Annotated in this window: 406 protein-coding genes, 4 tRNA genes, 5 pseudogenes, 4 riboswitches and 3 other annotated features (1 of these 422 only partly in view); of the genes and pseudogenes, 305 read left to right on the top strand and 110 right to left on the bottom strand. The window is 45.1% G+C overall.

Going from position 1 to position 461,373, the window contains the following annotated elements; all coding sequences use genetic code 11:
* Positions 1–241: the end of a glycoside hydrolase family 43 protein gene (locus tag AC1DVJ_RS02075; protein WP_477587955.1), read on the top strand. The gene continues 1,361 nt to the left of window position 1, outside the view; 241 of the gene's 1,602 nt are visible here — the last part of the coding sequence; its start codon lies off the left edge, out of view; it ends in the stop codon at positions 239–241.
* Positions 242–293: 52 nt separating this feature from the next.
* Here the strand turns inward: AC1DVJ_RS02075 and AC1DVJ_RS02070 are convergent, their stop codons facing one another.
* Entirely contained in the window at positions 294–1,199 is a 906-nt protein-coding gene (locus tag AC1DVJ_RS02070; protein ID WP_477587953.1) for a LysR family transcriptional regulator, read from the bottom strand.
* A gap of 384 nt (positions 1,200–1,583) precedes the next feature.
* Between AC1DVJ_RS02070 and AC1DVJ_RS02065 the strand changes: the two genes are divergently transcribed.
* The gene (locus AC1DVJ_RS02065; protein ID WP_477587951.1) at positions 1,584–10,328 is read left to right on the top strand and encodes a S8 family serine peptidase; all 8,745 of its coding nucleotides are present in this window, start codon (positions 1,584–1,586) and stop codon (positions 10,326–10,328) included.
* A 39-nt stretch (positions 10,329–10,367) separates the two neighbouring features.
* Here AC1DVJ_RS02065 and AC1DVJ_RS02060 read toward each other — a convergent pair whose 3' ends face one another.
* Complete coding sequence (locus tag AC1DVJ_RS02060) at positions 10,368–11,147, bottom strand: helix-turn-helix domain-containing protein (protein WP_477587950.1); 780 nt, start codon at positions 11,145–11,147, stop codon at positions 10,368–10,370.
* 18 nt (positions 11,148–11,165) lie between these two features.
* Entirely contained in the window at positions 11,166–12,053 is an 888-nt protein-coding gene (locus tag AC1DVJ_RS02055) for a helix-turn-helix domain-containing protein (RefSeq protein WP_477587949.1), read from the bottom strand.
* A 111-nt stretch (positions 12,054–12,164) separates the two neighbouring features.
* Between AC1DVJ_RS02055 and AC1DVJ_RS02050 the strand changes: the two genes are divergently transcribed.
* The gene (locus tag AC1DVJ_RS02050) at positions 12,165–15,500 is read left to right on the top strand and encodes a DUF5107 domain-containing protein (RefSeq protein ID WP_477587947.1); all 3,336 of its coding nucleotides are present in this window, start codon (positions 12,165–12,167) and stop codon (positions 15,498–15,500) included.
* A 14-nt stretch (positions 15,501–15,514) separates the two neighbouring features.
* Positions 15,515–16,456, top strand: a complete 942-nt coding sequence (locus AC1DVJ_RS02045; protein ID WP_477587946.1) for a DUF5107 domain-containing protein — start codon at positions 15,515–15,517, stop codon at positions 16,454–16,456.
* A gap of 364 nt (positions 16,457–16,820) precedes the next feature.
* Here the strand turns inward: AC1DVJ_RS02045 and AC1DVJ_RS02040 are convergent, their stop codons facing one another.
* From AC1DVJ_RS02040 to AC1DVJ_RS02030, 3 genes are read right to left on the bottom strand one after another with little or no spacing between them, the layout of a single operon-like run.
* Positions 16,821–17,501, bottom strand: a complete 681-nt coding sequence (locus AC1DVJ_RS02040) for a TIGR00266 family protein (RefSeq protein WP_477587945.1) — start codon at positions 17,499–17,501, stop codon at positions 16,821–16,823.
* Positions 17,502–17,547: 46 nt separating this feature from the next.
* A complete protein-coding gene (locus AC1DVJ_RS02035) occupies positions 17,548–18,747 on the bottom strand; it encodes an MFS transporter (protein WP_477587943.1) in 1,200 nt (399 codons plus the stop codon).
* A 58-nt stretch (positions 18,748–18,805) separates the two neighbouring features.
* Positions 18,806–19,696: a helix-turn-helix transcriptional regulator gene (locus AC1DVJ_RS02030; protein WP_477587942.1), complete on the bottom strand. Its 891-nt coding sequence runs from the start codon at positions 19,694–19,696 to the stop codon at positions 18,806–18,808.
* Positions 19,697–19,854: 158 nt separating this feature from the next.
* On the opposite strand from AC1DVJ_RS02030, the gene AC1DVJ_RS02025 reads away from it, so the two are divergent.
* A complete protein-coding gene (locus tag AC1DVJ_RS02025) occupies positions 19,855–21,252 on the top strand; it encodes an MATE family efflux transporter (RefSeq protein ID WP_477587940.1) in 1,398 nt (465 codons plus the stop codon).
* 384 nt (positions 21,253–21,636) lie between these two features.
* Here the strand turns inward: AC1DVJ_RS02025 and AC1DVJ_RS02020 are convergent, their stop codons facing one another.
* Positions 21,637–22,542: an ArsR/SmtB family transcription factor gene (locus AC1DVJ_RS02020; protein WP_477587938.1), complete on the bottom strand. Its 906-nt coding sequence runs from the start codon at positions 22,540–22,542 to the stop codon at positions 21,637–21,639.
* A gap of 168 nt (positions 22,543–22,710) precedes the next feature.
* On the opposite strand from AC1DVJ_RS02020, the gene arfA reads away from it, so the two are divergent.
* The 17 genes from arfA to AC1DVJ_RS01935 all read left to right on the top strand — a co-directional run bounded on the left by arfA (position 22,711) and on the right by AC1DVJ_RS01935 (position 43,959).
* The gene (arfA, locus tag AC1DVJ_RS02015; RefSeq protein ID WP_477587936.1) at positions 22,711–24,222 is read left to right on the top strand and encodes an arabinosylfuranosidase ArfA; all 1,512 of its coding nucleotides are present in this window, start codon (positions 22,711–22,713) and stop codon (positions 24,220–24,222) included.
* A gap of 163 nt (positions 24,223–24,385) precedes the next feature.
* Positions 24,386–24,718 carry a c-type cytochrome gene (locus tag AC1DVJ_RS02010; protein ID WP_477587934.1) on the top strand — a complete coding sequence of 111 codons (333 nt, stop codon included), beginning with the start codon at positions 24,386–24,388 and terminating at the stop codon, positions 24,716–24,718.
* A 98-nt stretch (positions 24,719–24,816) separates the two neighbouring features.
* On the top strand, positions 24,817–26,838 hold the full coding sequence (locus tag AC1DVJ_RS02005) for an LTA synthase family protein (RefSeq protein WP_477587933.1): 2,022 nt from the start codon (positions 24,817–24,819) through the stop codon (positions 26,836–26,838).
* 1,068 nt (positions 26,839–27,906) lie between these two features.
* The gene (locus AC1DVJ_RS02000) at positions 27,907–28,683 is read left to right on the top strand and encodes an ABC transporter permease (RefSeq protein WP_477587931.1); all 777 of its coding nucleotides are present in this window, start codon (positions 27,907–27,909) and stop codon (positions 28,681–28,683) included.
* Positions 28,680–29,471 carry an ABC transporter permease gene (locus AC1DVJ_RS01995; protein ID WP_477587930.1) on the top strand — a complete coding sequence of 264 codons (792 nt, stop codon included), beginning with the start codon at positions 28,680–28,682 and terminating at the stop codon, positions 29,469–29,471. The genes AC1DVJ_RS02000 and AC1DVJ_RS01995 overlap by 4 nt, the downstream gene beginning before the upstream one ends.
* Before the next feature lie 38 nt (positions 29,472–29,509).
* Complete coding sequence (locus tag AC1DVJ_RS01990; RefSeq protein ID WP_477587928.1) at positions 29,510–30,481, top strand: ABC transporter ATP-binding protein; 972 nt, start codon at positions 29,510–29,512, stop codon at positions 30,479–30,481.
* 26 nt (positions 30,482–30,507) lie between these two features.
* Positions 30,508–32,838, top strand: a complete 2,331-nt coding sequence (helD, locus tag AC1DVJ_RS01985; protein ID WP_477587925.1) for an RNA polymerase recycling motor HelD — start codon at positions 30,508–30,510, stop codon at positions 32,836–32,838.
* Positions 32,839–33,143: 305 nt separating this feature from the next.
* On the top strand, positions 33,144–34,235 hold the full coding sequence (locus AC1DVJ_RS01980) for an endospore germination permease (RefSeq protein ID WP_477587923.1): 1,092 nt from the start codon (positions 33,144–33,146) through the stop codon (positions 34,233–34,235).
* Positions 34,236–35,687 carry a spore germination protein gene (locus AC1DVJ_RS01975; RefSeq protein ID WP_477587922.1) on the top strand — a complete coding sequence of 484 codons (1,452 nt, stop codon included), beginning with the start codon at positions 34,236–34,238 and terminating at the stop codon, positions 35,685–35,687. It abuts the gene before it with no gap.
* Positions 35,684–36,850, top strand: coding sequence for a Ger(x)C family spore germination protein (locus AC1DVJ_RS01970; protein ID WP_477587920.1), 1,167 nt, complete (start codon positions 35,684–35,686; stop codon positions 36,848–36,850). The genes AC1DVJ_RS01975 and AC1DVJ_RS01970 overlap by 4 nt, the downstream gene beginning before the upstream one ends.
* Before the next feature lie 226 nt (positions 36,851–37,076).
* Positions 37,077–38,012, top strand: a complete 936-nt coding sequence (locus AC1DVJ_RS01965; protein ID WP_477587918.1) for a hypothetical protein — start codon at positions 37,077–37,079, stop codon at positions 38,010–38,012.
* Positions 38,013–38,095: 83 nt separating this feature from the next.
* Positions 38,096–38,833, top strand: coding sequence for an ABC transporter ATP-binding protein (locus AC1DVJ_RS01960; RefSeq protein ID WP_477587916.1), 738 nt, complete (start codon positions 38,096–38,098; stop codon positions 38,831–38,833).
* Positions 38,826–39,581: an ABC transporter permease gene (locus AC1DVJ_RS01955; RefSeq protein WP_477587914.1), complete on the top strand. Its 756-nt coding sequence runs from the start codon at positions 38,826–38,828 to the stop codon at positions 39,579–39,581. The genes AC1DVJ_RS01960 and AC1DVJ_RS01955 overlap by 8 nt, the downstream gene beginning before the upstream one ends.
* Positions 39,582–39,741: 160 nt before the next feature.
* A complete protein-coding gene (gene tnpB / locus AC1DVJ_RS01950) occupies positions 39,742–40,845 on the top strand; it encodes an IS200/IS605 family element RNA-guided endonuclease TnpB (protein ID WP_477587912.1) in 1,104 nt (367 codons plus the stop codon).
* Positions 40,846–40,970: 125 nt separating this feature from the next.
* A complete protein-coding gene (locus tag AC1DVJ_RS01945) occupies positions 40,971–42,446 on the top strand; it encodes a sensor histidine kinase (protein WP_477587911.1) in 1,476 nt (491 codons plus the stop codon).
* Positions 42,443–43,132: a response regulator transcription factor gene (locus tag AC1DVJ_RS01940; protein ID WP_477587909.1), complete on the top strand. Its 690-nt coding sequence runs from the start codon at positions 42,443–42,445 to the stop codon at positions 43,130–43,132. The genes AC1DVJ_RS01945 and AC1DVJ_RS01940 overlap by 4 nt, the downstream gene beginning before the upstream one ends.
* Positions 43,133–43,272: 140 nt before the next feature.
* Positions 43,273–43,959 (top strand): MgtC/SapB family protein, encoded by a 687-nt coding sequence (locus tag AC1DVJ_RS01935; RefSeq protein ID WP_477587907.1) that lies wholly within the window; start codon positions 43,273–43,275, stop codon positions 43,957–43,959.
* 50 nt (positions 43,960–44,009) lie between these two features.
* On the opposite strand, the gene AC1DVJ_RS01930 is transcribed toward AC1DVJ_RS01935, so the two are convergent.
* On the bottom strand, positions 44,010–44,462 hold the full coding sequence (locus tag AC1DVJ_RS01930) for a flavodoxin (RefSeq protein WP_477587905.1): 453 nt from the start codon (positions 44,460–44,462) through the stop codon (positions 44,010–44,012).
* A gap of 189 nt (positions 44,463–44,651) precedes the next feature.
* Between AC1DVJ_RS01930 and AC1DVJ_RS01925 the strand changes: the two genes are divergently transcribed.
* The 6 genes from AC1DVJ_RS01925 to AC1DVJ_RS01900 all read left to right on the top strand — a co-directional run bounded on the left by AC1DVJ_RS01925 (position 44,652) and on the right by AC1DVJ_RS01900 (position 50,292).
* Positions 44,652–45,629: a TrmB family transcriptional regulator gene (locus AC1DVJ_RS01925; protein ID WP_477587904.1), complete on the top strand. Its 978-nt coding sequence runs from the start codon at positions 44,652–44,654 to the stop codon at positions 45,627–45,629.
* Positions 45,626–46,294, top strand: coding sequence for an HD domain-containing protein (locus tag AC1DVJ_RS01920; RefSeq protein ID WP_477587903.1), 669 nt, complete (start codon positions 45,626–45,628; stop codon positions 46,292–46,294). The genes AC1DVJ_RS01925 and AC1DVJ_RS01920 overlap by 4 nt, the downstream gene beginning before the upstream one ends.
* A 137-nt stretch (positions 46,295–46,431) precedes the next feature.
* On the top strand, positions 46,432–47,691 hold the full coding sequence (locus AC1DVJ_RS01915; protein ID WP_477587902.1) for a DUF445 domain-containing protein: 1,260 nt from the start codon (positions 46,432–46,434) through the stop codon (positions 47,689–47,691).
* A gap of 25 nt (positions 47,692–47,716) precedes the next feature.
* On the top strand, positions 47,717–48,556 hold the full coding sequence (locus AC1DVJ_RS01910; RefSeq protein WP_477587901.1) for an ABC transporter ATP-binding protein: 840 nt from the start codon (positions 47,717–47,719) through the stop codon (positions 48,554–48,556).
* Positions 48,489–49,253: an ABC transporter permease gene (locus AC1DVJ_RS01905; RefSeq protein WP_477587899.1), complete on the top strand. Its 765-nt coding sequence runs from the start codon at positions 48,489–48,491 to the stop codon at positions 49,251–49,253. Before AC1DVJ_RS01910 ends, AC1DVJ_RS01905 begins: the two co-directional genes overlap by 68 nt.
* A gap of 13 nt (positions 49,254–49,266) precedes the next feature.
* Complete coding sequence (locus AC1DVJ_RS01900; RefSeq protein ID WP_477587898.1) at positions 49,267–50,292, top strand: ABC transporter substrate-binding protein; 1,026 nt, start codon at positions 49,267–49,269, stop codon at positions 50,290–50,292.
* 92 nt (positions 50,293–50,384) lie between these two features.
* Here AC1DVJ_RS01900 and AC1DVJ_RS01895 read toward each other — a convergent pair whose 3' ends face one another.
* Together AC1DVJ_RS01895 and AC1DVJ_RS01890 are read right to left on the bottom strand one after the other, a co-directional pair.
* Positions 50,385–50,843: a bactofilin family protein gene (locus AC1DVJ_RS01895; protein WP_477587896.1), complete on the bottom strand. Its 459-nt coding sequence runs from the start codon at positions 50,841–50,843 to the stop codon at positions 50,385–50,387.
* Positions 50,840–51,856 carry a peptidoglycan DD-metalloendopeptidase family protein gene (locus AC1DVJ_RS01890; RefSeq protein ID WP_477587894.1) on the bottom strand — a complete coding sequence of 339 codons (1,017 nt, stop codon included), beginning with the start codon at positions 51,854–51,856 and terminating at the stop codon, positions 50,840–50,842. Before AC1DVJ_RS01890 ends, AC1DVJ_RS01895 begins: the two co-directional genes overlap by 4 nt.
* Before the next feature lie 189 nt (positions 51,857–52,045).
* Between AC1DVJ_RS01890 and AC1DVJ_RS01885 the strand changes: the two genes are divergently transcribed.
* The gene (locus AC1DVJ_RS01885; protein WP_477587893.1) at positions 52,046–53,236 is read left to right on the top strand and encodes a YCF48-related protein; all 1,191 of its coding nucleotides are present in this window, start codon (positions 52,046–52,048) and stop codon (positions 53,234–53,236) included.
* 72 nt (positions 53,237–53,308) lie between these two features.
* Here the strand turns inward: AC1DVJ_RS01885 and AC1DVJ_RS01880 are convergent, their stop codons facing one another.
* The 4 genes from AC1DVJ_RS01880 to AC1DVJ_RS01865 are packed head-to-tail and all read right to left on the bottom strand — an operon-like array spanning position 53,309 to position 56,646.
* On the bottom strand, positions 53,309–53,809 hold the full coding sequence (locus AC1DVJ_RS01880; RefSeq protein ID WP_477587892.1) for a hypothetical protein: 501 nt from the start codon (positions 53,807–53,809) through the stop codon (positions 53,309–53,311).
* Positions 53,810–53,836: 27 nt separating this feature from the next.
* Entirely contained in the window at positions 53,837–55,015 is a 1,179-nt protein-coding gene (locus AC1DVJ_RS01875; protein ID WP_477587890.1) for an MGDG synthase family glycosyltransferase, read from the bottom strand.
* Positions 55,016–55,031: 16 nt separating this feature from the next.
* Positions 55,032–55,610 carry a thymidine kinase gene (locus AC1DVJ_RS01870; protein WP_477587889.1) on the bottom strand — a complete coding sequence of 193 codons (579 nt, stop codon included), beginning with the start codon at positions 55,608–55,610 and terminating at the stop codon, positions 55,032–55,034.
* Between the two features lie 58 nt (positions 55,611–55,668).
* Positions 55,669–56,646, bottom strand: a complete 978-nt coding sequence (locus AC1DVJ_RS01865; protein ID WP_477587888.1) for an HD domain-containing protein — start codon at positions 56,644–56,646, stop codon at positions 55,669–55,671.
* Between the two features lie 378 nt (positions 56,647–57,024).
* Here AC1DVJ_RS01865 and gltB point away from each other — a divergent pair, with 378 nt between their 5' ends.
* The 3 genes from gltB (at position 57,025) to AC1DVJ_RS01850 (ending at position 63,836) form a co-directional block, all read left to right on the top strand.
* Positions 57,025–61,617, top strand: coding sequence for a glutamate synthase large subunit (gene gltB, locus AC1DVJ_RS01860; protein WP_477587887.1), 4,593 nt, complete (start codon positions 57,025–57,027; stop codon positions 61,615–61,617).
* A 107-nt stretch (positions 61,618–61,724) separates the two neighbouring features.
* Entirely contained in the window at positions 61,725–63,209 is a 1,485-nt protein-coding gene (locus AC1DVJ_RS01855) for a glutamate synthase subunit beta (protein ID WP_477587886.1), read from the top strand.
* A 165-nt stretch (positions 63,210–63,374) separates the two neighbouring features.
* Complete coding sequence (locus AC1DVJ_RS01850) at positions 63,375–63,836, top strand: hypothetical protein (protein ID WP_477587884.1); 462 nt, start codon at positions 63,375–63,377, stop codon at positions 63,834–63,836.
* 61 nt (positions 63,837–63,897) lie between these two features.
* Here the strand turns inward: AC1DVJ_RS01850 and AC1DVJ_RS01845 are convergent, their stop codons facing one another.
* A complete protein-coding gene (locus tag AC1DVJ_RS01845) occupies positions 63,898–64,593 on the bottom strand; it encodes a response regulator transcription factor (RefSeq protein WP_477587882.1) in 696 nt (231 codons plus the stop codon).
* Positions 64,594–64,618: 25 nt separating this feature from the next.
* The gene (locus AC1DVJ_RS01840; protein ID WP_477587881.1) at positions 64,619–65,821 is read right to left on the bottom strand and encodes a sensor histidine kinase; all 1,203 of its coding nucleotides are present in this window, start codon (positions 65,819–65,821) and stop codon (positions 64,619–64,621) included.
* A 162-nt stretch (positions 65,822–65,983) separates the two neighbouring features.
* Here AC1DVJ_RS01840 and AC1DVJ_RS01835 point away from each other — a divergent pair, with 162 nt between their 5' ends.
* Complete coding sequence (locus tag AC1DVJ_RS01835) at positions 65,984–66,919, top strand: ABC transporter ATP-binding protein (RefSeq protein ID WP_477587880.1); 936 nt, start codon at positions 65,984–65,986, stop codon at positions 66,917–66,919.
* Positions 66,912–67,850 carry an ABC transporter permease gene (locus AC1DVJ_RS01830; protein WP_477587879.1) on the top strand — a complete coding sequence of 313 codons (939 nt, stop codon included), beginning with the start codon at positions 66,912–66,914 and terminating at the stop codon, positions 67,848–67,850. Before AC1DVJ_RS01835 ends, AC1DVJ_RS01830 begins: the two co-directional genes overlap by 8 nt.
* A gap of 53 nt (positions 67,851–67,903) precedes the next feature.
* Here the strand turns inward: AC1DVJ_RS01830 and AC1DVJ_RS01825 are convergent, their stop codons facing one another.
* The 3 genes from AC1DVJ_RS01825 to AC1DVJ_RS01815 all read right to left on the bottom strand — a co-directional run bounded on the left by AC1DVJ_RS01825 (position 67,904) and on the right by AC1DVJ_RS01815 (position 70,218).
* A complete protein-coding gene (locus AC1DVJ_RS01825; RefSeq protein WP_477587878.1) occupies positions 67,904–68,638 on the bottom strand; it encodes an HAD family hydrolase in 735 nt (244 codons plus the stop codon).
* Between the two features lie 82 nt (positions 68,639–68,720).
* Positions 68,721–69,176 carry a bactofilin family protein gene (locus AC1DVJ_RS01820; protein ID WP_477587876.1) on the bottom strand — a complete coding sequence of 152 codons (456 nt, stop codon included), beginning with the start codon at positions 69,174–69,176 and terminating at the stop codon, positions 68,721–68,723.
* Between the two features lies 1 nt (position 69,177).
* Positions 69,178–70,218 carry a peptidoglycan DD-metalloendopeptidase family protein gene (locus AC1DVJ_RS01815; protein WP_477587875.1) on the bottom strand — a complete coding sequence of 347 codons (1,041 nt, stop codon included), beginning with the start codon at positions 70,216–70,218 and terminating at the stop codon, positions 69,178–69,180.
* A 196-nt stretch (positions 70,219–70,414) separates the two neighbouring features.
* Here AC1DVJ_RS01815 and AC1DVJ_RS01810 point away from each other — a divergent pair, with 196 nt between their 5' ends.
* The gene (locus tag AC1DVJ_RS01810; protein WP_477587873.1) at positions 70,415–71,506 is read left to right on the top strand and encodes a ParM/StbA family protein; all 1,092 of its coding nucleotides are present in this window, start codon (positions 70,415–70,417) and stop codon (positions 71,504–71,506) included.
* 79 nt (positions 71,507–71,585) lie between these two features.
* On the opposite strand, the gene AC1DVJ_RS01805 is transcribed toward AC1DVJ_RS01810, so the two are convergent.
* From AC1DVJ_RS01805 to AC1DVJ_RS01790, 4 genes are read right to left on the bottom strand one after another with little or no spacing between them, the layout of a single operon-like run.
* A complete protein-coding gene (locus AC1DVJ_RS01805; RefSeq protein ID WP_477587871.1) occupies positions 71,586–72,965 on the bottom strand; it encodes a GerAB/ArcD/ProY family transporter in 1,380 nt (459 codons plus the stop codon).
* Positions 72,966–73,009: 44 nt separating this feature from the next.
* Positions 73,010–73,240 (bottom strand): hypothetical protein, encoded by a 231-nt coding sequence (locus tag AC1DVJ_RS01800; protein WP_477587870.1) that lies wholly within the window; start codon positions 73,238–73,240, stop codon positions 73,010–73,012.
* A gap of 3 nt (positions 73,241–73,243) precedes the next feature.
* A complete protein-coding gene (locus AC1DVJ_RS01795; RefSeq protein ID WP_477587868.1) occupies positions 73,244–74,416 on the bottom strand; it encodes a Ger(x)C family spore germination protein in 1,173 nt (390 codons plus the stop codon).
* Positions 74,413–75,900 carry a spore germination protein gene (locus tag AC1DVJ_RS01790; protein WP_477588060.1) on the bottom strand — a complete coding sequence of 496 codons (1,488 nt, stop codon included), beginning with the start codon at positions 75,898–75,900 and terminating at the stop codon, positions 74,413–74,415. The genes AC1DVJ_RS01795 and AC1DVJ_RS01790 overlap by 4 nt, the downstream gene beginning before the upstream one ends.
* Positions 75,901–76,276: 376 nt before the next feature.
* Here AC1DVJ_RS01790 and cls point away from each other — a divergent pair, with 376 nt between their 5' ends.
* Positions 76,277–77,689 carry a cardiolipin synthase gene (gene cls, locus AC1DVJ_RS01785; protein ID WP_477588058.1) on the top strand — a complete coding sequence of 471 codons (1,413 nt, stop codon included), beginning with the start codon at positions 76,277–76,279 and terminating at the stop codon, positions 77,687–77,689.
* Positions 77,690–77,716: 27 nt separating this feature from the next.
* Here cls and ligD read toward each other — a convergent pair whose 3' ends face one another.
* On the bottom strand, positions 77,717–78,607 hold the full coding sequence (ligD, locus tag AC1DVJ_RS01780) for a non-homologous end-joining DNA ligase (RefSeq protein ID WP_477587867.1): 891 nt from the start codon (positions 78,605–78,607) through the stop codon (positions 77,717–77,719).
* 154 nt (positions 78,608–78,761) lie between these two features.
* Between ligD and AC1DVJ_RS01775 the strand changes: the two genes are divergently transcribed.
* The 3 genes from AC1DVJ_RS01775 to AC1DVJ_RS01765 all read left to right on the top strand — a co-directional run bounded on the left by AC1DVJ_RS01775 (position 78,762) and on the right by AC1DVJ_RS01765 (position 81,884).
* On the top strand, positions 78,762–80,447 hold the full coding sequence (locus tag AC1DVJ_RS01775) for a hypothetical protein (RefSeq protein WP_477587866.1): 1,686 nt from the start codon (positions 78,762–78,764) through the stop codon (positions 80,445–80,447).
* A 143-nt stretch (positions 80,448–80,590) separates the two neighbouring features.
* Entirely contained in the window at positions 80,591–81,157 is a 567-nt protein-coding gene (locus AC1DVJ_RS01770) for a sigma-70 family RNA polymerase sigma factor (protein ID WP_477587865.1), read from the top strand.
* Between the two features lie 4 nt (positions 81,158–81,161).
* Positions 81,162–81,884: an anti-sigma factor gene (locus tag AC1DVJ_RS01765; protein ID WP_477587864.1), complete on the top strand. Its 723-nt coding sequence runs from the start codon at positions 81,162–81,164 to the stop codon at positions 81,882–81,884.
* A gap of 17 nt (positions 81,885–81,901) precedes the next feature.
* On the opposite strand, the gene AC1DVJ_RS01760 is transcribed toward AC1DVJ_RS01765, so the two are convergent.
* A complete protein-coding gene (locus AC1DVJ_RS01760; RefSeq protein ID WP_477587863.1) occupies positions 81,902–83,194 on the bottom strand; it encodes an arsenic transporter in 1,293 nt (430 codons plus the stop codon).
* A 189-nt stretch (positions 83,195–83,383) separates the two neighbouring features.
* Here AC1DVJ_RS01760 and AC1DVJ_RS01755 point away from each other — a divergent pair, with 189 nt between their 5' ends.
* Positions 83,384–84,328, top strand: a complete 945-nt coding sequence (locus tag AC1DVJ_RS01755) for an ATP-dependent DNA ligase (RefSeq protein ID WP_477587861.1) — start codon at positions 83,384–83,386, stop codon at positions 84,326–84,328.
* 54 nt (positions 84,329–84,382) lie between these two features.
* On the opposite strand, the gene ku is transcribed toward AC1DVJ_RS01755, so the two are convergent.
* Positions 84,383–85,264, bottom strand: coding sequence for a non-homologous end joining protein Ku (gene ku, locus AC1DVJ_RS01750; RefSeq protein WP_477587860.1), 882 nt, complete (start codon positions 85,262–85,264; stop codon positions 84,383–84,385).
* A gap of 157 nt (positions 85,265–85,421) precedes the next feature.
* On the opposite strand from ku, the gene AC1DVJ_RS01745 reads away from it, so the two are divergent.
* From AC1DVJ_RS01745 to AC1DVJ_RS01715, 7 genes are all read left to right on the top strand, one after another.
* Complete coding sequence (locus tag AC1DVJ_RS01745) at positions 85,422–85,607, top strand: hypothetical protein (protein ID WP_477587858.1); 186 nt, start codon at positions 85,422–85,424, stop codon at positions 85,605–85,607.
* Positions 85,604–85,786 (top strand): H-type small acid-soluble spore protein, encoded by a 183-nt coding sequence (locus AC1DVJ_RS01740; RefSeq protein ID WP_477587856.1) that lies wholly within the window; start codon positions 85,604–85,606, stop codon positions 85,784–85,786. Before AC1DVJ_RS01745 ends, AC1DVJ_RS01740 begins: the two co-directional genes overlap by 4 nt.
* A 155-nt stretch (positions 85,787–85,941) precedes the next feature.
* Positions 85,942–86,448, top strand: coding sequence for a tRNA (adenosine(37)-N6)-threonylcarbamoyltransferase complex ATPase subunit type 1 TsaE (gene tsaE, locus AC1DVJ_RS01735; protein WP_477587855.1), 507 nt, complete (start codon positions 85,942–85,944; stop codon positions 86,446–86,448).
* Positions 86,429–87,238 (top strand): tRNA (adenosine(37)-N6)-threonylcarbamoyltransferase complex dimerization subunit type 1 TsaB, encoded by an 810-nt coding sequence (tsaB, locus tag AC1DVJ_RS01730; RefSeq protein WP_477587854.1) that lies wholly within the window; start codon positions 86,429–86,431, stop codon positions 87,236–87,238. Before tsaE ends, tsaB begins: the two co-directional genes overlap by 20 nt.
* Positions 87,239–87,240: 2 nt before the next feature.
* The gene (gene rimI / locus AC1DVJ_RS01725; protein ID WP_477587853.1) at positions 87,241–87,744 is read left to right on the top strand and encodes a ribosomal protein S18-alanine N-acetyltransferase; all 504 of its coding nucleotides are present in this window, start codon (positions 87,241–87,243) and stop codon (positions 87,742–87,744) included.
* Between the two features lie 64 nt (positions 87,745–87,808).
* Positions 87,809–88,855, top strand: a complete 1,047-nt coding sequence (gene tsaD / locus AC1DVJ_RS01720; protein WP_477588057.1) for a tRNA (adenosine(37)-N6)-threonylcarbamoyltransferase complex transferase subunit TsaD — start codon at positions 87,809–87,811, stop codon at positions 88,853–88,855.
* Between the two features lie 385 nt (positions 88,856–89,240).
* Positions 89,241–89,493 (top strand) — a binding site (T-box leader).
* A 96-nt stretch (positions 89,494–89,589) separates the two neighbouring features.
* Positions 89,590–89,853 (top strand) — a binding site (T-box leader).
* Positions 89,854–90,232: 379 nt separating this feature from the next.
* Positions 90,233–91,810 (top strand): 2-isopropylmalate synthase, encoded by a 1,578-nt coding sequence (locus tag AC1DVJ_RS01715; RefSeq protein WP_477587852.1) that lies wholly within the window; start codon positions 90,233–90,235, stop codon positions 91,808–91,810.
* A 522-nt stretch (positions 91,811–92,332) separates the two neighbouring features.
* Here AC1DVJ_RS01715 and AC1DVJ_RS01710 read toward each other — a convergent pair.
* Entirely contained in the window at positions 92,333–94,303 is a 1,971-nt protein-coding gene (locus AC1DVJ_RS01710) for an ABC-F family ATP-binding cassette domain-containing protein (RefSeq protein ID WP_477587850.1), read from the bottom strand.
* Between the two features lie 282 nt (positions 94,304–94,585).
* Between AC1DVJ_RS01710 and AC1DVJ_RS01705 the strand changes: the two genes are divergently transcribed.
* The 8 genes from AC1DVJ_RS01705 to groL all read left to right on the top strand — a co-directional run bounded on the left by AC1DVJ_RS01705 (position 94,586) and on the right by groL (position 101,062).
* Positions 94,586–95,218: a 5-formyltetrahydrofolate cyclo-ligase gene (locus AC1DVJ_RS01705; RefSeq protein WP_477587848.1), complete on the top strand. Its 633-nt coding sequence runs from the start codon at positions 94,586–94,588 to the stop codon at positions 95,216–95,218.
* Positions 95,219–95,234: 16 nt separating this feature from the next.
* Positions 95,235–95,729, top strand: a complete 495-nt coding sequence (moaC, locus tag AC1DVJ_RS01700; RefSeq protein WP_477587847.1) for a cyclic pyranopterin monophosphate synthase MoaC — start codon at positions 95,235–95,237, stop codon at positions 95,727–95,729.
* An 80-nt stretch (positions 95,730–95,809) separates the two neighbouring features.
* Complete coding sequence (locus tag AC1DVJ_RS01695; protein WP_477587845.1) at positions 95,810–96,301, top strand: MogA/MoaB family molybdenum cofactor biosynthesis protein; 492 nt, start codon at positions 95,810–95,812, stop codon at positions 96,299–96,301.
* Positions 96,302–96,343: 42 nt separating this feature from the next.
* The gene (locus AC1DVJ_RS01690) at positions 96,344–97,357 is read left to right on the top strand and encodes a molybdopterin-binding protein (RefSeq protein WP_477587844.1); all 1,014 of its coding nucleotides are present in this window, start codon (positions 96,344–96,346) and stop codon (positions 97,355–97,357) included.
* Between the two features lie 112 nt (positions 97,358–97,469).
* Entirely contained in the window at positions 97,470–98,018 is a 549-nt protein-coding gene (locus AC1DVJ_RS01685; RefSeq protein WP_477587843.1) for a twin-arginine translocase TatA/TatE family subunit, read from the top strand.
* 87 nt (positions 98,019–98,105) lie between these two features.
* Positions 98,106–98,846: a twin-arginine translocase subunit TatC gene (gene tatC / locus AC1DVJ_RS01680; RefSeq protein WP_477588056.1), complete on the top strand. Its 741-nt coding sequence runs from the start codon at positions 98,106–98,108 to the stop codon at positions 98,844–98,846.
* 230 nt (positions 98,847–99,076) lie between these two features.
* Positions 99,077–99,358, top strand: a complete 282-nt coding sequence (gene groES, locus AC1DVJ_RS01675) for a co-chaperone GroES (protein ID WP_310499739.1) — start codon at positions 99,077–99,079, stop codon at positions 99,356–99,358.
* Between the two features lie 75 nt (positions 99,359–99,433).
* A complete protein-coding gene (gene groL / locus AC1DVJ_RS01670; RefSeq protein ID WP_477587842.1) occupies positions 99,434–101,062 on the top strand; it encodes a chaperonin GroEL in 1,629 nt (542 codons plus the stop codon).
* A 153-nt stretch (positions 101,063–101,215) separates the two neighbouring features.
* Here groL and AC1DVJ_RS01665 read toward each other — a convergent pair whose 3' ends face one another.
* Both AC1DVJ_RS01665 and AC1DVJ_RS01660 read right to left on the bottom strand, forming a co-directional pair.
* The gene (locus AC1DVJ_RS01665; protein ID WP_477587841.1) at positions 101,216–101,494 is read right to left on the bottom strand and encodes a hypothetical protein; all 279 of its coding nucleotides are present in this window, start codon (positions 101,492–101,494) and stop codon (positions 101,216–101,218) included.
* A 35-nt stretch (positions 101,495–101,529) separates the two neighbouring features.
* Positions 101,530–101,850, bottom strand: a complete 321-nt coding sequence (locus tag AC1DVJ_RS01660) for a hypothetical protein (protein WP_477587840.1) — start codon at positions 101,848–101,850, stop codon at positions 101,530–101,532.
* 285 nt (positions 101,851–102,135) lie between these two features.
* Here AC1DVJ_RS01660 and AC1DVJ_RS01655 point away from each other — a divergent pair, with 285 nt between their 5' ends.
* From AC1DVJ_RS01655 to AC1DVJ_RS01645, 3 genes are all read left to right on the top strand, one after another.
* Positions 102,136–102,378, top strand: a complete 243-nt coding sequence (locus AC1DVJ_RS01655) for a hypothetical protein (protein WP_171632523.1) — start codon at positions 102,136–102,138, stop codon at positions 102,376–102,378.
* A gap of 117 nt (positions 102,379–102,495) precedes the next feature.
* Entirely contained in the window at positions 102,496–104,085 is a 1,590-nt protein-coding gene (locus AC1DVJ_RS01650) for an SWIM zinc finger family protein (RefSeq protein ID WP_477587839.1), read from the top strand.
* A complete protein-coding gene (locus AC1DVJ_RS01645; RefSeq protein ID WP_477587838.1) occupies positions 104,082–107,141 on the top strand; it encodes a DEAD/DEAH box helicase in 3,060 nt (1,019 codons plus the stop codon). Before AC1DVJ_RS01650 ends, AC1DVJ_RS01645 begins: the two co-directional genes overlap by 4 nt.
* 53 nt (positions 107,142–107,194) lie before the next feature.
* Here the strand turns inward: AC1DVJ_RS01645 and AC1DVJ_RS01640 are convergent, their stop codons facing one another.
* Together AC1DVJ_RS01640 and AC1DVJ_RS01635 are read right to left on the bottom strand one after the other, a co-directional pair.
* Positions 107,195–109,723: an O-antigen ligase family protein gene (locus AC1DVJ_RS01640; RefSeq protein ID WP_477587837.1), complete on the bottom strand. Its 2,529-nt coding sequence runs from the start codon at positions 109,721–109,723 to the stop codon at positions 107,195–107,197.
* Between the two features lie 213 nt (positions 109,724–109,936).
* Positions 109,937–110,196: pseudogene (locus AC1DVJ_RS01635) on the bottom strand (adenylyl-sulfate kinase).
* A 76-nt stretch (positions 110,197–110,272) separates the two neighbouring features.
* Between AC1DVJ_RS01635 and AC1DVJ_RS01630 the strand changes: the two are divergent.
* The 16 genes from AC1DVJ_RS01630 (at position 110,273) to rfbC (AC1DVJ_RS01555) (ending at position 127,836) form a co-directional block, all read left to right on the top strand.
* Positions 110,273–111,076 (top strand): ABC transporter permease, encoded by an 804-nt coding sequence (locus AC1DVJ_RS01630; protein ID WP_477587836.1) that lies wholly within the window; start codon positions 110,273–110,275, stop codon positions 111,074–111,076.
* Positions 111,077–111,090: 14 nt separating this feature from the next.
* Positions 111,091–112,368, top strand: coding sequence for an ABC transporter ATP-binding protein (locus tag AC1DVJ_RS01625; RefSeq protein ID WP_477587835.1), 1,278 nt, complete (start codon positions 111,091–111,093; stop codon positions 112,366–112,368).
* 12 nt (positions 112,369–112,380) lie between these two features.
* The gene (locus AC1DVJ_RS01620) at positions 112,381–115,647 is read left to right on the top strand and encodes a glycosyltransferase (RefSeq protein ID WP_477587833.1); all 3,267 of its coding nucleotides are present in this window, start codon (positions 112,381–112,383) and stop codon (positions 115,645–115,647) included.
* Positions 115,648–115,676: 29 nt separating this feature from the next.
* Complete coding sequence (locus AC1DVJ_RS01615) at positions 115,677–116,753, top strand: mannose-1-phosphate guanylyltransferase (protein ID WP_477587832.1); 1,077 nt, start codon at positions 115,677–115,679, stop codon at positions 116,751–116,753.
* Positions 116,754–116,768: 15 nt separating this feature from the next.
* Positions 116,769–117,737, top strand: a complete 969-nt coding sequence (gene gmd / locus AC1DVJ_RS01610; protein WP_477587830.1) for a GDP-mannose 4,6-dehydratase — start codon at positions 116,769–116,771, stop codon at positions 117,735–117,737.
* Between the two features lie 39 nt (positions 117,738–117,776).
* Complete coding sequence (locus AC1DVJ_RS01605; protein ID WP_477587829.1) at positions 117,777–119,204, top strand: MBOAT family O-acyltransferase; 1,428 nt, start codon at positions 117,777–117,779, stop codon at positions 119,202–119,204.
* A 39-nt stretch (positions 119,205–119,243) separates the two neighbouring features.
* The gene (locus AC1DVJ_RS01600) at positions 119,244–120,803 is read left to right on the top strand and encodes an alginate O-acetyltransferase AlgX-related protein (RefSeq protein ID WP_477587828.1); all 1,560 of its coding nucleotides are present in this window, start codon (positions 119,244–119,246) and stop codon (positions 120,801–120,803) included.
* A gap of 233 nt (positions 120,804–121,036) precedes the next feature.
* Positions 121,037–121,207, top strand: coding sequence for a hypothetical protein (locus AC1DVJ_RS01595; RefSeq protein WP_477587826.1), 171 nt, complete (start codon positions 121,037–121,039; stop codon positions 121,205–121,207).
* 25 nt (positions 121,208–121,232) lie between these two features.
* A complete protein-coding gene (locus tag AC1DVJ_RS01590; RefSeq protein ID WP_477587825.1) occupies positions 121,233–121,976 on the top strand; it encodes a sugar phosphate nucleotidyltransferase in 744 nt (247 codons plus the stop codon).
* Between the two features lie 14 nt (positions 121,977–121,990).
* Positions 121,991–122,536, top strand: a complete 546-nt coding sequence (gene rfbC / locus AC1DVJ_RS01585) for a dTDP-4-dehydrorhamnose 3,5-epimerase (RefSeq protein WP_477587823.1) — start codon at positions 121,991–121,993, stop codon at positions 122,534–122,536.
* A 17-nt stretch (positions 122,537–122,553) separates the two neighbouring features.
* Complete coding sequence (rfbB, locus tag AC1DVJ_RS01580; RefSeq protein ID WP_477587821.1) at positions 122,554–123,576, top strand: dTDP-glucose 4,6-dehydratase; 1,023 nt, start codon at positions 122,554–122,556, stop codon at positions 123,574–123,576.
* Entirely contained in the window at positions 123,573–124,418 is an 846-nt protein-coding gene (rfbD, locus tag AC1DVJ_RS01575) for a dTDP-4-dehydrorhamnose reductase (protein ID WP_477587820.1), read from the top strand. The genes rfbB and rfbD overlap by 4 nt, the downstream gene beginning before the upstream one ends.
* A 215-nt stretch (positions 124,419–124,633) precedes the next feature.
* The gene (locus tag AC1DVJ_RS01570) at positions 124,634–125,500 is read left to right on the top strand and encodes a glycosyltransferase family 2 protein (protein WP_477587819.1); all 867 of its coding nucleotides are present in this window, start codon (positions 124,634–124,636) and stop codon (positions 125,498–125,500) included.
* Positions 125,501–125,506: 6 nt separating this feature from the next.
* Entirely contained in the window at positions 125,507–126,913 is a 1,407-nt protein-coding gene (locus AC1DVJ_RS01565; protein ID WP_477587818.1) for an undecaprenyl-phosphate glucose phosphotransferase, read from the top strand.
* 82 nt (positions 126,914–126,995) lie between these two features.
* Positions 126,996–127,121, top strand: coding sequence for a hypothetical protein (locus AC1DVJ_RS01560; protein WP_477587817.1), 126 nt, complete (start codon positions 126,996–126,998; stop codon positions 127,119–127,121).
* A gap of 166 nt (positions 127,122–127,287) precedes the next feature.
* Positions 127,288–127,836, top strand: a complete 549-nt coding sequence (gene rfbC, locus AC1DVJ_RS01555) for a dTDP-4-dehydrorhamnose 3,5-epimerase (protein WP_477587815.1) — start codon at positions 127,288–127,290, stop codon at positions 127,834–127,836.
* Here rfbC (AC1DVJ_RS01555) and AC1DVJ_RS01550 read toward each other — a convergent pair.
* Positions 127,822–128,898 (bottom strand): acyltransferase family protein, encoded by a 1,077-nt coding sequence (locus AC1DVJ_RS01550; protein WP_477587813.1) that lies wholly within the window; start codon positions 128,896–128,898, stop codon positions 127,822–127,824. The two genes, rfbC (AC1DVJ_RS01555) and AC1DVJ_RS01550, sit on opposite strands and share 15 nt — an antisense overlap.
* Before the next feature lie 217 nt (positions 128,899–129,115).
* Between AC1DVJ_RS01550 and AC1DVJ_RS01545 the strand changes: the two genes are divergently transcribed.
* The 6 genes from AC1DVJ_RS01545 (at position 129,116) to AC1DVJ_RS01520 (ending at position 136,295) form a co-directional block, all read left to right on the top strand.
* Positions 129,116–130,294, top strand: a complete 1,179-nt coding sequence (locus AC1DVJ_RS01545; RefSeq protein ID WP_477587811.1) for a LolA family protein — start codon at positions 129,116–129,118, stop codon at positions 130,292–130,294.
* A 182-nt stretch (positions 130,295–130,476) separates the two neighbouring features.
* Positions 130,477–131,805 carry a YecA family protein gene (locus AC1DVJ_RS01540; RefSeq protein ID WP_477587809.1) on the top strand — a complete coding sequence of 443 codons (1,329 nt, stop codon included), beginning with the start codon at positions 130,477–130,479 and terminating at the stop codon, positions 131,803–131,805.
* 88 nt (positions 131,806–131,893) lie between these two features.
* Positions 131,894–133,084: an alanine racemase gene (gene alr / locus AC1DVJ_RS01535; protein ID WP_477587807.1), complete on the top strand. Its 1,191-nt coding sequence runs from the start codon at positions 131,894–131,896 to the stop codon at positions 133,082–133,084.
* Between the two features lie 216 nt (positions 133,085–133,300).
* Positions 133,301–133,582, top strand: a complete 282-nt coding sequence (locus tag AC1DVJ_RS01530) for a CopG family ribbon-helix-helix protein (RefSeq protein ID WP_028553892.1) — start codon at positions 133,301–133,303, stop codon at positions 133,580–133,582.
* Positions 133,583–133,585: 3 nt separating this feature from the next.
* The gene (locus AC1DVJ_RS01525) at positions 133,586–133,936 is read left to right on the top strand and encodes a type II toxin-antitoxin system PemK/MazF family toxin (protein ID WP_028553893.1); all 351 of its coding nucleotides are present in this window, start codon (positions 133,586–133,588) and stop codon (positions 133,934–133,936) included.
* An 85-nt stretch (positions 133,937–134,021) separates the two neighbouring features.
* Positions 134,022–136,295, top strand: a complete 2,274-nt coding sequence (locus AC1DVJ_RS01520; RefSeq protein ID WP_477587805.1) for a Tex family protein — start codon at positions 134,022–134,024, stop codon at positions 136,293–136,295.
* A gap of 373 nt (positions 136,296–136,668) precedes the next feature.
* On the opposite strand, the gene AC1DVJ_RS01515 is transcribed toward AC1DVJ_RS01520, so the two are convergent.
* From AC1DVJ_RS01515 to AC1DVJ_RS01505, 3 genes are all read right to left on the bottom strand, one after another.
* Positions 136,669–137,076, bottom strand: coding sequence for a hypothetical protein (locus AC1DVJ_RS01515; protein WP_477587803.1), 408 nt, complete (start codon positions 137,074–137,076; stop codon positions 136,669–136,671).
* 284 nt (positions 137,077–137,360) lie between these two features.
* Positions 137,361–137,525, bottom strand: a complete 165-nt coding sequence (gene cmpA, locus AC1DVJ_RS01510) for a cortex morphogenetic protein CmpA (RefSeq protein ID WP_477587801.1) — start codon at positions 137,523–137,525, stop codon at positions 137,361–137,363.
* 73 nt (positions 137,526–137,598) lie between these two features.
* Entirely contained in the window at positions 137,599–137,952 is a 354-nt protein-coding gene (locus AC1DVJ_RS01505) for a hydrolase/acyltransferase (RefSeq protein ID WP_477587799.1), read from the bottom strand.
* 160 nt (positions 137,953–138,112) lie between these two features.
* Here AC1DVJ_RS01505 and AC1DVJ_RS01500 point away from each other — a divergent pair, with 160 nt between their 5' ends.
* The 9 genes from AC1DVJ_RS01500 to AC1DVJ_RS01460 all read left to right on the top strand — a co-directional run bounded on the left by AC1DVJ_RS01500 (position 138,113) and on the right by AC1DVJ_RS01460 (position 143,621).
* Positions 138,113–138,586 (top strand): SprT family protein, encoded by a 474-nt coding sequence (locus AC1DVJ_RS01500; protein WP_477587797.1) that lies wholly within the window; start codon positions 138,113–138,115, stop codon positions 138,584–138,586.
* 19 nt (positions 138,587–138,605) lie between these two features.
* Positions 138,606–138,681 (top strand) — tRNA-Asn (locus AC1DVJ_RS01495).
* A gap of 3 nt (positions 138,682–138,684) precedes the next feature.
* Positions 138,685–138,773, top strand: a tRNA-Ser gene (locus AC1DVJ_RS01490).
* Positions 138,774–138,917: 144 nt separating this feature from the next.
* Positions 138,918–140,660 carry a methyl-accepting chemotaxis protein gene (locus tag AC1DVJ_RS01485; RefSeq protein WP_477587795.1) on the top strand — a complete coding sequence of 581 codons (1,743 nt, stop codon included), beginning with the start codon at positions 138,918–138,920 and terminating at the stop codon, positions 140,658–140,660.
* Positions 140,661–140,822: 162 nt separating this feature from the next.
* Positions 140,823–140,894 (top strand) — tRNA-Glu (locus AC1DVJ_RS01480).
* A 15-nt stretch (positions 140,895–140,909) separates the two neighbouring features.
* A tRNA-Leu gene (locus AC1DVJ_RS01475) sits at positions 140,910–140,991 on the top strand.
* 82 nt (positions 140,992–141,073) lie between these two features.
* Entirely contained in the window at positions 141,074–141,385 is a 312-nt protein-coding gene (locus tag AC1DVJ_RS01470) for a hypothetical protein (RefSeq protein ID WP_477587793.1), read from the top strand.
* Between the two features lie 19 nt (positions 141,386–141,404).
* Entirely contained in the window at positions 141,405–143,210 is a 1,806-nt protein-coding gene (locus AC1DVJ_RS01465; RefSeq protein WP_477587792.1) for a site-specific DNA-methyltransferase, read from the top strand.
* 180 nt (positions 143,211–143,390) lie between these two features.
* Positions 143,391–143,621: a helix-turn-helix domain-containing protein gene (locus AC1DVJ_RS01460; protein ID WP_477587790.1), complete on the top strand. Its 231-nt coding sequence runs from the start codon at positions 143,391–143,393 to the stop codon at positions 143,619–143,621.
* A 40-nt stretch (positions 143,622–143,661) separates the two neighbouring features.
* Here the strand turns inward: AC1DVJ_RS01460 and AC1DVJ_RS01455 are convergent, their stop codons facing one another.
* Positions 143,662–144,237, bottom strand: coding sequence for a 50S ribosomal protein L25 (locus AC1DVJ_RS01455; RefSeq protein ID WP_477587789.1), 576 nt, complete (start codon positions 144,235–144,237; stop codon positions 143,662–143,664).
* Positions 144,238–144,598: 361 nt separating this feature from the next.
* On the opposite strand from AC1DVJ_RS01455, the gene AC1DVJ_RS01450 reads away from it, so the two are divergent.
* The 8 genes from AC1DVJ_RS01450 to AC1DVJ_RS01415 all read left to right on the top strand — a co-directional run bounded on the left by AC1DVJ_RS01450 (position 144,599) and on the right by AC1DVJ_RS01415 (position 152,608).
* Positions 144,599–145,780, top strand: a complete 1,182-nt coding sequence (locus AC1DVJ_RS01450; protein ID WP_477587788.1) for a glycosyltransferase family 4 protein — start codon at positions 144,599–144,601, stop codon at positions 145,778–145,780.
* Positions 145,780–146,877, top strand: a complete 1,098-nt coding sequence (locus tag AC1DVJ_RS01445) for a glycosyltransferase (RefSeq protein ID WP_477587786.1) — start codon at positions 145,780–145,782, stop codon at positions 146,875–146,877. Before AC1DVJ_RS01450 ends, AC1DVJ_RS01445 begins: the two co-directional genes overlap by 1 nt.
* Entirely contained in the window at positions 146,870–147,949 is a 1,080-nt protein-coding gene (locus AC1DVJ_RS01440) for a mannose-1-phosphate guanylyltransferase (RefSeq protein WP_477587784.1), read from the top strand. The genes AC1DVJ_RS01445 and AC1DVJ_RS01440 overlap by 8 nt, the downstream gene beginning before the upstream one ends.
* Before the next feature lie 20 nt (positions 147,950–147,969).
* Complete coding sequence (locus AC1DVJ_RS01435; protein WP_477587783.1) at positions 147,970–148,914, top strand: DUF1861 family protein; 945 nt, start codon at positions 147,970–147,972, stop codon at positions 148,912–148,914.
* Between the two features lie 227 nt (positions 148,915–149,141).
* Complete coding sequence (locus tag AC1DVJ_RS01430) at positions 149,142–149,960, top strand: NUDIX domain-containing protein (RefSeq protein WP_477587782.1); 819 nt, start codon at positions 149,142–149,144, stop codon at positions 149,958–149,960.
* A gap of 79 nt (positions 149,961–150,039) precedes the next feature.
* Positions 150,040–150,705 (top strand): nicotinamide riboside transporter PnuC, encoded by a 666-nt coding sequence (gene pnuC / locus AC1DVJ_RS01425; protein WP_477587781.1) that lies wholly within the window; start codon positions 150,040–150,042, stop codon positions 150,703–150,705.
* Positions 150,681–151,724, top strand: coding sequence for an AAA family ATPase (locus AC1DVJ_RS01420; RefSeq protein WP_477587780.1), 1,044 nt, complete (start codon positions 150,681–150,683; stop codon positions 151,722–151,724). The genes pnuC and AC1DVJ_RS01420 overlap by 25 nt, the downstream gene beginning before the upstream one ends.
* Positions 151,724–152,608, top strand: coding sequence for an ADP-ribosylglycohydrolase family protein (locus AC1DVJ_RS01415; RefSeq protein ID WP_477587779.1), 885 nt, complete (start codon positions 151,724–151,726; stop codon positions 152,606–152,608). Before AC1DVJ_RS01420 ends, AC1DVJ_RS01415 begins: the two co-directional genes overlap by 1 nt.
* A 189-nt stretch (positions 152,609–152,797) precedes the next feature.
* Here AC1DVJ_RS01415 and AC1DVJ_RS01410 read toward each other — a convergent pair whose 3' ends face one another.
* The 4 genes from AC1DVJ_RS01410 to AC1DVJ_RS01395 form a co-directional block, all read right to left on the bottom strand.
* Entirely contained in the window at positions 152,798–154,030 is a 1,233-nt protein-coding gene (locus AC1DVJ_RS01410; protein WP_477587777.1) for an ATP-binding protein, read from the bottom strand.
* A 420-nt stretch (positions 154,031–154,450) separates the two neighbouring features.
* Positions 154,451–155,014, bottom strand: coding sequence for an O-acetyl-ADP-ribose deacetylase (locus AC1DVJ_RS01405; RefSeq protein ID WP_477587776.1), 564 nt, complete (start codon positions 155,012–155,014; stop codon positions 154,451–154,453).
* 36 nt (positions 155,015–155,050) lie between these two features.
* Complete coding sequence (locus AC1DVJ_RS01400; protein ID WP_477587775.1) at positions 155,051–155,875, bottom strand: WYL domain-containing protein; 825 nt, start codon at positions 155,873–155,875, stop codon at positions 155,051–155,053.
* A complete protein-coding gene (locus AC1DVJ_RS01395; RefSeq protein ID WP_477587773.1) occupies positions 155,862–157,172 on the bottom strand; it encodes a helix-turn-helix transcriptional regulator in 1,311 nt (436 codons plus the stop codon). Before AC1DVJ_RS01395 ends, AC1DVJ_RS01400 begins: the two co-directional genes overlap by 14 nt.
* A gap of 159 nt (positions 157,173–157,331) precedes the next feature.
* Here AC1DVJ_RS01395 and AC1DVJ_RS01390 point away from each other — a divergent pair, with 159 nt between their 5' ends.
* Positions 157,332–158,114 (top strand): nucleotidyltransferase domain-containing protein, encoded by a 783-nt coding sequence (locus AC1DVJ_RS01390; protein WP_477587771.1) that lies wholly within the window; start codon positions 157,332–157,334, stop codon positions 158,112–158,114.
* 64 nt (positions 158,115–158,178) lie between these two features.
* On the top strand, positions 158,179–158,340 hold the full coding sequence (locus tag AC1DVJ_RS01385; protein WP_477587770.1) for a hypothetical protein: 162 nt from the start codon (positions 158,179–158,181) through the stop codon (positions 158,338–158,340).
* Positions 158,341–158,433: 93 nt separating this feature from the next.
* On the opposite strand, the gene AC1DVJ_RS01380 is transcribed toward AC1DVJ_RS01385, so the two are convergent.
* Positions 158,434–159,153, bottom strand: a complete 720-nt coding sequence (locus tag AC1DVJ_RS01380) for a GntR family transcriptional regulator (protein WP_477587769.1) — start codon at positions 159,151–159,153, stop codon at positions 158,434–158,436.
* 351 nt (positions 159,154–159,504) lie between these two features.
* Between AC1DVJ_RS01380 and AC1DVJ_RS01375 the strand changes: the two genes are divergently transcribed.
* The 13 genes from AC1DVJ_RS01375 (at position 159,505) to AC1DVJ_RS01315 (ending at position 179,870) form a co-directional block, all read left to right on the top strand.
* Positions 159,505–160,839, top strand: coding sequence for a 6-phospho-beta-glucosidase (locus AC1DVJ_RS01375; RefSeq protein ID WP_477587768.1), 1,335 nt, complete (start codon positions 159,505–159,507; stop codon positions 160,837–160,839).
* A gap of 113 nt (positions 160,840–160,952) precedes the next feature.
* Positions 160,953–161,939 carry a BadF/BadG/BcrA/BcrD ATPase family protein gene (locus AC1DVJ_RS01370; protein ID WP_477587767.1) on the top strand — a complete coding sequence of 329 codons (987 nt, stop codon included), beginning with the start codon at positions 160,953–160,955 and terminating at the stop codon, positions 161,937–161,939.
* Positions 161,936–162,673 carry a sugar isomerase domain-containing protein gene (locus AC1DVJ_RS01365; RefSeq protein WP_477587766.1) on the top strand — a complete coding sequence of 246 codons (738 nt, stop codon included), beginning with the start codon at positions 161,936–161,938 and terminating at the stop codon, positions 162,671–162,673. The genes AC1DVJ_RS01370 and AC1DVJ_RS01365 overlap by 4 nt, the downstream gene beginning before the upstream one ends.
* Entirely contained in the window at positions 162,670–164,343 is a 1,674-nt protein-coding gene (locus AC1DVJ_RS01360) for a protein O-GlcNAcase (protein WP_477587764.1), read from the top strand. Before AC1DVJ_RS01365 ends, AC1DVJ_RS01360 begins: the two co-directional genes overlap by 4 nt.
* A 1-nt stretch (position 164,344) precedes the next feature.
* A complete protein-coding gene (locus AC1DVJ_RS01355; RefSeq protein WP_477587762.1) occupies positions 164,345–165,613 on the top strand; it encodes an ABC transporter substrate-binding protein in 1,269 nt (422 codons plus the stop codon).
* 72 nt (positions 165,614–165,685) lie between these two features.
* Positions 165,686–166,567 carry a carbohydrate ABC transporter permease gene (locus tag AC1DVJ_RS01350; RefSeq protein ID WP_477587761.1) on the top strand — a complete coding sequence of 294 codons (882 nt, stop codon included), beginning with the start codon at positions 165,686–165,688 and terminating at the stop codon, positions 166,565–166,567.
* Positions 166,568–166,586: 19 nt separating this feature from the next.
* Entirely contained in the window at positions 166,587–167,456 is an 870-nt protein-coding gene (locus AC1DVJ_RS01345; protein ID WP_477587759.1) for a carbohydrate ABC transporter permease, read from the top strand.
* Positions 167,453–168,631: an ROK family protein gene (locus AC1DVJ_RS01340; protein ID WP_477587757.1), complete on the top strand. Its 1,179-nt coding sequence runs from the start codon at positions 167,453–167,455 to the stop codon at positions 168,629–168,631. The genes AC1DVJ_RS01345 and AC1DVJ_RS01340 overlap by 4 nt, the downstream gene beginning before the upstream one ends.
* 20 nt (positions 168,632–168,651) lie before the next feature.
* Positions 168,652–170,058, top strand: coding sequence for a nucleotidyltransferase family protein (locus tag AC1DVJ_RS01335; protein ID WP_477587755.1), 1,407 nt, complete (start codon positions 168,652–168,654; stop codon positions 170,056–170,058).
* Positions 170,059–170,264: 206 nt separating this feature from the next.
* Positions 170,265–172,388 carry an S-layer homology domain-containing protein gene (locus AC1DVJ_RS01330; protein WP_477587753.1) on the top strand — a complete coding sequence of 708 codons (2,124 nt, stop codon included), beginning with the start codon at positions 170,265–170,267 and terminating at the stop codon, positions 172,386–172,388.
* 19 nt (positions 172,389–172,407) lie between these two features.
* On the top strand, positions 172,408–173,403 hold the full coding sequence (locus AC1DVJ_RS01325) for a two-component regulator propeller domain-containing protein (RefSeq protein WP_477587751.1): 996 nt from the start codon (positions 172,408–172,410) through the stop codon (positions 173,401–173,403).
* 15 nt (positions 173,404–173,418) lie between these two features.
* Positions 173,419–174,939 carry a hypothetical protein gene (locus AC1DVJ_RS01320; protein WP_477587750.1) on the top strand — a complete coding sequence of 507 codons (1,521 nt, stop codon included), beginning with the start codon at positions 173,419–173,421 and terminating at the stop codon, positions 174,937–174,939.
* Positions 174,940–175,316: 377 nt separating this feature from the next.
* On the top strand, positions 175,317–179,870 hold the full coding sequence (locus tag AC1DVJ_RS01315; protein ID WP_477587749.1) for an S-layer homology domain-containing protein: 4,554 nt from the start codon (positions 175,317–175,319) through the stop codon (positions 179,868–179,870).
* Positions 179,871–180,086: 216 nt separating this feature from the next.
* Here AC1DVJ_RS01315 and AC1DVJ_RS01310 read toward each other — a convergent pair whose 3' ends face one another.
* Positions 180,087–181,070, bottom strand: a complete 984-nt coding sequence (locus AC1DVJ_RS01310; RefSeq protein ID WP_477587747.1) for an N-acetylglucosamine kinase — start codon at positions 181,068–181,070, stop codon at positions 180,087–180,089.
* A gap of 259 nt (positions 181,071–181,329) precedes the next feature.
* Here AC1DVJ_RS01310 and ade point away from each other — a divergent pair, with 259 nt between their 5' ends.
* From ade to AC1DVJ_RS01295, 3 genes are all read left to right on the top strand, one after another.
* Entirely contained in the window at positions 181,330–183,126 is a 1,797-nt protein-coding gene (gene ade / locus AC1DVJ_RS01305; protein WP_477587745.1) for an adenine deaminase, read from the top strand.
* A 213-nt stretch (positions 183,127–183,339) separates the two neighbouring features.
* Entirely contained in the window at positions 183,340–184,215 is an 876-nt protein-coding gene (locus tag AC1DVJ_RS01300; protein WP_477587743.1) for a DUF4846 domain-containing protein, read from the top strand.
* Positions 184,216–184,306: 91 nt separating this feature from the next.
* Entirely contained in the window at positions 184,307–184,714 is a 408-nt protein-coding gene (locus tag AC1DVJ_RS01295) for a VOC family protein (protein ID WP_477587741.1), read from the top strand.
* A 123-nt stretch (positions 184,715–184,837) separates the two neighbouring features.
* Here the strand turns inward: AC1DVJ_RS01295 and AC1DVJ_RS01290 are convergent, their stop codons facing one another.
* Genes AC1DVJ_RS01290 through AC1DVJ_RS01275 form a run of 4 tightly spaced genes read right to left on the bottom strand, consistent with a single transcriptional unit; the run spans position 184,838 to position 187,635 of the window.
* The gene (locus tag AC1DVJ_RS01290) at positions 184,838–185,605 is read right to left on the bottom strand and encodes an ABC transporter permease (protein WP_477587740.1); all 768 of its coding nucleotides are present in this window, start codon (positions 185,603–185,605) and stop codon (positions 184,838–184,840) included.
* Positions 185,606–186,367, bottom strand: coding sequence for an ABC transporter ATP-binding protein (locus tag AC1DVJ_RS01285; RefSeq protein WP_477587739.1), 762 nt, complete (start codon positions 186,365–186,367; stop codon positions 185,606–185,608).
* A 55-nt stretch (positions 186,368–186,422) separates the two neighbouring features.
* Positions 186,423–187,289, bottom strand: a complete 867-nt coding sequence (locus AC1DVJ_RS01280) for a pentapeptide repeat-containing protein (RefSeq protein WP_477588054.1) — start codon at positions 187,287–187,289, stop codon at positions 186,423–186,425.
* A gap of 16 nt (positions 187,290–187,305) precedes the next feature.
* Positions 187,306–187,635, bottom strand: a complete 330-nt coding sequence (locus AC1DVJ_RS01275) for a PadR family transcriptional regulator (RefSeq protein WP_477587738.1) — start codon at positions 187,633–187,635, stop codon at positions 187,306–187,308.
* Positions 187,636–187,808: 173 nt separating this feature from the next.
* Here AC1DVJ_RS01275 and AC1DVJ_RS01270 point away from each other — a divergent pair, with 173 nt between their 5' ends.
* Complete coding sequence (locus AC1DVJ_RS01270) at positions 187,809–189,635, top strand: APC family permease (protein ID WP_477588052.1); 1,827 nt, start codon at positions 187,809–187,811, stop codon at positions 189,633–189,635.
* 101 nt (positions 189,636–189,736) lie between these two features.
* On the opposite strand, the gene AC1DVJ_RS01265 is transcribed toward AC1DVJ_RS01270, so the two are convergent.
* Genes AC1DVJ_RS01265 through AC1DVJ_RS01255 form a run of 3 tightly spaced genes read right to left on the bottom strand, consistent with a single transcriptional unit; the run spans position 189,737 to position 192,991 of the window.
* A complete protein-coding gene (locus AC1DVJ_RS01265; RefSeq protein ID WP_477587736.1) occupies positions 189,737–190,966 on the bottom strand; it encodes a cation:proton antiporter in 1,230 nt (409 codons plus the stop codon).
* On the bottom strand, positions 190,966–191,625 hold the full coding sequence (locus AC1DVJ_RS01260) for a potassium channel family protein (RefSeq protein WP_477587735.1): 660 nt from the start codon (positions 191,623–191,625) through the stop codon (positions 190,966–190,968). Before AC1DVJ_RS01260 ends, AC1DVJ_RS01265 begins: the two co-directional genes overlap by 1 nt.
* Positions 191,626–191,638: 13 nt before the next feature.
* Entirely contained in the window at positions 191,639–192,991 is a 1,353-nt protein-coding gene (locus AC1DVJ_RS01255; protein ID WP_477587734.1) for a TrkH family potassium uptake protein, read from the bottom strand.
* Between the two features lie 861 nt (positions 192,992–193,852).
* Between AC1DVJ_RS01255 and AC1DVJ_RS01250 the strand changes: the two genes are divergently transcribed.
* From AC1DVJ_RS01250 to AC1DVJ_RS01210, 9 genes are all read left to right on the top strand, one after another.
* Positions 193,853–194,323: a hypothetical protein gene (locus AC1DVJ_RS01250; RefSeq protein WP_477587733.1), complete on the top strand. Its 471-nt coding sequence runs from the start codon at positions 193,853–193,855 to the stop codon at positions 194,321–194,323.
* Positions 194,324–194,520: 197 nt separating this feature from the next.
* Complete coding sequence (locus tag AC1DVJ_RS01245; protein ID WP_477587732.1) at positions 194,521–194,946, top strand: hypothetical protein; 426 nt, start codon at positions 194,521–194,523, stop codon at positions 194,944–194,946.
* Positions 194,947–195,063: 117 nt separating this feature from the next.
* On the top strand, positions 195,064–195,141 hold the full coding sequence (locus tag AC1DVJ_RS01240; protein WP_477588051.1) for a potassium-transporting ATPase subunit F: 78 nt from the start codon (positions 195,064–195,066) through the stop codon (positions 195,139–195,141).
* A gap of 47 nt (positions 195,142–195,188) precedes the next feature.
* The gene (gene kdpA / locus AC1DVJ_RS01235; protein WP_477588049.1) at positions 195,189–196,859 is read left to right on the top strand and encodes a potassium-transporting ATPase subunit KdpA; all 1,671 of its coding nucleotides are present in this window, start codon (positions 195,189–195,191) and stop codon (positions 196,857–196,859) included.
* A gap of 30 nt (positions 196,860–196,889) precedes the next feature.
* Entirely contained in the window at positions 196,890–198,932 is a 2,043-nt protein-coding gene (gene kdpB / locus AC1DVJ_RS01230) for a potassium-transporting ATPase subunit KdpB (RefSeq protein ID WP_477587730.1), read from the top strand.
* A 23-nt stretch (positions 198,933–198,955) separates the two neighbouring features.
* The gene (gene kdpC / locus AC1DVJ_RS01225; RefSeq protein ID WP_477587729.1) at positions 198,956–199,522 is read left to right on the top strand and encodes a potassium-transporting ATPase subunit KdpC; all 567 of its coding nucleotides are present in this window, start codon (positions 198,956–198,958) and stop codon (positions 199,520–199,522) included.
* 61 nt (positions 199,523–199,583) lie between these two features.
* Positions 199,584–201,887, top strand: coding sequence for a histidine kinase (locus AC1DVJ_RS01220; protein ID WP_477587727.1), 2,304 nt, complete (start codon positions 199,584–199,586; stop codon positions 201,885–201,887).
* 4 nt (positions 201,888–201,891) lie between these two features.
* Positions 201,892–203,448 carry a DUF4118 domain-containing protein gene (locus AC1DVJ_RS01215; protein WP_477587725.1) on the top strand — a complete coding sequence of 519 codons (1,557 nt, stop codon included), beginning with the start codon at positions 201,892–201,894 and terminating at the stop codon, positions 203,446–203,448.
* Positions 203,414–204,112 (top strand): response regulator, encoded by a 699-nt coding sequence (locus AC1DVJ_RS01210; protein ID WP_477587724.1) that lies wholly within the window; start codon positions 203,414–203,416, stop codon positions 204,110–204,112. Before AC1DVJ_RS01215 ends, AC1DVJ_RS01210 begins: the two co-directional genes overlap by 35 nt.
* Positions 204,113–204,181: 69 nt before the next feature.
* Here the strand turns inward: AC1DVJ_RS01210 and AC1DVJ_RS01205 are convergent, their stop codons facing one another.
* Positions 204,182–204,856 (bottom strand): hypothetical protein, encoded by a 675-nt coding sequence (locus AC1DVJ_RS01205; RefSeq protein ID WP_477587722.1) that lies wholly within the window; start codon positions 204,854–204,856, stop codon positions 204,182–204,184.
* A gap of 253 nt (positions 204,857–205,109) precedes the next feature.
* Between AC1DVJ_RS01205 and AC1DVJ_RS01200 the strand changes: the two genes are divergently transcribed.
* The 25 genes from AC1DVJ_RS01200 (at position 205,110) to AC1DVJ_RS01080 (ending at position 228,499) form a co-directional block, all read left to right on the top strand.
* A complete protein-coding gene (locus AC1DVJ_RS01200) occupies positions 205,110–206,132 on the top strand; it encodes an HD-GYP domain-containing protein (protein ID WP_477587721.1) in 1,023 nt (340 codons plus the stop codon).
* A complete protein-coding gene (locus tag AC1DVJ_RS01195; RefSeq protein ID WP_477587719.1) occupies positions 206,129–206,425 on the top strand; it encodes a helix-turn-helix domain-containing protein in 297 nt (98 codons plus the stop codon). The genes AC1DVJ_RS01200 and AC1DVJ_RS01195 overlap by 4 nt, the downstream gene beginning before the upstream one ends.
* Positions 206,426–206,669: 244 nt before the next feature.
* Positions 206,670–207,719, top strand: a complete 1,050-nt coding sequence (locus AC1DVJ_RS01190) for an LCP family protein (protein WP_477587717.1) — start codon at positions 206,670–206,672, stop codon at positions 207,717–207,719.
* A gap of 246 nt (positions 207,720–207,965) precedes the next feature.
* Entirely contained in the window at positions 207,966–208,673 is a 708-nt protein-coding gene (locus AC1DVJ_RS01185) for a YveK family protein (RefSeq protein WP_477587716.1), read from the top strand.
* Positions 208,654–209,325: a CpsD/CapB family tyrosine-protein kinase gene (locus AC1DVJ_RS01180; RefSeq protein ID WP_477587714.1), complete on the top strand. Its 672-nt coding sequence runs from the start codon at positions 208,654–208,656 to the stop codon at positions 209,323–209,325. Before AC1DVJ_RS01185 ends, AC1DVJ_RS01180 begins: the two co-directional genes overlap by 20 nt.
* 112 nt (positions 209,326–209,437) lie before the next feature.
* Positions 209,438–209,581 carry a hypothetical protein gene (locus tag AC1DVJ_RS01175; RefSeq protein ID WP_477587713.1) on the top strand — a complete coding sequence of 48 codons (144 nt, stop codon included), beginning with the start codon at positions 209,438–209,440 and terminating at the stop codon, positions 209,579–209,581.
* 7 nt (positions 209,582–209,588) lie between these two features.
* Positions 209,589–209,765: a hypothetical protein gene (locus tag AC1DVJ_RS01170; RefSeq protein WP_477587711.1), complete on the top strand. Its 177-nt coding sequence runs from the start codon at positions 209,589–209,591 to the stop codon at positions 209,763–209,765.
* 240 nt (positions 209,766–210,005) lie between these two features.
* Complete coding sequence (locus tag AC1DVJ_RS01165; RefSeq protein WP_477587710.1) at positions 210,006–210,176, top strand: hypothetical protein; 171 nt, start codon at positions 210,006–210,008, stop codon at positions 210,174–210,176.
* Between the two features lie 603 nt (positions 210,177–210,779).
* Positions 210,780–212,717, top strand: coding sequence for an asparagine synthase-related protein (locus AC1DVJ_RS01160; protein ID WP_477587708.1), 1,938 nt, complete (start codon positions 210,780–210,782; stop codon positions 212,715–212,717).
* A 14-nt stretch (positions 212,718–212,731) separates the two neighbouring features.
* Entirely contained in the window at positions 212,732–212,881 is a 150-nt protein-coding gene (locus AC1DVJ_RS01155) for a paeninodin family lasso peptide (protein WP_477587706.1), read from the top strand.
* Positions 212,882–212,977: 96 nt separating this feature from the next.
* Positions 212,978–213,910 (top strand): HPr kinase/phosphorylase, encoded by a 933-nt coding sequence (locus AC1DVJ_RS01150; protein WP_477587705.1) that lies wholly within the window; start codon positions 212,978–212,980, stop codon positions 213,908–213,910.
* Entirely contained in the window at positions 213,910–214,224 is a 315-nt protein-coding gene (locus AC1DVJ_RS01145) for a lasso peptide biosynthesis PqqD family chaperone (protein WP_477587704.1), read from the top strand. Before AC1DVJ_RS01150 ends, AC1DVJ_RS01145 begins: the two co-directional genes overlap by 1 nt.
* A gap of 22 nt (positions 214,225–214,246) precedes the next feature.
* Positions 214,247–214,693 (top strand): lasso peptide biosynthesis B2 protein, encoded by a 447-nt coding sequence (locus AC1DVJ_RS01140; RefSeq protein WP_477587703.1) that lies wholly within the window; start codon positions 214,247–214,249, stop codon positions 214,691–214,693.
* 17 nt (positions 214,694–214,710) lie between these two features.
* Positions 214,711–215,898 carry a nucleotidyltransferase domain-containing protein gene (locus AC1DVJ_RS01135; protein ID WP_477587701.1) on the top strand — a complete coding sequence of 396 codons (1,188 nt, stop codon included), beginning with the start codon at positions 214,711–214,713 and terminating at the stop codon, positions 215,896–215,898.
* A gap of 11 nt (positions 215,899–215,909) precedes the next feature.
* Entirely contained in the window at positions 215,910–217,724 is a 1,815-nt protein-coding gene (locus AC1DVJ_RS01130) for an ABC transporter ATP-binding protein (RefSeq protein WP_477587700.1), read from the top strand.
* A gap of 218 nt (positions 217,725–217,942) precedes the next feature.
* Positions 217,943–218,971: a glycosyltransferase family 2 protein gene (locus AC1DVJ_RS01125; RefSeq protein WP_477587699.1), complete on the top strand. Its 1,029-nt coding sequence runs from the start codon at positions 217,943–217,945 to the stop codon at positions 218,969–218,971.
* Between the two features lie 18 nt (positions 218,972–218,989).
* Positions 218,990–220,174, top strand: coding sequence for a CDP-glycerol glycerophosphotransferase family protein (locus AC1DVJ_RS01120; protein ID WP_477587698.1), 1,185 nt, complete (start codon positions 218,990–218,992; stop codon positions 220,172–220,174).
* Positions 220,161–220,577 (top strand): FAD synthase family protein, encoded by a 417-nt coding sequence (locus AC1DVJ_RS01115; protein ID WP_477587697.1) that lies wholly within the window; start codon positions 220,161–220,163, stop codon positions 220,575–220,577. Before AC1DVJ_RS01120 ends, AC1DVJ_RS01115 begins: the two co-directional genes overlap by 14 nt.
* 13 nt (positions 220,578–220,590) lie before the next feature.
* Positions 220,591–221,562: a glycosyltransferase family 2 protein gene (locus AC1DVJ_RS01110; protein WP_477587696.1), complete on the top strand. Its 972-nt coding sequence runs from the start codon at positions 220,591–220,593 to the stop codon at positions 221,560–221,562.
* Between the two features lie 298 nt (positions 221,563–221,860).
* The gene (locus AC1DVJ_RS01105; protein WP_477587695.1) at positions 221,861–223,051 is read left to right on the top strand and encodes a glycosyltransferase; all 1,191 of its coding nucleotides are present in this window, start codon (positions 221,861–221,863) and stop codon (positions 223,049–223,051) included.
* Positions 223,052–223,079: 28 nt separating this feature from the next.
* Positions 223,080–224,264, top strand: a complete 1,185-nt coding sequence (locus AC1DVJ_RS01100; protein ID WP_477587694.1) for a glycosyltransferase — start codon at positions 223,080–223,082, stop codon at positions 224,262–224,264.
* A 47-nt stretch (positions 224,265–224,311) separates the two neighbouring features.
* Positions 224,312–225,865 carry a lipopolysaccharide biosynthesis protein gene (locus AC1DVJ_RS01095; protein ID WP_477587693.1) on the top strand — a complete coding sequence of 518 codons (1,554 nt, stop codon included), beginning with the start codon at positions 224,312–224,314 and terminating at the stop codon, positions 225,863–225,865.
* Positions 225,866–225,892: 27 nt separating this feature from the next.
* Positions 225,893–226,906, top strand: coding sequence for a glucosamine inositolphosphorylceramide transferase family protein (locus tag AC1DVJ_RS01090; protein ID WP_477587692.1), 1,014 nt, complete (start codon positions 225,893–225,895; stop codon positions 226,904–226,906).
* A gap of 50 nt (positions 226,907–226,956) precedes the next feature.
* Complete coding sequence (locus AC1DVJ_RS01085; RefSeq protein ID WP_477588047.1) at positions 226,957–228,123, top strand: leucine-rich repeat domain-containing protein; 1,167 nt, start codon at positions 226,957–226,959, stop codon at positions 228,121–228,123.
* A 124-nt stretch (positions 228,124–228,247) separates the two neighbouring features.
* Complete coding sequence (locus AC1DVJ_RS01080; protein WP_477587691.1) at positions 228,248–228,499, top strand: hypothetical protein; 252 nt, start codon at positions 228,248–228,250, stop codon at positions 228,497–228,499.
* 354 nt (positions 228,500–228,853) lie between these two features.
* Here AC1DVJ_RS01080 and AC1DVJ_RS01075 read toward each other — a convergent pair.
* Positions 228,854–229,345: pseudogene (locus AC1DVJ_RS01075) on the bottom strand (ATP-binding protein).
* A 206-nt stretch (positions 229,346–229,551) separates the two neighbouring features.
* Entirely contained in the window at positions 229,552–229,986 is a 435-nt protein-coding gene (locus AC1DVJ_RS01070) for a hypothetical protein (protein ID WP_477587690.1), read from the bottom strand.
* 129 nt (positions 229,987–230,115) lie between these two features.
* On the opposite strand from AC1DVJ_RS01070, the pseudogene AC1DVJ_RS01065 reads away from it, so the two are divergent.
* From AC1DVJ_RS01065 to AC1DVJ_RS01040, 6 genes and pseudogenes are all read left to right on the top strand, one after another.
* Positions 230,116–230,519: pseudogene (locus AC1DVJ_RS01065) on the top strand (ATP-binding protein).
* Positions 230,520–230,862: 343 nt separating this feature from the next.
* Positions 230,863–231,843, top strand: coding sequence for a chitobiase/beta-hexosaminidase C-terminal domain-containing protein (locus AC1DVJ_RS01060; protein ID WP_477587689.1), 981 nt, complete (start codon positions 230,863–230,865; stop codon positions 231,841–231,843).
* 26 nt (positions 231,844–231,869) lie between these two features.
* The gene (locus AC1DVJ_RS01055) at positions 231,870–234,644 is read left to right on the top strand and encodes a right-handed parallel beta-helix repeat-containing protein (RefSeq protein WP_477587688.1); all 2,775 of its coding nucleotides are present in this window, start codon (positions 231,870–231,872) and stop codon (positions 234,642–234,644) included.
* A 554-nt stretch (positions 234,645–235,198) separates the two neighbouring features.
* Positions 235,199–235,480: pseudogene (locus tag AC1DVJ_RS01050) on the top strand (EpsG family protein); the annotation flags it as partial.
* 28 nt (positions 235,481–235,508) lie between these two features.
* On the top strand, positions 235,509–236,645 hold the full coding sequence (locus AC1DVJ_RS01045; RefSeq protein WP_477587687.1) for a glycosyltransferase family 1 protein: 1,137 nt from the start codon (positions 235,509–235,511) through the stop codon (positions 236,643–236,645).
* Positions 236,646–236,668: 23 nt separating this feature from the next.
* Positions 236,669–237,871 (top strand): glycosyltransferase, encoded by a 1,203-nt coding sequence (locus tag AC1DVJ_RS01040; RefSeq protein WP_477587686.1) that lies wholly within the window; start codon positions 236,669–236,671, stop codon positions 237,869–237,871.
* A gap of 423 nt (positions 237,872–238,294) precedes the next feature.
* On the opposite strand, the gene AC1DVJ_RS01035 is transcribed toward AC1DVJ_RS01040, so the two are convergent.
* Positions 238,295–238,477: a hypothetical protein gene (locus AC1DVJ_RS01035; RefSeq protein WP_477587685.1), complete on the bottom strand. Its 183-nt coding sequence runs from the start codon at positions 238,475–238,477 to the stop codon at positions 238,295–238,297.
* Positions 238,478–238,549: 72 nt separating this feature from the next.
* Here AC1DVJ_RS01035 and AC1DVJ_RS01030 point away from each other — a divergent pair.
* The 13 genes and pseudogenes from AC1DVJ_RS01030 to AC1DVJ_RS00970 form a co-directional block, all read left to right on the top strand.
* Positions 238,550–238,711, top strand: a pseudogene (locus AC1DVJ_RS01030) (IS4 family transposase); the annotation flags it as partial.
* Positions 238,712–239,254: 543 nt separating this feature from the next.
* Complete coding sequence (locus AC1DVJ_RS01025) at positions 239,255–241,081, top strand: polysaccharide biosynthesis protein (protein ID WP_477587684.1); 1,827 nt, start codon at positions 239,255–239,257, stop codon at positions 241,079–241,081.
* A gap of 15 nt (positions 241,082–241,096) precedes the next feature.
* Complete coding sequence (gene galU, locus AC1DVJ_RS01020; protein WP_477587683.1) at positions 241,097–241,972, top strand: UTP--glucose-1-phosphate uridylyltransferase GalU; 876 nt, start codon at positions 241,097–241,099, stop codon at positions 241,970–241,972.
* A gap of 9 nt (positions 241,973–241,981) precedes the next feature.
* Positions 241,982–243,136: a glycosyltransferase family 4 protein gene (locus tag AC1DVJ_RS01015; RefSeq protein WP_477587682.1), complete on the top strand. Its 1,155-nt coding sequence runs from the start codon at positions 241,982–241,984 to the stop codon at positions 243,134–243,136.
* Positions 243,121–244,230, top strand: a complete 1,110-nt coding sequence (locus AC1DVJ_RS01010) for a glycosyltransferase family 1 protein (protein ID WP_477587681.1) — start codon at positions 243,121–243,123, stop codon at positions 244,228–244,230. The genes AC1DVJ_RS01015 and AC1DVJ_RS01010 overlap by 16 nt, the downstream gene beginning before the upstream one ends.
* A 7-nt stretch (positions 244,231–244,237) precedes the next feature.
* On the top strand, positions 244,238–245,122 hold the full coding sequence (locus AC1DVJ_RS01005; protein WP_477587680.1) for a glycosyltransferase family 2 protein: 885 nt from the start codon (positions 244,238–244,240) through the stop codon (positions 245,120–245,122).
* Between the two features lie 20 nt (positions 245,123–245,142).
* Entirely contained in the window at positions 245,143–246,216 is a 1,074-nt protein-coding gene (locus AC1DVJ_RS01000) for an EpsG family protein (protein ID WP_477587679.1), read from the top strand.
* A 22-nt stretch (positions 246,217–246,238) separates the two neighbouring features.
* Positions 246,239–247,273 (top strand): UDP-glucose 4-epimerase GalE, encoded by a 1,035-nt coding sequence (gene galE / locus AC1DVJ_RS00995; protein WP_477587678.1) that lies wholly within the window; start codon positions 246,239–246,241, stop codon positions 247,271–247,273.
* 19 nt (positions 247,274–247,292) lie between these two features.
* Entirely contained in the window at positions 247,293–247,889 is a 597-nt protein-coding gene (locus AC1DVJ_RS00990; RefSeq protein ID WP_477587677.1) for a sugar transferase, read from the top strand.
* A 15-nt stretch (positions 247,890–247,904) separates the two neighbouring features.
* Positions 247,905–248,579 carry an acetyltransferase gene (locus AC1DVJ_RS00985; RefSeq protein ID WP_477587676.1) on the top strand — a complete coding sequence of 225 codons (675 nt, stop codon included), beginning with the start codon at positions 247,905–247,907 and terminating at the stop codon, positions 248,577–248,579.
* Positions 248,580–248,599: 20 nt separating this feature from the next.
* Positions 248,600–249,769 (top strand): aminotransferase class I/II-fold pyridoxal phosphate-dependent enzyme, encoded by a 1,170-nt coding sequence (locus tag AC1DVJ_RS00980; RefSeq protein WP_477587675.1) that lies wholly within the window; start codon positions 248,600–248,602, stop codon positions 249,767–249,769.
* A gap of 262 nt (positions 249,770–250,031) precedes the next feature.
* On the top strand, positions 250,032–250,424 hold the full coding sequence (locus tag AC1DVJ_RS00975) for a helix-turn-helix domain-containing protein (protein ID WP_477587674.1): 393 nt from the start codon (positions 250,032–250,034) through the stop codon (positions 250,422–250,424).
* A 111-nt stretch (positions 250,425–250,535) separates the two neighbouring features.
* On the top strand, positions 250,536–250,880 hold the full coding sequence (locus AC1DVJ_RS00970; RefSeq protein WP_477587673.1) for a helix-turn-helix domain-containing protein: 345 nt from the start codon (positions 250,536–250,538) through the stop codon (positions 250,878–250,880).
* Positions 250,881–250,910: 30 nt separating this feature from the next.
* Here the strand turns inward: AC1DVJ_RS00970 and AC1DVJ_RS00965 are convergent, their stop codons facing one another.
* Positions 250,911–251,084, bottom strand: coding sequence for an anti-repressor SinI family protein (locus AC1DVJ_RS00965; RefSeq protein ID WP_477588046.1), 174 nt, complete (start codon positions 251,082–251,084; stop codon positions 250,911–250,913).
* Between the two features lie 209 nt (positions 251,085–251,293).
* On the opposite strand from AC1DVJ_RS00965, the gene AC1DVJ_RS00960 reads away from it, so the two are divergent.
* Positions 251,294–252,154, top strand: coding sequence for a metallophosphoesterase (locus AC1DVJ_RS00960; protein WP_477587672.1), 861 nt, complete (start codon positions 251,294–251,296; stop codon positions 252,152–252,154).
* A gap of 249 nt (positions 252,155–252,403) precedes the next feature.
* Positions 252,404–252,910 carry a tyrosine-type recombinase/integrase gene (locus tag AC1DVJ_RS00955; RefSeq protein ID WP_477587671.1) on the top strand — a complete coding sequence of 169 codons (507 nt, stop codon included), beginning with the start codon at positions 252,404–252,406 and terminating at the stop codon, positions 252,908–252,910.
* Positions 252,911–252,943: 33 nt separating this feature from the next.
* Here AC1DVJ_RS00955 and AC1DVJ_RS00950 read toward each other — a convergent pair whose 3' ends face one another.
* On the bottom strand, positions 252,944–253,312 hold the full coding sequence (locus tag AC1DVJ_RS00950; protein WP_477588044.1) for a helix-turn-helix domain-containing protein: 369 nt from the start codon (positions 253,310–253,312) through the stop codon (positions 252,944–252,946).
* A gap of 736 nt (positions 253,313–254,048) precedes the next feature.
* Here AC1DVJ_RS00950 and AC1DVJ_RS00945 point away from each other — a divergent pair.
* The 5 genes from AC1DVJ_RS00945 to AC1DVJ_RS00925 all read left to right on the top strand — a co-directional run bounded on the left by AC1DVJ_RS00945 (position 254,049) and on the right by AC1DVJ_RS00925 (position 259,376).
* Positions 254,049–256,019, top strand: a complete 1,971-nt coding sequence (locus tag AC1DVJ_RS00945; protein WP_477587670.1) for an asparagine synthase-related protein — start codon at positions 254,049–254,051, stop codon at positions 256,017–256,019.
* A complete protein-coding gene (locus tag AC1DVJ_RS00940; protein WP_477587669.1) occupies positions 256,016–256,171 on the top strand; it encodes a paeninodin family lasso peptide in 156 nt (51 codons plus the stop codon). The genes AC1DVJ_RS00945 and AC1DVJ_RS00940 overlap by 4 nt, the downstream gene beginning before the upstream one ends.
* Before the next feature lie 92 nt (positions 256,172–256,263).
* Positions 256,264–257,214, top strand: coding sequence for a phosphoenolpyruvate carboxykinase (ATP) (locus AC1DVJ_RS00935; RefSeq protein ID WP_477587668.1), 951 nt, complete (start codon positions 256,264–256,266; stop codon positions 257,212–257,214).
* Positions 257,215–257,236: 22 nt separating this feature from the next.
* Entirely contained in the window at positions 257,237–259,057 is a 1,821-nt protein-coding gene (locus AC1DVJ_RS00930) for an ABC transporter ATP-binding protein (protein ID WP_477587667.1), read from the top strand.
* Between the two features lie 133 nt (positions 259,058–259,190).
* Positions 259,191–259,376: a hypothetical protein gene (locus AC1DVJ_RS00925; protein WP_477587666.1), complete on the top strand. Its 186-nt coding sequence runs from the start codon at positions 259,191–259,193 to the stop codon at positions 259,374–259,376.
* A gap of 413 nt (positions 259,377–259,789) precedes the next feature.
* On the opposite strand, the gene AC1DVJ_RS00920 is transcribed toward AC1DVJ_RS00925, so the two are convergent.
* Positions 259,790–260,218: a DUF2621 domain-containing protein gene (locus AC1DVJ_RS00920; protein WP_477587665.1), complete on the bottom strand. Its 429-nt coding sequence runs from the start codon at positions 260,216–260,218 to the stop codon at positions 259,790–259,792.
* Between the two features lie 122 nt (positions 260,219–260,340).
* Between AC1DVJ_RS00920 and AC1DVJ_RS00915 the strand changes: the two genes are divergently transcribed.
* The 4 genes from AC1DVJ_RS00915 (at position 260,341) to ppnP (ending at position 265,007) form a co-directional block, all read left to right on the top strand.
* Positions 260,341–261,468: a deoxyribonuclease IV gene (locus AC1DVJ_RS00915; protein WP_477587664.1), complete on the top strand. Its 1,128-nt coding sequence runs from the start codon at positions 260,341–260,343 to the stop codon at positions 261,466–261,468.
* A gap of 35 nt (positions 261,469–261,503) precedes the next feature.
* On the top strand, positions 261,504–262,403 hold the full coding sequence (purU, locus tag AC1DVJ_RS00910; protein ID WP_477587663.1) for a formyltetrahydrofolate deformylase: 900 nt from the start codon (positions 261,504–261,506) through the stop codon (positions 262,401–262,403).
* Between the two features lie 186 nt (positions 262,404–262,589).
* Positions 262,590–264,611, top strand: a complete 2,022-nt coding sequence (tkt, locus tag AC1DVJ_RS00905; protein WP_477587662.1) for a transketolase — start codon at positions 262,590–262,592, stop codon at positions 264,609–264,611.
* A 78-nt stretch (positions 264,612–264,689) separates the two neighbouring features.
* Complete coding sequence (ppnP, locus tag AC1DVJ_RS00900) at positions 264,690–265,007, top strand: pyrimidine/purine nucleoside phosphorylase (RefSeq protein WP_477587661.1); 318 nt, start codon at positions 264,690–264,692, stop codon at positions 265,005–265,007.
* Between the two features lie 252 nt (positions 265,008–265,259).
* Here ppnP and AC1DVJ_RS00895 read toward each other — a convergent pair whose 3' ends face one another.
* Positions 265,260–265,925 (bottom strand): DNA-binding response regulator, encoded by a 666-nt coding sequence (locus AC1DVJ_RS00895; protein WP_477587660.1) that lies wholly within the window; start codon positions 265,923–265,925, stop codon positions 265,260–265,262.
* Positions 265,926–266,181: 256 nt separating this feature from the next.
* A complete protein-coding gene (locus AC1DVJ_RS00890) occupies positions 266,182–267,099 on the bottom strand; it encodes an NAD-binding protein (RefSeq protein ID WP_477587659.1) in 918 nt (305 codons plus the stop codon).
* 222 nt (positions 267,100–267,321) lie between these two features.
* On the opposite strand from AC1DVJ_RS00890, the gene AC1DVJ_RS00885 reads away from it, so the two are divergent.
* The 8 genes from AC1DVJ_RS00885 (at position 267,322) to AC1DVJ_RS00850 (ending at position 273,735) form a co-directional block, all read left to right on the top strand.
* A complete protein-coding gene (locus tag AC1DVJ_RS00885; RefSeq protein WP_477587658.1) occupies positions 267,322–268,677 on the top strand; it encodes a glucose-6-phosphate isomerase in 1,356 nt (451 codons plus the stop codon).
* A gap of 165 nt (positions 268,678–268,842) precedes the next feature.
* Positions 268,843–269,484: a YigZ family protein gene (locus AC1DVJ_RS00880; protein ID WP_477587657.1), complete on the top strand. Its 642-nt coding sequence runs from the start codon at positions 268,843–268,845 to the stop codon at positions 269,482–269,484.
* Between the two features lie 54 nt (positions 269,485–269,538).
* Positions 269,539–270,195, top strand: a complete 657-nt coding sequence (locus AC1DVJ_RS00875; protein ID WP_477587656.1) for a TetR/AcrR family transcriptional regulator — start codon at positions 269,539–269,541, stop codon at positions 270,193–270,195.
* 125 nt (positions 270,196–270,320) lie between these two features.
* On the top strand, positions 270,321–270,545 hold the full coding sequence (locus AC1DVJ_RS00870; protein ID WP_477587655.1) for a DUF1128 domain-containing protein: 225 nt from the start codon (positions 270,321–270,323) through the stop codon (positions 270,543–270,545).
* Between the two features lie 568 nt (positions 270,546–271,113).
* On the top strand, positions 271,114–272,553 hold the full coding sequence (locus tag AC1DVJ_RS00865; RefSeq protein WP_477587654.1) for an FAD-dependent oxidoreductase: 1,440 nt from the start codon (positions 271,114–271,116) through the stop codon (positions 272,551–272,553).
* Between the two features lie 123 nt (positions 272,554–272,676).
* A complete protein-coding gene (locus AC1DVJ_RS00860) occupies positions 272,677–273,030 on the top strand; it encodes a hypothetical protein (protein WP_477587653.1) in 354 nt (117 codons plus the stop codon).
* Positions 273,031–273,211: 181 nt separating this feature from the next.
* Positions 273,212–273,454, top strand: a complete 243-nt coding sequence (locus AC1DVJ_RS00855; protein WP_477587652.1) for a spore germination protein — start codon at positions 273,212–273,214, stop codon at positions 273,452–273,454.
* A 17-nt stretch (positions 273,455–273,471) separates the two neighbouring features.
* A complete protein-coding gene (locus tag AC1DVJ_RS00850; protein ID WP_477587651.1) occupies positions 273,472–273,735 on the top strand; it encodes a hypothetical protein in 264 nt (87 codons plus the stop codon).
* A 20-nt stretch (positions 273,736–273,755) separates the two neighbouring features.
* Here the strand turns inward: AC1DVJ_RS00850 and AC1DVJ_RS00845 are convergent, their stop codons facing one another.
* The 8 genes from AC1DVJ_RS00845 to AC1DVJ_RS00810 form a co-directional block, all read right to left on the bottom strand.
* Positions 273,756–274,100 carry a hypothetical protein gene (locus tag AC1DVJ_RS00845; protein WP_477587650.1) on the bottom strand — a complete coding sequence of 115 codons (345 nt, stop codon included), beginning with the start codon at positions 274,098–274,100 and terminating at the stop codon, positions 273,756–273,758.
* Positions 274,101–274,123: 23 nt separating this feature from the next.
* Entirely contained in the window at positions 274,124–274,621 is a 498-nt protein-coding gene (locus tag AC1DVJ_RS00840) for a hypothetical protein (protein ID WP_477587649.1), read from the bottom strand.
* 9 nt (positions 274,622–274,630) lie between these two features.
* Positions 274,631–274,849, bottom strand: a complete 219-nt coding sequence (locus tag AC1DVJ_RS00835; protein ID WP_477587648.1) for a hypothetical protein — start codon at positions 274,847–274,849, stop codon at positions 274,631–274,633.
* Between the two features lie 141 nt (positions 274,850–274,990).
* The gene (locus AC1DVJ_RS00830) at positions 274,991–275,434 is read right to left on the bottom strand and encodes an Hsp20/alpha crystallin family protein (RefSeq protein ID WP_171631165.1); all 444 of its coding nucleotides are present in this window, start codon (positions 275,432–275,434) and stop codon (positions 274,991–274,993) included.
* 109 nt (positions 275,435–275,543) lie between these two features.
* Positions 275,544–275,837: an alpha/beta-type small acid-soluble spore protein gene (locus AC1DVJ_RS00825; RefSeq protein ID WP_477587647.1), complete on the bottom strand. Its 294-nt coding sequence runs from the start codon at positions 275,835–275,837 to the stop codon at positions 275,544–275,546.
* Positions 275,838–275,857: 20 nt separating this feature from the next.
* Entirely contained in the window at positions 275,858–276,310 is a 453-nt protein-coding gene (locus tag AC1DVJ_RS00820; protein ID WP_477587646.1) for a GtrA family protein, read from the bottom strand.
* Between the two features lie 4 nt (positions 276,311–276,314).
* A complete protein-coding gene (locus AC1DVJ_RS00815) occupies positions 276,315–277,325 on the bottom strand; it encodes a glycosyltransferase family 2 protein (RefSeq protein WP_477587645.1) in 1,011 nt (336 codons plus the stop codon).
* Positions 277,326–277,454: 129 nt separating this feature from the next.
* Positions 277,455–277,556, bottom strand: a complete 102-nt coding sequence (locus AC1DVJ_RS00810; protein ID WP_477587644.1) for a YjcZ family sporulation protein — start codon at positions 277,554–277,556, stop codon at positions 277,455–277,457.
* A gap of 202 nt (positions 277,557–277,758) precedes the next feature.
* On the opposite strand from AC1DVJ_RS00810, the gene AC1DVJ_RS00805 reads away from it, so the two are divergent.
* Positions 277,759–278,550 carry an AraC family transcriptional regulator gene (locus tag AC1DVJ_RS00805; RefSeq protein WP_477587643.1) on the top strand — a complete coding sequence of 264 codons (792 nt, stop codon included), beginning with the start codon at positions 277,759–277,761 and terminating at the stop codon, positions 278,548–278,550.
* Here the strand turns inward: AC1DVJ_RS00805 and AC1DVJ_RS00800 are convergent.
* A complete protein-coding gene (locus AC1DVJ_RS00800; RefSeq protein WP_477587642.1) occupies positions 278,542–279,147 on the bottom strand; it encodes a DUF2087 domain-containing protein in 606 nt (201 codons plus the stop codon). The two genes, AC1DVJ_RS00805 and AC1DVJ_RS00800, sit on opposite strands and share 9 nt — an antisense overlap.
* Before the next feature lie 146 nt (positions 279,148–279,293).
* Between AC1DVJ_RS00800 and AC1DVJ_RS00795 the strand changes: the two genes are divergently transcribed.
* Together AC1DVJ_RS00795 and AC1DVJ_RS00790 are read left to right on the top strand one after the other, a co-directional pair.
* Positions 279,294–279,932: a futalosine hydrolase gene (locus tag AC1DVJ_RS00795; protein ID WP_477587641.1), complete on the top strand. Its 639-nt coding sequence runs from the start codon at positions 279,294–279,296 to the stop codon at positions 279,930–279,932.
* 1 nt (position 279,933) lies between these two features.
* Positions 279,934–280,773: a 1,4-dihydroxy-6-naphthoate synthase gene (locus tag AC1DVJ_RS00790; RefSeq protein ID WP_477587640.1), complete on the top strand. Its 840-nt coding sequence runs from the start codon at positions 279,934–279,936 to the stop codon at positions 280,771–280,773.
* Between the two features lie 366 nt (positions 280,774–281,139).
* Here the strand turns inward: AC1DVJ_RS00790 and AC1DVJ_RS00785 are convergent, their stop codons facing one another.
* The 3 genes from AC1DVJ_RS00785 to AC1DVJ_RS00775 form a co-directional block, all read right to left on the bottom strand.
* Positions 281,140–282,096, bottom strand: coding sequence for a D-2-hydroxyacid dehydrogenase (locus AC1DVJ_RS00785; protein WP_477587639.1), 957 nt, complete (start codon positions 282,094–282,096; stop codon positions 281,140–281,142).
* A gap of 35 nt (positions 282,097–282,131) precedes the next feature.
* A complete protein-coding gene (locus tag AC1DVJ_RS00780; protein WP_477587638.1) occupies positions 282,132–283,133 on the bottom strand; it encodes an RluA family pseudouridine synthase in 1,002 nt (333 codons plus the stop codon).
* Between the two features lie 94 nt (positions 283,134–283,227).
* A complete protein-coding gene (locus tag AC1DVJ_RS00775) occupies positions 283,228–284,259 on the bottom strand; it encodes a LacI family DNA-binding transcriptional regulator (RefSeq protein WP_477587637.1) in 1,032 nt (343 codons plus the stop codon).
* 160 nt (positions 284,260–284,419) lie between these two features.
* On the opposite strand from AC1DVJ_RS00775, the gene AC1DVJ_RS00770 reads away from it, so the two are divergent.
* From AC1DVJ_RS00770 to AC1DVJ_RS00750, 5 genes are all read left to right on the top strand, one after another.
* Positions 284,420–285,763, top strand: a complete 1,344-nt coding sequence (locus tag AC1DVJ_RS00770) for an FAD-dependent oxidoreductase (RefSeq protein WP_477587636.1) — start codon at positions 284,420–284,422, stop codon at positions 285,761–285,763.
* Between the two features lie 1,220 nt (positions 285,764–286,983).
* Positions 286,984–287,208, top strand: coding sequence for a hypothetical protein (locus AC1DVJ_RS00765; protein WP_477587635.1), 225 nt, complete (start codon positions 286,984–286,986; stop codon positions 287,206–287,208).
* Between the two features lie 128 nt (positions 287,209–287,336).
* Positions 287,337–289,103, top strand: a complete 1,767-nt coding sequence (locus AC1DVJ_RS00760; protein WP_477587634.1) for a B12-binding domain-containing radical SAM protein — start codon at positions 287,337–287,339, stop codon at positions 289,101–289,103.
* Between the two features lie 101 nt (positions 289,104–289,204).
* Entirely contained in the window at positions 289,205–289,630 is a 426-nt protein-coding gene (locus AC1DVJ_RS00755) for a pyridoxamine 5'-phosphate oxidase family protein (protein ID WP_477587633.1), read from the top strand.
* Between the two features lie 110 nt (positions 289,631–289,740).
* Positions 289,741–291,243: an IMP dehydrogenase gene (locus tag AC1DVJ_RS00750; protein WP_477587632.1), complete on the top strand. Its 1,503-nt coding sequence runs from the start codon at positions 289,741–289,743 to the stop codon at positions 291,241–291,243.
* 85 nt (positions 291,244–291,328) lie between these two features.
* Here the strand turns inward: AC1DVJ_RS00750 and AC1DVJ_RS00745 are convergent, their stop codons facing one another.
* From AC1DVJ_RS00745 to mnmL, 3 genes are all read right to left on the bottom strand, one after another.
* Positions 291,329–292,294 carry a type I phosphomannose isomerase catalytic subunit gene (locus AC1DVJ_RS00745; protein WP_477587631.1) on the bottom strand — a complete coding sequence of 322 codons (966 nt, stop codon included), beginning with the start codon at positions 292,292–292,294 and terminating at the stop codon, positions 291,329–291,331.
* A 72-nt stretch (positions 292,295–292,366) separates the two neighbouring features.
* Positions 292,367–292,939, bottom strand: a complete 573-nt coding sequence (mnmM, locus tag AC1DVJ_RS00740; protein WP_477587630.1) for a tRNA 5-(aminomethyl)-2-thiouridylate-methyltransferase MnmM — start codon at positions 292,937–292,939, stop codon at positions 292,367–292,369.
* A 142-nt stretch (positions 292,940–293,081) separates the two neighbouring features.
* Positions 293,082–294,047: a tRNA modification radical SAM protein MnmL/YtqA gene (gene mnmL, locus AC1DVJ_RS00735; protein ID WP_477587629.1), complete on the bottom strand. Its 966-nt coding sequence runs from the start codon at positions 294,045–294,047 to the stop codon at positions 293,082–293,084.
* A gap of 259 nt (positions 294,048–294,306) precedes the next feature.
* Here mnmL and AC1DVJ_RS00730 point away from each other — a divergent pair, with 259 nt between their 5' ends.
* Entirely contained in the window at positions 294,307–294,930 is a 624-nt protein-coding gene (locus AC1DVJ_RS00730) for a WGxxGxxG family protein (protein WP_477587628.1), read from the top strand.
* Between the two features lie 161 nt (positions 294,931–295,091).
* Entirely contained in the window at positions 295,092–295,856 is a 765-nt protein-coding gene (trmB, locus tag AC1DVJ_RS00725) for a tRNA (guanosine(46)-N7)-methyltransferase TrmB (RefSeq protein ID WP_477587627.1), read from the top strand.
* 58 nt (positions 295,857–295,914) lie between these two features.
* Here the strand turns inward: trmB and AC1DVJ_RS00720 are convergent, their stop codons facing one another.
* Together AC1DVJ_RS00720 and AC1DVJ_RS00715 are read right to left on the bottom strand one after the other, a co-directional pair.
* The gene (locus AC1DVJ_RS00720; protein ID WP_477587626.1) at positions 295,915–297,042 is read right to left on the bottom strand and encodes an MGDG synthase family glycosyltransferase; all 1,128 of its coding nucleotides are present in this window, start codon (positions 297,040–297,042) and stop codon (positions 295,915–295,917) included.
* A gap of 3 nt (positions 297,043–297,045) precedes the next feature.
* Entirely contained in the window at positions 297,046–297,573 is a 528-nt protein-coding gene (locus tag AC1DVJ_RS00715) for a phosphatase PAP2 family protein (RefSeq protein ID WP_477587625.1), read from the bottom strand.
* A gap of 684 nt (positions 297,574–298,257) precedes the next feature.
* Between AC1DVJ_RS00715 and AC1DVJ_RS00710 the strand changes: the two genes are divergently transcribed.
* The 14 genes from AC1DVJ_RS00710 (at position 298,258) to AC1DVJ_RS00645 (ending at position 312,179) form a co-directional block, all read left to right on the top strand.
* Positions 298,258–299,493 (top strand): glycosyltransferase family 2 protein, encoded by a 1,236-nt coding sequence (locus AC1DVJ_RS00710; protein WP_477587624.1) that lies wholly within the window; start codon positions 298,258–298,260, stop codon positions 299,491–299,493.
* A 226-nt stretch (positions 299,494–299,719) separates the two neighbouring features.
* Positions 299,720–300,220 (top strand): translation initiation factor IF-3, encoded by a 501-nt coding sequence (gene infC / locus AC1DVJ_RS00705; protein WP_477587623.1) that lies wholly within the window; start codon positions 299,720–299,722, stop codon positions 300,218–300,220.
* Positions 300,221–300,251: 31 nt separating this feature from the next.
* Positions 300,252–300,455, top strand: a complete 204-nt coding sequence (rpmI, locus tag AC1DVJ_RS00700; protein WP_028553997.1) for a 50S ribosomal protein L35 — start codon at positions 300,252–300,254, stop codon at positions 300,453–300,455.
* A gap of 56 nt (positions 300,456–300,511) precedes the next feature.
* The gene (gene rplT / locus AC1DVJ_RS00695) at positions 300,512–300,871 is read left to right on the top strand and encodes a 50S ribosomal protein L20 (protein WP_028553998.1); all 360 of its coding nucleotides are present in this window, start codon (positions 300,512–300,514) and stop codon (positions 300,869–300,871) included.
* A gap of 544 nt (positions 300,872–301,415) precedes the next feature.
* Positions 301,416–303,161: a biosynthetic-type acetolactate synthase large subunit gene (ilvB, locus tag AC1DVJ_RS00690; protein ID WP_477587622.1), complete on the top strand. Its 1,746-nt coding sequence runs from the start codon at positions 301,416–301,418 to the stop codon at positions 303,159–303,161.
* Entirely contained in the window at positions 303,158–303,646 is a 489-nt protein-coding gene (gene ilvN / locus AC1DVJ_RS00685; RefSeq protein WP_477587621.1) for an acetolactate synthase small subunit, read from the top strand. The genes ilvB and ilvN overlap by 4 nt, the downstream gene beginning before the upstream one ends.
* A gap of 137 nt (positions 303,647–303,783) precedes the next feature.
* Positions 303,784–304,776, top strand: a complete 993-nt coding sequence (gene ilvC / locus AC1DVJ_RS00680) for a ketol-acid reductoisomerase (protein ID WP_056609110.1) — start codon at positions 303,784–303,786, stop codon at positions 304,774–304,776.
* Positions 304,777–304,978: 202 nt separating this feature from the next.
* On the top strand, positions 304,979–306,526 hold the full coding sequence (locus tag AC1DVJ_RS00675) for a 2-isopropylmalate synthase (protein WP_477587620.1): 1,548 nt from the start codon (positions 304,979–304,981) through the stop codon (positions 306,524–306,526).
* A gap of 92 nt (positions 306,527–306,618) precedes the next feature.
* Complete coding sequence (locus AC1DVJ_RS00670; protein ID WP_477587619.1) at positions 306,619–307,815, top strand: aminotransferase-like domain-containing protein; 1,197 nt, start codon at positions 306,619–306,621, stop codon at positions 307,813–307,815.
* Positions 307,816–308,377: 562 nt separating this feature from the next.
* Positions 308,378–309,208, top strand: a complete 831-nt coding sequence (locus AC1DVJ_RS00665) for a VanW family protein (RefSeq protein WP_477587618.1) — start codon at positions 308,378–308,380, stop codon at positions 309,206–309,208.
* 128 nt (positions 309,209–309,336) lie between these two features.
* Positions 309,337–309,792 carry a DUF2269 family protein gene (locus AC1DVJ_RS00660; protein ID WP_477587617.1) on the top strand — a complete coding sequence of 152 codons (456 nt, stop codon included), beginning with the start codon at positions 309,337–309,339 and terminating at the stop codon, positions 309,790–309,792.
* Positions 309,793–309,978: 186 nt separating this feature from the next.
* Entirely contained in the window at positions 309,979–311,058 is a 1,080-nt protein-coding gene (leuB, locus tag AC1DVJ_RS00655; protein WP_477587616.1) for a 3-isopropylmalate dehydrogenase, read from the top strand.
* 183 nt (positions 311,059–311,241) lie between these two features.
* A complete protein-coding gene (locus AC1DVJ_RS00650; RefSeq protein WP_477587615.1) occupies positions 311,242–311,790 on the top strand; it encodes a peroxiredoxin in 549 nt (182 codons plus the stop codon).
* Positions 311,791–311,870: 80 nt separating this feature from the next.
* Positions 311,871–312,179 carry a glycine cleavage system protein H gene (locus tag AC1DVJ_RS00645; RefSeq protein WP_477587614.1) on the top strand — a complete coding sequence of 103 codons (309 nt, stop codon included), beginning with the start codon at positions 311,871–311,873 and terminating at the stop codon, positions 312,177–312,179.
* Here the strand turns inward: AC1DVJ_RS00645 and AC1DVJ_RS00640 are convergent.
* The 5 genes from AC1DVJ_RS00640 to AC1DVJ_RS00620 all read right to left on the bottom strand — a co-directional run bounded on the left by AC1DVJ_RS00640 (position 312,176) and on the right by AC1DVJ_RS00620 (position 318,690).
* Positions 312,176–312,487, bottom strand: a complete 312-nt coding sequence (locus AC1DVJ_RS00640; protein ID WP_477587613.1) for a hypothetical protein — start codon at positions 312,485–312,487, stop codon at positions 312,176–312,178. The two genes, AC1DVJ_RS00645 and AC1DVJ_RS00640, sit on opposite strands and share 4 nt — an antisense overlap.
* Positions 312,488–312,622: 135 nt before the next feature.
* Entirely contained in the window at positions 312,623–314,587 is a 1,965-nt protein-coding gene (locus AC1DVJ_RS00635; protein ID WP_477587612.1) for a glycoside hydrolase family 15 protein, read from the bottom strand.
* A 179-nt stretch (positions 314,588–314,766) separates the two neighbouring features.
* The gene (locus AC1DVJ_RS00630; RefSeq protein ID WP_477587611.1) at positions 314,767–317,784 is read right to left on the bottom strand and encodes a 1,4-alpha-glucan branching protein domain-containing protein; all 3,018 of its coding nucleotides are present in this window, start codon (positions 317,782–317,784) and stop codon (positions 314,767–314,769) included.
* On the bottom strand, positions 317,781–318,335 hold the full coding sequence (locus tag AC1DVJ_RS00625; protein ID WP_477587610.1) for a DUF4912 domain-containing protein: 555 nt from the start codon (positions 318,333–318,335) through the stop codon (positions 317,781–317,783). The genes AC1DVJ_RS00630 and AC1DVJ_RS00625 overlap by 4 nt, the downstream gene beginning before the upstream one ends.
* Before the next feature lie 142 nt (positions 318,336–318,477).
* Complete coding sequence (locus tag AC1DVJ_RS00620; protein ID WP_477588042.1) at positions 318,478–318,690, bottom strand: hypothetical protein; 213 nt, start codon at positions 318,688–318,690, stop codon at positions 318,478–318,480.
* A 192-nt stretch (positions 318,691–318,882) separates the two neighbouring features.
* Between AC1DVJ_RS00620 and AC1DVJ_RS00615 the strand changes: the two genes are divergently transcribed.
* Positions 318,883–319,305 carry a hypothetical protein gene (locus AC1DVJ_RS00615; protein WP_477587609.1) on the top strand — a complete coding sequence of 141 codons (423 nt, stop codon included), beginning with the start codon at positions 318,883–318,885 and terminating at the stop codon, positions 319,303–319,305.
* Positions 319,306–319,449: 144 nt separating this feature from the next.
* Here AC1DVJ_RS00615 and AC1DVJ_RS00610 read toward each other — a convergent pair whose 3' ends face one another.
* From AC1DVJ_RS00610 to AC1DVJ_RS00600, 3 genes are all read right to left on the bottom strand, one after another.
* Positions 319,450–320,223: a LytR/AlgR family response regulator transcription factor gene (locus AC1DVJ_RS00610; RefSeq protein WP_477587608.1), complete on the bottom strand. Its 774-nt coding sequence runs from the start codon at positions 320,221–320,223 to the stop codon at positions 319,450–319,452.
* Positions 320,224–320,444: 221 nt separating this feature from the next.
* Positions 320,445–320,588, bottom strand: a complete 144-nt coding sequence (locus AC1DVJ_RS00605) for a hypothetical protein (protein WP_477587607.1) — start codon at positions 320,586–320,588, stop codon at positions 320,445–320,447.
* A 421-nt stretch (positions 320,589–321,009) separates the two neighbouring features.
* Positions 321,010–321,651 (bottom strand): helix-turn-helix domain-containing protein, encoded by a 642-nt coding sequence (locus tag AC1DVJ_RS00600; RefSeq protein WP_477587606.1) that lies wholly within the window; start codon positions 321,649–321,651, stop codon positions 321,010–321,012.
* Between the two features lie 304 nt (positions 321,652–321,955).
* On the opposite strand from AC1DVJ_RS00600, the gene sigI reads away from it, so the two are divergent.
* From sigI to AC1DVJ_RS00580, 4 genes are all read left to right on the top strand, one after another.
* Positions 321,956–322,744 (top strand): RNA polymerase sigma factor SigI, encoded by a 789-nt coding sequence (gene sigI / locus AC1DVJ_RS00595; protein ID WP_477587605.1) that lies wholly within the window; start codon positions 321,956–321,958, stop codon positions 322,742–322,744.
* Positions 322,745–322,763: 19 nt separating this feature from the next.
* Positions 322,764–324,107 carry an anti-sigma-I factor RsgI family protein gene (locus AC1DVJ_RS00590; protein WP_477587604.1) on the top strand — a complete coding sequence of 448 codons (1,344 nt, stop codon included), beginning with the start codon at positions 322,764–322,766 and terminating at the stop codon, positions 324,105–324,107.
* A 222-nt stretch (positions 324,108–324,329) separates the two neighbouring features.
* On the top strand, positions 324,330–325,343 hold the full coding sequence (locus AC1DVJ_RS00585) for an aldo/keto reductase (protein ID WP_477587603.1): 1,014 nt from the start codon (positions 324,330–324,332) through the stop codon (positions 325,341–325,343).
* A 307-nt stretch (positions 325,344–325,650) separates the two neighbouring features.
* A complete protein-coding gene (locus AC1DVJ_RS00580) occupies positions 325,651–327,159 on the top strand; it encodes a leucyl aminopeptidase (RefSeq protein WP_477587602.1) in 1,509 nt (502 codons plus the stop codon).
* 153 nt (positions 327,160–327,312) lie between these two features.
* On the opposite strand, the gene AC1DVJ_RS00575 is transcribed toward AC1DVJ_RS00580, so the two are convergent.
* On the bottom strand, positions 327,313–327,867 hold the full coding sequence (locus tag AC1DVJ_RS00575) for a hypothetical protein (RefSeq protein WP_477587601.1): 555 nt from the start codon (positions 327,865–327,867) through the stop codon (positions 327,313–327,315).
* Between the two features lie 130 nt (positions 327,868–327,997).
* Here AC1DVJ_RS00575 and AC1DVJ_RS00570 point away from each other — a divergent pair, with 130 nt between their 5' ends.
* The 3 genes from AC1DVJ_RS00570 to AC1DVJ_RS00560 all read left to right on the top strand — a co-directional run bounded on the left by AC1DVJ_RS00570 (position 327,998) and on the right by AC1DVJ_RS00560 (position 334,990).
* Positions 327,998–329,281 (top strand): MFS transporter, encoded by a 1,284-nt coding sequence (locus AC1DVJ_RS00570; RefSeq protein WP_477587600.1) that lies wholly within the window; start codon positions 327,998–328,000, stop codon positions 329,279–329,281.
* Positions 329,278–330,201, top strand: coding sequence for a Gfo/Idh/MocA family protein (locus tag AC1DVJ_RS00565; RefSeq protein ID WP_477587599.1), 924 nt, complete (start codon positions 329,278–329,280; stop codon positions 330,199–330,201). The genes AC1DVJ_RS00570 and AC1DVJ_RS00565 overlap by 4 nt, the downstream gene beginning before the upstream one ends.
* A 367-nt stretch (positions 330,202–330,568) precedes the next feature.
* Positions 330,569–334,990, top strand: coding sequence for an OmpL47-type beta-barrel domain-containing protein (locus AC1DVJ_RS00560; RefSeq protein WP_477587598.1), 4,422 nt, complete (start codon positions 330,569–330,571; stop codon positions 334,988–334,990).
* A 90-nt stretch (positions 334,991–335,080) separates the two neighbouring features.
* Here AC1DVJ_RS00560 and gcvPB read toward each other — a convergent pair whose 3' ends face one another.
* Genes gcvPB through gcvT form a run of 3 tightly spaced genes read right to left on the bottom strand, consistent with a single transcriptional unit; the run spans position 335,081 to position 339,029 of the window.
* Positions 335,081–336,538 carry an aminomethyl-transferring glycine dehydrogenase subunit GcvPB gene (gene gcvPB / locus AC1DVJ_RS00555; protein WP_477587597.1) on the bottom strand — a complete coding sequence of 486 codons (1,458 nt, stop codon included), beginning with the start codon at positions 336,536–336,538 and terminating at the stop codon, positions 335,081–335,083.
* The gene (gcvPA, locus tag AC1DVJ_RS00550; RefSeq protein ID WP_477587596.1) at positions 336,535–337,890 is read right to left on the bottom strand and encodes an aminomethyl-transferring glycine dehydrogenase subunit GcvPA; all 1,356 of its coding nucleotides are present in this window, start codon (positions 337,888–337,890) and stop codon (positions 336,535–336,537) included. The genes gcvPB and gcvPA overlap by 4 nt, the downstream gene beginning before the upstream one ends.
* A 41-nt stretch (positions 337,891–337,931) precedes the next feature.
* Positions 337,932–339,029, bottom strand: coding sequence for a glycine cleavage system aminomethyltransferase GcvT (gene gcvT, locus AC1DVJ_RS00545; protein WP_477588040.1), 1,098 nt, complete (start codon positions 339,027–339,029; stop codon positions 337,932–337,934).
* Between the two features lie 211 nt (positions 339,030–339,240).
* Positions 339,241–339,337: riboswitch (glycine riboswitch) on the bottom strand.
* A 199-nt stretch (positions 339,338–339,536) separates the two neighbouring features.
* Between gcvT and gcvH the strand changes: the two genes are divergently transcribed.
* Together gcvH and AC1DVJ_RS00535 are read left to right on the top strand one after the other, a co-directional pair.
* Positions 339,537–339,926 (top strand): glycine cleavage system protein GcvH, encoded by a 390-nt coding sequence (gene gcvH / locus AC1DVJ_RS00540; RefSeq protein WP_477587595.1) that lies wholly within the window; start codon positions 339,537–339,539, stop codon positions 339,924–339,926.
* A 41-nt stretch (positions 339,927–339,967) separates the two neighbouring features.
* Complete coding sequence (locus tag AC1DVJ_RS00535; protein WP_477587594.1) at positions 339,968–340,564, top strand: sulfite oxidase-like oxidoreductase; 597 nt, start codon at positions 339,968–339,970, stop codon at positions 340,562–340,564.
* Between the two features lie 152 nt (positions 340,565–340,716).
* Here AC1DVJ_RS00535 and AC1DVJ_RS00530 read toward each other — a convergent pair whose 3' ends face one another.
* A complete protein-coding gene (locus tag AC1DVJ_RS00530; RefSeq protein WP_171646552.1) occupies positions 340,717–340,803 on the bottom strand; it encodes a putative holin-like toxin in 87 nt (28 codons plus the stop codon).
* A 198-nt stretch (positions 340,804–341,001) separates the two neighbouring features.
* Here AC1DVJ_RS00530 and AC1DVJ_RS00525 point away from each other — a divergent pair, with 198 nt between their 5' ends.
* A complete protein-coding gene (locus AC1DVJ_RS00525; RefSeq protein ID WP_477587593.1) occupies positions 341,002–341,229 on the top strand; it encodes a spore germination protein in 228 nt (75 codons plus the stop codon).
* A gap of 129 nt (positions 341,230–341,358) precedes the next feature.
* Positions 341,359–341,604, top strand: coding sequence for a hypothetical protein (locus AC1DVJ_RS00520; RefSeq protein ID WP_477587592.1), 246 nt, complete (start codon positions 341,359–341,361; stop codon positions 341,602–341,604).
* A 59-nt stretch (positions 341,605–341,663) separates the two neighbouring features.
* On the opposite strand, the gene AC1DVJ_RS00515 is transcribed toward AC1DVJ_RS00520, so the two are convergent.
* On the bottom strand, positions 341,664–342,095 hold the full coding sequence (locus AC1DVJ_RS00515) for a VOC family protein (RefSeq protein WP_477587591.1): 432 nt from the start codon (positions 342,093–342,095) through the stop codon (positions 341,664–341,666).
* Positions 342,096–342,326: 231 nt separating this feature from the next.
* Here AC1DVJ_RS00515 and AC1DVJ_RS00510 point away from each other — a divergent pair, with 231 nt between their 5' ends.
* The 13 genes from AC1DVJ_RS00510 to AC1DVJ_RS00450 all read left to right on the top strand — a co-directional run bounded on the left by AC1DVJ_RS00510 (position 342,327) and on the right by AC1DVJ_RS00450 (position 362,804).
* Positions 342,327–344,150, top strand: coding sequence for a sensor histidine kinase (locus tag AC1DVJ_RS00510; protein WP_477587590.1), 1,824 nt, complete (start codon positions 342,327–342,329; stop codon positions 344,148–344,150).
* Positions 344,134–345,756, top strand: coding sequence for a response regulator (locus AC1DVJ_RS00505; RefSeq protein WP_477587589.1), 1,623 nt, complete (start codon positions 344,134–344,136; stop codon positions 345,754–345,756). The genes AC1DVJ_RS00510 and AC1DVJ_RS00505 overlap by 17 nt, the downstream gene beginning before the upstream one ends.
* Positions 345,757–345,897: 141 nt before the next feature.
* Positions 345,898–347,289 (top strand): ABC transporter substrate-binding protein, encoded by a 1,392-nt coding sequence (locus AC1DVJ_RS00500; protein WP_477587588.1) that lies wholly within the window; start codon positions 345,898–345,900, stop codon positions 347,287–347,289.
* A 241-nt stretch (positions 347,290–347,530) separates the two neighbouring features.
* On the top strand, positions 347,531–348,427 hold the full coding sequence (locus tag AC1DVJ_RS00495; protein ID WP_477587587.1) for a carbohydrate ABC transporter permease: 897 nt from the start codon (positions 347,531–347,533) through the stop codon (positions 348,425–348,427).
* A 16-nt stretch (positions 348,428–348,443) separates the two neighbouring features.
* Complete coding sequence (locus AC1DVJ_RS00490) at positions 348,444–349,334, top strand: carbohydrate ABC transporter permease (protein WP_477587586.1); 891 nt, start codon at positions 348,444–348,446, stop codon at positions 349,332–349,334.
* Positions 349,335–349,348: 14 nt separating this feature from the next.
* Positions 349,349–351,448, top strand: coding sequence for a heparinase II/III domain-containing protein (locus AC1DVJ_RS00485; protein WP_477587585.1), 2,100 nt, complete (start codon positions 349,349–349,351; stop codon positions 351,446–351,448).
* Between the two features lie 67 nt (positions 351,449–351,515).
* On the top strand, positions 351,516–353,918 hold the full coding sequence (locus AC1DVJ_RS00480) for a hypothetical protein (protein ID WP_477587584.1): 2,403 nt from the start codon (positions 351,516–351,518) through the stop codon (positions 353,916–353,918).
* A gap of 509 nt (positions 353,919–354,427) precedes the next feature.
* Positions 354,428–355,108 carry an L-serine ammonia-lyase, iron-sulfur-dependent subunit beta gene (gene sdaAB, locus AC1DVJ_RS00475; RefSeq protein ID WP_477587583.1) on the top strand — a complete coding sequence of 227 codons (681 nt, stop codon included), beginning with the start codon at positions 354,428–354,430 and terminating at the stop codon, positions 355,106–355,108.
* Complete coding sequence (sdaAA, locus tag AC1DVJ_RS00470) at positions 355,105–355,989, top strand: L-serine ammonia-lyase, iron-sulfur-dependent, subunit alpha (protein ID WP_477587582.1); 885 nt, start codon at positions 355,105–355,107, stop codon at positions 355,987–355,989. The genes sdaAB and sdaAA overlap by 4 nt, the downstream gene beginning before the upstream one ends.
* Before the next feature lie 97 nt (positions 355,990–356,086).
* A complete protein-coding gene (locus AC1DVJ_RS00465; RefSeq protein ID WP_477587581.1) occupies positions 356,087–358,144 on the top strand; it encodes a molybdopterin oxidoreductase family protein in 2,058 nt (685 codons plus the stop codon).
* A 53-nt stretch (positions 358,145–358,197) separates the two neighbouring features.
* The gene (locus tag AC1DVJ_RS00460; RefSeq protein ID WP_477587580.1) at positions 358,198–358,443 is read left to right on the top strand and encodes a hypothetical protein; all 246 of its coding nucleotides are present in this window, start codon (positions 358,198–358,200) and stop codon (positions 358,441–358,443) included.
* A 182-nt stretch (positions 358,444–358,625) separates the two neighbouring features.
* Positions 358,626–362,021 (top strand): cadherin-like beta sandwich domain-containing protein, encoded by a 3,396-nt coding sequence (locus AC1DVJ_RS00455; RefSeq protein WP_477587579.1) that lies wholly within the window; start codon positions 358,626–358,628, stop codon positions 362,019–362,021.
* Positions 362,022–362,096: 75 nt separating this feature from the next.
* Positions 362,097–362,804, top strand: a complete 708-nt coding sequence (locus AC1DVJ_RS00450) for a DNA alkylation repair protein (protein ID WP_477587578.1) — start codon at positions 362,097–362,099, stop codon at positions 362,802–362,804.
* A 73-nt stretch (positions 362,805–362,877) separates the two neighbouring features.
* Here AC1DVJ_RS00450 and queF read toward each other — a convergent pair whose 3' ends face one another.
* Positions 362,878–363,375, bottom strand: a complete 498-nt coding sequence (queF, locus tag AC1DVJ_RS00445) for a preQ(1) synthase (RefSeq protein WP_477587577.1) — start codon at positions 363,373–363,375, stop codon at positions 362,878–362,880.
* An 11-nt stretch (positions 363,376–363,386) separates the two neighbouring features.
* A riboswitch (PreQ1 riboswitch) is annotated at positions 363,387–363,430 on the bottom strand.
* A gap of 164 nt (positions 363,431–363,594) precedes the next feature.
* Between queF and thyA the strand changes: the two genes are divergently transcribed.
* Complete coding sequence (thyA, locus tag AC1DVJ_RS00440; protein WP_477587576.1) at positions 363,595–364,389, top strand: thymidylate synthase; 795 nt, start codon at positions 363,595–363,597, stop codon at positions 364,387–364,389.
* Between the two features lie 33 nt (positions 364,390–364,422).
* On the top strand, positions 364,423–364,905 hold the full coding sequence (locus AC1DVJ_RS00435; protein ID WP_477587575.1) for a dihydrofolate reductase: 483 nt from the start codon (positions 364,423–364,425) through the stop codon (positions 364,903–364,905).
* An 83-nt stretch (positions 364,906–364,988) separates the two neighbouring features.
* Here the strand turns inward: AC1DVJ_RS00435 and AC1DVJ_RS00430 are convergent, their stop codons facing one another.
* The 3 genes from AC1DVJ_RS00430 to AC1DVJ_RS00420 form a co-directional block, all read right to left on the bottom strand.
* Positions 364,989–365,615 (bottom strand): YcnI family protein, encoded by a 627-nt coding sequence (locus AC1DVJ_RS00430; RefSeq protein WP_477587574.1) that lies wholly within the window; start codon positions 365,613–365,615, stop codon positions 364,989–364,991.
* 107 nt (positions 365,616–365,722) lie between these two features.
* Entirely contained in the window at positions 365,723–366,385 is a 663-nt protein-coding gene (locus AC1DVJ_RS00425; RefSeq protein ID WP_477587573.1) for a response regulator, read from the bottom strand.
* A complete protein-coding gene (locus tag AC1DVJ_RS00420) occupies positions 366,385–367,194 on the bottom strand; it encodes a sensor histidine kinase (protein ID WP_477587572.1) in 810 nt (269 codons plus the stop codon). The genes AC1DVJ_RS00425 and AC1DVJ_RS00420 overlap by 1 nt, the downstream gene beginning before the upstream one ends.
* Before the next feature lie 204 nt (positions 367,195–367,398).
* Between AC1DVJ_RS00420 and AC1DVJ_RS00415 the strand changes: the two genes are divergently transcribed.
* From AC1DVJ_RS00415 to phnE, 3 genes are all read left to right on the top strand, one after another.
* Positions 367,399–368,430 (top strand): HoxN/HupN/NixA family nickel/cobalt transporter, encoded by a 1,032-nt coding sequence (locus tag AC1DVJ_RS00415; protein ID WP_477587571.1) that lies wholly within the window; start codon positions 367,399–367,401, stop codon positions 368,428–368,430.
* Positions 368,431–368,597: 167 nt separating this feature from the next.
* Complete coding sequence (phnC, locus tag AC1DVJ_RS00410) at positions 368,598–369,371, top strand: phosphonate ABC transporter ATP-binding protein (protein WP_477587570.1); 774 nt, start codon at positions 368,598–368,600, stop codon at positions 369,369–369,371.
* The gene (phnE, locus tag AC1DVJ_RS00405; RefSeq protein WP_477587569.1) at positions 369,368–370,942 is read left to right on the top strand and encodes a phosphonate ABC transporter, permease protein PhnE; all 1,575 of its coding nucleotides are present in this window, start codon (positions 369,368–369,370) and stop codon (positions 370,940–370,942) included. Before phnC ends, phnE begins: the two co-directional genes overlap by 4 nt.
* An 84-nt stretch (positions 370,943–371,026) precedes the next feature.
* Here phnE and AC1DVJ_RS00400 read toward each other — a convergent pair whose 3' ends face one another.
* Positions 371,027–371,278, bottom strand: a complete 252-nt coding sequence (locus AC1DVJ_RS00400) for a hypothetical protein (protein WP_477587568.1) — start codon at positions 371,276–371,278, stop codon at positions 371,027–371,029.
* 222 nt (positions 371,279–371,500) lie between these two features.
* Positions 371,501–372,466 (bottom strand): phosphate/phosphite/phosphonate ABC transporter substrate-binding protein, encoded by a 966-nt coding sequence (locus AC1DVJ_RS00395; RefSeq protein WP_477587567.1) that lies wholly within the window; start codon positions 372,464–372,466, stop codon positions 371,501–371,503.
* 150 nt (positions 372,467–372,616) lie between these two features.
* On the opposite strand from AC1DVJ_RS00395, the gene AC1DVJ_RS00390 reads away from it, so the two are divergent.
* The gene (locus tag AC1DVJ_RS00390) at positions 372,617–374,212 is read left to right on the top strand and encodes a bifunctional metallophosphatase/5'-nucleotidase (RefSeq protein ID WP_477587566.1); all 1,596 of its coding nucleotides are present in this window, start codon (positions 372,617–372,619) and stop codon (positions 374,210–374,212) included.
* Positions 374,213–374,297: 85 nt separating this feature from the next.
* Here AC1DVJ_RS00390 and AC1DVJ_RS00385 read toward each other — a convergent pair whose 3' ends face one another.
* A complete protein-coding gene (locus tag AC1DVJ_RS00385) occupies positions 374,298–374,543 on the bottom strand; it encodes an HD family phosphohydrolase (protein WP_477587565.1) in 246 nt (81 codons plus the stop codon).
* Complete coding sequence (locus tag AC1DVJ_RS00380; protein WP_477587564.1) at positions 374,540–374,860, bottom strand: heavy metal-binding domain-containing protein; 321 nt, start codon at positions 374,858–374,860, stop codon at positions 374,540–374,542. The genes AC1DVJ_RS00385 and AC1DVJ_RS00380 overlap by 4 nt, the downstream gene beginning before the upstream one ends.
* A 99-nt stretch (positions 374,861–374,959) precedes the next feature.
* Here AC1DVJ_RS00380 and AC1DVJ_RS00375 point away from each other — a divergent pair, with 99 nt between their 5' ends.
* The 12 genes from AC1DVJ_RS00375 (at position 374,960) to AC1DVJ_RS00320 (ending at position 385,991) form a co-directional block, all read left to right on the top strand.
* Positions 374,960–375,763 (top strand): alpha/beta hydrolase, encoded by an 804-nt coding sequence (locus AC1DVJ_RS00375; RefSeq protein ID WP_477587563.1) that lies wholly within the window; start codon positions 374,960–374,962, stop codon positions 375,761–375,763.
* The gene (pxpB, locus tag AC1DVJ_RS00370; RefSeq protein WP_477587562.1) at positions 375,760–376,539 is read left to right on the top strand and encodes a 5-oxoprolinase subunit PxpB; all 780 of its coding nucleotides are present in this window, start codon (positions 375,760–375,762) and stop codon (positions 376,537–376,539) included. The genes AC1DVJ_RS00375 and pxpB overlap by 4 nt, the downstream gene beginning before the upstream one ends.
* A 4-nt stretch (positions 376,540–376,543) precedes the next feature.
* Complete coding sequence (locus tag AC1DVJ_RS00365; RefSeq protein ID WP_477587561.1) at positions 376,544–377,575, top strand: 5-oxoprolinase subunit C family protein; 1,032 nt, start codon at positions 376,544–376,546, stop codon at positions 377,573–377,575.
* Positions 377,576–377,984: 409 nt separating this feature from the next.
* A complete protein-coding gene (locus tag AC1DVJ_RS00360) occupies positions 377,985–378,746 on the top strand; it encodes a LamB/YcsF family protein (RefSeq protein ID WP_477587560.1) in 762 nt (253 codons plus the stop codon).
* A 1,149-nt stretch (positions 378,747–379,895) separates the two neighbouring features.
* A complete protein-coding gene (locus AC1DVJ_RS00355) occupies positions 379,896–380,183 on the top strand; it encodes a CD3324 family protein (protein ID WP_028556449.1) in 288 nt (95 codons plus the stop codon).
* A gap of 121 nt (positions 380,184–380,304) precedes the next feature.
* Positions 380,305–380,688, top strand: coding sequence for a gamma-glutamylcyclotransferase family protein (locus tag AC1DVJ_RS00350; protein WP_477587559.1), 384 nt, complete (start codon positions 380,305–380,307; stop codon positions 380,686–380,688).
* Positions 380,689–380,780: 92 nt separating this feature from the next.
* A complete protein-coding gene (locus tag AC1DVJ_RS00345) occupies positions 380,781–381,155 on the top strand; it encodes a response regulator (RefSeq protein ID WP_477587558.1) in 375 nt (124 codons plus the stop codon).
* Between the two features lie 84 nt (positions 381,156–381,239).
* Positions 381,240–383,003 carry a response regulator gene (locus AC1DVJ_RS00340; protein WP_477587557.1) on the top strand — a complete coding sequence of 588 codons (1,764 nt, stop codon included), beginning with the start codon at positions 381,240–381,242 and terminating at the stop codon, positions 383,001–383,003.
* Between the two features lie 148 nt (positions 383,004–383,151).
* A complete protein-coding gene (gene nikR / locus AC1DVJ_RS00335) occupies positions 383,152–383,640 on the top strand; it encodes a nickel-responsive transcriptional regulator NikR (RefSeq protein ID WP_477587556.1) in 489 nt (162 codons plus the stop codon).
* Positions 383,641–383,695: 55 nt separating this feature from the next.
* Complete coding sequence (locus tag AC1DVJ_RS00330) at positions 383,696–384,100, top strand: DUF2203 family protein (RefSeq protein WP_477587555.1); 405 nt, start codon at positions 383,696–383,698, stop codon at positions 384,098–384,100.
* 10 nt (positions 384,101–384,110) lie between these two features.
* The gene (locus tag AC1DVJ_RS00325) at positions 384,111–385,766 is read left to right on the top strand and encodes a copper resistance CopC/CopD family protein (RefSeq protein WP_477587554.1); all 1,656 of its coding nucleotides are present in this window, start codon (positions 384,111–384,113) and stop codon (positions 385,764–385,766) included.
* 39 nt (positions 385,767–385,805) lie between these two features.
* Positions 385,806–385,991, top strand: a complete 186-nt coding sequence (locus AC1DVJ_RS00320; RefSeq protein ID WP_477587553.1) for a hypothetical protein — start codon at positions 385,806–385,808, stop codon at positions 385,989–385,991.
* 76 nt (positions 385,992–386,067) lie between these two features.
* Here the strand turns inward: AC1DVJ_RS00320 and glsA are convergent, their stop codons facing one another.
* Together glsA and AC1DVJ_RS00310 are read right to left on the bottom strand one after the other, a co-directional pair.
* Positions 386,068–387,021 carry a glutaminase A gene (gene glsA, locus AC1DVJ_RS00315; protein ID WP_477587552.1) on the bottom strand — a complete coding sequence of 318 codons (954 nt, stop codon included), beginning with the start codon at positions 387,019–387,021 and terminating at the stop codon, positions 386,068–386,070.
* Between the two features lie 24 nt (positions 387,022–387,045).
* Complete coding sequence (locus AC1DVJ_RS00310) at positions 387,046–387,966, bottom strand: aldo/keto reductase (RefSeq protein WP_477587551.1); 921 nt, start codon at positions 387,964–387,966, stop codon at positions 387,046–387,048.
* A 133-nt stretch (positions 387,967–388,099) separates the two neighbouring features.
* Here AC1DVJ_RS00310 and lepB point away from each other — a divergent pair, with 133 nt between their 5' ends.
* Positions 388,100–388,630, top strand: coding sequence for a signal peptidase I (gene lepB, locus AC1DVJ_RS00305; RefSeq protein ID WP_477587550.1), 531 nt, complete (start codon positions 388,100–388,102; stop codon positions 388,628–388,630).
* A gap of 48 nt (positions 388,631–388,678) precedes the next feature.
* Here lepB and AC1DVJ_RS00300 read toward each other — a convergent pair whose 3' ends face one another.
* Positions 388,679–390,325 carry an MDR family MFS transporter gene (locus AC1DVJ_RS00300; RefSeq protein ID WP_477587549.1) on the bottom strand — a complete coding sequence of 549 codons (1,647 nt, stop codon included), beginning with the start codon at positions 390,323–390,325 and terminating at the stop codon, positions 388,679–388,681.
* Positions 390,326–390,354: 29 nt separating this feature from the next.
* Entirely contained in the window at positions 390,355–390,783 is a 429-nt protein-coding gene (locus tag AC1DVJ_RS00295; RefSeq protein ID WP_477587548.1) for a MarR family winged helix-turn-helix transcriptional regulator, read from the bottom strand.
* 537 nt (positions 390,784–391,320) lie between these two features.
* On the opposite strand from AC1DVJ_RS00295, the gene pheS reads away from it, so the two are divergent.
* The 5 genes from pheS (at position 391,321) to AC1DVJ_RS00270 (ending at position 398,926) form a co-directional block, all read left to right on the top strand.
* Complete coding sequence (gene pheS, locus AC1DVJ_RS00290) at positions 391,321–392,355, top strand: phenylalanine--tRNA ligase subunit alpha (RefSeq protein ID WP_477587547.1); 1,035 nt, start codon at positions 391,321–391,323, stop codon at positions 392,353–392,355.
* A 25-nt stretch (positions 392,356–392,380) separates the two neighbouring features.
* Complete coding sequence (gene pheT / locus AC1DVJ_RS00285; protein ID WP_477587546.1) at positions 392,381–394,876, top strand: phenylalanine--tRNA ligase subunit beta; 2,496 nt, start codon at positions 392,381–392,383, stop codon at positions 394,874–394,876.
* Positions 394,877–394,969: 93 nt separating this feature from the next.
* Entirely contained in the window at positions 394,970–397,108 is a 2,139-nt protein-coding gene (locus tag AC1DVJ_RS00280; RefSeq protein WP_477587545.1) for a hypothetical protein, read from the top strand.
* Positions 397,109–397,114: 6 nt separating this feature from the next.
* A complete protein-coding gene (locus AC1DVJ_RS00275) occupies positions 397,115–397,669 on the top strand; it encodes a CvpA family protein (RefSeq protein WP_477587544.1) in 555 nt (184 codons plus the stop codon).
* Between the two features lie 642 nt (positions 397,670–398,311).
* Entirely contained in the window at positions 398,312–398,926 is a 615-nt protein-coding gene (locus AC1DVJ_RS00270; protein ID WP_477587543.1) for a transposase, read from the top strand.
* Between the two features lie 78 nt (positions 398,927–399,004).
* Here AC1DVJ_RS00270 and AC1DVJ_RS00265 read toward each other — a convergent pair whose 3' ends face one another.
* On the bottom strand, positions 399,005–399,454 hold the full coding sequence (locus tag AC1DVJ_RS00265) for a cupredoxin domain-containing protein (RefSeq protein WP_477587542.1): 450 nt from the start codon (positions 399,452–399,454) through the stop codon (positions 399,005–399,007).
* 175 nt (positions 399,455–399,629) lie between these two features.
* Complete coding sequence (locus AC1DVJ_RS00260) at positions 399,630–399,998, bottom strand: phage holin family protein (RefSeq protein ID WP_477587541.1); 369 nt, start codon at positions 399,996–399,998, stop codon at positions 399,630–399,632.
* A 243-nt stretch (positions 399,999–400,241) separates the two neighbouring features.
* Between AC1DVJ_RS00260 and AC1DVJ_RS00255 the strand changes: the two genes are divergently transcribed.
* From AC1DVJ_RS00255 to AC1DVJ_RS00125, 27 genes are all read left to right on the top strand, one after another.
* The gene (locus AC1DVJ_RS00255; RefSeq protein ID WP_477587540.1) at positions 400,242–402,602 is read left to right on the top strand and encodes an endonuclease MutS2; all 2,361 of its coding nucleotides are present in this window, start codon (positions 400,242–400,244) and stop codon (positions 402,600–402,602) included.
* A 91-nt stretch (positions 402,603–402,693) separates the two neighbouring features.
* The gene (locus AC1DVJ_RS00250; protein WP_477587539.1) at positions 402,694–403,374 is read left to right on the top strand and encodes a PspA/IM30 family protein; all 681 of its coding nucleotides are present in this window, start codon (positions 402,694–402,696) and stop codon (positions 403,372–403,374) included.
* A 126-nt stretch (positions 403,375–403,500) separates the two neighbouring features.
* A complete protein-coding gene (locus tag AC1DVJ_RS00245; protein WP_477587538.1) occupies positions 403,501–403,920 on the top strand; it encodes a DUF350 domain-containing protein in 420 nt (139 codons plus the stop codon).
* A gap of 138 nt (positions 403,921–404,058) precedes the next feature.
* Positions 404,059–404,559 carry a hypothetical protein gene (locus AC1DVJ_RS00240; protein ID WP_477587537.1) on the top strand — a complete coding sequence of 167 codons (501 nt, stop codon included), beginning with the start codon at positions 404,059–404,061 and terminating at the stop codon, positions 404,557–404,559.
* Positions 404,560–404,681: 122 nt separating this feature from the next.
* On the top strand, positions 404,682–405,914 hold the full coding sequence (locus tag AC1DVJ_RS00235) for an MFS transporter (protein WP_477587536.1): 1,233 nt from the start codon (positions 404,682–404,684) through the stop codon (positions 405,912–405,914).
* A 63-nt stretch (positions 405,915–405,977) separates the two neighbouring features.
* Positions 405,978–406,898, top strand: coding sequence for a cysteine synthase A (gene cysK / locus AC1DVJ_RS00230; RefSeq protein ID WP_477587535.1), 921 nt, complete (start codon positions 405,978–405,980; stop codon positions 406,896–406,898).
* A gap of 175 nt (positions 406,899–407,073) precedes the next feature.
* Positions 407,074–407,565, top strand: a complete 492-nt coding sequence (locus AC1DVJ_RS00225; RefSeq protein WP_056609404.1) for an Lrp/AsnC family transcriptional regulator — start codon at positions 407,074–407,076, stop codon at positions 407,563–407,565.
* 15 nt (positions 407,566–407,580) lie between these two features.
* Entirely contained in the window at positions 407,581–408,783 is a 1,203-nt protein-coding gene (locus AC1DVJ_RS00220) for an aminotransferase class I/II-fold pyridoxal phosphate-dependent enzyme (RefSeq protein WP_477587534.1), read from the top strand.
* A gap of 81 nt (positions 408,784–408,864) precedes the next feature.
* A complete protein-coding gene (locus AC1DVJ_RS00215) occupies positions 408,865–409,131 on the top strand; it encodes an aspartyl-phosphate phosphatase Spo0E family protein (protein WP_477587533.1) in 267 nt (88 codons plus the stop codon).
* Positions 409,132–409,191: 60 nt separating this feature from the next.
* Positions 409,192–409,719, top strand: a complete 528-nt coding sequence (locus AC1DVJ_RS00210; RefSeq protein ID WP_477587532.1) for a hypothetical protein — start codon at positions 409,192–409,194, stop codon at positions 409,717–409,719.
* Positions 409,720–409,751: 32 nt separating this feature from the next.
* Positions 409,752–409,904: riboswitch (cobalamin riboswitch) on the top strand.
* Between the two features lie 159 nt (positions 409,905–410,063).
* A complete protein-coding gene (locus tag AC1DVJ_RS00205) occupies positions 410,064–411,089 on the top strand; it encodes an ABC transporter substrate-binding protein (protein WP_477587531.1) in 1,026 nt (341 codons plus the stop codon).
* The gene (locus AC1DVJ_RS00200; protein ID WP_477587530.1) at positions 411,089–412,126 is read left to right on the top strand and encodes a FecCD family ABC transporter permease; all 1,038 of its coding nucleotides are present in this window, start codon (positions 411,089–411,091) and stop codon (positions 412,124–412,126) included. The genes AC1DVJ_RS00205 and AC1DVJ_RS00200 overlap by 1 nt, the downstream gene beginning before the upstream one ends.
* Before the next feature lie 5 nt (positions 412,127–412,131).
* Entirely contained in the window at positions 412,132–412,908 is a 777-nt protein-coding gene (locus tag AC1DVJ_RS00195; protein ID WP_477587529.1) for a heme ABC transporter ATP-binding protein, read from the top strand.
* 23 nt (positions 412,909–412,931) lie between these two features.
* Positions 412,932–414,032, top strand: coding sequence for a nicotinate-nucleotide--dimethylbenzimidazole phosphoribosyltransferase (gene cobT, locus AC1DVJ_RS00190; RefSeq protein ID WP_477587528.1), 1,101 nt, complete (start codon positions 412,932–412,934; stop codon positions 414,030–414,032).
* Positions 414,033–414,136: 104 nt separating this feature from the next.
* Positions 414,137–414,697, top strand: a complete 561-nt coding sequence (cobU, locus tag AC1DVJ_RS00185; RefSeq protein ID WP_477587527.1) for a bifunctional adenosylcobinamide kinase/adenosylcobinamide-phosphate guanylyltransferase — start codon at positions 414,137–414,139, stop codon at positions 414,695–414,697.
* Positions 414,698–415,033: 336 nt separating this feature from the next.
* A complete protein-coding gene (gene cbiB / locus AC1DVJ_RS00180) occupies positions 415,034–416,032 on the top strand; it encodes an adenosylcobinamide-phosphate synthase CbiB (RefSeq protein ID WP_477587526.1) in 999 nt (332 codons plus the stop codon).
* Entirely contained in the window at positions 416,008–416,835 is an 828-nt protein-coding gene (gene cobS / locus AC1DVJ_RS00175; protein ID WP_477587525.1) for an adenosylcobinamide-GDP ribazoletransferase, read from the top strand. The genes cbiB and cobS overlap by 25 nt, the downstream gene beginning before the upstream one ends.
* A 17-nt stretch (positions 416,836–416,852) precedes the next feature.
* On the top strand, positions 416,853–417,968 hold the full coding sequence (gene cobD, locus AC1DVJ_RS00170) for a threonine-phosphate decarboxylase CobD (protein ID WP_477587524.1): 1,116 nt from the start codon (positions 416,853–416,855) through the stop codon (positions 417,966–417,968).
* A complete protein-coding gene (locus AC1DVJ_RS00165; protein WP_477587523.1) occupies positions 417,961–419,550 on the top strand; it encodes a cobyric acid synthase in 1,590 nt (529 codons plus the stop codon). Before cobD ends, AC1DVJ_RS00165 begins: the two co-directional genes overlap by 8 nt.
* Before the next feature lies 1 nt (position 419,551).
* Positions 419,552–420,121 (top strand): cob(I)yrinic acid a,c-diamide adenosyltransferase, encoded by a 570-nt coding sequence (locus AC1DVJ_RS00160; RefSeq protein WP_477587522.1) that lies wholly within the window; start codon positions 419,552–419,554, stop codon positions 420,119–420,121.
* Positions 420,118–421,059 carry an RluA family pseudouridine synthase gene (locus AC1DVJ_RS00155; protein ID WP_477587521.1) on the top strand — a complete coding sequence of 314 codons (942 nt, stop codon included), beginning with the start codon at positions 420,118–420,120 and terminating at the stop codon, positions 421,057–421,059. The genes AC1DVJ_RS00160 and AC1DVJ_RS00155 overlap by 4 nt, the downstream gene beginning before the upstream one ends.
* A 126-nt stretch (positions 421,060–421,185) precedes the next feature.
* Positions 421,186–421,551: an arsenate reductase family protein gene (locus tag AC1DVJ_RS00150; RefSeq protein ID WP_477587520.1), complete on the top strand. Its 366-nt coding sequence runs from the start codon at positions 421,186–421,188 to the stop codon at positions 421,549–421,551.
* Between the two features lie 7 nt (positions 421,552–421,558).
* Positions 421,559–422,659 (top strand): site-2 protease family protein, encoded by a 1,101-nt coding sequence (locus AC1DVJ_RS00145; protein WP_477587519.1) that lies wholly within the window; start codon positions 421,559–421,561, stop codon positions 422,657–422,659.
* A gap of 31 nt (positions 422,660–422,690) precedes the next feature.
* Positions 422,691–423,866: an aminotransferase class I/II-fold pyridoxal phosphate-dependent enzyme gene (locus AC1DVJ_RS00140; protein ID WP_477587518.1), complete on the top strand. Its 1,176-nt coding sequence runs from the start codon at positions 422,691–422,693 to the stop codon at positions 423,864–423,866.
* A gap of 88 nt (positions 423,867–423,954) precedes the next feature.
* Entirely contained in the window at positions 423,955–425,121 is a 1,167-nt protein-coding gene (locus AC1DVJ_RS00135; RefSeq protein ID WP_477587517.1) for a DNA sulfur modification protein DndB, read from the top strand.
* Positions 425,121–426,296 carry a DNA sulfur modification protein DndB gene (locus AC1DVJ_RS00130; protein WP_477587516.1) on the top strand — a complete coding sequence of 392 codons (1,176 nt, stop codon included), beginning with the start codon at positions 425,121–425,123 and terminating at the stop codon, positions 426,294–426,296. The genes AC1DVJ_RS00135 and AC1DVJ_RS00130 overlap by 1 nt, the downstream gene beginning before the upstream one ends.
* A 171-nt stretch (positions 426,297–426,467) precedes the next feature.
* Positions 426,468–426,659 (top strand): hypothetical protein, encoded by a 192-nt coding sequence (locus tag AC1DVJ_RS00125; protein ID WP_477587515.1) that lies wholly within the window; start codon positions 426,468–426,470, stop codon positions 426,657–426,659.
* Between the two features lie 109 nt (positions 426,660–426,768).
* Here the strand turns inward: AC1DVJ_RS00125 and AC1DVJ_RS00120 are convergent, their stop codons facing one another.
* Complete coding sequence (locus AC1DVJ_RS00120) at positions 426,769–427,794, bottom strand: LacI family DNA-binding transcriptional regulator (RefSeq protein WP_477587514.1); 1,026 nt, start codon at positions 427,792–427,794, stop codon at positions 426,769–426,771.
* 525 nt (positions 427,795–428,319) lie between these two features.
* Here AC1DVJ_RS00120 and AC1DVJ_RS00115 point away from each other — a divergent pair.
* The 4 genes from AC1DVJ_RS00115 (at position 428,320) to AC1DVJ_RS00100 (ending at position 433,466) form a co-directional block, all read left to right on the top strand.
* Positions 428,320–429,639 carry a sugar ABC transporter substrate-binding protein gene (locus AC1DVJ_RS00115; protein WP_477587513.1) on the top strand — a complete coding sequence of 440 codons (1,320 nt, stop codon included), beginning with the start codon at positions 428,320–428,322 and terminating at the stop codon, positions 429,637–429,639.
* A gap of 94 nt (positions 429,640–429,733) precedes the next feature.
* Positions 429,734–431,047 (top strand): carbohydrate ABC transporter permease, encoded by a 1,314-nt coding sequence (locus AC1DVJ_RS00110; protein WP_477587512.1) that lies wholly within the window; start codon positions 429,734–429,736, stop codon positions 431,045–431,047.
* Positions 431,044–431,892, top strand: a complete 849-nt coding sequence (locus tag AC1DVJ_RS00105) for a sugar ABC transporter permease (RefSeq protein ID WP_477587511.1) — start codon at positions 431,044–431,046, stop codon at positions 431,890–431,892. The genes AC1DVJ_RS00110 and AC1DVJ_RS00105 overlap by 4 nt, the downstream gene beginning before the upstream one ends.
* Complete coding sequence (locus AC1DVJ_RS00100) at positions 431,889–433,466, top strand: alpha-amylase family glycosyl hydrolase (protein ID WP_477587510.1); 1,578 nt, start codon at positions 431,889–431,891, stop codon at positions 433,464–433,466. The genes AC1DVJ_RS00105 and AC1DVJ_RS00100 overlap by 4 nt, the downstream gene beginning before the upstream one ends.
* A gap of 400 nt (positions 433,467–433,866) precedes the next feature.
* Here the strand turns inward: AC1DVJ_RS00100 and AC1DVJ_RS00095 are convergent, their stop codons facing one another.
* Positions 433,867–435,621, bottom strand: coding sequence for an alpha-glycosidase (locus AC1DVJ_RS00095; RefSeq protein ID WP_477588039.1), 1,755 nt, complete (start codon positions 435,619–435,621; stop codon positions 433,867–433,869).
* Positions 435,622–436,014: 393 nt separating this feature from the next.
* Here AC1DVJ_RS00095 and AC1DVJ_RS00090 point away from each other — a divergent pair, with 393 nt between their 5' ends.
* The 6 genes from AC1DVJ_RS00090 (at position 436,015) to AC1DVJ_RS00065 (ending at position 447,629) form a co-directional block, all read left to right on the top strand.
* The gene (locus AC1DVJ_RS00090; protein WP_477587509.1) at positions 436,015–436,242 is read left to right on the top strand and encodes a DUF7667 family protein; all 228 of its coding nucleotides are present in this window, start codon (positions 436,015–436,017) and stop codon (positions 436,240–436,242) included.
* Positions 436,243–436,324: 82 nt separating this feature from the next.
* A complete protein-coding gene (locus AC1DVJ_RS00085) occupies positions 436,325–439,597 on the top strand; it encodes a glycosyltransferase family 39 protein (protein ID WP_477587508.1) in 3,273 nt (1,090 codons plus the stop codon).
* Between the two features lie 161 nt (positions 439,598–439,758).
* A complete protein-coding gene (gene ssuE, locus AC1DVJ_RS00080) occupies positions 439,759–440,301 on the top strand; it encodes an NADPH-dependent FMN reductase (RefSeq protein ID WP_477587507.1) in 543 nt (180 codons plus the stop codon).
* A 131-nt stretch (positions 440,302–440,432) separates the two neighbouring features.
* Positions 440,433–441,308, top strand: a complete 876-nt coding sequence (locus AC1DVJ_RS00075) for a 5'-3' exonuclease (RefSeq protein WP_477587506.1) — start codon at positions 440,433–440,435, stop codon at positions 441,306–441,308.
* Between the two features lie 184 nt (positions 441,309–441,492).
* The gene (locus AC1DVJ_RS00070) at positions 441,493–442,830 is read left to right on the top strand and encodes an ABC transporter substrate-binding protein (RefSeq protein WP_477587505.1); all 1,338 of its coding nucleotides are present in this window, start codon (positions 441,493–441,495) and stop codon (positions 442,828–442,830) included.
* Between the two features lie 287 nt (positions 442,831–443,117).
* Complete coding sequence (locus AC1DVJ_RS00065) at positions 443,118–447,629, top strand: rhamnogalacturonan lyase family protein (RefSeq protein WP_477587504.1); 4,512 nt, start codon at positions 443,118–443,120, stop codon at positions 447,627–447,629.
* 50 nt (positions 447,630–447,679) lie between these two features.
* Here the strand turns inward: AC1DVJ_RS00065 and AC1DVJ_RS00060 are convergent, their stop codons facing one another.
* Positions 447,680–448,525: an AraC family transcriptional regulator gene (locus AC1DVJ_RS00060; RefSeq protein WP_477587503.1), complete on the bottom strand. Its 846-nt coding sequence runs from the start codon at positions 448,523–448,525 to the stop codon at positions 447,680–447,682.
* A 176-nt stretch (positions 448,526–448,701) separates the two neighbouring features.
* Between AC1DVJ_RS00060 and AC1DVJ_RS00055 the strand changes: the two genes are divergently transcribed.
* The gene (locus AC1DVJ_RS00055; RefSeq protein WP_477587502.1) at positions 448,702–450,186 is read left to right on the top strand and encodes a tagaturonate epimerase family protein; all 1,485 of its coding nucleotides are present in this window, start codon (positions 448,702–448,704) and stop codon (positions 450,184–450,186) included.
* Between the two features lie 63 nt (positions 450,187–450,249).
* Here the strand turns inward: AC1DVJ_RS00055 and AC1DVJ_RS00050 are convergent, their stop codons facing one another.
* Positions 450,250–450,561, bottom strand: coding sequence for a hypothetical protein (locus tag AC1DVJ_RS00050; protein ID WP_477587501.1), 312 nt, complete (start codon positions 450,559–450,561; stop codon positions 450,250–450,252).
* A gap of 52 nt (positions 450,562–450,613) precedes the next feature.
* Complete coding sequence (locus AC1DVJ_RS00045) at positions 450,614–450,907, bottom strand: DUF3055 domain-containing protein (protein ID WP_477587500.1); 294 nt, start codon at positions 450,905–450,907, stop codon at positions 450,614–450,616.
* 204 nt (positions 450,908–451,111) lie between these two features.
* Here AC1DVJ_RS00045 and AC1DVJ_RS00040 point away from each other — a divergent pair, with 204 nt between their 5' ends.
* Complete coding sequence (locus AC1DVJ_RS00040; protein ID WP_477587499.1) at positions 451,112–452,125, top strand: HRDC domain-containing protein; 1,014 nt, start codon at positions 451,112–451,114, stop codon at positions 452,123–452,125.
* 66 nt (positions 452,126–452,191) lie between these two features.
* Positions 452,192–452,449: a binding site (T-box leader), on the top strand.
* A gap of 57 nt (positions 452,450–452,506) precedes the next feature.
* Positions 452,507–453,766, top strand: coding sequence for a tyrosine--tRNA ligase (gene tyrS / locus AC1DVJ_RS00035; RefSeq protein WP_477587498.1), 1,260 nt, complete (start codon positions 452,507–452,509; stop codon positions 453,764–453,766).
* A gap of 78 nt (positions 453,767–453,844) precedes the next feature.
* Here the strand turns inward: tyrS and corA are convergent, their stop codons facing one another.
* Together corA and AC1DVJ_RS00025 are read right to left on the bottom strand one after the other, a co-directional pair.
* The gene (gene corA, locus AC1DVJ_RS00030; RefSeq protein ID WP_477587497.1) at positions 453,845–454,783 is read right to left on the bottom strand and encodes a magnesium/cobalt transporter CorA; all 939 of its coding nucleotides are present in this window, start codon (positions 454,781–454,783) and stop codon (positions 453,845–453,847) included.
* Between the two features lie 304 nt (positions 454,784–455,087).
* A complete protein-coding gene (locus tag AC1DVJ_RS00025; protein WP_477587496.1) occupies positions 455,088–455,315 on the bottom strand; it encodes a hypothetical protein in 228 nt (75 codons plus the stop codon).
* 214 nt (positions 455,316–455,529) lie between these two features.
* Positions 455,530–455,656, top strand: a riboswitch (SAM riboswitch).
* A gap of 215 nt (positions 455,657–455,871) precedes the next feature.
* Here AC1DVJ_RS00025 and metA point away from each other — a divergent pair.
* The 4 genes from metA to mqnC all read left to right on the top strand — a co-directional run bounded on the left by metA (position 455,872) and on the right by mqnC (position 460,559).
* On the top strand, positions 455,872–456,816 hold the full coding sequence (metA, locus tag AC1DVJ_RS00020; RefSeq protein ID WP_477587495.1) for a homoserine O-acetyltransferase MetA: 945 nt from the start codon (positions 455,872–455,874) through the stop codon (positions 456,814–456,816).
* A gap of 36 nt (positions 456,817–456,852) precedes the next feature.
* Complete coding sequence (locus AC1DVJ_RS00015) at positions 456,853–458,022, top strand: aminotransferase class I/II-fold pyridoxal phosphate-dependent enzyme (RefSeq protein WP_477588037.1); 1,170 nt, start codon at positions 456,853–456,855, stop codon at positions 458,020–458,022.
* Entirely contained in the window at positions 458,019–459,194 is a 1,176-nt protein-coding gene (locus AC1DVJ_RS00010) for a trans-sulfuration enzyme family protein (protein WP_477587494.1), read from the top strand. Before AC1DVJ_RS00015 ends, AC1DVJ_RS00010 begins: the two co-directional genes overlap by 4 nt.
* 228 nt (positions 459,195–459,422) lie before the next feature.
* Positions 459,423–460,559, top strand: coding sequence for a cyclic dehypoxanthinyl futalosine synthase (gene mqnC, locus AC1DVJ_RS00005; protein ID WP_477587493.1), 1,137 nt, complete (start codon positions 459,423–459,425; stop codon positions 460,557–460,559).
* Positions 460,560–461,373 lie beyond the last annotated feature (814 nt).

Below are 461,373 nucleotides of genomic sequence, written 5' to 3'. Positions count from 1 at the left end.
CATCTGGCTTAAAATTGCGTTGAATGCCGAAACGCAATATTTTAACTTTTTTCACTCACTAGACGGCATCACGTATACGGATTTGGGCATTGAACTTGCAGCGGAGTTTCTTTATCCGGAGATGCATACGCGGTTCTTGTGTTTTACTGCTCCACGAATTGGCTTGTATGCAAAAGGGGTTTATGGCGAGCCGGAAGGACGAGCGTATTTTCGAGAGTTTTCGTACCAGGGTCAGAAGTAAAGTTGATTATAGCGGTACGGAGATAAGAAGATAGATGAATCAATCCGTTGATTTAGCTATCTTTTTTATCGTACATTCCCTCACCCCTGAAGTAGTCTAGAACAAACTCGTGAAATTTCTGTGCTTCGGACGACAAATAATGCCTTTTCGACCAAGCTAGACCTAAGGTCATGTTGCCTCCGAGATCGGTAATTCGTACTTTGTTCGGCGCTATGTTTATTCTTGTCCACCAAGCCAAATCCGGGGCAAAAGTGATGCCATGTCCTTCTTTCAACAGCAAAAATACCGCATCCACTTCATTAACTTCAATTCTCGTGTTGGGTGTAAATCCTGCGGCTTTCATACACAAGGTATCTGTCAAATCCCGGAACCAATACCCTGAAGGTAACCCAATGAATGATTCATCCTTTAACTCCTTTAAAGATACACATTCACGCCCGACTAAAGGGTGATGTTCCGGTACAAGCAAATGGATCTTTTCAGTACGTAAAGGCATCCACTCGATATCAGGACCTTCAATAGGGGTAAAGGTGATACACATATCAATGTCGCCGTCCTCGAGCAATTTCTTCATATTAGATGTTGGTTCAACCACTTGTCGAAAACTCACATCGGGATAAATCTCCAAAAAAGCACCCAGCATTTCCGGTAAAATGATTGTAAGCTGGACCGCAATCGTTATGCTTCCTCTCTCAAGTCCCGCCATAACTCTAATTTCACGCTGTGCTTCCTCTAGCTCCTGAAAGACACGCTCCGCCCGCTTAAGCAGCACCTCGCCATAAGCGTTTAGACGAATATTACGGCCATGCCGGTCAAATAACGGAACACCAATATGTTCTTCCAACCGAGTGATGGTTTTGCTCAGTGAAGGTTGAGAGATGTTTAATACATTCGCTGCTTTCGTTATTTGTTCGAGTTTCGCAGTCGTCAGAAAATATTTTAATTGGAGTAGCTCCAAACTAATCCCTCTTTTTTCATATAGACTTTAATCTATAATATATATGATTATATGTATTATACAATTGTAAAGGTCTTTACTATAATTCAAGTTAGAACAAATCAGTATCTATTATGCTCAACCTTGACTTTTTAATCCAAATGTTGGGGCATGTTCAGTCGCTTGGTTAAGTACGATTGTAAGGCGGGTTCAATTTTTTGGGGAGGTATGCCGTAAGACTTTAGTTTAGTAAAGTGAAATTCTGGATTTTATGGGGGCTTTCTTCGGAACTAATTGACCTAAGTATAATTATTCTGATTTTTCTGATTTTTTTCTTTGCCGTTTTCTATTCTATGAAATTGGATTCATAGGAAACTATTTTTATATTTTAGTAGGAGGTTCACAATGCGGAAGAATTTGAAGACAGCCAAGAAAATGCTATCGATCCTCGCGTTAAGTAGTATGCTATTAACCACTGTATTGCCACAAAGTGCAATCTTTGCAGAATCAGCTACGAATGCGATTCAACAAAGTGAATCAACATCAACGGGAACTTTTGATGCAGAAGAAGTAACACGCATTCTTGCCGGTCTAACGACTGAGCAGAAAGCCAACATTAATAAGCTTACTGGAGCAGACATTGCGCAAAAAAACCATGTAGATCCAAAAGATTTGCGTGCTTTAGGTAACATTAATGTTATCGTGCAATTTAAGACGGATCCAGCCAAAATACAAATCATAAAGCAAGCATTAGCTAATGGCGAAGCTGGCGTGAATAGCCAAACCTTTGCAACCGACTATACGGCAGCTCAACAAATGGTGTCAGATTCTCACGCCAAATTTAATAGCTTCGTGAATGCAAAGCCTTCAACGCAAATTGTTGGCGGAAAATCTGTTAATTCGGATATGAGAATTACTAGAGAATATTCAGAGGCGTTTAACGGAGTAGCTTTATCACTCCCTGCCAATCAAGTTGATCAACTTACAAATAGTCCGGAAGTTGCTTCCATTTGGTCTGTTGTAGAATACGTAGTACCTGAACAAGGAAGCGCAGCTTCCGCTGAAAGTATAATAGGTTCTGTCGGCAAGCCTACCTCAGCATTGACTTTGATGGGCATTGATACACTTCAAGCCGAAGGCCATACAGGTATTATCAAGTCAGGTGCTCGTCAAGGCCAAGCCGTTAAGGTCGGTGTTTTGGATACAGGGATCGATTATAATCATCCTGATTTATTCAAAGTCACACATGATGCAAATGGTGTACGTTATGGTGGACATGACTTAGTCAATAGCACATTCGATGCATCCGGTAAAGTAACTTACGTGGATGACTTTGACCCGATGGAAACCATTTATCCGGATTGGCAAGCTGCAAAGCAGAATCCGAATCCGCTTGAAGGTCCGCCTTCTGCGAATTATAAGGACTATATCACAGAACATGGTACACATGTTGCGGGGACAATTGCTGCAAATACGACAAATAATAATGCTGTTTATTCCGCAAACGGTGTAGCGCCGAATGTTGAACTTCATGGGTACCGTGTGTTAGGACCAGCTGGACGCGGTACGTCAGAGTCGGTATTAACTGGTATTGATCAAGCCGCTAAAGATCATATGGATGTCATCAATCTTTCGCTTGGCGCAAACGTAAATGATCCGACATACCCAACTAGTATTGCCATCAACAACGCTACGCTTGTAGGTGTAGTATGTGTACTTGCAGCAGGCAATGCGGGTCCTGGTCGAGCTACTGTTGGTTCGCCGGGAACTTCAGCGCTTGCAATTACCGTTGGTGCAAGTACGATCCCGGAAAGCATTCCGGTTATGACCATCAAGGTTGGCTCATCTTCTTTTCAGGCTCGTTTATTCGGGAAAAGCTTCACACAAGAGGATGAGGTATATAAAGGTCGAACATTACCCATTGTAAATGTCGGTGCTGGAACTATGGCAGACTACAGTGGAATTGAAATTCCCGGTAAAATTGCCCTTGTTAAACGCGGCGGAGAGTTTATGCAGACCAAAATGGCAAATGCTTATGCCGCAGGCGCAGCAGGCATGATCATCTATGATAATCTAGATGATGCCGATTCCCAAGGATATATTCCAAATTTCTTAGGCCTTAGTATGAATCATGTTTATTCCCTTAACTTGACGCAAGCCCAAGGAATAAAACTTTCGCAAGAAATCGCTGCTGATCCGAAAAATGCAACCGTAACGTTTCCGGCTGCATTGGATGCGCCAATCTTGAAAAATGCGGACGAATTGGCCGGGTTTAGCTCGACAGGACCCGTGAAAGATTGGACGATTAAGCCGGACGTTGTTGCTCCAGGTGTTGACATTTTGTCTACAGCCCCATTCGACGTTTATGAGCCGGAAAACACAGATTATTCTTATCAGTATATGCAAATGTCCGGGACGTCCATGGCTACGCCTCATGTAGCAGGGATTGCTGCTTTGGTTCTGGCTGCTCACCCGGATTATAGTCCCGCCGATGTCAAGACGGCACTAATGAATACAGCCAAGGATATAAACAAGGACTCGCTGACTTATAGCGTGTATCAGGTCGGTGCTGGTCGTGTCGATCCCGCTCGCGCCATTAAGTCAAACATGAAAATTCAAGTTTTGGATAAAACCTATACGCGTGAAAACCCTATGGAAAATCCAACTAATAGCAATACACGTCAAGTGGATAATATTACTGGAAGCATTTTCTTCGGCTTTAAAGGCAGAGGAGAAGGTGCAACGAACGGCTCTGATGATGTTGTTTCGTCCAAAGACTTTAACGTAATCAATCAAGGTACTAGCACTAAAACATTTAATGTTAGTACGAAATTTATTTCGACAAAATTTGCACATTCCAATCTAGTAGGTCCTGGAACAGGAAATGATGTTAAAGTAGATTTTTCTGTTAATGGTGCGCAAACGACATCAATAAGTGTTGGCAATGGTAGTACTGTTAAAGCAACAGCGAAAATAACGGTACCTTCCAATGCATTAGATGGCACTTACGAAGGGTATATTAACCTTGTTAATGCTACTGACCCAACAGAGTCTTATCGTATTCCTTTCACAACGACAGTAGCTGTAAAAGGAATCAATGATTTTGATATTTTGATTAAGGCGTTTACTCTTCCATATGGCACTACCGGAAACTGGAACMCAGATACAAACGGCCCTGGCGGAACACTTTTCAAATTCTCTGTCAATAATTCAATGGAAAGTTTGTATATTCTATTGAAAGACAAGAGTGGCAAATATTTGGGTGTTGCTCAAAATGTAACGGCTATCGATGCGGCAGGTCCAGGTGCCTTATTTGGACCATTACCCGTGCTTCAGGGAGGCGTATATCTTCCATTTACAAGTCCATATACGGGGTCACTAGATCAGTCCAAATTATCAGAACAAGTGTCGGTGGTCACTGAAGGTGCTTATTCACTTGAGATGATTGCAACTGACTCATCAGGCAAACAATACAAGAAAGAAAGTAATATCTATGTTGACTTTACAGCGCCTACCATCAATATGGATAGTGATTCAAAGCCGGGGATTTATGAAGTTGACCCTACTGGGTATCAGCCTGGTCAAGAGATCCAAAGATTTTGGGGTACCGTTTATGATTCTAACATTGACTTCATGAGAAATAATGGTGAAACTTCAGTGCCAAGTCTTGTAGAACTGAATAAACAAGTGCCTCTCGATCAAGCCTTGAACACGGTCTGGGGTTACCAAGATAGTATTTTTCCAACTTCAATTTTCGATACGGAAGCGAAAGGTCGATTCCATTTTGGTGTTTCTCAGGAGGACATTACTTCAGAAGGTACTGATTTTTGGATTTATCCAAGTGACTATGCTGGTGCAGCTGATATGGATACCACGAAACAAAGATATCACTTCATCAAAAAAGGCTCTCCATATGTAACGTATACATCTTCTGGAGGCATTGATGCAGGTAGTGCGAATCAAGATAAGACTGTCGTGGATGCCAATAAACCATTCAAAGTCAACTTCGCTTTGAAACATGCATTAGGCATGACAGGCGGTAAAATTACGCTCAATAGTTTTCTTTATACATTTGCAAATGCCAAGCTTACTCAAGAGTATAAAGACTATTTAACTAGCAAAGGTATTAATGCTACTTCAAATATTCTAAGCATGGGTGAACCACTTCGTGATGATATACATGCCGGTTTTTCCACTGATATTACAATATCAGGAATTGCTGATGCTGGCGCTCTTGATGAAGCTCATAAAGATATGAACATTATCGAAGTAGATGTAACCTATACACATCCTGATCCGCTTAGTGGGCCTTGGGAATTTAACGTTTATAATTCAGAATTAACTTTTGTCGGTAAAACTAAACCGGTTCCTGTTCCGGAATTCGAAACAAATGTGCCTTATATTAGACAAGCTACATCCTTGATTACAGGCGGTTTTTTTGCAGAAGCGTTCAGAGAGAATTCGCTTAGCGGAGCTTTCACAGGTATTTCAAAKGGTTCAGGTGCAAAGGTTACGTTTTCCAGTCAAGATGGAAACACGGCTACAACAGATAATCCTTCATCTCCAAACAATACGATTGAGTATGCTGGGAAAAATTTGGGTACCTATGCCATTACAGTGGGTGTAAGCGATAAACCATACGCTGTTGAGCAATACATGCCTGGACATTTTAAGGGATATTTACAGTCCCCTGTAGTTGGAACTAATAGGTTTGGCTATATTACGGGAGGTTACAAGGATATCGCTAGTAATCAAACGCCTCTCTTATTAGGCGGAGACGTCAATGGCGATAATGTCATTGACATTAAAGATGCTCTTGCAGAAGTTAAAGCATATAATCAATATAGTGTTTTAACGACTCCCGCAGATAGAACAGCATTTCTTAATAATATTAGTAATAGAAATTACGATATTCGTGTAGGTACAACAGGTGTAAGTGCTGCTGGAATTGACTATTATGATTTCTATTATATTTTCAAGAATTTTGGTAAAATAAATGAAACAGCACCCAATAAAGCTGCTTTGACAGCACTAGATAAACTTACAGCAGGTGATCTCACGGTTCCTGTTCTAGTCAACGGTGTTGCTCTAAAAGTTGGGGATGGTATTAAGGAAATAAAGGCCGCGCTTAATTTCAAAGGTCCGGCATTTACAGTCCAAAATGCAACAATAAACGACTTGGCAAAGGGTGCCCCAGTAATCCTTACATCTTCAAATGAAATTTTAAAGGATGATGAAGTTTGGAGAAATACGATTACTGAAATCAATCTTGATGGTATAAACGTAAAAGACGCATTATATTCAGGTACAACTGATAAACTTGCTACAATTTTAGCGGGAAATGCTTTATATGATCCGATTAAAGGTGTTTCCTATAACAATACAAAAATAATATTGCATAATTCTTTGTTCCCAGCAGCGAAGAAATATACAGTTGTTATTAAGGCTCCAGGTTATCAAGATGTAACAGTTGCTATAAATGTTACAACGTCAGCTATTGCTGTACCACTTGTTCCAATCGTTCTTGATCCAACACTAGCTCATCTTGGGAATGATTTAACACTCACTTTTCCAGAAGACGCTGACTGGCGTATGGGAATTAACAGAATAGTGGTGAAAACTGCAAACTGGTTAACTGGTGTAACATTGAATGTTGATTCTAATAGTCAATACTATAACATTAGCCAACCAGGGAAAATTACTTTTGACAAAGCTTTATTTAAAGCAGCAGTTGTTGGTGCAACTCAAGCAATTGTGCCAGGTGGAAATGTGTTTAATCCTCAATTATACACTTTTGAAATCTACTCAACTGGTTATACTAGCAAGATAGACTTTCCAGCGGCAGTAGTAAGTAAGCAGCCGGTAGGATATGGTTTAACTTTCGATACGTCCGGAGGCACTCCAATTCCTCCGATCGCAGTTGGTTACAATCCAGCTAATACACAGATGACTTCGAATGGTGTAGTTGCTGCTATATCAAACATCCATCCTAAAGCATCAAAGCCTGGACATAATTTCACTACGTGGTATTCGGATCCTGCTCGAACAATTGTTTTTCAAGGAGGTATTTTAACTGGTGACATAACCTTATATGCGGGTTATAACGTTAGTTACATTCAAAATTATGCACCTGTTGATAAAAATAAACCAAATGGTGCGAAGTTTGAGGGGGCTGGAGCAGCTACGGTTCTTGGTGAAGGTCCGTTAATCCTTACTATGCCTGACCCTACAGTGACTCCATGGATATCAAGCATCTCAAGTATCAAAGCTGAATTCTATCTTGAGGGTCCCCCAGGAACATCGCTGTTAACAAACAGCTATATATTAGACCCAAGCACGTACTCGATAGATAGTACTGCTGGAACGCTGACCTTTACAACAGCCACAGAAACATATGCGGCAGAGCATCCAAATGAGAAATTTGCCTTTAGCAAATCTGCTAATACTGGTTCTCCGTCTCCATTTAGAGGTTATAAGTTAACATTAACTACGAATGAAGGTAACGTGATAATTCCTGACGTTAGGCTCATGTACAGAATGCACTATGACTTAAATGGCGGGACTTTAAGAAACGCTGCAAGCACAGCGTTCAACGACAGACTAGTGAGTGCAAAGGAAACTGCACCAGTTTTAAGTAATACTCCTGTTCCTGTAATAAATGGAGAAAGTTCATTAGATACAAGTGACTATTACTACGATAAAGCTGGTAAATTGGCTTCCAATGTTTTAAATGCTAGTGCTAAATATGCAAAAGATAATACTACATTTTATCTAAACTGGGGTAAAACAGCACCAACTGTAATTAACGATACTACTGATAATTTAGTTGGCAGTGATATATCACTAACCTATACGGATGATGTAAATTGGAGCAGTGTAATCACTAGCGTATATATTGGTTCCAAAAAACTTGTTAATACTGTGGATTACACAATTACTCCTGGATCGATCAAGCTTGATAAAAAGCTATTTACTCAAGCACAAAAGATAAACATCAACATAAAAGCAACGGGTTATGTCGATGTCAATGTTTTGAATCAAGTTATCGGTCATAAGGTAACATTTGATTCAAGTGGTGGTGAGTTTATTGCACCTCAAATCGTTGATTCACGTGTTGCCAAACCGTCTGATCCTTCTAGGATAGACTACAAGTTTGCTGGCTGGTACACGACAAGCGATTTAACAACACCATTTAACTTTGCAAGCATTATTACAGGTCCAACTACACTTTATGCTAAATATGCATTAGCAACTTCACTAGTTGAAGAAGATACGCAAGATAACGCTCTCGGTAATGATATTACGCTTGAATTCAGCGATTCTGACTGGGCACATGCAATTACCGAAATTAAAGTAGCCGGTAATACTGTAAGTGAAACAACTTATTACAAAAAAGATTTTGCTTTAGGCACGATTACGTTTGATAAGAGTCTCTTTACGAAAGTAGGAGATTTCAATATCACGATTAGTGCAACGGATTATGCGGATGTAACCGTTATGCAATATATTGGAAATGGATACAATGTGCATTTTGTTCTTGATAGCGCCGCTCCATTTGCAGTACAAGACAAAATTGTAGCACGTAGAATCACGCAACCAGTTGTTACAGGATATGATATGACTTGGTTCGCAGACGAGGCTCGTACACAACCTTGGGATTTCACAAACTCCATCTATTCGGATAAAACACTTTATGGTAATTGGTCAATCGCTAAATTTACCGTGATTATCGATCGACAAGATGGCAGCATTGTAGAAAATGTTTACGCAGATTACAACACTACAATCACAGCTCCAACAGCTCCAACAAGAACGGGTTATACGTTCGGAGGTTGGTATAAGGATGCTGAGGGCACTAATGCTTGGAACTTTGCGTCTGATGTAGTAACAGCAAATACAATTGTATATGCGAAGTGGACCGAAAACCCGGTTGATACTGGCGGTGGACCCATCATTGGCGGTGGACCAATCACTGGTGGCGGACCTGGAACGAATGAAGATGAAGTAGTATTTACACTTGATCAAGCAGCAAAAGCAATTGCAGACGCAGTTGCAGCTGGAGCAAGTGAAGTATCAATTATCATTCCTGACTCAGACAGCGAATTGGGCAATAAAGTAACACTTCCAACTGAAGTGACACAAGCGTTGGCTAATGCTCAAAAGGATCTAAAGATCTCTTCTACGAAAGTGGAAGTTAGCATTCCAAGTCAATCCTTGCAAAATGCTTCAGAAGATGTAATCTTTACAATTCACTTTGTAACAGAAGATAAGAAGCAACAGGTAGCTGAGAATGCTAGTCAGCAAGCTGGAGGTATCGGTGAAGCTACTATTATCGGTCAGCCAGTTGAAATTGACACTAATCTTCAAAACAAGCCTGTAACCCTAACATTACCATTAGGTAATCTAACGGCTGATCAGGTAAAAGATCTTGCAATCTACATCGAGCACAGTGATGGTACGAAGGAGTTAGTTCAAGGTAAACTTGTGAAATTCGACGACAACGGTCAATGGGGTCTTCAGTTCACAACGAACAAATTCAGTACGTTCTCTGCTGTTCAAATTGCAGGAGTAGATAAATACTTCGGCGTTAAAACAAAAGCTTATGTACATGGATACCCAGATGGCACATTCAACCCATCAGGGAAGATTACTCGTGCAGAAGTAGCTACGATCCTAGCGCAAATTTCAACTAAAACAGCTAGTGGAACAGCTATGACATTTACAGATGTAGCTACTGATTACTGGGCAATGAATGCCATTACAACAGTAACTCAAATGGGTCTAATGAACGGTTATGGCGACAATACGTTCCGCGGCGATCAAGAGATTACGCGTGCTGAATTAACTAGCATCATTGCACGCTTGTTGGGAAGCTCCGACACAGCTGCAGCAAGCAAATTCAGTGACATCGCTGGTCATTGGGCGAAAGCAGCCATCGATCAAGTAGCCGCTGCAGGCATGATTAACGGCTACGAGGATGGAACGTTCAAGCCTTCCAACTCATTGACTCGTGCTGAAGCAGTAACAATGATCAATCACTATCTAGGTCGTGAGCTGTCAACTTCAGTTACTGGGCCTACTTGGTCAGACGTACCTGCTACGCATTGGGCATACAAGGAAATTGAATCTGCTTCTCATGATCAAAAATAAGTACTAGATGAAAAAAGACCGTTTGTAGCCTGAGAAGGGCTATAAACGGTCTTTTTCTTTTCTCAATGCGCTGGGATTAACGCCGTACCATTTACGAAACTGATTGGTGAAATGGTTGTAGTTTTGGAAGCCAACGTCATAGCACACATCTGCAGCGCTGCGATCCGTGTGTGTCAGGAGGAGAACGGCTTGTTTAATTCGCATTTGGTTCAAGGTATCGATAATGGAGTGGCCTGTGCTTTCTTTAAAAAGATGAGACAGACGGGAAGTGGAGAGGCCTACTGAGGCGGCCAGCTCGTCAATTCGAATGGGTTGATGCATATTCTTCGAGAGAAGGTATTGTGCCTCTTCGATGCGCGGATCCATTTGTTTGTACGATTTCTGAGCGATGATGTATAAAAGCTCTTGCACGGAGGTACTGCAAAGTTCAAACCAATATTCTCGGCGTTCTCGTGAATCCTCTAGGATACGAGTGAAAGTACGATAAATGCGATCGCGTAGGGATTCGCTATCAATAGAAAGGTGTAACAGTGGTTGATTGGGAAGAAGATTCGTTTCCATGAAGGTATCCGGGAAATGAACCCAGCAGAATTGCCAGGTAGCACCAGGACTTGTCCCATAGTGCTGCGGAGTTCCAGGTCGCAATAAGTTAAAGTCACCTGTTTTACATGTCTGTACATGGCCTTGCATGTCGAAATAACCTTCGCCATCTAGGGTGAAGGTAAGCAGCCAGTCCGTTTTACCTTGTGGACGCTTCATGAAATATGTGTCATTTTCTAGAAAGTGTCCAGCAAATAAGGAATATTCATCGATGTTCATGATCACTTCCTCCAATCGTCACCCTTTCGGAACATTCCGATAAGCGCTAGGGGCGGACCCCGTCATTTTTTTAAATAATCGCGAGAAATAATAGGGGTCAGCCATTCCAATGTTAGCGGCAACTTCCTTGATGGATAAAGCCGTTAAACTGAGCATTTGGGCCGCTTTTTGGATTTTCATGCGCAAAAAGTATTCAATTGGCGGAAAGCCTGTTTCTTCGTTAAATAATAAAATTAAATGCTGTCTAGATAAACCTACGTGGTTGGCCAATTCAGGGAGCGTAATGGCGTCTTCTAAATGAACATTCATGTATTGTATGGCCACTTCAAGATATTGCTCCCTTTTTTTGTCCTGGGCTGTTCCTCCCGCGCTAATCCCTATGCTGCTAATCAGTTGCCGGATCGATTGGGACACGTGGGTGTGGATGGGTAACGAATAGGTTTTATCGGATAGCAGATAATAGCATTTATCGAAAACATCCTTGTATTCAGTCATTGCGCCGAGGGGGAGATGAAGCGGGCCTGTATCCATTCCGTACATTTGTATAAAAGCCGCGGTATGATCGCCCTGAAGATGAAACCAGTAAATACTCCATGGTGCATGGGTAGATGCGCCATACCGATGTGGGGTATGGGCAGGAATGACAGCTAGGTGATTCGGGGGCAAAGTAATCGCTTGTTGTCCCAGTTCGATCCAGCCTTCTCCTTCGGAGCAAAAGATGAAAATGTGGGAATTACTGCCTTCGGGCCGTTCCCGATAGTGATGATGGGCATGCGGGAAGAAGCCAATATCACTTACGAATAAATCACGCGTCAGCTCGGAGCGGGATAATTCGGTCTGCATATAATCAGGAAGAATGAACAATTTCTCTTCTTCAAAGCCTTCCGGCTTTCTTGTTATATCCAATTTCTGGCCTCCCTCCATAATAAGAATATAATCCATCACATTAAGCATTTTGTCAATTGGCGATAGCCGTCTTCCGAGGTAAAGTAGAGATAATCAGTTAAGGGAGTGATAATGGTGAGTCAGAAAGTTCGCATTTGGGAAGAAGCAACGTCGATTCCGACTTATGGCATTGGGGAGCCTGACCGCAATCCAATGTTTTTAGAAAAACGTGTATATCAAGGAAGCTCTGGTAAGGTATATCCGCATCCAGTTATCGATAAAATTGAAGATGAGAAGAAACCACAGTCCTATCAAATGGTGTTTTTGGAAAACGAATATGTTCGTATCGAGATTATGCCTGAGCTTGGCGGACGCATTTACCGTGCATTGGACAAAACGAATGACTACGACTTCGTATATTATAACCAAGTTATTAAACCAGCATTGGTTGGCCTAGCTGGACCATGGATTTCCGGTGGTATCGAATTCAACTGGCCGCAGCATCACCGTCCGAATACGTACGGTCCGGTTGAATACAAGCTCACCGAACAAGAAGATGGAAGTGCTACCGTTTGGGTGAGTGAGATCGACCGCATGTACGGAACGAAAGTGACTGCAGGCTTCACCTTGTATCCAGGCAAAGCCTATCTAGAAATTTCTGCACAGCTATATAATCGGACACCGGAGCCACAAACTTTCTTGTGGTGGGCGAACCCCGCAGTTGCGGTTAACGATAATACACAATCCGTATTTCCTCCAGATGTAACGGCTGTCTTTGACCACGGGAAACGTGACGTCTCTAGATTTCCAATTGCAACAGGAACGTACTACAAGATGGATTATTCCGCTGGCGTTGATATTTCACGCTACAAGAACATTCCTGTTCCGACTTCGTATATGGCTTATAAATCTGATTACAACTTCGTTGGCGGTTATGATCATGGTGTTGGGGCAGGTTTGCTGCACGTGGCGAATCATCATGTTTCACCAGGTAAGAAGCAGTGGACGTGGGGGAACGGTGAATTCGGGCAAGCATGGGATCGCAATTTGACGGATGAAGACGGACCGTATATTGAGCTCATGACTGGCGTTTACACAGATAACCAACCGGATTTCACATGGCTGCAACCTTATGAAGAAAAATCATTCAAGCAATATTTCATGCCTTACAAAAATATCGGTGTCGTTAAAAATGCTTCCATCGATGCTGCAGTCAACCTAGAAGTTGACGAGAAGACGCGTGAAGCGGTTGTATTTGCTTATGCTACATCCGTATTTGCTGGCGCTGTTATCGAGTTACAAGGCCGGAGCCGAACATATCTGAAGGAAATTGTGGAGCTGTCTCCTACGGAAACATTCAAATCAGTCCTTACACTGGATGCAAACGATCAAGCACACGACTTGAAGCTGACTGTAAGAGATGCCAATGGTACGTTACTCATTGCTTATCAGCCTGCAAAGCCATCCATTGAGCAAGTACCAGATGCTGCTAAGCCGCTTTTGGAACCAGCGGAGTTGAAAACGAATGAGCAGCTCTACTTAGCTGGGCTGCACTTAGAGCAATATCGCCATGCAACCTTCGAGCCGGAAGATTACTATTTGGAAGGCTTAAAGCGCGACCCAAGCGATAGTCGTATTAATGTTGCTTACGGCACACTCTTGCTGCGTCGCGGGCTGTATACCCAGGCAGAAGAACACTTCCGTACGGCGATCAAGTCGCTTACTTGGCGGAATCCGAATCCGTATGATAGTGAAGCTCTCTATCAATTGGGTGTTGCGCTTAAAGGGCAGGGACGTAAGGAAGAAGCATTCGCTGCGCTCTACAAAGCGACATGGTCCGCAAATTGGCAAGATGCTGGCTTCTTCACACTGGCACAAATTGCTTGTGAGAAGGGATCCTATAGTGAAGCGTTGGAATTGGTTGAGCGTTCGCAGATCCGCAATTCCCGCAATTACAAGGCACGTCACTTGAAAGCTGCGCTTCTTCGTAAGCTGGGGAAATTGCAGGAAGCACTTGTCTTCTCACAGGAGACACTTGCTTTGGATATCGCTGATTTCGGATCAGCTAACGAACGATACCTTACGCTTTCAAGCCAAGGTGAGCAAGGTCTTGCTGACGAAGCGAAAGCCGAGCTTATGCGACTTATGCGCGGGGATGCTCATAATTACTTGAACTTGGCATCCGATTATGCGAATTGCGGATTGTTCGAGGAAGCGATTGAATTGCTAGGGCGCATCGTGCAAGATAACGATTCTTCCGAAGTGTACCCGATGGTTCATTACACGCTTAGCTACCTTTATGAGAATGTAGGGCAATCGGAACTGGCTCGTACTCACAGGCATGCAGGAAATACGGCAACTTCGGATTACTGTTTCCCGAATAGCTTATTCGATCTTCATGTACTGACAAGCGTTATAGCTGTAGATTCTAAAGATGATAAAGCACATTATTACCTTGGAAATTGGTTTTACGATAAGAAAAGGCACGAAGATGCGATCACACATTGGGAAGCATCACGCTCCATTCGCGAAGATTTCGCGACGGTACACCGCAATCTGTCTCTCGCTTATTTCAACAAACGCGGAGACTCAGCATCGGCGCTTATCGCCATGGAGAAAGCTTTTGCTTGCAGACAAGATGATGCACGTGTTTTCTATGAACTTGATCAATTGTATAAGAAGCTGGGATATACGGCCGCGACTCGTTGCGCGAAACTAGAAGAGCACCAAGCTTTGGTGAACAAACGCGACGATCTCTATGTAGAGTATGTTACCCTTCTGAATGCGCAAGGTTTTCACGATAAAGCTGTTCAAGCTATGCAAGCGCGCAACTTCCACCCTTGGGAAGGCGGCGAGGGTAAAGTAACGGGGCAGCATGTATTTGCCCATGTCGAGCTTGCGAAGAAAGCGTTAGCTGAAAATCGCTTTGAAGCGGCAGTATCATTTTTACGGCAAGCACTTGTTTATCCAGATAATTTAGGAGAAGGTAAGCTGTCGGGCGCACAAGAAAATAATGTCTATTATTATCTTGGACTCGCTCATCAAGGTTTAACTCAGACTGAACTAGCGCAGGAATGTTTCGAAATTGCTTCCCAAGGACTGGAGGAGCCAGCTAGTGCCATGTATTACAATGATCAGCCGCCAGATATGATCTTCTATCAAGGAATGGCTTGGCTAGCATTGGGCAACGAAAAGGAAGCAAAACGTCGATTCAATAAGCTGATTGATTATGCTGAGAAGCATCTGTTCGACGAGGTGAAATTTGACTATTTCGCCGTTTCCTTGCCAGACTTCCTGGTATTCGAGGACAATTTGGATGTTCGTAATAAAGTTCATTGTTTATATATGATGGGACTGGGCCACCTAGGTCTTGGTAACAAGGAAATGGCTAGAGATCAATTCGATAACGCATTAAATATAGAAGCGAATCATTCAGGTGCGCGCATTCATCGGGGCATGAGCATCTGAGGAACGAGGTTAAGATGATCGTAACAACGGGGACCTATAAAGGCTTCTCATCCATCACCATGGAAAATGAACAAATCCGTATCGAGATGGTACCGGACCTCGGAGGGAAGTTGGTTTCAATCCTTTATAAGCCTAGCGGCAAGGAATGGATGCTGGATTCGGGTGAAAGACCTGTAAGACAGCCCGAATACGGCTCCAGCTTTGTCGAATGGGATATGAGCGGTTGGGATGAATGCTTTCCGACGATTAATGCTTGTCCATGGGAATTGGATTCGAACATTCAGCTGCCCGACCATGGGGATATCTGGGCGCTTCCTTGGGAGTATAGGGTTGAGGAGAACGAGGTTATTAGTTCGGTTGAAAGTTCATTGTTGCGCTATCGGTTCACTAGAAGCCTCTCCATGCATTCGGGGAATAAGGTGAGGATGAATTACCGTGTTGATAATAGTGGTGACCAGCCCATGCCTTTCTTGTGGGTGCCTCACCCGCAATTCGCAGTCACGGAACCGACTCAACTTCTTCTCCCCGAAATCATGGAGGAAATGCTTTGCGTGTACCCAGGTCATAGGCTGAAGGATGGCGAAACGTATGCCTGGGATGAAGTATCTCTGATTTCTCCTGAGGTTACTGGGGATGGGCGGAAGTTTTATTATGAGGGGCAAGTACCCGTTAGTTGGTCAGGCCTCTACGGACAAGAAAGTGAGAACTTCTTGATCGTATCTGTCCCCAAGGACAAGGTTCCTTATCTAGGTGTTTGGATGGACGAAGGCATGTTCAATGATCGCGTTACTTGTGCTTTGGAGCCTAGTATTGGCTACTATGATTCCCTAGATAGGGCTGTAAGTAATGGTACGGCACAAACGGTACCGGCACATACATCTTTTGAATGGTATTTAGAGCTATCCATCGGAGCAGGAGATTGGCGGGATGTTGTTAGCAAGTTAGACGCTAGTTAAATTGAAGTTATTAGTTTCGGGACAGCACTCCATTGGGGTGCTGTCCTTATTTGTTTTTGGAAGCCGCTTTTATACTCGAGTTAGTCGGTTTAGTCCGAAATTATCGAATTAATCTCACTGATTTCTTCAGTAATTCTTAGTTAGTCCGAAATAGCCTAACTAAATGGACCCAAACACCCCTCATGCAAGGGAATTAGGTAGATAATTCGGCAGAATCTGACTAATGGTCATTTTGAAAAAGGAATCCTCGTTTTAATTCGGAAATATCGGACTAACGCAGCTTCCGGCAAGGAGGCCAAACGCAAAGGAGCTAAGCGCATTTAAGACGCTTAGCTCCTTTTAAATTCACTTTTCTAACTAGCCTCTACCTGCCTGGCAGCAATTGCTTAATCCATCCGCCGAAGCTTTTCGGATTCCGCGTTTGAATGAGCACGACGCCCTCGCCGCGGAAGCGGCAGACGACGCCTTCACCACTGGTAAGGCTGGAGATCCAGCCTTTAGCGGCAGCTCTCTCGATTGTATACTGTGTATAATCCGGCCAAGCGACGAGGTGTCCGTTATCGACCAGCACTTCTTGGCCAGGCGCCAAGTTGATGGCATGGATTGCACCGTAGGAGGAGAGGAACACTGTGCCTCGACCGCTAATCTCGACGATGAAGAAGCCTTCACCTGACATGAAGCCGCTGGCGAGATTTTGCATCTTTGTGTTCACCTGAATGCCCGAAGTGCCGGCAAGGAAGCCGTCTTTTTGGACAAGGAGCTTGTACGTCCCATCTAACTCTACCGCTTCTATATCGCCAATCACCGCCGGAGCCAGCAGTACCTCGCCAGTTCCGCGTGTGGAGGACAATTCTTGGAAGAAGAAGCTTTCTCCGCTTAACATACGTCCAAGGCCTTTCATAATCCCGCCGTCTGCCGTTCCTTTGAGCTCGATATTCGGGGACATGGAGACCATGGCACCGGATTCGGCTTTAATGTTTTCGCCAGGTTCAAGCTGAACGCGCAGCACAGGAAATGCGCCTTTATATAAGATTTCGTGTTTCATCGTAATCCTCCAGTAGTTTTATTTTAAAATAAGTCTGCCCTACTAATTACGCCTCTTTGAGCCGTATGGTTGCATCCAAACTGCGATTCGCATACACGAACCCAGCACAGATCAGCAGGATGCTCATGGTGACAAAGAACACGGATGTGAAGCCGTACACAGCGGCCAGATGACTGCCGAGTAACGGGCCAATCAGATTGCCAAGGAACAGCGAAGACGTATTGAACCCATAAGCGGTTCCTTGAATTTCAGGAGCTGCAAGCTTCATCACAAGTGCGTTCAGTGACGGAATCATCCCGCCGATGAACAGTCCGAGCAGGAATCTGCCGACTAAAAGCATCGTAATATTGGTGGCAAAAGCCTGCGGAATGAAGGCCACTGCCGCCATGGTGAGGGCAATGACCAACGTCATACGCTGACCGATTCGGTCACCTAGTCTACCCAATGTCGGCGCGCCGAACAAATTGGCGATACCGGTAATGGCGACGATAAGTCCGGCAAAAAAGGCCAAGTGCGCCCCCGAGTATAAGGTTTTGGCATACACGGTCACGATCGGCTCGATGCTCATCATGCCGATCTGAGTGATCAGCGAAGCGGCGAAGACAGGTAGCAATGGGCGGAATAATCGCCATTGTGTCTTCTGTTTAACCTTTTTGTCTGAAGCGGGCTTCCGCTCCTCCTTAATGAATACCATGACGATAATGCTGGCGCACAGCATGAGCCCTCCTGTGAAGAAGAACACATGATGGTACCCGAGAAAGCTTGCCAGTACCCCGCCAATTAAGGGGCCGATGAGTGAGCCCGCGATAGCGCCAGTTTGCAGCGTGCCTAACGACTTACCCGAATGTTCGCGCGGTGTCAGCGAGGCTTGCAAAGAAACCGCCATCGAGATGAAGCCGGAGAAGAATCCATTCAGCAACCTCAGCGAAAGTAACTGCCAGGGCGATGTGACAATGCCCATAAGTGCTGTGACGATGGCCATCCCGAACCCGGCGCGTAGCAGCATGATTTTGCGCCCGCGTCGATCTGCAATAGCTCCCCATAGTGGCTGAGTCAAAAAAGAAGTGATAAATTGAGCAGCCACGATCCAGCCTGTCCAACGGACAATATCACTTAGCTCGTGAACCCCTAACTGCTCGATGTAGAGAGGTAAGAACGGAAGAACCAGATTCATGCCGCATGTAATGGAGAAGTTCGCGCCCCAAAGTATCCATAATGACTTTTTCCAATGTAAGGGGGGTGCCATGATGAGGACTCCTTATTCTTTTTTTCTCAGTATATCATAAATGAAGATTTCCCCAACTTCAGGTCCCTTGTGAAAACTGCTGCCGATACGATCGAGGCGACATCCCTTCCAGCTTAGTAAAGCTTGCTGCGAAATAAGCAGCCTGCTCAAAGCCAACCTCTTGGGCAATGTGAGCAATGGGCCGCTCCGTTTGCAAGAGTAGGAGCTTGGCCTGTGCCACTCTTAATTTCAAGAGGTACGTAATGGGCGAGCAGCCATACTCTTTTTGCATACAGCGAGCTATGTATACGGGATGGAAATTGAGCTCATCGCCGAGCTGCTTGGCAGAAACGGATTCGCGAAAATGCTGCCTCAAGTACGAGGCAGCTTTCTCTGCGCAGGCTCTAGAGGCGGAGGCATGATCGGTCTCTGCAGAGGCTGCCAACTGATGCAGGATTTCTTGAAATAGCTGCTGTTGTGCAAAACGAACACTGCTCACATGCGCACGAGACTGAAGCTGCAAAAGCTGATCGAAAACATCGTACATTTTCTCAGGGTGCTGCAGCGTCGTAAATTGCGGAATGCGCATGGAGAATGGCTCCACTGCGAAAACCTCCACCACGCTTTGCGCGGGATTTGGATCCTCCAAGGGAACAGTTGAAACGGTAGTAGGCTTAATTAGCTCCCAGTTGCCGCCTACGTGAAAATGCAGCCAGTAAGTGTGGGTTAGCTCTGCACATACCTGCGTTGCAAAATGGTAGCGGTCTGGCCGCAAAATGACAGCCTGACCTACCCCTACTTCGAAGCGCGAGTCATCCTCACCGATATAGAAGCAGCCGGACGTTGTGACGAGCAGGTCAAATACTTGGATGTTGCTGCGGCTGGGGTGCTGCCCTCCCTTGGGGATGTCGTTCAATCCACTCGCGATATAGTGGGGAAGAGGAGGGATCGTGATCTCAAGAAATGCCATGGAAGCCACCTTCTTTAATCCAGGATGAAAGTTGGAATTGTATAAGTTTCAGTTGCGATGTTGATACATGAAATCAACTATAACAGCTATAATTTGAACTGACTACTAAGTTTCATTTTCATAATAAATAGAGAATCATACTGGATGGTGGCGTGATCATGACGGCTGAGAAAAATAAATTTTCCTTATGGTTTCTAGCGTGGCCCATATTTGTAGAGTTACTATTGCAGCTGCTTCTGGGGGCAGTTGATACGCTAATGGTCAGCCGTGTCTCTGATGACGCAGTTGCGGTAGTTGGCTTAGCCAACCAGATCTTTCAAGCGGTCATGATTTTATTTATGACTGTGGCAAGCGGCGCAGGTATTTTAATTGCACAGAAAATCGGAGCGAAACAGGAGGATTCCGCACGAACGGTTGGAATTATGGCCGTCACGATAAGCGGGTTCATTGGGGCTATACTCAGTTTAATCTTGTATGTGGAGGCTGTTCCCCTAGCGAGACTGTTTCATTTAGAAGAGCGGTTACTTCCACTAGCTCATACGTATATTTCAATTGTTGGCAGCGGTATGGTGTTGACCGCATTAACGGCCACGCTCAGTACAGCAATTCGGAATACCGGAAACACGAAGGGACCGATGATTACCGCGATTGGGATGAATATCATCCATGTGTTTTTGAATTACGGATGGATCAATGGGGCTTTCGGATTCCCACAACTAGGCCTAACAGGGGTTGCGATTTCAACGCTGGTAAGTCGGCTCCTTGCAACCGGTCTGTTGCTTTACATGTTCGTTTCCGCCTTTGAGCGAAGGATCAGATGGCGTGATCTTGCTGTTTTCAACCGCAAACTATTCAGTGAGATTCTCAAAATCGGCTGGCCGCTCGGCGTTAATATGTCGTCTTGGGTGCTGACGCAGCTCGCGATTTATACCTTTTTGGCCACGATGGGCGCTTCGGCTTTGGCCGCTAGAACGTATATGAATACACTGGAGTCCATCTGCTTCATGTTGGGTTATTCGATTGCCCTATCGGCACAAATCCAGATTGCGCATCTATTTGGTTCAGGGCAAACACAAGCGGCGTATAAAGCGGGTTATCGCGGTACTTGGATTGGACTCGGCTTAGTCGGGTGCAATAGCATCCTTCTTTTGATCATCGGCAAAAGCTTCCTAGGCTTCTTCAGCTCAGACAAAGCAATCATCGAACTAGCACTCTCTTGCTTAGTGCTGACAGCGGTACTTCAGCCAGGCAGAATGATTAATATGGGCTTCGGAAACGCGCTAAATGCGATTGGCGATACCCGTTTTAACATGGTAATCTCGCTGATCTCCATGTGGGGCGTTGCTGCGGGACTCTCCTATGTCTTGGGTCTGCATTATGGCCTAGGGTTAGCTGGCATATACATCGCGATGATATGTGATGAGTATTTACGCGGTATTCTCGTGGCGATCCGCTGGCGGAGAAAGAAGTATTTGCGTTTGGCGGAGGGACGGACGAAGGGCGTGGAGGTTGGGAGTAGAAGTGGGAGTGGCGATGTGAGTGTTCATAGTGCTTAGCAGCCGTCTCCTCGTCCTCTTTAGTGATGAAAAACACGCTTACAGGAGCGAGATTGGCCGAAAAGCCGTCGCACAGTCTCTGTAGTGATGAAAAACACGCTTACGGAAGCGAGATTGGCCGAAAAGCCATCGCTCCGACCTCTGTAGTGATGAAAAACACGCTTACAGGAGCGAGATTGGCCGAAAAGCCGTCGCACAGTCTCTGTAGTGATGAAAAACACGCTTACAGAAGCGAGATTGGCCGAAAAGCCATCGCTCCGACCTCTGTAGTGATGAAAAACATGCTTACGGAAGCGAGATTGGCCGAAAAGCCATCGCTCCGACCTCCGTAGTGATGAAAAACACGCTTACATGAGCGGGGTTAGGACTCTACGAACACGCCACTCACCTCCGGTAAGTCCTAAACCGAATATCCTGGTTATAATTCCCGAAGCCTTCCCCATATAGCGTTAATCCACCGACATGCTCGGCCTGTTCGGGAACTTCTAACCGTAATGTCCACTCGTTGCGCGAGACGGGAAGATCCTGAATCGTAACCGCGGAAAGTTGCTGCCCATCTAGGAATGTTCCCTCTTCGGTGATGCGGAGTACCTTCAACCAGCCATATTGGTTCGTATAGTCTGACCACCACGCAGGGGTAAGCTGTCCGCGGCCGTCACCTGAGTCGCCTGGGCTAGTCCAGTAGCCAAGCAGCGTATCATTCACATAAAAGTGAATATCGGACGGCCAATTTGCCGCGATACCTGGCGCTTCCGAGCCGATTTCCAGTGAGATTTCAATCTCCTCCAAGGTCTGACCCTGAAGCATATAGTTAGGCACACGATACTCGACAAAGCCTCGACCAAACCAAAGGATCTTAGCATGCATGCGCTCTGGCTCGAAGAAAAAGCGCGGATCATCGAACTGTCCAATCAGACGCTCGTCTGTTGCTAAACCGCAAGTAGGATGAACCTCAAACCGAGTGAAATGGCCAACAGGGATAGACACTTCGTTAAAAAAGCGCAGCTGCTGGCTAGACTGAGGGAGCTGAATGTCAATTCGGGACTGAGCTAATGTGCATATTTTGTGCGTCCCGCCTTGTTTCCGAACGAGCTTCGTATGAATGAGTCCGCCTGTTTCCAACTTTTTGACATGCATCGTTACGATCGCACTGCTTAGCGAAAGCCGCTGAGCCAAATCCTTCACGTTCATCTCTTCTTCTGCTAATAATTCCAATATGTTAAGCCGCACATTGCTAGCCAACGCTTCATACAAGGGCAGCCATTTGCGGTCTGTTGTCGTGTGAATCATGTCCATCAACTCCTTCTTCGGTTTCCACTGATTAACATAAATATGAATGCAACAAAACAGGGTGAAAGGCCTTGATCTTCAACCTTTTTTATTGTTTAATATGATCTATACATAATATATTTATTAATCGATTCATATTTTTATTAATTATAATACGAGGTGATTGTTATGTCCATGAAGGCTAGCATGATTATTGATAAGGATTTTAAAGTAGGAGAAGTTGATCCACGTTTGTATGGTTCCTTTATTGAGCATTTGGGACGCGCCGTGTATGGAGGGATTTATGAACCTGGACATCCGCAAGCAGATGAGCAGGGGTTTCGTGGAGATGTACTAGAGTTAGTTAAAAGCCTGAATGTACCGATCGTTCGTTATCCGGGCGGGAACTTTGTATCGGGTTACAATTGGGAAGACGCTATTGGACCTGTGAATCAGCGCAAACAACGCCTTGATCTCGCATGGCGAACGATTGAACCGAACTTAATTGGTCTTAATGAATTTATGGACTGGTGTCGCAAAGCAAACTCGGATGCGATGATGGCTGTGAATCTGGGAACGCGTGGACCTGAACAAGCGCGAGACATTATTGAATACACGAACATCACAGGAGGAACCTATTGGAGCGATTTGCGAATCTCCCATGGCTACCGGACGCCGCATAACATCAAAACCTGGTGTCTAGGCAACGAAATGGATGGACCTTGGCAAATCGGCAGTAAGACGGCTGAAGAGTATGGACGTATTGCCTGTGAAACAGCGAAAGTTATGAAATGGGTCGACCCGTCTATCGAGCTTGTCGCTTGCGGCAGTTCTTACTTAGGTATGCCGACATTCCCAGATTGGGAAGCCACGGTTCTCGAGCATACCTACGATCATGTTGACTATATTTCACTTCATCAATATTACGGTAATCGCGATAAGGATTCCGCCAATTTCCTAGCACAATCTATGGGCATGGATAAATTCATCCATACGGTTATATCTACGGCCGACTTCGTTCAGGCGAAAAAGCGCGGCAAAAAGAAAATCAATCTCTCCTTCGATGAATGGAATGTATGGTACCACTCCAATGACGCGGATCGTAATATCGAGCCTTGGTCCATCGCACCGCCGCAACTAGAGGACATCTATAACCATGAAGATGCGCTTCTCGTAGGCTGTATGCTTATTTCCATGCTGAAACGTGCGGATCGAGTCAAAATGGCGTGCTTAGCGCAATTGGTTAACGTAATCGCCCCAATCATGACCGCGAATGGCGGTGCGGCATGGAAGCAAACAATTTACTATCCGTATTTACATGCAAGTGTGTTTGGCCGTGGAACGGTTCTCGTGCCACTCATTAAATCACCGAAATATGATTCCAAGGACTACACGGATGTTCCTTACCTCGAGGCAGTTGCCGTGCACAATGAGGAAACATCGGAATTGACCATTTTCGCAGTGAATCGTCATCTGGAAGAAGCACTTCCATTAGAAATGGATCTTCGCAGCTTTGGCGGCTTCCAAATCAAAGAGCATATCGTATTGGAGCATGAGGATCTTAAGGCATCCAATACCTTAGAAGCGCCAGATCGGGTTAAACCACATTCCGCAGGGAATGCGTCGATCTCCTCGAATGAGCAAATTGCGGCCGTTCTAGGGAAAGCTTCTTGGAATGTGATTCGTCTTCAATTAGCGTAAAACACTTATAAAAAGCCGCGTTTCGCACCATAATAATCATAGGAGTAACCTCGAACGTGATCGATACACGAGGTTGCCCATATGACGGTGCCGCGGCTTTTCTTTCTTTTCCAATCCATACTTTGGTATGATGAGAGAAATGAGATTGAAGGGGTTTGGGCGCATGAAGATGAGAGTGGGTTGGGTTGGTGTCTTGATACTGGTGGCAGCAATAGGCTTAACCGCTTGTGGGGATAAACCATCTGCGACGCCGAGTGCGAGTGTTTCTGCTAAAGTAGATACTTCGAAGTTATACCAAAATTATTGTATCTCCTGTCATGGTAATCAATTACAAGGCGGGCAAGGTCCCAATATTCAAAAAGTGGGAGAACGCCTCGATGAAGCCGAAATCGTAAAGCGGATACAAAAGGGTGGTGGCGGGATGCCGCCGTTCCAGGTCACGATGAAGGAAGAGGAATTGAAAGCACTTGCCGCGTGGTTAGCTGAACTAAAGTGATTTACAGGAAATGGAAGGATTAAGGTTCCTTTAAGGTAAGCTACATAGTTCCTTCACAATTGACATTTACAATAGGGGCATGAGGAGAGTGATGTAAGATGCACTTGAATTTGAAGCCCCGGAAGCGTCTTTCGAGTAAAAAGAGCTCAAGTCGTCTGGGAGCATCGATTTCACTTGTTTTATTTATGATCGGTTTACCGATTCTGTCTGTCGTAGGTATGGAGTTTCTTGAACGCGGCAATCTGCCGGAAACCATGGAGTGGATTACAGGTAATCAACCTCTATTTATGCTAAATGTGGTGCTAAGCTTCTGCCTTCTGGCCTTCATTTATGCGCTCGTAGGATCTTTGGCGATCTCTGGCTCCATTACGACCTTAATTCTTGGTCTGATGGCAATTATCTCGTATATGAAAGTGAAAATGATCGGGGAGCCGTTCTTCCCTTGGGATATATTGCTCAATAAAGAGAGTATGGATATTGCCTCATTAGTCACAGGTAAGGCTGCATTCATTCGAATTATTGCCGTTGCCGCTGCGATTCTCATCGTTCTAGCACTTAGATGGGTGATCCCGCGTGTTACACTACCTGTTATCGCTCGAGTCGGTTTAGGGCTCTTTTCGCTCTATGCCTTGTATGCATTTGGGATCAAAACACCGTTAGCTGGTAAAGTATTGGACCGTGCAGGTGTGAATGAAATTGTTTGGGATCAAAAGATGAACTATGCGAACAATGGTCTCACCCTAGCGTTCACCCTAAATGTGAAAAACTCGATCGTTCAGAAGCCGGATACCTACAGTGAGCAAGCACTGGCTTCGGCAGCCGCGAATATTCAAGAGGCTGCTGTACAGCAGCAGGATACTGATGACGTCCGCAAAGCGACAGCAACCCTAGCTGAAGGGAAGCAGCCGAATGTCATTTTCGTCATGAGCGAAGCCTTCTGGGATCCTACGCTGTTGGAGAATGTAACATTCAGCGAAGACCCGCTGCCAACGATCCACCGCTTGCAGAAGGAGTCTAGCTCAGGCTATCTGCTTTCCCCGCAATATGGCGGCGGTACGAGTAATGTGGAGTTTGAAGTGTTAACGGGGAACTCGATGAGTTTCTTGCCTGGCGGATCGATTCCGTATCAACAATACATTTCGAAGCCAGTTCCAAGCTTGGCGAGTTATTTTGCTGATCAAGGGTACAAAAGCATGGGGATTCACTCCTACGAAGGCTGGTTCTGGGATCGGAACAACGTTTATAAAGAACTTGGTTTTGAATCCTTTAAAAGCAGTGAGCACTTCGAGAATCCAGAAACGAAGGGTTACTTTATCTCCGATGCTGAGGTCGCGAGAAACGTGATTGACGAAGTCGATAAAACGGAAAATCCCATGTTTATCTACACCGTAACGATGCAAAATCATGGCCCGTATGACGATCCTCGCTATGGGGAAAATAAGTTCAAAGCGACAGGGGATCTTTCCGCGCAAGCGAAAAGTATTCTAGAAACGTACACGCAAGGTGCCCATGACGCGGATCAAAGCTTGCAAATGATGATCGATCATTTCAAGGATTCGGATGAACCGACGATGATCGTATTCTATGGTGACCATTTGCCGATGCTGGGTATGGATTATCAGGTGTACAAGGAAGCTGGTTTTATCTCGACAAGCGATGCTAACAAATGGTCGTTGGAAGAAATCAAGAAGATGCATAGCATTCCGCTTGTAACATGGTCCAACTTTGATATGCCGAAGCAGGACATTCCACTGCTAAGTGATTCATTCTTAGGGGCTCATGTCTTGGATATGCTTCATATGGAAAAGCCAGCGAATTTTGCTCTGGATGCCGAGTTGGCACAGCAAGTGCCAGGTCTACTTAGCAACCTGATCGTCGATCAAGATGGGCAGCTGCATGCAACTACGCCGGAATCCGCAGCACCTCTTATCGATGACTATCGGAATGTGCAGTACGACTTAATGTTCGGTAAGCAGTACTTGGCCGATTATCTAGATCATGATTATTTGACCAAAGATACGCAATCCGACTACAATGCCGAGTTTGGCGGCACCGAGGCTGCAGCTGCAAAGACCGAGGCTCAAGGTAACGAGAACGCGAAAGCGACAAGTACACAGTAGTAGTTTGATAAAAGCCGTCTCTTCAAGTAGATGATACTTGGAGTGGCGGCTTTTTGGTGTTTAGGTGACCCAGACGCAGAGGACAAGCTAAAGTGAGCGTAAGTGCGAACTGAACCCCAACCCCAACCCCAACCCCAACCCCAACCCCAACCCCAACCCCAACCCCAACCCCAACCCCAACCCCAACCCCGCCCACTAAGCTCCCCAAGTTGCGGAACGTGGTTCCCTTATTCGGGCTAAAACTAGCTAAATCAGCCTGAAACGGAACGAGAGGGCGCTATATTCCTGAAATGAGCTATTCTAGAGCTGATTTAGGTGTAATAGCGGAACCACGTTCCGTAACTTCTCGAATTCATAGTAGTTGAGTCACTCTGAAGCTGGATATTCCAGCTTTAGAATGCAGTTCGAGTAGTTGATGCTCTCTGAAGCTGGATATTCCAGCTTTAGAATGTTAGTTCGAGTAGTTGATGCTCTCTGAAGCTGGATATTCCAGCATTAGAATGTCAGTTCGAGTAGTTGATGCTCTCTGAAGCCCAACCCACACCTTCCGCGCCACCTCCGCAGACTGAACTCCCGAAGTTGCGGAACGTGGTTCCCTTATTCGGGCTAAAACAAGCTAAATTAGCCGAAAACGGAACGTGAGGGCGTTATTTTCCTGAAAACAGCTATGCTAGAGCTACTTTAGCATGGAATAGCGGAACCACGTTCCGTAACTTCTAGGAATGAGCAGATTCTGCCAAAATAACGGAATGACGTTCCGCAACTTTTCCAATCCCAAGGATCTAGCTAGTGGTGGGTGTAGTTAAGGTAGCTCATTGCTGTAAGTTTTGTGCTAAAAAGCACGTTTGAAGGGGATCGTGTCTTGGAGTATCTTCCATTTCGAGGGCCTTATGCCGCCATTTGGCTGTATTTTTTACAGGTAAGCAACGCCGCATAAACAGCGTATAAATAACTGTTGCCAGCAACAGGGTTATTTTGGTAATATAAGATTCCGTCTCTACGCGGCGACTGCACGACAACGAATCGAAAAGGCTAACCGATCTTGAATGACAAAACAGGAGGTGTTTTATGCTTTTCGCGGTTTTGGCGCGCAAGGCGTACGCAAGAAACTTGCAGTACCGTGGCTCTCATTTGCTGCATAATGCGGTGAGCGCGGTGTTCGGCTTTATTTATGCCAGTATCTGGACTGGCCTAGGCAGCGATGCATCGCTAGGCGAGTACGGTGCCCATGGCATCGTGGCGTATATTGCTTTTAACCAAGCGATTCTGTGGATTACACAGTTTACGACGAATGGACTCGGGCTCGAGCAATCGGTTCGGACGGGTCAAATAGCGGTCGATCTGATGCGGCCCGTGCATTTATTCTATCAGGCGATGAGCCGCGAATGGGGTCAAGTGTGGTATCAATTTTTATATAAAAGCATTCCGATTTATGGCCTCTATGTTTTCATCTTCTCCTTACAGCTTCCTCAGCACGCTTCGGTGTATGGTTGGACAGCTCTCTCGCTCATTACGGCCTCTTATATTTCGATCTGTATGAATTACCTGATTGGCGTTGCTGCCCTGTGGACGACGGAATCACGTTGGTTGTACTGGGTTAACTATTCATTTGCTATGCTGCTTTCCGGGTTTTTTATCCCCGTGGAATGGCTGCCAGGCTGGCTCCGGACCATCAGCTCGTACACGCCCTACCCTTATCTACTCTATTACCCAACTCGGATCTACTTGGGATTTGAACATGGAACTGCCCAGCTCGGCGCTCTTCTTTGGGGCATCGGGTTTACTTGTGTCTGCTTGGCCGTTACTCACGTGGTTCGCAGGAAGCTGGAGGTGCAGGGCGGATGATCTCAATTCGGCTGTTTATGCTGCTCATTAGGGCGAGTATGCGAAGTCGTATGCAGTATAAATTTAATTTTATTTTCTCGACCATCATGGCTTCGTTCATTCAAATTTCTGAATTCTTGATGGTAGCGCTGGTGATGATGAAATTTGGCAACTTACATGGCTGGACACTGTACGAGGTGAGCTACTTATATGGGGTGATGATGGTTTCCAAAGCGATTTATCGCACACTGGCCTCCGACGTGCATCATCTCGAAAAATATCTCGTTTCCGGCGATTTGGATGCGATTCTGATTCGACCAGTCCCTGTGCTGCTCGCCCTGATGACTCAAAATTCACGAATTCTATTTGCCGAAATCGGCCAAGGGTTGATCCTATTGTTTATTTCGATGAAAGCACTAATGGCTAACGGTCAAATAGGGTGGAGTGCCATCCCTCAGACGGGGTTCATCATCCTCACAGGCGCGGTTATTCTATTCGCGATTGGGCTTGCGACGGCGGCGGCCGGCTTTTGGCTCACACGTATTGAGTCTCTGCAAAATATGACCGAGGACGCCTCTCATACCGCTGCACGCTATCCGCTTACCATCTATCCGAAATGGCTGCAAGTTTCATTGTTAGTGCTCGTTCCAGTAGGCTTCGTCAATTACATACCAGCTCTTTATGTGCTAAGGCATCAAGGGAGCATAGGGTTGTTGCTAGGCACGTTGGCAGTCGCTGTAGCCGTATTATGGCTAGCGATGCGATTCTGGAAGCTAGGTCTTTCGCGATATCAAAGTACAGGTAGTTAACCATTAACCACATTAATAAAAGGGAGGGCAAGCACTCAATGATAACGGTCAGGCATTTACGCAAAACCTTTCAATCCCCCGTCATTCAAGAAGGCAAGTTCTCGGGGATCCGAACTCTATTCTCTAGATCGTATAAAGAGAAAGAAGCGGTTCGCGATGTGAACTTCGAGATTGAAACCGGCGAGTTCGTCGGGTATATTGGACCTAATGGGGCGGGCAAGTCGACGACGATCAAAATGCTTACAGGCATCCTGCACCCCACCTCTGGTGAGGTTTTGATCCATGGTCGAAGCCCGCAGAAACAACGGAAGCAGGTTGTTAGGCAACTTGGCGTTGTTTTTGGACAGCGGAGTCAGCTGTGGTGGGATCTTCCGGTGAAGGATTCCTACGAAATCCTCCTTGCAATGTATCGCGTCGAGGCAGCAGATGCTCGTCGCAGATTAGGTGAATTGACGGAGCTGCTTGATTTAAAAGAAATCCTAGATACCCCCGTTCGCAAGCTCTCACTCGGTCAGCGAATGCGAGCGGATTTGGCGGCTTCAATGCTGCATGATCCGGCGATTTTGTTCCTGGATGAGCCTACGATTGGCCTAGATGTTGTGGCAAAACGAAATATTCGCGGATTCCTACAGACGTTGAATCGGGATTTCGGGAAGACGATATTGCTAACGACACATGATATGGACGATATTGAGCAGCTTTGCCCAAGGGTCATCGTCATTAATCATGGACAAATTGGCTATGATGGTTCCATAGACAAACTACGAGAACGAATAGGGCTGCCGACGATGATGAAAGTATCCTTTCGCGGTGAGATTCAAGTGCCAGAGAGCTGGGAGCTGCCTTTCCGCGTAGTAGAGCAAGAAGCCAACCTCTTGACGATTGCCTGCAACCGGCAAGAGTTGAAGGCGATGGATGTGCTGCGGATTGTGAGCAGCTGGGGCGATATGGACGATGTACATATGGAAGAACCGGAATTTGAAGAAGTCATTCAAAACGTCTATCTGTAGATAAAAGTGGGAGTGGTGAAGAGACCATGGCGATAGGGAATGAAGAACGAGAGAAGGAATCGCAGCGCGTCTCTGTAGTGCGATCCAATATTCAGCGACGTATTATAGAGCTGCGCCAAACGGTAGATGATCGCAGATCGGAAGCGACGGCCATCGGCCGAAGCTTCTGGGACGATATCTCCGTCAACGCAGACAATGATGATGATTTGATTGAAACGGCGGCGAGTATGGCTCAGCAGGAGCATGTGCTGCAAGGGCAGGAACGCAGCTATCGACTAGCGCAGGATGCACTGCGTAAGCTGGAGCGTGTCGTTGATGCGCCCTATTTTAGCCGGATAGATTTTCAAGAGAAGGGCGAGCAAGAGCGGGAGAAAATCTATATCGGTTTGACGTCGTTCATCGACAGTAAGACCGATGAAATTCTCATCTACGACTGGCGAGCACCGATCGCCAGCTTGTTCTATGACTATCCGCCGGGCCCGGCGACGTATCGAACGCCAGAGATGGATGTGAGCGGCGAGCTATGGCTCAAGCGTCAATACATCATCAAGGCTGGCGAGCTGCAGGATGTGTTCGATACGGGGATCTCGATCGGTGACGAGATGCTGCAGAAGATGCTCAGCCGCAGCGCGGACGAGAAGATGAGCTCCATCGTTACCACGATTCAGCGCGAACAGAACCAGATCATCCGCGATGATCAGCACAAGGTGCTGGTCGTCCAAGGCGCGGCTGGCAGCGGTAAAACATCCGTCGCGCTGCAACGCATCGCGTATTTGCTCTACAAGTACCGGACGACGCTGAGCGCCGATAATATGATTCTCTTTTCGCCGAACTCGCTGTTCAGCGATTACGTGTCTCGCGTTCTGCCCGAGCTGGGCGAAGCGACGATGCAACAAACGACCTTTCAAGATTATTTAACACATAAATTAACGGATACCGGGCTGAAGCTGGAGGATCCGTATGACCAGCTGGAGTACATTTTGACTGGAACCGATCAGGATCACGTGTACGCAGCTCGCTTGCAGAGCATTACCTACAAAACCTCCGAAGCGTTCCTAAGCGTCATCGAAGCCTACGGTGAGAAGTTGAGGGAGGGCGGCATTCGATTCCTTGATTTGGCGGTAGGTAAGAAGGTACTGATCACAGCCGAGGAGTTGAGTGAACGCTTCTACAGCAAGTCCTCCATACTTGCCATCGGTGAGCGGATGGAGCAGTTATCGGAATGGATCATGGAAAAGCTGGAAGTGTTTCAAGTCGATGTGCAGAAGCGGTTTTATCGCAAGCTTGTACGCGAGCCAAAGTACATGGGCAGCGAGCCTGAAATGAAGAAGATGAGCCGTGTCAAAGCCCACAAAGCGATTACACCGCTCAAGGAAAAAGCGCAAAAACTAGCCTATGTCGATGTGCTCGGCATGTACAAAGAGTTATTTACGGATACGAGCTTACAACAGGAGTTGGTGATGCTTGCTGGCCAGCCGCTGCCAGAGGCATGGGCGACGATTAGTAGATTCACGTTGGAGGCATTGGAACAAGGGCACCTGCGCTATGAAGACGCAACGCCGCTTGTGTATCTCAAAGGACTTGTTGAGGGTCAGCTTCGCGTGGGTACGATCCGTTATTGCCTTGTTGATGAAGCACAGGATTATTCACCATTCCATTATGCGTATCTAAAAAAACTGTTTCCACGCGCCCGTTTCACGCTTCTGGGCGATTGGAATCAGGGGATTTTCACGCATGCGAATGCGAATGTGAGCGTGGGTGTGGGAGCGGGTGTCGGCGCCAGCAGAGGCGCCGCACAGCAAAAGCATGGCTACAGCTCGATCAGCGAGCTGATGGGGGAAGACGAGACGGAGACCATCCGTCTCGTCAAGAGCTACCGCTCGACACGCGAAATCACCGAATTCGCGTGTCAGGTACTACCCGGCGGCGAACCGGTGGAACCGTTCAGCCGCAGCGGCGAGGAGCCGCGCTTGCTGCGCGCGCGCGACGAGCAAGAGCTGATCCGTCTCGTCGCAGAGACGGCGGCTCTGAGGCGCGACGGCGGCGCAAGCTCCGTCGCGATCATTTGCAAGACCGAGCGCGAGACGGAGTCTGCGCACGGACGCTTGAAGCCGCTGCTGCCGGACCTCGCGCGGATCAGCAAAGATACGCTGCACTACGAGGCAGGCGTCATGATCTTGCCGGCGTACCTCGCCAAAGGGCTCGAGTTCGACGCGGTTATACTCTACGATGCCGGGGCGGCTGTCTATGCGGAGGCGAAGGAGCGCAAGCTGTTTTACACGGCTTGCACCCGGGCACTTCACCATTTAGATGTCTGTTATCTAGGTGAATTAACCCCTTTTCTAACCCATATATAGACATACGTCCATACCCATCCGCCCTGCCTAACATAGAATACATGGAGCAAACAAGATCACGTTTAGCAGGCGGAAGGGGGAACTAACCATGTCACACGTTGGATCCAGCACAGCTGTTGTTCTGGTATTGTACATTTTGTTGGTTATCATATTGGCAACATTCTAATATAGCAATTGGCTGCATGAAGCCGCCTTCCGCTAAGCGGAGGGCGGCTTTCTCACGTCTTTACGCATATTTTTCCAGAAGCGGGAGAACTTAACGATACCGATTTCTGTTCACGTCATACCAAAGTTGGAGCTTATCTATGTCTGGAAACAAGCAGATTACCGCCCTGCAATTGTACATGATTATTATCATTTCGATCGCCATTACGAATCACGTTCTACTCATCCCCGTATTGCTGCATTATGGAAAGCGTGACTCCTGGGTAGGAGCCTCTCTTGCACTTATCCCATTGCTTGTCTGGACTTGTCTGATCTATTTCTTGGTTAAACGAACCAAGCAGGGTGAGTTACTTCTTTGGGTAAGAATGAGGCTGGGGAAATGGGGGATGTATGTCTTACAATTTACCATTGCCTTGAGCTGCTTTTCGCAATCGTTCATCACGATCAAGGATGTAACGATGTGGACTCACATCACCTACTTACCCAGAACACCCCTCATGATTATTACATTGATGTTTATCCTATTTTGCTTTTTTGCAGCAAGAGAAGGTATTAAGGCAATTGCGATTTCGTCAGGTATCCTGTTGCCAGCTGTTGTTGTTCTTGGTTACTTTGTGATGGGTGCCAACTTTCAATACAAGGATTACACACTTCTCACACCGCTCTTCACACACGGTTATGGACCGACGCTCATATGTACATTGCTTACCTGCAGCGCTTCCTTCGAAATAATGAGTGTTCTCATTATGCAGCATCATGTCCGAACGCGCATTCGATTGCGAGGGCTGCTCATTCTTACCACGTGTGTGATAGGGCTAACCATCGGACCTTTAACGGGGGCTATCGCGATATTTGGACCTTTCGAGGCGGCAGATTTAAGATATCCTGCCTTTGAACAATGGCGGATGGTGACCTTGGGCAAATATATTTCCCACCTAGACTCCTTATCGATTTTCCAATGGATGTCAGGGTCATGCATGCGAACTTCGATCTTGATGTTTATATTCGTGGATGTGATGAGAATTCAGAAGAAATCAACCCGAACGCACATCCTGATCTGGCTCAGTCTTGGTTTGTTTGGGTTAAGTTTGTATCCTATTTCGGACATCGGGATGGTGGGGTTTCTTCAAAAATATTACTATACCTTTATGTTTACAGCAGGCTTATTGCTGTTATTATTCTTGCTTCTTGTTGCAATATTGCCAATAAGGGGAAAGGAGAAGGAAGCTTAAGTGAATGAACATGATTTCCGAGAATGGTTTGCGCTCTCTGATGACGTTGTATTGAAATCGTATCCTGTCACACAGGGGAACATCGTTAACCGAGTTACGATGTTGTATTGTGAGGGCATGATACGAACTGACACGATCGAGGGGCTTGTTCTGCCTAAGCTCCAGGCTTTTGTCAACAGTGACTTTTATCGCAATGAAGACGCTTTGGATTTGAGTTCGATGTTGCAATTGACCAAGCTGATAGGGAATCAGGTCATGGAAGACATGAAGATTTCTGTTTACTCGGGGCAGCTCATCTTATTTTTTGAAAATACACAGGAGAGCTATTCGCTGGATATCTCAGCACCTCCGAACCGTTCACCAGAAGAATCGAGCACGGAAACCTCCATTAAAGGACCGCGAGACGGCTTTACGGAAGATGTAATTACGAATATCGCTTTAATTCGCAAACGATTGACAACACCTAGCTTATGCTGTGAGAAGATATCATTAGGACGAAGAAGCAACACAACAGTAGCGTTACTCTATCTCGAAGATGTGATGAATGAGTCGATCTTGCAAGAAGCAAGAGATCGGCTGCAATCAGTTGACGTCGATGCGGTTATTAGCAGCTCACAACTTGAAGAAGTCTTAACAGGAAGAAAGTATTCCTTATTTCCACTGTTAAATTACACAGGGAGGCCAGACTTTGTAGCGGACAGCTTACTTCGCGGTCGATTCAGCGTCATCGTGAATGGATCACCGATGGTTCTTATAGCGCCTGCCAACTTGACTTCTTTGTTAAATTCACCTGAGGATGTACATAATCCCACCTATTACCTCGTTTTCGAGCGCTTTCTACGAATGATCGGCTTGCTTATTGCCTTATTTCTGCCTGGCTTATGGATTGCGGTTTCCAGCTATAATTTAGACCAAATTCCGTATCAACTCGTAGCTACGATCTCAGCTTCACGAATGGGATTGCCCTTATCAGGCCCGATGGATTTTATTATTATGCTGCTGTTATTTGAATTGTTCCGAGAAGCAGGTGCCAGGTTGCCCAAAGCAGTCGGACAAACGGTTACCGTCGTTGGCGGCTTAATTGTTGGGGATGCGGCCATACGGTCAGGCATTACAAGTCCTACAACCTTGGTCACAACTTCCTTGTCCACGATAGCCATGTACACCCTTGTAAGTCAGTCTCTGGCTGGTACGGTTACCATTATACGTATTATTATTCTTTTGATCTCCACGGTATTCGGTATGTACGGTTTCATGATATCTCTCGTGGGGCTTGTATTGTATATGTCGACACTAGAGTCGTTCGGAGTGCCATATCTCTCCCCGATTTCACCACCTCAATCTGGGGAGCTTCTTACAGGCTTACTGGCCAAGCGATGGAAGAAGTTTACACGAAGACCGAAGGAACTCGAGCCGCAGGATGATACAAGGCAAGGAAGTGAACACTCATGATAAGAACTTTTTGGGTGAAATTGTCCGTTGGTTTCTTCTTATTGTTTAGTCTGACAGGTTGTTGGGATATGAAAACGATTCAAGATACAAATTACATGACGGCGGTTGGTTTCGATTATCAAGACGGGAAGTATATCGTTTATGGACAGATGCTGTCTTTCGGAAGCGTGGCTAGAACAGAGGGAGGAGGTTTTTCTTCAGGGGCGGCGCCTTTGATCTGGGTAGGTAGGGAAGAAGGAGCGACGGCTAACGAAGCATTCAATAATCTTTATCGTACGTCTCAGCAACGCGTATTTTGGGGGCATATCAATGCCTATTTGTTTACTAAAAGAGCTTTAAGTCAAGGGAGTAGCAAATTTGCGGACGGAGCTATACGTTCCATCGAAACGAGATACACACAATGGGTGTATAGTACTGACGAGTCGATTGAGTCCGTTTTCTCCATCCTCCCTTTCTTCAACGGCTCACCTTTGAACTCTATTTTGATGCAGCCTACAGATAATTATCGTCAGCGATCTTTCATCCTTCCGCGTCGTTTGTATAAAGTGGTTTCGAATTCAAGGGAGCCTGGGATGACGGTCCTGCTGCCTTCTCTGGGTATCGCAGATGAAGTATGGGTGAAAAACAAAAAACCAGATCCCAAGTTAGTGGTGAACGGTGTCTACGCCGTTAATCTACACGACCAATTGGAGCATTTTTCAGATAAGCAATTAAAAGGTTTACGATGGTTGAATAAGCATGCAGGTCGTTCGCAATTAGTTCTGTATAAAGATGGCAAAGCGGTTCAAAGCGTGATTATCCAACCAAAGTCACGCATTAAGCCCCGTTTAGATGGTGAGCAACCCATTTTCGATATAGAGATTAAAGCAAAAGCATCCATTGCTGAAATAAATGAGGTGATTGACGAGGTTACTTTGGAAAAGCTAATTGCCAAACAAATTGCAGAAGAAGTCGAGATGACATTTAATCTTGGAAAAGGCCGAGGAATCGATCTATTTGGATTGGAGCATGAGCTGTATCGAGACGATTTTGCCGCATGGGCTAAACTTACCGACAATGGTGAGAAGGTATTGACCGACTACCAGCTCGGAAACGTCACTGTGAGGGCGAAGGTGAGCCACTCTGGCATGCTCAAGATAAGGGGAAAACATAGAGATTATTAGCATGGAGAGGCTATCTTCCCTGGTCCTATGATCAGGTGGAAAGCCTCTTTTCTTTTGTAGAAAGGACCCTGCCAAGCCCAGTTTAGAAAAATTTAAGAATTGTTTTAGGCGGTGTTAATAGGCACTTTAGTGGTAATTAACCCTTGAAGGCTAAGATAGTCAATATGGAAGCGCAGGGCGCAGCCAAATTAGAGATAGCGTATGTATTACGCGGAGGCAGGACGAGATGAATAAGAAGTTAGCGATGTTGGGATTAGGTGTAGCGGTAGGCAGCATGATGCTAGTGACCTCAGTATATGCAGGTGTGGGAGAAGCTCCCGGATATGAAGCTTTCAAATCAGCCGTGAAACAAACAGCGACAATCAAGAACGTAACGCGTCAAGTGAACGTGTCCTTACAGGATAACGGCGCATCCTTGCTCCAAGTAAAATCAACGATCAAAACCGGCGGAGCCGATCACGCAGGGAGCGCGCAAGTGAAGGTGCAGAGCGGTACGGATGACGAACAAACAATTCAATTCTACAGCCAAGATGGTAAGCAAATTATCAAAACAGCCGATTCAGACGTATACAAAGTTATCGAAGGTGACGGAGCGCCAGAGAAGTTCAAAGGACATAACAAAGGCAATCATACCCCAGATCCACAAGCCATCAGCGAAGTGGAAAATGTCGTGGATGCCCTAGTCGGCAACTTGAAGAATTATGTCACGATGGACGAAGCCGCAGGTAACGGTAAAGAAATTCATTTTAAACTGTCCGGCAGCCAGATTTCTCCGGTTGTGAACACAGTGGGCTCCCTTGTTATCAAACATGGTGTCATGTCCAAAGATGAGCCAGTGCCAGCCAAAGCGAACACGCTGGGGATCGACCTTCAAACTTTGCGCAACAGTTTGCCGCAGCTTTCTTCCGACATCTCCATGGATGACGTGGAAGTGAATGCGAGCGTGGACGGAGATGATCACATTACGAGTCAATCCGCTCAGATTCATTTGTCAGGTAAAGATGCACAAGGAGCTGAGCATGATGTGGTGTTAAGAATTGACATGACACTCTCCAGCTTGAATTCAACAACGCCAGATACGATTGATTTGAGCGGGAAGCAAGTGGAGAACGTGAAATTCGATGAATTGTCTAAGCATAAGAACTGGGGCAGCAAGCACTAAGCGCTGCAAGCACCATCTGACCCAAAGAGGAGCCGTCAACCTCGGTTGACCTCCTCATTTCCCTTTTGAAAGGCGGAAGCAGCGTGAAACACGTCGTTGAACTGAACAATGTGACGAAAATATTCAATAATCTGCGCGGTATCCATCAAGTTAATATGACCGTACAGCGCGGCGATATATATGGTTTTTTTGGACCAAATGGGGCAGGGAAAACAACGGTCATGAAGATCATGACAGGCTTATCTCAAGCGCAGCAAGGCGAGGTAAAGCTGTTCGGCTACGACGTGAAAACACAGTATGAGCAAGCGATGGCGAAGGTCGGCGTTTTGATCGAAACGGCAGAAGCTTACACTTACATGAGCGGCAGAAAAAATCTGGAGCAAGCAGCGAGATTGTATCCCGCGGTGAGCAAGCAGCGTATAGATGAAGTGCTGGAGATCGTAGACTTAACCCCTTTCCAGCATGAAAAGGTAGCAGGTTACTCACTGGGCATGAAGCAAAGGCTCGGACTAGCGGCCGCGATGCTGGCGAAGCCGGAACTCCTCATTCTCGATGAGCCGACGAACGGTCTCGATATTGAGGGCATGGTTCACATTCGCGAAATCATCCTGCGGTTAGCGCGTGAGGAACGGATTACATTCTTAATCTCCTCCCACCTTATCCACGAAATGGAGCTGATGTGCAATCGCATTGGCATCATTCATCAAGGGAAGCTCGTCCGCGAGGGACTCGTATCCGATTTGACCAAAGGCAGCCCATCCTTGGAAGCCGCCTACTTACGTGAAATTCAAGCCGTCAGGGGGCTCGCCGCGAATGCCTAACATTTTAACAGCAAACGTCTGGAATGAGACGCTGAAATTAGCCTACAAAAAGAAAACAATCTTTTTCCTAGCCGTAACCTTGCTGCTCCCTATCCTAGCAGGTATCTTGCTATCGAGGTTCCAGTCTGGTATCGGTATTGGCGCAGTCGCCGCGAAGGATTTCCCCATTGTGATGCTCGGCTTGTTTACGAGTATTTTCCTGCCGTTGTTCGTGTTCATGGGTGCGGCGGATGTATTCTCCGGTGAGATGGGGGATCGTACGATGAAAAACATCCTTACCCGTCCGCTCTCTAGGTTCAAGGTATTCGCATCCAAACAACTAGCACTCGCCATCTATATTGGGCTCTATTTGGTCGTGGCTCTCATCGCATCGATGCTCTCTGCTTTACTATTTCAACATTTCGGTGGCATTGGGACACTCTCCACATGGCTTCTCGCTTACGGCGCAGCCTTCTTACCCCTGCTAGTGCTAAGTGTCGCAGCGGTATGTCTGGCGCAGTTTTTCTCGAGCAGCAGCTCAGCGTTAACCGTCAGCATCCTCTTGTATCTGGCGTTCAAAGTCGCGGCTTTCTTCGTACCGCAAATCGCAACCTACTCCCCGACCGCTTACATGGATTGGCATATGCTTTGGGTTGGCGGTTCGATGGTCACGAGTAAGATCACGTCGATCTTTATGTTTTTAATAGCGTGCAGTATACTATTTTTTACAGCAGGTTATTATTTGTTTGATAAAAAGGATTACTCGTGACTTCAGTCGCAAGTTAGAAAACTTCGGACATGGCGTGGCGTGGCTGTTGCTTCGTTAACTATCCGACATATGTTTAAAAAAAGGAACAAATACACATTTTTGCGAACGTATGTGCTATAATGGAAGTATATGCCAAGGTGAAAGGAGGCCCGTTTTCATCATGCTGCATCACAAAACTTACAAGTTCCGCATTTACCCTACGCCAGTACAAGCAGCACTTATTAACAAGACGATTGGATGTAGCCGCTTTGTCTTTAATCATTTTCTAGCCCGTTGGAATGACACATTTCAAGAGACAGGTAAAGGTTTAAGTTATGGAGCATGTTCCGCAGAACTCACAAAACTAAAACATGAAATAGATTGGTTAAAAGAACCAGACAAATTTTCGCTACAAAATGCATTGAGAAATTTGAGTGTTGCGTTCAATCGCTTTTTTAAAAAACAAAGCGATGAGCCCACGTTTAAGAGTAAGAAGAATCTTGTACAATCGTACCAAACCAACTACTCAAATGGAAACATTGAAATTGTTAACAATCAGATCAAATTGCCTAAATTGGGACTTGTGAAGTTTGCTAAAAGTCGTGAAGTCAAAGGTCGTATCGTCAACACTACGATTAGACGCAATCCATCAGGTAGATATTTTGTATCTGTTCTTACAGAAGATGAAATCCATGGATTGCTCGAAACAGGCAAAGAAGTTGGGATTGATGTTGGCTTGAAAGATTTCGCGACTCTATCCAGTGGCGAAGTGTTTGGAAACCCTAAATTCTTTCGCACACTTGAAGAGAACCTGGCTAGGGCACAGCGTAAACTTTCACGTAGGATGAAAGACAGCAACAATTGGAAGAAGCAGCGCATGAAAGTAGCTCGTATTCACGAGAAGATTGCGAATGCTCGTACAGACTATTTGCAAAAAATTTCAACGTATATTGTCAAAAACCACGACATCATTGCGATTGAAGACTTGCAAGTAGCCAATATGATGAAAAATCATAAATTAGCCAAGGCAATTAGCGAGGTATCCTGGTCGATGTTTCACTTCATGTTGGCGTATAAAGCGAAGTGGTATGGTCGCAAAGTCGTGGCTGTGGGTAAAACATATGCATCTTCACAGCTATGCTCCTGCTGTGGTTATAAACATAAAGATGTTAAAGATCTAAACTTGCGTGAGTGGAACTGTCCTGATTGTGGAGCACATCATGATAGAGATTTCAATGCAAGTTTAAATATTCTTTCTGAAGGTAAAAGACTGATTACTGTGTAATCCCATTACACGAACTGTAGGAACTACAGGGTTAGCTTGGTAAATTTCCCTTCGTTAGAAGGGACTACCCAAGAATTTCATGACTTAGTCATGAAAAGTACAAAAAAAGGAGCTCTGACCCCCCGATGTCGATTCGCGTACGCCTAGTCCTATCCTATATTGCCATGCTGCTTGTACCGCTTGTGCTCTTTGGGCTAGCCGTCATTCTCATCAGCATTGCCACCTTCGGGAGCTTGAAATCCGGCTTTGAAATTGACTTCTCCCATGGTAATCCGATCAAGCGTGTCGTCGACCAGGAACTGGAAAACGTCGCCTATATGAAGGCGAAGACAGATACCGATCCGAATGCATTTCTGGATGAGGTTTTCGTAAAGGATTTGGAGCAGCGCTTTCACAAAATCAACATGGGTCTGATCATCCGTAAGGATCAAGCCATCACCTATATCTCTCCTTACATTAAGCAGGGTGAGGCTGGGGATACCGCGAAGCTGCCGGAGTTCGGTACATCTTCAGGGAAATTCCAACGGAATCAAGGTTCCCTGTGGATAACTAGACAGCAGGATTTCTTTTTTGCTGATAAAAGCAAAGGCACCGTGTTTGTGTTTCTAGACGGAGGTCCTTTTCAGAAATATTTGCACCAGTTCTCTAAGTCTGTTGTCGTAACATTTCTGTTTATCCTCATCGCCACCAATGGTGTGCTGACTTACTTCGTCTCGCGCAGCATTATTCGGCCCCTGCGAGCACTCAAGCGTGCAACAGAGGAGATTAAAGAGGGGAATCTGGACTTTCAAATTGTTCCACACGGGAACGATGAGCTTGGCGAGCTCAGTGTCGCTTTTGAAGAAATGCGGCGTAAGCTTAAGAAATCCGTGGAGCTGCAACTTCAATATGAGGAGAATCGTAAAGAGCTCATTTCGAATATTTCGCATGATTTGAAAACACCAGTCACCGCGATCAAAGGCTATGTGGAAGGCATAATGGACGGTGTTTCGAACTCGCCGGATAAGCTGGATAAATATATTCGAACGATTTATAACAAGGCGGCGGATATGGATCGGCTGATTGATGAGCTGTTTCTATTTTCTAAGTTGGATCTGGGTAAAGTTCCGTTTCAATTCGAAACCGTCGATCTAGGACTCTACGTGCAGGATTGCGCGCAGGAATTGCAGTTTGATATGGAGAAAAAAGGAGTCCAGTTTACGCTTTCCGATCTACCGCAAGAGCCGGTAATGGTTACCGCAGATCGTGATAAGCTTAGACGCGTGCTTCTAAACATAATAGAGAATGCAATGAAATACAGTGAAGAAGGTAACTGCCAGATCGCATTAAGTCTACAAAAACAAGGCGACTTCGCTGTTATTCAAATCAAGGATAATGGTCAGGGCATCTCGGAGGAGGCGCTTCCGCATATTTTCGACCGCTTCTATCGCGCAGATCCTTCACGAAATACGGCAACAGGTGGAAGCGGGTTAGGACTCGCTATTGCGAAGCAAATTATTGAAGAGCATGGCGGGCGCATTGGTGCAACGAGCGTGGTTGGGCAGGGCACCACCGTGTTTATGGCCTTACCACGCTATCAGGGGAAGGGAAGCGAAGTATGAGTCGGATTTTGATCGTAGAGGATGAACAAAGTATTGCCGAGCTGGAACGCGATTATTTGGAAATTAACGGGTACGAGGTTGATATAGAGACGAGCGGCGAGCGTGGGCTTGAGCGGGCTCTGACGATAGACTATGATCTGGTGATACTTGATCTCATGCTTCCAATTATGGATGGCTTCGAAATTTGCCGACGTATTCGTAGCGTGAAGGACATTCCCATCGTCATGGTTTCTGCTAAAAAGGAAGACATCGACAAGATACGCGGTCTCGGCCTTGGAGCCGACGATTACATGATCAAACCGTTTAGCCCAAGTGAGCTGGTGGCTAGGGTGAAAGCCCATTTAGCCCGGTATGAACGGCTGATGGGGAGGCGTGAGTCGAAGAATGATGAGGTTCGCATTCGCGGTTTAATGATTGATAAAACGGCGCGACGCGTGTTCGTGAATGAGCGAGAGGTTATGTTCACGACCAAAGAATTCGACCTGCTGACTCATCTCGCGATGAATCCGAATCGAGTATACAGCAAAGAGCAGCTATTCGATCTGTTGTGGGGCATGGACGCCATGGGGGAGATTGCCACTGTGACCGTACATATCCGTAAGCTGCGAGAGAAAGTGGAGCAAGATCCATCCAATCCACAATATATAGAAACCATATGGGGAGCGGGCTATCGCTTTCGAATTTAAATAGGCTTGGGATGAGCGGCTAACTCGTCTCAGGCTTTTTGTTTGTCGGCATAAACATTATCTTAATTAACAAATGGTTATTTACTTCGTTACTTTGTTAAGATATTGTAAAGGTTACTTAACTAGAGGAGTCAACGACAATGGAATTTACTGTAGATCTACATATCTTAATGAGACTTGGGATATCAGCAATTTTTGGATTAATTATTGGATTGGAACGAGAAATTAGGAATAAACCGCTTGGACTTAAGACGTCGCTTGTTATTTGCCTAAGCAGCTGTCTATTGACAATCGTGTCCATCGAATCGGCGAATAAGTACGCTGTTGCTGGTTTACATGTCATGGACCCCATGAGGTTGGCGGCGCAAGTGGTGAGCGGGATCGGTTTTCTGGGAGCAGGTGTCATACTTCGCAAACACAATGATGTTATTATTGGTTTGACAACGGCAGCTATGATTTGGGGAGCAGCGGGCCTTGGTATTGCAGTTGGAGCGGGGTTTTATGTGGAAGCATTTTTCGGACTTCTGCTCATTCTGATTAGCGTAATCGTCTTGCCTTATTTTATTAAAAAAATGGGGCCTAGACCGCTGATCATGAAGGATCTCCGCGTGCGTTTGATTGTTTCACATGATGGAAACTTAACGACGATTATCAAAGCGATAATTGCCAAAGGGTACAAAATGAAAAGTGTTCATATCAAAGAATTGAGCAAAGAGCTGCAGGAGCTCAACTTCATCGTCTACGTTGACCGGAAATATGCTTCTGAGGTTTACGATGAAATGAAGAGTATGGAATACATCGAGATTGCTGAGGTAGAGACACTTTGAGGAAGGGACCGGATCGTGGCCGCGGGGGCTGCTTTCCGGTCTTTTGTCTTTTATATAGAAACGCCTAATGCTGCTGCGAATTTGAGGCCTAGCTCGTGGCATAGTTGTTTCTCATCCTTGGTCGGATTAAGCTCCACCTTGAAGCCATCAAATACCTTTTCCCCGCCAATTTCAGCGAGCTTTTCTTCGAGCGTATCCACTGCTTTGCCAAAATACGTATAAGAAGAATCAGCAGAACCAAATACACCGAACTTGCGTCCTTGTAGATTCACATCATCCATTTCCTCGTAGAAATCTTCGTATTCATCCGGTAAATCGCCATCTCCCCACGTGTAAGCCCCAAGAAGAATACCTTCATAGTTCTCGAGTTCACTAGCGTTGGTATCCATTACGTTTCTGAGTACAGGCTCGATTCCTGCCTCTTGAATGCCGGTTGCAATCGCATCGGCGAGTTCTTCCGTATTTCCAGACATGCTTGCGTAGACAATGATTATTTTGGACATGGTGGACCTCCTATGTGGAATTAATTTGAAATAGCAACCCATTAACTTCCATCATATTAGTTGATAATGATTATCATTGTCAATATTTAATTTTAGAGAAATCGTACTGCGACCCGATACGACTAGGCAAGAGAACGTGCTACAATAGGGATTAAGATGTGATCTCTGGATGAAAAGAGGAGCTGCGCCATGGAGAATGTTCTACAGCATTTGAAAAACCTCGGCTTCACGGATCTGGAAGCCAAATGTCTGCACGTGCTTGCCGTGAGCGGCACGCAAACTGGCTACGAAATCGCCAAGGGGCTTGGCGTATCGCGCTCAAACGTGTACGCAGCTTTACAAAAGCTCGCGGAAAAGGGCGCAGTGCTCACAAGTCATGGTGAGCCCACGGTGTATCAAAGCGTGCCGATCGAGGAGATCGGCGAGCGAATGGAAGCGGAGCTGCAAGCCTCTATCCGCTACGTGAAAGAGCATCTGCCGAAGCAAGAGATGCATCGGTCGGAGTACTTTAGCTTGGAAGGCGACACCAAGGTGATTGAGCATGTCCGCTCGGAACTGAGGAAAGCGAAGGAAGAGGCGTTCTGTGATCTTTCTCCAGAAGAAGCGAAGCTGCTGAAGGAGGATATTCGTGCGGCGGCTACGCAGGGCGTGCGTGTCATCGTCATGCCGACACGCGAAGCGGGGGCTGGTTTCTATCCTTTTGCACGTAAACGGGTCGAGGGCTTGAAGGGTCAGGAAGGCCGGAAATTTGCGATGCTTATTGATCGTAAACTGGCGATCGTTGGCACACGTGGCGGAGAAGATCCAACACTTGCGATGCTAACCGAACACCCTGCGATGGTGGAGTTGTTGTATAATCATTTTTGCAGTAGTGTCGTGATTCATGAGCTGCAGCAGGATATGGGTGCGAAGCTCGAGGATAAATATGGAAAAAATTTTAAGAAAATCATACAGAAACATATTGATGGCAAAGTGCCTGAACCGAAGAAAGTGGAAGAGGCCAAATTGATTGCGGTTAAGCTTCATTCGGGGAATGAGATCGCAGGAGAATTGGGAAGTCTCGATGAGGGTGCATCTGTCGAAGAGAAGACCGGCGAAGAGAAGTCTGAACAAGCAATCTTTGAACAAGGAAAGTCTGGGCAGGGAAAGAGGAAAAAGAAGAAATGATGCAGCATGAGCGTGTAGAAGATCAAGAACGGATATTACTCGCGGCGGAAGAACTCGTGAAGGAAAAGCTAGAGCGAGATAGCAGCGGCCATGACTGGTGGCATATTTATCGCGTGGTGCAGACGACGAAACGCATTGCCGCCCAAGAGGGCGCCGACCGCTTCGTCTGCGAGCTTGCGGCGTTGCTTCACGACGTTGTCGACGAGAAGCTGAACGCCGATCCAGCTGCGGCGCAGCGCGAGCTGGAGGCTTGGCTCGCCGCCAGCGGCACGCCGGCGGCGCAAGTGGAGCACGTGCTGGAGATCATCAGCACGATGTCGTTCAAGGGCGGCGCGCGGCCGCCAATGCGCACGCTGGAAGGCCAGGTCGTGCAGGATGCCGACCGGTTGGATGCCATCGGCGCGGTGGGCATTTCGCGCGTGTTTGCCTATTCGGGCTGGAAAGGCCGCCCGATTCATGATCCTTCCGTCATCGCGCGCGAGCAGATGACGGTGGCGGAATATCGCGGGGGCAACGACACCGCGATTAATCACTTTTACGAGAAGCTCCTCAAGCTGAAGGAGCTTATGAATACGGCCTACGCGAGGGAGCTCGCGGAGGAGCGGCATCGCTTCATGGAGCTTTATCTGCAGCAGTTTTATGCAGAGTGGGAAGGCGAGCGATAAGATTGTTTATTGGAGAGAGGGCCGATGGCGGCTCTCTTTTTTTGCGTTCCTCCCCCTCATTACCACGTTGCTTTCCAATTTGTGCTAAAATAGAAAGAATGATTCATCAACCTCACGCGGAAAGAGATGTTACGAAGATGACAAAGAAAAAAGAAGCAAAGTATATAGCAACGGTTTCACTCGGTGTCATGGGGGCGGGCTTTCTAGCTACGCTGCCGACGGCAGTTTCCTCTACGGTCTGGGGCACATTCCTGCAAGGCGGGTTCGAAGCAGGGGTTGTCGGCGGACTGGCCGACTGGTTCGCAGTCAGTGCCTTGTTCCGTCATCCACTGGGGATTCCAATCCCGCACACGGCGTTACTGCCAAACAATCGCGAGAAGATCACGAAGGCGCTCGTCTCCACCGTGCAGAATGAGCTGCTCTCGAAAGAAACCATTCGTGCTCGTTTGCAACAGATCCGTTTTCTTGAGCGTGGCCTAGAGCTCGCAGACAAGCAGTTGGACAATCCGTCCCTGCACAAAGGACTCCATGCGCTAGCCAAGCAAGCGCTACAAGCGATAGACCTCGAGAAATTAACCCCTCTCCTCGCAGAGGAAATACATAAAGCACTCCAAGACGTTGACACTAGCAAGCTCCTGCGCACCCTCGTGGACACCATCGAAGACGGCGGTTATGACGGTAAAACCCTAGATTTTGTTCTCGATAAAGCAGCAGCCTGGGTGATCAAAGCGGATACGCGCGATCAACTAGGTGCGATGGCGATCAAAGCGTTCGAGGGACTGCAGTCCAATGGCTTCATGGCTTTTGCTGTGAACGCGTTTATCGGTATGGTGAACGAGGAGAAAATCGGCGGTATCATCCAGAATTTCGTGCTGTCGTATATCGATCAAATGCGCATGAACAGGCATCCGAAACGAGAAGCCGTTCTCAGTTTCATCCGAGGTGAGCTTCACAAGCTGGAACGCAATCCACAGCTTCTAGCGGAGCTAGAGTCACTAAAATCCAAGCTGCCTGAGCTTTTCAATCTCGATGAGAAGTTAGCGCATTTACTCACAAAACTAAAAGAAAAAGCGGAAGCCTTCATCGATCAACCAGATTTTGTCCCTCAACATGTGGTGCCAATTATTCGTAAAATGCTTCATTCCATACGTGAAAATCCGGAGATGCTGCACCGCGGCGAGGACTGGATCCAAGAGCAAATCGCGTCCTATGTGGAACAAAATCACAGTAAAATCGGCCAACTCGTGAAAGAAAACTTAGACAAACTCGATAACGAGAAGTTAACGGTTTTGATGGAAGAGAAGATCGGCAGCGACCTGCAATGGATTCGAGTGAACGGTGCCATTTGTGGATTTATCATCGGCTTAGGCTTGGCTGGCTTGAAAATGTTATTCTAAGCGACAACGTGGGGGATGAGAGAGCTTGATCGAGATTAAGGGAGTCAGCAAGACGTTCGTGCAGCGCATTGGCGGCAACTACCAAGCGTTGAATGACATCACAATAACGATAAATAAAGGGGAGTTCGTCTCCCTGCTTGGCCCTTCAGGCTGCGGGAAATCCACGGTTCTGAACCTTGTAGCTGGCTTTGATACGCAATCGGAAGGCACGATTCTGGTTAATGGGAAAAAGGTAACAGGCGCCGGTGCGGACCGCGTCGTCGTTTTTCAGGAGCATGGTCTGTTTCCATGGCTGACGGTTCTAGACAATGTCGCCTTCGGTCTTAAGCAGAAGGGGATCGCGAAGAAAGAGCGCCACGAGATGGCGATGGAGCAAATCAAGGCGGTACATCTTAGCCGCTTTGCAGACCGTTATCCGCACGAATTGTCAGGCGGGATGAAGCAGCGGGCAGCCATTGCCAGAGCGCTGGCGATGGATCCGGAAATTTTGCTCATGGACGAGCCCTTCGCCGCACTAGACGAGCAAACACGCCTTATTTTGCATAAAGACCTGGAAGAAATATGGATGCGTACGCGCAAAACGATTCTCTTCATTACCCACAATATTCGCGAAGCGGTCATTCTTTCGGATCGGGTTTTGGTGATGTCCACACGTCCCGGCACGATCAAAAAAGAGTTCTCTGTCAAAGCAGCGAGACCTCGCGAAAGCAGTGATTCCGTGCTTCATCATATGGAGGCGTTGATTATGGACGCGCTGGCGGATGAGCTGGAGAAAGTTGTGAGAGAGGAGACTGGCGATGAGTACAGCATTAAGAAGAACGATTTTTCTGGTACTGCTTCTGATAGCTTGGGAGGCGGGATATAGGATTTTTGGCTGGGGATGGAAATTCCCTTCCGTTTCGCAGACGCTGCAAGCCTTCTATGACGGTATCGTCCATGGCGAGCTGCTGCAAGCAGCGGGAGCGAGTATGCTGCGATTGCTCATTTCCTTTGCCTTGTCACTCGCCATCGGGACGACATTGGGTTTTCTATTTGCCAGGTATCGCTGGCTCGATGACACGCTTGGCTTTCTAGTGGTCTCGTTGCAGACGATTCCAAGTATTGCTTGGTTGCCTTTTGCAATTATATGGTTCGGATTGAACGAAACTTCCGTTATTTTCATTACAACACTCGGTGCTACATGGACGATGGCGTTGGCGAGTCGCACAGGGATCAAAAATATCCCGCCAATCTATTTGCGCGCTGCCCAGACTATGGGAACGGGCAATGGGTTTAACCTTTTCATCCAAGTGATGATTCCAGCTGCTTTTCCTCATTTGATCAACGGTGTGCGTACGGCTTGGGCATTCGCTTGGCGGGCACTTGTGGCAGGTGAGTTGATCGCGAAAGGTGCGGGATTAGGCCAGCTGTTGCAGGACGGGCGGAATCTCGGCGACACCTCGCTGATGCTGTGTATCGTGATCATTATCGCCGTGCTGGGCACAGTATCAGACCATTTCTGTTTCAAAAAACTAGAAGATAAAGTGCTAGAGCGCTACGGCCTCGCTGGCTCCAAGTCGTAGAGGAGTGAGGCAGATGAGCAAACGCATCAAAGTTCTTATCCTACTTCTGCTCACCATTACACTACTGAGCGCCTGCGAGGAAAAGCTGACAGCATCAGGTAAGCCACAGGCCGTTAGGGTGGGTGTGTTCAAAAATGTGACCCATGCCGCCGCCTACATCGCGCTGGAAAAAGGCTATTTTGCCCATGAATGGGGCGATGAGGTGAAAATCGAGGTGACCCCCTTTGATAATGGGGCCGATCTGTCCATCGCGATGGCGACGGGGGATATCGATGTTGGCTTTGTAGGTCCAGGGCCCGCAACAACTTTCTTTCTAAAAAGTGGGAATTTCCGTGTTGTCTCTGGCTCCAATAACGGCGGTGCCGTGTTGGTGGCGAGATCGGACACAGGTATCCAAGCCATCACGGACTTAAAAGATAAAACCGTCGCGATCCCCGCCAAAGGGAACACGAATGAAATTTCGCTGCGCCTGCTGCTGCAGCAAGCAGGCATCACGTTAGGCAGAGGCAAGGATAACGCGCATCTCATCGTGCGTTCACCAGCGGATACACTGATCTCTTTCCGTCAGAAAGAAATCGATGCTGCCCTAGTCCCGGAGCCATGGGGAACCCAGATTGAGAAGGCAGGGCTCGGTAAGGTCGTCGCCGATTGGAAGGATATTCCCCCGAACCATGGTGACTATCCTACCGTGATCATGGTAGCCAGCGATAATTTTATCACGAAGCATCGTGACATCGTGAAAGGCGCTATTAAGGCTAACATGGACGGCATCGCGTTCATTCAGAACAGTCCTGACCAAGCTTATGAACTCATCAACAATCAACTGAAACAATATAGCGGTAAAGGCATGGATAAAAGCTTGATCAAAGCCTCGCTTAACCGCCTCAAGCTAACCACGGAAGTTGACGTTAAGGTGATGGAAGAGATGGCGAAGGTTTCGATTGACGCTAGATACATCAAGGGAATTAAGCCAGAAGAGCTGGATCTCAGCCGATTCGTGGACTTATCGATGCTGGCCGAAGTGAAGGCTGGGAAATGAGAAAGAGCTCGCCCCCATTCCAGTAGTGGATGGAGACGAGCTCTTCTTTGTATTTTCGCAACCACATGCAACTGAATCACATTTACATCAGGCTAATTTCCACCCGAAGCCGCCTGCTGCTCATTCTTTTGCTGCTTATGCGCCTTGGCATCGATGACCTTGCCGCCAGTGCCGCCGCTTTTTTCCATGTGTACCGCAGCTGCATTCATTGCACTGCTACCCTGGAAGATGCCACCCTCCTCAATAATGAAGGAACGTACATCAATATTCCCAATCAACACACCAGAGCTTGTTACGATCAGTTTGCCTTTGGTATGTATATTGCCTTTCACTTTGCCGGCAACAATCACATCGCGCGCGTGGATATTCGATTGTACAACAGCATTCTCACCAATCGTGATGTCACCGGCACACTCAATGTCTCCGTTCATTTGGCCTTCAATGCGAAGGCTGGCTTCCGAAATAATTCTACCTTCACAGATCGTGCTGCCTCCAATCAAAGTATCCGTTGTTTTCGTATCAATGCGCTTCAATTTCGAGCTTCCAATCATTTGCGTTCATCCTTTCGATCCATAATGAGATAGGGTTTAGGGTCAATCTGGATACCATTCTTATGAACTTCATAATGAAGATGAGAGCCAGTACTGCGTCCAGTGGAACCGACGAGGCCGATTTGCTGACCTTTTGTTACAGATTCTCCGCGTTTTACGAGTATTTTATTCAAATGCATATACTCCGTTTCAATGCCTCGTGAGTGATCAACAATGATATAGTTACCGTGCTCGCCATCATAGCCCACAGCGATGACTTTACCTGCTGCAGTTACGTAGACGGGGTCATTGTATTCGCCATCGATATCATACCCGGTATGCATGGAAGGTCTAAAGGTAAAGGGATCTATTCGGATACCGAATCCAGAGGTGATACTCCGTGAGGCGACAGGCCAAATCGTTGGCGTAATGCTGCGTAAATGTTCGGCTTCTTTAATTTTGGCTTCCGATTCAGTTAAGTTGTCGTGGAGAGCATTAATATCCCCAACTAATGAAAAAAGCCCTTGTTTGGTTTGACTAACGAGGGTTGATACTTCTGCTGAATTGACAGGAACATCGCTGCCGCCAACATCTACATTCGTCCCATGAACTGGCTTGGTGCTCGAGATGCTCGCTGTTTTTTTGCTTGTCCCGTTTACGGTTTCTGGCTGACTCATCAGCTCAATCACATGATCCAATTTCCTGATTTCCTCTAGCTTTACCTTAAACTCATCGGCTTTTTGAGCCAGGTCAATCAAATCAATTTGCAGCTGTTCAAGCTCACTCGTTTTATGTGTAATTTGATCTACTAGCTGACGTTCTTGTCCATCGAAAGCTTGTTGCATGTTGTTCTGAGTTTGATGGGACCGGGTATTCATCAAGTAAATCGTCACAAAGAAACCGATCAACACAAGCAGGATCACACTAGGCACAATATAGAGACTACTGTGCGGAAGCTTGAATCTTACGGTATGGCGGTTGGCACCCGGAATGATCATGAAGGTGATTTCTTTTTTGCCCCAAATGAATTTCAACAGATCCTCCTCCCTTTCCGTAACAATGATGTCCCCCTTCTTGTTTACGATTGTATTCCACAGTGGGAGGAGTCATGCCTAATTTTTCCGACAGGAAGGGAAGATGTTAAGGAAGTGAGTTCAACTTTTCCCTCCTTGATTACGTCAATGAAGTAACAACTACACAAGAAAGTGAAGGGAGAAATGTGGATGTTTAAAAGAACACTGCTGCTGTTGGCGTTAACAACCTTCGCCTTAACAGGGTGTAAATCTTCCGGACCGACAAGCGGAAACGTGGCGGTTTCTGAATCACCGATACCGAGTGCGGTGGGTATAACGGAGCCTTCAGCAACTGTAACGCCAACGACACCAGGAACGGAGTCTATAACTGAGCCTACGAAAGGCAGCGATGGATCAACGCTTATTAAAGGCGTAACTGCTTTAAGATTAGCAGATGCTCAGAAAGGCTGGATTGGCGGTAAAGGGTGGATCGCTCATACCGATGATGGAGGTGTGAAGTGGAAGGTGCAATACAAGGGGGGTGGAGAGATTTGGCAGCTATTTGCCTTGAATGTCCAGGATGCTTGGGCAACTGAAGAAACGGGGAAGCTGTTAAGTACCCATGATGGCGGTGCTCATTGGTCGGCAGTCGGTACCGTTCCGAATCAAGCCTTCCTCCACTATGTATCGAAGCAGGAAGCTTATAGCGGCAATACGCAAACGGTAGATGGCGGTGTCAAATGGGTGAAGCTGCCTGTCCCTGAAGGTATTCAAGGGGATGCCTATTTTCATGATCGTAAGAATGGCTGGGCCGTACGACAAGTGCAGGATAAGATCGAAGTGATGCGAACGCAGGATGGTGGGCAAAATTGGAAGACTGTGATGTCACGTCCAACCGTTGCGACATTAACAGGAACCGTCATTCGCTCCGCTGGCGTGGATGACGCGTGGATCGAGCTGATTGGGGAATCGGGGATGACACAAACCTCGTATTCGCTGTTTCACACGAAAGACGGCGGGAGGACCTGGCAGACCGTATTGGTGAACAGTACGGCTGGTGGAGGTCCGGCCCCTGGCTTTCCTATCGGGGAGAACGCGGGGCCAAAGAACACGGGCTCGAAGCCCGGCCCTCTCTACGTCGTCAACACCGACGTAGCCTTCATGGGCGGCAGCTGCCCAGCGTGCTACAAGCCAAACTCCGTCGGTTGGACGAAGGACGGCGGCAAGACCTGGGTGAACGGTACCGAGACGTTCACAGGCTTCGGCGAGCTGCTGCTGGGCATGGCAGACGCGAATAACGGCTGGCTCATCACGAATGGTAATGAGCAGCCGAGCGTCATGTACACCACCCGCAGCGGTGGTGTGAACTGGAATAAGGTGCATGCGTTCGATGCACCATAAAGAGAGCCACCGCGGCTGACTTCGCGCGGTGGCCTTTTGTTTGTGCTGGCTCGTATGCCACCGCACACCCACTCACTTCGTAGGCGTATCACTACCATTCCCATTCCCGTTCCCGTTCGTCCCATTCGTATTCTTCCCGTTAAAGAACGTCGAAGTAAGATCACGCAGCTTCTCCATGAACTTCCCGTAGCCGTATCCAGTCAGGAAGGCAATGCTGATACGCGCTGACATCGAGTCGTCCACTTGCAGCAGCATAATCCCGCTCTCGAATAGGATAATCGTGATAATGGCAGAGCCGAAGCAGAGCACAGGGCGCATGAGATACCAGTAGATCCACTGTGTGGTGAGCTCTTGGTAATGCTCGTGAAACATCCGCAAGCCGTATAGAGCTCCGCCTAGCGCCCCTGCGAAGCCAAAGCAGGCATACTCATGATAGAGGACGAAATCGACGCCCATCATTTTTCGCTGAAAAGATCCGCTGCCAAGCACGGCCATCATCCATAGGCTGCCGACAAACCAGATCAATAAGTAGCCAAAAATAGCCTGCTTGCCGAATCGGTGAATGGGATTCATAACAAAACACCGCCCTCACAATGGATACTACCATTGTATGAGCGGTGTTTTTGATGATGCCTGAATGTAGGAACGCTTATCCGACTGCTCTAAGTATTCAATGATGGCTGTCGCACAGCTTCGTTCTTCCTCATTGTGGCCTTCACGGATGTCTGTTCTGCGTTTAGCGAGCTCAGGATATTGCTCGAGCAGCAGCTTAAACCAGTGGTCAATCATCGCCACAGATGTGATGCGTTGTCCGTAGCCATTTTCCTGAAAATAGGTGCAGTTCTTCTCTTCTTGCCCCGGAATCGGACTGTAGAACAGCATTGGAATACCTTTGGCCATCGCCTCGGTGCAGGTCATCCCGCCTGGCTTCGTAATAAGTAGATCGGAAATATCCATCAGTTTACTGATCTCGGTTGTATAGCCAATGAGATGGACATTCGGCTGACGGAAGGCCTCCTCTTCTAACAGCTGGAGACGTGCTTTTTCATTCGTGCCGAGGCAGATCAGTAACTGAATCTCCTTGCTCCAACTCGCTAAGTAAGTGAGCAGCTCTTCTTTTTCTTCTTTCTTAAAAACACCCCAGCCGCCGCCCATGACCATGACCGTTGGCATAGCTTTGAGGCCGAATTCCTGGCGTATATCCTTCTTGCTATGCGCCTTGCGGAAATTAGGGTGAACAGGAATACCTGTCACCTCGATATGCTTGTCCGACACGCCGCATGCCATAAGACGCTCTCTAACTAGTGGTGTGGACACCAAATATTTGTCTACAGCCGAGTCTAACCAAGTCCCGTGAACATCGTAATCCGTGATCACAGTGAAGAGAGGTACATCAAGTCCCGCCCGTTTCAGCCGAGAGACGATGATACTTGGAAATGGATGCGTACAAACGATCATATCCGGCTTCAACTGCTTAATGACCGCTTTCGTCTGCGAGTAAAAGATGCGATGCAGCACGAGACTGGCTACGCGACTCGGCCTTTTATCATACTGATTTCGGTACAGCATACCATACAGTCTTGGTTGTGAAGTCACCGTGCGGCGGTATGCCGAGAAGACCCAAGGTGCTAAGGTAGGATGCAAAAAAGCGCCAAGCTCAATCACGCGAGTAATCATGCCTGACGAGGATTGCCGAAGCTCTCCAGACAGCGCATGAGCAGCCTGTGTATGACCTTTCCCGAAGCCCTCAGATAATAGCAAAATCCGTTTTTTACGCAAGGAACTCACCTTTTTATCATATGATTTGTGTAGCTTTCTTTTTGGATGCATAGCATTTACGGCACACAGGAACGTAGCTTTCGTTCCCGCCGATCTGGATCTGTTCACCATGAAAAATAGGAACACCATCTTTGCAACGCATATTCATGATCGCCTTTTTATCGCAATACCAACAAACGGTTTTGATTTCCTCGATCGTATCGGCAACAGCTATTAGCGAGTTGCTGCCTTCGAATAATTGTCCCATGAAATCAGCTCGAAGCCCATAAGCGATAACTGGTATATCCAGCTCATCGACGACTTCAATCAGCTGAGCCACCTGAGCTTTGTTCAAGAACTGAGCTTCGTCGACTAGAATGCAATTCGGACGCTCGGTCTGCGCGAGGGCGACCATATCCAAATGCTCGTCTACGACAATCGCCACTTTTTGCATACCAATGCGGGAAGCGACCTTACCAACACCAAAACGATCGTCCATAACGGAAGTGAGGAGAAGCACCTTTTTGCCCTGTTCCTCATAATTATGAGCCACGCGTAAGACTTCAATGGATTTACCGCTGTTCATCGTGCCATAACGAAAGTACAATTTTGCCAAGCTGGGACAGTCCCTTCTGCGGATGTAAGATAAGTTTGCTCATATAAATAAAAATCATTTAGATCGTGAAAAAGTAGGTCGCGGCCATACTATCAAGCTCAGCCAGCTTAACGGCGGCTTGAAAGCTAACCTCGGAGGCGAGTTTATCGCCAATTAATGGTTGTTTCTTGTAAACCTTCCCGATCTTCACTTCGATGCTGCCTGGAACGGGTTGCTGTGTAATTTGTATCCGGTGGGGTTCATACATGAGCACATGAATCGTTTCCCTTGCCGTTTCATTGTTACTTTGCAGCAGCTCCTGGATCAATTCATGATCCATCAAAGCTGGAATACGATCCCTCATACCTGGGTTTGACTCGCAGTGATGTGCCGTCGCTTTCGCCAGCAGCGCATCCATAGCTAGAAACTGCGGGTGCAGGAAGAGTCGGTGATCTTCTACAATCGCATCGATAAGTGCCGCGGCCGACATCCCATCCGCTTCGATGAAAGGTCCGCGTAAGCGAAGTCCTTTTACAAGCTCCGAGGGAGGCAGTGTCATCTGGCCAGCATAATACGTGTCGCGAAGAAAGCTGTCCAAGTGATCGAGTCCGAGAATCGTTGATTTGTTCGTTAGCGGTGTTTCTTGTTTCAAAAGATTAATAATGGATGGCGGTGAAATGCCGTGTTTGATCAAAATATCAGCGATGATGCCTTGCCCAATTAATTGCTCGGTATGCCGATGATGATTGTACCCAAGTGTCCGCTCAACTGCATGGGAGAAGGGCAGGTGCCCGATATCATGGAGCAACGCCGCAATGCGCAGAAGGGGTTCTTCTGGGCAAAAGTGCGCCATGAGTGACCAAACGCCAACCGTATGTTCGAAACGTGAATGTGTAAGTGGTGAAAACAGAGCAGATGCTCCAAAATGATGTAAAAACTTCAGTCGGCGCACCGGCTTTGAGCGGAAAAGCTCGATTTCTACCGGATGGGCCTGTGTTTGCCATTGATACAGAGGCTCCCTAATCATGCCGCCCCCAAAAGTATGCTGTATACTCAAACAGAGCTCCTCCTAAGATGTGGAATCTGGATGTATGTTCTTGCAGCGGTATTAGCTATCATAGCATGAAACATGGAAAGTCCGCTATCACATGCACAGCCTGTGCGACATATATAGGAAATGAAATAATTAGACGCACTTTTACATTATGTTTTGACGACCGATTCTATTAAAATGAAAACCTTTTCAATATAAATATTTTTAAATTGAACTATGGGAAACCAAGTGTTAATATAATATAAAAAATATTGAGAATATTTCCTCTACTTATTGCGGATGTAGTCGAAATATGTAACCAGTGAATTTTTACTTTTTAGCACTTTAAAGCAGGCATTTAACAAAGTCCAGTGAAAAACGAGGGAAGAAAGGTTGCACAACATGACTATTAATGGATTACCTCCCAAACAGGGATTGTACGATCCGAGGAATGAGCATGATGCTTGCGGTATAGGCTTTGTAGCCAATATCAAGGGTGTCAAATCTCATGCCATCGTCAAGCAAGCGCTTCGTGTACTTTGCAATTTGGATCATCGCGGCGGGCAAGGTTGTGAACAAAATACGGGAGATGGCGCAGGCATTTTGATGCAAATCCCAGACACTTATTTCCAATCCGCCTGTGAGCAAGAGAACATTAAACTTCCTTTATCGGGAAGCTATGGCGTAGGTATGGTGTATTTGCCTCAGGAATTAGAGGCGCGTCAAGCCTGTGAAAGTACCATTGAGCGAATAGTCAAACAAGAAGGGCAACAGTTCCTTGGATGGAGAACCGTTCCAACAAATAACAGCTCTTTAGGAGATTCAGCGAAATCGGCGGAACCTTATGTTCGCCAGGTATTTATTGGCCAAAGCGCAGATACCGCAACGAATCTAGATTTTGAGCGCAAGTTATATATTATTCGTAAACTATCTGAAAACGCTATCAAATTATCGCATCCGCAATCGCAATTTTACTATTCTAGCTTGTCTAGCAGAACGATTGTTTACAAAGGTATGTTAACACCTGAACAAGTTGATGCGTATTACGTGGAATTGCAAGACGAAAAGGTAGACTCTGCCTTAGCGCTTGTTCACTCTCGTTTTAGTACGAACACCTTCCCAAGCTGGGAACGTGCGCATCCATACCGCTATTTGATCCACAATGGTGAAATCAATACGCTTCGCGGAAACGTCAACTGGATGCACGCGCGTCAAGCGATGTGCGATTCCGAATTATTTGGCGAAGATTTCAAACGCATTCTTCCTGTTATTGATACCGATGGTTCCGACTCCCAAATGTTTGATAATACACTAGAGTTCCTGATGCTCTCAGGTCGTTCGTTACCGCATGCGGCCATGATGATGGTGCCAGAGCCTTGGTCCAAGCATGAAGGCATGGATGATGACAAAAAGGCGTTCTACGAGTATCACAGCACTTTGATGGAGCCGTGGGATGGTCCTGCTGCAATTGCCTTCACAGATGGCAGTCAAATTGGAGCGATTCTGGATCGGAATGGCTTGCGTCCTTCGCGTTATTATGTGACGACGGATGATTTGATCGTCCTAGCTTCTGAAGTAGGCGTGCTGGATATCGAGCCTGAGCGTATTTTGTACAAAGACCGTTTGAGACCGGGACGCATGCTGCTTGTGGATACCGTAGAAGGTCGCATCGTGACCGACGAAGAAATCAAGAGCGGCATCGCTAGCGAGCAGCCGTATCGCGATTGGTTGAATGAGCATCTCGTTTCCTTAGAGGATCTGGAAGATGCGCCGATTGTACTTGGTTCGGACCATGACACGATTCTTCAGCGTCAGCAAGCATTTGGCTACACATTCGAACAACTGCGTAAGACACTAGAGCCAATGGGCAAAACAGGTGTGGATCCGATCGGCTCCATGGGTACGGATGCTCCGCTTGCGGTGCTTTCAGACCGTCCGCAGCTGCTTTATAACTATTTCAAACAATTATTCGCGCAAGTAACGAATCCGCCAATTGATGCGAACTTTGAGGAAATTATTACGGCGCAGGGTACCACAATTGGACCTGAGCGCAACCTGATTAAACCGGAGCCGGAGAGCTGCCGTCAAATTCGGTTGAAATCGCCGTTCCTCTCCAATGAAGAGTTGGCGAAGCTGCGTCATATTCAGCGTGATGGTTTCAAAACGGTCACGTTGTCGACGCTTTTCGAAGCATCAGCAGGCACGGCTGGGCTAGAGAGTGCGATGCAAGCGTTGTACACGGCTGCGGATCAAGCAATCGTGGACGGGGCTACGCTGCTCATTCTGTCTGACCGTGGCGTAGATAGCGTAAGCGCACCGATCCCAGCGCTTTTGGCGACGTCAGGTTTACATCACCATCTGATCCGTCAAGGCACACGGACGAAGGTTAGCTTGCTCGTAGAGTCCGGTGAACCGCGTGAAGTGCATCACTTTGCATTATTACTCGGCTACGGCGCAGGCGCAATTAACCCGTATCTGGCGTTAGAAACGCTAGATGACATGATTCAGCGTAAGCAGCTTGTTGGCGTTGATCATGAAAAGGCGACGTATAACTACATCAAAGCAGTCACCAAGGGTGTAGTTAAAGTGTTAGCGAAAATGGGGATTTCCACCATTCAGAGCTATCGCGGAGCGCAAATTTTTGAGGCAATTGGTTTAAGCCAAGAGCTGATTGATAGCTACTTCACTTGGACGTATACGCCAGTTGGCGGTATCGGCATCGATGTGGTTGCGAAGGAAGCCCTTATGCGTCACAGTCGTGCGTTCTCTGAACAAGAGGGACGCGATCGTGTGCTCGATACAGGCGGGGACTTGCAATGGCGCAGAGACGGGGAAGATCACATTTATACCCCAGAAACTGTGCATGCCTTGCAGTCAGCAGTTCGTACAAACAACTATGCTACGTACAAAAATTTCGCAAAGCTCGTCAAGCGTGAAGACGAGAAATATATGGCATTACGCGGACTGCTGAGCTTCAAGGCAGGACGCACACCGATTCCGATCGAAGAGGTTGAGCCGATCGAATCGATCTTCAAGCGCTTCAAGACGGGAGCCATGTCCTACGGCTCCATCTCCAAAGAAGCGCACGAAACGATCGCGATTGCGATGAACCGCATCGGCGGCAAGAGCAACACCGGCGAAGGCGGCGAGCATCCAGAGCGCTTCACGCCAGATGCGAACGGCGATCTTCGCCGCAGCGCCATCAAGCAAGTGGCGTCCGGCCGCTTCGGCGTCACGAGCCACTATCTCGTCAACGCGGACGAGATTCAGATCAAGATGGCGCAGGGCGCGAAGCCAGGCGAGGGCGGTCAGCTCCCGGGAACTAAGGTGTACCCTTGGGTAGCCGAGGTTCGCGGTGTTACGCCAGGCGTAGGCTTGATTTCGCCGCCGCCGCATCATGATATTTATTCGATCGAGGATCTTGCCGAATTGATCCACGATCTCAAGAATGCCAACCCACGGGCACGCATCAGCGTCAAGCTGGTATCCGAAGTCGGTGTTGGCACAATCGCTGCCGGCGTAGCCAAAGGGAAAGCGGACGTTGTCCTCATCTCTGGCTACGATGGAGGAACAGGCGCGTCACCGCAGACGAGTATTCGTCACGCGGGACTGCCGTGGGAGCTCGGTCTGGCGGAGACGCATCAGACTCTCGTACTGAACAACCTGCGCAGTCGTATTGTTGTCGAGACGGACGGCAAGCTGATGACAGGGCGCGACGTTATCGTAGCTGCTTTGCTCGGTGCTGAGGAGTTTGGCTTCGCGACGACTCCATTGATTACTATCGGCTGCGTAATGATGCGCGTCTGCCACTTAGACACTTGTCCGGTTGGGGTCGCTACGCAAAATCCGGAGCTTCGCAAGAAATTTGCTGGGGATCCACAGCATGTTGTTAACTTCATGACCTTCATCGCCAACGATGTGCGTGAGATGATGGCAGAGCTTGGCTTCCGCACGATCGAAGAGATGGTTGGACGTACCGATATCTTGGAGTCCAAGCCAGCTGTCGAGCATTGGAAAGCCAAAGGCGTCGATCTTTCACCGCTGCTGCACCAACCGGATATGGGCGAAGAAGTCGGTCGCTTCTGTCAAATGGAGCAGGATCACGGCTTAGATCGCTCGCTGGACATGACAAAGCTGCTCGATATCTGCGAGCCAGCGATTGAGCGCAAAGAGCACGTTCATGCGATTTTGCCAATTACGAATGTTAACCGCGTTGTCGGAACGATCGTAGGCAGCGAAGTGACACGCCGTCACGGCGTGGAAGGCTTGCCGCACGATACGATTCGTCTTCACTTTGAAGGTTCTGCAGGTCAAAGCTTTGGTGCTTTCGTACCGAAGGGGATCACACTCTCCCTCGAAGGAGATGCCAATGACTATGTCGGGAAAGGATTGTCCGGCGGTAAGCTGGCCATTTTCCCATCGAGCAAGTCGACTTTTGTACCGGAAGATAACGTCATTATCGGCAATACAGCCTTATATGGCGCAACAGATGGGGATGTTTACATCCGTGGTATCGCTGGCGAACGCTTCTGCGTAAGAAACAGTGGTGTACGTGCCGTCGTTGAAGGTGTTGGCGATCACGGCTGTGAGTACATGACAGGTGGTCGTGTCGTTGTTCTTGGTCCAACTGGGCGCAACTTCGCAGCAGGTATGTCAGGCGGTATTGCCTACGTATTGGATGCGAATGGTGACTTCCAAAACAAAGTGAATAAAGAGATGGTTTACCTTGAGCAGCTGGAAGAAACGTATGAAATGAATGAATTGAAAACGATGATTCAGCATCATGCCACATTTACGGATAGCAGCGTTGCCCACCAAGTTATTCAGCACTGGGATGAGTACGTTTGGAAGTTCGTGAAGGTTATACCGAAGGACTACAAACGGATGTTTGATGCCATCGAGAAGGTGAAACGCTCCGGTCTAAGCCAACAAGAAGCCGTCATGGTTGCTTTCGAGGCGAATATGAGGGATGTTTCCCGCGTAGGCGGAAATTAACAAATCAGTGTAAGGCTAACGAAGCGCGTTTGTGCTTAGGTACGAACGCGAGTTACGCTAGGATGCCAGCTTTTCTGGCCAACATGCTCAGGAGGGATTAAACGTAAATGGGTAAACCAACCGGTTTTATAGAACACGCTCGTGAAGTGGCATCCGAAGCTTCTCCTCTGGTCCGAATCGGCCATTGGAAAGAGTTTGCGACACCACTAACTCAAGATAAATTACAGACACAAGGCTCTCGCTGTATGGATTGCGGGATTCCTTTCTGCCACACAGGGTCATTAATCAGCGGCATGGCCGCTGGTTGCCCCGTGAACAACCTGATCCCAGAGTGGAATGATCTCGTGTACCGCGGTCAATGGCGCGAAGCCTTGGATCGTCTCCACAAGACGAATAATTTCCCGGAATTTACGGGCCGTGTTTGTCCAGCGCCTTGTGAAGGCTCTTGTACAGTAGGCTTGAAGGATACGCCGGTTACGATTAAAGCAATTGAAAAGGCGATCATCGATAAAGGCTTCGATGAAGGCTGGATCAAGCCTGAACCGCCGGAAACGCGCACTGGGAAGAAGGTAGCGGTTGTGGGTTCAGGTCCTTCCGGACTTGCGGCAGCAGCGCAGCTGAACAAAGCAGGACATTGGGTTACCGTGTTTGAGCGTGCTGACCGTGTCGGTGGCTTGCTGATGTACGGTATCCCGAACATGAAGCTGGACAAAAAGTATGTCCAGCGTCGTGTGGATCTGCTTGAAGCCGAAGGCGTGGCGTTCGTTACAAATGCGCATGTCGGTGTGAACTATCCGATTGAGAAGCTGCAAGAGGAATTCGATGCCATCGTCCTGTGCGGCGGGGCTACGAAGGGCCGCGATCTACCGATCGAGGGTCGTGAGCTCGGCGGCGTGCATCTGGCGATGGAATTCCTGAGCAAGAACACGAAGAGCTTGCTTGATTCCGAGCATGCTGATCGTGAATTCATCTCTGCCGAAGGCAAAGACGTTATCGTTATCGGCGGTGGTGACACCGGTACTGACTGCGTGGGTACTTCCATTCGTCATAAATGTAAGAGCGTGACGCAGTTCGAGATCATGCCGAAGTCACCGGAAACACGTCCAGCGAACAACCCATGGCCGGAATGGCCAAAGGTGTTGAAAGTGGACTACGGTCAACAAGAAGCGGCTGCTATTCAAGGCGACGATCCGCGTACGTACTTGATCAACACGAAGAAATTCGTGGGTGATGAGAACGGCAACTTGAAAGAGCTGCACACGGTTCTGATCGAGTGGCAGAAGAATGAGAAGGGTGCGTTCGTACCGGTCGAAGTACCAGGCAGCGAGAAGGTTTACCCAGCTCAGCTAGTGTTGATTGCCATGGGCTTCACAGGACCTGAGAACACCGTGCTTGATCAGCTAGGTGTTGCCAAAGACGAGCGCTCCAACGCGAAAGCGGATTACGGGAAGTTTGCTACGAACGTAGACGGCGTTTTTGCAGCTGGCGATATGCGTCGCGGGCAAAGCCTTGTAGTTTGGGCGATCAACGAAGGACGCGCGGTAGCACGCGAAGTGGATCGTTTCTTGATGGGATCATCCAATTTACCATAAGGATCGCAGTAAGACTGCTTGCAGGTAGAAATTCTACTTGCAGGCAGTTTTTTATATTTCATTCACATTAATAGATAAACGTGAACATTTTCGAATTCTCATGTACAATAAGAAAAAGCGTAGTCCATGCATGGACTGCAAGATGTACGGGATGGAGGAAAGCGCATGAAGAAAGAAGATCTCCTTACAGCTGCGGAATTGCAAGCATTGCTAGCAGGCAATGAGGAGAATACAGAAGAGCTTGAAGAGCCGCACGGTCCGCAGGATCTGAATTCTTTGCAAAAGGAAGTAAAGCTACTGTCCAAGCAGGTAGCGGAGCTCCAATTGCAACTTCATGAGCAGTTTGAACTCCAGAATAGGCAGCAAGAGCAGTTTCTACGATTATGCAGACACGAGCTAGAGAATAAGCTGCATGAGCAGCTAGTCAATACGATCGTGATCCATCAACATGGGGCGAATCAAGAAGATCGCGTGGAACTTCATGGTGTTGTTGAGGAAGCTGTACAAGATGTAGTAACCGTAGCTAAGACGAAAGAAGAGGATACGCAAGCAACATTATCAAGAGTAAAGAGCTATAGTAAGATTCGCAAAAGAAAAAAGGGCTTTCTCGAGAAGCTATTCGAGTAAAATGCGTAAACAAAGACCGCTTCTTCCAAGGGAAGAAGCGGTCTTTGTTTAGATTTCTAAGCTATACCATTCCTTCCTCATGCGCTTTCTTAGAAGCCTGAACCCGATCCCGGACGTCCATCTTGGAATAAATGTTGGAGATGTAGTTCTTCACGGTGCCTTCGGACAAGAATAGCTTCTCAGCAATTTCACGGTTGTTCAGGCCATCGGCGATGCTGTGCAGCACCTGTAATTCACGCTCACTGAGGCCGTAGGTCTCTGCACGAACGCTATCCTCTTTATCTTCAGAAGAGGAGGAAGCTCCTCCGCTCTTGTCAACCCCGCTACGCGCCTGCTGCACGAGCATCTTGGCGATATCGTGCGGGATTAGTGTGCCGCCTTGATGGACCCATTTAATCCCTGTGGCGAGGTCTTTAGGGTGAATAGCCTTTAGTAAGTAGCCTTCTGCCCCTGCACTAAGCGCGTCTACAACGTAGCTAATTTCCTGGAAGGTAGTCAAAATAATAACACGGATGTGCGGCCAAGCAGCCTTAATCTGGCGAGTGGCTTCGACACCATCCATAGTTGGCATATGAATATCCATGAGCACAACATCGGGCTGTACCTCTGTACATAGATTAACCGCGACTTGTCCGTTTTCTGCTAAGCCAACGACTTCAATATCAGGGTCCATACCGAGCACGATGTGCAAGCTTTCACGTATTAAATCCTGATCATCGACCAGGAGTAGTTTGAGCGGAGCTTGGTTTACAGTCATTGGGAAACAATCCTCCTCACAGTGATTAAAAGGTTGGGAACCGTTTTACGGGAATGAAACAATGGACAACTGTCCCTTGCTCAGGCAGGGAGCGTACCTGTAACGTACCCTGCAATGCTGATATACGTTCTTGCATGCTTTTAATGCCGAAGCCCAGTGTAAGTTGCTCCGTTCCAATACCATCATCTTCAATGCGAAGGGAGATCTGATCATCCGCATAAGTTAGCACAATGTCAATGCTCGTTGCACGTCCATGACGCTTCGCATTGGTCAAAGATTCCTGCAGACAGCGAATAAGTGAAAGTTTGGTTTGCTTGGGAATCTCGAATTCCTCACTAACCTTCGTGAAATGGATCTTGGTGCCAGTGTGCAAAGCGAATTCGTTAGCAAGCCGGGATAACTGCTGGGAGAGCAGCAGATCTCCCTCTTTGGGAACCATCTGATGTATGCTGCGTCGCACCTCTTCGAGGCCGCCGCGTGTCACGTTTCGCAGGACGTCGAGCTTCTGTTTGGCCTTTTCAGGGGATACTTCGATCAGATAAGAAACGGCATCCATCCCCATAATGACGGAGGTGAACGTATGACCTACCGTATCATGTAATTCTCGAGCCATTCGATTGCGCTCTTCTACCAAAGTAAGCTGCTCGATCTGGTTAGCGTACTGCTCTAAGACGTTATTTTGCTCATGAATCAAATGATACTGACGTTGGTTTTCCTCAAGCAGCTTCTCCGTCTTCTCGTTAGAGGTGACGGCACGTTGTAAGCTTAAACCGATTGCGAAGAAGAGGACGGCATTCAGGATAAAACTAAATAGTTGCCCAACCCCCATGCCGCTGTGAAGAAGAAAAAAGTAAGTTACAGGCATCCCCAACATGAAAATGGGGGCGGTCCACCAAGCATTTTTTCGGTCGGTGAGGAATCCAATGACCATAATTGGGCAATTAATGGTAAGTAAGGCGTCTTGCTCCATCCAAGCCAAGTAAATTTGCAGAGGGATACCGGTTAGCAGAACAGCAATCGGATACCCTGTAGGGTTAATATATTGGGGTCTCCAGAATAGGAAAGGAGCCCCGTAGGAGAGTAAAATAGCCATTATCGTTAACAGAATGTGGGTGAATGGTTGTTCATAGATGTGAAGGCAGCTATACAGCAAACCAAGCAGTGCAGCGCCGGTCAGTACAATGAACAATGACCACTCTACACCGTGCCACGGTCTTCTTTGGATCATAGATGAGCTGCTCCTTTACTCACGGGTCTTATCTTTCTATTGTACATAAAATTGGAAAAAATCCATAGTGAGCTCAGTCATATGACTTATTAATAAGTTGGCATGACAGCGGAAGTAAGGTACGATTGGATGATATTGGATATAAATGAGAGGGGATGTAGAATGTCAGCATCACATGAGGCTAATTTACCCATCGTACAGGTGGATCATATTTCGAAACGCATTGGTTCCAAGACCATTATTGATAAGTTAAGCTTCGATGTACCGCGCGGTGAGGTGTTTGGTTTTCTCGGGCCGAATGGCGCGGGCAAAACGACAACGATCCGCATGATGGTTGGACTGATGTCGATCTCAKAGGKGGATATACGCATTGGCGGGTATTCCATTCGTACGCATTTTGAACAAGCGATTCGTCATGTTGGGGCGATTGTCGAAAATCCGGAAATGTACAAATTTCTAAGCGGCTATAACAATTTGGTGCATTATGCCAGGATGATTCCAGGCATTGAAGAAGATCGGATTCAAGAGGTGATTGATCTTGTGGGGATGACGAATCGCATTCATGACAAGGTGAAAACTTACTCCTTGGGGATGCGGCAACGGTTGGGTATCGCGCAGGCACTTCTACATAAGCCTTCGGTGCTTATTCTGGACGAGCCCACCAATGGGTTAGATCCAGCGGGTATACGGGAGCTTCGCGATCATTTGCGAAATCTTACCCGAGAAGAGGGGATATCTGTTATCGTTTCTTCTCACCTATTAACAGAGATGGAGCTCATGTGTGACCGCGTTGCCATTATCCAAAATGGTAAATTAGTGGATGTTCGACTTATCAAAGAATTTGTCCAGGAGGATGGCAAACAGCAGGTCGTTTACGAAGTAGATGCCGTTGAGCAAGCGGTGAAACTAGCCTCTGAACAAGGTTTACAAGTAGAAGTCGTTGAGAAAGAACTTGTTATGAAGCTGGACAAAGAAGAAACGGCGATGTGGAATAAGCGATTTGTCGAGGCGGGAATTGCCGTATATGGCATCCGTATAACAGCGAAGTCGCTGGAAGATCAATTCTTAGAAATGACGGGAAGTGATCCTATTGCTTAATCTTATTAGAAATGAGCATATGAAAATTTATCATCGACTCCGAACATGGATTCTAGCGATCTTGTTGATTGTCATTGTTGTGCTTACTGGCGTGTTATCCCATTCGGATTACCAGAAAGACGATAGTTGGAAGGTCAGGGCTGCAGAAACCATCGAGCATAATAAAACAGAGCTTGCAAATTCCGATTTTCCGGAAAAATTTAAGCAGAAAATGCGAGAGGATAATGCGCTTCAGCAATATATGCTGGATCATAATTACCCGCCTATGGAGAATACGCTGTGGGGTGGTATGATGACTGCGGCAGGATTAATTGTGCTAGTGGTTACCTTATTCGCTGTTATTATTGCAGGTGATATGGTGGCAGGAGAGTTTACTTGGGGAACCATCAAGCTGCTGCTCATTCGTCCCGCGAGCAGGTCGAAGATTTTGTTGTCGAAGTACCTGACAACATTAATATTTGCGGCTACCTTACTGATTCTCTTATTCCTTACAGCTCTGATTGTCAATGGCTTCTTATACGGCTTTGATCGGTTGAGTCTTCCACATTTGACTGTCAATGCAGCCGGAGAAGTGCAGGAAAAGAACATGCTGATCTACATACTCGCGACGTATGGACTAAAGCTAATCGAGCTCGTCATGATCGTCACGCTGGCCTTTATGATTTCAACGGTGTTTCGCAGCGCCTCACTCGCGATAGGTCTTAGTATTTTCATTATGTTCGCAGGTCAAATCATCACACTTGTGTTTATGCGTTACACATGGGGCAAATACTACCTATTCGCGAATACGGATCTCACACAATATCTGGAGGGACAGCCGTTAGCGGAGGGAATGACGCTGGGATTCTCCATTACGATGCTCGTTCTCTACTTCTTATTATTCAATGTACTTTCCTGGGAAATATTCCGCAGACGCGATGTCGCGGCTTAACGACAAAAGAACGATCCTTCCGGTTCAGCTTTCACCGGGGGGATCGTTCTTTCTCATTTCTTAATGTACGTGTGTATCGCATCCGGTACTTCCAATAGCGACGGCAATTGGTAGAACGCTCCCTTTGGCGTAATATCAATCGTTCCATTGTTAAATACCCAGTCATCTACAACAGGAATGTGAATCGCATGGATACCTGCATGCAGCGCTGGCAGGACATCCGTAGTGATTGAGTTTCCGATCATCCACGTATGCTGGCGGTCAAAGTTCTGCTCGTGCATCAGCGTGTTCATAAACTCACGGGTCTTGTGCACAGTGACAAAGATACGATCCTGAAAAAATTCGTCGAGGCCTACATCCTTGATTTTCTTCATTTGGATGGAAACGTCTCCGCCCGTATACAGAAATAAGTTATGGCCAGCTTGCCCAAGCTTGTGAAGGGTTTCGTTCATCAGCGGATAAGGCTCAACGGTGTAACTATAGACCGTGTGTCCGAGCTGCATGAGCCAGTCCGTTTCTTTGGCACTAACAGGACGGTTGTAGTGCTGTGCGAACCATTGATAGGTCTCGACGAACGACTGAGGAAACCGCTCCGGCATAAAGCCATGAATTTGAATGCCAGCTAGATCGATATCCAATTGCTTTTTTTTAATGTCCTGCGTAGTCAGTCCATGTCCGGCGTACCAAGTTAGCATCAGATCTACGAACTGATCGATAACAAAGTCAAAATATTTATTACAATGCACCAACGTGTCATCAAGATCAAATAGGATGGATTGTTCTCTCATAGTTCCATGTCTCCCGCATCAGTTAGAAATGAATTTCCAACTAGTATATCATGCAGCTAGCGTAAGTCCTAGCTAAACGGAGTTACATAGCAACTGTGTTGCCTTTATACATAGGTTCTGGCGCAGCAACAGGTCGATTCCCAGTCTCAGGCTCGTTGTTAGGAACGGGCACAGGAACGGTTGCTTTCATAGTTTCCATTTTGCTGCTGCCTTGGAATACACCGCCTTCCTCAATGATGAAAGAGGCTGCGCTAATATTGCCATGCAGGGAACCTGTAGAGGTAATAGTCAGTTTTCCCTTGGTCGTAATATTACCTTGTACACTGCCCGCCAAAACGACATCTCGCGCTGAGATATTGGACTTCACAACACCATGCTCGCCAATAATAACATCGCCAGCGCAATCGATATCTCCGGTAATTCCGCCCTCAATGCGAATGCTTGCCTCAGATTTAATCCGGCCTTCAAAGCTAGTTCCCTCACCTATCAGCGTATCGGTTGTATTTGGATTCATGAGGTTTTTAGTTTTTTTGAACATGTTAGTTGTCATCCTTTCGAATCGATTTAAGATAAGGCTTGGGATCGACGCTTTCGCCGTTTTTGAGTACTTCATAATGGAGGTGTGCCCCTGTGCTGCGGCCAGTGGATCCGACTAAGCCAATTTTACTGCCTTTGTCTACGGAATCACCTTTGTTTACTAGAATTTTATTTAAATGCATATACCAGGTGCGTAAGCCCTTGGAATGTTCAATCACAATGTTATTGCCGTGATAAATGTCTCTCCCTGTGCTGACGACTTTACCAGCCGCTGTTGCAAATACGGGATCATTCTCATGAGCACCGAAATCAATGCCAGAATGATAACTCGGTATCTTGGTAAATGGATCTGATCTGTATCCAAATGGCGAAGTAACAACCTTCGTGCTAGTTGGCCACAGCGTTGGTGTTATGAGCAGCTGCTGTTGTTTGTCGGCTACCTTCTGTTTCGTTTCAGTCAAATTCGTTTGCAATGCTTGAACTTCACCATTAAGCGCAGTGAAGGACGCAATTGTATCTTGACCCAGCTTGAGAATGACATCTTGCGTTACGGGATTTGGGCTTCCTCCCACACCCGTTGAAGGGGAAGACGTATCCGCGATGGGTTGATTGGCATCTTTTTTCAACTTATCTGTGGATGATTTGCTTGCAATGGCGATGTTACTTGGTTCGTGATCGATCCCAGCTATGGTTTTGAGATCACTCTCGAGCTTCTTTACTTCTTCGACCTGAGTTTTCATATGTTCGGCTTGCTGGGACAGTTGAATGACTTCATTTTGCAATTGTTCGATGGCTTCATCTTTAGAAGTTAGCGCTGCGCTCCATTGTTGATTGGCACCACTCAGCTTCGATTGCAAATCACTTGCCTGTTTCAAGGAATGTGTATGCAAAATATATATCGATATGGAAATCAGCATTAGCAAGGAAAAGCATGCTGCTGCGATGTAGGCTACTAAATGAGGAATACGAAACCTGACGACTGATTGATTAGCGTCTGGGATGATGACCAATGTCAGTTTCTTGGGTTTCCACTTAAGCTTCATAAGGGCTATATTATCTCCTGTCGTGGTTGAATTTGGTAAAAGGTTCTGTACATCATTCGTCATATTGTGCTAAAAACCTGCCTTCAAACCCGCTAGTCCTAGCAAAATGAGTCTGAAGTAGGAAGGAATCCTGTCGTATATGATCGAATGTACTAATACAATTACAGAAAGCTGTAGATTTGGAGTGGAGGCACACATGATTAAGCTTGCAGGTATTGACATAGGGAACGATAGTATTAAGCTGGTGCTAGATGGGTCTAGAGAACCATTGGTGATACCGAATATCATTGCGCCTGGCTACGAAAGACACATTTTACAGGAAGAAGATTCACCGTGGAAAGCGTTGGATGTTGTCATCTACAGTCCGAGTCTTTCACAAAGGAATCAGCGTTATTTCGTAGGGCAGCTTGCCCTGGAGCACGAAGATAACTTAGAGCTGGAAGATACGGATAATAAAGCGCTATCGGATCAATCCCTCATTGTTGCACTGACTGCACTTGCTTATCAGGGTCTCTCGAACCAAGCAGCTAACCCTGGCTACGGTAATGTTGACGAAGTTGAATATACGTTGGGCACGGGTTTACCCGTTCGTTCTTTTCCGAAATACAGTCAGTCCTTCGAACATCGGCTTCTGGGTGAACACGAAGTGACGTTCCTTTCTACACCGCAATTCCATAATCGTAAAATCAAAGTTTCGATTCGCAAAGTAGCTGTCTCCATTGAAGGTGCTGCGGCCATGTTTCACATGGCGACACATGATAGCTTGCAAGTCAAAGACGAAGAAATATACAACGGCTGCATAGGCGTTTGTGAAATCGGCGCGTTGACGACAGATTTCCCAGTTATCAAACGCATGGCGATTGATAACCATTTTAGCCATGGCGAGCAAATCGGTATTGCTACTTACTTGGATGCCATCATTCGTGATGTCGAAGATGCGTATGGTCATTTGTTCCCAAGTCGTGCGAAGCTCGCACAACGCGTGAAGAATCGTCAATTTACGATTCAACTTCCAGGGGAAGGCCAAGTGGATATTCGGCCGATCGTGGATCAGCATTTCCGTCGTGCTGCCGTACGTATGGTCGAGATGATCAAGAAACGCTGGCGTAAATGCCCAGATATCCAATGCTTTTACGTGATTGGCGGCGGTGCAACAGCACTGAAGCCGTACATCCAAGACGCTGCAGGAGCGATGAAATTACGCTTCACTACGGATAGCGAATACTTAAACGTGCAAGGCTACTTGAAAGTAGCAAAAAGCCGGTTAAACCAATCGGTTCCAGTTTAATCATATAAGGCACCCGCTGACGCGGGTGCTTTTCCTCATTTGTATAAGCATTCCTCCAATATAAAATTCAGCGGCAAACTTACTGGTTGCCCGATTCAGCTTGCTTCAGCTTTGACAATTCCATGTATGTTGTTAACGTGCTTAGGAAAAGGCAAATGCCGAAGCTCATCGCACAAAGCTTACCCATCCATGGAGAAGTCGTACCGAGCATCAGTCCAGTAAGAACACATACCACGCAAAGAATCAGCAGCACATTACCCGACCATAACCATTTCGAAAAAGATAATTGACTAGATAGTTTACTGGACTCATGTTCAGGATTATTTGCAGTTCCGCTCGTTCCCTTTTTACCGCTATCTGTTGGGGCAATCAGGACTTCAGATGAGCTGCTGTTTGCTGCCTTTCGCTGTTTCATCAACCCTGCGATGACAAGAATCACCATAACGAGGGGTTGATAGGCAAGAATGATTACGGGAGAGCTGAAATTGGAATAGGCCAGAAGCTCTGTGGTGCTTTTAAATGATAGAAGTGTACTTAGTGTCATCAACAACGCAATAGGCTTATTAACAACTGGATAGTTTCGATCATGAAATAGGGAGCTAATGCCGATTAAGAGCGCCAGATAGATCGCAATGACTTTACAAGTAACGGTTGGAAACCAAATCATCAGCATGATGAGATCTACGCGATCGAGAAAGTCAGTCACGTGTATCATTTGGATTAGATTATAAGTTGGATAAGAAAAGTTGGCAGGCATCTTTGGACCGAGTACTGCGATAATTAAGAATAAAATGAGTGTAAGCAGGAAAACTCCAAGCAAAGAACCGTGCCGAATCGCTGATCGCACATGATTAGCATTACTAAGCAGATGGAGAAACGCGCCTAGAATGAAAATATCGCCAGCGTTTCCCAGTGTCAGGGTTGAGCTTGCAAACCAATGCTGAAGGGGCATCGTCATGGTTGGCGTTAGGAGCTGCAGGTCGATTTCATTGGAAAGAAGCAGCGGCATGATCATGATGGTACAAACAAAGAGCGGATAAAATAAGTCATTCACACGTGCGATTACCTCAACACTCGATTTGCCAAAATACATAAGCAGGACACAGGTAAGTAAGATGAGTATTTCCAGTGGTGTTACGCGCAGCAAAAGCGTAGTGTTGAACCTTGATATGGAGGAAATATCTCGAATGATAATTTGCCAGAAATGAAAAAGAATCAATAAATTGACAGCAGTACCTGCCCATTTCCCCAGCAGTATCTTGGAAATTTCGAATATATTGTGCCCGGGGAACAGTTTGACCAGGAAGCCAAAAAAGGCAGCAATCAGAAACACATAGAAAGTCGAAAGCAAGTAGGAGAACCAGGCATCCATTTGATTAATTCGAATTAATACGTTCTGTAATGTGAGGATACCTCCGCTCGTGACAACGGATGACGTCAACCAAGAGAGCTGACGCATGTTAATGACTTGTTTCGTATCGATGGGGATCACCGCCTTTCTGATTAAATGCCAAGCACACGCGCGAACCAAGGGGAAACCATTCGAATAAAAAAATAGGTTGGCATGGGTACATGTACTTGAAAGTATTCACAGGCAAATAAGACAAGGGTCAAACCAACTGTCAGTCCATAGATGATCTTGCTGCCTGTTCTCGCTAATCGCAGCATACTGCGATCGATGAGGTAGGAGCCTGCAACGATGAGGAGAAATAAGATCACGAATATTGAATTCATGGGTTACATCCCTTCCGTCGTCACATTGCGATTAATGACGCCTGTATTGGGTATAGACGCTTTGACGACAATGTGGAACTCCGCTTCTTTAAAATAATGCTCCCAATCACCCTCGAACTGTTCTTTCCACTTCTTCGGATAGGTACGCCACACTTTGAGGCCGAGTTGTGCAGAATCTGTACCTTCCTTTTGCATCTGTTTAATCGAAGCTACAATGGCATTTTTAATTTGCTCTGCGAATTTATCTTGTATTGTACGAAGAATTTCGGCGCGATACAGATCCTCATTCGAATGGTCTTCTTGAACAATGCCTTGTGCTTCTGCGACAACATCGAAAATAATTTTATCGTCCTGTAGCTTTGGCGTGATCTTTGTTTTGCCGCCTTGGACAGCAACAGTAATCAATTTATCGTCTGAAGCTGGGAATGTGAACTGCTGCTCTTTCACATGATTGCGCAGCCACATCAACCCATTCGCTTCTTGCTTCTTATAGATACCAACCATGCGATCGCCTTTGAATTGCACATAGCCGACCAACTGAATTTCCTTCGATGGCTGTGCAGCCGCCTTCCCTTCCATAGGCTCAAGATAACTCATGATGGGATCGCTTTTAAAACTTAACGTAAGGCCAATTTCTTTCGTAGATGTTGGCATGGATTGTCGGGATTTAGTTAATTCACGGATTACTTCAGCAGGGAATCGTTCGAACTTTGGTTCTGTATTTAGAAGGTCATAACCCTTTCCTTTTGTAGCGACTAGAAAGGTAGTCATCCGATTCTCAGGTGARCGTGGAAAGGCATCGAATATGCTTGAGATGCCCGTTTCCGCGAGTTTCTCACCAATAACAATCGTTCTTCGATGAGCAAGGAAAATGCGCCTTGCCGTCCTCTTTTGAAGCTTACTGATAGCCTCTCTAAAAGTTACTCCTACCTCGGAATCGATGTAATAGCTTTTGTTACCTGACGTACCCCCACTTCCACCGCTGGCGCCTCCCATACTGCCTGGAAGAGGAAACATATAGGCTACGCGATACCTGCCGTCATCTTCCAAATCGGCCGAAGAGGTAAGAACAAACGCAATATCATTGGTTTCTGTCCGATCCCAACAACCTGTAAGCAGTGTTGATGTGAGTAGTATGGTCAGAGAGAGTGTGAGACGCCGTCTGAGAAGATTCATTTGGATTGCTCCTCCTGACTGGCTTTATGTTCATGCTTAATTTGACTGCCGTTTAAGCCCCCTTCTTTCTGAATTTGCTCGGGAAGGTGGCTGCCCAAACTAATGCTATCTTGAATGGCCATGAATTCAGGCCGTTTCCGGTTGAGCCAGATCGGTGCCCGCACGAGGGTATCTTTCATATCGCTGGCGGATAACGGACCAATCGGTGATAGGTAGGGAACTCCGAAGGAGCGCAGATTAGCCATATGTCCTATCAAGATCATGATCGAGAATAAGATGCCGAAGAATCCGAAGATCGATCCAGCCATCAAAATAGGGAAGCGCAGCATCCGGATCGCAATGGCCCCGTTATATCGAGGAATCGTAAATGACGCGATCCCAGTAATGGAAACGACGATGACTATGGGCGCGGACACAATCCCTGCTTGAACGGCTGCTTGTCCTACGACGAGGGCACCAAGAATGGAAACGGCTGAGCCGACCGCTTTCGGGAGCCGAATACCCGCTTCACGCAAGGCTTCGAATGTAATCTCCATGATGAAAGCTTCTACAACCGCTGGGAACGGAATCGCTTCTCGGGATGCCGCAACACTTAGCATTAACGTCGTTGGCAGCAGGTCTTGATGATAGGTCGTCATCGCCACATAGAGTGCTGGGGCTGTTAACGAGAGAAACATGAAGACATAGCGAAGGAGACGTAAGAGTGTGCTGATTTGAAAGCGCTCGTAGTAATCCTCGCTCGTTTGCATAATTTGAATGAAGACGAAAGGTACGATGAGTGCAAATGGCGTCCCATCCGTCAGAATGGCAACACGTCCTTGAAGCAGGGCAGCAGCAACAACATCAGGGCGTTCCGTATATTGCATTTGTGGAAAAGGAGAATAGGCATCATCTTGAATGAGCTCTTCGATCATCCCCGATTCCAAAATAGCATCAATCTTAATGAGCTCGAGACGCTTAACAACTTCCTCGATTAACGAAGGCATCGCCAAGTCTTCCATATAGCAGACGACCAGATTCGTATTGCTCTCTTTGCCGACACTCATGGATTTCATCTTGAGTCGAGGTGTTTTTAGCTTGCGGCGAATCATGGAGGTGTTCGTACGGATGCTCTCTACGAAGCCCTCCTTGGGCCCACGCACGACAGTTTCGGTCTCTGGCTCACCAACGGAACGTTTCTCTGTACCACGGATGCCGAGTAAAATGGCTTTCGCGTTCCCCTCAACAAGCAGGGCAACATCTCCGCCTAAGACAGACGTCAGCAAATCCCCGTAATTATCGGAAATCTGCGTCTGAGACACCGGCAGAATGACATTGGCGATCCGCTCAATCGAGGTTTCGCCGCCTCCGATCAGCATGAGTGATTTCATCGTATCATTCAGTAGCTGTGTATTCGTTAGACCATCCACGAAGAGAAGTAGTGCTGGAATATGCGGATCGATTTCGAATTCACGGACAACGACATCGGAGCATTCCTGAAACATATCCTTGATGAACGTATGATTCTCATCAAGTAGCAGGGAGAGCTTAGTAGTCTTAAAATCCTCGATAAATGGGTAATCAAGCGCTTGATCTAAATCAGAGGAAGGTTCCACTTCGTTTGAAGGCTTAGATGTACGTCTTTGCAAGATGCTTTTCATCAAATATTTGGGTGTTTTGGCCAAGCGAGAGGCACCTCCTGCCGAGATCAAGCTGAAGAAATAAGAATGCGTAGATTATGTTCTGCGAAATAGAAGGATTTTATTACGAAAGTTGGAAAATTTTAATTGCACAGGATTCAATGGAAAGAAAAGGTATAGTACAGATGGCCTTGGCAAAAGCTATTTCAGCATGAAGATGCAGGGATAGGGGATGGTGTTTCTGTTTTGGTTAGTTCTGTTATTGTTGATATTTATTTTTCAGGCAGCTACGATTCTAATTTGCGAATATAAAAGGCCTGCTAAGTCGGTAGCATGGCTAAGTATTCTTTTCATTTTTCCAATAATTGGATTTATTATGTATTATTTCGTTGCAAGGGAATATGTCAGGCGGAAGAAGGTTCGTGGTCACAGCAGCGAACGGGGAGAGATGTTACAGCACAAAGCTAGCTTGGGGTCGAAAAGTGAAATAGATAACTTCTTGTCGGATGAACCGCGCCTTCGTAATTGGCTTCGTCATGTGCCAGAAGCGCCAATTACCGCGTACAATCGGGTAGTGGTATTGACGAATGCTGATGTCACCTATGAGGCAATGTTGGCGGAAATCGGGAAGGCCAGAAGTCATATTCATTTTGAATTCTATACGATTCGCGATGATGCGATCGGTATGAAATTTCAAGAGGCTTTGATTCGCAAAGCGAAAGAAGGCGTGGAGGTCAGAGTTATTTATGATGGCGTAGGAAGTTACTCGCTTTCTAAGGCTTATATCGACCAATTAAAGCAAGCGGGAATTGCAGTACAACCCTTCTTAAAGCCGTTGATCGCTTTTTTTGAAAGACGTTTGAATTATCGGAACCATCGCAAAATTGTCGTCGTGGACGGTTTAGTTGGTTTTGTTGGAGGCATTAATATTGGCAACGAATACGTAGGTAGGGATCCAAAGCTGGGCTTCTGGCGAGATACGCACCTGATGCTGCATGGAGATGCGGTATACGATTTACAGAGAACATTTCTGACGGATTGGTTTTTCGTTAGCGGGGAAAGTATGGAGGGGAGGGTCAATTATCCAACCCATGAGGAGGAGCATACTTCATTAGTTCAAGTCATTTCAAGTGGTCCCGACGCCAGATGGGATGCGATTCAGGAGATGTATTTCGCGGGATTGATCGCGGCGAAGAAGCGGATTTGGATCGCAACGCCGTACTTCATTCCCGATCCGAGCATCATCATGGCGCTTAAATCAGCTGCGATCAGTGGTATTGATGTGCGTGTCATCCTTCCGTACAAGGCAGATTCACGCATCGTTCAATACGCTTCAAGGTCTTATCTGAAGGAGTTATTACAGGCAGGTGTTCGATTCTATTTGTATCGGAAAGGGTTCATGCATGCCAAAATCATCATCGTGGATGAAATTATGGCTACGGTTGGTACAGCGAACGTGGATATGCGAAGCTTTTTCAGTAATTTCGAGTTGAATGCTGTCATGTTTGATCATAAGGTTATTGCCCGCTTAGAGAGTGACTTCGAGATGGATCTGAAGGAATGCATGGAAGTTAAGCTAAACGAATTTGAGATGAGGTCGCGGAGTGAAAAAAGGAAAGAGAGGATAGCGCGGTTGTTGTCTCCTTTATTTTAGATGGAAAAAGAGTAGTTCTATTAAGAGCTACTCTTTTAACTTTGATAGGATCGCATCTAAGTTTTGAGGTGAAACACGGTCGATCAGATCCCCGTAGGTTCGTAATCGGTTCATAATCATCAACTGATTAAACTCACGAGGGCTTGGGTGAAGCTCAACCTCTTTCCAAAGTAAGGGCGTCGATATCGTGGCGTCCTTTTTGGCGCGCGGTGTATAGGGGGCAGAAAGTGTTTTTCCATGCCAATGTTGCAGATAGTCGATATAAATCTTATCACCACGATTCTTCTTGAAACGCTCAATCGTAAACAGCTTTGGATGCATCTTAACCGCATACGCAGCAATAAAATGTCCAATCCTTCGGAGTTCCTCAAATGTATATCCAGGCTGAATGGGGATGTAGATCTGTACCCCAGTCGCTCCAGAGGTTTTGGGGACCGACTGAATGCGCAGCGAATCCAGCACCTCACCGATAATAAGAGCAGCCTCCATGATGCGAGGTTCTTCCTCCAAAGTAGGATCGATATCAATCACCCATTCTGCTGGCAGTGTCTCTCCAATGTAATGGAAGGAAGGATGGAACTCTAAGCAAGTCAGATTCCCAAGCCACATGAGCGTAGATAAGGAATCCAAATTCACATAGTTAATGCCATCAAGCGGGGCTAACTTAACGAAGCTAGGCACGGGATCTGGAGCATTTTTCTGATAAAAGGACTTGTCATCATACCCGTGCGGAAATCGAATCGTCGTTAGATGGCGATTACGGCAATAACGTAGGAGGTACGGCGAGAGCTCACTTAATTTCGTGAGATAATCCGCTTTCGTGATACMTAAATCGGGCCATAGCGGCTTATTCGGATTCGTGATCGTCAACTCATTGCCTTCTACGAGAAGCATTGCTTTCTCTGCTTTGAACGCCATAGGCATGGGAACTCCTTCTGAGCTTGTGTCGTATCTCCAGTTATTGCCTTGGTGAATGGTTCTCAAACAGGGATAAAAAAGCTTTCTCTACTTTCAAACCGCTGGAAGTTTGCGCACGTTTCCTTACTTAGAAACAAGAAGGAGGCATTATAGTATGGTCAATAATGTGAAGAAAATAGGGTTATCCTCATTGGTGTTGCTAGGCATTATAACAGGAGTGACAGCCTTATCCGCCATAGCGGCTGAACCCCTGAAGGTCCAAAGCGAAACAGACGTTGCTGGTAATTTAGGTATTCTGCAAGGTGAAGGCAATGGACTGACTGCGGAGTACTTGAACAAATCAACGACTAGGCTGCAAGCTGCCGTGATGTCCCTCCGACTGCAGGGACTTGAAGCCGAGGCGCTGGCTTATAAAGGAACATCTAGCTTTAAAGATGTAAGCGGCATTTCGACAGCCAATCAGGCTATTCTCGGCTACTTGAGTACGCATCCTGAGCTTGGCTGGCAAGGTACAGATGACCATAGCTTCAATCCGCTTGGAACTGTGACAGCACAACAGTTTTATAAGGTGCTTATGGAATCTTTAGGCTTTAAGCAAGGCTTGGATTTCGAATATGCGAATGTGTTCGATTTCGCAGCTAAGCATGGTTTATCCAAGCTAACGACAGTAAAAGACTTCAAAAACTTACATATTGCTTCTGGAACGCTTGAAGCGTTAAAAGAGCCGATGAAAGGGACGGCGGTAACGTTAGCTGCTGATTTGGCAGGCAAAGGGAAGCTAGATAAGTCAAAGCTAGCTGAGCTTGACAAGCCAGCGTTGAACCTAGTTCAAAGCGATACACTTGGCAGTTATCTCACTAACGATAAAGGAATGACGCTGTACTATTTCACGAAGGATGTTGCAGATGTGAACTCTTGCGTGGGACAGTGTCTAACCAATTGGCCTATTTTTAATTCGAATAACTTTACGGTCCCTGCCGAGTTCAATGCCGCTGATTTCAGCGTTTTCACACGTACGGACGGTAAAGATCAACTTACCTACAAAGGCTGGCCGCTTTATACCTTCATTAAGGATGTAAAACCAGGAGACACCACGGGAGATAATGTTGGCAAGGTGTGGTTTGTTATCAAACCGTCGAACGGTAACGTGGCCTTGGGGACGAAAACGGATCTAGGTAATTATTTGACAGATGGAAACGGAATGGCGCTTTACTACTTCGACAAGGATACGAAAGGCGTGAGTAACTGCACAGGCAAATGCTTGGAGAAGTGGCCTGTATTCTATGCCCCTGCGATTTCTGCGCCGACGGGCATGAACGCCAATGACTTCGGGACACTGGTTCGTTCAGATGGCCGTATGCAATCTACGTATAAAGGCTTTCCGCTGTATTTCTGGGTAGATGACAAGAAAATGGGCGACACCTTGGGTCAAGATGTTGGTCATGTCTGGTACGTGATTGATCCAGCGAAATTCGCAGGAACCAAAGCTCCGAACACATCGGTGAAAACAAGTAAGTCCGATGCGTTGGGCACTTATCTGGTGGATGCAAATGGCATGGCACTCTATATGTTTACTAAGGACAAAGCAGATCCTAATTCCTGTGTAGGTGCTTGCTTAGTGAACTGGCCAATTTTCTACGATGCGAATCTGACCGTATCCTCCGATCTTGGGGCAAGCGACTTTGGCGTATTGACACGGAAGGACGGTACATTGCAAAGTACTTATAAAGGTTRGCCGCTGTATTACTGGATCAAGGATCATCAACCCGGTGACACAACTGGACAAAATGTAGGAAAAGTTTGGTTTGTTATCGATCCATCTCAATTCACGGCAAGATAACGATCAAATAGGGTGCTCCAACATGCTGGAAAATTCAGACATGTTGGGGTGCTTTTTTCTAACAAACTATTGCCAAGACTTCCAGCTGAGGCTATGGTAGTAAGATAATAAAAAGTCATTTCGACTCGGGGTGTACCTGAACAATGCGAAATCGAACAGATGGAGAACTCATGAAGCTGGTCATGGGTAAACACCATCCAGCCTTAGAAGAGCTATACGATAGATATGCAAAGCTTGTGTACTCCTTTGCATTGAAATCCACCAAAGAAGAACAAGCGGCTCGAGAAATCGTTCAGCTTGTATTTACACGGCTATGGACGACGGAGAAGGGGTATGATGCGAGCAAGGGAGCATTCGTCAACTGGATCATCACCATAACTCGGAATATCACGATTGACTGTGTACGTAAGAAGCGGCGAACCGACCAGGATATCCATTTTGAGCCCAAGGAATGGGAGCGATCTTTCGTTTCCAAGGATCAGGATCCACAGATGGTGATGTCTCGCAAATGGATCGGGGAACAAATTCAGGAGGCTTATGTCCATTTATCCGAAAGTCAGATTGAATTAATCAATAAGATGTATTGGCAGGGTTATTCGTTGAGTGAAATTGCAACCCAGACCAATGAACCCATTGGTACGATCAAGAGCCGACTGCATCAAGGCTTAAAATTACTTCGCAAGCATCTGACATCAATGAGGGAGGGATGACGTTATGGAAGAACGAGAGACTGTAGATTGCAGTTATTTGGTCAATTATTTGACTGGCGATTGCACAGAGTGGGAACGCGCTGCTTTCGAACGGCATCTGCGAACCTGTGTCACTTGTCGTGAAGAGTTAAGCGAGTTACAGGAAGTATGGGAGTCCTTGCCTTTTGACATGGAGGAAGTTGAAGTGCCGGCAGATTTGAAGGGGCAGGTCATGCAGTCCTTACAACCGAATCGTATAGAACCCGCTGAGCGTAAGAAAAAGCGTTCTTTCGTGTGGATATATGGCACTTCCGCGGCGATTGTTCTAGGTTTCGTTGTAGGCATTTGGTGGAATAATCAACAACAAGCTGTAAGCCCCATAGCGGGGGCGGCATTAAATCAACCCGCAGAAATCGTGAATACCTATCAGTTGAAGTCTTTTGATACGACCATGCCTGGTGCTTCTGGTACGGCGTATGTGCTGCAAAGTGGCGATAGCCACAACGTGGTCATTAATCTTCAAGGGCTCAAGGAAACGCAGGGGGACTGGACCTATCAGGTGTGGTACAACAAGAGTGGGAAGCGATATAATTGCGGAACGCTGCGTGTGGATGAGAAAGGCACAGGTATACTCACCTATGCCATCCCCGTGAAAGTAAAGGATGCGCAAATCGACTCATTTGGGGTGACTTTAGAGCCAGATCCGAATGGAAGCACGCCGCGCGGGAAGAAGATATTAGGCACTTAAATGTGAGATGTAAGGAATCAAGAAATCACCTGCAACCACAGATACAAACCAATTAACGTGATGAGCAGCGTAGGAATCGTCAGGATAACGCCTGCTTTCATATACCCGCCCCACGTGATTTTCACACCTTTTTTAGCTAGCACATGGAGCCAGATCAGGGTTGCTAGTGAGCCGATAGGCGTCATTTTTGGACCCAGATCGGTACCAATCACATTCGCATAAATAAGGGCCTCTCTCAGGGTGCCCTCTGTTTGTGTTCCCTGAATCGCTAATGCATCAATCAGCACAGTCGGCAAATTATTCATGATCGAGGACAGAATTGCCGCAAGGAATCCCATGCCTATCGTGGCTACGAACAAGCCTTCGTCAGAAATAATATCGATGAGATCGCCGAGAGCATCCGTTAGGCCGACATTTTTGAGCCCATAGACAACCACATACATACCAATCGAGAAAATAACGACTGCCCACGGAGCTTCTTTCAAAATCTTCTTTGTATTGATCACAGGGCTCGACCGGGCAATTAGAACGAAGGCCAGTGCGGCAGTTCCAACTAGCATGGAAACAGGGATTTTGATAAAACCGCTGCACATATAGGTAACTAACAAAATGCCAAGAATCCACCAAGAGAGTCGGAATAGCCCTAGATCCTTAATCGCTTCGGAGGGACGTTTCAGTTCGGTTACCTCATAATGCTCAGGAATTTGTTTGCGATAGTAAAGGTAGAGAACAAGCAAGCTCGCTCCTAACGAGAACAAGCTCGTCACAAACATTCGGCTTGCATAGGTGACAAAATCTATCTCGAAAAAATCGGCCGATAATATATTCACCAAATTGCTGATGATAAATGGAAGTGAAGATGTATCTGCGATAAACCCGCTTGCCATAATGAACGGGAGAACGGCAGCATCCGGTAATTTCATTGCTCTGACCATGGCCAGCACAATAGGCGTCAGGATCAGAGCTGCACCATCATTTGCAAAAAAGGCTGAAACCGCCGCGCCAAGCAGGATGACGTAGACAAACATGAGCTTTCCGTTGCCTTTGGCTAGGCGCGCCATATGGAGTGCGGACCATTCGAAAAATCCAATCCCATCTAGAATAATCGAGATCAAGATAATGCCTACAAAAGCGAGTGTCGCGTTCCATACGATGCCTGTTACTGTGTCGACATCCTGCAGCGAAACGACTTGGAATGCGAGGGCAAGTAAAGCTCCGGCAGATGCTGACCAACCAATACTTAAGCCTTTCGGCTGCCAAATGACAAATGTAATCGTTAGTAAAAATATGATAATAGCTAAATAAATCATGTGATCCTCCTAGCAGACAACAAATGAATGACGTTGTTAATATCTCAAATTTAGGGCTGTCTGTATAGATAAAAATTATAGGAGGGGGTTTGACTAGATAGAAGGTTGCAACCATTTCAGGATGGCAAGACTAGAAACATCCAAACAAACGAGAGAAACAAACGTACGAATGAGGGAGAGTCAGAGTGAATGGAGCTTAAGCCGGTATTTCCTTTTGAGCCGATCTCAACGGAAACAATTCCAACCGCTGCCGATTGGATTGCACAAATTAAATGGGATGGCGTACGCATGCTAACCTACTACGATGGTCGGGAGGTGCGACTGTGGAATCGGCGCTGTCATGAGCGGACGGAGCAGTATCCTGAGCTGTTGGATATTCAGTCCTACTGCAAGGCTTCTTCCGTTATTTTGGACGGAGAAATCATTGCATTTGATGATAAAAAGCCTACCTTTCATGAGATTATGAAGCGGGAATCGCTGCGAAAAAAACAGAGTATAGACCGAGCGGTCATTCAGACGCCCGTTACCTATATGATTTTCGATATCTTGATGTGTAATGGGAAATGGTTGCTAGATGAACCTTTGTCAGTCAGACAGAAGGTTCTTCAGGACGTGATTACACCGCTGCCTCATTTTCAATTGACACCGAATATGCCTGATGCTAATCAGCTTTATGAGGTCATGAAAGCACATGGGATGGAAGGAATTGTGTGTAAGGATCTGCAAAGCACCTATGCATTAGGCGGGAAAGACCGGCGTTGGGTGAAAAAGAAAATCTTCCATGACATCCACGCTGTCTTGGGGGGAGTTACGTACCGGGCGGGTGTTGTCAATGCCATTCTGCTAGGGCTATTCGACCGGGAGGGCCGATTTGTTTACATCGGTCACGCAGGGACAGGGAAATTATCGCGCGAGGAATGGCGACAGTTAACCAAGCTCGTCGAACCGTTGACGAGCAAGGAAAAGCCTTTTGCCAATGAGCCGGAACGGAGCAAAGATGCGATTTGGATCGAGCCGAAGCTAACGGTAAAAGTCCAATACATGGCATGGACGCCTGGCGGCGTGATGCGGCACCCGAGCATTCAGGCGTTCACGCAGGTGGAGTTGACGGAGTGTACGTTTGATCAGATTTAGGAAAAATGCCCCATCTTGTTCACCAAGATAGGGCACTCTTTTATATCATAGCTATCAAGTAACGGGCTCTTTGGCCTTTCTCGCTCGAGGTTTCGCAGCGGGCTTCTTCTCCGCCGTTTTCTCCATCGTAACCGAGGCATCCTCGCCAAGTGTCACTTTACCGTCGGATGGTTTGGTCGCGTTTAAGCTGGCTTGAAGCGCTGCCATAAGGTCGATGACGCTTGTCTTTTGCAGCGCAGGTGCGCTCTGGATTTCTTCACCTGCCACTTTATGCTCAATGGCATCAAGTAAGCGAGCGCGATACTCGTCTTTATACTTTTCTGGTTCAAAAGGAGTGGAGAGTTGATTGATCAACATCTTTGCCATCTCCATCTCACGTTCATTTACGGTAACCTTCTCGGGAAGGTTCGGTACTTGCGAAATCGGACGAATTTCATCCGGATAAAATATGGTTTCCATCGCTAGGCAATTTTCGATGACACGAATAGCGGCTAGCGAGCTTTTGGAGCGGATCGACACCTTGGCGATACCGATTTTGCCTGTTTGGCGCATGGAATCGAGCAACAGCATGTAGGCACCGGCACCCGTATCTCCGGGACCGAGGTAGTACGTCTTTTGAAAATAAACGGGGTCAATATCTGTTAAGTTTACGAAGTCCAAAATTTTAATTTCCTTGTTCGCTTCCCCTGAGATTTCCTCCAGTTCATCCTTTTCAAAAAGAATAAATCGCCCGGGCTCATACTCGTACCCTTTCGAAATTTCCTCCCACTCTACTTCCTTCTCGCAAGTCTGGCATTTTCGTACATAAGATAGCGGGGTAATACAAGTTTTGTGAATATAGCGCATTGAGATATCTTTATCCTCAGTGGCTGAAAACATTTTAACGGGAACATGAACAAGTCCGAAGCTAATTGCGCCTTTCCACACGGTATGCATCGATGTAATTCCTCCCCCAACATACGTAATTGTACTAGTATTCTCTTGATGGATTACCTTTATACGGCAGCGAATTAAGAGAATGGTTTAGGGGGAGATTGGAGAGGTTATAAATGCAAGATGATAACCCAAATAGCGACCTAAGGAGGGATTACGGATGGCATCAGAATCGAATTTTTCGCAAGATACGAGCAATGAAGATAGGGATGATTGTTTCATGGACATTGATCGTATGATTAATGAGGGGCTTGGAGGCGGAAACGTCACCATGCAAAATGGGTTAATTGAACACTCAACCACGGATACGATGGATGCACCGGAATCCGTACTGGATGAACCATGAATGTTCACCGTGCTCAAGAAATTTTAGCTGCAGATGAGAAAATTGACGTTGATCTGAATGGGATGGCTGTCTGGATTGACAGTGTAGACTCCGATAAAGGTCTCGTTAAAGTGCATGCGGAAGGAAATCCCGCAGATGCTCGGGTCGTACCAGCTAAGGAACTTGAAGAGGTACACTAAAGGTCCGCATGGGAAAAAGGCCTTCTCCGATTCGAAATCGGGGAGGGCTTTTTGTGCGGAGAAAGAATCAATTGGACAATTAATACAGTGACAGGTTGCTGTCACCTGCTGGCGAGGACTATAATAGAAGCAGCACGCGCACGCGGAAGAAAGGGATGAGATCATTGACTCAATCCACATTTAAGTTTCATTCTCAGCATGAAGCAGATACGGATAAACTGGGAAACCTATTAGCAACGTATCTACAGCCAGGCACAGTCCTAACATTAGACGGTGATTTGGGTGCGGGAAAAACGAGATTCTCCCAAGGTTTCGCCAGAGCGATGGGGATTTCGGAGCACGTAAACTCACCTACATTTACCATTATCAAAGAATACGAGGGAGTTGGACTCCCTTTCTACCATATGGATATGTACCGTATTTCGCAAGAAGAAGCAGATGAGTTGGGATTAGAGGATTACTTCTATGGGGCAGGCGTTACGCTGATCGAATGGTCGAGCTTAATTGAAGATCTGCTGCCGCCTGACAGACTCAGTATTACGATCACCCAAGAGGTTGATCAGACCCGCGTATTTCACTTGACTCCACACGGTTCACCGTATGAGAGCTGGTGCGTACAGATGAAGGAGAACGGACATTTACATGACGGAACGGATAACTAACACGGGGCGATGCTTAGCAATCGATACCTCAACATCGGCAATGACAGTTGCTATTGTGGAAAATGGAAAATTACTCGGAGAGGTTAGCTCTCATGCGGAACGTAATCATTCTCTGGGATTGCTTCCCCACATTCAAGATTTACTCTCTCAGTTAGGAATGAAGCCGAGAGATCTACGCTCGGTTGCTGCCGGCCAAGGGCCAGGCTCGTATACAGGCGTGCGAATTGCTGTTTCTGTAGCCAAAACATTTGCATGGTCGCTTGGACTAGACCTGATCGGCGTGTCCAGTTTAGAGGCTATGGCAATTGGTGGTTCTGTACAGAACGACTATATGGGCAGCGGGTTGACGTGGGTCGTACCTCTTATGGATGGAAGGCGTAAACAAGCTTTTACAGCTGTGTATGCCTTTGAGGGGAAAACTGCGGTAACGGCTGAACGAGAACCAGATGCTAGTTGGCGTGAGGTGTTGCCTGATGGTATTCGGGTTATCGGTGCATGGACGGAGCAAATCCTGACGCTAGCTAGCAGCGCTAGGCCTGATCACATTCTGTTCGTCGGTGAAACCGCAGGCTTTGCGGCCGAGCTAGAGCAGTTTATAAATGATTTTACTGGCAGCGTAAGTGTCGTTCCCTATGGTATTGAAGCGGAGTATATAGGATTGCTCGCCAGTCCGAGATTAGCGAGAGGCGAGAAGGCAGACGTTCATTCATTTGTCCCGAATTACACGAGGCTTCCAGAAGCGGAAGCCAATCTGCTGGCTGGCCTGCAGACGAAGAAAGGGGAGCATTAATCATGGAACAGAGACAGCCGCATGCCATAGAAAATTCATTGGTATTCCGCTCAATGACCATGGAAGACATTCCTTTTATTTGTGAGATCGAGCAGGAAGCGTTCACGACTCCTTGGACAAGAGGGGCTTTTGAGAATGAGCTGACGAACAACCAGTTTGCGCATTATATGATTATGGATATCGATGGGGAAGTTGCTGGATATGGCGGCATGTGGCTCATCATGGAAGAAGCGCATGTTACGAATATTGCTGTCAAACATACGTATCGTGGTCGCAAGCTCGGAGAGAGGTTGCTGCGTGAGTTGATGAAAACCTCAGCTTTCCTCGGTGCCATTCGGATCACGCTTGAAGTACGTGCCTCGAATTATGTGGCTCAAAATTTGTACGAAAAGCTTGGCTTCCGCTCTGTTGGTGTGCGTAGAGGCTATTATACAGATAATCGCGAGGATGCCGTCGTTATGTGGGCAGACTTGCCCAATCGTAGAAAGGATAGTCTCAGTGACTGAGGCTTTCAAATAGGTGAAGAATGTGAGTAATGAACAACAGACACAACAGGATAGACAAGAAGAAGTGGTGGTAAACGGTCAAAAGAAAACTGCGACAACGAAGCCAGTCTATATTCTCGCCATTGAAACGAGCTGCGATGAGACTTCCGTGGCGATTGTTGAAGATGGGAAAATTATTCGTTCTAACGTCATTTCGAGTCAAATCGAAACGCACCAACGCTATGGCGGCGTTGTGCCGGAAGTGGCTTCCCGGAAGCATGTGGAGTCGATCACATGGATGCTGGAGGAAGCCGTCACAGAAGCGGGCGTATCGCTCCATGAGCTTTCCGCCATTGCCGTAACCGAAGGCCCCGGACTGATCGGGGCCCTGTTAGTCGGCGTCGTCGCGGGCAAAGCACTCGCTTGCGCCCTAGACCTCCCGCTGATTGGTGTGCACCATATCGCGGGACATATTTACGCCAACCAGCTCGTGCACGAGCTGGTGTATCCTTCGATTTCGCTCGTCGTGTCCGGGGGACACACCGAGCTCATTCTGCTCGAAGGCCCCGGCCAGTTCCGTATCATCGGGCGCACGCGCGATGATGCAGCCGGCGAGGCTTACGATAAAATTGCCCGGGCAATGGGATTGCCTTACCCGGGCGGACCGCACGTGGATCGGCTTGCACAGGAAGCCGATTCCGAAATCAAAATGCCTCGCTCCTGGCTCGAGGCAGACTCCTACGACTTCAGCTTTAGCGGATTGAAATCCGCGGTGTTGAACGTCGTCAACCAAAGCAAGATGCGCGGCGAAACCGTTCAGGTTGCGCAAATTGCGAAGGGCTTCCAAGCATCCGTCATCGATGTGCTTGTGGAGAAAGCGAGCCGCGCGGTGAAGGAATACGGCGCGAAGCAGCTCCTGCTCGCGGGCGGTGTCGCCGCGAATAAAGGGCTTCGTAGCAGGCTCGCCGAGCGCTGCGAGCAGCTTAATGTGCCGCTGCTGGTGCCGCCGCACCGGCTCTGCACGGATAATGCGGCGATGATTGGCGCCGCCGCTTTTCTCAAGTGGGACAAGCAGGAGTTCGACTCCTTGGCGTTGAAAGCCGAGCCACAGCTCAAGCTGGAAGAGTGGTAAATTTGTCTCTACTCTCCCCCTTGTGGTAACTTCAATGAATTAGGACCTCTTGAAGTGATTAGTTAGAAAATATCGAACTAAATTGAAGTCAGTCGACTCCGGTGATGGATTAATTCGATTTCACCGAACTATTTAGCCGATTTTCGGGGTAACAGCTGATTTAGGGCATTTTAGGTGGGCGAAATCGAACTAATGATGTTAATCTCTTCTGACAGTCATAAATAAGCAGGGAAAGTCGAACTAAATCAGCTTCTGATCAAATACCGCACTATAAATTTTGCTACGCCTGAAGCGTTCAACTATTAACGGTAATCGAATAAAATAAATATTCAGATTACGGTATTGACTTTGCAAATTGTGCATACTATAATCACAATCAATACTTTCAAACGCAACGAACGGGAATAGTAAGGCATGATCAGTTTCGCCTCAGAGAGCTGTGCGCTTGGTGAAAGCACAGACGAAACTTCACCTGAACTCGCCCGGGAGCGGTAAGACTGATTAGGATGCTAAGGATCCAGCACCCGAGTAGGTCTTGACGGTTGACCCCCGTGATCAGGTACATGAGTGGTTTCGAGTGTAACAGCTCGGATCAATTAGAGTGGTACCGCGGAAGGTTCAAGCCTGTCGTCTCTTTTATAGAGATGGCAGGCTTTTTTGGTTGTTCTGAAAGTTGTGGCGGTATGCGCATACTGCACAATTGCGAATGAAACATTGAAGTAACGACACATATAAATAACGCAATGAACAAGAGTAGTAAGGGCTCATTTCTCTGGTACAGAAAGCTGCGGGTTGATGCGACGCAGACCGAGAACGCCCCGAACTCGCTTGGAAGCGGTCATCCTGATTAGCTGCAGATTAGCTGTTAGGGATGAACGGATGACCTCCGTGATCGGGTGATGTAGCGAGCAAAAGCTTGCTTGCTATATCTGAGGTGGGCTCCTTGACGGAGTCAACAAGAGTGGTACCGCGCTGGGTGAAGACCCGTCGTCTCTTATGTGGAGATGACGGGTCTTTTTGTCGTCTGTGGAAAGTGCGCTGCAGCCACTAGTCACATCTGATGAAAACAAGCCGCATCCTTCCAATCCCACGCTGTAACGGTGAAAATCACGCTTACAGCTCAAGAAAAACGTCGCATTCCACCAATCACACGCTGTAACGCTGAAATTCATGCTTATAGCGCAAGAATACAAGTCAGATCTCACCAATCACACGCTGTAACGCTGAAATTCATGCTTTCAGTACAGTAAAACAAGTCGCATCCCACCAATCGCACACTGTAGTGATGAAATTCACGCTTACAGAAGACGACACCAAGCAGACGATACGCATACAACTTCACGCCCCCTACGGGCATACCTTGAGGAGGAATTAACCATGGAAAACAACACAAATACAAATCGACGCATTCGCATTTTTGATACGACTCTACGAGATGGCGAGCAGGCACCGGGAGCATCCCTCTACCCCGAAGAAAAAATCCGCATCGCGAGGCAACTTGCTCTAATGGGTATCGACACGATAGAGCCGGGCTTCCCGATCTCAAGTCCAGGCGATTTCCAAGCCGTACAGCAAATTTCACGCGAACTGCAAGGCATTGAAATTTGCGGTTTCGCCCGTGCAGTCAAAGCGGATATCGATGCTGCGGTCAAAGCTACGCAGGATGCGGCATCTCGACGTATCCACATGTTCCTGTCCTCATCGGACATTCACCTAGATTTTCAGCTGCGCAAATCGCGCCAGCAGGTTGTCGAGATGGCTCGCGCTATGGTCGGTTATGCGAAGCAATTCGTCGATCGGATCGAATTTTCGCCGATGGACGCGACGCGGACGGGTGATGAGTTTCTTTTCGAAGTGCTGGAAGCGGTCATTGCCGAAGGCGCCACCATTCTTAACATCCCCGACACAGTGGGCTATGCGCTTCCGGAAGAGTACGGTGCGATGTTCCGCAGAGTACGTCAAAGTGTGAGAGGCGGCGATACCGTGGAGTATAGCGCACACTGCCATAATGATCTGGGGCTTGCTGTGGCCAACAGCCTTGCGGCTATTGCAGCAGGAGTCACGCATGTGGAAGTAACCGTGAACGGAGTTGGCGAGCGTGCGGGGAACTGTTCACTGGAAGAGCTAGTCATGGCGATTGAGACGCGTAAGCATTCGATGGGCGTGGAAACGGGCATCGTGACGAGTGAGATTTTTAACACCTCCAAAATGGTCAGCCGCATCATGGGCTTCCCGATTGCGTACAACAAGCCAATTGTTGGCCGAAATGCCTTCCAGCACGAAGCGGGCATTCATCAGGATGGACTGCTGAAAAACCGCAACACATATGAGATTATGGATCCAGAAAAGCTAGGCATTCCGCGCTCTATGATTATCCTTGGCAAGCACTCAGGCCGCCACGCACTGAAGCATCGTGTTGGACAGTTTGGTATCGAGCTTACAGGAGAAGAACTAGAAACACTTTATACACGTTTTAAAGAAAAAGCCGACGAGCAGAAAATGGTCACAGACGACCAGCTGATGGAGCTTGTAGGCAGCACCGTTGATGGGCAAATGGAGCCTTTCACGCTAGCGCATATGCAAGTCATTTCGAGCAGTGATCGCAATCGTGTCGCTTCCGTCTCGGTAAGAAATAATCAGACAGGCACAGAGAGCATCTACTCCGGTACAGGGGAAGGCCCGATCGAAGCCATCGTTCACTGTCTGCAGCAAGCCATCCCGATGGATGTGGTGTTCTCTGATCTTGAACTGCACTCGTTGTCCACAGGAGAGAAAGCAACGGGGGAGGCTGAGGTAACGATCTCAGTAAACGGTCAAACGTACAAAAACACTGGCATCGACCAAGATATCCTTGTCGCGGTAGCCAAAGCATTCATTTCAGCCTGTAACCAAGCCGTTCGGATGCAAAATAGTGTCACGTCCGGAGAACCTTCGAAGGTGATAACAGCTTCGTAGACAACAATTTTCGCCCCGCGCACCTAAATTGTAAGAAAACTTAGATATATACACAGCTTGTGAGCAAAGTTATACACATACCCTGTGTACAATGTGTATAACTCAAAGAAAACCCGAGATATCAACCTTTTTGGGTGGGGGTTAAAAGGGATAACTTTTTCACAAAAAAATGTGGGTAATGTGGATAACCTTGTGGAAAAATGAATAAAAGGCTGATGGGTGGCGGAAATCGTCGCCCTTTTTCTGTGGATAACATTGTGTGCAACTAAAATGGGCGAAAATGAGATCAAGTGAAATTATCGGAACAATTCGTCATTATTTTTCTGTGTATAAGAAGGCATTGGCAAGCCGAAAGCTATGCGCTCAAAGGGCGCGGGCAATGAAATTCTGATATGAAATCCGCCGTGTCTGTGGGTAACTTTGAACATTTTGTGAACTTGTCCACAGGACAACCGCCAGATAAATGGTCGAACAACAAAAAAGTCCACGTCTTCCGACGTGAACTCCTGCTCCAACCATATTTTAAGCCAATAAAGCTTCCCATTCCTCATAACAAGACGCAAGTGAACTCTTACGCTTATCAACCTCAGCCGTTTTCTCCTGAACAAGCACATAGTCATTATACACAGCCGGATCAGCAAGCTCAGCCTCAAGAGCCGTAACTTCCTCTTCAAGACGAGCGATATCGAGCTCTAGCTGCTCCAACTTCCGTTGACGACTGCGTTCCTCGCGTTTAGCCAGCTTGTCCGCTTCGTAACTTCCACCGCTGGCAGGATCAGCTTTCACAGCAGTGGAATTAACGGATGACCCCGAGGCTGCCCCCCCAGAAGACTTCTTTTCCGCCTCTTTGGCCAAACGCTTCGCTTCCATTTCAGCAAGCTCTGCTTTTTTCTCCACATAGTCGTCATAGTTACCTAGATAGCTGGTTAAGCCATCCTTTTGCAGATCTAGCATGCTCTCAGCCATTTTATTGAGGAAATAACGATCATGAGAGATGAAGAGCAGCGTACCCTCGTAGTCCATCAAAGCTGACTCGAGCACTTCTTTACTATATAAATCGAGATGATTGGTAGGCTCATCGAGAATCAATACGTTGGCCTTCTGAAGCATGAGCTTCGCTAGGGATACACGAGCTTTTTCTCCGCCGCTCAAAGCAGCAATCTTCTTAAACACGTCCTCACCGCTAAAAAGAAAGCTGCCAAGCACGGTGCGAATACGCGCTTCTTCTAGATGAGGATATGTGTTCCACACTTCTTCCAACACGTTGTTGGACGGATTTAAACCTTTCTGCTCTTGATCGTAATAACCAATCGTGACGCCAGCTCCCCATTTGAACGTACCTGCATCTTGCTTATGCAGCCCGATCAAGGTTTTGAGCAGGGTAGATTTCCCTACGCCGTTAGGCCCGATAAGTGCAGCGGTTTCGGAACGACGAAGTTGGAAAGAGACACCGTCGAGAAGACGGTTCCGTCCATCATAGGAAAGCGATAAACGATCCACCTGCAAGACTTCTTTTCCCGAAGTTTGCTCAATCTCGAAGGAGAAGGAAGCACGTTTCAAATCGCCCATCGGCTTATCCAAACGGTCCATTTTCTCCAATTGCTTACGGCGGGACTGCGCTCTCTTCGTCGTCGAAGCACGCACAATGTTACGCTGCACGAAATCTTCCAACTTCGAGATTTCCTCCTGCTGCTTTTCAAACTGTTTCATTTCAATTTCATAGTTCGCTTCTTTAATTTCGATAAAACGGGAATAATTGCCCGTATACCGTTTGGAAGCATGTCTTTCAATTTCATAAATCGAAGTCACCAGCGCATCAAGGAAATAGCGGTCATGTGAGACAACGAGTATAGCGCCTGGGTAGCCGCGTAAATAACCTTCGAGCCACGTTAATGTGGCGATGTCCAAGTGGTTGGTAGGCTCATCGAGCATGAGCAGATCGGGTTCTTCCAGCAGCATTTTAGCCAGAGCCAATCTCGTTTTCTGTCCTCCGCTGAGGGTGTTCACCAAGGTTTCTGGAGCGAACTGCCCGAAGCCCATCCCGTGCAAAATGCCGCGAATTTTGGCCTCAATTTCATACCCGCCATGCTCACGAAACCATTCGGAGCGCAGCGCATACCGATTCATGGTGGACTCATATTTTTTCTCATCGGAGATGAGGTCAGGATCAGCCATCTGGGCTTCCAGCTCACGCAGCTCGCGTTCGGTTTCCAATAGTGAACTGAACACGCTGAGCAGCTCATTCCAAATGGATTTGTCGGTGTTGAGTCCGCTGTTTTGCTTTAAATAGCCGATTTTGGTTTCCTTCGCTTTGAAAAGATCGCCGGTATCATACGACATCTCACCCGCAATGATTTGAAGAAGGGTAGACTTCCCGGCACCATTGACACCGACGAGCCCGATGCGTTCCCGATTTTCAATCTGAAGCGTTATATTAGAGAGAACGGAGCGTACCCCGTAGCTTTTGGATATGTTAGAAACTTGTAATAGCATGTTGCTGCTACCTCCTGCGTTTTAGATACATATTAATGTAAGAACCTTTTTAAGGTGACCCTAGGGTGCTATTTCAATCCCATCAAATCATTAGTATACACGAAGTATGTGGGTAACGCCTGCTTAATTTAGGCATGGAGTGACTAGACATAGGTAAGAAATTGAGTGTCAAATGACCTGAAATAAAGCCGATTCGACAGGGTCTTAGGCACGAGTATAGTTTTTTAGCTTATTTATGTTAAAATGGGGGAAACCACTCCTCGCTAGGAAGGGCTGTAGCTTATGATGAACATCCGAGAGCGGAAAATAGAATTACGCAAGGAAATGGAAATACGACGTGCTTCGATTGTTGCAGAGACACGGGATGAGAAGCAGCAACTGATACACCAGAGAATGGTGAAGCTATGTTCAGATAAGTTGTTGGGTCAGGGGCAAGTACCGTCCAGTCCACAGCCGACGCTGATGAGCTATATGCCTTTTCGTTCAGAGCCAGACGTTGCGCCATTAATGGAATGGTGCTGGCAGCAGGGAATTCGTGTGTTGATACCGAAGGTAGTGGCAGATACGAAAACGATGAACTTGCATATCATAAGTCGTTATGAAGATCTCGAAAGTGGTGCCTATGGGATCAGAGAGCCGCGGAGTGATGTTCCAATTGAACATGATTTGGGTACAATTTCGATGATTGTCGTGCCAGGGTTAGCATTTGATCTGGATTTTGGCCGATTGGGTTACGGCGGCGGTTTTTATGATCGCTTTATGCAACTATTCGCTGCACGTGGTCTGAAAAGACCTTTTGCTGTTGCGGCTGCTTTTGATAAGCAATTGATTCCTGCTGTACCTTCCTCTTGGCATGATTTCCGAGTGGATGGCATCGTAACCGAAAGTAAGATGGTGTTCAAATCAGAAACCTAATATAGAGGTGATTTCCGTGCCCGATTCTTCACCATTGACGCATTTTAATGAACAGGGAAGAGCGCGAATGGTCGACATATCGGATAAAGATGAGACGAAGCGCACAGCCACTGCACGCTCTACCTTATTAATGAAGTCAGCAACGCTTGATTTAATCCTGCAGGGTAAAATGAAAAAAGGCGATGTCCTCGCCGTGGCTCAAGTGGCTGGCATCATGGCCGCCAAGAAAACGTCAGACTGGATACCGATGTGCCATCCTATTGCCTTAACTGGGGTAGATATTCAGTTTTCGAATAATGGCATCAATGAACTATACATAGAAGCAACTGTACGAACAACGGGTCCTACTGGGGTAGAAATGGAAGCACTAACAGCTGTTTCCGCCGCGGCACTGACCGTGTACGACATGTGCAAAGCTGTAGAGAAAGATATGATCATTAACTCGACCCTGCTTGTTATGAAAACAGGCGGTAAAAACGGGGATTTTCACAGGCAAGACAATAAAGCGTGATGTTACAAGTGAAATGCCGACAATCACGTAGGTTAGTGGGGTTATCTCATTCAGTGAACACAAGGGAGAGGTGACGAAGGATGCACTGGAAAGTTGCGATTTTGACAGCCAGTGACCGCGGTTACCGAGGAGAACGAGAAGACACTAGCGCTCAGGTAATCCGCGAGCTGATTGAAGAGGAAATTCAAGGTGTGATCGTCGAGTATCGGGTTGTACCGGACGAGATGGATGAAATTATGGCTTCCTTAATAGAGATGACTGATTATTATCAAGCTGATTTAATTCTAACAACGGGCGGAACAGGTCTGGCTCCGCGGGATGTAACACCAGAAGCAACGCTTAATGTGATTGATCGTGTTGCACCAGGCTTTGCTGAAGCAATGCGCATGATCTCGATGCAGAAAACGAAGAAAGCTATGCTTTCAAGAGCCGTTTCTGGTATTCGCGGACGTACGCTGATCATTAATTTGCCAGGAAGTCCGAAGGGTGTTCAAGAGAATTTGATGGCGATTATTGATCAACTTCCTCATGCGCTGGGTATTCTGACAGGCAAAGAAGGCGATCACGGGTGACGAGAGTGAGGAACGCAAGCCAGGGAAAAAGGGTGACTCGTGATGAGTAAAGACACTTCCATGCTGCGAGAAGTTAGAGTGGAAGATGCGATCGGCATGATTCTGCCGCATGATCTCACGCAGATTCTGCCAGGCGAGTTCAAAGGTCGTCTGTTCCGCAAAGGTCATCAGGTAACAGAAGCTGACATTCCTGCCCTGCTGAGCATTGGCAAGGAACATATCTATGTGATGGAGCTGCAGCCAGGCTATCTCCATGAGGATGAGGCTGCCTTGCGTATGGCGAAAGCCATAGCGGGTGAGAACCTCAAGCTGACGGAGCCGCATGAGGGCAAAGTGAACGTGAAATCGGAGATTCACGGCTTAGTGAAGATCGATAAGGCGTTCGTGGACAGCGTGAACGCCATCGATGAGGTCGTGTTGTCAACGATTCGCAGCAACACGGTCGTTCAGGCAGGCGCTTCGCTGGTCGGTACGCGGGTGATCCCGCTGATCGTCGACGAAGCGAAGGTTGTAGAGGTCGAGCGCTTAGCAGCGGCTCGACGTGAGGAGGGCTTCACCTTGTTAGAGGTGAAGCCGTTTCGGAAGCTGCGCGTCGGCGTTATCACGACGGGCAGCGAGGTCTTCAAGGGCCGAATTAAGGATAAATTCGGCCCGGTTGTGAAAGAGAAGGTCGCGCAGCTCGGCTCCGAGGTTGTAGACCAACGCTTCGTGTCGGATGACAGCGAAGCGATTGTAGGTGAGATCCACGCGCTAGCGGCGCTGGGCGTGGATCTGGTGTTGGTCACGGGCGGCATGTCCGTGGACCCGGATGATCGCACGCCAGGTGCGATCAAGGCGGCCGGCGCCCGCGTGGTCAGCTACGGCACGCCGATGCTGCCGGGCTCGATGCTGATGATCGCCTACTTGGGCGATCTGCCGATCATGGGATTGCCGGGTTGTGTGATGCACGACCCGTACACGTCCTTTGATGTGCTGCTGCCGCGCATCTGCGCAGGCGAGGAGATCGTGCGTAGTGACATCACGGAGATGGGCTACGGCGGATTTTATCAATGTTAAAGATGACGATGATCTGGATCAAGCCTGTCATAGGATGTATCCAGTCATTTTCACGTTTTGAGAGATATATCTACTTGTATTCATAACGCAACACATAATGGAGATGAAGTCCATGTTTCAAAATATAGGATTCACTGAGCTCATATTGATCGCCGTCGTTGCCCTTGTCATTTTCGGTCCGCAAAAGCTGCCAGAGATCGGCAGAATGCTTGGCAAGACACTTAGGGACTTCAAACAAGCTACGAATGAGCTGATGAATGATGAGCCGAAAGCACCTTTAACATCAAACACTCGCGTTGTACCAGACCCGATTACACCGGTTACGGTAGCCAGTGTGGTTGTACCAGATGAAGATTCGACGGCCTCACTCACGTCATCACAACAAGACTCGATGAGCGCGGAAGCCGAGGCTGAAATGACAAGCTCACCCGCAGTGAAGCCTGCTGTGGCTTTCGTAACCAACAAGTCTTCTGAGGTTGTTCAGGTTACCGGTACGCCTATTGTTGAAGCTGCAGAAGCAATCTCAGCTCCACTCGCACAATCAGCCTCACAAGCAGCAAGCGATGAGTTGTCCGCCGCTCCTGCACAGGCCTCGGCCCCTACCCCGGCGCCATCCCAGCAGTCAGGCAGCGCAAGCAATTCCCGCAGGTTACCGGATTAGTGTAGTTGATTTTAGATTAGCAAGTGGTTCAGCCGTCCAGGTTTATCCACTAGATTAGGTAGGTGAAATAAGTTGGAAAATGAAGAAATGTCACTCATAGATCACCTTGGTGAGCTGCGTAAGCGAATAATGTGGATATTAGTTGTTCTGGTCATTGGCATGGTGGGTGGACTCGTTGCTGCGAAACCGGTCATTCGTTATCTGAAAAGTATCCCCCCAGCAGATGGCATAGGGTGGAACGTATTCTCGCCTTGGGATGCCCTGCGGTTGTATATGAATTTTGGTTTAGCTGTTGGTCTTCTCATCACATTGCCCGTTATTCTGTATCATATCTGGGCTTTCGTTAAACCAGGCCTGCGGGAAACGGAACAGAAGGCTTCGATTATTTATATTCCATATGCATTTTTACTGTTTTTACTCGGACTTTCCTTCGGGTACTGGGTTGTTTTTCCGATGGCGTTTTACTTTACTTCATCCATTAGTAAGAGCCTTGAGATTACGGAGATGTATGGTGCTGCGCAGTATTTTACCTTTATGTTTAACATTATTCTTCCGCTGGCCATTGTTTTTGAGATGCCGATCGTGGTGATGTTTCTCACGAAGATTAAGCTGCTAAACCCGAAGCGTCTGCACAAGTTTAGAAGGTATGCTTACATGATAATGGTGATTCTGGCGACCGTTATTACCCCGCCGGATGCGATTTCTGCCATTTTAGTTTCAGTTCCGCTTATTATTTTGTATGAATTCAGTGTCTTTATGTCTGGTTTCATTTATCGTAAACAGCTTGCGAACGATGCCGCTTGGGAACGGGAGTTTGGTCCTAAATAAGAAGACAGTCTGCCTTTGAGGCAGGCTATTTTTTTCATTTTTGAAGGGAATATTTGGTTATCATTTGGGTAGAATGAGGGGGGTGTCCGAAAGAATGAAAAATGTGTAAAAGGACTTGCAAATTCCTCCCAGAATGAGTATCATAAGAGGTGTTGTTAGCACTAAACACATTCGAGTGCTAATAAATGAAATTTAACTAAGACCAATTTTCTAAAGGAGGCTATTTTTCCATGATCAGACCGTTAGGTGATCGAGTTATCATTGAAGCCGTTGCGAAAGAGGAGACTACAGCAAGTGGCATCGTGCTGCCAGATACAGCTAAAGAAAAACCACAAGAAGGTAAAGTTGTAGCCGTTGGCGCAGGCGCGTTGAAAGATGGTGTACGTGTTGCGCTTGAAGTAAGCGAAGGCGACCGCATCATTTTCTCCAAATACGCTGGAACTGAAGTGAAATACGAAGGCCGCGAACTGTTGATCTTGCGCGAAAGCGACATTCTCGCTGTATTAGCCTAAGTTAGAGCAGCATATAGATCGGCTAGACGTACTTAATAATTTATCTAGGTTTTTAATTAGAGGAGGTTTCCTATCGTGGCAAAAGAAATTAAGTTCAGTGAAGACGCACGCCGCGCGATGCTTCGCGGGGTAGATGCTTTGGCGAATGCCGTTAAAGTAACACTAGGTCCAAAAGGCCGTAACGTTGTACTTGAGAAAAAATTCGGTAGCCCGTTGATCACGAATGACGGTGTTACAATCGCGAAAGAAATCGAGCTTGAAGATGCTTTCGAAAACATGGGAGCTCAACTTGTTAAAGAAGTTGCTACCAAAACGAACGATGTTGCCGGAGACGGTACAACAACAGCAACGGTTCTAGCGCAAGCGATGATCCGTGAAGGTCTGAAAAACGTTACTGCAGGCGCTAACCCAATGGTTATCCGCAAAGGTATCGAGAAAGCTGTTAAAGCAGCTGTAGAAGAGCTTCAAAAAATTGCTAAGCCTATCGAAGGCAAACAATCCATCGCACAAGTTGCAGCAATCTCTGCAGCTGACGAAGAAGTAGGCGAGTTGATCGCTGAAGCAATGGAAAAAGTAGGTAAAGACGGTGTTATCACAGTTGAAGAATCCAAAGGCTTCTTGACGGAGCTTGAGGTTGTAGAAGGTATGCAATTCGACCGTGGGTACACATCCCCATACATGATCACAGATACGGATAAAATGGAAGCAGTTCTGGACAACCCGTACATCTTGATCACGGACAAAAAAATCTCGAACATCCAAGAAATCTTGCCTGTTCTTGAAAAAGTGGTTCAATCCGGTAAACAACTTCTGATCATTGCTGAAGATGTTGAAGGCGAAGCACAAGCAACTCTTGTTGTGAACAGACTTCGTGGCACATTCACTTGCGTAGCTGTTAAAGCTCCTGGTTTCGGTGACCGTCGTAAAGCTATGCTTGGCGATATCGCTGCTCTAACAGGTGGACAAGTGATTACAGAAGAGCTTGGATTGGATCTGAAATCCACAACTCCTGATCAATTGGGTAGCGCTCGTCAAATCCGTGTTACCAAAGAAAACACAATCATCGTTGATGGTGCTGGTAACCCGCAAGATATTAAAGCTCGTGTAACACAAATCCGTTCCCAATTGGAAGAAACAACTTCCGAATTCGATAAAGAAAAACTGCAAGAGCGTTTGGCTAAACTTTCTGGCGGCGTAGCTGTTATCAAAGTTGGCGCAGCGACTGAAACTGAATTGAAAGAGCGCAAGCTTCGCATCGAAGATGCTTTGAACGCGACTCGTGCAGCAGTTGAAGAAGGTATCGTTTCTGGTGGTGGTACTGCCCTAGTTAACGTATACAACGCAGTAGCGAAAGTAGTAGCAACAGGTGACGAGCAAACGGGTGTTAACATCATCCTTCGTTCCCTTGAAGAGCCTGTTCGCACAATCGCAGCTAACGCTGGTCAAGAAGGCTCCGTTATCGTTGAGCGCTTGAAAAATGAAAAAGTAGGCATCGGTTATAACGCAGCTACCGGACAATGGGTAAACATGTTCGAAGCTGGTATCGTTGACCCTGCGAAAGTAACACGTTCCGCACTTCAAAACGCAGCATCTGTTGCAGCTATGTTCTTGACAACAGAAGCGGTAATCGCTGACAAGCCTGAGAAAGACAAAGGCGGCATGCCTGATATGGGCGGCATGGGCGGTATGGGTGGCATGATGTAAGAAGCTCGTCAGAGCTTCTGCATATGCAGTGAGAAAGACTCCTTCGGGAGTCTTTTTTGTTTGCGAAAATGACCATTCTAAGACAGTTAATAGTGACAACGGAACATTTGTTCTATTTGTGGTTAAAATAAAAAGCCCATTGGGCTGCAGGAGTTATCTGTTTTTTAACTTGTCGATTTCAATTCCGTGATCAATCAGTTGTTTATCAATTACATTAAAATGATGTGCGAATATATGTTGTTCTGACGCCAAATTTCTTTGGATAGCTCTTAGTTGTTTGATATCATCACGTGTTTCCAGAACAGCTTGTCTAATCAGAGGTATGTCAGATACGAGATCTTCTATTGAATTCAAGCGGTCATTCATTTGCTTCTGTTCTGTTTTCATTTCTTTTAATTCTTCAAGAATTTGTAGCAATAATTGCTCGCTCATGTGGGTATTCCCCTCTCCTAATACAACTGTTTTTATTACTTTTGCTTCAGTAAGTAAAGGTCTTCCTCGGTTTTTGTGATCTTATTTCTTTGAAAATCTAACCGGTCATTCATCGAATGAATCTCTTTGAGAAGTCGGCTATCGGATTCGATGTTCTCGATATGTTGTGAATTCATCGTATGTTGGATACGGTCAATTTTCGTGTCCATCGATTCTAGTTTCGTCTCCACAGCTTCTAAACGAGTGTCCATGGCCTCGAGTCTTGTATCCACGGCATCTAGTTTTGTTTCCATGACTTGGAGCCTTGTGTCCATAGTTTTCAGCTGCAGCATCATTTTATACAGTAATTCTTCCATACCCATCACCTCTTATTAATTTCGTTTAGCTTCTTGTCAGGGTGTGACAAGCTCCTGTTCCTAATTATACTGCGTAATTCCCATACTGTGAACGATAACCTAAATTCACTTATGTTTACCGATAGGTATTCATCACATAGCCTGGCTCTTTTCCATTTGCTTGGACCCCATGCCTGCTTGGCCCACACGCAAAAGCCCATTTGTGGATAAGATAGGCATTGGTACACTCTCTGGACTAGGGTTAGACGTATACTATCTCAAACTAACAGAGGAGTTGACTCATCCATGGCTTTACAACCCAATCAAGGTAAACAATTTCAGTGTCCACCTGCTGACCCGATAATGACAGATCCAGAAAGAGTAGTTAGAGATTTCTACCACCCGCAAAAGGTTCAAGTCATTCATCCGATTCAGATCGTGAATCGTCATCACTGTGTACCCGTATATGAGCATGTGTATACATGTAGTGAAACGGATGAGTATTGCGGAACTCACCCGCATCCGCATCAAGGTATGCTAAGGAAATAACAGATAAGCACTTCCCGTGAAGAATCATTCATGATTCCGGCGGGGGGTGTTTTTTGTAAGGAGAATTGATTATATAATAAGGGAAGGAAGTTGATTGGGTAACGGGGGATAGGAAACATGCAAGAGTTAGATATAGACTGGCCGTTCTGGATCGAACGGATACGTCCTAAATTTGATATAGCGATCCTCGAAAGAGGTTGGACATATTTTAAGGAAGGTGCTGTAAGAGATATTCAAGTGGAAGGCACCTCGATCATAAAAGCAAGGGCGGACGGAACAAGTAAGTACAAGGTCACCTTGGATCTCAAAACCTTCACACGGAGTAGTTGCTCTTGTCCGTATGGCTACAATTGTAAGCATATGGCTGCTGTGCTTTATGAAGTGGCGAAGCAGAATGGATATGATCCAGAGGAGTTTAGATTTCGTGCCAAAAAGGCGACGCAGATCACGCAATTGGAGCTAGATGTACCTGTTTCAAAGGCGCCAAAGCAGGCCGATAATTCACCTCAACCAACAGATAGCTGCGAGATGTGGCGGGCTTATTTTCATAAACAATATGGTCATGCGAAGATTTATAATGCTTTTAGCCTTGAAGAAGTGTGTATCCGTGCTTGGAGGGAACTCAATAAACGAGCCGACATATGGGAACCGACGAGTCGAAATCTATATGATATCCAAGTAGCGCTATATGTGATTCAGCTATGCGATATGATGGCAGGGACGAAGGCGACTACCTATGATTTTTATCAAAATACGAACTATTATGTTAAACGTGTCTTGAAGCATGCTCGCGAGCAGTTGGAAGCAACGCTTCAAGTGCTTGACGTCAACAGGACAAATAAGCAGTATGCTGGACATTTGAAGGAGTTAGCGGCATATCTGGTTGATATATGTGAGAAGGGCTCAAGCGTGTACCTCTATGACTGGATCGATTTGTACAAGTTGTTATGGACGCAGTTATTTCAGGATAAGGACATGCTGGAGTTAGAAATGATGAGGCTCAGGCAGCTGCTGTCGGATCCACAAGCGAGTCAACAGGCCCGCCAAGTCGCAGCGCTTGGATCTATACATTTGGCTATTAGTAAAAGTGAGGATGAGAATGCCTGGGAACGTGCGGAATCGGGGATGTTCGAGATTGAGCCTGATTATTGGTTTGATTACTTGAGAGAGTTTGTTTTTGATAGTCAGTGGGATCGTATATTGAAATGGTTGCGGTGGTTAAAGCCGAGGATCGCGTGGAATGGTCGTGGCTATGCGGACGATTTTTTGAATTTCTGGCGTTTGGCAGCGGAACAGCGAGATGTAGAGAAAGAGCAGAGGGAGGTCATGATTTCACTTTTACCTGCGAGTTACGATCACTATGCGAAGTTTCTAATCAAAAAAGGGGATTATCAGGCGTGGGCAGATCTCTGTCTGCTCTTGGATCTGACTACGGAACATATCGATTCAGCGCAGATAAAAGTCGTTGAAAAAGCGAATATTCGTTTCCTCCTGCCCATTTATCATCATGCGATTGAAGCGTGTATTCAGGGTAAAAATCGTCCCGATTATGTACAAGCCGTTAAATTGTTAAAGAAGTTGGCAGCTGCTTATAAAAAGCTGAAGCTAACGCCTCGTTTTGAAACGTACTTGGGGCAAATCGTTAAGCAATACGCTCGGTATCGCGCTTTCAATGAGGAATTACGGAGAGGAAATTTGATACCATGATGACCTTGTCACCGATTTATATGAGAATGCAGAGGCTGCCTTCGGGAAGCTTTGCTCTATATGGGGAAACGGAACAGGCGAACGAGGTTCCTGGTTATATGTTACGAAAGCTGCTTTTTGCATGGCATGAACGCTCGTTCTATGGGACGCAATTGGAAGTGACCCGGATTCCGTATGGAGATGCGATTGTGCTGTCTCCTGCCATGGCTTTGGATTATTTCCGCGCACCAGGGGTGCTGCTTCATAGTCGATTATCTTGGGAAGAAGGATTCGTGGAGCTGCAAAAAGGATCAGTTCTTCTGGGGGAGGCGATAGATGCTAGTTGGTATGTACCTTCCTATGAGCTTTGGCGCGAGGGCAGCCATGGATGGAAGCTTAAGGTGCCTGCGGGTCAGGCGGAGAGATTTACGGAGCTTTACTCTGTGTTGTTTCCGGAAAGCTTTTGGCAGAGCTGGTTCAGTCATATCGTTGAAGAGTTGTTGGTGACGGATCCAGACTTCGGGCTAACTCGGATGTGGAATGGCTTGCTTCAAGCGAATAGGTTGCTGCGAGTTAACGAGCCAGGGTTCGAGGCTATGGTGACGGAATCGGCTTGGATGCAGGAAGAGGACTGGCTTATTGCAATTGGGTGGGCGCAGGACGATGCACCGTATCGGATTTGTGTCCAGCTGGTTGAACCCTATGCGGAGACGTATGTCGATGGGACGACGACGGCTAAGGATAACGCAGCGGATTGGCGGTTGCGTTTTATTGCACAGGATCGCAGGGATGCGAACCGATTCGTTGAGTTCAGCTCAACGGGCAATGTGTTAGTTGGCGAGATACCGCATGCGTGGAAGGCCGACATTGCGGATAAGCTTCACGAGCAAACGAAGCGTGTATTGCGGATGCTGCCAGAGCTGGAGAGTGCGTATCAACCAGGCAAAATTATCGAGCAATTGTCGGATGATGAGGCGTGGACTTTCCTAACTGAATCGAGTCTACAGCTGGTGGCGGCGGGTATTTCCGTCTTTTTACCATCGTGGTGGGCAGAAATTCAGAAGATGGCTCGTCCTCAGTTGAAGGCAAAGATCAAAAGCTCTGTGGGCGCAACGCGCAAAGCCATGTTTGAGATGGATCAGATCGTGCAGTTTGATTGGCGAGTGGCGCTAGGCGGCGTGGATATGTCTGAGGAAGAATTTGGGCATATGGCATTGGAAAAGAAGCGCCTGATCTATATACGTGGCAAATGGGTGCAGCTGGATCCTGCGCATTTGGAACAAATTCGCGATACTATGCGGCAGGTCGAGAGAAAGAAGGGACTTTCTTTCCGGGATGTTTTGGAAATGCATTTGGTAGAGGGAACTGATGACGAGGAAGAGCAAGCGACGGTTGGCGATGAGAAGGGCAAAGCTGTGGAGATCAGGGTAGAGCTCAATAGTCATCTGCGTGGTTTGATGAAGCAGTTGAGTCAGACGAAGTCTATTCCACTGGTGGAAGAGATTCAGGGTTTGAGAGCAGAGCTTAGGCCGTATCAGGTGCAGGGGGTGTCGTGGCTTCTTTTCCTGCGAAGCATGGGTTTAGGAGGATGTCTAGCAGATGATATGGGGCTGGGGAAGACCATTCAGTTTATTGCTTATATGTTGAAGGTGAAGGAGCAATTAATATCAAAACCTTCGTTGCTCATTTGTCCGACCTCTGTGCTTGGTAACTGGCAGAAGGAGTTGGCCCGTTTTGCACCTACCTTACGAGTGCATCTGCACTACGGCGCGCAGCGAGCGAAGGGAGAGGCTTTCGAAGCATCGCTGGGTGATGCGGATTTGGTGATAACCTCCTATAATCTCGCGCAGCTCGATGAAGAGGAACTGTCTAACGCCATGTGGGACACGCTTTGTTTAGATGAGGCGCAAAATATTAAGAATGCTTATACGAAACAGTCGCAGGCGATTCGAGCATTTACTGTGGGGCAACGAATTGCCTTGACGGGGACGCCGATTGAGAATCGATTGACCGAGTTGTGGTCGATTTTTGACTTTGTGAACCCGGGGTACCTCGGGACGTTGACTCATTTTAACCGACAGTATGTTGGTCCTATTGAGAAGAATGGGGATGGCGCTAAGGAACTGACAGCTCGCGTTCAGCGTTTGATAAGGCCGTTCCTGCTACGGAGATTAAAGAAGGATCCCGCTATTCAGCTGGATTTACCTGATAAGTATGAGGGTAAGGCGTATGTGCGCCTCACCCTTGAGCAGGGGGCATTGTATGAGAATGTCGTGCAGAGCTTGTTGGAGAAGATTGAGGGAGCGAGTGGGGTTGTAGAAAGTTTAGGTGGTAAAGGAAAAAATGCAAGTCTGAACAGTATAGAGAAGAGTGTAAGTCTGACCAGTATAGAGAAAAAAGGCTTGATCCTTACTGCGTTGATGAAGCTGAAGCAGATTTGTGATCATCCTGGGTTGTTTTTGAAGGAGATTGGGGTGAAAGAGGGGCGCGGCGCATTCGACGCCGCGGGAATGAGAGTACGCTCAGCTAAGCTGGAGCGGCTGGTTGAAATGATTGACGAACTCAGGAGCGAAGGAGGCAGCTGCCTCATCTTCACCCAGTTCGTCGAGATGGGCCACCTGCTGCAGGCTACGCTTGCGCAGGCGCTGGGCGAACCCGTGCAGTTCTTGCACGGGGGATTAAGTGCAGTGAAGCGCGACGCGATGATCGCGCGCTTCCAGGATGCAGCGCTCCCCGCGGAGGAGCGCTGCCACATCTTCATCCTCTCGCTGAAAGCAGGAGGAACTGGTTTGAACCTCACCGCGGCCAATCATGTGTTCCACTATGACCGCTGGTGGAATCCGGCCGTGGAGAATCAGGCCACGGATCGCGCTTTCCGCATCGGGCAGACGCGCAACGTGCAGGTGCACAAGTTTGTCACGCTCGGCACGCTCGAAGAGCGGATCGACGAGATGATCGAGCGTAAGCAAGGCCTCAGTGACCAAATCGTCGGCACCGGCGAGAATTGGGTCACCGAGATGTCGACAAGCGAGCTGCGCGAGCTTTTCGCTTTGCGGCGGGAGTGGATGGAGAAATAGGAGTGATAAATAAGCGGAACGAAAAAAGGTGCCACATCGCTGTGGCACCTTCTCTATTTCACAGGAAAATTAGTCGCAATAATCGCATCAATATTTTGCTTCTCAGCTGGATCTTTCGCGATCAGCTTGTCCATAAGCGCTTGATCCTTGGAGCCCTGCTTTTGCAAAGTAGCCAGATACCAGCGTATCAAGACACGGTTCACTTGGTCATCCATATTATCGGTTATACGCGGCTGAATTAGTGCAGCTGCACCTTTGTAATCACCACGCATGTAGCTGATTTGCCCAACATTCAAAGCCATGTTCGGTGTGACCGCAAATTCACGGCCTTGGGCTTGCTCTTTCGGTAGGTTTTTCAATGAGTCAATACGAGCGAGTACCTCGTTATACGTGGCAAGTGCATTGTCAAGTCTAGTATTGAACTCTTGTGTGTTACCCTTTGCATTTGCTTGACTAGCAAGTTCAATATTTAGTGAAATGCTCTTCTCATACATATCCATATACCAAGGATAGTTAGTCATTTGAGCGTTCGACCAATCTAGAGCTTTCTGCTGCTCCCCTTTCATGAGGAGCATATTTAGATGTTGCATAGCTACGACGCGGTTATGGGGCTCTTTTTTCAAAAGCTGATCCATAAGGTCCTGGGCTTGATTGAAGAACGGATCACTCTTCTTAGGATCATTCGGGTTTTCCTTCAGCGTTTGATTGTAAACACTAAGGAGAATCCCAATTCTACTAACCTGTCCTGTTAATAAATAGTCTGGATGAGCAGGATGTAGAGAAAGCGCTTTGTCAAGCGGCGATACGATCTGATTGTAATCTTTGCTCGTTTTAACAACTTCAATTGCTTGTTTATAGGAACCATTGGCAGAGAGAAGCTGAGCGGAAATAAAGAACATAACAAGAGAAAGCACCCCGATACTTGCAGGGAAAAGCTTGTGGATGACAGCTGACTTCGACTTCAACCGCAGTTCACCAGAGGAACTGTTGCTTAGCATCCCGCCAAGAGCGAGGAATAGAATCGCGCCCAAGTACACATAGCTTAAATCAAAGTCGATCATACTGTGGACCAAAAGTGAAATCATGATAATGAAAAATAGGAAGTGAAGGTCTCGCTTTTCCTCTGAACTTCGGATATAGCTCCGAATATAGAACCAACCTACGGCAATGACGAATCCGATAAAGGCGAGAAAGCCAAGAGCACCTGCTTCAACCAAATATTGTAGAGCAAAGTTATGAGCCTGACGACTTGTATAGGGATTGTTTTGATACTTCTCATAAAGGGAAGCCCAAGCACCGCCACCGGCACCAATGATCGGATAGTCCGACCAAAGCTTCACAGCATCTTTATAAAACGTACCACGCTCCAAAACACTGTGCTGCTGGAAGTTAATATTTTCAACACGCGTTTTCACATTCTCAGGAAGAATGTTTTTAAATCCAGTGTCACTAAGGATGAGAACTGCACCAACCACCCCAATGACAACAGCAGCGACTGGGAGAATAAAAGTCGCATATTTCTTGGCATCGAAACGGGCGGTAATGCGCTCCAACCAAGGCCCAGCGTAGCGTTGAATAACAACAGCTAGTCCAGCGAAAACTAAGGAAGCTAGTAGTAGAATCCACCATCCATGCCAAGATTCCGAAGCGCTAGGTTGTTTCTGTAGTCCAATGCCAATATCCGTTACTTTCTCTAAAATAATAAGGGAAGTCCCGAAAGCTAGTCCCAGTTGGACGAGCGCTAAGATCTGCCGGCTCATTTTGAAGAAGAACATCATGATGAGGAATACCACTGGGATTACCACAATGGCACCACGTGATAGCGTCAGCCAGAATGAAACAATCGTTGGAATCAGTAAGAATGCGTGAGTGAGAACCACGTACCATTTCCGAGATTTAATGATGAAGAATAAGGAACTAAGTGTTAGTGAAATTAAAAATGCTGCATAGGTGTTCGCATATTGGAAGACCGATGTTAACCGTAAGCCGTTGGAATCTGTCATGACGGCATCACGGTATACATTTGCATCCGTTCCATCCATAAGTGCAAACCATCCGACAAGGTGACCGGCAAAAGTTTTGTTACCTAACCAGTACAACAGTCCAAACAAAACGACAAAATACCCCGAAATCATGAATAAACGGGCAACAATCGACGCGCCAAGCTTGTTTTTTGTCAGAAATACACCTAAAATGAAGAAGGTTGCATACAGCATTTGGATGTAAACCATATTTGTTGCCAAATAATGCGACGCAGAATTCGACAAAGAAATAACATAAGTTAGAGGCATCATGAAGACCAGAATTGTAAGGAGATCTTTCTTTTCTTGAAGCTTAAATACAAAAAACGCTAGGATCGCAACAAGCAATAAAATGATGGAGGACCACACCGAAGCGGAGTAAATACTTCTCTCAAACTCAACTGTACCGCCATTAAACAACGCCCTTTGAAAAGGTGCCCAAAACATAAATAAGCCTGTAAACACGGCCAATACCCAAAAAATAACAGAGCTCTTATCAGTCGTTATCTTTCCATTCGATTTTGCACGCGAAGCCGCGTAGGCATTCTTACTTGCACTCATTCCGGATAGTCTCCTTCTTCGCTAAAGTTCGACTTTATTTTAGCATACTGGAAGAGGGTTTCCAAATATAGTTTTAATAGGATGCCTCCTGCGTATTAATAAACCTGAGGCTTTTTGAATTGTAAATAACCATGCTGATATAAAATGCACTAGCTGTTCGACAGAAAATTCAATGGTTTGCTTATCAGTTTCAATGACTAAATCTGGGTTATCTTAGGCTTCGTAGAGGGCAGTTACACCTGTGAATTCCTTTATTTGCTTTGTGTGAGCTAAATTATACAAGCCTTTGGATCTCGTCTTTCACATTCTTCAATTGAACATTTTACGTAAACCTCAACAAACTCTCCCTCGGAGAACATTTTCCGAACAGCTTTTCTGTCCTTTATGTTAGGAGAAATGAATGCTGCTATCGATATTACTCCAGCATCAACATTTCCATAAATGTCATATTTTGTTAAGTGAGTAGTGATCAAGTCCTTGTTTTGATAAAATGTTTATGTGCATTTTAGTCAATAATGAGATTATTTTATTCAAAGGAGTTTGCAAATAGTGAAAAAGTCACGGTTTACAACATTGCGAGAATTGCTATTTAATCAAAAGCTCATTTGGGTACTTGCTAAAAACGATTTTAAAAAGAAAAATATTGGATCATATTTAGGGATTACATGGGCCTTTATTCAGCCGACAATTAATATATTACTCTTATGGTTTGTTTTCCAAGTAGGTTTTAAGTCGACTCCTGTCGATAATTTCCCTTTTATATTATGGCTTTCAACAGCCATGATAGCATGGAATTTCTTTGCTGAAAGCATGCAAACAAGCGTATATGCCATTACGGAAAGCAGTTATTTGGTAAAAAAAGTTGTTTTCCGCGTTAGTATTCTACCTGTTGTTAAAATTTACTCTGCGCTTTTCGTACATATGTTCTTTTTGATTTTCTTGTTTATTATGTTCGTATTATATGGCTACGGGCCAACGATTTATCTTTTACAAATTCCTTATTATTTAGGTGCAATGATTCTTCTGCTTATGGGGCTATCATGGATAACATCTTCGCTTACAGTATTTTTTAAAGATGTTGGACAAATTATTTCAATGGTTATGCAGTTTGGATTCTGGTTAACACCGATATTTTACTCTTTAAGCATTATTCCTAATAAATTTATTTTCCTTTACAAAATAAATCCAATGTACTACATCGTAGAAGGTTACAGAGAAACATTTATTTACCACAAGTGGTTTTGGCAACACGAGTTTCAAACTATTAATTTTTGGCTGATTACGGTGATTGTGTTAGTCGTGGGTAGGATATTATTTAAGAAACTCAGACCTCATTTCGCAGATGTTTTATAAGGAGAATAGAATTGATGAATGAATTAGCCATTCAAGCAACTAATTTAAGTAAAATTTATAAGCTGTATGACAAGCCGATCGATCGTCTTATAGAGTCATTGAATCCATTCAATAGGAAGTATCATCGCGATTTTCATGCAGTGAAGAATGTTTCATTTGAAGTGAGAAAAGGTGAAACCTTAGGGATTATAGGGAAGAATGGCTCGGGCAAATCAACCCTACTCAAAATGATAACTGGCGTATTGAATCCAACTGCAGGTAACATCACGGTGAATGGGAAAATTTCGGCCCTCTTGGAGCTCGGTGCTGGTTTTAATCCAGAATTAACAGGTATTGAAAACATTTATATGAACGGAACAATAATGGGCTATACTAAAGCAGAAATGGATCAGCGATTGGATAATATTTTGTCTTTTGCCGATATTGGAACTTTTATAAATCAGCCTGTGAAGATATACTCCAGTGGAATGTTTGTTAGGTTGGCATTTTCTGTAGCCATTAATATTGACCCCGAGATCTTAATTATAGATGAGGCTTTAAGTGTAGGAGACATGAGGTTTCAACAAAAATGTTTCCGTAAAATAGACGAGTTTAAGGACACAAAAACTATTTTATTTGTATCGCATGATTTATCTGTGGTTAATAAATATTGCAATAGAGCTATTTGGATTAATGAAGGCGAAATGATTGACGATGGTTTGCCAAAAGAGTTAGCAAAGAAGTATCAAGCCTTCATGCTAGGATCAAATCTAACCAAGTCTACAATTATTAGTACGGATGAATCAACAATGCCAATGAATGAAAAGATTGATCAAATTGATAATATTCATGAGAGCTTAGATGTACTAGGGGATAATGAAGCAAGAATCGAGGGAATCTCACTGTTCGATGTACTGACTGACCAGAAAATCTCGATTGTAGAGCCAGGACAGTCCGTTAAAATATATATTAAAATTAAATCAAATACGGAAATCGAGAATCCAATTATTGGTTTTTCGTTGAAAGATAAATTGGGCAATGTTTTAATGCAATCCAATAGTTTCGTCCTAGAGGAACCTGTAATTGACATGCTACAAGATGCGTACTATGGATTTTGTTTTGAATTCGAGTTTCCTCCTTTGAACATTGGGCAGTATTCCATATCTCCTGCAATAGCATCCGGTACTCAAGAAGATCATACACAGCATAGTTGGGTACATGATGCGTTAATTATTCAAGTAATGCCTGTACAGTATCACCAACTAAGCGGTTTTTTTATTATGAATAATGTGAAATTTTACTCTTTAGATTGAGGAGAGACATACATGGAATTTACAGGTGAGCGGTTTGTACCCCATCTATCAGAATTACAAATAAGAATCGAACATCTTCAACGATATTACGCAATTACAGAACTTGTTAAAGGTAAAAGGGTGCTGGATGCCGCTTGCGGTGAGGGATATGGGGCATCCATTATATCGGAAACCGCAGCCAGAGTAATCGGCATAGATATCAGTAGTGAAGCGATAGATCATGCCAGAAGTACCTATATAAATGAAAATCTTTCATATCAAGTAGCTTCTATTGAAAATTTGCCGTTTGAAAATCATTCTATAGATATTGTGGTATCATTTGAAACAATTGAACACGTTAATGAAGAGTTACAAAAATCATTCCTGGAAGAAATTAAAAGAGTGCTGAAAGAAGATGGCTTATTAATAATTTCAACCCCAAATAAGCATATGTACTCTGATATCCGTAATTATCAGAATCCGTTCCATGTTAAGGAATTTTACAAAGAAGAGTACAGAGATTTTCTAGGAAGTTATTTTGAATTTATAGAAATTTTTCATCAGAAAAATGAAGTGACGTCCGTTATTACTGATTTTTCTGATAGAGAGTATACGCGGCAAGTGAAGTTAGATACAGAAAAAGCTAACCTTGAAGGAACATATTTTATTGCGATTTGTAGTAATGAGGTAATAGGTAATTTACAGATCGGATCCTCAGTTCTGTTTGCTAACAAGTACAATGAAATGGTGAATAGGATCCTATCCTTGCAGGATGAAGTAGATGAAAGAAATAAACACATCAAATATCTGGATGTGAAGCAGGCAGAGCTACATAAGTTAGTTATTACTACACAAGATGAGAATCGCTTGCTAAAACAAGAGATTGAAAAGAAATCGAATGATTGTGATGAGATCCTCAGAAGTGTCGGAAAAGAATATGGAATTCAAAATATGAATTTGGATGAGATTGTAAAAAGGGTCAACGCTGATCTGAAGATTATGAAGGATCATGATCAGGAGCTAATGAATAAAGATGGTCATATTAATCTTTTATTAGAAAGTGAAAGAAAATTAGAGAGGATACAGAGCTCAACGGGGTGGAAGTTTCTTACCAAATATTATCATTTGCGAGACAAAGTTATACCAAGAAGCAGTAAAAGAAGATTAGTAGCTAAATTGGTGTCTAAATCTATTAGAGAACCACGCAAGATGCTAAAAAGCTTAAATAAAAATAATTTGAAAAAATTGCGATATTATTTAAATACAGAAAATATTGGAAATATTGAAAGTCGAATTGATCATTTTATGGATCGACATAAGGAAGTAAGCCAACTTGAGATTAAATTAGTTGATCCAAATCTAGTTAAAGAGAAGATTGTGTTTCCTCGGTTCGAGATCCCACTGGTTTCGATCGTTATTCCAGTCTACAATCAGTGGGATTATTCCTATTCCTGTTTAAAATCTATTTTATTAAATACAGAACAAATCCCATATGAAATCATAATTGCCGACGATATGTCGAACGATGAAACAACTCGTATTTCAGACTATATTGAAAATGTTCATGTCGTTCGAGATGGCATTAACAGAGGCTTTTTGCTTAATTGCAACAACGCAGCTAAACAGGCAAGAGGGAAATATATCTTCTTTTTAAACAATGATACGAATGTACAAGAGAATTGGTTGAAATGTTTGGTGGATTTAGTCGAAAACAATAGTAAAATAGGGATGGTTGGTTCCAAATTGATTTATCCAGATGGTAGACTTCAGGAAGCTGGAGGGATTATTTGGAATGATGCGAGCGGATGGAATTACGGAAGATTAGATGACCCGAGTAAGCCGGAATATAACTATGTTAAAGAAGTTGACTTTATTTCTGGTGCAGCAATAATGATCCGTGAAAGTTTGTGGAGACAAATAGGTGGTTTCGATGAACGATATGTACCAGCATATTATGAGGATGCAGATTTAGCATTTGAAGTAAGAAAGCATGGTTATTTAGTTGTATTAGAGCCGAATTCAATAGTTGTTCATTTCGAAGGAATATCTCACGGGGTGAATACATCAACCGGTATTAAAGCACATCAAGTAGTAAATAAAGAAAGATTTCTGGAAAAATGGGAAAATGTATTAGAAGTAGAGCATTTTCCAAATGCGGAGAATGTATTTCACGCTCGTGATCGAAGCAAAAATAAGAAAACAATTCTTGTAATTGATCATTATGTGCCTCATTTTGATAAAGATGCTGGTGGACGATGCGTCTATCTCTATTTAAAGCTGTTTAGACAGATGGGATTCCATGTGATATTTGTTGGGGATAATTTCTATAAGCATGAACCTTATACCTCAATACTGGAACAGATGGGAATTGAAGTATTATATGGTACGTGGTATCAAAAGCATATCTTTGACTGGATAAAAAGTAATGGTAGATATATTGATTATGCGTATTTAATAAGACCACACATTTCAATAAAGTATATCGATGCTATAAAAAAACAATCAAATGCTAAAGTTTTTTTCTTTGGAACAGATTTACATTATATTAGAGAAATGAGAAATTATGAATTAACAAAAGATGAAGAATTGAAAAAAATGTCGGAGTATTGGAGAAAAATAGAGTTTGAATTATTCTCGAAATCCGATGTTCTTCATGTAGTTGGAACATATGAAGAGTCAGTGCTTCAAAAAGAACAACTTAATAAACCAATAAGAAATATCCCTTTGTATATTTATGATGAAGACCAATTCGGAGCTGATTGTAATAAGTTTCAGCAAAGAGAAGGAATACTTTTTGTTGGCGGATTCGGTCATAAACCGAATCAGGACGGTGTAATATGGTTCGTGAATAATATTTTTCCGCAACTTTTGACGGAATATCCTGGGTTAAATTTTTATGTTGTTGGTTCTAATCCAACTGAAGAAATAAAAAATCTTCAATCTGAGCATATACATATAATTGGATATGTTTCAGATAATGAGCTTTTAGAGTATTACAATAAAGTGAAAGTTGTTATCGTTCCTTTAAGGTTTGGTGCTGGAATCAAAGGGAAGGTTCTCGAGGCCATGTTTAATCAAGTTCCATTGATTACAACACCAATTGGAGCGGAAGGCTTAAATGGTGTTGAGGAATATATACAAATTGTTGATAGTGAGATTGAATTTGTCAGTGCGTTCACAGCATTATATGAGAATGAACAAATTTGGTCAGATATCTCGAGAAAATCACAAAAGTATATCCATGAAAATTTCTCAATTGAATCTGCCAAAAAGCAGATATTAAAAGATATGAAACCTTAAACGGTTTCATATTTTCAGGAGGGGAATTTGTGGAATTAGTAGCAGTTATCTTAGCAGGCGGTAAAGGTGAAAGATTTTGGCCGAAAAGTAGAACGAAATTGCCAAAACAATTTTTAAATATCTCAGGAAATAAAACAATGATACAGCAAGTAATCCAAAGATTAAAATTAATCCTTGATGTATCGCATATTTTTGTGGTTACTAACGAAATTTATGCTGAGCTTATAAGTGTTCAGGTTCCGGATCTTCCTAAAGAAAATATTATCATTGAACCTGTAGGTAAAAACACAGCGCCTTGTATAGGATTAGCTGCAGTAATAATTGAAGAACGATTCCCAGATACTACTATGATAGTACTTCCTTCAGACCATATTATTACCGATGAGCAAGGGTTTGTTCAGATTTTAGAAACAGCTGCTGAAGTTGCAAGTAAAGGACATCATTTAGTAACTCTGGGTATTAACCCGACATATCCAGAAACGGGTTATGGTTACATTGAATCATCTAGTGATTTTTTTGAGATAAATAATATGCAAGTCTATAATGTAAACAAATTCACAGAAAAACCTAAAATAGAGATTGCAGAAAACTATTTAAAGGAAGGTAATTATTATTGGAATAGCGGTATATTTATTTGGAAGACTAGTCTAATTCGCGAGTTATTTTCTTTACATCTTCCTGATATCCACGAGATTCTTGAAATAATAAAAATTTCCATCCTTAATCAAAGTTTTCATGATTCAATTCATCGTGTATTTGCAAAAATGCCTGATCAGTCTATTGACTATGGCATTATGGAGAAAGTTGAAAACATCTATGTAATACCCTGCAATTTTGGATGGGATGATGTTGGAAGTTGGAATGCGCTCGAAAGAATTAATGAATTGGATGAGAATAGTAACTTTGTGAATGGAAATATATTAGCTGTAGATACTAAAGGATGCATTATTGAAAGTGGAGATAAGTTGATAGCAACTCTTGGAATTGAAGACTTGATAATTATCAATACAGACGATGTAACATTAATTTGTACCAAAGATAAAGCACAAGAAGTTAAATTATTATTAAAAGAATTAAGAGATAAAAAATTAGAAAAGTATTTATAAAAGGAGAAATAGAAAATGACGAAAAACGCTTTAATTACAGGAATTACTGGACAAGATGGGTCTTATTTGGCCGAATTATTGCTTCAAAAGGGGTACAACGTTTACGGCTTACGTCGTAGAACGAGTGTTCCTATCATGGAGAATATTGAGGCTATTAAAAATGAAATTGAATTTATTGACGGAGATCTACTTGATTCACATTCTTTAATAAAAGCAGTCGAAAAATCACAACCGGATGAGGTTTATAACTTAGCTGCGCAATCGTTTGTAGGTTCTTCATGGGCGCAACCTGTTCTAACAGGGCAAATTACAGCAATGGGCGTAGTAAATTTACTTGATGCTGTAAGATTAACTAAACTAGACGCTAAGTTTTATCAAGCTTCAAGCAGCGAAATGTTCGGTAAAGTACTAGAAACTCCGCAGAAAGAAACAACTGGTTTCTATCCTAGGAGTCCATATGGCGTAGCTAAAGTATATGGCCATTGGATAACTGTAAATTATCGTGAAAGCTATGATATGTTTGCTAGTTCGGGTATATTGTTTAATCATGAATCACCGCGGAGAGGTATTGAATTCGTTACAAGAAAAATAACTGATGCAGTAGCGCGTATCAAACTAGGTCTTCAGACAGAGCTGCGACTAGGTAACATGGACTCAAAGAGAGACTGGGGATTTGCGGGAGATTACGTAAAAGCAATGTGGCTTATGCTGCAACAAGATTCTCCAGAAGATTTTGTGATTTCAACTGGAGAAACTCACACTGTACTTGAATTTGTAGAAACAGCCTTCAATCATGTTGGTTTGAATTGGCGTGATTATGTAGTGATTGATCCTAAATTTGTAAGACCTGCAGAAGTGGATCTGCTAATTGGTGATTGTAGTAAGGCCAAGAAAGTACTTAATTGGACACCGGAAGTGAGTTTTGAACAATTAGTAATAATGATGGTTGAGAGTGATTTGAAGAAGAATAAAAATATCAAATAATAAAAAATATAGTACATTTAATTTTGCGGGGGAGTTTCTGTGGTTTTCTCTTCATCTATATTTATTTTTGGTTTTGTTCCAATATTCTTTTTAATCTATTTACTAGCAGTGCCAAGTTATAAAAATTTTGTGATACTTTTAGGGAGTACCCTGTTTTATGCTTGGGGAGGTCCAACTTTTCTACTAGTTTTATTATTTTCTTTACTAATAGACTGGCATTTATCTAATGTGATCCATAAAAATATAAACAATAGATCTATAGCAAAGTTCTATTTGCTTCTTGCTTTAATCGGTAATATAGGTTTGTTAGTATACTTTAAATATACTAATTTTTTCGTGGAAAATATTAATTTAATATTTTCTACTTTTAATATTGCTCCTGTTTCGTGGACTAAAATCGTTCTACCTATTGGTATTTCGTTTATAGTTTTTCATAAAATAAGTTATATTGTTGATGTCTATAGGGTACAAAAAAAGCCAACAAGCAAAATGACTGATTATTTTATATATATCTTATTATTTCCGATGTCAATTGCTGGCCCAATTATTAAATATCAAGATATATCTGAACAAATCACTTATAGAAAAACTTCCTTTGAAGATATATTGTATGGATCTTATCGCTTTTCATTAGGCTTATTTAAAAAAGTTTGGATAGCTGATAATGTCGCAATTGTAGCTGATAATGTTTTTGGRGTTGCATCAGGAGAGATAGGTTTCTTTTACTCATGGATAGGGATCGTATGCTATGCATTACAGATATATTTCGACTTCTCTGGTTACGCTGATATGGCCATAGGACTGAGTAGAATAATGGGGTTTAAAGTATCAGAAAACTTCAGAATGCCTTATATTTCACAAAATATAACCGAATTTTGGAGAAGATGGCATATTTCTCTTTCAAGTTGGATGAAAGATTATATTTATATTCCTCTGGGGGGAAACCGAGTATCAAAGATTAGAAATTATTTTAATCTGTGGATAGTTTTTGTGATTTCGGGACTTTGGCATGGAGCAAGTTGGAATTTTGTTATTTGGGGTATGATTCATGGAATGTTTATAGTATTTGATAAATTATTCTGGTTAAAACAATCTAGACATCTATCTAAAACATTGAATATTTTCATTACGTTCATTATTGTACTCATAGCTTGGGTATTCTTCAGAGCTAATAACCTTGATCAGGCTTTAAATTATTTGAAGTCAATGTTCAATGTATTAAATATAGGGCATTYTACACCAATTCAAAATTTATATATTAGTAATTCAATTATTTTCTTTATTTGCCTAGGTTTATTTTTATCTTTTATTCCAGCAACTAGAAAATACGAAAACTTTAAAATGAAATTGGCTAAATATTTTAATATTGAATGGATTCAAATTATCACTATTCTATTTTTGTTAAGTATTTCTATAGTGAAATGCGTTTCGTCTTCTTATAGTCCTTTCATTTATTTTAGATTCTAATCTGAAATAAATTAATTATTATATATTTTGGAGGATTCCATGAAACAATTTTATTATAGATTTCTATTTGTAAGTATTTTAATAGTAGGCGTTTCGCTGCCATTAATACAAATGACACATAAAATAAAGTTTATTCCAAATCTTAAATTAAACGGGGTAGAGAATTTGGTGTTAAAACCCAAATTCAGTTTTGATAGCATTAAAACGGGGGAATATCAACAATTATTTGATAAATGGTTTAGTCAGAACTTCGGACTAAAGAATTACATTTTAAAAACTAATAACCAAATAAATTATAGTTTTTTTAATCAAACGCCAGCCAATAGTAATATATTAGTTGGGAAAAAAGGATACTTGTATGAGGGAAGTTATACTAGTGAATATTTAAATTTTATTCCCCCATTAGGATCTGACTTATTAGAAACTAAAGTTAAAGAAATGAAAGAATTACAAGATATTTTGAAGAAGCAAAACAAATATTTTATGTTATTAATTACTCCCAGTAAAGCTGCCATATATCCTGAAAATATACCTGATAGATTAAAGCAATTACAAACAAATAAAGTTCGAAATTATGATTTAATCATCCCTCTTTTGAATAAATATGGAATTAATTATATTGATGGTCACAAAATATCTTCAGATAATAAATTAAGTGGGAAATATAATATGTTTCCGATCGGAGGGACCCACTGGAACTATTTAGCTGCTTATTATACTACTAAAGAAGCAATTCAAAAAATGGAAGAAATATCTGGAAAAGATATGGTTAATATCGATCTCAAGAAAATTGAAGAAACTCCTCCTATTGGAACAGATCGAGACCTTGCTGATTTATTAAATGTTTGGAAACCACATGTTAATTACAAATCTCCAAAACCAATCATTACTGAATCTGAGCCAGCAGTAAAGTTTGTTCCTAAAATATTCATTGAAGGCGGAAGCTTCTCGGAACAGTTTATTAACACTCTTCACTCATCACATGTCTTTAGTAAGTTAGATTTATATTTTTATTTTCATACTCATATTCAATTTATTGATAAAAATCCGAGCGGTAGCGTTATTGGAGAAATTCAAAAAGCAGATTGGGACAATGATGTATTCAATAGTGATGTTATTATCATTGAAATGAACGAACAAAATATTCCAAAGTTAAAAGAAGGGTTTTTACAAGCAGCCTTAACTCAATTAAATCCTAACAAAGAAGAAACTAAATTAACATTTAAGAATATTAACAAAGATTTTGTTGAAGCAATTCAAATTGATGATAAATCAGGATTTAAAATTAAAAAAGGTGCAAATGGCACGGGAACTGTCTTTTTTGAGACTGAAAATATGAAATTAGAACAAAATAAAAAATATACAATATCATACAAAGCATCTGGATTTAACCAATTGAATACTGATTTATTCCCTGATGAATTACCGCAATATAATAATGTTAAAATATCAGATGTAGTTCAAGATTTTTCTTATACTTTTATCTCAAATAGTTCTAACATGAATAATGCATCACTTAGATTTTTCATTGACGGGTTGAATAAAACTGTGGATAAAGATTTGATAGTATATGATATCAAATTTATTCCCACTAATTAAATTATTATAATAGGGAGGTTAGAGGTTGAGTAACATACTATTAGATAAATTTAGGAAATAATATAAAAAAAGCATTGAGAAATCTGTATTTATATCAAATGCTTTGAAACATGGGGGTTCTGCAAGAATAGACCTTCTTAAATTATTGATGAGATTCTTAAATAAGGAATTCTTAAGGGTCCTTTTTATTGGTGCTGGTGCTATGAATTTAAAGAAAAAATTCGATTAGAAAAATGTTTAAGTTCCCACTTGTGTATTTGGTACAATTCTTATTAAGTGAATTATTCTTGTATTTATTTGTTGATACTTTAATTATTAATAAGAGGATTGCCCCACTTATTGTAATCAGTGTTCCGCTTACTTTTGTCTTAAGTAAAGTTATTATCAAAAATAAAGCAATTTAAGAAAAAAAATTTGCGGAGGTGACTCATGAAAGGAATTATCTTAGCAGGTGGAACCGGTTCCAGACTCTACCCATTAACAAAAGTTACAAACAAGCATCTTCTTCCAGTTGGTAAATATCCGATGATTTTTCATTCGGTTTATAAACTTAAAGAAGCTGATATTACTGATATTTTAATTGTAACAGGTAAAGAACACATGGGCGATGTCGTTAATCTTCTGGGAAGCGGAAGAGAGATGGGGGTCACTTTTACGTATAAGGTTCAAGACGAGGCTGGAGGGATAGCTGAAGCACTCGGATTAGCTGAACATTTTGTTGGTAATGACCAGATGGTAGTTATTCTTGGAGATAATGTGTTTAGTGATGGAATTTCGGAGTATGTTCAAAATTTCAAAAAGCAAGGAACCGGAGCTAAAATCTTAATTCAAGAAGTGCATGATCCTCAGAGATATGGAGTACCCGAACTTGATGGAGATAAAATTGTATCCATTGAAGAAAAACCTAAAGCTCCAAAGAGTGGATACGCAGTTACTGGTATCTACATGTACGACAGACATGTTTTTGATATCGTAAAGACATTAAAACCATCAGGGCGTGGTGAGTTAGAAGTTACTGACGTGAACAATGCATATATTTTAAAAGAAGAGCTGACTTTCGATGTATTACAAGGATGGTGGACCGATGCAGGGACCCACGCTTCTCTTGTAAAAGCTAATGAATTAGCCAAGGATCTTGTTTTTGGAGATGAGTTCGGTAAGCTGAAGCTCTGAGAGGAGGGTGTGCTATGGAAATTAAACATACTAGCTTAGAAGGTGTTCTAATTCTTTCTCCAAAGGTTTTTGAAGATGATCGTGGTTTCTTTATGGAGAGTTATAGAAAAGATATTCTTGTAAGTTCAGGGAATGATTATATTTTTGTTCAGGATAATCACTCTCTTTCTGTTTCCGAAGGAGTGATAAGAGGTCTTCACTATCAGTTAACCCCCAAAGCTCAAACTAAGTTGGTGAGAGTGGTTGCTGGTGCAATATTTGATGTAGTTGTGGATATCCGCCAAAACTCTACTACATATGGAAAGTGGTATGGAATTGAATTGAGTAGTGAGAATAAAAGGCAACTTCTAGTTCCCGCAGGATTTGCCCATGGATTTTGCACGTTAAAACCAAATACTGAAGTCATTTACAAAGTGGACGAGTATTACTCTCCGGAACATGATCGCGGCATACTTTGGAATGATCCCGCACTTGGGATAGATTGGCCGACATCGAAACCTATTCTTTCTGATAAAGACAAGAAGCACCCCCTTCTTAAGGATGCAGATATTAACTTTTAAATAGGAGCCCTACCCATATGAAAATTCTCGTTACAGGCGGAGCAGGATTCATCGGAAGTAACTTCGTTCATTACATGCTAGATCGTTACCCTTGTTATGAACTCATTAATTTAGATGCCTTGACGTATGCGGGCAATTTAGAGAATCTCACATCTATACAAGGAAATGGTCAATATACTTTCGTCAAAGGTGATATTACCAATACCGAACTTGTGAACAGCCTGTTCGCTCATGGCGTAGATTCCGTTGTTCATTTCGCCGCGGAATCGCACGTAGACCGTAGCATTCTAGAACCAGATGTTTTCGTGAAGACAAATGTGCTAGGTACACAGGTTTTGCTTGAAGCAGCAAGGCAACATGCCGTTAAGAAGTTTGTACATGTATCGACAGATGAGGTGTACGGAAGTCTTGGAGAGACGGGACTTTTCACAGAGGAAACTCCACTAGCTCCGAATAGTCCGTATTCTGCAAGTAAAGCAGGATCTGATCTGCTTGTACGTTCATATCATGAGACCTTTGGTCTAAATATAAACATTACTCGCTGTTCCAATAACTATGGTCCATATCAGTTCCCAGAGAAGCTAATCCCATTGATGATAGCTAATGCTTTAAGTGAAAAGGAATTGCCTGTATATGGTGACGGTTTGAATATTAGAGATTGGTTATTCGTAGAGGATCACTGTAGTGCAATTGATTTGGTTCTTCATAACGGGATCAGCGGTGAAGTGTATAATATCGGCGGGAATAATGAGAGAACGAATATTCAAATTATCCAAACGATTCTTAAGGAGCTTGGCAAGCCTGAATCTCTGATGAAGTTCGTGAAGGATCGTCTTGGCCATGACCGCCGTTATGGTATTGATGCGACGAAGATTACAAATGAACTTGGCTGGAAGCCAAAGCATAATTTTGAAACAGGTATTCACGAGACGATTCGCTGGTACTTGGAGAATCAAGACTGGTGGAAACGAATTCAAACAGGTGAATATCAAAGGTATTTCAATGAGCAATACGGTTCGAGGTTAGGTGCTCAATTATGAGGATCGTTGTAACCGGAGCGAAAGGGCAGCTTGGACAAGATATTGTAAAACTGCTTGGTCAAAAGCATCAGGTTCACGGTCTCTCAAGAGAGCAGTTAGATATTACGAACGAAGCCAAATGCTTCCAGATTCTCAAGGAGATAAATCCTGATGTCATCATTCACAGTGCTGCTTACACAGCTGTAGATGCAGCAGAAACTGATGAAGAGATGGCATTTAAAGTGAATGGTCACGGAACACGCAATCTCGCTCTTGCAGCTGAGCAAATTGGGGCTAAATTCGTCTACATTAGTACGGATTATGTTTTTGATGGTAAAGCTGTGAAGGTTTATCGAGAAGATGACGCAACTAACCCTCAAAGTGTGTATGGTAAGTCGAAGCGAGCTGGTGAGATGCATGTTCAATCGATATCATCAAAACATTTTATCGTCCGAACGTCTTGGGTTTATGGCATCTATGGCAACAATTTTGTAAAAACAATGCTGCATTTAGCGAAAACACAAGATTCTCTAAAGGTTGTGAGTGACCAGTTCGGTTCCCCAACGTACACAGTGGATCTTGTGGGGTTTCTTGAACAACTTATTCGGACAGACCGCTACGGTGTCTATCATGCATCTAACACTGGCGTTTGCTCTTGGTATGACTTTGCTTCTGCCATTTTTGAAGAAAGTGGCTCGAGCATCAAGGTGGAGCCTTGTAGTACGGAAGAGTTTCCGAGGCCTGCTCCCAGACCAAGGAATTCAGCGATGGAGCATGAAGCGATTCGTGCGAATGGATTTGAGGATTTACGCCCTTGGAGGGAAGGTCTACAGGCTTTTTTAAAGGAGCTTGAGAATAATTAAAGGAAAGCGATTAGTGTGTTTAATATCAAATTTAAAAAACGGGATCTGGCTTAGCTCGAATTTGGAATGGTTCTGAGTAGCCTCACCCCAACTAAACAAATGGTTCACCAAATAAATTTACCTAAGATTAGCAGCCGCTAGTCTTATTTTTTTAGGCTAATTTTAATATTGCCGTGTTATAATGACAGATATCAACCCAAAAATGAGGTCATCGCTTGGATTTATCTATTATCATCGTGAACTACAAAACGAAAGATCTGACTCTAGCTTGTATTGCATCGGTTTTTTCGTCAACTACAGCATACACATATGAAATCATCCTTATCGATAACGCGTCTAACGACGGCACAATCGAAGCGGTGAACGAATGGTACCCACTTGTGACTACAATCACTAATACCGACAACGTCGGTTTCTCCAGAGCCAACAATCAGGGTATACGCATTGCCCAGGGTCGATACGTCCTACTTCTGAACTCCGACACGATCGTTCAACAAGACACATTAGACATTATGCTCCGTTTTATGGACGAGAACGCCACTGTAGGCGCTAGCGGCTGCAAAATCGTGTTACCCGACGGTTCTCTCGACAAAGCCTGCAAGCGGGGCTTCCCAACGCCCTCTGCGTCATTCTACTATGCGTTTGGATTTGCCAAGCTATTCCCAAACATCCCGCGGTTTAATCAATATCAACTTGGTTATTTAGATCCAAACCAATCTTACCCCATCGACTCTCTTGTCGGTGCATTCATGCTAATACGCCGCGAGACGATCGAGCAGGTGGGAATGCTGGATGAGGAATTTTTTATGTATGGAGAAGACATTGATTGGTGTTATAGGATAAAGGAAGCCGGATGGGTTAACTATTATTATCCTCGCACACAGATTGTCCATCATAAAGGGGCAAGTAGTCGTCGTAAGCCGTATAAAATCATCTATGAGTTCCATCGAGCGATGATTTTGTTTCATAATAAGCATTATCGGAAGAAGTACTCATGGCTAACGAATGCGATGGTTTACGTAGGAGTAGGTTTGAAGTTTGGCCTGTCCCTAGCTCGAAATAAATTACGTCCAACGAGGTGATCACGTTTGATTCGACAGAGTCAAGGATTCTTGACCCAATTATATGCTTTAGCCGATTTCATAAGCATTCAGCTCGTGTTTCTTCTTTCATGGTGGTTGAAATTTAAAAGCGGTTTGATTCCCTACGCTTCTCCTTTGCCTTTTAAACATTATGTGATGTGGAGTATAACTTACGCGATTATCGCGATTTTTATAAGCTATTTGGTGAACTTCTATACGCCGAAGCGGAGAAAACGATTCTCTTTTGAGGTTTTGAAAATCATTCAAGTACATGCGTTTAGCTTATTGATGCTGCTCAGTGTATTGTTTATTCTCAAAGAGTTGGATGTCTCTCGTTCGTATCTGCTACTTTTCCTAGTAAATAATATTCTTTTCATAAGCTTCTACCGCTATATGATCAAAATCGCGCTGAAACGTGTCCGCCAAAAGGGTTATAACAAGCAATTCATTCTCATTCTTGGTGCAGGCTCATTAGGCCGTCAGTTCTATACAAAGTTGAAACAACACCCAGAGTTAGGGTATGAAGTGGTTGGTTTCCTCGATGATTTTCAAGAAAAGCATGAAATGCCTTATCATAATTTTAAACCGGTCCTAGGGAAGATTGAAGAATTAGAGCCTATTTTGAATAAGCTTATCGTGGATGAGGTCATTATTGCGCTCCCATTGGACGCTCATACGAAGTACGGAAATATCATTAATGTTTGTGAAAAAGCTGGTGTCAAAACGCTCATCATTCCCGATTTTTATGATTTCCTACCGTCACGACCTTATTTCGATAATTTCGCGGATATGCCGCTGATTAATGTACGTGATATACCTTTGGATGAGTTCAGAAATCGTATATTTAAAAGAGCATTTGACATCGTTTTTGCTTTCGTTGCTATTATCATTACACTTCCTGTTATGTTAGCCGCAGTCATAGCCATCAAATTCACCTCAGATGGTCCCATCATCTTTAAGCAAGAACGCGTGGGACTGAATCGTAGAAACTTCATGATGTACAAGTTCCGCAGCATGAAGGTGCTTGGGGATACTGTTTCGAATACGGAATGGACAGTGGAGAATGACCCGCGGCGAACGAAGGTCGGCACATTCCTACGCAAAACAAGTCTCGACGAGCTGCCTCAGTTCTTCAATGTGCTTTTTGGGCATATGAGTGTGGTTGGGCCAAGGCCGGAGCGTCCTTTTTTCGTGGAACAATTTAAGGAAGAAGTACCGAAGTATATGGTGAAGCATCACATTAGGCCTGGTATTACGGGGTGGGCGCAGAGCAACGGCTTGCGCGGCGATACGTCGATCGAGGAACGGATTAAGCATGATATTTTCTACATTGAAAACTGGACTTTTTTATTTGATATTAAAATTATTTGGAGAACGGTCGTTAACGGATTTATCAATAAGAACGCGTACTAAAATTTTTTCTAACTACCCGCATGATTCGCCAACATTTTCCCCATACTATTGCATATACTGAGTAGGCGGGGAGGTTTTGGCTATGATCGATCATGAAGACGCTTACCAAGATGATCAATTGTCGATAGGCAAAGGCTTGATAGTTGGTGTGGTGTTCGGTTCCCTGATTTGGGCAGGTATTATTGCGGGTATCGTGTATATGTGGTAGATGCATCTCATACAAGGAAAAGGCTGCTGGGGCTATGAAGCTCTGGGCGGCCTTTTTTACGCGTGAAAGGAGCCCAAACTACGTAGGGGTCGTCACCTGCCTATAAACCATTGTCTAAGGCTTTCTACAATTCTCTTGCATATGTTAGAACGAGGTGAGAGGAAGTATGAAGATTACAACAACAGCTTTATCAGGACTTGTGATCGTTGAACCTGAGGTCCATGCAGATCATCGGGGCTTTTTTATGGAAAGCTTTCATGCCGCGAAGCTGGCAGAGCAGGGGATTACGATGGATTTTGTGCAGGATAATCATTCGCTTTCGGAAGAAGTTGGCGTGCTGCGCGGGCTTCATTATCAATTGAACCCACATGCGCAAACGAAGCTTGTCAGGGTAATAGCGGGGGCAATTTACGATGTGGCGGTGGACATTCGTTCAAGCTCAACTACATTTGGTCAATGGGTTGGTATTATGCTCAGCGCCGCCAATAAGCGACAGTTACTAGTTCCACAGGGCTTTGCCCACGGTTTCTGTACATTAGAGCCAAGGACACAGGTACTGTATAAGGTCGATGCCTATTATTCGCCACAGCATGACAGAGGAATTCTATGGAGTGATCCAGCAATCGGCATATCGTGGCCAACGATCAACCCTATTTTATCTGCAAAAGATGAAAAGCACCCTTTGTTGAAGGATGCGGAGTTAGATAGAACTTGATGAGTTGGAAGATCGTAACATTGTTGCGTCTCTGAGTCCTGTCACAAGCTGTTTCTCAGCAAGTCTATAGGTCATATAACAAAGGGGAACGGTCATCGTCACAATAAGTAGATCTGTGAAAAAGAAGCCAAGATCGTCAACAAGATGAGTCGCCACACTCAACTTCATTAAAATTGAAATAAACAATAGATGCGTTAATAAAATCGTATAGGAAGCATTTCCTAGCTTGCTCAAGCTCTTCACCCAAAATGGCAATTGAAGTTGTTCAGGAACAGATGAAGCGCCTAATAAAACAAATGAAGCAGGAATGATGTAAAGCAGAGTATTGTGAAAAGGAAGAAGAAGGTACTTGTTATTTATCCATATCAGCATAAAGCCAAGGGCACCAAGTATTATCAACCATTTGAAGTTTTTATTTTTATAATGCTCAGCCCATTTGGCCAATAAACAGCCTGTGATAAATTCTAAGTTAACTTCACTGAATAGGAAGTTTAGATAGAAATGCCGATCAATATCAGTACTTATCACTGGTACATTAAAAAAATGGCAGAGTGTTATTGTAATCCATATGGAAACTAAGAAGTAGGCTGGCTTTTTCCCAAGAGCCATAAGAAGACTGAACACAAAGTAAAATAGTACAAAATAACTTAACGACCACGCGACAGGCAGTACCGGACCATGAGTTTGGGGGAGCAGTAGTAATGATTTGATGATGGTATCTTTATGGGTCTCATATCCGTAGCCAAAGCTTGGAACAAAGAAATAGACGGGCAGCACAACGAGCGTAATTAACCAGTAGAATGGATAAATGCGTATAAGTCGATTCGTTAAATAGGGTAATACGGTTATTTTAGTTCCGATTTTGTGGCCATATGTATGATACAGGAGAAATCCAGTAAGTAAGAAAAAGAAGTCTACTCCTCCTGAACGGCCTATAGTGCCGATCCCTAGAAAGTCGAATTGAAAGTACCTGAAGGACATAGCTGAAGTATGAAACAGAAGAACGAAGAATGCTGCGGCTCCTCGTGATGCTTGCAGCGCGATTCTGTGGTTTTTAATCAAAAATAACTCCCCCGGTTCATAGATGTGGTTCTTCCCAACTATCATTCCAGACGACTGTGAATAAATTATGCATTCAACCTGAAAGGTAGCTTAATTTTAGAAAAATTGTTTACCTTAGCTTTTTCACGGCCAAGCCCCAACTCGTCTGCATAATCGAACAAGTCCCCTCATATGCATGTACTATGTTGATGTTAATCATGAGTGAGGGGATGATCGAATGCGCCGGGTCACATGGATGGTAGCAGTGGTAATGTGCGTAGCATTGGTTCTCGCAGGGTGCGGGATGGGTAAAAAGGATGCAGGATCTATCGTAAAGGATTTGGATCATGTGATTGGTAAGTCGAGCAGCTATCAAGCATCAGGCAGCATGATTCTAAACACGGGGCAGCAGCCACAGGAGTACTCGGTTGAGGTCGCGTATTCGCCGGAGCATTTCTATCGGATTTCCCTGACAAATGCAACGAAGGATGTTACGCAGATTGTTCTGCGTAATGAAGAAGGCGTGTTCGTCTTGACGCCGCACTTGAAGAAGAGCTTCCGCTTCCAAAGTGATTGGCCTGAGAATCAAGGTCAAGTGTATCTGTTCCAATCTTTAGCGAAGAGTATCATTGAAGATAAGGATCGTCAATTCACGACGGACAAGGATGCTTACGTGTTCGATGTTGCCGCGAACTATCAGAATGAACAGCTCTCCCGCCAGAAAATCTGGCTGAATAAGAAAACACTCGCACCTGCGCAAGTTCAAGTGTCAGATGCGAATCAGAATGTATTGGTGCAAGTGAATTTCACGAATTTTGAATTCGATACGAAGTTTGATAAGGATTATTTCCAAATGGAGCGCAATATGACCAGCTGGAATTTGCAGCAAACGATGCCGACAATGTCTGATGTTGCTGTCACAGATGCGGATCACCCAGCAGCAACTGGTGACAAATCAGTAACGGACAAAAACCTGTCCGCGACTGGTGGACAATCCGATCAATCCAAAGCCACGGGTGCGACGAAGCCAGATGCGACGAAATCGGCGCCAACAGCTGCCAAAGCACAAAAAATTGGTATTGTTGAGCCGTATTACCTGCCTAAAGATGTTGTGAAGCAAGACATCAGTGATATGAAGCTTGGTGAAGATGCCGCGGTGCTTTTACGATATAAAGGGAAATATAGCTTCAATCTGATCGAGGTTAGACCTCAAGCCAAATCCGTAGCGTTGCCACCAGGGGACATCGTAGATCTCGGGTTCACGGTTGGGGTAATCACGGGGAATGAGTCGAAGGATGAGCCTAGAACACTCACTTGGACGAACGATGGTGTTGAGTTCCGTATGTTCACGGGCGATATGCCAGTAAATGAAATGATTCAAGTCGCGATGGCAACGGACGGACAGTCTGGGAAATAATCTCGATTTTATGTTAAATGAGATGGCCCTGCACCCTTAGGTGTAGGGCTTTTCTGTTTTTTTTCGTATATATAGCCATAAAATTTATGAAAATTCGCAAGAAGATTTAACCAACTCCCACGAACGGTCGTTTTTTTGGTATAATGCAACTTTGGAGCGAATAGATAATTGGAGTGTTTGAGATGAAAACAATTGATAATTTAACATGGGAAGAGCAGTTATTGTTCTGGGAAAATGAGTCGATTGCCTTCGAGACGTATTTAACGGATGAAGGTAAATTAAAAGCAGATACCATCCAAAAGCATGTAGATCGCATACGTTTTGTGACGACGGAGTATTGTGTTCGTTATGAAATTAGTTATGAGGATTTGCAAGGCGAAACGATTGTTGATTTTTTAGGTCGATTCTCTATTAGTCACGTGCTTAGCACGAAGGAATCCGATATCGGTGCTTATTTGACTTCTTTCAAAAAGTGGATTCAATTCCTTCAGATGACATCTAGAATTTCAAAAGAACAATACACTTCACTGAATGAAGTTTGTAAGTATAAATCTTATTTCGAAGAACGATTCGAGCAGTACATGGGAGCTGACAATGACTATGCGCTGGAACGTTGGCTGAACTCGAATGATATAGAAGCACATATTGAAGAACATACGCCGTCTTCCAAGCGGAAGCTCAAACCACTCGTGGTTGACCCGAAGCTGCTTCAGCTATGGATGGATGGGCGGACGCCTGTACCGCAAATCGTCGGAGAATTTAAAGCGTTTCTAGAGGCTGTACAGGACGGGAAGAATGTGAAATTGTCCGCTGCGCGGAAGCATTTGCCGCGGAAGTTCTGGAGCGATTTCGATGAGCAGCAGAATCTGCAGCTTTTCCGAAAGCCAACATTGAATCAAGACCAAGAGCCGGTGTACCAATTCTTTTTCTATGTAGCGTTAGTGCTGGGAATGACGGAAGAAGGAACACAACTTACGGTAAATGCGAAGCAATTGGCTAATTTCTTGTCGCTTTCGGAGCCGGAGCAGGCAGTCCTTCTTTTAGACACACTTTGGAACAAGTTAGCTTGGGGGATTCTGGAGGAAGTCAATGAGGGTGGTCGTCCCGAAGATATTCAGGCTTGGAGAAGAGCAATCGCAAGTGTGTTAGCAAGCTGGCCAGTTGGAATTGAGCACAATGTGAAAAAAGAATGGGATAAACATCGCCAATCCGGGATCCTGCTGGATACAAGCACTGATGTGTTCTTGCACGCGGTAGCAACGATATTGGTGCGTTTCGGATTGATCCAAGCACAATTCTTGCCGGACTCGGAGATGAAGTATGGTTTTCAGAGAAAACCAGAGGTGATGACCGTACAAGAGTCAGGTAACCGCGTCTTCCGTTATTTTGTGAATGAAGCGGCTTATGTACTGAAGAGTGTCCCGAAACCTGCTTCGGAACAAAGCAAAATTGGACGTAATGATCCTTGCCCATGCGGCAGCGGCAAAAAACACAAAAAGTGTTGCTTGTAAGCCATATTACGTAAATGAACTACATTTCGAAATCGGGATCAACATAAACACAAATTTACTTGGAAGTGGATAGAAGAGGTGAACGCTGGTGGATGCTTTTTATCGGCCCACGTGGGTGGAAATATCGTTAGATGCGCTGAGAAGCAACATTGAACAATTTCAGAAGGTACTGCCTGCGGGCATGAAGCAGATGGCAGTCGTTAAAGCGGATGCTTACGGACACGGGGCAGTAGAGGTATCCAAGGAGGTTCTCGCCGCGGGTGTGGATTATTTGGGTGTCGCGTTCTTTGATGAAGCTTTGGAGCTCCGAAATGCAGGGATTATTGCGCCCATTCTTGTTCTCGGCTACACGCCGCCTGAAGGAATTAATCGGGCACGGGAGTTGGATGTAACCATTGCGGTGTACAGTCGTGACGTGTTGGAAGCGCTCCGTGCGCAAGGACGTAAGCAGGAGAACACATCGCAGAAGAAGCTGAAAATCCATATCAAGCTGGATACCGGCATGGGGCGACTCGGCTTGCATACGGAAGCAGATGCGATTCCTTTTATAGAGGAAGCGTTGACGCTGCCAGGTGTGGAAGTAGAAGGTCTGTTTACGCATTATGCGAATGCAGATGAAGTCGATAAAAGCTATACGCTGGAGCAATACGGTCGATTCGAGCGGATTGTGAGCTATTTTACAGATAAAAGTGTGAGCTTCCCTTATATTCACGCGGGCAATAGCGCGGCGGCCATTGATTTGCCAGGCTTGACCTATTCGATGGTGCGTCTCGGGATTTCAATGTATGGTCTGTATCCTTCAGGGGATGTGGATCAAACGAAGATTGAGTTAAAGCCGGTACTAAGCCTCAAAACAGGGATTGTCCACCTCAAAACGCTGCCAGCAGGCGCGGGTGTTAGCTATGGAACGATTTATCACACCAAGGGTGATGAGCAAATTGGAACCTTGCCGATCGGCTATGCGGACGGTTACTCGCGAATGCTTTCGGGTAAAGCGGATGTACTGGTTCGAGGCAAAAGAGTGCCAATCGTCGGCAGAATCTGTATGGATCAATGTATGATCAACGTATCGGATGTGCCTGATGTGTCGACTCTAGATGAGGTTGTCCTCATTGGAGAGCAGGGAGAAGAACGAATTACCGCGGAAGATGTAGCTGATCTGCTTGGGACGATCAATTATGAAATCATTTGTATGATTTCACATCGTGTAGCACGTGTTTATGTACGAAATGGGGAACGAGTTGAGGCTTTAAATCCTCTCATGCGACACCGTTATTAGGCTGAAGCAAAATACTTCATGAATTTACCATGTAAATTTTGCAGGCATGGAAGAGGGATTCACAAATAGCGTATAGAATACTTAGTAATAACAATCTTATATCTTAAGGTGTAACATATTTGATATACCGGAGGCATATATTCTATTGTATAATTTGGTTTTTGGAATGACATACTGGTAATATTGTCTTTGTATCGTTTCTGGGGGTGCGAGAGTGTGAGCAATGCGCATAATACGAAAAGGATCATGATTAGCTTGCCTGACAACCTGTTGCAAGAAGTGGACGGGATTGTTGAGAAGGAGAACTCCAATCGGAGCGAATTCATTCGTCAGGCAATGAAGCTGTATTTAATTGAACGCAAAAAGCGCAGTCTACGCGAATCCATGCAGCGTGGGTATATGGAAATGGCGAAAATAAATCTCAGCATGGCATCTGAAGCTTTTCAAGCGGAGGAAGAAGCGGACGGTACGCTTGATCGCTTAGTAAGCGGGGTGTAAGACGTGATTGTGAAACGTGGCGATGTATTTTTCGCAGATCTTTCGCCGGTCGTAGGATCGGAGCAGGGAGGAGTCCGTCCTGTTCTAGTGATCCAAAATGATATCGGCAACCGCTTTAGCCCCACTGTGATTGTTGCAGCGATTACAGCTCAAATCCAAAAGGCAAAGCTTCCCACGCATGTGGAAATCGATGCGGAAACGCACGGTTTCGATCGAGATTCGGTCATTCTGCTTGAGCAAATCAGAACAATCGACAAGCAACGGCTGACGGACAAAATTACGCATTTGGATGAAGAAACGATGCGAAAGGTTGACGACGCTTTGCAAATTAGTGTGGGACTGATAGAGTTTTGAATAAGGTCTGGAACGGACGAGGGCGATAGGTACCCTCGTTTTTTGGTTTGTACATCGGTATACATACGTTGAATAGAGGAGAGGTATGACTGTGGCGAATGTGGAGACGGAAGGACAGAATACGGGAACCCAAGGATTAGAGACTAAGGCGAGTGAGTACGAGGCACCGAAGGAGAAGATCCAGGTTCCTGCGGAGAAGAAAGCGGAGATTCAGGAGCGGATCCTGAAGCAAATCTCCGCTGAATTGCAGCTGCCTAACGGCAAAGTGAAGACGACGATGGAGCTGCTGGATGAGGGCAACACGATTCCGTTTATCGCACGTTACCGGAAAGAGATGACGGGCGAGCTCGACGAGAACCAGCTGCGAGATATCGAGGAGCGCTTGCAGTATTTGCGTAATCTCGAGGATCGGAAAATCGAGGTTGTTCGTTTAATCGATGAGCAGGGCAAGCTGACGGACGAGCTGCGCAGCTCGATTGAACGTGCTGTGAAGCTGCAGGAAATCGAGGATCTCTACAGACCTTACCGCCAGAAGCGGAAGACGAGAGCTAGTGTTGCGAAGGAGCGCGGTTTGGAGCCGCTTGCGATGTGGATTTGGAAGCAGCCTCGTCAAGGCTCGCTGGAGCAAGAGGCTTCGCGTTACATTAATGCGGACAAGCAGGTTGGAAGCGCCGCTGAGGCGATTCAAGGCGCGATGGATATCCTAGCGGAGAATATCGCGGATGATGCGAAAATACGGGCCTGGGTGCGTCGATACACGCAGGATAACGGTATTATGCGGACAGAGGCCAAGGATGCGAAGGCAGAGTCTGTCTATGAGATGTACTATGCCTATCAAGAGCCTGTGAAGCGCCTGCCGCCGCACCGAATTCTTGCGATTAATCGCGGGGAGCGGGAAGAAATTCTGAAGGTTGGTTTAGATGTACAACCAGATAAAATTCACGACTACATGCTTCGTCAAATCGTTAGAGGTGACTCGGTTGTAAGAGATGTGTTGCGCACGATTGTCGAGGATGCGTACAAAAGGCTTCTAGCTCCTTCGGTCGAGCGCGAAGTGCGCGGTGAAATGACGGAGATGGGCGAGGAGCAGGCGATTAAGATTTTCGCGGAAAATCTGCGAAATCTGCTGCTGCAAGCGCCCATCAAGGGCCATGTGGTGCTTGGTGTCGATCCAGCGTACCGGACAGGCTGTAAGCTGGCCGTCATCGACGACACCGGTAAAATGCTTGAAATCGCCGTCACCTACCCAACCCCACCGAATAATAAGGTGGCGGAAGCGAAGGCGAAGTTCAAGCAACTGATCAGCGCATACAGCGTGGAGCTGATTGTGATCGGGAATGGGACAGCGTCCCGTGAAACGGAGCAGTTTGTTGCGGAGCTGATCGGTGAGATCAAGGAGCGGAAGCTCAAGTACTTGATCGTCAGCGAAGCGGGTGCGAGCGTGTACTCTGCGTCGAAGCTGGCGCAGACGGAGTTCCCTGAGCTCGACGTCGCCGAGCGCAGCGCGATTTCGATCGCGCGGAGGCTGCAGGACCCGCTCGCGGAGCTTGTGAAGATCGAGCCGAAAGCGATCGGCGTCGGGCAGTACCAGCATGACGTTTCGCAGAAACGTCTGGACGAGAACTTGAAGGCCGTTGTAGAATCGGCCGTTAACCATGTCGGGGTGGACTTGAACACGGCGTCCCCGTCCTTGCTTTCGTACGTGTCGGGGGTTAACGCGACATTAGCGAAAAACATCGTGAAGTATCGCGAGGAGAATGGCAAGTTCAGCTCCCGCCAGGAGCTGTCGAAGGTTCCGCGCCTTGGCGCGAAATCCTTCGAGCAGTGTGTCGGGTTCATGCGGATTCCGGGCGGCCGGAACCCGCTCGATAACACCCCGATCCATCCGGAGTCTTACGACGTGGTGGATCGGCTGTTTAAGGAGCTGCGCATCGAGCTCGCGCAGCTCGGTTCTCAGCAGCTGCTAGCGCTGCTGCAGACGCTGGAGCCAGAGGAGCTGGCTCCTAAGCTTGGCGTAGGTGTCCCGACGATGCGGGACATCCTAGACAGCCTGCAGCGGCCTGGGCGAGATCCGCGGGACGAAGTCCCTGCGCCGATCTTCCGCACAGACGTGCTGCAGCTGGAGGACCTTGTGCCGGGCATGGAATTGACCGGCACAGTGCGTAATGTTATCGACTTCGGTGCCTTCGTCGATATCGGCATTAAGAACGATGGGCTGGTGCACATATCCCAGCTCAAGAACGGCTTCGTGAAACATCCGATGGATGTGGTTTCCGTTGGAGACATCGTCCAAGTATGGGTACTCAACGTGGACCAGAAAAAAGGCCGCGTCGGCTTAACCATGAAGAAACCACAATAGCAGGTTTAGGATAGCACTGAGTAGTTGGCAATTGTTAGTTGATTGTTCGTAGAGGCAGTTGGGAGTTAGGTCCCAGCTGCTTTTTTGCGTGCACCGTAATTTGATTTATCCGATTTGTGGTACTACCTCGGGTTGGCTTATTCCCTCTGTAGCTATTAGTCCGAATTTGCCGAATTAATCTCATTAACTCCATCATTAAATCCTAAATAGTCCTAAACAACCCAACTAAAACAACCAAAACAACGCTTGCACAGGGAAAAGAGGTAAATAGTTCGGCAGAATCGGACTATTGGTCTTTTCTCACAAGTAATACTCGTTTTAATTCGGAGATATCGGACTAATGCAACTTTGGCCCCATGTCGCCATCATCCCCCTACTTCTGCCCGCCTCCCACCTCTTTCACCAAATAAGTCATCGTATATCGCTGACCAGCAATAAGTGAAAGTATCCCTTCCATCGAGAGGCGGATGAGCCAATCGGCAGCGATACGAATATTCACATTGCACTCGGCTGCGACTTCTTGAAGCCGAATTTTGCCATTACGCCGATTGGCGATCTGGAGGATAAACTGCTTCCGCAGCTCCCATACGTCCGCCTCAAGCTCAGCGATGGTTGGGGGATGTAGTTTGCTGTTGGGAGATGACCTTCGTTGTTCCAAAGGGATCACGTTGTTTTTGAAGCGGACAGAGGGACTTTCCTCATTCCGCAGGCGGTTTTGATTTCTTTTCTGCTGATGCATCTCACGCATCCTACGTAGCCAATGACTACTATTTTGCTGCATGTAATTAAGCCTCCTTTTGATAGCCAATACGCAAAAAAAGCACAAACGAACGGCAGAATAATCTGCAAGTTCGAGTGTGCTTCACTCATTTATTGGTATTTGTTTGTATTTTGCATTTACTATTTGTTACAATTGTTTACAGTATAGAGGGCATGTTTCAAATATGCAACTATTTTATTCTTGTCCTCGAGGGCGTAAAATTCGTTCTTTTAAGCAACGGGTTGCAACGCTATGTATCCATGGCAAAAAAGCCAGCACTTGTGGCACAAGTACTAGCTTTTTGATCAAAACTTACGTTTGCTCGGTCCGTCCGTTGATTGGCTGTCAGGCCACTCCTCTTGTGAGCGGCGAGTGCGGTAAAAGTACCAGCTATCATTCAATAATCGGATTTGTCTAAGGTTTTTGTTCTGGAAGGCACGCATTAATTGATTACAAAGCCATTGAGGCATATGCCCATCCCCTTCTTCGCCATGTACTTATAGCATATGAAGGTTTAGGAAATTGGGTGCAGGTCCTTTATTTTTAGAGATCAAATTCCTCTTCGTACCATTGTTCGAGTTGAGCTTGCAACGCACGAATTTCAGTCAACAAGGAAATCAAAGGATACGATTTTTCTTGGATGCTTGAGAATGTTTTTTCGAGACCATTGATGTAATCCAAGCCTTGAATCAACGTATAGGTCGTACCGATTAATTCCAAATCGTCACATTCAGCAATAACGCGTGGAAGTTGAGGAACATGATCAGCCGTTAATTTCTCTAATTCTTTGTGCAACCGCTGGTTCAAAGCCGTTAATTGATAGGAATAGGAGGAAGGCATTTCGACGAATTCCAGTTGCTGGTCAAGCTTCAATATCGCATAGCGCATTTGTGGCATGGGAACTGTTCAAATCCTTTCTGTATAGAGCGTTCGATCTTCTTTTCTACTTGACAGTATAGCCGTACATACGGTACAAATTCAAGTAAGAACTTGTCATTCGAAGTATTATAGGTTGTCATTAGCCGTACTCGTGACTTGTCATTGGGAGTGTTCGTAGATGGAAGATCGAGAGCTGCAGCAATGGATCGAGCAAATTTCTATGGAATCGTTTGGGAGACCCTTCGTTCATCAGGCGCGTTTTAACCGAAGATTGCGTTCGACGGGTGGACGTTATTTTATGAAATCGCATGATATTGAGATCAGTTGGAGCCAGTGGGAGACCTATGGTCGGGATGAAATCGAAAAGATTATTAAGCATGAGCTCTGCCATTATCATTTGCATATTTTGAAGCGAGGCTACCAACATCGTGATCATGATTTCAAAACCTTACTAGCCCAAGTTGGAGGTACACGGTACTGCCAATCCCTGCCGAGGCCTAAGGTAAAGCAAGCTTTTAAATACAGGCTGGAGTGTGTGAATTGCAAGACGGAATATTTTCGCAAGCGTAAAATGGATGTTCGTAAATTTGCCTGTGGGAATTGTAGGGGAAAATTGAAATCGTATACACTTGACTTACCAGCCCCTTCATAATAAAATAAGACTTGTTCATTCCCTGATAGCTCAGTTGGTAGAGCACTCGACTGTTAATCGAGTTGTCACAGGTTCGAGTCCTGTTCGGGGAGCCATATGGAGAGATACCCAAGTGGCTATAAGGGGATCCTCTGCTAAGGGATTAGACTGCGTAAGCGGTGCGAGGGTTCGAATCCCTCTCTCTCCGTCACGAAATAAGTTCAATGGCAATTTTGCCGTTGGGCTTATTTTTGTTCATCTCAATCTCAACCTAATCTAACAATTTTCTAATACTAGTTAAATGTTTGTACTCTATAGTGAATAAAAAAGCTTCACGATGGAGGAACTCCCAGTGACTAAATTATTTTCGATACATGTGCGTCTTATCCTATTACTATTGATTCCATCCCTGCTATACTTAGGCACGAGTGTGTATCTACTACAGATAAACAAGACAACTACGGATGAACTAACCTCATCGTTGTATGAGACAACGGAGAAGAGCACGTCGCTCATTCTGAATGCCGATCGTGATATGTATCAGGCCTTAACTGCCTATCAGCTGTTAGTATCGGGCATGTTAACGGCAGAAGAGAAGACGGCTCAGCTGAAGGCGCTCAAAGACAATATTGATCAAACGAATACAAGGGTCGGTCAGGCTGTTACCATTTTAAAAGATAAGCAATTATTGCAAACCGCGCAAGTTGAGAAGAACGTGACGATTGAGCAAAGTGCAGCGAGCTTCCAAGCCTCCTTCGATCAGTGGGTCAAAGAAGCGAATGCTGTTGTTCAAGCGGGGAGCTTTGGCAAAGGGGTTTTGAATGAAGCGAAGCTGGCAGCAACCTTTGAAAAAGGACGCGAGGGTCTGAATGTCATTGGTGAAATTTTGGACGAACATGCCAAACATAGCATTGTTAGTATCGAGCAGGAAAATAACAAAACAGCACAAGGGGTTTACATCGGCGTGGCGGTTATCATCGTCATTCTGTTGGGAGCAGGCGGATTCGTGATCAGGAAAATCATGCTGACGATTCGTAGGATTTTGTCCATCACGGGTAAAGTTGCTGCAGGAGATTTGCGTCATGAGCCGCAGTTGACCTATACACAGGATGAGCTGGGTCAGATTTCAGAATCGGTCGATGATATGGTTGCGAAAATGAAGGGCTTGATCGGTACGATCGCGTTCAATACGCAATTCGTGCAGGATGCTTCCGTGGAGCTCTCGGATAGCTCCAAAGAGTCCGCTCACGCTGCGGAGTATGTGGCTGCGAATATTCAAGAAATGACGCAGGAAGTTGAAGTACAGGCAAGAAGCAGTGAAGAGACGAGCCGGGCGATTGAGGAGATGGCGATTGGGATTCAACGCGTTGCGGAGAATTCAAGTGTCATGGCCGATCACTCCTCGCTGACATCTCAGCACGCAACACTTGGTAATGAACTGCTCTCGAAGCTGCAGCATCAAATTGTGAATATGCTAAACTCGGTCGAGCAATTGTCTATGACGGTACAGTCGCTCACGCGTAAGTCTGATGAGATCGGCCAGATCGCATCGAGCATTACCAGTTTCGCAAACATGACCAATCTCTTGTCGCTGAACGCTTCGATCGAGGCAGCTAGAGCGGGTGAGCATGGCAAGGGGTTCAATGTCGTCGCCCAAGAAATCCGCAAACTGGCTACACAATCTATCGAATCGGCTGATGGCATCAATCAGTTAATTCATGAGACGAGAGTCGAGATTGAAAGTGTATCTCAGTCGATGAATGCGACCAAGCAGGAAGTGAGCGCAGGCTCACAAATGATGCAGGAAGTGAACCTGAGCTTCGAAACGATCATGCAATCCGTGACGCATATCGTCACGCAGATCCATGAGACATCGGCCATTACACAGCAAATGTCAGCAAGCTCGGAAGAGATTTCTGCGACGATGGATCATTCTGCTGCAAGTTCGTCTCAGATTCTTACGAGATCTCAAACCGTAGCAGCGGCTACGGAGGAGCAGCTTGCGATGATGCAGAACATTGCTGCTGCGTCGGAACAGCTGAGGTCTGTGGTGAATACATTGAATGAATCCGTATCTTATTTCAAAATTAAATAGTGAGTTGAAATAGGGGCGCTTCCATGTTTTTTCTAACGTGGACATGGGGGCTCCTTATTTTTCAGCGTTAACTGGATTTATTTCCATAAATTAGGCTTGTCAACGGAAGCAGAATCCTTTATAATAAAACATGTCGTCCTTAATGGGCAGAATCGTTGTTATGGCCCGTTGGTCAAGTGGTTAAGACACCTCCCTTTCACGGAGGTAACAGGGGTTCGAGTCCCCTACGGGTCATTTTTTTCCTCTTATGCGGTCGTGGTGGAACGGCAGACACACCATCTTGAGGGGGTGGCGCTCACAAGGCGTGGGGGTTCAAATCCCCCCGACCGCATCCCAGTTTTACATGTAAGAAACCCTTAGTGTATAAGGGTTTTTTCTTTTTTATATAGCCCCATTAACAAAGGAGCACTCCTATGGATCCGCAAGTCAAACAAGCTTTAGAGATGACACTTCACAACTGGCAGTCAATGACCACGTATCAAAGCGATGAGAAGGAAGCTGTTGCTGATCAATTTCAATCTTCGTTCTATGTATTCATTGACACGGTCCGCGATTGGGTACTCCGTCAAGAAACCGTGCCTCTTACATTGGATGCTATGCTTGAAATCGAGATGATCCAAGATATATTCGACCTGCTTCCTGCTCCATTACATCTGAATTTCGAAACCGAAATAGAATTAATTATCGATCGTGTAGAACGTGTTGATGAAGATAAATACGATTGATGACACTGGAGGTCAAACCATGAACCAACTGACCATGAAATCAACTGATTTGACCCAAGTAAATATAGATAAAATCGCTGATCTGTTCCCTAACGTCATTACCGAGGTAAAAGATGAGTATGGAAAGATCAAACGAGCAGTCGATTTTGATTTATTAAAGCAGGAGCTTTCTGATTTTCTTGTTGAAGGTGACAAAGAACGATATCAATTGACCTGGCCGGGCAAGAAAGAGGCCATACTCAATGCGAATAAGTCTATTGATAAGACATTAAGGCCTGTAAAAACAGAAAGCATCGACTGGGAAGATACTCAAAATCTGTATATTGAGGGTGATAATTCAGACGTAATGAAGCTATTACAGGAATCATATTTAAATAAAGTTAAATGTATTTATATTGATCCGCCATACAATACTGGCAAAGATTTTACCTATAAAGATGATTTCAAGGAATCGGTGGATGACTATTTAGTGAAATCAGGACAGGTCAGTGCAACGGGGATTCGTATGCTTCAGGATACGGAGACTGACGGCAGGTTTCACAGTGACTGGTTATCTGACATGTATCCAAAGCTAAAACTAGCAAGGAATTTGCTTAGAGAAGATGGCGTCATCTTTATCAGTATCGACGACAAAGAGATGCATAACTTGAGAAAATTGTGTGATGAGATATTCGGGGGTGGAAACTTTGTTGCCTCCATTGTCTGGCAAAGGGCATTTGCTCCCAAAAATGATGCTAAACACTTTTCGGTTAGTCATGACTATATCCTTGTTTATGCCCGCAATATTGATAATTTCAATATTAAATTATTACCAAGATCAGAAGAAACCAATAGTAGATATAAAAACCCCGATGGAGATCCAAGAGGCGCATGGGCTTCAGATAATCTAACAGTTAAAACCTATTCTGAAAATTATAATTATGTAATAACAACGCCAAGTGGTAGAGAGGTTTACCCTACGAATGGAAGGTGTTGGTTTACCTCGAAAGAAAAAATGAACAAATTAATTGATGATAATCGAATCTGGTTTGGGAAGTCGGGTAGCAATACACCTCGATTAAAAAGATTTCTAAGCAATGTTCAGGACGGGATGGTGCCACTGACCATATGGTTGCATCAAGAGGTCGGACATAATCAAGAGGGTAGGCAGGAAGTTAAAAAGTTATTTGATAATAAAGGCTATTTTGATGGGCCAAAACCGACACGCTTATTAAAGAAGATCCTACAGATTTCGAATTGCAAGAATGACGACATCATATTGGATTTCTTCTCCGGTTCTGCAACAACAGCCGATGCGGTCATGCAGTTGAATGCTGAAGATGATGGCAATCGCAGATTTATTATGGTGCAATTACCAGAAGCTATAGATGAACAGTCGGAAGCATTTAAAGATGGGTATAGAAACATCTGTGATATTGGTAAAGAACGAATTCGTCGTGCCGCCAAGAAAATTAGTGATGAAACCAAGGTATCGATTGACTATGGTTTTCGGGTGTATCGCTTGGATGATTTAGCTTCCAACATGAAAGACGACCGTACAGGTGAGGACTTGCTGATCCAGGTGATGCTAAGATGCGGCTTGGAACTGTCGTTGCCCATGGAAGCAAGAAGCATGGAGGGCAAGACCGTCCATTACGTTGCGGGTAATTCTTTAATCGCTTGTTTCGATGAAGAGGTATCAGAATCAGTCATGAAGAGGATTGCCGAGGATCAACCTCTTCGTGTTGTATTCCGCGGCAGCGCATTCAGGGATGATTTTGCCCGAATTAACGTGGAAGAATTGTTCAAAATGCTCTCTCCACATACAGAAATTCAAGTGCTGTAAGAGATAACTTCTGACTCGGACTCCGATGGTTGGTTAACGAATAACTTCATCAAGTTGTATCAAGTCTCAACGTAGTGAGTTTTAGTTAGAAGTTGACGAAATCCGTCAACAAGTAGTATATTACAATTGTTTTCTTTTTTTATATTTAGCTTCGCTAATTGATCAATCAGGGGTGTAGGCATGCCGGGGGTTCACAGTAATTTAAAAGAAATTATGAGAGCAAAAGATCCAAACTTATCGATCCGACAACTCGCAAAAGATATTGATTATCATTTTGATTCTGTACGCAAGATGTATAAGGATGAGATGGTACAGTATCCACGCGATCTTATATGGCGATTATGCAAGTATTTTAATGTTAGTCCTGGTCAATTTATCGTTGTTATTCATGAAGAGGAAGATCAAATATAAAAGGGAACCTACATGGTTCCCTTTTATATTTACTTGCTAATTAGGCTGGAACGACGATGGCTTCCTCGGCATGAGCATGTGAGATTTTAACAAGCAGCGCACCAGAATTAGATAGCACCTCTACACCTTCATGAAATGCAAGATCGGAAACGTGTAAATGGTCACCTATGCCAAGTCCGCTAATATCAACTTCAAATGCACTAAGCAACTTATCCGGCATGCAACGAACTTCTACTTCGTGCAATTCGACTTGAAGAATTCCACCTTCTTTGACGCCTAACGGTTCACCAGAGAAATGAATCGTTACTTTCGAATCCATAGTTACGTTCATATTCAATTGATAAAAATCAACGTGGATGATCTGTTTGGATATGGGGTCTCTCTGAACATTTTGAATTAATACAGGTTTGTTCCCTATTTCCGGCATAGCTGCATTCAGAATTGCGCGCGGATTCCGCTTTATGGTTGAAAGTATATCTTTTTCACTAACGATGACAGGGATACTGCCAATGTCATTACCATATACAATTGCAGGAACATGTCCTTGTTTTCTCAGTTGACTGATTTGAGACTTACTTAGTTTAGCCCGTTCGTTTAACTGGATAGAATTACTCATCATTTGTTGCCTCCTAATCGAATGGGAAAAAATCATGTATAGATGCGATCAAACATACAATAAAAAACCGATTAGCAATGTAATGTCTAATCAGTTCGTCAATGACCATATTTTCTTGTCATGCTTTAATCTTATCACAAGTTCCCTGCTTGTCAAACGAGGGAGGCATGAATTCCGTTGCATTGACAAGAAAATATGGTCGTGTTAAGGTTTAAGAAGCAGATAGGAGCGGAAATTGTAGCGGGAATTATGGCGATATCCTTTAGACAAATGCATATAGATTCAATTTGGAAATAAAGTTATCTTTATTTCTTTTTTTATTATCTACTGTAATAATTTATAAAAAATAGGAGGATTTACTATGGGGAAAAACATAATCAAGCGCAATGTGGCATTTTTGGGAACTAGTTTGCCGAGAGAGTGCGGCTTAGCTACTTTTTCACAAGATATGATGAACGAGATCGAACGTATCCATGACTTTAATCCACCCCGAATCATCGCGGTTAACAATGACAAGGCTTATGCTTACGGTCATCAGGTTATGGGTCAGATTGGCCAGCATAAACGTGCGGATTATAGCCAAACAGCGATGGAACTGAATCATTCAAACATAGATTTGCTGGTGATTCAGCATGAGTTTGGTATTTACGGAGGAGAAAGTGGAGAATATGTTCTGGACTTGGCTGAAAAGCTGAAAATTCCGTTCATTGTTATTTTTCACACTGTGTTGTCCGAACCCAGTCCTAAACAGCGTTTTATCATGAAGAGGCTCGCTGATCTGAGCTATAAGGCTATCACTATGGTGAATAATAAAGTGCAGGATTTGCAGGAAGTATACGGCATTGCCCTCGAAAAAATTGCCATGTTTCATCATGGTGTTCCTTTCGTAGAAACCGAATCGAGAATTGAGCTTAAAGAGCGTCTAGGTTATTCCAACCGGCAAATTCTTTCGACCTTCGGTTTTTTAAGTCCTGGTAAAGGTATTGAATATGCCATTGAAGCCATGAGCGGAATTGTGGCCAAGCATCCAGAAGCCCTTTATATCATATGGGGCAAAACACATCCAGTTGTCAAACAAGAAGTCGGGGAAGTCTACAGGCAAAAGCTGATGGATCTGGTGTCTACGCTTGGCTTAGAACATAATGTTGCTTTCGTCGACAAGCATTTAACGCAGGAGGAAGTCGTTCAATCTCTCGTATTATCGGATATTTATATAACACCCTATCTGGGCAGGGATCAGGCTGTAAGTGGAACACTCGCTTACGGAATTGGTTATGGAAGGGTTATTATTTCGACACCATACCGCTACGCCGTTGAGATGTTAGCCGACGGAAGAGGACTGCTGGCGAACTTCCATGATTCTGCTTCCTTAGAAAATCATATATTGAACATACTTGACCATCCGGAATTGAAGACTGAGATGGAAAACAGAACTCTTGAACTTGGAAGAACGATGATGTGGAACGAGGTAGCTAAGTCTTATGCAGCACTTTTTCGTGAAACGATAACTAACCGTTATGTGGTAAAAGGAAACGCGGTTTAATGGGGGAACTGATGACGAAGCCGCTGCTAGTTGATTATTTAGGCAGATTGACGGATGACACAGGAATCTTTCAGCATACTAAATTTGGTATTACTGACCGTTCCAAAGGGTATACATCAGATGATAATGCAAKGGCACTGATTGCTGCCGTCATGCTGTATAAGAGCAGAAAAGATAAGGAATCCTTGGATCTCATTCACATTTATTTGGCCTTTATCCACCATGCACAAAATGAAGATGGAAGCTTTAGAAATTTTATGGATTACAATCGTGTATTTATTGAAAAAACGGGGTCCGAGGATTGCCTTGGCCGGTGTTTGTGGGCACTTGGATATACGCTATCGGAAGCCTCTGTGCCTGATAATTTGCAAAATACATGTAGATATATGATCAATCAGACTCTTCTACATGTGAAGCCTTTGAGATCTCCGCGAGCGATGGCCTATGCGATCATCGGATTGACGTATATGCTGGAGACGCCGCAAGCTTTAGCCTATAAGTTCCCTTATCCAAGTGGGGAAAAGGAAGATCCCGCTTTCCTGCCTCATGCTCTGATCGCATCGTTAATTGAGGAATTAGCCATGCGGCTGCATATGCAGTATCAAGGCAATAAGGGGGAGGGGTGGCAGTGGTTTGAGGATAGCATTACTTATGGCAATGCTATGCTGCCGTGGTCACTATTCAAAGCATCGCAATTTTCCAATGCAGAAGAATTTCAGCAAAGTGCCAAAGAAAGTTTTGATTTCCTGGCATCGATCACTTTTTCGAATGAAGGCTATTTTAAACCTGTAGGAAGTCATGGTTGGCTAAAACGGGGCTGCGATGCGGCTTTGTATGATGAGCAACCGATAGAGGCTTGCGAGATGCTGTTTGCCTGTTTGGAAGCCTACAAAACGTTGGGGACTCATTCGTATTTTGCCAAAGCGTCTTTATGTTATAACTGGTTTCACGGGCGTAATTCGCGTAATGAATCATTAATTGATGCCGAGACGGGCGGCTGTTACGATGGCATACATGCAACAGGATTAAATTTAAATCAAGGCTCTGAGAACATCGTTTCCTACTTGATGGCTCATATGGTCATGCATAATGAATAAATTTGCCACGATTCTTGCTGGTGGGGGTGGAACCCGATTTTGGCCTTTATCCCGGCAGGAACTGCCGAAACAACTGCTGAACATAAGCGGCAACGATATTATGTTAAATGATACCATTGAGCGCTTTAACGGGGTCATTCCGATGGAAAATACCATCATCGTGACCAATCGGTCTCAAGCTGTGTTACTCGAAAGCATTATGCATTTGAGTGTTCAGCCCAAAAATATTTTAGCTGAGCCTGTAGCCAAGAATACAGCGGCGAGTATCTTGTTGGCCGCCTTATTTATCGAAAAACATCATGGCGACTCTTTGATGGTTGTATTTCCTTCTGATCATCATATTACTGAAGAAGATAAATTCAAGAAAACATTGGATGAGGCCTGCACGATTGCCATGGATACAGGTAAGATCGTTACAATTGGCATCAAGCCCACGTTTCCATCGACTGGTTATGGGTATATTTCCTACCAAAGTGAACCGTTCATGACGAAGCCCTGCAGCGTTTTTGAGGTAGCTGAATTTGTGGAAAAGCCTAACTTTGTGAAGGCRCAGTCTTACCTTGCATCCGGTCATCATTTATGGAACAGCGGTATGTTTATTTGGAAAACTTCAAGTATTATCGACAATTTTAAAAGGTTCCTTCCGAGGCTTTACAAAACAATGCTACCCTTAATGGCCTATATGGGCACAGATCGCCAAGAAGAAATGATCAATGAAATCTATCCTTTACTGCAAAACATTTCAATCGACTACGGCATTTTGGAGCGGTGTGACGAGGTTGTAGTCATTGCTGGCGATTTCGGCTGGAACGATATTGGAAGTTGGGATGCACTTGGTGCGATATTTCCTCCAGATGAATACGGTAATATTGTCAAAGCAAATTACCTCGGCATCGAAACGCGAAATTCTATTATCTATGGGGAAAAACGGTTAATTACAACAATCGGTATCGATGGCCTGATTATTGCAGATACCAAGGATGCGCTTCTGATTTGTGCCAAAGATAAGGCGCAAGAGGTAAAGGAAATCGTCGAAATGTTGAAAGAAAAGGGAATGCAGGAATACACCTAAGAGAGGCTGAATCACAACCCATGATGAAATTGGAATGGAACACCAAAACTTGCAAAGAACTACTTCTTGAATATCAACCAGCGCAAGTGAAAGGCAAGAAGCTTCATTTTGCGGGAGTCGGCGATAGAGACGTGTATAATATTACGGCTCCTTTTATGAACGAAGGTGAGTTGTATATCGCCGGGCGGGTTGAAGAGCGCAACTCGGAGGAATCCGAAATCATCTTCTTTACATGTAAGGATGATGTATGGACTCCAAAGGTGGATTTACCGAAGTTTCAACTTCAAGATCCCTTTATTACAAGGATTAGTGGGGAATGGATCTTGGGTGGGGTTGAACTTTACTTTGATTCCCCACCATCGAGGGCTATCATTGGGTGGAAGACCGTGCTGTATCGAGGGAAAAACTTGCATAAGCTGGTACATGCCGCATCGGGGCCTTGGAATATGAAAGACATCCGATTAACGGAATTATCCGATGGAACAATTGGGGTTTTTTCAAGACCTTTTGGTATTGAAGGCACTAGAGCTGTCATCGGCTTTAGCATTCTTGCATCATTTGAGGATTTAAGCGAAACGGCAATTATTAAAGCACCCTTGTTTCGCGATCAATTCCTGAAGGATGAATGGGGAGGAGCCAATGAAATTCATTTACTCCAAAATGGATTCCTTGGCGTTTTAGGACACATTTCATATACGGATGATGAAGGGAAGCTGCATTACCATGCGATGTCATTTGTTCTCAATCCGCTGACGAGGGAGAAGTCGCCGGTCAAAATAATTGCAACAAGAAGTGATTTTCCGGAAGGCCCCGCCAAGCGTCCAGATCTAGTTGATGTGATATTCAGCGGTGGTTTGGTTCGAAAGCCGAATAACCGGGCTGATCTTTATGTGGGGGCTAGTGATGCGGAAGCTCACTATATTGAGATTGCGGATCCGTTTACGGACTACGAGACAACGGCTTGATACTTTTGATGGTGAAAACCTTAAATTAATAACAGGCTCAACCCATGTTAGATATGGAGTTGGGCCTTATTTATATTCGTAAGTCTCTACATTGGCTCAACACAGGTGTTTAATGGGTTGAGCATTTACATTTCGTATGAGTTATAAAAATATGTATAGCTGGCCGATAACGAGTAATTCTTTGAATAGGTTATGAATCACTTGACATCTCCGCTAAACATGTCATAATGATAATATCAAATCAACAATATAAGTTTTTGAAAGCAGGTGCCACATTGGACGCAAACGACAATCAATACAACTACACTTCCCATAAATATCGGACACCAGATGGCGCACCAAGTGACATCGTCATCTTCACCATTACCTCCACAGAGAAGAATACGACCAAAAAATCGCTACCCATTCGGGAATTGCAGGTCCTCCTGATTCAAAGAAAACAGTGGCCGTTCGAAGGGCAATGGGCGTTACCTGGCGGGTTTTGCCAAGAGACAGAGAGTATGTATGAATGTGCTCGGCGGGAGCTTCAAGAGGAAACCGGCGTGACGGATGTTCATATGGAATACCTTAACGTCTACAGTACACCCGGACGTGATCCAAGAGGTTGGATCATCTCACACGCCTTCTTCGCTTTAGTTCACGAGAGGTGGTTGGCTGAAAGGCGTGCTGACACGGATGCGTCGGATGTGCGCTTATTCACGGTGGAGGAGGCCCTTGGGCTCGAGTTAGCTTTTGATCATAGGGAGATTTTGGCGGATGCTTTGCATCAAATTCAGCAAAAGATGCTCACAACGACGATTGCCAAGGAGTTTCTTCCTGAAGAGTTCACCATTGGTGAACTGTATCAAGTTATCCAAACGGTCGTTCCGAATTTTGAGGAGAGTAACTTCATTCGCAAAATCACGTCTACGCAAAGCCGCAAAGGAATTATTGAAGAAGCGGTAGACCGTAACGGAGTGCAAAAGCTTTCGAACCGCTACTCACAGAGAGCAGCACAGCTATACCGTTTTACAGATCTGACGCCACAGCTGTCCATTTACAGCTAGGCGCTTCTCTTTTAACTTTTGATAATGTCATATTGAATGTATTGGTCGATGAGGAGTTAATCTTAAGGAGGCGTTTTATATGAAAAAAGCATGGTCATTATTGGTATTATTCATCTTTATGGTTGCCATTGCTATCTACACGTCATCTACGGCTATTGAAATCGTGGCGACTACGACAGGCTTATTGTGCGTATGGTTGACAGCGAAGGAAAATATATGGGCATGGCCGATTGGTCTGGTCAATGTCGGTTGTTTCTTTTTCATGTTTTGGGAAGCCAAACTTTATGCGGATACGATGTTGCAGGTACTCTTTTTCCTATTAAGTGTGTATGGTTGGATCATTTGGTTGACGAAAAGAGAAGGCACGAAGGTTCGTCCCACTCGCCAAATAACACCTCGGCTCATGTTCTTTTTAAGCATACTGTGTGTGGTTATGACCCTGCTTTGGGGCTATGTGCTGCAAACGTACACGGACGCTTCTATTCCTTATGTAGACGCCTTGATTGCCACACTTAGCATCATAGCGCAGTATTTACTCTCATCTAAAATACTAGAGAATTGGCTCATCTGGATTGCCGTCGACGTGATGTCGGTAGCCATGTATGCCTACAAAGATTTGTATGCTGTAGCGTTCTTGTACCTTATATTCTTGTTTATCGCCATTGCTGGCTATGTCGGATGGAAAAGAGAATTACAACTCGTAGATCGGAGGCAGCCAATATGTCACAACACAGAACAGGCCTGACACTTGGGAAGTTCGCGCCGCTGCATGCGGGTCATCAATTCATGATTGAGACAGCGATCAAGGAAATGGATGAAGTGATCGTTGTCATCTACGATTGTCCCGAAACGACGGATATTCCTTTGCGTGTGAGATCCAATTGGATTCGAACCCTCTATCCGCAGGTGCAGGTTATCGAAGCATGGGATGGTCCCATTGAAATAGGAGATACGCCTGAAATTAAAAGCATGCATGAAACCTACATTCTGCGGAAGCTGGAAGGGCGGAAGATCACACACTTTTACTCCAGCGAGTTTTATGGGGAGCATATGAGCGTGGCTCTGGGGGCGGAGAACCGTCAGGTCGATCCTGATCGGCACACAATTCCGGTGTCTGGCACCCAAGTGCGTCATAAACCTTTTGACAATAGAAAGCTTCTTAGTCCCGTTGTTTATGATTCTATGATTGCGAAAGTCGTATTTCTTGGCGCTCCTTCAACTGGCAAATCGACACTTGTCGCTTATATGGCGGAACAGATGAATACCGTCTGGATGGCGGAGTATGGTCGAGAATATTGGGAGAAAAATCAAGTGGACCGAAGATTATCGTTAGAGCAGCTGGAGGAGATTGCGGAGGGACATTTGGAAAGGGAAGAGCTCCTTGTGAGGGAAGCCCGTGAGGTTCTCTTCGTAGATACCAATGCGATTACAACGTATATGTTCTCTCACTACTATCACGGCAAGGCTACGCCACGTTTGACTCAAATGGCAGTGGAAGCAGCGTCACGGTATGATCTTGTTTTTGTATGCGATACGGATATTCCCTACGCGGATACTTGGGATCGTTCAGGGGAAGTACAGAGATTTGTGTTCCAGAAGCAGATTATTGCTGATCTCCAAATGAGACAAATTCCATACTTCCTGATAAAAGGCACGCTCGAAGAGAGAGCAGCAAGTGTAAGTAAGATTTTGAAGCAATATCGTAAATATCGTAGTTGGAGTGAATGCTTCATGACGAATACAGCAAGCGGTGGGAGGGAGTAATGAGTATGAACGAACACGATTTGTTAGATAAAATCAAAGGCGGATTGTATGGCGTAGCCGTAGGCGATGCTTTGGGTGGCACAACCGAATTCATGAGTGTCAAGGAAATCCAAGCAAGATACGGGTATTTGACGGAGATCATTGGCGGGGGCGCTTGGCGATTAGAGCCGGGTGAAGTGACGGATGACACGATGATGACGCTGTGCGTAGCGGAGGGTATACTGGAGAATCCAAGGGATCCGCTAGAGGCTATTGGTGCTCAGTTTATGAGTTGGTATCAAACGAGGCCAAAGGATATCGGGAATATCATCAGACATACTTTTGAAAATGTGGAAGAAAATTGGTTCGAAGCAGCTTACATTACGCATATCGAAATGGGCCAAAGTGCGGGCAATGGTTCATTAATGCGTTGTTTGCCAGTAGCGTTGGCATACAAAGACTGGGCAAAGATCGAGCACATTTCCCATATGCAATCTAAAATGACCCACTATGATGAGAGGTGCAATGAAGCTTGCGTCCTCTATAATCGCATTGCTTTTCGACTAGTACAGGGTGAAGAGTTGAAAGGGGTGATCCAGCAGGAGCTGATCGGAACGGAGTATGAAGGTATGCTCACGTCTGAGCCGAATTGTAAAGCAAGTGGGTTTGTCGTTCATACGTTTCGTTGGGTGCTCCACATTTTGCTGGAAGCTTCCGACTTTAGTGAAGTTGTACAACGAGCAGCCAATTTGGGTGATGACTCCGACACGATTGGCGCCATTGCCGGAGGGTTGGCCGGCATTTATTATGGCTATGAGCAGATACCTGCTAAGTATGCGGAGGCGATTTTGATTAGGGATCGGTTGGATGAGGTTGCGGATCGGTTGGTTGGGGTTCTCGGATAAGCGCAGTGAAAACACAAAACGGGCTTACGAAAAGGCATTGAATGATTTCTTTGTAACGATGACGGGAAGTGAAGCTTAATGTTATCAATCCAAAAAAGAGAGTGGTGTCTTCCTCCCATTCTCCATTAGCTTCAACCGCGATCATCCAATTCATATTCATTAATCCAGGTAAAATATGAGTTTGCTTGTTCATCCAACGACGGCGCGGTACTGAACCGTAATCGTTACGGTTGTCCCGACTCCCAACTCACTCTCATACTTGATCTGTCCATGCATACTTTCAATAATGCTGAAAGCTAGGGCTGTCCCAATGCCGGTTCCCACTTCTTTTGTCGTAAAAAATAAGGTGCCGATTCTAGAAGTTTGCTCCTTCGTCATACCTTTTCCATTGTCCATAATGACGATCTGGGCGTAATGATCGTGACCAGTCAAGCAAATGGAGACCATACCTTCCGATGGTGTCGCTTCTACGGCATTTTTGATTACATTAATTAAAGCTTGCTGCAGTTGCCCTCGATCGGTTTCGATCACGATGTCATCTTGAAGATTCGAGCTTAGCACGACCCCATTGTTGGTCGCCATTGGTGTATAAAGCGTAATTACATTGTCGACAAGGTCAGTCAGTGAGAAGGATTCTACCTTTGTCAGCTTAGGTTTGGCAAAAAATAAGTAGTCTTTAATAATAGCTTCCGTTCTCTCTAGCTCACCCATTGCAATGTCTAAATAATTTACATTTTTCCCATTTTGATGTGGACGCATCATTTGAAGGAACCCATTAACGACCGTTAAGGGATTACGGACTTCATGTGCCATGGAAGCTGCGAGCTGCCCTAATGTTTTCAGTTTCTCGTTTTGCTGAATTTCCTGCTTCATCACAATCCGTTCATGGAATACTTCGAATATCATCGCAGAGAAATAACATGCCAAAACTTGGAAAAAACCAAACGAAATAATGCTGCTCATAGGGATTTGGTTGGATACGATAACCGAGAAGCCCAGAAGCACAAGAAAAGGAATGAACGATATCATTAGTGTTCCACGCATGCGGTATTTGCCGGTTAACCCGACAATTTTTCTGGATGCAAACCAAACAAACACGAAGACCAGTGTGATATAGATGTATCCAACTATTAGCGCTGGGCCGCCCAAATAGGTACGGTTCGCTATAATGAACAAGTAGATTACTGCCCCTGCAGTTGGCCCACCGTAAATCGTAGAAATCATGAGAGGAACATATCTTAAATCCCAGTAATAATGCTCGATTTGATATGAAAAAAGCATACATAGTATAGATGATAATCCTTGGAACAAGCCTATGCCGAATGAAGACCGCACAAATCGCCATTTATCACCGATCGCTGTAAGAACCAGAGTTGGAGCAAGAACGATTAGAATGTTGAGAAACAATTTTTCGATTAGCATCAGCTCGAGTACACACCCTAAGATTGTAATTTGCTCATTCAACTCTTATTTCTACATAAATCACCATTTACCTGTATTTTTTGACCTTCATGCCAGAAATCTTTCTTATTTACGTCCTTCGCTGTTAGTTTCCGATTAAGAGGATGGTAGCTCTCTTTTGCCGGCGGAATCTTACCTGAAGTAGATGAAGATGTTGCGCTCGACAATAGTGTGAAATCACGATGAGTTAACAATGCGTGATTTCACAAATTTGAGTTAAAAAATGTTTAATTGCGAGAAACATCAGGAAAAGCCCACTCATAACAATAATGAGGGCACCTGCAATTGCAATCCATATATGCTTCTTCGTTCTAACAATTTTGTCTGTTTGTTCATGCTTTCTTTCATCTATTTTTTTCATTTTAGATCACCATTCCTTGTCTAGATAGAATCGTGCTCCGCAAGCATATTTAAATAAATATTGTAATTCTCATCATCAAAACAAACAAAGCAAATATGATCAACCGTTTGCTGTTCTGAGGTAATTGAATTCAAATGTACAATTACAGTCTTAAGCGCAATTTCGGCAGCAAGTTGTTTAGGGAAATGATAAATACCTGTACTGATATTTGGGAAAGCAATACTCTTAGCTTTATTCTCAGTTGCTAGTAATAATGAATTTTTGTAGCACTCTCTTAGCTTGTCCGTTTCATTGTTGTTTCCAAAGTTCCATACCGGGCCTACGGTGTGGATGACATAGGAGGCTGGCAAGTTGCCGGCAGTTGTAATTACGGCTTCACCGACTTTACAGCCTCCTTGCCGTTCTCTAATCTTTACGCAGTCCGCCAGGATCGCTTTTCCCCCAGCTTTATGAATAGCACCATCAACGCCCCCGCCGCCAAGTAGGCTTGTGTTTGTAGCATTGACTATGATATCTACATCGAGTTTCGTGATGTCCCCTTTAATAACGGTAAGCGTTGATTGATTGACATTGAACTTTTTCAAAGTGACTCCCCCTGCAAAAGGATACAATACTAAATCTCACAAAGATAATTCCTCACCAACCGAACTAACCCCATACCGTGCCAAAGCCTTCGTCGACGACTCCAACATTCGTCTTTTCAAAAAATCCCCCTCAATGACCCGAACACGTTTCCCTAGAAAACGAATCTTGGAGAGGAGATACTCTGTTTCGTCACCAAACAAGCAAATACGCACGCGGTAGAGATCATTCTCCGAATCGAATTCAACGTCTTTCTCGAAGCTGGAGAGGGCGTAAAGAATACGCGACAATTCCCTGTTGTAATCACGAACGACTTCAAGGACGGCTTCGCCTTTCCGAGCGTCCAATGCATGTTTGATTTTCACAAGGATGCTTTCTGCATCCAATGTTTGCAATGCCTCTGCAGCGACGGAAGCAATCTTATCCAGCTTGGTACGCATGAACGTGTGATGCCGAAGGTGAAACCAGAGCAGGTACCATTCTCTTTTGACCATGGAGTATTCTAATTTATAGGGCATTCCCGATTGATCTGGATGTAGGCGTCCGCCTTTGATCTCATACGTCATACGGATTCCGCTCTTCTCGGTAATTAGCCTTCGTAAAGAACGCAGGAGCGGATGGTAGACTTGTTTCTCCCTGCTGCGTGCTTTTTCAATGAGATGGTCGGAGGTATCCATGACCTGCTCTTCCCCTAGAATCGAGCGCAATTTACCCAACGTGTCAGGCGTGAAAGCTTCATCCGCCGCGGGATGGCCCAGCATCGTTTTCAGCCAGGCTCTTTCGTGTGAAGTGACCATGAACGTACCAGAATCCTCAAGCCGGGAAATAATCTGGTAGTTAAAAATCTTCTCAAACAGATTCATAGTAAGCTTGAATCTCCTTCCATTCGGCGATCATTTCCCTGCGGAACTGAACAGGCTCGAGTATTTCACAGCTTGACCCGAAGCTGCGCAGCCACGGCTTAATTTCAGTCGTTCCGTTAACCGTGATCTCATAGATAAAAGAATGCTCGTCCTCAGGCACAATTTGCCCCCACTGTCCTTGCAGCAATACGCGCTCCCTCACAAAGTTAGGTGCAGAACCTTCTGGATTGTAAAATCGAGCGCGAACCGTCACAGGTTGCCCCGTGTCAATCAGCCAGCTATACCGAATTTTCTCCTGAAGCTCGTTCGTCCTGTTCGCAAAGACGTCCTCATCCACGGCTTCATCTTCTTCGATCTGCGTAATCCCTTCCAAACGATACTTCCGAATTCCCTCTCTGCCACTTGTGAGTAAATACCATCGACCGTATTGGTGATCGTAGACCACTTTCAGCGGGAGTGTTTTCTCCACTTTTCCGTTCGTATCCCGCTCGAATAGCGGGTTAGTGTTCTTAGAAGCGTAGCTTTTTTCAGACTTCGGTGAGAAATATAAGAAGCGAACCTTACGACGGCTGCGGATGGCACTAAGAATCGTGAACAAATGTGCTTCATCTAAGATGCGGGAATAATAGTGATACTTATATAAAAAAGGCTCAATGGCAGGCTTCTCGTCCTGTTGGCGCGTCATATGCTTCTTCAAGCCATCACGCAGCAAATAGCCTTGCACAGAGGGCACCTGCGTGTTCGCCATGACATCTACGAAATCATAGAGGTCATACAACTCCTCATCGGAGAGTTCATGGATCAAATCATTCTGAATCCGGTAACGATATGGACGGGCGCCGGGTTGTCTTTTAACAACACCAACTTCCTCCAAATACTTAAGATCGGAACGAATCGTTTTCTCATCAGGCAGGGAAAGCTCAGAAGACTGACTCGTGCAACAGATGTCTAACAGCTCCATGGCTGTCAAAGCTTGTTCGTTCATAGCGGCTAAAAGCAACGAGATTCTCTGAGATTCCGATTCCTTCAGGGATTTGGCCCGAAATAAGAATAGCAGCATCGGATCCGTGGACTCGTAATAGCTGAAGCGAATCGTCTCAGCAAACTCCTTACGCTCCTCCTGCGGTAAGTGCTGGTAGGTGGAGCTCACGATCTCTTTTAACCGTCGAATGGTCTTGTCAAAAGTATGGATAGAAATCCCCAGTCGCTCTGAGAACTGTTGTCTATTATAGGCGCCACTCGTTAGCACGAGCATCCGTAGAAACTGGATCTCTTTATCAAAGCTTTCCTTAGCCACGCTACTCCTCCGTTCAAACTACATCCTATATCCATTGTAACAGGGGATGGAATTGGGCGAAATGGAAAACTTTCTCTTTGGTCGTAATACTTTCACCGTGTTCGTTGCGTTAGAAATGAGCGAAAATAGGTACAGTAATAACAAAGGAGGAAGAACCTCATGATCGATGTTCACCAACAAATCCTAGAAGAATTGAAACGGATCGAAAAGGAAGAAGATGTTCGTATCTTATACGCCTGTGAATCGGGTAGTCGAGCGTGGGGCTTCCCGTCCAAGGATAGCGATTACGACGTAAGATTTATATACATTAGGCCCGTGGATTGGTACCTGTCGATTTTTGAAAAACGCGATGTCATCGAACGACCGATCAGCGATATGCTGGATATTAATGGTTGGGATTTGAAGAAGGCTTTGAATCTGTTTCGCAAGTCGAATCCGCCATTACTAGAGTGGCTGCAGTCACCAATTCCGTATAGAGAAAATTTTACGATAGCTGATCAAATCCGTCACATTTCACCTTTAACCTTCTCGCCAAAATCGTGTATGCACCACTATCTGCACATGGCCAAAGGGAATTACCGGGAATACTTGCAGGGTGATCATGTCAAAATCAAAAAGTATTTCTATGTCCTGCGCCCGATCTTGGCCTGTGAATGGATTGAGCGATATAACACAATGCCGCCAATGGAGTTTCAAGATCTTGTCGACCGTTTAGTGCCAGATGGTAGTCCGCTAAAGGCGGCTATTCAAGTGTTATTAGCTCGTAAAATAGCTGGCGATGAGATGGATTATGAGCCAAGAATCAATCCAATTAACGAATTTTTAGAGGCACGAATAGCCTACTATGATCGAACCGCATCCAGCATGCAGGTGGGCGAAGGCGGTCAAGATAGCCAGTTGGATGATTTATTTCGCTCGGCATTGAAGGAAGTATGGGAATAGGGTTAACAATTTTCAAATAACGGGAGCTGAACTACATGGCCTATCAAAATATAAAGATTTCGCGGTGCATAATCACCACAATTTTGCGTGGAAAGAGGATCACAATGGTAAAGAGAACATAGTAGTCCGTAAGGGGGCTACGCCTTCTGCGCCAGTTCTGCATGTTTTGAAGCCAATTGGTGTATGTATGGCAGGGGCAGATGAGTTTGATCCGTATAAGGATTAAGAGGTTGAAATCTTCTGAACGTAAAAAAGGGGCTAGGTGAGAAGTTATTCTCACTTAGCCCCCTTTTTGGTTGGTGTCACTTTGTAGAACGCATTAAAAAAATCTTTCAATTGTGTAATTTGAGAAATCACCTCTAAAAATACCGAAGCTGTATTCGATCAGGGTATTGTCGGAGGAATACGTAAAGGTTTTGACTTGGAGACAAGGCGCACCTTCTTTAATTTGAAGCAACTTGCTAGCTAATTTGTCTGCGAGTACAGGCTTCAATTGCTCGGTAGAACGGTGGAGCTTGATGCCGTATCTCGTTCCAAGGAAGTCAAATAAAGACCCAGAGCCCTCCGTGTATTCATTTACTAATCCTGGAGCTAGACTCCAAGGAATATACGTGCGTTCGTACAATACAGGCTCAGCATCRGCATATCGTACGCGAAGCAATTGATTTAGCGGAGTGTTGCTAGAAATTTGAAAAAATTCATCAAACGGTGAACTAGAAGGAATGACTTTTGCTTCAAGAAGCTTGTTGATGGGTTCTTTACCTTGCATAATCAAATCTTGGGCAAAACTGCGGGTTTGATTCAACTGCAGTTCTTTTCGTTTAACGAAAGTGCCTTTTCTTTGYGTACGCTCAAGAATGCCTTCAATTTCGAGCTCGCTCAAAGCTAAACGAATGGTAGTGCGGCTAGCATTATATAGTTCGCATAAATCAGACTCCGTAGGCAGTTTGTCACCAACATTATAGATGCCTGTATGAATTTGCTTAAGAAGTTGTTCTTTTATATTAAAGTACAAAGAATTTTTATGTCGTTTTGTCACTACAAATTCTCCCTGTCTCAAATTAGATAAATAAAGTTAAGTATACCATGTTTAGAAATCAAATCATAGGAGTAATATATAAGTTCCGCCTTTATTTGTCACTACAAAAAAATGGCATAACTGGGGACTTCCAAATTTCAATTTGGTGAAAAAACCGCATAGGAACAGCTATAAATTCAGAAAAGTCTACAAGGTTTTACTGGTTTTCGTTAATCAGAATATTGTGGAAAATGCTTATAGTTTTTTATTTGTAACAAAAAACGAAATGTCTTGACTTAATGTTACTTCAAAAACTATAATCAGCTTATATTGTTATAACAAATAACCTAATCATCACTGGGGGGATCATTAATGAATCAAAAGAGGAATTTAAAAGTTGCGGTGATTGGTGGCGGTTCGTCTTATACACCGGAGTTGGTAGAGGGGTTTATTAAACGCCATGCTGAGCTGCCAGTCAAAACCTTATATTTGGTAGATGTTGAAGAAGGAAAAGAAAAACTCGAGATTGTGGGTGCACTGGCTAGACGTATGGTGGAGAAAGCCGGTCTAGATATCGATATACATCTAACACTGGATAGACGCGAGGCGATTCGCGGAGCAGATTTCGTGACGACACAGCTTCGAGTGGGACAGTTAGAAGCAAGACAACGGGATGAACGTATTCCGCTTAGATACAACTGCATTGGACAAGAGACTACTGGGGCTGGTGGCTTTGCGAAAGCACTTCGAACTGTTCCTGTCATATTGGATATTTGCAAAGACATTGAAGAACTTGCACCAAATGCATTTTTGCTGAATTTTACAAATCCGGCAGGAATCGTTACAGAAGCTGCTTTGAAATATGGGAAGATTCGGACTATAGGCTTGTGTAATTTGCCAATCGGTCAAAAAATGCAAATCGCTGAAACCTATGGGATAGATGTATCGAGGGTTCAGGTTGAAATGATTGGAATTAACCATCTGAACTGGACGACCAAAGTGGAAGTCGATGGTGTAGATGTTACGAAAGAATTTCTAAGTAAGGCTGCTGGAGCAGCGGGATTGACCATGAAGAATATTCCGGATCTTGGCTGGGATGACTATTTCTTATCGTCGCTTGGATCCCTACCATGTGGGTATCATCGTTATTATTACATGAAAGAAGTAATCCTAAACGAGCAATTAGAGGAATTGGCGAGCACAGGAACGCGTGCTGATGTTGTGAAACAAGTGGAAGCGGAATTGTTCGAATTGTATAAGGATCCTAACTTGTCTATTAAGCCTCCACAGCTGGAGCAGCGGGGCGGAGCTTACTATTCCGAAGTAGCTGTTAACTTGATGTCTTCGATATACAACAATACGAAGGATATTCAAACGGTAAATGTGAAGAATAATGGCATTATCGCATGCCTTCCGAATGATGCCAGCATTGAGGTCAATTGTGTGATCGACGCTAGCGGAGCCCACCCAATTCAACTCACAACACCGATTGGACCGGAAATCAGAGGTCTCTTGCAGGTTGTGAAAGCCTATGAAGAGTTAACTGTGGAAGCTGCGGTACACGGCAATTATGATGCAGCGCTGCAAGCGTTGACAATTCATCCATTAGTGGGTTCTATCGAGAAAGCTAAGCTAATTTTGGATGATATTTTGGCTGAAAATGAGTCGTTCTTGCCTAGATTTAACAAGGCGGCAGCATTATTTTAATAGTTATTTTAATACATGAAATTACCATTGGATTAAAACAGTTAAACAAGTTATCCTTGGTTGTGCCCGTCCAGAACACACTGAAAAAAGTGACTTGCTAGGGATGTGAAACCATGTTGAACAGGAAAATCTTTTTGGGTATTGATGGCGGAGGTACCCGTTCGACCGCTGTCGCGGTAGATACTGAGGGTAACGTAATTGCAAAAGTCGTTGGCGGTTCTATCAATTATTACTCCAACGGTATGCAACTTGCCCGCCATCATTTGAAAGTGATGTTAGATAAATTGGCTGACACTCACGGGATAGATCAGTATGAATCGGTTTTCATCGGGAATTCAGCACTGAATATGCGTGCCTCTGATGAGCTGATCGAAACATTTACGGGCGGTTTAGTAAATAGCAAATCCGTCTATATGCATAGTGACTCGTATATTGCCTTAATGTCCCTAACCGTTGAAAAGCCAGGTGTCCTCATTATTAGCGGGACTGGCTCAATGGGAATGGCGAAAGGCAACAACGACCACATCGTAACGAATGGCGGTTGGGGTTACTTGCTCGGTGACGAAGGAAGTGCTTATTATATCGCGCTTCAAGGCATTAAAAGTGCAATTAAGGCACACGATAATCGTGGAGAAACGACACTTCTGCAGCAATCACTTCATACTTTTTTTGGAACCGAAAGTTTGGACGATTTGGTTGAAAAATGCTACAACCCACCAATGGAAAGGCATGTTATTGCGGGCTTTGCTTCTGAAGTTGCCCGTTGTGCAGAGCAAGGGGATAACGCAGCGCAGGGCATTATTGACCAAGCCATAGAAGATCTGGTTAAACATGCGATAGCATTGGTGCAACGCATTGAAATTTTCGAAATTACCATCGGTGCAAGCGGCGGTGTTTTCACTAATAACCCTTATATTTTCAATGAATTCAAGCAGCGTCTTGAACAAAAATATCCGCTGTCTTTCGTTACTTTGCTTGAGTTCCAGCCTGAATTAGGTGCTATATTTGCTTGTTTTCAGCACAACGGCATGCAAATGGATCCATCAATCAAAGAGCGAATGAAAATGAGCTATGAATTAACAGCAGGGGGTGTAAGATGACGGCGGGATCGAGATATCTGAATGGATTACGAACACTTTTTCATGAGCTTGAGCAGGTAGAATTGAAGAACATTCAGCAAGCTGCAAAGGTGATTGCGGATGCGATCATAGCAGGACGCATGTTGCATGTATTCGGAACCGGCCATTCACACATGCTGGCGGAAGAATTGTTTTATCGTGCCGGTGGATTGGCTTGCATCAATCCTATTATGGAAGAAGGTCTGATGCTTCATCGGAATGCGGTCCAAAGCACGGATTTGGAGCGACTTGAAGGATTGGCGTCCATCATTTTCAAGCAACAGTCTGCGAAGGCTGGAGACGTTATTATTATAGCCTCGAACTCGGGAAGAAATGCTGCCAATATTGAGATGGCGCTTGTCGCTAAAGCGCATGGACTTTCTGTCATAGCCATCACGAGTCTCAACCATGCGGGATCGTCGGATTCCAGACATAGCAGTGGGAAAAAGCTGCATGAGATTAGCGATATTGTTATCGATAATCATGGTTGCATTGGCGATGCATCTGTTGACATTGCAGGCTTGGACGTGAAAGTAGCACCAACTTCTACTGTCATTGGCGCAGCGATTGTAAATGCCATCGTGGCGGAAGTCGTGGAGCTGATTGTAAAGGATGGGAAAGTGCCAGAGGTATTCGCCAGTAGTAATACAGACACTGGAGAGCAGTATAATTCCCAGTTAATTCAACAATATAAAGGGGTTGTTCGTAGTTTATGACGATTCCTAAGATACCTACAGTTTCATCGATCGGTGATGGCAGCTCTGTTATTCAAAGCTGGTGCCAACAGCATGGATTTGAATATATAGGGGAAACGGGTGGCGAGATTACAATAGTTTCAATGAAATCTTCGGAGCCCAGATTCACCTACATAGCCGAGACCAGTTCGGTTTCAGATGAAATCTATGAACTGGCGATTGAAGCTAGACATGTGACAATCACTTTCGGTGGACTCCGCGCTTTACGATATGCCATGAATGCGATCGGGGACATGGTGAAACGTCAGGCATGGCAAGATGGCGTGCAATACGATTACCCGCGGTTTGCTCTAAGAGGTATTATCGAAGGATTCTATGGTCAGCCCTGGAATCAAGAACAGCGATTGGACATGCTTCAATTTATTGCTTCACGCAATATGAATACGTATATTTATGGACCTAAGGATGATGCTTATCATCGTGAACGTTGGAGAGATCTGTATGACCCGCAGTCCTATGAGAGATTGACTGAAGTATTCTCTAAAGCCTGCGAAGTGGGATTGGACTTCTACTATTGCATTGCACCAGGCTTGTCCATGCGCTATTCCAGCGAAGAAGACTATCGCATCTTGGTACGTAAGGTACGGCAAATGTTTGAGATGGGTGTAAGACACTTCGGCTTGCTGCTGGATGACATTCCAGAGAAACTACAGCATCCAGAGGATATTGCAGCCTATCCGGATCTTGTTGCTGCACATGTTCATCTAGTCAACCGTTTCTTCGAGGAAATCAAGCAATGGGATGCTAGCATCCGGCTTGTTGCCTGCCCAACGCAATATTGGGGAAAAGGAAACGAACGATATATCTCTAAGCTTGGCGGAGGTTTACATCCGAGTATTGACTTGTTCTGGACCGGTCGAAACATTTGCTCGCAAGAGATTACGTTGATGGAAGCAGCGGTGTTTACGCAAAACACCTATCGGAAACCGTTATATTGGGATAATTATCCCGTAAACGATATGGAAATGACCGATGAAATGCATATCGGCCCGTATCAGCAGCGAGACCCGCACTTATACCGATTCTCAAGAGGAATCATTGCTAACGCGATGGAGTTTGCGGAAAGCTCTAAAATTTCGATTAGCACGGTTGCTTCCTACTTATGGGATCCACTTCGCTACGATGCGGAATTGAGCTGGCGCGAGGCTATTGAAGAGATAGCCGGAAGCAAGGACTACTTAGATGTGCTTCGATTTGCAGATAATGTGCGCTACTCCTGTTTATATCCAACGGATTCGCCAACGCTTGCCGCGGCCTTAATGCGATTTGATTTCGATTACTTCTATGGCGATCGAATGAAAGCGATAGATGAGCTAGCAGTCTTAGTCACTGAAATGAATACGGTTGCAGAGAAGTTGCAGTCGGATCATCTTGATAACAAAGCGCTCCAACATGAGCTGCTTCGCTGGATCCGTAAATATGCCGCGGGATGCGAATTATTGCAGGCCTGTATAGCATATTTCCGTTCAGGAGATATAGGAGTTTTAGAAGAAATTCGTATCCAATACCTTACATATCGTGGTGATGCCACCTATGTATTCGCTGATGTGCTCGTTGCTTTCCTAAATAAAGTTACTGAAAATGGCTTTGACAACAACAAAAATATGGATCTTAAAGGGAGCGAATTTTAAAATGAAAAAATTACTTGCTGGTCTTACTGTCATTTGTGCCGTTACTGCATTGGTTGGGTGCTCGAACTCTTCAGAATCAGGTGACAAATTTACGCTTCGTATTGCTCAAGGATCGCCAGGTGAAGAAGTTGCGAAGGTTTGGGAACAAGTGAAAGACAAGTACCAAGAGAAATATCCGAATGTCAAAGTTGAATTGATCATTCAAGATACGGATATGTACCAAACGATTGGCCTTCCGAACTTGTTGAACGGCAAGAATGCACCTGATCTGTACTTCGAATGGCCAGGTGAACGTCTTAAAACAAGAGTGAAAGATGGATTCGCAGCTGATTTAACAGAAGCTCTTAAACAAGATGGTTTGAAAGATATGTTCGATGCAGGGGATTTCAAAGGCATGGCGATTGATGGCAAAACATACATGATTCCAACTGCGAGTGATGTTACCAATGTCATGTGGTACAACAAAAAAATGTTTAAAGATCTAGCGTTAGAAGCTCCAAAAACGTGGGATGAATTCATGGCTGTATGTGCGAAGTTGAAAGCAGCTAAAATTACGCCTATCGCTTCCGGTAACAAAGATCTGTGGCCTGCTGGTAACTGGAATGCACACGTGCTTTCAAGAGTTGTCGGAGAACAAGCTTATGCGGATGCGATGGAATTGAAAATCCCATTCAACTCACCTGACTTTGTTAAAGGTATGAATGCGATGAAGCAACTATGGGATAACAAATACATTAATGACAGTGTTAATGGTATCAACGACACAGAGGGATCTGTCCTGTTCTTTAATGGCGAAGCAGCTATGTATCCGATTGGCAGCTGGTTGGTTGCTATGGCGGAAGATGCGAAACCGGATTTCGAGTATGGCTATTTTAATCTTCCATCAATCGCTGGCGGTAAGGGTGATCAAAACAGCGTCCTTGGTGTAATGAATGGTTTCGTTGTGAACAAGAAGTCTGCTCATTTCCAAGCGGCTGTTGATTTTATGAAAATGTACAGCGCACCAGAGTTTTCAGCTCTGCTTAATGAAGCAGGTCAAACACCTATAGCTAAAGGCGGCGTTGATCCTAAGGATGTAAATCCGATCTCGCAAAGCTTGATCACGATGCTGAAACAATCGAAAACGATGGTTTCTCCTCCAGACACTGGTTACAACATTGAGGTTGCAACTGCTCTGAATACGGCAACATCTGCAGTACTTGGCGGCGTGAGTACGCCGGAGAAAGCTTTAGAAGAATTGGATAAGAAAGTAGCAGCATTGAAAAAATAACATCACAAAGATTGTCCGGTGTACGAGATCATGCGGCACCGGATGATCACTAATGACTTCGGAGGTGATGAAGTGAATCGGAAATTTCGACTAACCCCATATTTATTTGTTGGTCCTGCTGTACTTGTATTTTGCTTTACAATTTTAATACCGATCCTCATGACCCTAGCCTTTAGTTTTTACGATTGGAATGGCTTCGGTACGATGAAGTTTATCGGTTTCGATAACTACCTTCGAGCTTTCAAAGACCATATTTACCTCATGTCCTATTGGCACATCCTCATCTATATTGTCTTGACGATTATCCTAGAAGTTGCGGGTGGTCTGCTCCTCGCGGGACTCATAACAGTGAAAATGAAAGGAACAGGCCTCTTTCGCGTTGCCTTCTTTACACCGGTTATGCTTCCGATGGTCATTGTATCCTTCTTATGGAAATTTGTATTTAATTCCGATTTTGGATTGTTGAACGCCGTATTAAGAGCCGTAGGACTAGATAACTGGACGCACGTTTGGCTTGGTGATCCCAAGACAGCACTTCTGGCGATTTGTGTAGTATCAGGCTGGGTATATGCCGGTTTCTACATGACTATTTTCTATGCAGGTATTCAACGAATTCCCAACGATATTTACGAGTCTGCTTATCTTGACGGCGCGACCGAAAAAGATATCTTCTTCAAAATTAAAATCCCAATGATCAAGAACCTCATAGAAGTAGCATTCATGTTATGCGTACTTGGCGGATTTCAAGGGTTTGATCTATTCTACGTAATGACCAATGGTGGACCTTATAATTCAACTGAAATTGTTACAACGTATTTGGTTAAAGTCGTATTTAGTAATATGAGCATCGGTTATGGCTCCGCGCTTGCTGTCATTATGACGGTAGTTATTGTGATCGTCGGTCTTTTATTTAATGGATTGAAGAAAAAAGATAAAGACGCGCTGGAATACTAACGAAAGGAGGGCTGTTTTCATGGCAGTTGCCTCGCAAACACAAAGCTTAGCAGGTCAAGGTAAGAACAAGAATAAATGGTCACTTCGCATCGTCTATTATACATTTATGTCCGTATTAGCCCTTGTTTATTTCTACCCGATGATTTGGATGGTCTTTTCCTCGTTTCGAGAGAATCGTGAAATTTTCAAAACTCCTTTCGCCTTGCCTTCCAAAATCAATTTAGGAAACTGGGTTGATGCATGGAAAGTCGGTCATATGAGCACTTATGCAATGAACAGTGTGATCGTCACTTCGCTTACAGTGGCATTTATCCTCTTGTTGGGATGTCTTGCTGCGTTTGCTTTTAGTAAATTGAAGTTTAAGGGTAGTAAACTGTTGCTGGCGCTTTTTGTATTTGGTTTGTTTATGCCGCTTCAGTCGTTCTTCATTGCGCAAAGCTACATGTTTGAACAAATGCATATCAAGGATTCCTATTGGGCTCTTATCCTTCCTTATATCGGAATGGGGCTACCTCTAGCGATTTTTCTATTAAAAGCATTTCTCGATTCCGTACCAAAGGAAATGATGGAAGCGGCGAGTATTGATGGATGTGGRGAATTAAGATTATTTATTCGCATTATCTTGCCTTTGATGGCTCCTGGTATGGCTACTGTAGCGATTTTCTCGTCCCTTAATGCTTGGAACGAGATGCTGCTTGCCCTGCTATATATCCAGAATGATGCTTTGAAGACGATTCCTGTCGGTTTACTTGCTTTCTCAAGCCGTCATGTGACGGATTACAAGCTATTGTTCTCTGCTCTTTCATTGATTACGATTCCGATGATTGGCGTCTATGTGTTGTTCCACAAAAATATTGTTAGCGGTCTGACAGAGGGATCCCTAAAATGAGCCATTTCCAGCAACCTGTAAGTATTCATCAAATTAAAATACGCAACAGGAAGCTTGTATTTAAGGATATGCAAGCGATCGGAGTGACGAATAGACTGGAAATCGCGAAAAGAACGCATTTAAGCGCGGCTACCGTCTCTACGATCGTTGAAGAGTTTAATAAAAAAAACATGATTCAAGAGTCGAAAGATGGCAAGGTTGCAATTGGCCGGAAGCCTAGTTTATTGCAATTCATGCCAGAAACGAAGAAAACGATCAGTATTGATTTAACCAGTAGAAATATGAGCTATGCGGTGAAGCGGCTTGATTTGGTGACCACGGAAAGCTTTATGTACAAATACAATTCGAACCTATCATATGGCGAAAATCTAGCTGCGTTATGCAATGAGATTCGAGACTTGTTGAATCGTTTAGAGTTGGATTCTGAGGTTCTCGGAATCGGCGTATCTGTTCCAGGACCCTATCATGTGAGTCAAGACCGCGTCATCAATAAGCTGATTCCTGAAATCGGAGAAGTGCGGCTGCATCATGAATTTACGAAGTATCTGACTCCGTATACAATCCTGATTGATCATGATGTGAAATTGGCAGCTACGGCCGAGATACAGTTCATTCCTAAATTTGAAGAAAAGTCTGTTTTCTTCTTATATGTAGGAGATGGCGTCGGTGGAGCTTTATCCATAGGCGAGCATATTTACAGTGGAGCGCATGGCTTTGCCGGAGAAATTGGTCAAATGATCATTCAGGATGGCACTCGACTGGAACAATTGCTTTCTTGGACAACCTTTGTTCAAAGGGTTTCAACGACTTTGGGGTTAACTGAAGCTGAAGCCGAAGGCGCGGCAGATGAGCTGGAGGCACTGGTTTTTAGCAAGTCCAATGAAGAAGATGCTGCATTTCTACAGGAACTAGGACGAATAGCAGAATGGTTCAGTGTCGCTATTACGAATATTGCTTGGCTCTACAATCCGAATGTCGTACTGATAGGCGGCTCATACAATAGGTTTGGTGACAAGCTATTGAGAATGATCTCCGAAGGTTTGCGCCATAGATTGATGCCAGAATTATTCGAGAGCTTGACGCTGGGCTATTCTCACTTTCAGGAAAAGAGTTCATTGGTTGGAGCGGCCATTATGACACGCGACTACTGGTTGGAACATCTTGATGGATACTAAAGGCTGCGGAGGTATATGAGATGAAGACGGCTGTCATTTTGGCGGCGGGTGATGGTACCCGCGTGTGGCCTTATGCGGAGATTAGACCCAAAGCTATGATTCCAATAGCGAATAAACCTATTATCGCGCATCAGGTCGATATGCTTAAAGAGCTTGCGTTCGAGCATATCATCATCGTTGGCGGACGTATGAGTGAGCAAATTACGAATTACTTCTGCAGAAGCGGCTCGCAAGACACTGAATTATCATGCAAAATAACTGTAATAAAAGCAAATGCTAGCGGCCCAAGAGGAACAGCGTTCTCGTTAGCTTCTGCTATGGGATTGATCGAGGAGGAACGATTCCTGGTTCTGTACGGGGATACGTTGTTGGAACGAACTGATATAGCTGAATTAATAGCTTCTCTTCAATCTGGCGCTGAAAAGGCAGCAGTACTCGTTACACCGCTTCGTAATGAAGCTCCGCAGGACTGGATTTGCTGCCGTTTAGATGCGGATCATCGCGTTGAAAGCATTATGGGGCACCCCAGAGGAGATTACTCGCATCGGATGTGTGCTTTCGCCTTTCATAAATCGTTCTTGCCGTATGCTGCCGCGAATTCTGGTATCTTTACGAATGTGCAGGTTGGCATGATGCCGCCGGTAGAAGGACATTTGGAGATGTCTCTGGCTGATTGGATGGCCGACGGGTTTAAAGTAACATCCGTGGAAGTCAAAGGTTTGTTTATGGACATCGATAAGCCTTGGCATATTCTGCAAGCCAATGATTTATTGGTACAAAAACTGTGCGGTGACTTAAAGCAGCATGAGCTGGCTAATGGAGCATCCATCGATGAAAGTGCAACGATTAAGGGATTTGTAAAACTAGGTGAGAATAGCAGAATCGGGAAAAATGTCATGATTGAAGGCAATCTAATTGTTGGTAACGATACGGTTATCGAGAATGGCGCGATTTTGCAAGGGAATCATGTTATCGGAAATGGGACCTATATCGGCAATTACTGCTTCCTGTCTRCTGGTTCTACGGTGGGTAACCGCTGCGTCATTAACCATTGTGCGGAATTGGACGGTATGATCCTGGATACTGTGTATTTGTACCATTACATGGAGTTCTATGGGATTATTGGGACTTGTACCGATTTAGGCGCAGCTACGGTTTGCGGCACGCTTCGTTTTGATGATGGGGAAACAACGCACCGTATCAAAGGCCGCAGGGAAACACCACGTGAGCATTCCAATGCTACTTATTTGGGCGATTACGCTAGGACTGGTGTCAATGCGATTCTGATGCCAGGGGTTAAAGTTGGCGTATATAGCTTAGTAGGTCCTGGAGTGTTACTAGAGGAAGATGTTCCTAATCGGACTATGGTTAGTGTTAAACAGCAATTGTCTACCAAAGAATGGGGACCGCAACGATACGGGTGGTAATGAAATATTGTAGTAACAAATAATGATTGACAATTTGTTACTACAATATTTATACTAAGAAAGTAATGTTACTACATTAGGTCGTTGGAAGGATTTGATACAAGGTTCATTTGCAAAATGTAAGCGGTTTATCATTTCGAATTTATGGAATGAAAGCAACAACTTATGATCAAGGATCTGATTTATTCAATAAGGGAGGTAGTAACATGTACAGGAAATTCAAACGTAGGCTAGTTGTACTTGTGACATCGTCCTTAGTACTAACGTCAATCTCGCTGAGTCAACCGATTTCTAATGCTGCATCATCGAAGGAAGAGATTCCAACATGGGCTGCTGAAGACATCGCGTATTGGGTTAATGCGGGACTTCTACAAGGAAAAGCGGATGGCTTGGTTCATCCAGAGGACGTAGTTACTAAAGCCGAATTCGTTACATTTGTAAACCGAGTATTTAATAATTCATTGAAGAGTACCCAATCTTTCCGGGATGTTCCTGCTGATGCTTGGTATGCAAGCGAAATTTCGAAGGCATTCGCAGCGAAGATTTTAGAAGGGGATGGCGAAGGAATTGCTGGACCTGAGGACACGATGACTAGAGAAAAGGCTGCAGTTATTATCAGCAGAGCTTTTATGGTCAAAGGCTCCGAAAACTCTTCACCGAATTTCATAGATGATAAGCAAATTTCATCTTGGGCACAAAAAGCGGTGCAAGCATTGAAGAAATTAGGGTATGTTTCCGGATTCCCTGATGGAAGTTTTAAACCAGAGAAGTTACTGACTCGCGCAGAAGCGATCAAAATGATCAATAATGTGATGGGAACATTAGTAGCAGATGCGGCAGCGCATTCTAATGTGACTGGCAAAAATTTAGTTGTAAACACAGGCGGCAGCGTACTATCGAATATCAACCTTTCCGGAGACTTGTACATAACGGCAGGTGTTGGTGAAGGCGATGTCACAATCAAAAACGCAAATATCAAAGGTACTGTTTATGTATTAGGCGGCGGAACACATAGCGTTGTTCTCGAGAATAGTACACTCGGCAATATCATCGTAAATAAGCAGAATGGTGAGGTTAGAGTCTTTCTGAGTGGAACTTCCTCCGTAGAAAATGTAGATATTCAAACGGAATCCATCCTAGAACTTGATTCTACTGCAACTGTTGAAAATCTGGATGTCAATGCGCCAACTGAAGTTAAAGGCGAAGGCGAGATTAAGAACGCAACCGTGAATGCAGATGGCACGACGTTCGAGAAAGCGCCAGTGAAAATGGAAGTGACTGTTGATCACGTTGTGGTTGATGGGAAAGAAGTGAAAAAGGGTGAGCAAGTAGCGGTTATTCCTGGTGCAGGAACACCAAACAACGGTAATGAAAATGGCAACCAGAACGGCAACGAGAATGGCAACGAGAATGGTAACAGCAATGAACTCACGCCTGGCGCTGATGCATCAATTTCAAAATTAAATGTGTATCAATACACATATGATGATGTTAAAAATCGTTTTCCTTCTACAGCTGCTGAGAAATTAGTTAAGCAGTACATCAACTTTATGCAAGATCCAACGTATTCACCTACTACAGCGAATACGGCAATGGCATCATCAGTGCCTAACTTAACAAATGCCAAAACATATGTGAATGAGAAATTCGATGTTAAACCATCTATTTTTGCTTCGATTAGAGGCGTCAACACTTCAGTATTAGATAGTTCACGCGAATATTTATGGATAGGCACGAATACAGGTGTAACTAGAATTAACTTGACTACCAACGCTATGGTTCAATACACAGCAGAGAAGAATCAATTAACGGACAACCATGTACTGCTTCTGATCCCTAAAGGAAATGGAATATATGCAATTACAGATAATGGCGTTTCCTTAATTATTCCAGCGTTAGATAAGTACAGTAATGAGGATGTATTTGCATCTTTTGATGAAACGGGATCTCAAGGGTTGGTCAAGCAGTATTTGTCCTTCATGGCGGACCCAACGTATTCACCTACTACGGCGAATACAGCAATGACAAGCTCGGTACCAACGTCGTTAACAAATGCAAAAACATACGTGAATGAGCAGTTTAATGTAAAACCTTCTATTTTTGCCTCCATGAGAGGTGTCAATACGTCAGTGATGAACGATTCCCGCACTTATTTATGGATTGGTACGAATACAGGCGTGACCAAAATTAATTTGTCTACGAACGCGATGACGAATTATACGAAGAATAACGGTCAACTTTTAGATGATCATGTACTTCTTCTAATCGCGGATGGCGAAAGTGGCGTTTATGCAATTACGGATCAAGGCGTATCTTACATTACTCAATAAAGAAAGGGGTTAAATACAAATGGTAAAGACTAAAAAAGGGTTCAAAATTGTTGCAAGTGTATTAGCCGCTTCTGTTATTTTATCGATTCCTATGGATTATGGTTATGCTGCTACAGCAGCTGGCAAGCCTGCGGGAGCCACATACGCACCAGTACAGCTTCATGCAGCTCCAACGAAAGAAATGACCTACTATAAAACGGGTGATGCTAGCATCCCAGGGAACATCAATTGGGTAACAACGAAAACTGAACTGGTATTCTTGCCTGCAACTGCAATCGGTGATGTAACAGCTGTGACGAAGGATTCGGATGGCACGTATTGGATTGGTACAACAACAGGCCTGCAACGCGTAAACTTTACTGAAGCAGATGAAAGAGATATCGTTCAGTACATGGCTGGCCCTAGATATTTGTACGGTGGAGACGATAGCGTTCAAGCAGTAGCTAGCGATAATGCAGGCGGTGTTTGGGTTAAGACAGCAAGTGGCGTGACTCATATTGCAATGCCTAAAAAGACATTGCTGGACAAAACAGTTGCGTACGAAAGATTGATGAGCACGGTTGCTGATCGTCGGGGCATGGTAACAGGAACTGGATTTACTTTCAATGATCCAGCGAACACATCAATTAATTATAATTCACCAACAGGCGTGTTTAGTTCTAATCCAAGCACGAGCGACAATGACGGACTATGGACGACAATGTATGCAATTGGAGAGATCTTCCGATACAAAGCGTTGAGAGAAGAAAACGCTCCACAAGCGGAAATCGATAAAGCGAAGGCTGCTGCACTTAAAGCATCCAAGGCGGTACTGTTTCTGGATTATGTCTCCGGTCGCGGTAATGGCTTCCCGGCACGTTCATATATGTTGACTAGTGAGGCTGGTGCTCAAACAACCGATGGAACAGATTACGGTTTCCAAAGCACGAATGGTTTCTGGTTCCACACGGTTATGGGACAACCAGATCCTAACAATATTGTTACCAATGGTGCATTAGGTTATTCTATCGCATGAGTGACGGACGATTCTTTGACTAAGAGTGGTGATAAATTGTTCACTACAGGCGGCACAGACGTCATGAACTACAATGGTATTGCTCTAAGTCAAGCGAAAATTGATCAATTTAATGCAGTTCGTCCAGTTGGTCAGAAACTAGGCGTAGACATTAAAACATCGGTTGAAACGAATGTTTATCAAGTTCTTCCAGTAATTACAGCAGCAACGAACCTAACTGTTAAGTCCAAAGATCACACGACAACCGCAGCGAATAAACCTGTTTTCCAATTGACGGTTCCAGTTCTTGAACAGATTCCACAATTCTTTAACGACTTGTTCCCGGCAAGTGTAATCGGTCAAAACGGATATATTGACCAAAACCAAATTGTCTATAAAGCAGATACATCTTCTGATGAAGTAGACGGTCATTATGCCTTGTTCTTCTCGGCATATAAATATCTTTGTGATGATAATTCAGATCCGAAACTTGTTGAGCTTAAACATCTGATTGCACAAGCGACAGATAGAATGACTAACCTCATTCTTAAAGATGGTGCTTATGGTATTGAGGACGCTACAGGAAAAATGACACAATGGTCCAAATGGTCATCGAAATATTTCAACGACAACATTGACATTATGGAGAATCAACCGCTTTGGCAAAAGAATGTAGGTGTAGATGCGAACGGTGACGACGCTCTATCCTATGGTTACGAAGATGGTCCACTGAATGTTCTTGAGATGATGGCTGCGCTGAAAACAGCTATCTATGTAACTGCTGAAGAATACCCGCTAGATCAAGCACGTTTCAAGGCTGAGTATGATAAGAGCTATGCTTCTTCTTACAGCAAAAAAGAGACATTTGAAAACGGTAAAGGCTATATTCATATGGCGCTTGAATACATCAAACGCAGATTAGTTCGCCAAGCGACGAGTGCCTATGATGAGAATGGAACCGTGGTAACACAAGATGCACCTGGTTATGCTAACAAAAAAGATGTGGATTCCAACATTAATGCTACGATCCACGACAACTGGACACRGTATATTAACTATTCCGATGAAGAACTAGGCTGGTTCCCAGTGTACCAACTTTTAGTGCTTGAGACAGATCCAGCAAGACATGCACAAATCGTAGCTGCGTACGATCAATGGTTTGCAAACGAAGTACGTGAAGAAAACCCGTTCTATACATTCCTTTATCAGTTGGCTCACCCAACTGATACGACAGTTGATTTGCAATCTGCGGTAAGATTCCTATACCGTATGCCAGAGTACAGAGTTGAATTCCCAGCACAATTTGTGCGCCAAGATGTATTCTATATTGAAAATGGTTATAGAGATAAGTACACGCAAGTAAATTACGCGTTGGCACCGGATGAAAGAACAATCATCAAGGATAACAGTAATCCATTTGCAACAAATTTCAATGGCAGTACTGTATCCTATGCCAAAAATGCAAACTACAATTACAAAGCAGGTACGATGGAAGGCGCTTCCGTATTCCTACTTCCATATTGGTTAGGCCGTTATTTTGGAATGATCCAAGAATAAGATTGAATCAATGAAGTGAAAGAGACTGTACTCAACGTAGATAACTCTACGGCGAGGACAGTCTCTTTGTCTTATTATTAGAGAGGTCGGTCAGAGCGAGGCCGCGGAATGGAGACTTAGTCGATGTTGGGAATTTCAGTATTTTGTAGTAACAATTGACCATTGACATATTGTTACTACAAAACATATACTAAGAGAGTAATGTTACTACTAAACGTGTGTATGAGTGGTTTTGGTAGTCAGGAATCGTTTGCTTCGAATCGTGATGCACATTAAATCCAAGTGTCAGCAATCGGATTAAGTTGAATAGGTTAATAATATAAGCGCTACAAACGTCGGCGATACACAAAAAAAGTGCCTAAAAAGGAGTACAGAGAATGTCGAGAAAAACTAAGAAAGTCATTTCTTCAATCGTGATTGGTAGCATGTTGTTGTCAAGTACTGCTATCACAAGTTCTGCTCTCGCAAATTCAAGTTCATCTCAAGATATCTCTACGAATTGGGCATCGGAAGTATTGCAAAAATGGACTTCCAATGGTTTATTGGAAGGTGATATTAATGGTAATTTAAACCCTGACAATGCTATAACTCGTGCGGAGTTTGTTACGATTCTTAATCGTGTTTTCAATCTTCAAAGCACTTCTGGTGCCAAAACTTTTTCTGATGCTAATCCAAATGATTGGTACTATACAGAGCTTCAAAAAGCTTCAGCGGCTGGATTATTAGATGGCGACGACAACAACCATGCTAATCCAAATGCACCGATCACACGCCAAGAAGCGGCTGTTATAATTTCAAGAGGATTCCAAGTTGTTTCTGGAACAAAAGACAGCAGCTTTAATGATCTTTCAGAAATAGCTGACTGGGCTTCGAATGCAGTTTCTACACTTACTTCTAAAGGTTACTTAAACGGAAGAGGCAATGGTGGTTTTGAACCTCTCGCTAGTATTACTCGTGCTGAATCTTTCACTATGACTGATAGAGTAATGGGAACATTAGTTAGAACTCCTGAAGAACTAGCAAAACTTCCGTCCACAATTACTGGTAACATTACGATAGCTTTCCCTAATGCTATTCTTAAAGGTTTTACTATTACTGGTGATGTTAATGTGGCTGATGCTGCTGGTACAGGTCCTGTTGTTTTTGAAAATACAAAAATAACGGGTGATCTCAGTGTTGTGGCTGCAACAAGTGTAAATTTTGTAGCTTCTTCTGTTACTGGTACTACGAATGTAACTAATGTACATGCTGCAACAACGCTAAACCTAGATTCTGCATCCTCGTTTAACATATTGACACTAAACACCTCTGCAAATGTTACTGGTACGGGCAGTATTCAAACTGCTAACATTAATACAGATGGTGTTACGATTGCCGAGCAACCTGTTAATGTAACAGTTGCATCAGGTGTTACTACTACTGTTGCTGGTAAACAGGTAACTGGAGAAACTCCTGTTGTTGCTGCTATTTCAACTGGAACAACTGTCAACATGAACAGCACACAAATTACTCGTTTGCAACCTGCAGGGTTGAATGTAGCTCTACCAATCCAATGGACAACCTCAGATCCTTATGTTGCTTACGTAGATACAATCGGTAACAGCGAAGGCAACTATGCTGGTAAAGTTTTAGGTGTTACTGCAGGAACAGCTACAATTACAGGTAAACAAGGTGCTACAACGGTTTCTGTTACTGTGACTGTTAACAATGATCCAAAACTAGCAACGAACTTGGAAAAAATCGTTTACTATTACAAAACAGGTGATACTAATATCCCTGCTGCACTTAGTTCAACAGTGTGGAGTACAACTAATATCCCTACAGCTCCTGAAGGAAAAGATTTCCCATCTGCAACTTACGCAGGTTATGTTGATGGTGAGAATGGTGTGAAGTGGTTAGTATCTAAAGATACTTTAATTAAGTCAACCTCAAAAGTGGAATTAGGTTCTGACACACCTCATGTAACAACGACTGGTATCATATCTGATGCAGTCACGTTATACGACCCTAACTTAGCTTCTGCTGACCAAGTCCAGTACCTTCAAGGTGGAAGATACATTCCTCAAACGGGTACTGCTAATACAGACTTCAACGCTAAGGAAATTATTACAAATATTATGCCTGATGGTGCTAATGGACTTTGGATATTAGGTTCTACTGGCGATGCAAATCACATTGTTCGCAAGCCTATGTCACTAATGGCTAAATCATTAGTTCAAGAAGAAATTTCTAGAAACTTTAATGATCGTTTCGGCTTCCAATCCGGCACTGTAAGTTTCACATCGCAAGATGAAATGCTTAAAGCAGTGATGAACKCGGATAAAGGTGCTGGTTCCTCACTTGGTGATACAGACAATGATGGTCTATGGACGACTATGTATGCTTCCGGTGAAATCTGGAGATACAACTACATGAAGACTACGTTTGGTGATAGTGATGCTAGAACGAAAGATGCGAAAGCGTCTGCTACTCGCGCTATTGAATCGATCGTTACTCTAGGCTATATTTCAGGTACGCAGCTTAAAGTACCTTCCAAGAACAATGTAAACGACCTTAATATCTACACTGTATTAGGTGCAAATCCTGATGGTACGGATGAAGGAAAACCTGTCTATATTGATGCTACTACAGGAAAATATACGTTAACTGCTGTAGGTAATGCTCCTGCATCTTCCGGTTTCTTCGCAAGAACCTATAAAGTTGCTGGTAAGAACAACGGTGCTATTTCAACTGACAGTAATCCAGGCTTAAACACTGCTTGGTTGCAAAAGAAGGCAGGAGAAGCTACTGACATTAATGGGAAATTGGTCAGCTATTCGGCTCCAGGAGCAAAAAACAAGGATGTACCGTATACATCATTATTAAAAGCTTATGACACTGTACCTGTTCCTTCTAGACTTGTTCAAGTTTATGCGGCTCTAAATGGTGGAGATACACAAAGTAACCTGGACAGTGGCAATGTTTACTACAAAGCTACAACATCAACGGATGAGTTAGTAGGCCATTACTTTACTCTTGATCTCGCCTATAAGGCATTCAAAGACAGCGATCCTGAACTTGCTGCGCTTATCAAGAACAACATGATTAACCATACGAATGGGATTATCTTGAACAACTACTATCAAGTAAGTATTACAGGCGAAAACCCTGTAGAGTCTCGTTTCAATCCTGATAACACGACGGAATATGCTGCAAAAGGTAATGGGTTGAATTATCCTTCTGTTCCTACTAAATGGGCCAACATGAATCCTGAATTCCTTGATGGTGTTTCGAATGCTTGGGGAAGAAATGATTATGAGGACGGTCCTCTGAATGCGACTCTTGCGCTACAAATGCTTGCAGTTGCGAAAGATATGGGTAATTACACACAAGCTGAGCGAGCTGCTCTTACTGCTCAAGGTGTATCAATGACAAGCCCTCTTGATTATGCGAACGAACTTAAAGTTATGAACGGCGATGCTCCAACTGGGACTCCAACTGCTCATAATGATTACGAAACAAGATATCCTAAAACGTATTTCTCCACTTCTCTGTTGGATATGAGCCTGCATTACCTCTCCAGATACGCTGGTATTTCTGCTCATAACGGAAGTGGAATGGGTGAGAGCGGCACATCTTACCAATCTTATCTGAACTATTCGGATGAAGAAGAAGCTGCGCTGGCTTACTATACATTAGCTCACCATACGGATACTGCTCATGCTAATGACATTTTATCTGGTATGAATCAGTGGTGGTTCCATGAGAAGAGACAGAAAAACCCATTCATGACTACTTTCTATGCAGCAGCTCTTGGTGCACTGAAAAACAAAGGCGTTAACATTGGAAATCCAACTGTTGATCTTGCTGGTTCAACTTGGCAGATGACTCGTATCCCTAATAGTTTTATGAACTGGGATGTTCTATCTGCTAACAGAAACGATGTAACGCATGTTATTCCTGATGGCATGGTTGACCAACTTATTCCTCGTGATGAAGTTATGATGTCCAAATACAACACAAATATATTCGGAACAATGGACAGAAGAACAATTGACACTGGTTTTTCAAATAGTATGGAATCTTCAACAGTCATTTCTATGCCGTATTGGTTGACGATGAATCCTACAGATGCAGCTAATGTAACTGCTCTGGGCGCGGCAATTACAGCTCCTGTAAACAAAGGAACTGAGACCTTAACTTATCCTACCAATGTTGCAGCTATGAACCCAAATGGTAACTACGATGAGACTACTCATACCTTTACCATTAATGTCGGTGAATCTGTAAGGCTTGATGCTAAGACTACTGGCTATATCAAAAGCGTTTCTTGGCTAACAGATGCTTGGGATCAAGCAGGATATGCGAATGGAAAACCTGCAATAATTAATGCTGATCCAAGCAAATTTAAAGTTATTGATCTTAGAGATTTGGCTGCTTTTGGTGAAGTCGGAAATGTTGATCCAACTGGTATCAGCATAGCAGGCGAATATGAAGGAGCTTATGCAACAGGTCTTAAACCAGGAACAGTTACAGTTACTGCCTATGTTATCGATGGATTCTTTAGAACTCCTGCGACACTAACCTATACAATCCATGTTGTTGATCCTAATGCAAGTGCAGCACCAGCACTAACAGCAACCAACTTTGCTTATCCAAATTGGCTGCAAGTAGAAATGGCTAAATCTGGCCTAAACACAGATGGAAATCCATTTGTAAGTGTTATCTATTCTTCTTCTTCTGAGACAGATGGTACTGTTGACCCTGAAACAGGTGCTATCACTTATCTGACTGGTAATGCATTCAATGTAATTGCAACTGTTGCCTATTCGGGTAGAACAGTAAATGCTGACCCTAGCGCTGATGCTGATGCATATGATGATTTGGGTGCTAGATTTGAAGAAGATAGCCATATTATGACGTTTGTATGTCCTGTTCAAAAAACTCCGTAATTTGGTGCCACGTGTTGCCAACGGATGAAAGAACAATTCCAAGAATAGATTAATGAAGTGAGAGAGACTGACTCAACGTAGATAAATCTACTGTGAGGACAGTCTCTTTTTCTTTTTAGAACCTGTAGTTAACGAAAAAAAGAAACCTCCCCATCAGTTAATGGTTGCTCCAAGCGACCATCGTATCAAGGGGAGGTTTCTTTCAATTTTAATATTTTAATGCATTGCTTCAAAATCAGAGAATTGCGATAGTTTAAGGTGAACTTCTTCGCTTACTTTGGTTCCCGTTGCTTCAATGGCCATGAGTAGAGCGCCGATTACGGGCTCAACTGTGAGTTTCTTAACCACAGCATTTGGTGCTACAGCAGCAACAGCTTCTTGAATGTATCTCAACACGAAATTGCCTTCTCCGCGCGTCAGAATGCTTCCTGCAAGCACGACGTCGAACGCTTCGCCTTCCATCCCTAATCGCGTAATAGCGGCAACAGCTGATTGGGCAAGTGCTTCTCCTTGTTGGCGCAGAATGTGAATGGCAACCGCATCGCCTGCTTTAGCTGCAGGGAACAATAGCCTTGCTAGTCTGGCAGGAGGTTGTAGATCTTGGTCCAGATAATCATTGAACATGGCAGACACGGATGAATAACCAAGCTCCTGCAGCAGAGGTTCTGTTAGAAGTGTTTCTTCCCCGCGCTTGTCCCATGCACGTATAACAGACCGGAATACTTCAACGCTAAGTGAACTACCTCCACCAAAGTCACCGTACATGTAATTGAATCCGCCGATTTGTATGATTTCGCCCGACGGACTTCGCCCCGCAGAATTTACGCCTGTACCACAGATGAGAGAGATGCCATAGGGCTTATCCGTACCAGCCCTGAGTCCGATGATCGTATCGCATACGAGTTCATATCGTGCGCTGTCGAAATCGAGCTCTGAAAGCATTTTGTGCAAAATGACGAAATCATATTCTCTGTCCGCCCCTGCAAGGCCAAAGCAACTGCGTGCTATTTGATCGATTCTTATACCAGCTTGGTTCAGGGCTTCTGCAACCGCTATGTGAATGTTCTCTTTGGCTTCCTCGTAATTTAGCTGATGGTTGCCATTACCTGCTTTTCCTTTGCCTGCGATATTACCGTGCTCATCGACGATAACCGCATACGTTTTGGTTCCGCCTCCGTCAACACCTAATACATATGTCATTGTTTGCGCTCCTAATAGTTAGATTTTTCATATATCCATTTGTTATTACATATTAATAATATATATTATGTAGTAACATTTCAATGAATACTTTTACAAATAGATAATCATAGATAATGGTTTGCACGTACAAGGCTAATGGTATACATTAATAAATTGAAAAGTATGCTAACATAGGGGCAGATTCAAGAGTTATGTGCCCAATGCGATTTTGCTTGTTGTAATCATCTTATTTTCACAAAGGAGTACTTTGACATCTATGAACTATACCAATAAAAGAAATAAACTAACCGACGTGAGCCGCCTACTAGCCAAAGTTGCCTTAGGAGAAGCCTTCGCTGAGCTCGTTATCCAAAATGGTACCTTAGTGAATGTGTATTCAGGTGAACTCATTGCGCATATGGATGTCGCGATTACTGCTGGACGCATTGCTTACATAGGGAAGGCAGATCATTCCATCGGTGACAAGACCGTCGTGATCGATGCCAATGGGAAGTACATGGTGCCAGGCCTATTGGACGGCCATATGCATGTGGAAAGCACGATGCTTTCCGTAACGGAATTTGCCAAGGCGGCGATCGTCAAAGGGACGACGGGCATTTTCATGGACCCGCATGAGATTGCGAATGTGTTTGGTTCGGAAGGTGTTCGGCTTATGCATGAGGAGGGGCAGCAACTGCGGCTTAAGGTGTTTACGACGTTCCCATCCTGCGTGCCAGCAACGAATGATTTGGAAGATGCGGGCGCAACGCTGGAAGTTGCGGATATTCAAGCGGGTCTGCAGTGGGAGAACGTGGTCGGACTGGGCGAAGTGATGAATTTCCCGGGTGTCGTGTACGGGGATCCCAAAATGTGCGGTGAAATCGAAGCGACGCTGGATAGCGGGAAGACGGTTACAGGCCATTTTCCAAGTGAGGATGATCGGATGTTTCAAGCCTATCTCGCGTCAGGCGTAACTTCCGACCACGAAACGGTCACTCGGGAGCAAGGTTTGCACAAGGTTCGCATGGGCATGCACCTGATGATTCGTGAGGGCTCTGCCTGGCATGATGTCAAAGAGGTCATCAAGATTATCACCGAGGATGGCGTGAATACGTCCAATATTTCGCTCGTCACGGATGACGTGAATCCGCAAACGCTGGTAGAGAAAGGGCATCTCAACCATGTGGCGCGACGCGCGATGGAAGAGGGGGTTAACCCAGTAACTGCGATCCAAATGGTGACGATCAATGTCGCTCGCTATTTCAAGCTCGAGCATGATCTAGGCAGTATCACACCAGGCAAATGTGCGGATATTCTATTGATCGATGATCTGCAAAAGATGGAACCTGCCACCGTCATAGCGGATGGTCAAGTCATAGCTGAGCAAGGGAAGCTCGCAGTGGAATTCCCAACCTTCACATACCCCGAGCATATTCGTAACTCGATGAATGTGAAACAGGCCCTTCAGGCTGATGACTTTAAATTGGAGACTTCGACCCAACAGGAGAAGGCGAAGGTCAATGTAGTTAAGGTCATCGAGAACAGTGCCAGAACGGAGAAAATGACAGCGGAGCTTGCTATCCAACATGGCATCATTCTGCCAGATACGGCGCAAGATATTGTCCGATTAGCGTGTATCGAACGGCACCGCGGTACCGGACAGATTTCACTTGCTTTTGCCCATGGCTTTAGCGTAAAATCCGGTGCAGTCGCCTCGACGGTCGCACATGACAGCCACAATCTCCTAGTAATGGGGATCGATGAAGCAGATATGGCTTTCGCCGCGAATGAGCTTATTCGATTAGGAGGCGGCACGATCGTTGTTGAGAACGGGGTTGTATTGGCTCTAGTTCCATTAACGATTGCAGGCCTTATGTCAGATAAATCTTTGTCTGAAGTCGTAGCGGAGGTTGCCCAGCTGGATCAAGCCTGGAAACACATCGGCTGTTCGATGAACGCGCCGTTCATGACCTTCTCCCTCATTGCCCTGCCCGTGATTCCAGAAATTCGGATTTCGAACCGCGGGCTTGTCGATGTGACCCAGTTCAAGCTGATCGATGTTGAGATTGTATAATAAATCCATACAATTCGAACCTTTTCTGAACATTAGAGAATTATGCTAATGTTCTTTTTTTTATTGGAGCAGATTATGGGGAGCATGCCGACGGAATATCGTGAGCTATCAGAGCAACTATTCGCTCCGGAGGAACGTCTATTTAACGACGCCTTTATTTTCCAATAGATAGAAAATATAGACAAAGGTCTATGAACGGAGCTGCTGCTGTTGATGAAAAAATGGATAACGGTTACTGCCCTTTCTGCGCTGCTGCTTAGTTCCTGCTCTGCCGCAGGGGAGGTACGGTCGAAAGTCGCGGATGCTGTTACGGGATCCAAATCCAACAAACAACAATTGATTCATGCGGAAGGAACAAACGTGATGGAACGGATAGCCGTTCCTAACGGTTACGAGAGGGTTCCTGTCGTGGATGGATCATATGGGGAATATTTGCGGAATCTGCCGCTGAAGCCCCATGGTTCTAAGGTGCATTTGTTTAATGGGGAGCTTAAGGCTAAAGAGGTTTACGAAGCTGTGCTCGATGTGGATGTAGGGGAGCGGGATCTGCAGCAGTGCGCCGATGCGGTTATGAGGCTGCGGGCGGAATACCTGTATGGCAGTGGCAAGTATGATAAGATTCACTTCAATTTTACAAATGGTTTTAAAGCTGACTATGCAACATGGAGGAAAGGGAATCGGATTGAAGTTTCCGGTAACAAGGTCTCATGGAGCAAACGGGGAGCGGCCTCCAACAGCTACGAGGTGTTTCGAAGTTATCTGAACATGGTATTTGCGTACGCGGGAACATTGTCCTTGTCGAAAGAAATGAAGCAGGTGCCGCTGTCAGAGATGCAGGCTGGAGATGTGTTTCTGGAAGGGGGCTCGCCGGGACATGCAATTGTCGTATTGGATATGGCTCAGAACCCCAAAACCGGTGAAAAGCTCTTTATCTTAGCTCAGGGCTACACGCCTGCACAAGACATACACGTTCTGGAGAATGAGGATAACGGGCAGGGGAACCCTTGGTATTCCACAGCGTTTGAGGGGAAGTTAAATTCCCCGGAATGGACATTTACAAAGGAACAACTGTACAGGTTCACAGATTAATGCCTAAGGGCAAACAGTATCACTCACTTGAATTGAAGGGCAGTTCACTTATAATATAAAGTGATAGTTAGTATTTAAGGAGGAGCATAAAATGGACAAGGTAATACCTTTCTTAATGTTTCAAGGTGGCAAGGCAGAAGAAGCGATGAACTATTATACCTCACTCATTGAGGATTCTGAAATTACAAACATTGTTCGGTATGGTGCTAATGAAGCTGGAGAAGAAGGAACCGTCATGCAGGCTACTTTCACATTAAAAGGGCAGGAGTTTATGTGTATTGACAGTTATGTTAAACATGCATTTGCCTTTACACCTTCGTTCTCGATTTATGTTGCTTGTCATACGGAGGAAGAAATTGATGAGCTTTATGGGAAACTTCAAGATGGTGGACAAGCTCTAATGCCATTAGGTAATTATGGTTTCAGTAAAAAGTTCGGCTGGCTGAATGACCGCTTCGGAGTTTCGTGGCAAATAAATTATCTAAATAATAAATTCTAGTTAACGAGAATTATTCTTTCAATGTTGGAGGGCGCCATTGGCGTCTTTTTTTCGTTTAAAGAATACTGTCGTAAGGCAAAATAAAAAGCACCTCTTGGGTGCTTTAACCTACGCAGGATGTATTTAAACCCGTTTTTTGTACACCCTCATTGCAAAGAAATAGGCTATGAACAAAATCCCGACGCACCACGCAAGAGCGACCCATATATCATTGCCCACTGGCTGCTCTGCCAGCAGCGCACGGATGGCATTCACGATCGAGGTTACTGGCTGGTTTTCGGCAAAGATGCGAACGACCGACGGCATCGACTCAGTCGGCACAAACGCCGAACTGATAAACGGCAGGAAGATAAGTGGATAGGAAAACGCGCTCGCACCTTCAATCGTTTTTGCAGACAGTCCGGAAATCGCCGCGACCCAAGTTAAGGCCAGTGTGAACAAAGCTAGTATGCCTATTACGGCAAGCCATGGCAGTATTCCCGCGGAAGAACGAAAGCCCATAATTAACGCTACAAGAATAATGACGATAAGCGATATGGCGTTGGACACCAGAGAGGTCAGCACATGTCCCCAAAGCAAGGCGGAACGTGAAATTGGCATCGTGTGAAACCGCTCGAATATGCCGCGCTGCTTATCCATAAACAGACGGTAAGCTGTATAGGCTATTCCGCTTGCGATCGCCATGAGCAGTATGCCTGGCAACAGGTAATTCACATAGTTATCTGTTCCGGCTTGAATGGCACCGCCTAACACATAGACGAACAGCAGCATCATCGCAATTGGCGTGATGCAGACCGTGATGATGGTGTCCATACTACGGAAAATATGGCGCATGGAACGTCCAAGCATAACGCTAATATCGATGAAGAAATGATTCTTTGTCGTCTCCATTTACTTCGCCTCCTTTTTGCCGATGATTGCGAGGAATATCTCCTCTAATGTCGGCTGTTTTTCAACATACTCCACCTTTGCGGATGGGAAGAGCTGTTTTAGCTCCGAGAGCGTGCCACTGGCGATAATTCTACCCTCGTGCAGAATGGCAATTCGGTCGGCAAGCTGCTCAGCCTCTTCCAAATACTGCGTAGTTAGGAGTACCGTCGTGCCGCCGTCGGCAAGCTCCTTGACAATCTTCCAAACCTCGATGCGTGCCTCGGGGTCAAGCCCAGTGGTCGGCTCGTCGAGGAAAATGATCTGTGGTTTTCCCACGAGACTTAAGGCGATATCGAGCCTGCGGCGCATTCCACCCGAATAAGTAGACGCCCTGCGGTCGGCGGCGTCTGTCAAGCCGAAGCGTTTAAGCAAGTCGTCCGCAACCTGACGCGGATCCTTGAGGTATCGCAGCTTGGCAATCATGATCAGGTTTTCCCGTCCGGTCAAAATTTCATCCACCGCGGCAAATTGTCCGGTCAGAGAGATCGCCTGCCGTACATGATCGGGTTTTGACGCAACATCGAATCCGTTTACGGTGGCCGTTCCGCTGTCTTGTTTGAGCAGGGTAGTGAGTATTTTAACAACTGTTGTCTTGCCCGCCCCGTTGGAGCCGAGCAGGGCGAAAATACTGCCCTTTTCCACCTCGAAATCAACGCCCTTTAGGACTTGATGCTGCTTGTAGGACTTTTGCAGTCCAATGACTTGAATCGAATTATTTGGCATAACTTCCCCCTCCTAAAAGTTTTTCGCTAGAAAAACTGGCTTCGAAAGCATACGCTTATCGAACAGTAACTTTAGACAAATCGGCCCCCATGCCTTTAAGCGAAGCATAGGTCAGTTTATCCATGACTGCGTCGTCAAAGCAGATCGTTTTGATGGAACGGTAATACTTATTGGTTAACGAAAAATACGCTTGAAAAGACACATTCTTGAATGTAGCGCCCCTAAAAGAAACTTCGTTTACGCCCGATTTGTCAAACTTAACGCCGATAAAGGTTTGCCCTTCAAGACGGAGCCCGCTTAGGTCGGAGTATTCGAAGTCCACGCCGTCAAAGATACAACCTTCAAAGGTTGTTTTCCTAAGGTCGATCTTGCTTATCGTGACATCGGTTAGTTTTACACCAGTGAACTTGGCCCCATCCATCCCCGAAACACTGAAGTTGGTGCGTACAAGGGTCGATGCATTGAAGCTTACATTCGAGAGGTCAGTTGCAGTTAGGGTACAGTCCGTCAGATTTGCGCCGTCAAAATTAGCTTCACGTACGTCGCTGGCCTTAAACGTACTTCCAGTCAAGTCTGCACCTGCAAAGTCGGCGCCGCGTAACGCGCTAGCATTAAATTGACCTTTATGAGCCTTAACGCCTGCAAAGTCGCTCATTGCCAGGTTGCTTGCGCTAAAGTTTGTCACGACTTGCCGTTCCAGCGAGCGGGAGAGGTTGGCAACTTCCAGTATCGTTTGTTCGATGTCGCCGATGCTCTCAACGGTCATATGAAACGCGGTTTCATCGTCTTTGCCCTCGGCTTTGAGTTCACGATATCGCTCCTGCAAATCGGAGTGCAGGTCTGCCTTTAATTCAGTGACGCTTTTTACCCCATCGTATGGCGTGAAAACACCATTCAAATAGTTCGTCAATTTCTGATTCATCATAACAATCTCTCCTTTATAATAAGTTTTCTAGTACGCGCTTCGAATACTCCCAATTGCTTTTGTTGCGGGCATAAGCATCTTTGCCTTTTTCGGTAATCCTAAAATACTTTCGACGTCCGCCTTGAGATTCATCGCCCCAATACCACTCGATATCACCGTCAACCTCTAGCCTCCGGACACTGGAGTACATCGTGGCTTCCTTTAATTCATATTCGCCGCCCGAGCGCTCAGCAATCAATTTGACAATTTCGTAACCATAGCGGTCAGCTTCGGATAGAAGCCTTAAAATCATCGTGTCGGTATGTCCGCGCAGCAGGTCGGATGTAATTTTGTTATCGCTCATTTCATCACCTCGCATATTTATAATACGACACACTACTATGACTGTCAAGGTACTATTTCAAATAAAATACTTTGATTGTAAATAATCCAGAATAACGGTTTCCAATATATATAATTGTTTTTCAGAAAAGGGGCAAACTGAAACGAAGATATCACAGCTGGGTGGTGTACACATTGTTGTCTGATCTGAAGCGTTTGTTAATTGGTCAACCCTTGAAGTCCCACGAATTGGGCGAGCAGAAGCTTAACAAAAAGAAAGCCTTGGCGATTCTGTCTTCGGATGCACTTTCCTCGGTTGCTTACGGGCCTGAGCAAATTCTACTTGTCTTAATCACCATTAGTGCAGCTGCTTTCTGGTACACAATTCCAATCGCTGTAGGCGTTCTGTTTCTTTTAGTAGCCCTCATTTTGTCGTATAGACAAATTATTTTTGCTTATCCGCAAGGCGGAGGCGCTTATGTCGTCTCGAAGGAAAACCTCGGCATGAACGCCGGGTTGTTCGCGGGGGGTTCCCTATTGGTTGATTACATTTTAACCGTAGCGGTAAGTATATCAGCTGGAACCGATGCGGTGACGTCAGCCTTTCCAAGCTTGCATCGATACACAGTCCCTATAGCGCTAGCGCTCGTTTTGTTTATTACGATTCTCAATCTCCGCGGGATTACGGAGTCGGCCACTATCCTAGCGTATCCCGTATATTTGTTTGTGGTGGCACTGTTAATTCTCATTGGTGTTGGTTTGTACAAAATCGTTACTGGCCAAATCTCTGCCGATTTACATACGCCCTTGGGGACACCCATTACGGGAATATCACTATTCATATTGTTAAGAGCCTTCTCATCAGGCAGCTCGGCTTTAACTGGGGTTGAGGCGATCTCCAATGCGATTCCCAACTTTAAGACGCCTGCCCCGAATAATGCCTCCAAAACATTGATGGCCATGGGCTTGTTATTAGCCATTCTGTTCGCTGGCATTATTTACTTAGCGTATTACTACGGCATTGCCCCGCGGGAAAAGGAAACCGTCGTTTCTCAGATCGCGACCATGACATTTGGCAGAAATGTCATGTATTATATCGTCCAAGGTACAACGGCCATGATTCTTGTTCTTGCAGCGAATACCGGGTATTCTGCGTTTCCTTTGCTAGCGGTTAATCTGGCCAAAGATAAATTTATCGCCAAAATGTTTATGATGCGCGGCGACAGATTGGGCTATTCGAACGGGATAATTTTCCTAGCCGTCACTTCGATGCTGTTAATTATCGCCTTCAAAGGACAAACCGAGCAGCTCATCCCTCTCTATGCTGTGGGGGTGTTTATCCCCTTTACGCTAGCGCAGACAGGGATGTTGGTGAAATGGGTTCGTGAGAAGCCGCGAGGCTGGTTACTCAAGTTAACGGTCAATTTGATAGGGGCTTTCATGAGCTTCATCGTCATGATGATCTTCTTTATCACGAAGTTCGGACAAGTATGGAGTGTACTCATTTTCCTACCGCTTATTGTTTTTATTTTTCATCAAATTAAAAAGCACTACGATGCGATCGCTGAACAATTACGCCTATCTTCATGTGAACCCGCCATCCCGATTGAAGGAAATGTCATGATCGTGCCTGTTGCGGGCTTTACACATGTGGTGGAGAATTCGTTGAACTACGCCAAATCACTTTCCCCGGATCAGATTATTGCGGTATATGTGGCTTTTGAGCGAGATGATGAGAAGAAGTTTGAGGAGAAATGGAACAAGTGGCAGCCCGATGTGCGTTTAGTCACGTTGCATTCCCATTATCGGAGTATAGTTCATCCACTGACGAAATTTATTGATACGGTTGAACATAAAGCTACGGAATCCAATTTCCGGGTAACCGTCATCATCCCCCAGTTTATCCCTAAGAAAAACTGGCACAACATTCTCCACAATCAATCGAGTTTGCTCATACGAGCTTTCCTGTTGTATAAGCGGAATCTGATCGTTACGACCGTACCGTATCATTTGAAAAAATAACATTCATGCACAAAAAACGAAGATTTCCTGCGATCAATTATGGTGAAAATAGGAATTTATGTTAATGAGATTATTGATCGCAGAGGAAATAATGAAAAACCTTACCGTTCTGTAACTTCAAGTCCAAGTTTTCGAGCCACATAGGCTGTTGTACTCGCCTGGAATAAGATCGTAATCAGCACAGCCATGAAGGTAACACTTGCTATTAGCTCACTGTGTTGAACGCCCATACCTGCCACCATCCCGGACAAAGCCGCGGGAATTACACCTGTTTCACGCACCCAAAACATAAAAACAATTTCATTCCATTTCCACTTCGCTTTACGATCCGGTAACGTACAAAGTAACACCGTCAAAGGGCGAGCAATAAACATAAAAACAAAAATAACTCCCAAACTTGTCCAAAAGTGCTCGAAAATAACATTGAAGTTGACTTGACTGCCAAGAAGAATGAAAATCAGCATACGCATAATCACCGTAATATTTTCGGAAAAATGCTCCATTTCGTGTAGCTTATCATTCATATCCAACTTGAATGTGCCCGCATTTCCCCAAATGAGTCCCGCTGTAAAAGTCGCCATGAAGCCGCTGACTCCTATCAGTTCCCCGGCTATATAAGAACCCAATGAAGTTACTACCATTGCAATGGTAGCGTAATCTCTGAGGAAACCCAACTTCAAATGTGCGGTCACATATGTCATTACATAACCAATGGCACCACCAAGAAGAAGTCCACCCAGCGCCGTTTTCGCAAATTCAACGACACCGGATGTGAGGGATACGGCTTGGGTTCCCATAATGATCGCCAGCAATGAAAAAGTAAGAATCGAACCTGTCGCATCATTAAAGGCCGACTCACTCTCTACGGTTTCCCTAACTCTCGTACGAATTTTCACCTGCTTAAATACCGGAATGAGCGTAGCGGGATCTGTCGAACTGATAATAGCTCCCAACAATAGCGCATACATCCAAGGAAGATCCAAAAGCAGATGCGCGGTAATCGCAACGGCTACACAAGTAACGATAACACCTGGAATACTCAGTAAGCTCACAGTTATCCATACTTGGCGAAGACCTGATAGCCTGATATTGCGACCACCATCAAATAAAATAAGCGTAGAGCCAATGACTAAAATAAATTGATTCGTAAAAGATATGCTGGATTCATTAATCCAATGAAGGCCTTGTCCTATTAACATACCGGCAACTAGAAAGAATGCAACATCTGGCAGTTTCAGAGCTTGGGCCGTTTTACCGAAAAGCATCCCTAATCCAAAAATTAATACAAGAAGAATAATCACATGATCAATCAGGGCAGAAGTTGTATCCATTAGCCAATTACTTCCCTCTCGAACTCTTCAATATGATCATTCGTGCCGATGATGACCATAATATCTTGTTCATTAATAGTGTCTGTTGCGGTTGGGGCAATGATGACGCCCGATTTCTTGTTAATGGCTACGACGCTGCAGCCATATTTCGCACGCGGATCCAGCTCTTTCATCGTTAAACCACTGATCCGCTTGGATACAGAAAGCTCGGCAATCGTGTAATCTTTGGATATTTCAATGTAGTCGAGTAAATTCGGTGAAACAAGCTGGTGCGCCACACGGATACCCATGTCACGCTCCGGGTAAACGATCCGGTCTACGCCAAGTTTGTTTAATACTTTGCCATGCAAGTCGGAGAGTGCCTTCGCTACAACCTTCTTTACACCCAAATCTTTAAGCACAATCGCAGTTAAAATACTGGACTGAATATCATCCCCAATTGCGACGACTGCACAATCGAAATTGCGCAAGCCCAGAGACTTCAGTACTTCTTCATCCGTGGCATCGGCCGCGACGGTATGTGTAAGCACGGTACTCAACTCATTCACGATTTCTTCATCCTTATCAATCCCCAGCACTTCGTTTCCAAGCTTGATGAGTTCTTTAGAAATACTAGCACCGAATCTGCCTAAACCAATCACTGCATATTGATTCTTCATCTTTCCTTATCCCCTATCCTATGGTGATTTTACCCTCTGGGTATCTAAATAATTCTTTCTCTTGCTTCGGTTGTAAGGCGTACGCGAGTGTAATCGGGCCAAGACGTCCGGCGAACATCATCAGGCTGATTATAATTTTACCGAATGCCGTTAGTTCCGGGGTAAGTCCCATCGTCAAACCTACCGTACCAAAGGCGGATGTGACCTCGAATAAAATTTTGAGAAACTGCGCATCTTCCGTCGTCGTTAGGAGCATTGTGACAAAGATGACAAGAATCAATGCAATCATTGTCAACGTAATTGCTTTAAGGATGCGATCCTTAGCTAAACGGAAACGGAAAATCACAATATCTTCCTTTCCGCGGATCATCGTTACAATCGCACTAAGCAATATCGCAAAAGTCGTTGTTTTAATCCCTCCCGCCGTAGATCCAGGAGAACCGCCGATGAACATAAGAATAACAATGAAAAATTGAGATGCTTGCCGCATGGCGCCGAGATCAACAGTATTTGGTCCTGCTGTACGCGGTGCTACGGATTGAAAGAAGGAGGCGAGCACTTTTCCACCAAAATTGAGCGATCCTAGCGTTTTCATATTTGTATATTCAAAAATAAATATGACAACAGCGCCGAGTAGAATAAGAAGTCCGGTCATACTGAGCACAACCTTCGAGTGCAGGAGAAGTTTTCTAGTCTTTTTGTAATCCATTAAATCGGACATGACAATAAAACCAATGCCTCCGAGAACGATAAGCGCCATGACAACAAAATTCACAACGAAATCGTCAGCATACCCAGTAAAAGAAACGAAAGGTGCATCGATTGTGCCGAATAAATCAAACCCAGCATTATTAAACATCGATATCGCATGCCAGATTCCAAAGTATAGCGCCTTGGAAAACCCTAAATCGAATGTCCATCGAATCGTCAAAATGACGGCTGCTATAGCTTCAATACTAAGTGAGTAAATAATGACTTTGCGAATGAGCCGCACGATGCCTTCCATGGTGCTTTGATTAAGGGCTTCTTGCAGAACCAACCGCTCTTTGAGCGTGATCTTCTTACGAAACGCGAAAGCGATCAGCGTGGCCATCGTCATGAAACCTAAACCGCCAACTTGAATCAAAGTCACAATAACGATTTGGCCAAACATGGTGTACGCACTTCCTGTATCCACAACGACAAGCCCAGTCACACAAGTTGCCGAAGTCGCAGTAAATAACGCGTCGATGAATGGGATCGATTGCCCAGTAGCCGAGGCAAATGGAAGAGTCAACAGACCTGCCCCGATAAAGATGATAACAGCAAAACCAAGTACAAGAATTTGCGGCGGTGTTAATTGCCATATTTCCAACTTTTTCTTCATATTTCACCCCATAATATGGTTCCCACGTTTTCAGAAAGAAATTCTGTTTTCCAATTGATAGGAATTTTAAATCCATGGATTTCAATTAAAGGGGTACTTTATTGAAAACAAAAAGCCGGAGTTCCTAAATAATGGAAACTTCGGCATCTGGTAAACCTTTACTTCACAGTGGGCTACCTTTTTTCATTAAGTTTTCAATCTGATGCTCTTCATTCCAAGGTGTAGCCTGTTGTGTGATCTCGTACCTTTTTTTAGAAAACCAGTAACCAACAATAATGGGGGAAGGAAGTCATAACATTTCTCCTTCTGACTTTTGGTCGGTACAGCGGAACTGCCAAAGTCACTCTACTTGACGAACACCATCTCTGATATAGAATAATTGTAGGATTGAACCGTATAAAAAGGGGGTAAAGATTAGATAGCAAACGCATAAAAAAAGAATAAAAACGCAAATCCACTGATTTTCTCATAGCTATAGAACCATAGGCAGATGAAGACCAAATGGCAAAAACGGAAGTAAGTCGAAGCATTTATATCGAAAATGAATGTTCTTCCTATTTGGATCCGCTTTCATTTGTCGAATTAGCTAAAAAAACGAGATAGAGTCCCTCCATGGCGTTTTACAATCATGGCTATAAGGCGTAACATTCGTTTCAGCAACAACACATTGATGCAACACGCTGAGTAGGGCACTTCCAAGCCCGAATCCGACAGCTAACCTCGTAAGCGTATTGGGAGAGAACCACCTTCTTCTCGTGCCTTCACAGCGCATTATTCACGCTGCTCCGAAGCCCGAGAGTAGAGATTCTCTGCTCTTTGGCTTCTTTTTGTTGTTCACAAATGGAGGAGTGTGAATCTATTATGTATCCCGAACCTCTGACTCTGTTAAGAGAATCAGATGAATGTATCAAACTTATTAAGGAATGTAAGATAACCCGTATTGAATGTTTTCAATTCGATTGTGAATTATCAGATAAGCTGCTGCCTGGACACGGCACTGACTGTCATTGCGGTTTATTGACGATTTCAACGAATCTGGGTACATGCGGTTTAGGGCAATTTGAAATTCCATGCGGCAACCTGAAGGGAGATTTCATACAATGGGCGTCAGTTTTCCAGAAGCTCAAAGGTCTAACCCTTAAGGACGGTTTGCAATACGTTCATCAGAAACAAGAGGTATGGGGAGAAGTACGAACACATTTAATTGCATCTGCACTTAGGAATTTATCTGAAAAGCTAGGGAACTCATCAACTGCAAGTGAACATGAACTACCATGCCTATCTGATCGCACTTATTTATTTGAGCATTCTGGGGCGTATATCTCTTTCTAGGGGTTGACGCTTGATGTCAAATGAAAGAGCACCTCCGTCCACTTGACTTATGAGTGGGGGAGGTGCTTTTCAGCTTTGTTTTCAGCTTCAGCGGCACCGAATTTTTATACTTTTTTTATACGGATGCTATAGATTCTTTACCCCTTTTTTATACAGATCGGCGTTACAATATGTCAGGAAAGGGGGCGGTGATCGTCATGCAAAGTGATTTTTTGCTGATAGCTGCGCCGACCAAGGCAGGTGAAGACTTTATGAAACAGGCTAGGTTGGTTGGTCTGCCTATTGTCTCATTAACTAACAACAAGATGGAAAGAAATAAGCTAGAGAGGCAAGGAGTGAACCAAATTATTCAAGTGGATACGACGGATCCGGGGGCGTTGATCATTCCCGACTATCCGATTGGAAACGTCATACTGTTTGAGGAAAGTTTGCCGTTATGCTGTCGGTATATCCAGATATGCCGAAGTTGGACATCTAGACCCATTTATGTGATTACGCAAAGCGTAAATCCTAGATTGATTTATAAAGGGCTTGGCGCAGACTATGTCATTTATTCTACAAATGGTGATGTTAAGTTTCTACTTTCATCCCTGAAAACAAATAAAAACATAGGTTCTGTCTGATTTGAAGGAGGTGTGTCATGTACAACGATGTAACGATGATTTTATTATTTGCAGTGACCTTTCTAGGATTTTGGGGATTTGCAAAATATTGCGAAAAGGCGTAGAGGAGGCAATCTTATGATTATTATTGGACTCATTGCTTGTGCCATCATGGTTTATCTCGGTTTTGTACTAGTGAAACCAGAGAAATTTTAATTGTAGAATATGAGCTTATGTAAGCAGGGGGAGAACCTACTATGGGTATGGGATTGTTACAAGTAGTTATCACACTGGGTATTATCATGCTTTTGGTGAAGCCTGTGGGAAGTTACTTGGTAAAAGTATTTGGCTATGAAAAGAGTGGCCTTGATCGTGTTTTTGGTCCTTTCGAGCGTGTATCTTATCGGATTATGGGCGTTAAAGAAGACGAATCCATGGGTTGGAAAAAGTATTTAGGAGCTGTACTATTAGTCAACTTTGTTATGATGCTGCTCATTTATGCCGTATTTCGTCTTCAAAAATATCTGCCGCTTAACCCTGATGGTATAGGTAATATGCCTCCGACACTCGCTTTCAATACGGCAGTTTCCTTCATTACAAATACGAACTGGCAAGCTTATAGCGGTGAAAATACATTGTCGTATTTCTCTCAAATGGTGGGCATTACGTTTCCGATGTTTACATCTGCGGCAACCGGTTTTGCTATAGCCGTCGCTTTTACACGCGGTCTTGTTGGGCGCCAAGACAATCTGGGGAATTTTTATGTGGATATCACTAGAGCGATTACACGCGTATTCCTTCCGCTCAGCTTTATTGTTGCTTTAGTCTTAGTTTTTCAAGGAATTCCACAAACTTTGCTGGGTGCCGTACAAGCTACAACGATTGAAGGCGCACAGCAGACGATTACCCGTGGTTTAGTTGCATCTCTAGAATCGATTAAACATATTGGTACCAATGGTGGTGGTTGGTTCGGTACGAACGCTGCGCATCCTTTTGAAAATCCAACGCCTGTGTCGAACTTGATCCACATTATTTGTATGATGCTCCTGCCTACATCACTGGTGTACGCATTCGGACTCATGATCAAGAACAAGAAACAAGGCTGGACGATCTTTGCTGCTATGGGGATTATTTTCTTAGTCATGGTCGCTACGGTATTCTATTCCGAGTATAAAGGGATTACAGCAATTGATGCGATGGGTGTTCATAGCAATATGGAAGGTAAAGAGGTTCGATTCGGACCGTCCGAATCAGCCTTATTTACAGCCGTAACCACGGCTGCAACAACAGGCAGTGTGAACAATATGCATGAGTCACTTACACCGCTCGGAAGCATTGTACCTTTTGCAGAAATGATGTTGAACAATGTGTTCGGGGGTAAAGGGGTAGGTTTGTTAAACGGCTTGCTTTACTTGATCTTATCCGTTTTTATCTGCGGGTTAATGGTGGGACGTACGCCAGAGTTACTAGGTAAAAAGATTGAAGGTAAAGAGATTAAGTTAGCAGCCATCGCTATTCTGATCCATCCGCTTATCATTCTCGCACCGACAGCTTGGGCGCTGATTCGTCCTGAATCTATTCATTCCATAGCTAACCAGGGCACGCATGGTCTCTCTGAAGTGCTCTACGCCTTCACATCGGGTGCAGCCAATAATGGATCGGCCTTTGGTGGCCTGACCGCGAACACGAACTTCTACAACTTGGGCATTGGTATGGTTATGCTGTTTGGCCGTTACATTTCGATCATCGCAATGCTGGCCATTGCGGGTTCACTTGCAACGAAGCGTGTCGTTCCAGTTACGACTGGTACATTGCGGACAAATACACCCTTATTTATGGGGATTATGATCATGATTATTCTAGTCATTGGTGCTCTAACGTTCTTCCCGGCGCTGGCATTGGGGCCGATTGCTGAACACTTGGCGGCGCGTTAAGGATAGAAGTAATAGAGAGGAAGGATTTACATGGCTGCGGAACGTAAAAAAACATTAACAAAAGACATGGTACAGCAAGCAATCATCGATTCGTTCAAAAAATTAAATCCTTGGATGATGATCAAGAATCCAGTCATGTTTGTGGTTGAAATCGGCACGGTGATTACACTTCTGCTTTCATTTGCACCCGAGCTATTTGGTAGTTCAGAAGTAGGGCGGGGTTATAACATTGCGGTGTTCTTGATCTTATTGTTCACCTTGTTATTCGCTAACTTCGCTGAAGCGTTGGCGGAAGGCCGTGGTAAGGCTCAGGCCGATTCCCTGCGGAAGACGAAATCCGATACGATGGCTCGTCTGGTTCAAAAGGATGGCACTTATAAGCAAGTGTCTTCGACCTCGCTCCGTAAGGGAGATGTCGTTCGGATTGAAATCGGTGAGATTATTCCCTCAGACGGGGAAATCATTGAAGGATTAGCTTCGATTGATGAATCCGCCATTACAGGCGAATCCGCTCCCGTGATTAAAGAAGCTGGCGGAGACTTCTCCTCTGTGACAGGCGGTACCCGAGTTGCTTCTGACTATATCGTTGTCAAAGTGACCACCGATCCTGGCGAATCGTTCTTGGATCGCATGATCGCACTCGTTGAAGGTGCCAAACGGCAGAAAACACCGAACGAAATTGCGTTAACAACGCTGCTTGCAGTATTGACACTGATCTTCTTAATCGTCATTGTGACCATGGTTCCGATGGCATCGTATTTAAACGTGAAATTAGAAATTTCCACGTTGATTGCATTACTTGTCTGTCTAATTCCGACGACAATTGGCGGTCTCTTGTCCGCGATTGGTATCGCAGGTATGGACCGTGTGACCCAGTTTAACGTCCTAGCGATGTCAGGTAAAGCAGTTGAAGCTGCTGGCGATATCGACACCATGATACTGGATAAAACAGGGACGATTACGTTCGGTAATCGGATGGCTTCGGAGTTTGTACCTGTGAACGGCGTAGCTGCCAAAGATATTACCTTTACAGCGCTACAAGCCTCTGTGAAAGATGAGACACCTGAAGGACGATCTATCGTGGAGCTTGCGAATAAGCTTGGCGAGTCTTGGCAAGCAGATAGCTACGCAGGTGCAGAAGTAGTTGAGTTTTCTGCTGAGACACGTATGTCTGGGCTTGATTTAGCAGGCGGCGTGAAAATCCGTAAAGGTGCGGTAGATGCGATCAAAAAATATGTAGCTGCGCTTGGCGGCAAAATCCCTGCTGACTTAGAAACGATAACGAACAGAATCGCGAAAGCCGGAGGCACTCCTTTGGCCGTTGCGATTAACGAGCGGATCTATGGCGTTATTTACCTCAAGGACACGGTAAAACCGGGCTTGAAGGAACGTTTTGCGGAACTACGCGCAATGGGCATCAAAACCGTGATGTGTACAGGGGATAACCCACTGACAGCGGCAACGATTGCACTTGAGGCTGGCGTTGATGAGTTTATTGCAGAGGCGAAACCAGAAGATAAAATTGCTGCGATCAAGAAAGAGCAGCAAGAAGGCAAACTCGTTGCCATGACAGGCGACGGAACAAATGATGCTCCTGCGCTTGCTCAAGCTGACGTAGGACTTGCGATGAATTCAGGAACGATGGCTGCGAAAGAAGCTGCCAACATGATCGATCTAGATTCCGATCCGACCAAGCTGCTTTCTGTAATTTCCATTGGTAAACAATTGTTAATCACTCGCGGAGCTTTGACGACGTTTTCGATCGCCAACGACATTGCCAAATACTTCGCCATCATTCCTGCGATGTTTATTCTAGCCATGCCGCAGCTGCAGGCCTTGAATATTATGAATCTGGCGTCACCAGAATCGGCTATTTTATCAGCGCTCATTTTCAATGCCATCATCATCCCGCTATTGATTCCTATTGCGATGAAGGGTGTTAAGTACAGGGCGATGTCGGCTGATAAATTGTTATCACGTAATATTTTGATATACGGTCTCGGCGGTGTCGTTGTGCCATTCATCGGGATTAAAATCATTGATATGGTGCTTCACGGATTAAACATCGTGTAAAAGAGAAACGAGGAGATAGCGTTATGAAATCGGTTATTACTGCTGTGCGTGTGTCGTTATTGTTCATGATCGTCTGTGGACTCATTTATCCACTTGCTACGACAGGTGTGGCTCAAGTTTTATTTCCCAAACAAGCAAATGGCAGTCTCATAGAATCAAGCGGTACGGTTATTGGATCGGAATCACTGGCTCAAAGCTTTGAGTCACCAAAGCTTTTCCATCCAAGGGCTTCTGCAGCCAGATATGATCCTACAGCATCATCAGGCTCCAATACAGTCGTAGCTTCCAGCGATTATGCAGCGGCAATGTCAGAGAAAATTGATGCTTTAAAGAGCGAGAATCCGGGATTAACGGATATTCCGGCTGACTTGGTAACAGTATCTGGCTCAGGATTCGATCCAGATTTGTCTCCAGAAGGAGCGAAAGCTCAAGTTCCAAGAATTAGTAAAGAAACAGGTATTTCCGAGGGCAAACTCAATGACCTCGTTGACCAGCTGTCCAAAACGCGGCAGCTCGGGATTTTCGGTGAGCCTAGGGTCAATGTGACTGAATTGAATATGGAACTGCTAAAGCAAGTGAAATTGAAATAGCAGGCAACCACTCTCCGCATTGGGAGAGTGGTTTCTATCCATTTTAGGGGGCAGGATAGAATTGGAACATTTTAAAAGAAAAACACCAGAAGAAATTCTGTTATCCATCTCTAAGTTGCACCGCGGCAGTTTGAAAATTTATATCGGTGCCGTCAGCGGATCCGGTAAAACGTATCATATGCTACGGGAAGGACACAACCTTAAGCAGCAAGGGATCGATGTGGTCATTTGTGCGGTATCAACGCTTCAAAGACCGGAAACCGTGGAACAATTGGGGGATCTGGAAAGGGTACCGAGTATTCATTGGATGAATGACGGCGTGGAACAAAAGGATCTGAACTTGGATGCTTTGCTCGAAAGAAATCCGGAGGTTGTCCTCGTAGACGGGCTAGCCCACCTTAATCGAACGGACGCACTTTTTCCAACAAGACTGGATGATATTAAATATTTGCTCTCACACGATATTAGCGTTATAACCACGGTGAATGTCTATGAACTAGAAGGGGCGATGGAGGTTGCCCATAAACTCACGGGTATTGAGGTGGGGTACTGCGTTCCCTCTGATACGTTAGAATTAGCTGATGAAGTTCGATTAATTGACGCGACGCCGGAAACGATCTTAAATCGACTGGAAGAGGGTCATTTAAAGGGGAATAAGGATACAGCCTTATTTAAAAGAGGCAATTTAGGTGTGCTGAGAGAGCTAGCTCTCCGCCTCGTTGCAGAAGATGTTAACGATTCGCTCGAAGCACATCGCGAACGAATGGGTTTTCAGGGTCCATCGGGGGCGACGGAGCGCATACTGGTTACGACCCAATACCACTGGAATGGTTCCATTTATGTGCGCCGTGGACAACAGATCGCGAAGCGGTTGAATGGTGATCTTCATGTGGTAACGCTGCGGGCGATGGGCAAAACACTCACCAAAGAAGCGGCTGCTTTTCGTAGGTCAATTATGAAGCTAGTGGAGAAAGTAGGCGGTAAATTTGAAGAGCTGCCACTTTCCTATCGCCGCTGTATCCCGCAAATATTAGTGGACTATGCCAACGCACATCATGTCACACGTATTGTATTAGGTCATTCCAAACAAACCAGATGGCAAACATTTTTCCAAGGCTCTGTCATCAATGGTCTATTAAAACGAGCAAAAAACGTCGATGTATTCCTGGTAGCCGATCGCGCCTCTCATGAGGGGGAGCGCATTCTGCCTGCCCATATGCATATACCTAAGGAGCCTTATAAATATAAACGTCTGAGCAAGCTAGAAGTGGAGGCGAAAATCGAAAAAATCAGACGCGGTAGATTCAAGGTTTACATTGGAGCTGCGCCTGGTGTCGGTAAAACGTACACGATGCTGCGGGAAGGCAATGATCTCCTCAAAAAGGGGATCGACGTGAAAATTGGTCTGCTCGAAACGCATGGAAGAAAAGAGACGACCCAGCAGATTGGCGAACTCAATATCTTGCCGCGGGCAGACATCCAATATCAAGGTATTAAGTTGAAAGAGATGGATACAGAAGAGATTATTCGTCTGCGACCCGAAGTGGTGTTGGTTGATGAATTGGCGCATTCGAATGTACCTACAAGTAAAAATAAAAAACGGTACGAAGATGTCCTGGATATTTTGGAAGCGGGTATATCCGTGATCGCAACGGTTAACGTCCAACACTTGGAGAGTTTAAATGATGCCGTGGAACATATCACAGGTATCCGGGTTCGTGAAACCGTTCCAGATAGTATTCTTCGTACAGCAGATGAAGTTCAGTTAATTGACGTTTCACCTCAAGCCTTACAGCATCGTATGAGAGACGGCAAGATTTATGCGATGGTCAAAGTAGAACAGGCGTTGAATAATTTTTTTAAAACAGGGAATTTAATTGCTTTACGAGAACTAGCACTGCGTGAAATTGCGGATGACGTCGATGAACGATTGGAATCTATGGAGCGCAAAAGTTCACTGCGTGGTCCGTGGCGACGCAAAGAAGTCATTTACGTGTGCGTCACGGAAATCTCGCATGCCGATCGCTTAATCCGGCGAGGGTTTCGCATTGCGCACCGCCTTAAAGCAGCTTGGCATGTAAGCTTTATTGCGGCTAGGCATACGGATGACGAGTGGAAGCCAAAGCTAGAGGCGCTAGAGAAGCTGACTATTCGCTTGGGAGGCGAATTTTCCTATCAAGAGGCAGTGAATCGTAAGCAAATCCCACGCGTTTTTGCAGCTAAAGCAAGTGAAGCAGGAGCCACGCAAATGATCGTTTGGAAAGACGCTATCGTCAAGAAGCTTTTGCCGTATGCAAACACAATGGATGTGCTCATTGTAGCCGATTATGACTCGTGGCAAACTTCGAGAAATAGGGTAAAATAAGCCTATGGAAACTCAAAAAAATTGGAAATCGTATGGTGTGGCTGCTCTTTTTATCGTCCTGTTGACGCTTTTCCTAAAAGGTTTTGACTTTTTCTTTGATCTAGTCAATATCTCGCTGCTCTACTTATTTCCTGTCCTGTATAGTGCTGTTCGATGGGGGAGGGGGCCTTCTTTTTTTGCCGCGGGATTAGGTGTTTTGGCTTTTGATTTCTTCTTTGTTCCTCCTCAGCTCAGTCTTACGGTTGCTGATTTGCGTTATGTCCTAACCTTTATTGTGTTTTTGTGTGTGGCTGGCCTTACATCAAACCTTGCTTCTAAGCTTCGGAGTCAGTTCCATCAAGCGCAGCAGAAAGAAGCGAATACTGCTGCTCTATATGCGCTGAGTCGCAAGATTACAGCGATTTCTGACCTCGATGTATTGCTGGAACAGATTGTTCAGCACATTTCTGATACGCTTGATGCTAAGGTAGCTATCATTTTACCAAACAAGGAGGGTGAACAGCAGGTAGAAGCGTATTCGAAGGATGGTGGGGAGTGGGCCGGCGAGGAAGCCCACCTAACTATCGCCGGATGGGTGAATAGTAACAATACAATTGCGGGGCGAGGGACAAGAACATTGCGTGGAGCATCGGACCTGCATGTCCCCTTAGCTACAGACCAGCAGGTACATGGTGTGCTCGCTGTACAAGTTAGCGATAGATTAATGTCCGATATGCCTGAGCTTATTCGGATCATCGAAGCGCTCTCGGATCTTGTGGCCGTTGCGATATCTCGTGTGAAGCTCGCGAACGAAGCGAAGCTGGCGCAATTGACCGCGGAGTCGGAGAAGCTGCGGACCGCGCTGCTGGACTCGCTTTCCCACGAATTGCGAACACCCTTGGCAACCATCATTGGTTCAGTAACCGGACTTCTGGAAGGGGAGAACGTCTTTAGTCATGAAGATCGACGAGAGCTGCTGATGACGATTCGTGAGGGTTCCACACGGATGAATAGACTCGTTGGGAATTTGCTCGGCATGGTTCGGATTGAAAGCGGCATGTTACGCTTAAATAAGCAATGGTGTGGGATCGAGGATGTTGTGGGTGTTGCCTTAACGCAGCTGAAGGATTCTCTGCAGAATCGAGTAGTGAGCATCGATCTGGATCAGGATCTTCCATCCGTACCGCTGGATGAAGTTCTCATTGAACAAGTGTTGATAAATGTAATCAGTAATGCCATCAAGTATTCGCCTGAAGGAAGCACAATCCTTATCCATGGGGAGGCGATGGGCGGAATGCTTAGGCTGACTATTACGGATGAAGGGGAGGGCATTATTCCTGCCGATCGGGAGCGAGTATTCGAGAAATTCTATCGCGGAAATCGTACGAAGCATATCCCAGGCACTGGACTCGGACTCGCTATTTGTAAAAGCATCGTGGAAGCGCACGGCGGTTCGATTACCGCAAATGCGAGGCGAGACGGCAAGCAAGGCAGTGCTATTCAAATAAGCTTGCCTATAGAATTCGCTAAGAGGGACGGAGAGAACCATGACAACCACAGGGGCGAAGATTTTAGTCATTGATGATGAAGCACAAATACGCAAATTACTGCGGGTTACCTTAACCGCACATGGCTTTGAGACGGCTGAAGCAGCAACAGGAGAAGAAGGCCTGCTTCAGGCCACGATGGTCCGGCCAGATCTGATCGTACTAGATTTGGGGCTGCCCGATATGACCGGCATGGAGGTACTTGATGGTATTCGTGAATGGTCGCATGTTCCGATCATCATCTTAACTGCACAGGATCAAGAGGCTGAAAAAGTCGCCGCCTTAGATCGCGGTGCAGACGACTACGTGACGAAGCCATTTGGCATGGGTGAATTCATGGCCCGTATGCGCGTTGCCCTTCGGCATATCGCCAAAGCACCTGATGAGCCTGTGCTGAAGCTCGGGCAGCTTGTCATTGATTTAGCGAAACGCAGTGTAGAGCTCCAGGGTGAGAAGGTGAAGCTAACGCCAACTGAGTATGATTTACTCAAAGTGCTCGGTGTTAATGCAGGACGTGTCATGACACATAAACAGCTGCTCAAACAAGTGTGGGGCGGCCAGCAGTATGAATCTGACAGCCAGTACCTTCGGGTGTATGTTGGACATTTGAGGAAGAAGATAGAGATAGATCCGACGAGGCCTCAGTATATTTTGACAGAGCCGGGTATCGGGTATCGGTTTGCTTGGCAAGAGAATTGAAGTCTAAAAGCGCAAAAAAGCTTACAACTCCACTTTGACGTGGGGTTGTAAGCTTTTTGGTATGAGGAATTAACAAGTAAACGAGTCGATAAAGCGCAAATCGATGCCAAAGAACATCCATGAGAATCCGGTCCAACGGAATCCAGAAACCGATGTCCGTCCAACGAACACTGGAAAATACCAGTATTGTTGTCCGTTACTTTGCCATATATACGTGAATCTGAACAAGCAGCGAGAGATGCCCCCAGGATCTACGGCGTATACACCTGGCGCTTTAAGCGGCTTTTGCGGTGTGTGAGATGGTGGCGCAGAAGTTGGCGGTTGATATCCGCCAGGACCTTGCCCTGGACCACCTGGTCCTGGCATTCCTGGGAAGCCACCTGGTCCACCTGGGAAACCGCCTGGTCCACCTGGCATACCTGGGAATCCGCCTGGTCCACCTGGCATACCTGGGAAGCCGCCCGGTCCACCAGGCATACCTGGGAAGCCGCCAGTTCCTGGGAAGCCAGGCATCATGCCGCCAGTTCCTGGGAAGCCAGGCATACCGAAACCACCAAGACCACCCAAGCCGCGTGGATCATAGGCAGGCACCCATCCATAATATTGTGGTACTGGATAGCCGTAAGAGTATGGCGTATTTTGCGGATAATAGGCAGTTGGGTAGTCCGAGTCCGTTGCCGCGCTTTGTGAAATCTCATTTTCAAGCTCTACGTCGCGCAGTTCTTGTTTTTTGTTCGAAGCCATTCGTGAAGTCCTCCTTAGGTAAAAGCGGATAGTCGATACTTACTATATGCAGAGGAATAGACGGATGTCACGGATAGCAATTAACAAAAGTAAAAGGATCATTAGACCTATTAGTCATGGCATCCTAAGTTTAACTGGTAAATTTAACCTAGACGCAATGTCGAAATATAGGTTAAATATCCCATGTATATGAAGTAATATGTCGTATATAATTGAAAATGGAACGATTTTGAAATTATTGGAGCGGGATTTCTTGAGCGACCTACTGGGCAAAAGATTAAGATATGATGTGACAACAAGCTATGGGCTAGTCTTAGTCCCCATTCATACCGTTCTCAATAAAGAGCACTTGGATTTATTTAAGCAGCATCGCATTGATACGATGGATATCGTAACGACTAGCATGCCTGATCGCCAGCTTGAAACAGAACCCTCTCAAGATGCGAATCGTCTTGTTCAAAAAGCGACAGAATATGCCAAAGATTTATTTGAACGAATTCAGACACATAAGAAAATACCGTTGCTTGAGATCAAGCATGAATTAATTCCCATCGTTCAACAGGCTGCTGAGAACCCTGATTTATTTCAATTGTTTCAAGCTGTCAAAGCCAAAAACGAGTACACCCATCAACATAATATCGGTGTGGGTATCCTATCAACACTCATTGGTAAATGGATGGAATTAGCCGATACAGACGTCGCTCTATTATCTTTAGCAGCTACTATGCATGACGTGGGTAAAATCAAGGTTTCCCAAGAGATACTGATGAAGCCTGACAAATTAACGACAGCAGAGTACGAAGAAATTAAAAAGCACACCATTCTTGGATATAATATGCTGCGTGAAACTGTGGGCATTAACTATCGTGTAGCTCTGGTTGCCCTGCAGCATCATGAACGAGCAGATGGCACTGGATATCCCTTGCAGCTGCAAGATAGTCAAATGGACAAAATGAGCAGAATCGTCGCTGTTGCGGATGTGTTCCATGCGATGTCATCCAAACGTCCCTATCACGATATGATGCCTTTTCACGAGGTTGTTAGTCGCATGCGGAAAGGCTTTTTCGGAGAATTAGATCCACATATTGTATCTGTTTTTTTACAAAATATCATTTGCAATTTAGTAGGCAGACAAGTACTTCTCACCGATGGTCGCTGGGGCGAAGTCGTCTACATTAATCCAACGGATGATACGAATCCACTTGTGAAAATCGAAAATTCCTTTCTTGATCTCAGTCGAGAAAGACACATACATATAAAGGAAGTTGTCATATGAAGCCAATGATCTCAGATAATCCAGATGTTTTACTTCAATTTTATTCCAGTTATGGACTAACCCAACGTGAAACCGAAATTCTTTCGTTATTAGCGACATATGGGTACACGAACAAGGAAATTGCCGAAAATTGCTGTATTAGTGAGAAAACAGTGAAAATTCATCTTGCCAATATAATGGGTAAAATTGGAATTGGCTCCATGCGTAAGCTGCTTGCTTTGCTGTTGCAGCAAGCTTTATTGGTTTCTAGACTAGGTACGAGTGAATCATCGCGCGTTGCGTCGATGGGATGAGAAAGATATAAGGAAAGATAAGATGAAGGGCTTCTAAACATAGGAGGCCTTTTTTTTATTTTAAAAATGTCGAAAATACGCGAGTAGAATGTTTGTACATCCTATTGACAAAATACACTTTGTATCATAAATTAGATACAAAGTGTATCAAAGCAAAGGGCATATTTTCTTGTCATTGATACATGAAGTGTGTAAATTATGATACATTTTGTATCTAAAATGATAATCTAAAGGATGTGTCACGATGAAGCGTTGGGTAATGTACTCAGCAGGCTCCATCCTCCTAGGATTGGTCACTGCTGGTGGTTACATATATTTGAAATATGAACCTAATCATCATTTTAAACAAATGGAAGTACCTGTTTTGAGTAGACCGGCCGTTTCCATGGAAACAGCCTTACAACCAATGGAGATAAGTCCAGAGAAAGAAGCAGTTAAAGAACAAATTCAAGAACAAGTTAAAGAACAAACGAACACTCAGGTTACATCTACAGAAACGAAAGGTATGAAATCATTTAATGTGTTGATTCTCGGCGTTGATGCCAGAGAGGAAGAGATATCGAGATCAGATGTCATGATGGTTATGCATGTAATACCATCACAAAGAAAGGTTAATCTTGTATCTATCCCTAGAGATACGCGTGTCATGATTAATGGTGTCGGTTTAACAAAAATTAACCATGCCCATATTCTTGGTGAATCCAAGGGAGGTAATCAAGAAGGGACACAGGCTGCGTTACAGGCAGCGAGTGATTTTTTGCAAATACCGATTAATTATTATATGAAAACTGATTTTAAGGGATTTGAAGATTTTATTGATACCATCGGTGGTGTAGACGTTGAGGTAGGGAACGATATTATCTTGTATGATGATAATGGGGGTACTCTTGCAAAAGGAGTACAGCATATTAATGGTAAACTCGCATTGAGGTTGGCTAGAGAAAGGTATTCACGCCCAAATGGCGACTTTGGTCGACAGGAGGAGCAATCCAATATTCTCAGAAGCGTGGCGAAAGAAATACTAAAACCTGAACATATCGGAGAAATTGCTAATTTAATAATAAAAGTAAAAAAGGACGTTTTGGATACAAACTTTAAAGATGGCGATTTGATTAGCTTGGCCTGGTTATTTAAGGGAATCACGGAAGAGGATTTTAATTATAGGCAAATCCCTGGGAATAGCGGTACTGAGATGGACCCGTTGGTAGGAATGAACTTATACTATTGGATCCCAGATATGGATGAGGTTAGAGTGCTAAGCAATACATTTTTGAAAGATACCGAGCATCACTAGGCGAAGTCGGATTCATAAGTGTATGACAAATACAATGGAAATTCACTAAAAGCGGATGTTCCTCACATAAATGAAGAATCTGCTTTTTTTGGCTTTCTATTTTAGCCATTTTCCGGATACATTTTGGAACTAAAATTAAAGAATAATGTATTGACATGATACAAAAAGTATCTTAAAGTAAGAACATAAAAGAAGATACAAATAGTATCAAGAGTTCGATTTGCAGACAAGTCAAGGAGGGCAATTATGGAGATTAATTTGAAGGAATATTTCTTGCTCATAAAAAAGCGTTGGTGGCTTATTGTACTCATTGTTAGTGTATGTACAATCCTCACAGCTAACTACTCGCGCTCGAATTATGTGCCAATCTATCAAGCTTCGACTAAATTAATGGTAACTGGCGTTAATATATCGCTTATAAATACATATAAAGAAATTATTAAAACCCCAGCGATTATGGACAAAGTCATTCAACAATACCCAGATTTACACGTGACCACCGATCAACTGATTTCAATCGTCGACGTTACTAATTTGAGTGGAACGCAAGTTATGACGGTTGTGGTAACGCAGTTGTCACACGAACGAGCTGTACAAATTGTTAACGCTGTCTCCGATGTTATTAAGTCAGAAATTCCCAATATTATGAAGGTTGATAACATTATAATCCTGAATCGAGCCAAGACCCTGGAAAATCCTACACCGATTAATCAGATATCCAATAAATATACTATTCTTAGTTTTGTTGGTTCATTAGCAGTTACAATTGGTATCATTCTGCTGCTTGATGCTTTAGACGATACATTGAAAACGGACGACGATATTCGTGAAATTTTCGAACAAGCTCCACTAGCTTACATACCGAAGATGAAGAGCAGGATGCTTTACGTGAAGCGAAAAAGAAATGTGAAAAATAGGGAAGAGGAATTAGCCTATGCCAAGACCATCTACTAATACTAGCCAAGCGGTTATGAAGCGCATCCTCACTAACTCCCCGGCATTAGAAGCGTACCGTTCGCTTCGATTTAATATTGAATGTTCTGAATTTGGCCGCGATGCAAAGACGATAACCATTACGTCATCCAGTCGTGGCGAAGGGAAAACGACGACAGCGGTTCATCTCGCTGTGGCATATGCGCAGATAGGCAAAAAAGTGCTGCTGCTGGATGCGGATTTACGCAACCCCTCCATTCACTTTGTTTTTGAAATGGAGAATATATGCGGGTTGACAAATTACCTCGAAGGAAAGGCTACGCGGCATGAAATTATTAAAGAGTCAATTGTTGATCATCTCTCCTTTATTTCAGCAGGGCCGCTAACTCAGAATCCATCGGGCCTGTTAGCATCCCAGTGCATGGATACACTGTTGGCAGAGCTCAGCGCGGAATATGATGTGATCATCGTAGACACACCTTCCTTGCTAACGATTTCGGATGCCAAAATTATGGCGACCAAATGTGATGGTGTGCTTCTGATTATCGAGTATGGCCAATTAAAGAGTAACGTTGCTAAAAAAGTTAAGGAAGAGCTTATGTTAGCCAATGCGAAGCTGATCGGTGTTGTCCTCAACGAAGTGAAGAATCATCTAGCCAATGCTTATCGCTAGGATTTATTTTGATAAATCGAGTATGGGAAAACTGCTGCCACTGCTCTGAAAACTGTACAAGACATGGACGCTTGTCGATCCAACTTGGAGTGCTACGAGCACACTACGGTTCATGAATTGCCGACGTATGAATGGAATAGGCCGATTTAATTTTGATCCGTTAAGTGAATTCGTCCAGCCTAATGTAGACGCGGCGATGGTCGACCTACGAATGAGTGAAAGCACGGGTGAAGGATTCAAAGCGGTTGGTGGCTAAGTTTAAAATGCTGAATAAGAATAATGGGCCTCTTCAAGTACCACATTTTGATGCGGTGCTGACCAATACGAATGGCAAAAAGTATACGGGTATCAGGAAGGATCCGAAGATGGTGACCCTTATTCTGAATATTAGTTATGTTATCTATTCGTTTATCGTACCCAACTCGGAAACAGGTGCATAGGTGGCGATAAAATTCTGGATAGCTCCAAAGTTGCATCCTATAAATTTACGGTTGCGGCATTTAAGACGAAGGTAATCACGGATGAGAGAAATTCTTCGCTAACGTTCTATCCGTTCAAGGTTTCGGTGAACAATTGGATGCCGGACTCTTCCTACAAAAGTGGCAAAGGTAGTTCCTACACCTAGAGAATTACAATCGATCATGAAACCGCCACAAAACCGAAAAGTTTATACGCGACCCATGGTCTTAAGCCAGCAGCCCGTCTCTTTAGACGGTGATGCAGCGAAGAAACGTAAACAAGGCAGGCGTAGCCTTGTCACGCGAGATGACGTCTGTCTGACTATTCAGCTTATTACACGTGTAATGAAAAACGAGGCTGGATCGAACTTCCAGCTCAAGGGGGACAACTAGAGCAAACGCCGTCTGGGAACAGGCCGCACCCTTTGGTTCGTACCGTTACATCAAGTAATTATCAGATTATCATACGTTTTATATGATTTGTTTGCATGGCTGGAGGCATAATCTGGGTTCTTTGAAATATTTTTTAGATATTATTCAGTTGATTCATATTCTGCAAGACGATTTAAACTACACGCTTTTACTGAAGGACACCGCTGCCCATAGAACTAGGAGAAGGATCGTTAGGGCATTAGCCATTGTATATGCCTATTTTCCGCACCTTGCAGATACGAAAGAGCTACCCAGTGAATGAAAAGTCCGTCTATGGTGGGATTATTTTACTTTAAGAGCGTATAAGAGAACATTAAAGGGGTATATGCAATGGATTCATTATCATATTTGATGTTTTCAGGTGAAATAAAAAAGATAAAAGGGACAGTTGACAGGTAAGATATTCGATGGTATTCTGATAATGTTCTCTATAAAGAACAAAAACGAATGCGGTAACACAAGTTTCTGGGGAATAAATAAGTTGGGATTTGCGGATATGTGCAACCGGTCGTTCTTTAAAAAGAACATCTCTAACTTGTCCAAATAACATTTGCKGGGGAAATAATGAGTGCGATAGCAGGAATACACCATTACAATCAGGAGCCAATCGACGTCTCGCATGGGTATCGAATGATGTTCGATTTAGAGAAATACCCCGCTGATCAGATTCAGTCTTGGCACCAGACCAACATATTTCTAGGCTGTCATGCGCAATGGATTACACCTGAATCCGTGGGAGAAAAGCTGCCTTATCACGATACGGCTAGAAAGCTAGCTATCACAGCTGATGCGATCATTGACAACCGAGATGAATTGTTTGAGAAATTACAAATCGAGCAAGAACGAAGAGCGAAGATGCCGGACAGTCAATTGATATTGCTGGCGTACTATAAGTGGGGCGAAGAGAGTCCTAGATATTTAGTCGGAGATTTTGCCTTCATGATATGGGATGAGCGTAAGCAACGCTTGTTTGGTGCAAGAGATTTCTCAGGAACCAGGACACTGTACTTTCACCGAAATCAGCATCAATTTGCTTTCTGTACAATCATAGAACCTTTGTTTACCTTACCGGGTGTGGAGAAAAAAATTAACGAACATTGGATTGCGGAATTCCTTGCGATTCCTATGACGACGGATGCGATGGATTGTTTCTCCACGGTGTACGACCAGATCGAACAATTGGCACCTTCCCATTCGATAACGGTAGACAATGGCAAAGTAACATTTTCCAGGTACTGTATAGTTTCGGACGTTCTACCGCTGAAATTGAAATCAAATGAAGAATATGAAGAGGCGTTTCGTGAGGTGTTCGGGCAAGCTGTATCAGCGAGATTACGTACACATCGCCAAGTCGGTTCACAGCTAAGCGGCGGACTTGATTCTGGATCCGTGGTCAGCTTCGCAGCGCCATTATTGAGAAAAGAAAATAAACGATTGCATACATATAGCTACGTGCCGGTTGATGACTTCACGTATTGGGGGAACAAAGCAAGATTTGCGAATGAAAAGCCATTCATTCAATCAACGGTAGAACATGTTGGAAACATTACGGATCACTACTTAGATTTTAAAGGGCTTAGTCCTTTATCGGAAATTGATGATTGGCTAACTAACATGGAGATGCCTTATAAGTTTTTTGAGAATTCCTTTTGGTTGAAGGGGATCTATGAGAAGGCCAACCAGCAAGACGTTGGCGTTCTACTTAATGGACAGCGAGGGAATTGGACGGTATCTTGGGGACCGGCGTTAGACTACCAGGCTGTGCTGATGAGAAAGTTGAAATGGATTCAACTTTCTCATGAAGCTAAGCATTACAGTATGAATATGGGGACTGGAAGGAAGCGGGTTCTTAAGGCAGTAAGCAAAAAGGCGTTCCCAATTTTAAGGAAATTTATGGAGACCTATGTGGAAGAACCATTTCCTAAACTAATTAATCCGCAGTTCGCCAAGAAGATGAATGTGATGGGTAAGATTCAAGAGCATGGTTTTGATCGAACAGACTTCTCAGCCCAAAGCGCGTATGATGTCCGAAAGAACCAATTCGAGCGACTATATAGTTGGAGCTTGAATGGGACAATCGGGACGAAGTTATCATTACGCTATAAATTGTGGGAGCGTGATCCAACGAATGATTTGAGAGTGGCTCGCTTTTGTCTATCTGTACCCGAAGACCAATACGTTCAAGACGGTGTCGATCGTTCACTAATCAGACGGGCAACGGCGAATTATTTGCCTGATAAGGTGAGGCTCAATCAACTCACCCGCGGTGTACAAGGCGCGGATGGTGTTCACCGAATGGCGCCATCGTGGGATGCATTTATTCAAGAAGTTGAGCAGTGCATTCAGAATCCTATAATTTCAGAATATGTAAACCTAGCAGAAATGAAATCGGCACTTACGAAGATAAAATCAGCAGCTAAGCCAGAATATGTTTATGAGTTTGGCTTTCGCATCTTAATGCGTGGTCTGATATTTTCTCGATTTATGAATAACCTGTCATGAGAGGGGGTGAATATATGCAAAATCAAGCTAAAAAATTGTGGGAAAATCCGACTTTGGAAGTTCTTGAATTGAAAATGACAATGGCTGGACCAGGGATCGCGCATCCTGATGCCTTTCAACCAGATCCAGACGCTCTCAAAGACGATGTAGTGAACTACAGCTAATTTTATTACATAATGAGAAGCTTGATAATACCCTTATACTGTGACAGGTGTAAGGGTTTTTATCCAAACAAACATGCAAAACGTGGAGTGATAGCCATGATTGGAACTCTGAATAGAGTTGTATATAAAGCATTCGGGTTGCGCATATCTAGTGAGTTTCAATTACCAGAGTTAGCTCAAATGAGCGAGCAAGATATCCAAGTTGACGTGAAGGTAAGACGAATTGACTTAACGACAGACTGGTTTGATGTGGCTAAGCCGCACGAGAAGTTTACTGTCAGTGAGAATGTATTCATGTTTCATATCCCTGATACGGCCATCTTCCGTATTCAAAATGGGGTGAATATTGACGTTTCAGTGATGAACGATCCGGATGAAGCGAAAATTCGGCTTTATGTACTAGGTACGTGTATGGGTGTTCTACTCATGCAGAGAAAGATATTGCCGCTTCATGGAAGTGCAATCGAGATTGACGGAAAGGCTTATGCGTTCGTTGGTGACTCTGGCGCAGGCAAATCGACTCTGGCATCTGCTTTTCTAAGTAAGGGCTATCGCTTAATCAGCGATGATGTGATCGCGGTAACATTAACGGAAGATCATATTCCGATGGTGATGCCTGCCTATCCACAACAAAAGCTTTGGCAGGAAAGCTTGACCGAATTTGGGGTAGAAACAAGCAACTTACAATCCATATTTAACAGGGAAACGAAATATCTCGTTCCGGTTCCAACTAAATTTGCAAATGAGCCAATGCCCCTAGTGGGGATTATTGAACTTAATAAAACGGCAAGCGAGGGCGTTCAGATTCAACCGATCGAAGGTCTTGAAAGGCTTCGAACCTTGTTCAATCATACGTTCCGCAGCTCTTTGCTGGAGAGACTTCAACTATTGGATTGGCATTTTATGACGACGGTGCTGATTTCAAAGCATATTGATTTCCATCAGTTGCGTCGACCGTCATCGGGCTTCACGGCTCTGGAAATGGTTTCTTTAGTTCTACAAACGATCCAAGAGGGGGAAAGATCATAATGGAGAATCAGCGTATTCCTATGAATTTTCAAATTCATCAAGGAAAAGGGAACATTGTAAGTGATATGGATGGCGAGAAAGTCATGATGAGCATAGCGAATGGGAGCTATTATAACCTTGGTGTTATAGGCGGTAGGATATGGAGCCTGTTGGATAGGCCTACTTCGGCTGCCGAGCTAGTGTCCGTCTTAATGTCCGAATATGATGTTGAACAGGGCGTTTGTGAGACACAAGTAGTTTCATTTTTGCAGGATTTATTGAATCAAAACCTAATCTACTTTGGCGAAGAGACTGGGCAATCGCTTCCAGCTTAGGTCGGTAGAGGATGTGATCGAAATGAGTAAAGTCAAAGTATTGCTCTCTCTTAATGGGAGAACGCTGCTTCTATTGATCGAAGCGCTGTTTTACTTGGGATGGGCGCGTATTCTTGTGAAAATGCCATTTTCCAAGGTGGCTCCTTCATTGGGCACTTCCATGCATGAAACATCAGATGATCAACTGGAAAGCAATAAGATGGCCCTACGGCAAATTTCCAGTGCGATTGATTTGATGAGCAAGTACACGATTAGGGATAGCAAATGTCTGGTTAGAGCGATTGCTGCGATGAAAATGCTCCATCGGCGTCAGATTGAGAGTACCCTTTACTTGGGGACTGCACGAGATGAATCGAAGAAGATGATTGCTCATGCGTGGTTGCGAAGCGGTCGTTACTATGTAACAGGCAAGGAAGGTATGGAGCGATTTACAGTTGTGGGAAAATTCGCAAAGACGAGCAATAAATGAGATAAGGGAGACATGGAATGAACACGGATATAGAGTTAGATCTAACCGAATTATCGAATGAATTGAAGCTACTGCTCCTATTCATGAAGTGTGAAAGCGACGGAGGTACGCTTTCTGACCAGCATGAGTTGATGACAGATACGAATTGGGACCTATTCTTAGAATTAGCGCGTCATCATCGCGTTTATCCCTATATCTATAATCAATTGAAAAGAATGAACAGCACTGCGATTCCTTCCTATGTTGTTGAAGCGGTGCGCCGGGCCTATCAACAGAATACATTTCAAATGCTTCACTTAAGCGGTGAGATGGAGCAAGTATGTCAATTATTAGCTGACAATGAAATCCCAGTGATGCTCCTCAAAGGACCAGCCCTCGCTATAGATCTATATGGAGATCTGTCGAAGCGAACATGCAGTGATTTGGATGTGCTCATTTCTTTAGATCAGTTAGAGAAGACACATGATCTCCTCATCCAACTTGATTATGTGAAAGATGAATACTTCTCTACGGTGCTTAATGACTGGCAATGGAGACATCATCATGTCACCTATTTCCATCCTCACAAAAAGGTGAAACTTGAAATTCATTGGAGACTTAATCCAGGGCCCTCGTATGAACCTACCTTCAAAGAATTATGGGACAGGCGAAGGGTAAGCACATTAGCAAGCCACCCTGTATATATGTTAGGTTATGATGATCTCTTCCTATTCCTTGCTTCACATGGGGCTCGACATGGCTGGTCAAGACTTCGCTGGCTAGTCGATATCGATCGAATTGTAAGACTTCATCATGATTGGGGGAACGTGTCTCTCGTATTAAAAAAATATCGAATGAACCAAGTTGGTGGTCAAGCGCTCCACTTATCCTCGCAATTGTTAGGTACTCCCCTAGGTAAGGAATTATACCCAATGACGAGTGGTAACAAGCCTAAGGCTTTAGCGCAAGATGCCCTGTTTTATTTGAAACAGATGATTCATCTACATCAAGAACCTTTACCTGACTATGTAGCTAACTACCATAAACGTCACTTATTTTCGTTAATGTCCTTTCAGTTGAAGCTTCTTTATATCATAAGTTTCCTATATCCGTATCCCATGGATGTGGAAATACTTCCACTGCCAAGGAACCTCCATTTCTTGTACTTCCCATTGAGACCTGTCTTATGGGCTTGGAGGAAAACAAGGAATCACGCATGGCAATAGGGGGAAAAGACATGGAGTACGTCTTACATTTTACCAAAAAGCTGTATGCATTTGCTGGAAATAAATTGATGATTAGTATTCTGGGCATGGTATTGATTAGTCTATTAGAAGGAGCAGGCGTATTCTTATTGCTTCCCATCGTTAGTGCTAGCGGCCTTATGGATGTCAATACAAGCGGTTCTCCTATTTCGCGATTCTTGACCTTTTTTCAAGAGTTTCCCGAAGCACTAGGATTACCAATTATGCTGGGCATGTTCGTCCTATTGAACATTGGGCAGAACTGTATTCAACGCTCGCTCAGTCTGCGAGATGCCCACATACAACAAAATTTTCTCCGCCATTTACGATTGGAGACCTATTCGGCATTGATGCAATCGAATTGGATTTTTTATGTGAAGCACAGAAGATCGGATCTAATTAATTCGTTAACAACGGAATTAACACGTGTAGGGTTTGGAACTAACTTAATTCTTCAGTTTATTGCGTCTATTATTTTTACTTTGATTCAAATTAGCTTAGCTTTCTGGTTATCTCCGACGATGACTTTTTTTGTATTAACTTTTGGCATTATCCTTACCTTCTTTTCACGCAAATTTATTAAAAAGGCAAAAGCACTTGGTGGTCAAACCTCACAATTGTCTCAGAGTTTCCTGGCTGGCATTACCGACCAACTTGGCGGTATGAAAGATATTAAGAGCAATACGCTGGAGGAATCCAGGCTAGCTTGGTTTCGCTCCCAAACTAAGAAAATAATGAGCGAGCAGATTGATTATGTCAAGTTAAGATCTGATTCTCAACTATTCTATAAAGTGTCATCCGCGTTGTTGATTGCTGCTTTTATGTATCTTTCCTTTACCTTATTCCAAACCAAAATTGAACAATTGCTGCTCATTATCGTCATATTTTCTCGATTATGGCCTCGCTTCACAGGTATACAATCCAATTTAGAAAATATCTCTTCTATGATTCCCGCATTTCAATCGATCATCAAGTTGAAGGACGAATTACGGATTGCCCAAGAGTTTCATATCGACCCTAATGCCAACCAGCAAGAAGTGAAACCTATGCCCGTGCATGAGCACATTGAATGCCAGCAAGTGTATTTCCGATATCAGCCTACCGAAGAGACATTTGCACTAACGGATATTAATCTTCAGATAAAAGCTTTGCAAACGACAGCTGTCGTTGGTCGTTCAGGTGCCGGCAAAAGCACGCTCGTTGATGTGATTATGGGGCTCATACAACCGGAAAAAGGGCAAATACGGATAGACGGGGTACCGCTCCAGAACGATCAAATTCGCTCATTCAGAAAATCCATCAGCTATGTGTCACAGGATCCCTTTCTCTTCCATACAACGATTAGGGAAAATCTGATCATGATTTGCCCAGACGCTTCTGAAGAACAGATGTGGGAAGCCCTGGAGTTTGCGGTAGCAGCGGAGTTCGTCGCGAAATTACCGCAAGGGCTCGATACAGTTATCGGTGATCGGGGAGTCCGGTTCTCAGGAGGCGAAAGACAACGGCTTGTGCTAGCCCGTGCGATACTAAGAAAACCGGCCATTCTTGTTTTGGATGAAGCGACGAGTGCACTTGATACAGAGAATGAGGCTGGGATTCAAGCGGCGCTAGATCGACTAAAAGGAAAGATCACGATTGTCGTTATTGCCCACCGATTATCGACCATTCGAAATGCGGATCAAGTCATCGTGCTGGATCAGGGCCAAATCATTCAACGAGGTGATTTCCACCAACTTGCAAAAGTTGAAGGCGGATTATTTTCTGATTTATTAGGAAATCAAGTTTGGGATGCGACAGCGACTGCATAAAACAATTATGTGTTGACTTGTTCTTTATAAAGAACTAAAATAGAGAAAAGAATAACCTTTATATTTTTTCTTTTTATGTTCTTTATAGAGAACAAAAATAAGGTACTAGGGTTTAATGTCCCATATTTATTAAAGTTCTTAACTATGTGGTTTTCTGCGAGGACACTATAGTTAAGAGCTTTAAGTTATATAATTCGACGAGTTAGGCGGATAAAACAATGTTACCAAAAGTGAGTGTTGTAGTTCCTATCTATAAAGTTGAAAAGTACCTAAGCCGATGTGTGGAAAGTATCTTGAATCAAACCTATTTCAACTTAGAAATCATTTTGGTAAATGATGGGTCCCCCGATCAGTGTGGAGAAATCGCGGAACATTATGCCAAGGCAGATCACCGGATACAAGTTGTTCATAAGGAGAACGGGGGATTGTCCGATGCCAGAAATGCCGGTATGCAATGTGTTACAGGGGAATATACGTTGTTTCTTGATAGCGACGACTGGCTAGAGCATAACATGGTCGAAGAAATGGTCGATAAGAGTCTTCTGTACATGGCAGATATTGTTCAAGTCGCTTTTTACTATGCTTTTGATGACCATTTGCTATTAGATAATCGTCATTATTCAATTACTGGAGATGCCATTATTTTAGATAATAAACTTCTTATGTATGAGTTAGTGATAAATGAAAGGGTTAAAAACTTTGCCTGGGGTAAACTGTATAGAACTAAATTGGTTAAAGATATTCCTTTTAAAAAAGGTGTTCTGTTCGAGGATGTTTTTTGGGCACATCAAGTTATGCACCGTGTTCATACCTACGTTATCTTGCATCAACCGATGTACTACTATTACCAGCGTACTGATAGTATCGTAGCTACCTATACACCAAGAAATCTGGACATAATTAGAGGGGCGAAAGAGAGACACCGTTTTATTGAGAAGTATTATACCGAACTAACGAGTGAGTCTTATAAAACAATCCTGAAAATGTGTCTCATCCATTATTCTCTTCTCTTGGTGAATAGAAAAAAAGATATTGCTGGCTTACACCGGAAGGAAATACAGCAATATGTAAAGGATAACCTTGGCCAATTAGTAAAGGCAGCTCAAACTGATCAACATTTAAGGAGACAATTGTTTCTATTCAATATACATCCTTATCTATATATCTGTTATTTATTAGCAAGAAAAGTATTAAGAAAATTGAAAGTATTGCCGCGGCCGACAACGTTGAAGCGATTAAATTTCTAGATAAGCAAGGAGACGCATATGTCCAACTTTATTGGAGTGCTCAAAAAATGCATTACTTTCGTAATTATTTACTTGTTCAACTGCTTTCCGATAAGGAAAAATAAAATATTCTTATTTAGCTACTATGGGAGTCAATTTGGATGTAGTCCTAAATATATAACGGAATACATTCTTGCAAATTTTCCTGAAGATAAGTTCGATGTGGTATGGGCCTTTAATGACATAAAGTCGAAGCAGCATTTAACCGGATTTAGAAAAGTAAAGATCATGTCCTTAAGATATTTCTATGACTTATGTACATCGAAAGTCATTATTACAAATTATAGATCAACAGAATTTTTCGTAAAAAGAAAAGATCAATATTATATTCAAACCTGGCATAGCTCCTTACGGTTAAAGTATATCGAGAAAGATGCGGAAAATGTTTTACCTGAACATTATGTACAGATGGCTAAAAGGGATTCTTTAAAATGTGATCTATTATTATCTGGATGTAAGCTCAGCACAGAGATATTCCAAAGATCATTCTGGTATAATGGTGAAATTTTCGAATACGGTACCCCTAGGAATGATATGTTATTCCGAAATGGTTCTGTTTTACGAGAAGATATTATAAACAGTCTTAGCATACCTAGCCAATGTAAGGTAATCTTGTATGCTCCTACTTTTAGGAAAGATCATAGTTTAGATATATATAATTTGGATTATGATGCAATACTGAAATCACTTGGGCAGCGGTTTGGTGGAAAATGGATATTCTTAGTTAAATTGCATCCACATCTGATTTCCAGATCTACTGACCTTCGCTTTAGTGAACAAGTGAAGAATGTGACTGATTATGATGATATTCAAGAACTATTAAGCGTATCTGATGTTTTAATTACAGATTACTCCTCTCTCATGTTTGATTTCTCAAATACACGGCGCCCATGTTTTCTATACGTACCCGATATGGATGACTATATTAAAAATGAGAGAAAATTATACTTTGATTTAAAAGAGCTTCCTTTCATAAACGCTTTTAACAACCCGGATTTACTACATAAAATCGAAACGTACTCTTATGAAGAGTATCAAAATAACTTGAATGAGTTTTTAGCTCTTATAGGTTCCTTTGAAAAAGGTAATGCATGTGAAAGGCTGCTTAGACGTATTGATGAGGTTTGTAATAAAAAAGGGAGGTTTATCAATGAAGCCGTATAAGATAGGCTATACAACCGGTGTTTTTGATTTGTTTCATGTCGGGCATCTAAATATCATAATGAGGGCAAGAGAATTGTGTGATTTTCTGATTGTGGGAGTTAGTACAGACGAACTTGTGATGAAGTATAAAAATAAACTGCCCGTTATTCCACAAGAGGAGAGAATGGCAATTATACAATCGCTTAAATATGTAGATAAAGTTGTTCAACAGACCAATCGTGATAAGTTCTCAGCCTGGGAATATCTAAGATATGATGTCATGTTTGTAGGCGATGATTGGAAAGGAAGCACTCTCTTTAACGAGGTGGAGAAAAAGTTTAATGAAGTAGGTGTTGAGATCGTATATTTCCCGTACACAGATGGTGTTTCGTCGACAATGGTGAAACAAAAAATCTCATTTTAAGGAAAAGGAAAATATGAAACCAGCAATCAGTATCATTGTTCCTGTATATAATGTTGAATTGTATATAAGGGAGTGTTTGGACAGTATTCTTACCCAAACCTTTAGGAATTTCGAAGTTATTCTTGTGAATGACGGATCGACTGATCAAAGTGCTGAAATATGTGACGAGTACGCACAGAAAGATACTAGGGTAAAAGTTGTTAATAAAAAATATGGCGGGGTTAGCTCCTCTAGGAATGTAGGGGTTAAACTAGCGCAAGGTAATTATATAGGATTTGTGGATAGTGATGATCGAATTGATGAAAATATGTATAAAGAATTGTATGAGCTATGCATACATACAAATAGTGATATATCTATATGCAAGTTGGGCAGAGAAATCAATGGTGAACTAATAAATAAAATTGAAGAAGAGCTTATAAAAAAAGAAATGAGTAATACGGAAGCAATGAGAGAATTGTTTAAAGGTATTTTGTATAGATTCTCTTTATGCAATAAATTATTTAGAAAAAGTTGTTTTGAGGATATAACATTTCCAGAAGGCCGTATTCATGAGGATTTATCTACTACCTATAAGATATTTGCTAATTGCAACCGTGCAATTTTTACAAACTATATTGGGTATATTTATGTTAAACGGGAAAATAGTATACTGACCAAAAAATTCGATGAGAAAAGATTAGATGCTTTTATTGGCTGGGGCGAGATATTACCTTTTATGAGTAGTAAGTATCCTCAACTTTCAAGAGAGTTTTTATCGTGTTTCGTTTATGGCTGCGTGGATAATGTAAATTATATATTAAATCAAGTAGAGAATTTAGATGATCAGAAGAAATATTTAAGAAGCATTCAGTTGCAAGTTAGAAAATACTTTAGGAAAATACTAACAAACAAAATTTTATCTATAAAATATAAATATTTAATTGCATTGTTAAATTACAATGTTGGTTTTTTAGTACTAACAAAAAAAATAAAAAACGCTTAATAGAACCATTCTTAAAACGTATAGAGGTTCTTGAGGTTCTTTTTCTTGCATATTTTGCTATGAACATAGGTGATGATTTATCTTGTGGAATGGGATTTATTAACAGCTAAATATACGTGATCTGGACTTAAAAGAAGTTATAGCAACGGCATCGCATAATAAATTACAGAATAGAAATACAATTAGTGACGCTTAGAAGCAGTTTCAAGAATTAGACCTATTAATTATTAATACTGTTGAAAAATTTATGAAGTAATTAATGAAATAATTAACTGATAAGTGAGGTTACTATGGATAGATGAAAAAAAATCTATTGTTTGTAATAGACTCTTTAGTTTGTGCGGGTGCGGAGAAGAGCTTAATCACTTTACTCTCTTTGTTAGATTATTCAAAGTATAGTGTAGATTTAATGTTATTTACACATGGAGAATTACTTGAGGGATTAGTTCCAAAAGAAGTCAATATTTTAAGGAAATTAAAGTATGCGAATTTTGCGAAGTTACCAATAATAGAAGCTTTAGTGGATGCTGTAAAGAATTCAGAAATGAAGATGTTCTCTTCAAGAATGAAATACTCGCTAGGTATCCGAATGAAAAAATACTCCAACGCTCAGAAAGCTAGGATTTATTGGGAGTGTATATCGAGTGTAATTGAACATAATCCAAAAACTTACGATGTTGCAATAAGTTATGCCCAGGGAATTCCAACCTTTTATGTAGCTGAAAAAATAAAAGCAAAGAAAAAGTTTGCTTGGGTAAATGTTAGTTACCGATTAGATGAAAGAGAAAGAAAGTATCAGAGTAAATTTTATGATCAGTACGATAAGATAGTTGCTGTTTCTGATTCTGCTAAGGAAATATTACTAGAAACATTTCCGAGTTACTCTGATAAGGTCGATATTATATACGATATTAATGACCCAGACTTCATAGTAAATATGGCTAGTACAGGAGACAATTATTCAGATAATTTTGATGGGATTAGAATACTCACTATAGGAAGACTTGCACATCAAAAAGGGTATGATATTGCACTGCATGCATGTAAAAAGTTAAAAGAAAATGGTATTAAGTTTAGATGGTATGTATTAGGAAAAGGTCCTTTAAAAGCTGAAATAGAACAATTTATTAAAGAAAATGATTTATCAGAGTGTTTTGTTCTATTAGGAGTAACACCAAATCCTTATCCATTTATTAAAAACAGCGATATATATGTGCAGACCTCGAGGTTCGAAGGTTATGGTCTTGCAATAGCTGAGGCTCGTATGCTTAATATACCAGTAGTCACTACGAGATTTGATGCAGTATTTAATCAAATGATAGATGAAAAAAATGGTCTTGTGGTCGATATGACTGCAAATGCAGTTTGTGAAGGTATATTGAGAATGATAAAAGATACAGCACTGCGGGAAAATATCGTGAATTATTTGAATTTTGAGAAAAAGGGTAATGTCGAAGAAATAGAAAAATTCCATCATTTAATGGTGTAGAAACGATTATGAAGGTGAGTAATCAAAAATGAGAAAAAAATTATTATTTATGACAATAAATATGAACGTAGGTGGAACTGAAAAAGCACTACTTAACATGTTGACAGAGATTCCAAAAGATAAGTACGATATAACAATATTTTTGTTAGAGGAGTACGGTGGATTTTCAAATTGTATTCCTGATGGAGTCCAAGTTGAATATTTTCATAGGTATAAGGATATAAAAGAAATACTTAACAACCCTCCTCAGTTAACTGCTTTAAAATTGTTTAAGAAAGGAAGAATAATCCATTCTAGTATCATTTTATTTTTACACATAATATCAAAAGTATCGCAAGATAGAAGTATCTTCTTTAAATATATTTTAAAAAGTTATCCTGTTTTAAATAATGAGTTTGATGCAGCAGTAGCTTATGACGGACCAATGGACTTCATAAGCTATTTTGTTCTGAATAAAATAAAATCAAAGAAGAAAATTCAGTGGATCCACTTTGATATTACCAAAATAGGATTTAATAAATACTTTGCAGCTAAAATCTATAGTAAGTTCAATAAGATATTTGTTGTATCAAACGAAGGTAGAAGTAAACTAATTAATGTGGTGCCTGGTATCAAAGAGAAAACAGAAGTATTCGCTAACGTAGTATCATCAAGATTAATTTATAGTCAATTAAACGAAGGTAATGGGTTTTCTGATAAGTTTGATGGTTTAAGGATATTAACAGTAGGCAGATTATCAGCTGAAAAGGGCCAAGATATAGCTATACGAGTATTAGCAAGATTAATTAAGAATGAGTATAAAGTAAAGTGGTATTGTATTGGTGAAGGAAATTCGAGAAAAGAATATGAAAAATTAGTGGAAGATTATAGTCTGCAGGGTAAATTTTTATTTTTAGGTTCAAATTCAAATCCATATCCTTATATAGAACAGTGCGATTTATATGTACAGCCTTCAAGACATGAAGGATACTGTATTGCACTTGCAGAAGCGAGATGTTTAAAAAAACCTATTGTAACTACTGATTTTACTGGAGCGAAAGAACAGATCAGAGATGGAGAAACCGGACTGATTGTAAGATTTAACGAAGATGAGATCTATGATGCAATAACAAACTTAATTAACAATACTGATATTTGTATTAAGTTTTCTAACAATCTTGAGAAAGATAGCTTTGATTACGCACTTGAAATGGAAAAAATATATAATATTTAGTGGTTATTTGYCTATTCTTAAAAGTTTATGAAAAGGATTTGTTTGAAATGAGAATAGAGAATTCAATAAAGAATATCTCAATTGGAATTATTTCTCAATTAGTTATTGGGGTACTAGGGTTTATATCAAGAAAAGTTTTTTTGGACAGTTTGGGAGTAGGATATCTTGGAGTTAATGGATTAATTGATAATCTTCTTTCAATGCTTTCATTAGTAGAAAGTGGTATAGGAGTAAGCATCGTATATAATCTCTACAAACCATTAGCTGAGAACAATAGGCCCAAGATTATAGCTCTTATCCAATTATATAAAAAGGCTTATACAGTGCTAGCAATAATTATCCTTATGTTAAGTTTAATTCTTTATCCGTTTTTAGGTGGATTGATGAAAGGAAGCGAATCAATCCCATATATCACAATTGCATACTTCATATTTGTTGCGAAGAATATGTTAACGTATATGAATGCTCATAAAGTATCTTTAATTAATGCAGATCAGAAAGGATATATATTAAGCAGAGCGAATCTTATTTTCCAGATTATAATAATCACTTCAAGGATATTTGTATTAATTATGACTAAAGACTATATCCTGTATTTATCGATAGAGCTTGTTATATTTTTCATACAAACTATTTTCAGTAGCAAAATAGTAGAAAGGCGATATGCGTTTATTAAAACAAAAGAGAGATATTCTATTGATAAAGAAGATAAAGATAGTTTAATTAAAAATATTAAAGCACTTTTTTTTCATAGTATAGGTGGATATTGCGTTTTCGGTACAACTAACATATTAATTTCATCCTTTATAGGAATCAAAACAGTAGGACTTTATTCCAACTATACGATGATATTGGGACAACTAACAGCACTAATAGCTCCAATACTAGGTGGAGTCGGAGCCAGTATAGGGAATTTAATTGCCGTTGAGAGTAATGATAGGAGTTATTCAGTATTCAAGATATTGTATTTAATAAATTTTTGGGTTTTTTCAATTTCTGTCATATTTTTATACAATTTATTAGAACCTTTTATTAATTGGTGGCTCGGAAAAGGGTATTTGTTGGACTCATTTACATATTTAATTATTATTATTAATTTCTACATCAACGGGTTAAGATCTTCGGTTTTAACATTCAAGGTAAAAGGCGGGATATTTGTTCAGGACAAATATATGCCAATAATAGAAGCTGTAATTATTTTAGGAGCATCACTAATTTTAGTTAGATATTTCGCTTTGGCTGGGATTTTTTTAGGGATTACTATAAGTACTCTAAGTACTGTGTTTTGGAATGCTCCGCGGCTAATTTATAAAAATATTTTTAACGTCCCAGTACGGTCATATTTTTATAAATATATACTTTATGCTGCTTTAACAATTCTCGCTTGTTTGATAACTACATATATTTGTAATTTATTAGTATTAGGAAGCGGTTTTATTTCTTTAGTGATAAAAGGGTGTATTTGTTTAACTATTCCAAATGCATTGTATATTCTTGTTTTTTATAAAACCAAAGAATTTCAATATATAAAGAATGTTTTAAACAAGATATTAACTGGACTCAAAGTAAAGTTTTTTCAGCAAATTAAATTGGAACAGTAGATTGATTTGGTTGTAAAAAATAATTACTTGTTTAGAAACGAAGAATTAAAGGATGGTGTCTTTGTGTATATATTACTTACTATAATCACGCTTATTTTAATAGCTTTTCTGGGTAAGTTAATTAAAAGAACAATAACTGTGGGGATTTGGTCAATAAAAGTATTTAATTCTAATACGTTTATTTCTGCACCACCGCATGATAACGTCTTGGAAAATCCAACTTTACAAGCAGCAGATGTTACTGATGTACCTGCTGAATTTATTGCAGATCCATTCATTATTTCTCATGACTCTAAGTTTTCAATGTTTTTTGAGGTTCTTGATAAATCGTCAGGAAGAGGGGTTATTGGGTTAGCAACAAGTGAAAATGGAGAAAAATGGAATTACGAAAAAGTTGTTCTAAAGGAAAATTATCATCTATCTTATCCATATGTATTTAAGTTTAATAATGAATTCTATATGATTCCAGAGTCAAGTGAGGCGAATCAAGTAAAACTATACAGAGCAATAAGATTCCCATACGAATGGGAGATGGTGTGTGAATTAATTAGTGGACGATATGTAGACGCAAGTGTCTTTCAATATAAGGATAAATGGTGGATGTTCGCTGCAAAAAGTGGTAAATTACACTTATTTTTTTCGGATAAGCTCGAAGGGAACTGGAGAGAACATCCTAAAAGTCCTTTAATATCTAATAATTCACACATTACTAGACCTGGTGGTAGAGTAATCGTAGATAAGGAAGACATTTATAGATATACACAGGATGGAAAACCTAACTACGGAAGTTCAGTGAGAGTATTTAAAATAAAACTACTTTCAGAGACAGAGTATCAAGAAGAAGAAATTAAATTAGTATTAAGTGGAACTCAGAAAGAGAATGATTGGAGAAAAGATGGTATGCATACCATCGACCAAATAAGAACTGCAGAAGACAATTGGCTTATCGTTGTTGATGGACATAGATTAGAGAAACGTAATTATATATTATGGAAAATTGATTACATTTTATGCAAAGGCTCAAGCTTGTTAAAAGGTTAGAAAATAGAGGGAAATAGATAAACATTTATGAGGGTGATGACTTGATTCCAATGGAAAATAAATTTGTAAGAGCACTGAGATCCTACAGAATGAGTTACTTTCAACATAAACATTGGCAAAACATAATCAAAATTATGGAGAAACAAAACAAGAAATTTTATGATCAGTCACATGAGCCGATGCTTCCATACATTAATAAACCTGGAATTGCACTTTCCTTTGATGATAGCTTTAGAGTAAATCATTGGTATACATATGGAAAGGAAATGTTTGGATATTACGATGTCAAAGTGACATTTAATGTTAATACATTTCACCATTTCGAAAATCAAAGAGAGCATTCACAGAAAGAAATAGATATGTTGCTAGAACTGCAATCAAATGGCCACGAAATAGCTCATCACGGTTTTAAACATATGAGAGCTGCAAATTACTCTAATGAATTTGGAATTAATAGATGGGTAGAAGAAGATATAATTCCACTATTTAATTGGCTGGCAGAACAAACACATTCAATAAATAAGGAGAAATTTAAGAAACCAGTTACTTTTGCTTTTCCGTACTTTAACTATAACGATGAGAACATAAAGGAATTGATCCCGAAATACTTTAAAATTGCAAGAGGACTTCTATTGGAGGATAACCTTACGCCATTTAATTATACTGGTTTTGCCCCTTCCATTTGTATTGATAGAAATAAATTATCTAATGTTAAATATATTAAAAAGATGTTGAAAATAGCTAAACAAAAAGGTAAAAATATTATTTTAACTTGCCACTCTATTTTACCTGAAGAAACTGACTGGAAGAATTTTGGCTGGGGAGTGGAGAAAGCCGGGGAGTGGAGAATATCACCGAAAACTCTTCAAACAATTATTAATGAAGCCAAAGAAAATGATATGGAGTTTTATACTACCTCTGAGATTGCTGGAGTAGCTACATTTATTGACCGTAATTTAGAAAAATGCATTAGAAAACTTATTGCCAATCCATTGGATCTATGGGTAAATATATCAGAATTAAGCTCAATTAAAGATCTGGATCTTAGTAACCAGAACATATCCAACTTAGATGGCCTACAGTATTGTGTAAATCTTGAAAAAATTAATCTAACTAACAATAACGTAACTGATTTTAGACTATTGAAAAAACTTCCAAAGTTAAGACATATTTATCTCGATAATAATATTGTAGCAGAAATGGCATTACCGAATTAGGGTCCAAACGAGAATTACTCCGCATTCCTATCTATCGACAATACTGTCCAAATTGCGGGATGACGATATTTTTTAGTTCCTTGGGCTAGTTGTGTGACTTGACTTGGGTGCGGGGAACAACCCTTTGCGAAGAAGGAGAGGGCCATTAAGCCATGGAGACGGTGTTATTGGTCGTCTAGTAGATATACGTCTTCAAATACCAGGAACAATCAAGCTGACGGGAAAAGGAAACAAAACTCGAATCGTTCCTATACTTGAGCCTACTGTTAAGTTGCTCAAGCAATACCTGGTTGAAAACCATTTGGATGGTAAGGTGCATAAGCAGTACCCCTATTTTGTAATCGCTCAAATCAAAAACTCACGCGTGCCGGAATAGCCTATATTTTGAAGAAGTATGTAGATCAGGTTAGAATGCAGCATCCGATCTTAATTTCTGGTGTTATATCGGTCCATTCATTCAGGCAGACGATAATCAGATGACATGGCTTAAGACTATATCTTAGCATGAATGCGTTGGATGAAATGTAAAGCTGTCTGTTAGAAAACACATCAAACATATCGTTTTTTCTCCTAACTTTACATACCACATAGCTGTAGACAATATGCATTCCAGCGTTCCCTAAATATATCAAACATAAGGTAGATGTCCGAATTACGAAAAGCGTCATCGAAGTGTTCTACTATCATCATTGTGTTCTGTCAAGTGAAATCCCTGTGTAATTTCCAATTTTCAGGTACTTTTGATGCATAACGCATGCTTGAGGCGGTAACTTTCTCCTTCGAATACGATGAGCTGGCTGTGATGAGCAAGACGGTCAATCATTGCCGCTGCCATCTGGTCGTCGGTAAATATACCACCTCACTTGGAGAATTCGAGATTGGTCGTAATGATGAGGCTTCGTCGTTCATAGCTTGCAGCGATCACTTGAAAGAGCTGCTGGGCTTCCTCGCGATCCATCGGTAGATATCCCCATTCGTCAATAATGGCGAGATCGGCTTTCTCTAGTTCCTTCATGGTACGCTCGAACGAACCAGATCGCTTGCTCTCACTGAGGTTGACGAGCGAGGCAGCGGTGAAGAAACGCGTGGACATCCCAAGTTCGCAAGCCTTCACACCTAGAGTGATGCCAAGGTGGGTTTTGCCCGTACCTACGGGGCCGTAGAGTACGAGATTCTTTTTGTCCCGAACGAACTGACACGAGGTCGGTTCATCCGTTTGCAGCGTGGAAGGAAGGCGTAGAGAATAACTGGGAAGGTCGCTTTCTGGAACAGGCGTACTTTACGCAGGCGTTCTCTGTGTTGCAGTACTTCTTTAAATACTTGATGAAGAACTCTTCCTGCTTCGGCGTTGCTTATAAGACGCATAGCCGCACGACATTTTGGCTTAGGATGAGTTGCCGACAAAAAAGTGCAGTCTCTTGACGGACCTCACTTCGATCCATAACTAGCACCTCCTGATGCGGGTAGAAGCTCATCATAGCGACTCATATCCGGCCCTGGTTCTCCTGGCGTATGGAGACCTAAGTGGACGATTCGCGCAACTACCACGGAGGCATTGACCGGTAGGCCTTCCGTGCGTTTGCGAACGACCGCCTGCTTAAGGTCGCTCTTGTCCTGCTCGTCCATATAATCCCGTACCTCATAGGCTAACTGACTACGCATGACGCTATTCTTCCATGTGGCTGGCTTCACCATAAGCTGGTCCAGCATAGTCGTCCTCGTCCAGTCGACGGTATCCGTGCGTTCGCTGCCGAATTCCCGGTTGTGCCGGGATATGGCATCACCGGCCTCGTCTAGCGTTCGACTCGAGTCCGCTTGTGTGCACGGGCTCTCAGCTATACCCCAAGCCCAAGCTACAAACAAATCTGCTCCATACTCAAATCAGGCCAAGACACACTTGAAGAAGCCGCCACAATCGAACAGCCAAGTCCTCCTTTCGTTAATCCGCATGGCTTCACTCGCGGATCAACCTACTCTGGGAGGAAGTCATAAATGCTAACCAACACAACGATCACAAAACTCAATGAAATGCGGTTAAGTGCCAGGGCAGAATCCTTGCGTGGACAGATGCAAAATATCCCTTCCAGTTTGTCGTTTGAAGAGCGCTTCGGGCTAGTAGTTGATGCAGAGTGGGCAAGGCGTAAGTCGAACCAATTAAGCAGACTCATTAAGAAAGCAACGCTTCGTTCTTGGGATCTAATTGAAATCATTGAGGCACGCCATCAGAATGCCTCAGCGATCTTTATCTCTCAATTTTCTCCCGAAGGATGGCATGAAAAAATCGGAGAACACACAATGGCAGACGCTATACTAGACCGTATCGTTCATAATTCATATCACATATGCACATCGACGGTGAAGATTCGATGAGAAAGCGAAAAGCACAGTTGATTTAATCACAGAATTGCCAACGAGAGCCATCTAATCACGATGGCTCTCACCTCCGAGAGGGTGGCTCTATTTCATTAACAGCATGGCTATCACTTATTAACCCAGCGGCTCTGCTGCACCGAAATATTCACAAACAAAGCAAAATGAGAATTAGGGTGTAATGAGCAGGCTCTAGTACCAATTTTATACAATCAAGCTGATGTCTATTTCTATTAAGTCTTAACTACCATAATCTGTAATAAAGGGTGTGCAATTAAGTAAAAGAAAGTCATGAAATGTTACCCTGAAAGAATTAATTTATTACTAAGTATGGAAGTAGGATTGATTACAATTGGGGGGGGGGCAATAATGTATTTATTTGGAAACAATATTATGAAGGATTATTTTACTGGGTCAACTAATGTTACACATCCTTTTCAACAATTAATGTCAGGTTTTGTTATTAGCAACGATGGAACTAGTGATTTAACAATAACTATTAATAGCCTAACCATAACAGTGAAATCAGGCGAGGTATTTGGGGAAAGTTTTGAACCATTTTCACAAGTTAGTATTAATACTAATGTTCCTTATAGAGCATATGGATTAATGCAAATGCAAAGTGGTAGTTCAGATACAACTTCTCCTCTTGTTTCGGTATCGCCAAACGGTGGCACATTTACATCAGTACAGCAAGTGATTCTGTCATCAAATGAGCCAGCTACTATTTACTATACCGTTGATGGAAGTACACCTACCTTTAGTAGCAGTATTTACTCTAGTTCAATTCCAATTAGCGCAACTACAACCTTGAAATTCTTTGGAAAGGATAGCGTGGGAAATTCAAGTGCAGTTCAAACGCATATTTATACAGTTAATATTTCATCAAAAACTGCATTGTACTCTGACGGTAATGCTAATGGTGGATATATCAAGCTACCATCTATAACAATGGATAAGATTATCGTTGATGGAATTTTTAGTAGTGGAGCTACAGTGTACCGTTATTTAATTAGCGGGAAAAATGGATATGTGCGCGCAAATGCAGACCAACTACCTGTTCAATCTAGCGGCTTTGCTAGTGTAAGTAGCGGCTTTGCTTGGGATACAAGAATTTCATTAACTGCAAATACTTTGACTCCATTTACAGATACAATAGTCGTTCTGGCTAGAAATGATGGATACTCATTATGTAAAGGTTATCTATTCAAAATCACATGTTATAACGGAGCAACCATTGTTGCTCAATACGACTTTACTACACAATTTTCTGGAACTAGTGTTGCGGATTCCTCAGGGAATGGTTATACAGCAACGATAATGGGAACACCAACGTGGGTAACAACCTAATTCACTAAAATTAGAGAGGTGACTTAATGAGTTGGGATAAAAAATCTATAAGTTTATCAGGGCTTACTGATGTGGATACTAAAACAATAGCACCATTAGATGGTAATGTACTAACATTTAGTAGCGGAGTTTGGCAACCAAAAGCTCCAAGTTCAGGTGTGAATTTAGGCTCCTATACATTAGAATTGAGTAGATGGGGTGTTTCTGATACAGTAACAAATTATTCGGATTCTCTATTTGCCTATAATAATGTTACTGGTATTAATAATGCTATAGTTTGGGCGTCACAACAAGGGTATAATGAATTCGTTCTGCCCAAAGGAATCTATTTAATATCTGAAACTCAAGGTATTGAGTTACAAAGCTTCATGACCCTTAATCTAGGTGGTTCAACATTGAGAGTTAGAAATAACGGTGCTATTGGATATAGCATTGTTCAAATAACTCAAGGCCAGAAGTTTTGTAGAATAACAAATGGGATTATTGAAGGCGATAGAGATTATCACGATTATACCACCATTTCAAGCACACACGAGTTTGGGGCAGGTATAATGCTCAGCTATGGGGGTTCATACATTTCTGTAGATAACCTCGAGATACGTAAATGCACTGGTGATGGTGTACAACTTATTTCGGCATTTAATATGCAACCAGGATTTTGGAGTGGGTATGATTTGAACACCAAACAGGTCTTTGAAGTAGGAGGGATAAGTACTGTTACAGGTACTTTAGATAATTCGATTGATTCACAATCAAAATATATTCGAACTTCTGTTTCATTCCAAACCACTTCAACATATGTACAAAAGTATGGAGTTTTTGGACTTTATGGAGACAGTTATGGAGGAGTTGGAACAGGAATAACAACGGATGTTTATGATTGCATTTTTTATAAAAGTGATGGAACTTTTCACTCCTCTGTTACAAAACTACATTTATTTGATGACATTTTAATTCCTACTGGCGCAGCATCTGCCAAATTTGTTCTTCACCAACCAACTATTCCTGCTGTTGGGACATGTTCTCTTCAGGTAAGCATACGGACGTATCCAAAGTATATTTATATCGAGAAAAATAACCTTCATGATAATAGGCGTTGTGCTGTTGGTCTAACAGGCTGTAAGTATGTATTTATAAGAGATAATGATATGTCATTTCAGAAGGGGACAACTCCACAGTCTGCTTCTGATATAGAAGATGGCTACGATTTGAATCAGTATATTTATTTCGAGAGAAATCGTATGTATTTAAATCAACAATATACGGTAACTGCTCTTGCAGGTAGGCAGCTTTATTTTAGAGGAAACTTGATAGGTGAAGGTATTTTTGATATTGCATCTCGTGCGGATAGAACAATTGTTGAAGGGAATTGGTTTATTAATAGTAGTTGCCGATTAATTGGAGACACCATATTTACAAATAATATGATCTACGATTCTGAAGTAAGTGTTATGGATACTAACGCGGATATTGTTATTGGTGATTGTATATTCCACAATACTCAGTTCAGTATTAATCGGACTAAATCTTTTTGTACATTAATTAATAATTGTAAATTTACTTTTGATGCCGACTTTCGTAATCAGTCAGGTACACGAAGTCCTGTAATCCTTGCTGGACAGCCTCAAATGTTTATAAATTGCTCATTTGAGGGATATGGAACCTCTAGATTTATGAGCCTTAATAATGTTCAAGTTGGATGGAAGTTTAACAATATTATATTCATTGACACTAAAATGGACAATGGAACTGGTATAGGCTTACCTCCAGGTAGTTATAATAGGTGTACTTTCAATAACACAGGAAGGATTGGTTTGGGAATTACGGATGTCTCTCAAGTACAGCGGTATCATTTTGATAATTGTACTTTTCAATGGAGTGGGTTTCAACTTTTTTACGTTGGTGCAAACCCAAAGGTTGATACAGTCAGCTTCAATTACTGTCATTTTTTTGGTAGCAGTGATCAAGCGTTTTATTTTGTCCCAAATGGCCAATGGGGTAGAATTGAAATTATCAATAGTTCTTTTGAGTATAATGATGCTTCTCTCCCTAACTCTATACCAGTTATTCAGTTTTATAATAGTGCTGTTTCTATAGATAGTTTATTAGTTCAAAATACGCTATTTAGTTCTAATACTTCTCTTCTGGCAACAGACAGTTCGAAGTTACCAACTTCAACAGTACAAATTTTTAAAGATAATACATTTAAATTTATGAATGTAATCTTTCATGAAATGGCTATTAAATCAAATAATAATCTTAATGGTGCTATTGACCCGTATTCTAACATAATAACATTACCGACAGACGGTTATTATAAGTTGGGACAAATATTAACTAATGCCAACCCCCAACCTAATGGGTATATAGGATGGATTTGTACAACCCAAGGTTACGTGGAAAATGGTATTTGGACTTCATCTAAAACATGGGTGGCGGGAAACAGAATTGTAGTAACTGGGTATGTGTATCAAGCTCAAAATGCTGGTACCTCAATGGCAATGATGCCTACTTTTCCGAATATCCCTACTAGTGGACAACTAATTGTAGATAGTGTTGGGTTAACAAATACATGGTCTGCTAACACTTCCTATACTTCAGGTGCTATTATCGTGCCTAGTACACCTAATGGTTGTTATTATGTAAGCACTACAGGAACATCTGGGGCGACTGAGCCAACCTGGAAAACAACAGGTACTACGATAGATAATAATATTGTTTGGACTGCAAAAGGTATCATTACATGGAAAGAAATAGGGCCTTCAGCAATATTTAAACAATTTGGTGCAATTCAAAGTTAATCGTTTATTAACATTGTGTTCGGCTTATGACCGATTTATTTTAAATCACATGTCACTGAGCTGCACTTCCAGGAATACCAAATGAAAAAGTAAAAAGTATTGACTCGTTCGTTATAAAGAACTATAATCATGATATACTAATAAATAATTAATTTGCCAACTGGTAAAATATCAAACATGGAACCTCAAACAGGCTAACATGTATTTTTTGTATCCATGTTCTTTTTAAAGAATAATGGTGTCTATAATAATTTCCCCTCTAACCGATATAAACAAAGTATATAACACGATTAGATACGGAATCTATATATGAAGAGTTATTTTTTGTCAATTTGTTCTCTATGAAGAACGATTGAGTTCGCTAGTACATTACACACCCGGTGATGTCTCTACCGCTATCGATGGAGGCACTCGGCCATGCTTTGGGTTGAAATAGACACCTTAGACGCATGTCGTAAAAGAGTGTGGTGCGTGGAAGTATTAGATGCCCTTAAAATGATTAAAGTGTTTAATCATACGGTCTTTCCAAAAAAGTTCCTATACTTAAGAACTTTATTGAAAGGGTGGATTTTTTTGTGTTATCGTCAAAGATTATCACTATTAATTATAGCATATTGTATAAATATTCAAAATTATTCGAGATGAGTATATGTATTTACATAACATCCGGACTTTACATAGTCTTGATAAATGGGATTAGACAATTTCTAGCGTCAGCCATTGTTTTCACCGCTACCAAATATATATTTGATGGAGGCTGAAAAAAATACTTTCTAGTGGTTATTTTTGCGTCAAATATTCACCAAAGTGCATTAATTCTAATGCCGATTTACTATTGAATATTCCTTTATAAGGTGGAACAATATGGACAAAACTACAACACCACAAAGAGTTCTGCACATTGTCAGTGCTATGAAGCGTGGCGGAGCAGAAACGTTATTAATGAATGTTCATAGGAATCTGGACAGATCTAAGGTTCAGTTTGACTATGTGTCTCATCTCGATGAAAAATGCGATTATGATGATGAGATAAATTCACTTGGCGGAAGAGTGTTTCGCATCCAGAGTCTAGGCCAGTTAGGACCATTAGGATACATAAAAGAATTAAAAAGGATCATGTTACAAACGAACTATACCGCTGTGCATGCACATACCGATTATCAGACTGGCTTTGCTGCTTTAGCTGCTAAAAGAGCTGGTGTCCATAAAAGAATTTGCCATTCTCACAGCAATAATTGGGGAAGAGGCAATGGTTTTATAGAAGCAATAATGTTAAGAACTTTACGGGCTATAATCAAATATTCCGCTACCGATTATTGTGCCTGCAGTACGGATGCAGCTCGATTCCTCTTTGGTGAGTCATCGATCAAATCGAATAAGGTGCGAGTATTAAAAAACGGTATAGATCTTACTCAATTTACTGAGAACACTGACAATTGTTCAAGCGTTAAGCAAGAGTTGAATATCGCGGATGATACCAAAATTATAGGTCATGTTGGTCGATTTTCTATATCAAAGAATCATCCGTTCCTGCTGCGGATTTTAAAACAAATGCTAGACGATGGTAATAATGTTGCTGCAATTTTAGTCGGTGATGGTCCTTGCTTGCATAGCATCGAGGAGGAAGCTAAACGAATGGGGATCTTCAAGCATATACGATTTGTTGGAGTGCGGAAGGATATTCCTAGACTGATGCGAGCGTTTGATGTTTTTTTATTTCCTTCATTATTTGAGGGCTTCGGCATTGTCACGCTAGAAGCACAGGCTTCAGGCACTCCTTGTATTGCTGCGGATACAGTCCCGCAACCAACCGATTTAGGTTTAGGGTTAATGTCATTTATCAGTTTGGAAGAACGGACTGAAATATGGACTAAAGAAATCGAGAAAGCCTTTTTACAAAAAAAGCCAGAGTATCAGCAAATCATGAACAATTTCTCTAAATCGGGTTATGACATTCAAAAAAATATTGGGGAATGGATGTCCGTTTATGGATTAATGTGAAGGATAAGAGGTGCAAACAAACAATGAAAAAGAAAAAGCTATTAATTACCTCCTTTGATATGGCTATAGGAGGCGTCGAGCGCAGTTTGATAGGGTTACTCAGTCAGATTGATTATGGTAAATATGATGTGGATTTAATGTTATTTAAACATGAAGGCGAACTATTCTCATTGATACCTGTAGAACCGAACTTATTACAGGAGATTCGAGAATATACAACATTTAGAAAATCAACAAAGGAAATTTTAAAAGAAGGTAATATTTCCATTGGATTATCAAGAATGCTTGCCAAATACATAGGCGAATTACATGGCAAGCGAATAAAAAGTGAAGAACCGGGATATCTGGTAATTCAATACGGTTGGAGAATGACACTTCCCTTTCTTCCTGAATTAAAAGGTGAATACGATGCTGCTATCAGTTTTTTATGGCCACATTATTTTGTTGGCGACAAGGTGCGAGCTAAAAGAAAGATCGGTTGGATTCATACCGATTACTCGAATATCTCTATTAATAGAGCTATGGAAGACCAAATGTGGAAACAGTTGGACAACATAATAGCTGTATCGGAAAGCTGTAAAGATTCATTTCTTAATCTATTTCCTTCCCTTAGATACAAGACCGAGGTGATGGAAAATATCATTTCTCCTTCTTTTATCAAAGAGCAGGCTAAAGTAGATGTTTCTGCCGAAATGCCAATAACTCCTGACAGAACAAAACTCCTTACTGTAGGGAGATTTTCTTACGCAAAAGGTCTTGATGATGCTGTATATGCATGTCGAAAACTTTTGGATGAGGGCTATAATATTGAGTGGTACGTGGTTGGCTATGGTTCCCAGGAAGCCGAGCTACGGGAATTAATCAACAGATTAAATCTTCAGGATCGATTCAAACTTCTGKGGAAAAGGACCAATCCTTATCCCTATATCAATGCATGCGATATTTATGTTCAACCATCTAGATATGAGGGGAAGGCAGTAACGGTTAGAGAGGCGCAAATTCTTGAAAAGCCAGTGCTCATAACCAATTTTCCTACTGCAAAAAGTCAAGTATGCAATGAAGTTGATGGTTTAATTACCCCTATGGGTATCGAAGGTATCGTAAATGGAGTAATTAAACTTATAACAGACAAAGAGTTGACAAGAAGATTGGTTACAAATACATCAGTCACCGATTATGGTAATAAAAATGAAATCGAGAAATTGTATACATTACTCAATGCATAAAGAATAAAAACTTGGAGGACGAAGAGCTTATTCCAATACTCAAAACCGGTGGAGCCGGATATATCGGAAGTCATGTTTGTATCTTCTACTGTCAATGTTATAAGCATGTGAAAAAGCGGAAAAAAACACTAATCTGCTGTTGTATTTCTTAAGCAGTACTAGGCACCCCGTAAAGGAGCAGGAATCGGCACMCCCTACCCTTAAGAGATAGAACGATTGTAAGAGTATAAACCAGCGTGCATGGAGGGGAAACCACCAGGGTGAATGTAGAGATCCGCTGTGCGATCTTACTCTTAACGTAGTCGCTCACGCTCTTTGATGTTGATGTTATCACCGAAAATGGTTTGAGCTTTTTAACGTCATCCTGCCAATGCCTCGAAGCTTCAGCCGCCAATTAATCCACTGCAGAAATGGAACAGCGGATTAACCCACTGTTCCACGTTGTCTTTTTACGTCAGCTAGAATTCGGCCGACGTGACTCCCCTCGATGACCTTCAGATTCCTGCCTGCCGCATCCAGCAAGGCTAAGTTGGACAGAAGGTTCACAACCCTTGAAATTCCCTGGCTAAATGTAATAATAAGTCCCATTTCGCTCTTGATGAGCACGTTACTTGAAGCATGATGTGTTTTGTCAAGTGAAATTCCCTGGTTTTATCAACATTTTTTCCCTGCTTTTATTGGGTAATAGCTTTACATCAACAGCTCGATTTGATCAACGAAGTCGCCGCTGTAGAAAGTAAAAAACTCTCGAAACTAATTAAAAGTCAACTTCAACAATGGATCGCTGGTTTGCCCAGTTATCTCAAGGCTTACCTGCCTGTTTCAAGCTGCGAAGTTTGAGTTAATAACTTAATAATTTTATGAACATAGAATCTGCCATGATATTGAGAATGACGAATGACGAATGAATAACTTGACCTAACAAGGAATAATGATGGAGGTGTTAGGATGGAGATATAAGTAATTAGTAACGTTGGAGCTGGGATGACAACCAAATCCATTCTAGCTTTTTACATCTTGACATGTTCTTTATAAAGAACTACAATGAATGTAAGTTCTCCGCACCAGGACAACTGCTATTTTTTCCATTTACATATTCTTTATAAAGAATAATTAATAAGAGTTTTGTTCTTTATAGGAGTAATTGTCCTATATCGTTCTTTATAAAGAACTATTATCGTATGCCAATTCGGTGATGTCTCCTAACAGTTATCAAAGGAGGCACTCGAGCATGCTGTGGGTTGACAAGACCTTAGACGCAAGTCGTCAAAAGTGTGCTGCGAGGCAGGGTTAGATGCCCTACTGATATGTAAAGTTTTTAATTATAAGGTCTTTTCGCGAAGGCCCTATACTTAAGAACTTTAAAGAGAGGGGTGGATTTATTTGCCATATCGCCAACGATTGTCTTTATTAATCTTCATAGACTCTTTTATCGTCATCATGTCCATTTTTGTAAGTCGATTTCTGTTAAGTGCAGATCTTCATGTCATCACAACGCCAATGATTGTAAGTTCTCTTACTCTGTTGGCTAGTCACCATGTATTTTCATTCGGGTATAAATTGTATAAGAAAGCGTGGGAATACGCGAGTATTGCCGAATTGCTATTCATTGTCAAAGCGGTTAGCTTCTCGATCATTGCCGTGGCGTGTGTTCAGCAATTCATTGTCGGAGATATTTACTTCCGTTTATTGGCTGTAACTTGGATGATACATATTCTGCTCATCGGCGGTTCTCGCTTCTGTTGGAGACTTTTCCGAACGGCGGAAAAGCAAACAACGGTTAAAAAGCGCACATTGATCGTAGGTGCTGGTTCAGCTGGCCTAATGGTCGCCAGACAGCTCATTAGAAATAGTGAGACCGAATTGCAGCCAGTCGCTTTTATTGATGACAATCTGCGCATCCATCAACTGGACATCCTCGGTATTCCTGTTGTCGGCAGCGTTAAACGAATAGAGCAAACGGTGAAAGAGTTGCATATCGATCATATCATCATTGCCATCCCTTCACTTGGGAAAAAGAATCTAAATCTCATCGTCCAGGAATGCGCGAAGACATCCGCCAAAACACAAACACTTCCCATGCTGGAGGATCTGATTACAGGCAAGCTTTCGGTGAATCATTTCATGGACGTTCATGTCGAAGATTTACTTGGCAGGGAGCCGATCGAGCTCGACATTGCCGGTATTTCCGAATTCATTACACACAAAGTTGTGCTCGTGACGGGGGCCGGAGGGTCCATCGGTTCTGAGATTTGCCGACAAATTGCGAAGTTTCAGCCTGCGAAGCTCATCTTATTAGGGCATGGAGAGAACAGTATTTATTCCATCGAAATGGAGCTTAAGGATATTCACGAATTTGCTCAGACTGAATTCATTACGGAAATTGCGGACATTCAAGATTCGCGGAAAATGTTGGCTGTAATGAATCGTCATCGCCCGGATGTTGTTTACCATGCCGCTGCACATAAACATGTACCGCTCATGGAGCGAAACCCAGAAGAAGCGGTGAAGAACAACGTGATTGGAACGATGAACGTTGCGATAGCGGCGAGTAAGTATGAAGTGAAAACGTTCGTGATGATTTCAACGGATAAAGCAGTTAATCCTACGAGTGTCATGGGTGCTACGAAACGGATGGCCGAAATGATCATTCAGGATATGGATCAAAGCAGCAGCACCAAATTCGTAGCGGTTCGATTCGGTAATGTGCTTGGCAGCCGAGGAAGTGTTATTCCGAGGTTTAAGCATCAGATCGAGAAGGGCGGTCCGGTTTCCGTCACGCATCCTGACATGATTCGTTACTTTATGACCATCCCCGAAGCTTCGAGGCTCGTCATTCAAGCTGGCGCATTAGCGAAGGGTGGAGAAATTTTCGTCCTAGATATGGGTGAGCCCGTTAAAATTGTTGATTTGGCGAAAAATCTCATTAAGTTATCCGGTAATTCCGTGGAAGATATCGGGATTGAGTTTACCGGTATAAGGCCAGGCGAAAAGCTATATGAAGAGCTGCTGAAAGCAGATGAAATCGAGGAACAGCAAGTATATTCGAAGATTTATGTTGGCAAGACAGCCGATCTTTATATGGATGAAATTAAAGAAATGATTGCTTTGTATGCCACGTTGGATAAAGAAAGCCTTAGAGAGCGTCTGCTCGATATCGGCAACAGTAATGTCATTCATGCATCCCAACCACTATCTTCAGTCGGTTAAAAAGGAGCAGTCTATATGAAAGTACGAAAAGCGATTATTCCAGCTGCAGGTTTAGGAACAAGATTTCTGCCCGCGACGAAAGCCATGCCGAAAGAAATGCTGCCAATTGTAGATAAACCTACGATTCAATACATCGTTGAAGAAGCTGTAGAATCGGGCATCGAAGACATTATTATTGTGACCGGTAAAGGTAAGAGAGCGATCGAGGACCATTTCGACAACTCGTTTGAGTTGGAGCAGAACTTGTTAGAGAAACAAAAGTTCGAACTCTTATCGGAAGTCAAGAAATCGTCTAACGTGGATATTCATTATATCCGCCAAAAGGAGCCCAGAGGACTAGGTCATGCGATCTGGTGCGCGCGCAAATTTATTGGGAATGAGCCCTTTGCCGTGCTTCTAGGTGATGATATTGTTCGAGCCGAACAGCCTTGCCTCAAGCAAATGATGGATCAATTTGAATACCATAATGCCTCCATTATTGGGGTTAAGCATGTCTCCGACGATGAAGTCTCGCGCTACGGAATCGTCGATGGGATCGAGATTAGACCACGATTCCACAGCATTAATCATTTAGTGGAAAAGCCTTCGAAAGAGCTAGCTCCTTCCAATCTAGCCATTATGGGTCGTTATATTTTAACACCGCGTATATTTGAGATCTTGAGTAATCAGGCTCCTGGTGCAGGCGGTGAAATTCAGTTAACCGATGCGATCGCTGAACTCAATCGTTATGAATCCGTGTATGCATTCGAATTCGAGGGTACCCGGTATGATGTAGGGGAGAAAATGGGGTTTATTCAAACCACGATCGAGTATGCCTTGCAGCGGCCAGAATTAAGATACGGATTACTGACCTATCTTTCCGAACTTATGGAGAAAGAATTAATTAAATAGGTGATGCAGATGCCAAGAAAAGTACTGTTTTGTGCCACAGTCGACTATCACTTTAACGCCTTTCACTTGCCTGTATTGAAATGGTTTAAGGAGCAGGGTTGGGAGGTTCATATGGCCGCCAATGGGCAAATGGAACTTCCATGTGTGGACGCCAAGTTCGACATCCCGATTCAGCGCTCGCCGCTGGGGCGGAAGAATTTACAAGCATATGCGGAATTGAAGGCATTGATCGATGCCAATCATTACGATGTGATCCATTGCCATACCCCTATGGGAGGTGTGCTGGCACGGCTGGCAGCAAGAGCGGCTCGGCGTAAAGGCACGAAAGTGATCTATACGGCGCATGGATTTCATTTTTGCAAAGGATCCCCTCTGCTGAATTGGTTAATCTACTATCCACTCGAGAAAGCATTATCCTATATGACGGATTGCTTAATTACAATCAATGACGAGGATTATGAACTTGCCGTCACTAGGCAATTTGGTGCAAAACGCATTGAACACGTCCATGGAGTGGGCGTGAATACGGAGCGTTTTCAGTCGTTAAGCGAACAACAAAAGGGAGATTTAAAGACTTCCATGGGCTACAGTCCAACGGATATTCTTCTCTTCTATGCAGCAGAGTTTAACCAGAATAAGAATCAACAAATGCTCATTCGCGCCTTAGCCGCCATTCATGCGGAGGCTCCTCATGTGAAGCTTCTGCTTGCTGGCGAGGGCGCCTTGCAAGCCTCATGCAGAGCGCTTGCTGCGCATCTTCAACTCGAGGACAGCGTGGATTTCCTTGGTTATCGAACGGACATCAGCCGGTTGCTGCCCATGTGCGATATTGCGGTTGCTTCCAGTCTGCGCGAAGGTCTGCCCGTGAATATCATGGAGGCGATGGCCTGCGGCTTACCTGTGATTGCGAGTATGAATCGAGGTCACAAGGAACTGATTCTAGATGGTGTGACTGGTTGGCTTACAGACCCTAACGACCACGAGGAAATGGCGGAGAAGCTTTTACTCATGACGCGGAATCCAGCATCAAGCGTACAGCTAGGTACGCGTGGCAGAGAGTTAATTGAAAGAAAATATACCATCCGACAAGTTTTACAAGAACAGAGTGCTATTTATTCCTCATTTATGAATGAAAAGGTGGAAGTCATGTGGGCGGTCCAATAAGAATCTTGCATATCGTAGTGAATATGAATCGGGGAGGCGCAGAAACGCTCCTCATGAATGTCTATCGGAATGTGGATCGCACGAAGGTTCAATTCGATTTCTTAACCAGTAAACCTGGGGTTTTCGATGCAGAGATTACGGGAATGGGCGGGATTATCCATCGGATTCCTTATGTCTCTGATGTCGGCCACACGAAATATATTCAAGCGTTAGATCAGTTTTTTGCTGCGCATGCGCACTACCGTATTGTTCATGCTCACATGGATAAGATGAGTGGATTTGTGTTGCGGGCTGCCAAGAAAGCGAGTATTCCCATCCGGATTGCACATAGCCATAACACGAGCAGTGAGGGTAATCTCGCAGCTAGAGCTTACAAATGGATGGCGGGGACGTACATTGCCTCCTGTGCAACGCATTTCCTAGCCTGCTCGACCAAGGCGGCGCAGTGGCTATTTGCCAGCAAGGGTAGTCGCGCTGTCGTGATCAAAAATGGTATCGAAACGGAGCAATTTGCCTATTCGCCAGCTTTAAGATTTCAAGTTCGGCAGGAACTTCATCTCGCTGACGACGCCTATGTGATTGGTCATGTGGGTAGATTCTTCCACCAAAAAAATCATGCTTTCCTCCTAGATCTGTTTGCTCGCTTGCATCAAGAAAGGCCGGAAGCTGTGCTGGTCCTAGCAGGCGAAGGGCCGCTGCGTGAAGAGCTGGAGAAGAAAGTGAAAGATCTCCATTTGATTAAAAAGGTCAAGTTCCTCGGCGTTCGAAGCGATATTTCGCGGTTGCTTCAAGGATTTGATATGTTCATGTTTCCCTCGTTGCATGAAGGTTTGCCAGTCACCCTCGTCGAGGCGCAAGGAGCTGGACTGCCCTGCTTAATCTCAGATACGATCACGCCGGAAGTAGATTTGGGTATTCAATTGGTAGACCGTCTGCCACTAAACGATCAGATGGCTTGGATCAATCAGATCAAGCAGATCATGGCAAGAAGCAAGTCTAGGGAAATTCCCATCTTAGCGTTATCGAATCAAGGCTATGACATTAGGAATACAGCCGCCTGGACAGAGGGTTTTTATTTAGGTATTTCGAGGTGATAGAACGATGAGTAAACTTACGGTTTTTACGCCTACTTTTAATCGCGCATATTGCTTGCCGATTTGCTATGAGAGTTTGAAGCGACAAACCTCGCAAGATTTTGTTTGGCTTATTATCGACGATGGTTCAACAGATCAGACCGAGCAAGTCGTGGCGGGGTGGATCGCTGAGAATGAAATTATGATTCGCTATCACCGACAAGAGAATCTAGGCATGCATGGTGCGCATAATACTGCCTATCAACTGATTGATACCGAGCTTAATGTGTGTATAGATTCCGATGACTATATGCCGCCGGATGCCGTTTCGCATATTCTCTCTTTTTGGGAAAAGCATGGCAATGATCAGGTAAGCGGCATCATCGGATTGGACACTTTTACAGATGGACGAGTGATTGGCTCGAAACTCCCAGAGGGAATTGAGCGCTCAACTCTATTCGAGTTGTATACCAAGCATGGTGTTACCGGCGACAAGAAGTTAGTCTATCGAAGTGAATTAACATGCCAGTATCCATACCCTATATTCGAAAATGAGAAATATGTAGGCTTGGCCTACAAGTACTACAAACTCGATGAACAATATGAAATGCTGCTCATGAATGAAGTGCTATGCTGTGTTGAATACTTGCTCGATGGGTCTTCGATGAACATGCTGAAACAGTATCGGAGGAACCCGAAAGGATTTGCTTTCTATCGAAAGGAACTAATGAAGCTTCCTTTTGGCGGCCTGATCTTCAAATTTAAGCAGTCGATCCATTATGTATCCAGTAGTATGATCTCTGGTAATCGCAGTTTCATGTCAGATACGCCCGCTAAGCTTCTCACCCTTCTCGCGATTCCGTTGGGTCTTCTCCTCTATTGGTATGTCAATCGCAAAACAAGACTCTCTTAAGCTCCCGAAAGGAATTTCCTATGGCTATTTTGTGGGTTAATCTGGTTGTCGTTTATATAGCTGCTTATTTCTCTAGACTCATTGCCAGGCCGATCCGTAACGGTGCCCAGCATATATGGATGAAGCCGAATACATGGCTGACAGCCATCGTCATGGCAACTTTTACCGTCATTGCGGGTCTGCGCAATAACATCGGCGATACGTTTTTCTATATGCATTCGTATCGATTAAGTGATTTCACATGGGATGAAGTCATGGCTGGGAAAGACATTGGCTTTGGGATTTTACAGATGATTTTGAAGTCCTTTACGGAAGATCCGCAGTTATTAATATTTATTACAGCTGCAGTAACAAATATTCTAATTGTCTATGTGCTGTACAAATACTCTAGGCTTTTCGAATTAAGCATTTATATCTATATCACGTCAGGGCTTTACATTGTTTCCATGAATGGCGTCAGACAATTTCTTGCTTCAGCGATTGCCTTCGCAGCGACTAAATTTCTATTCGAGGGAAGCTGGAAGAAATACTTTCTCATCGTTGGATTCGCCTCACTTTTCCATGGAAGTGCACTAATCCTGATTCCTATCTATTACATTGTTAGGAGAAAGGCATGGACATCCTCTACCTTGGTACTGCTGACACTCTCGGTCATATTGATTATAGGGTACGGTGTGATATCTGATGTGATATTCTCAGCAATTGCGGATACACATTATAGCGAGTACCAGAATTTCAAAGAGGGCGGAGCCAACATTATTCGTGTCGCGATTAGTGCAATACCCTTGGTATTAGCCTATATCGGAAGGCATAAGCTTCGTGAGATTTTCCCTTTCGGTGATTACGTGGTCAACATGTCATTATTGAATTTCATCGTGATGGCTGTTGCAACACAGAATTGGATTTTCGCCAGGTTTACAATCTACTTCGGTTTATACAATGTGCTTCTCATCTCATGGGTGATTAGTTTATTCGTGAAGAAGCAGCAGAAACTGGTTTATTACGCCATTCTAGGCTTATATCTCATTTACTTTTACTATGAAAATGTTGTGACATTAAACATCATCTATCAAAGTGATTTTCTAAAATTTTGAGATGTAGAGGGGGGTTATCCAGATGGCAATCCTTGTTACAGGAGGCGCTGGCTATATCGGAAGTCATACGTGCATAGAACTTTTGAATGCAGGCTACGAAATTATTGTGGTTGATAATCTTATAAACAGCAGTTCAGAGTCGTTGCGACGAGTGAAGGAGCTAACGGGCAAAGTTTTCGAATTTTATCCAATTAATCTGCTTCATAGACAGGATCTAGAAAGTGTATTTCGACTTCATCATATTGACGCTGTCATTCATCTTGCAGGGCTTAAAGCCGTAGGTGAATCCGTATCATTACCTCTGCGCTATTATCATAACAATATCTCGGGTTCAATTGTATTATGCGAGCTTATGCAGGAATATGGGGTCAAGAAGATCGTGTTCAGTTCATCTGCGACGGTATATGGCATGTCAGAAATTGTACCGATCGGAGAAGAGACAGCCCTAGGGGCTACCAACGCGTATGGGCGAACGAAGCTGATGATTGAAGAAATGATGCGAGATTTGCATAGATCCGATCACGATTGGAGCATTGCATTGCTTCGCTACTTTAACCCAATTGGGGCACATGCAAGTGGTCGATTAGGGGAAGATCCTAACGGAATTCCGAACAACTTAATGCCATTTATTACGCAAGTTGCCATCGGAGAGTTGAAAGAACTCAAGGTGTACGGGAATGACTATGCAACATTGGACGGTACAGGAGTGAGAGACTATATTCATGTTGTAGATCTGGCACGTGGACACTTGAAAGCTTTGGAGAAGGTGCTGTCAAGCTCAGGTGTAGAGGCTTATAACTTAGGGACGGGCCAAGGTTACAGTGTTTTGGAAATGGTTGCTGCATTCGAACGTGTAACAGGCAGACATGTTCCCTACCGGATAACGTCCCGAAGACCAGGTGATATTGGTGTATGTTATTCGGATCCTTCGAAAGCTGAACGCGAGTTGGGATGGGTTGCCCAGAAGGGCATCGATGAGATGTGCCTTGACTCCTGGCGTTGGCAAAGCACTAATCCTCATGGTTATGTCGAGGAAAGTGAAGTCGTAGCTAAATAAATGTAGGAGAAGATGTAATATGAAACGATTATTCGATTTACTCGTAGCGATTCCTGCTTTTATTCTATTTCTGCCCGTCATTGCGTTCGTGGCTATTTTAGTACGATTGAGACTCGGAGCGCCGGTTTTTTTCAAGCAACAAAGGCCAGGTTTACATGAAATACCGATCAACATTTTGAAAATTCGCACGATGACGGATGAACGTGATAGTGAAGGGCAATTACTGCCAGATGCCATGAGGCTAACCAGTTTTGGGCAGTTTCTTCGGAAATATAGCCTCGATGAATTACTGCAGTTAATCAACGTCATTAGAGGTGATTTAAGCTTAGTTGGTCCACGGCCGTTACTGATGGATTACTTACCGCTCTATTCGAAAGAGCAAGCCAAGCGCCATTTAGTTCGACCAGGCATAACAGGGTGGGCTCAGGTTCATGGAAGAAACACAATTTCCTGGGAAGATAAATTCGAGCTGGATATTTGGTACGTGGAAAATAGAAGTTTCTTATTAGATATTAAAATTTTACTCTTAACCGTAGGCAAAGTAGTCAAGTCAGAGGGAATCAGTCATGGCAAACATGTCACGATGGAGAAATTTTCTGGCTCCAATCTTTCATAAGAGATGTGATTATTCGTGGATTTGATTGTGATAGGTGAGGGTGGCCACAGCAAAGTAATCAGAGATCTCATTCATTCGCGGAAGAGTGATCGTATCGTTGCTATTCTCGATGATAAGTATGCTGATCTTCATAAGCAAGATGAGTTATATAAAGGTCCGATCAGTTCTGTACACGCGCTGCTTGAGCGAGATTCTGAACTGAAGTGTATCGTCGCAATTGGGAATAATGAAGTGAGAAAGTCAATCATTGATGAAATAGGGCTCAGTAACGAGCGCTATCATACCTTAGTTCATGAATCAGCAATACTAAGTCCCAGTGCCATCATTGGGCAGGGAACAGTCGTCATGGCTAACACGGTTATTAACGCGGATGCTCAAATTGGGGACCATGCGATTATCAACACCGGAGCCATTGTCGAGCATGATTGTCAAATTGCAGACTATGTCCATATTGCGCCCAAAGCTACGATGACAGGGGCCGTTGTTATTAAGGAAGGGACATTTCTAGGAGCTGGAGCGACAGTTATTCCTGGAAAGTCGATTGGCGAGTGGACGATGATCGGAGCTGGAACCACAGTTATTCATGATATACCTGCTTATAGCACAGCCGTAGGCACCCCAGCGAAAATTATAAATAAGTCGGATAACAGTGTGAACCCATTGAGTGCTGTTAAGCACTCAATCAAATAGAAAGGTCGTGAACCCCAACCATGTATACATCACTAAAACGAATTTATCTGTCTCCTCCCCATATGAGTGGTAACGAACAGGCGTATATCCAGGAGGCTTTTGATACAAATTGGATCGCTCCGCTTGGACCTCATGTGGATGCGTTCGAGAAGGAGCTTGCTTCCCATGTGGGAACGAAAGACGCAGCGGCGGTTAGTTCGGGAACAGCAGCAATTCATCTCGCGCTCCAATTGCTGGGAGTAACAACAGGTGATTTCGTTTTCTGCTCAAGTCTTACTTTTGTGGCAAGTGCGAACCCCATTGTGTACCAGGGAGCAACGCCTGTATTCATCGATTCGGAACCAGACACTTGGAATATGTCGCCACAAGCCTTAGAACGTGCGTTGAATGAGGCTTGCAAGAAGGGGAAGTTGCCCAAAGCGATCATTGTCGTAAACTTATATGGGCAAAGCGCCAAAATGGACGAAATCACCGCGATCTGTGATGCTTTCATGGTTCCCATCATTGAGGACGCCGCGGAATCCCTTGGTTCCACTTATAAGGGGAGGGCAAGCGGGTCTTTTGGCAGATTTGGCATCTACTCGTTTAATGGAAACAAAATCATTTCAACGTCAGGCGGGGGAATGCTCGTTGCCAACGATGCTGAGGCATTGAATAAAGCTCGGTTTCTAGCTACCCAAGCACGGGACTCCGCGGCTCATTATCAACATAGCCAAATCGGATACAATTACCGTATGAGCAATGTGCTAGCAGGAATTGGCCGAGCGCAATTAGCTGTTCTGGAAGAACGAGTCGAATCAAGAAGAGCCGTATTTGAACGCTATTATCGAGAGTTAGCGGATGTTCCTGGTATTCGATTCATGCCAGAGTTGCCCTATACTCGATCAAATAGGTGGTTAACAGCGATGACATTGAATGCGAAAGAAGCAGGCGTTTCTGTTGAGTATCTATTACATGTTCTGGCCGAAGAAAATATTGAAGCTCGACCCGTATGGAAACCGCTGCATATGCAGCCGTTATTCAAAGGCGCGGCCTATTATGCCCATTCGGATTATGAAAGCATATCTGAGCAATTATTTGAGACTGGCATCTGTCTGCCATCCGGCTCAAATATGTCAGATGATGAACAGACAAGAGTGATCACCTGTATTCAAAAAGCCATCCTACAAGCGAAAATGATTAGCGCTTAGTCGCTCGTAACTTCTCCTAACTTACTGCCTAATCGTTCGTTATTAAGAATATTAATAAAAGGGTTCAACTAAAGTGTGGTATCGAGGGTACGATTCTGCTGGAATTGCGATTTTGAATAGCGAAATGATCAAGGTAGAAGTAAACTTGGGTGCCAGCGACATTGAGAAGGGCATCTATCCGCATTAAATGCGAAAGAGGTTGACGAGCAGCAGCTGATATTGATAAACCAAGAAATCTGACCAAAAGTGTCACAGTGGAGTGATGATATCAATGATTGGTTACAACATTTCCAATTTGCGTAAACAACGGGGGTACACGCTATCTGAACTTTCCGAACGTACAGGTATCTCGAAGTCTTATTTAAGCAACATAGAGAGAAACTTGAAACAGAATCCCTCTATTCATGTCATGGAGAGGATCGCCTTCGTACTCAATGTTGATTTGAAAATGTTGCTCAAAATTGCTGAAGAAGCGGAAACGAAGCAACAGATTGATCAAGAATGGATGGAGTTTATTGCGGATCTAGTGAATTCAGGCATCAATAAAGAACTTATCCATGATTATAAAATCTTGATGGAGTTTATGAAATGGTATCACGAAAAGGTGAATAATGGGATTACCTTGTCGCCTGTGAGAAGCAAAGAACACCAATAGCCTTTTTCGAGGTTATCGGTGTTCTTTATTAGGAACAAAATTTGTTCTTTAGAAGGAATTCTGCTATACTAGAAGAAGAAACCATTACTTTAATATAAAGGAAGATCTACGATGATTGGTAAACGGGTTCAACAATTGCGGAAAGAAAAAGGCTTGTCTTTGACAGAACTGGCTGAACGGGCAGGCGTAGCCAAATCGTATATTAGCAGTTTGGAACGGGATATTCAGAAGAATCCTTCGATTCAATTTTTAGAAAAAATTGCTGCTGTGTTAAAAGTACCTGTCGAGAGACTGATTGACGATCAAGAAGAGGCCATGACAGGTGAACGAGAACTAGATCAGGAATGGTTTGAAATTATTAGAGAAGCAATGACTTCTGGAGTAGATAAGCAACAGTTTCGGGAATTTTTGGATTTCAATAAATGGAGAATGGAGCGACCTAACGATGACAAGTAAGGTTCTCTTTTCCGTCCTTGCCTATTGTCCTTATGAGGAAATACAAGGATCGTTCTCGGTCGAGTTCTGCCCAAGTTTCTTAGGCTGAAAAGGGTTCTTAAGAAAGGCGCGGATATCATCCATTGTCAGTCCCATCTTACGAGCGCTCATGATAAGTGTAATCCATTCTGCATCGATTTCTTCGCTTTTTAGCTGATTTATCATACTCACAACCGACCCCTCCAGAACACTTCTTTGTCAGATACATTTTGTATCTTTACGTGTATTATCGCACGTTTTTTCCATGAAATCAATCCCGAAAATATTAAAATTATACAAATTGTATCACCTTCCAGTTTACCTATAACTCGACATTTACCGCGCCAGATTATGTAATAAGACCTATAGGACGGACGGTGGGGGAGGACCCTACGATGAATAACAAACCCTTAAGTCGCAGAACTCTTCTTAAAAAAGGACTATTTGGTATAGGTTCTATTGGCATGTTACTAACGGGAAGCAGCTTGTATGGCATTTTCGGAGAACGGTACTGGATTCAGACTACTACAGTACATCTTTCGTTTCAACGATATCCTGAATCGTTTGCTGGGGTGCGAATTGTTCAATTCAGTGACACACATATAGGTCATTATTTTGGCACATCCCAGTTAACGAAGTTAGTTGATATGTTGCAAAGCCAAGAACCAGATATTCTCATCTTTACTGGTGACTTGTTCGATTCTACGCAAGGTGAAATTAGTGATGATGTCATTCCTTATTTATCGAAACTTCAGGCGCCTCTAGGGAAATTTGCCGTGCTTGGCAATCATGATATGCGACTGGGTTCCTCTCGCGTCAAACAGATATTGGAGCAATCAGGGTTTGTCGTCTTAGTTAATGAGAACCAAGAAATTAAGCGTGATGACGGAAGCATTCATGTGGTTGGTGTTGATGAAATGTTTCATGGTCATCCGAATTTACAGCTTGCCTTAAAAGGGGTGCCTAAGGACGAATTTGTCCTCTTACTTGCTCATGAGCCAGATTTCGCAGACTGGGCAAGAAGATATCCTGTTGATTTGCAGCTTTCAGGCCATAGCCATGGGGGACAGATTCGAATACCCTTTTACGGGAGTTTGTTTACGCCAGATCTAGGACAGAAATACTCAATCGGCTTATATAGATTTCAAGGCTCTGATTTTCATATATATACGAATCGTGGAATCGGAACGACGCTTTTTCCGGTGCGTTTCAATTGCAGACCAGAAATTACCGTATTTGTCTTATCGACAACATGAATGTAGAGGAATAGTACCTCCGCTAGCCGAGGCCGCGGAGGTACTTGTTCTTTATTAAGAATAACATAATGAAAATTGGAGTTCGAGAACATTAAAAGGCATAGATCATTTCTTTGAATTGTGATACAATATGTAACATAATGTAGTGAAAGAAGGAGGAATAGAAAATATCAACACCTATCGGCTTTCGTCCGATACAATTCGTAACTAAAACTATAAAACTGATGAAGGGCAGGTGAGATTCTACTCATGCAAGTTGTTCAACCAATTAGAGAACAAGAGAAAATTGAACAGATCCAGGAAGTGTTGAGGGAACAATCGATTCGAGACTGGCTTCTCTTCACAATTGGAATTAATTCCGGTCTCCATCTTAGTGATCTTCTCTATCTAAGGGTAAAAGACGTGGTAGATCGGAATGTTGTGAGTGTACGCGAGGAGAAAACGGGTAAAGTCAAGACGTTTCAGCTGTCTGCCCAACTTAAGGCGTATATTAAGGATTATGTCCAATATATGGACGATGAAAGCTATTTATTCCCTTCCCAACGAACGGGTAACCCTATCAAAAGAATTCGTGTTTATCGGATTCTGAACCAGGCTGCCAAGCAGGTAGGATTAACGGATATTGGCACACACACCTTACGTAAGACCTTTGGCTATCATTACTATTTAAAAACCAAAAATGTAGCCGTGCTTAGGGATCTATTTAATCAATCTGCGCCATCCGTAACGTTGAAGTATATTGGCGTCAAGAATTAATGATAGGCTGAGCGTTTGGAGTTAATTTACAACCTAATCCAAAGAACGCTCAGCTCTAACAAAAGCTATGAACCGTCTTGCCTCTTCCGAAGATAGAGGTCTACCATCCACCGTTAAGGAGAATTTTTGCAAGATTCCCTCATCGGTTAGATCTAGATTTTCGACAAAATCGCGGACATCTTGGTCTAGGACCGTATCTTCTACATTAGTACGGCCTAGCAGGTAGTCAATAGACACATCAAAGAAGTTCGCTATCTTATTTATTGTTTCATAATCAGGTTCACGACGACTTGTTTCATAGTGAGAAAGGGATGCCCTAGAAATACCTATCTTGATGGATAGCTCTTCTTGGGTAAGCTTTCTTTTTTCACGTAAGAGCGCAATACGATCTCCATACTTCAGTTTGATCAGTCCTCACTGTTCGTTTTAACTTATACCATTATATCCACCATTATTAATGAAATATACCAGAAGACTATTATATCAAAGCAGACATTCATTTGACTAGATACAAAATGTATTTAAATATCGTTTCCCCCTCTTGTTAAGTTACGAATTGTATCGTATAATATTTTATATATACATATTGTAACATGATGCGACATTTAGTCATATATAAGGGGACGTGAAAATGGTGAATTTTGAAAAGGTATTTTGTGTCGAATGTCAGGTGATAATGGACAAGAGTCATGCGAGGAAAATTTTTAAAACGGGGTATTACCAAACAACAATTCCGCTTGCACATTGCTTGAGATGTGAGACATTTCAGCATGTTTTTATGCATAGCTTTGAAGGAATGGCTGCAGCTGAAAGTTGTATCTAGTGAATAAGGCGGGATCAACCTGGAAGACGCGAATAGTCGCTGCAACACTCATAAGCCACATTCTACTTGAGTAAAATAGGGTGTAGCTATTCGCACTTGTACTTGTGCAATTGCGGTGATACAATGCGTATCGAATGAATGTTAATGGGAGTGACTGTTGGATTTGAAGCTAGTAGAAATTCCCAGTTGACATTATTAAGATAAGGATGTAACTTATAGTTAAGTTCTTTATAAAGAACAAATTGAGACGTAATAGCGAACGACGCATAGCAGTGTCCATTTTTTGCAATCAAAATACATAAGGTGGGAAAATGCTTGAGCGCAATCAGTGGAATTTATTATATGAACCATGAGGCTATGAATATAGAAGATGGCATGATTTTAATGAAAGGTTTAAGGCAATATCCATCGGACGATATTCGAATTTGGCATAGTGACAACATATTTCTTGGCTGTCATGCGCAGTGGATTACTCCTGAGTCGGTTGGTGAGAGGTTACCTCGATTTAGTGAAGAAAAGCAATTGGCGATTACCGCAGACGCGATTATTGACAATCGACAAGAATTGTTTGAAAGACTTCAAGTAGATCATACATCAAGAAAGAATATGACAGATAGTGAATTGATTTTACTCGCTTATTTAAAGTGGGAAGAGGAAGCTCCGAAGTATTTAATGGGCGACTTTGCCTTCATGATTTGGGATGTGAGGAAAAAGCTGCTTTTTGGGGCTAGGGACTTTTCTGGAACGCGGTCACTTTACTTTTATCGGGATCCCAATCGGTTCGCCTTCTGTACAACGATGGAACCACTGCTCAATCTTTCATATGTTTCAAAAAGTATAAATGAGCTTTGGTTTGCCGACTTCCTGGTTATACCAGGTATGGTTGATACAGTAGATACGTTATCGACTGCTTACAAAAACATTGAACAGATTCCTCCTTCGCACAGCATCACAATATGTGATGGGAAAGTCAGACTTTCAAGATATTGCAAAATATCTTTTGAAGAGCAATTGAAGTTCAAGAAAAATGAAGAATATGAAGAGGCATTTCAGGCGGTATTCCAAGAGGCTGTTACAGCTAGAACTCGTACTCATGGCGAGGTTGGAGCACAATTGAGYGGAGGACTAGATTCTGGTGCAGTAGTTAGCTTTGCAGCAAAAGCATTAAGTGAGAGAAATAAACAATTACAAACCTTCAGCTACATACCAGAAGATCATTTTAAAGATTGGACCTCCCATAATTATGCAGCCGATGAAAGCCCTTTTATAAAAGCAACGGTAGATTATGTAGGCAATATTTCGGATCATTATCACAATTTTGCAGGGAACAATCCCCTAACTGATCTTGATGATTCCCTGGAGCTTATGGGAGCGCCGTATAAGTTTTTCGAAAACTTCTTTTGGTTAAAAGGAATTTATGAGAAAGCCAATCAAAGAGGGGTAAAGGTACTGTTAAGCGGGGCAAGAGGCAATTACTCCATTTCTTGGGGATCTTGGAGCATGACAGTTAATTATTACGCGTCTCTTTTTAAAAAGTTAAGGTGGGCACGACTTTATCAAGAGCTTGATCACTATTGTCATCACTATCAAACAGGAAAATCAGTCATCCTTCCTATCGTTATTAAAAAAGCATTTCCATCCATGCATCGAAGTTCTTCCCTACATATGTCTTCTGAAAATGAAAATCAAACACTCATTAGTGCATCATTTGCACAAAGAACAAATGTTTTTGCAAGACTTCAGGAACATGGTTTTGATCTAAAAGGGACATCCATAGGAGATCCAAATGAAGTCAGGAAAAAGCACTTTGAACAGCTATATCATTGGAATAAAAACGGGACTGCCACTACGAAACTATCTTTACGGTACTCATTATGGGATCGTGATCCTACCAATGATTTAAGAGTCATACGCTTCTGTCTGGCTGTACCGGAAGAGCAATATGTTCTAGGTGGCTTGCAACGATCATTAATCCGAAGAGCAACCAAAAATATGTTGCCAGATAAAGTGAGATTAAATCAACAGGTTCGTGGCGTACAATCGGCTGATATTATACCTCGACTAGCGTCAAACTGGGGAGCTTTTAACCAAGAGTTAAACCAGCTTATCCGTGACCCTCTTGTTTCAGAGATGCTTAATATCGATGTATTGAAACAGGCCATCGCCAATATCGGGCATGAGCCCCGTCCTGAGCTCGCGTTTGATTCTGATTTTAAAATATTGACACGTAGTTTAATGATTTATCGGTTTATGAAAAAGATTACACGAGAGGAGGTGAGCATATGAAGCAAGTTTGGCAAGTACCAGTATTGGAAGTTCTTGATGTTAGCTTGACTATGGGTGGACCAGGGAAAGCAAATCCGGACTGTTTTGACACACATGATTCTGATTTACCTGAATCCAATGCAAGCTGTTTACACCCAGTACATAGCAGCTAAATTAAGCTTAATCAGTACCCCCTATACCTTTAAAAGTGTAGGGGTATTTTTCTAAATATTACCCAATTAATCACTTAGGGAGAATAATATATATGATACATACTAAGGAAAAAGCCATGTATAAAGCATTTGGATTAAACATAAACAGCGAGATTTGCTTACCTGAATTAAGGGTTGCAAACCATACTGAACAATGTGATATTACGATTGAAATCGGTGAGTTATCGAGCTTATGGTCCATGTTAGCTGTTCCTAACGAGTCTTTTGTCATTAGAGAAAACCTAGTTATGTTTGAAGTCCCCAATTCAGCTATCTACTCCATACAAAATGGATGCAAAATTACGGTTCAACCTCAGGAAGGTTGTGGCGAGGATGAACTCCGCCTCTATTTGCTGGGGACTTGTATGGGCGCGATCATGATGCAACGTAAAATTTTGCCGCTGCATGGGAGTGCCGTTGTTGTTCATGGAAAGGCCTATGCCTTCGTAGGTGAATCAGGTGCTGGTAAATCTACTTTAGCATCTACTTTTCTAAGTAAAGGATATCGACTTTTGAGTGATGATGTGATTCCTGTGACGATATCGCCAGACCATATTCCTTATATTACACCAGGATATCCACAGCAGAAATTATGGTTAGAAAGCCTAAATGAGCTTGGTATGGAATCAAGCAGCTATCGTCCCGTTATCCATAGAGCTACCAAATATGCCATACCGGTGCCAGCCCAATTTGCTCCTGAGCCTATACCGCTTGCAGGAGTATTTGAACTAGTCAAAACAGAGAATGAGCAAATTGAATTAGTTCCAACCCCAAAACTTGAACGATTCCTTACCTTGTTCCGCCATACGTATCGAAATTTTATAATTTCCCCATCTGGCTTAATGCAATGGCATTTTGATACTACTGCGAGTATTCTGGGTAAAATTGATGTATATCGGTTATGCCGTCCAGTTACTCGTTTCACAGCCCATGATCTTGCTTCCTTAGTCATAGATACAATAGAAAACGAAAATCAAGCCAATTTATCTAGAGGCTTTAAATAATAAGCAGGAAGGGAACAAAATTATGAAGGATATGCTATTTTTTGTGAAAAAATTACACGCTCTATCAGGGAAAATATTATATATCAATATCCTTGCAATGATTTTCATTAGTCTGCTTGAGGGAATCGGAATTTTGTTTTTGATTCCAATGATAACTGCAAGCGGTATTATAAAGTTAGATGTAACAGGGATTCCCCTTTCGCATTGGCTTGAGATATTTCATAAGGTTCCCGCTTTACTTGAATTACCCCTAATCTTAGGGATTTATCTCTTATTAGTGATCGGGCAATCCGTATTTCAAAATAAACTATCGATTCGTAACGTAAAAATTCAGCAGGGCTTTACTAGACATTTACGGTTAGAGACCTATGGTTCCATACTTCAAGCTAACTGGGATTTTTTCATGAAAAGTAGAAAATCTGATTTAATAAACTTGTTAACTTCAGAACTTGCTCGTGTTAGTGCTGGAACAAATACTTTTTTGCAATTTATTGCATCCGTTATTTTTACGTTAGCTCAAGTAAGCCTTGCTTTTTGGCTCTCACCTAAGATTACCGTTTTTGTTTTAGTCAGCGGATTAGTACTGATCTTCGTATCCCGTAAGTTTCTTAAAAGATCGCTAAAGTTTGGTAATTCGACACTTGAGTTAGGACAAAGCTATCTTGCGGGTGTAACAGACCAAATCAATGGAATTAAAGATATTAAGAGCAATCGATTAGAAAAAGCGAGAATGAATTGGTATGTTGCTCTGACCGAACGGATGCAGAATGAACAAGTGGCATATACCAAGTTAAAGGCAGGATCGAGTATACTTTATAAAGCTTCATCGGCTGTATTAATGGCGTTTTTTATATATTTTTCTGTGAACTTATTTCGTTCTCAGCCTGAACAGTTGTTGTTGATTATTATCATTTTCTCTAGGCTATGGCCTAGATTTATTGGCATTCAGTCAAGTATGGAGCAAATCGCAGTGGTGATGCCATCTTTTAAAGCGTTGGTAGCGCTACATGAACAATGTGTGGTTGGGAGAGAATTTAAAGAGGGCATGGATCATGAACTCAAAGAGCAGAGGATGAATATGAAACAAGGGATTAACCTTGAGAATGTTTGCTTCCGCTATGATTTGGGGCAACCTGCGTATGCTCTTCAAAAAGTTAATTTGCATATCCCATCTAATCGCATGACAGCCATTGTGGGTCACTCTGGTGCCGGAAAAAGTACCTTAGTAGATGTAATAATGGGATTGCTGAAACCAGAGAGTGGACATGTCATGATTGATGGCATCCCGCTATCAGATGATATCATAGTATCGCTAAGAGAGTCTTTAGGCTATGTTTCTCAGGATCCTTTCCTGTTTAATACGAGTATAAGAGACAATCTGCTCATGGTTAAACCGCATGCTCAAGAGGAACAATTGTGGGAAGCATTAGAATTCTCATCCGCTGCTGACTTTGTAAGGAGACTACCACAGGGTCTTGATACGCTCATTGGTGATCGAGGAGTCAGACTCTCAGGTGGAGAAAGACAGAGGCTTATCCTCGCTCGAGCGATGCTGAAGAAACCTTCGATTTTGATTTTGGATGAAGCCACTAGCGCGTTAGATAATGAGAATGAAGCCAAGATTCAAGAAGTCCTAGAACAGTTAAAGGGGAAAATGACAATTATCGTAATTGCCCATCGCTTATCGACTATTAGGGACGCGGATGAAGTTATTGTTATGGAAGAAGGTAAAATTATTCAGGTCGGAAAATATGATAAATTGGCAAAAGAGAAAAAGGGAGTATTCAGTTTTTTAGAAAAACATGAATGGATGACTATCCAGAAAGTGGAAAATTTCAATTGAGGGGACAGCCCCTAGGATAGCTATCTAAGTAACTGAAACCTCTTGATTTGATACATGTTGTATATATGATAATAGTCATATATACATATTATCAAATGATACGACATGTAGTCATGGATAAGGGGTAGTGAAAATGGTGAATTTTGAAAAAGTATTTTGTGTCGAATGTCAGGTAACAATGGACAAGAGTCATGCGAAGAAAATTTTTAAGACAGGGTATTATCAAACTACAATTCCGCTCGCACATTGCTTGAAATGTGATACGATTCATCATATTATTATGCATAGCTTTGAAGGAATTACCGTAGCTGAAAGTTGAATGTAATGAATAAGGCGGGATTAGCTTTGTATTCGCGAACAGTAGCTGCAACAACCCATAAGCCAAATCTTCTTTTAACAAAAGAGGGTGTGGTTTATTCGTACTTGTATTTGTGGAATTGAAACGATACAATACGTATCCGAAGAATGGCGTTATTGATTTTTCATCCGGAAAAGTGCGCATGTCTTTGTTTATTTTGTGACAGGTATTCTGATCGCTCGTCTACTCAAAGCCTCGATAGTGGGGATATTATTGGATCTGGCTGACTCACAGAATCCATCAATTGATTCGAAATAAGAAAGACCAAACAGTGTAACAGCGGGTAAAACAGTCTTTTTCTGAAAATAAAAGCTTTTTCATAATAAAATGAAAAAACGCCCGCCAGCAACAGAAGTTACTGGGGGCGCTCCATATCAACTCAACAAATGCTTATACGCACTATAATCAATCTGCTGCTTCTCCAGAAAGCTCGTCAAACTTCGATAATCGCGCTTCGGCGTTGCTAATATATATCCCTCAATGCAGTGCTCCCTCGTCACTTCTACCGCATTAGCCTCTAAAGCAACTTGTCCAATTCGCGCGGCAATCGAATGCTTGGCAATATCACGGAAGGCTGTCGGTACAGGTGAAACTAACTGGTCTAGAAATGTCTTGGAATCCGCTGTCCAGAGATGCCGTGAGTTGTCCACGTAATGATTCTGCCAATCGAGCTTCGATTTGCCATCCTCTTTCGGAAGTACCTTGAGAAACTTGCGAAACATGAAATATCCGCCTACCGACATGAAGAATAGCAGCACGCATACCCAGAAAATGATGAACCACATGAAAAAATCATTCGCCATTTATTTGTCACCTCACTAATTTGCTTCAAATAGATAGTAAGAATTATACCTTATTTCTAGATTTCTTGCGACAATACGAGTAAAATAGGAAGGTAGCAGCTACTAATAAAGGAGTTATGACCATGCCTAAAATTGGATCACACGTTTCGTTCTCAGATAAAGGCTTGCTTAATGCAGCAGAAGAAGCCGTTTCCTATGGATCATCTACGTTTATGATATACACGGGCGCACCGCAGAATACGCGCCGTAAACCGATCGAAGAACAGTATATTGAAGAAGGCAAAGCTTTGATGGACAAGCATGCGATGAATGAAATCGTTGTTCATGCGCCATACATTATCAATTTGGGCTCTTATAAGGAAGATACGTTTGAACTCGCAGTTCGTTTCCTTCAAGAAGAGATCCGCCGGACGGATTATATCGGGGTACGTAATATTGTACTTCATCCAGGTGCTTATACGGACAAGGATGCCGACTATGGGATTGCCAGAATTGCAGATGGTTTGAATGAAGTACTTGCTGGCGTCAAAGATACGAATGTTAACATTGCTTTGGAGACCATGGCTGGCAAGGGGACAGAGATCGGCCGCAGCTTTGAAGAAATCGCGGAAATTATGGAGCGCGTAGAGTTCAACAACAAACTGACAGTTTGTATGGACACTTGTCACATTCATGATGCCGGGTATGATATTGTGAATGATTTGGACGGGGTTTTGCATCATTTCGATCGTACGATTGGTTTGGAAAAGTTAGGCGTTATCCACTTGAATGACAGCAAAAACCCGCGGGGAGCAAGCAAAGACCGTCATGCGCCGCTCGGTTCAGGTTGGATTGGTTTTGAGGCGATGAACAACATCGCGAATCATGAGAAGCTGCAGCATTTGCCGATGATTCTTGAGACGCCTTGGATTGGAAAAGAAGACAAAACACAGCGTCCGATGTATGAAGTGGAAATTGCATTGCTTACTAATAAGCTAAGTGGACGTTTTGGCGGCGAGTTCCTAGATCATGTGGAGCGAATTGACTTTTTGCTAACGAAAAAAGACGTTCACTACCGTGATTTCGTTCTCAAGACATGGGAACTGCTCAAAAACGATGCCAAAGCGAAGAAAGCGGACGGACGCGAGCCATTGGAACGCTTGTACGATATTCTTCACGAGGAACAACTTTTCGCTGATCTTAGCGAAGAACAAATTAATCAACGTTTGATTGTCTGGCTTGCTGGAAATGACATCTTGAAGAAGGCTTAGCCTTCACTCAGTCCGATATTACTAGGGGGATATACATGGAAGCGGGAACCACGAATAGCTCAATTCGCCGGGAGATCGAATTGATGAATAGAGCAAGAATGCTAATTTCTTGCCCGGATCAGCCGGGAATTGTTGCAGCCGTATCGCAATTTTTATTTGAATATGGTGCGAATATTGTGCAATCTGATCAGTACACGATGGATCCAGAGGGCGGCATGTTTTTCATCCGGATTGAGTTCGATTTAGCGGAATTAGCGAGTCGAGTTGAGAAGCTAAGAAGTGATTTCTCAATCGTTGCTGAGAAGTTCTCGATGGACTGGAGCCTTTCCCTAGCAAGTCAGAAGAAGCGGATTGCGATTTTCGTATCGAAGGAAGACCATGCGTTGCTGGAGCTATTATGGCATTGGCGTGCAGGGGATCTCAACGCGGACATTGCGATGGTGATCTCTAATCACGATGACATGAGATCACTGGTAGAGCCGTTCGGGATTCCTTTTCATCACATCCCCGTTACCGCGGCTACCAAAGCGGAGGCGGAGCAGCGCCAGCTAGAAGTGATTGGCGATGGCGTCGATGCCATTGTGCTTGCTCGCTATATGCAGATTGTTTCACCATCCTTCATCACACATTATGCGAATCGCATCATCAATATCCACCACTCCTTCCTACCTGCGTTCATAGGTGGAAAGCCTTATGCCCAAGCGCATAACCGCGGGGTGAAGATTATTGGCGCTACGGCGCACTATGTGACAGATGAATTGGACGGCGGACCTATTATTGAGCAGGATGTTCAGCGCGTTAGTCACCGGGATAATGTCGAGGATTTGAAAAGAATCGGTCGCCATATTGAACGGATCGTACTTGCGAGAGCGGTAGCTTGGCACGTAGAAGATCGGATTATTGTGCATAATAACAAGACGGTTGTGTTTAATTAGTATAAGGCAGGTTGTATCCGTTTATGGGTACAACCTATTTACATATAGGCGAGAAGTATAACATTTTAACGGGTTATTGTGGCAAAGCCTTAAAGCAAATGGTACAATAATGCAAGCGAGAATTGTCACTTGTATGTACAAGTTGATGACTGACGATAATACAGAAATATTGGAGGGAATACTCGAATGACTGCAACAAATAAGACAATTGAACAATTAGCCGTCGACACGATCCGTACACTCGGTATCGACGCGGTTGAGAAAGCTAAATCAGGCCACCCAGGTATGGTAATGGGCGCTGCTCCAATGGCTTACGTGCTGTGGAAGCAGCATATGAAACACAATCCTTCAAATCCAAAATGGGTAAACCGTGACCGTTTTGTACTGTCTGCAGGACACGGCTCCATGCTTTTATACAGTTTGTTGCACTTATGTGGATATGATCTTCCAATGGAAGAGATCAAGAACTTCCGTCAATGGGGAAGCAAAACCCCTGGTCACCCAGAGTACGGTCACACAGCAGGTGTTGACGCTACAACAGGTCCACTTGGACAAGGTGTAGGTATGGCAGTGGGTATGGCGATGGCAGAAGCTCACTTGAGAGAGACTTACAACAAAGAGAACTTCCCAGTAATCGATCACTACACGTACGCGATTTGCGGAGATGGCGATATGATGGAGGGTGTTTCTTCTGAAGCGGTTTCCCTTGCAGCTCACTTGAAATTGGGCAAATTGATCATGATGTACGATTCCAATGATATTTCGCTTGATGGCGAATTGAATATGGCGTTCTCTGAAAACGTGCAAGCACGTTTCGAAGCTTACGGCTGGCAAGTATTGCGCGTAGAAGAGCAAAATGACCTTGCTGCGATCTCCAAAGCGATTGCAGAAGCGAAAGCTGATACAACGCGTCCTACGTTGATTGAAGTGAAAACGACAATCGGTTTCGGTTCCCCGAACAAAGGTGGCAAAGGCGGACACGTTGGACCGCACGGTTCACCACTTGGCGGCGACGAAGTGAAATTGACGAAGCAAGCGTACGGCTGGCCAGAAGAGCCGGATTTCCATGTTCCGGACGAAGTACGTGCACACTACGCAGAAATTCAAAAAGAAGGTACTGCAGCTGAAGAAGCTTGGAGCAATCTTTTGAATGACTACATCAAAGCCTACCCAGAGCTTGGTAACCAATTCAGCGCTGCTGTAAGCGGCGAACTGCCAGCTGGTTGGGATGCAGATCTTCCGAAATACACGACAGAAGACAAACCAATGGCGACTCGTGTTGCTTCTGGTAATGCGATCAACGCTGTTGCAGGCAAATTACCTCAACTCATCGGGGGTTCCGCGGATCTAGCGAGCTCTAACAATACAATGATCAAAGGCGAATCCAACTACAGCGCGAGCAACTATGCTGGACGCAACGTATGGTTCGGTGTTCGTGAGTTCGGTATGGGTACTGCAATGAACGGTATGGCACTTCATGGTGGTGTCAAAGTGTACGGAGCAACTTTCTTCGTATTCTCAGACTACCTACGTGCTTCCATCCGTCTAGCAGCGCTTATGCAGCTTCCGGTTATCTACGTGCTAACGCATGACAGTATCGCAGTTGGTGAAGATGGACCGACGCATGAGCCGATCGAGCAATTGCCGGCACTTCGTGTTATTCCAGGCATCACAGTGATCCGTCCTGCTGACGGTAATGAAACATCTGAAGCTTGGCGTTATGCGATTTCCGAAGCAAAAGGTCCAGTAGCGCTTGTATTGACTCGTCAAAACTTGCCGATCCTTCCAGGTACAGTTGAAGGTGCAAAAGCGAACCTAAGCAAAGGCGGTTACGTGGTATCCGACGCTGCTAACGGTCAACCAGATGCACAAATCTTGGCAACAGGTTCCGAAGTTCAACTGGCTGTCGCGGCTCAAAAATTGCTGCAAGCCGAAGGCATCAACGTTCGCGTTGTCAGCTTACCGAGCTTGGAATTGTTCGAGAAACAATCCAAAGAATACAAAGATTCCGTTATTTTACCAGGCGTGAAGAAGCGTCTTGCTGTTGAGATGGCATACCCACTTGGCTGGGAGCGTTACACAGGCGACGAAGGTTCAATCCTTGGTATCACCACATTCGGAGCATCTGCGCCTGGGGATACGGTTCTGAAAGAATACGGCTTCTCACCAGAGAACGTAGCAGCCCGCGTGAAAGCATTGTTAGGTTAATAAATTTGCAGGGGCTCAGCTTGTCTGAGCCTCGGCTTGCACTTATTCGTAGTCACTTTAGAGGAGGAAATATTAATCATGTCCAGCTTTGAAAATGTAACTGTACTTACGAAAGCCAATGTTTATTTCGATGGAAAAGTAACGAGCCGCACTGTACAATTCGCGGACGGCACGAAGAAAACGCTTGGCATCCTGCTTCCAGGTGAATATGAATTCGGAACAGATGTGAAAGAAATCATGGAAATTCAAGCTGGTGAGCTGAGCGTATTGCTTCCAGGCAGCAGCGAGTGGATCACGATCAATGGCCAAGGTGAATTCACCGTGCCAGCGAACACGAAATTCAAGCTCGAAGTAAAAACTGTGAGCGACTATATTTGTTCGTATATCGCAGAGTAATCCGCGAATGTGAAATAGTTTCCGTCTTCCTTTGGTGCAAACCGGGGAAGGCGGGAGCTTTTTTGTGTTCGCCAGCGCTCGAGCTGGCGAGAAAAGTGCCTAATAAGAGTGGTGAACCACTCTTATTCCGCCTAGATCCGCGTGAAACGCGGAAATTAGAGCGGTCAACCGCTCTTGTAGAGCCCGCCAGCCCTCGGGCTGGCGGCTGCGCGTCCGCTCCTTGCATTATCTGCATGGCGTTTCCAGCGCGCACTAAAACAAATACGGCTCCGCAGACGTATTAAGGACGTATGAGCTTATCCGTCGCTCACCGCTCCCTGGGCGAAGTAATCCCTTCGTGTGGAGCCTCCTTAACCAAACGCCCGCCGCCTCCCGCCGTATGCCGAGATGTTCGGCAACACGACTTGATTTTAGCGAGTCTGACCCCATTGCGGCCAGCCTCATGATTTCTTTTTCCTGATAGACAAGGGAATTTGACACATCGCTTTCGCCATACAAGCGCCCAAGCATGTGCAAGATCATTTGCTGACAGCGACGTCTTCGCTGCGTGAGATCATCGTAGGAGAATCGGATGATTTTCCATCCATCCAAGACGAGCTGGTTTTGTCGCATGAGATTATCACTAAAGCGTCCGCGATCGATATCTCTAGCATGAGGGCCATATCCATCAATGTCGAAGCTGATCCGATAAGGCGGACGAATATATGCGAAATCGATGAATCGTGTGCCATCTTGAAAGTCTTTGACTTCATATTCGGGGTGCAGGTGCTGAAAGTGCCCAACAGCCTGCCACCACAGTCCCTCAAGGAATAATTTCTCAGCATGACCATGTCCTTCCACGAGTCTCCTTAACCGTTCACCCGATCTCCGCGCTCGATGTAATTGAATAAAAGCATCATACGCTACTTGAAATGCCATTCCTGTTACCTCCTCTTAAAATAAATAAAACCGCCTCTCCCATTGCTGGGAAAGACGGTGTGCTTCACACGTCATGTATTCAAATGGGTTGCACGAATGTTTGATTACGCATAGATAAGGATACATTATTTTCTTTATTTGGTAAATATGTGACCAGCTTCATAAGCAAATTATTCAAAAATGGCACTGTATGTGCAGGTTCGACAACTATGTAATAATGTGTATACGCTAGCTGTGCAGCCGTTGTAATTTGTACCTACACCGCACTCGCAATATGATCTTCAATATACTGCTCCAACTTAATCCGCACATAAGGCGGTAACCCTGACAGCATACAGCCATAGCGGAAGCTGCGTCCTTCTGTCACGATGCGAATGACGCGACCCGTGATAGGAGGTAATCCAGCTTCCTGCGGGAAGTGGATGACAACGAACATATCGGGAGCTAACAGCACATTGGTTGTGATCTGCAAACCGCTCTCAGAAAGATCGAAGAGCGTACCGTCGATATTTTGCCCGGAGAAAGAACCTTCTTGCTCCCATTGGTAGATGGAAAGCTTTAAGTTAATATCCAGCTGCACGCGTGTATTCTTACGACGTTCACGACCAGAGAGAGGCGAAGCCGGTTTCACTACCTCAACGACAGGCTCGCTAGGCTTAACAACCTGCTGTCCCATCCATTCCTCGTAGCACTTAATGACAGCGCTGAGATCCTCTTCACCTAAGCCTTTGCTAAGGCCGATTTGGAACAGATTAGTAGCCGATTGCAGCATCGGAGTCGGTAATTGGAATTTGCTAGTAATCTCTTGTGCGAGCAGCAGATCCTTCAGCATCAGCTTCAAGGAGAATTGATTGCTGAAATCGCGATCGAGAATTTTCTCGCCTTTGAGCTCGACTTGCTTGCTATTGGCTCCGCCAGAGCGGGCGATTTCTAAGAATTGGCTGGGGTCAATGCCAGCTTTTGTTGCAATGGACAAGCCTTCGGCAAGTCCTGCAAGGTTAATGCCGACCATCGTGTTGTGAGCGAGCTTCGCATAGGAACCAGAACCGCTCGGCCCGAGGTAAAGTGCTTTGCTGCCAAGTACGTGGAACAAGTCTAGCTGCTCCTCGAATACTTCTTGGCTGCCGCCGACCATGAACGTAAGCGTACCTGCTTCTGCAGCTGCCAAGTCCAATAAAGCCGATACGTTTCATGTCCCTCACCTCTAACTTCATTTTAACATGGGAATTAATACCTGTGAATTACTTTGTAGGATCTTTGACCTGCGACCAAAGTCTCTCTACTTACGTGATCTTTCATCGTTGAATGTCATGTAATATAGGCTCACTCACTTGCATTTAGACAAGCAAATAAGTATGCTAGGAAAAGGTAAAAAATAGAGATGGAGGCGAACCTATTGAGTAAAAAACTACAGTTTGATTACAGCAAGGCATTATCCTTTTTATCCCAGCATGAGGTCGATTATTTGGCAGCTCAAGTTGAGCTCGCACATGATCAACTGCATAACAAAACAGGCGCAGGCTCTGATTATTTAGGCTGGGTGGATCTTCCTGAGAACTACAATCGTGAAGAGTTTGCTCGCATTCAAGCATCTGCAAAACAAATTCAATCGGATTCCGACGTACTTATCGTGATCGGTATTGGTGGTTCCTATCTAGGTGCACGTGCTGCACTTGAAATGTTGTCTCATTCTTTTTATAACATTTTGCCAAAAGATAAACGTAAAACACCTGAGATTTATTTCGTGGGAAATAATATCTCCTCGACATATGTGACACATTTGCTTCAATTGCTTGAAGGTAAAGATTTCTCCGTGAATGTGATTTCCAAATCCGGTACGACAACTGAGCCAGCGATTGCATTCCGTATTTTTCGAGAATTATTGGAGAAGAAATACGGTAAGGAAGCGGCTCGCAAACGGATCTACGCAACAACGGATCAAGAGAAAGGCGCTCTCAAAACGCTAGCAACAGCAGAAGGTTACGAGACTTTCGTTATTCCAGACGATGTTGGTGGACGTTACTCTGTCCTAACAGCGGTTGGTTTGCTTCCGATTGCAACTGCAGGCATTGACGTTGAAGCGATCATGAAAGGTGCGGCAGATGCGCAGCAAGAGTTTTCCAATCCGAAGCTCAGCGAAAATCAAGCCTACCAATACGCAGCTGTGCGTAACTCCCTGTATCGTAAAGGGAAAACGATCGAGATCCTCGTAAACTATGAGCCATCCTTGCACTTCGTTTCGGAGTGGTGGAAGCAATTGTTCGGTGAGAGCGAAGGCAAGGATTACAAAGGGATTTACCCTGCTTCCGTAGACTTCTCAACGGATCTTCACTCCATGGGGCAATTCGTTCAAGATGGCAGCCGGATTTTGTTCGAAACTGTTATCCAAGTTGACCAAGTGGCTGATCATATCACCATCGGTACGGATGCGGATGATCTGGATGGACTGAACTTCCTTAGCGGTAAAACGATGGACTTCGTGAACAAGAAGGCTTTCCAAGGCACAATGCTTGCGCACACAGACGGACAAGTACCGAACCTGATAGTAACTTTGCCGGATATGACACCTTATTCTTTCGGATACATGGTCTACTTCTTTGAAAAAGCATGCGGCATCAGCGGTTATTTGATGGGTGTGAATCCGTTCGATCAACCGGGTGTTGAAGCGTACAAAAAGAACATGTTTGCGCTATTAGGCAAGCCTGGTTATGAGAAAGAAAAGGCAGAACTTGAAGCTCGTTTACAGCAATAACTAGTAACACACGTTAAAAACGATCAATCCTATCGGATAGGTCGTTTTTTTGCACCTTTTTTTCCATTATTTATGTGGTAAATTTTCTTTCTATATTGTCGAAGTCTTATGTTGTGTGTAGAATATAGTGAAACAGTTGTTTCCTTCTACCGAGAAAGGTTGGCTATGCTAGCACATTATCGCACAATCCATTCGTATGGTTCGTCTGAGATTATCATCAAGAAGTCACGTTTCATCGGTCATGCTAAACCTGTAGAGTCAGAAGAAGAAGCAATCCARTTCATAGAAGCGATCAAGAAAGAACACAGGTCGGCCACGCATAATTGCAGTGCATATGTCATTGGTGAGCGGGATCAAATCCAGAAGCAATCCGATGACGGAGAACCCAGCGGTAGCGCAGGGAAGCCGATTCTGGAAGTGATGAAGCATCAAGGGCTCAAGAATACCGTTGTCGTGGTTACTCGTTATTTTGGTGGCATCATGTTAGGCGCTGGCGGGCTCATTCGTGCATATACGGATGGGGCTGTGGCAGGCATTGAAGCAGGAAGGCCGATTTATAAAGTAAATCATCAGCTCGTGCTGATTGAAGTCGATTATACATGGTATGGCAAGCTGGAAAATGAACTGAGAAATCAAAAGATGCTGCTAGGGGACATTCAATTTACGGATAAAGTGACCGTTGCTTGTTATCCTTTAGCTGCTGAAGCGGAAGCATTCATGAATTGGGCAACTGATGTAACACAAGGTCAAAGCATGATTGTCGTAGGAGAGAACGAGTATATCGATCATGAGAGCTTGCCTGAGTAGGTGAGCTCCAGACACACCAAATTTCATATGAGCTGAGGATGCGGAGGGATAGGAATGGCTAGGAAAGCAGTCGCGCAAGAGCTTAGCAGAGAACGAATTCTTACAGAGGCGCGGGAATTATTCGCTACTTTTGGCTATCGCGCTTTAACGATGCGAAGCATTGCTAAAGCAATGGGGTACAGTCATGGTGCGTTATATTACCATTTTAATGAGAAAGCTGAATTATTTTATGCACTAATTAAAGACGATTTCGCCTTACTTCTGCAGCGTCAGAAGGAAATGATTGTTCGTGAGCATGGGTTTAGCGTGAATTTGCTTCAAAAGTTAATGATGGAATTCGTCTGGTTTGGTTTAAACAATCCGAATCACTACGAAATGATGTTTATGATTAACGAGCCAGAACTACAACAGTACTCGCGTACCGAACAAGCTCAGTGCTTGGATATGTTCGCTATTGTCATTCGTGAAGTCATGGCTGATCAACCTGGTGCCGAGAGTCGGAAGTTTACACTTCCGTGGAATTTGTTTATGTCTTTACATGGCTTTATTTCCTATTGTATTCAGTTTAAGCTATCCTATGAGGAAGCACGCAAATTAGCTGACGAGCATATTCGCCTAATCTGTGTTAGTCTGGATGTGGATTCTGCTGAATTACAACGTCCGCTAGTCAAAATGGTTGGGCCGAATGTACGGAAATCATTCGTTATATAGGATTAGTAAGGAAGCTGAGACAATTTGTCTTTGCTTCCTTTTGCATATTTGAGACAAACTACATTTTACATTACCCAGCCTGTGCTATAAAATGATGAAAAGACACCGATGGAAGGATGATTACGATGGATTTGAATATATGGTCGGAAGAGAACGTTGAATTTATGTTTGAAGGCATTACGAGAAAGCTGCGCATGGCAACTGGAGGTTCCATTAAAGCCTCCAACGTGAAACAAGAAGTGTACGAGGATCTGAAGGATCTCTATGATATGGTCACGAGCAAGGATCGCTTCAGCATTAGCGAGATTGATGCGATTACAACAGAGCTTGGGAAAATTCGTAAAGCATAGTACAACATAAGCATGCCGCTGTTTCTGACCTTGGGTTGGAATGGCGGCTTTTTTTCCGTCGATAACCCCAACCCCGCCCGCGCCCGATGCCCCATGCCCCATGCACCATGAGGCCTGCTAAGCAAAATAACTGGATTTTCTGCATCTAATTCAAGCTGAATCACTGCTTTTTGGTAAATAACTGGATTTCCTCCTGCTAATTTCAGCCGATTTCGTCAAACGGGTCTATTTGAGCAAAACTAACTGTACAAAATCCATCTAATCGCCTTCAATAGGGTAGTTCCCTGAAAATAGCTGTATAAAATCCATTTAATCAATCAAAGCAGCCCAGCATGGAACCCGAACGTGTTCTTGTACATATCAGCCTTGGTGCTCTTCTTCAATACGCCGAATGAAGTACATACAATCGACCCAACAGGGACAAAATAGGTAGAAATTGGAACACAAGGAGAATCCGAAATTGACTCAAAACGGCGAGGCTTCTACCGTTACTCTACCACAATTCCCACAATCATACTGGCTCGACTCTGTGGACAAGATTCCACATTTTCCCAGCCTAAAAACTGATATGAAGACTGATGTAGTCGTCATTGGCGCAGGTATTACAGGGATCACTACTGCCTATTTACTCGTCAAAAAGGGTGTCAAAGTTGTCGTCCTGAATGCGGGTCCGATTCTCGAAGGAACGACAGGTCACACCACTGCCAAACTTACCGTCCAGCATGGACTTATTTATCATGAATTTCTTTCCCATTTTGGCGAAGAGAAGACCCGCCTTTATTATGAGGCGAACCACGAAGCGCTGATGCTCGTCAAACAAACGATCAAGGAGCTAGGCATCGAATGTCAATTTACCGAAGAAGATGCTTATCTGTATACGAGTGATGATGCTTATTTAAATCAACTGCAAGACGAATATATGGCATATGGGAAACTGCAAATCCCAGCTGATTATCTGGAATCTAACCCTTTGCCTTTTGCGACGAAAGCAGCAATCAGAATGAGGGCGCAGGCCCGCTTTAATCCAGTTCCCTATCTGCTTCGACTCATTCAGGAGATCACACAGCTTGGTGGTCAAATTTTTGAAGGAACAACAGTCGTCGGAGCAACCCATGAGAAGCCATCCATGGTCAAAACAAAACAAGGGCACCAAGTAACCTGCGATTATGTCGTCACAGCCTCCCACTACCCGTTCAACGATATCAAAGGCGCCTACTTCACTCGCCTGCATGCCGAGAAGTCGTATGTGATCGCTGCACGTACGGAGAAAGCATACCCTGGGGGTATGTACATCAATGTGGAGCAACCAAGTCGCTCTTTGCGTGCTGTCACCATAAATGGGGAACCTGCAGTGCTAATTGGCGGCGAAGGACATAAGACAGGGCAAGGCTTGTGTACCCATCAGTATTATGAGAATCTACAGAAGTTTGGGGAAGAGACGTTCGGACTAAAGGAGATTCTGTACCGTTGGTCGGCGCAAGATGTGATTACACTAGATAAAATGCCCTACATAGGTCAGCAATTCTCCGATACGCCTCATCTTCTCATGGCAACTGGCTTTCGCAAATGGGGTATGACGACAAGCATGGTAGCGGCGATGCTGAATACGAAATTAATCCTGGGGGAGCAAAGCCCCTACGAAGAAGTGTTCACACCGCATCGTTTCCATGCCGATCCTAGCGTCAAAACATTTGTCATGCAGAACGCCAACGTCGCGAAGCATTTTGTTGCTGGGAAGTTTGATTTGCTGCATAAACAACCAGAAGAACTATCGCCCGATGAGGGCTCTGTCGTCAGCGTGAAGGGCAAACGAGCTGGTGCCTACCGGGAACCAAATGGTGAGCTGCACGTGGTCGATACGACTTGTACCCATTTGGGATGTGAAGTCGATTGGAACGATGCGGAGCGAACCTGGGATTGCCCATGTCATGGGTCCAGATACAACTTCCAAGGAGAAGTGATTGAAGGGCCAGCGAAAAAGGCGCTTACCAAGCTAACCGTAGAGTAGTGTCCCCCTCAGGACAAGAGCGTATTTTTGCATGAAAATGGACAGCTATCCATGCGATGTTACCCCATGAGCCATACACTGTAGAGCAATGTATCTCTACTCATCTGAAGGAGGTGGACGTTCGTGGCATCTAAAATTCGTAAAGAAGACGTTCGTAAATTGATCGGGAAAGACATCTTCGCTGTTAAAAAAGATGGTACACAGGTAACGGGTAAATTAGTGCGGATCAGCGGCAACAAGTTGATTGTTGCTCCAGAAAACGGCAAAAAAGTGCAAATTAAAGCGATTGTCCCATTGGTTTTATTTGACTTGTTAGCAATTGGCACATCACCTTTTGCCTTTGGTGGCTTTGGCCCTGGCTTTGGCGGTGGCTTTGGCCCTGGCTTTGGCTTTGGCGGTGGCTTTGGACCTGGCTTTGGCGGTGGCTTTGGCCCTGGCTTTGGCGGCGGCTTCGGTGGTCCAGGACTCTGGTTCTGAGATTGATCGAAATAGAAGGCTCTTTCCTACTGGGGAAAGAGTCTTTTGTTGTTTTGAGAACCAATTGGAAATGCGCACCAATCCGCTGCCCCCTGAATAGGCTAAGATACAGGTTTACGGCTTGAGGCACCGGCAACACGCGCTGCCAGCTAAAACCATCCGCGGACAGGGAGTGAGCAGCATGCCGAGTTCCATCGTGTTTAACATGATCAATATTAATAATCAGAATACGAATGCAACGATCGGGATTGGTGAAAACGCACAATCCAGCTGGGATTCCCATAGCAAAAACAATTACGGTACCGGTGAATTCATCGGTAATTCGATCGCCTGCAACTTCGTCAATACCATCTTTGATAATGACTTTATCGATGCTCCAATTAATGATCAGGACTTTAAACCAGCCGTAACCAATCAAGTTTAGGTGAAAGGGTGTAGGCGATGCAGAAGCTGTTGCCCGGTCCGTTAGACCCGCCATTGATACAATTTGATGCGATTCACGTGAACTCAATAGCCGATGGATCTGGTATATTCATTGGTGCGAATGCCCAAGTGAATTGGTCAACAAGCAGTAAAAGCAACAGCGGCCTCGGTGAAGTGAGTGGTGAACATAATGTGGTGTGGAACAATATTAACACGGTTTACGACAACGATATCATCGATGCGCCGTATACGAAGGGTGATTTGATCATTGGTCGTGTTTGAAAAAAAGCTCCGCGACAGCCTTATTCGGCCGTTTGCGGAGCTTTTGTCGTTGCTTCTGAAACGGGAGTCGAGGCGGCAGTCGGACCCGCGGTGAAACCAGATGTCTGCGCCTGCGCGGTGATCATCTCCTGCAGCCACTCTGGCGTTTCGTTATCACCGACATTGAGCATGTCAAGGAAATCCGAATCGTTCAGCATGGAGCGGGTACCGACCAACTGATTGTGATCGCCTTCGACGGCGCCAAAGCCTTGAACCGTTTTTTGATTACTTTGAAAATCAGTTGGCCAATTATTCCCCATATTGATACAGGAGGCACTTTCCACGGAACCGATGCGGATCGAACCGATAATAAAAGTTGGAGACATGAAAGAAGACACCGATAATCACCTCATTTTTCCGCTTTAGGCTGTGGCGGTGTGTAACGGTAGCCCGTTGAAGTCCGCTCAGGCCCTGAACCTTCATGGACGGAAGACGTACTCGAAACACCCTCAGTAGATCTCTCTTGTTTCGACTCTTTCGTCACCTGTGAACGCTGGAAGGCCTTATCCACAGCTTCATCTTGCGCTTTCCCATTCGGTTTAGCACCGAAATTGTTTCCCAAATTCAACGAGCCGCTCAGTTCCTTAATATCGAGATGATCGAGTCGGAAGGTCAAATTTTCGAGAACAGGCTGATGGACGTGAAGGTTATCAATATGTATGCGCGGGTGCTTGGCAGAAAGGTCGGCCAACTGCTCTTCAAGCCTACGCAGCCGCTGTTCCAATAAGTGAACGGTTTGCGTTTCCTTAGAAGACAAAGCCTCGTTTCTCACAGGGGATGGCACATTAAGAGCAGCAGCGGATGGTTTAGTGGGAAGTGGCGACGATTTCTTTTTTTGAAACCACATGGATCGTCTTCAGCTCTTTCGTGTTTTCGGTTTAAAGTCAAACGTATCATTATCTAGAACCGTATGCTTTCCACCCAACACCATGTTGTGATCCCCTGTCAATTCACCGATCCCCTGATTCGTCTTGGCAGAATGCTTTCTTCCGTTGATCCGATTGCTGCCTTTGTTAACGCTAGAGTTTTCCGATATATCATCGATATGAATGGATTGAAATTGAATCCGAACCATCGCTCCACCTCCAAATCTTTTTCAGCATCTCCCTCCCATGTATATGGGGACAAACGCAGAATCATTTCTCTTTTTGCAAAACAAAAAGATCACCGAGTCTCCCCTATGAAGTGGAGTCGGTAATCTTCATTAACAATTGTCTCACGTAAATTGTATAGGGATGACCTTTTCGCCATCCGGAGGCGCAAGTGGAATGCGAATAATAAGCAATCCATTATGGTACTGCGCTCGCATCTGATCCGTCAAGGCTCTGCCTGGCAAGCGGATCGCTCGCTCAAATGTGCCAAAATAACGCTCAGAAAGCCGCATTTGCTCATCACTAACTTGATATGGACGAACGAGCATCCCTCGAATCAGGAGCGATTGGTCGCGAAAAGATAGCTGAATGTTCTCAGGGGAAGACAGTCCTGGCACCTCAGCGACCACAACGAGCTCTTGAGGCGTCTCATACATATCAACTCTGGGTCCGGTCAGCGGAATAATGCTGGCAATGTCCTGCCAGAACTCGGGGCCAAGCACATCGCCGGCTTGCGCCGACAGTCCCTTCCAATCGGGCTTTGACGAACGATTGCCTGGAGGATTCATCTGCCATCATCACCTGACTTCACCATTAAAAGTAGAGCTGCAAGCAGCTTGCTACTAGTTTATGTGCAACCGCGGCGGATTATGGCTGACTTCTAGACTCGGGACATACTTACTGTTGCGGTGGCCGCTGATTTAAGAGTTGCTGCTGCGCCATGCGTACAAGCTCCCGCACCATCGCGCCGCCGATTGGACCGCCGACTCTGCCGGCGTCTTCCGAGCTGAGTTGCCCATTATAGCCTTGTTGCAAAGGAACGCCAAGCGTGCGGGCGACTTCATACTTCACAAGATCGGGGCGTTCAGGATTAACGGCGTACCCTTGATTTTGCATGACGTGAGCTTTGAGAAGCCCTAAGCCATGTTCGGATCCGGGCACCATAGCCCGGTTTCTTCTTCTTCGTGACATCGTCTATCACCTCTTAGGTGTTAGGATGCCCTGTCCCTTTTCGGATCATGAGTACGGAAGGTGAAATATTTATGCCCGACGTAATTGCCAATCGTGTACAAGCCATTTCCAACCAGAATTGCACCATTATGGAGCCAGCTCGTACTGGCATTCGTCAGATAGGATCCTAGCGATTCGGCAAGAAGCCAACTGATCCCATAGGAAAACCCGTAGCAGACGAGGATTACTAGTGCGAACTTCCACCAACTGCTGCCGATGCTGGCATTCGAACGAAAGGTAAACGTGCGATTAAGCAGATAACTCACCACCGCACCGATCGTATTCCCACCAAAGGTCGATACCCAATAATTAAGATCAAATAGGTTAAAGAGTGCAAAGCTGGCCGACAAGCCTACCAGCGTATTCAACACACCAACGAGTAAGAAACGTGCGAAGCTGCCTGTTAACAATGATTTCATGGCATTGGAAGTCATCCGATTACCGCCTAGCAGTGACAGGTTGAATCGCCTGCGAAGTTACAGCTTCTATTTCCAGAGCGTGCTCTGTCAGTTCCTTTTCGATAACAAACAGAGGGCGCTGCTTCACTTCTTTATAAATTTTACCTATGTATTCGCCGATCAAACCGAGAGCAAGAAGCTGTACACCGCCGATGAACCAAACCGAGAGCACGAGTGATGTCCAACCGGTCACGTTGGCGCCTAGAATTTTACCTATAATCGCATAAAGGGCTGCAACGACGCTCATCGCGAAGAGGACGAAGCCCATCACCGTGACAAAACGAATGGGAGTTACACTGAATGACGTGATGCCGTCGAGGGCAAAAGCCAACATTTTACGCAGCGGATATTTGGATTCCCCAGCAAATCGTTCTTTACGGTCATAATAAACCTGTGTGGAGGGAAATCCTAGCAAAGGTACTAAACCCCGAAGGAATAAGTTAACCTCTTGAAATTTCTCTAAATTATCAAGGGTTCGCTTACTCATTAAGCGGAAATCTGCATGATTGTACTGTATTTTCACACCTAGCGATGTCATGAGTTTATAAAAGCCTTGCGCTGTCGCTCGCTTGAAGAAGGTATCTGCTGAGCGATCCTGACGAATACCGTAGACAATGTCGTAGCCTTCATGATATTTAACGAGAAATTCACGAATGACCGCTGTATCATCTTGGAGATCAGCATCAATGGAGACGACGCAGTCGGAATACGCTTTTGCTTTCAGAAGTCCGGCAAGTAAGGCGCTTTGATGACCGGCATTTTTGGCTAGCTTAAGCCCCGTCACGAATGGATTGGAGAGGTGGAATCGCTCAATGAGCGACCAGGTTGCATCTTTGCTGCCATCGTCCACAAACAATACCGTACTATTGGGGGCAACCAATTGATCAGTAATGAGAGTATCTAAGACCTCGCTGAGCTGAAATACGGTTTCCGGGAGTACTTCTTCTTCGTTATAACAAGGGACCACAATGGTCAAAATCGGTTTAGACACAATACCTCGTCTCCGTCCTAAATAGGTAGTAGATGAAATTCCTTGCTTAAGATTTAATTATAGCTAAAAGGGCTAGAAAAAGTAAGCGGCCGGAACGAAATCATCGTCCCAACCGCCATGGCTTTTTAATTACCAACCAAATCCGAAAGTAGCAAGAACGATAACCAAGAGTACGTATAGAACGAGGACTACAGCAGCGCTAGAACCACCAGCAGGGTAACCACAACTCATGTCAATCCCTCCCTTCACAAAATTACTATATGTCATTCGACTAAAGGCTGTATGGTTGAATGTCCCGAATGCGGAATAAATAATTGGGCAACGTGTCCAAAGTTTGGGACATGCGTGGAGAATTCAATCGGAGAGCGATACATGATCAAAGGCTGACGAACGAAATGAGGGGGGACCTCATACGAGATGGAGGTAAACATGCATGCGTTATGAGGAACGCCAGCCGGATGAGACATTGCAGCGATATATCAAATGTTATTGGTATTTGGAGCGGGATTACAGCGCAGCAGAAGAGGGAGAAACCCTATGGCCAGATGGCTGCCAAGAGCTGATCTTTCATTATGGAGCCGATTATTCCGCAGGCGGGCAAGTGATGCCACGGGCATTTTTTATCGGTACGCTTTCACAATATCATCCGCTTACGGCAGAAGGCCCAATCCGTTTATTCGGTGTGCGATTGCTGCCATGGGGTTTGCGTGCCTTCAAGGAGATGGATAGTCGCGAGCTCAAAGACAAGTTTCTTCCACTCAATGACTTTTTTCCCGAACATGAACTCGCGGAGCTAGTTCCGAAGCTGGCAGAGGCAGAATTGGATGAGGGTATCGCCTTACTGACGGCATTTTTGTATCGTCATCTCCAAGCAGAAACTAAGCATGCCGCGATGATTGATATATTATCTAAGCTATATCGAACACCGATGGAGCAAGATGTTCCCATTAGCGTAGCCGAGAGTGGCTACTCACAGCGGCATTTTGAGCGTATTTGTTCGGAACTCGTCGGCATGTCGCCGAAGCAATTAAATTCCGTGTCGCGATTTAATTTGGCTCGGCTTCAAATCTTCTTCAATCCGACATTGGACATTCCAAGCTGTATGGGGCAGTTCGGCTATCATAACTATGCGCACTTTTCCAAGGAATTTAAGAGGTGCCTTGGTATCACACCGACGGAATATAAGAAGTGGCTGCTGCGGCTGAAGGAGAGATCATTACGATAAGGTTTCCCACTTCGCCCACATTTCCCTAGGATTCAACTCATAGACTTCACTTTCCCGAAACATAAACTGGTGCATAATTAACTCTCGGCGCAAGGTAGCAAAATCCGGATGAAAGTTTTTGAGGATGGCGTTTAGTTCTTTCTCAGCGTAAGTGCATCCTTTTTCAAGCTCGGCAACCAAACGCTCGAGGACAATCAGTTTTTTCTTGAGCTGAGCAGGGATATGTTTGAGCTTACCATCTAGCGTGAAAAAGTTCCGTAAAACAGACTGCTTTAGACTGGCATTCTTGTCTTCCGTTTCCATGGATGCGGGCACCTCCTTTTTATTTTTGAAAATAAGATCAGATGTCGCCTGAGCGTGACTGCGAATGAAGGCGTCATTCAATGTGAAGAAAATCGTATTTTTGTCACGGCGCTCATGAATCAAGTTGGCTTCGCGAAGCTTGGAGGCGTGGTGGGTAACTGTTGCTGGGGTCACGCCCAGTTTCTCAGCGAGAGCTTGACCGTTCGATTCGCCGTCCGCTAATAAAATAAGCATTCGAATACGCGTCGCGTCTGAGAGTGCTTTGTGATAGGTAATGATTTTATCTAATTGCATAAAGCAGCCCCCAATAAACTAATTTAGTATCTATCTAATTAGATGATATTTAAATTAGTTGTACGTGTCAAGCGTGAAAGTTTCCTTCTGGACAGGGGTCATGTAAAATACCTGTATAGAAGTCAAAGCTTAAAGGGGAAACAACGATGCGAATACTTGTCATGACAGCAGTCGCTCCAGAACGAGATGCCATTCAGCGGGGTCTTGGTCAGGATAGCCGATTCGAATATGCATTAGCCGGAGTGGGGCTAGCCGCGGCGGCGGTGAATGGAGCCCTCGAACTTGCCAAAGCTGACTATGACCTTTTGATTATCGCCGGCATCGCAGGCGGTTTTGTAGGTCAAGCGGAAGTCGGCTCGCTTGTTATCGCGAGCGAGATCATCGCTGCCGATCTTGGCGTAGAGCTGCTGGACGGCTTCAGCAGCTTGGACGAGCTGGGCTTCGGCTCAACGCGCATCAGCATTGCAGCCGACTTGGCCCAGCGCGTGACGGCGGCGTTGCAAGCCGGCGGCCTGCAGGCGCAAGCGGCACCGGTGCTCACGGTGGCCACGGCCACCGGAACAGCGGCAACCGCCGCTGCGCTTGCGGCGCGTGTGCCTGGCGCTGCCGCCGAAGCCATGGAAGGCTTCGGCATAGCGACAGCTGCGCAGCAGCGCGGCGTGCCTGTGCTGGAGATCCGCGCGATTTCCAACGCGGTCGGCCCGCGAGATCGAGACGCTTGGCGGATCGGTGATGCCTTGAAAGCTTTAGAAGCAGCAGGTTCAGTATTAGCGGAGGTGCTTTAAAATGAAAATCGCATTCTCACCATGCCCAAACGATACGTTTGTGTTCCATGCCTGGGCGCATGGGCTTATCCCAGGTGCACCAGAGCTTGATGTCCTCTACGCGGACATCGATATAACGAACCGTCTAGCTGCTGAAGGCACTGGCCCCGACGTGCTCAAGATCTCTTACGCAGCACTCCCGTGGGTGCTGCAGGACTATGCCCTGCTGCCCTGCGGCGGCGCTTTGGGCAGAGGCTGCGGGCCGCTTGTACTTATGCAGCCAAGCGAAGGTGCGGCTGACCCGGCTGCCCTTAGCGGCCGCCGAGTAGCCGTGCCGAGCGAGCGCTCGACCGCGTACTTACTGTTCCGCTTATGGGCGGAACAGAACGTGCCTGGCGGCGTAGGCGAAATCGTGGTCATGCCGTTCCACGAGATCATGCCCGCCGTGCGGGACGGCCTTATCGATGCCGGCCTCGTCATTCATGAAGCGCGATTTACTTACCCGTCGTACGGGTTAGCGCTTCTAACAGATTTGGGCAGCTGGTGGGAGTCCGATACCGGGCTGCCAATCCCGCTGGGCGCCATCATTGCGCGGCGCACCATGGATCTGGAGGCGCTCGCGAGCTGGGCTCGCGCCTCGGTTGAATACGCGTGGGCGCATCCGGAAGCATCGCGCGACTACGTCATGCAGCACGCGCAGGAAATGGACCCGCAGGTCGCGCAGCAGCACATCGACCTGTATGTCAACGAGTTCACTGCTGATCTCGGCGAGAGCGGATATGGCGCGGTCTTGACCTTGCTCCAGCGTGCCGCTGAGACAGGTCTTGTGCCGCAGATGGATTATGCGGCCCTATTGAAATAGTCTTACCTTGGATCAGAGTATCCAATAGGAACGCCAAAGGCTGTCTATCCCGTAGATGAAATCTACATGGAAAGACAGCCTTTTTTGAGATCATTTTTAACTGAGCATATCCGATCTGCCCCGCTGTAACAGTAAAAACACGCTTACAGAGGGCGATCGTCAGTGAATCTGCCAATTTGGAAGTTGTAACAGTGAAAAACACGCTTACAGAGGGCGATCGTCAGTGAATTCACTGATTTGGAAGCTGTAACGATGAAAAACACGCTTACAGCAGGAGAGCGTCAGAGAATCCGCCGATTTGGTAGCGTAACGGTGAAAATCATCACTACAGGTATGTAACCGCAGTTCGCCTCATCTCAAACCAACCTACCCGATCACATTCACCGGTCGCCCCTCAATAAAACTCAGCACATTACTGCTCGCAACAGCCATCAACCTAGCTCTAGCTTCCTTCGTTGCCCAAGCGATATGCGGCGTAATGATCACATTCTGCGCATGCAGCAAAGGGTTATCTGGCTTCGGCGGTTCGACCGTCAGGACATCAAGTCCCGCACCAGCGATGCGACCATCGTTCAAAGCTTGCGCTACATCTGCCTCGTTAAGCAGGCCACCTCTAGCCGTATTAATCAGAATAGCCGACGGTTTCATCAAAGCGATCCGCTCCGCATTCATCAACTCATTCGTCGCTGGTGTCAAAGGACAATGCAGACTAACCACATCTGCACGCTGTAGTAGCTCCTCCAGTGACACCCATTCAATGCCTTCTACGGGCTCAGGTACACGGCGTCGACTGCCTGTCGCGATCACCTTCATACCCATTGCCTGTGCAATGAGCGCCGTTTGCTTTCCAATCTGGCCGAGCCCGATCAGTCCCATTGTTTGACCGTGTAACTCAACGAGCGGTGATCTGCTATAGCTGAAATCGATCGACGCAGCCCAATCCCCCTGAAGCACACTGTCGCTATGGCGCTGCACCCGATGACTGAACTCCAACACTAACGCAAAAACCAACTGAGCAACCGAATGCGTGCTATATGCAGGAACATTCGTCACCACAACACCGTGCTCTTTCGCTGCTTGGATATCCACGATATTATAGCCAGTCGCCAAAACACCGATGTATCGCAACTTCGGCAGCTGCCCAAGCGTTTCTGCGGAGAGAGGCGTTTTATTCGTAAGTACAATGTCAGCTTCTGCTGCACGTTCAACGATTTCGCTCACAGCGGTCCGATCATAGACAATGAGCTGCCCCAAAGCCCCAAAGCGGCTCCAGTCTAAATCACCGGGATTTAATGTATAACCATCAAGTACAACAATGTTCATCGGTTTTCTCCTTGTATTGGTCCTGTTTCACACTGTTATTTCTTCACACCTGGCTCTTTAAAAGGATTCAAAAACAACTTCGGAATATGCGTCTCAAAACGCATCAACTTTCCTGTCGTCGGGTGCACAAAAGCAAGCACACGCGCATGCAGTCCAAGTCGATTAATCTCCTTCGATTTGGAGCCATACTTTTTATCTCCAGCAACCGGGTGACCGATATCCTGCATATGCACGCGAATCTGGTTTTTACGTCCAGTCTCCAAATTCACCTCAAGCAGCGAAAAGCTTTTGTTGGCTTGCAGCGTTTTGTAATGCGTCACCGCGTGTTGTCCATCAGTGGGGTACGGTGTGGAGTACATTTTGAGTGATTTCGCATGCTCTTTGAGCCACGATGAAATCGTTCCTTCCGGCTTGCGCACCATGCCTTCCACCAAGGCAACGTACGTCCGTTCTTTAACACTTTCCTGCCAAGTATTTTGCAGCTGCTGTTGGGCTTGTTCGGTTTTGGCAAACATCATCACGCCGGATGTATCCCGGTCTAATCGATGTACGACAAAAATCCGTGCCTTCGGATCATGGTTCCGCACATGTGCCGTGAGCTGGCGATAGGCTGTAATCTGATTTTCCTGCGTATCCGTCGCGATGGATAGAAGGCCGGCATCCTTTTGAATTACAATGACATCGTTATCTTCGTGCAAAATACTCATGCCAGCGAGCGGAATATCCTCGACGACTTTATCCTTGTTGATCGTGACTGTTTGATCGGGCTTCAAAGGGTAATTATAAGCTGTTACCGCTTTGCCATTTACAGCGACTTGACCGCGAGCGAGGATAGCTTTTACAGCATTCCGGCCTAAGCTCGATAGCTTTTCTAACAAAAACGGCAGCAGCTCAATAGGCTCCTTCACCGTATACTGGCGAGTACTCGACTCCTGGCTTACCTTAGCAGTGTTCGAGGGCTGACCCTGTGGCTTATTACCAAATTTGGGTTTATGGCTGAGGCTTCCTTTTGGACGTGAACCTTGTTTCTTTTGCATATTAAAATACCTCCTATTGCGATGGCTTACCTTCCGGTCAGATCATTCGACCTCCAATATACCACGTTCGTAAAAGCAAATGAAACGCTATTGCTTATCCCTGCAACTTCTGAATCGTACTCCCTGTGAAAAAATCTCCCTGCAGCCGCACATGCTCAAAAGGTAAATGCGGATTCGCAATCCGCCATAGCATACGATCCGCTGCGCGATAGCCGGCCTCTCGAATCGGCAGCTGAGGGCGAGAGCAGAGCGGCAGCGTATCGCTTTGCTCATTCAACAGCGCGACTAGCGAGCATTGCTGCGGCACTTGAACACCTAATCGGCGAAGTGTGTGATACACCGGCGCAGCTTCCTCATCAATGCCGCATATCACAGCCGTTGGCCGAAGCTCCTGATAAATCCGCTCAAAGTCACGCAGCCACCCCTCCGAACCATCTCGCTCTATTGCATGCTCACGCGGATCCACCGTCACGCCAGCTTCTTTCATCGCTTCGGCGAAAGCCTGCCAACGTATGACAAATCCCCGTTGATCCTTCGTATCCCCTACATAAAGAATGTTCCTATGACCTATTCGGACTAGCCTTCGAACCGACTGATATACAGCCTCATACACATCCCAAATGACACTATCAACCTTGGACTCCGGCGGCGGAAAATTCAGCAGAATGCGAGGGAGCTGCAATTCTAGCAGCTTTTGCTCCAAGAGATCCCAATTCATCCGTGGCGCTATAAACACGCCTTCTGCATACAGCAGGCCTTGATCCTCCGCCCAGTCATCAAATTGAGAGGGCTTCAGTTTAGGCGGAATGAGAAGCGGCTGTACCGTGTGGCCGAACTCCATGAAGCGTTCATGCAAGCCTTGCAGCAGCAGGCGATTGAAGTTCAAGGATTGCTTGTTCTGGACGAGCACGAACCTGCGCTGCACAACGGGATACGGTGAGATGAGGTCTTGCTGAAGCGTTTGCTTCTGATCTTTTGTCATATAGCCAAGCTCGCGCGCAAGCTTGAAAACTTCACTTCGTGTCTGCTCTGACATGCCAGGCAATCCGCGCAGCGCTTTGGATACCGTTTGTATCGTTAACCCGAGCTGGGCGGCCAAATCGTGGAGCGTAATTCGTTTACGCATACGTCTGAGATGTCCCCTTTTCATACAACTTATGTAACATCAATTTTAAACTAAATTTAAACTAAAAAGAAGGTTGTTTTTAAACTACACTTAGAGAGAAGCAAGGCATGGAAGAGGCAAGTGAGATACTAAACAAAATTACCTAAGGGAGCGAAGTCAGATGATCAAACAGATAGAAGCAGATGTGGTTGTAGTAGGTGGGGGACCAGCAGGTGTAAATGCGGCAATTGCGGCAGGACGGAGCGGGGCCAAAACCGTTTTAATAGAGAAATACGGCTTTATTGGCGGCATGTCGACGGCCGCGCTGGTGTATCCTTGGATGACGTTTCATACGACGGATGGTAAACAAGTCATTGCGGGACTTGCCCAAGAAATTATTGACCGTCTCATGGCGATGAATGCTTCACCGGGGCACCTTCGGGATACTGTAGGTTTTGTAAATACGATCACACCTTACCACCCTGAAATATATAAAGTTCTCGCAGTTGATATGCTAAAAGAAGCCGGAGTTAAGCTGCTTTTCCATAGCTTCGTCGATCATGTGGAGACCGTGGATAATCGCATTCAATCCGTACAATTGACGTCCAAATCAGGCCGAATCGATGTCAGTGGCAAAGTGTTTATCGATACAACGGGAGACGCCGATCTCGCGTTTCTGTCTGGAGCGCCGTGTTTGAAAGGGCGTGATGGCGACAAAGCGACACAACCAATGACGATGAAATTCAGAATGCGCGGTGTGAACCTGCCTGCCGTGAAACAATACATGATCGACCATCCGGATGAGTTTTATAAAAAGACGCCTTTCTCCGAGCTCGCTGATCTCCCTCTGTCTGGTGTACTAGGCTATTTCAAGCATTGGAAGGAAGCGAATCTTCCGATCAATCGCGATCAAGTGCTGTTCTTCACAGGTCCAGAGGACGACGAAGTACTGGTCAATACCACGCGTGTGCAGGGGCTGGATGGCACCAATGTTGAGGACTTGACTGAGGCCGAGGAACTTGGACGTAAGCAAGTGCTCATGGTCGCCGAATTTATGAGAAATAACTTGCCAGGCTTTGAAAAAGCCTCCATTTCCAATGTCGGCGCACAGATTGGTATCCGTGAAACGCGCCGGATTGATGGTCAATATGCGCTGCAAGTGGACGATGTCGTGCAAGGCCGTCACTTTGATGATGTGATCGCACGCAGCGGCTATCCGATCGACATCCACGATCCGTCCGGCAAAGGCGTCACCGCAGCTTGGGTCAAAGGCGACGGCGCCTACGACATCCCTTACCGCTGCCTGCTGCCGCAAAAAATCGAAAACCTGCTCACTGCAGGGCGCTGCATCTCCACTACGCATGAAGCGCTCGCGACCACTCGCCTCACGCCAAGCTGCATGGCGACAGGGCAAGCCGCAGGTTCAGCAGCGGGACTCGCTGTTAAGCATGGCGTGCTTCCAGCGGAGATTAATGTAGCGGAACTCCAAGCTGTCCTTGAGCAGGGTGGGGCTTTGTTGAAATAGATAACTACCACGAAACCGAAACCCACAACCCGTAACTATTAATTAGTTGCGGGTGTTTACGTTAAAACGGCGTATTTCCCCCACTAACAACCTCAAGTAAGCTACTCAACTCCGTACGCCGCAGTAGGCTAGGAGCAGCGAGTTGAGCTGACTTTGCGAAGCTGGATATTCCAACGTCAAGAGGTGCTACTCTAACTGTCATTCTAAAGCGGTAATATCCAGCTTCAGAGCGGCTCAGCTATTCCAACCGATGTTCTGAAGCTGGAATATCCAGCTTCAGTGAGGCTCAGCTACTCCAACCGACGTTCTGAAGCTGGAATATCCAGCTTCAGAGTGGCTCAGCTACTCCAACCGACGTTCTGAAGCTGGAATATCCAGCTTCAGAGTGGCTCAGCTACTCCAACCGACGTTCTGAAGCTGGAATATCCAGCTTCAGAGTGGCTCAGCTACTCCAACCGATGTTCTGAAGCTGGAATATCCAGCTTCAGTGAGGCTCAGTTACTCCAACCGACGTTCTGAAGCTGGAATATCCAGCTTCAGTGAGGCACAGCTACTCCAACCGACGTTCTGAAGCTAGAATATCCAGTTTCAGTGCGACTCAGCTACTCCAACCGATGTTCTGAAGCTAGAATATCCAGCTTCAGAGTGGCTCAGCTACTCCAACCGACGTTCTGAAGCTGGAATATCCAGCTTCAGTGAGGTTCAGCTACTCCAACAAACATACTGAAGCTGGAATATCCAGCTTTAGTGAGGCTCAGCTACTCCAACAGACATTCTGAAGCGGGAATATCCAGCTTCAGTGCGACTAAGCTACTCTAACCGACGTTCTGACGCTGGAATATCCAGCTTCAGTGAGGTTCAGCTACTCCAACCGACGTTCTGAAGCTAGAATATCCAGCTTCAGTGCGACTCAGCTACTCCAACAGACATTCTGAAGCGGGAATATCCAGCTTCAGTGCGACTCAGCTACTCCAACAAACATACTGAAGCGGGAATATCCAGCTTTAGTGAGGCTCAGCTACTCCAACTAACCTTCTAACGTGTACAGCGAGTTGAGCTGACTTAGCGAAGCTGGATTTTGCTCGAAACTCGAGCCTCTCCTTGCTTCCTGCACTCACCTCGTCCACCCGCCTCCACTCGCTTCCGCCACCCCGAATACACCCCCTCAAATCAGGGAACACTAGCACATACATCATCTATCGTGAGAGAGGCGGGTCCCTATGCTTTTATACCAATTAACGCAATGGTTCGAAGAACGCACGACCTTACAGCAAGCGCTGCAACGTGAACCGGCTGAATCTGCAGGCGAAATTCATCAGAAAATTCAAGAAGTCGAGCAGCAGCTCTATTCCCACGCCGAACGCTGGAAAAACGCCATCGAAGAAGCCTCCTACCTGCAATTCCCCTATGAAGTCCCGCATTTGGACGACGATATGGTTCTTTAACAGTCATCCGTTTCTCCAAACGCGCTGCTTAAGTCGTCCCTCATGGGAGGGCTTGTCTTTGTATTTCCTCCGTTTTCGTGTAGAATTAGAAGGCACGATAACCCAGAATAGAACGAGGTTTTTTTCATATGAAAGTACTTGTATCCACACTGAACGCCAAATTCATTCATACCTCCTTGGCTTTGCGCTATTTGAAAGCGTTCTGCGAGAAGGATTTTGATGTTGAAATATCCGAATATACGATTAAAGATCCCGTCATGAATGTGGTCTCTGATATTTATCAGAAGGCGCCAGATGTGCTGGGCTTTTCCTGCTACATATGGAACATTGAAGAGACAATCAACATTATCAAAATGATCAAAAAAATCAGACCCGAAATCCTCATTGTCCTGGGTGGACCTGAGGTTTCATATGACACGGACTACTGGATGGACCGCATTCCTGAGGTTGATTTCATCGTTATGGGCGAAGGTGAGGAAACATTCCACCAGCTGCTGACAGAGATTTCAACGACGCGTAAATACCATTTCGTGTATGGCGTTGCCTACCGCAAGGAGCAAGAAGTGATTCTTATGCCGGGCAGACCGAAGCTGAAGCTGGATGATATTCCGTCGCCGCATCGCTTCAAGGAAGATATTCCAAGCCTGGCGAATCGTGTTGTTTACTTCGAGACGAGCCGCGGCTGTCCGTTCTCTTGCCAATTCTGCCTATCGAGTATCGAGGTGGGTGTGCGGTATTTTGACATGGAGCGAACGAAGTCAGACTTGCTATACCTCATCGACTCAGGTGCGAAGCTGATCAAATTCGTGGATCGTACGTTTAACATTAAACGTGACTATGCGATGGAAATCTTCGAATTCCTCATCCAAAATCACCGCGGCACCGTGTTCCAATTCGAGATTACGGCAGATATCATGCGCCCTGAGGTTCTTGACTATCTAGCTGAAAATGCCCCTCCGGGCACGTTCCGTTTTGAAATCGGAGTGCAATCGACGAATGACACGACGAACGACCTCGTGCAGCGTAGACAGAATTTCTTCAAGCTGAGCCGCACCGTGTCCAAGGTGAAAAACAGTCTCAAAATCGATCAGCATCTCGATCTCATCGCCGGATTGCCTGAAGAGGATTACAACTCGTTCCGTAAGACGTTTAACGATGTTTTCGAGCTAGGACCAGAAGAACTTCAACTGGGCTTCCTCAAAATGCTGCGCGGCACTGGCATGCGTAAGGATGCACATAAATTTGGCTATATTTATATGGATCACGCCCCTTACGAGATTCTCGGCAATGACATCCTGCCATTCACCGATTTGATTCGCATCAAGCGGGTGGAGGATGTGCTTGAGAAATATTGGAATGCACACCGCATGGATCATACGGTGAAGCACTTAATCGCCAACGAATTCGCGTCGGCGTTCGATTTCTTCCAAGAGTTCGGCGACTTCTGGGAAGGCCGCGGCTGGCAGAAGATAGGGCATCAGCTCGAGGATCTGTTCACTCGCTTACGCGAGTTCCTGATTCATCGCGGAACGCCAAACATGCACATCATCGAAGGCCTGATGAAGCTCGACTACTTCCTCGGCCATAAATATAAGCCGCGCAAAATCTGGTGGGACTTCACCTTGGAGAAGTCCGAACAGAATGCGTACCTCAAGCTGGTCGCGGAGCAGCCTGAGCTCGTCAGCGGAGACTTCCAGAGCCTCCGCATCAACGAAAAAGACCTCCACAAGCATGCGATGCTTGAGGTCCTGCCATTCGCTTTGCAAACGTACTTGCAAAGCGGACAACTCGACGAAAGCAGCAAGGAGCTGCTTGTCGTGCACTTCCCGCCGGACGCACAGAAGCCGGCGTCCTACTACACGATGCCGCTGCATCAGCAGCTGGCAACGATCTAACAACCAACCCCCTCACGCGACCGCCGTGAGGGGTATTTTTTGTCCCAAATTGGGTAATCTAGGGGAGTTAAAGCAGGTTGAGACTGAAAGGAGAGCTTAGTATGATTGAAACGAAAAATTCACAACTTGAAGAGCAAATCATCCAGGTGCTAAACGCCAATCAAGTGTGCTCCTTTGCGACGATTGACGGTAACAAGCCCAAGGTGCGTTACATGGCCTTGTTTCACGACGGTTTGGAGATTTATTTAACGACGAGTAAGAAAACAGATAAGGTCGAAGAACTCCAAGAAAATCCCCATGTGCATATTCTTGTAGGATATGACGGTAAGTCTACGCCAAATATTTTGCAAATTCAGGCTACCGCTACGATCTCTTCGGACAATGCCCTTCGTGAGAAGCTATGGACCGATGATATGAAGCAATGGTTTGAGGGGCCGCATGATCCTAACTATGTCGTGATGGACATTTCCCCGTCTTATATTGAATATTCGAGCAAAGGTTCCGAACCTCAAATTTGGACGAAATAACGCCGATTCGCAGCCTACTGAACATTTCCCTAAAAAATCCATTGACCACAGGCAAGGTTCAGTGATAAGATTATAAAAATTTACCTATGGATCAAGGAGGAAATTGTAAAGTGGCTACGTATTATATGGAACCATCTCGTACGTTTAGTGAGTTTCTGTTGATTCCTAACCTGACGACGAAGGCATGTACACCGGCAAATGTAAAGTTGAAGACACCGTTAGTCAAATTTAATAAGGGTGAGGAGCCAGCGATCTCACTGAATATCCCGTTTTCTTCTGCTGTCATGCAAGCCGTATCCGATGATGGAATGGCTATTGCGTTGGCGCGTAGTGGCGGGATTTCGTTTATTTTTGGCTCGCAGTCGATTGAAGAACAAGCACTGATGGTGCGTAAGGTAAAAGGGTACAAGGCTGGTTTCGTCGTAAGTCGTTCTAACCTGAAACCAGAGCAAACGCTTAATGATGTGCTAGCTTTGAAAGAAGAGACAAGCCATTCCACAGTTGCGATCACCGACGATGGCACAGCGAACGGGGAATTGCTGGGGATCGTAACAGGTCGTGACTATCGTCGGAGCCGTGATCCGTTGGATCGTAAGATTTCAGAGTTCATGACACCTTTCGAAAAATTGATTTACGGCAAATCTGGCATTACGTTGTCAGAAGCGAATAACCTTATCTGGGATCACAAGTTAAACTGTTTACCGATTGTTGATGACAATGGGAAATTGGACACGCTTGTTTTCCGTAAGGATTATGACGAGCACAAAGAGAACCCGATGGAGCTGCTGGATAAAAACAAAAGCTACATTGTCGGCGCTGGAATCAACACGAAGGATTATACGGAGCGAGTTCCTGCGCTTGTTGAGGCGGGCGTAGACATTCTCGTTATCGATTCATCTGACGGTTACAGCGAATGGCAGCATGAGACCGTCCAATATGTGAAACAGAATTTTGATGTCAAAATCGGTGCGGGTAACGTCGTTGACCGTGAAGGCTTCCGCTATCTAGTAGAATCAGGAGCTGACTTTATCAAAGTAGGGATCGGCGGCGGTTCTATCTGTATTACGCGGGAACAAAAGGGTATTGGCCGCGGCCAAGCTTCCTCTGTCATGGAGGTTGTTGAAGCGAGAGATGAGTATTTTAAAGAAACCGGTATCTACATTCCGATTTGTTCTGATGGTGGTATCGTACACGACTACCACGTTACCCTTGCTTTGGCGATGGGCGCTGACTTCGTTATGTTGGGCAGATATTTTGCTCGTTTCGATGAGAGCCCGACAAGAAAGCTTAAAGTAGGTAACAACTATGTGAAAGAATACTGGGGCGAAGGCTCCAATCGTGCTCGCAACTGGCAGCGTTATGACACAGGCGGCAAAAGCAAGCTTCTGTTCGAGGAAGGGGTAGATTCCTACGTTCCTTATGCGGGAAGTCTGCAAGAGAACCTCGACAAGACGTTAGGCAAAATCAAATCAACAATGTGCAACTGTGGTTCATTAACACTCGATGAGCTTAAGCAAAATGCAAGAATCGCACTAGTTTCCGCGACATCATTGGTTGAAGGCGGAGCGCACGACGTAATTCTCAAAGAAAGCAGCCTTTCGGAAGAAGGCTAGCTCACAAATAAAAGCTCTCTGACAGTGCCCGTCAAACGCGGCGCGATCAGAGAGCTTTCTTTATTTAGCGATACCTTCGCTTCGTTTATGGCAAATAACTGCGAATCACTGTCATGCTGCCCTCAAGTGAGTAGCTGCCCAAATCGGCAGGAAGCAAGAAACAGTCCCCTGGTTTGGTTGGGATCTGACCGTCAGCCCATTGCAGAGTCCCGTTACCATCCGCGATCACAAGGATGACGAAGCTGTCTGGCGTTGTTGCGAGTTCCCACTGCGGGCCTACAAGGCCTTTTTCTACGGTGAAAAAAGGAGAAGACGCGAGCGTCAGCCATGTGCCGGCTTCTGTCAAATCCGTTTTCATGCGTGTGGAACCTGAACCTTCATACGCGATGACATTGAGCGAGTCTTCGATATGAAGCTCACGCATTTTGCCATCCAAGCCAGGACGATTATAATCATACAACCGATACGTGGTATCGGAATTTTGTTGAATTTCGGCTACAAGTACTCCCGCGCCTAGCGCGTGCACCGTACCTGCAGGTATGTAAAAGGAATCCCCAGCTTCAACAGGTACTTCTTGCAAGCAGTCCATAATGCGGTTGTCCGCAATGGCTTCGGCAAGGCTTTCCCGTGTTACGCCGTCTTTCATGCCATATATAATTTTGGCGCCGGGCTTTGCATCGAGAATATACCACATTTCTGTTTTGCCAAGCTCACCAGCCGCAAGATTCTCGTAGTGATCATTCGGATGAACCTGCACGGACAAATCGTCTTCACAATCCAGCAGCTTGATGAGAAGCGGGAAACGACCATTTTTTTCAGAAAATCCTTTGGTACCAAACAATGTTTTGCCGTATTTCTCGCGGATTTCATCAAGACCTAAGCCAGCTAATTCGCCGTTGATGACTTTCGTTGTTCCGTTCGGATGATCACCGATCATCCAGCCTTCGCCAATGGCGCCTTCAGGAAGCTCAAAGCCAAATCGTTCAAGGGTTCTGCCTCCCCAAACACGTTCTTTCATTTCAGGTTGAAATTGTAGCGGGTATGATTTCAAAACAATCCCTACTTTCCCCTAGTCTATTCTATTAATCTGTCATTTATTACTCTCTAGCATTATATCATGTAGCTATCTTTTTTCTAGAGCTAAGAGATACGGCGCAGAGGTGCTTCTATTTACAAATTGGTACCGCAGCACTTGAAACGCTGCGAGCGGAAGTTGAGAAGCCCAGCGCTCGACCGCTGCGGCTTCTTCCGATCCGCCATCGTGTCCGCTGTACAGCACGATGGTGACGATTCCGCCTTTGCGCAGCAGGCGGAGGGCGGCTTCAAGAGCAGGAATGGTGGATTCCTGCTCGGTGATAATGGCTGTATCGGCTCCAGGCAGGTAGCCGAGATTGAAGGTGACCGCGGCGACCTTGCCGTGGCGGTCTTGCGGCACGGCCGCTTCCATGAGCGCATGGCTGCATAAGCTCATGGCAACGTGCGCGTCTGGCAGCTCTTTCGCCAGACGCTGCTCGGTTTGATCCAGCGCAGCCTGCTGGATATCGAAGCCGTACACGCTGCCGCGTGGGCCGACGAGCTTCGCCATGAACAAGGCGTCAACGCCTGTGCCTAACGTGGCATCCACAACAGTATCACCTGGCTGGACACGCTGCCCGATAAGTTGATGTACATAACTCAGAACAGATACTAATCCCATATGTAAAGTGGCCTCCAATTTCCCGATAGTTCATTTTTGTGACGATGCGCTAATTGTCTGATCTGTGGTATTAAGCCACTTTATCGCAAATAGAGCATCCTGGTTCCCTTTCTCCAGGATGCTCTTTCAGAACGCAGCTATGTTAAGTCAAGCTTTCTTTTCCCGCCCAATACTTCCCTTGCCATGTATTTCTCTCCAACAACAATTTATCAAAAGCGTTCAACACTTCCCATTTCTTGAGGCTCCACATCGGTCCAATTAGTAGATCCCGCGGCGCATCCCCAGTGAGACGATGAACGATCATTTCTGGCGGTAGAATTTCCAATGTATCGACGATTAGCTTGACGTATTCATCCTTTTCCAAGAATTGCAGTAAGCCTGCTTCGTATTGCTTCACCATCGGTGTCTTGCGCATGAGATGTAAGAGGTGGATCTTGATACCTTGCACATCCATCTGAGCAACGGCCTTCCCGGTATCCAGCATCATTTCATGGGTTTCTCCAGGTAATCCATAAATAATGTGCGCACAGACGCGGATATTATGCTTGCGCAGCTTAGCAACGGCATCCAGATAACATTTCGTATCGTGAGCACGGTTGATGAGCTCAGAAGTGGATTCGTGAACGGTCTGCAGACCCATTTCTACCCATAGATATGTGCGCTGATTCAATTCAGCCAAGTATTCAATGACATCATCCGGTAAACAATCCGGCCGCGTCGCGATAGACAAGCCTACAACGCCTGGTTGCTGCAAAATAACTTCATAATACTCGCGCAACTGCTCTACTGGTGCGTAGGTGTTCGTATAGGCTTGGAAATAACCGATATAGTTGGCTTCGGGCCATTTTTGATGCTGAAGATCGCGTATCTTATTAAATTGTGTGACAAGATCGTCGCGGCGACTTCCTGCGAAATCTCCCGATCCGCGTGCGCTGCAGAAGGTACATCCACCAGTTGCAATATTGCCGTCTCGATTGGGGCAGGTGAAGCCAGCATCCAACATTACCTTGAATACTTTACCGCCAAGTGCTTCGCGCATTTCATAATTCCATGTATGGAAACGTTTATCGCCCCAAAGCTGAGGTGATTCCTGGATTAATGTAGACATAGGACCTGTATCCTTTCTTTCTGTCAAATATGAGAATATATATGTTTCACCTAATAATATGGCTATATTTCTCCATAAACACTGAGATACGTCCTTGGAGGACGTATCTCAGTGTTTATTTTGTTTCAACCTATATTGTATCGAAAATTACACATGAAAGCGACCCCTGCCTTTCCAACAAGTCCCCCAATAAAACTGTTCATATGCGAGCATGATAACCTTGCACCACAATTACGAGCTGAGAGGGGAAATTGACTACATGAAAAAGTTTCGTACGATAACTTTGGCGGTAGCATTGACAGCAGCTTTAAGTATGGGGGCGGCAGGAGCTCAGGCAAGGAACATGGATATGGGGAATGCAACCGGAACGGGATCACCAATAGGGACATTGGGGACAACAACGGGGACTACGACATCAACGGGCTATACAGGAAGCAACTATGATGCTACTTCACCAGGAATGGGGTTAGGAACTGGCGTCAGCTCGCAAAATTTTAGTGGAAATGGAACGAATGGTATTTACACCGGAAATAGTACGACACCTAATACGTATTCCGGATATGGAACCACGACAAGGGGAACTGGTGTCATGGACCATATTAATGGATATGGAACGAATCCGGTTGAAAGAGGAGCTAATGCAGTTGAAAGAGGTGTTGAACGCGGAGCTAATGCGATCGGAAGAGGTGTCGATCGCAACACGAACATGGTTGATAGAATGAGTACAAAGAGCATAGCGACAACGCCACCAAGCACTTATAGAGCTTATGCAACCACGGATAATGACAGTGATATTAGCTGGGGATGGTTAGGTCTCATAGGGCTTTTGGGCCTAGCAGGTCTACGAAGCAATAATAGAAGAAGAGACGAAAGTTATAAATAATGTTCATTGAACACCTCAGAAGCACCTTCCATTTTGGAGGGTGTTTTCTTGTAGTTTACGCTTAAATGTCTCTCATCTATGAGAGAAAGCTTTTGATTTTTTTTATAGAATCGACTATGATTTGTATTCGAAAGCATGTACGTGTAGGAGGAAAATGAATAATGCGTTTACGGGGCAGAAAAGGTATTAGAGAAGATATAGAACGTCAAAAAGAACTAGTTGTGATGAATGCCAAGGATTATAAGGGCAAATGGGCCGAGTTATTCGGAAATAATAACCCGATTCATGCCGAGCTTGGGATGGGTAAAGGGCGCTTTATTAGTGCAATGAGCAAAAAATATCCGAACATCAATTTCATTGGTGTGGATATGTATGATGAACTGATTCGCAAAGCAAGTGAGAAGGCTAAAGTCGCTCATGAAATTACAGTGGAAAATGAAGAAGATGCGGTGCTTAGCATTCCAAATCTAAGGTTGATGCTGTTCAATATCGAGCATATTGAGGATGCTTTCGCTGAAGGTGAGTTAGAGCGCGTTTATTTGAACTTTAGTGATCCTTGGCCGAAGAAAAAGCATGCACGCAGACGTTTAACCCACCCAGGCTTTGTTGCCAAATATCAACAAATCTTGAACGCCAAAGGCGAAATTCATTTGAAAACCGATTCTCAATCCTTATTCGAATTTTCTTTGAATTCCTTTGCCGATATGGGTCTGAGAATGCGCAATATTTCGTTGAATCTTCATGTGGATGGTATTCATCCAGATCATGTGATGACCGAATACGAAACGAAGTTCGCGGGGCAAGGCATGAATATTCATCGCTGTGAAGTTGTTATAGGACAAGAAGCATTGTCTACACATCAAGAGCAATTGAAGCAAGCCGCTGCATCCGTCTTGGCCGCTGAATCGAAAGAATCAGCAGAATAGACACAAACCAAACAGACTTTCCAATGTTGCGTTTAAGCAGCATGGATCGTCTGTTTTTTCATCCAAGCAATTGCAGGATCACTTCTGATCCATCGCCTGCCGGCAGGTGACTCTTCCTATTTTGATTAGAAACACGCTTGGCTTGCACATCCGCATAGCGACCAGCAAGCATGGACAACCAGTGAGAGATTGTATCTGCCGATTGGATCGATTCTCCGAAGCCATGTCTTGTAAAATAATGCACATTTTCTTCCTCTTGGCCTGGAATGGGATCATAAAACAACAAGGGAATCGACTTTGCAAGTCCTTCCGAGCACGTCATACCACCAGGCTTGGTTACTAGCAAGTCAGAGACCTCCATGAGCTTGCCTATCTCTTGTGTAAATCCATGCAGATGGATATTGGGATGCTGATACCTCGGATCCGATGCAAGCTTCATTAGAACTTTCTCGTTACGTCCTAAACAGAAAATAAACTGAATTCGGTCTCTCCAAGTCAGCAGGTGCTCGCTCAAAGAATCGCCGCCGATCAAGCCCCAACCTCCGCCCATGACCAATACGGTAGGCAGGGCAGACAGCTGGAATTGCTGTCGAATCAGTGTCCTATCGTGTACTTCCCGGAAACTTGGATGAACGGGTATGCCTGTGATTTCGACATGTGCGGCCGCGATGCCATGCACGATGAGCTTGTGTTTAACATCCTCGGAAGACACCATGTATTTATTCACCTCTCGGCTGACCCATGTCCCATGAACATCGTAGTCTGTGATAACTGTGCATAAGGGTATGCGTAAACCTGCTCTTTTCAATCGAGATACAACGACACTGGGAAAAGGATGCGTACATACAATGGCTTGGGGCGCCCAATGTCTGATCATGGCTGCCGTTTGCGCATAGAAAATGCGATGAAGCGCGAGCTGAGTCAACGGATTGAGCGATTTTTGATATTGAGCACGGTACAAACGACCATACAATTTTGGCTGCGTAGAAATCGTTTTCTTATAAGCGCTGAGAATCCATGGTGCCAACGTGGGATGGAGGAAGGAGCCGAGCTCCACTACACGTGTTTCGATGGTAGGACAGCGCTGCTCTAAGCTGCTGGCAAGAGCGAATGCAGCTTGTGTATGGCCGGCACCGAAGCCTTCTGAGAGAATGAGTACTCTTTTTTTAATCGATAGATGTTCCATGATTTACCCCCAGAATGCTACGGTCACTAGCGAAGCCGTCGTTCCAAGCAAACAACCTACGATACAATCAGATGGATAGTGAAGTCCCAGGTAAATCCGCGATAGGCCAACACAACATGCAAGAGGGATCAATATGAGTCCGAGACTGGGTAAAGCATAAACGATGGGAACAATAACCGAAAAGATGGCAGTGGTATGACCAGAGGGAAAGGAATGATCAGTTAGGGGGTTTTTATGTGTAATGGTTTGCGGATGGACGAGATATGGCCGAAGCCTTGGGTATCTCTTTTTCATAATAGCAACAGGAATGTGGCTAATCGTCAAAGCTAGCAGTGCTTGAAGACCAGCTATACGCAGCGAGCCTTGCCCAAAGCATGCTAAGCATACAGAGACCATGATCGCGGCTGTGGCACCACCTAGATGTGTGATTTTCGTGAAAAAATGATCGAGGAAATGATGTTGGATCCGTTGATTGACGAAGTGGAATAGACGTGTTTCATGATGCTGAAGCCAATGGACGACTTTACTCATGAGTTGTTGCCTCCTTCTCACTGAAATTCCTCTCTATCTTTATTGTACGAAGGGTTTATTAGAGGAGGATTAACTGTATGATAAATATTCATAAATTCAATTTAATGTTGCGCTAATCTAGCGTTAACATTTCTATGTTAGGATGACAAATATCTTCGACTCGACTCGGCACAATTTCGCAGTATTTCTTGTTAGTGTTCCCCGAATTTGGAACGACTATCCCGTAGAAATCGCGACGATATGTCCTTATTGTGAACGACGGACTCTTTCCGACTGTGTAATGCGAATGTTGTTAAGGTAGTTAGCTACATCCATTAACAGGGTAATTAAGCAAAAGTTGTCAGCAATTAGCTAGGTGACTTATAATAATGAAGTTGCCGCTTAGAAAAGGCAGTGTTCGTCTAAATGGTGAACTTTTGGTACACAATAAATGAAAAACGATGAAAACAAGACATTTTCGACCCGATTTCAAGCGCATGCTCTATTCGGTGTGTGCGAACCACCCAAATTTCAAAGAACTGCCGTTTTTTCGGTGTTTGCAGACTTTGACAAACGGGGTGAAAGAGAGGAAAATCAAAAACGATTGTTTCACCGTTTGCCTGTTGACATGAATTACCTGTACATAAACGCACTAGGCATACAAAAAGATAGCTGACGTGCACAAAAAAAGGGGGATTTTGCTTCATGCTAGACAAGATTATGCTTACCGTTCAAGTGTTCTTGGCTTTGATCGGTGCGTATCAGTTGTTTTTAACGTTTTTTGGCTGGTATCGTCCCAAAAACAAAAAGATGTTTGCTCCGCAGAAATCGTTTGCTGTATTAGTTGCCGCTCATAATGAGGAACAAGTCGTTGGTGCCTTGATTGAGAATTTGAAGACGTTGGATTATCCGAAAGAGCTCTTTGACATCTTTGTGATCTGTGACAACTGTACAGATAACACGGCTGACATTGCACGCCACCATGGTGTATATGCAATGGAGCGCCGCAATCCAAACCTCAGAGGGAAAGGGTATGCGATTGAATGGATGCTGAAAGAGTTGTGGAAGCGTGAGCGTCAGTATGATGGAATCGTTATGTTCGATGCGGATAACCTGGTTAGTCCTGATTATTTGATCCACATGAATAACGATCTTTGTTCAGGCTCCCGCGTTATTCAAGCTTACCTTGACACGAAGAATCCGAATGACTCTTGGATTACTGGTTCTTTTGCCATCTCGTACTTCTACGCGAACCGTTTTGTTCAAACGCCTAGATCAAACTTGGGTCTTGCCAATTTTCTTGGCGGTACGGGGATGTGCTTCGACTCCAATCTCTTAAAGGAAATTGGCTGGCGGGCAACGAGCTTGGTTGAGGATCTTGAATTCTCAATGAGATGTATCCAGATGGGTATCAAACCGACATTCAACTATGATACGCGTGTTTACGATGAGAAGCCGCTATCGTTTAATGCTTCCGCGAAGCAGCGTCTTCGTTGGATGCAAGGTCACTTTGAAGTAGCTAAACGTTTCTTCTTCCCGTTGCTATGGCAAGGGATCAAAACGGGCAGCTGGATGAAAATTGACGCGGCGATTTATTCGGCGAATGTATATAATTTCTTCTTTGGTGCTATTCTAACGGTTATGCTATGGATCCAATCCATGACTTCACATGGGACAGCTGAGTCAGCCTTGGTTCATGTTAATCCCGTTGTGATCAATTCACTCAGCTTGGCCATCTACGTATTGCTTCCGATGTCTATGCTTATTGAAAAAGCTCATAAAAAGACGTACAAGTATCTACTGCTATATCCGATTTTCATGCTTTCTTGGTGGCCAATTACGTTCTATGCATTCTTCACGCAGAACAACAAACAATGGAGTCACACTGAGCATACACGTGTAATTCGGTTGGATGAAATGAAAAGTAAACAAGTGAGTTGACTTTTCTGAACTGAGATGATATTATATTTCGAGTAAAGCAGAAGCGCCCGCTTCTCACCTGACTAACGTATGTTGGCTGGTTTGAATGAATCATCATGTACATTCAATAGGTTTTGTTAAGAACCTGTTATTGATGAAGATGTGGGCCCACTGTGCCCGCATCTTTTTTATATTTGGAAGAGAGTTACATACTTTATGGAGGTGGAACACAATTAGCAAAGACCATATGATTAACGACGAGATTCGTGTGAAGGAAGTACGCCTGATCGGGGCGGACGGAGAACAACTTGGCATTACGCCAATTCGCGAAGCTCTTCAAATTGCACTTGACGCGAACCTTGATTTAGTAAACGTTGCACCGACGGCGAAGCCGCCTGTCTGCCGCATTATGGATTACGGCAAGTTCCGTTATGAAACGCAAAAGAAAGAAAAAGAAGCTCGTAAGAACCAGAAGATTGTGGATATCAAAGAGATTCGCCTTAGTGCGACGATCGATGAACATGACTTCCAAACGAAGCTTCGCAACGCAGTTAAGTTTCTTGGCGAAGGCGATAAAGTCAAAGCTAGCGTTCGTTTCCGTGGTCGCGAAATCGCGCACTCAGAGATTGGTCGCAAAGTTCTTGAGCGTCTAGCTACAGAAACTGCTGAAATCTCCTCGCAGGAGCGTGCTCCTAAGCTTGAGGGAAGAAGCATGATCATGATCTTAACGCCGAAAGTGACATCTTAGGCGAGTATACTAAATTAGGAGGAACAACAACATGCCGAAAATGAAAACACACAGCAGCCTGAAAGGCCGTTTCAAAATCACTGGCACAGGCAAAGTGATGAGATACAAACAAGGTAAAAACCACTTGCTTTCTGGTAAATCATCCAAGCAAAAACGCGTATTGTCCACGAACCCAACAATGGCTCCTGGCGATGTACGTCGTTTGCAACAACAATTGTCCCTTATCAAAGGTTAATTTTAACACAGCGTAAAATTCGAACATCATTTATATATCCCAGGAGGTAGTTCACAATGGCAAGAGTCAAGGGCGGATTTATTCGCGCTCACCGTCGTAAGAAAATTTTGAAATTAGCAAAAGGTTATTTCGGTTCCAAACACCGCTTATTTAAAACAGCTAAAGAGCAAGTAATGAAGTCATTGGTATATGCATACCGTGACCGTCGTCAAACAAAACGTAACTTCCGTAGACTTTGGATTACTCGTATCAATGCAGGCGCTCGTCAAAACGGCTTGAGCTACAGCAAATTGATGCACGGCCTTAAACTGGCTGGTATCGAAGTTAACCGTAAAATCTTGGCTGACCTAGCTGTGAATGATTCCAAAGCGTTCAACGATTTGGCAACAGCTGCAAAAGCGAAAGTAAACGCGTAAGCTTAGCTTCGCGTCTCGGAGCTTGTCCCCGTAAGGGGGCAGGCTCTATTTGTGTTTTTAGATGTCAGATGTGGTCTTCTCTCACTTTCCATTGTTTTATTCGATCTACCTATTGACTATTGGCCTTCGGATGCATATAATAATCTTTAATCATATTAGATATGGTGAAGCATACGAATGAATCGCTATGAAGAGGAAGAAGTAATAAGGGCACTTATGCGCAGAGAGCGTTGGACTTGCTGAAACCATCGCCTTAATCCCTTAGGTACGAAGTCACCTCGGAGCTGTTTTCCTGAAACATGCAGATTACAAGCAGGTATTAGGGATATTTTATCGTGCTGAGGGTAATGTTTGTAAGTAGAACATACCTGCTAAGGTTATGTGCTGTGAGGCATATAGCAAATTTGGGTGGTACCACGGAAGCTTAAACCCCTTTCGTCCCGTTGAGCGCGTTTTGTGCGCGCACGGGATGAATAGGGGTTTTTCTTATTTTCATGGAATGCTAGACGATGACACGAATTGACTTTTCGAGAGGAGGATCACAATGAATGTTCAAACTGAACCAAAACGCTCTAAAGAAGAACTAATTGAGAAGCTTACGAAGCCAGACCTGATTACAGGTTCCGAGATTTTGCTAAGAAGCTTATTGCTGGAGGGTGTGGACTGCGTCTTTGGATATCCAGGCGGCGCTGTATTGTACATCTATGATGCGATGCATGGTTTTGACGATTTCAATCACTTGTTGACTAGACATGAACAAGGCGCGATTCACGCTGCCGATGGCTACGCTCGTTCGACTGGTAAAGTTGGTGTATGTATCGCAACTTCCGGACCGGGGGCTACGAACCTCGTCACAGGTATTGCTACAGCATATATGGATTCTGTTCCTATGGTTGTTATTACAGGTAACGTGGCAACAAGCTTTATCGGTACGGATGCTTTCCAAGAGGCTGACATTACCGGCATTACAATGCCGATTACGAAGCACAGTTATTTGGTAAGAGACGTTAATGACCTGCCGCGTATCATTCACGAAGCATTCCATATTGCGAACTCAGGACGTAAGGGCCCGGTTCTCATTGACATACCAAAGGATGTCTCCGCTCATAAAACGATATTTAAGCCCGTAACGGATGTAAGCATTCGTGGTTACAACCCTACGGTGCAACCTAACAAGCTGCAAGTGGATAAGCTGATCAAAGCCATCGAAGAGGCTGAACGTCCGGTTATCATTGCAGGGGGCGGCGTTGTTTATGCGGATGCTTCCAATGAATTGATCGAATTTGTTAATAAAACAAGGATCCCTGTCGTTACAACCTTGCTTGGCTTAAGCGGCTTCCCAAGTGCACACGAGCTATGGCTCGGTATGCCGGGAATGCACGGAACATTTACAGCTAACACGGCGATCCAGAATGCAGATCTACTGATTTCCATTGGTTCACGTTTTGATGATCGTGTAACGATGAATTTGAATGGTTTTGCTCCTAGGGTAAAACTGATCGCTCATATCGACGTGGATCCAGCAGAAATCGGGAAGAATGTGAAAACGGACATCCCTTGTGTAGGTGATGTGAAAGCCGTTCTCGAGTATGCCAACACGAAAGCGAAGCCATCGAATGGTGAAGCTTGGATTACTGAAATGCAAGCGAGCAAAGAGAAGTTCCCGTTGAAATACGGCGAAACAGAGACTGAGCTTAAGCCGCAATACGTCATTGAAATGATCAGCGAAACGACTAAAGGTGAAGCGATTATTACAACAGATGTTGGTCAGCATCAAATGTGGGCCGCGCAGTTCTATAAGTTCAAAAACCCGCGTTCCCTGGTAACGTCCGGTGGACTTGGAACCATGGGCTTCGGATTCCCATCGGCGATCGGCGCTCAAATGGGGAACCCGGATAAACTGGTTGTTTCCATCAATGGAGATGGCGGCGTTCAGATGTGTGCGCAAGAGCTTGCAATCTGTGCGATTAACAACATTCCAGTTAAAGTTGTTATTATCAACAACCAAGTGCTTGGGATGGTTCGCCAATGGCAAGAGATCATTTATGAAAATCGCTATAGTCACATTGATTTGGCAGGAAGCCCTGATTTCGTGAAGCTTGCAGAAGCTTACGGCGTGAAAGGCTTGCGCGCAACGACGAAGGAAGAAGCGAGAAAAGCATGGCAGGAAGCCCTCGATACACCGGGGCCTGTCGTTATTGATTTCGTCGTACCGAAGGGCGAGAACGTGTTCCCAATGGTTAAAGCGGGCGATACAATTAGTGACATGTTAATGGGGGATTCGGAATGACAACTAAACATACAGTTTCCGTACTCGTAAACAATCAGCCTGGTGTTCTGCAACGTGTATCTGGTTTGTTTGGACGCAGAGGCTTTAACATTGAAAGCATCACCGTAGGAGAGTCCGAGGAAATCGGACTTTCTCGGATGGTTATCGTGACCACAGGTGATGATAACACATTGGAGCAAATCTCCAAGCAATTGTACAAGTTGATTGATGTTATCAAGGTTGTTGATCTGAGCTCCAATCCAATGGTAGCTAGAGAACTCGCACTTATTAAAGTAAATGCTGAGCCGCTCATGCGTCCAGAAATTCTAGGCATCGTGGAAACGTTCCGCGCGGCAGTTGTCGATATTGGGCCTGCATCATTGATCGTGCAAGTTGTTGGAGATTCAGATAAAATAGATGCTATGGTCGAATTGCTTCGTCCTTATGGCATTCGTGAGCTTTCCCGTACGGGCGTTACTGCGATGATTCGCGGTTCCGTTAAATAAATAGAAACACCCATTTTCAACGAGAAGTAAGCTCTCTTTGAGTGGGGGTTTCAGCGAAGTACCACGGTAAATCGTTGAAACACCCACTCAAGGGGTAGACAAAACGGATTCATTATATCAAAGGAGGATTTATTCGAATGGCAGTTACTACTTACTATGAAAAAGATGCAGACTTAGCGGTACTTAAAGGTAAAACGATTGCGGTTGTTGGTTATGGTTCCCAAGGGCACGCACAAGCACAAAACTTGCGTGATAGCGGGTTGAACGTTATTATCGGACTTCGTGAAGGCCGTTCATGGAACGCAGCTAAAAACGATGGTTTCGAAGTTGTATCTGTAGAAGAAGCAGCACGTCGCGCTGATGTTATCCAAATTTTGATGCCGGATGAAACACAAGCTCGCGTTTACCGTGAGTCCATTCAACCGAACATGAAAAAAGGCGCAGCAATCATGTTCTCCCACGGATTTAACATCCATTTCGGACAAATCGTTGCTCCTGAAGGTACAGATGTATTCTTGGTAGCTCCTAAATCCCCTGGTCACATGGTACGTCGTACGTACGTTGAAGGCTTTGGTGTACCTGGCTTGATCGCAATCGAGAAAGATGCGACTGGCAATGCAAAAGCAATCGGTCTTGCTTATGCAAAAGGTATCGGCTGTACACGTGCAGGCGTTATCGAAACTTCTTTCCGTGAAGAAACAGAAACTGATTTGTTCGGTGAGCAAGCTGTTCTTTGTGGTGGTGCTTCTGAGCTAGTTAAAGCTGGTTTCGAAACATTGGTTGAAGCAGGTTATGCACCTGAAATGGCTTACTTCGAGTGTTTGCACGAATTGAAATTGATCGTTGATATGATGTATGAAGGTGGACTTGCTTCCATGCGCAGCTCGATCTCCAACACAGCTGAGTATGGTGACTATGTAACTGGTCCTCGTATCATCACAGCTGAAACGAAAAAAGCAATGAAAGAAGTTCTTTCCGATATCCAACAAGGTAAATTCGCTCGCGACTTCATCTTGGAAAACCAATCCAACTTCGCATTCATGAACGCAACGCGTCGTAACGAAGCTCAACACCCTATCGAGGTTGTTGGCGGTCAATTGCGTGAAATGATGCACTGGATCAAAAAGTAATCTAACGTTATTATCGAATCTTATAGCTGTACATTCCACAGGGAGTGATTGAGGAGAATTTCCCAATTGCTCCCTGTGAATACTATAACGACTTGGAAATTTAAACATCTTAGTAAATGCTTACGAAGCAAGTTTTCTACCGAAAACTAAGCAAAAGCTTACGAAGTAAGTTTTCTATCGAAAACTCATAGGAGGTGACATGGTGCGTAAAATTTATATTTTTGATACAACCCTTCGTGATGGTGAGCAGTCACCAGGTGTGAACTTGAATACACAGGAGAAGGTTGAGATCGCTTTGCAGTTGGAGAAGCTGGGTGTGGATCGTATGGAGGCTGGTTTTCCTGCGGCATCCCCAGGGGATCTGGCGGGTGTGAATGCGGTCGCTAGAGCGGTTAAGAATGCTTCTGTCATCGGCTTGTCCCGTTCGAGAGAGAATGATATCGAGGCTGTGCGTGAAGCCCTTCAGGGTGCACAGGATCCTTGTATCCATCTCTTCCTTGCAACGTCTCCGATTCACCGTCAGCATAAGCTGCGGATGGAGAAGTATCAGGTGCTCGAAACGGCAGAAGCCGCGATTAAATATGCGAAGAAATATTTCAGCAAAATTGAGTTCTCACTCGAGGATGCTGGTCGTACCGAGCTAGACTTCATCGCTGAAGTAACTAACATGGCGATTCGTGCCGGCGCTTCTGTCGTAAATATTCCGGACACCGTTGGCTATATGACACCATATGACTATGGGAACATTTTCAAAATGCTGAAGGAAACCGTTCCTGGCATTGAGAAAATTCAATTGAGCGCGCACTGCCATGACGACTTAGGCATGGCGACTGCGAACGCGCTCGCAGCTGTTCTGAATGGTGCCGATCAAATCGAAGGTACCATCAATGGTATTGGCGAGCGAGCAGGGAATACCTCGATCGAGGAAGTCGTCATGGCGCTGGAAACACGCCAAGACTTCTACCAAGCGAAGACTTCGCTTGTGCTGAACGAGATCTACCGCACCAGCCGTCTAGTCAGCAAGCTGACAGGCATGGTGGTTCCAGGCAACAAGGCGATTGTTGGCGCTAACGCCTTCGCGCATGAGTCTGGCATCCATCAGGATGGGATGCTCAAAGAGAAAACGACCTACGAGATTATGTCACCGGAAACGATCGGCGTGAAGGAAAGTAAGCTCGTTATGGGCAAACACTCCGGACGCCATGCATTCCGTGAAAAGCTCATTGATCTCGGCTACGAGCTCGGCGACGAGCAAGTAAACGTGGCTTTTGCCAAGTTTAAGGATTTGGCAGATCGCAAGAAGCAGGTAGAAGACGAAGATATTCGTGCTTTGATCGAAGAAAAATTGATCGAGACACCAGAAATTTTCGCACTTGGCACGCTTCAAGTTGCCTACGGCAACCAAATGACGCCAACCGCAACAGTTCATGTTCGCTTCCAAGATGGCAGCGAGGTGGCTGAGAGTGCGGTAGGAAACGGTTCGGTTGACGCGATCTACAACGCGATTGATAAAGCGACGAAGGAAAACGTCGAGCTTGACGACTATTCCATCAAATCCGTTTCGCACGGGAAAGATGCGCTAGGTGAAGTTCACGTCGTACTGAAGCAAGACTCCATGTCCGTGCAAGGACGCGGTATTTCGACGGATATTCTGGAAGCAAGCGCGAAGGCTTACCTAGACGCTGTGAACAGACTGATCGATAAGCGCAAAAACCCAACAAGTAACAGAAGTAATGTTACGTTAATATAATCTCTTAGCTTTCACGGCAACCCGGATTAGCACCTCACCTCCACGACTCGAGGAGGGGTGCTTTCTACAAATGCGAAAGGATGCGTCCCTGTATGAAATATCGATTTTCTAAATCGTTGGAAGGCTTCTCATCGTCAGCTGTAAGAGAAATTCTTAAGCTGACTCAAGGGAGCTCGATTATTTCCTTTGCTGGCGGATTGCCTGCTGAAGAGTTTTTTCCATTAGACGCTGTCAGTGAAGCGTTCACAAGAGTTGTTGGCGGCGGGAAATCTGCGCTGCAATATGGTTTGACGGAAGGCTACAAGCCTTTGCGCGAATCCTTATGTAAGCGGATGGCTGCGAAAAACATGATAGTTACACCAGACGAGATGCTGCTCACGACAGGCTCGCAGCAAGCGATCGATCTGTTGACACGTGTGTATATTGATGAAGGTGATATCATTCTCGTAGAAAGTCCGACGTATTTGGCCGCGATCCAAGTGTTCCAAGCCAAAGGCGCGAAGATTTACTCCGTTGACAGCGATAGCGACGGCATGATTCTTGAGGATTTGTCAGCTAAAATTGCGAAGCATAATCCGAAAATGGTCTATGTTATCCCAACCTTCTCCAACCCTGCGGGTCGTGCATGGAGCATCGAACGCCGTCAAGGCTTGCTGGATATTTGCCGCGGCGCTGACGTACTGATTCTGGAAGATGACCCGTATGGGGAGATCCAGTTTGATGAAAGCGAAAGCTACCCGACTGTCTACTCGTTAGCAGGAAAAGCAGAAGGTAGTAACGTCGTTTATACGAGTACCTTCTCCAAAACCGTTGCACCTGCGTTCCGTACAGGATGGGTGATGGGTGACGAGTCGCTCATTCGTCAGGTTGCACGCTTCAAGCAATCAGCAGATTTGCACTCTAGCACGATCGATCAGCAAACGCTATATCATCTGCTTGAGCATTTTAATCTGGACGCTCATATTTCCTTAATCCGCGAACAGTATTTGGATCGGATGAAATTCATGTCAGGACTGCTGACTGAGCTGAACTGGCCTGGTCTGAAATGGGAAGAGCCAAAGGGCGGCATGTTCATTTGGGTTGAGCTTCCTGAGCAAATTAACGCTGCGGATTTGTTGAAAATCGCGGTCAAAGAAGGCGTAGCCTTTGTTCCTGGTGCTACGTTCTACGCGGAAAACCCACAGTACAACACGATGCGCCTGAACTACACGCACACCGATAAAGAAACTACCGTTCTGGGCATGAAGAAGCTCGCAACGGCGATGGAATCCTATTTGCAAAACGCATAAGCTAGAGTTGCAGCACCACCCAAGGCTAATGGCCTTGGGTGTTTTTGCGTGCGCTTGCTGTGATCTGGGCGCACGTACGCGCCAATAAGGCCCGGATGGGGCCTTAAAGTGCTGACTGCCCGCGGCGGAGGGATGGAAAGGGAGCTTTAACGTCCTTTTTAGGCGTTAAAGCCTGATCTTGGCGCATGTGCGCGCCGATAAGGCCCGGATGGGGCCTTAAATCCTTCTTTCAATCTTTGTAATCGTTCACCCTTACGTCTGTTATAATGCTCCTGTATGAATGCCTTATAAGATGTATCGAATAATGACATAACCTAATTCCGCCCCTTTTTTCAGAATATAAAGAAGCCACTCCCTAGTATCAGCAAAGGCTGAACTAAAGAAGCGGCGTGTACTTCACTACCATTTTTTAACATTCTACCATTCGCGTGTAGAAATAATCAAGTAATGGGATCCTTTCTCAGTAATTGCTTGGTATCATTTCCAAGAAATTGACTTGGCATTATTTTGAAATTATGATAGGGACAAGGAAGTGAGAAAGGGGATTATCTGACGGATGAAGATGCCGAAACAACCCTTAAAACCAATCCATAGAAGTCGAGTAAGGATCTACGCAGGGATCAAAGCGTATCGTTTGAAACGATACTGGGCCTGGATGTTTGATGGTAAAACGTATGCCGCCCAAAAACAGAGCGCGTTACTACCTCACCTCGTTTTCACACACCGTACGCCCCTCTTGAGGCAGTTGAAAGACGTGGATATGTGGCTTCAGCATAACAAGGTTATTAATTTGAAGCTCGCTGCCAAGCAGTTGAATAGCGTGATTATTAAGCCTGGTGAGACTTTTTCCTATTGGCGCTTAATTGGCAGTACGACCCGTAGGAAGGGGTATGTCGATGGGATGGTTCTTTTTCATGGGAAGGTGAAGACAGGAGTTGGGGGAGGGCTATGCCAGCTTTCGAATTTGATCTACTGGATGACCCTGCATACGCCGCTTACCGTAACGGAAAGGTATCGCCACAGTTATGATGTGTTTCCAGATGCTGGGAGAGTTCAGCCTTTTGGGAGTGGAGCAACATGTTATTACAATTACTTGGATTTACAAATTCGAAATGACACGTTGGAGCCCTATCAGCTCTCGATCCAGGTCACGGATACCCATCTTGTAGGTGAATGGCGAGCACATCATCCCGGCCTTCATGCCTATGAAATTTATGAAAAGAGCCATCGGATCACACGTGAATTCTGGGGCGGTTATGTCCGGCATAATGAGATTCATCGCAAAGTGTTGAATCCAGAAGGGCAGATCGTGAGGGATGAATGGGTGACGGATAATCATGCGATCATGATGTATGAACCTTTGCTAACAGCTGGAGATGAGCATAAAAATTGATGAAATCTTTATCAAAATTCTGGTAGAAATATCCACTACTGGCGGTAGCCAACCTAGATTCTTTCATCTTTCAATTGTATCCTATAAACTGTGTTGTTTATATATTACATAGTGAGAGGTGTATTGGCGTGAAGTTTCTTGTTCTCATTCATGTTTTGTCTGCCATTATCGGGGTTGGTCCAACATTTTTTGCTCATGTGCTGCTTAGAAAAAAACAAACGCTAGAGGAACTACGGATGTCTTTGCGTGTAGGAAGTCGGTTGGAGATGTTTCCGAAAATCGGCGGCAGCCTTGCCGTGCTTACTGGATTGTTGTTGTTTTGGTTAGGCAATTACGGCTCCATCATGCAAATTTGGCTGATCGGCTCGCTTGTGGCCTATGTGATCATTCAAATTATTGCCATCGGCTTCGCAACACCAAATCAGAAAAAGCTAGGCGGCTGGGTGCTGGATCCTAAGAATCAGAAGGAGACTACACTTCCAGGCGAGCAGCTGTTACATTGGGCAAAAGCGCGTAATTATTTCTACGCGGCATCTACCGTAGGTGTCATGCTGTTCATTTTCATGATTATCAAACCGAGCTAATCTTACGCCCTTTCATGCTGCTAGGCAGGAGAGGGCTTTTCATATGCACAGTTATAGGAATAAACTATTAAAGCGATAGCTTTTATATCTAAAGTGGGGTGTCATCTTATGGTACAATGAGTTCAGGATAGAATGATAGATCAACGAACGAACTAGGTTTGCTAAAATAAGGAGTGAATGATTGTCATGGCTGATGTTAAAAAAATTGCGGTAATCGCTGGGGACGGTATTGGTCCAGAAGTCGTTGCAGAAGCAGAAAAAGTATTGAAACGTACCGAAGAATTGTTCGGATATCAATTTGAAACAGAACACGCTCTTTTCGGCGGTATCGCAATCGATGAGAAAGGTACACCGCTTCCGGAAGAAACATTGAAAGTTTGTCAATCCGCTGATGCTGTCCTTCTAGGAGCAGTTGGTGGTCCGAAATGGGACAACAATTCCAAAGAGCTTCGTCCTGAAACAGGTCTTCTAGGAATTCGTAAAGAGCTTGGCTTGTTCTCCAACATCCGTCCTGCGTTCATCTTTGATTGCTTGAAAGAAGCTTCCACATTGAAACCGGAAGTTCTAGAAGGTACAGATTTGATCGTTGTTCGTGAGTTGACTGGCGGGAGCTACTTCGGAGAGAAATTCCGACGTGAAACAGTGAACGGTCAAGAAGCGGTTGATACTTGTGTTTACAATGTAAAAGAAATCGAGCGTATCGCGCGCCAAGCATTTGAAATTGCAGGAACGCGTCGCAAGAAACTTGCTTCCGTTGACAAAGCAAACGTAATGGAAACGTCCCGCCTATGGCGCGAAACGGTTATCCGTGTTGCGGCTGACTATCCAGATATTGAGCTAGAGCACATATTGGTTGATAACTGTGCGATGCAATTGCTTCGCCGTCCGTCCAGCTTCGATGTTATCGTAACAGAGAACATGTTCGGCGACATTTTGAGTGATGAAGCAGCAATGCTTACAGGCTCCATCGGAATGCTAGCATCCGCTTCCCTTGGTGAAGGAAGCTTCGGCTTGTACGAGCCGGTACACGGCTCTGCACCTGATATCGCAGGTCAAGGTATCTCCAACCCAATCGCAACAATCCTTTCCGTTGCTTTGATGTTCCGTTTGACTTTCGGTTACCACGAAGCAGCGGATTCCATCGAGCGTGCTGTGAAAGAAGTGTTGGACGCTGGTCACCGTACGGGCGACATCGCAGTGGATAAGAGCACAGCGATCGGTACGCTTGCAATGGGTCAATTGATTGTTAATGCAATGCGCAAATAGGAATCATAAATAAGCTCGCGAGCTCGAAGCAGGAATGCTTCGGGACTGCGGGCTTTTTTATTTCGTGGATTAAAATAATTATTACCTAGTATACGATCTAATTATTGACTTTCAAGTAGGGGGATGATACCATTTTAAACGGATAATATAGATTAAAGATAGATTTGAGGAGGAATTATACCCATGGTAGAACGTTTAGTTGGTAAACAAGCTCCTGATTTTACAATGGAGACAGCTACAGGTGACGGTACAGCATTTGGTAAAGCATCTTTGTCCGATTACAAAGGAAAATGGTTAGTTCTTTTCTTCTACCCATTGGACTTCACATTCGTATGTCCAACAGAAATCACAGCAATTAGCCATGCTGCTGACCAATTCAAAGCATTGGACACTGAAATTCTAGGTGTTTCCATCGACAGTATCCACACACACAAAGCGTGGATCAACACACCAATTAACGACAATGGTCTTGGCAAATTGGCATTCCCACTTGCTGCTGACATTACTAAATCCGTTGCTCGTGACTACGGCGTTCTAATCGAAGAAGAAGGTATCGCGCTTCGCGGTCTTTTCATCATCGACCCAGAAGGCGAATTGAAATACGAAGTTGTTAACCACAACGACGTAGGCCGCAGCGTAGAAGAAACACTTCGTGTGCTTCAAGCGCTACAATCCGGCGGATTGTGCCCAATGAACTGGAAACCAGGCGACAAAAACTTGGTTGTTAAATAAGCTTAAATTACATAGGAAGACCCCTCAGATCGGCATGCGAATGCGGGCGGAGGGGTCTTTCTTCATAAGGAGAAACATACATGGATGTCATAACGACTGAAGAACTATATTGGGTACGAAAAGAAGGCGATGAAGCGGTAATTGGACTTACAGAGCATGCGTTAGAAAAATGGGGAATGATCTTATTCATCGAATTGCCAGAGAAAGGTGCCGAGCTAACAAAAGGGGCGTTCATGAGCTCACTCGAAACCGCTGTCGATGAATATGATTTATTTTCGCCGATAACAGGGAAAGTAATTGCTGTGAACATTTTGGTAGAACGGGCCACTATGCTGCTGTATGAGTCGCCGTATGAGAAAGGCTGGTTGTTTCGGGTAGCGTTGACTTAGTCGCCGCCACCACCACCATCGCCTCCACCGCCAGAATCTCCGCCTCCACTATCCCCACCACTGTCGTTGGAATCCCCGTGATGACTATGACCGCCATGATTGCCATGATGATGATTACCATGATGTCGATGATGATCATCATTGATAGAGGAATCACTAGCGAAGCCGCTATAGCTGACATCATGGTTGTCATCACGGCGTCTCCGTCGATTCCTGTTTTGACTTCCATTGGACATGATTGCGAAAAGGGATATAACAGCTATTGCGATAATAAAAAAGATGATGAAATTACCTGGGAAATTACCCATGTACACGCCTCCTTGAGAATAACTAGATTTTCGATCTAGCGGGGGGCAGCTGAGGCTGCTATTTTCTTAAGTGACTTGATTTTCCAATGTCATTGAAAAAAGCCGTCCCCCTTAGAGAACGGCCGACATCAATCGTTACGATTTGGAAAGCTGCTTAAATTTGTTCAGGTATTTAACTACGGTTAACACATAAGTCGCATGAGACCACGTAAGTGGAGCTACGGACACCGGCTCGCCGGAGAATGGATCCAATTGCTCGGACAATACGCCGCTTTCCATCGCGTGTTTGACTACCCACTCCAACGTTTTGCGTGGAGCCTCGAGGTCAGCAATCGTTTTGGCATATTCAATTTCCCATTCAGCAATCCAGAGTGTACAGATAATCCAAGGATTACCTGGCACTTTCTCAATATCGGTGGAGCGTTGGAAGTAATAATCATGATGATAACGGGCGGAACCGCCGACATCGGTTTTGATCATAAGACCTGCTTTGTTAGCTAGCATTGTACTTACTACACGCGGATCGTCAGCAGGCAGTACGCCAAATTCGAAAATGCCGTACACAGAGCTTTCCAACGTCATATCCTTAACCCATTCGCCATCTTCCATATACAAGCCGCGAACGAATCGTTGTTCTCCTTCATCCCACAGATGCTTCAGGATACCGGATTTTATTTTCTCCGCGGTATGCTTGTAGCGATTGCTTCGCTCCTCATCCCCAAACAAATTGCTGAAGTTCGAAGCAGCGATTAATCCGCCATATACAGCAGATGCTGTAAAGGTATAGATCCCGTAGCGTTCTTCCCATAAATCGTAGCTCGGCTTCGGTAAATTCAGCTCTTGATCAATGTAGGTGGACATGAATCTGGCCGCTCTACGAATGAGATTACGATAAAGCGATTGAGCAAATTCGAGGCTTCCATTTTTCTGGAAATCCTGCCATAGAGCAAATAAGACAAGCGCAGTTTCGTCTTCCTGAATCGGAAGCTGTACACGACCGGAATGAATGTAAGGATGCCAGCTGGAGCCTACAGTGCCGTCCGGATTGTATTTGTGATGCAAGTAACCTTCAGGCGACAACACATTCGCACAGAAGTTAAAGAAAGGAATAATCATACCTTGGTAGCCAGCCATGGACATGGAGTAAGCGATTAATGCGCCATCGCGAGGCCACATGTAACTATAATGATCGCGATTGCTTTGCATAATGTCGGAATCGTTCGCTGCAATAATAGCGCCGTTGACATCGGTTTGCGTGCGGACGAGCAGCAGGCTTTGTTTAAAAAGACGTTGCACTTCGGGTGTGAGATCGAAGTATTCGCGATCGATTTTGTTGGCCCAACGCTGCCAATACACAGTCACACGGTCAAGCAGCTTGCCTGGGTGGCTGTCTTTCACATAGGCGTCGAGCTTTTTAACTTCCTCCAGCGTCTTGCCTGCGCCCATCCAATAGTAAAGTGATTGGTTACCGTTAGGAGGGATGAAGAGACGGAAGGAGATTGTGCTATCAACGGAGCCTTGTGCGATGGCATTTCCCATGAGATGACCATCTTCGGCATCGCGCCATGTGCCTTCGGCGTTATAGAACCTTTTGACACCGGTGGAATATTGATAAATACCCTCTGTACCGGTACTGCCGTTAAACATGAAGTAACGATCCTTTTTATAATGAAAGACGGTATTCGTTGCAGGGTAGTAAGCGGCTGTATCGCCAACTTCCGTCTCATTGATGAGCAAATCCTGATTGAAGAACATACGTACTTCACGAACTGTATTGGTGTGATTCGTAATGTGAATCCGTTTCAAATAAATATCCTCGCGCTGGTGAACGCCGTCATTCATAAGCAGAGTAACACCGAGTCCGGGATGTGTAGCTGTCACTTCTGTGACAAGGGAATCTTCCACATAGGCGAGCTTGAATTGCCACTCAGGGGCATTCAGCCATGCGAAGTCGCCATCTACCCATACACCTACACGGCACTGATAACCGCCAATATGGTTAAGCTGGCCTACGAAAGGATAGTACAGATCTCGCATGTAGGAATGCTGATCGAGGTTAATAAGGAATTTTCCATTTCCGATGACCAGATGTCTTGGCAATACAATCACTTCCCCACTCTTTTGTTTGATCGCGCATTCAGATCAGGCCAGGAGGTCTGAACGATGGAGCACAAGTCTTGCCAATAGGTTACCTAATTCTGACAAAGGAATCAATGATTCTTTGAAAAAATTCTGAAAATTCTTGCTGGCCACGCTTTCATTTGGTATCGATATCCAAATTACTTGATTATTTCCTTTTGCTGCGAGGACATAGTGTTTGGTGCAGCCAGTTTGTAAATCACAGTCTCGTAAACGTGAGTTGTCAAAGATCCTATTTTCGCCCAGTCATAATTGGTATGAACGCTGCGTAAGGCGGTGGAAGCAAGCTTAGCTGCGTAGTTCGGTTGCTCTAAAAGCTGAATGATTTGCGCTGCTAAAGCCTCGCTATCACCTGGAGGAAATGTACATGCGTTGATCCCGTGGCTGACAATCTCCGCAAGGCCTCCTGTATCAGAGACGATGAGAGGTGTTCCGCTGGCCATTGCTTCCAAAGCGACTAATCCGAAGGGTTCGTACAGGCTTGGAAATATACAGAGTTCTGCCGATTGTAAAAGCAAGCATTTATCCGTCTCATCGAGAAAGCCTGTGAAACGAACCCGATCTCCTAAGCCCAGTGCAAGCTCCTCCAACGGATCACGCTCAGGCCCCGTGCCGGCGATGACTAATTTGGAGTCTGGGAAGCTTGCGAGCACAATTGGCATAGCGGCTAGCAGCGTGTGTACGCCTTTTTCATAGACAAGACGACCTAGAAAAGCAAGAATACGTTGCGGCTTACCCTGAGCGGAAATGGCGTCAGCAAGCATCGGATTCATCGTGGATAACGATGGATCTGGTTTGTGAAAGGAAGCAACACCGTTGGGGATAGGTGTTATTTGGTGAATAGGGATATGAAAGAGCGCCTTGACCTCCTGCTGCATAGACAGACTGCAAACGATGAGATGATCGGCCGCTTCTGTTAATTTACCTTCTAGGGTATGAATCCTTTTCTGTAAAGGTGATTCCAGCTTTCCTAGATTTCGCCCCGTTTCCGTTGCGTGAATCGTTGCTAGAAGCGGGAGGCGCAGCTCTTGCTTGGCTACATGTGCTGTGTAGTAAACAAGCCAATCATGCGCATGCACCAGATCGAACACGTGGCCTTGCCGTGATAACCCCAACATGATATCTGTGAAAGCCATATTCATTTGGAATACGCTATCGAGGAAATGAAGGGAGTCAGCCGTAGAAAGCACTTCCGCACGATGAATATGGACACCTTCTGACACTTCATAGGAAGGACAGCCAGGAGACTGACAGGTGATCACATGAACGGTATGGCAGTCGGAAGCAAGTTGCCTGGAAAGGTCACAGACTGCTCTTGCAAGCCCCCCGATTACATGTGGCGGGTATTCCCAAGCGAGCATGAGAATGCGCAATTTGGTTGCATGGCGGTGAGGGGCTGCCTCTGCTAATGAGGTGACCGCAACTTCGTTTAATGGTATGTCTGTATATACGCTCAACGGTGAGCGATGAATTACGTTTGTAAAAGAAGATGACTGAAAAATGCGATAATGTAGTTCTGGTAAAAAAGGGGACTTCCGTTCCAAGGATTGGACCAGTGTGGAAAGCTCTTTGTCAGAGCTACCTTTGTCAAAAGTGTTCAGCAGGTTATGAAAGTGGGACAGATGCGTTTCGATTCGTTTCGTCGCGTACGAGGTGACTGTGTCCGCATCTAAAATAAACGTCCAGTCGCTGCTCTGCGCGAGCATTAGCTCCCGCGCGGCTTGATTCAGCGCCCGCAGCTGCAGGCTGCTAAGCGCTGCCGGGTCATGGTGCTTCTGCGCAGCCTGCACCATGCGATCCTCCGCCGCGTGCAGCCGCGGCGTGACCCACTGGCTGCGTGGCTGCAGCCAGACTTCGGCATAGCCGCCGCGTCCCCAGCTCGACACCGGAAGCTCCGCTACGGTGGTCGGCGCATGGGCGGCGGCGTAGTTGCCAAGCGTAGTCGTGTTCACGACTACGCTTTCATCGCTGCGCGCGGCGAGGCCGCGCAGCACGGCTTCGAGCCACTGGTGGCCTTCGTACCACCAGTGCCCGAACAATTCGGCATCGTATGGACATACGATAACCGAGGGGTGTTCTGGCGCAGACGAAGCTGCTGCGCCCCCAGTGCGCTGCTCCGCGAGGCGGCGCAGCTGCGCCACCCGGCTAGCGATGAAATGCTCAGCATGCTGCTGAGCTTTCTGAGCGGCGCGCGCCGGGTTGTAGGGCACTTTGGCGTCACCATCACCGGTGACGCTGTAGTATTTGAAGCCCGTGTTGATGCGTGCGCCGTCCGGCAGCACATAGGGCTTCAAGTAGGCCCACTCGGCACCGCCATCGTGGCCAAGGTCATAACCGATATCGCGATAATATTCGCGATAGTCAGGGTCGCCGGGGTATCCAGCCTCGGCGCTCCATACGTGGGCGCCGGCCTCGGGATCCCGGGCGAATGCACAGGCGCCGCCTGGCGTGCGCAGCGGCAGACCTGCGATCTCTCCTTCTGAAGCGCTGTCGCGACGCGCGAGGGTATGCGCATGCGTATCTACGACGAAGTACCGTAGATCCAACGCTTGCAGGTGAGGCTCAAGCGCTGGCGTGTAGCCGCACTCTGGCAGCCAGATGCCAGAAGGTGCCACACCGAAATGCCGGCGGAATTCCTGCACCGCCGCCTCGAGCTGCGCGCGCAGGGTGACATCGTTCTTTACCAAAGGTAAGAATGCATGCGTCGCGGCGCAGGTAATTAATTCTAAGCAGCCTGTGCTGCTTAGGCTGCGGAATTTCGCAATCAGATCGCCATGAAGGCGATCGTATAGTAGGCTGAGCCGATGATACCGATCAGCATACAGCTTGGCTAGCGGTCCGAAGGCCTCATCGCCCCACAGGCGAATGACTTCGCGCTGCCCCAGCTCGCAAAGCGAGGAGAGGTGCTTGCGAAGGCGCAGATGTAACCGTGAATCCTCCAGCATGGCAAGCAGGGGAGGAGACAAGGACAACATAAGACGGAACGGGACATGATCTTCAATGAGCCTCTCCATCATGTCGATGAGAGGTAGATATGTATCGACAACCGCTTCGAAAAACCAGCGTTCTTCCAACGTAATTTCAGATGCATTGTGGCGAACATAAGGGATATGGGCATGCAAGAGCAAAGCAACATAGCCTTGTACGTTAGTGCTCAATCAGTATCGCCTCCGGATTCCATATCTACAAGGTAAGTTTTCTTCGGGACATACACCGAATAGGCCGAGAAATACGCATGTGCATCGGGCGTTACTTGCGGTAGAAGAAGGGGCGTCAGCTGGTAGATAAAAGGCTGATCAGATTCGGCTGGATGTCGTGCGCTAGGCAAGTCTATGACTGGGATTTGAATCGTATTGGATTGGAGGAGCGGCAGGAAATGTCCCTGCTCATTCCGGATACCCAATCTCGCGAAGTACGTTTGGCCAGAGATTAACCCGCTTAGAAAGCAGGATTCTCCTGGGGGAAGAAGAAGCTCTGAGACCCGCTGGGCGGATTGCTGCGGCATATTGAAAGATTCGTCGCTCACTTCATGGAATCGTATCGTGGGTGTTAATGAGCGCCAGTCCTTCTGGAAATGCTCCTGAATGAGCCTTGCCTTACAGGTGGAGAGCTGCCAATAAATAAACTGAACGGAAGGTGACTGTGCCAGTAAATAAAGCGTATCGCGATCGATGGCATAGGGACGTGCTTGGATGGAGATCAGACTCACCTTTTCTCAAAATATCAGTATGGATAATGAACTCGATAAGACGGAGTGTTTGTGTTAATACTATGTTTTATTGTAGCATATGCGCCATATAAACCAAAAATCTCCACCCATATAGAAAGGGGGGAGATTGCTTGCCTATGCGTTACTTGGTTGGAATGTTTCCTTCCATGTACCTACTTTCCGTAAGTCTCATTAGAGAATCATACCGATTGGCCGATGTAAAAACCAAGAGATACTCATCTTGTTTTACATTGGTGTAGGAGGCTCTGAATCCGGTATGATACTGAACTGTCATGCTGGAGGATTGATCGTCATACTGCACAAAGGCAATCTGTCTAGAAACACTCGGAATCATGTTCACGCCGCTCTCCCCTTCATCTTAAGAATTCGGAAAACACGAATTGGATCGATCATTACTATATTTATGCTTATTCAAACACATTTAGAATGATTTGACATAAGCTAGCTCTCATATGAAAAAGGAATTTCACACATTTGTAACGAATATATTAAATTAATCCGGGTTCAACGATTAGGAGGGATTTCCATGAGTTTTTGCTGTGGAGCCAGTATGATTGGAACTAAAGGTACTTTGAAGCACATACGTACACAAATTCACAATGTGCCCATTCTCTTCTGCCCGGTATGTCACCATATTGAGGTTCATTATTTGGTGGAGAACGAATATGAGATCCTCGCCGAATACGCCCATGGAGATGGAGCTGCTGAAGTCGATTTTATTGAATACGTAGATGGCAAAGATCATTTGTTGCACGACAATTGTGTAAACCACGAAGGCGAAGAACCGATGGATATTGTGCGCTGTCAAATTGACATGGCGTTGGATTTGCTCGGATTCGCGAAAACCATTGCCGATCAGGAATGGGAAGAGCAGCTCATGAAAAGGTTAAAAATGCTAAGCGCGCGTCGTGACAAGCTGAAAAATAAAAAGACCTCTAAGAACTCTTAGAGGTGCGAATAGAATTCAAGATGATCATTCTGATTAATGGAAAACCTCCCGTTCATTTTCTGGTTTTTGCTGTTTTCGAAGCAAATTCCTGAGAGTGGCGGGAGGTTTTTCTGTTAGTTGGTTGCCTAAGTTGGCCATCAATACTTACTTTATTTCCTGAAGCAGCTTTGCAAAGTCCTTTTGTAAGTCGCGGCTCAAAGGGATCTTGTCGGAGGTATGCCTCAAATGAATCAGGAATCTCCGAGAAGTAGGAAAACCGCTTTCCTTCACGAAGGAGACGACATGCCGTAAATTAACTAGGAAGCCTTTGAAAGGGCTGAACATATGAGGCGTGCTCTGAGCCAGAATTTCGGATAAATTAGAGCTGGACTCCATTTGAGCGCCGTTCACTAGATGAATTCTCGAGAGTCGCTTGTCTTCCTTCTCGACATAGAGAATAGCGTCTTCGGAGATGGGCAGCTGTGATTTCTGATTTTTAATTGTTATCCAAGTTGCAGTAGTTGGCTGTGGCTCTTGGAGTATGCGGCTGCGATCTAATTGAATTTCGGCAACGGCTTTCCGGATAGCGGCTTGAAATTTAGGAAGCGCGACAGGCTTGGAAAGAAAATAGACGGAGTCTAGCTCGTGAAAGGCCGTCAAAATATGATCCATATCCGTGGTTCCGCTAACCATAATCACCTTTTGCTGATACCCAGACATACGTAAGGATTTAACAACACTAATCCCGTCCAAATTACCTTCAAGTCCGATATCCATAAGCAGAATATCTGGCTGCAGCTTGTCGTATTCCAGTAGAAATTGTTCGCCTTCTGACATGATAGCAATAACCTGCAATCCGCATTGCTGACAATAGCTTTCAAGTAATTGACCTATCCAATAGTTATCTTCTACAATGGCGACTGTGAAGCCGTGCTTCATTTGCTGATCTCACTCCAATCCTTACAATAAAACAGTAGAAACTATGTCATCTTGTACTCGTTTACAGCCAACTTAGTCCACATCGAAGGCAAGGGTACGATTATCTTGTATACTTCTAAATGTAAATAGAAATTGTCTGGCTGCTTACAGAATGATGTCGTCGGTTAGAAATGAGGGAAAACGCAATTGTTTCCATGGGTAAAATTGATACTAGGTATTATTCATTTTGTTCCCATGCTCTTATTCTCCTTGTTGCTATTTCGGATTCGAATAAAGCCATATTGGAAACAAATATCACTTGCTGTGTTGGCAGCATCCATGTTCAGCTTGATCACGGACTCGCCTTTAATATTGGTTTGCCTCATCTGTATTTTACTAATGTGCGTTTGTAAATATCGTTTCATACCCGCTTTACTTACTGCACTTTCAGGTTACATGATGTCTGCTCTTGTGTCTACGGCTGTAATCGTTTGTATAAATTTTACACAAGTAGAAGCTTATATGGATATCAAAGATGACCTAACCATATCCATTGTGACTCGTATTTTTATCGTGTTAGCCAAATGTGGGTTGCTTCTCTTACTCTACAAACAACGATTAGGATTTACCTTTCTCTGTCACTATACGAGAATTCCGTTCGTAGTAGAGAATGCGGGAGTATATCTATACATGATCGTATTATTCATTGGTATGATTTACCGGCATGCATTTCGCGATCATGTTTTCAGTGCCATTATGCCAATTCAGATACTGAGTATGGCAACCATCCTCTTTATTTATTTCACGCTAAGTAAGGAATTTGGCTTTCAAAGAAGAGGGGCAAAGCGCACTCAATGATTCCAATGCTTGTCCATTATTATGAGCAACGTAATCAAGAATGGTTTGATGATACTTCTTCTGTGGAATTGCTGCGGCAATGATGAAGGGTGCATTTTCATATGTGTCAAAAAAAAGTTTGCCTTCTGCGGAGGCATACTTTTTTATTTTGTTCAGATTGACGAAAAGGTGCATATCCAATTTCACGAAGTGATGCTCCGTTAATGTTTCAATGAAGTGGGTGAAAGCCACGAGGGATTCGACTTGTTCTTCTTTCATTCCGTCTTCAGAAACATATAGGATCGTTTGAATTCCGAACTCAACGTACCAGATGTTATCCAGATTCACTTGAGTTGGTTTAGACCAAGTGGAAGCTTCTTCTAAATATCCTGCCTTTTTAAGTAAGTCGGTATACGGATATTGATAGGCTTGAGCTAACTTTCTCAAGGTCTCGGGAGATGGTTTAATGACATCGTTGGTCGTTCGATTACGACCTAGCTCAAGATCCCTGATATAAGCGTGAGATAAGCCGCTTTTGTTAGCTGCTTTACGCAGTGATGCTTTACCTCGTAACGTTTCTAGAAACTTACCAAAGTTATTGCTTGCTTCCATATGAAACACCCCCCTATCTTATTTTTATTAGAATCGTACAAATTTTCGATGTCCGAAAACGTCATTCTCACCACATACCTCTAATCGCGGTCGCTCATCCGAGAGGCCATCGAATTGAGGTTTTCTTAATATTATAAAGGATTCATAAAGTAATTGAAACCGTAACCAAGGTTTTATTTGCCAGTAGGTGCTCATTTAGTGATCTATGTTATAATGAATCAGCAAATTATTTCTTATTTTCATCGTGTGTACCCCCCGAATTGTTATACTTAGGGACGAAACTACTATACTGTGAGGTGGAAAGGTGCTACTGGTACTATTCAAAAAGTTTCTGGGAAAGAATGAGTCCCACGGAAAAAATGAACCGCAAGCCTCTTCACTCGAGGTCACTATACATCAAATTCAATCAGGAGACCTACGACTACGGAATCAATTTATTGCGGATTATCAGCCTTATGTAGCGAAAGTGACGAGCAGATTTTGCAAACGATTTATTGATCCCGCCAGGGATGATGAATTTAGTATTGCATTAGCGGCTTTTAATGAAGCTATTAACCAATACTCTTCGGTCATGGGAAGGTCTTTCCTAGGTTTCGCAGAGACGGTAATTAGGCGAAGGTTAATTGATTTTATTCGTAAGGAGCAACGCTTCAAAGGGCAGATCCCTTACAGCTCGTTTGATCAAGAAGATGATGAAGATAACCTAATGAATCCAATTGAGGTTCATCAAGCGATTGAAGCCTATGAGAAGCAGAAGGGTTTAGAAGAAAGACGAAGCGAAATTATTGATTTCAATCGCTGTTTAAGTGATTTTGAAATTAATTTCTCAGAGTTGACGGAAGCCTCCCCCAAGCACGACGACTCAAGGCAGATGCTGTTTGGTATTGGCCGCACACTTGCACAGGATTCAGAGCTTATGCGCACTCTGTTGACGAAACGACAGCTGCCGATTAAAGAGCTGCTCGAGCAAGTTCAAGTATCAAGGAAAACGTTGGAACGAAATCGTAAGTACATCATTGCTATAGCACTTATTTTTAATGGTCCTTATCCGTATTTACGGGATTACTTACATATTCGTGATGACGAAAGTTGAATGAAAGGAAGAACAGCGCATGAACAAGGGGATCGTAATGGAATTAAGCGAGAGCTCCATTATTGTAATGAATTCAGAGGGTCGATTTGATAAGCTTCCAAGGGGGACGCGTAGCTGTGAATTAGGAGAAGAGATTCTCTATGCACCAGTGAAACGTCGATTACGAGTACCGCAAATGGCAATCGTTTCAGGTTTAGCTGCAGCGATTGTGGTATGTTTCGTTCTGGTCTCAACATTGTCAGGAGGCGTACTAGGCAATAGCGTTGTTGCGTACGTAACGATTGACATTAATCCAAGTGTTGAAATTGGGATCGATAATAATGAGATTGTTCGCGACCTGCACGGACTAAATACAGACGGCGATGATTTGATTCAAGCCTTGGTGTATAAAGGTAAATCATTAGAGGAAGTAACGTCTGATATTCTGGATAAAGCTGAACTAGGGGCATTGGGTAAGGGTGAAGGAGATATTATTATTTCCTCAACGGTTGTAGGAGCTAAAACAACGGTCAGCGACGAAGACATTGCGACGAAGCTGAAGGCTCAGGTCAATAAACATATCGAAGACAGTCATCCGGGCGAAGTGAAAAATTATGAGGTGCAAGCTTTCGCTGCCCCGCAAGAGGTTAGGAAGGAAGCACAAGCGAGAGGGGTTTCCGCAGGGAAATATGCCATCTATCTAAATGCTAATGATAATGGTGTAAAAGTATCGCTGGAAGACATCAAAACCACTTCCATTCATGATCTTGCGAAGGATAACGGCGGTATGAAATCATTCGTCCCACCAGATAAGCCGATTGATAAGTCTTCTTTACAAAGACTGCTTGCAGACGAGAAATCCGGTAAGCTTAATGAACGCGTACAACAGTCTCAAAATGGAAAATCCAATGGTGGCAATTCATCGAATAGTGATGATGATAAAAACAATAAGAATAACAATGGCAAAGGGAATAGCTCAGGGAGTAATACCCCGGGTAAAGTGACAAATAAACCAACGCCGACGCCAACATCGAAGAATGATCGGGATAATAGTAACGATCGAAACAACAATAATGATAGAAATAATAACAATAACAGTAATGATAAGAACAATAACAATAATAAGGATGGGCAAAAATCGACCCCAAAGCCGGATCGTAAAGATGACGACGTCGATGGGAAGAAACCATCCGTAACGAAGAAGCCTACTGAAACACCAAAGGCAACCGCAAAGCCTACGGCGAAACCGACAAGCACAAGTAAACCTACGGCGAAGCCATTTCAGCAATCCAGAGATGAGAATGTGAGATTCCCAGGAGTGTCATGGGGTTGGGGAAACAATCTTCATAACGACAATGGTAACAACATTGAGAGAAGATGGTAGTAATCACCTGTCGTCAGTGAGCTGAAGGGATTACGGGGAGTAAACAGAGCACCTGAGGCGAATGCCTTAGGTGCTTTTGCGTGTAGTCCTACTGTTTCGCAGCATGGAAAGTAGAACCGAGTTGTATTACAATAGTTGAAGTGAAGGATTAAGTTCATGCGGGAGAGCATGAATGAGTAAGTTGAGCTGGTAGCGTATTAGCAAACTAAGGGGGAATAGAGCTTGAGATATTCAACGTTCGGGAAGTCCGGCTATAACGTGTCGTCGCTAGGATTCGGCGCAATGAATCTACCGAGTGTACCGTTAGAACAAGCCAGAGAAGCGCTCAATTATGCTTTGGATCATGGCATTAATTATATAGATACGGCTGCTGCTTATAGGAATAGTGAAGAAATCATCGGGGAGTGTATCTCACATCGGAGACAGGAATATTTCCTGGCAACGAAAACAGGTGCACGCGATTATGCAACCGCGAAAGCGGAGATTGAGCGAAGCTTAGTGCGCATGAAGACCGATCATGTGGATCTGCTGCAAATTCACTATGTGAATGATGTGAAGGAATACAAGAAAGCGATGGAAGTCGGCGGAGCGTATGAGGCTGCATTGGAGGCCCAGCGAGAAGGGAAAGTTCGATTTATCGGCATTTCTGGACACCGTCCTGATTTACTTGTCAAATGGATTGCCAAGGGTCAATTCTCGCAAATCTTATTCCATTTGAATTTGGCTCAGCCCTTCGCACTGGATGAACTGATTCCCATGGCGTCGGAGATGGATTTGATGAGAGTAGCGATGAAGCCACTGTCGGGTGGATTCATTCAACCGGTGGATCGGGCGATTCGTTATCCGTACAGCCAAGATGTGCATGTAACGATTTCGGGGATGGTCAGCGTCAAGGAAGTACAAGAGAATTTGGCTGCCCAAGAGAAGGAAGTAGGACCAGAAGAGCGGCATGAGTTAGAGCAGCTTGCTCGTGAACTAGGTGAGCATGATTGCAGACGCTGTAACTATTGCTCATGTCCGCTGGAAATTTCGATCCCTGATGTGATGATCGCGAGTAAGTTCCGAGAGAAATTTGGCTTGCTGCCGAAGGGAGACGGATTTTTCCAGCGGCAAAAGGATAGAATAACAGGTTGTGCAGACCATGACCCATGTAAGGTGGTTCCGATTTGCGAAGCGAAATGTCCGTACCAATTACCGATGCAGTCGGTTGTGCAGAAGGCAGCGTCGTTTTACTAGGTATGAAGGGATTCTTAATAGGTGATTAGTTAGAAAGAATCGAACTAAATTGAATCAAGTCGATACCGATGATCGTTTAATTCGATTTCGCCGAACTAATTAGCCAGTTTTCGGGGTGATAGCTGGTTTAGGGCACTTTAAGTGGGTGAAATCGAACTATTGCCGCTTAGCCCCTCCAACAGTCGCAAATAAGCAGGCAAAATCGAACTAAATTAGCAGTGAGGCATGGATGGGCTACTTAGCGCTTCGTTACTTCGGGAGCATTCTAATAGGGATAGAAATTAAATGAGGGCAGGGAGAATTTCCTATGTTTACAAAAATAACAGACATTACAACGGGTGTTTACACTTCGTTGTTGGATAACACGGCAGGGGCAGACGCAATTCTCGTCTGCCTTACGGAAACGGAGCTGCGCCAGGACGGTGTCCTCGGCCAGCCGCAGCTCGACCAGGCCCTTGAGCGCATGCGCGCAAAGGGCCTATTCACGGGCGCCTCAGGCGAGCTCGAGGCGCTGCCGACCCACGGGCTGCTGCCGTACGCGTACGTGCTGGTAGCGGGGCTCGGCCCCGCTACCACGCGCGATACGCTGCGCGCAGCCGCGGTCTTTGCAGCGCGCAAGATGCTCGCGCTGCAGTTCGAACGCTTGGCGCTGAAGCTGCCAAGCGAGTTTGAGACCCGGTCAGCCGCGGCGGCGCTGACCGAAGGTCTGCTCCTCGGTACGTACCGCATCGCGGCGTACCGCAAGAACGAGCCTGCGCGCGCGGAGCTGCGCCAGGCGGTGTTGCTCACAGAAGCGGCTGCGGATGCAGCGCTTCTGACAAGTGCGATCGCAGCCGCAGAGGCGGTTGCGGAGGGCACGAACTATGCCCGGGATCTCACGAACCTCCCGGGCAACAGGCTTGTTCCGGCTTCCCTCGCAGAGGAAGCCATCCGCATTGCCCAGCACTACGGCTTCGCCATAGAAGTGCTGGATGAGCACGAGATCGCCGCCCGCGGGATGGGCGGCCTCATCGCGGTGGGCGCGGGCAGCGTCCACCCGCCGCGCATGATCAGCCTGAGTTACACGGGTGATCCCGACAATGCCGACGTGCTAGGCCTCGTCGGCAAGGGCGTGACCTTCGATACCGGCGGCATCTCGATGAAGAAGCCCGACGGTATGGAAGAGATGATCAGTGATATGGGCGGAGCCGCCACCCTGCTCGGAGCCCTGCACGTCGTCGGCCAATTGAAGCCGAAGGTGAACCTTGTTGTGGTCATTCCGGCAGCGGAGAATATGACCTCTGGCACAGCGTATCGCCCAGGTGATATCGTCAAGATGCTCAGCGGTCATTCCGTGGAGGTACTCAATACCGACGCAGAGGGGCGCATTATTTTAGCAGAGGGAATTACCTACGCGAAAGCGCAAGGAGCGAACCGTCTGATCGACGTAGCCACGTTAACAGGAGCTATTTTAATCTCCTTTGCGGATATCGCGACAGGGGCCGTAACGAATGACGATGAATTCATTAAGCCATTACTACAAGCAGCTACGGCTGCTGGCGAAAAAGTATGGCAGCTTCCTAACTATCCAGAATATCGGGCTATGCTGAAAAGTGATGTAGCGGATATCAAAAACGCGACGTCCTCCGACCGCTGGGCAGGCGCGATTACTGCCGGTCTGTTCATCGGTTACTTTGCCGAGGAAACACCGTGGATCCATTTGGATACCGGCGGTACTGCTTGGCTATGGTCGGCCAAAGGGATTGAACCCAAAGGTGCAACTGGTGTGATGGTCCGAACATTAGCCGCGTATTTGTGCGACGAGCAGCTCGGTTAGTCTATTTATCAAACATGTTGTTTGCCTTACAAACAGTTTCCCTAACTTATTTTACATGAAAAAATCACCCGCGATTGAGCACCCTCTCACCTACCGGAATGCATGTAGGCTGAGAACTCAAACGCGGGTGATTCTATACTTTCTGGCGATCTGTTAAGCACCAACCTGTTGCCCCATGGAAGCAGGGTGTTTGATGTTGATTTGCTGCAGATCTTGAATATCAGAAATACGAATAATGAGACGGTTTACTTCATTGGTTGTATAAGAGAGTTGCTCCGTACGTTGCTGCAGTTGATCTAAGGAAATACCGACCCAATTCTTTTTGCGGCGATGCGTGAAAAGATCGTATTTCAGAACAGTAAGCGTTGCCGCAAAAGGGTCTGGTTTCACATACACATCTTTCATTTTATCTGACAGATTGAAGAAAAGCTTGCCGCCATTCCATTTGACATACCCTGGATCAAAAAGGATCACGAGAAAATCGGAATCCCCACCGTCCTTATTTTCCATCGAAATGAGGCGTACGGCGCCGTTTGCCTTCGGCTTAATATATTGATTCGAGCGAATATCCGGTAAAAAAGGAACGACAAGAAGCGGGCAAACACTAGCGATATACAAATAAGTAGTTGACTCAAACTTGATAGAGAGTACAATGAAAGTCAAAAAGAGCAACAAGGTTACGAGTAGACCCAAAATTTTAGGTTTCATAAGTTTACTTTTGATCCCGCCTGACATGATAGATTAGGTTATCCCTACTATTTTAACATAAGCGACCCATAGGTTGTAAACTATTAGATCCTGCTAACCTTGCTAGACAGACAAAAGGAGCTTTATGCTAATGAAATTATTCGATCCGAACGCGCGTAAGCCGAAGAAAAAAATGTCCACGTACCGTAAAAGCTTATTGGTCGCGACATTTGAGGGTTTCCCTGCTGTGATTATTTATCAGTTATTGGGTGGACCGTTCTTAACAGGTTATTTGATATATTTGGGAGCAAGCTCAACCGAGATTGGATTCATTCTAGCAATTACCACCGTCGTGAACATCGTTCAAATTGCAATGGCGGTCATCATGCAAAAATTCCGAAATCGGAAACGCATGCTGATCATTTTCGGATCCACTCATCGGATATTATGGGCTTGTGTAGGTTTAATCCCTTTTATATTGCCGCAAGAGTACTGGGTGATGACTTATATAATATTGTACACGTTCGCTCATCTCGGGAATGCTGCTGCAGGGATTGTGTGGACCTCATTAATCAGTGATATGGTACCTGGACCGATTCGGGGACGGTATTTCGGACTGCGCAACACCATTTTGGGGGGAGTAAGCTCGTTAGCTCTTTTCGTAGGCGGTCAGATTCTAGATAAATACCCCGGCGAGCAGGGCTTTACGTACCTCTTTATGATCGTCAGTGTTTGCGTGGTTCTCAATATTATTGTTTACTTTATGTACCCGAATCCACCTTTCGAGCCATCGACAGCTGAGAATCCTGTGGGTATGATCCGGAAGCCATTAATGGATCGTGCTTTTCTGAACGCAATTATTTTCCTGGCCGCCTTCCTCTTCGTACAAGGGTTGACCGTGCCTCTGTTCTCTTATGTGATGCTAAAGCTAATGAACATTTCCTACGGGACGGTTTCCTATATTACGGTCGTTCATACCTTAGTGATGATGGCTAGTTACTATGTATGGGGTAATTTGAATGCGCGATTCTCGGCTCAAACCCTGCTATTATGGTCCTTGCCGATTATTGCCTTGGCCTGTCTATTATGGGGAGCGATCGCCTTCATTCCAGCAGTCATTGTGCTGTATGCCGTTCATATTGTGCTGGGCATTGGCTTAGGAGGCTTCAATCAAATGGTATTCGCTTTTACAATTGGGGATACGCCGAAGAGCGAGCGCCCGATGTATATTGCGACGTACTCGGCGATTACTGGCTTTGCAGCCTTCTTGGGGCCTGTTGCAGGCGGGAAGGTATATGCCCTAATTGCTAATCAACCTATGTGGGTGCAGGTATATGGCATTTCCACGGTGGTTGGTGCTATTTTGCTCATACTCGGGTTAGGGGTAGGACGTTTCGTATTACGAACACAGATTAGGAGTGGCATCGAAACATGACTAGAAAAAGAATAGGTATTATCGGCTTAGGTGATATCGCTCAAAAAGTATACTTACCGCTGCTGTCCGTTAATGAACAAGTGGAACTTGTGGGTATTATGAGTTCTACGCAAGGGACGGTTGAAAGAATGCAGATGAAATACCGTATTCCGCTTGGGACAACGCAGCTTGATGAGCTATTGGCCTTAGGATTAGATGCCGTTTTTGTACATAGTCCGACGTCGGCGCATTTTGGTATTGCGATGAAGTGCATGGAACATGGTATAGCCGTCTATGTCGATAAGCCGCTCTCGTATGAGTGGGCGGAGTCGGTGGAAATGGCTTCCTATGCGGAGCGAAAGGGTGTGCTGCTCGCAGCAGGCTTTAACCGCCGCTACGCGCCTCTATATATCGAAGCGAAGCAATGGCTGCAGGAGGCAGGCGGTTTTGATGTGGCTTCAGCCGTTAAGCATCGTACCAAGCTGCAGGGGCATGGAGCCAAAGAAACGCTGTATGACGATTTGATCCACATGCTGGACACGTTGCTTTGGTTGGGAGAAAGTTCCTATGAGGTGAAAGCCTCCCACCAGCAGGTCGATGAGAGTGGCAAGCTGCTTCATGCGTCAGGTATGCTAGGGTTCGGTTCTGCTATTGGCTCCTATAGTATGGTGAGACAAGCTGGCGTAGATTTGGAAAAAGTGGAGCTGCACGGCAGCGGTAGATCCGTCGAGGTGACGAATTTGGAGTCAGCGGTCTTTTATGATAAAAATGCCGCTCCGCGCCTGCGCACCTTCGGCAGCTGGGACACCGTGCTGGAGCGCAGAGGCTTCGCTGGCGTCGTTCAACATTTCTTGAGCTCGCTGGATGATCCGAATGCTTGCGGCATTCGGGGGGATCTCGTGTTGGCTTCGCACCAGTTGGTGGAGAAGCTGTCGGTGTGAGGCTGCTCTGAAAGTGAAGCTTACGTCCGTAAACCCAAAGTCAACTATATCCGAGCCCCCATCTTGCCAATAAGATGGGGGCTTTTTTTTATGTTTTTTTAGCGTGCAAAAAAGTCTAATAGTAGAATCCAAGCAACATTCTTTTAAAAAGGCGAGAGAGTTCATAGAAGTAGGTTTTGTTCATCCTCGGTAATGAAGAATACTTCAGTGTTATAAGAAATTTTGACTACGAAGACATGGCCAATAGTTTTAAACTATAAACAAGCAGTGATGGAATCGCATGGCGAAATTCGATGTACGGGAGGTTGCAGCACTCATCACTGAACTAAACTGAACTCAACTCAACAACCAAAGGAGACGGAGCATGATGCCTAAAAAGCACAAACTGTTAGGATGGTTTTTGCTATTGATAATCATTACATCTCTTAATCTCGTCGATCAATCAGAAGCTTTAGCGGCACCCGCAGCACCTACGACTTATTTCCAGGATGATTTCTCGGATGGTGATTATACGGCTAATCCGGTATGGACTGCAACCTCTGGAACATGGAAAGTGAATACGGACCCAACAGACGCTAGTAATAAAATGTTAAATCAGACGGACGCCGGGGAAGGGATTATTACCGCAGGAGATGCTACGTGGACGAATTCTACTGTTACCATGCGTTTCTACACGGGGGCTGGCGGGGCTTATCCGGGAATTCTGGCGCGTGTTCAGGACTATAGAAATTTTTATTATTTTCAAATGCAAACGACCACTGCCTTAGTTCTTTCCAAAAGAATCAACGGTGCGGATACAACGATAAGAAGCTTGAGTTATCCTTTGAACAAAAACACATGGTACACACTTAAAATGGTTACGGTTGGAAACTCCATCAGATGCTACATCGTAAACAATGGCGTTGATAAGCTTATTTTTGATGAGTCGGATACGACTTTCCCAAGTGGCAAAATCGGAATCCGAAATAAATGGCAAGCCATCTATTTGGATGATGTGATGGTAACAGATGCACCAGCTGTAAACACGTCAGTCGTGCAATCGGCCACCCAAACCAATTCATCGATATCTTTGAACTGGGCGCCAGTTGATGGAGCAACCAGCTACAATATTTATCGGTCAACGACATCGAACAGCGGTTACACCTTTGTCTCCAACAGCACAACCAACAGTTTTGTGGATACGGGGTTGCTTTTTGATACCGCGTACTATTATAAAATAGCATTTGTATATGGAGGCCTGACGGAATCCCAGTGGTCATCCGAATTCAGTATACGGACTACGCCTGCACCACCTGTTGCACCTACGGGACAGACGGCAGCAGCTGTCAATTCCTCGAAAATTAATTTGAGTTGGGCTGCAGCTGTGAAAGCGACAGGTTATCGGGTATACCGATCATCGGGTGCAGACAACACATTCACCCAGGTGTATGACGGAACGGCCTTAAGCTATGCAGATACAGGGCTAAACGCAAACACTGCCTATACGTATCGTATAACCGCTTATAACACGATCGGAGAATCACCCTCAGCAATTGTGCAGGCTACAACCTACCAGTATGATTCGCCTGGAAGCTTTGCAGCTGCTTCAGGTTCCTCCACATCTGCAGCATTAAGTTGGGACAGCGTGCAAGGAACAAACGTTACCTATAAGCTTAGCAGATCGTCAAGTGCGACTGGCACTTATAGCTTGATATACAGCGGTCCGAATACCGTGTATACGGATACTGGATTAACACAAGGCACAGGTTACTTCTATAAAATCGTTGCGGTTATTGATGGGATCACGTCTGCCTTATCAGATCCGCTTGGCGTAGGCACTTTGAGAACGGCCATTACACCTGGGACGGCATGGTCAGATCTCAGTGGTAATCCGATTGATGCCCATGGAGCAGGTATTATGTTTGATCAGCAAACACAAAAATACTACTGGTATGGCGAGTATCACAAGGGAGCATGGCCTTCAGCGGGAGTAAGAGTGTACTCTTCCACGGATCTGTACAATTGGAAAGATGAAGGCATGGCACTCACAATGGTCAAATCGATGGACGATTTTACGAACGATCCGTTCATTTCCACGCTGTATGCGGGTAGAACCGATACATTAAATATCTGGGCAGATATTAGAGCGGGCCGGATTATTGAAAGACCCAAAGTTATTTATAATGATACAACCCATAAATATGTGATGTGGGCTCATATTGACGGGGATAAAGACCCTTATAATAACAATGCCAATTATGGAAAAGCGCAAGCTGGATATGCCATAAGTGATTCACCTACGGGGCCATTCATCTACCAGAAGAGTTACCGTATGGATCAAGCCCCACCGGGGCAGGTCGATTATCAACCTGGTAACCCAGGCATGGCACGTGATATGAATCTATTTAAGGATGATGATGGTACGGCTTATCTCATCTATTCCAGCGAAGAAAACTTAACCATCTACATTTCCAAGCTGCTGGATGATTATTCTGACGTTTCAGGATGGCACAAGGACGGCAATGTCGATGCCAACGGTAAACCAGTCCGTGATACAAGCTATAAGTCGGTTTACGGTGTTGATTATGTGAGAGTATTCCCAGGTACTCAGCGTGAAGCTCCAGCTATTTTCAAATTCAATGGGAAGTACTACATGTTAACTTCTGGCGCAACGGGATGGTCTGCTAATGAAAATAAATTCAGCGTTGCGGATACGATGTTTGGTCCATGGTCAACGCCGGTTAATCCATTCGTCCGAGCCTTATCATCAGATCCAGACCCAACGACAGCCTTTAAATCTCAAACGACAGCTGTTATTCCAGTTGACCCCGCTAAAGGAAAATTCATCTATGTGGGGGATGATTGGAATGGCGGGCAGTTTACGACGAATGGCGGTGCCAAATATATTTGGCTGCCAATTGAATTTGGGCAAGGTACGGATATCTCGATAAGATGGTATAGCAGCTGGACCACAGATGTATTAAACAGTATGGGTAAGTTCGACGCCAAGTTGAAATTGCCTGAGGTTATTGCTACGGGGACGCTGCTTGATTTACCGACTCAGATCGAAGTTATCCCAAGTGGTGCTGCAGATGCCACGACAACATCGGTAATCTGGTCAGTCAACTCACAGCCCATATCGGCGAGTACGTTTGCTCTTCCAGGTTTGTATACGTTACAGGCTGTACTTCCGCAGTTTAACAACAAAGCGTTACGTTTTAAAATATACGCAGTACCTGATAAGACCATCTATTTTGTAAATAGCGGTGGTTATGCGACGAGTGACTACAATCTGTTGACCTCATACCTTCAGGATACGCTTATGAATAAGGATGTTGTTGAACAGGACTACAATGCAGCCGATTCCATGCCTTGGGGCTATGTAGGAACGAATTCGAATTCAGCAGGTTCAGCTAGTGGAGAAATGTTCTCAACACTTCGATATTTGAATGGTGGCAATGTAAGCAATTCCCCAGCAGGTACGGACCTAACCTACAAGTTTACGGTGACAAATGGTTCATATACGGTGTACACAGGCTTTAATGATATTTGGAATAATGCCTCCAGAAAGGCAGACCTCTATATTAATGGGGTGAAAAAGAATGCCATCACGTTCATATCCAATACGGTCTATGGCAATTCTGTTGACGTGACGGATGGCACAATCACGGTTACAGTGAGAAATACGGCATCACAGGATCCACTGATCAATTGGTTGATGATTGTTGACAACACACAGACGCATGATCCTTTAATGGGACTGCATGTCAGTTCGACAACATCCGATTCCGCTTCGCTTTCGTGGAACAAAGCTATAGGAGCTACTTCCTATACGCTGTACAGATCAACTAGTGCAGATGGAACCTATGCGCCTGTTTATCAGGGAGCAGCAACGAACTTCACGAATAGTGGTATTGACCCGGCTGTTAGATATTATTATAAGGTCACTTCAACCAGCGTATCCGTAGAATCACCGAAGTCAGATTCCATCAACATCCTATTAGATCAAATCAAGCCCGTTACCGAATTTAGTTTGGCAGGTATGGGTAACAACGGTTGGTACACGACGAATGTCGTAACACTGAATGCTGCGGATGATGTATCCGGCGTCGTCAAGACGGCATACACATTCGGGGATACGGCAGAGTGGAAGGATTACGCGGGACCTTTTACACTAACCCAAGATGGAACTTATACCATTCAGTACTACTCCGTAGATAGAGCAGGGAATGTGGAAGATGTGAAACAGGTGACTTTCCAAGTAGACGCAACACTTCCAGACTTTAATCTACTGATCAATGGCAATGATTTAATGGAGGGAGACTCCTTTGATGACCACCTTCCATTAACCTTCCAAGTCTCCGATAATCTGTCGGGCCTGGCTTTTGCACAAATTACGGTTAGCGGTGCTGTCTATGCGGTAGATCTGACAAAAGGATCGAGTGTGGTCATCGATTTTGTGGGGAGGGTAGGCAGTCATACGGCAAGTATCGTAGTTGAAGATCAAGCTGGGAATAAGATGCAGAAAGATGTTCAAATCCAAGTGACAACCAGCGTAGGTGCCATGAATCAGTTGCTTGATCGCTATAATTCGCTTCTGAGCCAATCACTAACATCGCAGTTGAGCAATACCCTGAAGCAATCACAGCATAAACTGGAAATGAACCGACCAGATCAGGCTGCTAAGCATATGGAGGACTTTGTGAAACATTTGAATAAAGCAGTGGTAGGAAAAGATGTAGATAGCAGCGTCAAAGCTATTCTTCTCGCAGATGCAAATGCCTTGATTGTGCAATGGTCAGGTATGTAACTACCAGTAGGTATCCTTAAAATGGAAAAAAGGCTGATCCCTAAAGTAGAATCTTCTACTTCAGGGACAGCCTTTTCCTGTCATCCCCGATTACCCGCAGGTACAATTCAAAACCGGCTTCCGAGCAGCCAATGCTTCATCCATCCGGCTGACGACAGTCGTGTAAGGGGCATTTTTGACCAACTCTGGATTATCTTCCGCTTCCTTCGCGATGGCGATCATCGTGTCGATGAAGCTATCGAGCGTTTGCTTGCTCTCTGTCTCGGTCGGCTCGATCATGATGCATTCTTCCACGCTGAGCGGGAAGTAGATGGTCGGCGGGTGATAGCCGAAGTCGAGCAATCTTTTGGCAATATCGAGTGTACGAACGCCCAGCTTCTTCTGCCGATTACCTGACAGCACGAATTCATGCTTACAGAAGCGAGGATGCGGTACGTCGAAATACGGCGTTAACCGAGCCAGCATATAGTTCGCGTTCAGCACGGCGTATTCGGATACTTTGCGCAAGCCTTCCGGACCAAGTGTACGAATGTACGTATAGGCACGGACGAGGATGCCGAAGTTGCCGTAGAAGCCTTTGACACGACCGATGGACTGTGGATAGTTGTATTCGAAATAGAAGCTGTTATCTTCGCGCTTGGCCACAAGCGGTGTCGGTAAGAAAGGAATTAGCCGTTCTTTGACGCCGACTGGACCTGCGCCTGGGCCGCCGCCGCCGTGCGGGGTACTCATCGTTTTGTGCAGGTTGAGATGGACAACGTCGAAACCCATATCCCCTGGCCGCGTGATGCCCATAATGGCATTTGCGTTCGCGCCGTCATAGTAGAGCAGTCCGCCTGCGGCATGCACGATTTCGGCAATCTCGACGATTTGCTCTTCGAACAAGCCGAGTGTGTTCGGGTTCGTGAGCATCAGTGCGGCAGTATCAGAACCGACGGCTTTGCGCAACTCCTCGAGATTCACGAGGCCGCGCTCATCGGATTTGATCGTCACGGTTTGGAATCCAGCCACGGTTGCACTGGCTGGATTGGTGCCATGAGCCGAGTCTGGACAAATGACCTTAGTCCGGTGCTCGCCGCGGCTTTCATGATAAGCTCGGATCATCATAAGTCCAGTCCACTCCCCATGAGCACCTGCCGCGGGTTGCAAGGTTACGCGGTCCATGCCCGTGATCGCTTCAAGATCGTGCTGGAGATTGTAGAGCAGCTCCATCGCGCCCTGTATCGATTCTTCCGGCTGATACGGGTGAATATGAGCGAAGCCAGGGAAGCGGGCAACGTCTTCGTTGATTTTAGGATTATATTTCATCGTACACGAACCTAGCGGATAGAAACCATTATCTACCCCGAAGTTGCGACGAGAGAGTGCTGTGTAGTGGCGGATGACATCGACTTCATACACTTCCGGCAGATCAGGTTCGACTTGACGACGGAATTTAGCAGGGATGAGTTCCGTCAGATTTATATCAGGAACGTCTGATTCCGGTAAAGAATAGGCGACGCGACCTGGATGGCTCATTTCAAAAATGAGTGCTTTTTCGTTGTTCATACGAGTTCCTCCAATGCGGCTGCGAAGCTATCGATATCTTCGCGTGTTCGTTGCTCGGTGACGGCGATTAGCATATGGCCGGCCAGCTCTGGGTAGTCGCGGCCGAGATCGTAGCCGCCGATAATGTTGCGTTGCAGGAGCTGACGATTCAGCTCCTCGACATTCGTGCCGTCTGGCAGCTTGACGGCAAATTCATTGAAGAAGCTGCCTGTGAACGGCAGAGTTATTCGGTTGGACGCGGTGAGGCGATTCACCGCGTAATGAGCTTTCTGGACGTTGAGCGCGCCAACGTCTTGAATGCCCTGCTTGCCCATCGTGGACAAGTACACGGATGCGCAAAGCGCGAGAAGCGCCTGGTTGGAGCAGATGTTCGACGTGGCTTTCTCACGCCTTATATGCTGCTCCCGCGCTTGCAGCGTAAGCACGAAACCGCGCTTGCCATCGCGGTCCACGGTTTGGCCTACGATGCGCCCCGGCATGCGGCGCATCCAGCTCTCCGCGACGGCGAAGTAGCCGCAGCTCGGCCCGCCCAGCGCAGCTGGGATGCCGAGCGGCTGGCAATCGCCGACGACGATGTCAGCGCCGAGCTTGCCCGGCGCTTCGAGCAGCCCGAGCGTGAGCGGATTCGCGCTCACGACGAGCAGTGCGCCCGCGCCGTGCGCGAGCGGCTCCACGGCCGCGAGATCCTCCAAGCAGCCGAAGAAATTCGGCGATTGGAGGATGACGGCGGCCGCGTCGATCTCGAGCTTGGACGCGAGGTCGTCTAGATCGGTTACACCTTCAGGTGTTACCGCGATCTCGACGACGTCCAAGTTCAGCCCGCGGGCGGACGTGCGCAAGACGGCGCGCGCCTCCGGGTGCACCGCGCGGGACACGAGCAGACGGCTGCGCTTCGTCGCGCCGCTTGCTAGGGCGCCAGCTTCGGCCAGCGCCGTTGCGCCATCGTACATTGAGGCGTTCGCGACGGCCATGCCGGTGAGCTCACAGATGTACGACTGAAATTCAAAAATCGCCTGCAACTCCCCCTGGCTGATTTCCGGTTGATAAGGCGTGTACGCGGTGTAGAATTCGGACCGCGAGATCACGTGATTGATCACCACCGGAAGGTGATGATCATAGATGCCAGCGCCGAGGAAGCTGGCGTAGCGCTGGAAATCCGCGTTGCGCCCTGCCAACTCGCGCATATAGCGGAGCAAACCTTGCTCGCTGAGCGCCTGACCCACTTGCAGTTCACCCTGGAATCGCACCTGCTGCGGGATGTCACTAAACATTTCTTCCATGGAAGAGATGCCGATCGTTTCCAGCATTTCCTTTTGATCCTGCTCCGTAATTGGTAAATAACGATGTTTCATAACAAAGGGTGCTCCTTCCGACCCGGATTCGGGGATAATTTCTAGCTCTGTTTTTTGTGAAAAGGGGTAGAGACGACGGTAGCTTTCACTTGTGCGCCTCTGATTTCAACATACACTTCCGTACCCAAGGCACTATACGAGGCGTCGATCAAAGCTAAGCCTACATTCGTTTTGTACGTTGGAGACTGCGTGCCAGTTGTTACTTCACCAATCTGTTTACCCTCTGCGTATACGGCGTAATGCGGACGAGGTATGCCGCGCTCTTGCATTTCAATGCCGACGAGCTTGCGCGGCACGCCGTTGGTCTTTTGCTCCTGCAGGGCATCCCGCCCAATGAAATCGCCTTTAGCTAACTTCACAAAATACCCTAATCCCGCCTCAAGCGGCGTGATATCGGCGGATAGCTCCTGTCCGTATAGAGGGAGTCTCGCTTCAAAGCGAAGCGTGTCCCGTGCACCTAAGCCTGTGGGAATGAGCCCATGCTCCTCACCAGCTTCTAGCAGTTTTTGCCAAAGCGAGATCGCATCTTTGTGATCAACGTAAAGCTCGAAGCCATCTTCACCCGTGTAGCCAGTGCGGGAAAGCAGCGTAGACACGCCAGCGACTTTTACCTCGGGGAGGAAATGGAATGTTTTTATTGTTTGAATCGGTGCGTTTGTCAGTTTAGCTAAAATATCAACTGCCCGAGGCCCTTGCAGCGCAAGCATTGCGGTTTCTTCGGAAATGTTGGTCAACTGAACATCACCTGAGAGGTGCTGTTTTAGCCAAGCCATGTCTTTGTCGATGTTGGACGCATTGATGACCAGCATGTAGTCGAGATCACTCCGCTTGTAAACGAGCAGATCATCGACTACACCGCCACTCGGATAGCACAAGAGGCTGTATTGGCATTGACCATCTACCAGTTTAGCTACATCATTCGTCGTGAGTCGTTGCAAAAATGCAAAGGCATCCCGGCCTTGGACACGTACCTCGCCCATATGCGATACATCAAAAAGCCCCGCCTGCCCCCTGACAGCGTCATGCTCCTTTTGAATGCCAGTGAACTGCACTGGCAGTTCCCAACCGCCAAAATCAATGATTCGCGCGCCATATTCCGCGTAGATGGGGAAGAGCGGTGTTCGTTTCAGCATGCTAATAACCTCACCTTCAATTGTCTTATTCTTCCTCGGACTTATTTCGAAAATGCAAAAAGGAGCAAAAGGTATGCAACACAAACATACCTTTTGCCCCTGTCCTTTGTACCTGAGAGTTGCCTAGAACGGTAGAAAATATACGTTCAACCGTTAAGTTTCCCCTTGGGTGTCCGATTTCCCGTGATTAACGAGGCTTCGAAGCTCTCCAGAGTCGCGTCCGATACAGGTCCTTTTGCCTGAGAGATTCACCACTTTGGGCTTACTCCTTCGGCGCTGCCAACGTGCTCCGCAGTCTCTCCCTGTATCCTCATTCGCCAATATTTAATTAGCCATATTATATTCATTATGCGCCTAAATCGGTGTGAATTGTCAACAGTAACTTTTAAGTTAGTGGTCGTACACCCTAGGCTTCAATAGGAATTGCTTCTTCGAGGATGTCCATCTTGACTTTGATGTTCCCAGTAGATTAAGCTAAAAGCAAAATTTGTAAGTAAGGTGAGGCGTGGACTGATGAGTAATGTACAAGCCAATTTGTTATACACCAAAGAGCACGAGTGGGTAGAGACGATATCGGATACGGTGGTTCGCATAGGGATTACCGATTTTGCACAAGATCAATTGGGAGATATTGTATTCGTGGAGCTTCCGAAAGTTGGCGCTTCGGTTACAGCGAATGAGAGTATTGGCAGTGTGGAATCGGTCAAAACGGTTTCAGATATTTTCTGCCCGGTAACAGGCAAAGTAACAGCCGTGAACAGCACGTTGGAAGGCTCGCCAGAGCTTGTAAACAGTGCGTCTTTCGGTGAAGGTTGGATGGTTGAGGTAGAAATCTCAGGACCAGAGGCATTGGAAGGCTTGTTAAGCGCTGCGGAATACGGCTCCTATATCGGTAACGACTAGGGTTTGCTTCGATTTAGGTACATGGAAGAGGGAGGCATCTTATGCAATTTGGGCAAAAGCAGCCGCAGGATCCGAGTGATCGTGTTCCTCCTGGGCAAACGCTGACACAAGGCTGGCCTGTGCTGCACTACGGGTCCGTGCCCTACTACAACGACATGAGCAAATGGGATTTGCGGTTGTTCGGTTTGGTGGAGGAAGAGTTCACCATTTCGTACAAGGACTTTATGGCGCTGCCACGCAAGGAATTTGCGAATGACATTCACTGCGTGACGACTTGGTCCAAGCTGGACAATGTTTGGGAAGGTATTGCTGTGTCTGAATTGATGAGTAAGGTGAAGCTGAAGTCAGAAGCAACGCATGTGATGCTGCATGCCGAGCATGGATGGACGACGAATCTTCCGCTGGAAGACTTCCTGTTAGAGACATCTTTTCTGGGTATCCGACATAATGGTGTGCTGCTTACGCCTGATCATGGTGCGCCTGTGCGAATGGTTGTGCCGCATCTGTATTTCTGGAAAAGCGCCAAATGGCTGCGAGGCATCGAGTTCATGGCGAAGGATAAGCCTGGCTTCTGGGAGCGTAACGGCTACCATATGTATGGAAATCCATGGAAAGAGGAACGGTATGATTTCGATTAAGACATCAATTGCATGTATATATAGAATATGTTACAGTAAAAATAGTTAGAGACGGATTCGCGGTCCGTCTCCAGTACAGACTGGGTGAGATTCTCCTGGGTAACTGAATACGTGCAGAAGTGACCCACTAAGGCGACCAACCTAGAAGTGGGTCACTTTCTTTTGTCGATATATGTTAGCAGCGCTAGAATGAACATACCGAACGCAAACATAATCATAATCGCTTGGAAAGTTTCCATGGCATCCTCCTCCTTTCTGGAGAAATGCCGCACCCAAGGTCGTGCTGTACGAGTCTATTATACCATATTTTACTAGTTTGGCTTATATAAATATAAAAAGGCTAAATACCTCCTCCACCCCTCCTTTTCCTCTACAAGTGACCAATAGGCACCTGAACACATACAATGGTTAGGAGTTTGGAAGGGAGTGGCCGGAGCATGCCTGCAATTATTAATGGTGGAATCAAAATCCTAAACGTCGCTCAGGGCTCCAATGTCCAGATTGGCGACACCTTTGCTATTAATCTTACCAGCAGCTCCAAAATCTTTGCGGGGGCCAACTCGTTTTCGCCGGGTGACAGCTTTGGAAGTGTTCAGAACGTGCTCAATGGGAGCACGAATACCGTTGATCCTGATCTCGTGGATACTCCGAATAACACGATTTAATTCCTTTATGTCTATTTCCACAAATTGGACGACGGCCAAGCCGAAGTTGACGGTCCTAAAGTGATATGGTGATGCGAAAGATATACGGAACGTGAAACCATATCAGAGATAAATAGGGGATAGAGCAGCTTGTTAAAACGAAATGTGATTCGGATATATATCGGGAATATCATGTGGTTCCTACCAATCTTGATTTTGATCATGGGGGCCAATCCTTCTGTCGCAGGCAGTGTTTGGTGGAAAATACTAGGTTGTCTACTCTTTGCAGGGATTGTTGCTGTATGTGTGAGTTCATGGCTTCAAGTAAACCGTGAGCAACGTGAAATAGACGAAAAAAAACACTTTGATTCTGTTGTACTCCGTCAGTTTTACTAATAATGAATACAAACAAAACGGCCCTGTCGCAATCCTGCGAACAGAGCCGTTTTTCATATTTACATCATCGTTTCGCCTTCGGTAAACAGGTGGAAGGTCACGCCAAACTTATCCTTCACTTGTCCGTAAGCAGGACTGAAGAATGCTTCATGCAAGTCCATGATAACCGTGCCGCCTTCTTTGAGCGCTTCGAAAAATTGTTTCGATTTGCTTGCATCCTTCGTTGTAATACAAATCGTCACATGATCTCCCTGTTGAACGGGTTGACCTGGGAACGTGTCCGAGAACATCAATTGACTTTCGCCGACTTGCAGCATGGCATGGCCAACGAGGCCTTTTTGTTCATCAGCAAGCGGGAAATCAGGGTTCTCAGGCATCTCACCGAAGGTTTGCTTAAATAGCACTTGCGCATCCAGAGCTTTCTCATAAAAGGCAATAGCTTCACCCGCAGTGCCAGGCAATACTAAATACGGCGTTAAACGTACGGACATCAATAAACAGCTCCTTAAATTTTGATTTATTTGAAGTGTAAAATGTCTACCTCTTATTATTACCACATTTGCTCAGAAAAATAAAGAACATATGTTCTGTTTTTGTAGTGGAATCACGAAATAGCTGCCCTCCATCTTGAATTTTCCCCCTGCTCACGGAAAGTGGCCTATACTATAATAGAATAGATAAAGACTATCTTCTCACACACAGGAAAGGTGCTAACGTCGCCTATGAATAAGCTTGCTATCTGGTCGTGGCTACCACGGATGTTCCATTCCTTTTCATTAAAGCAACGCATATGGTTTACCTTTGTCATTTTAATCACGGTGGGTCTGGTGGCTACTGGGAGCATCGCCTACCTGATCGCGTCTAAAGAAATTCAGCGCAACGCCATGCAGTCAAGTCAAGATACTGTGAATCAATCCGCGCAAATCGTCAATGAACGACTGAAAAATATCGGTACTGCTGTTCGAGCACTGATGTTCAGCGATGCCTTCAAGCAACTCATGAAGGATGTCCAGAATGAGGATAGTTCCAGCTACTACAAGTCATTAACTGCCTTACAGTACGTTTTTTCACAAGTGAAATTCAACGACTCTATGATTGAGAGTATTCTCATCGCCACGCCGATCGGGGATTTCTATCCGACCTCCAGTGCGCGGAATAATGCGAATTCCTTTTACCAATCGGATATGTTTAAGCAGTTTCAGCTCTTGAAGCGAGGGTTTTGGAGTAAAGGGCATGTTGATCCGTTCTTTACGGGGAAACAACGGGTGATCTCTCTCGTCGCAGAGGGGGTCAGTGAAGATTCGTATCTAAATAAAGAGCCAACGAATGTCTATGTCGTCATCAATGTGAAGGAAGACGATCTGCGTGATCTCTTTATGGAGAATTTATCGAGCCCTGATAAGCACTATTATTTCATTGATTCGCAAGGCGAAGATATCAATTACTCGGACCGTACGCTAGATAAGGCGTTCATTCAACGTCCTGATTTCGTCCAGCAACTGACAGATGAGCGGAAGGGTTCCTTTTTCTATAGCGATTCTGATCGTAAAGACTACCTCGTGAATTATGCGCGACTGGACGTCAAGGACGATTGGATGATTGTCGGGGTTCAGGCGAAGGATAAATTGCTGGCCAAATTAAATGGCATCAAGCAGGCAACGACGTACGCCACCATTGCATTCATCCTAGTTTCGCTGTTCATCACGAACAATTTAACACTCATCCTGTTGAAACCGCTGTTCAGACTGCAAAAGCTGATGAAGCGGGTAGAGGAAAATGACTTGGATGTGCGTTTTGAAAGCGTTTATAAGGATGAAGTCTCTCAGGTTGGATTCCGTTTCAACCGCATGCTGGATGAGATCAAGCAGCTCATTGAGGATGTGAAAAATCGGGAACGCGATAAACGAAAGGCGGAGATTAAAGCGTTGTCTGCGCAAATGGATCCGCATTTTTTCTATAACACGCTCAATACGATTTACTGTAAATCGGTGTTAGGTGAAAACGATGATGTGAATGAAATGATTTTGGCCTTATCGAATATGTTCCAATTGAGCTTAAGCGGGGGCAGGGATTTGATTACGCTCGCGGATGAGGTGGATCATGTGCGTCAATATTTGGCGATTCAGCAAAGGTCGTATGAAAATTTATTCGTCTTCCGGATGGAAGTTGAGCCTGAGATGCAAGCTTGCCTTGTACCTAAAATTATGATACAGCCGCTGATTGAAAATAGTATTTTGCACGGATTCAAAGACATGACTTCTGGTGGAGAAATTCAGCTCTCAGCTCGAGCAGATGGCGATTGGCTGCATATCACGGTGGAGGATAATGGACACGGACTCGTTCCCGAGCTCCTTCTTCAGAGCATGATGCACCCGACAACCTCGAAGCATGGTTATGCACTGCGCAATATCTACACGCGTCTACAGCTGTACTATGGGACTGAGCAACGGATGGAGATCGGGGCGAATGCATTTGGCGGAGCTCAAATCGACTTGTGGCTGCCACGGTATGACCAAGAGGAGGATTTCCATGGACCGACTAATTAAGCTATGTGTTGTGGATGACATCCGAAGTGTCGTGGATATGATTACGAAGAAGATTCCATGGGAAGATCACGGTATCGAGATTGTGGGCAGCGCTACGAATGGTGAGGAAGGCTTTGCAGTGATTCGCGAAACGAAGCCAGATCTGATTCTAACGGACATTCGTATGCCCAAAATGGACGGCTTGGAAATGACGCGCAATATTATGGAGATCTTGCCGACGAGTAAGGTTATCATTTTAAGCGCCTATACAGACTTCGATTATGCCMAGAAAGCGATCCAATATGGCGCATTAGACTATGTAAAAAAGCCTTTCTCCATTGATCAGATAGTGAAAGCGGTCGTAAAGGCCAAGGAGGTTTGGGAGCAAGAGAACCTAAGCCGTACGCAGCTGATTGGTCTTCAACAAAAGATTAAAGAAAGTATGCCAGCCCTCCGGCAGGAGTACTTATCCTTACTCGTGTACCATCAAACGAATGATGCGGAGTTAGCGCGATTATCGGACTTTCTAGATATTAATGAGCTGAAGCCGCCATTTGCAGTGATGACGATTCAAATTGATCAATTTACCGATAAATATGGCGAAGTACCTGTGAAAGAGCTAGAGCTTGTTCGATTTTCCTTGCAAAATATCGTGGAAGAGACGATCGCCTTGGGCGGGGCAGCGGTTGTGTTTCGTGAGGGGTTCAATCGTTATATTTGTATTCTCAACGTGGCGAATAGCGAAATGCCGATTGCGATCGCAGATCAATGCTGCTCGAACATCGCACGTCATACCAAATTCACGATCTCCATTGGCATCGGCCACTGTGTAGAGACCGTGCAAGAGCTGCCGAAAAGCTATCAGCAGTCGCTCAGCGCTTTATCGTATCATTTTTACACGGGAGGGAATGGCGCATTCAGCTATAATACGGATGCCGCAGCAGCTCCTGTGGAGTGGATTTATACCGAGGATAGCGAGAATGAGTTTCTATTCGCTTTCAGATCTGGTAATCGGGACGCATGCGTAGCGTGGGCGATGACCATTTTCACCGAGATGGGGAAAGTTTCCGTTCTCCCCGAACCAGGGGTCGTGGAGCGACTCCTGCAAGGTCTTGTGCTGCGGATGCTGCGCGTGCTGGTGGAGAAATTCCCTCGTCCTAGCCTAGCCGAATTCGAAACGAAGACGCTTGAAATCAGAGACAGCGGAGCCGCTATCCTAGCATATCGCGCGTGGTTCATTGAGCTGTGCGAAATCGGCTGCCGTCTGATTCATCAAGAACGGGCTAGCGAGTCACAGAAAATTATTCACCGTTCGGCTGAGTATATCAAAGCGAATTTGGATCTCGATTTGACGCTGGAGCATTGTGCGAAGCAGGTGAACTTAAGTTGGGGCTATTACTCGAATTTGTTCAAAAAAGTAACAGGGTCGACGTTTGGGCAGTTCGTTACACAAGCTAAGATGGAGCGGGCGAAATCGATGCTGATCGAGGATTATCAGGTCCAGGAAATCGCACAGCAGCTTGGCTATGAGCACCGGCGTTATTTCAGTGAGGTATTCAAAAAGCAGACTGGGCTTACACCGACGGAATTTAAAGAAATGTCACTGGGCAAGTCCTCCAAGCCGTGAGGGCTTGCCTGTTTTTTGGGTAGGAAGAGGGGCAACATATAGAAATATCTGCCCTCATTCAAGAGTTGACCTCATTATCAGGGAATGGAAATTCTTTTAGTATTAGAAGTGTAAACAACAGATTTTAAGGGAGGCTCACACATGTTTAAAAAATTAGGGACGGTCACATTAGCGGTAACACTTGCGGGTAGTTTAGCAGCTTGCAGCTCCAAGACGGAAACAGCAGCAAGCCCAGCGGCGTCTGCGAAAGCATCCGATCAACCGGCAAGCGCGGCTCCTGCCAAAGCCAAAACGAAGCTCTCTTATTGGACGGGTGACCGTCATGATATGGACTATATTAAGAGTGTTGTACAAAAATTCAACGAGACGAATGGCGAAAATATTGAAGTTGAAATGGTTGTAAAGACAGAGGATTTCAACCAAGCGATTGATCTTGCTTTTGCTTCCGGACAAGCGCCTGATATTATTCGTGTCAAAGAAAATACGATTCAACCCTTTGCTACGAAAGGTTACCTCAAACCGATTGATGCTTACGTAACCGATGCTGTTAAGAAGAAATTCCCAGTTATTGATGATTTCAACCGAATTGGCGGCAAAATGTACAGCCTTCCTAACTACGGGTCGACGCTTCGTCTCGTTTATAACAAGGAGCTTTTCGCAAAAGCAGGTATTGCGGCACCTCCGAAAACATTGAAAGAAATGGTTGAGGATGCAAAGAAAATTACCGCAGTTGGTAAAGCGAATGGCTCCTACGGCTTTGCTCAGAACTTCAAGAGCCCGGATAGCGCCCTTGGTCGTTCAGCGAGAGTGATCGCAGAAGCTAGCGGCTACGGCGGACTTGGTTTTGATTTCAAAACAGCGAAGTTTGATTTTACAGGCTACAAAGATATCATGCAATCCTTCAAGCAAATGGTAGATGACGGCAGCACATTGCCAGGTATGGAATCCTTGGATATTGATCCACTGCGTGCACAATTCGCGGAAGGCAAAATCGGGATGTATATCTCCTTCTCCTCCGAGCCAGGCGTATACGCKAACCAGTTCCCAGCTAAGATTGACTGRGCTGCTGCACCAGTTCCAACGATTGATGGAACGATCAAAGGAGCAACATCCTTCTTGGGCGGTCAATGGCTAGCGATCAGCAACACAACCAAAAATGCCGATCAAGCATGGAAGTTCATGCAGTTCATGTATGCAGATGATGTATTGAAAACGTATCATGAAAAAGGCTTCGGCTTGTCCATGGTACCATCCGTATCCTCCGTTGCGAAGAAACCAGAAATCAAAGGTATCGACGGCTTCTTGCCAATCGGAAATGACGGTACATGGCCGCTTCAACCAACGGTTACGGTTGAAGGCATGAAATACAATGACGCGTTCTTTAAATATATGATTAGCGGCGGCAACTTGGATCAAATTATTCAAGATTTGAACAAACGCTATAACGATGCTCTTGATAAAGCTGTCACTAAGGGCGATGTCAAAGTAGCACCAAATGCAAGCTTCGATCCAATGAAATTGATGATGAAATAAGAGCTAATTGAAGAGATATAAAGCGAGAGTGGAGCTGAAACTCCACTCTCGCACTCATCTTAGCGTTAATAAATTGAAGGGGCCCCCGGAAAGTAATGTCTAAACTTTTATCGAAGCAATTCGGCGAAGTATGACCGCTTTGAATGGTAAGTTTAGACGCCGATCGAGATAATACTCGATGCGAACGGACTATACATCGAAGCTTAGCTTCACTTTTTGGGGTATCTTAGGAGGGAATGAGATGAACAGAACACGCCAGATCGGGTTTTCATACTTATTTTTGTTTCCAAGCTTTCTGCTGACCATAGTGCTAGGCGTCTATCCGATTGCTTGGGCGATTCGATATATGTTTTATGAGTACAAAGGCTACGCGGCTCCAACCTTTATCGGGTTCGATAATTTCAGAAGACTTTGGGAAGATACGGAGTATTGGCATTCTGTCTTAAATACTTTTGTTTATGCAGGTGGAAAGCTCATTATTACGCTGCCATTATGCTTAGTGCTTGCTGTTATTTTGAATGGAAAGCTCCGTGGACGCAACTGGCTAAGAGCGATCTATTTCATGCCTACAATCATTAGCTCGGCTGTGATGGCCGTTGTATTTTTTATCATTTTCAACTCGTATAACGGTATTCTCAATCAATATTTATTAAAGTTTCACATCATCTCTGAAAGAATCGATTGRCTCGGACCTAAGCATGCGATGCTGACAACGATCCTCATTGCGGTTTGGGGGGCTGTGGGTAACTACATGCTGTTATTTCTAGCTGGTCTTCAAAATATCTCGAACGATGTGTATGAAAGCTCGTCCTTGGATGGGGCAAATAAATGGCAGCAGTTTTGGTACTTAACGATTCCAATGTTAGGACCAGTGCTCCAGATCGTCATTATGCTTGCGATTATTAATTCGCTCAAAGGGTATGAGAGCATCATGGTGCTGACAGAAGGCGGACCGGTAGGAAAGACAGAAGTGATGTATTTATATGTCTACAAGCTCTTCTTCCCAACACCATCAGGATCATTGGCCGATCCACAATTTGGCTACGGCAGTGCTGTAGGCTTCGTGACGGCTGTTATCGTCGGCATCGTCACGTTGATCTATCATGCGATGTCCAGGCGTCTGAACAAACTGCAATAGGAAGGAGACTCGGAATATGAAAGTGTCAGAAGCGATACCTGCTGTTTATATAAAGAAACAAACGGAGCCATTTTCGATAGTTGGATCAGGTGGTAGGGTCCTGCTCTGGATATTCTTACTCGCCACAGCCCTGCTTATCGTTTTTCCTGTAGTTGTTACCTTTCTAGGTTCGTTCATGTCTAATTTGGAGATTACCAAGGGGGGCAAAATATTTCCGTCCTCCTGGCATTTCGCCAATTATAAAGAGGCCTGGGTGCAGGCTAACTTCGCTAGGTTTACGTGGAATAGCTTGTTCCTGAGTGGAGCAACTACGATCGGTGTACTGACTGTAGCCTCCATGGCAGCTTATGTGGTTGAACGTATGAATTTTCCTGGCAAAAAGCTGTATGTGGCCATTCAAGCGTCCACGATGTTCATTTCGATCGGCGCTGTCGTGATTAGACCACAGTTTGAGCTGATGGTGAAGCTGCACCTGCATACGAATTTATGGGGCGTGGTCCTCATTCTGATCAGTGGACACGCGTATATCTTCTTTATTTTATTAAGCTTCTTACAAGGTATTTCCCGGGAATTAGACGAGGCTGCGCGGATCGATGGCTGTTCCAATAGCGGTATTTTCTGGCGAATTATTTTGCCCCTTATGCGTCCAGGACTCGGGGTCGGTGCGCTGTTTACATTTTGCGGGGCGTGGAATGAGTACTTGCGTCCGTTAGTGTTCACGATGACGAATCCCAAGTTACAGACGCTTACTGTTGGGCTATCTTATCTGCGGTACGGCTCATCAGCAGCGGTTCAAACGCATTATATGCTGGCGGGAGCTTGCTTATCGATTCTGCCGTTGTTGGTAGTGTACATGATTGCGAATCGTTCGTTCATGCAAATGACGGCTGGTTCATTGAAAGGCTAGGAGGACTTCTGACCATGGACATCAATCGTGTGGAGAGACTGCGGAGGAACGCAGGCAGCTCGGAATTTCAAGCTGCGATGGAGCTGCTAAGACGGGATGCGGAGGAAGCGGCGGAGATCACCTTCGCCATCCGCACCCATGAGCAAGGTGAATGGATGCACTACTATTATTGTGATGAAGATGGGACTCGGCTCACTTTCCAGTGGAACGAGCCTTTTCTTCATCGTTGTTCAACCTGCGGTAAGGAGCGGCATAGTCAACTGCTTGATGGATGCTGGACATCGATTGCACATAGTCAGATCGGTAAGGCTGTGTATCACATTGCTTTGCTGTACGCGATAGAACCAGATGTGGAACGACTACAATTCGTTAAATCCTATTTGATGGCGTACGCCGATCACTACGAAACGTATACGATACACGGGGATATTCCTTACAATGGGCCTGGCAAATTATTTGCCCAAACCTTAGATGAAGCACATTGGATCACGGATCTAGCGCTTGGCTATGATGTCATTCAGGAGCATCTGACACCAGATGAAGTCGCTCATATTCGGGCAGGGTTGCTTGAGCCCTGTGCTCGTTTTCTCATTGCACACAAAGAAAAACAAATTCATAATCATTCGGTGTTGATTACATCGGCCATTGCCGCGCTTGGCCTGTTGCTTGGCGATACAGAAATTGTTGATGCGGGCCTAGCGGGAGAATATGGCTTACATGATCAGCTGGATCGTGGGATTTTCGAGGATGGTTTATGGTACGAAGGGAATGTGCAGTATCACTTTTATGCATTTAAATCCCTGCTGCACTACGCCTTAATTGCGGAAGGGACGCCGTGGGATGTCTGGCACAAGAAATCGCTGAAAGCGATGTTCGATTACCCCTTGCAGTTGGTTCTGCCGAGCGGCGTTATGCCGACGATCAATGATGCTGGGCTGGGCGATCACATTGGCACGTATGCGCCATTCTATGAAATTGCCAACGATATCTACGGAGATGGCATGTATCGCTCGTTATTGAATACGGCTTATGGTACAGCAGATGCAGATTCACGGATTAAAAGCGCTCGTTGTTCGAAGCGAGATTCGATCTATGCGTTGATGTTCGGACAAGACTTGGGTGGATACACGGAGGAATCCGAGTTGCTTGGGCATGGAGTGCAGCGAACACGTTCCTTACCCGCGAGTGGGCTGACCAAGTTAGTGAATAAAGCAGGCTGGCATGTGATCGTGAAGCATAGCCGGTTCGGTGGTGAACACGATCATATGGATCGATTGGGGCTATCCATTATGCGCGGTAATGTCCCGTTGCTCATTGATCCAGGCACGACGGCTTATGGGATTCCTGCCCATTACGGCTGGTTTAAGCATACGTATTCGCATAACACCGTAAGTATCGATGGGGCAGATCAGCCGCCACGCGACGGGCAATTGATTCAAATGCACGAAGAGGCATGGGGCGTATGGCTGGAAACCACCGTGGATTGGTTGGCAGATGATTATGTGATGAAGGATCGTATCATCCTTCCAGCTGAGCTCAATCCATGGGACGTCGACGCCTATGAAGGGGCTCAAATTCGGAGAATTAACATTTTAGCTGAGGATCATCTGTTAGATATTGTGCAAGTTACCGTCCCGGCGACTCGTGAGGTCCATCTGACGAATCACTTTAGTGGAAAGTTGCTGAGCAATGACGAGGCTATCAAATGGGCAGCGTCGGAAGATCAGCTAAGCCGACTAGATCAGCAATGGTTCAAGGAGAAACGGAAGCTGTTGCAAGATGTATCTGCTTTTGGATACCAGATGAGCGAAGGTACATTGGAGCAGCACGTCTGGTGCTCGCTGCCAACAACGATATACACCGCGTTGACGCCAGAGAATCCGCCGAGTGGGCAGAGGACATCCCTTCTTACAGTGGCTACTGTGGAAGAGGAAGTGATTTTTGTTCAGGCACTGCACTATGATCCTAGCACAGGCGAGAAGCTTCAGGGTCGACTGGAAGTGGCAGAGCTGACGAGAGATGCCATTCAAGTATCGTGGAATAATGAGGAATTACAGAGAACTTATTTAGTAAAGCTACACGGCGAAAAAGTGTATATTGAGAAGCTGGCTTGATGGCTATAAGATACCCATAGTAAGTAATACGAAATAGACTCTCAATAGGGGAAAAGGGTGTAAGAAAATGAGAAATAAATTGTCATTCCTCAGTTTTTGGTCGATTAACGATGAATTGAATTTGAAACAGCTGCAAGACCAGCTTGACGAACTCCAATTAGCGGGATTGGAGGGTGTTATTTTTCATCCTCGCTTTTATCCTAATAAACCTGTCTATATGAGTAATGAGTATCTGGCCATTCTGTCAGACTTGATTTTATATGCGAAATCGATGGGGATGATCTTCTGGATTTACGATGAAAATGGCTGGCCGTCTGGCACAGCAAGCGGTGAAGTCATCAAGAGGTTACCTGATTCCACATGTAAGTACGTCAACTGGCTCTCCGATGAGCAGGGCGGTAGACTCGTATTCGGGGAACATGCTGCTGTTTCATCGTTAGATCCGTTGGCTACACACACGTTTATCGATATCATTCACGAGGGCTATCGCAAAGGCTTGCTTCCTGAAGCATTTGATTATGTGACTGGCTTTTTCTCCGATGAAGTTGCCTTTCTAGATGGACATGGCATCACGGTCAAAACAGGCGCCATCCCTTGGGATGAGCGATTTCCAGCGCTTTATGAGGAGAAGTATGGCGAAGCTTTGCTGTCTCAACTACCATTACTATTTACGAGTGGCGAAGGTTACGAGATCTTCCGTGTACGCTATTGGGAAATGTTAACGGATGCAATTGTTACTAGCTTCTATAAGCCTGTAGCCGATTGGTGCGAAAAGCATGGCAAAAAATTCACAGCCCATGTGAAAGCCGAGGAAAGCCCTTTTTTCCAATTGTCCTATAGCGGCTCAGCGTTTCAAGTGTTAAAACAGGTAGAGACACCAGCCATTGATGCGTTGGAGCGCTTCCCTGGCAACAACTTTTACCCGCGTATTGCGCACTCGGTCGCGATGCAGCAAGGTCGAGATGGCGCGCTGGTTGAAGCCATGGGAGGAAGCGGCTGGGGGGTCTCGCCTGAATCCTTCACCAACTACGTGATGTGGCTAGCTAGTCACGGCGTGGAACATTTTGTGTTCCACTTGAACCAACTCAAGCTCACCACGCAAGCGGTGCAGGACTGGCCGCCTTCCATGCCGAGTCATCTGACTTGGAAGGAAGCTTTCCCAGCGCTGTTGGCTTCCCTTCAGGAGCAAGCTGCTCAGCTACCGGATTTGCGTGAGAAGCCGGACATCGTGATCGTAACGCCAACCCGTGGGATTATGGCGACATTTGATTCGTTGGATGCTATGCAAATGAATGAACATGATGGGTCTAACATTCCTGCCAGCACCTCAGGCATCCTCGATGCGAAGCTGATTACGCTCGTAGAGTCCTGCTATGCGGCGGGGCTTCATTATGAATTGACCGAGGAGCGGGTTGTTGAGGAGTCGGGAATTTTCGTCAAAGGAAATCTGCGGATCGGCATGCGTGAATACTCCCATGTGCTGATTGCAGACGGCTGTCGCTGGAATGATCCTGCTATGGAGGAGAGACTACGTGCAGCAGGGGTTACAGTTTGTGATTCGGAGGATTGGGAGCGCGTACTGCCGGTTAAATCAACAACGGTGACACCTGCATTGATAAGCTCATCTTTGAAACAGACGCCGTGGGTAGCTCAAGCACCGCAAATGAACCAGGTTTATGTGGAGCTGTTGGAACAGGATGGGACGAATAAGCTGCAAGCAGAATTAAGCGTAAATCGTCCAGAAGCATTTGGTGAGATGACACTCTATTTGCATGATGCTGTAAGCGCGGTTTGGATGAATGGTGAGGAGTTAGAGGTGTCGCCAACGACAAGCGGTTTCGAGGCTTACATCCCATCATCTCTTATAGCAAATAAAACCAAACTGACTTTAGAGGTAACGCCATTGCCTGAGGGAGAAGCATGTCCGATTGTTTTCCTCAAGGGTCAATTCCTCGTCACGAGCAGGGGGTCTTTGATCGAGAAGGACGAGCACCAATGGATGTTGGCGGGGGCACTCGAGCTATCACCATTGTCAACGGAGATCAACAGCAGCAACTTGATTGCAGCAGGATTCCCATTTGCAGGCTCGCCAATTGCGGTGAGGAAATCCATCCGGCTGAACACAATGGAACATGTAGCTATTGAGCTTACGGGTATTTGGTCCGATGCAGCTTTTGTGAAACTGAACGGGAACGAGCTAGGTTGGTGCTGGGGACCGAATTGGTCGGTGCCTCTACCGCAAGGGATTCAAGCAGGCGCTTATGAGCTGGAGGTGCTGCTTTACCCGAGTACATTTAATGTGTACGGCCCTCACCGACATGTGGATGGAGACCGTTATTTAACGAGCCCTGATCAATTTAAAGGTGTCAAAAATTTTGCTGATCGTCCAGATGCTCCTGAACAAACGAAGGTGGACTACGCCCATTTCGTCAAATGGGGAATTTCAGGTGACGTTCGGTTGCGTCATTAGAAAAAGGTGTCTAGACATGCCGTGGGGGAATGCTGTTCAAAACCGATGCGAATCGCTAACGAATGGCGTTTGCTGAGGTTGAGGTGTACTAATGTGTTAGAGATGACCACGTTAGCCTAGGGCTGATGTGGTTGTTTTTTTGTGTTGATGGGTGACGCGCACCCCGCCCCCGCTAACGGACACAGAAGCCTCTATTCGCTGGAAAGTAGGCAGTAATGGGTCATCTTTGCCACTATAACGACTGTCGTGTCCGTTAGATTCAGAAAAGAGATAATATGGCTGAAATAACGTCCGTCATGTCCGTTAGGCGAGATAATCTTCTGATCATCACCTGCCGAGAATCAATAAAGTGGCAGCAATCGTTTTGATAAATACGTCAATTCACTGGTGCACCAAAATAACCCAAACGTCGGTTCTTTTCGTCAATTTAAAGTCTTGTCTTTTATATGTCCCCTTTCATACAATAGGATAAGATAGTAAGTAAGACCTTAGGATTGGAGCGCTGTGTGATGCGTTTTAAAGATGTGTTTTCCATCATTGGTCCCTCGATGATCGGTCCCTCCTCCTCGCATACGGCTGGTGCGATTCGTTTGGGCCGCGTGGCAAGGCAGCTGCTGGGCGAACTGCCGCTCAAAGCAGAGATCACGCTTTATGGCTCATTCGCGGATACGTATCGCGGGCATGGCACGGATCTTGCACTAATTGGCGGGATTTTGGATTTTGAAACGGATGATCCACGTATTCCGGGGGCGGCCGAAGAAGCGGAAGCGTTAGGCGTAGCTGTCGTTTTTCATATTAGTAAAGATAAAGCCGATCATCCGAATACGGTAGGCATTGTACTTATCTCAGAAAAGCACCAAATTAGCATGAAAGGCGCATCCATCGGAGGTGGCAATATAGAAGTTATTAGTGTGGATCAATTCGACGTGAAATTTACCGCGAATTATCCGACATTAGTCATTTCACATCATGATCGTCCAGGGATGATCGCAGATATTACGACGCTGTTAGGCAGCAACCAAATTAATATAGGATTCATGGATTTGGACCGGAAGGGGCGCCATCAAGAAGCGATGACGGTCATTGAAACGGATGCAGCCATCTCACACTCATTGGTCGAACAACTACTAAAGTTAAGTATGATCACCGACGTTAAAATAGTGGATCTTGCGGAAAGAGGCGACGAATGAGATTCCGGACATTAAAACAACTAGCCGATCTGTGTACGTTGGAAGGCTTAACTATTGCGGAAGTCATGCTGGCAGATCAGAGCCATGAGTCAGGGAAGCCGCCCGAGTATGTGTTTGATAAAATGCGCGCCTATTATCAGATTATGAAAGAGGCCGTGACCAAAGGCCTGACTGAGGACACGACTTCCCGGAGCGGGTTAACGGGGAAGGATGCGCAACGTGTGGCGAGCTATTTAACAACGACCGAAGCTTCGCTCGGTGAAGAGGCTTGCAAAGCGATGGCCTATGCGCTTGCGGTCTCGGAAGTCAACGCCTCGATGGGGCGAATCATCGCCACGCCAACAGCGGGCTCATGCGGGATTATCCCAGGTGTGTTCATTAGCTCTCAGCAGCGTTTTGGCTGGGAAGATGACCACTTGGTAAATGGCCTCCTCTGTGCAGGCGCGATCGGGTATGTGATCGCCAACAATTCATTTGTCTCTGGCGCGGAAGGCGGATGCCAAGCAGAAGTCGGTTCTGCCATCGGAATGGCGGCAGGCGCACTTGTCGAGCTGCGCGGCGGCACACCAGAGCAAGCGATGCATGCCGTAGGACTTGCACTGAAGAACACATTGGGACTCATCTGCGATCCAGTCGGCGGGTTGGTCGAAATCCCGTGCATCGTACGCAACGGATTCGGTGCCGTGAACGCCATGGCTGCAGCCGATATGGCATTGGCCGGAGTCAGATCGGTCATCCCTTCGGACGAGGTCGTCCAAGTGATGTACGAAGTGGGGACAGCGATGCCTGAGAAGCATCGGGAAACGGCCAAAGGCGGCTTAGCTCAGACGCCGACAGGGCGAAAAATTATGAAGGAACTGAACCTAGGGAGAAAAAAATAACTGAGAAGTCTGTGGGAGTATCCGCAGGCTTTTTGTTTTAAATTCCCTTCATTTCGGTATATAGTAGATGTATTGAAGGTGAAAGGAAGAACACATCATGCGTACATCGTTGACAACAACAATGACCGAAAAACAACAAGGTATCTTTCCAGCTGTCTGTCCTCTGGACTGTCCAGATCAATGCGGCTTGCTGCTTCATAAAGAAGACGGGAAGATTGTGAAAATAGAAGGAGACCCTGATCACCCCGTGACGCAGGGGGCTATTTGTAACAAAGTTCGCAACATGACAGCACGTATTTACGATGATAAAAGACTGCAGTACCCGATGAAACGCATCGGCCCCAAGGGTGAATGGAGCTCTTTCCAGCGGATTACCTGGGAAGAGGCACTAGACACCATCACCCATCGCTGGAAGGAACTGATTGCCACGAAAGGTCCAGAATCTATCTTGCCTTATAGCTTTTACGGCAACATGGGGCGGATTGGAACGGAAGGCATGGATCGCCGCTTCTTCCATCGCATGGGAGCGAGCCGTCTGATGTACTCGATCTGCGAATCAGCGGGCACCGTGGGCTACAAATATACGATGGGCGGCAGCTATGGGACCGATCCGGAAGATACGGTGCATGCGAAGCTGATCATCATGTGGGGCATCAACGCGGTCAGCACGAATATGCATCAGGTGATGCTGGCCGAGAAAGCCCGCAAAAATGGCGCGCAAATCATCGTCATTGATGTGCATAAAAACCAAACAGGCCGCTGGGCGGACTGGTTCATTCCTATTTTGCCTGGAACGGACGCAGCTCTGGCACTTGGCATTATGCATATTCTATTTGCAGAGAATCTAACGGATGAGGCTTTCCTACAGCAATATGCCATCGGGCATGAGGAACTTAGGGAGCATGTCAAGCAGTATGACCCTACTCGCGTATCTGAGATTACAGGCGTACCCGTTGAGGATATCTATCGCCTCGCTCGTTTATATGGTGAGACTTCACCATCCTTTATTCGCATAGGGAATGGCATTCAGCATCACGATAACGGCGGCATGTGTGTGCGGACGATCGCTTGCTTGCCGGCGCTTACGGGCCAATGGCTGCATCAAGGCGGCGGCGCGATCAAAGGGAATGGCGCCCACTTGGAGCATAACATAGCGGCGTTACAGCGGCCTGATCTGCGTTCGAAGGAAGCGCGTCAAATCAATATGAACCTGCTTGGCAGCGCCTTGCTAGAGCTAGATCCGCCTATCCATGCGCTATACGTATACAATTCCAACCCCGCGTTGGTCGCTCCCCATGCGAATAAAGTGGAAGAGGGGCTCCTGCGTGAAGACCTATTCACCGTTGTGCATGATCTGTTCCTGACAGAGACCGCTAAATATGCAGATATTGTGCTGCCAGCGACGTCCTCTTTTGAAAATACAGACTTTTATCGCTCGTATTGGCACCACTATGTTCATCTCCAACTCCCTGTCATCCTGCCCTATGGCGAAAGTAAAGCGAATGTGGATGTATTCCGGCTGCTCGCCGAGAAGATGGGCTACGAGGATGAAGGTCTGCGTGACAGTGATGAGGACATGATTCGTCAGGCTTTGAACAATCCTAGCAATCCTGCTTTAGCTGACATATCGTTCGATGCCTTGTTGGATTCCGGATTCATGAAGGCAGAGATCTTGCCCTTATTTCCTGGGAAGCTGCGGACGCCAAGCGGCAAAATCGAACTGTATTCGGCCGAAATGGCGAGTAATGGCTTTCCAGCGCTTCCGACTTATGAACCGCTTGCCGAAGACAGCGATTTACCTTTTATGTTCATTCCGGCACCGAATCATAACTTTTTGAATTCAACCTTTGCGCATAATGAGAAGCATGTCCGAATGGAGAAAATACCGAAGCTGCATATGCATGAAGACGATGCCTCGGCTTTAGGCTTGGCGAGTGGCGATGTCGCACGTGTATGGAACGAGCGCGGCGAGTGCGAGCTGGTCGTTACTGCAGGTCGCGATGTGCAAAGCGGCGTTGTTGTTAGCCAAGGGCTTTGGGCCGATGCGCCCGGAAGCAAAACCCGCGTGAATGCATTAACGCCAGACCGCGTAGCGGATATGGGCGGAGGGGCTACCTTTTTCTCAGGACGTGTAGGCGTAGAAAGGTTGAAGTGAGCTTGAACCTTTGGGCGCTTGGCGGCATACGGTACATCAGGAGTTGATGACTTATGCCCATTCAGCAAAAAGCTTACGCCTTAATCGGAAAGCCCGTCGGTATTTCCCTGATGGATGGTACTGGTGTATCTGGCATTCTATGCAGTGTACAAGGCGGTTCTATCTACGTAATTGAATATTTATACCATACGCAATTTGCTACCAAACATTATACGTCCAATCAAGTGAGAGATATAATGCCATACCCGCAATGCCCGCAGCCATATCCGCCTGTGTATCAAACGCAGCCGTTGTACTAAATGATTGTGGAAGATAAATTAGTAAACCGATCCTTCTGGGATCGGTTTTTTTCTATGAAATCCTAATTTTGTCACTCCTTGACCTAAATAAATGACAATTAAATCGAGTGGAAAGCGAGTATCATTATTTTTGTATACGCTTACAATATGTCGAAATTTTAAGGATAAGGAGTTTTGCTGCAATGAAATTTCATTTTGTACAAAGAAAGCTTGCGATTGTGCTCATGTTTACAATGATATGGTCTCTACTCCTGCCCGTAGCAGGGATGGCGGCAGATGTTGAGGTCGTCGTAAATGCACTTCCTCCGTCAGCTGATGCTGCGATCCAGTGGAAGAGTGGAGATACCGCTGTACCACCACTGGCAGATACGAACTATGATAAAAAGAATGGATCTACGGATGGGCTATTTAGCATCTCTTCAACGAGTACGCAAAAGAAACAGATGTATATGAAGTTTGATGTGACAGCTGCTTCAGATCCAAGCTATAAATTTATTTTGCAAGTATCTGCTAAACTAGGAAGCAGCCTGACCACAGCGGATTTGCAAGTTTTCGGTCTTACCGATAATTCGTGGCAGGAAAATACATTTACATGGAACAATGCCACTGCCCTTCAAAAAGATCTATCACAAATGGAACAAGTAGGTCAATTTACGATTACCACCTTAAATGGAGCAAAACCGATTTATCACGATATCGATGTTTCCGATTATGTGAGACGTCATTTAGCGGATGGGGTAGTGACGTTTGTAGTCGCTGATTCGTTGTTAACCGGGAAATCCGTTAACTTCTATTCCAAAGATAATACCTCCGTTTCTAATCCAGAAACGCAGCTTCTTGTGAAGCGAGTCGTACAAAGTGACAGCACGCCACCACAATGGTCCCCCGATGCTGCGCTAAAGTCGATCAATCTCGGAACAGATTTTGTCCAACTAGCTTGGCCAGCGGCAGCAGATGATAGCTCCGTTGCAACGTATACCATCTACCAAAATGATGTGCTTACAGCTACGGTTGCGGGAAGTACTACGACTTATACAGCTCAAGGCTTGTCTCCGAATACAAGTGTATCCTATGCGGTCTATGCGATAGACGTTGCCAGCAATGTTTCCACGCAGCCGTTAATCTACAACACGACAACTTTGTCAGCACCCGTTACGCCGATTCCAGTCGTCGAGGTTAACGCGAGCAGCAGCGATGGGAATGTAGAAAGCAACACGCTAGATAATAACTTATTTAGTCGCTGGTCAGCCTCGGGTGATGGTCAGTATGTGATGTTTGATTTAGGGGAAACCAAACGAATTGGGTATGTAGGCATTGCCTTTTATAAAGGTGACCTACGTTCTACGCGACTAGATATTGAAACATCTAATGATGCTATAGCATGGACAAACGTGTTTAGTGGAAGCAGTCGCGCGACCACAGCGAATATGCAAGCTTTTGATATCCCAGATACGGACGCTCGTTTCGTACGCATCATTGGACATGGAAATTCAGATGGCAGCACGTTTACCAGCTTAACGGATGTCATGATCTATGCACCCTATGTTACGGGTGATACGCCAGTTGCCATTGTTCCGAATATTACACCTGCACCACCTGCGGGGACAGTTCCTTTCACCAAAGCAGGATTAACGAATCCAGATGGCACTGTACATGAACTGCATACACCGAATCCTGTCACTGGTGCAACAATTGATGTAACCAGTTATGGTGTTGACCTTGCAGATAATGCGAATGATGACCGTGTTGCTATTCAAAATGCTATAAATGCCGCTTCACCGGGAGATGAAGTCTATCTGCCCAACGGCGTGTATAACTTAATCACTTCGCCTGATGGATTTGTGAATTTGAAGCTGAAGTCCGGCGTAAATCTACGCGGTGAAAGTGAAGCTAGCACTATATTGAAGTCAAGCATCGATGATATTAAAAATAGCTCCGTTGTGAAGTCATCGAGTCAACACGATATTAAGGTGTCTAACTTGACGATCACCTCCACTTGGAATCGCAACTTTTCATTAGAGCATGCGACGAACAATCCCGATGCGGGCGGTCCTGATAGCAGCATTGCTGTAGCCAACTATGGCGAGATCCCATCCTTTAATGTGACGATTGATCATGTTACCGTGGAACGTTTTAGACGTATGGCGATTCGCATTGAGAACAGTCATGATGTAATCGTTCGCCATAGTACCTTCCGTAATGCCACAGATCTAGGTGGAGGCGGAGCAGGTTATGGAACTTCCATTCAAGGGATGCCGAAGGTAGACCGACTTGGTTTCGCCAATGATACGTATTGGAATGTTGTGGAAGACTCCACGTTTGAAGGACCTTATTTACGACATGGTTCCCTTATTCAAAATGTGGCACACAATAATGTTCTGCGTAACAATCATTATATGAATACCAAATTAGATTCCATCGATCTCCACGGCGAGTTGGAATACTTAAATGATGTGTATGGCAACACCATCGAGAATATTTTGACTGGCGGCGGCGTAGGCCTTGGGAATACAGGGGGGACTGCTCCATCTAATCATAGTAAATCGGGCCCGAATAATCATATTCATGACAATGTGATCCGTAATTCGCGTGAAGGCATTGTTGTTACGATGGGTACACCAGATACCTTGATTGAGAACAATATCATTGAAAACACAACATCGGTCGATAATGCGGTGGGAATCAATATTTTGAATGGACCAGGAACTCGTATTGTGAATAACACAATTCGAAATAATACGGCGACGAATTACTGGGGAATTTTGCTCGAACATGATAGAGGTGATCAAAATGCTAACTTTATCGGAGCGGGTGACCCACAAAACGTACAAATTGAAGGTAATGTGGTAACCGGAAATACAAATGGCATTCAACTGCAAGCAGGTACAAACATTCTTGTTAGTAAAAATATTTTGAACAATATTGGCATGAATTATGATAGGGCTGCTGGCGTTACGGCTACGGAGGTATGGCCTTCGACGGACAATACCTTAAGTGGTTTAGCGGTTAGCTCTGGCACCTTAAGCCCAATGTTTGACCCAGCAGTGGCGGAATATTCGTTATCCGTGCCTAAAACAACGAGCGAAATGATCATTACGCCAATAACCTCTGACATTGGAGCTAATGTGACGGTAAACGGAGCACCTCTAATTAGCGGCTCGGCTTCCAGTGCCATTCAACTACAAGTTGGTGAAAATGTCATTGAAATTGTAGTTACCGCAGAAGATACTTCAGCGAAAACATATCGACTAACGGTAACACGGCTATTATCCGACAATGCGAATTTAAGCGACCTAACGATCAGCTCGGGTACGTTAACTCCTGCATTTGATCCGTTGCTAACCAACTATACAGTCAATGTGCCTACGGAGGATTCTAAAATCCAAGTCACACCGATCACATCGGATAGTTTAGCTACAGTGACCGTTAACGGAGCGTCTGTAGCAAGTGGCGCGGCTTCTGACACGATTAAACTGCATCCAGGTGTTAATGTGATTGACATTGTAGTTACCGCAGAAGATTCCACATCGAAGACATATCAATTGACGGTCATGCGGGGCAAGGACAAACATAATTAACCCGTATCATCCATTTCACAGAGCAAAGTGCCTTATGATACAATAAGCAAAAATGGATGGTAAGCGGGTGGCTTTATGACCTTAGATGAAGTGCTGGCACGACTGGAAGAGTTAGGCAGTGAACAAACGAAGAACACGTTAATTCGACATGGTGCACAGGATCCTTTTTTCGGTGTTAAAATTGGGGATATGAAGAAGCTGGTCAAAGTTGTGAAAAAAGATCGCGAGCTCGCGTTGGCCCTGTATGAAACCGGGAATACGGATGCCATGTACCTAGCAGGACTGTCGATCGACCCGAAATCCATGTCGAAGCAGGAGCTGGAAGACTGGGCGAAGCACGCGTACTGGTACATGTTGGCTGAATGCTCGGTTGCGGGGGTAGTTGCCGAAAGCCGTTACGCTTTGGAATTAGCGAGAGAGTGGCTGCACGACCCAGATGAAATGTTGGCTGCCTGCGGCTGGAGCACCTATACGAATTACATCTCGATCACGCCGGACGAAAAGCTTGATTTAGCAGAGATCACTGAGCTGCTAGAACAGATCCGAACAACGATTCATCAGGAACGCAACCGTGTTCGTTATGTGATGAATAGCTTTGTGATTACCGTTGGCGCCTATTGCTTCCCGTTATTTGATACCGCGATAGAAGTAGCCGAGGAGATCGGCAAGGTACACGTGGATGTCGGGCAAACTGCTTGTAAGGTACCACTTGCGACAGATTACATTCAGAAAATCGAGAGCATGGGGCGAATAGGCAAGAAAAAGACGACGTGTATCTGCTGATTGTATGAAAAAAAGCTTGGTCAAGCCCAGTTCACTGCTGGGGATTGACCAAGCTTTTCACATTTCTACGATCCTAACGGTTATCAATCTTCTCTGGATACAGATCATGATTCATCAAGCGATGCTCAGCCATAGCTTCGTACTTCGTACCTGGTTGGCCCCAGTTACAGTACGGGTCAATAGAGATGCCGCCGCGAGGCGTGAACTTGCCCCATACCTCGATATATCGTGGATTCATCAAATCGATGAGATCATTCATGATGATATTGACACAATCCTCGTGGAAATCACCGTGATTGCGGAAGCTGAATAGGTAAAGCTTCAGGGATTTGCTCTCCACCATTTTGACCGTAGGAATGTACGAAATGTAGAGTGTGGCGAAATCCGGTTGTCCCGTTACAGGACATAGGCTAGTGAACTCAGGGAAGTTAAATTTGACGAAATAAGCCCGGTCCGGGTGTTTATTATCAAATGCTTCTAAGAGCGTAGGGTCATAGTTAAACACATACTTCGTGCCTTGATTGCCTAATAGGGTAATCTCTTTCAAATCTTCATTACTTCTGCCTGCCATGGGTAAATCCTCATTTCATAGTTTTTTAGAGAGGGAGTTTGCGAACCTCTTCTTTCTAAAAAAATGTATCATACTCTACAGGAAAAAGCACCTTGAAACAAGGTGCCAATTATTACAGTTCAGTGGATTTTGGAATGAATTGTCGAAGTGGATGTTCAATAAGGATGATAATGTTTATAATAGAAAAATATACTCGAAAGCGTGGGGAATGATTGAATTATGAAAGCTTATTTAGAATTGCTAAAGGATGTTTTAGATAATGGTGTAGAGAAGGGTGATCGCACCGGTACAGGAACAATTTCTACTTTTGGACGTCAAATGCGAATCAATCTGCAAGAAGGTTTTCCTCTTTTAACAACGAAGAAATTGCATATCAAGTCCATTGTTCATGAACTATTGTGGTTCTTGAGCGGGAGCACGAATGTCCAATATTTACGCGAGAATGGTGTTACGATTTGGGACGAGTGGGCAGATGAAGAGGGGAACCTTGGCCGCGTATACGGTGCACAGTGGCGTACATGGCTTGCGCCGAACGGGCAGGTAATCGATCAAATCGAGAAGCTGATTCATCAAATCAAAACGAATCCTGATTCACGCAGACACTTGGTCAGTGCATGGAACCCCGCGGAAGTGGATCACATGGCGTTGCCGCCGTGCCATTATGCGTTTCAATTCTATGTAGCAAATGGCCGATTATCATGTATGTTTCAAATGAGATCTGTCGATACGTTCCTAGGTCTGCCGTTTAATCTCGCGTCGTATGCCCTCTTAACGCATATGATCGCGGAGCAGTGCGATCTGGAAGTTGGGGATCTGATCTGGAACGGCGGCGATGTGCATATTTATCAGAATCACATTGAACAAGTGAATAAGCAGCTTCTCAGGGAACCACAGGCGTTGCCGACCCTTCAGATTAAAAGGAAGCCAGCTTCCATTTTCGAGTACCAATTCGATGATTTTGAATTTCTTAACTACACGCCACAGCCGGGCATTAAGGCGCCAATTGCGATTTAAGGAAGTTATTGTAACGAAAGGAGTGTTCGCCGTATGAGTATCTCATTCATTTTTGCCATGGATCGTAACCGAGCCATTGGCGTTAATAATAAGCTGCCGTGGCACTTGCCAGGGGATCTGAAATTTTTCAAAAACGTGACGATGGGTCATCCCATCCTGATGGGCCGCAAAACCTACGAATCCATCGGCAAGCCGCTTCCCGGAAGACGCAATGTCATTCTTACGCAAAATACGGAGTTCCACGCAGAAGGCTGTGAAGTCCTTCATTCGGTGGATGAAGCGCAAGCCGCTTTCCGTGATCAGGAGTTGTTCGTGATCGGCGGTGCGGAAGTATTCAAGCTCTTTGCCGCCAGCGTGACTCGTATGTACATCACTTTCATCGAGCATGAGTTCGAGGCAGACACTTTTATGTCTGACTTGGATTTGTCCGCATGGACGTTGGTGTCGAGTGAGCAAGGTGAGCGTAACGAGAAGAATCCATACGAGTATTATTTCCGGATATACGAGCGGAATTAGTTAGTTTGACTACGAGTAAAGCCCTGGGCTATCTGCATCTTGCAGATGGCTCAGGGCTTTTTGGTTTATTGCATGAACGTCATTTATCTGCGTTTTCTTGTCAATGATACGATCAAAGCTAACGCGCCAAGCACCACGCCAGCGATGGATAGATAAAGCGAGGTGTCGGAATCAGAATCCGTAGCATCCGCCGCGCCAGCTGTCACATTCCCATGGCTATCCGTTGTAGCACCAGCCGCTGCTTTGGCTTTAACGGTTGTCACAGAAGCGGGCTTGTCTGAACCAGCTGCGCCAACCCATTCCACGACAGTGCCGTCCTTGTAGGTCTGGTAGGCTTTCCAGATGATTTGAGAAGCGGTATCAGCCACTTTACCCTGCATGCTGAAATCACCAAACTCAGTTGCTCCTAGTCCATCACCAGTTGCTGTCCAAATGACGCCTGCAATTTTGCCCGCGGCATCCTTCGTGATCTCATACTTCCAACCAGCTTTAGGCTCGAAGCGAGAAACAGCCACTGAATCCAGAGGGAACTTGACTTCAACCTTCATCGTTGCGCTTTCCTTCTCAGACGGTACACGAACGGTAAATACTTCATAGCTGCCCTGTGTGGCTTCTTTCGGATATACAACGACGTGAGCACTTGCGATTCCCACGAGGAGCATGGATGCGATCATCATCGAGCTTGCGGTTAACATTAGCTTTTTAAACATGGAATAATATTCCCCTTTCAATATCAACTCTTACCATGTTGTCCATCTTACCTGATAGACAAGCATAAAAGTATGACTCGAGTGGGCTATCTTTTCGACTAGTTATGTCATTTTCGTGTCAACCCGTGCTTAATCGCGAAAGCGGTGAGCTGGACGCGATTCTCCAGAGATAGTTTCACCAGAATATTTTTCATGTGATTTTTAACGGTATGCTCGGAGATGAGCAGTTTTTCGGCAATCACCCGATTATTGTCTCCTTGCGCGACATAAGCGGTAATTTCTTGTTCACGCGAAGTAAGCATATGTGGGCTTGGGCCTTCGGTGTGCGTACCTACCGGTGAGCGGAAGCGCCCGAATAGCTTGTCGGCCATCCCTCGGGCCACCTCTGAATTATCGTCGAGCAGGGCGCGCAGATAGCTAAGCCATTCCTCGGGATCCATGTTTTTGAGCAAATACCCTTGCGCGCCGAATTGCAAAGCCGTAAAGAGATCGGCGACATCATCAGATACCGTGAGCATAACAATGCGTATGGAGCCATATGCTTGTTTGATGTGTCGTGTCGCCTGTAATCCGTCCATTGGCGACATATGGATATCCATTAAGACGACGTCGGGAGCAAGCTCTCCGCAAAGTCGAATGGCATCTTCGCCCGTGCTGGCTTCTCCAACGATAAAGAAATCAGCGCATGACGCTAGCATGCTTCGTATCGCTTTGCGGGCTAATGGATGATCATCAACAATAAGAACGCGAAATGGCATAAGATCGAGCATCAGCTGATCCCCTCTCTTTCGGCTTGTACGATCAGTTCCGTGCCGAAGCCTTTCTCACTCTGAAGCTCAAGCGTTGCCCCAAGCTCGGAAGCCCGTTTCTGCATGAGGTCGATGCCGTAGGTCTTGCCCTTATCCGATGCTAAGCCCAGCTGCATGCCGCACCCGTTATCCGTAATGTGCAGCCGCCAGTGATCGTCGTCAGCTTCCAAAAGAAAGGTAGCATCTGTTGCCATAGAATGCTTGCGAATGTTCGTGAAAGCCTCCTGCATAATGCCGAACAGTTGAACTTCCTCACTTGGTGAGAAGCTGTGTTCTTTAATCCGCACGGTCTTCTGAAGTTCAATGCCTGTTACCAATCGCCAGTTCTCTAAGTAGGTATGAATGCGTTGTCCAAACGATGTTCCTTCTTCTGGCGGCGTTCGTAGATTGAAAATAGCCTGACGCAGCGAATTGTCGATCTCGGAAACAGCTGCTTTGGCTTCTTCAATATCACCTTGTCGCAGCTTCACATTAAGGAAGAAAAGCGTTTGGGCCAAATCATCATGAAGCTCTCTAGCCAACCGCTCACGTTCTTCAAAGACCGCTCTGCGGGCTTCACTGAGAAGGATTTTCTCATTACTGCGTTCAATCCTCGTAAACATCCATGATGCGAAGAGGTACGAAAGGAGCAGCGTAATCACCGTGATCGTGAAATTTCCGGCTTCCATCGTTAAATAGCGCAGTAGAAATTCATGACGAATATATTCAAAGCCACCTATAATAAAGACGGGCACCAGCACTGTAAAAAGCTTATATTTACGCATGGACATGCACGGTTCAGCTCCTTTTTGAAATAAAAAATGGGTTATGATTCATAGGATAAAATGGCTGTATGTTTGGAACGGTTTCTATTATATCAGATATCATTTAGAATTCTTCACAATTAATCAGCAGGGTACTTTTCAATTCATGCACACGTGTGCTACATTATTTATGAATCGTAACACGAATGAGGAAGGTGTGGTTGAACGAACATGTGGAAATCTTTGCTACAGGAGAGAAAAAGCTGGGCTGGATACGTTGGCTTTATTATTCTCCTACATGTGTTGGGGCTGTTCGGTTTATATTCCGTTGCCAAAACATCTCCAGCCTTTTGGGGGATTGGACTTCTGGCGTATACATTAGGCATCCGTCATGCGTTCGACGTTGATCATATTGCTGCTATTGATAACACAGTTCGGAAGCTCGTACAACAAAAGAAAAATCCGCTTGGCGTTGGGTTTTACTTTTCGCTGGGTCACTCATCTGTCGTGTTCATCATGGCGATTGTGACTGCCTTCTCCGTGACATGGGCAGAACGAGAGCTTCCTTGGATGCAGCGTTTCGGCGGTGTGATCGGCGCTTCCGTTTCAGGACTTTTCCTCGTCATCATCGGAATCATTAATTTGTTAATTCTCATTAGCTTGTATAAAATGTTTCTGAAGTTTCGCGGCGGTAAGTACGACAACAACGAGTTTGAACAGTTATTAGAGTCACGTGGCTTTATTGCACGGCTGATTAAACCGTTATTCTCGTTCATCACCAAAAGCTGGCATGTTTATCCGTTAGGCTTTCTCTTCGGTCTAGGCTTTGATACCGCAAGTGAAATCGCGTTGCTGGCGATATCCGCGCACGCGGCGAAGGATGCGATCCCGTTTATAGGCGTGATCTCACTTCCGCTCTTGTTCGCTGCTGGGATGAGCTTATTCGATACGGCTGACGGTATGTTCATGACGAAAGCGTACAAATGGGCCTTTCATACGCCAGTGCGTAAGCTTTACTACAATTTGACCGTTACAGCACTTGCGGTGGTTGCGGCATTAATCATTGGTGTGATCGAGCTCGGACAGGTGCTCTCCGAAGAATTCAGTATGGAAGGTACGTTCTGGACGTGGTTGCAGGAGATTGATTTTGGTACGTTAGGCTTTATTCTGGTTGGGATGTTCGTCATCGCCTGGATCGTTTCGATTGCCGTCTGGAAAGGCATGAGAATCGAGGAACGCTGGGGAGCAAAATACAATCCATAGAAGTTAAGGGACTCAGCGAGCGCGCTTGGGGCCCTTTTATTGTGCATGGTGAACAATGGAATATGAATTTTTTCTAAAGGCAATGCTAGAAAAAAGGATTTTTCATCTATTCGTTGAAAGTAGTCTGTCGAGCACTTCGAAATTGAGTAAAAGAAAGTAGGACGAATATGATTGAGTTTAAACATCTTTCTAAAGTTTATCCAAATGGTACTGTTGGTTTGAATGACATTAACCTTACCATACATCCAGGAGAGTTCGTAGTTATTGTAGGTTTATCGGGGGCTGGGAAGTCTACGCTGCTTCGTTCAATTAATCGTCTACATGAGACAACAAGCGGTGAAATCCTAATCGATGGGAAATCCATTACAAGAGCGAACGGCGCTCAGTTGCGTCGGATGCGTAGAGATATCGGGATGATTTTCCAAACCTTTAATCTAGTCAAAAGATCCACCGTAATTCGTAACGTCCTTTCCGGTCGCGTTGGCTACCATTCCACACTTCGCACGATGTTCGGTTTGTTCCCTAAAGCGGATATTGAGCTATCGCTCAAAGCACTGGAGAGGGTGAACATTCGGGAAAAAGCGTATTCGCGCGCCGATGAATTGTCCGGTGGTCAACAACAGCGCGTTTCCATCGCCAGGGCGCTCGCGCAAGAAGCCAAACTCATCCTGGCGGATGAGCCCGTTGCGTCACTGGATCCGCTCACTACTCGTCAGGTTATGGATGACCTGAAACGGATTAACAAGGACCTCGGCATTACAACGGTCGTTAACCTTCACTTTATCGACTTGGCTCGCGAGTACGCAACGCGCATTATCGGACTTCGTGCAGGTAAGGTCGTGTATGATGGACCTGTTGCCGATGCGACGGACGATGTGTTCTCCGAGATTTACGGCCGCGCGATCAAGAGAGATGAACTGCTGGGGGGGCAGGAGGAATGAGTGTAGCAACTGTCAAAAAGCCTCCACGCACAAAGTTTTATATGATTATCGCGATCATGGTGCTATTCTTGATCGGCAGTATTTATCAGACGGATGCCACGCTGACAAGATTAGCAACGGGTACGCCGGAGATTTTGAAATTCGTCGCAGAAATGTTCCCGCCAGACTGGCTATTCTTCGCAGACATTTGGAAGCCGATGGCACAAACGATACAAATGTCCATCCTGGGTACGATTATTGGAGCGTTATTTGCGTTCCCAATGGCGCTGTTGGCTGCTCGTAACGTAACAACATCACCATGGTTGTCCTATCCAGCTCGATTTATTATGAATTTTGTGCGTACCATTCCTGATCTGCTATATGCAGCCTTATTTGCCGTATTAGTAGGCTTTGGTCCTACAGCAGGTACGTTAGCGCTAATTTTCTTTACGTTTGGGATTATTTCAAAGCTTTCTTATGAATCAACGGAAGCCATTGACCCTGGTCCGCTTGAAGCGATGACCGCAGTTGGAGCTAATAAGCTCAAGCTAATCCGTTTCGGTGTTTTGCCACAAGTTGCGCCTACGTATCTAGCACATTTTCTGTACACGTTTGAAGTGAGCATTCGTGCTTCCGCGATTCTCGGTTTGGTTGGCGCGGGCGGTATTGGCTTATTGCTCAAAAACACACTGGATCTGTTCCGGTACGATCAGTCCTGTGCCATTGTTATTTATACGCTGCTGATCGTCGTCATCATTGATTTGGTGAGCACACGATTCCGTACGTTTTTGTTAAAAGGCAGTGCGAAGCCGATGTCTGAAACGCAAGCTAACACGTATAAAATTATTGGCTTAGTGGCTGTGATCGGTCTTCTTGTATGGGCGTTAACTGGCTTGGAATTAACAGGATTCCAACCAACTACTTGGATTCTGACCAAAGCAATGATCAATGGATTATTTCATCCTGACTGGGCATATGTCTATATTCCTGAAGGGGAAGATTTACTGCGTTCCCTCCTTGAAACCTTGTCGATTTCCTATTTAGGAAACTTCGTATCAGCCATTGTCTGCTTGCCTTTTGCTTTCTGGGCCGCGGCGAATATGAGCAAGTACCGTGCTGTTTCAGGTACTGGGAAGCTATTCCTCAGCGTCGTTCGTACGATTCCGGAAATCATTATGGCGTTGATCTTTATTAAAGCTGTCGGACCTAATGCGTATGCAGGTGTTATGGCGCTTGGATTGCACTCTGTGGGGATGTTAGGCAAGCTTTACGCCGAGGCCATAGAGAATATGGATATGGGTCCTACAGAGGCGATGACGGCCGTTGGAGCGAACTTCTGGCAGCGGATGTCGTTCGCAGTTATACCACAGGTCATTCCAGATTTCATTTCGTATACGCTGTACCGCTTCGAAATTAATGTCCGTTCTGCGACATTGCTTGGGGTCATTGGTGCTGGAGGGATCGGGACACCGTTAATCTTCGCACTGAATGCAAGGCAGTGGCCGCGTGTAGGTATTATCTTGATTGGGATTATCGTTACAGTCTCTCTCATTGACTATATCTCAGGTACTTTGCGGAAACGGATCGTATAGCAAGCAAACATACATGACAAAGAAAAAGGCATCTCCTGAAGGTCGTAGACCTTAGGAGATGCCTTTTATTCATTCAAGAGCCAGCTACTTACTGATGACCCCGCCTTGAGCAACCAAGTGGAGGATACGAGGCTCACGAAGACGATGGGAAGCTTGGTAGATAGGTTCGTCTGGACCTAAGATCTCGATTTGATCAATCAACGTGATCGGGATCATAATGTTGTTTATTTTTAAAAGCTGAAATTCTGGATAATACTGCGAAATGACTCCCTTTACTTCATCGGTGCCGCACCGAATAATAACTTCTGTTTTACGCATGATTAGCATTTCGTACATTCCGTTTTTCACCCCACAATGAGTTATGACACGACCGACTTAGTGAACGTTTGATAGTTAAAAGTAAACGATGAGCTTGGACGGGCGTGCCACATTCATAATATGCAAGGAAAGTCTGGTATAGAATGTAAAATTTAGAAGAGAAAAACCACCGCGTCATGGATGTAAGGCATCATGCTGCGGTGGTTTTGTATGTTAGTTCATCTTACTAAAGACGAAGTCTTATTTCAAGCCCATTGCTTTGTTAGCTTCACGAACGATGTTGAATTTATCATCCGTTGTAGCTACATAACCTTGGTGAGTGTAGACATCGATAATGACTTGCTTACCAGCTGGATCGCTACCAATTGCGATGAAAGCATCTTGAATTTTCTTCTTCCAAGCCGCATCCATATCGGAACGAACAGCGATCGTATCATTTGGAATTTTATCGGAGAAAGCAAGTACCTTAGTTTGTTTGAAGATATCCGGATAATCCTTCAACATGTTAGTACGAATGTCTTGGAACACCCCAACCGCATCAACTTGACCGTTAAGCAGTGCGATAACCGCTTTGTCGTGACCTTGGAATTGAATGCCTGTTACATCCTTCACAGGATCTACACCAGCATTTTTCAAAACAAGACCTGGGTAAACGTAACCAGCTGCGGAAGTAACACCTTGCCAGCCCATTTTCTTACCTTTCAAGTCAGCTACGGATTTAATTGGGGAATCTGCTTTAACAACAATCATCGATTTGTAGAAATCGACAAGCTCAGTAGTCGGCTTTCCTGTTGCATCATCTACGCCAAAACGTTGTGCTTGTACAAGAAGATCAGCTGCTTTACGATTATCGTGAGCAACAACATAGTTACTTGGTGGCAAGAAACCAACATCAACTTGTTTGGAAGACATAGCTTCGATAACGACGTTGTAATCCGTTGAAACGGAAACCTTAACCGGGATTCCTAGTTTATCTCCAAGCAATTTTTCAAGCGGCTTAGCTTTTGCTTCAAGTGTTTCAGCATTTTGGGAAGGAACGAATTGTACTCTAAGTTCTTTTGGAACGAATCCTGCAGCTGCTGCTGGAGTAGCCGTTGCCGCTGCTGTAGCTGATGCAGAAGGTTTTGTTTCTTCTTTCTTCGCGCAACCAACCAGTGCACCTGCCGCAATAACCATGGATAAACTAAGTACTGTTAATTTTTTCATCTCTTTTTGACCTCCGTTTAAATATTTTACTTTTTATCTATGTTGTACTATAACATTAACATAAGCGATATGGAAGATAGTGTGAAGTATTTGTTAAACTGACAATGCTTATGTAAAAATTTACAATTAATCAAGAATGGAGTGAATTGCTTGACGCAGGCTGAGCAACGACAAACAAGTCACATAACGATATTAGAAACAAGCGACCTCCATGGGAATATGCTTCCCATTCATTACGCAAATAATAACCCCAATGATGTGGGTTTGTCGAAAATCTCTGCATTAATTGCACAGGAACGTGCGAAGGAATCTCATGTGATTGTGATCGATAACGGAGACCTCATCCAAGGAACGCCTTTAGCTTATCACCATGCACGGTTGGATAATGAACCCATGAATCCCATGGTGCTCGGTCTTAACTATTTGAAATATGATGGGGCTGTCCTGGGGAATCATGAATTCAATTATGGCATGGATGTGCTGCAGAAAGCAGTCAAAGAATCTGATTTTCCTTGGTTATGTGCCAATATCGTGAGTGTGGAGACGGGAGAGCCCTTCTTCGGAAAGCCGTATCTGATCAAACAATCCCCAGAAGGGGTGCGTGTAGGAGTTCTTGGTTTAACAACGCCTTACATTCCGAATTGGGAAGATCCGAAACATATTCTAGGCTTGCGTTTCGAGGATCCTATTGCAGCAGCTCGTGCATGGGTACAGTTCCTCAAGGAGCAGGAGCGTGTAGACGTCGTTGTCGTTTCCTATCACGGCGGTTTTGAAAGAGATGTCGCAACGGGAGAGCCTACAGAGCCGCTCACAGGCGAGAATCAAGGTTATCAGCTGTGTATGGAGGTAGAGGGGGTCGACGTTCTACTCACAGGACATCAGCACCGAAGTATTGCTGGCGCCGAAATTAACGGTGTAACCATCGTTCAACCAGGCACAGCGGGCGTTACACTTGGGAAAGTGGACATCGTACTTGAGCAAGTGGAAGGGATCTGGACTATTGCTTCCAAGCAATCCGAGCTTTTAACTGTTGCGAATGTGGAGGCTGACAAGGTGCTGTTGGAGCAAATCAGCTCCTACGAGGCGAAGACACAATTATGGCTGGATCAGCCCATCGGTAAGCTATCGGGGGACATGCTAGTGAAAGATCCGTTGCAAATTCGAACCCAGGACAATGCACTGATTGAGTTTATTAACAAAGTCCAAATGGAGCTCTCAGGTGCCCAGATTTCTAACACCGCGTTATTCGATAACGTGTCACCAGGATTTCCGACTGACATAACCATGCGGGATATCGTCTCCAACTATATTTATCCGAACACGCTAAAGGTCATTCGAATCTCGGGTCAGGATATTAAAGATGCGTTGGAGCAGTCTGCCGAATATTTTGAAGTTTCGGAAAATGGGGGTCTTCAAGTAAGTAAGGCGTTCATGGAGCCGAAGCCTGCTCATTACAACTATGATATGTGGGAGGGAATCTCCTACACGTTGAACATTTCCCGTCCTGTCGGGAATCGGGTTGTACAGCTGGATTTTGAGGGACAACCGATTAATCTTGAAGCCTCTTTCGATGTGGTGATGAACAATTATCGCTCTGCTGGCGGGGGCAACTATGCAATGTTCCAGAATAAGCCGGTGATCAAGGATATTCCAACGGACGTAGCGGAGCTGCTGGCAGGGTATATCATGGAACGAGGTACGATCGAAGCGAGTATCAACCATAACTGGAAAGTGATTTGGGAGTAGATATTGCTGCATATAAAAAGCCTGACAAGAGCGAGAGAATCTTAGGTTCTCAGCTGTTGCAAGGCTTTTTTTGTTGTTAAATGGGTTAATTTTCACGAATATAAGCACGATCCCCTGTTCGAGGATTATAGTAGACCCGATAGGTAAATCCATCTTTGGGATCAATGAATACCTCGTTGGTGAATAAAAAACCATTTGGAGGCGACTGGGGTGTCGCGGCACCATCTGTTTTGTAGCGTTTGTCATAAACGAGATAGCCTAGAAGAAATAAAATAATGAAGCCAACGATCCACAAGCCGTATACTAGCAAAATGGTTATAATCCCGCTCACAGCCTTCGCGTTCGAACGGCAGTGCCGTAGGCAACGATTTCGCTCATGTTTTGACCAATATCTCCGCTATCGAAACGCATCATCACAATGGCATCGGCGCCCATGGCAGCTGCATTTTTGACCAGTCGGTCCATTGCTTGCTTGCGGCCATCCTCGACCATTTGCGTATACTGCGTGACTTCTCCGCCAATTAAACCTTTTAACGAGGCCATAATATCTCCGCCAATGCCCCTGGCCCGCACGACGACGCCAAATGTACTGCCCAATACCTCCGTTACCTCATAACCGGCAATATTTTCTGTTGTAACTACAATCATTTTAAATCACTCCTTTATAGTTAAAATAGATGCTTTTCTACTGAATAAGGATTGGCTATTATTAACTTAGTACGTTAATCGCATGAGGGGGTTTCACAATTGAACGCAGTGACAACGATTGAATTATGGCCAGGAGCTACACAAGATAGTCAAGGTGAGGCAAATCAAGGCTGTCCAAGCTTAACCTTATATCCAGCCGAGGGAGATGGCTTGCGCGCAGCAGTTATTGTTTGTCCAGGTGGCGGATACGGCGCGCGTGCCCCTCATGAAGGGGAACCAATTGCCAAGTGGCTAAATGGGCTAGGCATTTCCGCCTACGTGCTGAATTATCGTGTAGCGCCGTATAAACATCCCGTACCTTTGCAGGACGCACAGCGTGCTATTCGAACTGTGAGACATCATGCGGAGGCATGGGGAGTCGATGCAAACCGCATTGGTATTCTTGGTTTTTCGGCTGGTGGGCATTTGGCCGCAACAGCGGGTACGCATTACGATGCAGGAGATCAGACTTCCTCTGATCCGATTGAGCAGATTAGCTCCCGTCCTGACCTTATGGTGCTGTGTTATCCTGTCATTTCATTCGGTGTGAACGCACATCAAGGTTCGCGAAGAAATCTGATTGGTGAAGATGCCAGTGATGAGTTAGTCCAGGATTTAAGCAATGAACTTCAAGTAACGGCGGATACGCCGGCTACATTCTTGTGGCATACCGCGGATGATGCAGCGGTTCCGGTAGAAAATAGCTTGCTTTTTGCAGGTGCACTTAGCCGTAATAAGATTCCTTTTGATCTGCATGTTTTTGAGTCAGGACGCCACGGGATTGGGATCGCAGTTGATCATCCGGAAGCGTATGTTTGGCCTGAGGTTTGTGCAAATTGGTTGAAAAAGCAGCGTTTTGCATGACCAAGCTTGTCTACGAATGCCATCCACTTGGAGATTCGGCGATTGTGATTCGACTAGGCGCGGACATTTCGTTAATGAATCTTCATAAGGTAAGACAGGTAGCGAATTATATAGAGAACAACTGGCGTGAGGGCTTCATTGAGCTAGTCTCCGCCTATACAACCATTACAATTTATTATGATGCTTTCCACATTTATAACTATGCTTCCGAAGTTGTGTTAAAAAGTGGGCCCGCCAACAGGACGTCGACTTGGTTTCCTTATGATCATGTTCTGCAATACATAGAGCAGTTATTAGATGCGTACAGGGAGGAAGACTGCTTAGCTGTGCAGCTAGGAGGGATCGTTGAGATCCCTGTTTGTTATGAGGCGGCGTATGGGCCTGATCTTGTGGAAGTAGCGGATTACCATCAGGTGAGTACAGAAGAAATCGTGACATGGCATACTGCTCGCGTACATCCCGTGTATATGATTGGTTTTGCACCAGGTTTTCCTTATTTGGGCGGTATGGATTCAAGGCTAGCGACACCGCGGAAATCAGTGCCTCGCACACAAATTCCAGTCGGCTCCGTGGGTATTGGCGGGGCACAAACAGGTATCTACCCTTTTGAAACACCGGGTGGCTGGCAGCTCATTGGCAGAACGCCACTCCGTTTATTTCGTCCGGATACGGATCCACCTTCCTTGTTAAAGGTCGGAGACCAAGTGAGATTTGTAGCCATCACATCGGAGCAGTTTCATGCCTTAGAAGAAGGGAATGCGAGCAATGAGCTTTGAGGTAATGAAACCTGGCCTTTTATCCACGTTACAGGATGAGGGGCGCTATGGTTCTCGGAAACATGGTGTGATCGTGGCGGGGCCGATGGATCGGTTTGCCCACCGCGCAGCGAATTTGTTGGTAGGCAATGGTCGCGAAGCGGTGGCCTTAGAAATGACACTGAGCGGGCCTGCATTGGTTGCAAGGAGAGATATGCTTGTTGCCATTTGCGGTGCAGATATGGAAGCGGAAGTGGATGGAACTTCAGCCCCAATGTGGCGACCCTTCGTTCTTCGTACAGGAAGTGAGCTGCTTTTTCGCTACGCGGCACGCGGTTGTAGAGCGTATTTAGCCGTGCATGGTGGTTTCAAGGCGGATTACGTGCTGGGAAGCAGCAGCACCTACCTGAGAGCGAGTATGGGTGGATACGAGGGAAGAGCTCTTCGTGCTGGAGATGTATTGGAAGTTAAGGAGGATGAACGGGCTTTCCAGCTCATGAAAGGCTTTGAGCTGAGAACCAAGTCCGTGAGTGGAAATAAGTACGAGAGTGAAAACAAGTCAGTGAGAGCAACTAAGTACGTGAGTACAATGGTTCGTCCTGATTATCGCGACGATCCGATTATACGGATCGTGAGAGGCAAGGAAGCCTCCTTGTTTACTGTAGATAGCTGGTCAAAATTGCTTTCTCAAAGTTTTCTGGTTACCTCACAATCGGATCGAATGGGGTATCGGTTGTCGAGTGAGTCTAAGCTTGAGCTCGAAGCTGGCTTTTCGTATGAAATGATCTCGGAAGCGGTAGTAGGAGGTACGCTCCAGGTCCCCTCAAGCGGACAACCTATTCTATTGCTGGCAGATTGCCAAACAACAGGCGGTTACCCTCGAATCGGTCATGTGATAACTGCAGATCTTCCGTTAGTTGCTCAGGTGAAGCCAGGTGGAACATTGCGTTTTCAAGAAGTTACTCTTTTCGAAGCGCAGGAGCAGTTGTTGCTACAGGCGATGGATCTCAAGCTGCTGGCGGCGGGGATGAAGGCTTGGTTGAGGGAACTGGAATAAGTAAAAACCGAGAGTAGATTTTGCACAGTTAATGTTTCGGGAAAGTGAAATTTACGGGTTGAACCCTTGGGAAATGTGGACAAAGTGGGAATCCATCGCAGTTCGTGCCACCCTTTTCCCCTCAGTAACTTTAAATGGAAAAACTCCTGCTATTTCGGCACTTTTCAATACTTTTGGCATTTAAATGGAAAAACTCCAGTTAATTTCCCTTAAATCTCTCCGTGAATGAGGAAATGCTAAAAATTAACAGGAGAAAATACAGTTATCTTACAAATTCACCTAAACGCTCCTCGATTAAATGGAGAAAATACAGTTATTTCCTCGAGATGGGAAAAGAATAAGATGAGTGAAGAATGAGTGAAGAATGATGCTGGGGTGGCATTATTTTAAGTGGGAGAGTGAAATAGTGATGCTGCGTATTGACTTGAATTGTGATATGGGCGAAGGCTTCGGCGCTTATCGCCTCGGCCGCGATGCGGAGCTTCTGGACTTCGTCAGCTCCGCCAATATCGCCTGCGGGTTCCACGCAGGCGACCCCGCAACCATGCGCAGCACGGTACAGCTGTGCATGCGCAAGGGCGTTGCGATCGGGGCCCATCCGGGCCTGCCCGATCTGCAGGGCTTTGGCCGGCGCGAGATCGCGATCACGCCGGCAGAGGCTTACGAGCTGACGTTGTATCAGCTCGGGGCGCTGCAGGCGTTCGTCCACGCCGAAGGCGGGCGCCTGCAGCACGTCAAGCCGCATGGCGCGCTCTACCACATGGCCGCGAAGCGCCATGATCTAGCCGCCGCAATTACGGCTGCGACGGCCAGCGTCAGCGCGGAGCTGACGCTGTATGGCCCGCCCGGCAGCGAGTTGCTGCGGGCGGGCGCCGCCGCGGGGCTGCGGACCGCGAGCGAGGCTTTCGCGGACCGCAGCTACCAGCGGGACGGCTCTTTGACGCCCCGCGACCAGGCGGGGGCGCTGCTTGAGAGCGCCGCCGAGGCTGCGGCGCAGGTGGAGCGGATTGTCCGCGAAGGCAAGGTGCTCTCCCTCACGGGAGAGGACCTGAGCATGCGCGCGGACACGATCTGTATCCACGGCGATGGCGTTCACGCCGTGGAGTTCGCGCGCGATATCCGCGCGCTGTTGAACAGCAGCGGCATCGCAGTCATGCCGATTGGGACCTAGCGCAGACGCTAGGTCCTTTTTTTCTACGTGTGAAACACAAGATACCTACGTACCAAGCTAATGCTCTCCAAGCAGCAGAAGCCACTCAAATCACCATCACAAGTAGTCCCAATGCACTCCACTAATTAAGCAACAACTAAGCAACTTCACTTCCCAAATGAACCTACATACTCTCGTCACCTCCAACCCAGCCTCACCACCATCTTATCCCAACAATCAAGCTGACTACATCACAGTATCCCGCAGCGAAACGAAGCTTCCCAAATTTCCATTCAAAAGTAAAATAATTGGAAAAACTACAGCTATTCAGTCTGATTTTCCTTGTATAGAGGAAATAACTGGATTTCATGTAGTTAATTTATCTAATTTCGCCATTGAGCGTCCGCAAAGCGAAATTTAGCTGGAGTATTTCCATTTAATTGGATTTTTTTCTTAGAAATAATGAATTTAGCTGGAGTTTTTCCAGTTATTTCGCGGAGCCCTGGGTTGGGATCGACGAAGAAGGTTTTGTTTCAACTAAAGCACTTTCGTCCCCTCTCCAGCGCCCCATTTTTCAATTATTCCCGTGCAGCAGAGCAATTTCCTCCACTTTAGCGCTCCGCCCCAAGGAAAGAATCCCTATAACCATTCTTTCACTTGAGAGTGGCTCGGCAATATGAGTAAATAGAGATGTAGCCGGCCGGCTTCCATGCCTTCGGAAAGGAGTGATCAAAGTGATTACAACGCAAACAGAGGTGATCTCTGCGTAAGCAGAGATCACTGTTCCAAGCGGGGGCCCCTAGGCCCTCGCATAACTTTAACGAACGAGTAGACAGCGAGAAGCTTTTTACATATAATGAGAAATGTGAACACGATGTGAACACACAATAAACTATGGTGAAGGGAGTGCTTTATAAATGAACACAATGACAATGACAGTAGCGATGAATGTTGCGGCCGCCGCAGAGGTACTCGTCTCCTAACTGAATATCATTCGTGGAATAACCGTTCACCTGAATTGTATAATTGCATATACAACCGACAGGCACGATTATGATCGTGTTTTTTTTATTCCATTTTTGAGAATGGTAGGAGGTTAAGGGGCGATGAAGATACTCTCTGCAAATCAGTCAAAGTTAAGCTTTGTACAATTTGAGGAGGTTTTCATCCATGAGTTACAAGAACGGGAAAGATGTTCTTCCCCCTAACCTATTAAAACAATTACAAGAATATATCCAAGGCGAAATCGTGTATATCCCTAAGAAAGAGCAGAAACGTGCTGGTTGGGGAGAAAATAACGGCACTCGCATCATCATTGAGCGGAGAAATCGTGAGATTTTCCGTTTGTATCAAACGGGTTCGACGGTTTTGGAGCTGATCAAGGTGTTTCATTTGTCCGAAGACAGCATCCGCAAGATTATCGTTAAAACACGCGAATTAACAGCCAATCAGGCATAGCAGCAGCATCCATCGTGATGCTGCTTTTTTTTGTTCTTGGTGTTGCCTTGCAACTAGGAAATCATCGTTTCCACGACGAAATCATTCATATAGAGCTTGTAGACGATTAGGAGGAGTAGGGATGATAGCTGTATTTGTGTATGGAACATTACTTGTGGGGGAGAGTAACCATTCCGTTGTCTGTCCGTATTTACTAGATGTGCAACCTGGAGCGATCAATGGACGTTTATATGATGTAGGACCCTACCCGGCGTTAGTTCGTACAGAGGATGATCGTAGGGTTGAAGGGGAATGGATCCAAGTGACCGATGAAGGGTTAGCGGCCATGGATGTTTTGGAAACTTACTATGGTCCAAATCATGCGGATAATGAATATGAGCGAATTTGGGTGAAGGATGTCAATGGAGAGCGGGAAGGCTGGGTCTATTGCTGGACAAGCCCTCGTGGGCTGCCAGAAATTAATGGCTCGTCATGGAAGGTTCACCTGCACCCTAAGGAAGCGTGATTTCTTTCGAGTTTTTCCGACATTTTCCTATCTTGGGCCCAGATATGATGCTATAATTAGTAATAATTTATGGACTCGAGGAGAGAGAGAAAATGTCAGCTTACAAAATTTTGCTAGCCGATGATGAGTTGGCGCTTCGCTTTCTACTGACGGAAACATTATCTGATGAAGGATACGTCATCACGGAGGTTGAAGATGGTCAACAAGCGATTGATCAGCTGGGCAAGGAAGCCTATGATTTAATCATTTTGGATTACATGATGCCAGAGCGCACGGGCGTAGAAGTTTGCTCTTGGTTGAGACAAAGCGACAATGTGAATCGGGACTTGCCGGTTATTCTTTTAACAGCCAAAGCACTGGAGAAAGATAAAGAGAAAGCTAAGGCAGCTGGAGTCACCACGTACATTGTGAAACCTTTCAGTCCACTTCAATTGTTAGACACCATAGGGCAACTGTTGCAACGCTAAAAAACATTAGAACGCGGTCGCTCATCCTCAAAGTACTTCGGTAGAAGTTTTTCTCATTAAGCTTATAAAGGGTGATTGTCTGTTATGAGCCATACAAACTTAGAGAGATCCAAAGATTCAGTTTCAGAATCTGATCGAGATGCAAGAATTCTTAAACAAGGAAGAAAGCTGTTTATTCGTGAATATGACAAGCAGCTGCATCAGCTTCAGTCATTGATGACAGCGATTCAAGCCCAGCCAATGCTGGAGGATTTACAACAATGCTATCGGATTGCGCATACACTCAAAGGCAGTGCGCCTGTTTTTGGTTATGTGAGAATCGGGAAGCTTGCGGAAGACCTGGTACGGAATTGGGAATGGACCCTAGCCGAACAGAAGCAGGATGATCAGTTACTCTTGTCGACGAGCCCTGTCTATGAAAGCTTAGAGCGAACGGTCGGATTATTGCTTGAGTTGAAAATGGAGCTGGACATCGGCTTAACGGAAATTCAGATGGATGAGGAGCAAGACCCTGCCCCGGGTTCCATGCTGCGAACTTTGAAAAGCCGCATATTGCTAGTCGATGATGACGACGCGCTGCGCTTCTATTTGACAAGACGTTTGCAACTCGATGATTGTGTGGTTGATGAAGCCGCTGATGTAGAGTCAGCCAAGAAATTACTTCGTGAGCATACGTATGACCTCGTTACGTTAGATCTTATGATGCACCCGCAGTCAGGCTATGAATTGTTTGAATTCCTGAAGGAAGATCCTACACTGAAATGGCTGCCGCTTATTGTGTTATCAGGAAGGGACGATGTAAGCGATAAAGTTCGCTGTTTTCATTTGGGGGCGGATGATTATGTGACCAAGCCATTCCAATACGAGGAATTGGCGGCACGTATTTATGGTCTCCTCAAACGGACTCGGAATTTCGAACAGTTGGCTTTCCGCGACCCTTTAACTGGTGTGTTTAATCGTCGCTATTTTGATCTGCAAATTGGGCTGGAGCTGCAGCGTATTGAGCGCTACCCAGCGCCAATCTCTCTTGTGTTTATCGATATTGACAGCTTCAAAAGCGTCAATGATACGTATGGACATCACGTAGGGGATTTGGTGCTGCAAGGATTAGCTCATTTGATGCAGGTCAATCTGCGATCGACGGACTTATTGGCTCGCTTTGGCGGAGAAGAATTCGTGATCGCACTTCCGAATACGAGTGTGGATCAAGGTCGATCTATTATGCAAGCTATTCTAGATACAGTACGTGTGAAAGCTGTAGCGCAGAACGATGGTCAAATGTTCTCCATCACATTTTCGGCCGGTGTAGCTGAATGGCAAGTGGGTATGACGGTTGCGGAGTGGGTAGATAAAGCTGACGATGCGATGTATCAAGCGAAGCAACAGGGCAAGAATCGTATTATAATTGCCGACTTAGAAGATGAAGGAGCACAATTTACGAAGCTTGTCGCTCATGCGCATGCACAACTGCAGAAGAAAAAACTCTTAATTGTGGATGATGATCCGATTCTAAGGGCGATTCTGAATTCCCAATTGGAGCACTTGCCGATTGTAATTACGCAAGTTTCAGATGGTGAACAAGCTTGGCAGTTGCTGACTATGCAAGTCTTCGACGCTTGTATATTGGATGGAATCTTGCCTGGCCTTGATGGATTTACGATATTGGAGAAGATCAAGACAGATGCTAATGCGATCTCGAAAGATATGAAAATATTGATGCTTTCTGGAAAGAAGAAGGAAGCGGATGTGGCGAAAGGCCTCCAAATGGGTGCTGATGATTATATGACGAAGCCGTTCTCACTCGTGGAGCTGGAGAATCGCGTCAAACAGTTAATGAAACTCGTCTAGGTTGAGAGGGCTGATGCCCTCTTTTTTTGCTTTTGCCTAATGAGGAAGGGTTTTGCGAGGTCGTATCTCCCTTATGGAGGTTTGCGACTCCAACGCTTTCTGCTACAGTAGGAATATAGACAAAGATATCAATGAAGGAGCAAGATGAATGTCGGATAAAGACAATCTAGTGCGTTTCGGAATTTCGATGCCGCAATCCCTGATCGAGCAATTCGACCGGTTGATTGCGTTACAAGGGTATGATAATCGTTCGGAGGCCATTCGAGATCTTACGCGCAAGGCGCTTCTAACCTCAAGCAGTATGCAGCCTAATGAAATGGTCGCAGGTACGATTGTCATGGTCTATGACCATGAAATTAGAGATTTGCCGATAACCTTAATGGAGCTTCAGCACGACTATCATCATGCCATCATATCGACCATGCATATCCATTTAAACCATCAGCAATGCTTGGAAATACTCGTAGTTCGCGGTGAAGTGGAGAAGCTTCGAGAGCTGCAGCAACGTATCCAGGTTTTAAAAGGTGTTGGCTACGCGGAGCTGTCTGTTACGCATGTGGACGAGCATAGCTCAAGCCAGAATCACGGTCACCACCATGGCCATCATCACGTTCACGATAACCCCCACACGGATTAGTAGAATTCGTAGTTCTTCCGTTTTTTTGCTAAAATAAAGGACATGGAGGTGCGTTATGTCGGAGAAGAAATGGTTCTCTTTGGAAGAGGCTAATGGTCTATTGCGATTTGTTGATCAGGAACTGAAGAAAATGCAAGCCTTGAAGAGTGAATTTGAGGACAAATATATGGAGTTACGCCATAAGAAGAATGAATACGCGGAGATGCCTGGTACGGAAAAGGATCCTTTTTTTGTCATGGAAGCTGCATTGGAATTTCTTCAAATTGAAGCGCGTGGACTCATACAAAGCTTTCAAAAGACGGGCATTGAGCTGAAGGATATCGATTCAGGACTTGTTGATTTTCCAGCGGTTATGAATGGACAAGAAGTGTTGCTGTGTTGGAAGCAAGGAGAGGATCAGATTCGTTATTATCACGGGGAGCAAGATGGTTTTGCTGGCCGTAGGCCGATAGCGGATTAGAGGGATACTGATGACGAGATTATTTAAACAACGAACCAGGAATTGGTTCCTACGACTGCCTGTAAGCTTAATTGCTGTGTTAGCGATCATGTTATTGAGTGCGATCATTGCGCCCCAATCTGCCTCTGCGCATGCTTCATTAGTTGAAGCGACACCGGAAGCGGGGGCGAAGCTCGAAAGCTCGCCAGCGCAAGTGTCCGTCACGTTCAATGAACAATTAGATAACGGGCTCTTTTATATTAAGGTTTATGATCATAGCGGAGCTGAGATAACGAACCGCAAAGCGACGATGAATAAGGATCAGATGGGCATCAAGCTCGATTTGCCGAAGCTGGCAGAAGGCGTGTACTTAATTAGTTATCACGTCATCTCAGCAGACGGTCATCCCGTGGGTGGAAGTTATCCGATCACAATCGGCAATCCGCCGCAGGAGGAAGTTCTTGATGTGCCTTCCGCACATACGGGACACAATCATAGTGCGGGTCCGTTGACGACAAAAGGCTTGCTGCAATACGCCTCTCGGGGCTTATGGTTCTTGATGCTGTTAGCTTTGACCGGTTGGGCATTCTGGTTACGATTGGTGAGACCGCAAGGGGAAGAAGCACAGAAGTCGGTTTCCGAGTGGACGCTCAATCTCCAACGCGCTCATATCGTTGCCCTATTGCTGCTGATTTTTACACATATCGAGGATTTATTGGGCGGCGGCGGTGTGGATGAAATATGGCAGCTGGTAAGCTCAACGAATATCGGGATTTCTTGGGTGCTGCTTCTCGCGTTATCCTTCCTAGGCTTTGTTATGCTGGGCAGGCTGGCTTGGGTAGATGTGGGTTGGTCTCTGGCTCTGTTGGCTGTCAAAAGCTTTAGCGGTCACGCCGCCTCCTTTTCGCCCTTGTGGGCGACGATTGGGCTGGATTTCATTCATCTTGTCGCTGCAGCCTGTTGGGTAGGCGGATTAATTCTGCTGTATGCGAAATGGCGTCACAACAAGATGGATCTCGGCAGCTATATGCAGAAGTTTTCAAAATTCGCACTGATCTCGATTCTTGTTTTAACCGTTTCAGGGTCTATTTCCGTCTTGATATTCCTGCCGAGTCTGAGTTACTTGACATACACAACTTGGGGTATTCTCTTGCTTGTAAAAATAGGCGTGGTCGTGCTCGTCGCACTGATGGGGTTCGTGATTCGTCTCTTCCTTCGCAAGAAGAAAGTGAATCAATCGATCATCTGGGTGAAGCTAGATCTGTCTCTTATGGTCATTATTGTTGTCCTTGTTGGACTCCTTACGTATATGGCGCCGATCCCGGCTAATGAGCCGCTTCAGTGGCATCAGATGGGGGAAAAGGTCCACGTTTCGGTGGATATTACACCTAAGGTACCTGGTAATAACGTGTTTGTTGCCAAAGTTTGGCTGCCTGAAAAATCAGGCCAACCTAAACAGGTACTCTTGATTTTGCATAATAAAGACGATGAGGAGATCGCCCCGATTTCTGTTCCGTTAACGATATACAAGGATAGTAAGGAAGAGGAATCGTACGGATTTGCTAAATTCAGCTACAAATCGGAAGGTCCTTACCTGCCTTTTAGCGGGAAATGGGAGCTAGAAATGCGCGTGATGGATACAGAAGACAATGAGACTGTGTATACCAAAGACTTTATTGTGTATTAAGCCTGAGAAAGGCTGATCAGAGTCGCGAGGAGGATGACTATGGCTTGGGTTCAAATTCTAGATAAAGACCATCTGTCAGTCAAACTGGATGACAAAGATGATACTGCGCTAATAGAGATCAATGACGGCGGCATTTCACCGAACTATGTGACGATTCGACTGAAAGAGCATGAAGTGGATGAGTTGATAGAGGCCCTTCAACGAATTAAGCAATCGATGCAATAATGGTAACATGAAAGAACCTTCCCTCGACTGCCAAACAGTCAAAAGGGAAGGTTCTTTTTGTAAGCAACTAGTTAGCTTAAAATAAGCTCCAGTCGAATTCCTGAGAGAGAATGCCGAGGAGATGCACACCAGCCGTGCTGTTTCCCTTGCGGTTCAGTGCGGGTCCTACGAGGCCGATGCCATATTGTCCAGGTACCATCGTCAGGATGCTGCCGGACACGCCGCTTTTGGCAGGCAGCCCAACATTCATGGCAAATTCGCCAGAGGCATTGTACATACCACAGGTAAACATGAACGTCTTGGCAATTTGTACGAAGCGCCGCGGGATGAGACGTTGCTTGCGAATCGGATCCACGCCATTATGAGCGAGAACAAGAGCCATTCTGGCCAGATCCGAACAATTGACCTCGACGGAGCAGTGGCTGAAGTAGACACGAAGCACATCGTCAACTTCTTTGTCCAAGACACCGTTATCCTTGAGGAAATAGGCTAAGGAACGATTGCGGTTAGCCGTATCTGACTCGGATTTGAACACGTCTTGATTGATAGTAAGGGTAGGGTTATCGGCAATATCCCTGAAGAAATGAAGGATACGATCAACCTGTTCTTCTGTAGAATGCCCTGCAATTAACGAGGAGATCGCAATAGCTCCAGCGTTAATTAAAGGATTGAACGGAATGCCAGGCTCCACAAGCTCAAGCTTCAACATCGAGTTGAAGTCATCACCTGTCGGCTCCATGCCAACTTTAGAGAATACAACGTCTTCGCCATTGTCCATCAGTGCAAGAATCAGAGTGAAAACCTTCGAAATACTTTGCAAGGTGAAGCGAAAGTCAGAATCCCCAGAGCTGGTGGTTTGCCCTTCGTTATCCATAATACAAATGCCAAGAATATCCCCAGAAGCGTTCGCTAACTCAGGGATGTAGGAAGCAACATGACCTTCAGAAGTGTGCGTTTTACTACTAGCAACCCACTCGTCAAGGTGATCATGAAGCTTCTTCCAAGTTTCATCGTGCTGATGGTGAGGCATGGCGAAGTCAATCCTTCCTCTTCTCTAGGCTTTCCAAGCTTGCGGATGATTGTCGCTGATAAGCTCTGTTGCCGCGGCATTCGCAATCACTTGCTCAGGGTTTTTRCAGCCTGGAATAACGGATGTGACAGCATCGTGCTTCAAACACCAAGCCAATGCCCATTTGGCCATATCCATGCCTTCAGGTACTTCATTTTGCTGAATGAGCTGAACTTCTTCCAACTTCTGTCTGACGCTTTCAGCATCGTGACGATGACGTACGTCCGTGTTACTGAATACGGCGCCTGGCTTATACTTACCGCTTAGATAACCACTAGCTAGCGGTACGCGTGCGAGTACACCAAGATCTTGATCTATACATGACTGAAATACTTGTTCTTCCGGTGCGCGGTCCAAGCGATTGTACACCACTTGAATAGCTTTGGAGTTCACTTTAGTTGAAGTTGCCGTTTGATGAATATTGGCATTGCTGCCGATTGATGTTCCTAGGTGGCGGATTTTGCCCGCCTGTACTTGTTTATCAAGCGTAGTCCAGAGATCATCGTTATCAAATAAGGCATCAGGCCCAGAATGGAATTGGTATAAGTCAATGTAGTCCGTATGTAATGCTTGCAGAGACGCATCGAGCTGTTTGATGACGGAATCCGCGCTAAACTCGTCAGTACGTGTGAATAAATCGTGGAAATGATGACCGAATTTCGTTGCTACAACCCACTTATTACGATCGCGGCGGGATAAATAATTACCGATAAATGACTCGGAAAGGTGATCACCATAGCATTCAGCCGTATCTATCAAATTGATCCCGAGATCAACGGCTTGATCTAGAATCGCGTCTGCTTCTGCTTGCGTATACGTTAATCCCCACTCACCGCCAAATTGCCAAGTGCCAACACCAACGATGGAAACTTTCAGGTCTGTTTTGCCAAGTCTGCGATATTTCATGTAGCGCACTCTCCTTAATAGGGTATCCAAATTCATTATACAACAACATTTTATTTTATCTTAATGTAAGCTTTCCATAAATGGGTTACGGTGTAAAGAGGGAATGATTCAGAACGAGAGGATGTTGGTTCTATTGATCCGAAAGTATGTGATAAGCCTATTGAAAGAATGGGTGCCTACGATAGCATGTGCTCTCCTCATCGCACTTGTCGTCAATACGTATGTTGCGCAAGCGATGACAGTTCCAACAGGTTCTATGCTGCCTACCATTCAATTACAAGACGAGTTGATTGTTGAGAAAATGAAACCATTAACCGATTTTGAATTCGGGGACATCGTTGTGTTTTGGCCGCCGCTTGAAGGAAATGAGGATCGCTATGTGAAGCGTCTAATTGGACTCCCAGGCGATACGATCGAGATCAAAGACGGCGCGTTATATCGGAATGGATCCAAAGTCGACGAGCCATATATCCAAGCGCCAATGACTTATACCTATCACCAGGTAACTGTGCCCGAAGGGAAATATTTTTTCCTAGGCGATAATCGCAACGACAGCTATGATTCTCATTTGTGGCCGACAACACCTTTTGTTGCGGAAAAAGATATTATCGGCAAAGCCGTCTTTCGTATTTTCCCTTTAAGTCAAATTGGAACAATCGAATAGGTGAATAAAGAAGCTCCCAACCTCGTTAGAGGAAGGGAGCTTTTCATTTTAAACGAGATGTGCTGGAGCTTGGTTGTCATCTTCGCTATTTTCTTCAGACTTCTTCGACTTACGGTCGGACAATTTAATGTTCCCAACGAATAGCGTAAGAACGGCACCCAGAAGAACGAACACAAGACCGTAGATAAATACTAGATGCAGGGAGGACACGAGTGCATCTTTGATAATAGGCAACTTATCTACTAATTCTTTTGGCAATTTGGCCATTGCCTCAGGACTTAATAATGAGGAATAGAGAGATTGCGGGTTCTTATGAATCATATCAATGAGTGGAGTTCCGACTTCAGCAGGGAACTGCTTGACAACTGGCTCTAGGTTTTGTTCGAGCAAAACCGTTGATCTATGGTTCATAATCGCTCCGAGGATGGTCATCCCGAAGGTACCACCGATTTGACGGAAGAATTGGCTGGATGACGTTACAACACCTAGCTCGGATTTCGGGAAGCTTTCTTGCAGAGCCAATGTTAGGATTGGCATGACAAGCCCCATTCCTAGCCCTAGAAGTACCATGTAGCTGGAGGCAATCAACTTTGTAGTTGAAATTCCCATTGTACTTAAAAAGATAAAACCGACTGCCATTACAAGCATACCGATTAACATTTGTCGTTTTACACCGATCTTAGCAATCAATTGTCCCGAGACTACACTGGCAGCAATCATTGTAATCATCAGAGGAGTCATAACCGTACCAGATGCGGAGGCACTTATTCCAACAATACCTTGCATAAAGAGTGGAACGAACATGATCGCACCAAACATACCAACGGCCATTAAGAAACCGACACCGTTAATCGTGGAGAAAGTTCTATTTTTAAATAGACGAACTGGAAGAATTGGCTCTTCCGCTTTGCTTTCAATACGAACAAAAGCAACGAGAGACACAACAGCAAGTACGAATAGGCCAATAATTTGCCAAGAACCCCAAGCGTATTCACTGCCGCCAAATGTCAGTGCAAGAAGCAAGCTTACAACACCGACGATCATCGTGATAATACCTGGAATATCAAATTTCACTTTACCTACTGATTTATGCTTAGGCAATGCGAGTGAAATTAAAATTACGGCTAGAACCCCAACCGGTAAGTTGATGTAGAATACCCAACGCCAGTCCCAAGCATCTACGATCCATCCGCCAACTTGCGGTCCTATGACAGATGATAGACCAAAAATAGCTCCGAATACACCTTGCCATTTGGCACGTTGTTTACCCGTAAATAAATCCCCAATGATAATCATGGCCATCGGCATCATGATACCACCGCCAAGACCTTGCAAGCCGCGGAATAAGATGAGTTCCGTCATGTTCTGAGACATTCCGCACAAAGCGGAAGCAACGATAAAGATAAGTAATCCAGTCACATATACGACACGCCGTCCCATTAGATCTGACAATTTACCTGCAATTGGGACGATGACTGTTGATGTGAGCATGTATGCTGTCGTTAACCAAGTCATCAGTCCGAGTCCGCCAAACTCACCAACGATACGCGGCATTGCTGTACCGACAATCGTACCGTCCAAGGCTCCGAAGAGCATGGCGATGATCAAGCCGGTAAGCAAGAGTCCTCGATTTTTAAGTTCTGGTGCAGCGGCTTCGGAGATATCCTTGGGCGCTGTTTTTTGAATACTTTCCATGTGTATCACTCCTTTGATGTTATAAAAAATTAATAAAATGAAGTAAACTTTTCAAAAGCTTCTACAAAAATTCGCAGTTCATCAGGTGGAAGCTGAGATAACCCGCGAGCGATCACTTTCTTTTGGACTTCGTTGGCTTGAGCAAGGACCGCGGCGCCTTCTGCTGTGTTTTCAACCAGCACAATGCGTCGATCCGTTTCATGATGTTTACGTATGACATGCCCGCTTTGAACAAGTCGATCAATCATGACAGTAATTGCACTTGGCTTAACGCCCAATTTATCGGCAAGATGAGATTGTTTCGGTGTGTTCTCCTTGGAGATCATCGCTAACATGAATAATTGTGGAGCCGTTAACTCTGAATTGAGTTCACTAAGAACACTTTGGGTAATTTTGCGATGAGTCTGTTCAAATGTTGTGCGGAAGCGATTGGTATAATCCGTCAATTCCTCTTCCAAATCATAACCTCCTTGCTTATATGAATTTGTTCGAATTGTCTAATAATTAAATAATATAATAATTAAGTCGAGAAACATTTAAACTATTTAAGTAAAATATAAACCTGTCGATGGATGAAGTCAATAGGATATTTCTGAAACTTTCAGAAAGGATGGATTGATGCACTTGCATATCCTTTGTATCTTGCATATAATAACTGGTACATATACGTGGAAATGCTTTGACGGAGAAGAGTACGCAGTGCTTCTTGACAGGGAGGGTAAGCCGATGATTGAGAGCTGGCCCCGAGAATTAGGCTGTGGAAGTTCGCTCCTGAGCAGTCCTTTGAACAGAAGCGTTTAGACGCTTCTCATTAGAGGGAACCGGACACATCGTCCGTTATCTGGAATGAAGTGAGACTCGTTTATTTGGCGATTGTACATAGACGAATCTAATTAGGGTGGTACCACGGCTTTTCGTCCCTTGCGAGGGAGCGGAAAGTCTTTTTTGTGTTTTCATAAAGGGCGATTCAGAGGCCTAATTCAGGAGGGATTTCGATGAAAGAGCGTTTAGAAGCTTTGAAGCAGGAAGCGCTGCAGGAGCTTAGCGGTGTTGGCAGTCAGCAGGAGCTGAACGATTTAAGAGTTAAATATTTGGGTAAAAAGGGACCATTAACTGAGGTTCTTCGCGGCATGGGCGCGTTAAGCGCAGAAGAAAGACCCGTCATCGGCCAAGTGGCCAATGATGTTCGAGCTGCGATCGAGGCTGTTATTGAAGAGAAACAAGCCGCGTACACGAAGCAAGAAACAGAGAATAGACTTCGCGCTGAAATGATCGACGTTACTTTACCAGGACGTCCTTCACAGCAAGGTGCTGTGCATCCTTTAAGCAAAGTTATTCAAGAGATTGAAGACATTTTCATCGGGATGGGCTACACCGTAGCTGAAGGTCCAGAGGTTGAACAAGATTACTACAACTTCGAAGCGTTGAACCTGCCGAAAGATCACCCGGCTCGTGATATGCAAGATTCGTTCTATATTACAGAAGAAATTTTGTTGCGTACGCAAACATCCCCTGTTCAAGTAAGAACAATGGAGAAGCGTAAAGGCGAAGTTCCGATCAAAATTATTTGCCCGGGTAAAGTATACCGCCGCGATGACGACGATGCGACGCACTCCCACATGTTTCAACAAATTGAAGGCCTGGTCATCGACCGCAACGTGCGGATGAGTGATCTCAAAGGAACATTGCTTCAATTCGTACAAGAAATGTATGGCCCAGCGACGAAAATTCGCATGCGTCCAAGCTTCTTCCCGTTCACAGAGCCTAGCGTTGAGGTTGACGTTAGCTGTGCAATGTGTGGTGGCGAAGGCTGTCGTACATGTAAGCAAACAGGTTGGTTGGAAATTCTCGGAGCAGGTATGGTTCATCCGCGCGTGCTTGAAATGGGCGGCTACGATCCGAAGGAGTACACAGGCTTTGCATTCGGGATGGGTGTTGAGCGTATCGCTATGTTGAAATATGGCATCGAAGATATTCGTCATTTCTATACCAATGATTTACGTTTCTTAAAGCAATTTTTACATGTGTAAGCACTAGGAAAAGGAGGGTAAAATCATGAAAGTTTCTTATCAATGGTTATCCGAATATGTGGACGTAACAGGCTTCACGGCCGAAGAACTAGCTGAAAAATTAACCCGCAGCGGTATCGAAGTGGATATCGTCGAGGATCGTAATAAAGGTGTTACGAATGTTGTTGTCGGGTTTGTAAAATCCCGTGAGAAGCACCCTGACGCAGATAAACTAAGCGTTTGTGTGATTGATGCAGGACAAGGCGAAGATTTGCAAATCGTGTGTGGTGCCAAAAATATTGATGCTGGCCAAAAGGTACCTGTCGCTATGATCGGTGCCGTCCTGCCAGGCGGACTAGAAATCAAACGCGCTAAGCTGCGCGGCGTAGAATCCCAAGGGATGATCTGCTCCGCCAAAGAGCTTGGGCTCAACGACAAGCTGTTGCCGAAAGAAATCCAAGAAGGTATTCTCGTATTGCCTGAAGATACGGAGATTGGCCATTCGATTCTAGATGTTTTGGCAATTAGCGACAAAGTGATGGATCTGGACTTGACGCCTAACCGCTCCGATTGCTTGAGCATGCTCGGTGCGGCTTATGAGATCGCGGCGATCCTTGGCCGCGAGGTGAAACTGCCAGATGCGGAAGCTGCGCTGCAAGCAGCAGGAACTGCTGGCGTGAAAGCTGCAGATCGCATCAGCGTGAAAATCACAGCGACTGAGCAGTGCACGCACTACGCGGCTCGCCTGATCGAAGGCGTTCGCGTAGGCACTTCTCCGCTGTGGATCCAGAACCGCTTGATGGCCGCGGGTATCCGCCCCATCAACAACATCGTCGACATCACAAACTTCGTGATGTTGGAGTACGGCCAACCTCTGCACGCGTTCGACGCGGAGAAGCTAAACAATGGCCACATCGACGTACGACTCGCAGAAGCTGGCGAGAAGCTCGTTACACTTGACGATGTGGAACGCACGCTTGAGCCGCACATGCTGCTCGTGACGGACGGCACCAAGCCTGTGGCGATCGCCGGAGTGATGGGCGGCGCCAACTCGGAAGTGATCGAAGGCACGACACGTATTCTGCTTGAATCCGCGAAGTTCGCAGGCAGCTCTGTGCGCCGCACATCGCGCCAGTTAGGTCTTCGCTCAGAAGCGAGCCTTCGCTTCGAGAAAGAAGTGAACCCGGAAGCGGTGCTTCCGGCATTGAATCGTGCTGCTGCGCTGATTGCGCAATACGCAGGTGGCAAAGTCGCTTTCGGCATCGTAGAAGCCGCTAGCGGAACAAACAAATCGGTCAGCATCGAACTTGCAGCTGACCGCGTGAATAACTATCTCGGCACAGCGCTTTCCTTGGCCGAGATGGGTCAAATTCTTTCGCGCTTGCACTTCACATTCGAGCAAGCTGGCGAAGGCAAACTGCTCGTGCATGTGCCGAGCCGCCGCGGAGACATTACGCGTGATGTTGATTTGATCGAAGAAGTGGCACGTCTCTTTGGCTACGATAACATCCCGACAACCTTGATGACCGGCGTAACAACGCCTGGGTCACTGTCCAAAGAGCAATCCATCCGTCGAATTACTCGGAATATTTTAACGCAAAGCGGATTGAATGAAGTCATCACATATTCCTTCACAAACCCGCGTTCACACGGTGGTACTGATGAAGGTGAAGTGAATCAACAATCACATGTAGATGCCATTCCTGGTTTGTACCCAACTGCTAAGCCAATTTCACTAGCGATGCCAATGAGCGAAGACCGCAGCCAGCTGCGTACTAGCTTGGTGCCGCATTTGCTCGACGTTGTTAGCTATAACCGCAACCGTACGATGGATGATGTCGCCATTTTCGAAATTGGCAAAGCGTTCATTACAGATGAAGCGGCACTAACGGCTCTCCCGCAAGAAAAGCTGTTGTTATCCATCGTGTTAACAGGTAAACGTCGTCAAGCACATTGGGCTCAGAAGTCAGAAGCTGTTGATTTTTATGATATCAAAGGGATTTTCGATCGTGTAGTTCAATACCTAGGAATTAAGGGTCTTACGTACACATCAGCAGCACCAGAGGGCTTCCACCCAGGTCGCACAGCTGAAATTCAGCTTGCTTCCGCTGAAGGTACGAAGGTTATTGGTCGCGTAGGTCAACTACATCCAACTGCGCAACAACAGCGTGATTTAGAAGATACCTATGTGCTTGAAGTTGAACTATCTCCGATTTTGGAAGCTGCTGGCGACGAGATTATCTATAAATTGTTACCACGTTATCCGTCTATCGGACGTGATATTGCAGTTGTGGTGAATGCTAGCGTTCCTGTCGGGCTTATGGAGCAAGCTATTTCCGAAGTTGCAGGCGAATTGTTGGAATCCATTCACGTATTCGATATCTATACCGGAGAGCGTCTTGGAGCTAATCGGAAAAGCGTAGCTATCGCACTCGTGTACCGTCATGCGGACAGAACTTTGCTTGATGAAGAAGTAACTGAGCTCCACGCCAAAGTTGTGGCAACACTTGAACAACAATTTGAGGCGGAGTTAAGAAAATAGTGTAACTTTCCTTATAGGTTGCAGGAATATAGGCTGGTCTTATCGAAATTATTCTCGATAGGACCAGCCTTTCATCTTAAGGGAGGATTTAAATTGACTACAGAAGATAAAACAAGAATTACTGTTGATATATATGGACACCAATATAAGCTCAAAGCAGATACAAGCACGAATCATATGAAGCGTGTTGCTGAGTATGTAAATGACCAAATGTTTCGCATTGCCAAAGGCTATCCTCGTTTGGATTCGCAGCGAATCGCTGTTTTGGCCGCTGTAAATATGGCGGATGAGTGCTTCCGAATGAATGAAATTTTGGAAGAGCTTAGTAAAGTGCAGAAAGAGCAGGAAGCGACTAAAATCGCCTACGAGAAGCTAACAACCCGATATCATGAATTGAAACAAGAGGATGATAAGAATCAGGCTCTTCTTACTGAGCAAAATGGTAAGCTGCAACAAATCATTGAACAAGAAAAACAACAAAAACAAGAAGTGCTTAAAGGCAGACAAGAACAAGAACAAACGAAGCAGCAAATGCTGCAATTGAAACAGCAGAATGAGCTGGGCAAGCAGCAGCTAGATCAAACGAAACAACAGTTAGACCAAGCTAAGCAACAGTTAGATCAGGCGAAACAACAGCAAGTTCAAACCAAACAGCAGATTGATCAGGCCAAACAACAGATCGATCAAGCGAAACAACAGCAAGACCAAGTCACGCAACAAATAGATCAGTTTAAGCAGCAAATAGACCAAGAAAAGCGCCAAAATCTGCAAGCGAAGCAACAACTAGAACAAGTTAAACAACAATTAGACCAAGAAAAACAACAGCATCAACAAAGCAAACAACAGCTAGAGCAAGCACAACAGCAGAAATCGCAACAACTTCTGAAGTTGGCTGAACAGCATAAGTTGGAGCTGGCTGCGACAGCGGATACGCATAGCAAAGAAAATGAAAGCCTGCACCAACAGCTTCAGGAAGAAAAAGAGTCACTCATTCAGTTACATCTTCAAGACAAAGAAAACATAGAACTTCAGCATCAAGAAGCATTAGCTTTATTGTCTAAGCAAAGCGGTTCTGATATTACCGGCATCCATAAGCAGTACCAAGCGCAAATTGAATCCATAACAAAGCATCATCAAGATGCGCAAGCGTCCATGGCACGTGAGCATCAATCCCAAATAGCATCCTTGAAACAAGAGCATAAGGCCGCTATTGAGACCCTTACAGACGAGCAACAAGCTATGCTAGCGCTTATGACGGAGGAGCATCAAGTTGCAACAGCACTTATGGCGGAAGAACACCAAATTGCATTAGCTCTCATGACAGAAGAACATCAAGCAGAATTAATTGCTAAATCAGATAGCCATCTGAGTGAAATAGAATCAATTTCAAATGAATACCAAACGGAGCTATCAGCAATCGCAGAAAAGCTTCAGAACGAAATAGCAAATCAAACGGATGAGCATCATTTTGAGATTGCATCTCTGACAGAGAGTCATCAAAATGAGATCGCTTCTATCGCAACGAACCACCAAATCGAGCTGAGCTCTATTTCTGAGAACCACCAAATCGAACTCAGTTCTATGTCTGAGAAGCATCAAAACGAACTGAGTTCCATTTCAGAGAAACACCAAATCGAATTGAGTTCGATCTCAGAGAAGCATCAAAACGAATTGGCATCGCTCTCGGAGCAACTCGAAGATGAATTAGCGTCTAACACAAAGAAACATCATAATGAAATCGCAGCCATCGTACGTGGACACCATGCTGAGATTCATGCCATTAAACAGAAGCATCAAGCCGAGTTTGAGGTTGCAGCTAGCACTCATCAAGAGGATATAGACTCTCTAGCGTTGCTTTATCAGGAAGAAGAAGAGGCGAAAGTTCGACGTTTTGAAGTGGAACAACAAACAATGTTCAATCAGCAGCTTGAGGAGCAGAAAGCAACGATCATTCAGCACTACCAAGGGAAAATAGAAGAACTGCTTGCACAAATGCAGGCGGAGAGAGAGACACGCACAGAACAGTTTGAAATAGAGAAAGAACTTATTTGGGCCCAAGCTCAACAGGAAAAAGAAGAACACCTTCAGATGAGTATGAACGACGAAGCTCTAGAAGAAGAGCTGCAAGCTGTCAAAGAAGAATATAGGAAATTGCGTGAGGAATATGCCAAGCTACAAATTGAATACAACGAATGGATTGAGCTTGTAGAAGCTGATAGCCCAGTAGGGTAGCCCTAAGTGACACTGAACCTACTTGATTACGTCTTGATGTCGGTTATTGTCTTAGGACTGCTCATTGGGTACTTTAGAGGATTTATCGCTCAAATCGTTTCCATTTCGGGCATGATCCTAGCATATCTTGTTGCCTTTTATTTTTATAAGGATCTTGCTCCCTTACTCAAGAGTGCAATTTCACTACCAACGTATCAAAATTATCAAAAATATGAATTCATTGTTAAAGGCCTCAATTTAGAAGCGTATATCCTAAATGCCATTGCCTTTGCGCTCCTATTCTTCGGTGTTAAACTTGCGCTTGTGATCATTGGCAGAGCATTGAATATTCTCGCCAAAACGCCGGGCCTCAACGCTATTAACCGTTGGAGCGGCGCAATGCTGGGGTTAGCAGAAGCGCTGCTTATCATTGTAATTGCAGTAAATGTCATGGCCATCATTCCTTCTGATGGCCCCCAAAAGCTATTAGCAAGCTCATCCATAGCTCCATATTTGATTAACGAGCTACCGCAGGTAGCAGGTAAACTCCATGACCTGTGGAAACAAGGAATCCCCCTATAGAAACTACCGCCCTTAAAACTAGACGCGGTAGTTTTTATTTTTTATGCGAGGACCTAGGTGGTGTAGATAGAGGGGGGGGAGGGCAAGTATATCGCAAAACCATTTTTCTGAAGTATCTACAACTCCACGGTTACCACTTAACCCTCGAGAAGATCTTACACAATTCAAGCTGATAAAACCCCGCAAGTCCAAGTTAGCACTCGCCGCATCGCCTCGCTGGAGTTCACACTTAGTACAAGTTGATGAAAAATCCCGCAGTCCAAGTTAACACACATCGCGTCGTCTCGCAGGAGTTCTTACCTAGTACAAGTTGAAATATTCCCGCAGTCCAAGATAACACTCGTAATTTCAGCCTGGAGTATTCATGCATCACTAGCCCCAGCCAAAGATAATTGCGGTTGATTTCACCAAATTTGTAAGCAATTATCCCTCGCCTATGGTTCAGGTTCAKGATCGCCGCTATCACGCTAAGGAGAGTGTTGCTGTGAGTAATGAAGAACAAAGTTAATTGTAGTTATCTCAGAAATTTCGAAACTTCTAATGCTCCCTCTCGAATGAACAATTTTTCCTTTACATGGAAACAAATGTTCGATATACTAAAATTATGGGAACATAAGTTCTAATTGTGGGGTGAATCTATTAATGGAAATACATCTTATAGGTTCAATGGATAATGCTTTTCAAACTGAGGATGATTGTGAAAAGTTCTTAATGAAAAGTCGATGGGCTAATGGGTTCTTTTGTCCAAGATGTGACCATGATTCATTTTATAAAGTGAAGACACGCAGCTTACTCGAATGTAAGGAGTGTCGCACACAAATATCGATAACGGCTGGGACTGTTATGCATAAATCAAAGCTGCCTTTATTACTCTGGTTCAAAGCCATTAGAATATTGATTCAAGATGAAATGACTTATTCAATTCCAATGTTTGCAAGATTACTTGGCGTGAATTATCGAACAGCTAAGTTAATAATAGAAAAGCTTCAACTAGCTTTACATAAGCAATACGCACGTTTGAGTAACAATAAGCATGGAAAACCAGCAGAAGAATCATTGGAAGACAAAATTGAACAGTATAGTAGTGAAGAGAACAGCAGAAAACCGAAGAAGAATACGAGTATCTTGGCAAGATTCCTGTTTAAGACATCTAGAAATGTTAGATACGCAGAACAGGATATGTTCAGAAAATGGATGCAAGCATGCTTTTCTGTTTTTTTATATCCGCATTATCTACGGTATTTTCAAGTTGTCTGAATACACCTAGCAATCTGGAGATAGAAAAAGCCTTATCACGGAAATCGTGATAAGGCTTATGGAAGCAGGGACTCTAGATTATTCAACGATAAGTGTTGTTTTCATACCTGAGTGGCCAGTACCGCACATGACGGAGCAGTTGATTGGGAATGACCCTGCTTTATCTGGCGTAAAGGTAACGGTTTTATTACCATTGTTGAGGTTAATGCCAAACTCTTTAATGGCTGCTCCGTGAATGCCTTGGGAATTATCAAGTGTGATTGTGACAGATTCACCTTTTTTCACGCGATACTCGGTCTTATCAAATTGATAATTTGTAGCTTTTAGGACGACTTGTTGCCCACCCGTTGCGGCTTTTGCTGTCGCAGCTGGTGAAGTAGTAGCTGTCGTTGACGCAGCTGGTGTTGTAGTTGTTTGTGTGGATGCAGCTGGTGCAGCTGTAGCTTCTGTTTTGGAGTCTTTGTTTCCACATGCAGTGATGGCAATAATTACTGCTAGTCCCATCATAAGAATTGTAAATTTTTTCATAAATACCCCTCCGTATATATAATGATTTCCATATTATTGTACACGACCTATTTCCAAGAATACAGTGACAAACTAGTGAAACCACAAAGAAAAGATCGGCCCGGCGATTAAGAACGCTGCAGGCCGATCTTTTTGTGGCTTTACCTTGGCTATCAGTTATCGAAACTGACAGGTTTTATCGACGATCTTCTCTACCCGTGATCCCTTGTTCGAAAGGGGTTTTCACTGGAATGAATAAGTCGATGATCCCAATGACTAAAGCAGCTAAAATGGCACCTATCATGCTCGTAGACACATTGGTCACAACAAATTGAGCGGCCCAAATGACTAGTGCGCTCACTATAAACCCTACGATCCCTCTGCCAAATGGGGTGATTTGTTTACCGAAAATCCCTTCGATGATCCAAGCCGCGATCGCAATGACTAGTGCCAAGAAAAATGCACTCCAAAACCCGCCGACTTTAAACCCAGGGACTAACCAGCTTACAAACATTAAAACCAAAGCTGAAACAATAAACCTTACCAGATGTCCAAGAAGATGCATGTCGTGAACCTCCTTCTTTTTGTCGTGGAGTAACATCCACTGACAAGAAGCGATTTTTTAATGCAAAATGCTTTGATTGTGACAATTTGCAATTCCTTTTGGCAGAGGATTAGATGCACAACTTAGTGTATCCAAATTTGTGATATTTATAGGGAGCAGTATCTTCCATATAATCATTGTCTCCGTAGCTAATCAGGATCCAATTGGTTTATAATATAGGGTAGAGAAAAGAGGTTGGGAACATTGAATCCGAAAATTATAAAAACATTAGAATATCAGAAAATTTTACATAAAGTTGCTCATCATGCATCCACTTCACTAGGTAAAGATGCGGCAGAGAAACTCGAGCCTATAGGGGATTTTGAACTCGTTAAGCTTCGCTTACAAGCAACGGATGAGGCAGTTAATGTTGAGAGACTCAAAGGAAATGCTCCTTTCGGCGGAATCAGAGATATTCGCTCTCCACTGCATAGAGCCAGAATCGGTGGGATGTTAAACCCAACAGAGCTGCTTGAGATTTCAACTACGATGTTTGGAACACGAAGATTGAAACGATTTGTACTTGCTGCCCATGAGGAATATTCAATTCCTATGCTGAAGTCGCAGGTGGATTTGTTAACAGAAAATAAACAATTAGAGGATAAAATCAATAGCTGCATTGATGAAAATGCAGTTGTTGTTGACGGTGCTAGTCCCGAACTAGGACGTGTTCGAAGTGAGCTCCGGACGGGCGAGGGAAGAGTTCGCGAAAGATTGGAACAAATGATTCGTAATTCTTCTGTCCAGAAGATGCTGCAGGATGTGCTCATCACGATTCGGAATGACCGTTTTGTTATTCCGGTGAAGTCAGAGTACCGTTCTAGCTTTGGCGGAATGATTCATGATCAATCGGCTTCAGGTGCGACACTTTATATAGAACCAGATGCCATCGTGCAATTAAACAATAAAATTCGTGAACTCAAATTTAAAGAAGAAGCTGAGATCGAGAAAATTCTGCGAGCACTGACCGAATTGGTTGCCGAACAAGTAGAAGTTCTTGTTTTGGATGTAGATCAGCTGGCAGAGCTTGATTTTACTTTTGCCAAAGCAGGCTTAGCTAGAGAATTAAAGGCAACAATGCCAAGATTGAATGATCGCGGCTTTATCAAAATTAAAAGAGGACGACATCCTCTCATTGCAGCAGATGCCGTAGTGCCACTTGATTTGGAGTTGGGCAACGATTTCTCACAAATTATCGTAACGGGTCCGAACACAGGGGGGAAGACGGTTTCCCTTAAAACCGTAGGTCTTCTGAGCCTGATGGCGATGTCAGGGCTGTTTGTCCCTGCGGAGGAAGGCACGCAATTGTGTGTGTTCGATGCCATTTATGCGGATATTGGTGATGAACAAAGTATTGAGCAAAACTTAAGTACATTTTCAAGTCATATGACCAATATCATTAGCATTCTACGTGACATGACACCGAAAAGCTTAGTACTGCTTGATGAGCTAGGCGCGGGTACGGATCCTGCAGAAGGATCTGCGTTGGCTATTTCGATTTTGGATTATATTCATCAAATTGGCTGCCGAATTATTGCAACGACGCATTATTCTGAGTTGAAGGCATATGCCTATCAAAAGCCAGGTACGATTAACGCGAGTATGGAATTTGATATCCAAACGCTTAGCCCGACTTATCGTTTGTTAGTTGGCGTGCCCGGACGGAGTAACGCGTTCGCGATTGCTGAGCGCCTTGGGTTATCTCGTCGTATTATTGAGCATGCTCGTACGCAAGTGGGTGAGGAAGATCAGCGCGTAGAGTCCATGATTGCTTCCCTTGAGGAGAATCGTCTAATCGCAGAATCGGAGCGAAATGCGGCAGAAGAGCTGCGTAAAGAAGCTGAAGCGATGCGCAAATCGCTGGAGGCACAGCAGCTCAAGTTCGACGAGCAACGTGATAAGCTGCTCGAAAAAGCAGAGCGCGACGCGCGCGAAGCCGTTCTCAAAGCTCGTCGCGAAGCGGACGAAGTAATCGCTGACCTTCGCCGTATGGCGCAAGAAGAAGCGGGCGGGGTGAAGGATCACCGCTTGGTGGAAGCTAAACGGCGTCTTGATCAAGCGACACCGGAGCTGCGCAGCAAGCAAGTGCGCGCATTGAAGAAGCGCCCCGAGCAAATTGAAGCAGGGGATGAAGTGCGTGTCGTTTCACTGGGACAAAAAGGACACGTCGTTGAACTTGTGGGTACAACCGAAGCCAATGTTCAATTAGGTATTATGAAAATGAAAGTGCAGTTGTCGAATCTTGAGAAAACAGGCAACGCGGCGCAGGCTAAGCAACCGCAGAAAGTGGCAACCACACTCAAACGTACCCGTGATGATAATGTCAAAATGGAATTAGATATGCGCGGCATGAATATGGAAGAAGCTTTGATTGAAGCAGATCGCTTCTTAGATGAATCATTCTTGAGTAATTTTGGCCAAGTGTATTTAATTCACGGTAAAGGTACAGGTGTGCTTCGAACAGGGATGCAAGAATATTTGCGCAGACATCAACACGTGAAAAGCTATCGAATGGGCAATTACAATGAAGGTGGCGCTGGGGTCACAGTTGTTGAATTGAAATAAGATTAATAATTTTCATCTATTATGAAACTCATTCTTTGGTGTTGCGTATGAAATAGGTATAAAGAGTAATAAACCTTAGGAGGAATTTTAGATGGGAATTTTCAAAAGACTTCGTGATATGACAATGGCTTCAGTTAATGATTTATTGGATAAGGCAGAAGATCCTGTCAAAATGTTAAATCAATTTTTGCGGGATATGGAAGAAGATATCATGGAAGCAGAAGCTGCAGTAGCGAAGCAAATTGCGATCGAGAAGAAATTCAAATTGCAATTTGAAGAGTCCGAAGAAATGGTAACGAAACGTACAGAGCAGGCTATGAAAGCCCTTGAAGCCGGGAATGAAGATTTGGCTCGCCGCGCACTGGAAGATAAGAAAGAGCATCAAGGTCGTTATGATGAGTTGAAGCGTCAATATGATCTCGCCAAAACAAATGCGGATCAACTTCGTGCACAATTGACAGAGATGAAAGACGAATTCACGAAAATGAAAAACAAAAAGGATTTGTTAATTGCTCGTGCTGAAACAGCAAAAGCACAAAAACAAATCAATCAAGCAATGTCTGGCTTTGGTACAGACAACGCAGCTAAGGGCTTTGATCGTATGAGCGAAAAAGTTCTGCAAATGGAAGCCGAAGCGCAAGCAAGTGGAGAAATTCGTGCTAAAAACCGTAGTTTAGACGATGAGTTAGATGGATTAGGCGCAAGCAGCAGCGGAATAGATGATGAGCTGGCAGCTATGAGAGCAAAGCTTGCTGAAAAAAAACAATCCTAATGTTATACTAGTTGTACCTGCGAGAGACTGAGTCATACTCAGTCTCTACTACCATATATAGGGACTAAGGGATCTTTAATCGAAGTTAAAGTTTCTTTACTTGTGTAAAGGAAGGCAGGAGAAGATATGAACGAAGAGGTGGATGTCTTGTTAAGTAACCCGTATTTATCAACGCTTGCTTTTTTTGCAGTAGCAGTGGTCGCGCTTGTGATTTTTCTTACCATCTTTGAAATGGTTACGAAGTATGATGATTGGGCTGAAATTAAAAAAGGTAATTTATCAGTAGCCATGGCGACTGGTGGGAAAATTTTTGGGATTTGTAACTTGTTCCGGTTTGCTATTTTAAACAATGACACCATGATTCACTCTCTCGTTTGGGCTGGCTATGGCTTCGTACTGTTGTTAGTTGCTTACTTTATTTTTGAGTTCCTAACACCTTATTTCAAAATTGATGAGGAAATTAAGAAGGATAATCGTGCGGTAGGGTTCTTATCTTTAACATTGTCAGTCTCCTTATCCTATGTGGTCGGAGCATGTGTAACTTAGTATCATACATAGTCTTGGAGGCTTGAAAAATGAAATACCTGTGGGGAACCTTGTTTGCTATCGCGCTTGTGTTTGTAGCGGCAGGGGTTTATTATGTATGGAAATATGCATGATTGCAATTAGGTGGAGGATTTCGCAATGAGCAGCAATGAAGAAGTTGTATGTCCGTGGTGTCAAACAGAGATCGTTTGGGATCCGGAAATTGGACCTGAAGATGAGTGTCCGCACTGTTTTAATGAATTAAATGATTATCGTAGTATCGATTTGAAGGTCAAACAGACGGGTCAGAAGCTACGTTTCAACGAACAAGAATATGCTGAAACCGATGAGGATTTATCATTGGCTTGGGATGATTCTGATGAGCCGCTTGATAAGTATGGCGAGAAGGTCCAACAATTGACGGATGAACAGGAAGAAGCGCCGGAGTGCTCGAATTGTCATGAGTTCTTGCTCCTTGCAGGAACGGAAGTAACAAGCGGGGCTTCCTTCACGCCTAGTATTCGTAAGACGTTAGGAAGTGCTTTCCTAACAGGTCCTTTTACTACGGATGTTTATGTGTGTCCATCTTGTTTCAGGGTGGAAAAAGTGCTTTCAGATACAGACCGATTACTGATGGTTGAACGCATCAAATCGGAATAGCAACGCTTGAAAGGAAACCGAGTCCTGATGGATTCGGTTTTTTGCGTCTATTGCCTCATATTTTCACTCCAAAGGGGAAGCTTAACAAGAGCCAATATTCGGTCTCAGGTAGGAGGAGGAGTATGCAAACGAATCAAACGAATTTGAAAAGCAAGGGGAAGCTGGATGCTCAAGCGATCCTTTTGCTTATTGTTCATGCGTTATTCGGCGGAGCCAATGCGTTGTCAGGTACATTCGTCGGCGTCTATTTGTGGAAAGCCAAGAACGATTTTACCTTAATCGGCTGGTTTACTTTAACGACTCATTTAACGATGGCTATTACCTTTTGGTTAGCCGGAAAGTGGGTGAAAGAACACAACAAAATGAATTGTTTACGTATTGGTGTTTCGATCTCAGCGTGTTTTTACATGCTAGTGCTATGGATGGGGACGAGCAGTGTCCATTATTTTGTATGGTTAGGCTTAGTTCAAGGGATCTCCGTAGGCTTGTTCTGGGTTGCTTTCAACGTTGTTTACTTTGAAGTGACGGATCCTGACAATCGGGATCGATTCAATGGTTGGGTTGGCCTTCTGGGCGCAGGTGCAGGTATTATTGCGCCGTGGATTTCTGGTTTACTCATTGTTAATTTAGGAGATGGAGCGGGTTATCGACTCATCTTTTCCATTTCGCTAGGCATATTTGTATTAGGCGTTGTCTTCAGTTTTTTTCTGAAAAAAAGACATGGAAGTGGAACCTACGAATGGCTGCTTCCGCTGCGGATACTTAGACAATCTGAAACGCCTTGGAAGCGAGTAAGTCTGGCTTTACTTTTCCAAGGAGTCCGCGAAGGTGTATTTGGCTTTATGATTGGGTTGTTGGTATACATATCGACTTCAAGTGAAGCAAGCTTAGGGAATTTCGCTCTAATTACGTCATCCGTTGCGCTAGTTAGCTTCTGGGCTGCAGGTCGTTTCATTCGACCATCTTTTCGCAAAATGAGTATGTTCATTGGTTCGGTTATGGTTGTTCTTGTGATTTTGCCGTTCTTTTGGAAGATAACATTCAGTACCTTACTGATGTTTGGGATAGGGTCTGCCCTCTTTTTCCCCATGTACTCCATTCCCATGATTTCTGTCGTCTTTGATCTGATTGGTTCGGATGAAGAGAGTGCCAAACAGAGGGAGGAATACATTGTTCTGCGAGAGCTATCCCTGAATGTAGGGCGCGTCTGCGGAGTGTTGTTATTTATTTGTGTCATCTCATGGAGCAAGGAACCATTGGTGATCAATGTCCTGCTGCTGGTTATTGGGAGCTCAACATTCTTTTCATGGCTATTCATCAGAAATAAACTAACCGCATCCAAGCCTAAGCCTTGACATAGACTAGCCTTCAACATGAAAATGTGAGTAGCATGTTTGTGGGATGAGGAGGGGGCACCTATGCCAAGAAAGATGGTTAACAGCATCACAGAGCTAATCGGAGATACCCCCGTAGTAGCGATTAACCGATTATTAGAACCGGAAGCTGCCGAGCTTTACGTGAAGCTGGAGTATTTCAATCCGAGCGGAAGCGTGAAGGATCGAGCTGCATGGAATTTAATTGATCAGGCTGAAAAGTCAGGTCAGCTTGGGCCAGGAGCGACGATTATTGAGCCTACAAGCGGAAATACCGGCATAGGACTTGCGATGAACGCGGCGGCCAAGGGCTATAAAGCGATTTTGATTATGCCGGATAATATGAGTAAGGAACGTATAAATATTCTGAAGGCATACGGTGCCAAAGTGGTTTTAACGCCAGCCGCTTTGCGGATGCCAGGTGCCATTGCTAAGGCTGTGGAGCTACGGGATCAAATTCCCGGTAGCTTTATTCCACAGCAATTTGAAAACCCAGCGAATCCAAGTATTCATCGCATCACGACAGCGCCTGAAATCCTGCAGCAAATGGAGGGCAGGCTAGATGCATTCGTTGCGACCTCTGGAACGGGCGGCACGATTACGGGGACCGGTGAAGTACTTCGGGAGCATTTGCCTAATATCCAGATTTATGTCGTAGAGCCAAAGGGGTCACCAGTGCTTTCTGGTGGAACTCCAGGACCGCATAAACTGGTGGGTACAAGCCCAGGTTTTGTTCCAGCTAATTTGAACACAAGCGTCTATGACGAAATTGTGCAAGTATCGGATGAGGATGCGATTCAAACGATGAAGGATTTGGCGAGTAAAGAAGGGATCTTAGTTGGTCCTTCTGCTGGCGCATCGGTGTGGACGGGGATTCAGGTAGCAAGGAAGCTAGGAGCAGGAAAGCGTGTGCTCTGTATAGCGCCAGATACGGGGGAACGGTATTTAAGTATGGATCTTTTTTAAGTTAAAGCCACTAGGAAGCTCTTCTGGTGGCTATTTCTTTTGCCAAACGAAGTGGAATTTTCAAATATATAAAAATATTCTGCCTATCTTTCTCACGCAGTAATTGAATTAGGACAGCGATTCATTGTAAGATGAATGGATGAACGAAACATATTTCAGAAAGGTAGGTTTAACCATGGATACTTTGAAGCTTAAAATTCTCGATTTACTAAAGGAAGACGCCCGCAGGAGCGCGGATCTGATCGCCACCATGTTAGGAACGGCGGAGGCCGAAGTTGCGCGAGCGATAAGCGAGATGGAAGCGGATAAGGTCATCGTCAAATATGCGACAGTGGTGAACTGGAGTAAAGTAGATGACGAAAAGGTTACCGCCCTAATTGAAGTGCAAATTACGCCGGAGCGCGGGCGCGGGTTTGATGCGATTGCGGAACGGATCTATTTATATCCGGAAGTCAAATCAGTTTATCTCATGTCAGGGGCCTATGATTTGCTTGTAGAAATTGAGGGGAGCTCACTGAAGCAGGTTGCTTCTTTCGTATCGAATAAGCTCTCACCGATAGACCGGGTTCTTTCTACGAAAACGAATTTTATTTTGAAAAAATACAAACAAGACGGCATTATTTTCGAAGATCAGGAAGATGATCATCGGATGCTTGTTTCGCCGTAAGGAAGAGGTAGCGCCATGATCAAGGATGAGACCACGATTCAATCCAGTAAAAAATCCATGCAGGACTACCTCGCTCCTGCTGTACGTGACATGAAGCCGTCCGGCATTCGGAAGTTTTTTGATCTCGTAAGCAATAGTAAAGAGGATATCATCTCACTGGGTGTCGGTGAACCGGATTTCTCCACACCTTGGCACGTTCGTGAGGCTGCTGTTCATTCCTTGGAGCGCGGTAGAACGAAATATACGCCAAACTCCGGTATTCCTGAACTCCGCGAAGCGATTGCGAACTATTTGTATACATCATTTAAAGTTAAATATGAACCGTCGAATGAGGTGCTCGTAACCGTTGGCGGCAGTGAAGCGATCGATCTAGCATTGCGCTCACTGATTACACCCGGGGATGAAATTCTAATTCCAGAGCCTTGTTATATTTCCTATTCGCCAATCACGGCCATTAGCGGCGGTGTGCCAGTCGGTATCGAAACATTCGCGAAGGATCAGTTTAAGCTTACGGAAAAGGCGCTTCGTGATGCGATTACGCCACGTTCCAAAATTTTAATTCTGTGCTACCCAAGCAATCCAACTGGCGGCATTATGACTTATGAGGACTGGCTGCCGATTGCCAAAGTTGTCGAAGAACATGATCTGATTGTCATTTCCGATGAAATTTATGCAGAGTTGACATACGGTCAGAAGCATGTGAGTTTCGCCGCGGTTCCAGGGATGCAGGATCGGACGATTCTTGTTAGCGGGTTCTCCAAGGCTTTTGCAATGACAGGCTGGCGGATGGGGTATGCATGCGGTCACCGTGAGTTGATCTCAGCTATGACCAAGATTCACCAATATACGGTCATGTGTGCACCTGTCATGGGTCAAGTAGCAGCGCATGAAGCGTTGACGAATGGACTTGAAGAGAAAGATCGTATGATTGAATCCTATAATCAACGGAGACGATTGGTTGTCAAAGGCTTCCGAGAAGTAGGACTTGAATGCCATGAACCACAGGGCGCATTCTATGCATTCCCAAGTATTGTTGCTACAGGATTAACCTCTGAGGAATTTGCTCAACGACTCCTTTACGAATGTAAGGTTGCTGCTGTACCTGGTGATGTATTTGGATTGGGTGGAGAAGGCTTCCTGCGGTGTTCATATGCGTATAGTGTCTCCCAGCTTAATGAAGCATTAGAGAGAATCGGTAAATTTTTAAGAAAGTTATAACTTTTACAAGAAATTTTTGTAATAAATTCATATATTCATAGGGAACGAAAACTGGTATTCTTAGTGTAAGGAGGGATGAGCATGGCTTTTATGGAATATCAGCTTACTAACTTTCAGAAGCAATTTCAAATTCGCGAGCAAGAGTTCGGACAGCATTGGCTGACCAGAAATGCCAAGAAGCAAAATTCCCTAGCTTTACTGGAAGAAGAGATTCACACGTTGAGACGAAAAATGGAACAGATGGTCATGGAAGGTCGAGAAATGACATCTGATGCAGTTGTTGAATTAAGTACGATGCTGGATCACAAAATAAATGAATACATGACATCTGGAAAGAAAAGTCGGTGAAAACCGACTTTTCTGGCGACTATCGATAAGAGAGAGTACACGACGGAGGGAATTACATACATGAAGGCGAAATGGCTAATCGTTGTAATGCTAGGAATGATGCTGACACTTACCGCTTGTGGTGGGCCGAAAGCAGATGTATCGCTATTTATTATGGGACCTAACGGTTTTCCAAGTGAAGCGGCGGAGAAGATGGAAGTTTCCTTAAAAGCTAAGGTAGGGGAATTACCTACTGTGAAGCTGAATACTTCCCCTATTTTTTCAATGGAAAAAATGATTGTTGAGCTAGCTGCTGGTGGTAACGGGATCTTCATCTTGGGAGAAGAACAGTTCAAAGGCTTGAGTAACCAAGCGGGATTCGTTTCACTAGATGACACGATTAATCCAGCGGATTACCCTGAAGGGGTTATCGAAATCAAAGAGGAAGGCAAAGCCGCGGAGAAGCATTTATATGGTATTCCGCTCACAGGAAACAAATGGATGAAAGAGCAAGGTTATGAGGGAAAAGGTTTATACGCGTTCATTCCTCAGAATGCTCCGAAAATGGACGAGGCTTTGAAAGTTCTTAAAATCATTGCACAAAAGTAAGAGAACGTCTATAATCGACAAATAGCTTGATCTTATAATTTGCAACCATAGGTTCTGATAAGTTTCCAAATGGAAGGTTATTAGTTTAGGGGAAGCCGGTTCAAATCCGGCACGGTCCCGCCACTGTAATTCAACCATGTGAATGGTTGGAGAGTCAGGTTACCTGCCTATGGTGCCGATACAACATCCTTCGAGGAAAAGGATCGCGTTAAATCAGGAAGCAGCGAACGCATTAGTTCGATGCTCAATACCGCGATTTATCGTCTCCCTCGTTCCTAGTGAACAGGGAGACTTTTTTGTTGGATGGGATCAGTAATTAATGAAAAAGGAAGAGGGTTCCATCGATGACACATGGTAGGTTTAAAAAAGGTCTTATTCTTACATTAGCGGTAGCAACAGCGATCTCACTAGCGGGGTGTGCTAAAAAGGAAACTGAAATCACGGATCCATCAAAGCTTGGCGGTGATGGGACGAAGGCTCCAACAACAAAGGCATCGTCATCGTCATCAGTTCCTGCCATTGCGAAGAAAACGACATATCCTTTGATAGTGAAGGATGCGACTGGCAAAGAATTTACGTTCGACAAAGCACCAGAACGAATTGCTTCGGTTTCCCCATCAGAGACAGAAGCGCTGTTCGCGATTGGACTAGAAGCGAATATCGTGGGAGTATCTGATTTTGATGATTATCCAGAAGCGGTTAAATCGAAGCCAAAGCTGGGCAGCATCACGAAACCAAACACGGAGGCCGTCATTGCTTCTAATGCGAATCTAGTTGTTACAGGTGTTTCTATGAATCCAGAATCGGTTGAAAAGCTTCGTGCAATGAACATTAATGTTTTTAAAGTAGAGCCTAAGACGCTAGATGATGCTATTAACAATATTCAAACATTCGGACTTATTACGGATCATCAGGAGCAAGCGGAAAAAGTTGTTGCTAAAATGAAAGCGGATCGTCAGAAGGTTGTCGATGTCGTGAAAGATGTGAAGCCAGAGAACAAGAAAAAAGTGTACATCGAGTTTGCACCTGGCTGGACTGTGGGAAGCGGAGTGTTCATGGATGAATTGATCACGCTCTCCGGTGGAATTAACGTAGCTGCCGATAAAGCAGGCTGGTATGAAATCAGTGAGGAGAAGATCATTCAGCAGAATCCGAATGTTATCTTATTCGCTAATGGGATTACGGACTTCAAGAGCAAGAAGCCGTTGGAAGAAATTATTCGTACGCGCGGTGGGTGGGATGCCATAGACGCCGTGAAAAATAAACGTGTGGTTGGGCTCGATCAAAACTTGGTAAGCCGACCAGGTCCGAGATTGACAGAAGGACTACTGGAAATAGCGAAAGGCATCTATCCTGAATTGGTGAAATAATGAAAAGAAAATTAATGCTAGGGGGAGGAGTAGGAGTTATACTCCTTCTTCTTTCTATTGTGGTGAGTTTATCCATCGGCGCCGCTCAGCTTCCTATATCACATATAGTGGGGATTCTGGGGAAACATCTTCCTTGGATTGGAAGTCATATTGAGGTGAAATGGCCGCAATCTTCTGAACAAATTATTAATAAAGTGAGAATTCCCCGTGTGCTGCTGGGTATTCTAGTTGGGGCTGTACTCTCTATTGCTGGCGCTGGATTTCAAGGTGTACTGCGCAATCCACTGGCTGATCCTTATTCGCTTGGCGTATCTTCAGGAGCTTCTGTCGGGGCTGCTTTTCTTATTTATTTCGGATTGCAATTCGCCTGGTTCGGGCAATGGTCGATCCCGATTGTGGCTTTCGCGACAGGTCTTATTTCCCTGTTCTTGGTCTTAAAGCTGGCGATGATTGAAGGGAAGCTGAAGATGGAGACGTTGATTTTATCCGGCGTTGTGATGCAAGCCTTTCTAGGCGCGTTCGTGTCCTTCTTGGTTGCGATTTCAGACCAAACGATTAATGAAATTATTTTTTGGCTCATGGGCAGTCTTGCGATGCGGGGATGGTCATATACGTATATGATTGCACCCTATCTCGTGATCGGGCTTGTGATTCTGTTAAGTTATGCGAGATCGTTAAACCTGCTTACATTGGGTGAGCGACAAGCTGCCCATCTCGGCGTTCATGTGGAGCGCACGAAGTTGATCGTACTGATCGCTTCGACATTGATAACGGCTGCTGCTGTATCCGTGGCTGGAGTTATCGGCTTCGTAGGACTGATCGTGCCGCACTTGGTGCGACTGCTAGTGGGTCCGGATTATCGATTAATCATTCCTTTATCCGCGATTGGCGGTGGGATTTATGTGTTATGGGCAGACACCCTGGCTCGAACGCTGCTTAGTCCTACGGAAATTCCTCTCGGGGTTATAACGGCGTTTCTGGGGGCGCCATTTTTTGCCTATCTGCTCCATAAAGATAAGAAAACGTTAAGAGGTTGATCACGATGATTAAAGTGGAGCAGCTTTTTCAGAGCTTTCGAGAGCAGCAAGTGTTGGATAATGTTAGCTTTGGGGTTGAACGAGGCGAGTTTTTTGGGATCATTGGACCCAATGGCAGCGGTAAATCAACCTTGCTTCGTCTCCTCTCCGGCATGGATCCTGTCATGAATGGCAATGTGTTTTTAAAGGGGAAGAAGGTATCTGCTTATTCTCGAAAAGAGTTGGCCAAATGGCTTGCTGTTCTTCAGCAAGATGCTTTGCCACCCGTTGGCTTCACGGTTCGTGAAGTTGTCGAGATGGGACGCTATCCGTTCCAGAATTGGCTTGGTGACGATAGGACGGAAGCGGATGGACTCATAGATGCGATTATTACTAAGCTTGAGCTAGAGGCACTCGTAGATCGAACGATTGAGCGTTTAAGTGGTGGTGAGCGTCAACGTGTTGCGCTGGCCAAAGTGATGGCACAGCAACCAAGCTTGCTTATGCTGGATGAACCAACCACCTTTCTAGACATCGGCTATCAAATACAGATGATGGATTATATTCGTTCCTGGCAGCAAGAGTCGGAGCTTACGGTTATAGCTGTGCTGCATGACTTGAATTTGGCTGCGCAGTACTGTACACGATTGATGATCGTACATGAGGGACGGGTCATCGCGATCGGAACGCCTGAAGAAATCATTACGAGTGAACAAATAGCAGAAGTGTATGGAACAGAGCCGATTATCCTGAAGCACCCTGTGAGTGAGGTACCGCAAATTTTGTTACAACCTGGGAAATAAAGAAAGGTCGGAGGATGACGATAATGAACACACTACATAACTTGATTAACGCGATCGAGCCCATCCATCATGAGGTGGCACTTCAGGCTAATGATCATTTGAACCAATTGACGAAGCCGCAAGGAAGCTTAGGGAAGCTGGAGGATATCGCACGCCAAGTCGCAGGGATTACAGGCGAAGTCATGCCGACTTTTGAGAAAAAAGCGGTTATTGTCATGGCAGGCGATCATGGTGTTTGTGAGGAAGGCATCAGTGCCTTCCCAGCAGCAGTAACACCCCAAATGGTGCTCAATTTCCTATATGGCGGGGCAGCTGTTAATGTACTAGCTAGACATGCCGGAGCTGATGTGGTGTGTGTAGATATGGGGGTCAATGCGGATTTGGAGCATCCGAATCTCGTCTCTCGCAAAGTAAGAATGGGTACACGCAATATGGCGAAGGAAGCGGCTCTCTCCTTGGAGGAGACGGTTCAGGCGATACAAGCAGGCAGCGAGATCGTGGACGATTTGGTGGCAAAAGGCTACCGACTTTTCGCCACAGGCGAAATGGGGATCGGCAATACAACCGCGAGTGCAGCGATTTTGTGTGCGTTGACGGGGTTAGACGCTGGCCTTGCTGTTGGTCGTGGAACGGGCATCGACGATGCTACATGGCTGCATAAGCAGTCAGTGGTGAATAGGGCGTTGGACGTGAATGGGTTGCGTGGGCGGAGTGAAAGTGCAAGTGCAAGTGCAGAAGAAAGTGCGGGCTCAAGCGGTGATTATGCGCTTGAGGTGTTGAGCAAGGTCGGCGGACTAGAGATCGCTGGACTCGTTGGGGTGATTCTGGGCGCAGCGAAGCATCGCTGCCCGGTTGTAGTCGACGGCTTCATTTCGTCGACAGCGGCGCTCGTGGCGAGCCGCTTAGCTCCGCTAAGCGCGTCCTACATGCTCGCCTCGCACTTATCGCAAGAGCAGGGACATACGAAGCTGCTCGAGTCGGTTGGCCTCGCAGCGATGCTGCAGATGGATATGCGCCTAGGCGAAGGCACGGGCGCTGTGCTTGTGTTCAACTTGATCGATGCCGCAGGCAAGATCATGAAGGAAATGGCGACATTCGAAAGCGCAGGTGTGTCGCGGGGTTAATGTATGGTGGCGGCGAGTCTGAAGCTATAATGCGAGTGCGTATTAAGCTGCTAACTTAAGTTAACAGCAAACGGATAGAAGCAGAGAGAAGGAGGCGGGACGCCATGGCGGTTCTGGTTACAGGCGGCGCGCGCAGCGGCAAAAGCTCCTTCGCGGAGAAGCTGGCGATGCATCGCTGCCAGCGAGGGCTTTACATCGCGACCTCCCACATCTACGATGAGGAAATGAGGGAGCGGGTCGGGCTGCACCAGCAGCAAAGGCTTCACTCGGGATTCCCCTGGGAAACCCGAGAGGAGCCGTACGCGCTGCGAGATTGTCTCGAGCAGCTCGGCGAGAGCGGTGAGGGTGCTGTAGTGTTAGTAGACTGCTTAACACTTTGGCTGACGAATTGGTTGCTCTACTACGAGAAGGAGAGCGAGGCCATTCAACTCGTTACGAAGAAAATTGACGAGCTTGTGGACGTCGTGTCCTCCTACAGTGGACAACTCATCATGGTTACGAACGAAGTGGGCGACGGCATTGTGCCGGAATACCCGTTGGGTCGTCAATTTAGAGACTTGGCTGGACGGATGAATCAGCGATTGGCAGAAGTTTGTCAGCAGGTGTTTCTAGTGACGGTTGGAGTTCCTACGGAACTAAAGAGTAGAGCCTATGTGTTGGATTAGTACTGTTCAGGTATGCCGAAATAGGTAGTCAATCCCGTCTTCACGTAAACAATGCTGGTCCAGATGGGTTAGTAGATATGATTTGTTTGTTCGGGTCAAAAAGCCGCAAACTGCAAAAGTGCAGGATTTTAAGGTAATATCCTTAATCTGAGCACCATTCCTGCAAAAGTGCAGGAATTTAACAGGAAATAGTCCGAAAACTGGCGGTATAAGCTAAAAAACTGCATTATCGCAGGAATATCCCTTTTAATACACGTATTACGAGTGAAATGATGTAGAATTGCAGTTTTTTACCAAAGTAGTTGTGAGATGCAAATATGGAATGGTGATCCCTTGATGTGGATATATACATGGCAGGAAATCGTCTGGATGACGGCTGCTGCAATCGCAATAGACTGGATGATTGGTGATCCCAGATGGCCCACTCATCCTGTTATTATTATTGGCCGTTGGATCCGCTGGGTGGAGGACAGACTGCATCCGAGAAAAGATACAACGCGTCCCCTAGCAGGTAACCACCCGAGATGGCTGCGTATGAAAGGCGTTCTGCTTGCTTTTTCGACAGTTGCTATGAGCTTCTTAGTAGTTCTTGCGCTGGTATATTTCGCCAACGAGATACACCCATGGCTTGGATACGCGGTTTCAACCTGGCTCATCTCCACGACGGTAGCGATCAAAGGCTTAAAGGATGCCGCGTATCTGGTCTACAATCCGCTGCGCGAAGGCAACCTCGCGGATGCTCGCAAGTACACCGGCTACATCGTAGGCCGGGATACGGATGCGCTCCACGAGGAGGAGCTGACGCGAGCCGTCGTGGAGACGGTCGCGGAGAACATCGTGGACGCGGTCATCGCGCCCTTGTTCTATGCGCTCATCGGCGGTGCGCCGCTCGCGATGTTATACCGTGCATCGAATACACTGGATTCGATGGTCGGCTACCGAAATGACAGATACCGTCATTTCGGCACCGCGTCGGCCCGCTGGGACGACGCCATGAACTGGATCCCGGCTCGGCTCACCGGGATCCTGCTGATCCTCGTGGCCCTGGCGAAGCCGGGCCTCTCAGCTCAACGCGCAGCGGCGGCGATTCGCCGCTTCGCGCATCTACACCCCAGCCCGAACAGCGGGATACCCGAGTCTGCGGTAGCCGGGGCACTCGGGATCGAGCTCGGCGGGCTGAACGTCTATGGCGGCGCTGCGAGTGAGCGCGCCCGCCTGGGCTGGCCGCTGCGTCCGCGGACGCAGCAGGATATTGTGCACGCCGTGAGCATGCTCTACGGCGTCAGTTATATAGTGATGGGAGGACTCCTGTGCGTCATACTCGTGCTTTGGTAGACTGGCTGCGTGCCTGTCTAGCCGCCTTTCAATTCCTGACGCGTCTGCCGATTCCCGTGCAGATTGACTATACCGAGCGCGTGTTTCAACGCAGCTCCGTCTTTTATCCGCTTGTCGGTTTCGTGATCGGACTGCTTCTCATGTTGGCAGGAGGAGGGCTCACCCACGTGCTGCCAACCATGCCAGCAGCAATTATTTTACTAGTGATTTGGGTCGTTCTCACAGGCGGCCTACATCTGGATGGCCTGATGGACACAGCAGACGGCATTCTAAGCCACAGGCCTCGCGAGCAAATGCTCGAGATTATGAAGGATAGTCGCGTAGGCGCAATGGGCGTTATTGTGTGTGTGCTTCATTTATTACTAAAATTTTCCTTGCTATATACCATGCTGGATGCTAATCAACTAGGGGAACGAGCGAGTCTACTTATTCTGCTGGCCATCGTACCCATCTGGAGCCGTTGGTTCATGGTTGCTGCCATTAAAATGTGGCCTTATGCACGGCCGAATTCAGGGCTGGGGAGCCTATTCCGTGGTGTTAGCGGCAAGCATGTCACGGTATCCTTATTAGTAGCTCTGCTGACTACTACGTTATGTATATATATGATTAACCCTATTTCTTTACCCAGCTGGAGCGTCGTTCTATGCTTTGCTGCCATAACAACGCTAGTTGGAAGCGGGATTGCAGCTTACATCAGCAGCAAACTAGGCGGCCTTACAGGAGATACCTACGGCGCGTTAAACGAGCTGCTAGAGAGCGTGCTTTTACTTGCCGTAGTCATCGTCGGAACGAACGCTTTGTAATTTTTACAGTGAAAGGAATGAGCATGATGTTAGAGCGTTACGGACACGGGGGCGATTTGTGGACGGCAGAGGAAGCTTTTAATCGGCCGAAGGAGCAGTTTCTGGATTACAGCTCTAATATGAATCCACTCGGACCTCCCGAAGTGGTCAAACAAATTCTGACAGAGAGCTGGCGTGATATCGTCAAATATCCTGATCCTGCTGTTCGAGAGCTTCGGAGAAAGCTGTCCCGCAAATACGAGATTGATCCCGAAAGCATTCTGGTCGGAAATGGTGCCGCAGAGCTGATTGATTTGATTATCCGTGTGTTGAAGCCAAGGTCGACTGGCCTTGCTAGGCCTTCTTTTAGCGAATATGAGGAAGCCGTTCACAAAACAGGTGGTGGGCTAACCAACATCCCGTTACACCCTCAGTATCAATTTGAGCTGCAATGGCATGACATCGAAGCAGCGTTATCCGCTGTTGATTTGTTTTTCCTCGGCCATCCCAACAATCCCACTGGTAAAATACTTCCTCGCGAGGTGCTAACCAGTCTACTCCAGAGTCGGCGTAAGCTTGTGCTTGACGAGGCTTTTATGGATTTTGTTCCTCAGGAGTCGGAGCATTCACTGCTCAAGCTTGCAGCCTCAAGTCACGATCTGATCGTGATTCGCTCGATGACCAAATTTTATTCTATTCCAGGGATACGTTTAGGCTTTGTGGTGGCACATCCAGATCTCATTAAGCAACTGCGTGAGCAACAAGTGCAATGGAGCGTGAATTATCTCGCTCAGCGCATAGGAGAAGCCGTTCTTGATGATGAGCCCTTTGAACAGTCCACCAGGGAGTGGTTGCGCGCGGAAAAGCCTTGGTTAACGGAGCAACTAGGCCAACTGGGGCTGGAAGTCGTTCCGAGCGATGTGAATTTCTTATTGTTTTCATTCCCTGAGTCGAGTGGGATTAGCGTTAAGCAGGCGCAGCAGCATATGGGGCAGCAAGGTATTCTCATTCGAGATGCATCGTTATTTGCAGGCTTAAATGAACGGTACTGTCGCGTAGCCATTCGACTTCGTGCGGATAATGAACGCTTACTACACGCCCTGCACAACATGATGAGCGACTTATCTAGGAATGGTGGTGTAGATCATGCATGAATCGAAGTCAGCCGTTCTGATGATTCAAGGGACTGCTTCTGATGTAGGCAAAAGTATTCTTACGGCAGCCCTATGCCGTATTTTCACGCAGGACGGCTGGCAGACAGCGCCTTTTAAATCGCAAAATATGTCGCTTAACTCCTACATCACTTTCGACGGTAAAGAGATCGGCAGAGCGCAAGGCGTGCAAGCAGATGCTTGCCGAATTATTGCTACAACGGACATGAACCCTATTCTGCTTAAGCCTAAGCAAGACATGGTCGCACAAGTCGTTGTTCACGGTAAGCCATATGCAGATTTAGACGCAAGGGCATACAGAGAATCCTATTTGCCAATAGCCGAAGAGATCGTTAAAAGTGCCCTGGAACGTCTGCGCAGCCAATATGACATTGTTGTTCTGGAAGGGGCAGGTAGTCCGGCTGAGGTCAATCTCAAGGATCGCGACATCGTCAATATGAGGCTGGCTGGTTGGGCGGATTCACCCGTTCTGCTGGTTGCTGATATTGATCGAGGCGGAGTTTTTGCTTCGATTGTGGGGACGCTTGAAATCTTGAGCCCAGAGGAAAGAGACCGTGTGCAAGGCTTTATCATTAATAAATTTCGCGGGGATGTCAGCTTGCTGAAGCCAGGCTTAGATTGGTTGGAAGAGCGCACAGGGAAGCCGGTTCTCGGCGTTATTCCCTATTTGCAGCAGCTGGGTATTGAGGATGAAGATTCGGCTTCTCTGGATTCCAAACGGACACAAAGCAGAAGGTCTCCGAATAGTATTGGAATAAAATCAGATCAATTGGACGTCGCTGTCATTCGTTTGCCTCGTCTTTCTAACTTCACGGATTTTGATCCACTCCAAGAGGAATCTGATGTGCATTTCCGTTACATTGAGCATCTCGCTGAATGGGGAGAGCCGGACGTGGTCTTACTTCCAGGAAGTAAGAATACGATGGAAGACTTACACTATCTGAAAGAATCGGGCTTGGCTGCGAGACTTATTTCTTTTGCTCAAGAGGAAGAAGGTTGGATTGTCGGCATTTGTGCAGGCTATCAGATGCTGGGTGTCACACTTTCGGATCCCGAGAGGTACGAATCGGAGCACACTGAGCTCGCAGGCTTAGGGCTGCTGCCAACAGAGACTGTGTTCACACCTGATAAACGAACGGTACGGGTACAAGGTGTCAGCACGCTTTTCGCAGAGAATTATAGTATCGACGGCTATGAAATCCACATGGGGCGAACGCGATACCTGCAAGATATCGTTGCTCCATTCCAAATCGCTGAAACAAACACAGTTGCCTCCATTCAAACCGCAACTCCTCTTCATCATGACGGAGCAGCTTCTCTAGATGGGCGTGTGTGGGGAACCTACATCCATGGCATTTTACACAATGATGATTTCCGTAGAGCATGGTTAAATCAGATTCGTACACATAAAAGCTTAACGCCTATCGTACAAGGGCTTCGTTATAAGGAACGTCGAGAAGCAGCGTTTGATCAATTAGCAGAGCATGTAAGAGCTCACTTGGATATGGAGCGAATCTGTGAGATGATGGGACTAACACATCCTACAAAACGGGAGGGGTTCTGAGATGAAAATATATACGCGTACGGGAGATGCTGGCCAAACCAGTGTGATCGGTGGTCGTGTGGACAAAGATGACGATCGAGTCGAAGCCTATGGGACGACGGATGAGCTGAATAGCTTCCTTGGTCAAGCGATGAGCTTCATGGATCCACAGAAATACCCGGATTTACTGCCTGATTTACTGCAGGTTCAGCATGAACTGTTTGATTGCGGAGCGGATCTCGCGCTGCTGAAGCAGGATTTGCGTCCCTATAAAGTAACGGCAGACATGGTGGATGCGTTAGAAGCTTGGATCGATAAATATGATGCAGAGACGCCTGATATCACACGTTTTATTTTGCCTGGAGGCGGGACCGTCTCATCTACTTTGCATGTTTGTCGTACGGTTTGCCGCAGAGCCGAGCGTCTTGTCGTTACCCTGGCTCGCACGCAGGAGATTAATCCCGAGGTGCGCAGATATTTGAACCGACTGTCTGACTTTTTCTTCACGATTGCCCGCACAGCGAACTTCCGTGAGGGGATTGCTGATGTGGAATATATACGCAGTGCTGAGGTGTTTAAACGTAAATCATGAGCTACTATGAACCGTTAGTGTACGTTGTCCCGCCAGAGGAAGAGGGTTTTATTCTCAAAACGGTGCTGCAAAAAAGATTGATGGTCTCACGTAAATTGTTATCCCGCATCAAACTAACCGAGCGTGGGATTACGGTAAACGGGGAAAGGCAGTACATCAATATCAAAGTGAAGGCTGGCGACCGTGTGGAGATTCGGATGGAGGAAGAACAGTCCGAGGATATTTTGCCTCAGGATCTTCCGCTGCACATTCTTCACGAGGATGAGCATCTGCTCATCCTCGCTAAGGATGCGGGCATCATTGTGCATCCGACGCATGGTCATTATGTGAATACGATTGCGAATGGGGTCGTGTATCATTGGCAGCAAGCGGGGATTACATGCCGTTTCCGTCCCGTGCATCGACTGGATCAAGAAACCTCCGGCGTCCTGGCCATTGCCAAGACACCTTATGTTCATCAGCAAATTTCTGAGCAAATGATTCAGCATCTCGTGAAGAAAGAGTACCTTGCATACGTCTGGGGCACGGTAGCCTCACCTAAAGGGACGATCAATGAGCCCATTGATCGTGATCCTGACGAGCCGCATGTGCGCATCGTGAGGCCTGACGGCTACCATGCAGTAACGCATTATGAGGTTGTGAAGCAATTCGAGAAGGCAACCCTCGTCCGGATTTGGCTGGAAACGGGGCGTACGCATCAAATCCGTGTACATATGCGACACTTAGGACACCCGCTGTTAGGTGATAAGATGTACACACTCCCTCAGTACGGGGAGTATGCGGTTGAACTTGAAGCTAGCGGACGGTTAAATCGTCAAGCGCTACATGCCTTTAAACTAGGTTTTGTGCATCCTGGAACAAGGGTTTGGATAGAGTTTAACGCGCCTTTGCCTGCCGATTTATCCGAACTTGAGCAATGGTTAGACGAAAAAGGGTAAATATTCAAAAACCATGCCAATTTTGGGTGGTTTTTCTTTGCAATTACTTGACTTTCCTTGGCAATTAGCCCAAAATTTTAAGTAGTTCTATTTGAGCATCATACGGCATAAAGGAGTTATGACAACATGGGAGTTAAAGTGTATGGTTACGATAAATGTGGGACGTGCAGGAGTACAGTAAAGTGGCTGAAAGCACACGAAATTGACATTACAGATCGGGTCCCTTTATTTGAAACGCCGCCTACAGCGATGGAACTTGCGGAATTGCTCAAGTTAAGCGGTTTTGAGATTAAGAAGTTTTTCAATACATCTGGTGACGTGTACAAAGAGATGAATTTGAAAGACAAGCTGCCTGGCATGTCGCAAGAACAAATGCTTGATTTGCTAGCCTCCAATGGGCGCTTAATCAAGAGGCCTATTGTAACAGATGGCCAGAAAGTGACTGTCGGCTTCAAAGAAGACGTATTTGAGGTTATTTGGGCGAAAGGGTGATGTGTACATGGGAGACAACCAGAAACCAGCACGCAAAAAGTCACCATTAGCCATTGGCGGATTTATCGCCATCCTCCTTTCGCAAGGCAAATTGCTACTTGCCGCTTTAAAATTTGGTAAGGTCGGCGGGGCCGTCATCTCGATGTTCATCACGATCTGGGCGTATGCTTATTTGGCTCCATTACCGTTCGCAATTGGTATCGTTGTCATGATTCTCATTCATGAGCTAGGTCACGTGCTTGCAGCGAAGATGAAAGGTTTACCGGTTTCGGCGCCAGTCTTTATCCCATTTCTTGGTGCGTTGATCACGATGAAAAAGCATCCAACCGATGCGGTGACGGAAGCTTTTATCGGTATTGGAGGTCCTATTCTAGGCACCCTCGGTGGAGTTGCCGCTTTTGGAGTAGGTGTTTATTTGGATTCAGCTGTAATCGTATCTGTTGCTTACGCTGCGTTTTATCTGAATCTGATTAATTTATTGCCAATTCATCCCCTGGATGGCGGACGAATCTCGACGGCGGTAACACGTTGGTTATGGCTGCTTGGTTTAATTGGCGGGCTCGTATTCATTGTGTACATCGATAGTTATTTTTCGAGTAAGGTTATTTTCTTTATCATCTGGGCGATGTTTGCTTGGGATCTGTACAAGAAATATGTGCGGTATCGACATAAGGAAGAGCGCGTAACAGTTGCTACACGATTCGAATTTCCAGCCAATCATTTGTTGCAGCAAGGCTATATGATCCCAGGTGAGAATCACACACGTGACTTGGACTATATCACTTATTCAGAGCTGCAAGGACCAGGTACCGGTCGACAAACCTTGAATATGTACTGGCAAGGTATTGGATTTGAGGGGCATGCATATTTGCCTGTACAGGCGGTCGTCAAGAGAGTCCAATTGGTAAAAGTGGAACGTATGAATAAAGAGGATGGCTTGCACCTAGGTCTCCAGGTTCAAGTGGAGTACTCTCCATTAGGGCTACAAGAGAATTATTATGAAGTGCCAGTCAAGACACGCTGGAAGTTCGGTATCTCGTATTTGGTATTAATCTTATTTTTACTGTATATGATTAAACTCGTTCATCAGGTCGGCATTATTTCATGACAATCACACTTACATAATGAGGAAGCTATCTATGACATTTAAAGGATCTAAGCGGCTGCAACAGCTAGGCTCGGCTATTTTTTCGGAAGTGGCAGAATGGAAGAGAGAGGTTATGAACCAAGGGGTGGACGTCATAGATTTAGGTATAGGAAGTCCTGACCTGCCTCCCTCTGATCGAATTTTGGAAGCAATGGCTGAGGCCGTGCGCAACCCTGCACATTACGGTTACCCATCATCTGAAGGTAGCTTAGCCTTTCGAGAAGCTGTTTCTAAATGGTATAACTATCGTTTCGGGGTGGAGCTCGATGCTGAAACTGAAATCTTAACCCTGATGGGCTCGCAAGATGGGCTTGCTCACTTAGCGCTTTCACTCTGTGATCCGGGGGATATCGCAATTGTCCCTGATCCAGGTTACCCCATATATTCGGCAAGTCTCGTACTTGCGGGTGTTGAACCCTATTTACTACCGCTGCGTGCAGCAAATGATTTCTTACCCCAATTAGAGGACATTCCAGATGACGTGGCTGCGAAGGCAAAATTCATCCTGCTTAACTATCCAAGCAATCCGTTGTCTGCTGTTGCAGATCGTGCTTTCTTTGAGCATTTGATTTCCTATGCCAAGAAGCAGGATTTGTTAGTTGTACATGATCTTGCCTATTCCGAAATGGCTTTTGACGGCTATAAGCCCATGAGTATTTTGGAGATTGAAGGTGCTAAGGAGGTTGCCGTAGAATTCCATTCTCTATCCAAAAGCTTCAATATGGCTGGCTGTCGCATCGCATTTCTAACCGGTCATGCAGATGCGGTCAAGGCGCTCAAGACACTCAAATCGAACATCGATTATGGGGTATTCGGGGCCATTCAAGCAGCAGGTATTGCAGCATTAGAAGAAGACATGGAAAACGATCACACTGTCTCAAGTGTGTATGAGAAGAGACGAAATGGTTTTATTTCGGCATTAAATGATGCGGGTTGGGTCATTCCTCCACCGAAAGCAACGATGTTTATTTGGGCTCCCATTCCTAAGGGTTGGACGTCTCGACAAATTTCCCGGGAAATGTTATTTCAGACAGGTGTTGTCGTTATTCCTGGCGATGCATTTGGCGCTGAGGGAGAAGGATTTGTCCGTATTGCTTTAGTGCAAGAAGAGACTCGATTACTTGAGGCAGCAAGGCGTATAGGAGATTGGCTGCGGTCCTTAGAATGAAAGTCAGAGATTTTGGTAAAAATAGGAGAATGAGAGACATATTTAGGTGTAAGGAAAAGAAATTTTATACGTTGAAAGGGGTAAGCATATGGATGCCATTTCTTCACTATCGGAGCTGTTAGCAGATCAGAAGCCGTCATCGTTCGTTGAAATTCCCGGAATTTTAGGACAGACGTTCGGTCAAGCGACAATAGCTGCTACATTACCTATTAGCAAACTATTTTCTATTTTTGAGGTGGATCTAGAAGTACAACGTGCGATCATTCCGCGGAACCTCTCCAAGTTAATTGACTATGTGAATTTATATTTAGAAGATCGCCAGCCCATCTATTTCCCAGGCATTATTTTCTCAGCGAGAGGTGCTGGGTATTACGATGAGGAGCACCAAGCCCTTCGATTACAGCCGATTGAAAAATTGTACGTTGTCGACGGTCAGCATCGCTTGGCGGCATTCCAACGGATAATGGAAACGCTGCAAAGCCAAATGGCACGCGCGAAAGATCGTCGTGAATACGACAAAATGGAAGAGATTACGGAAAAGCTGCGCCGTTTATATGCCTTCCCGATCTCAACGATGACGTATTTGGATATCAATGCGCGTCAAGAACGTCAATTGTTCTCAGACATTAACAAGCTTCCTCGTAAACTTGGAGGTAACTTGGCTGTACTTCGCGATCAGCGCCGGTTCTATCATGTGGCTGCAACTGAGCTAGCGGCGAAAGCACCTGCTATGCAGAAGCTAACTGTCGATATGTTCTCAGAGCGCGGGAAATCGCCAGAGTATTTGTTCTCCTACCACTTGTTAATTGAGATTCTTGTGGGATTGTTTGAAGGTCGAATGAAATCAGCTGCTCGAAATAACAACTATCAATATGCGGATAAAGATTTACAGGAGCTTATTTCGCTAGCAGGCGGCTATTTTAACGGATTATTGACGCACTTGCCGTCACCGACAAAGGGTGAAATCGTGTGGTCCGAGAATATCCAAATTGCATTAGCTCTGTTCATGCATGAAGAAGCGACGAAAACAGGCAGCTTTAATCGCTATGCGCTTGAGCATGCATTGAAAATATTACCGCATGTGAATTGGAATAGTATTTACGCTGGGGAAGAAAAGGATCGTTTGCCAAGACGTACACGTATCATGAAGGCCTACAATCATATCAAGAGCTTCTATCAAGAGCAAAATGCGTTCCTAATCAGTGACGCAGAAACCTATAAAGCTAGTTTTGCGAATAAGGAGGACGTGAGCTAATGGAAGGATTACGCCTGAAAATGACCATCCATCCTTTCTGCGAAAGGTTCGGTCTCTCGACTGTTGCCTTGCGCGTTCAGGACCTGCTGAACTATACGATGATCGATCCGATGGTTCAACGGAAGCTGAGTAATATGCAGCGCCGGAAGATCTCGACTTATTTGCAAGAACGCGAGTTGGACCATGTTTTCTTCGGTCCTGTAACACTATCACTTCGCGAAGTGAACCAACTCTCCAAGGGTGCGAAGGAGTTCCTCTTGCGGCATGGCTCGAAGCTATCCATACTTGATGGCCAACATCGTATTCTAGCACTTGGTTATGTGAATGATCAGATGCAGAAGGAAGTACGACGCTATGAGAAGAAGCTGGCTCTGCTGAAAATTAAGCAACGGAAGTTTAGTGACGATGCAGAGATTAAGCAAGAGGTTGAGGAAACAGAAGGCACAATTAATCAACTTGAGGGTAGACGCTTAGACCTCATGGAAACACAGCTGGCTGTGCAAATTTATATCGGTTTAACGGAGGAAGAAGAGCAGCAGCTATTCGGCGACATCAACTCCAAAGTGCAGCTAGTTAGTAAGGAACTCGGACATTCCTTCGATTCCATCGATCCCCTTAATCTGGTTATTCAACAGGTTGTGGATCACAATGTGTATCTGAAGGCAGCGGGTGTGGAGAGACGAAGTAATTTGACCTCCTTTAACCGTAACTTTACATGCTTCAGCTGGTTGTATGCGACAGCGACGATGCTGTTCTCGGGTAGAATGCAGCCTTCTTATGAGCTGCAGCGTAAAATTCGTCATGATCCATCGACATATGTTGAAATCTTGCATCAATTTTTCAATACGATTCTACCGATGATGCCAGAACAGCCGGGCTTGGCGCAATACACGTCCGCGAACCGTGTGATTCAGGAAAGTATTGCCCTCTATGCCAACCGTTTCTTATTCCCAAATGGCGAATATAACGAAGAGTGGACGCAGTCCCTGCAGCTGCTAGATGGCTTTGATTGGTCACATGATAATGAAGAATTAATCTATGTATTTGGCTCGTTGGATAATGGAAAAATTAACCTCATTCACGAGAAATCGTTGAAAAAGCATGTGAAGCTCGTGCAATTCTTACTAGAAGGCACGGACTCTGCTAGCGATTCCGAAGAAGTATCCTCCGCATAAGCGGAGATATGGAAAACCTTTCTATCTCAATGGAAGTTGAGAGATAGAAAGGTTTTTTTGTGTTCCAATAGTAGTCTTTTAAAATATACTTATCCAATTCTTCATTCGTCTATATCAAAAGTGTAAAGCTAGAATACTATATCATATAAAGATTGAAGGGAGGAAAACACAATGAGTTGCTCCGTATTTGCTACTTTAGCTCATGTTGGACTTGGTACTGTTATTACGATTCATGCTGGTACTACACCAAATCATCAAGGTAGATTTCTAGGTATCCAAAATGGTAATGTTGTTATCGCTAATGCTGCTGGTACTGTATTCTATTTCCCAATTGATAAAATTGCTGTAGTTCATATTCCTTAATGTTTGTACAAAAATGAAAGAATAAGAAAGCAAGAGAGCGGACGAGCTCTCTTGCTTTCTTGCTTTCTTGCTTTTTGCGCGTAGATTGGACCGTTGACCAACAAATTTCTTAACTATGAATGGAATGAAGAGACGATTCTCTTGTCATCAATCGATGCGGAATGATGATGTGATTGTTATGAATCGGTTCTCCCTTCACAGCTTTAATCAAGGTTTGTGATGCTGTATATCCGAGTTGATAGATACCGATATCGATAGAGCTGATCGGTGGAGAAGATAGCTCTGACATGGGAATATTGTTGAAACCAACCAAGCTAAGGTCAGTCGGCACTTTGTACCCAAGCTCAGTTACACCGCGAAGAACGCCGAAGGCAATGATATCATCAATGACGACAAGTGCAGTGGGACGCTCAGGCAGATTCATAAAAAACGACATGGCGCGATAGCCGCTTTCTTGCAGGAATTCACCTTCTACAATCCACTCAGATTGGATTTCCAGCTTCGCTTCGCGCATGGCTTGTACATATCCATCCATACGATCTCGTGAAACAATGAGGTTTGGCGGACCGCTCACGAAGCCAATTCGTTTATGTCCTTGAGCGATCAAATGCCGTGTCGCATCATAGGCAGCCAGTACGTTATTATTATCGACTGATAAAACCTCTGGGAAATCCTCGCTTCTACCCACAAGGACGAACGGAAATTTCATCTCTTGTAAGAAGGAGATCACGGGGTCGGATTTACGAGAATAGAGCAGAATGATACCATCAACTCGGCGTCCTTTGACAAGTCTAGTAATCGCTTCTACCTCTTCACGCTCTGATGTGCCTGTGGTCATCATTAGGTCATACCCGCTGCGCGTAGATTGTGTCACGACGCCGCGAATGATTTCGGAGAAGAATAAGTTTAAGAAAAGTTCTTCTGCGGAACGCGGAAGTAGAATCCCGATTGTTTGGGTTGTTTTGGATACAAGACTTTTCGCCATCACATTAGGGTGATAACCCATTTCATCCATAATTTCTTTCACTTTGCGGATCGTTGCAGTGCTAATTCGCGAATTGCCGGATATAACACGAGATACGGTGGAGGGGGAAACCCCTGCTTTTTTGGCGACGTCGATAATTGTAACGGACATGGTCCGAACCTCCAGTGCAAACGATTGTGCTCACGAGTCGTGATGCTTTATTGTCTATGTTAGCTATTTCTACAGCAAAAGTAAATCACTAAGATTATTAAGCTTGTAGATGTCTCAGAAGGAGGTCGGCTTTGTTAGGTTAGCCTAGCATCTGTGCAATTTGCATAAAACATTGTGCAAAATGTTTAATTTTGTAATTGGAATAACTTTTTGAAATACTATGATAACGTGAGTAAATAGAAGATATTAAGCTATAAATAGGAAAAACTCACCGAATTCAATCTGTGCAAACATTTTCACAAACTAGAAGGTTTGTTGTATGATTACTCGTGAATAAAGCGCTTGCAATAAGTGAATCACACTGATCGAGCACTGATATTCGAGAAAATAGAAGTTGTAAGCCTTTTTTTTGGGAATTTGAGCAAACGATTGCACAACTTTTTGGAGTCGCTTACTTGCCGTTGAATCACCCGCAATACTACGCAAGAATCACTATTTACCTAATATGAGAGGGGTTTTACAAAAATGAAAAAATCACTATCCATGATCGCAGCAGTATCCGTTGTTGCACTATCTGTTACGGCATGTTCTTCCACACCTGAGGAAACAGCGAAGCCTTCGGCAGCTGCAGCTACAGAAGCGCCAAAGGCAACGGCAGCAGCAACAGCAGCGGCAACAACAGATACAGATTTGGGTCTTAAACCAGAAGCGGGTGCCAAACTAGTTGTATGGGATGCACCAGATCAAAAAGCATTCATTGAATCCGTTGCGAAGCAATTCGAAGCGAAATATAAAGTATCAGTTAAATTTGAAGAAGTGAACCCGCCGGATCAACCAGCTAAATTAACTGCAGACGGTCCTGCAGGTGTAGCGGCTGACGTAACCGTAATTCCACACGATAACTTAGGTAAAATGGTATCTGCAGGCTTGTATTTGCCGAATGATGTGTTCGCGGATCAAACGAAAAAAGAAAACGCGGAAGCTGCTGTTCAAGGCGCGACCTTCAATAATACACTGTTCGGTTATCCGAAATCCGTAGAGACATATGCATTGATTTATAACAAAGACTTGGTGAAGACACCTCCAAAATCATTCGATGACGTAGTAGCATTTGCTAAAACGTACAATGATCCAGGCAAAAACAAATTCGCATTCATGTTTGATATCGGAAACTTCTATTTTGACTATGCGTTCCTAGCAGGTCCTGGTGGATACGTATTCGGTAAAAATGGCACAGATAAAACGGATATCGGACTTAACAATGAGGGTGCCGTTGCTGGAGCGAAGTTCTTTGCATCTTTGAAAAAGGATGTACTGCCTGTTAAATCCGGCGATGTGACTTATGACATCAAAAAAGGTTTATTCACAAGCGGTACGCTTGCAATGGATCTTAACGGACCATGGACAATCCTTGATTACAAAAATGCAAAAATCAACATTGGTGTAGTTCCGATCCCTACAATTAATGGGAAACCAGCAGTATCCTTTGCAGGTATCAAAATTCTAGGTGTTAACGCTTATACGAAATACCCGAATGCAGCTAAACTATTCGCTCATTTTGCAACTTCCCAAGCGGCTCAATTGGAAAACTTCAAAATTTCCGGTCAACTTCCTTCTAATAAAGCAGCAGCTGAAGATGCTAGCGTGAAAAACGATGAGCTGGCTAACGGCTTCCTACAACAATTGAAAACATCCCAAGCGATGCCTTCCATTCCGGAAATGGGCAACATCTGGACACCGATGGGTGCAGCACTTGGCGACATTTGGAACGATGGTAAAGATCCTAAAGCAACACTAGACAATGCGGTTAAGCAAATTAAAGATACGAACGCGGCAACAAAATAAGAGTTTATAAAACCACTTGTATAGGTTGCGGACACCCGTCGAGGAATCGGCGGGTGATTCCATTCTAGGATAGGGAAGGAGCTGACTGTAGGAAATGGGTACTCATCGTCGCATGGCGGCCGCTTTATCTGTGATTAGTCTTGGCCTTGGGCAATTATATAATCGCCAGTATATGAAAGGACTCCTTCTACTTCTGATCGAAGTTGTAGGACTCAATTATTTTATCAAAAACCTGAGTCACGCGATTTGGGGGCTGTTTACACTCGGCAAAACCMCTACACATTTCGAAACTATTGATGGTATTGCCAAAACAGTAAAAGGGGATCATTCCATCTTCCTCATGCTGGGTGGGCTGATTACGCTGCTGCTCCTGTTCCTCTTCGCTGTCGTGTATGTGATGAACATTAAAGACGCTTACCTGACGGGAAAGAAGCGGGAAGAAGGAAAGCAGCCAGCGAACATCGCACAGTCTATCCGATATGTACTGGATAAGCGTTTTCCGGAGATTTTCCTTTCCATTCCGATCATTGGCGTTTTGTTTGTTACGATTTTGCCGATAATTTTTACGATACTCATTGCCTTTACGAATTATTCAGGTCCTGATAATCTGCCGCCTGCGAAGGTGCTGAAATGGGTCGGCTTCCGAACATTTCATGATCTGATTATGTTCAAAACATGGAGCTATTCCTTTTTCCACATCTTAGGATGGACCATTATTTGGGCGATTGTTGCAACCGTTACAACCTATATGGGTGGGGTGTTGGTAGCTTTACTCGTGAATCAAAAAGGCATTCGCCTAAAGGGCATGTGGAGAACGATTTTCATCATCCCATATGCGATTCCACAATTGGTTTCCTTATTAGTTATGAAAAATATGTTCAATGGCCAGTTCGGCCCGATCAACCAATACTTAGGTTATTTCGGCCTTGGCAAGCTTCCTTGGCTGACAGATCCCACTATGGCGAAGCTTACCGTTATTATTGTCAACATGTGGGTTGGTATTCCGGTTTCCATGATTCTAATTATGGGCGTTTTAACAGCGATTCCTAAAGATCTGTATGAAGCTGCAGAGGTGGATGGGGCATCGGCATTCCTGAAGTTCCGTCTCATCACGATGCCGTTCATTTTATTTACAACAGCGCCATTACTCATTATTCAATTTGCGGGTAACATCAATAACTTCAATGTTATTTTCCTACTGACCAAAGGAGATCCGGTTAACGGTAAATTCCAATATGGCGGTAGTACTGATTTGCTAGTGACTTGGTTGTATAAGCTAACGTTGGATCAACAGAAGTACAATATCGCGGCAGCTGTCGGGATTATCATCTTCTTTATGATTGCTTCGCTTTCCATCTGGAGCTATCGTAAAACGCGCTCATTCAAAGAGGAGGATATGATCCAATGAGTACAACTCGCAAAAAATCCAAATTCACCTTCGGACTGCTTTTAAGCTATATCGTGTTGGTTATTATCGCGATTTGTTGCATCTATCCGGCGCTTTGGGTCGTCTTAGCCTCACTCCGTCCAGGTGCCGCGCTGTATAGCCCAACATTAATTCCGAAAAGCTTAACCCTTGACCACTATCACGAGCTATTAACATCTACGCGTTTTAAATTTACAACCTGGTATTGGAATACGCTGAAAATTGCTACGTTAACGATGATCTTCTCGACGATCCTAACGACGATCAGTGGCTATTCCTTATCCAGATTCCGCTTCAAAAGTAGAAAAACGATCATGACGGGTGTACTCATTTTGAGCATGTTCCCAACGTTCATGAGCTTAACTGCTTTTTATGTCTTACTGCTACAGCTCAAATTGTTTGATAACATTTATGCGCTTGTCGCGATTTATTCCGCCGCTGGCTTGTTACAAGCTTTTGTGGTGAAGGGCTTCTTCGATACGATTCCGCGGAGCTTGGAAGAATCAGCACGCATCGACGGTGCATCGAATTTGCAAATTTTCATAAGAATCATGCTGCCGCTATCTAGACCGATGCTAACGTATGTCGCATTAATGTCCTTTACATCTGCTTGGGTCGATTTTATTTTGGCAAAAGTGGTACTGCGCTCCAAAGATCATTGGTCCGTCGCTGTGGGCTTGTTCGACTTGGTTGATAAAGAACAGAGCAGTAACTTTGCCTTATTTGCGACAGGGTCAGTCTTAATTGCCTTGCCGATTACGATTCTATTCGTATTCCTACAGCGTTTCCTCGTTGACGGCTTAACGGCAGGAGCATCTAAAGGATGAAGAGTTTCACTAAGCTGATGCTGATTCGCTTTGGCGTGCTAGTGCTGGCTTGTACGCTGCTGGTGGCAGGATGCTCCAAAGAGACTGCGAACGAAAGCAGTGGGGGCAACCACGGCGTATTTTACGAGATTTTTGTTCGCTCTTTTCAAGATTCGAATGGCGATGGCGTCGGTGACCTGAATGGGGTTACGTCCAAGCTGGACTATTTAAAGGATCTGGGGATCAAAGGGATTTGGCTAACGCCGATCATGACTTCACCTAGCTATCACGGCTATGATGTGAAGGATTATTATCAGGTTAATCCTGAGTTTGGTTCTTTAGCAGATTTTCAGGCATTAACCAAAGAGGCGCATAAGCGCGGCATAAAGGTTATTATGGATTTGGTCGTTAACCATACCAGCTCTGAGAATCCCTGGTTTATCGAAGCGGCAAAGGATAAGAACAGTCCTTTCCGTAGCTGGTATACGTGGGCGGAGGATCAGGGCAGACCTGCTGCAGGTCAAAGTGCTGCTGGCGATAAAGCTTGGCATGTTAAAAATGGCAGCCACTACCTCGGCATTTTCTGGGAAGGCATGCCGGATTTGAACTTTGACAATGCGGCTGTTCGCAAGGAAATGATCAAGGTCGGCCAATTCTGGCTGGGGCAAGGTGCTGATGGCTTCCGTTTAGACGCTGCGAAGCATGTCTATGAAGATTTCACAGACTCCAAGAAAGATCCACAGACTGCCTTGAAAAATGTAGCTTGGTGGAAAGAATTCCGAGCGGGTCTGCGGGAAGTGAATGAGAATGCCTATCTGGTCGGGGAGATTTGGGATAGTATTGCCGTCATTGCACCTTATTTGAACAATGCCCTCGATGCAGGCTTTAACTTTGATTTGGCTAAAACGCTGATTAGCTCGGCCAATACGGAGACCGCAGGGAACATTGCGTTTACCCTTGAACGGGCATATGGTTTATATGAGAAAAGCTCCGGTGGGAAATTCATAGATGCGCCATTCCTGTCCAATCATGATCAGACACGGGTCATGAGTGCTCTGCAAGGCAATGTGGACCATGCGAAAATGGCGGCAGCCCTGCTGCTCACCATGCCAGGAAACCCATTCCTCTATTATGGTGAGGAAATTGGTATGATTGGCATGAAGCCAGACGAGTACTTACGTGAGCCCATGCATTGGACCGCTGCCGGCGGTGCAGGTCAAACGACATGGGAAGCTCCGCGTTACAATAAAGAAGGAGCACCTAATGTAGCTGATCAGCTCAAGGATGCGAACTCGCTGCTGAACCAGTATAAGAAGCTGATTCAATGGCGAAATGACGAGCCTGCGCTACAAGGCGGGAAGATCACCGAGTTTAAGGCGAGTAATGAGCACATTGCAGCTTATGTCAGAGGGGAAGCCAAGGAGGCGCTCCTTGTTGTTCATAATCTCTCGGGGCAGGAGCAGGTGCTGGACCTCAGTGAGGAGCAAATGAATACCGGTTTCACCAAGGTGAAACGGTTTACGAGTAAGGGTTGGAAGATGGAAGGGAATAAGCTGGTTGTGCCTGCTTATTCGAGTTTGATATTGAAGCGGTAGAATGGGAACTCCCAAGGAAACCGCAAACCGCAAACCGCAAACCGCAAACCGCAAACCGCAAACCGCAAACCGCAAACCCCCTACGAATACACTTAACAGTGTGCCGAAGGGGGTTTTTGTGTGAATGTGGAAGGTGCTTCTGCGGTGATCCAGCTGCTGTAAGCGTGTTTTTCATCGTTACAGCTGAGTGGCAAGGTGTTTCTAGGGTGATCGAACTGCTGTAAGCGTGTTTTTCACTGTTACAGCAGAGTGGCAAGGAGTTTCTGCGGTGATCCAGCTGCTGTAAGCGTGTTTTTCACTGTTACAGTAGAGTGGCAAGGTGTTTCTGCGGTGATCGAACAGCTGTAAGCGTGTTTTTCATCGTTACAGCTGAGTGAGTAGGTGTTTCAGCGGTGATCAGCTACTCCGCGCGCAGCACGGCGTAGCCGTACGCCGGCAGCTGCAGGCGCAGCTTGCCGCCGGCGGGCTCCGCCACGGCGTCGCCCGCGAGCGCATCGCGCCAGCGGCGCTCGCCCGAGGCCTTGACGCTCAGCTGCGCCGAGCGTCGGCCCGCGTTAACGAAGATGAGCAGATGCTCACCATCTTCGTTAACGCGCTCGAACACAAGCCGCGCATCGCCCGGCTTGGCGTGCAGGAAGCGCAATGCGCCGGTGCGCAGCGCTTCTGAACTGCGCCGCAGGGCGATGAGCCTGCGGTAGAACTCGAACAGGTCGCGGTCCTGCAAGGACGCGTCCCATTCCATGCAGCGGCGGCAATCGGGGTCGACGCCGCCGCTAAGCCCTACCTCGTCGCCGTAGTAAATACACGGCGTCCCAGGGAAAGTGAACTGAAGCAGCGCGGCCAGCTTCATCCGGCGCTTATCCTCGCCGCACTGCGTGAGCAGGCGGGGGGTATCATGGCTGTCCAGCAGGTTGAACGCAGCTTCGTTAGCTTGCTGCGGATAACTGGCCAGCTGAGCGCCAATCGCATTGGCGAAGCCGTATGCGTCTAATTTACCTGTGGTCACGAAGTCGAGCACCGCGGTTGTGAAAGGATAGTTCATGACCGCGTCAAACTGATCGCCTTGCAGCCACATCATCGAATCGTGCCAGATTTCACCAAGGATATAAGCATCGGGATTGATGAGCTTCACCTTGTCGTGGAATTGACGCCAGAAGTGATGGTCAACTTCATTGGCAACATCTAGGCGCCAGCCGTCGATGCCGATTTCTTTTACCCAGAATTCAGCGACCTCTAGCAAGTAGGCTTTGACCTCTTCGTTCTCTGTATTGAGCTTGGGCATAATCGGCTCAAACGCAAACGTCTCATACGTAGGGATTCCATCATCATCGACACGAAGCGGCCATTCCTTCACATGGAACCAGTCCGCATAGGGAGAGTCAGCTCCCTTTTCAATCACATCGACGAACGGTGGGAAGGTACGCCCGCAGTGATTAAATACGGCATCAAGCAGGACGCGGATTCCGTGAAGATGGCAGGCTTCGATTAGTGCTTTTAAGGTCTCGTTGGTTCCGAACTGAGGATCCACTTTCATATAATCTCGTGTATCATACTTATGATTCGTCGTCGCTTCGAACACGGGTGTGAAATAAAGCGCATTAATCCCCAGCTCTGTTAAGTGATCGAGGTGCTGATGCACACCTAACAAATCTCCACCAAAAAAATTCGATGGAGTAGGCTTACCGCCCCAAGGCTCAACACCTACTGGATCCAAGCTTGCATCGCCATTAGCAAATCGTTCCGGGAAAATCTGATAAAACACGGCATCCTTCACCCAAGCCGGCGGTTTAAGAATGTCTGCAGGGTTAAGGAAAGGATACTCAAACATCCCGTTTGAATCCTTCGGTTCTTTTGGAAAAAAGCCCTGCTCCGTTAACCAGAGCTTCTCCTTCCCATTTTGCAGCTTAAAACCATAACGCAAGCGCCGATAAGGCGGCTGAATGGCTGCTTCCCAATAGTCAAATAGCGCGTCACTTGTTAGAATACGCATGTCAAAATAATCGGAGGTACGCTCCCAAGCATATTTGTCCCCGGCATACACATAAACCTTTTTCACATCATCACGTTTCGTACGAATTCTTATATGAACGGTTTTCTCGTCATAGGCATACGACCAGTTCAATTTCGGGCGGTGATAGACCGCTTCAATGACCATTGACATCTAATAAGCCCCCTCTGGGTAATTGTGAGAAAACCTCTATCGAGGCCATTCAATGATGAGCGACCGCGTTTAGATGTAGGTTTTATCGCCAATAAGAAAGACGTTTTCGGGAACCGAAAACTTATTCTTTCTTATGTGGTAAAAGTAAACGCAAAAAACAGGTACTGACCCCCATTCGAAAAATTCGAATCCGAGGTTGTACCTGTTAGGTAGCATTGCCTTTATATTACTTTAATTATAAGAAAATTAACGCACATGGTCTAGAACTTTTTCTTGAAGCTCTAGAACTTTTTCCTGTGGGGTCTCGCACTTTTCTTGTTTCGAGTCCCTTGACTTTGTCAATACTACGTAATGAAAGCGACTACACGGAGCAGGGGGCTAAGAACCATGTTAGCCGTTCATCAACGTATGGCGGAATTATGGACACTACGTAGAGGCCGAGAGCTAACTCGAGGCGAGCAAGAGGAATTAATGCTGTGCATGGAAGCTAACGCGACCTATGTTTGGAACCGATTAAAACTAGAAAATCTATCGCTCTGCGCCTCTCTAACAGGGGATTATGACTGGTTGCATGACATTTGTGAGCGCATCGAAAAGATGGAACCAAAGCACTGACCTTAGCGTCGGTGCTTTTTTCCTTTTCTGCAAGAGTGTGGACAGGTATAATGAGGATAGTTCAAAGCTAAGGAGATGTCACATGGTCACCTGGTTCAAGCAACGGGGATTAGCTCCCTATACATTCTTTCTATTAGGTTTGCTTCTTTTGATTGGCCTCATACTTAGACTTATTTTGGCCCCTGCGTGGGTAGGTTATGATACGGACGTGCGAACGTTCATGGCGTGGGCAGATCGCGCCTATACGGTAGGTTTGAAGGACTTATATACGAATGCCAAAGAATATTTTCTGGATTATCCGCCTGGCTACATGTATGTCCTATACGTTGTGGGTTTTTTGCATCATAAGTTATCTATTCCATGGGAGAGTGGGAGTTCATTAATCATCCTTAAGCTACCCGCAATCCTTGCGGATCTCGGAACCGTTTATTTGCTGTTTCGCCTTGCGATCAGCAAACGAGAAGGGGCACGCAACTGGATTCAAGCGCTGTGGATTGCTGCCCTATTTGCCTTCAACCCTGCCATTTGGGCGAATTCCGCGGTATGGGGACAGGTGGATTCTTTTTTTATGCTGTTTATTGTTGCAACATTGTTAATGCAGATGAAGGGCAAGCTGCCTCAAGCCGCATTTTTTATCGCTCTTGCGCTATTACTTAAACCTCAGGCGCTGCTGTTTGGTATCTTCCTATTAATCGATGTCATACGTGCACGTAATACGATGGTTTGGTTGCTTAGCGTTTTGACTGGTGTGGCCACAATGGCCGTTCTTTCACTTCCTTTTGCCGTGGGCAGAGGCTATGGTTGGATGATCGAATTGTATTCGGGTACGTTAGCTTCCTATCCGTATGCGTCACTGAATGCGTTTAATCTGTTCTCACTCTTAGGCGGGAACTTCATTGATATCAACACCGGCTTTTGGCATATATCCTATAAATGGATTGGGCTTGTCTTGATGGTACTGTCCATCCTGTACGTCTGTTTCTTGTATTGGATGGGTAAGAATCGGCGTGGTGCAGTCTTATATATCTCTTTCCTCTTTATCACAGCCATGTTTATGTGTATGACCAAAATGCACGAACGCTATTTACACTACGGCTTACTGCTAGTCTTAACAAGCTTCATTTATATAAAGGATCGCCGGATTCTATGGCTTTTTATCGGCTTCAGCATCACGCATTTTATCAATATTGGCGATGTACTCTTACGGAGCTTTCATCAGGACTATCACATTCCGCGGTATAATCCTTTGATGCTGACGGTATCGGCGATCAATGTTATGATGTTTGTCTATGCATGTATATTGGGATGGAGGCTTTTCGTGAAATCAGATCAAGATGGGATTGCGGAGGAGACATTACCTCTAGCTGCAGACAAGCATGAAGTGCTTCCGGTGGAAGCTGAACCCCAGGTAAAATCAACAAATATTAGAGAGACCTCTCTTTGGAAGTCGGTTTTCAATCGGAAGGAGGATCATATAGAAAGAAGCAAACGCGGGCGCTTCTTCTCGCGTAAGGATGCCATCTATTTAGGCGCTCTTGTGGTGGTTTATACGATCATTGCGCTGTTCCACCTTGGTGGACATAAGGACCCGACGACATTCTGGCAGCCAACGAACGCAGGGGAGACGGTCATTGCTGATCTAGGAGCCCAGCATCAAATCACACGCATTAACAGCTTTGCTGGTGTCGGGGAAGGTGCTTATTCGTACTGGTTTTCAAAAGATGGCGAGCAGTGGCAAGATGCCACGGCGGTTAAATCTGACCATACGAAGGTGTTCACTTGGCACACCGTTGAAGCGAATAAAGAAGCGCGGTATGTGAAGATTGTGATCGACGCGCAAGAGAGTGCCAAGCTGCATCTTCATGAAATCGGGATATTCGGAGATGGGGGTACGACGCCTTTACCGATTGTCAGTGTGAAGGAACAAGATGTCAATGCCTCCGACCAAGGTAAAACTGCTCATTTATTTGATGAGGCAAGTGTCGTTCCTTTTACACCTACCTATATGAATGGCACGTATTTCGATGAGATTTATCATGCTAGAACGGCTTATGAGCATCTTCACAAGATCGAGCCTTATGAAAGCACGCACCCACCTCTGGGCAAAATACTTATTTCCATCGGTATTTACGTGTTCGGTTTAAATCCGTTTGGATGGCGTATCATCGGTACATTATTCGGTGTTGGTATGATTCCTATTATGTATGTGTTCGCGAAGCGGATGTTTGGCCGTTCCGAATATGCCCTTATTGCTGCCTTCTTACTTAGCTTTGATTTCATGCACTTTGCTCAAACGAGAATTTCCACGATTGATGTGTATGGTGTATTTTTCATCATGCTCATGTTCTATTTCATGTATCGTTATACAACCTTGAGCTTCTTCAGAGAGAAACTCTGGGCGACGTTAATTCCACTAGGGCTTTCAGGTCTGTTCTTCGGTATCGGTGCTGCTTCCAAATGGATCGTGATTTACGGCGGTGCAGGCTTGGCCGTGCTTTTATTAATCGCGTTATGGGAGCGGTACAGAGAGTATCAATTTGCCAAGCGATTACTGCGCGAGAACAGGCAAGACGAGCCTGCGAGTGAAACGGAAGCAGAAGCGGTATCTGAAGATACAATCGACGTACAAGAGGAAAGCATCCAGCTTTCCGCAGACGAAATCACCTTACTCCAACGTGTGCAGAAACGTTTTGTCACAAATACACTGCTCACCTTACTCTGGTGCGTACTCATGTTTGTCATCGTGCCGCTCGGTGTCTATACGCTCTCTTATATCCCTTTCCTAATGGTTCCAGGTCCAGGCCATGAGCTGAAGGATATTGTGAGCTACCAGGTTCATATGTACAAATACCATAAGGATTTAGTCGCAACCCATCCGTTCTCGTCACCTTGGTGGGAATGGCCGATGATGCTGCGTCCGATCTGGTATTACCAAGCGAAGCTTATGCCGCAGGGCACGCTCTCGAGCATCGTTTCCTTCGGTAATCCACTCGTGTGGTGGCCAGGCTTTATTGCAGTGCTGATGTCCTTCTACATCGCGATTAAGCGTAAAGATAAATTGCTGCGAATGCTGCTGATTGCTTACTGTTCTCAGTATTTACCGTGGATGTTGGTTCCAAGACTTACGTTTATTTATCACTATTTTGCGATGGTACCGTTCCTAGTCTTGATCTTAACCTATTACATCAAAGACTATTTGGAGCAGGGTCCTCTGCACAAAAGAAGATGGGTATTCGGCTACTTAGTTGCCGTCTTCGTCCTGTTCGCACTGTTCTACCCAATTCTATCAGGCATGATGATTCCTTCTAGATACTCGTTCTTTTTACGGTGGATGCCGGGTTGGAATTTCTTTTAAGTCTAACGCATTGACGTCCCAATTCAGCCATGTTATTATAATCCCAAGTGAATTACTATGAATTAAAAAAGTCGACCGAACAAAGGAGACTCCCACTTTGTATTGTGCAAAGGTAGCGGAGTCTCATTTGTTTAACAAATTGCAAATGGAGAGTGAATCAAATGGCTAAAGTCGTGATTATTTCAGGAAGTCCAACTCCAACCTCTCGCTTACATGGTGTGATCGAAGTTGCCAAAAGTGAACTTCTACAAGCTGGTTTGGAAGTAGAGTGGATTAAGGTGCGCGACCTTCCTGCAGAGGATTTGTTATATGCCAAGTTTGACAGTGAAGCGATTGTGAATGCAAGCAAGCTGGTAGCTGAAGCTGACGCTGTTTTCGTAGCTACGCCAGTCTACAAAGCTTCTTACACAGGTGTGTTGAAAGCATTCCTCGATCTGTTGCCGCAAAAAGGGCTCGAGCGTAAAATCGTACTTCCACTTGCGGTTGGAGGAACCTACGCACACTTGCTGGCGATCGATTACGCGCTCAAGCCGGTATTGTCTGTGTTAGGCGCACAGAACATTTTACAAGGCGTATATGTACTTGATAAACAAGTGACATGGGGCGAGCAGGGACAAGCGATTCTGGATGATGAAATCTCCGCGCGTTTGAACGAATCCATCACGGAATTCATTCAGGAAATTAAATGGCATACGAGCCGCTAAACACATCGTACATACAAGCCCGTCATTGGTAACTTTTACTGATGGCGGGTTTTTGCGTGTCGGGAACACATGTCCCGTGCTATACTACTCGTAACGAATTCATATTTTCATAGGAATGGGAGCAATCATAAATGTCATCAAAATCATCTGAAACTGTGCTGCTCGTTGACGGCATGGCCTTATTATTTCGCGGTTTCTACGCTACTTCATCTAGCGGTTACATCATGAGAACCGATAAAGGTGTGCCGATTAACGGTGTATACGGATTTCTGAAATATTTGCTAGATGCGATCGGCGCCTTCAAGCCGACTCACGTCGTGTGCTGTTGGGATATGGGTAGCAAGACCTTCCGTACGGAGAAGTTCGAAGCCTACAAAGCGAATCGCGGACCTGCTCCAGAGGAGTTAATCCCACAATTTGATTTGGTCAAAGACGTGACAGCCAGCTTTAACATTCCGAATGTAGGCGTAGTTGGCTATGAAGCCGATGATTGTATCGGTACTTTGGCTCGTACATACAGCCCTCACACGAAAGTGCAAATCTTAACCGGGGATCATGATATGCTCCAGCTTGTGGATGAGAACACCGAAGTTATTATTATGAAGAAAGGGCAATCCAACTACATGGTGTATACGCTAGATACACTCATGGAAGAGAAGAGTCTGACTCCAGCTCAAATCATTGATCTTAAGGGATTAACGGGAGATACGGCGGATAATTACCCTGGGGTCAAAGGGATTGGGGAGAAGACAGCGACGAAGCTGCTAAATGAGTACCAGAACATCGCGGGTATCCTAGAAAACTTAGCTGCACTTCCGAAAGGCGTACGTGCTAAGATCGAGGCTGAGCTAGATATGCTTCATCTATCGCTTGATCTAGCGACGATTCGTTTGGATGCGCCAGTCGCTTGTGCACTTGAAGATTGCGAGTGGGCGATGGAGCGGGAGAAGGTTATTAGCAAGTTCGAGGAATTAGAGTACAAAGGATTAATGAGATTGATCGGATAACGCATCATTTAAGGGACAGTGCCTACTCGTAGGTACTGTCTTTTCTATTTCCACACGTTAAGTTGGAACTGAAAATTGAACAAAGAAAACGGTTTTTTGCATTACCAAATGTTAGTAGATATCAGATAATAGCTTTGTAAGCGATTACGGTTTCTGAAATGTACGTACAAAGGGGAGAAAAACCATGAAAAAGGCAATTGTCACATTAATGTCATTATCCATGATTTTCACTGCAACCGCTTGTTCTTCAGGTACTTCTAGTAACCAAAGTGGAGGAGCTACAACAGCGCCAACAACAACGACTCCTAGTGCAACAGTTAACGCGAGTAAGGAACCAGTCAAGCTTCGTATGGCATGGTGGGGTGGTCAAGCGCGCCACGATTATACGCTTAAAATCATTGAAATGTACGAGAAAGCACATCCGAATGTTGACATTGAGGCTGAATATGCTGCTTTTGATGATTATTGGAAAAAGCTAGCTCCGCAGGCTGCTGCGAACCAACTTCCAGATATTATCCAAATGGACATTTCGTATTTGACGCAATACGGTGGAAGAAATCAATTGGCGGATATGACACCATTTACGAAGAGTAAAATTCTTAATGTGGACGACGTGAGTCCAAATGCCTTATCAGGTGGTCAAGTGGGCAGTAAGCTCGTTGCTATGAACATAGGGGTTAATGCACTGACCAGCGTCATGGACTTCGAGATGCTGAAAAAAGCAGGTATTACACCTCCTGAGAAGACCTGGACCTGGAGTGACATGGATGCGATTACTGCCAAAGCGAAAGCTGCGGGCAAAATCACGGGCGGCTTCCGTGATGACGTTTTCTTCCCGTATTACCTGCGTACACTAGGTCAAAAAATGTATAACGCGGAAGGCACTGCCCTTGGTTATACCGACGATAAGCTGTTTGTTGATTATTTCACTCGCTCTCAGAAATATTACGACGCTGGAAGCGTGCTGGCGCTTGATAAAGCTGCACAAAAGAAAGGTACACCGGAAGATGACGAGTTGACATTGGGGAATTCCATTTCCTCCAATGGTTGGTCTAATCAATTCATTGGTCTAGCAACAGCATCTAAACGTGAGCTTGTCCTGCAGCCAATGCCAGGTCCAGATGCGAACAAAGGTTTATTCTTGAAACCAAGTATGTACTGGTCCATCTCAAGCAGTTCCAAAGTACAAGAAGAAGCTGCTAAATTTATTGATTTCTGGATCAATGATATTGAAGCGAACAAAATCATTAAAGGCGAGCGCGGAGTGCCAGTAGCATCCAAAGTGAAAGAAGCTTTGAAACCGTTGTTAAGCCCGAATGAAATTAAAGTATTTGACTATGTCGCATGGGCTGAGAAAAACAGTGCTCCAATGGATCCTCCGAACCCAGTTGGTTCCATCGAAATCGAGAAGCTGCTTAAAGATACAGCTGAGAAAATAATGTACAAGAAAATTACGGTTCAAGAAGCGGCTGTATCCTTCCGTAAAGACGCAACAGCTATTTTGGACAAAAACAAAAAGTAATAGAAAGCTTAAAACAGGGGACCTTACTTGGTCCCCTTCTTCGTTATAACTTACCTAAATATGCTCGTCTTTGTCGAAAAATGCGCTCTGATAATTAAACATTAGAGTCTGTTATTTAAATTCTATTTTCAAATAGAACTTCTATAATTGAACTCATCCCACTGTGAAATCATGTGGATAACAACACGTTATTAGGAGGCTATATGCTAACAATCTCTAAGAAGCTAAGAAGTGGTCAACGTTTATTGTCGAAGCTATTATCTTGTACAATTTTAGCAACTCTACTCATGTCTATGTTAGTAGGTCCTGTTCCTGCTTCTGCTGCAGATACCGCTCTTGTATCTGACGACTTTAGCAGCTATCCAGCAGGCTTACTGACGATAGGAAGCGGCAATACATGGACCAAAGAGGGAACTGCTCCTGAAATCAATATCGTGAAGGAGCAGACGGTATCGGGGTCAACTTATGCTTCCATTAGCCATGGTGTTGATGCTTCTGCCTATCTAGGACAACGATTTACCGCACAGAACGCGGGTATGATTTTCGAGTTTGATGTTAACTTGCCTACGAATAAGGGCGCAACATTGTTTTTGATGGATGGTAAAGTAAATGCGACGACTTCAGCAGCGCTGCGGTATCAGCTCGATGCAGGCTTGATCAAACGATTTAACGGCACCAGTCAGATTACTTACAATACATCGCATTGGTATCGTTTTCAAATGATATTTAATATTCCGCAAAGAACTAATACGGTGCGTATCCTCGATCTAAACGATGGGACAAGCGTTACCTGGCCGGAAACTTTTAATAATACGAATGTTTCGAAAATAAGTAGTTTTGGATTCTCCATGACCCGTAGTGGAGGGAAAATCAATCTTGCCAATGTACGAGTAACGGCGTTGGACTTGAATTTAAACAATCTCCAGTTAAGTAGCGGGGACATTGTCCCGCAATTAGTACCGAATTTTGATCCAAAAGTAGACAATTACACAATAGACGTTCCATACTCCGTCAATTCACTCTCGGTTAATCCGACTGCTAGCAACCCAAGCGGTTCAACCGTTCGAGTTGGAGGTGCGGAAGTGGTCAGCGGAGCATCAGCACCTGTCACCCTTACAGGAAACACAACCAGTATTGGCGTGACGGTCACGTCAAATGTGTATATAGATATTTCGAAGACATATACCGTTAATGTCAATAAACTAAGCAAGGCTCCGAATTTGGACTATCTGACTACGGAAGCACATGATACCAAAGTACAAATCGGTTGGGAAGAAACGATGGATACTTCCTACGAGAAAGCCAATATATACCAAGTTAACAACGATCAATCTCTTACACTGGTTGATACGGTAGCCAAAGGCAAGTATATCTCAACCCTGACAGGACTTACGAACGGTACGACCTATACGTATTTGGTGAAAGGTGTATACCAGTATGAGGGTGAGGCGCCTATTGAATCCTCGGGTGTGACGGTATCTGCAACGCCAACAGCACTACCTGCAAGGCAAATGGAAGGCCTTAACCGTGGGTTGGTAGCTATGAAAGATGGCAACAGCGTATATGTAGGATGGCGCTTGTTAGGTACTGACCCGGAAGAGATTTCATTTAATCTGTATCGTAACGGATTGAAGATTAATCAGAATCCGATTGCAGGCAGTACGAACTATGAAGATGAGCTAGGCAACGCCGATTCGACTTATTATGTAATCCCCGTGCTGAATGGCATTGAGCAGAAGCGTTCCGAAACAGCTCATGTATGGGATATGAACTACTTGAACGTACCGATCCAGAAACCAGCAGACGGCGTTACGCCTCTGGGTGACACTTACTCCTATCGTGCCAACGATGCTACAGTTGGTGATCTCGATGGGGACGGACAGTATGAAATCGTACTGAAGTGGGATCCTACGAATTCCAAGGATAATTCCGTTGCTGGCTATACAGGAAATACGTATGTGGATGCTTATGAACTTGACGGAACGTTCAAATGGAGAATCGAATTGGGCAAAAACATTCGGGCAGGGGCTCACTATTTGGATGTCATGGTTTACGATTTGGACGGCGACGGCAAGGCGGAAGTCACCTTCCGAACGGCTGATGGAACAATTGATGGCACAGGTAATGTGATAGGCGATGCAACTGCAGATCACCGTAATGCCAGCGGCTATATTTTGAGTGGTCCGGAATTTCATACAGTCTTTGAAGGTGCAACAGGTAAAATGCTCGCGACAGATGCATACGAACCAGAAAGGGGTAATGTCAACGATTGGGGCGACAACTACGGTAATCGTGTAGACCGATTTGGCGCAGCCATCGCCTATCTGGATGGAGAAAGACCGAGTATTGTTATGCAACGCGGATACTATACAAGAATGGTTTTTGTTGCTTATAACTGGAGAGATGGCGAGCTTACCAAACTATGGACGTTCGATACTAAAAATCCCGGCAGTACGTCTTACGCAGGACAAGGAAATCATCAACTGAGCATTGCTGACATCGATGGGGACGGCAAGGATGAAATTGTTACAGGTGCAGCAGCAATTAACGACGACGGCACACCTTTATGGAATTCACTTTTAGGACACGGGGATGCGATGCACTTAGGCGACCTAGATCCTGATCGGTTGGGGTTGGAGTTATTCGCTGTTCAAGAAACGACAACGGCACCCTATTCCTCAGATTTAAAGGATGCGAAGACAGGTCGAGTTCTCTGGGGGCAACCACAGCTTGGACTTGATGTAGGACGTGGTCTGACGGCTGATATTGACCCGAGATACAAAGGTGAAGAAGCATGGAACATTGGCGGTGAATGGAACAGTACAGCAGGTTCTTTATTCTCATCCAAAGGTGAAAAGATATCAACTTCGATTCCATCCTCTAACTTTGCGATCTGGTGGGATGGCGATCTGGGAAGAGAGCTGCTCGACCATAAGTGGTTAGATGAACCGCTTCGAGTGGGTATCCCCAAAATTGATAAGTGGAATTACCAAACGAACCAATTGGAAAACATCGCAATGTTCAATGGAACATACTCGAATAATGATACGAAAGGCAACCCGGCGTTGCAAGCGGACATCCTCGGTGACTGGCGCGAAGAGGTAATTGCAAGAACAGAAGACAGTACTGCGCTGCGAATTTATTCGACGACAGATCTAACGGACCAACGTATTTATACGCTCATGCACGATCCTGTTTATAGACTGGGTATTGCATGGCAAAATACGGGTTATAATCAACCGCCGCACACTAGTTTTTATCTAGGTAATGGTATGGATACGCCTCCGAAGCCGAATATTCGCGCAACAGAAGTACTGGCTTCCGGAGTTGATATTTCCAGCGCTGCTAATGAAATAACGGTTGGACAACAGCTGCAATTCAGCGCTAATGTTACGCCAGAAGCGGTCGCGAACAATTCGGTGACATGGGCTGTTTACCAAGAAGATGGTTCTACAACGGATTTAGCGACAATCAACGTGGACGGACTTTTAACGGCAGTTGCGGAAGGCAAAGTAAAGATCACAGCCATGGCTAATGATGGTTCAGGTGCTATGGGTAGTGTAGTTATTAGGATTAAGGCGGCTAGTACTGAACCAGGAGATACCGGTACCGGTAACGGATTCATTCCTCCTGTTGGATCTGAACTACCAAAAGGCTCCATCAAACATGTAGTAAATGTTGATGCAAGCGGTCATGCAATTGCAGATATTAATTCTGCGGATTTGAGCAAAGCCATCCAATCTGCTAATGGCGGAACGATCACAATCGAGCTCAGTTCTGCTGCAGGCTTTAACGCTGTCGAGGTGAAGCTGCCAGCAGAGTCATTCCATCCATCAGCGGGTCAGCAGGCTCCGAAGGTTGAGATCTCAACGGGGTTAGGTACAGTGAGTCTTGATTCCCAGTGGTTCAAAGATCATGTGAGTGATGCATCATCACAAGTGGAGCTGTCGGTTAGCAAGGTCGAAGTGTCCTCGCTTTCCACGCAAGCTCAAGAGCTTTTGAATGGTAATCCGGTGTATGAGTTCAATTTAAGCGTAGATGGCAAGAAGATATCCAATTTTAACGGCCATGTATTCGTGTCGTTAGATTATACTTTGAAACCTGGCCAAGAAGCAGGTAAGATCGTCGTATACTATTTGGATGAGAATGGATTGATTCAACCGGTTACGAATGGAGCTTACAATGCTGTGACAGGCAAAGTGGAGTTTAAGCCAGCACACTTTAGCAAATATGCAGCGGCCTACGTAGATGTTAGCTTCGATGATATTGCACATGTTGGTTGGGCGAAGGCAGGGATTGAAACGCTCGCAGCCCGAGGTGTCATTGATGGGATGGGTGGTCATGCATTTCTTCCAGACAGCCAAGTGACTCGTGCACAATATGTGAAAATGTTGATGCAAGCGTTCGAACTTGCTGATAACAAGGCGATTAGCACACTAAGTGATGTTAAAGTGGGCGAGTGGTATTATAGCTCAATCGCAGCTGCGGAGAAACTAGGTATTGTGCAAGGCAAGACAGATGGAAGTTTTGGTGTCAATGATCCGATCTCAAGAGAAGATATGGCTGTGATGGCCTATCGCGCAGCAGAGTTGCTTCAATTAAATTTGAAGGGTGCTTCTGTGGAACAGTCGTTTACCGATAAATCCAGTATTGCTGACTATGCGGTAAAAGCAGTAGAAATGATGCAACAAGGTGGTATCATCCAAGGCGTTACAGCTCATTCATTCGAACCGAAAAGTTCGGCAACTCGAGCGCAATCAGCCGTAATCATCTACCGCTTATTCCAGAAACAACTGTAAGAAAAAGGGACAGTGCCAATTCAACGGCACTGTCCCTTTTGTTCATGTATCTAAGTAACCACCGACTGTCTATAACGCAAGGGTGTCATTTTCGTCATCTGCCGAAATACTCGCCCAAACTGAACAAGAGACCCGAAACCAACCTGCTCAGCGATGACAATGACTTTCAGCCTAGTCGTTGCGAGCAGCCGCTGGGCTTCTTGCACGCGTACGAGATTCACATACTCAATCAKGGAAAATCCGGTGATTTCCTTGAACATCCGGCTTAAATAAGCGGGGCTGATTTCAAACTGCTCAGCAAGCTCTTCAAGGCGGATCGGCTCAGCATAGTGTGAGTTGATAAATCGTACGATGGTGGATATTTTCCGATGCAAGGGCGAGACGTGTTCGGGAGAAGTGACGGGATGTATGTGCACGAAACGTGCCGTGAATAATAGCAGTTCAACTAGAAAGTGTGTTATAGCAAAAGATTGACCAAGATGGGGCTCCTTCGCTTCATGAATTAATTTGCCAAGAATGTCTTCAACGAGCCTCCGAGTAGGCAGATCCAGCCTCAGTACAGGCGTAGCATGCGTGAAGGCATCTAGCAGGAAGGGCGCCTCTTCATTCGTGCTTTCTAATAAGCTGCTGCTAAAATTAATGACGACTCGCGCATGTCCTAGCTTATCTGAATCAGAAGTAGCGTGAAGCTCACGTCGATTAATGAGGACCAAATCACCCGGAAGAATAAGATACGAGCGATCGCGGATGAAATACATGCGTTCTCCTTCGTATAAATAATAGAGCTCATACATATCATGCATGTGCTGAGTTCGCTCGAAGGAGCCGGAACGATGAATATGCTGAATGTAAAAAGGGCCTTCATCTTCATTGCCGAAGGTCACGATACGGGACATAGGGGGTACTCCTTATTGGGAAATGAGTTAACTGAAGTATACCATGAATTAAGTGAAAAATATGAATAGTTTTAGCGATAAATAGGAATAGATGATGAGAAAACGCTCGTTACTTGCGCTAAAATGAAACTATAGAATCGATAGCAATCGCTTTCCAAAAATAGGAGGAATATAATATGAACGCACTTATAGAGGCAGTACGCGCAGGAAAAGTAAACGAGTTTTCATCGGAAGTAATTAAAGTGTATGCATCATCCCTAACACAAGTCGGAGATACAACACTCCTTATGGTTCGCACAACAGAGGGTAAGCGACTAATCGTTGTGGGCTCAGGAGAATTGTTCGACCAACTGCAAGGTGACGTGGTAGAGGGCGAGAAAGTTGCCCCGTTAACTCATGCAAATCGTCTAATCATCAATCAGTACTTGCCATACACAGCTCCACAAGCTTTCGGTACACAAGTAGCGACAATGGGCTTGGGCGATCGACTTGGTATTGCAAGTTCAGGCCATATCCAAACGATCCGCGGCAAAGATATTCGTCCGGTTCTTGCTCAACAAAGTATTCGTGAGCTTGCTTTGACGGGCCGTACGTATGAGGATGTGTTGGATGCGGCGGCTTACGCTGTTCTGCAAGAGGGGTACAAGGATGGCTATGGCGCTGATGGCGACCACTTGAAGAAAGAAGAGGACATCGAGTACGCGTTGCGTCTTGGTTTTACAATGCTTACGCTTGATTGCTCCGAGAATATCGACAATACGATTGAATCCATGTCTGCAGCGGACATCGCAGCGAAATACGAGCAACTGCCTGCTAGCTTGCGCAACCGCTATGAAGAGCGCTACTTGCAAACTGCAGCGAATGTACCGGGAGCTACTCTTGCGTATACAGCTGAAGCTTTGAAGAAAGATGTCTTGATCTATGATGCTGCAATTAATTTCATGGAAGCCATCTACCGCAAGTATATCGTTACACTTGATCGTGCGGTTGATTTTGAAATTTCCATTGATGAAACAGCGACGCCAACTTCTCCAGAGGCACACTATTTGGTAGCCAATGAGCTTCGTGACCGCGGTGTTACGATTTTCAGTATGGCGCCACGCTTCTGCGGCGAATTCCAAAAAGGGATCGACTACATCGGAGATATCGCGCAATTTGAGCGTGAGCTAGCTAGTCATGCGGCGATTGCTGTTCATTTTGAATACAAGCTAAGCATCCATTCCGGCAGTGACAAATTCAGTGTGTTCCCGTTGATCGGGCAATACACGAATGGTTTGTTCCATATCAAAACAGCGGGTACGAACTGGCTTGAAGCGGTACGTGTTATAGCGAAAGTAAATCCTACTCTATATCGTCGTATGCATCAATATGCGCTTGATCACTTCGTGGAGGCGACAGCTTACTACCACGTGACGACGGATATCAACGCGATCGTTCCACTTAGCGATGTAACGGATGCACAGCTGCCTGATTACATGGAAGAAAATAATGCACGTCAATTACTGCACATTACGTATGGTCTGCTTCTTCAAGCGAAAAATGCCGATGGCAGCCGTACTTTTGCAGATGAGTTTTTCCAAACGATGGCTGAGCAAGAGGATACCTTTGCTGAAGGACTTCGTCATCATATTGGCAGACACTTGGAGCTGCTGGGTAAATAATCGTCTTAACAACAAACGCCACGAACGTCCCAATTACGGGTGTTCGTGGCGTTTCTTTTGTACCTAGGACAAGCCTTCGGTAGACTCGCCTGTTGCATCATCTGCGCCAGGGTAGTCCCTTGTAATGCCTTCATGCAGCTCGCGATTTTCATAAGCGAACGGGGTGGTCGGACGTTGTTCCTCTCGCCAAGGGGTGCTTTTTCCAAGTGACTCTGACATCATGCTTGTGCCATAGGCCCCTTCTGGAAACTCCTCGGGAATCATGTCGTTTCGCTGGGACTCTACCGACTTAAGGTCCGTGTACGCAGCGAGGCGGTCTTCTGAGAGGAAGCCTAATCCCTCTACATTGTTGATGTGTTGTGACTTCTTACGCATGGATAAGCCTCCTTTTCAGGTTATGCTTTTTCCAGTGTCCCCCGTCACTCCCTTAAATATCCGTGAAATGAATCGAACCGATAATTTGAGATAAGAATTCAGTTAACTCTTGGGCTTGTTCCTCATTAATTTTGAAAACATGCTCCAGATAGCCTTCTTCGGCTAAATCATCTGGACCAATGACTGCGCTGCGTCCCGATTGCAAATCGATGACCAGCTTTTTGCCATAATAACGGGTAGTTGTCATGATTGCGAGGTCAAAACGGTGTAAAGCATTACCAACGAAACAGACAAATCGCGTTGTTGTTTCTTCCTGATGATCATATAAAAAGTCATAATCAGACATGAGGGCCCTCCATTCTCTTTCTAGTATGGGTCTATTATACCCTATAAAGGCTCGTCAATAAAACGGTTCTTGCGCCTATCTGACAAACATGGTATGATTTGGATATTAGAAAAAGGAAGCACCTTTTCTGCCTAACAGGCGGAAGAGGTGCTTTTTCGTTTTTCTGAAACTAATTTCGCGAAATGTCTGGAGGCATGGTAAGGGATGAATATTGTATTTCTAAACACGTTGGAGAAAAATTCGGGGGATCAGCAAGTGCTCTCCGCACAAGTTTCCATTGCTGAAGAACAAGGGGTTTGGAGTGTTTATTGGAGTGAGCCTGACTTGGTTGGTAAGCTTGGACAGGATGAATGGTACCAGGGCATAAGCTGGGATGAGATGCTGTATGCTTTCCGTCAGGGCTTGCGAGAGAAAATTCGAATCGGCTTCCGGCCGTTGGTACACACGGAATTAGATCTTACGCAAGGTCTAACAGGTAAGGCGAAAATGACACAAATGCTAACCTATTACTGTGAGGAAAATCCGAACGAGGAGATGTACGAGTCACTTCGCACTTGGCGCCGCGAGCAGGCTGTTCGTGAGAAGAAGGCTCCCTATATCCTCGCAACGAACCGTGTTCTGCGGATGATTTCTGTCTTTTTACCGCAGACCAAGGAAGAACTTCAACAAATTCCTGGCTTCGGTGAGCAGAAAACCGCGATGTACGCGGATCAATTGCTTGCACGGATCGGCGAGTGCACCCGTACGAACGGATTTCCGTTGGATTGGGTTGCCAACTACGTGGATATGATCAAATTCGAGGGCTGGCTCCTCGCTCAGAAGGAACAAAAGCTGCGATTTGAGCTTGATCGTGAAGTTAGTAAACGTAAGTTACTGGAAATCGTTGCTGGCGGCGGCAGCTTAGCTGATCTCCAAGTGAATCTGACGATGCCGCGGAGAGAATTGCTGTTATGGGTGGAAGATTTGGACCGTGAAGGCTATGATATGGATCCTCTTGTAGAAACAGAGCTAACTTCGATCCCAGAGGAAGAGCAGATTAAAGCATGGAATGCGTATGAATCGGAGGGGGATCGTTACCTGAAGCCAGTACTCAAGTGCCTTACGGGGACTGAGGAACTCAAAGGTAAGGAGCTAGACAGAGCCTATGAATGGCTGCGTCTGCTTCGGTTGCGCTTCCGTAGAGAGAAGGAAAGAAACTCGATCCAAGCCGCTAGCTAATTCGTATTGACAAAGGCCAGCCTGATATGATTAAATGGTCAATAATCTAATACCGTCAATGCGATGACGAACACGGGCGAAGCCCAAAGTAGGAGAAATGCCGCTGCTGCAGAGAGTCGGTGGAAGGTGCAAACCGATGCAAGCATGTTTTCCGAATTACAGTTCTGAGTTGGTGGAGGGAACGTGCTCCTGGGGCATAAGTAGCTTACACCCGGCAATTATTTGTCGTTAATTTTCTAAGTGAAAGAGCAGTTACATGCCATTGGCGTGTAATCGATCTCTTTAATTAGGGTGGTACCGCGAGACAACCTTCTCGTCCCTTTGTGGACGTTGAGGTTGTCTTTTTGTTTTTCTTTTGACCAAATTGAACGGAGGGATCGAATGGTTTCATGGGATAAGCTTACGGTAGAGCAACAGCAACGAGTAGAGCATCAACTGAGTATCCTCAAACGTGGCGCGTCGGAAATCGTGCCGGAAGAGGCACTCAAGCAGAAGATTATGAAAGCGGTCGTGACGGGGACTCCGTTAAAAGTAAAACTGGGCTTAGACCCTTCAGCACCGGATATCCATATCGGTCATACGGTCGTCCTTCACAAGCTTCGTCAATTCCAAGATTTGGGCCATGAGGTTCAGCTCATTATCGGTGATTTCACAGGTCGTATTGGCGATCCGACAGGGAAATCCGAGACGCGGAAGCAGCTTTCGGAGGAGGATGTAAAGCATAATGCGCAAACGTACCAGACGCAGCTAGCCAAAGTGTTGGATCTGAACAAAACATCGTTCTACTACAACTCTTCTTGGCTAGGAGAGCTTCGTTTCGATGATGTTCTAAGACTTGCTGGTAAAGTGACTGTCGCGCGCATGCTCGAAAGAGATGACTTTGCCAAGCGGTATGCGGCGAATCAGCCGATTCATGTACACGAATTTTTCTACCCGCTTATGCAAGGATACGACTCGGTTTCCTTAGAAAGCGATGTTGAACTTGGTGGCACCGATCAGACCTTTAATATCTTGATGGGACGCACACTCCAGGGCGCATATGAGATCAAGGAGGGGCAAGTGGCCATCCTGATGCCGTTACTTGAGGGGCTAGATGGCGTTCAGAAGATGAGCAAAAGCCTGCGCAACTACATCGGAATTGATGAGCAACCGAATGAGATGTTCGGCAAAACCATGTCCATTCCGGACACACTCATGATCAAATATTTCGAGTTAACGACAGGGTTATCGAATAAGGAAATAGAGGAGTTACGGCGAGGGCTCGAAGTGGGTACGATCCATCCAAGAGACACTAAATTGAAGCTTGCTAAGCTGTACGTCACAATGTACCATGGCGATCAGGCTGCAGAGGAGGCGGAGCAGCATTTCATTACGGTTTTTCAGAAGAGGGCTTTACCGGATGAGATTGAGGAAGTAACCCTTAGTAGCAGTCACTTAGAAGCAGGAAGCATAACCATCATCAAGCTGTTAGTCCATCTAGCACTGCAAGCTACGAACGGAGAAGCAAGACGAAGTGTGGAGCAAGGGGCTGTGAAGATCAACGAACAGAAGCAGACCGACATACATGCGCGAATCACACCACAGGATGGCGATATCCTGCAAGTCGGTAAACGTAAGTTTGTCAAAATTAAGCTATCGTAGGTTGAACGCAAAAAAAGGTGACTTCTCAGTATTGCTTAGCTGGAAGTCACCCTTTAACTCTAAATAAATCTGATCGGCTCACAGCCAATCTTTTTTACGAAATAGCACATACATGGCGATGCCAAGCACACCCATAAAGGCAAGCACAATTTCATCTCCATGATTGGTTAAATGCAAGCCAAGAATATTATCGAAATTCATTCCAAATACCCCGGTAATGAAGGTCAAGGGCATGAAGATCGTCGTCAATGCGGTGAATACACGCATGATATCATTCGCTCGGTTAGCAAGACTGGATTGATAAGCTTCTCGTAAGTTCCCCATGAGATCGCGGAGCGTATCGAACGTATCCACGATTTTGACGGCATTCTCATAAATGTCGCCGAAATACTTCTGCAGCTGATGATCGATCAGTCTCAGCTCTTTTTTACCAAGTGTCCCGATGAGATCGCGTTGAGGCACGAGCACCTTTTTCAACCATAAAATTTCTGAACGAAGACCGATAATCTCATTCAAATGCGACTTCTTCGTCGCCATGAGAATATCTTCTTCCAACTTCTCAATCTTCGCTTCAATTCGGTCACCGACGGCCACATAGTTATCGACGACAAGATCGACCAAATGATAGAGGAATCGATCGGCGCTATTCACTTCTTCTTCCCAAAGAAATGGCTTGAGCGCGCGAAGCTCATTAATTTTTTGTCGTGTTACGGTAATAATCACATGCTTGCTTAGGAATAGATTAAGTGCGCGTAGAAAAATTTCTTCATCATCGAAACGAATGCTATTAATGACTATGAAATAATGGGAATCATAAAATTCAATCTTAGGACGCTGTTCTTCCTCACTTAGACAATCTTCTACGGCCAAATCATGCAAATGGAACAGAGGCTGAAGTAATTCCAGATCCTCGATTCCCGCATCAATCCAGTAGAAGCCTTGACTTGGCGGTGTAAGCGCAGTGGTCACATCATCAACTAACGTAAAAATACCATTTTGAACCAACCGTGTTTTCATCTGCCCACCCCTTCGAATGGAATCAGCCGGTTAGTTCATCTAGAAGAGCAAGGCTCTGGATGATTGAATAACCGACTTCATTCCTACACTTTGAAATTGTTTATTCGCCTTGCAGTTACTACTCCTCGGTTCTCCGTCCAAGCGTATGCCCTCCTTTTCCGTCCGTGTCGAATACTTGTCTAGTATACCCGTTCATATAACCTCTTTCAAGCCAAATAGTTTGATGAAATAAGGGGAATTCGCGTTTAGATATCGTATGGGAAAAAGGCTAGGCCTGTGTCAAAAAAAAATAAACCGCCAAAACTTACTTGGCGGCACGCAGGATCTTATTTTTGATGTCCGTGTACATCTGAATTAACTCAGGGGCGCCACGCTTCATCAGATCAGCTTCACTATCTGCACCATATACAAGATGGAGTTGCGAGATGGCCATTTCTGCTTGCGCTGGCGTAGGTTTTACTGTTTCAATTAAGGTGAAGAATCGATGTAGGGAAGCGAACGCAGAGAAATTATCCGATGTTTGGGTTGACATGGTAGCCCTCATTTCGTTATTAGCTTGTCCTTACTTTGTTTAACCTTCAAAAGCGAAGCTTAAACAGTTCTTATTGATACGTATTGTATCATTTAATGGCGCATTCTGCTTTACATTTTTTATTTCCATAAAATCTCAATGATTCAAATGAACTGGGCCATCTTGACTTTCGTTCAATTTATAGTATGATAATGCTAATCGCATACGTTTCATTTTCTTATCAAGAGTAGGTGGAGGGACTAGCCCTATGACACCCGGCAACCGACAAACCTTTGCAAAAAGGGGAGCACGGTGCTAATTCTTGCGGAAACGCTGTTTGCAGCGAATCTGGGAGATAAGAGAAGGACATTGACTTTGACTTTCTATGGCCTTTCTCTGATTCCAGAGAAGGTCATTTTTGCTTTTTACCACAATAGAAAGTATAAGTTTTCGGTTCCTGAAAACGTCTTTCTATTTGGCGATAAAACCTACCTCTAAACTCGGTCGCTCATCATTGAATAGCCTCGATAGAGATTTTCTCACAACTAATCTAAACTAAAGAAGAGGAGTGAACAGGATGCCGATCAAGATTCCTGACAACCTGCCTGCCAAAGAAATTTTAAACCAAGAGAACATCTTCACCATGGACGAATCTGTCGCGTATCACCAGGATATACGTCCACTTCGCATTGCCCTGCTTAACTTAATGCCGACGAAAGAAACGACGGAAACTCAGCTGTTGCGCTTGATCGGGAACACGCCACTGCAAGTGGAGTTCGTGTTGTTACATCCCAAAACACACACTTCTAAAAATACGTCTCACGAACATTTAGATATGTTTTACAAAACCTTTGACGATATCAAAGATGATAAGCTGGATGGTATGATTATTACTGGCGCGCCCGTAGAACAAATGGAGTTCGAAGACGTGAATTACTGGGAGGAGCTGACACAGATCCTCGAATGGAGCAAACGGAATGTCACCTCCACTTTGCACATTTGCTGGGCTGCTCAAGCAGGCTTATACCATCATTTCGGCGTAAGAAAATATGCGCTGGATCGGAAGACGTTTGGTGTATTCCCTCATACAGTAAGTGTTCCAAACACGAAGCTATTGCGCGGTTTTGATGAAGTGTTTAATGTTCCGCAATCACGTCATACGGATATTACCCGCGAAGATATTGAGCGATGTCCGGATTTAGAAATTTTATCAGAATCCGATGAGTCTGGCGTGTATATCGTCGCAACGCGTGATGGGAAGCACATTTTCGTAACTGGACATTCCGAATATGATGCTTGCTCCTTGAAATGGGAGTATGATCGCGATGTGGCCAAAGGGCTGCCTATCGACATCCCGAACAATTATTACCCGAATAACGATCCAAGTAGACAGCCTTACAACACTTGGAGAGCACATGCGAATTTGCTGTTCTCGAACTGGCTGAACTATTATGTATATCAAGAAACACCTTTTGAACTGACAGTTAACATTAATGAAAGCTTGGCAAGCTCGCAATTGTAAAAAATCGAACCCACATCCTGAGGAGGAATTCCCTTGTTGAAAATCGAAAGTCGTCTCGCTCAAATTGGCTCTATTGAAGAACCTGTTACAGGTGCTGTTAGCTTTCCTGTGTATCAAGCAACTGCGTTTCGCCATCCTAAGCTAGGGCAAAGCACAGGCTTTGATTATGCGCGCACGAAAAGTCCAACGCGTAAAGTGCTTGAAGACGCCATTGCTCAGCTCGAATCCGGAGATGCAGGCTTTGCATGCTCATCAGGTATGGCGGCATTGCAAACGATTTTCGCCTATTTCAGCCAAGGTGATCATTTGATTGTTTCCTTGGATTTATATGGCGGTACTTACCGTCTATTAGAAAGAATCATGTCCCGTTTCGGTGTAACTGCTACGTATGTGGATACAAATGATTTGGATGCACTTGAAGGTGCTTACCAATCGAATACGAAGGGTCTCGTTATTGAAACGCCAACGAATCCGCTAATGATGATTACAGATCTGGAGCTTGTATGTACGTGGGCCCGCAAAAAGGGCATCGTATCCATCGTTGATAACACGCTGCTTACGCCATATCTGCAACGCCCGATTGAGCTTGGAGCCGATATCGTAATCCATAGCGCGACGAAATATTTGGGCGGACATAATGATGTCCTTGCTGGTCTGATTGTCACGAAGGGGAAAGAACTTTCGGAACAGATGGCCATCCTGCATAACTCCATTGGCGCTGTGCTTGGTCCACAAGATAGCTGGCTTCTAATGAGAGGGATGAAAACCCTCGCGCTTCGTATGGAGCGTCATGAACAGAATGCTACTGCAATCGCGAACTTCTTACTAGTGCACCCGCTGATTTCAGATGTATTCTACCCAGCGTTGGAGTCACATCCGGGTCATGCCATTCAAAACAAGCAATCCAGCGGAAACACAGGGATTTTCTCCTTCAAGGTAAATGATGCTCGCTTAATCGAACCGATTCTTCGTCACATCAAGCTCATTGCTTTCGCAGAAAGCTTAGGCGGGGTGGAATCCTTGATGACCTACCCAGCCGTACAAACACATGCGGACATTCCGCTTGAAATTAGACAGCAAATTGGTGTCGATGACCGCCTGCTTCGCTTCTCTGTTGGGATTGAGCATATCGATGATCTGATCGCGGATTTGTCGAATGCCCTTGCGTCCGCGCAAGCTGAGTTGGAAGGAGCTTCACAATCATGAGCCATTCTTCAGATAAAGAAGGTCGCAAGCCGCATGGCAAATTTGCCACAAGATTAATTCACTTCGGCGCTGAAATCGATGAAGCTACTGGGGCATCCAGCGTGCCATTGTACCAGGCATCTACCTTTCATCAAGCTGATTTGGAAGCGAACCAAGCGTACGACTACACACGGTCTGGTAATCCAACGCGTCAAGCGTTGGAGGATTACATAGCATTGCTAGAAGGCGGCACGCGCGGATTTGCGTTTGCCTCTGGGATGGCTGCCATCTCATCTGCGTTGATGCTTTTATCGCAGGGAGATCATGTGATCTGTACGGAAGATGTTTACGGCGGCACGTATCGATTGCTGACAACGATTATGAATCGCATGGGCGTGGAATCTACGTTCGTGGATATGACTGATATTGCTCAGGTGAGAGCAGCCCTTCGTTCGAATACAAGAGCCGTATTCATCGAGACGCCTTCGAATCCAACGCTCCGCATTACGGACATTGGTGAGGTTGCCGCTTTTGCGAAGGAGCATGATCTGCTCACGATGCTGGACAATACATTCATGACGCCATATCATCAGCGTCCGATTGAGCTAGGCATCGATATCGTGCTGCACAGCGCGACGAAATTCCTTGGCGGGCACAGTGATGTGCTTGCTGGACTAGCTGTTGTAGCGAACGACAGCCTTGGCCGTCGGATGAAGCAAATTCAAAATGGCATGGGGAACGTGCTCGGCATTCAAGATTCATGGTTGCTCATTCGCGGCATGAAAACATTGCAAGCACGGATGGAAATGTCTGAGAAGGGCGCTCGGCGATTAGCACAATGGCTGACCGAGCAGCCGGATATTGATGTGGTTTATTATCCTGGATTGCCTAACCACCCAGGTAGAGAAATACACGAGAAGCAATCCTTGGGGTACGGAGCTGTTGTCTCATTTGACGTAGGTTCAGGCGAGAAAGCGAAGAAATTGCTAAGCAAAGTGAAGATTCCACTCGTAGCCGTGAGCTTGGGTGCTGTCGAAAGTATTCTATCGTATCCGGCGATGATGTCACATGCCTCGATGCCGAAGGAAGTTCGCTTATTGCGCGGTATTACGGATGGACTCGTAAGATACTCGGTGGGTCTTGAAGATATCGAAGATATTATTGAAGATTTGGAACAAGCCTTGCGGGATTAAGTACTTCGTTATTCAGAAATTATCCATAAAATATATGCATGTATATGTTTTCACACAAAAGTCAGCTATATTTCTAGATAAACGCTCCCGTCCTAAGAGGACGGAGAGCCGTTTATTCCGTTTACAATGGGATAACACTTGGAAAAAGCAGCGATTTGCTGCTTTTTTGGCATGAGTATGGTACGATTAATGGATACGAGCCTTCAGAAAGTAAAGGAGTGAGTTGCTATGAAACCGATCGATCGCATTTTAAATAAAGCACAAGCAGGCGGACGAATTGATGTAGAAGATTGTATTACACTGTTCGAATCCGATCAAATAGAGAAAATTGGCGACACCGCCAATCAGATTATGAAGAAGTGGCACCCAGATCCGATTACGACCTTCGTGATTGGACGAAATATCAATTATACGAACATCTGTGATGTGTATTGCAGATTCTGTGCGTTCTACCGTCCACCGGGTTCAGCGGAAGGCTATGTACTGCCTGATGAAACGATTTTCCAAAAGATTCAAGAGACCTTGGATGTTGATGGTACCGAGATTCTTATGCAAGGTGGTACGAATCCGAATCTTCCATTCAGCTACTATACGAACATTTTGCGTGAAATTAAGAAGCGTTTCGACATCACGATGCACTCTTTCTCACCCGCTGAAATTATGAAAATGAAAGACGTCTCTGACGGCTTATCGTTAGAAGAAGTCGTTCGTCAATTGCATGAAGCAGGGCTAGATTCCTTGCCAGGCGGCGGGGCTGAAATTCTCGATGACCGCACGCGTCGCAAGATTTCCAAGTTGAAAGGCTCTTGGCGCGATTGGATGGACGTCATGCAGACGGCTCATCGAATCGGCATGCATACGACTGGCACGATGGTTATTGGCTTCGGGGAATCAATGGAAGAGCGTGCGCTTCATATGCTGCGAATCCGTGATGCGCAGGACGATGTGTTGTTGCAAAAGCTGAACACACCGGGCTTCCTGGCATTCATTCCGTGGACGTTCCAACCTGACAACACGAATATGAAGGCAGAGAAAGTTACGCCTGAGGAATATTTGAAAACACTGGCGATCAGCCGCATTATGCTGGATAACGTACCGAACTTCCAATCCTCCTGGGTCACAATGGGACCTGAGGTTGGGAAGCAGACGCTTAGCTACGGTTGTAACGACTTCGGCAGCACGATGATCGAAGAGAACGTCGTATCCGCGGCGGGGACAACGCACAAAGTCAACGTGTCCTCGACGCTTGATATCATTCGTCAAGCAGGCAAAATCCCTGCACAGCGGAATACGAAGTATCAGATTCTACGTGTGTTTGACGATGTGAATGTGAAGATTGATCGTGATTTTGTGATGCAGAACTAGGGATTATTTCGAAGAAGCAGCCGCGGCTGCTTCTTTTTTTCGCCTTAGCAGCGTAAATTTAATCATATCTTCAGGTAACCGTCGGTCAATAAGAGTACAATGAGGGAACACCACAAATTTGAGATTGAAGATCGGAGTGATTTTTGTGAAACTGTTTAAAAGTTTTATGCAAGGATTCCTTTATGCTTTTGTCTCCATCGGTGCCCTCCCGTTTTTACTCGTGAAGACTTTGCTTGAGCTGTAACAAACCATTATTACTTTCATGAGGAGCAGCTGTGTGCTGCTCCTTTTTTGCATGCGCAATAAGCTTGGAAAACGAGCTTACACGCTCTACTCAGCACCAATAAGCTCGGAAAACGAGCTTAATCGCTCTACTCCGCACCAATAAGCTCGGAAAACGAGCCTAATCGGATTGCTTCGCGCCAATAGGCTCGGAAAACGAGCCTAATCGGATTGCTTCGCGCCAATAGGCTCGGAAATCGGGCCTATTCGTTCTGCTTCGCGCCAATAGGCTCGGAAATCGAGCCTAATCGTTCTGCTCCGCACCAATAGGCTCGGAAAACGAGCCTAATCGGATTGCTTCGCGCCAATAGGCTCGGAAAACAAGCCTAATCGGATTGCTTCGCGCCAATAGGCTCGGAAATGAGCCTAATCGGATTGCTTCGCGCCAATAGGCTCGGAAAACGAGCCTAATCGGATTGCTTCGCGCCAATAGGCTCGGAAAACGAGCCTAATCGGATTGCTTCGCGCCAATAGGCTCGGAAAACGAGCCTAATCGGATTGCTTCGCGCCAATAGGCTCGGAAGGCTCGGAA

This window comes from Paenibacillus sp. P4_A9 (genome assembly GCF_056402415.1).
The sequence above is the reverse complement of the archived record's forward strand: the minus strand, read 5'-3'. Positions and strand labels throughout refer to the sequence as shown.

What these genes read in the sequence shown, in the direction of transcription:
- AC1DVJ_RS02060 (WP_477587950.1), bottom strand. Translation starts at nt 11,147, where the DNA reads ATGAACATCGATGAATATTCCTTATTTGCTGGACACTTTCTAGAAAAT.
- AC1DVJ_RS02050 (WP_477587947.1), top strand. Translation starts at nt 12,165, where the DNA reads ATGGTGAGTCAGAAAGTTCGCATTTGGGAAGAAGCAACGTCGATTCCG.
- AC1DVJ_RS02045 (WP_477587946.1), top strand. Translation starts at nt 15,515, where the DNA reads ATGATCGTAACAACGGGGACCTATAAAGGCTTCTCATCCATCACCATG.
- AC1DVJ_RS02040 (WP_477587945.1), bottom strand. Translation starts at nt 17,501, where the DNA reads ATGAAACACGAAATCTTATATAAAGGCGCATTTCCTGTGCTGCGCGTT.
- AC1DVJ_RS02035 (WP_477587943.1), bottom strand. Translation starts at nt 18,747, where the DNA reads ATGGCACCCCCCTTACATTGGAAAAAGTCATTATGGATACTTTGGGGC.
- AC1DVJ_RS02030 (WP_477587942.1), bottom strand. Translation starts at nt 19,696, where the DNA reads ATGGCATTTCTTGAGATCACGATCCCTCCTCTTCCCCACTATATCGCG.
- AC1DVJ_RS02025 (WP_477587940.1), top strand. Translation starts at nt 19,855, where the DNA reads ATGACGGCTGAGAAAAATAAATTTTCCTTATGGTTTCTAGCGTGGCCC.
- AC1DVJ_RS02020 (WP_477587938.1), bottom strand. Translation starts at nt 22,542, where the DNA reads ATGATTCACACGACAACAGACCGCAAATGGCTGCCCTTGTATGAAGCG.
- arfA (WP_477587936.1), top strand. Translation starts at nt 22,711, where the DNA reads ATGTCCATGAAGGCTAGCATGATTATTGATAAGGATTTTAAAGTAGGA.
- AC1DVJ_RS02010 (WP_477587934.1), top strand. Translation starts at nt 24,386, where the DNA reads ATGAAGATGAGAGTGGGTTGGGTTGGTGTCTTGATACTGGTGGCAGCA.
- AC1DVJ_RS02005 (WP_477587933.1), top strand. Translation starts at nt 24,817, where the DNA reads ATGCACTTGAATTTGAAGCCCCGGAAGCGTCTTTCGAGTAAAAAGAGC.
- AC1DVJ_RS02000 (WP_477587931.1), top strand. Translation starts at nt 27,907, where the DNA reads ATGCTTTTCGCGGTTTTGGCGCGCAAGGCGTACGCAAGAAACTTGCAG.
- AC1DVJ_RS01995 (WP_477587930.1), top strand. Translation starts at nt 28,680, where the DNA reads ATGATCTCAATTCGGCTGTTTATGCTGCTCATTAGGGCGAGTATGCGA.
- AC1DVJ_RS01990 (WP_477587928.1), top strand. Translation starts at nt 29,510, where the DNA reads ATGATAACGGTCAGGCATTTACGCAAAACCTTTCAATCCCCCGTCATT.
- helD (WP_477587925.1), top strand. Translation starts at nt 30,508, where the DNA reads ATGGCGATAGGGAATGAAGAACGAGAGAAGGAATCGCAGCGCGTCTCT.
- AC1DVJ_RS01980 (WP_477587923.1), top strand. Translation starts at nt 33,144, where the DNA reads ATGTCTGGAAACAAGCAGATTACCGCCCTGCAATTGTACATGATTATT.
- AC1DVJ_RS01970 (WP_477587920.1), top strand. Translation starts at nt 35,684, where the DNA reads ATGATAAGAACTTTTTGGGTGAAATTGTCCGTTGGTTTCTTCTTATTG.
- AC1DVJ_RS01965 (WP_477587918.1), top strand. Translation starts at nt 37,077, where the DNA reads ATGAATAAGAAGTTAGCGATGTTGGGATTAGGTGTAGCGGTAGGCAGC.
- AC1DVJ_RS01955 (WP_477587914.1), top strand. Translation starts at nt 38,826, where the DNA reads ATGCCTAACATTTTAACAGCAAACGTCTGGAATGAGACGCTGAAATTA.
- tnpB (WP_477587912.1), top strand. Translation starts at nt 39,742, where the DNA reads ATGCTGCATCACAAAACTTACAAGTTCCGCATTTACCCTACGCCAGTA.
- AC1DVJ_RS01945 (WP_477587911.1), top strand. Translation starts at nt 40,971, where the DNA reads ATGTCGATTCGCGTACGCCTAGTCCTATCCTATATTGCCATGCTGCTT.
- AC1DVJ_RS01940 (WP_477587909.1), top strand. Translation starts at nt 42,443, where the DNA reads ATGAGTCGGATTTTGATCGTAGAGGATGAACAAAGTATTGCCGAGCTG.
- AC1DVJ_RS01935 (WP_477587907.1), top strand. Translation starts at nt 43,273, where the DNA reads ATGGAATTTACTGTAGATCTACATATCTTAATGAGACTTGGGATATCA.
- AC1DVJ_RS01930 (WP_477587905.1), bottom strand. Translation starts at nt 44,462, where the DNA reads ATGTCCAAAATAATCATTGTCTACGCAAGCATGTCTGGAAATACGGAA.
- AC1DVJ_RS01925 (WP_477587904.1), top strand. Translation starts at nt 44,652, where the DNA reads ATGGAGAATGTTCTACAGCATTTGAAAAACCTCGGCTTCACGGATCTG.
- AC1DVJ_RS01920 (WP_477587903.1), top strand. Translation starts at nt 45,626, where the DNA reads ATGATGCAGCATGAGCGTGTAGAAGATCAAGAACGGATATTACTCGCG.
- AC1DVJ_RS01915 (WP_477587902.1), top strand. Translation starts at nt 46,432, where the DNA reads ATGACAAAGAAAAAAGAAGCAAAGTATATAGCAACGGTTTCACTCGGT.
- AC1DVJ_RS01905 (WP_477587899.1), top strand. Translation starts at nt 48,489, where the DNA reads ATGAGTACAGCATTAAGAAGAACGATTTTTCTGGTACTGCTTCTGATA.
- AC1DVJ_RS01900 (WP_477587898.1), top strand. Translation starts at nt 49,267, where the DNA reads ATGAGCAAACGCATCAAAGTTCTTATCCTACTTCTGCTCACCATTACA.
- AC1DVJ_RS01895 (WP_477587896.1), bottom strand. Translation starts at nt 50,843, where the DNA reads ATGATTGGAAGCTCGAAATTGAAGCGCATTGATACGAAAACAACGGAT.
- AC1DVJ_RS01885 (WP_477587893.1), top strand. Translation starts at nt 52,046, where the DNA reads ATGTTTAAAAGAACACTGCTGCTGTTGGCGTTAACAACCTTCGCCTTA.
- AC1DVJ_RS01880 (WP_477587892.1), bottom strand. Translation starts at nt 53,809, where the DNA reads ATGAATCCCATTCACCGATTCGGCAAGCAGGCTATTTTTGGCTACTTA.
- gltB (WP_477587887.1), top strand. Translation starts at nt 57,025, where the DNA reads ATGACTATTAATGGATTACCTCCCAAACAGGGATTGTACGATCCGAGG.
- AC1DVJ_RS01855 (WP_477587886.1), top strand. Translation starts at nt 61,725, where the DNA reads ATGGGTAAACCAACCGGTTTTATAGAACACGCTCGTGAAGTGGCATCC.
- AC1DVJ_RS01850 (WP_477587884.1), top strand. Translation starts at nt 63,375, where the DNA reads ATGAAGAAAGAAGATCTCCTTACAGCTGCGGAATTGCAAGCATTGCTA.
- AC1DVJ_RS01845 (WP_477587882.1), bottom strand. Translation starts at nt 64,593, where the DNA reads ATGACTGTAAACCAAGCTCCGCTCAAACTACTCCTGGTCGATGATCAG.
- AC1DVJ_RS01840 (WP_477587881.1), bottom strand. Translation starts at nt 65,821, where the DNA reads ATGATCCAAAGAAGACCGTGGCACGGTGTAGAGTGGTCATTGTTCATT.
- AC1DVJ_RS01825 (WP_477587878.1), bottom strand. Translation starts at nt 68,638, where the DNA reads ATGAGAGAACAATCCATCCTATTTGATCTTGATGACACGTTGGTGCAT.
- AC1DVJ_RS01820 (WP_477587876.1), bottom strand. Translation starts at nt 69,176, where the DNA reads ATGTTCAAAAAAACTAAAAACCTCATGAATCCAAATACAACCGATACG.
- AC1DVJ_RS01815 (WP_477587875.1), bottom strand. Translation starts at nt 70,218, where the DNA reads ATGAAGCTTAAGTGGAAACCCAAGAAACTGACATTGGTCATCATCCCA.
- AC1DVJ_RS01810 (WP_477587873.1), top strand. Translation starts at nt 70,415, where the DNA reads ATGATTAAGCTTGCAGGTATTGACATAGGGAACGATAGTATTAAGCTG.
- AC1DVJ_RS01805 (WP_477587871.1), bottom strand. Translation starts at nt 72,965, where the DNA reads ATGCGTCAGCTCTCTTGGTTGACGTCATCCGTTGTCACGAGCGGAGGT.
- AC1DVJ_RS01800 (WP_477587870.1), bottom strand. Translation starts at nt 73,240, where the DNA reads ATGAATTCAATATTCGTGATCTTATTTCTCCTCATCGTTGCAGGCTCC.
- AC1DVJ_RS01790 (WP_477588060.1), bottom strand. Translation starts at nt 75,900, where the DNA reads ATGTTTCAGGAATGCTCCGATGTCGTTGTCCGTGAATTCGAAATCGAT.
- AC1DVJ_RS01770 (WP_477587865.1), top strand. Translation starts at nt 80,591, where the DNA reads ATGCGAAATCGAACAGATGGAGAACTCATGAAGCTGGTCATGGGTAAA.
- AC1DVJ_RS01765 (WP_477587864.1), top strand. Translation starts at nt 81,162, where the DNA reads ATGGAAGAACGAGAGACTGTAGATTGCAGTTATTTGGTCAATTATTTG.
- AC1DVJ_RS01760 (WP_477587863.1), bottom strand. Translation starts at nt 83,194, where the DNA reads ATGATTTATTTAGCTATTATCATATTTTTACTAACGATTACATTTGTC.
- AC1DVJ_RS01755 (WP_477587861.1), top strand. Translation starts at nt 83,384, where the DNA reads ATGGAGCTTAAGCCGGTATTTCCTTTTGAGCCGATCTCAACGGAAACA.
- ku (WP_477587860.1), bottom strand. Translation starts at nt 85,264, where the DNA reads ATGCATACCGTGTGGAAAGGCGCAATTAGCTTCGGACTTGTTCATGTT.
- AC1DVJ_RS01745 (WP_477587858.1), top strand. Translation starts at nt 85,422, where the DNA reads ATGGCATCAGAATCGAATTTTTCGCAAGATACGAGCAATGAAGATAGG.
- AC1DVJ_RS01740 (WP_477587856.1), top strand. Translation starts at nt 85,604, where the DNA reads ATGAATGTTCACCGTGCTCAAGAAATTTTAGCTGCAGATGAGAAAATT.
- tsaE (WP_477587855.1), top strand. Translation starts at nt 85,942, where the DNA reads ATGAGATCATTGACTCAATCCACATTTAAGTTTCATTCTCAGCATGAA.
- tsaB (WP_477587854.1), top strand. Translation starts at nt 86,429, where the DNA reads ATGACGGAACGGATAACTAACACGGGGCGATGCTTAGCAATCGATACC.
- rimI (WP_477587853.1), top strand. Translation starts at nt 87,241, where the DNA reads ATGGAACAGAGACAGCCGCATGCCATAGAAAATTCATTGGTATTCCGC.
- AC1DVJ_RS01715 (WP_477587852.1), top strand. Translation starts at nt 90,233, where the DNA reads ATGGAAAACAACACAAATACAAATCGACGCATTCGCATTTTTGATACG.
- AC1DVJ_RS01710 (WP_477587850.1), bottom strand. Translation starts at nt 94,303, where the DNA reads ATGCTATTACAAGTTTCTAACATATCCAAAAGCTACGGGGTACGCTCC.
- AC1DVJ_RS01705 (WP_477587848.1), top strand. Translation starts at nt 94,586, where the DNA reads ATGATGAACATCCGAGAGCGGAAAATAGAATTACGCAAGGAAATGGAA.
- AC1DVJ_RS01695 (WP_477587845.1), top strand. Translation starts at nt 95,810, where the DNA reads ATGCACTGGAAAGTTGCGATTTTGACAGCCAGTGACCGCGGTTACCGA.
- AC1DVJ_RS01690 (WP_477587844.1), top strand. Translation starts at nt 96,344, where the DNA reads ATGAGTAAAGACACTTCCATGCTGCGAGAAGTTAGAGTGGAAGATGCG.
- AC1DVJ_RS01685 (WP_477587843.1), top strand. Translation starts at nt 97,470, where the DNA reads ATGTTTCAAAATATAGGATTCACTGAGCTCATATTGATCGCCGTCGTT.
- tatC (WP_477588056.1), top strand. Translation starts at nt 98,106, where the DNA reads ATGTCACTCATAGATCACCTTGGTGAGCTGCGTAAGCGAATAATGTGG.
- groES (WP_310499739.1), top strand. Translation starts at nt 99,077, where the DNA reads ATGATCAGACCGTTAGGTGATCGAGTTATCATTGAAGCCGTTGCGAAA.
- AC1DVJ_RS01665 (WP_477587841.1), bottom strand. Translation starts at nt 101,494, where the DNA reads ATGAGCGAGCAATTATTGCTACAAATTCTTGAAGAATTAAAAGAAATG.
- AC1DVJ_RS01660 (WP_477587840.1), bottom strand. Translation starts at nt 101,850, where the DNA reads ATGGAAGAATTACTGTATAAAATGATGCTGCAGCTGAAAACTATGGAC.
- AC1DVJ_RS01655 (WP_171632523.1), top strand. Translation starts at nt 102,136, where the DNA reads ATGGCTTTACAACCCAATCAAGGTAAACAATTTCAGTGTCCACCTGCT.
- AC1DVJ_RS01650 (WP_477587839.1), top strand. Translation starts at nt 102,496, where the DNA reads ATGCAAGAGTTAGATATAGACTGGCCGTTCTGGATCGAACGGATACGT.
- AC1DVJ_RS01645 (WP_477587838.1), top strand. Translation starts at nt 104,082, where the DNA reads ATGATGACCTTGTCACCGATTTATATGAGAATGCAGAGGCTGCCTTCG.
- AC1DVJ_RS01640 (WP_477587837.1), bottom strand. Translation starts at nt 109,723, where the DNA reads ATGAGTGCAAGTAAGAATGCCTACGCGGCTTCGCGTGCAAAATCGAAT.
- AC1DVJ_RS01625 (WP_477587835.1), top strand. Translation starts at nt 111,091, where the DNA reads ATGAATGAATTAGCCATTCAAGCAACTAATTTAAGTAAAATTTATAAG.
- AC1DVJ_RS01620 (WP_477587833.1), top strand. Translation starts at nt 112,381, where the DNA reads ATGGAATTTACAGGTGAGCGGTTTGTACCCCATCTATCAGAATTACAA.
- gmd (WP_477587830.1), top strand. Translation starts at nt 116,769, where the DNA reads ATGACGAAAAACGCTTTAATTACAGGAATTACTGGACAAGATGGGTCT.
- AC1DVJ_RS01600 (WP_477587828.1), top strand. Translation starts at nt 119,244, where the DNA reads ATGAAACAATTTTATTATAGATTTCTATTTGTAAGTATTTTAATAGTA.
- AC1DVJ_RS01595 (WP_477587826.1), top strand. Translation starts at nt 121,037, where the DNA reads ATGTTTAAGTTCCCACTTGTGTATTTGGTACAATTCTTATTAAGTGAA.
- AC1DVJ_RS01590 (WP_477587825.1), top strand. Translation starts at nt 121,233, where the DNA reads ATGAAAGGAATTATCTTAGCAGGTGGAACCGGTTCCAGACTCTACCCA.
- rfbC (WP_477587823.1), top strand. Translation starts at nt 121,991, where the DNA reads ATGGAAATTAAACATACTAGCTTAGAAGGTGTTCTAATTCTTTCTCCA.
- rfbB (WP_477587821.1), top strand. Translation starts at nt 122,554, where the DNA reads ATGAAAATTCTCGTTACAGGCGGAGCAGGATTCATCGGAAGTAACTTC.
- rfbD (WP_477587820.1), top strand. Translation starts at nt 123,573, where the DNA reads ATGAGGATCGTTGTAACCGGAGCGAAAGGGCAGCTTGGACAAGATATT.
- AC1DVJ_RS01560 (WP_477587817.1), top strand. Translation starts at nt 126,996, where the DNA reads ATGATCGATCATGAAGACGCTTACCAAGATGATCAATTGTCGATAGGC.
- rfbC (WP_477587815.1), top strand. Translation starts at nt 127,288, where the DNA reads ATGAAGATTACAACAACAGCTTTATCAGGACTTGTGATCGTTGAACCT.
- AC1DVJ_RS01545 (WP_477587811.1), top strand. Translation starts at nt 129,116, where the DNA reads ATGCGCCGGGTCACATGGATGGTAGCAGTGGTAATGTGCGTAGCATTG.
- AC1DVJ_RS01540 (WP_477587809.1), top strand. Translation starts at nt 130,477, where the DNA reads ATGAAAACAATTGATAATTTAACATGGGAAGAGCAGTTATTGTTCTGG.
- AC1DVJ_RS01520 (WP_477587805.1), top strand. Translation starts at nt 134,022, where the DNA reads ATGACTGTGGCGAATGTGGAGACGGAAGGACAGAATACGGGAACCCAA.
- AC1DVJ_RS01515 (WP_477587803.1), bottom strand. Translation starts at nt 137,076, where the DNA reads ATGCAGCAAAATAGTAGTCATTGGCTACGTAGGATGCGTGAGATGCAT.
- cmpA (WP_477587801.1), bottom strand. Translation starts at nt 137,525, where the DNA reads ATGCCTCAATGGCTTTGTAATCAATTAATGCGTGCCTTCCAGAACAAA.
- AC1DVJ_RS01505 (WP_477587799.1), bottom strand. Translation starts at nt 137,952, where the DNA reads ATGCCACAAATGCGCTATGCGATATTGAAGCTTGACCAGCAACTGGAA.
- AC1DVJ_RS01500 (WP_477587797.1), top strand. Translation starts at nt 138,113, where the DNA reads ATGGAAGATCGAGAGCTGCAGCAATGGATCGAGCAAATTTCTATGGAA.
- AC1DVJ_RS01470 (WP_477587793.1), top strand. Translation starts at nt 141,074, where the DNA reads ATGGATCCGCAAGTCAAACAAGCTTTAGAGATGACACTTCACAACTGG.
- AC1DVJ_RS01465 (WP_477587792.1), top strand. Translation starts at nt 141,405, where the DNA reads ATGAACCAACTGACCATGAAATCAACTGATTTGACCCAAGTAAATATA.
- AC1DVJ_RS01460 (WP_477587790.1), top strand. Translation starts at nt 143,391, where the DNA reads ATGCCGGGGGTTCACAGTAATTTAAAAGAAATTATGAGAGCAAAAGAT.
- AC1DVJ_RS01455 (WP_477587789.1), bottom strand. Translation starts at nt 144,237, where the DNA reads ATGAGTAATTCTATCCAGTTAAACGAACGGGCTAAACTAAGTAAGTCT.
- AC1DVJ_RS01450 (WP_477587788.1), top strand. Translation starts at nt 144,599, where the DNA reads ATGGGGAAAAACATAATCAAGCGCAATGTGGCATTTTTGGGAACTAGT.
- AC1DVJ_RS01435 (WP_477587783.1), top strand. Translation starts at nt 147,970, where the DNA reads ATGATGAAATTGGAATGGAACACCAAAACTTGCAAAGAACTACTTCTT.
- AC1DVJ_RS01430 (WP_477587782.1), top strand. Translation starts at nt 149,142, where the DNA reads ATGATAATATCAAATCAACAATATAAGTTTTTGAAAGCAGGTGCCACA.
- pnuC (WP_477587781.1), top strand. Translation starts at nt 150,040, where the DNA reads ATGAAAAAAGCATGGTCATTATTGGTATTATTCATCTTTATGGTTGCC.
- AC1DVJ_RS01420 (WP_477587780.1), top strand. Translation starts at nt 150,681, where the DNA reads ATGTCACAACACAGAACAGGCCTGACACTTGGGAAGTTCGCGCCGCTG.
- AC1DVJ_RS01415 (WP_477587779.1), top strand. Translation starts at nt 151,724, where the DNA reads ATGAGTATGAACGAACACGATTTGTTAGATAAAATCAAAGGCGGATTG.
- AC1DVJ_RS01410 (WP_477587777.1), bottom strand. Translation starts at nt 154,030, where the DNA reads ATGCTAATCGAAAAATTGTTTCTCAACATTCTAATCGTTCTTGCTCCA.
- AC1DVJ_RS01400 (WP_477587775.1), bottom strand. Translation starts at nt 155,875, where the DNA reads ATGAATCTGTTTGAGAAGATTTTTAACTACCAGATTATTTCCCGGCTT.
- AC1DVJ_RS01390 (WP_477587771.1), top strand. Translation starts at nt 157,332, where the DNA reads ATGATCGATGTTCACCAACAAATCCTAGAAGAATTGAAACGGATCGAA.
- AC1DVJ_RS01375 (WP_477587768.1), top strand. Translation starts at nt 159,505, where the DNA reads ATGAATCAAAAGAGGAATTTAAAAGTTGCGGTGATTGGTGGCGGTTCG.
- AC1DVJ_RS01370 (WP_477587767.1), top strand. Translation starts at nt 160,953, where the DNA reads ATGTTGAACAGGAAAATCTTTTTGGGTATTGATGGCGGAGGTACCCGT.
- AC1DVJ_RS01365 (WP_477587766.1), top strand. Translation starts at nt 161,936, where the DNA reads ATGACGGCGGGATCGAGATATCTGAATGGATTACGAACACTTTTTCAT.
- AC1DVJ_RS01360 (WP_477587764.1), top strand. Translation starts at nt 162,670, where the DNA reads ATGACGATTCCTAAGATACCTACAGTTTCATCGATCGGTGATGGCAGC.
- AC1DVJ_RS01355 (WP_477587762.1), top strand. Translation starts at nt 164,345, where the DNA reads ATGAAAAAATTACTTGCTGGTCTTACTGTCATTTGTGCCGTTACTGCA.
- AC1DVJ_RS01340 (WP_477587757.1), top strand. Translation starts at nt 167,453, where the DNA reads ATGAGCCATTTCCAGCAACCTGTAAGTATTCATCAAATTAAAATACGC.
- AC1DVJ_RS01330 (WP_477587753.1), top strand. Translation starts at nt 170,265, where the DNA reads ATGTACAGGAAATTCAAACGTAGGCTAGTTGTACTTGTGACATCGTCC.
- AC1DVJ_RS01325 (WP_477587751.1), top strand. Translation starts at nt 172,408, where the DNA reads ATGGTAAAGACTAAAAAAGGGTTCAAAATTGTTGCAAGTGTATTAGCC.
- AC1DVJ_RS01310 (WP_477587747.1), bottom strand. Translation starts at nt 181,070, where the DNA reads ATGACATATGTATTAGGTGTTGACGGAGGCGGAACCAAAACGTATGCG.
- ade (WP_477587745.1), top strand. Translation starts at nt 181,330, where the DNA reads ATGAACTATACCAATAAAAGAAATAAACTAACCGACGTGAGCCGCCTA.
- AC1DVJ_RS01300 (WP_477587743.1), top strand. Translation starts at nt 183,340, where the DNA reads ATGAAAAAATGGATAACGGTTACTGCCCTTTCTGCGCTGCTGCTTAGT.
- AC1DVJ_RS01295 (WP_477587741.1), top strand. Translation starts at nt 184,307, where the DNA reads ATGGACAAGGTAATACCTTTCTTAATGTTTCAAGGTGGCAAGGCAGAA.
- AC1DVJ_RS01290 (WP_477587740.1), bottom strand. Translation starts at nt 185,605, where the DNA reads ATGGAGACGACAAAGAATCATTTCTTCATCGATATTAGCGTTATGCTT.
- AC1DVJ_RS01285 (WP_477587739.1), bottom strand. Translation starts at nt 186,367, where the DNA reads ATGCCAAATAATTCGATTCAAGTCATTGGACTGCAAAAGTCCTACAAG.
- AC1DVJ_RS01280 (WP_477588054.1), bottom strand. Translation starts at nt 187,289, where the DNA reads ATGAATCAGAAATTGACGAACTATTTGAATGGTGTTTTCACGCCATAC.
- AC1DVJ_RS01275 (WP_477587738.1), bottom strand. Translation starts at nt 187,635, where the DNA reads ATGAGCGATAACAAAATTACATCCGACCTGCTGCGCGGACATACCGAC.
- AC1DVJ_RS01265 (WP_477587736.1), bottom strand. Translation starts at nt 190,966, where the DNA reads ATGGATACAACTTCTGCCCTGATTGATCATGTGATTATTCTTCTTGTA.
- AC1DVJ_RS01260 (WP_477587735.1), bottom strand. Translation starts at nt 191,625, where the DNA reads ATGAAGAATCAATATGCAGTGATTGGTTTAGGCAGATTCGGTGCTAGT.
- AC1DVJ_RS01255 (WP_477587734.1), bottom strand. Translation starts at nt 192,991, where the DNA reads ATGAAGAAAAAGTTGGAAATATGGCAATTAACACCGCCGCAAATTCTT.
- AC1DVJ_RS01250 (WP_477587733.1), top strand. Translation starts at nt 193,853, where the DNA reads ATGTATCCCGAACCTCTGACTCTGTTAAGAGAATCAGATGAATGTATC.
- AC1DVJ_RS01245 (WP_477587732.1), top strand. Translation starts at nt 194,521, where the DNA reads ATGCAAAGTGATTTTTTGCTGATAGCTGCGCCGACCAAGGCAGGTGAA.
- AC1DVJ_RS01240 (WP_477588051.1), top strand. Translation starts at nt 195,064, where the DNA reads ATGATTATTATTGGACTCATTGCTTGTGCCATCATGGTTTATCTCGGT.
- kdpA (WP_477588049.1), top strand. Translation starts at nt 195,189, where the DNA reads ATGGGATTGTTACAAGTAGTTATCACACTGGGTATTATCATGCTTTTG.
- kdpB (WP_477587730.1), top strand. Translation starts at nt 196,890, where the DNA reads ATGGCTGCGGAACGTAAAAAAACATTAACAAAAGACATGGTACAGCAA.
- kdpC (WP_477587729.1), top strand. Translation starts at nt 198,956, where the DNA reads ATGAAATCGGTTATTACTGCTGTGCGTGTGTCGTTATTGTTCATGATC.
- AC1DVJ_RS01215 (WP_477587725.1), top strand. Translation starts at nt 201,892, where the DNA reads ATGGAAACTCAAAAAAATTGGAAATCGTATGGTGTGGCTGCTCTTTTT.
- AC1DVJ_RS01210 (WP_477587724.1), top strand. Translation starts at nt 203,414, where the DNA reads ATGACAACCACAGGGGCGAAGATTTTAGTCATTGATGATGAAGCACAA.
- AC1DVJ_RS01205 (WP_477587722.1), bottom strand. Translation starts at nt 204,856, where the DNA reads ATGGCTTCGAACAAAAAACAAGAACTGCGCGACGTAGAGCTTGAAAAT.
- AC1DVJ_RS01195 (WP_477587719.1), top strand. Translation starts at nt 206,129, where the DNA reads ATGAAGCCAATGATCTCAGATAATCCAGATGTTTTACTTCAATTTTAT.
- AC1DVJ_RS01190 (WP_477587717.1), top strand. Translation starts at nt 206,670, where the DNA reads ATGAAGCGTTGGGTAATGTACTCAGCAGGCTCCATCCTCCTAGGATTG.
- AC1DVJ_RS01185 (WP_477587716.1), top strand. Translation starts at nt 207,966, where the DNA reads ATGGAGATTAATTTGAAGGAATATTTCTTGCTCATAAAAAAGCGTTGG.
- AC1DVJ_RS01180 (WP_477587714.1), top strand. Translation starts at nt 208,654, where the DNA reads ATGCCAAGACCATCTACTAATACTAGCCAAGCGGTTATGAAGCGCATC.
- AC1DVJ_RS01175 (WP_477587713.1), top strand. Translation starts at nt 209,438, where the DNA reads ATGAATTGCCGACGTATGAATGGAATAGGCCGATTTAATTTTGATCCG.
- AC1DVJ_RS01170 (WP_477587711.1), top strand. Translation starts at nt 209,589, where the DNA reads ATGCTGAATAAGAATAATGGGCCTCTTCAAGTACCACATTTTGATGCG.
- AC1DVJ_RS01165 (WP_477587710.1), top strand. Translation starts at nt 210,006, where the DNA reads ATGGTCTTAAGCCAGCAGCCCGTCTCTTTAGACGGTGATGCAGCGAAG.
- AC1DVJ_RS01160 (WP_477587708.1), top strand. Translation starts at nt 210,780, where the DNA reads ATGAGTGCGATAGCAGGAATACACCATTACAATCAGGAGCCAATCGAC.
- AC1DVJ_RS01155 (WP_477587706.1), top strand. Translation starts at nt 212,732, where the DNA reads ATGCAAAATCAAGCTAAAAAATTGTGGGAAAATCCGACTTTGGAAGTT.
- AC1DVJ_RS01150 (WP_477587705.1), top strand. Translation starts at nt 212,978, where the DNA reads ATGATTGGAACTCTGAATAGAGTTGTATATAAAGCATTCGGGTTGCGC.
- AC1DVJ_RS01145 (WP_477587704.1), top strand. Translation starts at nt 213,910, where the DNA reads ATGGAGAATCAGCGTATTCCTATGAATTTTCAAATTCATCAAGGAAAA.
- AC1DVJ_RS01140 (WP_477587703.1), top strand. Translation starts at nt 214,247, where the DNA reads ATGAGTAAAGTCAAAGTATTGCTCTCTCTTAATGGGAGAACGCTGCTT.
- AC1DVJ_RS01135 (WP_477587701.1), top strand. Translation starts at nt 214,711, where the DNA reads ATGAACACGGATATAGAGTTAGATCTAACCGAATTATCGAATGAATTG.
- AC1DVJ_RS01130 (WP_477587700.1), top strand. Translation starts at nt 215,910, where the DNA reads ATGGAGTACGTCTTACATTTTACCAAAAAGCTGTATGCATTTGCTGGA.
- AC1DVJ_RS01125 (WP_477587699.1), top strand. Translation starts at nt 217,943, where the DNA reads ATGTTACCAAAAGTGAGTGTTGTAGTTCCTATCTATAAAGTTGAAAAG.
- AC1DVJ_RS01120 (WP_477587698.1), top strand. Translation starts at nt 218,990, where the DNA reads ATGTCCAACTTTATTGGAGTGCTCAAAAAATGCATTACTTTCGTAATT.
- AC1DVJ_RS01115 (WP_477587697.1), top strand. Translation starts at nt 220,161, where the DNA reads ATGAAGCCGTATAAGATAGGCTATACAACCGGTGTTTTTGATTTGTTT.
- AC1DVJ_RS01110 (WP_477587696.1), top strand. Translation starts at nt 220,591, where the DNA reads ATGAAACCAGCAATCAGTATCATTGTTCCTGTATATAATGTTGAATTG.
- AC1DVJ_RS01105 (WP_477587695.1), top strand. Translation starts at nt 221,861, where the DNA reads ATGAAAAAAAATCTATTGTTTGTAATAGACTCTTTAGTTTGTGCGGGT.
- AC1DVJ_RS01100 (WP_477587694.1), top strand. Translation starts at nt 223,080, where the DNA reads ATGAGAAAAAAATTATTATTTATGACAATAAATATGAACGTAGGTGGA.
- AC1DVJ_RS01095 (WP_477587693.1), top strand. Translation starts at nt 224,312, where the DNA reads ATGAGAATAGAGAATTCAATAAAGAATATCTCAATTGGAATTATTTCT.
- AC1DVJ_RS01085 (WP_477588047.1), top strand. Translation starts at nt 226,957, where the DNA reads ATGGAAAATAAATTTGTAAGAGCACTGAGATCCTACAGAATGAGTTAC.
- AC1DVJ_RS01060 (WP_477587689.1), top strand. Translation starts at nt 230,863, where the DNA reads ATGTATTTATTTGGAAACAATATTATGAAGGATTATTTTACTGGGTCA.
- AC1DVJ_RS01055 (WP_477587688.1), top strand. Translation starts at nt 231,870, where the DNA reads ATGAGTTGGGATAAAAAATCTATAAGTTTATCAGGGCTTACTGATGTG.
- AC1DVJ_RS01045 (WP_477587687.1), top strand. Translation starts at nt 235,509, where the DNA reads ATGGACAAAACTACAACACCACAAAGAGTTCTGCACATTGTCAGTGCT.
- galU (WP_477587683.1), top strand. Translation starts at nt 241,097, where the DNA reads ATGAAAGTACGAAAAGCGATTATTCCAGCTGCAGGTTTAGGAACAAGA.
- AC1DVJ_RS01015 (WP_477587682.1), top strand. Translation starts at nt 241,982, where the DNA reads ATGCCAAGAAAAGTACTGTTTTGTGCCACAGTCGACTATCACTTTAAC.
- AC1DVJ_RS01005 (WP_477587680.1), top strand. Translation starts at nt 244,238, where the DNA reads ATGAGTAAACTTACGGTTTTTACGCCTACTTTTAATCGCGCATATTGC.
- AC1DVJ_RS01000 (WP_477587679.1), top strand. Translation starts at nt 245,143, where the DNA reads ATGGCTATTTTGTGGGTTAATCTGGTTGTCGTTTATATAGCTGCTTAT.
- galE (WP_477587678.1), top strand. Translation starts at nt 246,239, where the DNA reads ATGGCAATCCTTGTTACAGGAGGCGCTGGCTATATCGGAAGTCATACG.
- AC1DVJ_RS00990 (WP_477587677.1), top strand. Translation starts at nt 247,293, where the DNA reads ATGAAACGATTATTCGATTTACTCGTAGCGATTCCTGCTTTTATTCTA.
- AC1DVJ_RS00980 (WP_477587675.1), top strand. Translation starts at nt 248,600, where the DNA reads ATGTATACATCACTAAAACGAATTTATCTGTCTCCTCCCCATATGAGT.
- AC1DVJ_RS00975 (WP_477587674.1), top strand. Translation starts at nt 250,032, where the DNA reads ATGATATCAATGATTGGTTACAACATTTCCAATTTGCGTAAACAACGG.
- AC1DVJ_RS00970 (WP_477587673.1), top strand. Translation starts at nt 250,536, where the DNA reads ATGATTGGTAAACGGGTTCAACAATTGCGGAAAGAAAAAGGCTTGTCT.
- AC1DVJ_RS00965 (WP_477588046.1), bottom strand. Translation starts at nt 251,084, where the DNA reads ATGATAAATCAGCTAAAAAGCGAAGAAATCGATGCAGAATGGATTACA.
- AC1DVJ_RS00960 (WP_477587672.1), top strand. Translation starts at nt 251,294, where the DNA reads ATGAATAACAAACCCTTAAGTCGCAGAACTCTTCTTAAAAAAGGACTA.
- AC1DVJ_RS00955 (WP_477587671.1), top strand. Translation starts at nt 252,404, where the DNA reads ATGCAAGTTGTTCAACCAATTAGAGAACAAGAGAAAATTGAACAGATC.
- AC1DVJ_RS00940 (WP_477587669.1), top strand. Translation starts at nt 256,016, where the DNA reads ATGAAGCAAGTTTGGCAAGTACCAGTATTGGAAGTTCTTGATGTTAGC.
- AC1DVJ_RS00935 (WP_477587668.1), top strand. Translation starts at nt 256,264, where the DNA reads ATGATACATACTAAGGAAAAAGCCATGTATAAAGCATTTGGATTAAAC.
- AC1DVJ_RS00930 (WP_477587667.1), top strand. Translation starts at nt 257,237, where the DNA reads ATGAAGGATATGCTATTTTTTGTGAAAAAATTACACGCTCTATCAGGG.
- AC1DVJ_RS00925 (WP_477587666.1), top strand. Translation starts at nt 259,191, where the DNA reads ATGGTGAATTTTGAAAAAGTATTTTGTGTCGAATGTCAGGTAACAATG.
- AC1DVJ_RS00920 (WP_477587665.1), bottom strand. Translation starts at nt 260,218, where the DNA reads ATGGCGAATGATTTTTTCATGTGGTTCATCATTTTCTGGGTATGCGTG.
- AC1DVJ_RS00915 (WP_477587664.1), top strand. Translation starts at nt 260,341, where the DNA reads ATGCCTAAAATTGGATCACACGTTTCGTTCTCAGATAAAGGCTTGCTT.
- purU (WP_477587663.1), top strand. Translation starts at nt 261,504, where the DNA reads ATGGAAGCGGGAACCACGAATAGCTCAATTCGCCGGGAGATCGAATTG.
- tkt (WP_477587662.1), top strand. Translation starts at nt 262,590, where the DNA reads ATGACTGCAACAAATAAGACAATTGAACAATTAGCCGTCGACACGATC.
- ppnP (WP_477587661.1), top strand. Translation starts at nt 264,690, where the DNA reads ATGTCCAGCTTTGAAAATGTAACTGTACTTACGAAAGCCAATGTTTAT.
- AC1DVJ_RS00895 (WP_477587660.1), bottom strand. Translation starts at nt 265,925, where the DNA reads ATGGCATTTCAAGTAGCGTATGATGCTTTTATTCAATTACATCGAGCG.
- AC1DVJ_RS00875 (WP_477587656.1), top strand. Translation starts at nt 269,539, where the DNA reads ATGGCTAGGAAAGCAGTCGCGCAAGAGCTTAGCAGAGAACGAATTCTT.
- AC1DVJ_RS00870 (WP_477587655.1), top strand. Translation starts at nt 270,321, where the DNA reads ATGGATTTGAATATATGGTCGGAAGAGAACGTTGAATTTATGTTTGAA.
- AC1DVJ_RS00865 (WP_477587654.1), top strand. Translation starts at nt 271,114, where the DNA reads ATGAAGACTGATGTAGTCGTCATTGGCGCAGGTATTACAGGGATCACT.
- AC1DVJ_RS00855 (WP_477587652.1), top strand. Translation starts at nt 273,212, where the DNA reads ATGCCGAGTTCCATCGTGTTTAACATGATCAATATTAATAATCAGAAT.
- AC1DVJ_RS00850 (WP_477587651.1), top strand. Translation starts at nt 273,472, where the DNA reads ATGCAGAAGCTGTTGCCCGGTCCGTTAGACCCGCCATTGATACAATTT.
- AC1DVJ_RS00845 (WP_477587650.1), bottom strand. Translation starts at nt 274,100, where the DNA reads ATGTCTCCAACTTTTATTATCGGTTCGATCCGCATCGGTTCCGTGGAA.
- AC1DVJ_RS00840 (WP_477587649.1), bottom strand. Translation starts at nt 274,621, where the DNA reads ATGTGGTTTCAAAAAAAGAAATCGTCGCCACTTCCCACTAAACCATCC.
- AC1DVJ_RS00835 (WP_477587648.1), bottom strand. Translation starts at nt 274,849, where the DNA reads ATGGTTCGGATTCAATTTCAATCCATTCATATCGATGATATATCGGAA.
- AC1DVJ_RS00830 (WP_171631165.1), bottom strand. Translation starts at nt 275,434, where the DNA reads ATGAATCCTCCAGGCAATCGTTCGTCAAAGCCCGATTGGAAGGGACTG.
- AC1DVJ_RS00825 (WP_477587647.1), bottom strand. Translation starts at nt 275,837, where the DNA reads ATGTCACGAAGAAGAAGAAACCGGGCTATGGTGCCCGGATCCGAACAT.
- AC1DVJ_RS00820 (WP_477587646.1), bottom strand. Translation starts at nt 276,310, where the DNA reads ATGACTTCCAATGCCATGAAATCATTGTTAACAGGCAGCTTCGCACGT.
- AC1DVJ_RS00810 (WP_477587644.1), bottom strand. Translation starts at nt 277,556, where the DNA reads ATGAGTTGTGGTTACCCTGCTGGTGGTTCTAGCGCTGCTGTAGTCCTC.
- AC1DVJ_RS00805 (WP_477587643.1), top strand. Translation starts at nt 277,759, where the DNA reads ATGCGTTATGAGGAACGCCAGCCGGATGAGACATTGCAGCGATATATC.
- AC1DVJ_RS00800 (WP_477587642.1), bottom strand. Translation starts at nt 279,147, where the DNA reads ATGCAATTAGATAAAATCATTACCTATCACAAAGCACTCTCAGACGCG.
- AC1DVJ_RS00795 (WP_477587641.1), top strand. Translation starts at nt 279,294, where the DNA reads ATGCGAATACTTGTCATGACAGCAGTCGCTCCAGAACGAGATGCCATT.
- AC1DVJ_RS00790 (WP_477587640.1), top strand. Translation starts at nt 279,934, where the DNA reads ATGAAAATCGCATTCTCACCATGCCCAAACGATACGTTTGTGTTCCAT.
- AC1DVJ_RS00785 (WP_477587639.1), bottom strand. Translation starts at nt 282,096, where the DNA reads ATGAACATTGTTGTACTTGATGGTTATACATTAAATCCCGGTGATTTA.
- AC1DVJ_RS00780 (WP_477587638.1), bottom strand. Translation starts at nt 283,133, where the DNA reads ATGCAAAAGAAACAAGGTTCACGTCCAAAAGGAAGCCTCAGCCATAAA.
- AC1DVJ_RS00775 (WP_477587637.1), bottom strand. Translation starts at nt 284,259, where the DNA reads ATGCGTAAACGAATTACGCTCCACGATTTGGCCGCCCAGCTCGGGTTA.
- AC1DVJ_RS00770 (WP_477587636.1), top strand. Translation starts at nt 284,420, where the DNA reads ATGATCAAACAGATAGAAGCAGATGTGGTTGTAGTAGGTGGGGGACCA.
- AC1DVJ_RS00765 (WP_477587635.1), top strand. Translation starts at nt 286,984, where the DNA reads ATGCTTTTATACCAATTAACGCAATGGTTCGAAGAACGCACGACCTTA.
- AC1DVJ_RS00760 (WP_477587634.1), top strand. Translation starts at nt 287,337, where the DNA reads ATGAAAGTACTTGTATCCACACTGAACGCCAAATTCATTCATACCTCC.
- AC1DVJ_RS00755 (WP_477587633.1), top strand. Translation starts at nt 289,205, where the DNA reads ATGATTGAAACGAAAAATTCACAACTTGAAGAGCAAATCATCCAGGTG.
- mnmM (WP_477587630.1), bottom strand. Translation starts at nt 292,939, where the DNA reads ATGGGATTAGTATCTGTTCTGAGTTATGTACATCAACTTATCGGGCAG.
- mnmL (WP_477587629.1), bottom strand. Translation starts at nt 294,047, where the DNA reads ATGTCTACATTAATCCAGGAATCACCTCAGCTTTGGGGCGATAAACGT.
- AC1DVJ_RS00730 (WP_477587628.1), top strand. Translation starts at nt 294,307, where the DNA reads ATGAAAAAGTTTCGTACGATAACTTTGGCGGTAGCATTGACAGCAGCT.
- trmB (WP_477587627.1), top strand. Translation starts at nt 295,092, where the DNA reads ATGCGTTTACGGGGCAGAAAAGGTATTAGAGAAGATATAGAACGTCAA.
- AC1DVJ_RS00720 (WP_477587626.1), bottom strand. Translation starts at nt 297,042, where the DNA reads ATGGAACATCTATCGATTAAAAAAAGAGTACTCATTCTCTCAGAAGGC.
- AC1DVJ_RS00715 (WP_477587625.1), bottom strand. Translation starts at nt 297,573, where the DNA reads ATGAGTAAAGTCGTCCATTGGCTTCAGCATCATGAAACACGTCTATTC.
- AC1DVJ_RS00710 (WP_477587624.1), top strand. Translation starts at nt 298,258, where the DNA reads ATGCTAGACAAGATTATGCTTACCGTTCAAGTGTTCTTGGCTTTGATC.
- infC (WP_477587623.1), top strand. Translation starts at nt 299,720, where the DNA reads ATGATTAACGACGAGATTCGTGTGAAGGAAGTACGCCTGATCGGGGCG.
- rpmI (WP_028553997.1), top strand. Translation starts at nt 300,252, where the DNA reads ATGCCGAAAATGAAAACACACAGCAGCCTGAAAGGCCGTTTCAAAATC.
- rplT (WP_028553998.1), top strand. Translation starts at nt 300,512, where the DNA reads ATGGCAAGAGTCAAGGGCGGATTTATTCGCGCTCACCGTCGTAAGAAA.
- ilvB (WP_477587622.1), top strand. Translation starts at nt 301,416, where the DNA reads ATGAATGTTCAAACTGAACCAAAACGCTCTAAAGAAGAACTAATTGAG.
- ilvN (WP_477587621.1), top strand. Translation starts at nt 303,158, where the DNA reads ATGACAACTAAACATACAGTTTCCGTACTCGTAAACAATCAGCCTGGT.
- ilvC (WP_056609110.1), top strand. Translation starts at nt 303,784, where the DNA reads ATGGCAGTTACTACTTACTATGAAAAAGATGCAGACTTAGCGGTACTT.
- AC1DVJ_RS00670 (WP_477587619.1), top strand. Translation starts at nt 306,619, where the DNA reads ATGAAATATCGATTTTCTAAATCGTTGGAAGGCTTCTCATCGTCAGCT.
- AC1DVJ_RS00665 (WP_477587618.1), top strand. Translation starts at nt 308,378, where the DNA reads ATGCCGAAACAACCCTTAAAACCAATCCATAGAAGTCGAGTAAGGATC.
- leuB (WP_477587616.1), top strand. Translation starts at nt 309,979, where the DNA reads ATGGCTGATGTTAAAAAAATTGCGGTAATCGCTGGGGACGGTATTGGT.
- AC1DVJ_RS00650 (WP_477587615.1), top strand. Translation starts at nt 311,242, where the DNA reads ATGGTAGAACGTTTAGTTGGTAAACAAGCTCCTGATTTTACAATGGAG.
- AC1DVJ_RS00645 (WP_477587614.1), top strand. Translation starts at nt 311,871, where the DNA reads ATGGATGTCATAACGACTGAAGAACTATATTGGGTACGAAAAGAAGGC.
- AC1DVJ_RS00640 (WP_477587613.1), bottom strand. Translation starts at nt 312,487, where the DNA reads ATGGGTAATTTCCCAGGTAATTTCATCATCTTTTTTATTATCGCAATA.
- AC1DVJ_RS00620 (WP_477588042.1), bottom strand. Translation starts at nt 318,690, where the DNA reads ATGATTCCGAGTGTTTCTAGACAGATTGCCTTTGTGCAGTATGACGAT.
- AC1DVJ_RS00615 (WP_477587609.1), top strand. Translation starts at nt 318,883, where the DNA reads ATGAGTTTTTGCTGTGGAGCCAGTATGATTGGAACTAAAGGTACTTTG.
- AC1DVJ_RS00610 (WP_477587608.1), bottom strand. Translation starts at nt 320,223, where the DNA reads ATGAAGCACGGCTTCACAGTCGCCATTGTAGAAGATAACTATTGGATA.
- AC1DVJ_RS00605 (WP_477587607.1), bottom strand. Translation starts at nt 320,588, where the DNA reads ATGAGGCAAACCAATATTAAAGGCGAGTCCGTGATCAAGCTGAACATG.
- AC1DVJ_RS00600 (WP_477587606.1), bottom strand. Translation starts at nt 321,651, where the DNA reads ATGGAAGCAAGCAATAACTTTGGTAAGTTTCTAGAAACGTTACGAGGT.
- AC1DVJ_RS00590 (WP_477587604.1), top strand. Translation starts at nt 322,764, where the DNA reads ATGAACAAGGGGATCGTAATGGAATTAAGCGAGAGCTCCATTATTGTA.
- AC1DVJ_RS00580 (WP_477587602.1), top strand. Translation starts at nt 325,651, where the DNA reads ATGTTTACAAAAATAACAGACATTACAACGGGTGTTTACACTTCGTTG.
- AC1DVJ_RS00575 (WP_477587601.1), bottom strand. Translation starts at nt 327,867, where the DNA reads ATGAAACCTAAAATTTTGGGTCTACTCGTAACCTTGTTGCTCTTTTTG.
- AC1DVJ_RS00570 (WP_477587600.1), top strand. Translation starts at nt 327,998, where the DNA reads ATGAAATTATTCGATCCGAACGCGCGTAAGCCGAAGAAAAAAATGTCC.
- AC1DVJ_RS00565 (WP_477587599.1), top strand. Translation starts at nt 329,278, where the DNA reads ATGACTAGAAAAAGAATAGGTATTATCGGCTTAGGTGATATCGCTCAA.
- AC1DVJ_RS00560 (WP_477587598.1), top strand. Translation starts at nt 330,569, where the DNA reads ATGCCTAAAAAGCACAAACTGTTAGGATGGTTTTTGCTATTGATAATC.
- gcvPB (WP_477587597.1), bottom strand. Translation starts at nt 336,538, where the DNA reads ATGAACAACGAAAAAGCACTCATTTTTGAAATGAGCCATCCAGGTCGC.
- gcvPA (WP_477587596.1), bottom strand. Translation starts at nt 337,890, where the DNA reads ATGAAACATCGTTATTTACCAATTACGGAGCAGGATCAAAAGGAAATG.
- gcvH (WP_477587595.1), top strand. Translation starts at nt 339,537, where the DNA reads ATGAGTAATGTACAAGCCAATTTGTTATACACCAAAGAGCACGAGTGG.
- AC1DVJ_RS00535 (WP_477587594.1), top strand. Translation starts at nt 339,968, where the DNA reads ATGCAATTTGGGCAAAAGCAGCCGCAGGATCCGAGTGATCGTGTTCCT.
- AC1DVJ_RS00530 (WP_171646552.1), bottom strand. Translation starts at nt 340,803, where the DNA reads ATGGAAACTTTCCAAGCGATTATGATTATGTTTGCGTTCGGTATGTTC.
- AC1DVJ_RS00525 (WP_477587593.1), top strand. Translation starts at nt 341,002, where the DNA reads ATGCCTGCAATTATTAATGGTGGAATCAAAATCCTAAACGTCGCTCAG.
- AC1DVJ_RS00515 (WP_477587591.1), bottom strand. Translation starts at nt 342,095, where the DNA reads ATGTCCGTACGTTTAACGCCGTATTTAGTATTGCCTGGCACTGCGGGT.
- AC1DVJ_RS00510 (WP_477587590.1), top strand. Translation starts at nt 342,327, where the DNA reads ATGAATAAGCTTGCTATCTGGTCGTGGCTACCACGGATGTTCCATTCC.
- AC1DVJ_RS00490 (WP_477587586.1), top strand. Translation starts at nt 348,444, where the DNA reads ATGAAAGTGTCAGAAGCGATACCTGCTGTTTATATAAAGAAACAAACG.
- AC1DVJ_RS00485 (WP_477587585.1), top strand. Translation starts at nt 349,349, where the DNA reads ATGGACATCAATCGTGTGGAGAGACTGCGGAGGAACGCAGGCAGCTCG.
- AC1DVJ_RS00480 (WP_477587584.1), top strand. Translation starts at nt 351,516, where the DNA reads ATGAGAAATAAATTGTCATTCCTCAGTTTTTGGTCGATTAACGATGAA.
- sdaAB (WP_477587583.1), top strand. Translation starts at nt 354,428, where the DNA reads ATGCGTTTTAAAGATGTGTTTTCCATCATTGGTCCCTCGATGATCGGT.
- sdaAA (WP_477587582.1), top strand. Translation starts at nt 355,105, where the DNA reads ATGAGATTCCGGACATTAAAACAACTAGCCGATCTGTGTACGTTGGAA.
- AC1DVJ_RS00465 (WP_477587581.1), top strand. Translation starts at nt 356,087, where the DNA reads ATGCGTACATCGTTGACAACAACAATGACCGAAAAACAACAAGGTATC.
- AC1DVJ_RS00460 (WP_477587580.1), top strand. Translation starts at nt 358,198, where the DNA reads ATGCCCATTCAGCAAAAAGCTTACGCCTTAATCGGAAAGCCCGTCGGT.
- AC1DVJ_RS00455 (WP_477587579.1), top strand. Translation starts at nt 358,626, where the DNA reads ATGAAATTTCATTTTGTACAAAGAAAGCTTGCGATTGTGCTCATGTTT.
- AC1DVJ_RS00450 (WP_477587578.1), top strand. Translation starts at nt 362,097, where the DNA reads ATGACCTTAGATGAAGTGCTGGCACGACTGGAAGAGTTAGGCAGTGAA.
- queF (WP_477587577.1), bottom strand. Translation starts at nt 363,375, where the DNA reads ATGGCAGGCAGAAGTAATGAAGATTTGAAAGAGATTACCCTATTAGGC.
- thyA (WP_477587576.1), top strand. Translation starts at nt 363,595, where the DNA reads ATGAAAGCTTATTTAGAATTGCTAAAGGATGTTTTAGATAATGGTGTA.
- AC1DVJ_RS00435 (WP_477587575.1), top strand. Translation starts at nt 364,423, where the DNA reads ATGAGTATCTCATTCATTTTTGCCATGGATCGTAACCGAGCCATTGGC.
- AC1DVJ_RS00430 (WP_477587574.1), bottom strand. Translation starts at nt 365,615, where the DNA reads ATGTTTAAAAAGCTAATGTTAACCGCAAGCTCGATGATGATCGCATCC.
- AC1DVJ_RS00425 (WP_477587573.1), bottom strand. Translation starts at nt 366,385, where the DNA reads ATGCTCGATCTTATGCCATTTCGCGTTCTTATTGTTGATGATCATCCA.
- AC1DVJ_RS00420 (WP_477587572.1), bottom strand. Translation starts at nt 367,194, where the DNA reads ATGTCCATGCGTAAATATAAGCTTTTTACAGTGCTGGTGCCCGTCTTT.
- AC1DVJ_RS00415 (WP_477587571.1), top strand. Translation starts at nt 367,399, where the DNA reads ATGTGGAAATCTTTGCTACAGGAGAGAAAAAGCTGGGCTGGATACGTT.
- phnC (WP_477587570.1), top strand. Translation starts at nt 368,598, where the DNA reads ATGATTGAGTTTAAACATCTTTCTAAAGTTTATCCAAATGGTACTGTT.
- phnE (WP_477587569.1), top strand. Translation starts at nt 369,368, where the DNA reads ATGAGTGTAGCAACTGTCAAAAAGCCTCCACGCACAAAGTTTTATATG.
- AC1DVJ_RS00400 (WP_477587568.1), bottom strand. Translation starts at nt 371,278, where the DNA reads ATGTACGAAATGCTAATCATGCGTAAAACAGAAGTTATTATTCGGTGC.
- AC1DVJ_RS00395 (WP_477587567.1), bottom strand. Translation starts at nt 372,466, where the DNA reads ATGAAAAAATTAACAGTACTTAGTTTATCCATGGTTATTGCGGCAGGT.
- AC1DVJ_RS00380 (WP_477587564.1), bottom strand. Translation starts at nt 374,860, where the DNA reads ATGATTGTAGTTACAACAGAAAATATTGCCGGTTATGAGGTAACGGAG.
- pxpB (WP_477587562.1), top strand. Translation starts at nt 375,760, where the DNA reads ATGACCAAGCTTGTCTACGAATGCCATCCACTTGGAGATTCGGCGATT.
- AC1DVJ_RS00365 (WP_477587561.1), top strand. Translation starts at nt 376,544, where the DNA reads ATGAAACCTGGCCTTTTATCCACGTTACAGGATGAGGGGCGCTATGGT.
- AC1DVJ_RS00360 (WP_477587560.1), top strand. Translation starts at nt 377,985, where the DNA reads ATGCTGCGTATTGACTTGAATTGTGATATGGGCGAAGGCTTCGGCGCT.
- AC1DVJ_RS00355 (WP_028556449.1), top strand. Translation starts at nt 379,896, where the DNA reads ATGAGTTACAAGAACGGGAAAGATGTTCTTCCCCCTAACCTATTAAAA.
- AC1DVJ_RS00350 (WP_477587559.1), top strand. Translation starts at nt 380,305, where the DNA reads ATGATAGCTGTATTTGTGTATGGAACATTACTTGTGGGGGAGAGTAAC.
- AC1DVJ_RS00345 (WP_477587558.1), top strand. Translation starts at nt 380,781, where the DNA reads ATGTCAGCTTACAAAATTTTGCTAGCCGATGATGAGTTGGCGCTTCGC.
- AC1DVJ_RS00340 (WP_477587557.1), top strand. Translation starts at nt 381,240, where the DNA reads ATGAGCCATACAAACTTAGAGAGATCCAAAGATTCAGTTTCAGAATCT.
- nikR (WP_477587556.1), top strand. Translation starts at nt 383,152, where the DNA reads ATGTCGGATAAAGACAATCTAGTGCGTTTCGGAATTTCGATGCCGCAA.
- AC1DVJ_RS00330 (WP_477587555.1), top strand. Translation starts at nt 383,696, where the DNA reads ATGTCGGAGAAGAAATGGTTCTCTTTGGAAGAGGCTAATGGTCTATTG.
- AC1DVJ_RS00325 (WP_477587554.1), top strand. Translation starts at nt 384,111, where the DNA reads ATGACGAGATTATTTAAACAACGAACCAGGAATTGGTTCCTACGACTG.
- AC1DVJ_RS00320 (WP_477587553.1), top strand. Translation starts at nt 385,806, where the DNA reads ATGGCTTGGGTTCAAATTCTAGATAAAGACCATCTGTCAGTCAAACTG.
- glsA (WP_477587552.1), bottom strand. Translation starts at nt 387,021, where the DNA reads ATGCCTCACCATCAGCACGATGAAACTTGGAAGAAGCTTCATGATCAC.
- AC1DVJ_RS00300 (WP_477587549.1), bottom strand. Translation starts at nt 390,325, where the DNA reads ATGGAAAGTATTCAAAAAACAGCGCCCAAGGATATCTCCGAAGCCGCT.
- pheS (WP_477587547.1), top strand. Translation starts at nt 391,321, where the DNA reads ATGAAAGAGCGTTTAGAAGCTTTGAAGCAGGAAGCGCTGCAGGAGCTT.
- pheT (WP_477587546.1), top strand. Translation starts at nt 392,381, where the DNA reads ATGAAAGTTTCTTATCAATGGTTATCCGAATATGTGGACGTAACAGGC.
- AC1DVJ_RS00270 (WP_477587543.1), top strand. Translation starts at nt 398,312, where the DNA reads ATGGAAATACATCTTATAGGTTCAATGGATAATGCTTTTCAAACTGAG.
- AC1DVJ_RS00265 (WP_477587542.1), bottom strand. Translation starts at nt 399,454, where the DNA reads ATGAAAAAATTTACAATTCTTATGATGGGACTAGCAGTAATTATTGCC.
- AC1DVJ_RS00260 (WP_477587541.1), bottom strand. Translation starts at nt 399,998, where the DNA reads ATGCATCTTCTTGGACATCTGGTAAGGTTTATTGTTTCAGCTTTGGTT.
- AC1DVJ_RS00250 (WP_477587539.1), top strand. Translation starts at nt 402,694, where the DNA reads ATGGGAATTTTCAAAAGACTTCGTGATATGACAATGGCTTCAGTTAAT.
- AC1DVJ_RS00245 (WP_477587538.1), top strand. Translation starts at nt 403,501, where the DNA reads ATGAACGAAGAGGTGGATGTCTTGTTAAGTAACCCGTATTTATCAACG.
- AC1DVJ_RS00240 (WP_477587537.1), top strand. Translation starts at nt 404,059, where the DNA reads ATGAGCAGCAATGAAGAAGTTGTATGTCCGTGGTGTCAAACAGAGATC.
- AC1DVJ_RS00235 (WP_477587536.1), top strand. Translation starts at nt 404,682, where the DNA reads ATGCAAACGAATCAAACGAATTTGAAAAGCAAGGGGAAGCTGGATGCT.
- cysK (WP_477587535.1), top strand. Translation starts at nt 405,978, where the DNA reads ATGCCAAGAAAGATGGTTAACAGCATCACAGAGCTAATCGGAGATACC.
- AC1DVJ_RS00225 (WP_056609404.1), top strand. Translation starts at nt 407,074, where the DNA reads ATGGATACTTTGAAGCTTAAAATTCTCGATTTACTAAAGGAAGACGCC.
- AC1DVJ_RS00220 (WP_477587534.1), top strand. Translation starts at nt 407,581, where the DNA reads ATGATCAAGGATGAGACCACGATTCAATCCAGTAAAAAATCCATGCAG.
- AC1DVJ_RS00215 (WP_477587533.1), top strand. Translation starts at nt 408,865, where the DNA reads ATGGCTTTTATGGAATATCAGCTTACTAACTTTCAGAAGCAATTTCAA.
- AC1DVJ_RS00210 (WP_477587532.1), top strand. Translation starts at nt 409,192, where the DNA reads ATGAAGGCGAAATGGCTAATCGTTGTAATGCTAGGAATGATGCTGACA.
- AC1DVJ_RS00205 (WP_477587531.1), top strand. Translation starts at nt 410,064, where the DNA reads ATGACACATGGTAGGTTTAAAAAAGGTCTTATTCTTACATTAGCGGTA.
- AC1DVJ_RS00200 (WP_477587530.1), top strand. Translation starts at nt 411,089, where the DNA reads ATGAAAAGAAAATTAATGCTAGGGGGAGGAGTAGGAGTTATACTCCTT.
- AC1DVJ_RS00195 (WP_477587529.1), top strand. Translation starts at nt 412,132, where the DNA reads ATGATTAAAGTGGAGCAGCTTTTTCAGAGCTTTCGAGAGCAGCAAGTG.
- cobT (WP_477587528.1), top strand. Translation starts at nt 412,932, where the DNA reads ATGAACACACTACATAACTTGATTAACGCGATCGAGCCCATCCATCAT.
- cobU (WP_477587527.1), top strand. Translation starts at nt 414,137, where the DNA reads ATGGCGGTTCTGGTTACAGGCGGCGCGCGCAGCGGCAAAAGCTCCTTC.
- cbiB (WP_477587526.1), top strand. Translation starts at nt 415,034, where the DNA reads ATGTGGATATATACATGGCAGGAAATCGTCTGGATGACGGCTGCTGCA.
- cobD (WP_477587524.1), top strand. Translation starts at nt 416,853, where the DNA reads ATGAGCATGATGTTAGAGCGTTACGGACACGGGGGCGATTTGTGGACG.
- AC1DVJ_RS00165 (WP_477587523.1), top strand. Translation starts at nt 417,961, where the DNA reads ATGCATGAATCGAAGTCAGCCGTTCTGATGATTCAAGGGACTGCTTCT.
- AC1DVJ_RS00160 (WP_477587522.1), top strand. Translation starts at nt 419,552, where the DNA reads ATGAAAATATATACGCGTACGGGAGATGCTGGCCAAACCAGTGTGATC.
- AC1DVJ_RS00155 (WP_477587521.1), top strand. Translation starts at nt 420,118, where the DNA reads ATGAGCTACTATGAACCGTTAGTGTACGTTGTCCCGCCAGAGGAAGAG.
- AC1DVJ_RS00150 (WP_477587520.1), top strand. Translation starts at nt 421,186, where the DNA reads ATGGGAGTTAAAGTGTATGGTTACGATAAATGTGGGACGTGCAGGAGT.
- AC1DVJ_RS00145 (WP_477587519.1), top strand. Translation starts at nt 421,559, where the DNA reads ATGGGAGACAACCAGAAACCAGCACGCAAAAAGTCACCATTAGCCATT.
- AC1DVJ_RS00140 (WP_477587518.1), top strand. Translation starts at nt 422,691, where the DNA reads ATGACATTTAAAGGATCTAAGCGGCTGCAACAGCTAGGCTCGGCTATT.
- AC1DVJ_RS00135 (WP_477587517.1), top strand. Translation starts at nt 423,955, where the DNA reads ATGGATGCCATTTCTTCACTATCGGAGCTGTTAGCAGATCAGAAGCCG.
- AC1DVJ_RS00130 (WP_477587516.1), top strand. Translation starts at nt 425,121, where the DNA reads ATGGAAGGATTACGCCTGAAAATGACCATCCATCCTTTCTGCGAAAGG.
- AC1DVJ_RS00125 (WP_477587515.1), top strand. Translation starts at nt 426,468, where the DNA reads ATGAGTTGCTCCGTATTTGCTACTTTAGCTCATGTTGGACTTGGTACT.
- AC1DVJ_RS00120 (WP_477587514.1), bottom strand. Translation starts at nt 427,794, where the DNA reads ATGTCCGTTACAATTATCGACGTCGCCAAAAAAGCAGGGGTTTCCCCC.
- AC1DVJ_RS00115 (WP_477587513.1), top strand. Translation starts at nt 428,320, where the DNA reads ATGAAAAAATCACTATCCATGATCGCAGCAGTATCCGTTGTTGCACTA.
- AC1DVJ_RS00105 (WP_477587511.1), top strand. Translation starts at nt 431,044, where the DNA reads ATGAGTACAACTCGCAAAAAATCCAAATTCACCTTCGGACTGCTTTTA.
- AC1DVJ_RS00100 (WP_477587510.1), top strand. Translation starts at nt 431,889, where the DNA reads ATGAAGAGTTTCACTAAGCTGATGCTGATTCGCTTTGGCGTGCTAGTG.
- AC1DVJ_RS00095 (WP_477588039.1), bottom strand. Translation starts at nt 435,621, where the DNA reads ATGGTCATTGAAGCGGTCTATCACCGCCCGAAATTGAACTGGTCGTAT.
- AC1DVJ_RS00090 (WP_477587509.1), top strand. Translation starts at nt 436,015, where the DNA reads ATGTTAGCCGTTCATCAACGTATGGCGGAATTATGGACACTACGTAGA.
- AC1DVJ_RS00085 (WP_477587508.1), top strand. Translation starts at nt 436,325, where the DNA reads ATGGTCACCTGGTTCAAGCAACGGGGATTAGCTCCCTATACATTCTTT.
- ssuE (WP_477587507.1), top strand. Translation starts at nt 439,759, where the DNA reads ATGGCTAAAGTCGTGATTATTTCAGGAAGTCCAACTCCAACCTCTCGC.
- AC1DVJ_RS00075 (WP_477587506.1), top strand. Translation starts at nt 440,433, where the DNA reads ATGTCATCAAAATCATCTGAAACTGTGCTGCTCGTTGACGGCATGGCC.
- AC1DVJ_RS00070 (WP_477587505.1), top strand. Translation starts at nt 441,493, where the DNA reads ATGAAAAAGGCAATTGTCACATTAATGTCATTATCCATGATTTTCACT.
- AC1DVJ_RS00065 (WP_477587504.1), top strand. Translation starts at nt 443,118, where the DNA reads ATGTCTATGTTAGTAGGTCCTGTTCCTGCTTCTGCTGCAGATACCGCT.
- AC1DVJ_RS00055 (WP_477587502.1), top strand. Translation starts at nt 448,702, where the DNA reads ATGAACGCACTTATAGAGGCAGTACGCGCAGGAAAAGTAAACGAGTTT.
- AC1DVJ_RS00050 (WP_477587501.1), bottom strand. Translation starts at nt 450,561, where the DNA reads ATGCGTAAGAAGTCACAACACATCAACAATGTAGAGGGATTAGGCTTC.
- AC1DVJ_RS00045 (WP_477587500.1), bottom strand. Translation starts at nt 450,907, where the DNA reads ATGTCTGATTATGACTTTTTATATGATCATCAGGAAGAAACAACAACG.
- AC1DVJ_RS00040 (WP_477587499.1), top strand. Translation starts at nt 451,112, where the DNA reads ATGAATATTGTATTTCTAAACACGTTGGAGAAAAATTCGGGGGATCAG.
- tyrS (WP_477587498.1), top strand. Translation starts at nt 452,507, where the DNA reads ATGGTTTCATGGGATAAGCTTACGGTAGAGCAACAGCAACGAGTAGAG.
- corA (WP_477587497.1), bottom strand. Translation starts at nt 454,783, where the DNA reads ATGAAAACACGGTTGGTTCAAAATGGTATTTTTACGTTAGTTGATGAT.
- AC1DVJ_RS00025 (WP_477587496.1), bottom strand. Translation starts at nt 455,315, where the DNA reads ATGTCAACCCAAACATCGGATAATTTCTCTGCGTTCGCTTCCCTACAT.
- metA (WP_477587495.1), top strand. Translation starts at nt 455,872, where the DNA reads ATGCCGATCAAGATTCCTGACAACCTGCCTGCCAAAGAAATTTTAAAC.
- AC1DVJ_RS00010 (WP_477587494.1), top strand. Translation starts at nt 458,019, where the DNA reads ATGAGCCATTCTTCAGATAAAGAAGGTCGCAAGCCGCATGGCAAATTT.
- mqnC (WP_477587493.1), top strand. Translation starts at nt 459,423, where the DNA reads ATGAAACCGATCGATCGCATTTTAAATAAAGCACAAGCAGGCGGACGA.